The sequence below is a fragment of the Mycobacterium sp. SMC-16 genome, assembly GCF_046250085.1.
Classification (GTDB): Bacteria; Actinomycetota; Actinomycetes; order Mycobacteriales; family Mycobacteriaceae; genus Mycobacterium; species Mycobacterium phocaicum.
In genome coordinates, this window is the sequence record NZ_CP176427.1 from 4,823,400 (window position 1) to 5,269,411 (window position 446,012).

A 446,012-nucleotide genomic window follows, 5' to 3' on the forward strand; every position below is an offset into this window, starting at 1 on the left:
AATCACTTGCAGCCGAGGTCGACGTAAACCGTGGTGTTCTGACCGCGCAGCTTGCCCTCCTGGCTCGACAGCTCGCGCCCGTGCCGGACGGCGGTGACGGTGCAGTTGTCGATGGATCCGCTGCCGACGCGCGACTCGATGACCCGGAAGCCCTCGGTCTGCAGCCGGTGAATCGTCTGCGAGGCAGACTCCCCCGGCGCCGGCGGCACCACTGGCTGCGCCGCGGCCGGGGCGGCCGCCGCGACCAGCAGGGCCAGGACGATTCCGGGTCCGGCCGAGATCTTGGTGGAACTCTTCATGGTTTTTCCCTTTCCGCATCCAGCGCCGACAGCGCTGGATCAATAACTTCGACGGTAGTCGCGAAAAAGGGAGAGAAACACATTCTCAGGCCGAACCCATACGGATATCCGCATGAATCATGTCGAATTCAGGCGAAATTCAAACAGTCGACTCAGATACGTGCGGGTTGTGCGACTCACTCACCGTCACGTACTCCCCGACTTCCCGGTCCATCGGCAACCGCACCCGGAAAACCGTTCCCGCAGTGTTTGATTCGACCTCCACGCGACCACCGTGCGCTTTGACGATCGTCGACACGATCGCCAGGCCCAGCCCCGTGCTACCGAGCACGCGAGAACGCGATTTGTCGGCGACCACAAATCTGTCGAACAAATTCGGCAACAATTCTTCCGGAATTCCCGGGCCGTCATCGGCGACCGCCAATTCCACATATCCGGGACCCGGTGTCAGGCTGGTCGTGACCGAAACTCCGGCCGGCGTGTGGACACGCGCGTTGGCCAACAGGTTGCCGATCACCTGATGCAACCGGGCCGGGTCCCCGCGGACCCACACCGGCACATCGGGCAGACGCGAGCGCCAGCGGTGCGCGGGCGACGACACCGCGGCGTCGTTGACGGCATTGATCACCACGTCGCACAACTCGACGTCGTCGGTTTCGAGGTCCTGATGCTCCTCGAGACGCGAGATCAGCAGCAGGTCCTCCACCAGGCCGGACATCCGCTGCGCCTCGGCCTCGATACGGGCCAGCGCGTATTCGGTGGTCTCGGGCAGTGCAGCGCTGTCCTGGCGGGTCAGTTCGGCGTACCCGCGGATGGCGGCCAGCGGGGTCCGCAACTCGTGGCTGGCGTCGGTGAGGAACTGTCGTGTCCGGCGGTGCGACGCGGCGAGCTCGGCCAGCGCGCTGTCGACGTTGTCGAGCAGTTTGTTGAGCGTGTCCCCCACGATGCCGACCTCGGTGCGCGGGTCGGTGTCCTCCGGCTGCACCCGTTCGGTGATCCGGTGGTCCTCGCTGCCGAACTGACGCGTCGCCACCTTCGCCGCGGTCGAGGCCACGCGACTCAGCGGCCGCAGCGCGTAGTTCACCACCGCGATGGTGCCGACGGCCGTCAGCGCGATCGCCAGCAGCGTCATGACCGCGACCGCGACCGTCTTGCGCGCCACCACGCTGTTGGCGTCTTCCATGGACACGCCCGAGACCAGAACGTCGCCGCCGCCGGCGTCCTGCCCCGCCATCCGGTACCAACCGAGTCGCGGCAGCTTCACCGTCCGTGGCCCGAGGTTGGTCCACTGCTGGCCGCTGACGGCCTTGACGACGTCGGGCTGAACCGGTTTGGGTTCGCCGTCGGGGAACACCGCCGACTGCACGACGACGCCCTTGTGCAGCACCGCGATGAGATTTCCGGGGGCCTGGCCACCGAACGCGGTCAGGCCGTCTTCGCCGGCGTCGATCGGATGCGCCGGATCACCGCGCTTGATCTCCAGCCGGTCATACGAATGCCCGAGGGCATCGAGTGAACGGTCGAGCTCCGCGTCGCTCATCGCGGACACGTAGCTGTGCAGGCTGTACACCGACAGCACCCCGACCGCCAGAAGCACAACGGTGACCAGCGACGTGACGCCGAACACGAGGCGTCGGCGCAGGGTGCGCGGACGCCACCACGGCGCCCGAACCGGGGTACGGGCCGGCACTCGAGTCGGCACCCGGGTCACATGCGTCACCTCGGGCAGGTTAGTCCTCCGTGTCGGCAGGGCGCAGCATGTAGCCCACGCCGCGCACTGTGTGGATCATCGGTTCGCGATCGGTGTCGATCTTCTTGCGCAGATACGAGATGTACAGGTCGACGATGCTCGACTTGCCACCGAATCCGTAGTTCCACACCCGGTCGAGAATCTCCGCGCGGGCAATGGCCCGGCGCGGGTTACGCATCAGGTACCGGAGCAGTTCGAACTCGGTGACGGTCAACGAGATCGGCTCACCGGCGCGGGTCACCTCACGGCTCGCGCCGTTGAGGACCATGTCGCCGACCTTGAGCACCTCGTCGGACTCGGGCGCGAGCTGGCTGGACCGGCGCAGCAGTCCGCGCAGCCGAGCCACCAGCTCTTCGAGGCTGAACGGCTTGGTCATGTAGTCGTCGGCGCCGGCGGTCAATCCCGTGACGCGGTCCATCACCGAGTCCCGCGCCGTGAGGAACAGCGTCGGGGTGTAGCCCTCGGCCGCGCGCACGCGCTGCAGCAACTGCAGGCCGTCGGTGTCGGGCAGCATGATGTCCAGCACGACGAGGTCCGGTTCCATCTCGCCGAACTTGGTCACCGCATCGCGGCCGTTGTGCGCGACCTCGACGACCCAGCCCTCGTAGTGCAGCGCCATCTTGACCAGGGCGGTCAGCGCCGGCTCATCGTCGACCAGCAACACCCGGATGGGGGATCCGTCGGCACGTTCCATGCGCGGCAGCTGGCCGAGCACGGCGGCCCGGGGGTGACGCTCTCGTGGTGGTACCGACATCGTTGTCATTCTTCCATTGTGTTGAGAACACAGAAAATTGTCACTGCGTTCATACCGAGTTCAAATATTAGTCCCTGGATATGACTCACGTCACCTACCTGAGCCGATGTGATGCGCGAGAATCGTTGCAATACAGTGATCTTGACTGGTCGGACCCCCAATCACGAGCATACCGACCGGATCGATTCAAGCCGGTATCCCAGGTCGCCCAATCGATCAACCCTCTGGCCCACGGAGAAGATTTGCGTTCTCTATGGGAACTCTTCCTCGCCTTGCGACCCCGTCTGGCGATAAATACTCTCGCACTTAGCAATTGACGTCGCTTATCGTTGGCGACCGTCGAACAGTTCTGAAACATGTTGTCTCGCAACATGTTTAATCGACAATGGTGTCGGCGGGTGTGCGGACCGAACCTCGCGCAGCGCATCTGCACATGTGTCCATCGGACAACAATCGGAGAACGGAAACCTAGGCATGCTAGAAACCGCCCCGCCGGCAAAGGGTCTACGCGCCATACTGCGCTACGACCTGCCCGCGTCACTTGTCGTATTCCTGGTGGCACTGCCACTGTCGCTCGGCATCGCCGTCGCGTCCAACGCGCCCATCCTGGCCGGCATCATCGCCGCCATCGTCGGCGGCATCGTCGCCGGCGCGCTCGGCGGCTCGCCGCTGCAGGTGAGCGGACCTGCCGCCGGCCTGACCGTCGTCGTCGCCGGATTGATCGCCCAATTCGGCTGGGGCGTGACGTGCGCCATCACCGTCGGCGCCGGCATCCTCCAGATCCTGTTCGGCCTCAGCCGCGTGGCCCGGGCCGCGCTGGCCATCTCGCCGGTCGTCGTGCACGCCATGCTCGCGGGCATCGGCATCACGATCGCGCTGCAGCAGCTGCACGTGCTGCTGGGCGGCAAGTCCAACAGCAGCGCGTGGGAGAACATCCACGAGCTGCCGGCGCAGCTGATGAACGTCCACGGCCCCGGCTTCCTGCTCGGCATGCTGGTCATCGTCACGCTCGTCGCGTGGCGCTGGGTGCCCGCACCCGTCAACCGGATCCCCGGCCCACTGGTCGCCATCGTCGGTGTGACGGCGCTGTCCGTTCTGTTGCCGTTCGACGTCAAGCGCATTCAGATCAACGGCTCGCTGCTGGACTCGCTGTCGTTGCCGACCCTGCCCGACGGACAGTGGGCCGCCGTCTTCGCGGGCGTCCTGACCGTCGCCCTCATCGCCAGCGTCGAGAGCCTGCTGTCGGCGGTCTCGGTCGACCGCATGCACAACGGCCCGCGCACCAACTTCGACCGTGAGCTGATCGGCCAGGGCGCGGCCAACACCATCTCCGGCGCCATCGGCGGCCTGCCCGTCACCGGCGTCATCGTGCGCAGCTCGACCAACGTCGCCGCGGGCGCCAAGTCCCGGGCGTCGGCCATCCTGCACGGGTTCTGGATCCTGCTGTTCGCAGTGCCGTTCGCCGGCCTGGCCCAGCTGATCCCGACGTCGGCGCTCGCCGGCCTGCTGATCGTCATCGGCTGCCAGCTGGTCAAGAAGGTGCACATCGAGACCGCCCGGCGCACAGGCGATATCGCGGTTTACGCCATCACGGTGCTCGGCGTCGTGTTCCTCAACCTGCTCGAGGGTGTGCTGATCGGCCTCGCCCTGGCGGTCGCCCTGACGGTGTGGCGCGTCATCCGGGCCAAGATCGTCACCGAGCACGTCGCCGGAAACGACTGGCGCATCGTGATCGAGGGCTCGGTCAGCTTCCTGTCGCTGCCGCGCCTGACCTCGGCCCTGGCTTCGGTGCCGACCGGTTCGGACGTCACCGTCGAGCTGTCGGTGGACTTCATCGACCACGCCGCCCACGAGACCATCGATGAGTGGAAGCGCCAGCACGTCGCCGGCGGTGGCTCCGTCGAGATTCACGAACACGGCACGGCCGAGCTGCACAGTGCGGCCGCCGGTCCGCCGACCCGCACGTTCACGCCGTTCGACAAGCGCTCGGGTGTCGTCCCGTGGAAGTCGCAGCCGCAGACCTCCTCTGTGATGGAGGGCCTGGAGACCTACCACCGCCGCACCGCACCCGTGCTGCGCCCACACATGGAGGACCTGGCCCACACGCAGAAGCCGGAGACGCTGTTCATCACCTGCGTCGACTCGCGCGTCGTGCCCAACGTCATCACCAGCAGTGGCCCCGGTGACCTGTTGACGGTCCGCAACGTCGGCAACCTGATCCCGGAGGGACGCGCCGACGCCTCGGTCGAGGCGGCCATCGCCTTCGCCGTCGAGGTCCTGGAGGTCTCGTCGATCGTGGTGTGCGGCCACTCCAGCTGCGGCGCCATGACCGCGCTGCTGGGCGGCGATCAGGGTCACGACGAGCACCTGCACACCTGGCTGGAGCACGGCGATGCGACGTTGCGCGCCTTCGACGAGGGCCGCCACCCCGTGGCCGTCGCCGCGGCCGAGGAAGGGTTCGGCGTCGTCGACCAGCTGTCGATGGTCAACGTCGCACTTCAGGCGCAGACCCTCGCCGCCCACCCGCTGGTCCGGGCCCGGCACCGCGCCGGCGACCTTGAGGTGATCGGGTTGTTCTATGACATCGGCACCGCGGCCGCCCTCCGGGTGACGCCGGTCAGCGTGGACCGTCTGGTCGAGGTTGCCGAGTAGTACCTGATTGATCCTGCGCCCAGGGCCGTACCCCGCGAGAGCGGCAGGCCCTGGGCGCAGTGTCATTTCCGGGTCCTCGTCAGCTCAGCCGCAGCAGCATCCGCCGGCCGCCTCCGCGGCGGACGGCAGCTCGACGTTCGGCAGTTCGCCGTCGGGCCGCCAGTCGAACGGGAAGTGCTTGCTGGAGGCGCCGAGGTACTCGTGGGAGAAGTCGAAGCCGACGGCGTCGGCCTTCCTGACCACACCCCACGTCGCGACCTGGCCCGGGCCCACTTCCGCGCCCGGAGCGTTGACGGTGGTGACGCGACGGTTCGGGTCGGCCGTCGGGCCGGTCAGCGCATCCACCCGGACGTCGACCTTGCCCGGAATCTCCGCCCGCCAGTAGGCCAGGTCGTCGGCCGCGGCGAAGTTGATCGGGGCGTACTCGATACCCCGCAGCTCGCTGATCAGGGCGCCGAACTCCCCCGGCCAGCCGCCCTCGTCGCCGCGGAAGATCCGCTCCAGGGCTTTCCGTTGATCAGCGTCCGCCTTCTCGTCGATGTAGAACATGAGCTTCATGGTGGCGTCCGGGTCGCCGATCCACATGTTGCCGGCGAACTCGCCCAGGGCCACCACGCCAAGGCCACTCAAATCGGTTGTGCCGTAATGCCCTTCGTGCACCTGCCAGACGAGCGTGAACAAGCAGTCGCCGTGCGTGGGCTCCTGCGCGAAGCTGCACGGGCACGGCAGCTTGCAGCTGCACACATCGAACCACTCGCCGCGTAGATGCCAATCGGTCTTCGGGGTTGCCGCCACCGTCATCGCTGAATCCCTTCTGGTTTACATACCCCCTGGGGGTACCTGACGTGGATGACGTTACGCAGCGATCCGAGGGTTGGTCAAGTACCCCCTGGGGGTATCTTTTGGTGAGTTTGGTATGCGGGTCGGTGCTGCGTTGGCTCTGCGCTGCCGGCGCAAAAGTGCGAGTAGGCAAGACCCTCAATGCAGGATCAGCCGCGGGGCCCGTTCACCCTGAAACCACGGCGCAAAAGTGCGAGTAACCAAGACCCTCAACGCAGAGCCAACGTGCGAAACCCAGGAACTACCGCCCGGCCATGCGCTCCAGTCGCGCGATGCGGTCCTCGATGGGCGGGTGGGTCGAGAAGAGCTTGCCGATCTTCTCGCCGGCCCGGAACGGGTTGGCGATCATCAGGTGGGCCTGGTCGGCCAGCTGCGGCTCGGGCGGCAGCGGGGCCTGTTGCACGCCGGCGCTGATCTTGCGCAGCGCGCTCGCCAGCGCCAGCGGGTCACCCGTCAGTTCGGCGCCCGACTGGTCGGCCTGATACTCGCGCGAACGCGACACCGCCAGCCGGATGATGGTCGCGGCCAGCGGGCCGACGATCGAAAGCACGAGGAGGACAAAGGGATTGGGCCGGTCGTCGCGGTCGCCACCGAACATGCCGATGAAGTACGCGACGTTGACCAGAGCCGTGATCACCGACGCCATGGCGCCCGCGACACAGGAGATCAGAATGTCGCGGTTGTAGACATGCGACAGCTCATGCCCCAGCACGGCGCGCAGCTCGCGCTCGGTGAGGATGTTCAGGATGCCCGTGGTGCAGCACACCGCGGCATTGCGGGGGTTGCGCCCCGTGGCGAACGCATTGGGGGCGGCGGTGTCGCTGATGTACAGCTGCGGCATGGGCTGGCGCGCCGTGGTGGCGAGCTCGCGGACGATGCGGTACATCGCCGGCGCCTGCATCTCGCTGACCGGCTGCGCATGCATGGCCCGCAGCGCCATCTTGGCGCTGTTGAAGTAGACGTAGGCGTTCATGCCGATGGCGAACAGCACCGCCAGGTACATGATGTTCTTGCCGAACAGCGACCCGATCAGCACGATGAGCGTCGAGAAGCCCGCCAGCAGCGCGAACGTCTTTGCGGTGTTCGCGTGCGGATTCCACGTCATCGGCTACCTCCTCCAGCGCAGTCAAACTCACTGAATTGAACGCTCGGCAACTGGTGCCTGGTTCCAGGGTGTCCCGGTGGGAGGTCAGCCGTGGCGGTCAGCGGTGTACTCGACCAGGTTGAGCAGCGCCAACCGGCCGGGCAGATCCGGCAGGTTGTCCAACTCGGCGCGAGCGTCCGCGGCGAAGCGCTGAACGGTGCGCTTGGCCTCGACCATGCCCTGCGACGCGCGCAGCAGCGCCAGCGCCTCGGCGAGGTCGGCGTCGTTGTCGATGGGCTTGGCCAGCAACACCCGCAGCCGGTCGGCGTCGGGTCCGGTCTCCTGCAGCGCGTACAGCACCGGCAGGGTGTGTACGCCTTCGCGCAGATCGGTTCCCGGCACCTTGCCCGATTCGTCGGGATCGCTGTCGATGTCGATGATGTCGTCGGAGATCTGGAAGATGGTGCCGACGATGCCGCCGAGCCGGCTCAGCCGCTCGATCTGCTCCTCATCGGAGCCGGAGAACGTCGCACCGAACCGGCCGGACGCCTCGATCAGGCATGACGTCTTCTCGTACACGACCTTCAGGTAGTGCTCGACGGGGTCGGCGCCTTCGAGGGCGCCACGGGTCTCGCGCATCTGGCCGGTCACCAGCTGGGCGAAGGTGTCGGCGATGACGCGCACCGCGTCGGGCCCCAGCCGGGACACCAGCCGCGAGGCGGTGGCGAACAGGTAGTCGCCGGCCAGGATCGCGATGTTGTTGCCCCAGCGGGCGTTGGCGCTGTCCGCGCCGCGCCGCACCTGCGCCTCGTCCATGACGTCGTCGTGGTAGAGCGTCGCCAGGTGCACCAGCTCGATCACGGCGCCGGCGATCGCGACGTCGTTGTTGTCGGGGTCCGGCCCCAGCGACGCCGACAACACGGTGAACAGCGGACGGAACCGCTTGCCACCGGCCTGGAACAGGTGCTGGACCGCTTCGGCCATCAGCTCGTCGGCTTTGCCCAGCTCGGTCGACATCAGGTCTTCGATGCGCGCGACCGCGTCACGAACCTGCGCTGCGAAGGCGGCGTCACCAAAGTCCACGCCCGCGACCACTGTCGCTGGTGTCTTCATGGGTCCAACATACTGGGCGGCATGGTCGTGCACGCAGATGTGGTCGTGGTCGGAGCCGGGCCGGCAGGTTCCGCCGCTGCCGCCTGGGCAGCGCGCCGGGGCCGCGACGTCCTGGTGATCGACTCGGCGCAGTTTCCCCGGGACAAGGCCTGCGGCGACGGGCTGACGCCGCGGGCCATCGCCGAACTGCGTGAGCTGGGACTCGGCGATTGGCTCGACGGCCACATCAGCCACCACGGGCTGCGGCTGGCCGGCTTCGGCGCGCAGCGCGAGGTGCGCTGGCCGGGGCCGTCGTTCCCGGCCGCCAGCAGCGCCGTGCCCCGCACCGAACTCGACGACCGGATTCGTCAGGTGGCCGCCGACTCCGGCGCGAAGATGCTGCTGGGCGTCAAGGCCGTCGGCGTCTCCCACGATGCCGCCGGCCGGGTGACGACGTTGCAGCTCGACGACGGGCAAGAGGTGAGCTGCACCGAACTCATCGTGGCCGACGGCGCCCGCTCGACGCTGGGCCGGGTCCTGGGCCGGGAATGGCACCAAGAGACCGTGTACGGCGTCGCGATCCGCGCCTACATCGCGACGCCGCGGCACGCCGAGCCGTGGATCACGTCGCACCTGGAGCTGCGCTCCCCCGCGGGGGAGGTGCTGCCGGGCTACGGCTGGATTTTCCCGCTGGGCAACGGTGACGTGAACATCGGCGTGGGTGCGCTGGCCACCGAGAAACGCCCGGCCGACGCCGCACTGCGCCCGCTGCTCGCCCACTACACCAACCTGCGCCGCGACGAATGGGGCTTCGAGGGGCAGCCGCGGCTGGCCAAGTCGGCGCTGCTGCCGATGGGCGGCGCGGTGTCGGGCGTCGCGGGACCGAACTGGATGCTCGTCGGCGACGCCGCCGCGTGCGTCAACCCGCTCAACGGCGAGGGCATCGACTACGGCCTGGAGACGGGCCGGCTGGCCGCCGATCTGCTCGGCTCGGGTGATCTGAACGCGGCCTGGCCCGCACTGCTGCAGCAGCACTACGCGGCCGGGTTCTCCGTGGCCCGCCGATTGGCGATCCTGCTGACGCTGCCGAGGTTCCTGCCGCTGACGGGTCCTGTCGCGATGCGGTCGCAGTACCTGATGACGGTCGCGGTCCGGGCCATGGGCAACCTCGTGACCGAGGAGGACACCGACATGATCGCCCGCATCTGGCGCCGGGCCGGACGTGGCTCGCGCCGGCTGGATCAGCGCAAGCCGTTCAGCTGACCGACCGCGCGAACCCGACGATGTCGCGGACGGTGGCCGCGAAGACCTCGGGCATGGCGCCGGCGAGCAGGATGTCCCCGGCGTGGCAGGTGCCGGCGACGATCCGCCCGACGACGCTGACGCCGGCCGCGGCCAGCCTGCGGTAGTAGATCAGGCCCTCGTCGCGCAGCGGGTCGAGCTCGTTGACCGAAATGACATGCGGCGGAAGGCCTTCCAACTCCACACTGGTGGCCGCCCCGGCCCAGCAGGTGCCGTCTTGCGCGTGCTGCTGGTCGGGGTCATAGATGGAACCCAGCAGCGCCAGTTGGAGGCAGCTGATGAAGTACCCGTCGTTCTCCCGCAGCGACGGCAGGTCCTCGGCGTCCTCGAGCCACCGGTTCGAGATGTACGGGCACTGGGCGTAGACGCCGGCGATCTCGTCGATCCAGCCCTCCCGCTTGGCTTTCAGCGCGACCGTCAGCGTCAGGTTCCCACCGCCGGACTCCCCCGACACGATCAGGTGGCTGATCCCGAGCTCGTCTTTGTGCGCCGCCGTCCAGCGCACGGCCGCCGCGCCGTCGTTGAGCCCGGCCGGGAACGGGTGCGGACCGAGCGCGCCGCCCGAATTACGGAACTCGACGCCGACGACGACGAGCCCTGCGGCCGCAAGGTTTTCGCGGAGGCGGACGTACTGGATGTCGGCGGCGCTGAGGATCGCCATGCCACCGCCGTGCAGGTGCACAACCGCGGGCAGCGGACCGTCGGCATCGGTGGGTCGGCTGATGAACAGCGTGATCTCGTTGCCGTCGGCACCGGTGATGGTGGTGGTCGTGGTGGTGACGCCCTCAGGTGCGGGGGCCTGGTCCCCCAGCATCTTCAGCACGGCACCGGTCCCCTGCTCCGCGAACGCGGTGAACTCGAGGCGCTGCGCCAGCGGGGCGTCGACCGTCAGCGGCGGTTCCGGGAGGCGGCCGTCCATGCCGAATGCGGCGAGGGCCTTGACCATGCGCGGGTCAGAGCGGCGGTCGGTGCCGATGATGGAATCGGGATCAGCGAGGCGTCCGTAGGGCATGCCTCATCTTGGTGCACAAAGTGAACTTGGTCGAGACTTTGCGAAAAAGTCGCGACCAAGTTCACCGTGGGCGGAAAGTTACCGGTATTCGCAGAGGTAGGCGGTCTCGACCTCGACGCGGACGCCGAACTTGCTGTCGGCCGGCACGGTGAATTGCGTTCCGGCGGCGAAGGTTTCCCACTCGTCGCTGCCGGGCAGCTTGACGGTCAGGGCGCCGGACACCACGTGCATGATCTCGCGGCTCGAGGTGCCGAATTCGTATTCGCCGACCGCCATGACGCCGACGGTCGCGGGGCCCTCGGCGGGCGCGAACGCGATCGATGCGACCTTGCCATCGAAGTACTCATTGACCTTGAACAACACATCTCCTCGAACTCAGGTGAGGAGTCAGGATATCCGGGGCCTACGGCATCACGTACTTGTGGACTCCGAGGATGGCGTTCTCGTCGGCCGGTTCGGTGGTGCACTCGTGCAGCGCCGCCCGCACCTTCTCGGTGTCCATGCCGGTGCCGATGCACACCAGTTGGGTGCCGGTGCCGCGCCGCTTCTGCAGCCGCAGGGAGCCGCCCACCAGCTGCAGCAGGTATCGGTGTCCGGCGCCGAAGTCGACGAAACCCTTTGCCCGGTAAAGCCCTTCGGGCCGGTCACGCAGCAGGGCCAGCAAGCGGCGCGGGTTCAGCACGTCGCCGGTGATGTATTCGACGGACTGGTAGACGGGATGGTCGTGGTCGTGATCGTCGTGCAGCAGCTCGTCGAACGACAGCTGGGCCTGCGGGGCGCGTTCCGGAATGTCGATAAGCAGCGTCGGGTCGATGCGCGCGAAATCGGTGGGCTGCACGGGGACTCGCGGATTCTGCGCGCGAATCCGGGCCAGCACGGCGTCGACGTCGGCGACTTCACTTGCCCGGTTGAGCACCACCAGGTCGGCCACCGGCAGCCCGTGCCCGAACTCCGGCTCGCATCCGTTGACCACCAGGATCAGGCCGGCGTAGTGGAAGTCATCCGAATCGGCCGTCATGATGGTGCGCGCCACCGCGGGCGGCTCGGCGACGCCGCTGGCCTCCACCACGATCAGATCCAGGGCCGGGCGGACGGCGGCCAGCTTGCCCAGCATCTCAGCCACCTCACCGTCCTCGGCGACACAGCAGATGCACCCGTTGGACAGTGACGCCATGGCGTCGACCTGACCGGCGACCAGCATCGCGTCGATGTTGACGGACCCGAAGTCGTTGACCAGCACGCCGATTCGCGCCCCGCGGCCGTTACGCAGCAGGTGGTTCAGCAGCGTGGTCTTGCCCGCACCGAGGAAGCCGGCGACGGCGAGGACGGGCAGGCTCACGGCTTGACAGCGGCGTGCAGCGCGACGATCCCTCCGGTCAGGTTGCGCCAGCGCACCTGCGACCAGCCGGCCGCCTCGATCTTGCAGGCCAGGTCGTCCTGATCGGGCCACGCCCGGATCGACTCGGCGAGATAGACGTACGCCCCGGGGTTGGACGACACCGCGGTGGCCATCGTCGGGAGCGCCTTCATCAGGTACTCCTTATAGGCCGTCGCGAAGAGGCGGTTGGTGGGCGTGGAGAACTCGCACACCACCAGGCGGCCGCCGGGCCGCGTCACCCGGGCCATCTCGCGCAGGCCGGCGCTGAAGTCGACGACGTTGCGCAGCCCGAAGCTGATGGTCACCGCGTCGAAGACGCCGTCGTCGAACGGCAGCTTGGTGGCGTCACCGGCCACCTTCGGGACGTTGCGGGCTGCGCCGGCGGCGAGCATCCCGACCGAGAAGTCGCAGGCCACACACCAGGCGCCCGACGTCGCGAGCTCGACGGTCGACACCGTCGTCCCGGCGGCGAGGTCCAGAACCTTGTCACCTGGGCCGATGCCCAGCGCGGCGCGCGTCTGCCGCCGCCAGAACCGGTCCTGACCCAGGGACAGCACGGTGTTGGTGATGTCATAGCGACGGGCGACGCCGTCGAACATCGACGCAACCTCGTGCGGATCCTTCTCCAATGACGCGCGACTCACGGATATGACGCTACCGGCTGGTCCTGCGCCCCGCGTCTGCGGCGGCCCCGGGAATGGAACGGCCACCACGGGAGCTGTAAGCCGCATGGGTCAAAAAGTCTGGTTCATCACGGGGACATCGCGCGGGTTCGGACGCGAGTGGACGGCCGCGGCGCTGGAGCGCGGCGACAAGGTGGCCGCGACGGCGCGGGACGTGTCGACGCTCGACGACCTCGTCGCCAAGTACGGCGACGCGCTGTTGCCCATCGCGCTCGACGTCACCGACCGCGACGCCGACTTCGCCGCTGTGAAGGCGGCGCACGAGCACTTCGGCCGGCTGGACGTCGTCGTCAACAATGCGGGCTACGGCCAGTTCGGTTTCATCGAGGAGTTGTCGGAGGCCGAGGCGCGGGACCAGATCGAAACCAACGTGTTCGGCGCGCTGTGGATCACGCAGGCGGCGCTGCCGTACCTGCGGGCGCAGGGCAGCGGGCACATCATCCAGGTGTCCTCGATCGGTGGCATCAGCGCATTCGCGGGCCTCGGCGCGTACCACGCGTCCAAGTGGGCGCTCGAGGGTTTCTCACAGTCGCTGGCCGCCGAAGTGGAGCGGTTCGGTATTCACGTCACCTTGATCGAGCCCGGTGGCTTCTCGACCGACTGGGGCGGCGCGTCGGCGAAGCGGACCACGGAACTGCCGGAGTACGAAGGACTTCGGGCAGATGTCGCGCGCTGGCGCAGCGAGCGCAATGCGGTACCGGGCAACCCGGAGGCCTCGGCGGCCGCGGTGCTCAAGATCGTCGACGCCGAAAAGCCGCCGCTGCGAGTCTTTTTCGGCAGCGCACCGCTGCAGATCGCCAAGACCGACTACGAAAACCGGTTGCGCACCTGGGAAGAGTGGCAGCCGGTGTCCGAGCTGGCGCAGGGCTGAACGAAGGAACTCCGATGGCGGGATTGAAATTCGTCCGACGGGACGACGGGTTGACCTATGAGTTCACCGAAGACGGCGAGGCGCACGGGTTTCCGTCGTACAAGCGGGTCGATCTGGACATCTGGTGCCGACGGCTGCCGCACTTCGGATGGGTGGTGTGCACGGAGCGTGGTGCGGTGTCGAGTCGCCCGTTCGACCACGCGGGGTTCGGTTACCTGCCGCCCGAGGGTGCGTGGGTGAGTCGCAAGGACGACCGCTCGTATGTGTACGACCTGGTCCATGTGAGCTGATCTTCTCTGATCGAGCGTGCGTGTTTCTGCGCACGCTCGATCAGCATGTGCAGTTTCGTCGCGCTCGGCGGCCGCGAGCGGGACGTTTTTGTACACCAAATGCGGTGTGTCGCCGTGCAAACACGCACGCTCGCGGGAGGTGGCGTGCGCGGAAATGCTCGCGGGAGATGACTAGGCAGCGAGTGCGCGGCGCTCGCCGAGGACGGCGGCGTAGTGGCCGAGCAGTTCGTCGCACACGGCGGGCCAGGTGCGGCCCAGCACGCTGCGGCGGGCGGCGAGCGAGTAGCGGGACCGCTCGGCGAGCAGGTGATCGACCGCGGCCGGCAGCGCCGCCTCGAAATCCGCTACCGGCAAGAGCAATCCGGTGTGCATGGGCGTCACCAGGTCACGCGGGCCGCCGGCGTCGGGCGCGATGACCGGCAGACCGGACGCCATGGCCTCCTGGACGGCTTGACAGAAGGTCTCGTGCTCCCCCGGGTGCACGAAAACGTCCATGCTGGCGTATGCCGTGGCCAGTTCCCGGCCGTACAGTGCGCCGGTGAAAACTGCTGTGGGCATGAGTTTTTCGAGCTTGGTCTGGTCGATGCCCTCGCCGACCACGACAAGCTGCAGGTCGTCGCGGCCGGCCAGCGCGGCCAGCCGCTCCACGTGCTTCTCCGGCGCCAGACGGCCGACGAAACCCACCACCGGCTTGCCTTCGGGCGACCACTGCGCCCGCAGCGCGGCGCTGCGCGCCGACGGCGCGAAACCCGTGACGTCGACGCCGCGACCCCACTTGTGGACGCGCGGAATGCGATGGGTGACAAGGTCTTCCATCGTCGCGCTGGACGGCGCCAGGGTCCGGTCGGCACGCGAGTGCAGGTGCCGGTTCCAGGCCCACGCGGTTTTCGTCATCATGCCGACGCCGTAACTCTGCGCGAAACCGGCGATGTCGGTCTGAAACACCGCGACGGTCGGGATGCCGAGGAAGCGCGCGGCGTGCAGCCCGCCGTAACCCAGCAGCGCCGGCGACGCCAAGTGCACCACGTCAGGCTGAAAATCGCGCAGTACCCGCACCATTCGCGGCCGCGGCACACCCAGCGGCAACGACGTCACCTTGGGGAACATCCGGGACGGGATACGGTGCACGGGCACATCGCCGTGGAACGTGTCCGCGGGCGTTTCCCCCCGGGGCGTGTCGGGCGCGATGACCAGCGCCTCATGGCCGTTCCGGTGGAGGTGCTCCAGCACCCGGAGCACCGAATTGGTGACGCCGTTGACATTCGGGAGAAAGGACTCCGCCACGATCGCAACTCGCACACCTGCAGGCTGGCAGCGCAGCCTGACCGTCAGGTGACCGTCAGGGATCCGCGACGCGAAGACACGCACAACTCGGGTACCACCGGTATCGTCTGTCGCACCGCGGCGAGAAAGGGGTCGGCATGCGTCTACCTCGGCTGATCCTTGTTCTGGCCACCGCGCTGGCGCTTCTCACCGCATCAACCGGCTGCGGCCGCACCGTCACCGGATCGGCACTGCGGGACCCGGATCTGCCGGGCGTCACCCTCACCGCGGACGGCTTCGGCATCATCGCGGGCCGGCCCGACGCCCCCGCGCAGATCGAGGTGTACACCGAGCCGCAATGCACTCACTGCGCGCACCTGCAGGACACCGACGGGCCGGAGATGAAGAGCATGATCGCCCTCGGTCTGCTGACCGTCACCTACCGCCCGGTGACCTTCCTGGACACCGAGTACGGCTATTCGGCCAAGGTCGCCAACGCGATGTTCCTCGCCGCAGCACACGGCACGTCGGCGCCCGCCCTGCAGGCGTACGTCGCGACGCTGTGGGGCCACCAGAATCCGGGCGGGTCGGCGCCGTCGGACGGTCAGCTCGCGGGCTGGGCCGCCGACTCCGGCGTCAGCGCCGAGGCGGTGGCCACCATCCAGTTCGGTGAACACGCCGTCGACACCGACGAGATGACGATGACCAACGAGACCCGGCTGCAGGAGATCCGCGACGGCGACGCCGGCACACCCACGGTGTACGACCTCACCGGCAACACCGTGGTGGACATCCAGGAAACCGAGTGGCTGGCGAAGCTGACGGCGGGACGGCAGACCTAACCCAGTCGGCGCTGCACGAGAGTGACGATGCCGAGCAGCACACCGGCGACCAACCAGCCGACGACGGCGATCGAGCCGGCCGGGATGACGGCCAGCGACGCGTTGCGGTTCTGCACCCGCACCAGGTCCGGGTTGCTGCGGTCGTATTCGACGTAGATGCGCATCCCGGTTTCCAGCTCGGACGGGTACAGCACGCCCAGCTCGGGCCGGTAGGTGACGCGGTCGGGCGTCACGAACTCGATGGTGGAGCGCCGCGGACCGGCCGAGAGCACCTCGGCGGCCGCCGTCCCCATGTTGTGCTCGATCTGCTGATCGTTGCGCCACGCCCCCAGCACCAGCAGCACCGACTGCAGTGTCACCAGGCAGGCCATGATGACGATGCCGATCCGGATCCGGCGGATGACCCGCTGTGACCGGGTCTCCTTGCCGTTGCCGAAGAGGCGCAGAATCAGGTTGTCCCACAACGTGTTCAACCGGCAGCGCAGGGGTTCGGGAATCACGGAGCGGCCTTGATCGCCGCCCGTATCGAAGCGTGCAACGACCGTAGGGTGGACCGGTCGGCCTTGACCTCCAGCACCCGCATCCCCTCGAACGGTTCGCGCAGCGCGGCGGCCAGTCCGTCGGCCTCCACCTGCCGGCACTCGACGTGGTACGCCCGGCACAGGGCGGCGACGTCGACGTCGTGCGGGGTGCCGAAGATGCGCGACGACACGTCGGAGAACCGGGGATCACCCTGCTCCAGCAGCTCGAAGATGCCACCGCCGTTGTCGTTGGAGACCACGATGGTCAGCGCCTTCGGTGTCGGCTCGGTGGGGCCGATCAGCAGGCCCGAGCTGTCGTGGACGAAGGTCAGGTCACCGATGAGCGCCACGGTCCGGCCCGAGGCGTGGGCGAGCGCGGCGCCGATCGCGGTGGATACCGTGCCGTCGATACCGGCGACGCCGCGGTTGGACCGTACCGAGATGCCGTGCGAGTTCAGCCCGACGAGAGCGGCGTCACGCACCGGGTTGGAGGCGCCGAGCACCAGTTGGTCACCGGGCCGCAGACCGTCGGCGACGGCGGCCGCCACGTGCAGGCCGGTGGTCAGTTCGTAGGCCGCGAGCTGGTCACGCACGGCGTGCTCGGCGCGGGTGTTGGCTTCGGCACACTTCGCGAGCCAGGACGGATCCGGCGTCCCCGACGTGATGGCGCGGGTGCCGGTGGCCTGCGAGTTGCCCGACACGTCGGGCCAGCGCGGGCCGGTGGTCAGCGCGTAGACGGGCGTGTGCGGGTCGGCCAGCAAGGTGGAGACCGGCCGGTGCAGCGTGGGCCGGCCCAGCATGATCACCTGCTGCGGCCGGACCAGCGACAGCGCGAGCGGGTGCAGCGGGTTGTCGGCCGGGGGCGCCGTCGGTTCGGCGACGGTCGGCAGGTGCGCCAGGTTCTCGTGGCGGCCCGCGCCGTGGCCCGCGATGACGACGGTGTCGGCCGTCAGGTCGATCTCGAGGGGCTGGTCGAACGTGACGGGCGGGGTGTAGGTCCACGGCCGGCCGTCGGGACGGCCTTCCGGCGCGTAGGGGCCATCTTCGGCGGTGTCCGGGACCAGCGGCTCCCGCAGCGGGATGTCGAACTGCACGGGTCCGGCATTGGCGGTACGAGAACCTTTGGCCGCCACCAGGACCCGGCACGTCGCCGACCGCCACTGCGCGTTGGCCGCGGCCACGTCGGCCGTCGGCTCGGCCAGGCCGAGGCTGATGGTGGCCCGCACCTGATTGCCGAAATAGCCGAGCTGTTCCATCGTCTGGTTGGCGCCGGTGCCCAGCAGCTCGTACGGCCGGTTGGCGCTCAGCACGATCAGCGGCACGCGGGCGTAGTTGGCCTCGATCACCGCCGGGCCGAGATTGGCCACCGCGGTGCCCGACGTCATCGCGATGCACACCGGTGAGCCGGCGGACACCGCGAGGCCGACCGCCAGGTAACCGGCGGTGCGCTCGTCGATACGGACATGCAGCCGCAAGCGGCCGGCCCGGTCGGCGTCGGCCAGCGCGAACGCCAGCGGAGCGTTACGCGAACCGGGGCACAGCACCACATCGCGGACGCCGCCGCGAATCAGTTCGTCGACGACGACCCGCGCCTGAATCGTCGACGGGTTCATTGCTACAGCGTGTCACACCGGGTTGGCGGCGAAGAATTCCAACATGGCGGCGTTCACCGCATCGGGACGCTCGATGAAGCCGAGGTGCCCGGCGTCGGGGATTTCCAGGTAGCGGCCCAGCGGGATCGCGTCGGCCACCTCCTTGGACAGATGCGGAGGCAGCACGACGTCGTCGGCGAAGCCGATGACCTGTACCGGCACCGCGATCTGGCGGTAGGCCGGCAGCCGGTTGGTCTCCGGCGCGACGGCCAGCTGCGCGCGCAGCCCCGGAGTCGGCTTGGTCGGCCACATGGTGAACATCTCGATCCAGTCCTGGACGGCACGGTCGTCGTTCAGGGTCTTGGGTGAAAAGTTCTCCAGCAGCCGGTTTTTCGCGTCCACCTCGGGCGGCAGCTCGATACCGGCGGCCAGCAGCGCGCGCTCGGCCTCCCGGAAGAACGTGCGGGCGCGATCCTCCCGGCCGCGCGTGGCCATGAGCACCGCAGAGGACACCAGCTCGGGCCGGGCGACCATGAGCTCCTGGGCGATGAAGGACCCCATCGACACCCCGACGACGCGCACCGGGCCGCCGACGACCTTGTTGATCAACGACGCCGTGTCCGCGACCGCCTGGTCGGTGGAGAAGCCGATGGCGTTCTCAGTGGCGCCGATGCCGCGGTTGTCGAACGTGATGCAGCGGAAGCCGGCCCGCTGAAACGCCGGTACCTGATGCAGGTGCCAGGTGCGGCCCGCGCCGCCCCGTCCCGCGATGAACAGCACCGGCTCGCCGGATCCGCCACGGTCGTCGTATGCCAGATTCACCCGGCCGAGGTTACTGGACCCGGGATTTGTGCACGATTTTCCGCGGTGGGCGCGGAAAATCGTGCACAAATCGCGAGGTCAACGGCGGGAACGGACCTTTTTGACGGCCTGGTCCCACAGCAGTGCCGTGGTGTGCTTGAGTGCCGTCGGCTTGAGGAGCTCACGCGACATCAGGGCCGTCGCACTGGCCTTGGTGGCCGCCGAGGCCTTCGACATGTGCCCGGAGTCGAACGGCGGTTGCGGGTCGTATTCCATGGACAGCTGGATCGCCTTGGCCTTGTCCTCACCGGCGATCTGGGCGGCCAGCCACAGGCCGAGGTCGATGCCGGCCGAGACACCCGCGCAGGTGACGATGCGGTCGGCCGACTGCACGATGCGCTCATCGGTGACGGGTTCGACGCCGAACGTGCGCAGCAGCTGCACGGCCGCCCAGTGCGACGTCGCGCGCTTGCCCTTCAGCAGTCCGGACGCGCCCAGGATCACCGAACCGGAGCACACCGACGCCGTCCACGTGGTGGTCTCGTGGGCTCGCCGCAGCCAGTCCAGCAGCTTCTCGTCGCGCGCGTGCTCCAGGGTGCTGAAGCCGCCCGGGATCAGGATGATGTCGGGCGTCGGCGTCTCGTCGAACGAGTGGGTGGCGCCCACCAGCAGCACGCCGGAGTCGGCGACGATCGGGCCCGGCTCGTGCCAGACGAACCGGACCTCGGTATCCGGCAGCCAGCGCAACGACTCATAGGGCCCGATGAAGTCGAGGGCCGTGAACCCCGGGTACAGGACGATGGCAACTTGCATGATTTCTCCCTACCTCGCGCCTTCTCTGCTCCTCGCGTGCGCGAAAGTTCTGCGGTACTGATCTGGTGAAACCCCAACGCGCCGAACAAAACTGCGACGCAGCGTCTCGGCGCTGCCGAAGCCGCACCGCGCGGCGATGGCGGTGACGGTGTCGTCGGTCTCGGTGAGCTGCCGACGGGCCGCATCGGTGCGGACCCGCTCGACGTACGCCGCCGGCGGCTCCCCCACCTCGGCGGTGAACGTCCGGGTGAAGTGCCGCGGGCTCATCGCAGCGGCGCGCGCCAGCTCCGGAACACTGTGCGCCCCAGCGGGTTCGGCCTCGATGAGCTCCTGCACGTCGCGAATCGGTTCCCGCTTGGCGCGCGGCATCCAGACCGGCGGCGCGAACTGCGTCTGCCCGCCGGGCCGGCGCAGGTACAGCACCAGCCACCGGGCGACGTTCTGGGCGACGTCGGTGCCGTAGTCGTCTTCGACGAGCGCCAGTGCCAGATCGATGCCCGCGGTGACGCCCGCCGCCGTCCACACCTGATCCGAGCTGCGGACGAAGATCGGATCGGCATCGACTGCGATGCAGGGGAATTCACTGGCCAGTTTCTCTGCCGAGGCCCAGTGCGTGGTAGCCGAGCAGCCGTCGAGCAGGCCGGCCTCCGCGGCGAGGAACGCGCCGTTGCAGACGCTGACGATGCGGCGCGCGTGCGGTGCGGCGGTGCGAATCCAGTCGATGACGGCGGGGTCGGCCCGGGCTTCGTCGACCCCCATGCCGCCGGGCAGCACGATGGTGTCGATCGGTTCGTTCGGGTCGGGCGGCGGCTTGGTGACGAACTCGAGCCCGGTCAAGGTGGTGACAGGACCGCCGTCGGCCGCGGCCAGGACCGGCGCGTAGCCGTCGTCGCTCCGTCCCATCGCAGCCAGCTGCAGCGTGGCACCGGTGAACACCTCGAACGGGCCGACGACGTCGAGGGCCTGCACCCCGCGAAAGCCGAGCAGCACCACAGATCGCGTCACGCCTCTATCGTGCGACGCCCAGCCCCATGGCGTCTACGCCATGGGGCCCACAAATTAGGACAAACCTGTCGCTACCCGCGGCCGAGCAGGCTGCCGACGAGCCGCTGCAGTGGGCCGCGCGCCGAGTCCTCCACCACGGGCGCCTCGGCGCGTGGTACGGCGCCATAGCCCGCTGCCACGACGGCGTCGCACAGTTCGGCCGGGCCGACGTCACGGGCGGTCTCGATGGTGGCGGTCTTGGTGGCAAAACTGACCGACGCGTGCACGCCGTCGATCTTGTTGAGTGTCTTCTGCACGCGGCGGGCACACATGACGCACGACATTCCGGTGATGTCGAGATGGCTGGTGCCGACTTCCGGTGCCTCCTGCCGGGGCTGAGTCACATCCGTCAATGTCATTTCCTCACAATCTGATCAGCGCCGAAGACACCGCGAAGTGGCTCAGGCGCACTGGTGCATTCCGCGACAGCCGCGAAATCGACGTCGACACTGGGATATTCGGCCAGATAGTCGGCATACGTGCGGCCCCGCAATCTGGCACCCAACCCGACCCACGCATCGAGTACCGCCCAGCGCTGCGGATTTCGGGCGGCCCACCCGCTGCGGTCCAGCCGGTCCTTCCACTCCGCGAGGGCGATGGCCTCGAATCCGAGGCTGCCGAGAAACGCTGTGTAGGAGACTTTCTCGCCGCGCAGTACCGCCATGCCGCGGCCCAGCTCGACCGCCGGTGACAGCTGCGGAAGCAGACCGAGAATGCTGTGGGCGGCGGCCACGCCGGTGGTGACCTCTTCGGTGACGGGCACCACCGGGCACATCCGCAGCGTGGTGCAGGCATCGACCATCGCGACCAGGATGTCCGACGATTGCGCGAGTTGGCGGGCGTCGCCCAGCACCCGGGGCAGCCGCACCACCGAGAAGTCCAGATCGCTCGCGGCGCGGGACACGGCGATCTCCGCCAACGCCTTCGACGCGGCATAGGGGTACGGCGCGTGGCGGGGGTCGGTGACGCGGGGCGCCGTCACGTCGGCGTTGACCACGAAGGTCGACAGCTGCACCAAACCGGCGCCGCGCCGCGCACACGCATCGGCGAACGACGCCACCGCCGACACGTTGGCGGCCCGCAGCCGGTGGTAGGGCACCAACACATTCGTGTTGCCGATGCAGTTCACGACGGTGCGGGCGCCGACGCTGTCCAGAAGCGCACCCAGCTCCGCGGCGGTGAGGTGGTCAGGTATCCGCACGACGTCGACGCCGTCGACCGATTGCGCACCGGACCACGGGTTGTGTTCGGGCAGTGGTGATCTGGCAGCGAACACGACGTCGGGGCAGTCGAGGCCGGCATGTCTGCGGTCGAGAATCGCCTGCGCGAAGCCGGTGCCGAGAATGCCCGAGGCACCCAGGATCACGACGGTCTGTGCGCTGCCCCCGCGTGAGCGCTCGCGGGCGGCCGGTGCCGCCGGGTGCCCCACCGCCGCCAGATCGTCGGCGATCTGGGCCGCGGTCTCGTCGTCCATCCAGGTGTCGATGTCAGGCCGGCGGTCGACGACATTGGCCGCGGAGTCCGCACCGATCAGATCGAGAATGGACAGCTGCCAGTCGAGGAATCGTCGCGTCTCCGGCAGGATCCGGATCAGGTCCAGTGACCCGATGCCCTCATCCAACAGCGATGCGCTGGGCCCGATGGGACGTTCCAGCATCCGGCTCCACAGCTCGGCAAGCGCGGCGGCCCGCGGATCCTGATCGGCTTCGTCGCACGGAACCTCAATGTTCGCAGTGAGTTTCGCGCGGTCGACTTTTCCATTGGGCTGTCGTGGGATGCCCGGGACGCCGAAGACGGAGAACGCCGGTGTCCCTTGGCCTCTTGCCAGGCTCCGAACTCGGGCACGTGCAGCCGGATCGTCGTGTCCGGTGCGGGTCAGTGCGGATTGGAACCAGATACCCAGGCCGTTTCCGGCCGGTTCCACGGCGACATCGGATATCTCGGGGGCCGCCGCCAACTTGCGCAGCAGCGCGGCGGTGTCGAACCGCCTACCGGCGATCTTGACCACGGCGTCACGGCGCCCGGCCAGCACGGGATGGCCGCCGTCTGGCGTCACGCGGTCGCCGGTGGCGAACACCCGCTGCCGGGAGCCGTCCGGCGCCTGCACGGTGCCGAAGCTCGCGTTGTCCAGCCCGATGTAGCCGGCCGACACCAGCTCCCCGACGACAACGACCTCGCCGAACGCGACGAACACCGAGCCGGGTACCAGCGGGCGCCCTAGCCGCGCCCTGGCACGCGCGGGTTCATCGGCACCGATCGGCAAGTGCGTGACGACCACCGTCGTCTCGGTCGGGCCGTACGTCGAGACCAGCGAGATACCTTGGCCCGCAGCCGAATCCAGCCATTTGTCGACAGCAGCCGGGCGGACGGCCTCCCCGCCGATGATCACCTGGCGCAGCGCCGAGCCGCCCAGCGCCGCCAACGCCGCGTCGTCCTCGCACAGCAGGTGCCAGACCGCGGCGGGCAGGTCGAGCACGGTGGCGAGGTGCGCCGCGACATCGCGCGTCAACGCGGGCATGTCACCGGCGCGCATCCCGGCGGACCGCACCACGCGCGTGCCACACGACAGGGCGCCGAAAATCTCCTCGACGCTGATGTCCGAGGTCAGCGGGGCACACTGCAGGATGGTGTCCGCCGGCCCCCAGCCGTAGGCGTCCCGCGCCGCGGCACAGAAGATCGCCAGCGAACCGTGCGTCACGGGAACAAGTTTGGGGTTCCCCGTCGAGCCGGACGTCGGCATCACGTACGCGAGCCGGGAGCCCAGCAGGTGGTCGCGGCCAACCTTGCCGATGCGTTCTTCGACGACTTGTCGTGTCGCGCCGTCCAACTCGGCGCGAGGGCCGATGAGCTCGACCGCGTGTGCACCGATGGCGCACTGCTCGGCGATGGCCTCGACGCGTGCAGCCACGTCGCCGGGTGTCGCGCAGACGCTGTAGCCGCAGCCTGCCAGGTGGCAGGCAATCAGGAGCTCGACCGCACGCTGGGAATCGTCGTCGACGAAGACCAGTACGTCGCCGGGATCGACACCGCGGCCGACGATCTCGGCGATCCACTGGTCGACGCCGGGTCCGCGGCACTGGCCGAGATCCACGTCGAGGAACCATCCGCCCGCACCGGCTGGTCGTTGCACCGGTATCCCGCTGCCCGCTTCGAGCCGGCCGTCGGCGGCGAGCCCGGACCACTCGCCGACGGTCAGCGCGATCGGTAGGTCCCAGTGCGCGTCCATCGCTCGCAGGGCCGCGACGATGCGGTCGACGACGCCGGTTTGGCCCGCACCTTCGGGTTGATCGTCCCGGGTCCAGATGGCGAAGTCGATGGTGCGCCGCGCTTCATCGTGGACGCAGGCCACCGTCATCCCTTCCACCGGACCGATATCGGTGACCACCGGGGCTTCGGACAAGTACGGGCTCAGCTCCGCAGCGGACCGGCCGCGCAGGTAATTGACCGTCAGTGCGTCGACGGGTGCGCCGCGGGTGATCGCCAGATGCATACGGCGGTACCGCTCTTCACGGAACCACCGGCGTCGCAGCGCTTTGACGTAGCCCCGGTCGATCGCGGTCACCACGTCCCGGACCGCGGCGAACGGCGCGAATCGAACCGGGTGCGCGACCGAATTCACCAGACAGGTGGCGACATTCAACTCCGGCGCGCCGAAGCGGTTGTCCACCGGGTGCACGAGGTGAGCCTCGGTGCTCTGGCTCAGACTCGCGTGCACCGCCGTCGCGGCGGCCGCGACAAGGATGTTCAGCGGCACCTGCCGGGTCTCCGCGAGCGCGACGATCTCGTCATAGGCACGGTCAGCGACTCGACATGATTCCCGCAGCACGCCGCGGCCGGCGGTGCCGAGCGCCGCATCGTCCGAGCCCGGCGCGGAACTGCCGCGCCGGGCTCCGTCGGTCAGTTCGCGACGCACCGCGCCGACGTGGCGTTCGGTGGATTCCGCCACTTTCCCGTGCTCACTGCGGTGTGCCGCCGCAAGGAGCCCCAAACCCGCTGCGGCGCCGGCCTTCTGCTCGGGCCCGTCCAGATGCCGGGCCAGGTCGGCTTCGATGATCGCGGTCGCCGCGCCGTCGAGCAGGATGTGGTGGCTCTGTGCGTCCATCCCCACCACCCGGCCGTCGGCGTCGGTGTGCACGACATAGCGCACCAATGGGGTACCGAGTATGCCGTCGGCCCACAGCTCCCCCGGCGCTGTTCGAGTTGGCCCGGGCTGTACGCGGGCGATGTCCTCGAACCGCAGCCGGGCGACGAGCTCAGGATAGCCGTCGCCGGTCGCCGGCGGCTCCAGCACGCACAGCTGAATCGGGTTGTCCAGCACCATGTTTTCCAGCGCCGACAGGAATGCCGCCGGCGCCAGCGGCCGGAACCGGTAACTCTTGCCGATCAGATACAGCGCGGGATCAGGGTCCTGCAGCACCCCGTGATAGATGTTCTGCTGCTAGATGCTCAGCGGAATCCGGCCGTCGTCAGACGCCGCCACGGATGCCCTCCAGCTCTCGGACCCAGCCTGCGATCGTCAGCTCACGCGCCAGACACTTCAGCAGCTCCGATTCCCGATCCACCCCAAGGCGTTTCATCAGCAGGACGAACCGCACCGAATCCAACCCGAGCTCGCGCAGATCGGTGGCGTCGCCGTCGAACAGATCGGATGCGTCGATGTAGAGCACGTCGCCGACAGCGGCCAGGACGCGTTCGCGGAGCCCGTCAGCCATGGACCGCCGCTGCCAGTGCGGTGCGAATGACCTTGCCGGACTGCGTCCTCGGTATCTCGGTCACCAGCGTGATGGTCGACGGCCTGGCCATCGACTCCGATTCCGCCCGATAGCGCGCCGCGATGGCCTGCTTGAGCTTGCGGGCCTGGCCTTCGTCGAGTTCCCCGGACGGGATCACCGCCAGGCCGATCAGCGCGCCGAACTCGGCATCGGGGATTTCGAAGCAGGCCGCCGCGCCGACACCGGGGACGCTCTCGGCGATGCGGTCCACCTCGTCGGGTGCGACATTGACGCCGCCGGAGATGATCATCTCCGCGGACCGGCCCTTGATGTAGAAGTACCCGTCGGCACCGCGCTCGAAGATGTCGCCGGTGTTCACCCAGCCGTCGACCAGGACTTCAGCGGTGCGCTCGGGATTGTTCCAGTACCCCAACATGTTTGCCGGTGACTTGATCCACAACGTGCCCGAGTCAGCGCTGTCTCCACCGGTCAGCCGGACCTCGACCCCGGGGTAGGGCCGCCCTACGGCGCCGGCCTCGATCCGGGTGATCGATCCGTCTGACGTCGGCAGACACAATGCGGTACAACCTGTTTCGCTCAGGCCGAAGACCTGAGCCGCATGAACGCCGGCCGCTTCGACGAAGTGCACGTCGGCCGCGATGGCACGCGAGCCTCCGTAGCCGATCATCCGCAGCGGCGGCAGCGCGACACCCGCCTTGACCTCCGACACCAGTCGCGTCAGCAGCGTGGGCACCAGACAGGTCGAGGCGATCTGGTTCGCGGTGAGAACCTCCGCCAGCGACGTGGATTCTCACCGCCGGTCACACATTCACTGCCATGCATCAGGCAGTTCAGGATCCACCACAGGCCGCCGATGTGGCTGGCCGGCAGCGGCGAGTACGTGGCTTCTCCCACCACCCAGCTGATCCAGGTGAGGTTCTCGCGCGCCAGGATGTCGGCCACGGCGAAGAACGTGCGATTGGCCAGCAGTACGGCTTTCGGCTCACCGGTGGTGCCGCTGGTGAAGATCATCGCCAGCGGATCGTCGGCGCCCAGTTCCGCCGGCGCGACGACGGGCGCGTCGTCTCTGTGCTCCGCGACGTCGACGAGGATCACCGGGATCGCGCCGAGAGCACTCGGCAGTGCCGTCGCGTCCGCGCCCGGGGTCAGGAGAACCGCACTGGGGCCGGTGATGTCGCCGAAGCGCGCGACGGTCGCGGTCGGGACACCACGATCCACCAGCACCGCGATGGCACCGAGTTGTGCGCACGCCAGCACCGCGACGTAGGTCTCGGGGCCGTTGTCGGACATCACGAATACCCGGCCACCGCGAGAAACGCCGTGGTCCAGCAACTCGGCGGCCAGCCGATTCACCACCGCGGGGAGCCGGCCGTACGTGACGGCGCTGGTTCCGTCACAGCGCCGCAGCGCGATGGCCTGCGGGTGCTGCTGCGCCTGCGCGAGCAGCCGCCCCAATACGGTGCTCACGGGATGTTGAGGATCGCGAGTTCGAATTCGCCGGACGCGGATCCGCCGTCGTCGTCGTGGAACTCGATGGCGCACGGCACTTTCAGGTACCGCCAGGTCCGCTCGACGACTTCGATGCCTTCGCATGTCAGTCGGGCGGAGAACTTGCGCGCATCGATCTGCCGTTTGTAGCGCGACGCGGTGGACCGGATCAGCATGCTGGCCAACTGGTTCTCGAAATAGTCATCGAGCGTCCAGCCCCGGAAGCCGTCGATCTCGCCGTGGCGGACCGCGGGCGCGAACGCCGAGTAGGCGAGCTGGTTGAAGCACAGCACCAGTTCGACGGCGTTGAAGTGCCCGGTGCTGCGGATGTACACCGACTCGGGAATGCTGAAATTCCCCGTCGCGAACATCGAATCGCCGGTGGCACGGTATGTCGCGTCCGTGAGATAGCGGCAGCCTTTGTAGGAGTAGGGCTCCAGCACTCGCGCCAGGAGTTCTTCCGGAATCTGCTCGGTGTCAAGCCATTCGGTGACGGGTGCGGTCAGCTCGGGGGCGCTCATGCCGCGTACCCCGGCGTCGCCAGGCCGTCGAGCATGGTCAGCCGATACGTCGTCAGTGTGCCCGTCGCAGTGCCGTGTTTGGCCCGGTGAATCAGCGCCCGGTTGTCCCACAGGATGATGTCACCGACCTCGTAGTGCTGCGTATGGATGAACGGTGACGCGAATTCGGCGTCGAGCTGGCCGGTGGCAGTGAGGAGTTCATGCAGGACCGTGGGGTCGAGGACTTCGCCGTCACCGTCTTCGATCTTGCTGGTGCCGGTGGAGCAGATGTAGAGGATTTCCTGGCCGGTGTGTGGGTGCCGGATCACCGTGGGCCACTTGATCGGTGGCGTGGCGCGGTTGATCTCGTCCCACACCTCGCCGATCGGCTTGTACACATCGCTGGGCCGAATCTTGATGTGGCGCCGAGGATCATGCGTGCTGAAGGTGCCTCGCACCGGCTCCTGCTGCGCCGGCGGCAGGGATTCCCAGACCTTGTTGAGGTCGATGAAGTACGTGCCGCGGTCGGCGCCCGGGACCGTCAGCGGCATCACCATGGAGAACGCGAAGGGCTCGGGCATGAACATGTAGTCGATGTGCCAGAACGCGCCGGTGCGCGGCACGCCCTGCCCTTCCTCGGTGGATGAGACGAAGATCTCCGGGTGCTCGTTGTGGTGGTACACGGGCTCGTAGTACGTGACGATCTCACCGAGGATGCGGCCGAGCTCGATGAACTGCGCGGGTGTCGGCTTGACTCCCTTGAGGACGACAAGCTTGTTCTCGTAGACGGTTTCGCGGAGCTGGTCGGTCGAGATGTTGCCCAGATTGCTCGGATCGATTCCGACGACCTGCGCTCCGAGCCCTCGTCCCTGCACATTGAGCGTCATCGACGCGCCTCCCCAAGTTTGCTGCACCACGCCGGTGTGGCAGCGGAATTCATTGCCCCACAACGCAGAAAGTCGTTCGGTTGTTGTCTTCAATTGATCTAGTCGTCAGGGCCTCGAGAAAAGTTCCGCGCCCCTTCACAATTCGTGCTATTGCTGGTCGCGCCCGTCCGCCACGCCGGACAGCCAGGTGGCCGGAAGCAATGGCGCCGACGGGCTCGCACCGGCCGGCAGCCGCTCCACCATGCCGTTCGGTACGGTGCTCGCCGTGGTCACCGCACCGGTGAACCCGACGGGTCCCGCGCCGCGCGCGCCGGCCGTGACGACGGGTGCGCTCGGCGAATTGTCGCCGGCGCCAGTCAGATCGGCCTTCATCTCAGGAAGCTCATCGCGATAACCCCGGGCTCCGCGCCGGGCTCGACTCACGCGTTTGGCCCGGACACGGACGGCGGCGACGGCATGAGCGGAGGCTGCGGCATCGATGCTGTCGGTGCTGATATCGGGCGATTCACTGCCCGATTCCGGCCCTGGCCCCGCCCCGTGTCGCGACAGCCCGGGCACGGCGTAGACCAGGTTGGCTACGGGCGCGGCGCCGCCGGCCCCGGCGGTCATCGGCGCCGGCGCGGAGGGCCCGGAGGCCTGCGGCATACCGACCTGGATACCGGGGACGAGAGGCACACCCTGGGCGCGCGGCGCGACCACCGCGGGCTGAACGACGGCAGGTTCGGCGGGCACCGGTGCCGCGTCCACGGCAGGCAGCACTGGCGATTTCACCAGCGTCAGCGCCGCGAGCGCGCTGAGCGCCGGCGCGAAGAACGAGGCCAGTGGCAGTAGGTAGGAGGCGTAGTAGGGGTACCAGAGCATGTCGTAGAGCGTCAACGCCACCAGGGCCAGCACCGCGGACGTGGCGGGATTGAAGCCCAACTGCTCGAAGAAGCGTGTGAAGTTCTCGAGCATCTGGTCGACCTGGCCGGTGGTGCCGAGTTGCGAGAGGAACTGCCAGAGGTCGCTCAGTGGTTGGCCCGGCGAGGTGGGCGCGTTCGACAGCGGTTGCCGGGCTTCCCCACCGGGCGCGACGATCGACGGCGCCGGCTGTGCGGGCGGTACCGCCGCCGTGGCCACCTCGGCGACCGCTTGGTAGACGATCATGGTGTCGGCCGCCTGTATCCACATGCGCGCGTAGTCGGCCTCGTTGACCGCGATGGGAATCGTGTTGATACCGAAGAAGTTTGTCGCCACCAGTGCGGCGTTCGTCACATGATTGGCGGCCAGCTCCACCAGCGTCGGCATGGTCGCGACGGCGGTGCCGTAGGCGGCGGCCACCGTTTCATGCTGTGCCGCCGTCGCGGCCGTCGCCAGCGCGGACTCCTCCAGCCAGGCCAGGTACGGCACGTGCGCGGCGACGTACTGGGCCGCGCTGAGCCCCTCCCAACTGCTCCCCTGCACGTCGGCCAGGACGGTCGACAACTCGGCGGCTGCCTGACCGTACTGCACGCTCAGCTGTTGCCATTGCGCGGCGGCGGCCAGCAGTGAACCCGGCCCCGGGCCGGCCGTCAGCAACGCCGAATGCACCTCAGGTGGCATGGCCATCCAGATCGGCACAGTCACGTCGCGGTCTCCTCGCACGGCACAGCAGGCCGCGCACCGTGGTGGCGCGACCGCCCTGGATACCCCCACGGCACCCGTACGTCTAGCTAGTCGGCGGATGCATCGAGAAAGTTCCCGGCCCGGTGGCCCGGGCGAAATCGCCTATGCGACAGCCAGTTATCGCGGCACCGCGCGGCGGGTGATTTTCGCGACCGGTTTTGACAGCCACCCGATCGGTGGACGTACGGTGGCGCCATGCCAGTCATCGACGCCCGCCATCTCGACGGCGTATCCGAAACCGCGCTCCTCACGTTGCACCAACGCGCCACCGAGGCCGCCCGCCCCGACGGCATCATCGACGACCCGATGGCGATCGCGCTGCGGGACCGCCTCGATTACGACTACCAGGATTTCGGCCGCACGCATCAGGCCACCGCACTGCGGGCCCTGGTGTTCGACGCGGTCACCCGCGACTATCTGGCCGCTCATCCGCGCGCGACCGTCGTGGCGCTGGCGGAGGGGCTGCAGACCAGCTTCTGGCGCGTGGACAACGGCGAAATGACTTGGTTGTCAGTGGATTTGGCGCCGATCATCGCACTCCGGAAGCAGGTACTCCCGACGCCTGATCGGCTCGGATACTGCGCGCAGTCCGCGCTGGACCACTCGTGGATGGACGCCGTCGACGACTCCGATGGCGTGGTGATCACCGCCGAAGGCCTGTTCCAGTATCTGACGGCGGATGTCGTGTTCGACCTCATCGCCGCGTGCGCCGCGCGGTTTCCCAACGGGCAGTTGGTCTTTGACAGCGTGCCGCGGTTGCTGAGCGCGTATTCGCAGCGCCGCGGCTTCCGGCTCAGCGAGCACTACACCGTGCCCCCGATGCCCTTCTGGTTCACCGCCGATCAATACCCGCGTTTGCAATCCATCCGGGGTGTCCGCAATGTAAGCGAACTGCGCTATCCGGCCGGCCGCGGCAAGCTCGTGCCATGGGCCACCCGGCAGTCCTACCGGTTGTCCGCGTTGGCCCGCTTCCGCGCGCCGGTCACACTCGTCGAATTCAGTTGACGGGCAAAGTCTCCAGCACGGGGTAGCACTCCCGGACACGCTCGATCCACCAGTCCCGACGCGCGGGGGCCGCCGCCAGGCCGGCCAACCGCGCCGGGTCCGGCGCCACCGGCCCGACGGGCAGGAACCCGTCGACCGAACGCGCCACGTCCGCAACGTCTTCCACGAACAAGCCGCCCGTACCCAGCCCACAGGCGTGCTGCAGCGTCGGCAGACACCCGGCGGCCAGGAGCCCGCGCGTCATCCCGACCGCGGAATCCAGCGCGCTCGACACCACGATCGGGATGTCGATCTGACGGGCCACGTCCAACAACCGGGACACCCCGCCCAGCGGCGCGACCTTGACCACCGCGACGTCGGCCGCGCGCTCGCGGACGACACGCAGCGGGTCGGAGGCCTTGCGGATGGACTCGTCGGCCGCCACCGGCACATCGATCATGCGCCGCAGTTGGGCCAGTTCCGGCACCGTCGCGCACGGCTGCTCCAGGTATTCGAGCGGACCAGAGGCGGTCAGGGCCCGCGCCGCGGCCGTCGCTTCCGCGACGGTCCAGCCCCCGTTGGCATCGACCCGAACCACCGGCACCAGGGCCCGGACGGCCTCGACGCGGGCCACGTCGTCGGCCAGCGCCTGGCCCGGTTCGGCCACCTTGACCTTGGCGGTGCGGGCCCCCGGGAACCGGGCCAGGACCTCGGGCACCCGCGCCGCCTCGACGGCGGGCACCGTGGCGTTGACCGGGATGCGGTCGCGCACCGGCGCGGGCGACGGCCGGTACGCCGCCTCGATGCCGGACGCCAGCCAGTGCGCGGCTTCAGGCGGCTGATACTCGACGAACGCGCCGAATTCACCCCAGCCGCAAGGCCCTTCGATCAGTGCGACTTCACGCACGTCGATGCCGCGGAACCGGACCCGCATGGGCAGCGAGACGACGTACAGGCGATCGATCAGTTCGTCGAGCGCAGGCAGAGCGGGTGACACCCCTCTATCGTGCCTCACACGGTGGCGCGGTCCCGCCCCTCCCAGTACGGCTTGCGGAGTTCCTTCTTGAGGATCTTGCCCGTGGGGTTGCGGGGCATGTCGTCGACGAAGTCGATGGTCTTCGGACACTTGTAGGCGGCGAGGCGTTCGCGGGCGAACGCGATGAGGTCGGCGTCCGACACCTCTCCCTCAAGCGTCACAACGGCTTTCACCGATTCACCCCACTTCTCGTCGGGCACACCGATGATCGCGACCTCGGACACCGCCGGGTGTTCGGCGAGCACCCGCTCCACCTCGATGGAGTAGATGTTCTCGCCGCCGGAGATGATCATGTCCTTGAGCCGGTCCTCGACGAAGATGTAGCCGTCGGCGTCGACGCGGCCGATGTCCCCGGTGCGGAACCAGCCGTCGGGCGTGATGGCCTCGGCCGTGGCGTCGGGCCGGTTCAGGTACTCCTTCATCAATGTCGGTGTGCGGAACCACAATTCACCCTGTTCGCCGGCCGGCGCGTCCTCGAGGGTTTCGGGGTTGACGACCCGCACCTCGGCTTCCGGTATCAGCACGCCGGCGCTGACGAGCCGCTCCTCGTTGTCGGCGCGGTGGTCCTCGGGCATCAGCCGGCTGACGACGCCGCAGACCTCTGTCAGGCCGTACACCTGGATGAACTCGGTCTCGGGCCACGCCGCCAGGGCCTGGCGCAGCAGCGGCAACGGCATCGGCGAAGCGCCGTAGGCGTAGGTCTTCAGCGCGCTGAACAACTTCACCGCGTCCGGCCCGGACTCGAGCACCTTGGCGAGCACCGCCGGCACGAGGAACGTACGGTTCGCGCCGGCCAGGATGCCGCCGGCGAGCGACGCCCCGTCGGCGTCGCGCGTCATGTAGCTCGGCACCCCGTTGTGCAGCCCGTACTGCATGTACGACGAACCGCCGACGTGGAACAGCGGCATCGCCACGAGGTTCTTGTCGTCCGGCGTGCTCTCCCAGCTCTCGAAGGCGTTGATGGTGTGGGCGATCATGTTGGCCTGCGTGAGCGCGACGCCCTTCGGCCGGCCCGTCGTGCCCGACGAGTACATGATGATGGCCACGTCATCGGGCTGGACGTCGGGCGCGCGGTCCACCGGCGTCGCGCCGGCCAGCAGCGCCTCGTACTCGTCGCCGTCTCCGCCCTCGGGCGTCACGCTGACGATGTGCTCGACGGCCGTCAGCTTGTCGGCGATGGCGTCAACCGCCGGCCGGAGTTCGGCGCCGAAGATGAGAACCTTTGCGCCGCAGTCGTTCAGCACGAAGTCGAGCTCGTCGGCGGCCAGCCGGAAGTTGATGATCGCGTTGGCGGCCCCCAGCGACGCCGCGGCCAGCGTCAGCTCGACGCATGCGGGGTGGTTCTTGTCCAGGAACGCCACGACGTCCCCGCGTTTGACGCCCCAGGCCGCCAGCGCACCGGCCAGCCGGCGGACCCGGTCGTTCCACTGCGACCACGTCCAGGTCCGGCCCAGATAGGTGATCGCCTCTTCGTCTGGCATGGTCGCGGCCCAGTGGGCAACACGTTCATCGAGGAATCGGGGTGCCGACAGTTCAGTCATGTCCTGAGCCTGCCACGTCTGCCGCGCGCTCAGTCGGCTTTGGCGTGAACCTGTTGTCCTGCCAGGTAAGTCGCGAGCACCTCCAGGTCGGCGACGTCGTCCGGCGGCACCGTGCGCGGATCGGCGGACAGCACCACCAGATCTGCGTACTTGCCGACTTCCAGCGAACCGATGACGTCGTCGGAGAACAGCTGCCAGGCCGCGTCGATGGTCTGCGCCCGGATCGCCTGGTCGACGGTGAGCCGTTCCTGCGGCGCCAGCACGCGTCCACTGGGGGCGACCCGGGTGGCCGCGACGCTGATGTTGCGTAGCGGCTCCTCGGGCGTCACGGGCGGGTCGTTGTGCAACGAGATCCGCATGCCGGTCGCGACCGCCGACCCGGCCGGCATCCACACGTCGCCCTTTTCCGGGCCGAACAGCCCGTCGACGATGACGTCGCCCCAGTAATGGATCTGGTCGACGAACACGCTGCACGTGACGCCGAGATCGTGCGCCCGCTGCAGCTGCTCCGGCGTGATGGCGCCGACGTGCTCGAGCCGCAGGCGGTGGTCGTCGCGCGGCCAGCGCTGCAGCGCTTCCTCATAGACGTCCAGGATGGTGTCGACGCCGTGGTCGCCGTGCACGTGACAGGCCATCTGCCAGCCCTGCGGGAAGAAGGTGTGGACGATCTCGGCGAGTTGCTCGCGGGTGTAGTTGGCGTGGCCGCACGACCCGGGCACCACACCGATGGTGCGTGTGGCCTCGGTGTCCAGGTACGGGAAGGTGAGGTCGATGTTGCCGACCCACGGGGACCCGTCGACCCAGATCTTGATGCCGGCCTGCCGGACCATGTCGTCGCCGTTGTCGGGCGAGGCATCGGTGTGCAGCGCCGCGGTGGACATCTCGTAGGTGCGGAGGCGCACCGTGAGCTTGTCGCGCATCTGGTCCAGGACCGGCCGGAACATCGGGTCGAACGCCATCTCCGAACACGTCGTCAAACCGGCCTGGTTCAGCCGCGCACATTCGGCGAGCAGCAGCGCCGGATAGTCGCTGGGCGTCAGCACTCCCGTCACCAGCGGGAACACCGCGCCCGTTTCGATGGCGGTGCCGTCGAGTTCGCCGTCGGCGTCCCGGCCGTACTTGGCGCCGTGCGGATCCGGCGTGTCGCGGGTCAGGCCGGCGGCCCGCGCTGCGGCCGAGTTGAAGTACGCCTTGTGCCCCGAGTTGTGCACGATCACCAGCGGACCATCCGGCGCGGCCTCGTCCAGCCAGGCCGGCGTCAGCTCCGGCAGGCCCTGCTGCAGCAGCGGGTCCCAGCCGTTCAGGTAGGCGCCGTCGGCGCCGCGGGCGGCGACTTCGGCGTGGATCGCGGCCACGACGTCCGCGGCGTCGGGCATCGTGACGGGCCGGATGTCGACCATGCGGCCGCCCAGGACCACGGCCTCCATCAGCGGGTGGCCGTGCGCCTCGACGAAACCGGGCAGGACGCAACCGTCGACCTCACGCACCTCGGTGTCGGCGCCGATCCACGCCTGCACGTCGGCACGCGCCCCGACGGCGACGATCCGGCCATCGGTTACGGCGAGCGCCTCGGCGGTGGGCCGGTCGGGGTCGACGGTCAGGATGTTTCCGACGATGACGAGGTCCGCAGCGCTGGCCATGAGGTGGATGCTAGACCGCAGGGCTTGACCTACGGACTAGAACACGTTCTAGTCTTAGGCTATGAGTGACGAGCTGCTGCGCCATCCCCTGCATTCCGGGCACTTGACCGTTGGCGCCCTCAAGCGCAACAAGGACAAGCCGGTCCTGTTTCTCGGCGACACCACGCTGACCGGCGGCCAGCTCGCCGACCGCATCAGCCAGTACATTCAGGCCTTCGAGGCGCTCGGTGCCGGCTCCGGCGCCAGCAGCGGCCTGCTGTCGCTGAACCGGCCCGAGGTGCTGATGATCATCGGCGCCAGCCAGACGCAGGGCTACCGCCGCACGGCACTACACCCTCTCGGTTCGCTGGACGACCACGCGTATGTCCTGACCGACGCGGGCGTCACGACGCTGATCATCGACCCCACCGAGGCTTTCGTGGAGCGGGCCATCGGCCTGCTGGAGAAGGTGCCCTCGCTCCAGCAGATCCTGACGATCGGCCCGGTGCCGGACGCGCTGATCGGTTCGGCGATCGACCTGGCCGCCGAAGCCGCGAAATACGAGCCGCAGCCGCTGCAGGCCGCCGACCTGGCGCCCGATCACGTCGGCGGCCTCACCTACACCGGTGGCACCACCGGCAAGCCCAAGGGCGTCATCGGCACGACGCAGTCCATCAGCACCATGACGACCATTCAGCTGGCCGAATGGGAGTGGCCCGAGCACCCGCGGTTCCTGATGTGCACGCCGCTGTCGCATGCCGGCGCCGCGTTCTTCACGCCGACGATCGTCAAGGGCGGCGAGCTGATCGTCCTCAAGAAGTTCGACCCCGCCGAGGTGCTGCGGGTCATCGAGGAGCAGAAGATCACCGCGACCATGCTGGTGCCGTCGATGATCTACGCCCTGATGGACCACCCCGACTCGCACACGCGCGATCTGTCGTCGCTCGAGACCGTCTACTACGGCGCCTCGGCCATGAACCCGGTGCGCCTCGCCGAGGCGATCCGCCGGTTCGGCCCGATCTTCGCGCAGTACTACGGCCAGTCCGAGGCGCCGATGGTCATCACCTACCTGGCCAAGGGCGAGCACGACGAGAAGCGGCTGACCTCCTGCGGGCGGCCGACGCTGTTCGCGCGCACCGCGCTGCTCGGCGACGACGGCCGGCCCGTCAAGCAGGGCGAGGTCGGCGAGATCTGCGTGTCCGGCCCGCTGCTGTCGGGTGGCTACTGGAACCTGCCCGAGGCCACGGCCGACACGTTCTCCGGCGGCTGGATGCACACCGGCGACCTGGCCCGCGAGGACGAGGACGGCTTCTGGTTCATCGTCGACCGCACCAAGGACATGATCGTCACCGGCGGCTTCAACGTGTTCCCCCGCGAGGTGGAAGACGTTGTCGCCGAACATCCTTCGATCGCGCAGGTGTGTGTGGTCGGCACCCCCGACGAGAAGTGGGGCGAGGCCGTCACGGCCGTCGTGGTGCTGCGCCCGGACGCCGACCGCTCCGAGCAGGCCATCGCGAAGATGACCGCCGAGATTCAGGCGGCGGTCAAGGAACGCAAGGGCTCGGTGCAGTCGCCCAAGCAGGTCGTCATCGCCGACGCCGTGCCGGTGACGGCACTCGGCAAGCCCGACAAGAAGGCCGTCCGCGCCCAGTTCTGGGCCGGCTCGGAGCGTTCTGTCGGCTAGTTCCGGCCGAATAGCGCGAAAGCCCCCGATTTCCACGGAAATTGGGGGCTTTCCGCTTTCGCGCTAAGCAGGCAACCCCGCCAGGAGACGGTCGAAGAGCTCGGCTGCCGCGGCGGCGGCGCCATCGGGATCGCCGGCGACGATGCGGTCGAGAAGCCGGTGATGGTCCTCGAACTCGGTCTCGACGGGCGTCTCGTTCATGACGGACACGCTGGCGGTGATCACCTCGATCAGCCCGAGATACAGGTCGATGAGCATGGTGTTGCCCGATGCGCGCATGACGGCGCAGTGGAATTCGGTGTCGGCGTGGACGAATTCGTCGTGATGTCCGGCGCGCTGCTCGTCGTCGCGGCCGTCCAGCAGCCGCCGCAGGGTGACGATGTCGTCGTCGGTCCGGTGGGCGGCGGCCAGCCGGGCGCCTTCCACTTCCAGTCCGCGGCGGACCTGCAGCACGTCACGCAGCTCGTCGCTGCAGAGCCGGCTCAGCGCGCCTGACACCTCACTGGTGGCGCGGACGTACGTGCCGTCGCCCTGCCGCACCTCGAACAGCCCGGCATGCGCCAGTGCCCGCACGGCCTCGCGCACGGTGTTGCGGCCGACCCCGAGTGCCTCGACGAGATCGGTCTCATTGGGGATGCGATGCCCGACAGGCCATTCCCCGTCCGAGACAGAACCCCGGAGCTGTTCGATGACCTGCTCGACCAAGCCGGTACGACGAGCTGTGTTCAGCGCCACCAAATCATCCTTTCAACCAATCATAGGATGTATGTCATCATAGCAAGATGAGTGCTGCCGTGAACGGAACCAAACACGCCCGTTACGAAGATGAATTGGCACTCGAGCTCGACGGCGCCATCGAGATCACGGACGTCCCGGCGAGCCCGAACACCCGTCTGGCCAGTGGCGTCCTGCTGGCGCTCGCCGTCGTCGTCACCGCGCTGAACCTGCGGCCGTCGGTGACGAGCGTCGCTCCCCTGCTCGGCGAGATGCGCGCCGCACTCGGGGTGTCGTCGGTCTGGGCCGGCATCCTGACCACCCTGCCCGTGCTGTGCTTCTCCGCCGCCGGCGCCACCGCGCCGCTGCTGTCCAAACGACTCGGCCTGGGCCGGACCGTCACGCTCGCATTGCTCGCCCTGGCCGTGGGGCTGGCGGTGCGGCCGTTCGGCGACGGCGGCCTGATGCTCGGTGCCACGCTGCTCGCCTCGTCGGGCGTCGCGCTCGCGAACGTGCTGATCCCGGTGGTCATCAAGAGTTCGTTCCCCGCACGCGTCGGCCTGATGACCGGCATCTACACCAGCGCCTTGCAGGCCGGCGGGGCCTTCGGCGCCGCCGTCACGCCGGCCGTCGAACACAGCGTCGGCGGCTGGCGCCCATCGCTGGCCATCTGGGCGGCCCTCGCGCTGGCGGCCCTGCTCCTGTGGGTCCCCGCCGCCCGGCGCCACCGCACCGACTGGGCCGCCACCGCGGCACAGACCACCAAGCGCCGCTCACTGCTGCGGAACCCGCTCGCGTGGACCGTGACGGTCTACATGGGCAGCCAGTCGTTCCTGGCCTACGTCATGATGGGCTGGCTCCCACAGATTTTCATCGACAACGGCATGGACAAGACCAGTGCCGGCGTCATGTCCGGGGTGATGTCCCTCATCGGCGTCCCGATCGCGCTCCTGCTGTCGCCGCTGGCCGCGCGCAGCACGCACCAGAGCCTGTGGAACGTCGGCCTCGGCGTGCTGGGCGTGTCCGGCACCATCGGCCTGCTGATCGCACCGATGGCGGCGCCGGTGCTGTGGAGCACGATGATCGGCATCGGATTGAGCGCGTTCTCACTGGCGCTGACCATCATCGCGCTGCGTGCCCGCAACGCCGAGGACACCGCACAGCTCTCGGGTATGGCGCAGGGCTTCGGCTACCTGTTCGCCAGCACCGGCCCGTTCCTGTTCGGGCTGCTGCATGACGTGTCCGGCAACTGGCACGTCCCGTTCGTGTTGTTCTTCAGTGTGTACGCGGTGCAGCTGACGGCAGGCTGGTTCGCCGGGCGCAACCGCTACGTTTAGCTAGTACTGCGGCGGATAGCCCGGGTAACCGACGGGACCGACGGGCGCCGACTGCCCGCTCTTCCACCGGCACCAGGCCTGCGTCGAATTCAGGGCGGCCAGCACGCCGGTGGCGAGCGCGAACACGATCGGTATCGCGGCACTCATCACCGACAGCCCCGCCATCGCCTGCATGCCGTCGTAGCTGCCGCCCAGCGTGGAGTCGATGCTCTTGAGGATGGTCAGCGAGGCGAACAGGCCGACCACATTGGCGAGCACCACGGCCGTGCAACCGCCGATGACGATCCAGCGACCGACCGCACGACCCAGGACCAGCAGCACGCCACCGGTGAGCAGCACGATCGCGACAATCGTCTGCACGATGGCCATGCCGGTGGTCAGGCCCATCAGCTCGGACCGGGTGTCACTCGCGTAGGAGCCGATCAGCGCGCCCAGCGTCGCGACCGCGTACCAGCTGGAGAACGCCTGGAACGCCGTCGACAGGGCGCCGAGCATGCTGAGCACCGCGGCGATGATCGCCGTCACGCCTGACGGTCCCGACGGCGCGGCGGGCGGGGGCGCGCCGTAACCCATGGGCTGGGGGTACTGCGGCTGCGGCTGGGGATACTGCGGGTAGGGCACGCTCGGTGGCACGCCGGCAGCGCCGTAGGGGTTGGGCCCATACGGTTGACCCGGTGGTTGACCGGGTCCGAACTGCCCAGGCCCGAATTGCCCGGGGGGCCACTGATTCGACATCGAAACCCCTCCTTCAGCTGGGCGAACATAGCACGCCACCGCCGTTTCGGCGCCTCGTCTAGCCTCGAATCATGACCCGGGACAGCGACGCGAATCTCAAGCCACCGTGGTGGCTCAAGCCCATGAACAAGGTGATGATGGCGGTCATGCGGGTGGTCCCGATCAAGGGTCCCGTGGTGCTGACCGTGCCCGGCCGCAAGTCCGGTGAACCGCGGTCGACGCCCATCACCCCGTTCGAGGTCGACGGCGCGCGCTACGTGGTGGGCGGGTTCCCCAATGCCGACTGGGTGCGCAACGCGCGCGCCGCGGCGACCGCCACCGTCACGCAGGGCCGGCACCGTGAAGAGGTCCGGCTGTTCGAGGTACCCGCCGAAGAGGCCCGACCGCTGTTGCGGCAGTTCCCCATCCTGGTGCCGACGGGCGTCGGCTTCATGAAGAACGCCGGCCTGGTGACCGGACCCAACCCCGACGAATTCGAAGCGCTCGCCGGCCGCTGCGCGGTGTTCCGGTTCGACCCCGTCTAGAGACGAGTGTGGGGGTTGACGAGAAATTCTCGTCAACCCCCACGCTCGGGCAGCCGTCTAGATGTGCGGCGCGTTCTTGATCGGGGCGTCCTGCTGGCCGACCGTCTGGCACCACGCCAGCGCCGACGCGCGCGTCCCCGACACCTCCAGCGACGACGGATCGGCGCCCTTGCGGTCCTTGATCATCTTGTTGACCGCCTCGTTCTGCGTCTTCTCGTCGGCACCGACGAAGTCCTTGCACTTGGTGTCGCCACCCTGCACGGCCGGCGAGCATCCGACCAGCATCAGTCCGGCAATGACACCCGACACCACCACGCCTGCTGACCGCTTCATCAAGGACCTCCCTGTATTCGGGCCGCGAACGGCCGCTGTTTGTGTCGATCTAGTACCCCTGGGTGGCGCGGACCAAACACAGTCGGCTCTAAGGTCGAGGCGTGAACGCAGACAATCCGTTTGACCCGCAGCTCTGGCAGCCGGTGACCGAACTCGGTGAACTCACCGACATCACCTACCACCGTCACGTGCGCGACGGTGAGCCGCAGCCGACGGTCCGGATCGCCTTCGACCGGCCCGAGGTCCGCAACGCCTTCCGGCCGCACACCGTCGACGAGCTGTACCGCGCCCTCGACCACGCCCGGATGAGCCCTGACGTCGGCGTCATCCTGCTGACCGGCAACGGACCGTCGCCCAAGGACGGCGGCTGGGCCTTCTGCTCGGGTGGCGACCAGCGCATCCGCGGCCGCAGCGGTTACCAGTACGCGTCCGGCGAGACCGCCGAGACCGTCGACCCCGCGCGCGCCGGACGGCTGCACATCCTCGAGGTGCAGCGGCTGATCCGGTTCATGCCGAAGCCCGTGATCTGCCTGGTGAACGGCTGGGCGGCCGGCGGCGGCCACAGCCTGCACGTGGTCTGCGACTTGACCCTGGCCAGCCGCGAACATGCCCGGTTCAAGCAGACCGACGCCGACGTCGGCAGCTTCGACGGCGGCTACGGCTCGGCGTACCTGGCCCGCCAGGCCGGGCAGAAGTTCGCCCGCGAAATCTTCTTCCTGGGCCGCGCCTACGACGCCGAGACCATGCACAAGATGGGCGCCGTCAACGAGGTCGTCGACCACAAGGACCTGGAAACCGTTGCGCTGCAATGGGCTGCCGAGATCAACGGCAAGTCGCCGCAGGCCATCCGGATGCTGAAGTTCTCGTTCAACCTGATCGACGACGGTCTGGTGGGGCAGCAGATCTTCGCCGGCGAGGCCACCCGCCTGGCCTACATGACCGACGAAGCCGTCGAGGGCCGCGACGCCTTCCTGCAGAAGCGCGACCCGGACTGGAGCGAGTTCCCCCGCTACTTCTGAGGTTCGGCGGGGCCCTGGTCCGTCATCTGGACGACAGCCCGCTGTGTGCTTTCCCATGAGTGCGCTGTGTATCCGCTTAGGCGCGCGCCGATGGTGGAGACCTCGCGTCACACTTGGCACGTGGACGTCGGGACGCGAGCGCGAATCGGCCAGTGGGCGCTGGGGGCCGAGGGTTTCGCGCTGGGCGTCTTCGGCGGCACCGGCCTGGCGTGGTCCATGGCGAACCCGCATTTCGGCGCCGCCGGGGCGCCCCTGATGTGGCTGCGGGTCACGCCGCTGCACTGCGCGCTGCTGCTCGTGGTCGGCGTGGTGACCGTCTTCGCCGCGTTCGGCCGCGGCGCGGCGCGGTTCAACCGCGTCGCCGCCGTCGGCTGGTTCATCGTGACGGCGGTGTGCGTGGCGGCAACGTCGAGTCACAGCCCGGGACCTCTGGGTTTCGACTCGCGTGACACCGTCCTGTACGCGATCCTCACCGGCTACAACGTGACCCTTGCGGCGTGGTTCGCCTTCCCCCACCGGACCACGCCCGCAGGGCAGCCACCCCGCCGTTTCCACCGGCGTCACTCAGACGCGATCGGATCCCGCTGATCCCTGTTAGCCTCCCTCCGGTGAGCGAGCCGAGTTACTCCGACGCCGAACGCGCAGCCGTCTACCGCGTCATGTCCGAGCGTCGGGACATGCGGCACTTCACGCCGAATTCCACGGTGCCCGAAGAGGTTCTGCGCCGCATCCTGGAGGCCGCGCACATGGCGCCGAGTGTCGGGCTGATGCAGCCCTGGCGCTTCCTGCGCATCACCGACCCGGCCGTCCGGACGGCGATCAAGAAGCTCGTCGACGCCGAGCGCATCCAGACGGGCGAGGCCCTCGGGCCGCGCGAGGCGGAGTTCCTGGCGCTGAAGGTCGAAGGCATCGGCGACTGCGCCGAGCTGTTCGTCGTGGCCCTCGGCGACGATCGCGAGCGTCACATCTTCGGCCGCCGGACCATGCCCCACATGGACCTGGCGTCGGTGTCGTGCGCCATCCAGAACATGTGGCTGGCCGCCCGCGCGGAAGGCCTTGGGCTGGGCTGGGTTTCGCTGTTCGACCCGGCCGAGCTGGCCGCCCTCCTCGGCATGCCCGAGGGCGCCGAACCGATCGCGGTGCTGTGTGTCGGCCCGGTACCGGAGTTCCCGGACCGCCCCGAACTCGAGATCGTCGGCTGGACGACGGCGCGCCCGCTCGACGAACTCGTGTACACCAACGTCTGGCCTGTCACCGGAGCGAGCTGACGCCGCGGCCCTAAGCTCAGGGGGTGAGCAAGAGTCCCCTACGGCGCGTCTCCGAGAGCCTGCTGCTCGCCGGCATGCGACCGCCCCTGATCGAACGGTTGTCGGGCCACGGCGAGGTCGACCTGGCCGGAAAACGCATCGTGCTGACGGGAGCGTCGTCGGGCATCGGCGAGGCGGCCGCCGCCAAGTTCGCGCACCTCGGAGCGACGGTCGTCATCGTCGCCCGCCGGGCCGAACTGCTGGACAAGGTGGCCGCCCGGATCACCCACAGCGGCGGTGACGCCATCGCGCGGCCGTGCGACCTGTCCGACATGGACGCCATCGACAAGCTGGTGGCGGACGTGGAAGCCGAGCTGGGCGGCGTCGACATCCTGATCAACAACGCCGGCCGGTCCATCCGCCGGCCGCTGGCCGAGTCCCTGGACCGCTGGCACGACCTCGAACGCACCATGACGCTGAACTACTACTCGCCGCTGCGCCTGGTGCGCGGCTTCGCCCCCGGGATGCTCGAGCGCGGCGACGGGCACATCATCAACGTGTCGACGTGGGGTGTGATGAACGAGTCGTCGCCGCTGTTCTCCGTGTACAACGCCTCCAAGTCGGCACTGACCGCGGTGAGCCGGGTCATCGAAACCGAGTGGGGCGCAAGCGGAGTGCACTCCTCGACACTGTTCTATCCGCTGGTGAAGACGCCGATGATCGCGCCGACCCGCGCCTTCGACGGCATGCCCGGCCTGTCGGCCGACGAAGCCGCCGACTGGATGGTCACCGCGGCCGAGACCCGCCCGGTGCGCATCGCGCCCCGGATCGCGGTGACGTCGCACGCGCTCAACAGTTTTGTGCCCGGCCTGGTCGACCAGCTGATGAAACGCCGACGCGCGCAGTCGATCGGGTGACGCGATGGAGATCCTCGCCAGCCGCATCCTGATCCGGCCCGTCGACTACGCGAAGTCGGTGGCGTTCTACCGCGACGCCATCGGCCTGGCCATCGCCCGCGAATACGGGGCCGGCACAGTGTTTTACGCCGGGCAGTCGCTCATCGAACTCGCCGGCCACGGCCGTGACGACGACGGCCCGACGGTTCCGTTCCCGGGCGCGCTGTGGCTACAGGTGCGCGACGTCTACCAGACCCAGGCCGAGCTCGAGGCCCGTGGGGTGGCGATTTCCCGTGCCGCGCGGCAGGAACCGTGGGGCCTGCACGAACTGCACGTCACCGATCCTGATCAGGTCACCTTGATCTTCGTCCAGGTGCCCGACACCCACCCACTACGACGCGACACCCGGAGTTAGCACTCCGGGTGTCGCGGGTGGTGAGTTCTGCGGCGCGTCAGCGAGCCGGCGTCGCCAGCGGCCAGCCGACCGAGGCCAGTCGCGCCGACACCTGGTGGATGTCGTCGGGGCTGGGCTCCTGGTTGGTGACGGCAGCGATGGCGGCGTGAATCTCGGCCTCGGTGACGGGGCTCTCGCCGTCGTTGGTGCGCAGGATGGACCGCGCCGCCTCGACGACCTCGTCCTCCGTGAGCGAACGCTTCAGCAGCGCCAGCACCGGGTAGTAGTCCTTCGGCGGCACACCGTCGGGGTATCCCGCCCGCAGCCACTTCAGGACATTTTCGAACAATCCATTGGATTCAGTCATTGTCCGTCAGCTCACTTCTTCAGAAAGGGGAACAGGTCGACGCCGGTGTGGTGGATGATCGTGGACCGGGTGATCCACAGGATCGCGAGCAGGACGACGGCTCCGACCAGCACGAACAGCGCCAGACCCAGGTACTTGAGGATCGGGTTGGGGGCCGTGACCGTCCCATCGGAGTGCTCGCCGCCGGCCCCGTTGGAGTAGGCGACGAGGCCACCCGCGAACACCGCGGGGAGTCCGGCACCGAGGATCAAACCCACGACGAGGACCTTGAGGATGGCTTCCAAGTAATGCATCAGTGATTCCTTCTGGTTCGGTTCGCGGGGAATCAGACGCCGGCGGATTCGGGCGACTTGGCGGCAGCCTCACGGACGTCGGCGGGCACCACGGAGTTGGTGGACGCGTCCCATTCAGCGTTGACGTTGTTGTGGTCGACCTTCTGCTGCTGCGCACGCCAGTACATGAAGCCCGACAGCGCGACCAGGATGACGAAGATCGTGCCGTCGCCGACCAGCGCGGAACCGGTGGCGGACTTCAGGCCGTAGGACAGCCAGTACGACAGGGCACCGACCAGCGCCGCGGCCGGCAGCGTGATCAGCCAGGCCATGGCCATGCGTCCGGCGACGGCCCAGCGGACCGAAGCGCCGGGCTTGCCGACGCCACTGCCCAGGATCGAGCCCGTGGCGACGTGAGTGGTCGAGAGCGCCATGCCGGCGGCGCTGGAGCTCAGGATGATCGCGGCCGAGGACGCCTCGGCGGCCAGGCCCTGCGGGGACTCGATCTCGACGAGGCCCTTGCCCAGGGTGCGGATGACGCGCCAGCCGCCGATGTAGGTGCCCAGGCCGATGGCCAGGGCGCACGAGGCGATGATCCAGAACGGCAGGCCGTCCTTCTTCACGTCGCCGGTCAGGTGGCCGGTGGTGATGAGGGCCAGGGCGATGACGCCCATGGTCTTCTGCGCGTCGTTGGTGCCGTGGGACAGCGCGACCAGCGATGCGGTGGCGATCTGGCCCCAGCGGAAGCCTTCCTCACGGCGCTTCTTGATGACGTTGCGCGTGATCCGGTACACCAGCCAGGTGCCCACGGCGGCCACGAGGCCCGCGATGAACGGGGCCGCGACGGCCGGGATCAGCACCTTCTGGATGACACCGCTCCAGTTGATGCCCGCGGTGCCGAGCGCGGCCAGGCCGGCACCGATCAGTCCGCCGAAGAGCGCGTGCGACGAGCTGGAAGGGATGCCGAACAGCCAGGTGAGGAGGTTCCACAGGATGCCGCCGATGAGGCCGGCGAAGATGATGGTGAGTCCGGTCGACGCGTCGATGGACTTCAGTAGGTGCCCGGACTTACTGTCCTGAATCTTCAGCACCGAAGTGGTGACGGTGACGGCGACCTCGACTGACAGGAACGCGCCGACCAAGTTCAGGACGCCGGCCAGCAGCACGGCGGTCTTGGGCTTCAGCGCGCCTGTGGCGATCGAGGTCGCCATGGCATTACCGGTATCGTGAAATCCATTCGTGAAGTCAAATGCCAGTGCTGTTGCGATCAACAGCACCAGGATGACCAACTCTGCGCTCATGGCGCTCATTCTGGTGTAACGGCAGCGTTTTTGACCAGTTACAGAAGTCCCCGATCTTGACCGCGACCTGGGTGTTTTCGACTCTCGCAGAGGTGTTCATGGAGTGTTCACCTGTTAGCTTCGTCTAATTAGTCTGGCAAAGTGCTGCGCGCGGCGCCGGGGGCTACGGTGGCGATATGCCCACGTCACAGCATGGGCATAGGATTCGGTGCGCAATTTCGGGGCACGCAGCGCACAGCTGGGCCGCCCCTCTTCCCGAGATCAGGAGGTGACGCCATGAACTCGTTTCTCACCAAGATCGTGGCGTGGCTGCAAGCCGGGTATCCCGACGGCATCCCCGCCACCGACCGGGTGCCGCTCCTCGCCCTGCTGTCCCGGCGCCTGACCAACGACGAGGTGAAGTCGGTCGCGCGCGGTTTGATGAACCGCGGCGAGTTCGACCACATCGACATCGGCGTCCTGATCACCCGCATCACCGATGAGCTGCCCCGCGCCGAGGACGTCGAGCGCGTGCGAGCGCGGTTGGCCGCCAAGGGCTGGCCGCTCGACGACCCCCGCGATCCCGCCGACGGCGGGCCTGCCGACGGAGGCACGCCATAGGCGTGCTGCGTCCGGTCGCCGTCGGGTCCGGCGCGGCGGCCCTTGCCCTCATTCCCGAGTTGGCGCACGCCCTGGACGGTGCCGGCGCACTGTTGCCGGTACCGGCCGACGACGACCGCCAGGCCGCGCTGCTGACCGAGACGTTGCGCGCCGGCGAGCCCGTCGGCGACGGCGTGGCACTGGTGGTCTCGACGTCGGGTTCCACCGGAATCCCCAAGGGCGCCTTGCTTTCCACGGCGGCGTTGCACGCCAGTGCCGACGCCACGCACGACCGGCTCGGCGGTCCCGGCCGCTGGCTGCTGGCGCTGCCCGCCTATCACGTCGCCGGCGTGCAGGTGCTGGTGCGGAGCCTGCGGGCCGGCACCACGCCCGTCGCCCTTGACCCGGGTTTCGACGTCGGCGAATTACCTTCCGCCGTCAGCGCTTTGGGCCCGGGCCGGCGTTACACGTCGCTGGTTTCGGTACAACTGGCCAAGATCCTGGCCGATGCCGCCGCGACCGCGGCCCTGGCCGAGCTGGACGCCGTCCTGATCGGCGGCGGCCCCATGCCCGCCGGTCTCGGCGAAAAGGCCGCGGCCGCAGGCATTTCCGTGGTCCGCACCTACGGGATGAGCGAAACCTGCGGCGGCTGCGTCTATGACGGAACACCGTTGGCCGGCGTCCAGCTGCGCGTCGACGACACCGGCCGGGTCGCCCTGGGCGGCCCCACGCTGGCCTCGGGTTACCGCAATCCCGTCGACCCGTCGCCGTTCGTGGACGGCTGGTTCGTCACCGATGACATTGGCGCCGTGGATGATTCGGGTGTACTGCGGGTGCTGGGCCGCGTCGACGACGCGATCGCCACGGGCGGGCTCAAGGTGCTGCCGGCCCTCGTCGAGTCGGCCGTGGCCGGCCATCCGGCCATCGCCGAATGCGCGGTCTTCGGCGTACCCGACGACCGGCTGGGCCAACGGGTGGCCATCGCCGTCGTGCTCCACCCGGGGACAACCGCTCCCACCGTCGCTGACCTGCGGGAACACGTGAGCGCCACCTTGGCCGCCACCGCCGCCCCGCGCGAGGTGCACGTGGTGGCCGAACTCCCCCGCCGGGGTATCGGGAAGCTGGACCGGCGGGCACTGACGCTGCGGTACCAGAAAAACGCCTGATCGGCCCGTGATGCCGGTCACAGTACCGGCGCTTGATTCGGTGGCGGGCCCGGCTCTCTGGGACCCTGGAACGCGGACCGGAAGAGTTGGAGTTTCCATGCCTGCCCACAGACAGCCTGACAACCACCCTGCGGTGACCGCCCTGACCTGGTCGGGAGGCGTGCTGGCCTGGCTCGTCGCCGCCGCCGTCGCGACCCCGTCCACCGGTCTGCCACTGGCCGTCGTGCTGCCCGTGACCCTGATTTTCGGTGCGCTGGTGGTCGTGGCCATCCGCAGCACCGTCGCCAGCGCCCGCGGCACCGGCGTGCGGGTGGCCCTGGCCGTCGCGATCGGCCTCCTCGTCGGCGAACTGGCCGCGATGACGCTGTTCAGCAATGCCATCACCCAGCGCATGGACGCCGAGGCCGCGGCCCGCGCCGCGGGCACGCCGGCGGTCGCCGCCGCACAGGGCCAGTTGGACGCGCTGCGCACCAACCGCGGCGCGCTCGACGCGGCCGTCGACTCCGCCCGCCAGCGTCGGGACGACGCCCAGGTCGTGGCCCGCTGCGAGTACCACCCGACGCCGGCCTGCGCCCAGCAGCCGGTCACCGGGGTGCCCGGTGACGGCCAGATCACCCAGAACACCCAGGACATCCTCGAACACGACCAGCGTGAGCTCGACGCCGCGCTGGCGGCCCGCAACGAGCAGGCCCCGAGCCTCGACGCGCGGATCGCCGGTGCCGAGCACGCCGTCACCGCCGCGCGCGACACGGCCGGCGCCGGCGCGGACCGTGGCTTCGGCGCCCGCTGGGTCGCGATGAACGGCTACACCGTCGAGACGCCCGCCGCTCTGGTGGCGCGCATCGCCGTGATCGGCGTCTGCGTCCTGCTGTACCTGCTCCCGATGCTGCTGCACGCCCGGCAGGACCGGACGCTGCGCGAGCGTCACGACGAGTCCCGGCTGCGGGCCGAGCTGCGCGCCGAGACGGCCATCGCCGTCAAGCAGGCCGAGGTGCGGGCCGAAGCCGAGATTCTGAAGGCCGAACACCAGCTGGCCGCGATGCGCCTGGCGCTGGAAAGCGACGCCGAGATCAACCGCGAGTACCACCGCCAGCGGGTCGCCGAGGCCCGGACCGGCGAGGCACAGCCGGCGCTCGCCGCGCCGACCGCCGAGGTGCTGCGCCCCGCCGCCTCGCAGCCGCAGCCCATGTACTCGGACTGGGACGAACTCATGGCGTTCCCGGATCCGCAGCGCCGTTCGTTGAGCGCCGCGCCGCCGGCGCCGGAGCCCGAACCGGCCGGCGCGCCGGCCGAACCGACCCCGACGGCCGAACTCGTCCCGGTCGACGACAAGCCCGCCGAGAACCTGCCCGTGCCGGCGTCGTCACAGCCCGCCGGTGGCCTGACGCTGCCGCAGCTGCCCGACCTCACCAAGGTGGCGGCCCGCCTGCTGCGTCCGCTGGTGGCGCCCGTGGCACCGGTGGTGGACCGCGTCATCGACACCTCGGTGCAGCAGCTGCGCTCGGCACAGAAGGTCATCGAGGAGTTCGAGGAGATCACCTTCACGCTGCGGCGCACCTCCCGGACCACCGTGAGCGAGAGCGAGCACGAGCAGTCGTCGGGCCCGCGTGACCAGGGTCAGGCGCTGGGGCCGGGTCAGGGCATGCACCCGCGCGTCGAACCCCAGTGGGCCGCACCGCAGATGAACGCGACGTTCGCCCCGACCACGCCGCTGCGCGGCGTCGACCCGTACACCGCTCTCGACGGCAGCGACACCACGATCATCGACGCTGCCGACGAGCGCCGTCAGCTCCGTGAGGGCCGCCGCGCCATCGAGCCGTAGCCCTGTGATTTGTGCACGAAAATCCGCGGCCAGCGCGGAAAATCGTGCACAAATCCCTAGGGCAGCGAGCGGTTCAGGCGCTCCGTGGCGGCGAGGTAGTCCTCGATGAACTCGCGGACGACCTCACGGGCGGGCTTGACCTTGTTCATCAGGCCGACGCCCTGGCCGACGAAGTAGGTCGCCAGCTGCTGGGCACCCGGATGCCCCTGCTCGGCCAGCCGGTCGATACGCCGGATCACCGGCTCGCTCAGCATGTTCTGCAGCGGCAGCGGAAGCGGCTTGCGGCCACCGGCATTCGGCGCCCAGGCATCCGTCCAGTCCGAAACCAGTTGACGCGCAGGCTTACCGGTGCGTCCTGCCGACCGTACGGTGTCCCGTGACGTGGCAGCGAGCATCTTCTGCTTGGTGGCCGGCGCGGTCTCGGCCTCCTCGGTGGTCAGCCACACCGAACCGGTCCAGGCCCCGGCGGCGCCCAGCGCGACCGCCGCGGCCATCTGCCGGCCGGTGACGATGCCGCCCGCCGCCAACACCGGAACCGAATCCTCAATGGCCTCAATCACTTCCGGTACGACGACGAGCGTCGACACCTCGCCGCAGTGCCCGCCGGCCTCGGTGCCCTGCGCGACGATGACGTCCACCCCGGCCGCCACCTGCTTGATGGCGTGCTCCTTGGCGCCGACGAGCGCGGCCACCGGGATCCCCCGCTCGCGGCCGGCCTCGATCATGTAATCCGGCGGTACCCCAAGGGCATTGGCGATCAGCTTGATGGGGTGGCTCAACGCCACGTCGAGCAGGTCATGCCCGGTGTTGCCGGACAGCACCGATCCGCCGGTACGGACGCGCTCCTCGGGCTCGATGCCATGGTCGACGAGCAGCTGGGTGACGAATTCCCGGTATTCCGAAGGGATTCGGTCGGCCAGCTGGCCGTCGGACAGGTTCTCGCCCTTGCCCTCGAATTTCGCCGGCACGATGATGTCCGCGCCGTAGGGCCGGCCGCCGACGTGGTCGTCGATCCAGGCGAGTTCCCGGTCGAGCTGCTCGGGGGTGTACGCCGTCGCACCGAGCACGCCGAAACCGCCGGCGTTGGTGACCGCGGCGACGACGTCGCGGCAGTGGCTGAAGGCGAAGAGCGGGAAGTCGATGCCGAGCTGTTCGCAGATGCGGGAAGTCACCCCGTCAGTTCTGCCACCCCGACTTGACGGGTGTCAAGAGCCGGCCCGATCAGGGCAGTTCAAACGGCAGCGTCACCCCGGTGTGGGCCAGGCAGTGGGTGCAGGTCCGGTCGGCCGGGACGGTCGAAAGGGCCTGCTGCACCAGCGCCTTGAACATCGGGGTGTTCCGCTCGAACTCCGCGAACACGTCGACCGTGGTGACGCCGGCCCCCGCCTCGATGCCCGCATCCAGATCGGTCACCAAAGCGATTGCCGCATAACATATCTCGAGTTCACGGGCCAGCACCGCCTCGGGGTAGCCGGTCATGTTCACCAACGTGAACCCCTGGGTCGCGAACCACTGGCTCTCGGCGCGGGTGGAGAAGCGCGGCCCCTGGATGACCACCATGGTGCCGCCGTCGACGACGCCCGGCTGCCCGACCGCCACGGCGCGCAGTGTCGGACAGTACGGATCGGCGAAGCCGACGTGGATGCCGCCGGCGTCGAAGTAGGTGTCCTCGCGGCCACGGGTGCGGTCCACCAACTGGTCAGGCACGACCACCGCACCGGGGCCCAGGTCCGTCGTCAGGCTGCCGACGGCACACGGCGCGAAAATCCGCCGCACCCCGAGCTTGCGCAGCGCCCACATGTTGGCCCGGTACGGCACCGTGTGTGGCGAGTACTCGTGCTTCAGCCCGTGCCGCGGCAGGAACGCCACCTCGTGCCCGCCGACGGCGCCGATGGTGATCGGCGCACTCGGCGTGCCGTAAGGCGTGTCGACGCTGACGGTGCGCGCGTCGTCCCCGAAGAACGTGTAGAAGCCGCTACCGCCGATGACTCCCAGCATCCGTTATTCGGCGTCGGTCTTGGGGGCTTCCGCTGCCTCCGGTGTCACAGCCGTGACGGGCGTCGGGGCGGGCACGTCCGCGTCCGCCTCGTCGGTGTCCTCGACGTCCTCCTCGTCCAGTTCCAGCTCCGCGCGGGCGCGCCGGGCGCTGTCACGGATCTCGAATGCGTCGGTGGCCAGGGAGCCGATGGAGCTCGCCACGTCCTTGACGGCGGTGACGACGATGTTCATGACCTCGCCGACCGTGCCTGCGACGGCTTCGACGGATTCCTGCACGACGTCTTTGCGAATCTCGTTCTTGCTGAGCCGATCCTTCATGCCGATAAGTGTAGGGGCGTGGGACGATTGCGCGCGTGGCCAGTCTTTCGCAGTGGATAGAGGGCGCCCGACCGCGGACCCTCCCGAATGCCGTCGCTCCTGTGCTGGCAGGCACCGGTGCCGCCGCCTGGGTCGGCGGTGAGGCGTGGTGGAAAGCGGCTCTGGCCCTTGTGGTTTCGATCTCGCTGATCATCGGTGTCAACTACGCCAACGACTACTCCGACGGCATCCGCGGCACCGATGACGACCGGTCCGGTCCGGTCCGGCTGGTCGGTGCCAAGTTGGCGTCACCGCAGGCGGTGCTGGCGGCGGCCGTGATCAGCCTGTCGATCGGCGCGGGTGCCGGCCTGGCGCTGGCCCTGGTGAGTCAGCCGTGGCTGATCGCCGTCGGCGCGGCGTGCATCGCCGGCGCCTGGCTGTACACCGGTGGCACCAACCCCTACGGCTATCGCGGACTCGGCGAGGTCGCGGTGTTCGTGTTCTTCGGGCTGGTCGCCGTGCTGGGCACGCAGTACACGCAGGCCCTGCGGGTCGACTGGGTGGGACTCGTGCTCGCCATCGCGATCGGGTCGTTGTCGTCGGCGGTGCTGGTGGCCAACAACCTGCGCGACATCCCGACCGACCAGCTGTCCGGCAAGATCACGCTCGCGGTGCGCCTCGGCGATGCCCGCACCCGGCAGTTGTTCCAGGTGCTGACGCTGCTGCCGTTCGTGCTGACCGCGGTCCTGACGCTCGCGACCCCGTGGTGCCTGGTCGGCTTCGCGGCGGCGCCGCTGGCGGTCCGCGCGGCCAAGCCGGTGCGCTCCGGGCTGGGCGGCCGCGAGCTGATCCCCGTACTCAAGGACACCGGCCTGACGATGCTGGTGTGGGCCGCCCTGATCACCGCGGTGCTGGTGATCACGCACTAGCGCCGCAGCGGCGTCAGTCGCCCGAGGAGTCCTCGCCGTGCAAGCGGGACCGCAGCTGCTCGCGCTCGGCGCGACGGCGCTCGTCGACGGCGGCGATCCCGGCGGTGGCCCGGCGGCGCAGCGGCGCGAAGAGCCAGATGCCCAGCGGCATGCCGAGAACCAGCGCGAACAGCAGCGCCACCATGGCCGGGAAATCACGGATGCCCAGCAACGCGACGACACCGAAGATCGCGCCGGCAATCGCCGCTACCAGCAGCAGGCGGGCGAGCGCGTACAGAAAAACGTCGAGCAGCAAACGTGGCATGGACGGGGTGGCGGGCGCATCAGACACCGCACGAGTTTACCGACGGACGCGTATATTCGAATAAAGGAGGTTTTACGTGCAGTTCCTGCTCCTGATCACGCTGCTGGCGCTGTTGGCCTACGTCGGCTGGCGCGCCACCCACGCCACCGCCGCGCGCCCGACCACGCGCGTCATCGGCCCGGACGACGATCCGGAATTCCTGCGTCGGCTCGGTTCCTAGCGACGCTCTACAGCGACAGCGGAAATCCGTCGGCGACTGCCACGGCCAATTCCAGCAACGCATCCCTGGTGTCCGGCCGGAGCCGGTCCAGACTGACCTCGGCCCCCTCCTCCAGATGCGGATCAAACGGCACCACCTGCACTGCCCGGCACCGGCGGCCGAAGTGGTCGACCACCTTGCGCAGATCAACCTTGCCGGAGCGCGGCCGCACCGCGTTGACCACCGCGACGGCGTTGCGCACCAACTCCTGATGACCGTGGGCATCGAGCCAGTCGAGCGTCGCCGCGGCGCTGCGGGCCCCGTCGACCGAGCCTGAACTGATCACGACGAGCACGTCGGCGTGCGCGAGCACCGCGCCCATCGCCGAGTGCAGCATGCCGGTGCCGCAGTCCGTGAGCACCAGGCGGTAGTACGGCTGCAGCACCGCCAGGGTGCGGGCGTAGTCCTGCGAGCTGAACGCCTCCGACACCGCCGGGTCGCTCTCCGACGCCAGCACCTCGAGCTGGCTCTCACCGCGCGAGGTGTAGTTGCGGACGTCGCTGTAGCTGGAGATGCCCTCGGCGTCGCGCAGGAGATGGCGGACCGTCGCCGGCGTCTCGAGCGGCACCTTCTGGCTGAGGGTGCCGCGGTCCGGGTTCGCGTCCACCGCGATGACCCGGTCGCCGCGGATCGACGCGAACGTCGCGCCGAGCGTCGCGGTGATGGTCGTCTTACCGACGCCGCCCTTCAGGGACAGCACCGCGATCCGGTAGCAGTCCCGCAGCGGGCGGTTGATCTGCGCGGTCAGCCGGGTTCGGTGCAGGTCCTTGGGGCTGTCGCCCGGATTGAGCAGCGTGCCCGTCGCGTAGTACAGCGCCTTGCGCCATCCGGACGACGGCGCACGGCTCGGCCGGCTCAGCAGCGCGACCGTGGCGGGGTCCAGACTCCGCGGCTTCGCGGGCGTCGGCGCCACGACAGGCGTCACCGCATGCGCGATGACGATGCGGGCCTCCGGCGCCGCGGTGGGCGTCGCGGCAGCAACGGGATCGGCCGGGTCCTTGAACCGGCCCTGGGCGCGGAAAGAAGTCATGGTCACCCGCGGTATCTGATCTGTCGGCTCAGCCGACGCCGGCGTACGAGTGCAGGCCGACCGTCACCAGGTTGATGAAGAACAGGTTGAACACCATCGCCACGAAGCCGACGACGTTGATCCATGCCGCCTTCTTGTCACGCCAGCCCGCGGTGGACCGGGCGTGCAGGTACGCGGCGTAGACGACCCAGGCGACGAACGACACCGTCTCCTTGGGGTCCCAGCCCCAGTAGCGGCCCCACGCCTCCTCGGCCCAGATGGCGCCGAAGATGACGCCGAACCCGAAGATAGGGAACGCGAAGATCGTGGTGCGGTAGGCGATGCGGTCCAGGGTCTGGGCATCGGGCAGGCGCTGGATCATGCGACCGAAGCCGTTGTCCTGCACGGCCAGCGGCGACATCTTCAGCAGGAACAGGATGCTGGCGACGCCAGCGACCAGGAACACGCCGGAACCGATGCTGACCACCGAGACGTGGATGGGCAGCCAGTACGACTGCAGCGCGGGCATCACGGGCGCGGCGTTGGTGTACAGCCACTTCCCCGACACCGACAGCAGGATCAGCTCGGGCACCAGCACGAAAACCCACAGCGCGCGGAACTGCGGCTTGCGCAGGACGACTGCCGCCGCGATCAGCCCGCAGAAGCTGGTCAGGTTGATGAACTCGTACATGTTGCCCCACGGCACGCGCATGGTGGCCAGGCCGCGCAGCACGATGCACGCGAACAACATCGCGATGCCGACGTACACGAGGGCCAGGCCGACCCGGCCGATGCGCTCGTCAGCCGTGCGCGTCGGGTCGTCGATCACGACACCCGGCGTCATGCTGTCGGCGCCCACCCCGACCAGTTCCCGACTCTCGACCTTGCGGCCCCGGCTGTACGCCAACTCGACCGCGAGCAGCAGCAGGGCACCGACCAGCACCACGACCGACGTGGTGAAGGCCCAGTCCGAGTACCGGGCCAGGTCGATGTCGATGTGCTCTGTATTCATCGCTTGTCCTCAATCAACCGCTCAGTGAGCTTCTCGAACTCGTCGCCCCACCCCGAGTTGTCCGTGCGGGCCAGGCCGCCGAGCTCGACGTCGACGGTACCCGGCCCGGCCGACACGATCCGAATCCAAACCCGGTGGCGGCGCACCACCAACGACACCAGCAGCCCCGCCATCATCGTCAGCGCGAACACCAGTACCCACACCTGCGCCGGGTCGTGCGACACCTGCACGTTGATGAACGGCACCGCGCCGTCGAACTTGATGACGGTCCCGTCATCCAGCTTGGTCTGCTCGCCGGCCTTGAGGTTGACGCGCGCCTGCTTGGTGAGCCGCTTCTGCTCGATGAGGCTGGGGTCCAGCGAGAACAATGACTGCGGCTTACCGCTGTCCAGGCCGCTGTCGCCGCGGTAGATGTCGATGGCCACCGCGGGCGCGTTCATCGCCGGAAAGCTCGAGGACAGCAGCTTGCCGTCGAGCTCGGCGGTCGGGGCGAACAGGCCCTGGATGGCGATCTGGTGCTTGCGCCGCTCGCGGTCGTCGGGGTAGCTGCCGCCCGGCGGGTCGATGCGCGCGACGCCCGAGGACAGCAGCGTCAGCGCGTTCTCGGGCTTCCACTGCACTGTCGACGTGCGGGTCTGGCCGTTCGGGAACGTGACGGTGAAGGTCGGCGCGTAGCCGTGCCCCTGCAGGTAGATGCGTTCGCCGCCGATCCGCAGCGGGTGGTTGACCTCCAGCCGGTACGGCCGCCAGGTGCCGCTGACCAGGTCGGCGCCGTCCTGGTAGTCGATGTTCGCGGCGAACGCCGTGGCCTGCCCGCTCGGCAGGTACCGGGCGTCGAAGTCGTGGACCCGCAGGCAGCTGGGGTGCAGCGAGGTGCCGTCGACGACGTTGCCGGCGCGGAACGAGTCGAACGCGGCCGGTGAGGCCGAGCAGAACCCGGGCCCGCCGTCGGCGATGACGATGACGTTGCCCTCGTAGCCGAACATCTTGCCGAACGCGATCGCCACCAACAGGCCCAGCAGCGAGAAGTGGAAGACGATGTTGCCGAACTCGCGCAGGTAGCCCTTCTCCGCCGAGATCTCGCGCGCGCCGTCGTCCAGCGTGCGGGTGGTCTGGCGCCAGCCCTTGAGCCGGGCGGCCATCCGGTCGGCGACGGCGTCGGGCTCACCGGGGACGGTGGCTTCGGCGTGCTTGGGCAGCCGCGCCAGGTTCCGCGGCGCGGGTACCGGCACGGCGCGCAGGCTGCGGACGTGCTCGATCATGCGGGGTGTCAGGCAGCCCACGAGCGAGATGAACAGCAGCACGTAGATCGAGGTGAACCAGAAGCTCGAGAACACCGAGAACGCCTGCACCTTGTCGAGCCACGGCCCGATCGTCGGGTGCTGGGCCAGGTACTCGTCGACCTTGCCGGCGTTGAGCGAGCGCTGCGGCAGCAGCGCGCCCGGGATGGCGCCGAGGGCCAGCAGGAACAGCAGCACCAGCGCGGTGCCCATCGACGTCAGCGTCCGCCAGGTGTTGCGGAACAGCGCGAAAACCCGTGCCATCAGATCGGGAGCCTCACGTTGCTGACGAAGGCGTCGCGCACCCACGAGGTGAAGTCGTTCCACACGCCCGTGACGAGCGCGGTGCCGACGACGATCAGCAGCAGACCGCCGAAAATCTGGATGGCGCGGGTGTGCCGGCGCAGCCAGCCCAGGCCCTGCACCGCGCGGGCCGACCCGAAGGCCAACAGCACGAACGGAATTCCGAGACCCAGGCAGTACGCGATCACCAGCGCGACGCCGCGGGCGACGCTGGCGCCGTCACTGGCCGAGGCCACCGCGATGACGCCGGTGAGCGTCGGCCCCAGGCACGGCGTCCAGCCCAGCCCGAACACCGCACCCAGCAAGGGCGCGCCGACGACCGTCGACACCTGACGGGGCGTGAACCGCACCTGACGCTGCAACGCCGGCACCAGCCCGATGAACACCAGGCCCATCAGCACCGTGATGACGCCGCCGATGCGTTGCAGCAGAAGCTGATTGGCGATGAGCGTCGTGGTCAGGCCGAGCACCGCGACCGCGCCCATGAGGAACACCGCGGTGAAGCCCGCGACGAACAGCGCCGCCGCGCCGGCCACGCGCCAGCGGGCCGTGCGAACTTTGACAGACCCTGCCGTGGCTTCCGTTTCCTCCACCCCGACCACGGCGGCCAGATACGACAGATAGCCGGGCACCAGCGGCACCACGCACGGCGAGGCGAACGACACCAGCCCGGCCAGCACGCTGACCCCGAGCGCTACCAACAGCGGTCCGGCGGCGGCGGTTTCGGCAAATCCGGTCATGGCTTGCCCTCTTTGGCCAGCCGCTCGACGACGGGCTTGAGGTCCTCTGCCAGCAGTTCCCGCAGGAACACCGCCGCCACCCGGTGCTGACGGTCCAGCACCAGCGTCGACGGGATGACCGTCGTCGGGTACTTGCCGCCGAACGCGATCATGGTGCGCATCGCCGGGTCGTAGATCGACGGGAAGGTCACCTTGTGGTCGACGACGAAGTCGACGGCGGCCTGCCGGTTGTTGTCGCGTACGTCGATGCCCAGGAACGCGACGCCCTGCGCCTTGGTCTGCTCGTACACCTTCTCCAGCTCGGCAATCTCCGAGCGGCACGGGCCACACCACTGACCCCACACGTTGATCACCACGACCTGGTCGGAAAAGTCTTCCAGGGACAAGGTTTTCGACGGATCCGTGAGCGACGGCCCACGCACCGCCCCCGGCTTGCCTCGGCTCGCCGGCGGGTCGTAGAAGATGTCGGTCTTGCCGCCCGGCGCCACGAACTCGAAGGTGCCGCCCTGTGCGACCGCGTCGTCACCGGTGGAGCAGCCGACGAGCAGCACGGCCGTCGTCAGGACGGCCGCCATTACTGCCCCGGCACGGGCCACCAGCGAAGTCACTGTCCGGCCAGCTCCGAATATCCCCAGCCCACCATCTGGTCACCGTGGAAGTGGAAGGACGTCACCGACGCCAGGTTGCACATCCGCTTGGTCGGGAAGTGGTGCAGCTTCTTACCGAGCATCGCCCGGCGCAGCGTCTCCACGGGCAGCTGATGGCTGACGCACACCGCTTCGTGCCCCATGCCTTTGATCCGCGCCCGGTCGACCGCAGCGGTCATCCGCTCCGCGATGTGCTTGTACGGCTCGCCCCACGACGGCGTCTTTGGGTCACGCAGGTGCCACCAGTTGCGCGGGTCGCGCAGGGCACCGTCACCGGGCGAAACTCGCTGCCCCTCAAACACATTGAGCGACTCGATGAGTTCAGGATCGGTGTCGATGTGCAGACCGTGCCGGGCCGCGATGGGTGTCGCGGTCTCCTGCGCGCGCTCCAGTGGCGAGGCCACGACGTAGACGATGTCGCGCTCGGCCAGCCAGCCGGCGACGGCCTCGGCCTGTGCCTGCCCACGCTCGGACAGGTGGAAGTCGGGCTTGCGGCCGTAGAGGATCTTGTCCGGGTTGTGGACCTCGCCGTGACGCATCACGTGCACGATCGTCCTGTCGGTCATGCGGGCTCCTGAGCTTGGGCGGCGGCCTGCGCGGCGGCGGGCAGCGCGTCGGCGATCCGGTCGAACGCAGCGTCGTCGAGTGCGGCCGAGACGAACCAGGTTTCGAAGGCACTGCACGGCGGATAGATCCCGGCGTCCAGCAGGGCGTGGAAGAACGCCGGGTAGCGCCAGGTCTCGGTCGCCTTGGCAGATGCGAAGTCGGTGACGGGCGCGTCGCCGAAGAACACCGTCAGGAAGTTTCCGGCACGCGAAATCCGGTGCGCCACAGAGGCTTCGGTCAGCGCGTCGGACAGCAGCCCGGACAGCCGGTCGGCGTTGGCATCGAGGGCGCGGTAGACGGCGTCGTCGGCGGCGCGCAGCGTGGCCAGGCCCGCGGCCATCGCGACCGGGTTCCCCGACAGCGTCCCGGCCTGGTAAACCGGGCCCAGCGGGGCGAGGCGTTCCATCACCTCGGCGCGGCCACCGAACGCCGCGGCCGGCAGCCCGCCGCTCATGACCTTGCCGAACGTGAAGAGGTCGGCGGCGACGGGATCGAGTCCGTACCAGCCGCCACGGCTGACGCGGAAGCCCGTCATCACCTCGTCGATGATGAGCAGCGCGCCGTGCTCGGCGGTGATCTGCCGCAGCGCGGCGTTGTAGCCCGCGGCCGGCGGGACGGTGCCCATGTTGCCGGGGCTGGCCTCGGTGATGACGCAGGCGATCTGGTCACCGGCCGCGGCGAAGGCCTGGCGGACCGCCTCGACGTCGTTGTAGGGCAGCACGATGGTGTCGGCGGCGGCCGCCCCGGTGACGCCCGGTGACGACGGCAGCCCCAGCGTGGCGACGCCCGAGCCGGCGTCGGCCAGCAGCGCGTCGCTGTGGCCGTGGTAGCAGCCGGAGAACTTGATGATCTTGGGCCGGCCGGTGAAGCCGCGGGCCAGCCGGATGGCGCTCATGGTCGCTTCGGTGCCCGAGTTCACGAAGCGGATGCGCTCGACGGGAGCCACCCGGTCGATGATCTCGCGCGCCAGCTCGGTCTCGGCGGGCGTCGGGGCGCCGAACGACAGGCCGTTCACCGCGGTGGTCTGTACGGCCTCGACCACGGCGGGATGCGCGTGGCCCAGGATCATCGGGCCCCACGAGCACACCAGGTCGACGTAGCGGTTGCCGTCGGCGTCGGTCAGCCAGTAGCCGCCCGCCGAGGTGATGAAACGAGTGGTACCGCCGACCGAGCTGAAGGCCCGCACAGGCGAGTTGACCCCGCCGGGGATCACGGTCGACGCGTCGGCGAACAGTTTCGCGGAGACGTCGGTAGAGCGCATGGCCACCAGTGTCCCAGCCGCGCGCGAATGGACCAACTACAGGGTGTAGGAGCTGGCTCACGTTGGCGTGGGTCCGCGGCCGGTGACAGCCGAGATGGGCGAAATGGTCGCTCGACAGGACGCCCGAGCAGCCAATTGGTCAATGTCGACAGCGGGCAACCCACGGGCTACCCCACCAGCCACACGGGCCACTCCTGTGAGGCTCTCCCCCGACACCTTTCGCCCGGAGCCGTCAACTTTCCTTGACGTCAAGGAAAGTTGACGGGCTGAGATCGCACGTGTCATCAGAGATACGACACGCCTGAGCCGACACGCCGACGTCTCCCCCAACGTGCCGCCAGAGCGCCAGAACAGCCGGGAAGGCGATCTGTGTGCACCGTCGCGGTACGTCCGCTAGTTCTGCGGCGTCAGCTTGAAGACCGGGTGGTCGGCGTCGTCGGGCAGCTCGCGCCAGTACTGCTCGACGACCTTGCCCGCCAGCGGCCGGTACGCCGCGATGATCGGCGCCCGGTCCGCCACCGGTACCTCACTGGCCAGGTAGTTCTTCTTGCCGAGCGCCACCACCGGGTTCTCCCGGACGTTCTTCACCCACGCCGACTCGCCACGCGTCGACACCAGGTACTTCACCCCAGCCACCTCCGGCACGACGACCGGGATGCGCTGTGGCACATGGTTCGAGCTTCGGGTGACCGTCAGGGTCTGGCTGCCACCGATACCGGTCAGCCGCGCGATCGGGTTGAAGACATGGACGACGAACCACGGCGGCTTGAGGTAGGCCATGCGCCAAAGCGTATGGCTATACCGCGCTCAGCGCATCGTCCAGAATGTCCAGCCCGCGCTTGGCGTCGTCGATGCTGATGTTGCACGGCGGCACCAGGTGGAAGCGGTTGTAGTTCATGAACAGCAACAGGCCGTTCTGCTTGGCCCGCGCGTTGATGGCACCCATCTCGGGCGACGAACCGCCGTACGGCGCCAGCGGCTCCTTGGTGGCGCGGTCCTTGACCAGTTCGACGGCCCAGAACACGCCCAGACCGCGGACGTCACCGATGATGTCGTGCTTGTCGGCCAGCGCCGCCAGGCCCGGACCGAACACGTCGGTGCCGATCAGCTCGGCGTTCTCGACGATCTTCTCGTCGTGCATCGCCGTGATGGTCGCGACGGACGCCGCACACGCCAGCGGGTGGCCCGAGTAGGTGAGGCCGCCGCCGTACGGCTGGTCCAGGAAGCGCTCGAGGATCTTGTCGCTGACGATGACGCCGCCGAGCGGGACGTAGCCGGAGTTGACGCCCTTGGCGAACGTGATGAGGTCCGGGGTGACGTTGTAGTTGTCGAGCGCGAACCACTTGCCGGTGCGGCCGAAACCGGCCATGACCTCGTCGAGGATCATCACGATGCCGTACTGGTCGCACAGCTCGCGCACGCCCTGCAGGTAGCCGGGCGGCGGCGGCATGATGCCGACGGTGCCGGGCACCGACTCGAGGATGATCGCGGCGAACGCGCTCGGGCCTTCGAACTCGATGACCGACCGCAGGTGCGCCAGGGCGCGCTCGGACTCTTCCTCCTGCGTCAGCGAATTGAACTGGCTGCGGTACAGGAACGGGCCGAAGAAGTGCGTGGTGCCCTCGGTGCCGTAGTCGTTGCCCCAGCGGCGGACGTCGCCGGTGAGGTTGACCGTCAGCGCGGTGCCGCCGTGGTAGCTGCGGTAGGTCGACAACGTCTTGTAGCGGCCGGTGTACACGCGGGCCATGCGGATGGCGTGCTCGACGGCGTCGGCGCCACCGTTGGTGAAGAACACCCGGTTGAAGCCCTCGGGGGCGACCTGGCAGATCAGGTCGGCGGCCGTGGCGCGGGCCTCGTTGGCATGCTGCGGCGCGATGGTGCACAGCTTGGCGGCCTGCTCGGCGATGGCGGCGACGACCTTGGGGTGCTGGTGGCCGATGTTGGTGTAGACGAGCTGGCTCGAGAAGTCGAGGAGACGGTTGCCGTCACCGTCGATGAGGTAGCTACCCTCGGCGCCGGTGAAAACCATCGGGTCGAGCTTCCCCTGGGCCGACCACGAGTGGAATACGCGGCTGCGCTCCAGGTCATAGATCCGGCGGGCGTCAGCGTTGGCGGGCGCAGGCATGCATTCCTCCTCGGAGATGAATCAGCGGGTTACGGGCTGGTGTGCGACACAGCGTCGTCGCCGCTACCGGTCGGTAACTTTACTCGCTTCCCTGGCCGCCCCAACCACGATGGCGCACGATGGGGACATGCAGATTCCGCAGTCGGTCGCCCGGTTCAACCGTCGAGTCACCAACCCCATCCAACGGCTGTGGGCCGGCCGCGCGCCGACGTTCGTCATCCTCGAGCACGTCGGGCGCAAGTCCCGCAAGACGTTCCGCACGCCGCTCACGGTGTTCACCACCGCCGACGGCTTCGCCATCCTGCTGACCTACGGCCCCGACCGCGACTGGCTCAAGAACATCACGAAGTCCGGCGGCGGCAAGCTCACCCGGCGCGGCCAGACTTACGACGTCGTCGACCCGCGGGTGGTGAGCAAGGAAGAAGCGGCCCCGCTCGTCACCGGAGCGCTACGTAAGGTGTTCCCGCGCTTGCCTTTCGAGCAGGCGGTGCTGTTGCGCCGGGCCTAGCGCGTTTCGTCCAGTACCTGCTGCACCACGCGCATCGCGCTCAGCGCCGCGGGCGCGCCGCAGTAGCCCGTGGCGTGGATGATCGCCTCGACGATCTCCTCGCGGGTGAGGCCGTTGTTGAGGCCGCCCCGCACGTGGCCGGCGAGTTCCTCGTGGGCGCGCAGCGCGGTCAGCATGCCGAGGTTGAGCAGGCTGCGGTCGCGGCGGCTCAGCCCCGGCCGGTTCCACACCGCGTCCCAGACGTGCTCGGTGACGAAGCGCTGGATCGGCTCCGACTCGGTGCCGCTGGTGCGGGCCAGCGCGCGGTCGACGAACTCGTCGCCCATCACCTGGCGGCGGGTGGTGATCCCGGCGTCGAACGCCGAACCTGGCTCGCTGGTCATCCCTGAGTCCTTCTCTCGATGTGGCTGCCGCCGACCGTAGCGCAGCACTCCGAGGCCGAATTCGGTGAACACAACGCGATACCGGTCGCGGGTGACCCAGCTCTCAATTAGGTTCATGCCCGATTCACCTCACAGCCAACTGCCAGGAGCCATCGGTGCCCGAAACCGACCGTCCCGAGAGGGTTGCCCCCACCGGGGAGCAGTTCCTCGCCATGCAAGCCAGCCCCGAGTTCCAGGAATTGCGAACCAGGCTGCGCCGCTTCGTGTTTCCGATGACCGCGTTCTTCCTGGTGTGGTACGGCCTCTACGTCGCACTCGGGGCCTTCGCCCATGACTTCATGGCCATCCGGGTGTTCGGCAACATCAACGTCGGACTGTTGATCGGATTGGGCCAGTTCCTGACGACGTTCGTCATCACCGGGCTGTACGTGCGTTTCGCCAACCGCGAGCTCGACCCGCGGGCCAGCGCCATCCGTGACGAGCTCGAGGGCGCCTGATGCACACCACCGTTCTCGCCGCCGCGACCGTCGGCAACCCCGTCGCCAACATCGGCATCTTCAGTGTGTTCGTCATCGTGACGATGGTCGTGGTCATCAAGGCCAGCAAGCGCAACGCCACCGCCGACGAGTTCTTCACCGGCGGCCGCGGTTTCTCCGGTCCGCAGAACGGCATCGCCATCGCCGGCGACTACCTGTCGGCCGCGAGCTTCCTCGGCATTGCCGGAGCCATCGCCGTCTACGGCTATGACGGCTTCCTGTACTCCATCGGCTTCCTGGTCGCCTGGCTGGTGGCGTTGCTGCTCGTGGCCGAATTGCTGCGCAACACAGGCAGATTCACCATGGCCGACGTACTGAGCTTCCGACTCAAGCAGCGCCCGGTCCGGCTGGCGGCGGCCACCTCGACGCTGACGGTGTCGCTGTTCTACCTGCTGGCCCAGATGGCCGGGGCGGGCGGTCTCGTCGCCCTGCTGCTCGACGTGAAGAGCCGCGGCGGCCAGTCGATCGTCATCGCCGTCGTCGGCGTCCTGATGATCGTCTACGTGCTGGTCGGCGGCATGAAGGGCACCACGTGGGTGCAGATCATCAAAGCCGTGCTGCTGATCACGGGCGCCGCGCTGATGACGGTCATGGTGCTCGGCAAGTTCGGGTTCAACTTCTCCGACATCCTCGGATCGGCGCAGTCCGCGATCTCGCACGCCACCACCAAGGGCGTGTCGAGCCGCGACGTCCTGGCCCCGGGCGCACAGTACGGCGGTTCGCTCACCTCGAAGATCAACTTCGTCTCGCTGGCCCTGGCGCTGGTACTCGGCACCGCGGGCCTGCCGCACGTGCTGATGCGCTTCTACACCGTGCCGACAGCGAAAGAGGCGCGGCGGTCGGTGGTTTGGGCCATCGCGTTGATCGGTGCCTTCTACCTGTTCACGCTGGTGCTCGGCTACGGCGCCGCCGCCCTCGTCGGCCCGGACCGGATTCTCAAGGCCGCCGGTGGCGTGAACTCCGCGGCCCCACTGCTGGCGTTCGAACTCGGCGGCGTGATCCTGCTCGGCGTCATCTCGGCGGTGGCGTTCGCCACCATCCTCGCGGTCGTGGCCGGCCTGACCATCACGGCGTCGGCGTCGTTCGCGCACGACATCTATGCGTCAGTCCTCAAGTCCCACAAGGTGACCGAGGACGAGCAGGTACGGGTCTCCCGGATCACCGCGGTCGTGCTCGGTGTGTTCGCGATCGGCCTGGGCATCCTGGCCAACGGCCAGAACGTCGCGTTCCTGGTGGCCCTGGCCTTCGCCGTGGCGGCCGCGGCCAACCTGCCGACCATCCTGTACTCGCTGTACTGGAAGCGGTTCAACACCCGCGGCGCGCTGTGGAGCATGTACGGCGGCCTGATCTCGACCATCGTGCTGATCGTGTTCTCGCCTGCCGTGTCCGGTACCAAGACCTCGATGATCCCCGGCGCCGATTTCGACTTCTTCCCGCTGGCCAACCCGGGCATCGTGTCGATTCCGCTGGCGTTCGCGCTCGGCATCATCGGCACGCTCACCTCGTCGGACAGCGGGGATCCCGCTCTGGGCGCCGAGATGGAGGTGCGGTCGCTGACCGGCGTGGGCGCCGAGAAGGCCGTCGAGCACTAAGCCCCGAGGTTGCGCCGCAACCGGCCCACCCCGGGGCCGGTCAGGTCGTCCAGGGCGCAGGGCCGGGCGACCATCACCATCAGCAGGGCTTCGGCGGGCCCGGAGGCTACCGGTCCGCGGCCGAACGACCAGTCCAGGTCGGTGGCGACCAGCCGCACTCCCCTGGCCCGCCACGCGCCGCGCAGCAGCGGCGCGTAGCGCGCGAAGTCCAGCACGGCCGTCAGTCGCTCGGGCGGGATCTGCCGGGGCAGTCCCAGCGGCCTGCGGATGTCCTGTTGGTGAATCATCGCGTCCGACAAGGCGATCCGACCGCGGAAGCCTGTCGTCAGACCACGCGGAACCACATGGGCAGCGAGCGCGGCCCGCAGCTCGTCGATACTGCGGCCCGCGTGCCGCGCCAGCACCGCGGCATTGATCCGCGGCGGAAAGAGCCCACCGCGCAGGAACTCCCGGACCGTCTCCGCACCACTGAGCTCGTCGTATCCGATGATGTGGCCGACGACGTCGCGCACCCGCCATCCGGTGCACAGCGACGGCTGTTCCCACTGTTCGGCACTGAGTCCGCCGAGAAAATCGACGAGGTCCTGACGTTCGGCCCGGGCCATCGCCATGGAGTTCACACGGACGAGTGTGCCCGCAGTACCGTTGGCAGGCTAGGTAGAAAGTGCCGGGCGGCGAAGGCCCGGATGTCGTCGGCGCTGTCCAGCGCCTCGACGCTGGGCAGCAGCAGCACCATCGCGGCGTAGCGCAGGATGGTGTCGGCCAGGTCGTTGACGGCTTGCTCCCCGATCCGGTCGGCGAACCCGTCCGGGAAGATGACGCGCAGCGCGGCAGCCATCCGGCCCACGGCCGCACCGTAGTGCCGCTGCATGAGTTCGATGACCAGCGCGGGCTCGTCGGTCATCATCCGGTTCAGCACACGGTGCCGCCGGAAGCGCAGGATCGACAGCGTGAACGCTTCGACGTACAGATTCGATTGCGGCCCCGCGGTTTTCAGCTCAGTGGCGATGTCGTCGAACAGCGCGACGTTCTCCCGTTCGACGACGGCGGCCACCAGCTCATCGCGGTTGGCGAACCGCCGGTAGATCGTGGTCCGGCTGACGCCGGCCCGTCGCGCCACGTCGTCGAGCGCGACGCGGCGGAAGCCGTGTTGTTCGAATTCGACGAGCGCGGCATCCAGGATGGCGCTCGTCGCACTAGCCGCGGGCATAGCCCTTTTGCGCAAATGTGTTGTACCGCAACGACATCGGCAGCCGGTCCCACAGCCAGTTCACGGGCTTGGTGCGCCAGGCGGCGGCGAACAACTGGTAGGCGCGTTCCTGTCGGTCGGACCAGGGCAGCTCCAGCAGGTCCCGCGCCCGCGGCGGGAGCCCGCCGGTGGTCAGGAAGGCTGCGACCGGGTTGAACACCGGTGCGACGACGCGCCACACCGCCGGGTTGACGGCCTTGGGCCGCGGAAAGCCTTTGGTCACGTAGCCGACGCCGTAGCGGGCCGTCTTGTGCGGCACGGCAACGTCATTCATCATCCGGTCCCAGTACTGCTCGAATTCGGCGTAGGTGGCCGGCATCGGCCGGTCACTGACACCATAGCGGCGGTACCAGGTCTTGGACTCCAGGTAGATCTGTTCCTTCTCGGCATCAGTGAGCCGTTTGACGAAAGTGTCCGCGAAGTACAGCACCTGCTCGACGAACGTGGCGTGCGCCCAGTAGTAGGTCTCGGGATCGAGCGCGTGATAGCGGCTGCCGTCGGGCATGTCGCCCTTGATCTCGCGGTGGAAGTCGCGGACCTGGGTTCCGGTGTTCGCGTCATCGGTGCCGTACACGGTGCGGAAGATCGGCGGCAGCGACCGCTTGATGCGCGCCGAGGTGTCGGCGAAGAACACCGAATGGTCCAGTACGCCCTGGCCGAGCTGGGCCAGCATGTTCTGCAGCACCGCCGGCCGCGGGCCGATCAGGTACATCCGGTTGTCGCCGAAGTATTTCCACACCAGCGAGTCCGGCCCGAGCGGCAGGGCGTCGACACTGCCCGTCGCTCCGCTCGCCCCGGCGACCAGTTCGGGCTGTTCCGCAAGATCGGTCATGCGGAACAGTGTTACAAATTTTGCACTCTGTAACAACCCCTATTTGGCGCGCCGCCACCTCGCGGTACCCACCACGGCGAGAACGCCGGCCAGGGTCGCCAGCAACAACGACAGCGTGATCAGCGACGGGTCATAGATCACCGACGTCTTCACGGGCTCGCCGGGAATCACCGGCGCGACGTCGGCGAGCGACGATGCGGCCAGCCAACTCAGCACCGAGCCGATGGCGGCCAGCAGCGCCGCCGCGAGTGCACCTGCGGCGACGATCCTGCCGCCACTCATTCGTCGTCGTCCTCGCCCAGTTCGCGCACACCCAGCGCCTCCAACTGCGCGCGCAACCCGCGATGCCGGCGCGCCCAGGCCTGACCGCTGCGCTCACCGGACAGCTTGACCCCGATCCCCGTGCGCCCACGCGGAACACCCGTCAGCTCCCCGAAGGCCCGGTACGACTGCCAACGGGGCACATCGGCGCCGCGCGCCTCCGGGAACATCCCGACCATGTCCGAGACGCGGATGGACTCCGTGCCCTGGCGCAGGTATTCGGGGGTGAGTTCGACGGACGTGTGCAGGCGTGCAGCCTTGACCTGCAACCCCAGGAACCCCGTGACCAGCACCAGGAACACCACCGGGACCAGCGGGTCAAGCCGGTGCGCGGACCACAACTGCATCGCGGCGATGGAACCGGCCGAGAGGGGGCCCAGCACCAGCCACCACCAGCTGGCACCTACCTCGTGGAACAGAACCTGCTCGGCGTCTGCCTCTGCGGGCGCATCCGTCACGTATCGGCCTTTCCGTCGAACCAGGACTGCGCCGGGGGCCGGGTGATCGAGACCATCCCGCCGATCGCCAACGCCATGACAACCGTCAGCACCAGGAATCCCAACGGATCCGCCCCGAATACCAACAGCAGCAGAGCAATCAGCAGAACTGTCGCCATCGCCAAAGCGATCGCGGCCCGGCGAAACCGCGCATCACCGCGTCGCGTCCGGCCGGCCAGAAACCCGAGACCGAGCCCGACGGCCGCCAGCAGCCCGCCGATAGCTCGGAACTGACCGGGGATACTCAAGCTGAGCTGCCACGAACCGATCGCGGCGAGCAGACCTCCGGCCACCACCCAGCACCAGAAAGCGGCCGTGACGGCCTGCGGTCGAGCAGATGCGGAAGGCGTGGGCTCAGTCATATCCGGGCCAGCCTAGCTGTGCCGTCCCGCGGCAACGGGACAGACTGGTCGCGAAGCAGGCGGCCGTGCCGAATGTGCACATTGATCGCCGGCGAGCGGCCCCGAATTGCACGCTTCGGGCGGCGTGTCCCGGTACAGACACGGCCCCTCGCGGGAGGTCAACGCACGAAGTAAGCGTTCGAGTCGGGGCGGTGCAGGAGGTACACGCCGCCGCCGATCAGCACGGTGCCGCCGATGCCGCACACCGCGTAGCCCAGGGCCGCGGCCGCGCCGTGGTAATTGGCGAACAGATTCGTGGTCAGGTAGAGGATCGTGGCCGCGGATCCGCCGGTGAGGATGCTGCGGGCCCAGCGGTAGCCCTGCCGAAGCAGCACCAGGAACGTGGCCACCAGGACCGCGATGATGAACAACATCAGACCGGACACCGCGTACGCGTAGCCCGACACCTCTCGCTCGGGCGTCGTCAGCAGGTTGATGACGTAGCCGATCAGCGACAGCGGCAGCGCGGCCGTCCACAGCCAGAAACCGGTGACGACGTCCTGCGGCATCTCGCGCGGCTCGGGTGCGGGTCCGTCCGGCCCCTGACCGTGCCCCGGGCCCTGATAGGGCGGGTACTGCGGGTTGTAGGGGTTCTGCGGGTCGTGCGGGCTGAGTGGGTTCACCGCAGCCAGCCCGCGACGTCCGTCGCCCAGTACGTGAGCACGATGTCGGCACCGGCCCGACGAATGCTGAGCAGCGACTCCAGAACCGAGGCCCGCAGGTCGATCCAACCGTTGGCCGCGGCGGCGCTGATCATCGCGTACTCGCCCGAAATCTGGTACGCCGCAACGGGTACCGGTGACATCTCGGCAGCGGCGCGGACCACGTCCAGGTAGCTCATCGCCGGCTTGACCATCACCATGTCGGCGCCTTCGGCGAGGTCCAACTCGATCTCGCGCACCGCTTCGCGGGCGTTACCCGGATCCTGTTGGTAGGTACGGCGATCGCCCTGCAGGCTCGAACCCACGGCCTCGCGGAACGGGCCGTAGAACGCCGACGCGAACTTGGCGGCGTAGGCCAGGATCGCGACGTCGCTGTGCCCGGCGTGGTCCAGCCCGTCGCGGATGGCCGCCACCTGGCCGTCCATCATGCCGCTCGGGCTGACTACATGCGCGCCCGAATGCGCTTGCGCCACAGCAAGTTTGATGTACTGCTCGTTGGTCGCATCGTTGTCGACCCGGCCGTGCGCGTCCAGGACGCCACAGTGTCCGTGATCGGTGAATTCGTCCAGGCAGGTGTCGGCCATCAGCACCGTCGAATCGCCGAGGTCCGAATTCAGGTCGCGCAGCGCCACATTCAGGATGCCCTCGGGGTTGACGCCCTCGGACCCGGTGCCGTCCTTGTCACTGTCGCACGGGACGCCGAACAGCATCAGCCCGCCGACACCGGCCTCGACGGCTTCCGCCGCCGCGCGGCGCGCCGAATCCCGGGTGTGCTGCACGACGCCGGGCATCGAGCTGATGGGACGCGGCTCGGCGAGCCCATCTGCGACGAACATGGGCAGCACCAGATGCCGTGGCTCCAGCGAGGTTTCGGACACCAGACGCCGCAGCGCCGGGGTGGTACGGAGCCGCCGCGGCCGCTGTCGTGGGAAAGCCATACGCCGAGTTTAGCGGCGCCGGCTCTTCTTACGCGGCGGCGGCAACGCACCCTCGGCACGGAGCCGGGCGGCGTGCTCGGCCAGCGCCTCGACCAGCGGGCCGACGGCGGCGGTCTCCGGCTGCACGTCCACGCGCAGGCCGAATTCGGCTGCGGTTTCAGCGGTTTTCGGGCCGATGCAGGCGACGATGGTCCGGGCGTGCGGCTTGCCGGCGATGCCGACCAGGTTGCGCACCGTGGAGCTCGAGGTGAAGCAGACGGCGTCGAAACCACCGGTCTTGATCATCTCGCGGGTGTGCGCCGGCGGCGGTGCCGCCCGGACGGTCCGGTAGGCCGTGACGTCCTCGATCTCCCAGCCACGCTCGCGCAGGCCCTCGGCCAGCGTCTCGGTGGCGATGTCGGCGCGCGGCAGCAGCACCCGGTTCACCGGGTCGAAAATCTCGTCGTAGTCCGGGAATTCGTCCAGCAGGCCCAGCGACGACTGCTCACCGGCAGGCACCAGCTCGGGGTTGATGCCGAACGCGCGCACCTTGTCCGCGGTGGCCTGACCGACGCACGCGATCTTCACACCGGAGAACGCGCGGGCGTCGAGACCGAACTCGTTGAACTTCTCCCACACCGCACGCACCGCGTTGGTGGAGGTGAACACGACCCACTGGAAACGGCCGTCGACCAGCCCCTTGACCGCGCGCTCCATCTGGGCGGGGCTGCGCGGCGGCTCGACCGCGATGGTCGGCACCTCGATCGGCAGGGCGCCGTGGCCCACGAGACGATCGCTCATCTCGCCGGCCTGGTCCTTGGTCCGCGGCACCAGCACGGTCCAGCCGTACAGCGAGCGGCTCTCCCACCAGTTCAGCTTGGCCCGGTGCGCCACGGTCTTGCCGATGGTCACGACCAGCGGGCCCGCCAGCGGACCGACCGGCTCGGGGCCTACCGGCTTCTCCAGCACGGCCTTGTCCAGCAGCCCGGCCAGCGTGGTCTCGATGGACCGCTGCTGGCAGGTGGTGCCGTTGGCCGTCACGACACACGGGGTGTTGTCGGTGAGGCCGTATTCGATCAGGGTGCGGGCGGCGTCCGGCAGGTGCGACACCGTCGCGTGCAGGATCAGCGGCCCGGGCGCGGCGGCCAGCGCGGCCCAGTCGACGTCACCGCGGACGTCGGCCACGGTGTGCGACGAGCCGACGGGCAGGCCCGCATAGGTGGGCACCGCCGTCGACGACGGCAGGCCCGGCACCAGCTCGAAGTGCGCCGCGGTCTTGGCCAGGGCGTTCACCTCGGTGATGACCGAATCGACCGACAGCGGGTCGCCGGCGACCAGACGCACGACGTCGACACCGGTCTTCGCCTCGGCGATGAGCAGCTTCGCCACCTCGGTGGGATCGCCCAGCGCGGGGCGGACGTCGACGCCGTGCGGGAACGTCATGGCCGGGGCCGCGGCCGGAGCCGGTGCGGCGGCGTCGTCGGTCTTGGCCTCGGCAGCCGGCTCGGCATCGGCCGGGTGCGGCCCGGAGGTCGGCGGCAGGTCGGTACCGATCAGCGCCAGCACCGCCTCGGGCACATCAGGATCGGTGAAAACCAAGGCCGCATGCGCCAAGACGTTCCGCGCACGCGTCGTCAACAGGCCCGGATCACCGGGGCCGGAACCGACAAAGGTGATGCGGCCGGGCTTGTGCTTACGCACTCGGGTGGTCATGTCTCACTCCCGCTCTACAGTCCGCTGATCCAACACGTCGCGCGCACCCAGGTCGAACAACTCCGCGGCCAACGAGAGCCCCAGCTCCCGTGCCCGTTCGGGTGTCCCGATCCCGGACGCCCGGATCACGTCGGATCCGTCCAGCGCCGCCACGCAACCGCGCAACGACAGCTCTTCGAAGACTCGGCCGTCCTCGTCGATGGACTCGACCACTTCAGCGATCGCACCCACCGGCGCGGAACAACCCGCCTCCAGTTCGGCCAACAGGACTCGTTCTGCGGTGATCGCGGCGCGCGTGTCGGGATGGTCCAGCTTTCCCAGCAGCGTCGCCAGCTCGGTGTCACCCACCCGGCACTCGACCGCGAGGGCGCCCTGCGCCGGCGCTGGCAACATCTGCACCGGCTCGAGGCTCTCGGTGACGACGTCGAGCCGTCCGATACGGGCCAGACCCGCTCGGGCGACGACAACAGCGTCGAGATCACCACTACTTACCCTGTTCAACCTGGTATCTAGGTTGCCTCGTAGGGGGCGGATTTCCAAACCGAGACCCAGTGCTCTAAGCTGTGCCGCCCGTCGCGGGCTGGACGTGCCGATCACCGAGCCGGCCGGCAACTCCCCCAGCACCATTCCGTCCCGCGCCACCAAGGCATCCCGAGGGTCTTCGCGCGGCGGCACGGCCGCGATGACGAAGCGCTCGTCGGGCGCCGTCGGCAAATCCTTGTACGAGTGCACCGCGACATCGATCCGGCCGTCGGCCATGGCGTGCCGCAGCTCGGCGGTGAAGACGCCGATACCGATCTCGGCGACGGGCGCCTGGGACCGGTCACCGTCGGTGCTGATGATGACCAGCTCCGCGGGCTGCCCCAGAGCTATCAGGGCATCACGGATGGTGCCGGCCTGCGTGGTAGCCAGAAGGCTGCCCCTGGTGCCGATCCGGACAACGTTTTCGAGGGTAGTTACCAAGTGAGATTACTCAGCCTTGTCGTGATGGGGTTGCGGCTCGCCTGCCGCCAAATCTGGTGCCACCAAGGGCAGTTCGCCGGCGGACACGGCGTCGATGGCCTGCGGGTCGAGCTCGAACAGCTCGCGCAGCGCCTCGGCATAACTGTCACCGCCGGGCGCGCTGGCCAACTGCTTGACCCGCACCGTCGGCGCGTGCAGCAACTTGTCGACCACCCGGCGGACGGTCTTCGCGACCTCGTCGCGGTGCGTGGCGTCGAGTCCCGGAACCCGGTTGTCGAGCCGCAACAACTCGGCCTCGACGACGTCGGCGGCCCGCTGGCGCAGGGCGGTGACGGTCGGGGTGACCTCGGCCATCCGCTGCCCGGCCAGGTAGCTGGCGACCTCCGCGGCGACGATCGAGCGCGCCGCTTCGGCATCGGAGGCAGCCGCCCGGGCCGACGGTTCCCGCTGGATGCGGTCCATGTCGATCATGTGCACGCCGGGCAGGCCGGCAATCGCACCGTCGACGTCACGGGGCATGCCCAGGTCGCAGATCACCAGCTGGCGATACTCCGGGCGGTTCATCAGTCCGCGGTGCGCATCGGCCAACGAGACCACCGGACGCACCGCACCGGTACATGCGACGACGACGTCGGCGTTGGCCAGTGCGACCGCGATGTCCTCGAGCGTGTGCGCGGCCGCGTCGACGCCCTGGGCCTTCAAGTTCTCGACCATGCGCTCGGCCCTCGGCAGCGAGCGGTTGACCACCTCGACGCGGGCGATCCCGGCGCGCGTCAGGTGCGCAGCGGCCAGGGCACCCATGGAGCCGGCGCCGATCACGGCAGCCGTCAGCCCGGTCAGGGAGGTGAGCTTGGTCTTGGCCATGTCCAGCGCCACCGACACCACCGAGGCGCCCGCGGCGTCGATCCCGGTCTCGGAGTGGACCCGCTTGCCGACCGACAGCGCGCGCTGCGACAGTTCGTGCAGGGTGCGGCCGACGGTCTGGTGGGCTTCGGCGGACGTGTAGGCCCGGCGCACCTGGCCCAGCACCTGCGCCTCGCCGATGACGGCCGAATCCAGGCCGCTGGCCACCGCGAACAGATGCTCGACGGCCGCTTCGGCGTACCGCACGTAGGCGTACTTGGTGAGGTCCTGCAGCGACATGCCCGACCGCTCGGAGAGCACCGAACCGATCACCGAGAGCCCGCCGTGGAAGGCGTCGACCACGGCATAGACCTCGACCCGGTTGCAGGTGGAGAGCACCATGGCCTCGGTGACCAGAGAGGACTGCAGCAGCAGCTCGATGATCTTGGCCTGTTCGGCCTCATCGGTGCTGAGCTGCTCGATCACCGAAACCGGCGCGCTGCGGTGCGAAACCCCGAACAGCAGTACGCTCACGGCCTCATCACCTCGTAGCACCTCCGTAGCGCAGGAAGGTTTCCCGGGCCTCGTCTGGCCGCAGGAACGCATTCAAAGCTAGCCGCTCACCGGCCCGCCGACCAAATTTGCTATACGTCTGCCGGATCCCCGGGTACGTGCTCGCCAGCGGCCTGATTGCCCGGGTCAGCCTGCGAGGTCGGCCCGCAACTGCTCCTCGTCGACCTCCCAGTAGCTGTGCTCAATGTCATCGAGGAGCACCACGGGCAGCCGATCGCCGAATTCCGCACGCAGGGCGGTATCCCCGGCCGCGGCCAGGACATCGACATCGGTGCTCGTCAGGACGAATCCGAGCTCGTCGGACAACTCCGCGAGCTGAGCCGCCGCGCGCTCGCACATGCTGCAACCGGCACGGGTGAGCAACGTCACGCGGTGGCTGTTCCCTGATCGATCCACGCGCAACAGTATGGCGTGACCTAGTGTTGAACCGTGTCCGAATCCAGCCCCCTGACTGCCGACGAGCCCGTGCCCGCCGGCACTGCCGACGGCCCCGATCAGGACGCCGCCGACCAGGATTCCGGGGCCGACGAACCCGCTGTCCCGGCGCCACCGCCGCCGCCGGACCTCACCGCGGCCGCGTTCTTCGACGTCGACAACACGCTGGTGCACGGCTCGTCGCTGGTGCACTTCGCCCGCGGCCTCGCCGCCCGGGACTATTTCAAGTACTCCGATCTGGCCCGTTTCGCCTACGCGCAGGCCAAGTTTCAGGTGACCGGCAAGGAGAACAGCGACGACGTCGCCGCCGGCCGGCGCAAGGCGCTGTCCTTCATCGAAGGCCGGCAGACCGCGGAACTCGAAGCCCTGGGCGACGAGATTTACGACGAGATCATCGCCGACAAGATCTGGCAGGGCACGCGTGCGCTGGCGCAGATGCACCTCGACGCCGGCCAGCAGGTCTGGCTCGTCACCGCGACGCCCATGGAGCTGGCTCAGACCATCGCCCGCAAGCTGGGGTTGACGGGGGCATTGGGCACCGTCGCCGAGTCGGTTGACGGGGTCTTCACCGGCCGGCTGGTCGGCGACATCCTGCACGGGGTCGGCAAGGCGCACGCGGTGCGACAGCTGGCCATCCGGGAGGGCCTGAACCTGCGCCGCTGTACCGCCTACTCGGACAGCTTCAACGACGTCCCGATGCTGTCGCTGGTCGGCACGGCCGTCGCGATCAACCCCGACGCCGCGCTGCGCGACGTCGCCCGCGAACGCGGCTGGGAAATCCGCGACTTCCGGACCGCCCGCAAGGCCGCCCGCATCGGCGTGCCCTCGGCGCTCGCCCTCGGCGCGGTCGGCGGGGCGCTGGCGGCCATGGCCTCGCGTAAGGGCAACTAGGCGGCCCGGTCCGCAACCCGAACGCTGATAGGCTCACCCGCCATGGGCATTGCGGACGACATCATCGGAACCCACTTCCGGTACCCGGATTACTTCGAGGTCGGCCGCGAGAAGGTCAAGGAGTTCGCGCAGGCGGTCCAGGACGATCACCCGGCCCATTTCTCCGAGGAAGCGGCCGCAGAGTGCGGCTCGGACACCCTGATCGCATCGCTGACGTTCATCGCGGTCGCGGGCCGGCGGGTCCAGCTCGAGCTGTTCAACCAGTTCGACGTGCCGATCAACCTGGAGCGCGTGCTGCACCGCGACCAGAAGCTCATCTTCCACCGCCCGATCAAGGTCGGCGACCGGCTGTGGTTCGACTCGTACCTGGATTCGGTGATCGAGTCGCACGGCACGGTGATCGCCGAGATTCGCGCCGAGGTCACCGGCGACTCCGGTGAGCCGATCATGACGAGCATCGTCACCATGCTGGGCGAGGCGCAGAACGACGACGAAGCCGGCGAGGTCAGTGCGCAGATCGCCGCGGCCCGCGACGCCGCCATCGCGAAAATGGTTGCGGCGCAAAAGGGTTAGTCATCGGTCCGCCAGGCACCGGTACCCCGGGCCCAGATCCTTCGCGGAAAGCCGCGAGTTTAGGGATACTTAGAAGCGAAAGTTTCTGTCCTGCAACGGATAATTGGGGTTGTCCCGAGTGCAGGCATCCCTAGGGGAAGCCGCATAATTGGTGACGAATACCCGCGGCAGCGGATTGCCCGGGTCATGGTCGGGCAATCCGCCAGTCACTGTGACGACGCGACAGCGCTCTATTCGCCTTGGGTGAACCGAGACTACGACCGGGCCTGCGCCAGAACCTGGGTGTCCACGAACTTCACGCCCACAAACAAGCTGATCCCGCCGTAGACGAGGTGTAGGTAGTTGTCGGGTTCGCCAACCGAGTGGATGTTGAGGAAGCTGGCCATACCGGTCACGCCGAGTGCGAACGCGGCCAGCAACCCGACGCCTAAGGCAACGTTGACTTTACGGGTAATCGATGGGATGAGTGCAGCCGCCAGCCACACCAGCCCCAACACCAGGTGAACGCTGTTGTGTATTGGGTTTACGCCAAGAATGACGATCCGCGCGTCATGGTGACCGGTGAAGTCCAACCCGGTCAGCGCGAAGCCGATCACTCCTGCGGCGACGTAGATCACCGAAGAGCCGTAGGCGAAAATTTGGTTGCGAGTCATGACGATGCCCTCCAAGCGGCCCACCGGTTGCGGGCGTGCACGAGTACAGACTCACCCAATACGTGTGGCGTTACAGCTCAGTTCGAGTCGAATCGACGGAACTCTGCCAGCAACGCATCGAAGTTAGCTGGCCGCATCTCCACCGACTCGTCGCGTGTCGCCACCGCAATCCGGATGGTGCGCCGGACCTGATCCACGAAGACCCGGCAAGCTTCGCATCCAGCGGTATGTTGCGCGAAGCGCTCCAGATCCGACTCTGCGAGCGCGTCCTCGAGATAGTCGGTCACCAGTGACACCGCATCTGCGCAGGTGATGCGCAGATCGTTACCAACGAAGTCGTCGTCATTACCGGTCATTCAAGAACTCCTCGAGTAGGGCAAGCAGGGCAGTGCGGCCGCGATGTAGCAGTACTCGCTGGTTTACGGCTGAGATACCCAGCGCCTCGCACGTTTCCTCACTGGACCAGCCCTCCAGGTCGCGCATCGAGACCACCTCTCGTTGCGCACCGGGCAGACGCTGTAACGCGTCGGCCACCACCGAGCGGACCTCAGCTGAGATCAGCTCCTCTTCAGGCAATAGATCCCATCTGACAGGTACGTCGGCCCAATAGTGAGCGCCGAGCACAGGGTGGGCAAGCCGATGTGGTTCGACCGATGGACGCGGCTCCGATTCCGATCCCGCAGTAGCAAACGGCGCCATTCTGGCTTCTTTTCGAGCCAGCGTATGCACCCGGTTGAGCACAATGCGGAATACCCAAGTTCGAACGCTCGCCCGACCTTCAAACTTGTCGATCGACCGCACCACCGACACCCACCCGTCCTGCACCGCGTCCTCGGCCGTTGCACGCGAAACGTAGAGGCTGGCCAACCTCACCAGCGGCGCGTGGAGTGCATCAACTAAGGCGCAAAACGCTTGGCTGTCACCGGCTTTTAACGCGGCGATCAGATCGGCCTCGGTGGCCCATCGATCGTCGGCGACGGTCCGCGCAGATGTAGCCACTTTGTGTTGATCTCCTCACTCGACAGCGATCTCGCCGCCAGCCATGTAACGCCTCAGTGCACCGCGGTGTCCAAACACTACTCGCCGCAGTCCCCGCGGCGAGGTGCCGATAAATCACCATCGAGAAGGACGACATGACAAACATGCCTCTAGTGACCGACGAAATGGCGACCCCAGATCAGGCGATCGGGTTGTCTGCGGTAAAACGCTCCATGGGTTCGGTTCCAAATCTCATCCGGGCAATGGCCAACAGCCCGGCACTTCTGGGTGGATACCTTGGCCTGGCCGGCAGTCTGGACGCTGGCACTCTGCCCAGATCCACCCGCGAGCGTTTGGCCATCGCCATCGCGCAATCCAACAGCTGCTCGTACTGCCTGTCCGCGCACAGCTATGTCGGTCGAGAAGCGGCCGGCCTAAACGCCGAACAGGTGACGGCGGCTCGCAGGGCCGATGCGGACGACGCCAAGACCGCAGCAATCCTTCGCTTCGCGGTATCGGTGAACGAACAGCGGGGACAAATCGATGAAGGCGAACTCGCCGCCGTGCGCAAAGCCGATGTAAGCAACGCCGAGATCGCCGAGGTAATCGGCCACGTTGCTCTCAACGTGCTGACCAACTACTTCAACAACGTCGCACACACCGAAATCGATTTCCCGCCAGTATCAGCATGATCGCTCCAGCTTGGCGGGAGCCAGCCGTCGGTGCTGGCTTCCGCCAAGCTTCCATTACCCAAGGACCATCCCCCGGGGCTTGCCGCGAATGGTGGACCGGAGTCGTGCGGCTTGTGTTGTCCGATTGATGCGGCGCTCAGAACTGAACCAGGCTGCCGATTCCACCGAGCACGCCGTGGCACTCTTCGCAGTCGCCGAACGCAACCTTCATGGCCTCCCAAAATGACTCAGCCGCGCGATCCAGCACACGCATCCGGTCCGACCGCACGGGGCCAAGTCGTGGGCAGCCAGAGCGGTGCGCCATTGGCAGAGCCGCGACCTGGACATACCTGCGACCGCCGACACAGTTCCCACCGTCTCGCCATGACGAATTCAGCATGCACAATTCGGTCAGCGATGTCCTCAAACCACAGTGCAGCCCGCGCCATCAGCCGAGGTATGTGGCACCTGCGGACCCAATCGATTGTTGCCAGCGCGGGCTCAACCGAAAAGTATCTGAGCATGCCTATGACAAGTGGACGCTCGCGGTATCTACAGAAACGTGCCGCGGCGATTGGCCAGCAGCTGGTACAGCGTCTGCTGAATGGTGGCGCGCACCTGGTCGGTCAGCTCGAAGGTGACCATCGGGTCGTCGGCGGCGGACTCGTCGTAGTCGGCCGTCGAGATGGGCTCGCCGAACTGGATGTACCACTTCGACGGCAACGGCAGCAGGCCGATGGGCCCGGCGAGCGGGAACAGCGGCGTCAGCGGGAAGTACGGCAACCCGAGCAACCGGGCCAGCAGCTTCACGTCGCCGATCTTCGGGTAGATCTCCTCGGAGCCGACGATCGAGCACGGCACGATGGGCGCACCGGAGCGCAGCGCCGCCGAGACGAAGCCGCCGCGGCCGAACCGCTGCAGCTTGTACCGGTCCTTGAACGGCTTGCCCAGACCCTTGTAGCCCTCGGGGAACACGGCGGTCAGCTCGCCGGCCTCGAGCAGCCGGTGTGCGTCGGCGGTGCACGCCATGGTGTGCCCGGCCTTGCGCGCGGCCTGTCCCACCACCGGCAGGTCGAAGACGAGGTCGGCGGCCAGCAGGCGCAGGTCCCGATGCTTCGGGTGTTTGTCGTGCACGGCGACCGACGCCATGAGTCCGTCGAACGGCAATACGCCCGCATGGTTTGCCACGACCAACGCCGCCCCGTCGTCCGGCAAATTCTCGATACCGGACACCTCGACCCGGAACCACGAGTTGAAAAGCGTTCGCAGCAAAGGAAGAAACACCGCATTGTTGAGGTGCGGGTCGAATCCGAATTCGTCGACGACGTAGTCACCGGTCAACCGTTTCCGAATGAAATCCGAAGCGGCACCGATACGTTGGGCCAATTCGTTGGGCCCGTCACCGGCCGCAGGGCCGGACGCGGCAAACCGGTGCTGGTCGATCTCGCGGACCACCGCAGCAATCTGTTCAGCCGATGCGCGGGTCCCGGGGTCAGTCAACAGCGAAGGGTGCCGCAGCGTTGCATCCCGTCTCGAAGCGCGACGTTGCGCAGAAGCGCGTGTCGAATTCGAATGCAGCGGAATGACTTTGGCTTTAGATTCGCCCGCCACGTCAATATCTCCCACCATCAAAAACTTGCGAAATCAGCGTCCCCACCGCTGCGCTGCGGCCACTGCACGACGCTCCACTGAGCCTACCCACCCTGGACCGATAATGGGCGTCAGCGCGCGGCCTGAAACGTAATCGTCAAAAGCCTCCATGGTCGTCCACTTTGGGGTATAGCCGAGTTCCCTCGTCATCCGTGTGGTGTCCATGACCCGGCCGTAGCGCATGTAGTCGGACTGTTCGCGGTCCAATTCGACCCCCGCGGTCGCGCGCCGCCAGGCATCCAGTGCCCACATCGTGGGCCCGGCGAGCGGCAATCCGATGCGGCCGGACCGGCGAATGGCCTGGCTCATCAAGATGACGCCCGAGGCTCCGATGTTGAACGTGCCGGCCCGCCCCACCAACGTGGCGCGTTCCAGCGCGCCGAGGGCGTCCTGCTCGTGCAGCAGCTGCAACCGGGCGTCGTGACCGAAGGCGGTCGGCACCAAGGGGCCCGCCAGATACCGCGACAGCGCGGTGTCCATGGCCGGACCGATCATGTTGGCGAGCCGCAGGATCGTGACCGCGATGTCGGGCCGCCGCCGCGCGAGACCGCGGACGTAGCCCTCGATGTCGATGCTGTCGCGGGCGAAGCCCTCCCCCGGCGGCCGGCGGGCGCTGCTGTCCTCGGTGAACATCACCGGATCACGCGGGCTGGACCCGTAGATCTCCGATGTCGACTTGAGGATCACCCGTCGGACCGATGGCGCCTTCTGACAGGCCGCGAACAACTGCATCGCACCCATCACGTTGAGCTCTTTGAGCGCAGCGCGACCGGACTGCGGCACGTAGGACGCCGCCGCCGCGTGGACGACGGTGTCGACGTTGCCGTTCCGGATCACCTTGGCGATGAAGGGATTGCGGATGTCCGCGCGGACGAACTCCGCGCGGCCCATCCGCCGCAGCATGTCCTTGCTCGGGGTGATCGCGTCGACCGCGATCACGTGCTCGATGAGCTGGTTCTGAGCGAGTCTGGCTGTCAGGTATCCGCCCAGGAACCGGCACGCCCCCGTGACCAGAACCACCTTGGGGTGGTGCAGGGTCTCTGGGATGTCCGGGCCGGAATCGCTTCCGCCCGGCGCGGTGGGCCGGCTTCCAGGGCGTCCGTCGGCATCCATTTGGTCAGCCTAGTGGGCGACGCAAACGAGCGCTGAGAACTACTTACCGAGTTTTCTACGCTGAACCCGGGTACGACGAAGCAGCTTGCGGTGCTTCTTCTTCGACATGCGCTTACGCCGCTTCTTGATGACTGAACCCATAGACTTTGAAGTCTCCGCTACTAGACGTCGATCCGTGAAGATCGGTGTGAAACCAACCCCGCCACTTTACCCGGCCGGGTTTCCCGCCACGAAAACGCCTGCTGGATTCGCCTGCTCATCAGGGATTTCGGCGTGCCCTGCATCGCTGACCGATACAAATCACGCCGAAGTCGCGACGGCGACTACCCCGCGTCGTGGTACGAGGACTCGAGCAGGTCGTGCACCGCCTTGGCGTGTACCCGAAATGAGCGGCCGACACGCACCGCGGGCAACTCCCCGTTGTGCACCAGCCGGTATACCGTCATCTTGCTCACCCGCATCAGGCTCGCAACCTCGGCAACAGTCAGGAACTGCGTTCGTGGCTGATCGCCACCGTCACGCGCCGACGGCCCGTTCATAGACGTCATCGCAACCCAATCAATCAGGCACGGCCAGCTCCAGCGGCTTCCCCTCCGCTGGCACCAACGCGTGCTTACGAGAAGGAGAATAGCGTGGCCAATGTGGTTATTGCGACGGGTGTGGGGTAATCAATCTGAAATCTTAGAACTACTCAGATGTAATTCTTAGCTGCTCAGACCGTGTTTTTGCGGCTTCGACCGCACTCGCGACGGCAGACCGCAACCCACCCCGTTCGAGTTCCCGCAGACCAGCGGCGGTCGTGCCGCCCGGAGAGGTCACCGAGGCCCGCAATTGCGCGGCGCTGGTGTCGAGCGGACCGACCACGGAACCAGAGCCGGATTCCGTCATCCGATCGAGCAACATGGCGGCCGCACCGGCCATCGTCTGGGCCGCCAACTCGGTTGCCACGGGCCGCGGGAGGCCCGCCGCGACACCCGCGTCGACGACGGCCTCCACCATCAGGAAGAAGTACGCGGGGCCCGAACCGGACACCGCGGTCACCGCGTCCATCTGCTTCTCCGGCACCGTCAGCACCGCGCCGACGGCGGAGAAGATCTCCGACACCTCGGCCAGCTGCGCGTCGTTCGCGTACCGGCCCCGTGACAGCGCGGTGATGCCCGCACCGACCAGCATGGGCGTATTCGGCATGACCCGCACCACCGGCGAGCCGGCCGGCAGCTTGGCCTCGTAGAAGGCCGTGGGAACGCCTGCGGCCACCGACACCACGACCTGCTCGACGCTGCTGCTGTCGGCGTCCGCGGCCGCGTCGGCCAGGGTCTCGACGACGCCCTCGACGGCGTCGGGCTTCACGGCCACGATCACGTAGGCGGCGTTCTCCGCGGCATCGGCGACATCGGTGACCCGGACGGAGTACTTCTCGGCGAGCTGCGCGGCGCGGGCCGGATAGGCCTCCGCGACCACCAGATCCTTGACCTGCCGCCCTGACTGCAGCAGCCCCGCCAGCAGGGCCTCGCCGATATTTCCGCCACCGATGATCGCAATTCTCGCCACGCCGACAGCATGCCAGGACGGCGGCGGGTCAGCGCAGCAGGTGCCGACGCGCGAATTCGAGCGACTCGACGAGCAGCGCCTCACGCTCGGCGTTGTTGCGCGCCGCGGACGTGGTGACCTCCAGGATCACGTGCCCGGAGAACTCACTGGCCGCCAGCATCTGGCAGATCTGCACCGTCGGCTGGCTGCCGCGCCCGGGCACCAGGTGTTCGTCGGTGGACGCGCCGTTGCCGTCGCACAGATGCAGGTGCACCAGCCCCTTGCCCATGCGCCGCGCCATGTCGACGGCATCGGTGCCCGCCGTCGCCGAATGCGACAGGTCCAGGGTGTAGTGGGCGTGATTGCCGTCCAGCGGGTCGTAGGACGGCGCGAACGCCGAGATCCCGGGTCCCGGGGCCCCTCCGCGCTTACGCATCCGCTCGATGGACGGCTGGCCGGTGCCGAAGAACCGGTCGGTGCGGAACGGGAACATGTTCTCGACCGCGACCAGCACGTCGCTCGAGGCCTCGAGCTCGGCGACCTGATCGGAGAAACCCTCGGCGTACCGGCGCTGCCACCGGAACGGCGGATGCACGACGACGGTCTGCGCACCCAGCTGTTCGGCGGCCCGCACGCTGCGTTCCAGCTTCGGGATCGGGTTGGACCCCCACACGCGCTGCGAGATCAGCAGACACGGCGCGTGCACGCTGAGCACCGGGACGCCCCAGCGCTGCGACATCCGCTCGACGGCGTCGATGTCCTGGCTGACGGGCTCGGCCCACACCATCAGCTCGACACCGTCGTAGCCCAGGCGGGCGGCGTACTCGAAGGCAGCTTCGGTCCGCAAGGGATAGACCGACGCGGTGGACAGACCTACCTTGATGGCGGGACGCACAGGCCTCCGGTTCAGGCTGAGTAGAGCAGTGCCAAGGGTCCGAACGTGACCAGACCGCCGACCAGAATCGCGATCAGCGTACTGGCCAGGTCGTGATCCTTCCGGATCACCCGGATCCCGGCGACCAGGCCGAGGATCACCAGCATCGACAGCATCAGCGCCACGATCTGGTTCCAGCGCCACAGCTGGTCGAAGGCGAAGAACATGCCGGCGCCGAACGCGACGGCCAGCAGGCTCTGCCCGACGACCCAGGCGCCGCGCTTGAGGCCGGACCCGGACTTCTCGTCGTCCTCGTGGTCGGCTTCGTCGTGGTCGGCTTCGCGGTCGATGGCTTCGTGGTCGACGTCCTCGTCGTGGGCTGCGACCAGCTCTTCGCACCGGGTGTCCGCGTCGGCGGCGAAGCCACCGAACAGGGCGTCGTAGCGCTCATTGCGGCCATTGCGTGACGGCTGACGCGGCGGCTCGGGAGCGGCCTCGGCCGCCGTGGTGTCGTCGACGACGGGCACGGCCCCGGTGTCGAGCTTGGCGACGGGCTCGGCGTCGGTGAGCGAGAGCAGATCGTCGTCGATGTCCGCGTCGGCCGGCACGTCCTCGTCGACCGGGTCGGGACTCATCTCCTCGGCGCCGCGGACCGGCTTGAACGACCACCGGAAGGCGGGCTTGCGCGACGGCGCCACGAACTCGATCGGGTCGGCCTCGGCGTCACGACGGCGCAGGTGGTCCTCGTAGTCGTCGACCGCGGCATCGACGGGCGCTGGTGCGGGCTCCACGATGTCGGTGTGCAGCATCGCGTCGTCGACGACGTAGTGGGCGCCGGTGTCGTCGGGCTCCATCTCGTCGGCCGCGGACGGCGTCTCGTCCTCGACGGCGACAGCCGCCTCCTCGACAGCGGCTTCCGGCTCCGGCTCGGCGACCGGCTCCGCGACGGACTCGGGCTCGGGCGCCGGCTCCGCCGGGGCCTCAGCCGGCTCTGCGTGCAGCGTCTCCGGCCGGATGATCGGGATTTCGCCGGTCAGTTCGGCGACCGTCACCGCATCGCTGTTCCCCCGCCGGCGGCGCCGGCGGCCACCGACCGGCGGCGCACCGATGGTGCCGTTCTTGGCCAGCAGCTCGGCGACCGAGATCGGTCGCGTCGCCGAGAAGTCGTCTGAATCTGTCATCGTGTCTCGCCTTTGGCGGGAGCCAATCCCGCGAACGTTTCCACCAAGTCGGTTCCATCGGCTTCGCTGTCGAGTTTCCGCAGAATGACACCCTCCCGCAACGCCCACGGGCAGATGTCCACCGCGTCGAGCGACAGCGCTCGCATGGTCGCCTCGGCCACCAACGCACCGGCCACGATCTGTGGCGCGCGGTCGGCACTCACCCCTTCCAACTCGGCTCTGTCGGCCGTGGTCATCCTAGAGATGAAAGATATGAGCTGTCTGAGGCCGGCGGCGGTCAATGTGCGCTTCACGCGCGGTCCGGCGCCCGACGGCGCCGCACCGGTGAGCCGGGCCAGCGACCGGAAGGTCTTCGAAGTCGCGACTGCGAGCTCCGGCGTACCCGCCGCGAGCACCTTGGCCGCCGAGGCGGAGATCTCGTTGTCCAGCCAGTCCCGCAGCACCGCCACGCGCCGGCGGCCGGGCGGATCCTCCTGCAGCCATTCGCGCGTCAAACGGCCCGCACCCAGCGGCATCGACAGTGCGACATCGGGTTCTTCGTCGATGCCGCCCGACAGCTCCAGCGAGCCGCCACCGATGTCGAGGTTGATGATGCGGCCCGCGCTCCAGCCGTACCAGCGGCGCACCGCCAGGAAGGTGAGCCGCGATTCGTCGACCCCGGACAGGACCTGCAGCTGGACGCCGGTCTCGGCCCGCACCCGGGCCAGCACCGCCTCGGAGTTGGTGGCATCCCGGACCGCAGATGTGGCGAACGCCATAAACTCCGCGCACCCCGAGCTGGTGGCGATCTTGGCGAACTCGTCGACGGTCGCGACGAGGCTGTCGGCGCCCTTGCGGGTCAATTTGCCGGTGTCGTCGATCGCCTCGGCAAGGCGCAGTGAGGCCTTGGTCGAACTCATCGGGGTCGGGTGCCCGCCACGGCGCGCGTCGACCACCAATAGATGAACGGTGTTACTGCCCACGTCGAGGACGCCCAATCGCACGGAAACCACGGTAACGGGTCTACGGTTGCGTGCTGTGACCGCATCGCAGATCAGTCCCGGCGAGCCTTCGAAGCCCGGTTCCCACGAGGTGGGACTGGACTTTGCCCGCGAGTGGGTGGAGTTCTTCGACCCCGACAATCCGGAGCATCTGATCGCCGCGGACATGACGTGGCTGCTGTCGAAATGGACCTGCGTCTTCGGGACGCCGGCGTGCCAGGGCACCGTCGAGGGCCGGCCCGACGACGGCTGCTGCAGCCACGGCGCCTTCATGGCCGATGACGACGATGTCGCGCAGCTCGAGGAGTCGGTCAAGCTGCTGACCGACGAGGACTGGCAGTTCCGGGAGAAGGGCCTGGGCCGCAAGGGCTACCTCGAGATGGACGAGTACGACGACAAGCCCAACCTGCGGACCCGCAAGTACAAGGGTGCGTGCATCTTCCTGAACCGGCCCGGTTTCGCCGGTGGGATCGGCTGCGCGCTGCACAGCAAGGCCCTCAAGCTCGGCGTCGAGCCGCTGACCATGAAGCCCGAGGTCTGCTGGCAGCTGCCGATCCGCCGCACCCAGGATTGGGTGACGCGGCCGGACGGCACCGAGATCCTGCGGACCGTCGTCACCGAATACGACCGGCGCGGCTGGGGCGAGGGCGGCCACGACCTGGTCTGGTACTGCACCGGCGACCCGGCCGCGCACGTCGGCGCCCGGCCAGTGTGGGAGTCCTACGGGCCCGAGCTGACCGAACTGCTGGGCGCGAAGGTGTACGCCGAGCTGGCCGCGCTGTGCAAGCGCCGGGCCGGGCTGGGGCTCATCGCCGTCCACCCGGCCACGGCGGCCGCGGAGAAATAACCCGGGGAACTAACCCTCGAGCTTGTAACCCAGCCCGCGGACGGTGACGAGGTGCACCGGGTTGGCCGGGTCGGCCTCGATCTTGGAGCGCAGCCGCTTCACGTGGACGTCGAGGGTCTTGGTGTCACCGACGTAGTCGGCACCCCAGACCCGGTCGATCAACTGGCCACGCGTCAGCACCCGCCCGCTGTTGCGCATCAGGTACTCGAGCAGGTCGAACTCCTTGAGCGGCAGCGTGATGGCGTCGCCGTTGACCGACACGATGTGCCGCTCGACGTCCATGCGGACGGGCCCCGCCTCCAGCACGCCGTCGGCGCCGACGGCGTCGTCGGACTCGCCACCGCGGCGCAGCACGGCGCGGATGCGGGCGATGAGCTCGCGCGCCGAGTACGGCTTGGTGACGTAGTCGTCGGCGCCGAGTTCCAGGCCGACGACCTTGTCGATCTCGCTGTCCCGCGCGGTCACCATGATGACCGGCACACCCGACCGCGAGCGCAACTGCTTACAGACGTCGGTGCCGCTCATCCCGGGCAGCATCAGGTCCAGGAGCACGATGTCGGCCCCGGCCCGGTCGAACTCGGCCAACGCCGACGGACCATCGGTCACGACGGTGGCTTCGAAACCCTCCTTGCGCAACAGAAACGCCAAGGGATCGGCCAGGGACTCCTCGTCCTCCACGATCAGCACACTGGTCATTGGTTCGGTCGCCCTCCTTGTGATGGCAATGAGTGGTCGTCTCCCTCGTCGACATCCACGTCGTCCGAGTCGAGATAGGCCGGAATCGACAACGTGAACGTCGATCCGGTTCCCGGCTGACTCCACAGCCGGATGGTTCCGTTGTGGTTGGCCGCAACGTGTTTGACGATGGCCAACCCCAGCCCCGTGCCACCGGTGGCCCGGGACCGCGCCTTGTCGACGCGGAAGAATCGTTCGAAAACCCGTTCCTGATCGGCTTTTTCGATACCGATACCGCGGTCGGTCACCGCGATCTCGATGTTGTCGCCGTAGCGGCGCCGACTGATCGAAACCTGGGAACCTTTGGGCGAGTAGGAGATTGCGTTGGACACCAGGTTCGCGAGCGCCGTCGCCAGCAGCGTCTCGCTGCCCAGCACCTGGTAGCCGCGGGGCGCGTCCGTCGTGATCGCGATGTCGGCGTTGTCGGCGGCCACCTTGTGCCGGGAAACCACCTCGGCGACAACGGAATCCACGTCCACGGCGTCCAGGTGCGGCAGCGGCTCGGCGCCCTGCAGCCGGGACAGTTCGATCAGTTCGCCGACCATGTTCGCCAGCCGGTTCGATTCGGTGACGATCTTCTCGGCGAACCGGTTGACCATGTCCTGGTCCTCGGACGACGCCAGCAGTGCCTCGGCCAGCAGCCCCATGGCGCCGACCGGCGTCTTGAGCTCATGGCTGACGTTGGCGACGAAGTCGCGGCGGCTGGCCTCCATGCGGGCCTGTTCGGACTGGTCGTTGACGTAGACCACCGCGAAGCGGCCGTCCTCCTCCGTCAGCTGACGCGCCAGGCCCCGCACCGCCAGCCGGGAGCGGCCCGGGGTTGCGCGTTTGGCCGGCGACAGGTCGAACTCGACGTCCTCGCCGGTGGCCAGCGTGCGCTGCGCGGCCTCCCAGGCCCGATCGTCGAGCAGCCGGTCGCGCACCAGGCCGAGGTCACGGGCCAGGGAGTTGGTGTAGACGACGTCACGGTAGGTGTCGACGACCGCCATCCCCAGCGGGGACATGGACACGATGTGCGCGAACATCTCCGACACCGTCAGGCCGGACTGCTCGGCAGTGCGGCGCTCGCGGCGCTCGTTCAGCCGCGGCACCCACCGCATGCCGATCGCGATGCCCAGAGCCAACGCGAGCAGCGCCGTGGCGGCCACCAGAGGCAGCGCGTACGACAAGCTCACGGGCAAATCGTACGCATCAGGTGAACGTCATCCCAGCAGCGAGCGGCCAGATCGGTACAAGTCACACGTACAAATCCAGGTGTTTCACTGGTGTTAACCGCAGTTCACCGGCTGTTCGCGACGTCAGTGCTGTTTGGCGCCCTGCGCGGCGACGGCGGCGGCCCCCGCGGCAGCGGCCTCGGGGTCCAGGTACTCGCCGCCGGGCACCGTCGGCTTCAGGTTTTCGTCCAGCTCGTAGCGCAGCGGGATGCCCGTCGGGATGTTGAGGCCGGTGATCTCGTCGTCGGACATGCCGTCCAGGTACTTCACCAGCGCCCGCAGCGAGTTGCCGTGCGCGGCGATCAGCACGGTCTTGCCGGCTTTGAGGTCGGTCGCGATGGTCTGCTCGAAGTACGGCACGAACCGCTTGACGACGTCGGCGAGGCATTCGGTCAGCGGCGCGTCGATGCCGGCGTACCGCGGGTCGCCGTCCTGGCTGTAGGTGCTGCCCTTCTCGATCGGGGGCGGCGGGGTGTCGTAGCTGCGGCGCCACGACATGAACTGGTCCTGGCCGTACTTGGCCAGGGTCTCGGCCTTGTCGAGGCCCTGCAGCGCGCCGTAGTGCCGCTCGTTGAGGCGCCAATCGCGGTGCACGGGAATCCAGTGCCGGTCGGCGGCGTCCAGCGCCAGATTGGCGGTGGTGATCGCCCGGCGCAGCAGCGACGTGTAGAGCACGTCCGGCAGCACACCCTGCTCGACCAGCAGCTTTCCGCCGCGAACGGCTTCGGCCCGGCCCTTGTCGGTGAGGTCGACGTCGACCCAACCGGTGAACAGGTTCTTCTCGTTCCACTGGCTCTCGCCGTGACGCAGCAGGATCAAGGTCGGCATGGCCTGCATCTTCTCACGTGCGGGTTTGTGAGGGGTGGCGCACCCGGGACTCAATCCTGAGCCGCGCCGACCCTGCGGTGGCGGCGCCACAAGCCGAGAAATCCGGCCCCTCGACGCAGGCCCGACGGGTGCAACGTGCCCCGCGGGCGCTCTCTCCGCAGATGTTTCGCCGGGAGCCGTCAACTTTCGTTGACGGTCAACGAAAGTTGACGAGTTCAGATCGAACATGCCCCAGGGACCCGACACGCCCAACCCTGACGCGCCGGACCCGCGCGGCCCTACTCCGGCCGCAGGTGCTCGAACGCCTTGAGGTTCTTCAGCGACTCCCCGCGGGCGAGCCGCCACTTCCACTCTTTCTCGATCGACGAGCGGAAGCCCAGTTCGAGGAGGGTGTTGAAGTCGAAGTCGACGGCCTCGATCACCTGGCCCATGAGCCGGTCGATCTCGTCGGGGGTCACCGCGTGCAGCGCCATCCGGCCCACCAAATAGATGTCGCCGATGTTGTCCAGCGTGTAGGCCATGCCGTACAGCCGACGGTTGCGGCGCAGCAGGTACTTGTAGACGCCCTCGAAGTTCTCGTCGGGCTTGCGGCAGACGAACGCCTCCAGCCGCACGCCGTGCTCACCGACGCTGAGCAGCGTGTTGGTGGTCAGCCGGCGCTCGCCGGGTAGCGCGACGACGATGCCGGCCCGGCCGCCCGCTCCCCCGTCGTGGTGGGAGAAGTCGAGCTCGTGCGTGCGCAGGGTGTCTTCGATCAACTGGGTGACGGTGGCCGACGTCGTCATGCCCGCACTCCGCGCCGGATGAGGAACCGGCGGCTGCGGCGTGCCGCGGCGTCACGCCGAGGACGACGGCCGCGGTAGTCGGCGATCGCCCGCGTGTAGCCGGCCAGCAGGGCGTCCACGGTGTGTGCCCACGAGAAGGTGGCGGAGTGCTGCAACGCGCCCTCGGCCAACGACTCCGGCCCCATTTCCAGCGTCCGCCCGATCGCGTTGGCCCAGTCGACCGGATCGTGGCCTTGCACCAGAACGCCGCTCACGCCGTCGCGCACCGCGACGGGCAGCCCACCCACCGCGGCGGCCACCACCGGCGTCCCGCAGGCCTGCGCCTCGACGGCAACCAGGCCGAACGACTCCGAATAGCTCGGTACCGCAACGAGATCCGCGGCACGGAACACGTTCACCAGCTGATCACGGGACTGCGGCGGCAAGAAGGTCACGCGGTCGGTGATACCCAGCTCGTCGGCGAGGGAAACCAGCCCGTCGGGCACGGCCAGGCCACTGCCCGACGGACCGCCGGCGACCACGACGCGCACGTCGGACAGCTTGGCCGCCGCGCGCAGCAGCACGTCGGGGGCCTTCAGCGGCTGGATGCGGCCGACGAAGGCGACCACCTGCTCATCGAGCGAAAGACCCAGTGCCGCACGGGCTTCGGCCTTGTCGCCCGGCGTGAAGGTCTTCAAGTCGACGCCCGGGTAGGCGACGTCGATGCGGGCCGGGTCCGCGTGGTGCAGCGAAACCAGTTGCTGCGCTTCGTCTTCGGTGTTGACGATGAGCCGGTCGGCGGCGTCGACCACCTGCTGCTCACCGACGGCGCGCAGCGCGGGCTCCGGCGTATCGCCCTCTGCCAGTGACAGATTCTTCACCGCGGCCCAGGTGTGCGCCGTGTGCACCAGGGGCACCGCCCACCGGTCCGAGGCCAGCCAGCCCACCTGTCCGGACAGCCAGTAGTGCGAGTGCACGATGTCGTAGTAGCCCGGTTCGTGGTTCGCCTCGACGCGCAGGACACCCGCGGTGAAGGCACACAGCTGCGTCGGCAGGTCGTACTTGTCCAGGCCCTCGAACGGGCCGGCGACGATGTTCCGCACCAGGACGCCCGGGGCCACCCGAACCACGGGGGCGTCGGTCGACGACGTGGCCCGGGTGAAGATTTCCACCTCGACGCCGCGGCGGGCCAACTCGAGCGCACTCTGCAGGACGTAGACGTTCATACCGCCGGCATCGCCGGTGCCCGGTTGGGCCAGCGGCGAGGTATGGACCGACAGGACGGCGACACGCACGCCCTCCATCCTTACACCGTCGCGTGGACTGCCCTTCGTCCGGTGGTCCGAGCTGGGCATTTTGGCGACGTTCGAGGCCCGCGAGCGGCCGCGGAATGCACGGCTGACCCGGCGTGTCGGCGCACAGACACGGCCGCTCGCGGGAGGTGGTGGCCCCGGGGCCGCTCGCGGGAGGTGGGGGCTAGAGCATGTTGGTGGCGGTGCGGCGGGCGACGGCCATGACGGTGATCATGGGGTTCACGCCGGAACAGGTGGGCATGGCACTGGCGTCGGCGATCCACACGCCGGGGGTGTCGTGCAGCTCACCGGACGGGTTGGCCACCGAGGTCTGCGGGTCGGCGCCCATCCGCGCGCTGCTCATCTGGTGCGCGCTGAACACCGGGGTGCCGCCGGGCCCGATCGGCAGCTGGTTGACCTTTTCGATGAAGGCCTCCAGGTCCTCGCCACGCTGCCAGGGCGCGAACGGCTGGCCGGCCGCGTAAATCTGCCGCGCACCCGCGGCGGCGTGCATGCGGATGGACGTCTCGATGCCCTCCCGGAAGTGGCGGCGGTCGAGTTCGTCGGTGAACGGATACCAGTGCACGGCCTCCCCATCGGCGTCGACGGTGACGCTGCCTTCGCCGCGGTCCTTGACCAGCACGACCCAGTCGGCCCGGTTCTGGTACTCGCGGGCGAGTTCCTTGTGCTGCGCGCCGGACAGCCACGGCACCGTGGCGGTGAACAGGCCGGGCAGGTGCTGTACGCATTCGATGAGGTAGCCGTGGCCGTCGTGGGCTTCGGCGAACTCGTTCATCACCCCGGCCATGGCGGGGCCGAACCAGGGCTCCTGGCGTTCGTCGTAGATGCCGCTGACCAGGGTCGCCGGGTGCAGCCGCAGGCCGGTGCCGACGGCGGGTCCGCCGATGCCCGAACGCAGCAGCAGTGCCGGGGTTTCCAGGCTGCCGGCGGCTGCGACGACCTGCGGGGCGTTGATCACCACGCGGTGCGCGGCGCCGGTCACCGGGTCGGTGTACGTCGCCTCGACGCCGGCGGCCACACCGTCGCGCGTGACGATCCGGTGGGCCCGGGTGTTGGGCAGCAGCTGCGCGCCGGCGTCGGAGGCGTCCTGCAGGAAGGTCTTCATGGTGCCCTGCTTGGCGCCGGTCTGGTCGCCCATGCCGCTGTAGCCGACGAGGGCCGGGTCGAAGCGTTCCGGGTCGATGTTGAGCTGGGCGACGCCGTACGAATAGTCCAGCGCCGCAGCACCTTCCGACAGGCGGTGGTGCGGCTGGTTCTGGAGGGCGACCTTGTCGCAACAGCCGATCCGCTCGAACACCGCGGCCAGGTGCTCGTCGAACGACGGGCCGGTGACGTCCGTCAGCCCGAACTCGTCGGCCCACGTCTTGCGGACGGTGGCCGGGGTCAGCAGCGAGTTGGACCAGTTGACGGTGCTGCCGCCGCCGACCGTCGCCCCGGCGGCGATCGAGACCATGCCGTCGGCGCTCGGGAAGAAGCCGCCGCGCAGGAACAGGTTGTGGTACGCGACGGTTTCGAGCTGCACGAAGTCCGATTCGTTGCGGTAGCCGCCGGCCTCCAGCACGATGACGCACTTGCCGGCCTCGGCGAGCACCGCGGCCGCGACGCCGCCACCCGACCCGGAGCCGACGATGACGACGTCCGCGTCGAGCGTCGTGTCCGCGGACGGGGTGAGCACCGACAGCGTCTTCGGCGTCTGCGGCGGCTGCTGCGCGGGCCCGGGGTATCCCATACCGGCCCACAACGGGTTTCCGCTCTCGCCGCCCGGCAGGCTGTACGAGAACAGCACCGACAGCGTGTACAGCGCCGTCATGGCGGCGGTGGTCTCCGGCGAGATGCGTGACAGGTTGCCGACGATGACCTCGCGCACGTTGAGCGGCTGGTTGTTGAGGCCGACGAGCTCGGCGGTGTCGAGCAGCTGCTGCAGGCCGGCGAACTGCTCGGCGGGCAACTTGGTGATCAGGTACTGCTCGAGCACCGCGTCGGTGCCCAGGTCGCTGCCCTTGGCGGCGAAGAACCCGGTGGGGTCGTCATCGCGGGGCACCGATGCCACGTAGGTGTCGACGATGGTGGTCAGGGTCGTGCGCTGCTTGGCGGTGAAGGCGTTGGGCATGGGAGTTTCTTTCGAAAGTCGTTGGGGAAAGGGAGGTTTCAGGGCAGCTGCAGGGACTTGGTCTCGAGGAACTCCTCGAGACCCCACTTGCCGAACTCGCGCCCGTTGCCGGACTGGCCGTAGCCGCCGAACGGGGCGTGGATGTTGAAGGCGCCGTCGTTGATCTGCACCTGGCCGGACCGCAGCCGCCGGGCCACCGCGATGGCGCGCTCCCGGTCCGCCGAGTACACGCCGGCGTTGAGCCCGTAGATGCTGTCGTTGGCCAGGCGGACGGCGTCGTCCTCGTCGTCGTAGGCCTGGATGACGAGCACCGGTCCGAAGATCTCCTCGCGCACGATGGCCATGTCGGGGGTGCAGTCCGAGAACACCGTCGGCTGGACGTAGAAGCCGCGGTCCAGTCCCTCGGGCGGGGTCGGGCCGCCGGCGACCAGCCGTGCGCCTTCGGCGATGCCCTTTTCGATGTAGCCGACGACCCGGTCGCGCTGTACGGCCGACACCAGCGGGCCCAGTTCGGTGGCCGGGTCGAAGGGCTCGCCGACGCGCAACGCCTCGGTGCCGGCCCGCGCAATCGCTTCCACCTCAGCGAGTTTCGCGCGCGGCACGATCATGCGGGTCAGCGCGATGCACGTCTGCCCGGAGTTGAGGAAGCACCGGGTCAGCCCCTCCCGCACGGCCTCCACCAGGTCGGCGTCGTCGAGCACCACCAGCGCGGACTTGCCGCCGAGTTCCAGGCCGGCGCGCTTGATGGTCTGCGCCGCCACCGCGCCGATGCGCCGGCCCGCGGCCGTCGACCCCGTCAGCGACACCATGTCCACCTGCTCGTGCGCGACGAGCGTCTCGCCGACGCCCGGGCCGGTCCCGGTGACCAGGTTGAAGACGCCGGCCGGCAGGCCGATCGCGTCGAACACCTCGGCCAGCACGTAGGCGTTGAGTGGCGCGACCTCGCTGGGCTTGAGCACGACCGTGCAGCCCGCGGCCAGCGCCGGCGCCACCTTGGCCGCGATCTGGTGCAGCGGATAATTCCACGGCGTGATGGCGACGACGACGCCGATGGGCTCGCGCACCACCAGTGAGTTGTAGACCTGCTCCTCGAACGGGAAGCTCAGCGCCACATCGGCGATCGACACGAACGACTGCACGGGCAGCCCCGCCTGGATCACGTTGCTGTACGCGAACGGCATGCCGACCTCTTGGCTGATCAGCGTTGCGATCTCGGTCTGGCGGCGCTGCAGTTCCTCGGCGGCGAGCTTGAGGTAGCCGGCGCGCTCGGCCACCGACGTCGCCGCCCAACCGGGAAACGCGGCGCGCGCCGCGGTGACCGCGGCGTTCGCATCTGAGGCGTCGCCCAGCGGGATGGTCGCGATGACGTCCTCGGTGGCGGCGTTCACGACGTCGAACCGCTCGGCGCCGCGCGACGGTTGCCACCGCCCGTCGATGTAGTGGGCGTCGTGTTCGATCATCGGGTAGCTCCTGTCGGGGATTGTCAGAGATTTGTCACTGCGACCTATGCCATCCCCAGGGTGCGATGTGATGGCCGCCATATTCTTGGTCCGGCGGGACAACGAATCGCGCGACGTTGTTCGCGCGGACAAACGAGGAGCGAATCGATGCGGACCGACGCGGCCGTCACGGACTGGCTGGCGCAGTTCGCCGGGGCGTCGGAGAGCCGGGAGACGCTCGACCGCCTGGTCACCGTGGTCGACGACGAGATCGCCGAGGCGTTGCCCATGTTCGCGGACCCGACGCTGCGCCGCGATCTCGATGCGAGCACCCGCTCGAACTGGAAGGGCTTCCTCGCGGTCGTGACGCGCGACATCGTCGACGTGCGGCCGGCACCCGAGATCTATGACCTGGCGCGGACCCTCGCCCGCCGCGGGTACGAACTCCCGGTGCTGCTGGCGGTGTACCGCATCGGGCAGCGGTCGGCGTGGCAGTTCATCACCGAGACGCGGGTCGCCGCCATCGGCGATCCGGAGCTGCGCGCCGCAGTGCTGATGCAGCTCTGGCCCCGGCTGGCGAGCTGGCTCGACACCATGGTCGAAGCGCTGATCGTCACCTTCGCCGACGAACGCGACCAGTGGCAGCGCGGCGCGCGGGCCCGGCGCGCCGAAACCGTCCGGACCATCCTCGCGGGCCAGTCCGTCGACGTCGACGACGCCACCACGGCGCTGTCGTACCCACTTCGCCAGCGCCACACCGCATTTGCGGTGTGGGTCGACGAGCACGTGGCCGACGCCGACGTGCAACGGCTGCTCGACGCCACACCCGTCACCGTCAGCGCCGCCCTCGGCGCCGACCGGCCGTTGACGATAACCAGCGGAGCTCGCACCGTGTGGTGCTGGTCGGCCACGACGGGACTGTCGAAACCGTTGTCCGGCAGCGATATCGCCGCGCTGCCGGAGTACGTCCACGTCGCGGTCGGCACGTGCCATCCGGGTGTCGACGGATTCCGCCGCAGCCACGCCGAGGCCCTGGCCGCCCAGTCGGTGGCACACCGCCGCGGCGCCAGCGCGATCCGCTATGACGACGTCGAATTAGCTTGTCTGGCAGCAGGTATCGCGGGCGAAGACGGCATGACCACATTGGTGCGACGGGAACTGGGCGCGCTCGCGGCGGCCGACGACTCGACGGCACGCCTGCGAGACACGCTCCGGCTGTATCTGGCACATGCGGGTGACGCCCGGGCCGTCGGCGAAATCCTGAACCTGCACCCGAACACCGTCCGGTACCGCATCCGGCAGGCCGAACAACTCCTCGGGCACTCCGTCGACCACCGCCGCGTATACCTCGAACTGGCGCTGCACATCGTCAGCGCCTTCGGTACGAGTTAGGCGGCGCGCAGCGCGCGGCGCATGGCGCCGATCGGGTCGGCATACAGCCCACCGAGGGACACCACACCGGCGCCGGCCTCCTGCACCCGGTTGCCGAACGTGGTGACGCGAATGTCCCTGACGCCCAACACCGTTCGTTCCGCGAACGCCTGCTCGACAATCGGCAGTCCCTCGGGGTACTCGGAGAACGCCTGGCCGCCGACGACGAGGTCATCGGGGTTCAGCAGGTCGCGCAGCAGCGCCACCGCACCACCGAGCACGCGGGCCCGCTCGGCCAGCAGTTCGACGGCGGCGGTGTTGCCGGAGCGCGCGGCACGCAGCACCGCGGCGATGGTCGACGACGGGCCCTCCGCAGGCACGATCCGCTGCTTGCGGGCGGCGGCCAGCGCGGCCTCGTCGCTCACCGTGGACTCGAGCCGGCCGCTGCCGCCGAGCAGTTCCGAATGCGCCTGCAGTCCCGAGATGGTGCCGGGGCCGCTGGCCGGCGAGTGCACCTTGCCGCCGATCGACAGCGCGTAGCCGACGGTCTCACGGGCATACACATAAAGGCTGGTGGCGGACTCCGCGGCGGCCGCCGAGCGGCGCGCACCCAGCAGCAGTTCGGCGCCGGCCATCGCGTCGACGTGCGACGCCAGCGACACCGGCAGCCCCAGGGTCTGGGCCAGCACCGGGCCGACGGGCGCGTCCACCCAGCCGAGGCGCGGGTGGTCGACGTGACCGGTGGCGCTGTCCACCACACCACCGGAGGCGACCCCGACCCACAGCGGGCGGCGCCGGTGCCAGCGGCTCAGGTAGCGCTGCGCGCTGCCGGCCAGCGAGGCCAGCGCCGCGTTCTGGTCGCCGCGCGGCGTGGGCGTCTCGACCACGTCGAGGGTGCGGCCGAAGAGATCGGTCGCGACGATTGCGGTGGTCCGGGCGCCGACGTGCAGGCCCAGGGTCAGGAACGGTTCGTGGTTGACCTCGACCGGGATACGAGGGCGGCCGATGGCGCCGGCGACGGCGAGGTCGGCCCGCTCACGCAGCATCCCCGCGTCCAGCAGGGCCGTGACCTGCCGGTTCACCGTGGCGATGCTCAGGCCGGTGGCCTGCGCGATCACGTCCCGAGCGATGGGGCCGCGCAGCCGCGCCGCGCTGAAGACCGAGCCGGCGGCGGCGTCGGCGACCCGCAGCGAGGGCGCGACGATGTGGTAACGACGGGCATGGGGGTACCTCCCGCTTGCGGGGGACAGGGTGCGCTTGGCGTGGGCGGCAGAGCGGACGCCGGAGGGGGCAGAAACGGTGGAAACGGGAGCAGGCATTTGGGTGTCCTAGGGAAGAAGTCGGGCTGGTGGGTCCTGAGGCCACACCTGCCGACAGCTAGTGTCCTGCGCCGGGAATTCGTTGAAGATATGAACCGAGTCGTTCGAAGATCTCGTCGGCGGTCTTGGTCCAGTTGAACGGGCGGGGGTTGTCGTTCCAGTCTGCGATCCACTCGCGAATGTCCTTCTCGAGGGCCTGAATTGAGCGGTGAACGCCGCGGCGCAGTTTCTGGTCGGTGAGTAACCCGAACCACCGCTCGACCTGGTTGAGCCACGACGAGTAGGTCGGGGTGAAGTGCATGTGGAATCGGGGATGGGCGGCAAGCCATTTGGTTACTGTCGGCGATTTGTGCGTCGAGTAGTTGTCGCAGATCAGATGGACGTCCAGGTCAGCGGGCACGGTGTTGTCCAACTTGGTCAAGAACTTCTTGAACTCGATCGCGCGGTGCCGGCGGTGAATCGAGCCGTAGACCTCGCCGGTGGCCACATCCAGGGCGGCGAACAAGGTGGTGATTCCGTGCCGCACGTAGTCATGGGTGCGGCGCTCGGGCATGCCGGGCATCATCGGCAGCACCGGCGCGCTGCGATCCAAGGCCTGGATCTGCGATTTTTCATCGACGCAGAGCACCAGTGCCTTCTCCGGCGGGTCCAGATACAACCCCACGACGTCACGGACCTTGTCGACGAACTGCGGGTCGTTGCTGATCTTGAAGGTGTCCACCTGATGCGGCTTGAGGCCGAACGACTTCCAGATCCGTCCGACCGTTGACTTCGACAACCCGGTCTCAGCCGCCATCGAAGACCGCGACCAGTGCGTGGCGCCTTTGGGTTGACGCTCCAACGTGGCCACGATCAGCTGCTCGACCGCCTCGTCGGTGATCTTGCGCGGCGCACCAGGACGCGGCTCATCGGCCAGACCCTCCAGTCGCGCCTCCAGGAACCGTCCACGCCATTTGCCGACCGTTTGCGGCCACACACCTTCATCAGCGGCGACTTCCTTGTTGGATTTCCCTGCCGCGCAACCCAACACGATCCGACAACGTTGGGCCAACGCCTGCGAGGACTTCGATCGACGGGCCCACCGCTGCAACGTCTCACGTTCGTCGTCGGTCAACACCAACTCGACTACCGGCCTACCCCTGGTTCCCACCCGCCAATTCTACAATTAATCAACTAATTTACGGCGCAGGACACTAGGACGAAGGTATCCGTGTCGTGAGTCAGGCGCAGCGCGAAGCGCGACAACAACAACACGAACGCCGCACAGCGACGCCGGATGCCTGACTGATGATCACGAGGGGAACTTAGCACGCCTGCGGCGCAGCACAACGACCGCGATGAAGCCTGCGGCCAGTGACTAAGGTCGGTCACATGTCAGCTGAAGAACGCTCCGCGCGCGTCGCGGTGGTCACCGGCGCCAGCTCCGGAATCGGCGCCGCGACCGCGAAAACCCTTGCCGGCCTTGGCTTTCACGTCGTCTGCGCGGCCCGTCGTGCGGATCGGATCAACGCGCTCGCAGCCGAGATCGGCGGCACCGCCGTTGTGACAGACGTCACCGACCAGGCGTCGGTGGACGCTCTCGCGGCCCAGGTCGACGCCCTGGGACCAGTGCACGTACTGGTCAACAACGCCGGCGGCGCCAAGGGCCTGGCGCCCGTCGCGGAGGCCGACCTGGAGCACTGGGACTGGATGTGGCAGACCAACGTGCTGGGCACCCTGCGGGTGACGCGGGCGCTGCTGCCCGCCCTGATCGCATCGGGCGACGGACTGGTCGTCACCGTCACGTCCATCGCGGCGCTGGAGACGTATGACAACGGCGCCGGGTACATCGCCGCCAAGCACGGCCAGGGCGCCCTGCACCGCACGCTGCGCGGTGAGTTGTTGGGAAAACCGGTGCGGCTCACCGAGATTGCGCCTGGTGCCGTGGAGACGGAGTTCTCGCTCGTGCGGTTCGACGGGGATGCCGAGCGTGCCGACGCGGTGTATCAGGGCATCACGCCCCTGGTCGCCGAGGACGTCGCCGAGGTCATCGGTTTCGTGGCATCACGGCCGCCGCACGTCGATCTGGACCAGATCGTGATGCGGCCGCGCGACCAGGCGCCCTACAGCCGCTTTAACCGCCGGCCGCAGTAGTCGTCGGCGCCGACGAGGTCGAAGTCGCGGTCGACGCTGCCGTCGATGTCGTCGTCGAGGTGGACGACGACGTCGACGGCATGGTCGACGTGGTGGCCGGACCCGTGGGCGGCGGTGTCGTGGTGGTCGTCGGCGTGCCCGAATAGGTCGGCGCGTCGGTCGGGGTGGCCGGCGCGCTCTGCGGGATCGAGGTCTCCGGCGGCGCGGCGTTCGCCGGCGGCAGCGCCGACATCGAGACCCAGGTGGCCCAGTCGACGGCCCAGTCCCAGATGTCGCCGTCGGCGTAGGACAGCTGGATCGACGTGCCCGTCACCTCGACCGGATCGCCGTAGATGGCCGTCTGGAAGTACTGCTGGGCGTTGTCGGTCGACAGGTTGATACAGCCGTTGGTGACGTTCGTGTTGCCCTGCGCGCCCGAACTGGCCGGGTTGGCGTGGATGAACTCGCCGTTGTTGGAGATGCGCACGGCCCAGCGTTCGTGGACGTTCGAGTACCCGGCGGCCGGGTTCGACATCCAGAAGTCCGCGTACTTCTCGGTGACGACGTGCGTGCCGCTGCGGGTGACGTTGCGTGGCTTGTCGGCCTCGCCGTAGCTGCACGGGAAGTCGAACAGCACGCCGCCGTCGGTGATGACCTGGATGCGGTGGCTGGTCGCGTCGGCCTTGACGACCTGGCGCCGCCCGATGTTGATCTCCAGCGTGCTGTCCTGCGCGCCGTAGGCGTCGTCGCCGAACGGGACGCCGTACAACTTCGCCGAGACGCTGACCTTGGTGCCCGGCGGGTAGTACTCGCGGGGACGCCAGTGCATGCGCGCACCCTCGCGCTCGTCGGGCAGCCAGGCCCAACTGCCCTCGACGGGCGGCTCGGTGACGACCTTGACGTTGCGCTCGACCGAGGCCTTGTCGCTGATCGACGAGTCGAACTGCAGGATGATCGGCGCCGCCACCCCGACGGTCTGCCCGTCGGCGAGCTGGAACTGGCCGTTGACCTGCTTGGTCGGGTTGACGGTCGTGAACGTCGCGGACACCGGCACGGCCTTGCCGTCCCGGCCGACGGCCGAACCGGTGAACGTGTACGTCGCGCCGAAGCCCAGGGGCTCGGCGGCGTTGAACGACGTGCGGTCCTTGTTGAACACCGCGGCGACGACCTTGCCGTCGCCGTTGGTCAGGGTCAGCTTCTGGAACCAGCCGTCGGTGACGTCGACGCCGATGCTGCTGGTCGGCACCACGTCGGTGGCGCCGTTGGCGGGCCGGTAGGTGATGACGGGCGCCGCGGTCTCTTTGGCAGGCGCCGACGAGCCGGATCCGTTCGACTTGTCGGAGCACGCGGCGAGCACGCCGGAAGTGCCGACGGCAATCGCGGTCAGCATCTGTCGCCGGTTCACACTCACAGGAATGAATTTACCTACAGCGAACAGCCGATTAAGCACGGTTCCGGTGTGAGATCTATCCCGAAAGCGGCCTTGACGCCGTCCCGAACCGTCCTGGCCAGCGCTAATACGTCAGCGCTGCCAGCAAAGCCCCGGTTCGTCAGGGCCAGCGCATGCTTGGTCGAGAGCCGGGCCGGAGCGCCGTCACCCGGGTATCCCTTGCCGAAACCGGCCTGTTCCACGAGCCAGCCGGCAGCCAGCTTGACCCCGTTCGGGGCCGGGTAATTGGGCACGGGACCGTCCGATGCGTCCCTTATCCGTTCGAAGACGTCGGGCGGAACCACCGGGTTGGTGAAGAACGACCCGGCGCTCCAGGTGTCGTGGTCGGCCGCGTCGGACACCATGCCCTTGCCGCGCCGCAACGCCAGCACCGCCTCGCGGACCGCGAGCGCATCGACCCGGGTACCCGGCTCGGCGCCCAGGCGGGACGCGAGTTCGCCGTACCGCAGCGGGGCACTGAGCCCGTCGGGGTTCAGGGTGAACTCCACCTCCAGGACGACGGCGTGGTCGGAGTTCTTCAGCACGCTGTGCCGATAGCCGAAATCCAGCGTCTCGGGGCTCACCCAGTTGTCGGCACCCGTCGCACGGTCGAACAGCCGCACCCGGCTGATGGTGTCGGCGACCTCGGCCCCATAGGCACCGACGTTCTGCACCGGCGTCGCCCCGGCCGAGCCCGGGATACCGGACAGGCATTCCAGACCACCGAGCCCGTGCGCCAACGAGGCCACGACGACGTCGTCCCACAGCGCGCCGGCCTCGGCCCGCACCACGTTGCCCTCGACAGTGATCTCGGTGTTCGCCAGCAGGACGACGGTCAGCTCGGTCAAATCATCGGCGACCAGCACATTCGACCCGCCCGCCAGGACCAGCAGCGGACCCGGGCCGTCCTGCAGCGCGGTCAGCGCGCCGACCACCTTGGCGGTGGTATCGCAGGTGATCAGACGGGCTGCCACCGGTCCGACACGGAACGAGGTCAGGGGTGCCAGCGGCACGTCATAGTCGACCGCCGCGCCCCCGATATCCGAACTGACCACGGCCGCTAACGGTAGCGTGGCCGAGTATGGCCCGCTCTTTCGACATGGTTGCCGAATACCTCGGGACCGTGGCGCAGGTGCACAGCGCGTTCTGCAGCAAGGATTACTGGCTGGACCGGCTGGCAGAGGGCCGCGCCGACGTGTCGACCCTCGACTCGTTCGCCGAGGACGGCCACGGCGGCACGGACATCACCACCACGCAGACCATGCGCGCCGCCGGCCTGCCCAGCATCGTCACCCAGTTCCACTTCGGTGACCTCAGCCTGGTCCGCGAAGAGCACTGGGGCCCGCTCTCCGACGGGCGTGCCGTCGGGACGGTGCGCAGCCGCGTCCCCGGCGCGCCCGCGACCATCACCGGCAAGGGTGTCCTGACCGCCACCGGAGACGGTGCGCGACTGGACTTCTCGGCGAACGTCGAGGTCCGCATCCCGTTGGTCGGCGGCAAGCTCGAGGCGATGCTGGGGCAGCAACTCGGCTATCTGATCGAGCTGGAGCAGAAATTCACCAGCGACTGGATCGCCGCCCGCCGGTGAGCCGCCCATAAACTCGGGCCATGAGTTCGCCGTTGGGCCAGCCACGGGGTACACCTGTCGGCCAGCCACGGGGTACTCCTGTCGGCCAGCCGACGCGCGGCACAACGGGATACAACCGCCTGCGCCGCAGCGACCGCTGGCTCGTGCACTCGCCGCGGGTGCGGGCGCTGCTGCGCACCGCGCCGGATCCTGTGGTCGTCGACCTCGGCTACGGCGCGCTTCCGGTGACCACCGTGGAACTGGCGTCCCGGCTGCGCACCGTCCGGGCCGACGTGCGAGTGGTAGGCCTGGAGATTCACCCGGACCGGGTGCGGCTGGCCCGGGAGCTGGCCGGCGACGTCGCCGAATTCGGCCTCGGCGGCTTCGAATTGGCCGGGCACACACCGGTTCTGGTGCGCGCGTTCAATGTGTTGCGGCAGTACGACGTCGCCGACGTACCCGCCGCGTGGGCGGAGATGACGGGCCGGCTCGCACCCGGCGGGCTGTTGGTCGACGGCACCTGCGACGAGTTGGGCCGGCGCTGCTGCTGGGTCCTGCTCGACGCCGACGGGCCGGTGAGCCTGACCTTGTCGTGCGACCCGTTCGCCATCGAGCGGCCCTCCGATCTGGCGGAGCGACTGCCGAAAGTGCTTATCCACCACAATGTTCCGGGTCAGCCGATCCACCAGCTGCTGCAGGCCGCCGACCGCGCCTGGGCCACCACGGCCGGGCACGGGGTGTTCGGCCCGCGGGTCCGCTGGCGCGCGATGCTCGACCTGCTGGTCGCCGAGGGCCAACCGCTGGAGCCGCCACGTCGCCGGTTGCGTGACGGCGTGCTGACCGTGCCGTGGTCGGCCGTCGCGCCCACACCGTGACGACGAGCGCATAGGGTTCGCCGTATGCCGTCACCCCGCAGCCGACTGCGATCGCCGGTCGTCCTGGCCTCGGCCGCGGCGGTGATCGTCGTCGCCCTGATCGTCGCGACCGTCCTGAGCAAGCCGCGGCCCGTCGACGCCCCGCCGCCGGCGCCCAACCAGCCCACCGCGGCACCGCCGCCTGCCCCGTGCCGGCTGGACACCGTCGTGACAGCCCTCAGCGTGCGCCAGAAACTGGCCCAGCTGCTGATGGTCGGGGTCAAGAACCTGGCCGACGCGGAGGCCGTCGTCCGGCAGCAGGAGGTCGGCGGCATCTTCATCACCAGCTGGACCGACTACTCGATGCTCGGCGCTCCCCTGACCGCGCTGGCGCAGGAACCCCGGCCACTGCCGATCGCGGTCAGCGTCGACGAGGAGGGCGGCCGGGTGCAGCGGCTGAAAGGCCTCATCGGCAGCCAACCGTCGGCGCGCGCGCTCGTCGCCGCGGGCAAGAGCCCGGAACAGGTTCGCGAGATCGCCAGGCTGCGCGGGCAGGCGATGAAGGAACTCGGCATCACCATCGACTTCGCGCCCGTCGTCGACATCACCAACGCGGCCGACGGCACCGTCATCGGCGACCGCTCGTGGGGCAACACCGCCGAGATCGTCACCGCCTACGCCGGCGCGTACGCCGACGGCCTGCGTGACGCCGGCGTGCTGCCGGTACTCAAGCACTTCCCCGGCCACGGCCATGCCTCCGGTGACTCGCACCAGGGCGGCGTCGTCACCCCGCCGCTGGCCCAGCTCGAGACGCTGGACCTGGTGCCGTACCAGTCTCTGACGACCCGCAAGCCCGTCGCCGTGATGGTCGGCCACATGCAGGTGCCCGGCCTCACCGAGACCGACCCGGCCAGCCTGTCCAAGGCCGCGTACGACCTGCTGCGCAGCGGCAGCTACGGCGGGCAGCCCTTTGACGGCGCCGTATTCACCGACGACCTCTCCAGCATGGGCGCCATCACGCAGCGCTACAGCGTGCCCGAGGCGGTGCTCAAAGCCCTGCAGGCCGGCGCCGACACCGCGCTGTGGATCACCACCAAAGAGGTGCCCGACGTCCTCGACCGGCTGCAGCAGGCCGTCGACTCCGGCGAGCTGCCCACCGAACGCGTCGACGACGCCGTGCGGCACATGGCGCTGACCAAGGATCCGTCCCTGGCCTGCACCCGCTGATTACGCTGGGGCGCATGCGCATCGCACTGGCCCAGATCGGCGCCGGCACCGACCCCGAGGCCAACCTGGCGCTGGTCGCCGACCACACGGCGCGCGCCGCCGACGCCGGTGCCGACCTGGTGTTGTTCCCCGAGGCGACGATGTGCCGGTTCGGGGTGCCGCTCGCGCCCGTGGCGCAGCCGCTCGACGGCCCGTGGGCGGACGCCGTCCGCGACCTCGCCGAACGGTCGGGTGTGACCGTGGTGGCGGGGATGTTCTGCCCGACCGCCGACGGCCGCGTCACCAACACCCTGCTCGCCACGGGCCCGGGCGTCGACGCGCACTACCACAAGATTCACCTCTACGACGCCTTCGGGTTCGCCGAATCACGCACTGTGGCAAGGGGTTTCGAGCCCGTCGTGATCGACGTTCGGACCGCCGACGGCAACGTGCCCGTCGGCCTCACGACGTGTTACGACGTCCGGTTCCCGGAGCTGCATCTCGAGCTCGCCGAACGCGGGGCCAAGCTGCTGACCGTCCACGCGTCGTGGGGATCGGGCCCGGGCAAGCTGGACCAGTGGACGCTGCTGGCCCGCGCCCGCGCGCTCGACACCGGCTGTTTCGTCGCCGCCGTCGACCAGCCGTACCCCGGTGACGAACTCGCCAAGAAGGGTCCGACCGGCAACGGCGGGAGTCTGGTGGCCTCCCCCACAGGCGACATCGTGGTGCAGGCCGGCCTCGAGCCGGAACTGCTGGTCACCGACGTCGACCTGGCCGCCGTCGAGCGGGCCCGCGAGACCATCGCCGTGCTGCGCAACCGCACCACGATTCCGCGTAAGGCACAATCGCAAGGGTGACTGACCCCTGGGCCCGCCCCGCCAATGAGGACGCCGCACCATCTGCCGAGCCCGCGCCGCAGGCGCCGGAGGCTCCGGGTGCCCAGCCCACCGAGGTGCTGACGGCCGCCGACGTCCCGCCCGCCTACGGCGCCGACGCTCCCGCCCCGGCCGCCTACGGCGGCGACGTACCGCCGACGTCCTACCCGGCTCCACAGCAGGTGCCCGCCACCGATCCGCCGAAGAAGCGCCGCGGTGTCATGGAGCTGCTGCGCGACCCGATGTCGCTGATCCTGATCATCGTCATCGCACTCGCACTGTCGGCTGCGGGTGTGGTCGGCGGCGAGTTCTACGCCCGTAGCCGCGGCAACAGCGTCGTCTCGCAGTCCGTCCAGTGCGTCGTCCAGGACAAGGTCGACGTCCAGTTCGGCGCGACGCCGTTCCTGTGGCAGGTCGCCAACAAGCACTATGACCACATCACGGTGACCACGGCCGGCAACCAGCTGCGTTTCGCCAAGGGCATGAAGGCCCAGATCAACATCGACGACGTCAAGCTCGACAAGACGGCGAAGTCGGCCGGCACCATCGGGTCCCTCGATGCGACCGTCACCTGGTCGGCCGACGGCATCAAGCAGACCATCGCCGACACCGTCCCGGTGCTGGGTGGCCTGGTCTCCGACGTCACCACCGACCCGTCGTCGGGCACCATCGTGCTGGACGCGCCGATGACCCAGATCGTGGCCAAGCCGACGCTGTCCGACGGCACCATCTCGCTCAAGGTGGAGCAGCTCACCGGCCTGGGCTTCCTGCTGCCGCGCGAGTCGATCCAGCCGGCGCTGGACCTGTTCGCGTCGCAGCTGACCAAGGACTACCCGATGGGCATCAAGCCGGAAGCCCTGCAGGTGACCGGTACCGGCGTGACCGCGAAGTTCGGCACCAAGAACGCGACCATCCCGCTGGGCCAGCAGGACACCTGCTTCTCCGGCCTCTGATCCGAGCGATTTGTGCACGATTTTCCGCGGTGACCGCGGAAAATCGTGCACAAATCCCTAGTTGAGGCCGTCGAGGACGGCGCGGGTACCGGACAGGCCGAGCCGGGTGGCGCCGGCGTCCAGCATCGCCACGGCGTCGGCGGCCGAACGGATACCGCCACTGGCCTTGATACCCAGCGCCGGGACGGTCTGGGCCATGATCTCCACGGCCTGCACGGACGCGCCGCCTGCCGGGTGGAAACCGGTGGAGGTCTTCACGAAATCGGCGCCGGCGTCGGCGGCCGCCCGGCAGACGTCGGCCAGTGTCGGCGCGCCGGCCATGGTCAGCAACGCAGCGGATTCGACGATCACCTTCAGCACCGCCATCGGGGCGGCCCCGCGGACCGCGGAAATATCGGCGAACACCGCCGAGATGTCGCCGGCGATCGCGGCGCCCACATCGATCACCATGTCGACCTCGTCGGCACCGCGCCGGCCGTCGGATCCGACGACCGACAACGCGGCCTCGCGCGCCTTGATCTGCGAATCATGCTTGCCCGACGGGAATCCCACGACGGTCGCGATCTTGACGCGCTCGGGCACCTCGACCGCGCCGAGCATCGACGGCGACACACAGACCGCGCAGACTCCCAGATCGGCGGCCTCCCAGCACAGGCTCGCCACGTCGGCGGCGGTCGCCTCGGGCTTGAGCAAGGTGTGGTCGACCAGTGCGGCCACCTGCTGGCGGGTCCAACTCATCAGAACGGCTCCTCTGCGCCACCGGGATTGCAACGTGCTCTCACCATCTGGTTGTCGTCGACCACCGGGCGCCACGGCTCGAGATTCCAGCTGGTCTTGCCGGGCGCGCCCGCCTCGGCGAAATACCAGTGGCACATGAACTGGCCGCGCATGCCGGGGGTGTCGGCGTCAGGGGCCAGGCTCAAGACCTCGGACCACGCCTCGTCTCCCGGCTGCGTGGCGCCCAGGCCGGACGCGCGCCGGCCGGCCCACGTCGGATACACCCGCAGGCTCTTCGAACCGTCCCATTGCGTCCACCGGGTGTGGTCGATGTAGGGCGGCGACGGTACGGGTTGTGGACTGGGTTCGTTGGGATCAGCTGTGGACAGCGGGGCCGGCGCCAGCATCAACGTCGCGGCAGCCAGCACCCCGCACCAGTTCGAGCGCACCGACTACCGGGATTTCCCTTGGACCTCAAGGAGTTTGGGCTTCACGTCGACCAGGTACACACCGGTGGCGCAGGCCGCGATGGCCGCGCCGACGGGCGGGCCGATGATCCAGCCCAGGACCGCGCCGCCGCCCAGGATGGCCAGCCACACCGGCTTGGTCAGTTTGTCGACGGCCGTGTAGGCGTCCGGCCGCTGCATGGCGGCATGCACGAACGCATAAACGGTCGTGGCCAGCACCGCGATCTGCAACGCGAAAAGGACGTAACCCACCAGGCTTCCGAGGTACACGCCCTCAGCCTATGTGGGTTACGTCCCTGACGTCGAACCTGATTACTTCTGGGTGACCTTCTTGGCCGGGGCGGCCTTCTTGGCCGGAGCCTTGGCAGCGGCCTTGGCCGGGGCGGCCTTGGTCGCAGCAGCCTTGGCCGGGGCCTTCTTGGCGGCCGGCGCCTTCTTGGCCGGGGCGGCCTTCTTGGCCGGGGCCTCTTCCTTCTCGGGCAGCTCGACGCCGACCAGCTTGGCGGCGCGCTCGCCGACCGCGCGGGTCTGGCTGGCGACGTTGCCCAGGGCGTCCTGGGTCAGCTCGGTGACCTGCTCGCGCACGTCCTCGACACGCTCACGGACGTCCTCGACGCGCTCGCGGACGCTCTCGATCGACGACTGGGTGCGCAGGCGCTCCAGGGCAGCCTCGCCACGCTCGACCAGCTTGTTGTAGGTGTTCTGGGCGTTCTCGGCGTAGGTCTCGGCGGCCTTGCGCAGCTCTTCGGTGCTGAACTTCTCGCGCAGGTCTTCAACCTGGCCCGGCAGTTCTTCCTGCAGCTTGGTCAGGCGGGCACGGCCCTCTTCGACACGCGCGTTGGCATCGGTGCGGGCCTCTTCGGCACGCTCACGCAGGCTCGCGACGATCTCGTTGACGGTGGCCAGGGCCAGGTCCGCGGCGCCGACGGCGGCGAACAGGGGGGCCTTCAGGTCTTCGATGGTGGGCTGGCTGGTCTCTTTGTTCTCTGCCATGTTCGTTGTTTCCTTTCTCGGGTACTGCGTTGGTCAGTTCGCTACTTGGTGAGTGTCAGTCGTCGTTGTCTGCTCCTCACTGGCGGCTTCCAATTCAGGCTGATCAGGAAGCGGTTTGGACTCGGCATCGTTCTGCTGCCGGAAGGACGTGTAGATGTCGAGCAGCACCTGCTTCTGCCGCTCGGTGATCGAGAGGTCCGCGATGATGGCGTCGCGCACCTCGCCGGCGGCGCTGGGTTCCAGAATTCCGGCCCGCACGTAGAGCACCTCGGCCGAAACCCTGAGCGCCTTGGCGATCTGGTTCAGCACATCGGCCGACGGCTTGCGCAGGCCACGCTCGATCTGGCTCAGGTAGGGGTTGCTGACACCCGCCTTCTCAGCGAGCTGGCGGACGGAGACCTGCGCAGCCTCCCGCTGGGTGCGGATGAAGCTGCCGATGTCCTGGGCTGCATTCGACATGACGGCGGCGATATCTGCATCCTGCGCCATGTCGTTCCCCTGTCTTCGTCGACCGCTTTTGGTGGGCGGTCCGTACCAAAACAACGGTACGAGGGGGTGCTAACTATTGCAAGCGCTAGCAAGCGCCAGCTAGCACTGTCAGACGAAAAGCTCAGCGATCGTGTATATGACGAGGCCCGCCAACGATCCGACGACGGTGCCGTTGATACGGATGAACTGCAGGTCACGGCCCACATGGAGCTCGATCCGCCGGCTCGCCTCGTCGGCGTCCCAGCGCTCGATGGTCTCGGTGATGATCGCTGTGATCTCCGTCCCATACTGCGCTACAAGGTGTTTTGCACCCCTGACGAGCCAGTTGTCGACCTTGTCGCGCAGCTCCGCGTCGTCCCGCAGAGACTCCCCGATTCGCACCACCGAATCTGCAATCCGGGTGCGCAAAACTGACGTCGGATCGTCCACCGATTCGAGGATGATGCGCTTGGCGGTACTCCACGCGGTCTCGGCCGCGCGGGCCACCTCGTCGCGCGCCAGGATCTGCTCCTTGATGCGCTCCGCCCGCGCGATGGTGTCCTCGTCGTTCTGCAGATCGTCGGCGAAGTCGAAGAGGAACTTCGTCGCCGACATCCGCAGCTCGTGCTCGGGGTTGCGGCGCACCTTGTCGGTGAAGTCCATGAGCTCGCGGTGGATCCGGTCACCCACCAGGTGGTCGACCCAGCGCGGCGACCACGTCGGCGAATCCCGCTCGATGACGCGTTCGATGATCTCGCCGGCGTTGAGCGACCACTGGAACGCCCGGTCGGCCAGCAGCTGCAGCAGCGCCTCCTGCCGCCGCTCCGCCAGCAGGCTCTCCAGCACCCGGCCGATCGGCGGACCCCACTGCGGTTCGGCGATGCGCTTGACGATCATCCGGTCCAGGACGTGCTGGACGTCTTCGTCGCGCAGCAGCTCCACCAGGACGCGCAGCACCGTCGACGCCTCGGCGGCCACCCGCGCCGCATGCTCCGGTTCCGACAGCCACTTGCCCAGTCGGCTGGCGACCTGGGCGTCGCGCAGCTTGGTCTCCACGACCTCCTGCGACATGAAGTTCTCGCGGACGAAGGTGCCCAGGCCCTCGCCCAGCTGGTCCTTCTTGCGCGGGATGATCGCGGTGTGCGGGATCGGGATGCCCAGCGGATGCCGGAACAGCGCCGTGACGGCGAACCAGTCGGCGAGCGCGCCGACCATGCCGGCCTCCGCGGCGGCCCGCACGTAGCCCACCCACGGCCCGGTCCAGCTGTACGCGCCGCCGCGGGCCTGCAACCACGTGCACACCGCAAACAGCACCGTCGCACCGAGCAGGAAGCTCAGCGCGACCGCTTTCATCCGGCGCAGATTGCGGCGCCGCTCTTCGTCGGCCGTGTGATCGGCGCCGGCAAACGACTCCGCGAGGCTGACGTGCGGTTCGAGGGATGCCTGGTGCCTCGGCTGAGGTCCAGGTCCCGGCCTGGGTCGGTGTGCCACCCTTCCATCATCCTGTATGCCTGGCGTGGTCGCCCCGTATTATTAAGCGGACCTAGCGGAATGGACGTATCGCGACCGTGGCACAGCAAAACGCACCCTCGTCGGCAAGAGCCGACGGGCGGAAACGACGCTGGCACCAACACAAGGTCGATCGCCGCAACGAACTGGTCGACGGCACCCTCGAGGCCGTCCGGCGCCGCGGCAGCAACGTCAGCATGGACGAGATCGCGGCCGAGATCGGCGTGTCGAAGACGGTGCTCTACCGCTACTTCGTCGACAAGAACGATCTCACGACCGCGGTGATGATGCGGTTCGCGCAAACCACGCTGATCCCCAACATGGCATCGGCGCTGTCGTCCAACCTCGACGGCTTCGAACTCACCCGCGAGATCATCCGCGTGTATGTCGACACCGTCGCGGCGGAACCCGAGATCTATCCGTTCGTCTTCGCCAACAGCTCGGCGAGCAAGAGCAAGGCCATCGCCGACTCCGAGCAGATCATCGCGCGGATGCTCGCCGTCGTGCTGCGCCGGCGCATGGCGCATGCCGGCATGGACACCGGCGGCGTCGACGCCTTCGCGTTCCACACCGTCGGCGGCGTGCAGCTGGCCACCCACTCGTGGATGTCGAATCCGCGGATGACGGCCAAGGAGCTCATCGACTACCTGACCATGTTGTCGTGGAGCGCGCTGCGCGGCATCGTCGAGGTCGGCGGCTCGCTCGCGGTGTTCAACTCGCAACCCCATCCCTCCCCGGCCCTGCCGAGTCATCTGCTTCACTGATCGCGTGACCTCCGATCTGCCGTCGTTGTGGACCCACGAACCGCACAAGCACCTGGAGTTCAAACCCGGCCTGCGCGTCGCCGACATCGACCCGGACGCCACCCCCGGGTTCCGCGGCAAGAAGGCCGACGCACCCGAACTGCAGGCCGAACGCAACGAGCGGTTCGCCGAACTGCAGGAGATGCTGTACGCCAACAGCCGCTCCGGGGACACCCGCTCGATCCTGCTGGTGTTGCAGGGCATGGACACCGCCGGCAAGGGCGGCATCGTCAAACATGTGGTCGGCGCCGGCAATCCGCAGGGCATCCGATACTCCAGCTTCGGCAAGCCCACCCCCGAAGAGCTGTCCCACCATTACCTCTGGCGGATCCAGAAGGCGGTACCACCGGCCGGGCACATCGGCGTCTTCGACCGCTCGCACTACGAGGACGTACTGATCGTGCGCGTGCACGACCTGGTGCCGCCGTCGGTGTGGGAACGCCGGTACGACGAGATCAACACGTTCGAGCGCGAACTCACCGATACGGGGACGACGATCATCAAGGTCGCGATGTTCGTCTCGCTCGACGAGCAGAAGAAGCGGCTCGCGGAGCGGCTCGACCGGCCCGACAAGTACTGGAAGTACAACCCCGCCGACATCGACGAGCGACTGCTGTGGCCCAAATATCAGGAGGCGTACCAGGCGGTGCTGGACCGCACCTCCACCGACTACGCGCCGTGGCACGTCGTGCCCTGCAACCGCAAGTGGTACTCCCGGCTGGCCATCACCGAGCTGCTGATCGAGGCCCTCGAGCGCCTCAAATTGTCCTGGCCCCCAGCCGATTTCGACGTCGAGGCGGAGAAGAAACGGCTAGAGTCCGCGTAGCGCACAAAAAGAGAAGCCCCCCGACCCAGGTCGGGGGGCTCTCTTTTCCGGCTTACTTGACCAGCGTGAACTGGCCGATGTTGGTGATGCCGCGACGGAAGAAGTCGGCGCAACCGGTCAGGTACTTCATGTAGCGGTCGTAGACCTCCTGGCCCTGCAGGGCGATGGCCTCGTCCTTGGCCGCCTCCAGGTTGGCCGCCCACATGTCGAGCGTGCGCGCGTAGTGCGGACGCAGCAGGTGGGTGCGCTGCAGAGTGAAGCCCGAGCCCGCCGCGAGCTGCTCGATGTCCTCGACGGCCGGCAGCTGGCCGCCGGGGAAGATCTCGTCGCCGATGAACTTCATGAACTTCAGGTCGCTGATGGTCAGCTTGATGCCGTTCTCGCGGAAGAACTGCTGGGTGTGCGCGAGGATCGTGTGCAGCAGCATCCGGCCGCCGTTCTCCGGCAGGATGCTGTAGGCGCGCTCGAAGAAGATCGGGTAGCGCTCCTGCTTGAAGGCCTCGAAAGCGCCGATCGAGACGATGCGGTCGACGGGCTCGTCGAACTCTTCCCAGCCCTGCATCCGGATCTCGATGCTGCGGTTGGTGTCGATCTTGGCGAGGCGAGCGCGGGCGTACTCCGACTGCGCCTTGCTCAGGGTGATGCCGATGACGTTCACGTCGAACTGGGTGATGGCCCGCTCGAGCGCGCCGCCCCAGCCACAGCCGATGTCGAGCAGGGTCATGCCCGGCTTCAGATCGAGCTTGCCGAGCGCCAGGTCGAACTTGGCGTTCTGCGACTCCTCGAGAGTCATGTCCTCGCGCTCGTAGTAGCCGCAGGTGTAACCCATGGTGGGGCCGAGCCACAGGGCGAAGAACTCATTCGAGATGTCGTAGATCGACTGCGACTCCTCGTAATGGGGGGTCAAATCGATGTCGGCTTGAGACATATCGGTATCTATCCTTTGCGTTTACGTTCGCCGGGTCGGGCGGCGCGACCGCATGCTGCGGCCAGCTGAAATACCCGTACGTGCGCGCCCTGACGGGCCCAGCGAAAAACAACCCGCACGCAAGGTTAACGAAAATTACTGTCAGGCTCCAACCCGGCGTCTGTCAGTAGGTGTAGAAGCCCTTACCGGACTTCTTGCCGAGCTGGCCTGCCTCGACCATGCGCAGCAGCAACGGCGGCGCCGCGTACAGCGGCTCCTTGTACTCGTCGTACATGGAGTCGGCGATCAGCTTCATGGTGTCCAGGCCCACCAGGTCAGCAAGCTTCAGCGGACCCATCGGATGCGACAACCCGGCGACGACCGCGGTGTCGATGTCCTCGACGGTGGCGAAGCCCGATTCGGCCATCCGGATGGCAGCCAGCAGGTAGGGAACCAGCAGGAAGTTGACAACGAAGCCCGAGCGATCGGACGCCCGCACGACCTTCTTGCCCAGCACGTCGGCGGCGAAAGTCTCGACGCGCGCGGCGGCTTCGGGGGCGGTCGTCACCGAGGAGATGAGCTCGACCAGGGGCAGCACGGGCACCGGGTTGAAGAAGTGCAGACCGAGCACCCGGCTCGGGTTCTTGGTCGCGGCGGCGATGCGCATGATCGGGATGGACGATGTGTTCGACGCCAGCACCGCGTCGGGGTCGGTGATGATCTCGTCAAGCTGAGAAAAAACCTTCGTCTTGACGTTGACGTCTTCGACGATGGCCTCGATGACGAGCTGCCGGTCGGCCATGTCGGCCAGGTCGTTGGTGAAGCTCAGGCGGCCCAGCGCGGCGTCGCGGTCGGCCTCGGACAACTTGCCCTTCTTGACCGCGTTGTCCAGCGACTTGGTGATCCGCTCCCGGCCGGCGGTGGTCAGCGCCTCGGTCGGCTCGAACGCCAGGACCTGTGCGCCTGCCTTGATACAGACCTCGGCGATACCGCCGCCCATCTGCCCGGCCCCGATGACCCCGACTCGTTCGATTGCGTTGCTCACCGCTGTCCTCTCCTCGTGATTACTTCTGAAGATATGCGACAGGCCCCGCCCAGTTTCTGAGCGGGGCCTGCCGTATCAAGCCAAAGGCTTTAGTGGAACTGACCTTCCTCGGTCGAGCCCTTCAGAGCTGCGGTCGAGGTGTTCGGGTCCACGGTGGTGGCGATCTTGTCGAAGTAGCCGGCGCCGACCTCACGCTGGTGCTTGGTGGCGGTGTAGCCACGGGCCTCGGCCGCGAACTCGCGCTCCTGCAGGTCGACGTAGGCGGTCATGCCCTCGCGGGCGTAGCCGTAGGCCAGGTCGAACATGGAGTAGTTGAGGGCGTGGAAGCCGGCCAGGGTGATGAACTGGAACGTGAAGCCCATGGCACCCAGTTCCTTCTGGAACTTGGCGATGGTCGAGTCGTCCAGCGCCTGCTTCCAGTTGAACGACGGGCTGCAGTTGTAGGACAGCAGCTGGTCCGGGAACTCAGCCTTCACGGCCTCGGCGAATTTGCGGGCGACCTCGAGGTCCGGCACACCGGTCTCCATCCAGATCATGTCGGCGTACGGGGCGTAGGCCTTGGCACGCGCGATGCAGGGCTCGATGCCCTTCTGGATGTTGTAGAAGCCCTCCGAGGTGCGCTCACCGGTGACGAACGGCTTGTCGCGGTCGTCCACGTCCGAGGTGATCAGGGTGGCGGCTTCGGCGTCGGTACGCGCGATGACGACGGTGGGGGTGTTGGCGACGTCGGCGGCCAGGCGAGCCGAGGTCAGGGTGCGGATGTGCTGCTGGGTCGGGATCAGCACCTTGCCACCGAGGTGGCCACACTTCTTCTCCGAGGCCAGCTGGTCCTCCCAGTGGGTACCGGCGGCACCCGCGGCGATCATGGCCTTCTGCAGCTCGTAGACGTTCAGCGCGCCACCGAAGCCGGCCTCACCGTCGGCGACGATCGGGACGAGCCAGTTGTCGACGCTCTTGTCACCCTCGACGCGGGCGATCTCGTCGGCGCGCAGCAGCGCGTTGTTGATGCGACGGACGACAGCCGGCACCGAGTTGGCCGGGTACAGGCTCTGGTCCGGGTAGGTGTGGCCCGAGAGGTTCGCGTCACCGGCGACCTGCCAACCGGACAGGTAGATGGCCTTCAGGCCGGCGCGGACCTGCTGCACGGCCATGTTGCCGGTCAGGGCGCCCAGCGCGTTGATGTAGGAGCCGTCGCCCTTGGTGACGCCGTCCCACAGGATCTCGGCGCCACGGCGCGCGAGGGTGTTCTCCTCGACGACGCTGCCCTGCAGCTCCTCAACCTGGGCTGCGGTGTAGTCGCGGGTGATGCCCTTCCAGCGGGGGTTGGTGTCCCAGTCCTGCTGAATCTCAGCGGCGGTACGTGGCTTTCCGACGTTGGACATTGTGCTCCTTCGTGAGGCCGCGTCGCCGTGGGCGCCAAGATTCAAGTTGATTGTTAACGCTTCGGCGACTTCGCTTGTGTGCTGTTAACGACGATGACACAGCACATACCCGCAGGTCCAGCGGTTACAAGTGCCAACTTTCGCCAACACATGTAGCGAAGTTGCGAAGATTGCGAAGTTGCTGGGGTGCTTGACCGGTTCAGAAGCTACCGAACGGTAACCGAAATGCGCTGGTCAGTACGCTCGTACTGTTAAATCGGCGCACTCAAAGCGTGAACAGGCAGGCGACCGCTTTGACCTCGTCACCGACGACATATGTGAGCGTTGTAACACTGCGGTCACATAGCTCGGGGCCGAATTTCTCGGTCGATCCGGCGGGGTACTCGTGCGTGATGATCTCCAGCCGCTCCCCGAGCGCCACCGCGGCGTCGTGCTCGATGGTCACGCGCAGCGGTGCTTCGAGCAGCTCGGGGCGGTAGGTCTGCAGGTAGTCCTCGACCACCGACCAGTAGACGGAGTTGTTCATGTGGTCGAACAGGTCGATGTCGGTGACGCGGACCGGGAAGTCGACGATCCGGAGCGCGTCTTCGCGACCGCCGGCCTTGAGGTAGCCCTTCCAGCGCAGCCGATCAGTGGAGGCGGTCCGCTTCAGACCCGCCAGGAAGTCGTCCGAGATCCGTGCCGGCCCCTGAGTCTCCAGGTTCATGTTGATCCAGAACGCCTCGGACTCGATCAGTCCGCCCTTACGGCCGTCGATGCGCACCCGCATCTCGCACCACCGGTTCGACGTGCCCGAACACCAGCGCCGCAGCCGCAGGATGTCGCCGCGCTCGAACGGACGGATCAGGTCCACCATGGTGCGCCGGACGACCCAGGCCGGGTGGACGTCTTCGTAGCCCATCTGGCGCAGCTGGTCCTGGCCGACGTCCTGGATGTGCCGGCAGGCACCGTCGAACCGCAGGCGGCCGTCGCGATCGACGTCGGCCATCCGCAGCGGCCAGCTGGTGTCAAAGACGTCGGGATGCCCCTCCGGGACCGGCGCGAGGGTCTTGGCCAGGCCCGCAGCCGGTGCGGCAGTGGTCTTTTCAACGACCTTGTCGATGGTCTCCGCGGTGCTCATGGCGGCCCCTTTCCCAGCGGGCCAACGCGGCTGGATCGTCCAACTCACCCGCGGGCCCGATCCTGCCACAGCCCATTTTTGCCAATTGTGCGAAGACGGTATTCACATGATTGCTAGCCTGGTTTCATGGCGAAGACGTTCGTTGGCTCCCGGGTGCGTCAGCTCCGGGGCGAACGCGGCTTCAGCCAGGCGGCGCTCGCGCAGATGCTCGACATCTCCCCCAGCTATCTCAACCAGATCGAGCACGATGTCCGGCCGCTGAGCGTCGCCGTGCTGCTGCGCATCACCGAGGTGTTCGGGGTCGACGCCACGTTCTTCGCCTCCCAGGACGACACCCGCCTGGTCGCCGAGTTGCGTGAAGCGCTGATGGATCGCGACCTGGGCGTAGACGTCGACATCCCGGAGATCGCCGACCTGGTGAGCACGCACCCGACGATGGCGCGCGCGATGGTCGACCTGCACCGTCGGTACAGGTTGTCCACGGCACAACTGGCCGCCGCCACCGAAGACCGGTTCTCCGACGGCAGTGGCAGCGGGGCCATCACGATGCCGCACGAAGAAGTGCGCGACTACTTCTACACGCGTCAGAACTACCTCCACGAACTCGACACCGCGGCAGAGGAATTCATCCTGCGCATGCACATGCGCCGATCCGAGCTGTCCCGCGAGCTCGCCGAGCGGCTGAGCCGCGTCCATCACGTGCGCATCGTGCAGCGGCTCGAACTCGGCGACAACGTGCTGCACCGGTACGACCCCGAAACCCGGACGTTGGAGATCGGCGGCCATCTGTCGTCGGGACAGTACGTGTTCAAACTGGCCGCCGAGCTGGCCTACCTGGAATTCGGCGACCTACTGGAAAGCCTGGTGGCCGAAGGCAATTTCACCAGCGAGGAGTCGGTGAAGCTGGCGCGCATGGGGCTGGCCAACTACTTCGCCGCTGCCGCAGTGCTGCCCTATGGCCAATTCCACGCCGTCGCAGAGGAATTCCGCTACGACGTCGAGCGGCTGTCGGCGTATCACTCGGTGAGTTACGAGACCATCGCACACCGCTTGTCGACGCTGCAGCGGCCGTCGATGCGCGGCGTACCGCTGTCGTTCGTCCGCGTCGACCGTGCCGGAAACATGTCGAAACGCCAGTCCGCCACCGGTTTCCACTTCTCCTCGTCGGGCGGCACCTGTCCCCTGTGGAACGTCTACGAGACGTTCGCGAACCCCGGCAAGATGCTGGTGCAGATCGCCCAGATGCCCGACGGCCGCAACTACATGTGGGTGGCGCGCACGGTGGAACGACGCGCTGCCCGGTACGGCCAGCCGGGCAAGACGTTCGCCATCGGGCTGGGTTGCGAACTGCGCCATGCCAATCGGCTGGTCTACTCCGAAGGGCTGGACCTGTCCGGCGGCGCCGCGACGCCCATCGGCTCGGGCTGCCGGGTGTGTGAGCGCGACAACTGTCCGCAGCGGGCGTTCCCCGCGCTGGGGCGAGAACTGGACCTCGACGAACACCGCAGCACCGTGACGCCGTATGTGGTCAAGCGCGTAAATCAGTGACGGGCCGGGTGCCGGGACGGGCATAGGCTTGATGTGTGGCTCCCTCACCATTGAAGGTCGATCCGGACGGCCTGCGGTCGCTGGCCAGAGAAGTGAGCGACGCCGCCGCCGGTTTGAAACCCGGGCCGGCGCAGGCCGCCGCCGGGCCCGCGTGGCAGCCGAGTGCTGCTGCGGTCGGTGACGTGTCGGCCGGGATCGATCACATCGACGCGGAGTGCTCGAAAGCCCTGACCGAATTCGGCACCAACCTGACCAAGGCGGCCACTGCGTACGAGGCCACCGACGCCGCGGGGGGCGCGGCCGTGTCGCGGGCAATGCCGGGTCGGTAGGAGTCTTGACCGCACCGGTGGCGATGCCGACTAAGTCGCAGATCCAGTCGTGGAACACAGACGCGCTGGACGCTGCGGCGAAGACGTGGGGCGAACGCGCCACGAAGCTGAAGGACGCCTACGACAAGGCGCAGCACGGACTCGAGAACGCCGACTGGAGCGGCACTGCGGGCGAGCAGGCCCGGGCCCGCTTGCAAGCTGATACAGCCAAAGTCCGTGCGGCGCTGGAGCAGATCGAGCACGCTCAAGCGACGGCTACCAAGGGCGCACAGGCGATTGGCAACGCAAAACGTGAAGCCGTCAAGGCCATTCAAGACGCTGAGGACGACATGTTTGCCGTCAGCGAGGACCTGGTTGTCACCGATAAGTTGACGCAGATGCCCAACGGGCCACAGCGGGTGCTCCGCGATTTTGCGATTCAACTTCACCAAGTGGCAATCCGCGGCCACGCGATGAAACTCGCAGCAGTTGACCAACAGTGGGCCACCGAGTTGAAGCGGTGCGCCGCTGACCTCGAGCGGTTCAAGCTCGGCGGCGGACCCGGAACGTCCCCGGGACAAGGTCCAGGTCCCGCCGAACCGACGATAAGTGGACCGGCCGGTCCTCTGAAATACGAGCAAAGCCAATACGACCTGCAGGATGGCTATCCCGATGGGAAGGGTCCGACGTTCGGCGGTGACCCTCGGTCGGCGACCGACGACGGCCACAAGTACCCGCCAGGGCCGAGAAGCCCTGAAAGCGAAAGGGCCAATGACCCAAACCAACCCGGAACGCGACCGATCCCGACAGGTACTGCGCTCGGCCCGAACGGCGAGAGGTATGGCTTCTTCAGCTATCCCGATGCCGATCACATACCACCAGGAAACAACCCGTTCAGCACGGCAGGCAAAGCATGGGATTTCACAGACCCCAATCATCCGACCATGCTCGGTCCATTGCAGGACACGGGCGGCAATCTCATCTACCAGGCCAGCGGCGCCTATGACCCCAAGACTGGCCGCATGGCGATCGTCGGGAACACCGGCCCCAAGAATCTCGACACCCAGCGCGTCCTTTGGCAGTCCGATCCGATTAAGCCAGGAGACCCTCCGGGCAAATGGCTGGAGTCATTGCATCCGGTCGGGACGGTCCAGGGATTGCCCGGCGCTCGCGAAAATCAATTGGTCGCACTTCAGGGCGGCGGCTTTGCTTTGGTTGGGTCAGACAATTTCGACCCCGCGCATCCTCAGGCAAACCCTGCGGTCTCGGCAGTCACCGCGTCGACGCCAGAAGGCTTACTGACGGCCCGCCCAACCGTTTTGATCCCACCACAAAACTTTCCGGGCGGAGCGCCCTACGGGCCGACGATCATCGGCACGCATCTTGACCCCGTGACGCACGTCGAAACACTCGATGTGCGGGTCAGCACTTGGGACCGCGTCGTGGATCCTGGACAGCCGTACAACCCCAAGACGTTCACGACTACTTTTGGTGTTCAGCATTGACGGAGGCGCTCATGAAATCGACCGTGAGTTCTGCGACGGCGGCTGTGCTATTCATCTCGACCGCACTTGTTTTGGCTCCGCCCACGGCCGCAGCCCCACCCGCTGGATTTCCCGACCTCAACAATTTCGTCTCAGTCGATGGTCGTCCATACGACGTAATGGAACATTCGGGCAGCACCCAAGAGTTCAAAACCGCGAGCGGAATACGCTGCTACATCAACGGATATGCGGGGATGAGTTGCACCGTACCGTTTGCAGTGTCCGATCTTGCACCGAACAACACCGGGTCAGGTTGCACATTCGTAGGCAACAGCTCGATACCTGCCGACCCCAATACTCCCCACCCCTACGAGTTCAAACACCAACAAGGCCCTTGCGCGTCAGGTGACAATCCCAGGCCGTTGTCCGCGGGCAGCAAGATCAGCTACGACGCGGACGGCGCGACGTACTTCACGTGTGCCACCGACTCGAACTTCGTCGCCTGCATCGATCGACACGATCACGGCTTCTTCCTGCAACCGTCAAGCAGTTGGACGTTCTAGTCCGATGCAACAACCGCGATCCACGCAGCAGCGCAACGTGAATGCCAAGCAACGCTTGATGGTCTCGCTGGTCGCGACCGCATGCCTGGGCGCCGCCTGCGCCAACCACCCGACCAGCCCGGCGCCGACCACGCCGCGCGCCGAACTCACCAGCTTCCCGAACTTGGACGACTACGTGCTGGTCAACAGCCACGACTACGACGTCAGAGAGCACACCGGGACGACCGAGGAGTTCTCAACGGCCGACGGGATCCGTTGCAGCATAAACGGATACACCGCGATGAGTTGTTCGACACCATTCGCCCTGCCCGGTACGACGTCGGGAAGTACCGATACCAGCTGTACGTCGGTGGGGCCCAACAACGTGCCGCTGAAAGACGGAGACCCGCACCCCTATCGCTTCCGCCAGTCCAACACCTCGTGCACGTCGGGTCAGTCGGAAAAGCGACTGCCCAACGGCAGCAAGCTCAACTACGACGCCCAAGGAATCACGTACTTCACCTGCGCCGCCGACGTCAATCTTGTTGCCTGCATTGACAACCAGAAGCACGGCTTCGTCCTGCAGCCGTCACGCAGCTGGACTTTCTGACTCCTCGCCGGTCAACCGCTCGATCGCCGGCGCAGGTACGCCCGGTCGCGAGAAGAACGTGACGTAGAAGCCGCAAGACAGCGTCGCGAGCGATCCAATAATCAACGCCCCGAACATGATTGGATACGCCGCCATCCATTCGGACAGATACCGGACGCACAGCATCAAACCGACGATGACGGCCACACCACCGGCGATCAGCCGTAGGCGGGCGTGGGCGCCCGGCCGAACCGGTTCCCGCAGCGCCGATTCCACCGTCAAGCACAACACCGCACCGACGACGAGGTCGACGCCGTAGTGGAAGCCGAAGCCCAGCGTCGCGGCCAAAGTGCCCACGAGCCAACAAGTGCCACCGACGCGCAACCACCGCGGGCCGGACCGCGAATGGATGAACACGGCCAGCGCCCACGCCGTATGCAGCGACGGCATGCAGTTGCGCGGGGTCGACGTGTCGAACGCGATGGGAACCGCCGACCCGTCGACGGGCGGCAGCAACGCCGGCCAGAAGTCGCCGACCTGGAATCCGCTACCGGCCGAGCCGAAGGCGTAAGTGGGCCCTACCAACGGGAACATCAGATAGATCAGCGGGCCGACCAGACCCAGCACCAGGAAGGTGCGCACGACGAAGTGCCGCGGCCACCGTCCACCCGTGGTCACGTTCCGCAGCTGATAGATGGCCACCACGGTCGCCGCGGCCGACAGCTCGAGATAGACCCAATGCAGTACGAAGTAGAGCACCGAGTGGTGCTGCACCAACTGGCCCATCACCCATGACGGCTGCCCGAGGGCGACGTCGGCACGCACCGCGAACTCGTCGAGAACGGTGGGACGCGTCAGGGACGTGATGGTCAGCCAGGCGTCTCCGGCCTTGGTGGCGAGCACGAGCAACAGGCCGGTGGCGACGCCCTTCAGCGCGGTGTCGCGCTGCGGGCCCGTCCACCGCGTCAGCGCGAACACGCCCAGGCTGGTGAGCACGACCAGTGCGCCGCTACCCATCGCCGCCGGAAGACCGACGTACTCCCGGCCGACGACAAAGACCACATCGAGCCCCAGTGCGGCGCCCGCGATCGGCAAACGGTATTCGCGCTGCACCGCGACCAGGGCCACCACCAGCGCCGCCCAGGGCACCGTGAACCCCGCCGGAGTTCCGACGTAATCGCTGATCAGGCGCTCGAGCGGGCCCCGGAATCCGCACAGCATGGCCGTAACCTGCAGCGCGCACATGAACGTCGCGACCAGCGCAATGCCGATCGCGACCTTCGTCCGGGGCGGTACACCCTCTTTAAGAAAGGGTGAATGCTCAGTGAACACGCCATAGACGATAGGTCGTCGGTCGCCGCTACCAGCAATTTGCGACCAATTTGCGACTTGGCGACGTCAGTTCGCCCGCAATACCCGGTAGATGACGTAGGCCAGCTGTTTGCGCTGATCATCGATCGCACGCTGGCGCGCTCGATGTTGGTCCTCGCCTTCGGCGCGTTGCACCACCAAGGGCGCCGCCCGCAACAAGACTCCGCGCACCCGGACCATCTGGGCCACCACAGAATCCGGCTGGCAGTACTTCGTAGTCTTCACATAGCTCTCCCCGAGCACGACACCCTGGTAACCAGTGACCACCTCGCCCTCGATCCGTACCGGTGGCGTGGTTTCGAGGTGTGCTTCCTTCGCCTTGTCAGCGCAGACCTCGGGCACGAACGGCTGTGCGCTGCAACGCTTGACCCAGTCGTTCACCGCCGTGATGCCGTCGAACCCGTCGTGCTCCCGGAAGACTGCCGCGACTCCAAGCGCGTCGACCAATGGATCGGCACCCGGTCGGGGCGACGACAGTGGGTCGGCGGAGCAGTCCGCAGGCGCGTCGCCCCGGGGCTGGGCTGACAATTGCACCACTCGGCTGCCGCTCTTGACCGGTGGTGTCATGACCAGTGCCGACAGCTGCGCCGCGGGCCGCGACGCGATGCTGGACGTCTGGACTGTGTCAGGGGCTTGCTCGGCAGCATGCTGGACGAAGCCGTCGACCAATTGGGCTACGTCGTGGACCGTCACTCCCAGAGGACCCCGGGAAATGAACCTCACCCGCAGCACGACTCCGTCTCGGGCCACGACGACAGTTCGGCCGTCCGGGCCGTCGTTGGATGGCGTCCAATACTTGTCACCCGTGGTCTGGGTGGTGTCGAATTGGATTGCATCGGTGGGCATTCCGGGGATATTGCGGAATGTCTGGACAGCCCAGGTGCCGTAGACGTCGCGGTAGGTCGCGCAGCGGGTCCCCCAGTTCGCCATCTCGTCGACGACGTTCTCACCGGGGCGGGTTCGCCACAGGTCAACGTGGATCAAGCGGCCGTCGCGATCAAGCCTGTCCCCGTAGCGCGCGGTGAGTTGCGGCCCGTCTGGGTCACCCGGTTCTGGATACCGCGAGCACTCGATTCGCCGCTGTGCGGAAAATTCGTCATTGCGCGGCACCTCGTAGCTGACCTCGACCATTCCCGGCACGTCGGCCAACGTCGGCAGGTACCGCAGCAACGGATGGTCAGCGGCCCGCGATATCGCCACATCGGTAACCCGGTCACTACAACTGACCACCATCAACGCAACCGCGAAAATCACGGCCCCCACCCGTTTCCACCCCATGGCTCGACCCTACGACCGCCCCGCCTGTGCCAGACTCGGGAATTGTGAACAGCATCGAGCCGGCCCGCATCGAACCCGGCGGATTCCGTGAACTGGGCCCGCTCAACTGGGTTATCGCCAAGATCGGCGCCAAGACCATCCGGGCCCCGAGGTTCGCGCTCTTCAACGTCCTCGGCCAGCATCACCTGCTGTTCCTGACATTCCTCCCCTACTCCGGCATGCTGCTGGGCCGCAGCAAGCTGGGACTGAGGGACGCCGAGCTGGTGATCCTGCGCGTCGCTCATCTGCGCGGCAGCGAGTACGAACTGCAGCAGCACCGTCGCCTCGCCCGCAGCCGCGGCGTCGACGCCGAGACGCAGGCCCGCATTTTCGAAGGGCCGGACGCCGAGGGCCTCACCGACCGGCAGCGCGTCCTGATCACCGCGACGGACGAATTCGTCATCACCCGGTCGGTGTCCGACCAGACGTGGAAGTCGCTGGCGGCGTACCTCGATCGCAAGCAGCTCATCGACTTCTGCCTGCTGGCAGCGCAATACGACGGGCTGGCGGCGACCATCGCCACCCTGCGCGTGCCGCTGGACTTCCCGGACTAGAGCGCTACAGGTAGGTGACCCCGAGTACTGCCAGCGTCATCAGCACCGGCGCGACGGGCAGGCACCAGAGGAACGCGGACTTCGCAAAAGCCTTGCGCTCCTGAAACTTTCGAGCGAAAAACACGGCGACGCCGGCCACGACGAGAACCACGGCGGATACCACCAGCACCCAGAAGCTGATGCTGGTGGTGTCCATCGCAAGCGAGATCGCCAGCAGCCACAGCATGTGGCCGACGACCAAACCGCCTATCGCGGCAACGACATTCGCGCGCAAAACCGACTCAGAAGTTGATCATGTGGCCGGTCAGGCCGTGGAAGCATTCCTGCAGCGCCTCCGACAGCGTCGGGTGGGTGTGCACGTTGCGGGCCAGTTCGTTGGCGGTCAGGTCCCACTTCTGGGCCAGGGTCAGCTCGGGCAGCAGCTCGGAGACGTCGGGACCGATGAGGTGACCACCGAGCAGCTCGAGGTGCTTCTTGTCGGCGATCAGCTTCACGAAGCCCGTCGGGTCGGCCAGGCCGTGCGCCTTGCCGTTGGCGGTGAACGGGAACTTGGCGACGACGACGTCGTAGCCCTCGGCCGTGGCCTGCTCCTCGGTGAGACCGAAGCTCGCGACCTGCGGCTGGCAGAACGTGGCGCGCGGCATCATGCGGTAGTCGTCGAAGGTCAGCGTCTCGGCGCCGGCAATGGTCTCGGCGGCCACCACACCCTGCGCCTCGGCGACGTGCGCGAGCTGCAGCTTGGCGGTGACGTCACCAATCGCGTAGATGTGCGGCACATTGGTGCGCATGTTGTCGTCGATCGCGATGGCGCCACGGTCGGTGAGGGCGACGCCTGTCGTGTCGAGGCCGTAGCCGTCGACATTGGGGCCGAATCCGATGGCCTGCAACACCTTGTCGGCCTTGAGTTCCTGGGTGGCGCCGTCCTTGCTCACGACGACGGTCACTTCGGATCCGTTGTCTTCGATCGACTCGACCTTGGTACCGGTGAGGATCTTGACGCCCAGCTTCTTGTACTGCTTCTCGATCTCCTTGGAGACCTCGGCGTCCTCGTTGGGCAGCGCACGCGGCAGGAACTCGACGATGGTCACGTCGACGCCGTAGTTCTTCAACACGTAGGCGAACTCCATGCCGATGGCGCCCGCGCCGGCGATGATGATCGACCCGGGGAGCTCCCGGGTCATGATCTGCTTCTCGTAGGTGACGACGTTCTCGCTCAGCGAGGTGCCGGGCACCAGCCGTACCGACGAACCGGTGGCGATGATCGCGTTGTCGAACGTCACGTCCTCGGTTCCGCCGGCGTTGAGCGCGACGCGCATCGAGTTGGGGCCGGTGAAGGTGCCGTAGCCCTCCAGCTCGGTGATCTTGTTCTTCTTCATCAGGAAGTGCACGCCCGCGACGCGGCCCTCGGCGACCTTGCGGCTGCGGTCGAACGCCGCGCCGAAGTCGAAGGTGGCCTCGCCGCTGATGCCGAAGGTCTTGGCTTCCTTGTTGAAGATGTGGGCCAGCTCCGCGTTGCGCAGCAGGGCCTTGGATGGGATGCATCCCACGTTGAGACAGACGCCGCCCCAGTACTTCGGTTCGACGATGGCGGTGGTCAGCCCCAGCTGGGCTGCGCGAATTGCGGCGACATATCCGCCGGGACCGGCTCCGAGAACGACGACGTCATAGTGAGTCACATGCACACCTTATAGGCGCGGCGGCGAGGAGGGTCGGGAGACCGATTCAACTTCCCCCGACGGGGTATACGGCGGGGACCTGTCGTCGAAAGGGTCGGTGTCCCATGTCCAATTCCCTGATGCCGCACTTCGGCGATGTGCAGGCGCATTACGACCTCTCTGACGAGTTCTTCCGGCTGTTCCTCGATCCGACCCAGACCTACAGCTGCGCCTACTTCGTGCGCGACGACATGACGCTGCAGGAAGCGCAGCTCGCGAAGATCGACCTGGCGCTCAGCAAGCTCGGGCTGATTCCCGGCATGAAGTTGCTGGACATCGGCTGCGGCTGGGGGTCGACGATGCTGCGCGCCATCGAGCGCTACGACGTCGACGTCGTCGGCCTGACGCTGTCACGGAACCAGGCGGCCCACGTGCAGCGCACCTTCGACCGGATGGGCACCGCGCGCAACCGCGAAGTCCGGTTACAGGGCTGGGAACAGTTCGACGAGCCCGTCGACCGGATCGTCTCGATCGGCGCCTTCGAGCATTTCGGTCCGGACCGGTATCCGGAGTTCTTCCGGCGGACGTACGCGGCCATGCCACCCGACGGCGTGATGCTGCTGCACACCATCTGCGGCTTCGACTTCCGGGACGCCAAGGAGCTCGGGATCCCGCTGACGTTCGAATTCGCGCGCTTCGTGAAGTTCCTGCTGACGGATATCTTTCCGGGCGGCCGGCTGCCGATCATCTCCGTGGTGGAGGAACTCGCGACGGCTGCGGGGTACAACGTCACCCGGAAGCACTCGCTACAGCCGCACTACGCCACGACCCTCGACATCTGGGCGCAGAACCTGGCGGCACACCAGGACGACGCCATCAGAATCCAGTCCCGAGAGGTCTACGACCGCTACCTGAAGTACCTGACCGGCTGTGCGGAACTGTTCCGCAACAAGCAGGCCGACGTCGTCCAGTTCACGCTGGCGAAGTAGAACCCTGACGCGCAGCCGGCACGGGGCACGCCTCCTCGGCGTGCTCGACGATCAGCGTGCCGTCCCGCACCGGCCTGACGCCCTGCGCGTACTGCGCGCCGGTGACGGGCGGCTGCGCGGCCAGCTCGGCGTTCTCCGCCTCGCTGAACACCCGCCCGCGCGACAGGAAGCGCTTGCCCTCGGGCGCCTCCAGGCTGAACCCGCTGCCCCGGCCCACGACCACGTCGATGATGAGCTGGGTGTGCTGCCAGGCCTCGAACTGCGGCCCGGAGATCCACACCGGGACGCCGTCGGGGCCGACGTCGAGCACCGCGAGCAGCACGTCCCGGTCCCCGACGATGAAGTCCCCGTCGGGGTAACACATCGGCGACGAGCCGTCGCAGCATCCGCCCGACTGGTGAAACATCAAGGGGCCGTGCTGGTTCTGCAGCGCGCGCAGCAGCTCGGCGGCCTCGGCGGTGATCAGTGCCCGAGATGGCATACGGCCACCCTACGCCGGGGAGTAAGAATGACCAGGTGAGTTCTGAATCCTCAGTTGATCCCGTCGCTGCGCTCGCCCAGGCCTCCGAAGATCCCTACCTCTGGCTCGAGGACGTCACCGGCGACGACGCCCTCGCCTGGGTGCGCGCGCACAACGAGCCGACGATCGCCGAGTTCGGCGGCGAGCGCTTCGAGCAGATGCGCGCCGACGCCCTCGAGGTGATGGACACCGACGCCCGCATCCCGTACGTGCGGCGGCGCGGCGAGTTCCTCTACAACTACTGGCGCGACGGCGAGAACCCCCGCGGGCTGTGGCGGCGCACCACGCTCGACAGCTACCGCACCGACGCCCCCGAGTGGGACGTGCTGATCGACCTGGACAAGCTCGCGGCCGACGAGGACGAGAACTGGGTGTGGGCCGGCGCCGACGTCATCGAGCCCGGACTGAACCTCGCGCTGATCGCGCTGTCGCGCGGCGGGGCCGACGCCACCGTCGTGCGCGAGTTCGACATGGAGACAAGGAAGTTCGTCGAAGACGGGTTCAACCTGCCGGAAGCCAAGTCCAGCGTGTCCTGGGAGACCCCCGACACGGTGTTGGTGGGCACCGATTTCGGGCCGGGCGCCATGACCGAGTCGGGGTACCCCCGGATCGTCAAGCGGTGGCGCCGCGGGCAGCCGCTGGCCGAGGCCGTGACGATCTTCGAAGGCGCGGCATCCGACGTCAGCGTCGGCGCCGGATACGACAGCACACCGGGTTTCGAGCGGCTGTTGGTGTCGCAGTCCACCGACTTCTTCAACCGCGAACGCTTCGAGGTCCGCGGCGACGAACTGGTCCGCATCGACGTCCCGACCGATGCCGCCATCTCCATTCACCGGGACTGGCTGCTGATCCGGCCGCGCGTCGAATGGACCGTCGGCGAGACGACGTACGCGGCGGGAACGCTGCTGGCCGCCCGCTATGACGACTACCTCGCCGGAAACCGTGATCTGAGTGTGGTTTTCGAGCCCGACGACCACAGCAGCATGCAGAACTTCGCGTGGACCCGCGACCGACTGCTGCTGCAGACGCTGGTCGACGTCATCGGCCACATCGAGCTGGTCACCCCCGGCACGTGGGAGCGCGCGGACATCCCGAGCGTGCCGGAGCACGCCACCACCGTCATCGTCGACGTCGACGAGTACGGCGACGAAATCTTCCTGGACTCAAGCGGATTCGACAGCCCGTCGCGCCTGCTGTGGGGCCACGCCGGTGGCGCGGTCACCGAGATCAAGCGCGCGCCCGCGTTCTTCGCCGCGTCCGAGGTCGAGGTGTCGCAGCATTTCGCGACGTCGGCCGACGGCACGCGCATCCCGTACTTCGTTGTGGGACAACGCGGCGTCACCCAGCCGCGCAAGACACTGCTGAGCGGATACGGCGGCTTCGAGTCGTCGATGCTGCCCGGCTACGCCGGAGTGCTCGGCCGGTTGTGGCTGACGCAGGGCGGTACCTACGTCGAGGCCAACATCCGCGGCGGCGGCGAGTACGGGCCACGCTGGCACACCCAGGCCATGCGCGAGGGCCGTCACCTGGTGTACGAGGACTTCGCCGCCGTCGCAGCCGATCTGGTGCGCCGCGGCATCACCACCGTCGACCAACTCGCCGCCGAGGGCGGCAGCAACGGCGGGCTGCTCATGGGCGTCATGCTCACGCGGTATCCGGAACTGTTCGGCGCCCTGGTGTGCAGCGTGCCGCTGCTCGACATGAAGCGGTATCACCTGTTGCTCGCCGGCGCGTCGTGGGTGGCGGAGTACGGCGACCCGGACAACCCCGACGACTGGGAATTCATCTCGAAGTACTCGCCGTACCAGAACATCTCGGCCGACCGGAAGTACCCGGCGCTGCTGATGACCACCTCGACGCGCGACGACCGGGTGCACCCCGGCCACGCGCGGAAGATGACGGCGGCGCTCGAAGCCGCCGGCCACCGCGTCAGCTACTACGAGAACATCGAGGGTGGACACGGCGGGGCCGCGGACAATTCGCAGGCCGCGTTCAAGGCCGCGCTGGTCTACTCGTTCCTGGAGCGCACCGTCGGCTCGTGATTTGTGCACGATTTTCCGCGCCGACCGCGGATTTTCGTGCACAAATCACTGTCAGGCGGCGGGAGCTGCGGCGGGCTTGGGCTTGCGGACGACGCGCCGGCCCAGGTTGCCCAGCAGCGTGAGGAGCACGCCCAGCACCACCAGCCCGCCGCCGATCGCGAGGGTGATATTGAGCCACTGGTGGGCGTTGGCGATGGCCGTGTCGACCATGACGTCGGCCACCTGGCGGACGTTGCCGGTGGTGCGGTTCAGCCCGTCGTTGATGTAGCGCCGCCCCGCCTCGATGCCGGCCCAGCCCGCGGCGCCGACGATCATGGTCGAGATACCCAGGGCGGCAACCGTTTTGCCGCGGGACCGGGTCACCGCCAGTGTCAGCAGGGCGAACACGCCCGTCAGCACGCAGATGCCGACGCGAGCCCACGGTCCCCACGTCGTCGCGGCGCGGAACTGTCCCGGCCGCAACGATTGGGCCGAATCGGTGATCGGTACCTCGATCTTCGACGGGACGCGGACCCCGAACGCCGCCAACGTCGCCTTGAACGACCGGTCCGACAACATCGGCGACAGGTCGATGGTCCACCGGCCGGACGAGTCCGAGTGGGCCATGGTGTCGGTGAACAGCCAGTCGTGCGCGTAGCCGTTCGCGGCGCCGAACTGGCCCGGGAAGGCCGAGCTGGACGTGTAGATGCCCGCGGCTTTCGACACGGTGCCGGTGCTCAGGTCGTATCCCGCGCTGGTGGCCAGCCTGTTGACCTGGATGCCCAGCTCGCTGGCCGTGGCCTTCTGCAGCTCATGGTTCTTGGCTGCCGTGGTGGCCAGGGCGACGTAGCCGCCCCGGTCGACAAGTGTGTGCTGCGCCCAGCAGACCGGCACCGCCACCGCCACGGCGACGGTGGTGACCAGCCACAACAGCAGTGTCGCGACGAATCGCAAGCGCCCTCCTACATTGGTGGGCGCTGCTCAGTCGGACAGCGCCCGTCCCACGATCAGCGGATCGGCGTGTCCGACCACCTCATGGTCCTTGTTGTCGTAATCGAACTTACCGAGAACATGCCGCATGGCGTTGATCCGGGCGCGCTTCTTGTCGTTGCTCTTCACCACGGTCCACGGCGCGACCTCGGTGTCCGTCCAGGCGAACATCTCTTCCTTGGCCGCGGTGTAGGCGTCCCACTTGTCCAGCGAGGCCAGATCCGTCGGCGAGAGTTTCCACTGCCGCACCGGGTCGACCTGACGGATCGTGAAGCGGGTGCGCTGCTCGGCCTGGGTCACCGAGAACCACAGCTTGGTGAGGCTGATGCCGTCGTTGGCCAGCATCTGCTCGAAAAGCGGTGCCTGGCGGACGAATTCCGCGTGCTGCTTGGGGGTGCAGTAACCCATCACGCGTTCGACACCGGCCCGGTTGTACCAGGAGCGGTCGAACAGGACGATCTCGCCGGCGGCCGGCAGATGCGTGACGTACCGCTGGAAGTACCACTGGGTGCGTTCCTTCTCGGTCGGCTTCTCCAGTGCGACGACGCGGGCGCCGCGCGGGTTGAGGTGCTCCATGAATCGCTTGATGGTGCCGCCCTTGCCGGCGGCGTCGCGGCCTTCGAAGACGATGACGTGCCGCAGCCCGTTGGCCTGGCTCCACTTCTGGAGCTTCAGCAGCTCGATCTGTAGCAGGCGCTTCTGCTGTTCGTACTCGTGCCGGTTCATCCGCTCGTCGTACGGGTAACCCTCGCGCCAGGTGTCGACCACTTCCCCGCTGGGCAGCAGCACCAGTTCGGGGTCGTCGTCGTCATCGTCGCGGACGGTGTAGGTGTCGGCGGCAGAGGCGTCCAGGATCACCGGCTGAACGTAACCGCCGGGCCGAACCTGGCGGTGACGTCACGGTGAACAACTGGTGGCGCTACTTGGCGGTGCGCTTGAACCGGATCAACGACACCTTGGTCAGGACGCTGTTCATGCGGGCCAGCGCCTTCATCGAGTTGTGGTAGTAGTTGCCGCCCGCACCCTTGCTCGTGCGCGGCTCGACGACCGTCTCCTGGCGACAGAACTTGCGGATGCCGTCGGCTCCGCCGAACCGCGCGCCGATGCCCGACGTCTTCCAGCCACCCATCGGGGCGGTGGTGCACATCAGGTTGGCCAGCACGTCGTTGATGTTCACCGCGCCGCAGTCGAGCTGCAGCGCAACGTCTTTGGCCCGCTGCACGTCACCCGAGAAAACGGTCGCGCTCAACCCGTACGGGCTGTCGTTGGCCAGCCGGACCGCCTCGCCGACGGTGGCGACCTTCATGATCGGCAAGGTCGGGCCGAACGTCTCCTCCGTCATGCACGCCATCGTGTGGTCGACGTCGACCAGGACCGTCGGCGGGTAGAAGCTGCCCGGACCGTCGGGGCGCTTGCCGCCGGTCAGCGCGCGGGCGCCGGCCGCCACGGCCTCGTTGACGTGCCGCTCGGTGATGTCCACCTGGCCGGCGTCGATCTGCGCGCCCAGGTGATAGCCCTCGCCGGCGCCCACCTTGAGGTTCTGCACCGCCTTGACGACGGCATCGACGAACGCGTCGTAGGCCGGTTCCAGCACGTAGACGCGCTCGACGGACACGCACGTCTGCCCGGCGTTGAACATCGCGCCCCAGACCGCGGCGTTGGCGGCGAGCTCCACGTCGGCGTCCTCGAGGACGATCATCGGGTCCTTGCCGCCGAGCTCGAGGCTGACCGGCGTGAGACGACGGGCCGCGCGCTCCATGACCTTGCGGCCAGTGGCCGTCGACCCGGTGAACTGGACGAAATCCGAGTTGTCGATGACGGCCTCGGACACCTCACGGGCGCCCTGTGCCAGGGCCAGCACCTCGGGCGCCCCGGAGTCGGTCCAGCCGCGCAGCAGCAGTTCGGCGGTCAGCGGGGTGCGCTCGGACGGCTTGAGCAGCACCGAGCAGCCGGCCGCGAGCGCGCCGATGGCGTCCATCAGCGCGTTGGCCACCGGGTAGTTCCACGGCGCGATGATGCCGACCACCGGGCGCGGCCGGTAATGCACCGTGATCTTCTTGATCGACAGCATCGGCATGGGGGCCGGCCGGGTGTCGGGCGCCAGCGCCTTCTCCATGGTCTTGACCACGTACGAGATGATCAGGATGACCAGGGGGATTTCGACCTTCGCGTCGACCGTCGACTTGCCGGTCTCGCGGATCAGCAGGGCCTCGACCTCGTCGCGGTGATCGTTGAGCCACACCGCGAACCGGGCCAGCACCTTCGCCCGGCCCTGGGGCCCGCGGGCCTCCCACTCGCGCTGCGCGGCGCGCAGGCCGGCTGCGATGCGCGGCACGTCGGCCGGGTCGGTCCAGCTCACGGTTCCTGCGATGGCACCCGTGGCGGGGTCGTAAACGGTGCCGGAACCGGGCGATTGGACGTCAGACGTAGCGGTCATACCGCCATCGTAACGACCGGGTGTGACGCGGGTCGCACCCGGCTTGACGCGTGTCAAAAATGGCCCGCCCGGACACGGCTCCGGCGGATCAGCCACCGGCTTCCCGGCGCGCCGGCACCGCGAGCAGCCGTGCCGCCAGGCACACCAGGCTGGACCCGAACAGCAGCGCGCCGACGGTGTCCGTGAAGTAGTGGTAGGTGAAGGCCTGACCGAGCATGCCCAGTGGCACGAAGACACCGGCCAGCACGCGGGCCCACAGCACCGCCCCGGCGGCGACGACGATGACGCCCAGCACCGTCACCATCAGCACAGTGTGCCCACTCGGATACGCCAGCGCCCCACCCTTGTGCCGGCCGAACAGCTCCTTGAGCCCGCGCTCGATGACCACCGCCAACTGCGGCGTCAGCGCGATGACCGCGGCCAGCCGCCAGCGCTTGTGCCACAACGCGATTCCCACCGCGATCACGAGCATCGCCAGGAGCACCCGCGGATCGGTGAAGAAGAGCAGCCGGCCGGTATACGGCTCCCCGGCTCGGCCGGCGTCCTGAAAGACGTCGTCGACCGGTGTCGAGGCCTTACCGACACCCCAGCCCAACAGGGCCGTCAGCACCAGTCCGACCGGCGGCCACCAGCGGACGAACTTCTCAGTTGTCATCTGTGCGCGGCGATGCCCCGCACATACGCGGCCTGCCCCAGATGCTGCGCGCAGTCGTCGACGATGCTGACGAGTCGCACGCTCGCGGTGACCGGCGGATTCCAGCGGCGGTCGACGATCCGCTCGAGCTCTTCGGGAGTCAGGCTCGCGACATATTCGAGCGAGACCTTGTGCACCGCGCGGTAGTAGCCGACCAGCAGTTCGACCGGCGGCCGCACCTTGCCGACATCCTCGGCGGTGTGGCCGTATCCGATGTCGTAACCGGGCGCGTCACTGTGCGGCAGATCGAGAGCGAACCGCTGCTCCCAGCCTTCACTCGTCCACACCTGCTCGATGCCCGCGACATCGCACAGCTGCATGTCCTGACCCCGCGCGCTGTGCCACAGCAGCCACGCGATGCTGTTGGCCTCCGGCGTCGGCCGCCAGCACGACACCTCTTCGGTCAGACCGTCGGTGATCTCGTCGACGTGCTCGATGAGCCGAGTGAAAGAGTCGCGCAACAGTTCCCGCGCCGCAGCGGTGTCAGACATATCGCCGACGCTACCGGAGCCCGCGGCTACCCGGCCGCGCCGTGGAAGACCGCCTCGACGTTGTTGCCGTCGGGGTCGCGGACGAACGCCCCGAAGTAGCCGGGGTGGTATTCGGGCCACAACCGGGGCGCGTGCAGCGACTCGGCGCCGAGTTCGACGGCCGCGTCGTGGAACGCGGTCACCGCATCGGTGTCCGCGGCCTGGAAGGCGAAATGCACCTCACGGTTCGGACCCGAGGCCTCCCCGGCGCTGGCGTCGGCGATCCAGAAATCCGGCTTGCCGTCGCGGCCGTAACCGATGGCGACCCCGAAGTCCATCTGCCGGCTGAAGCCGAGTACGCCGAGCACGGCGTCGTAGAACTGCTGGGACTTGGCCCAGTCACTGCAGTTGATACCGAAGTGGTCGATCATGCCGCGATCGTGCCACGAGGCACCGACAAAAAATCGGAGCGACGAACCCGGGGGTCCGCCGCTCCGATTCGGTCACCGACCGGTCAGTTGTCGGCCAAGGTGCGGTAGAGCGCCTTCTTGGCCTCGGCTACCGCGCCGGACAGGGTGGCGACCGCCGCCTTGAGATCGGCCTTCTGCGCGTCGTTGCCGGTGAACTTGATCGTGCGCGCCAGCCCGGCGAGCTCGAACAAATCCTTGCGCAGCTTGATGACATCGCCGAACTTCCCCGCCTCACCGAGGAAAGCCTGCACCGTCTCGCTGCTGACGCCGCGCCAGGCGAGCAACTGCTCACCGAACTCGGTCAGCGTCGCGACACCGTCCTCGACCGTGGCCACACCGCGCGCCGCGAGCAGTGAGACGACGAACTCGACCTTGTCCACCGGCGGCGTGAACGCGCCGTCGGTGATCTCCGAAACCCGCTGCGAGAGCTGCTCCGCGGTGGCCGGACCTTCCTGTAGTAGCGCGGCCGCCGCAATCGCGGCACGCTTGATACGACCCCGGAAGAAGTGATGTCCGACCCCCGGCCCGAAGCCGCCGCCGAAACCACCGCCGAAGCCCGGGCCGCAGGCGCCGGGACCACCCGCGCCGGGACCGAAGCCCCCGAATCCGGGACCGAAGCCCCCACCGAAACCGGGGCCGAAACCAGCTGAGAACATCGCTATTCCTTTCATTTGTTCGATGCATCTTGTACCTATCACGATACATCGGTTTCTCGATGCCTAGTCGTTCTAACTTCAACTCAAAGCCAACTCACAGATCTGATGACGGCCTGAGTCGTACGTTGTTCACATGAACGCAGCGGGCGCCGCCTACGACATCGTCATTCGCAACGGACTCATCGCAGACGGCTTGGGCGGCGCGCCCTTCCGCGGCGATGTCGCAGTTCAGGGCGGGTTGATCGCGGCGGTCGGCACCGTCGAAGGGACCGGCGCCCGCGAGATCGACGCCACCGGCCGGCTCGTCACCCCAGGCTTCGTGGACCTGCACACGCACTACGACGGACAGGCCATCTGGTCCGACCGGATGACCCCGTCTTCCGCTCACGGCGTAACCACCGCGGTGATGGGCAACTGCGGCGTCGGCTTCGCGCCCTGTCGCCCCGACGATCACGATGTGCTCGTCGACGTGATGGCCGGCGTCGAGGACATCCCCGGCGTGGTGATGGTCGACGGCCTGCCGTGGACGTGGGAGACCTTCCCCGAGTTCCTCGATGCCGTTGATGCCGGACGCCGCGACATAGATGTCGCGGCGTTTCTCCCGCACTCGCCGCTGCGGGTCTACGTGATGGGTCAGCGCGGCGTCGACCGCGAACCCGCCACCCCCGAGGACCTGGCCCTGATGCGCAAGCTCGCGGCCGAGGCTGTCGAATGCGGCGCGCTGGGCTTCGCGTCGTCGCGACTGACACTGCACAAAACCTCTGGCGGACAGCCCATCCCCAGCCACGACGCGGCGCAGGTCGAGATCGAGGCCATCGCGCGCGGCGTCGAGGACGGCGGCGGCGGCCTGATCCAGTTCGTACCCGACCTGCTGGCCGGCGACTACGAGTTCGCACTGAAGACCGTGTTCGACGTCGCCGCCGACGTCGGCCTGCCCGTCACGTTCACTCTCGCCGTCGGCAACGCCGGGCCGGCCACGTTCGAGGACGCGCTGCGCATGGTCGAGAAGGCCAACACCGACGGCGGCAGCATCAGCGCGCAGATTTTCCCGCGGCCCATCGGCCTCGTCATCGGCCTCGAACTTTCCGGCAACCCGTTCGTGCTGTATCCGTCGTACCGCGAGATCGCGGACCTGCCGCTCGCCGAGCGCGTCGCCGAGATGCGCAAACCCGAAGTACGCCAACGCATCCTGAACGACACGGCGGCCGACGACGGTCACCCGCTGATGTTCGCGGCGCAGGCGTGGGACTACATGTTCCCCCTGGGCACTCCCCCGAATTACGAACCGGCACCGTCGGATTCGATCGCCGCCCGCGCCGCCGCCCGCGGCGTCAGCCCGCTCGAGGAGGCCTACGACCGCGTCCTCGACGACGACGGCCACGCCATGCTGCTGGTCACCCTCGCCAACTTCCGCGACGGTTCCCTCGACACCGTCGCCGAACTGATCCAGCGCGACGACGTCATCCTGGGCCTCGGCGACGGCGGCGCGCACTACGGAATGATCTGCGACGCATCATTTCCCACGTACCTGCTGACGCACTGGGTGCGCGACCGGCCCGCCGGCCGGCTGGACCTGGCACACGCCGTCAAGGAGCTGACGTCGGTACCCGCGCGTGTCGCGGGCCTGAACGACCGCGGCCGGATCGCGGTGGGCTACAAGGCCGATCTCAACGTCATCGACCAGGACGCGCTGACGCTGCACAAACCGACCATCGAGCACGACCTGCCCGCCGGCGGGCGCCGCCTGGACCAGACCGCCGACGGCTATGTCGCGACGATCGTGTCCGGCGAGATCATCGCGGAGAACGGCGTACCCACGGCGGCCCGGCCGGGGCGGCTGGTGCGGGGCCGGCAACCCGCGCCGGCGTGAGCGGCGGCGACCTATCCTGACCTCATGAGCGTGAAGGTGGACCTGGAAAAACTCGGCGACACCCTGGCCGACTTCCCGGTCGGCTTCCTGATCACCGTCGGTGACGATTTCCGTCCGCACACGGTGGCCGTCGTCCCGGCGTTCGACGGCGGCGCGGTGACGATCGAGCCCGTCGGAAACGCCACCCGGCGCAACGCCGGCGCCCACCCGGCCGTGACGGTGCTGTGGCCGCCACCGGAACCCACCGGCTACTCACTGATCGTCGACGGGACCGCCGAAGCCACCGACACGGGCCTGCGCATCGCGCCGACACGAGCGGTGCTGCACCGCAGCCCCGAAGGCGTCCACGACTGCGTCTCGCTCAAGGAAAGCTGAGTTATCCACAGGCTGACGCCCAGGGACTGTCGCCGACGCGTTCTGTCGGCTGCTATTGAGCGGTGGGGGAAATCGAGCTACTGCTCGCCGCGAACGGCGGGGTGGCATCCGCGGCGCAACTGCGCGAGGCGGGCTGGTCGCGTCAGCAGATCAGGAAACGAGGGTGGCAGCCGCTGCGGCGCGGTTGGTACGCAGGCCCGTCCGCCGAGCCGCAAGTAGTACGTGCGGTCGCCGCAGGAGGTGTGTTGAGCTGCGCCTCCGTGCTGCGTCGCTTCGAGGTGTGGGTTCCCGATTCTGGTTTGCACATCCGATATGCCGAGCGCGCACGCACGTCACGGTCCGGCGCCAGGTCTTGCCATCCGTACCGGCTTGACCCACCCATCACTGGGGCCATCGATCCGATTGATGTCGCAGTCGCATCAGCAGCGAACTGCCTGGACCCCGAGGGACTGATCGTGGTCCTGGACTCGATGCTGAACAAACGCATGATCCAGATGGCCGACGCGCGAGACATTGTCGCCGCATCGCGTTTCGCCCGACTGCACCTGGCCGAGCGTTGTGATCCCGCGAGCGAATCCGGCACCGAGACCATGATCCGGTTGAGACTGCGCGCACTGCGAATTCGCCTGCGTACTCAAGTCGATATCCCCGGAGTCGGACGGGTCGACCTGCTCGTGGGCGACAAACTGATCATCGAAGCCGACAGCCGCGAACATCACCTGCCCCGGTATCAGGCCGACCGGGACAGGGACAGAGTGGCGACGAGGCTGGGATATCTGGTGATTCGACTGACCTATGAGGATGTTGTTTACCGCTGGGACACTGTCGAGGCGGACATCCTGGCCATCATCCGGCGAGATGGACACGTCGGCCCGATCACAACGTCGGCCTGAGAGCGTCGATAACCGTATATAGCCTCAACGACGCTCTCAGCCCGACGTTGTGTCGGCAATCACCAAGATCAGGCAGCTGCATCCGCGCCGGTCGAACCCGAGTGAGCACCGCCGGCAGGCTTGTCGGCCCCGCCGGGCTCCGATGCGGGAGTCGGTGACTTGTCGGGTTGACCCGTGGCCGTGCCGGTCTGGGTGGACTTGCCAGGCCGAACCTTGTTGCCCGACTTGACCTTTCCGGGCTTCTTGTCCGGCTTGCCGGTGGTGCTGCCCTGCGTGTCCGGCTTCGTCTCCGCAGTCTTCGAGGTGTCCGGAGTCTTCGAGGTGTCCGGAGTGTTGGGCGTTTCCGGGGTGGTCGGTGCTTCCGGTGCCTTCGGAGTATCGAGCGCCTCCGGTGCTTTCGCGGCATCCGGTGTCTTGGCGGTGTCCAGGGTCTTCGCGTCCGGAGTCTTGGTCGCATCCGGAGTCTTCGGGGTATCCGGGACCGTGAGCGTCAGTGTGTTCGCGCTCGGCGCGTTGACCGCGGGAACGTCGCCGGCGGCCACACCGGTGACCGCGGCGGTCGGCGCCGGCCCGGTCACGACAGCGGTTTTCGCGGCTGCGCTACTCGCCAGCGCCGGTGGTACCGGCATCGGCAGGTTCGCCAGCAGATTGTCGAGCCCCTGCTGGATATTCGCGACCAAGGCCGTCGCGAACTGACCGACGGGACCCGGGAGGGTCGTCAACGGATAGCTGAGATCGGCAATCAGGTTGCCGGCCAGTCCGCCCTCGGTGTCCGACCCGAGGAGACCGTAGACCAGATTGCTGAGCAGGCCGGGGATTTCCTGCGGGGTCTTGATGGCCGCCTCGATGGTCGCTGCCACGTTGTACGGCAGGAAGCCCACATAGTCGACCACATCCCACGCCGCCCACACGGGAGCCAGTGGCACGTTGTTCAGCGACGTGATGATGCGACCGGGTGTGGTGGCCCAGAAGGCGTCGGTCGCGTCGACGCCGGTCGTCGGGTCGGGCAGCCCGCCGAGGGCGGCGCCGATGACGTTGGCGATGCCGTCGGCAATGCTGTTGATCAGGCCCAGCTGGGTGGCGCTCGGGCCCAGCGGATAGGGCAGCCCGAATGCGATGTTGCCGATCGCGTTGGCCTTGAAATCCCACGGGAACGTGTAGTGCGGGTAGGACTCGGCGGGGTTGGCGTATCGGTTGACCAGCCAGCTCAACACCGAAGGGGCGTAGTCCGGACGCTGCACCGAGATGGCGATGGCGGTCAGCGCATCGAACGGCAGCGAGACGAGCGCTTCGATCGGAATGGCGACGCTTCCCGCGAGGCCGTCGACGACCCAGCCCGCGCCCGCCAGCGCATCGGTGATCAGCGACGTGGGGACGACGTTGGCCTCGATGGTCGGTACGGCGCGCTCCGCCGCGCCGATCGAGACACCGGTCGCGACCACACCGGCCGCCAGGGCCGCAGCCGCCAACTTGGTCGGCATGAGTCGAACAGAAGCAGTCATGAGAGCGACCCCCTCGAAGCGCCTAATATTGACTTCACTGTCAATTGTTAGCAGATTCCCAGCAGCTACGTGGCCGTTCAGCAACCAACCGCAACGAAGAAGCCCCGGCGTGCAGAGCACGCCGGGGCTTTTCGTAGAAGAGCTGGACCTAGAAGTCCATACCGCCCATGCCACCGGTCGGGTCGCCGGCGGGAGCCGCGGCCTTCTCCGGCTTGTCGGCGACGACGGCCTCGGTGGTGAGGAACAGCGCCGCGATGGACGCCGCGTTCTGCAGCGCCGAGCGGGTGACCTTGACCGGGTCGGCAACGCCGGCGGCCAGCAGGTCCTCGTAGACGTTGGTCGCGGCGTTCAGGCCGTGACCCGAGGGCAGGTTCGACACCTTCTCGGCGACGACGCCCGGCTCCAGACCACCGTTGAAGGCGATCTGCTTCAGCGGAGCCGACAGGGCGACACGCACGATGTTGGCACCGGTGGCCTCGTCACCCTCGAGCTTCAGCTCGTCGAGAGCCGGAGCCGACTGCAGCAGGGCCACGCCACCACCGGCGACGATGCCCTCTTCGACGGCGGCCTTCGCGTTGCGAACGGCGTCCTCGATGCGGTGCTTGCGCTCCTTGAGCTCCACCTCGGTGGCAGCGCCGGCCTTGATGACGGCAACGCCACCGGCCAGCTTGGCCAGGCGCTCCTGCAGCTTCTCGCGGTCGTAGTCGGAGTCGCTGTTCTCGATCTCGCTGCGGATCTGGGCCACGCGGCCGGCGATGGCGTCGGCGTCGCCGGCACCCTCGACGATGGTGGTCTCATCCTTGGTCACGACGACCTTGCGGGCCTTGCCCAGCAGGGTGATGTCGGCGGTCTCGAGGGACAGGCCGACCTCTTCGCTGATGACCTGGCCACCGGTGAGGATCGCCATGTCCTGCAGCATCGCCTTGCGACGGTCACCGAAGCCCGGGGCCTTGACGGCGATGGACTTGAAGGTGCCACGGATCTTGTTGACGACCAGGGTCGACAGGGCTTCGCCCTCGACGTCCTCGGCGATGATCAGCAGCGGCTTGCCCGACTGGATGACCTTCTCCAGCAGCGGCAGCAGGTCCTTGACGGTCGAGATCTTCGAGCTGACCAGCAGGATGAACGGGTCCTCGAGGACCGCTTCCTGACGCTCGGCGTCGGTCACGAAGTAACCCGAGATGTAGCCCTTGTCGAAGCGCATACCCTCGGTGAGCTCCAGCTGCAGGCCGAAGGTGTTGCTCTCCTCGACGGTGATGACACCCTCGTTGCCGACCTTGTCCATGGCCTCGGCGATCAGGTCGCCGATGGACTGGTCACCGGCCGAGATCCCGGCGGTGGCAGCGATCTGCTCCTTGGTCTCGACCTCCTTGGCGGAAGCCAGCAGGCCCTTGGTGACAGCCTCGACGGCCTTCTCGATGCCGCGCTTCAGGCCGAGCGGGTTGGCGCCGGCAGCGACGTTGCGCAGGCCTTCGCGAACCAGGGCCTGGGCCAGCACGGTGGCGGTGGTGGTGCCGTCGCCAGCGACGTCGTCCGTCTTCTTGGCAACTTCCTTGACCAGCTCAGCGCCGATCTTCTCGTACGGGTCCTCCAGCTCGATCTCCTTGGCGATGGACACACCATCGTTGGTGATCGTGGGGGCGCCCCACTTCTTCTCCAGGACGACGTTGCGACCCTTGGGGCCCAGCGTCACCTTCACGGCGTCGGCGAGGCTGTTCAGGCCCCGCTCGAGGCCACGGCGGGCCTCTTCGTCATACGCAATTGTCTTGGCCATTGCGAAGTAATTCCTCCGGTTGGGAATTGCACGTCTTTGGTCAGGCGCAGCGCCCGCGACGGACGGCCTGGGCTGTGCTCGCAGATGCGGCCCCGGCCTCACTGTCCCGACCTAGCACTCACCTATCGAGAGTGCCAACGTCTTTTTAGCACTCTGGCAGGGCGAGTGCAAGGTTGTTCACCATCCGCGCAAACGACCCCGCGGTGTCAGCGCGCAGCGGGAATCAGTGCGCCGACCGATACCGCGCCACCTGCGCCGCGAATTCGTCGAGCAGGCGCAGCGATTCGTCCGTACCCAGCGAGGGCAGGCGCAGTCCCAGCTGCCCGAAGCCGAGTTCTTCGGCCGTGCTCCAGTAATCGGGCTTGATGGGCGCGCCGAACATCGCCAGCGGGACGTCATATCCGGCGTCGGCGCGGAACTGGGCCACCCGCTTCGCCAGGACGTCCCTCGGTTCCGCGACCGAAATCCAGCCCGCGCCGTGGCGGATCACCCGTTTGACGGTGGCCTCGGAATTGCCGCCGACATAGATCGGCGGGTGCGGCTTCCGGACCGGCTTGGGGCGGGAGTACGCCGGATCGAAGTTGACGTACGTGCCGTGATACTCGGCCGGCTCGGTGGTCCACAACGCCTTGACGGCTTCGATGCTCTCGTCCAGGCGGGCACCGCGGGTCTTCGGGTCCGTGCCGTGGTCGCGCATCTCCTCGAGGTTCCAGCCCGCACCGACGCCGAAGACGAAACGTCCGCCGGAGATGAGGTCGACGCTCGCGGCCTCCTTGGCGCAGTGGATCGGGTCGCGCTGGATCAGCAGGGCCACGCCGGTGACCAATTCGATGGTCGACGTCACCGCGGCCGCCGCCGCGAGGGTGACGAAAGGATCGAGGGTGGAGTAGTACTCCGGCGGCAGGTCACCGCCCATGGGGTACGGCGTCTCGCGGCTCGCCGGGATGTGACTGTGCTCGGCGACCATGAGCGAGGCGAATCCGCGGTCCTCGATCGCCCGCGCCAAGGTCACCGCATCAATGGTGTCGTCATCGACGAAGGTGGCGATTCCGAACTTCATGCGGCCGACGCTACTCCCGACGCGGCCGGAGCCCGTCCATCATCAATCCGATCACCCGGTCGGCGGCGTCGGCGTTGTAACGCTGCGCGGCGTTCGCCGCCACGAGCAGCGTCTTCACATCCGAGGGCGTGACGTCGGCACGAACGGCGCCGGCACCTTGCGCGGCGGCCAGCAGCTGGCCCAGCAGCGCCAGGAATTCCTCTTCGACATCGGGCACCAGGGCGTTGACGTCGATCCCGAGACCGGCGAGCGCGTCGACCAGCCCCTGGTCGGTTTCGCCCCACCGCACCATCGAGCGCAGGAAGTCGAACAGCGCCTCGCCCGGCGCGTCCGACGCCAAACACGCCCGGCCGGCGCCCATGACGACTTCCAGCCGATCCTCGATGACCGCGCGGTAGAGATCGTCCTTCGTCGGGAAGTGCCGGTAGACGGTGCCGGCGCCGACACCGGCCCGTCGGGCGATCTCGTCGATCGGCACCGAGAGCCCTTCGTCGGCGAAGGTTTCGTAGGCGACTTCCAGCACGCGAGCGCGGTTCCGGGCCGCGTCGGCCCGGAGCGGCCTCTTCGGTTTGCAGATCATCATGCTCCCGGGAACAAATAAAACGGGGCGACCGTTCCGGATAAGTGAAGCATCCGGGGCGCTCGCCCCGGTTCAAGCCCAGGCTACCGAGGAACCGTCATGACCAAGTGGACTACCGCCAACATTCCCGACCAGACCGGACGCACCGTCGTCATCACCGGCGCCAACACCGGCCTCGGCTACGAGACCGCCTCGGCGCTCGCCGCCAAGAACGCACACGTCGTGCTCGCCGTCCGCAATCTCGACAAGGGCAAGGACGCCGTCGACCGCATCCGGCAGGCCACGCCTGACGCCGACGTCGCCCCACCCGAAAACCGATATCGCAGGCGTGCCGGCAGGCGACGTCGAGGAGTGCGGTCTTGCCGGACCCGGCTGCGCCGGACACCACCACCGCGTGCCCGCGCGGGATGTCGCCGATGGCCGCCATCAACCTCGAAAGTTGTTCGCCGCGACCGACGAGTTCCGGCGGCGGCGCGGCCGACCGCTGCTGACAGGGCTCAGCGACCACACCACCTCCTGTGATCCACATCCCACCCGATTGCGAACGTTAGGCAGGCCTCACCGCACTGTCAACTAATTAGTTAGTTAGCAAACGTCGGCCTACCAGCTAAAATCTCCGAAATGGGCCACCCGCGAGACTCCGACGCCACTCGTGCGCGGCTGCTCTGCGCGGCGACCACCGAATTCGCGCAGTACGGGATCGCCGGAGCCCGGGTTGACCGCATCGCCGCCAACGCGGGCGCCAACAAGGCGCAGATTTACCACTACTTCGGCAGCAAAGATCAGTTGTTCGACGCCGTGTGGGCCGCGATGACGCAGCGGTTCTTCGCCGACAGCCCGGTCGTCGCCGACGACCTGCCCGGCTACGCCGCTCATCTGATCGACGTCTATGCCGGCCAGCCCGAAGTCGGCCGGCTGATCGCCTGGCACCGGTTGGAGCGCGCCGACGATTCCGCAGCGGGCTTTCCCGGCGCCACCATGCACGAGCAGATCGCGTCCATCGCCGCCGCCCAGGCCGACGGCAAGCTGACCGGCGAGCTTCCCGCGGCGGTGCTGTTCACCCTGGTGCTCACCATCGCGTCGATGTGGCACAACCTCAGTCCCACGCTGCTGACCGTGATCGGCATCGACGACCACGCCCAGCGCAAGGCAATCGTCTGCGACGCGGTGACACGCCTGATCACCACCTCGGCCGGCGACACCGCCGGGCCGAGCGCCAGGACACGCCGGGCAAATGTGCATCCGCCAAACACGTTGCCCTAGACTGCCCTTCGACCAAGGAGGAGTCTTCGGGTGCGGGCTTATGCAGCGCCCAGCACCCAGGCTTTGCGGGGCTGGCAACGTCGGGCTTTGGTGCGGTATCTCACCGCCAAGCCGCGTGATTTTCTTGCTGTCGCGACCCCAGGTGCAGGCAAGACGACCTTCGCCCTGCGGATCGCCGGTGAGTTGCTGACAGAGCGCACCGTCGACCAGGTCGTGGTCGTCGTCCCGACCGAGCACCTCAAGACCCAGTGGGCGGAAGCCGCGGCGCGCGTCGGCATGGCGCTGGACCCCAAGTTCAGCAACTCGACGGGGCAGACGTCGTCGGACTACCACGGCATCGTCGTCACCTATGCCCAGGTCGCCAGTCACCCGACCCGACACCGGGTGCGCACCGAGAACCACAAGACGCTGGTGATCTTCGACGAGGTCCACCACGGCGGCGACGCGAAGAGCTGGGGCGAGGCCATCCGCGAGGCCTACGACGATGCGACGCGGCGCCTCTGCCTGACCGGGACGCCGTTCCGGTCCGACGACAGCCCGATCCCGTTCGTGCAGTACGAGCCCGACGGCAGCGGCCATCAGCAGTCGGTGGCCGACCACACCTACGGCTACTCCGACGCGCTCGCCGACGGCGTGGTGCGTCCGGTGGTGTTCATGGCGTACTCGGGCGAGGCCCGCTGGCGCGACAGTGCCGGCGAGGAGCACGCGGCCCGCCTCGGCGAACCACTCACCGCCGAGCAGACCGCCCGGGCCTGGCGTACCGCGCTGAACCCCGAGGGTGAATGGATGCCCGCGGTGATCGCGGCGGCCAACAAGCGACTGGGGCAGTTGCGCCAGAGCATCCCCGATGCCGGCGGCATGATCATCGCCACCGACCAGACGACGGCCCGCGCCTACGCCAAACTGCTGCACACCATCACGGGCGAGGAAGCGACGGTCATCCTGTCGGATGACCCGACGGCGTCGGCTCGCATCTCACAGTTCTCCGAGGGCACCAGCCGCTGGCTCGTCGCGGTCCGCATGGTGTCCGAGGGTGTCGACGTGCCGCGGCTCGCGGTCGGCGTCTACGCGACGAGTGCGTCGACCCCCTTGTTCTTCGCGCAGGCGATCGGCCGGTTCGTGCGCCTGCGACGCAAGGGCGAGACGGCCAGCATCTTCCTGCCGTCGGTGCCCAACCTGCTGGAGCTGGCCAGCGAGCTGGAGCGCGAGCGCAACCACGTGCTCGGCAAGCCGCACCGCGTGTCCGACGGCCTCGATGACGAACTGCTCGAGCAGGCGCAGAAGAAGGAAGACGAGAAGTCGGAGCTGGAGAACGGCTTCGAGATGCTCGGGTCTGACGCCGAGCTGGATCAGGTGATCTTCGACGGCTCGTCGTTCGGTACCGCGACCGAGGCCGGCAGCGACGAGGAAGCCGACTACCTGGGCATTCCCGGCCTGCTGGATCACACCCAGATGCGCGACCTGCTGAGCAGGCGCCAGGACGAGCAGCTGCAGAAGCGCAGCGCCAAGGCCGCTGCCAGGGGCGCACCGCCCCCACCCATGACCACGCACGGTCAGCTCCGCGAGCTGCGCAAGGAACTGAACCTGCTGGTGGCGGCGTTCCACCACCGCACCGGCAAGCCGCACGGCTGGATCCACAACGAGTTGCGGCGCCGCCACCCCGGTCCCCCGGTGGCGGCCGCGACGCGCGAGCAGCTGCAGGACCGCATCGCCGCGATCCGCAACATGCAGCGGGAGCTGACGGCCTGAGGCCCTTAGAGGCCCAACAACTCCGGCAGGTCGGCGACGGAGTCCACCACGTAGTTCGGCTGCATCGCGAATTCGTCTGCGGCCCAACGGTCCAGCGTGTCCTGGCGGAACTTTCCGGTCCGCACCAGCACGCCCGTCATCCCGACGACCTGGGCCGCGAGGACGTCGTTGTTGAGGTCGTCGCCGACCATGTACATCTCTTCGGGTTCGACGCCGAGCCGCGCGGCCGCGGCCAGGAACCCGGCGGGCGCGGGCTTGCCGACGGCGGTGCCCTGATGACCGGTGGTCTGTTCCAGTCCGGCCAGATACAGCCCGGTGTCCACCCGTAGCCCGTCGGCGGTGTTCCACGCGTTGCTGCGGTGCATGGCGACGACGGGGACGCCGCGGGCCATCCAGTCGTAGACCCAACTGAGGGTCAGATGCGTGTATTCGGACCCCGCGCCACCGAGGAGCACCACATCGGGCGTGTCGGGCTGCTGCGGGCCGGCGAAGTCGGAGGCGTACACCAGATCGACACCGGGCATGTCCGCACCGATCTGGCCGCTGTTCACCAGGAAACATCGGGCGCCGGGGTAGCGGTCGCGCACGTAGTCGGCGGTCAGCACCGCGGCGGTGACGACCTCGTCGGCGGCGACCTCAATGCCTGCCGCACAAAGCAATTCGGCGATCTGCTGACGGGTCTTGGTGGTGGTGTTGGTCAGGAACGACCGGGCGATCTGGCGCTCCTCGAGCGCCCGCAGGGTCTCGGCCCCACCGTCGATCGGACGCCACGAGGTCACCAGGACACCATCGATGTCGAAGAGCACCCCGCCGATTGCCATGGTGCCGACAGTAAACGCCCGCCGCTCCCGCGCAACTCAGGCGGTCCGCTCGGTAGTGTCTTCGGCCATGACCACCAAATGGACCGCCAATGATGTGCCGGACCAGACCGGGCGGGTGGCGATCGTCACCGGCTCCAACACCGGGCTGGGATACGAGACGGCGCGGGTGTTGGCGGGCAAGGGCGCTCGCGTGGTGATGGCGGTGCGCGACACCGGCAAAGGCGACGACGCCGCCGCCCGGCTGCGGGCGAGTACCCCGAACGCCGACGTCGTCGTGCAGAAGCTGGACCTGGGTTCGCTGACCTCGGTCCGCGCGGCGGCCGACGACCTGCGGGCGGCCTATCCGCGGATCGACCTGCTGATCAACAACGCCGGCGTGATGTACCCGCCCAAGCAGATCACCGCCGACGGCTTCGAATTGCAGTTCGGCACCAATCACCTCGGCGCGTTCGCGCTCACCGGCCTGCTCATCGAGAACCTGCTGTCCGTCCCGGGTTCGCGCGTGGTGACCCTCGGCAGCATCGCGCACCGCATCCTCGGGAAGATCGACTTCGCCGACCTGCAGTGGGAGAAGCGCCGCTACAACCGGGTCGCGGCCTACGGCCAGTCGAAGCTGGCCAACCTGATGTTCGCCTATGAGCTGCAACGCCGGCTCGTGGCCACGAACGCCGAAACCATCTCGGTCGCGGCCCATCCCGGCATCTCCAACACCGAGCTGATGCGCCACATCCCCGGCTCCGGTCTACCCGGCTTCAACCAGATCAGCGGGCTGGTCGCCAACAGCCCCGAGGTCGGCGCGCTGGCCACGTTGCGGGCCGCGGTCGATCCCGACGCGCGCGGCGGCGAGTACTACGGGCCGTCGGGTCTCCTCCAGCTGGTCGGCCACCCGGTGCTGGTGCAGTCGACCGCCCAGTCGCACGACGCCGGCATCCAGCGGCGGTTGTGGGCGGTGTCCGAAGAGCTCACCGGCGTCACCTTCGCGATCTAGCCTCATGCGGACCGTCGAGGAACATCAGCACGTTGTCGCCGGACTGATCAGCGCCCGGCCCGCCGTCGCGGTGCCGCTGGCCGACGCGCTGGGGCTGGCCCTTGCCGAGGACGTGGTGGCGCCGCTGTCGCTGCCCGGTTTCGACAACTCGGCGATGGACGGTTACGCCGTCCTGGCCGCCGACGTGGCCACCGCCACCGCCGACAATCCAGTGAAACTGCCTGTCGCCGAGGACATTCCGGCCGGACGCACCGACCTGCTGACTCTGGCGCCCGGCACCGCGCACCGGATCATGACCGGCGCCATGCTGCCGGCGGGCGCCACCGCGGTGGTCCAGGTCGAGGCCACGGACGGGGCGACCGACGTCGTGTCGATCTACTCGGAGGTCCCGGAAGGCCGGAGCATCCGGCGGGCCGGCGAGGACGTCACCGCCGGGATGACGGTGCTGTCCGCCGGCGAGGTGCTCTCCCCCGCGGCCCTGGGCCTGGCCGCCGCCCTGGGCCTGGCCGAGCTGAAAGTGATTCCGCGGCAACGGGTCCTGGTGCTGTCCACCGGAACGGAGCTGGTCACACCGGGCACACCGCTGCAGCCGGGACAGATCTACGAGTCCAACGCCGTGATGCTGGCCGCCGCGCTACGTGAGGCCGGCGCCGACGTCACGACCGCGCCGGCGACGTCCGACGACGTGGCGCTGTTCCGGGAGACGCTGGCCGGGCATGCCAAGAACGTCGACCTGATCGTCACCACGGGCGGCGTCAGCGCCGGCGCCTACGAGGTGGTGAAAGACGCCCTTTCCGGCGATGTCGAGTTCGTCAAGGTCGCGATGCAGCCCGGCATGCCGCAGGGCGCCGGGACCGTCGGCGGCACGCCCATCGTCACGTTGCCGGGCAACCCCGTCTCGGCGCTGGTGTCGTTCGAGGTCTTCATCCGGCCGCCGCTGCGGGCCGCGATGGGCCTGCCGTCGCAGCGGCCGCGCCGCTCGGCGACCCTCACCGAGAAGCTGACCTCCCCCGCCGGGAAACGCCAGTTCCGCCGCGGCGTGCTCGGCACCGATGAGCAGGTGAGCAGCTACGGCCCGCCGGCGTCGCACCACCTCCGGTGGCTGGCGACGGCAAACTGCCTGCTGGACATCGGCGAGGACGTGGTCGAATTAGCGGCTGGATCGCCCGTGCCCGTCTGGGATCTCAGTTAGAGCCCGCAAACCGTAGAATCGAGTCCCCATGGCCAGACCTGCGCGCCCCCCAGCTGACACTCCAGAGTCCGAACTGTCACGTTTCGTCGACCTGGTCCGTTCCACCGTTCCCCCGATGCACCCGGCCGGGCTGCCGTTCGTCGGCGGCGCCCTCGGTGTCGCCGCGATCGGCCACCGCAAGCGCTGGGTCCGGGCGGCCGGCCTGGCCGCGGCCGCGGCGTGCGCCGGGTTCTTCCGGCATCCGCCGCGGACGCCACCGAGCCGGCCCGGCGTCGTCGTCGCACCGGCCGACGGCCTGGTGACGCTCATCGACGAGGCCGTCCCGCCCGCCGAGCTGAACCTGTCCGACGAGCCACTGCCGCGCGTCAGCATCTTCCTGTCGCTGTTCGACGCGCACGTGCAGCGCGCGCCGGTGGCCGGCGAGGTGATCACCGTCAAGCACAAGCCGGGCCAGTTCCTGTCCGCCGACAAGGCCGAGGCCAGCGAGGACAACGAGCGCAACAGCCTCTGGCTGCGCACCGCCGACGGCCACGACGTCGTCGCGGTGCAGCTCGCCGGTCTGCTGGCCCGCCGCATCGTGTGCAGCACCCACCCGGGTGCGCACCTGGCGCTGGGCGAGACGTACGGCCTGATCCGGTTCGGCTCCCGCCTGGACACCTACCTGCCGAAGGGTTCGGTGATCGGCGTCGAGATCGGGCAGCGCGCCATCGGCGGCGAGACGGTGCTGGCAGACCTGCCGAGCGGGTCGCCGGCATGAAACCCCGGATCAAGACTCCGCAGGTGAGCCTGCGGAAGCTGGTCCCCAGCGCCCTGACGGTCGCTGCGATCTGCTTGGGTCTGTCAGCGGTCAAGTACGCCCTCGACCACCGGCCCACCGAGGCCATGGCACTGCTGGCGGGTGCCGCGATCCTCGACGCGCTCGACGGCCGCGCGGCCCGGATGCTCAACGCCACGTCCAAGATGGGCGCGGAGATCGACTCGCTGGCCGACGCCGTGAACTTCGGTGTGGCACCGGCGTTCATCGTGTACGCGACGCTGCTGGAGCACAACACCTCGCCGCTGGCCTGGATCGTGGTGCTGCTGTACGCGGTGTGCATCGTGCTGCGCCTGGCCCGCTTCAACGCCATGCTCGACGTGGAGGGTCCGGCGTTCGAGAAGGAGTTCTTCACCGGTATGCCGGCCCCGGCCGGCGCGATCGGCGCCATCGGCCCACTGGCGGCCAAGATGCAGTTCCCCGGCCCGTGGTGGGATTCGCACTGGGGTCAGGTCTTCATCTGCATCTGGCTGATCGGTGTCTCGCTGCTGGTGGTCAGCACCGTGCCGATGCGCAAGGTGCACACCTTCGCCATCCCGCCGAACATGGCCCTGCCCCTGTTGGCGCTGCTGGCCATCCTGGTGGCCGCCTCGGTGATGTACGGCTACATCGTGATCCTGGTGATCATCGTCGTCTACGTGCTGCACATCCCGTTCGCCATCCGGACCAAGGCCTGGCTGCGTGCGCACCCCGAAGTCTGGGATGACAAGCCCAAGGAACGGCGACAGGCTCGCCGCGCCATCCGTCGTGCGCAGCCGCGTCGCACCGACCGCGGACAGCGCCGGTCCACGGCCCGACTGCGGTTGCGTAGGCCGGGTCCTCGTCGATGACGCCCCCGCAGGCACAGGCCCTGCAGGGCGCATCCGACCCGTCCGGCGCGCAGCTCCAGCTCACCGCAAGACTCAACACCTCAGCACTCGACGCCCGCCGCGGCGTGGTGCTGCTGCACCCGGAAGCGATCGCTGCCCTGGGCATCCGCGAGTGGGACGCGGTGTCGCTGACCGGCACGCGCACCACCTGCGCCGTGGTCGGGGTGGCCGCCACCGGGACTCCCCCGGGCACCGCGCTGCTCGACGATGTGACGCTGTCGAATGCCGGCATCCGGGCCGACGCGCCGGTGCTGGTGTCACCGGCAACGGTGTACGGCGCCCGCTCGGTGACGGTCAGCGGTTCCCGGCTGGCCAGCAGCTCGATATCCCCGGCGACGTTGCGAATGGCGTTGCTGGGCAAGGTGATGACGGTCGGCGACACAGTGTCACTGCTGCCGCGGGACCTGGGCCCGGGCACCTCGACGTCCGCGGCCACCGCGGCGCTGGCCACGCAGGTCGGCATCACCTGGACCTCGGAGCTGCTCACCGTGACGGCCGTCGACCCTGCCGGACCGGTCAGCGTGCAGCCGAATTCGGTGGTCAGCTGGGGTGATGCCACCGTCGTCAAGGCAGCCGCGCAACCGGTGATCTCCCCCGCGAAAACGACTGACGCCCAAACCGTTTCGGTCGATGACCTCAAGGGCGTACACGCCCAGGTGACGCGGCTGACCGAGTGGCTCAAGCTGGCCCTCGACGAACCCGAGCTCCTCGAAACCCTCGGCGCCACCGCCAATCTGGGCGTCCTGGTGTCCGGGCCCGCGGGCGTCGGGAAGGCCGCCATGGTGCGCACGGTGTGCGCATCGCGTCGCCTCGTCGAGCTCGACGGGCCGGAGGTCGGGGCGCTGCGTGCGGAGGACCGGCTGGCCGGTGTCGCGGCTGCGGTGAGTTCAGTGCGCGACGGCGGTGGCGTCCTGCTCATCACCGACATCGACGCACTGCTGCCCGCCGTCGCCGAACCCGTGGCCACATTGATCCTCACCGAGCTCCGCAAGGCCGTCGCGAGCCGCGGGGTGGCGTTCATCGCGACGTCGGCCGTGCCCGACGGCGTCGACGCCCGCCTTCGGGCACCCGATCTGTGCGACCGCGAACTGGGACTGACCCTGCCCGACGCCGCCACCCGCAAGGCCCTGCTGGAGGTGCTGCTGCGGTCGGTGCCCGCCAAGGATCTGAACCTCGACGAGATCGCCGAGCGCACACCGGGATTCGTCGTCGCCGATCTCGCCGCCCTGGTACGCGAGGCCGCGCTGCGGGCAGCCGCCCGCGCCAGCGCCGACGGTGCCGAACCGGCCCTGACGCAGGATGACCTGGCCGGTGCGCTGTCGGTGATCCGGCCGCTGTCGCGGTCGGCGACCGAAGAGGTCGCGGTCGGGTCGGTGACGCTCGACGACGTCGGCGACATGTTGGCGACGAAGCAGGCGCTGACCGAAGCGGTGCTGTGGCCCCTGCAGCACCCGGACACCTTCGAGCGTCTCGGCGTGGAACCGCCCCGGGGCGTGCTGTTGTACGGGCCGCCCGGCTGCGGAAAGACGTTCCTGGTGCGGGCCTTGGCCAGCTCGGGCCGGTTGTCGGTGCATGCTGTCAAGGGCGCCGAGTTGATGGACAAGTGGGTCGGTTCGTCGGAGCGTGCGGTCCGCGAATTGTTCCAGCGCGCACGCGATTCCGCGCCGTCGCTGGTGTTCCTCGACGAGATGGACGCCCTGGCGCCGCGCCGCGGGCAGAGCTTCGATTCCGGTGTCACCGACCGTGTGGTGGCCGCGCTGCTCACCGAGCTCGACGGCATCAACCCGTTGCGCGACGTCGTGGTGGTCGGTGCGACCAACCGGCCGGATCTCATCGACCCCGCGCTGCTGCGGCCGGGCCGGCTGGAGAAGCTGGTGTTCGTCGAGCCGCCCGACGCCGAGGCCCGTGGCGAAATCCTGCGTACCGCAGGCAAATCCATCCCCCTGGCGCCCGACGTCGACCTCGGCCAGTTGGCCGGTGAACTCGACGGCTACAGCGCCGCGGACTGCGTCGCCCTGTTGCGCGAAGCGGCGCTGACCGCGATGCGCCGGTCCATCGACGCCGCCGATGTCACCGCGGCCGACGTCGCCAAGGCCCGCGAGACGGTGCGGCCGTCACTGGATCCCGTTCAGGTGCAGTCACTTCGGGAGTTCGCCGAGGGGCGCTGAGTTTCGCAATCGAAACAAGCTACGCGAGCCTCAGTCAAAGTGCCGAGGCACATCCATCCGCTGATGGAGGATGCGCACGACGTCGATGATTTCCCCGGAGATGAGCCGGTAATACAGCACGTGCGATCCCACCGCATGTTTCCGGTAACCCGGGCGAACGTCGTCGCACGCTCGCCCGATCATCGGCGACTCCGCGATGCGTTCGATGGCATGTTGAATCTCCCGAACGTACGCCTGCGCCTGATCAGCGTTCCAGCGCTCACATGTGTAGTCCCAGACATCTTCCAAGTCGGCGCGCGCCGCGGGCGAAAGTACATAACGGCTCACTGACGATGGGAACCCTCGGCCCGTTTGCGCGATACGAACTCATCAAAGTCGAATTCTGTTGATTCACCGCTACGTTCACCATCCACAAGGGCCTGGCGCAACGCCCTCAGTCGAGTCTCCCGATCCTCGAGCAGTCGCAATGCGGATCGCACTACGTCACTGGCCGATCGATAACGACCGGACGCGACTTCAGTCTCGATGAACGCGCTGTAGTGCTCATCGAGACTGAATGAGGTGTTCCTGCCCACATCCCGAACAATACCAGTTTTTGGTAACCCTGGGCCGTCGCAGCGATGGCACGAGGGGCGCTAACCAGCCAAACCCACGACGGCCTGCACCGCGGACCGGACGCGCCGTTCCAGCTCACCGGAGTCGGTGCTGTCGAACTTGCCATCCAGGAACAGGAAGGCCAGGCCATGCACGAGCGCCCAGACGGCGTCGCTCAACGCATCGGCATCGGCGTCCGGGAACACCCGCGCGATGTTCGCCTTGAGATAGGCCGAGATCGCCGCGACCGCGTCGACCCGCTCGGGACTCCCGGCATCGCACTGCTCACTGAACATGGCGCGGAACAGCGCGGGACGCCGCAGCGCGAACTGAACGTAGGCAATGGCGACGTCGGCGATCTCGTCGGCCGTCGACGGGGACGGGCTGACGGCCACCAGGTCCGCGGCCAGTTCGCGATAGCCGACGGCCGCGACGGCTGACATCAGCGCGTCCCGGTCCTGGTAGTGCCGGTAGGGCGCGGCGGCGGTGACCCCTGCATGCCGAGCGACGGCACGCATCGACAACGCCGCGGCGCCCTCCTCTTCCAGCAGCGCCAGCGCCGACTGCACCAGGGCGGTCCGCAGATCGCCGTGGTGGTACCCCGGCTTCGACACCGCTTTCGACGTCATCCTGAGTCCCGCCTCACAAATGTTGACACTGTTCACATTGCCCACTAGAAATGTGAGCAGCGTTTACATCATACCGACCCGAAGGCAGCCGATGTCTCCCACACTCTTCACCCCCTTCACCCTCGCATCCGGTCAGACGCTCCGAAACCGCATCGCCAAAGCCGCGATGGAGGAGGGTCTCGCCGGCCCCGGCCAGGCGCCCGACGATCGGCTCATCGCGCTGTACCACCGCTGGGGTGTGGGCGGCGCGGGCGTCCTGATCACCGGCAACGTCATGGTCCACGCCGAGGCTCTCACCGGTCCGGGTGGCGTCGTCCTCGATGCGAACTCGCCGCTCGAGCCGTTCGTGAAGTGAGCCAAGGCCGGCAAAGCAGGCGGCACGAAGATGTGGATGCAGATCAGCCACCCCGGCCGGCAAGTCAACGCCAACATGCCGGGCGTGGTGTGGGGCCCGTCGGACGTCGCGGTGGATGTCGGCAAGCACAGCAAGCGGTTCGGCCGGCCGAGCGCCATGACACCGCAGCAGATCGGCGCAACCATCCAGCGGTTCGTCACCACCGCGGCGCGCGCCGAGGAAGCCGGCTTCGACGGCGTCGAGGTACATGCGGCGCACGGCTACCTGCTGTCGCAGTTCCTCTCGCCGTTGGTCAACACCCGAGCCGATGAGTGGGGTGGGTCGCTGGAGAACCGGGCCCGCCTGCTGCTGGAGATCGTCCGCCAGATCCGGCTGGCCGTCAGCCCGGAGTTCGCGGTCGCCGTCAAGCTGAACTCGGCGGACTTCCAGCGCGGCGGCTTCGACGCCGACGATGCCCTGCGCGTCATCGAGATGCTCGCGCCGCTCGGCGTCGACGTCGTCGAACTGTCCGGTGGCAGCTACGAGAGCCCGGCCATGACCGGGCGCGCTGCGGACAGTCGCACCGCGGCCCGCGAGGCGTACTTCCTGGAGCTGGCCGCAGAACTCGCCAAGACCAGCCCCATCCCGCTGATGCTCACCGGCGGCATCACCCGGCAGGACACCGCGAACACCGTGCTGGCCAACGGTATCGACATCGTCGGCATGGGTACCGCCATCGCCGTCACCCCGGACCTGCCCAACCGCTGGAGCCGCGGCGAGGAAGCCACCCGGCGCCTCAAGCCGGTGACGTGGTCGGACAAGACGCTGGCGTCGGCGGCGAGCATGGCACTGGTCCGCTACCAGATGCGGCAGATCACGCAAGGCCTCGAGCCGACGGCCCGCGCGCATCCGCTGTACGCCCTCATCGTCGATCAACGGGTTCAGCGCAAAGCCCTTGCGCGCTACCGCAAGTGGCTGCCGACGCAGCCGTCCGACCTGAAGTCTCCCATCGCACTCGAGGACCACCGATGAACCAGCCCGTCCCCCACAACCACGTCGCGATCGTGGTCACCGGCCCGGGTGCCCTTGCGGCGGCGGTTCGGCTGCACCAGGCCGGGATTGACGACGTCGTGCTGATCGATCAGGACACCGACGATGTGACGGCGCTGCACTGGCAGGCGGACCGGCAGCGCTGGCTCGTCACGACCGCGAATGACGAACGGACGGCAACCCACATCGTCGTCGACACCGACGCGCTGGCCGACCGGCTGTTCGGCACCGAGGGCATGTCCATGGCCGAAAGCTGGGACGGCGAGCCCGTCGCCTATCTGGGGACGTCGGTCCACGGCTTCCCCAACTGCTATCTGGTGCACGGCCCGAACATCGGGCTGCGACACAACTCGGTCGAACAGATGCGGGAGTCCCAGGCGGACTACGTCGCGACCGCAGTGGCCTACGCCCGCGACTTCGGTTTCGCCGTGGTCGAACCGACACCGGCGGCCCAACAGAACTACGCCAGTTTCCGGCCGCGCGGCACTGCCGATTTCCGCCGTCGCACCAACAGTTTCACCCCGATGGATCATCTGGTCCAGCGGCCGGTGCGCGCGTCGGCCACCGTCAGCGCGGCGGATCTCCCCGCCACCGGAAGCTGTTGACGTACTTGCCCATATCCGCGGCCAACTCCAGGCTGGCCCCGGTCGGCGGGCCGGAACCGGGCCCGAATTCCTGAAACGGCCCCGCCGCCGCGGCGACGAGCGCCAGATCGTCCTGCACCGCCACCATGATCAGGATGCGGGTCCGCGAGGCGACGACGTTCTGTCCGTCCGGCCAGTCATCGGCAGCGACGCCGTAGCCCGGGTGATATCCAACCAGTGCGTTGGGGATCTCGTAGGCCACGCGCGAATCCGGAAACGCGTCCAGCAGCAATGCGGTCGTGATGTCCTTGGCGTCCCGGCCCTGCGCGGGCTCCCCCCACAGCCGCATCACCCCGCCGGTGCCACCGGTGTACTGGGCCGTCACGCCGGTGTCGTTCATCGTCACCGAATATGCGGTACCCGGCGCCGGATAGGAGACGCTGAAAGCGCCGTCGGGCGCGGTGAACCTGGGGTTGATCACCACGGGCTTGCCCATCAGCGGGTGCCCGCAATTGGGCGGGCACTGATACCGCGCCGTCGGTTGGGTTGTGGCAGCGGAGATTCCGACCAACCCGAGGGCCAGCACCACGATCACCGCGGTCCACGTCGCGACCAGTCGCGGTGCGGACAGCACGCGTACGTCGCGTTCCGCGTCGTCGGCATCTTCGTTCCGCAGCGTCAATTGCAGGACCAGGCGGAGTAACAGCACCCCCAGCACAGCGAATCCGACGTGCCATGCCGTCTTCGCCCACTGCGAGATGCCGGCCGAATCCTCGTCGCCGAGCCACACGTGCGCCAGCACCGGCACGACGGCGATCAGCAGTACGCGCCACCAGATCCGCCGGCCGCGGGGCCGGAACCACAGTGCGGCACCGAGCATCCCGGCAGCGGCGGCCGCGGTGATGGGCATGGTGATGCCACGGATCACGGCTTCGATGAGGAAATCCGACAACGGCTGATCGTGGTCGACCAGCCCCGAATCGAGCTGGGCGAACATCCGGACGATCGTGGTCGCGGCCGTTGCACCCAGCGCGCCGGTCGCCCCGATCACATAGCCGTACAACGCCTTTCGGTCTCCCGGGCTGAACACTCGGAGGAGCAGCGCGGGCGCTATCACCAACAGCGCCTCCACCGCAGAGAGGCCGGCCTCGACGGTCCGCAGATGCACTGCGGCAACACCACTTTCGAGCGGGACGCCATAGGCGCGCGCGACCACCGCACCGGACCCGAAGGCGAAGGCCACGCCGAACGCGATGCCTAGGCCCGTGCTCACGAGCAGCCGGACCTTCGCCGGGCCCCGGTAATCCAGCTGTCGGGCGTACAGCACGAACAGCAGCGGAATCCCCACGGCCACCGTCGCGATGAAGAGGCCCGGCAACCGCAGCACCGCCGCAACGGCCAGCCAGGCGGCGAATGCAGCCATGGCGATCTGGAAGGACCGCCGGCCGCGTGCCGGAAGCTCTGGGAACAGCGTGCTCACCAATCCGATGCCGCTCATCCGGTTGTCCCCTGCGCCACCAGCAGGCTGCGCGCCAGCTTGTCGATATCTGGTGTGCCCAGGCCGGTTACGGAGTCGAAGCCGGGGCCGGCCATCGCTATCGCGTTACCGCCCACGGTGACGTCGTGGAACGCCGGGAGCCGTCCCGCCCGCTGCACGCGGTACAGCAGCGGGTTCAGGTCACCGAGCAGTCGCCCGCCGTGATCGAGCAGGTACTGGTCGATCACCGCCGCCATCCCGGCCCAGATCGGCGCGGACATGGAAGTGCCTCCGGCCAGCACGGTTTCGCCGTGGAAGACCATGCGGGCCCCGGTGAAGAAATCCGCGACGGCCGAGACGTCGGGGACGAGCCGCTTGTTGCGGCCGCGGTCCGACGGCACACCCCGTTGCCAGGCCGGGCGGTCGAACAGCGCCGATACCCCGCCGCCACTGCCGTGGGTGAGGGGCACGTCGAACCAGGCCTGCTCGCCGAGCCATTGGCCGTGCTCGTCGGTGGACAGCGTGGTGCCGCCGACGGCCGTCATCTCGGGTACCGATGCCACCGAGTCGAGTCCGATGTCGTCGATGCTCGGCGGTGCCGACCAGTCCTGCCCGCCTTTGCATTCCAGCCCCGCGAGATCGCCACTGGCATCGAAGGCGGTGGTGCCGCTGCGGTGCGCCCGCGCCAGTGCCGACCGCACGGGTGCCAGATCGGCGGCGGTGAGCATCTTGTCGCAGCCCCACCCTATGGACAGGCTCCACTCGGCGCCCGGGAAGCGCCGGTCGGCGTCGGCCATCATCTCGCCGATCTTGCGATAGGCGCCGTCGCCGGACACGGTCGGCCGGGCATTGACGTAGACGGTCTGGGCGTCGGGAGCGATGGCGTGCGCCATCTGGAGATCCATCGTGGTCTCGCCGGTGCGCTCGGATGGCATGTCCCCCACCACGATGGGAGTGAAGCGCGGCAACTGGTTCAGTTCGGCGAACATGTCGAGATCGGATTGATCGAAGCCGTCGAAACCGAAGATGACGATGGTGCGGCCCTTGCCGGTGTATCCCTGATCGGACAGCGGAAAGACGTTGTAGGCCCGGCGCAGGTCCTGGGCCGAGAGACCGCCGGCGGGGACGTCGCGCGGCGCGATCAGCGGCCGCGACTCCCGGAACGGCGTGTACCCGAGGAGCCTGCCGAATCCGCTCAACTCGGGAACCAACACCGGCGGCAGCTCGGGTTGGCTGGTCGCCGCATAGAAGGTCTGCCCGCGGCGCCCGCGGTAGTCGCGGACATCGACACGCAACGCCCGCGCCATGGCACGGGCGTCGCCTTCGACGGTGGCCCAGTCGTCGCCGGGCCGCCACTGCACCGAAAGCCCGGCGGCTCGCGCCCATTGGATCAACCCATCGGGCCGGGCGGCACGTGTCAGCGCAGCGGTCAGTTCGACGTGAGCTGCCGCGGACGGGCCGAGATCAGCCGAAGCCGACAGCAGATGGGCCAGTGGGCCGGTCAGGGCCAGACGGCCACCCCGCTCAGCGGGCGGGCCGGCGGACGCCAGCGCCGTCAGCCCGGCCGCTACCAGTACCGCGCCGATGCGCCGTACGGCGCATCGGCGACCTACTGGGATGGGGCTCCCGTTCCTAGTGCGGAGCGGTGACGACGTTGCCCGGCAGCGCCGTCTGCGGTCCCGGAGCCTTCACCGACGGGGAGAACGAGTTGCCACCCTTGGTGGGCCCGCCCTTCTCGCTCGGCGTCACCGGCGACGACGAGGCGGGTGCCGACGTCGTGGTCGTGGTGCTCGTGGTGGTGGTCGGCTCTTCCTTGGCCTTCTCGCCACAGGAAGAGAGCAGGCCCATCGCGAGTCCGGCGGTCACGGCGAGGCCGGCCACCATCTTCTTGCGGGTCGAGTGCCGAACGGTGGTCATACCGATTCTCCTTTTGTCCATTCCGTTCGCCCCGACGGCTGTAGCCACGAAGAAACGGGCATCGCGATCGTAATCTGATTCGCTTCTCACAGCATACCGACAAGCGATTTCCACCACTGGGATATCTAGCCCGATAGTGGGACATCGCACGCTGCTGGCAAACAACAGCTCAGAGCCCTGAAACCCACGCGACTGAGCAATGATCAGAACCTGTGGATGAGCCTCGGCGAGGCGGCGTAGGAAAGGGCGCACCTTCCCGAGGATGATCTGAATGTCGAAGGTCTGATCAAGAGCCGGCGTTGGCGCGCTGGTTCGGGAAGGTACGCCCATGCTCACGGTAGTTCACGATGCGGATTCATCCAACGAGGATGCTGGCTCGTCGCGGTCGTTGCTCGATGAGATTGTCCGCGACGGTGCCCGCCAGATGCTGGCCGCAGCGTTGCGGGCTGAGGTCGCCGCCTACATCGAGGCTCATGCCGGTGAGCTTGATGAGAACGGGCACCGGCTGGTGGTGCGCAATGGCTATCACCGCGAGCGCGAGGTGCTCACCGCGGCGGGCGCGGTGAGTGTGACCGCGCCGCGGGTCAATGACAAACGTGTTGACCCGGACACTGGTGAGCGGCAACGGTTTTCCTCGGCGATCCTGCCGGCGTGGGTGCGCAAGTCGCCGCAGATGACCGAGGTGTTGCCGTTGCTGTATCTGCATGGCTTGTCGACCAGTGATTTCGGTCCGGCGTTGGAGCAGTTCCTGGGCTCGGGTGCCGGCTTGTCGGCCACGACGATCACCCGACTCACCACGCAGTGGCAGGACGAGGCCAAGGCCTTCGAGGCCCGTGATCTGTCGGGCACCGACTACGTCTACCTGTGGGTCGACGGCATCCATCTCAAGGTGCGCCTGGAGCAGGAGAAGCTCTGTTTGCTGGTGATGATCGGTGTGCGCGCTGACGGCCGCAAGGAGCTGGTCGCGCTCACCGACGGGTACCGGGAGTCGGCCGAGTCGTGGGCTGATCTGTTGCGGTCGTGCCGACGTCGCGGGATGACCGCACCGGTGCTGGCCGTCGGCGATGGGGCCCTGGGGTTCTGGAAGGCCGTGCGTGAGGTGTTCCCGGCCACCGGCGAGCAGCGGTGCTGGTTTCACAAGCAGGCCAATGTTCTTGCCTGCCTGCCAAAGTCGGCTCATCCGGGGGCGATCGCGGCGATGCGGGAGATCTACAACGCCGAGGATATCGACCACGCGCAGGTGGCGATCAAGGCGTTCGAGGTGGACTACGGCGCCAAGTACCCCAAGGCGGTCGCCAAGATCGTCGATGACGCCGATGTGCTGCTGGAGTTCTATAAGTACCCGGCCGAGCACTGGGTCCATCTGCGCACTACCAACCCGATCGAATCAACGTTTGCCACGGTACGTTTGAGGACCAAGGTGACCAAGGGGCCGGGTTCACGCGTCGCCGGAATGGCCATGGCTTACAAGCTGATCGACGCCGCGCAAGCCCGCTGGCGAGCCGTCAACGCACCGCACCTGGTCGCTCTGGTCCGGGCCGGCGCGATCTTCCACAAAGGCAAACTGCTCGAGCGACCCACCGACATCACCCCGTCGGCGGACTCGGCACCGACCGAATCAACTGGAACGGAGGTCGCCTGAAACAAGCCGATCCACAGGTATTGACAATTCCTCCACGCGACTGCGACCGCTGGGACAAATGAGACGGCAGTGAACCAAAAGCACCCGGCAATTCCCGCAAAGTAGTACGTGCCGTACCAGTGACCAATACGGTCGAAAGTGTTCGGACTTCAATGGCGAAGTCGTTTCACCTGTCGAATTCATAGAGGAAGTCTCACGTGAAAACCGAATTGCTCGTCCGCCGTACCGCCGCCGCCATCGGCGTCGCCGCACTCACCGGAGCTGCCGTCGTGGCCTGCTCCCAAACCAAGGACATCGGTTCCACCGCGTCGTCGGCTGCCAGCTCCGGAGCCAGCGCGGCATCGTCCGTCGCCAGCTCGGGAGCCAGCGCCGCATCGTCCGCCGCCAGTTCCGCGTCGAGCGCCGCCTCGTCGGCCATGGCCGGGTCGCCGACCACCATGAGCGTGCCGGGCGTGGGCGACGTCACCTTGGACGGTCCCGTCGCCGACGCCTACCAGAAAGCCGGTGGCGAAGCTGCTCTCGGCCAGCCGACCGCCCAGCCGCAGAAGGTCGGCGACGGCACGGTGCAGGCCTTCGCGAAGGGCACCATCTTCAGCTCGCCGGCGACGGGCGCCCACCTCGTGCAGGGTGAGATCCTCCGCGAGTACACGGAAAAGGGCGGCGCCGGAGGCGAATTGGGTTTCCCGACCACGGACGAAGCCCAGACCGCAGGCGGACCGGACGCGCCAAAGGGCGGCTGGATCAGCGAGTTCCAGAAGGGCACCATCACCTGGCTGAACCAGGGTGACGGCACCTTCAAGGCCACCATCACCCCCAAGCAGTAGTCACTGCTCCTCGGCGAGTGCGGCAAGCCGGGACAACGACGCCTGCAGCCACTCGGCCGAGGTCCGCCGGGCCCGGTTCAGCCGCTTCTCGTCGGTCAGCGCGGTCCAGTCGTAGGTGTGGGTGACGCGGGTGTGCCCGTCGTCGATGGGCTCGAGTTCCCAGCGCCACAGATGGCCCGGCTGCGGCAGCCCGGGTTCGGACGGCTTCCACGCGATGCGCCGTCCCTCGACGAATTCCACGACGTGGTTCTCGCGGTTGGTCCCCAACGTCAGGCCCATGACGAACACGTCACCCACGGCGTGCACGCGTTGGTCGACGGGCGCCTCCGCCAGGTTGTCGTTGCCGTCCCAGCGCGGCTGCTGTGCGGGGTCGGCGATGAGCTCGAAGATCTCCGCCGCCGGTGCGGCGATGTCACGACTGGCGCTGACGACCCGAATTTCGTTGTCCACGAGTCGTATTCAACCCTATGTCGGCAGCCGCCGGTTGATCACCAGCGCGGAGATCACCGCACAGGTCAGCGCGAACACGCCGAGGCGCAGCCACGCGGTACCGCCGGGTCCGCGGATGATCTCGTAGCCGATCTGCTGCTGGATGGCGTCGTAGCTCTTGTTGAGGTCCTCGATCTTGGCCGCCGTGTACATCTGCCCACCGGAGAGCTCGGCGACCCGCTTCATGGTGGTGTCGTTGACCGGGACGTTGACGCTCTGGTTGTCGACCTTGATCTTGCCGCCCTTGGTCCCGAACGCGATGGTCGAGATCGGGGTGTCCGACTCCTTGGAGGTCCGCGCCGCGGTGTAGGCGCCGTGCGGGCTGTCCGGGTTGCCGGGCCGGTTCTCCGCGCCGTCGGACAGCAACACGATGCGTTTCGGCGGCTTTTCGGTGTTGCCACTGCCACCGAGCACGTCGGCCAGGGTCGAGATCGCGCGCAGGGCCGCGAAGATGCCGTCGCCGGTCGCGGTGCCGTCGTCGACGGTGAGGTGGTCCAGCGCGGTGATGGTGGCGTTGTGGTCCGGCGTCGGCGACACCAGCAGGTTGGTGTTCCCGGAGAACGTGACCAGGCCGAGGTTCACGCCGGGGGTCAGCTTCTTCGCGAACTGCTTGGCGGCGTCTTTCGCCGCGGCCAGCCGGCTCGGGGAGACGTCGTCGGCCTCCATGGACCGGGAGACGTCCATCACGAGCATGATCACCGCGCGGTTGCGCGGGGTCTTGATCTCGTGGGTGGGGGCGGCGAGCGCGACGGTCAGGGACAGCAGCGCGGCCACCGAGAACACCATCGGGAGGTGCCGCCAGCGCGTCGGCTGCATCGGTACGACGTCGGTGCGCGGCTGGTCGCCGGCATAGCTGCGCAGCCGGCTGGCGCGGTTGCGTTGCGCCGCGAGATAGGCGGCCACCAACGCGATGGGCAGCAGTGCGGTCAGGAGCAGCCAGGGGTGCGCGAAGCCCGACAACGACACCGATCCGATTCCCGGAAGACTCATCGGCGCCCCGTCGCGTTCGTCACCATAAGTGAAAAGTGTAGGAGTCGGTGCATCGGGCACCCGGTAGCGGGGCTGTGGCCTGCGAGAACCGCGGGACCACGGCAGTAACAGCCGCCCCGTAAGCTGGCCGGACCGCCCCCCGACGCCTGCCGGAGGCCCATGCTCACCGTTCTGTACGTACACGCGATCGCCACTGTTCTCGCTCCACTGTTGGTACGACGCTGGGGACGGCGGGCGTTCTATCCGCTCGCGCTGGCGCCCGCGGGCTCGCTGATCTGGCTGGCGTCGAACTGGCCCGGGACCGGCGAGCAGACGCTGCACATCGACTGGGTGCCGCAGCTGTCCATGGACATCACGCTGCGGCTGGATTCGCTGGCGGCGATCATGTCGGTGCTGGTGCTGGGCGTCGGCACCCTCGTGCTGCTCTACTGCGCCGAGTACTTCCACCACGCCGACGGGCACACCGAGAACCGGCTGCCCAGCTTCGCCGCCGAGCTCGTCGCGTTCTCGGGCGCCATGTTCGGACTGGTCTGCAGCGACAACACGCTACTGCTGTACCTGTTCTGGGAACTGACGACCGTGCTGTCGTTCCTGCTCGTCGGCCACTATGCCGAGCGCGTCGCCAGCCGGCGCGCCGCCACCCAGGCGCTGCTGGTCACCACGTTCGGTGGTCTGGCGATGCTGACCGGCATCATCATGCTGGGCACGCTCGCCGGCACCTACCGGCTGTCCGACCTCGTCGCCACCGCGCCGACCGGCACCACCTCATCGGTCGCCGTCGTGCTGGTCCTCATCGGTGCACTGTCCAAGTCGGCCATCGTGCCGATGCACTTCTGGCTGCCGGGCGCCATGGCGGCGCCGACGCCCGTCAGCGCCTACCTGCACGCCGCGGCCATGGTGAAGGCCGGCGTGTACCTGATCGCGCGCATGACACCCGGTTTCGCCGATCACCAGCCGTGGCGGCCGACGGTCGTGACGCTGGGCCTGGTGACGCTGCTGCTCGCCGGCTGGCGTGCCGTGCGCGAGTACGACCTCAAACTGATCCTGGCCTTCGGCACCGTCAGCCAGCTCGGGCTGATCACGGTGATGGTCGGCGCCGGCGGTGGCGATCTGATGCTCGCCGGGCTCGCCATGCTGTGTGCGCACGCCATGTTCAAGGCCGCGCTGTTCATGGTCGTCGGGATCATCGACCACGCCACGGGCACCCGCGACATCCGGAAACTGGCGTGGCTCGGCCGGCGCAGCCCCGTGCTGCTGAGCATCGCCGTCGCCGCGGCCGCCAGCATGGCCGGGCTGCCGCCGTTCCTCGGCTTCGTCGCGAAAGAGGCCGACTTCGAAACCCTTTGGCACAGCCCGACATTGGGCGCGTCGGCACCGTTCGTGCTGGCGACCGTGGCGTTCGGGTCGGTGTTCACCACGATCTACAGCCTGCGGTTCCTCTACGGCGCGTTCGCCCGAAAAGGCAGGGAAGAGCCGACGATTCGCGTCACTGAGATGCACCGTCCCAGCCTCGGTTTCCTCATCCCGCCGGGCATCCTGGCCGTCGCCGGCCTCGGCTTCGGGCTGCTGCCGAACGCGTTGGACCACGCCATCGCCGACTACACCGCGACCATGCCGGGCAGCACTGGATACCACCTGGCGCTGTGGCACGGCGTCAACATGCCGCTGCTGTTGTCGGCCGTGATCCTCGGAGCCGGCGCGGCGGCGTTCGTGCTGCGGCACCGCCTCGAACGCTTCCGGGTGCCATATCTGCCGCTGGGCAACGCCGACCGGATGTACGACGCGGCCATCCGCGGCGCGGACCGCTTCGCGGTACGGCTGACGGCGTTCACCCAGCGCGGCTCGATCCCGACGACGCAGGCGATGATCCTGTCGACCCTCGCCGTGCTGCCCGTCGCGGTGCTGCTGCTGGGTCCGCGGGACCAGCCCGACCTGAAGTTGTGGAACTCGCCGCTGCAGGTGGTCGTCGGCCTCATCGTGCTGGCGGCGGCGATCAGCGCGACGGTGATGCGCAACCGCCTGGCGGCCGTGCTGGTCGTCGGTGTCACGGGTTACGGCTGCGGCACGCTCTACATCTTCTACGGGGCACCGGACCTGGCGTTGACCCAATTCCTGGTCGAGACACTGACTTTGGTGGTCTTCCTGCTGGTGCTGCGCACCCTGCCCGCCGAATCCGACGCCACCCACATGAAGCGGCACCGGCTCCCGCGGGCCCTGCTGGCCACAGCTGTCGGCGCGTCGGTGACGGCACTGGCCGTCTACGCCATGGCCGCCCGCAAGACCCGGCCGCTGGCCGAGCTGCTGCCAGACGCGGCGTACTACCGCGGGCACGGCGCCAACACCGTCAACGTGCTGCTGGTGGACATCCGGGCCTGGGACACCCTCGGCGAGATCTCGGTGCTGCTGGTCGCCGCGACCGGTGTGGCCTCGATGGTGTTCCGGCACAGGCGTTTCGGCTCGGCACCCCGGGTACCGAAGGATCACCGGCCGACCCCCGACATCACCTGGCTGCGGGGCAGCGACCTGCGCGATCCGCGGCACCGCTCCCTGGTGCTCGAGGTCGCGACCCGCATGATCTTCCCGCTCATCATGGTGCTGTCGGTGTACTTCTTCTTCGCCGGACACAACACTCCCGGCGGCGGTTTCGCCGGTGGCCTGACGGCGGGTCTGGCGCTGGTGCTGCGGTACCTGGCCGGCGGCCGTTACGAATTGGGCGAGACGCTGCCGCTGGACGCCGGCAAGATTCTGGGTGCCGGCCTGGCGCTGTCGGCCGGGACGGCGACGGCCTCGCTGCTGCTGGGCGTCCCGGTGCTGTCCAGCGCGGTGGTGAAATTCACGCTGCCCCTGCTGGGTTCGGTGAAGGTGGTGACGGCGCTGTTCTTCGACCTCGGCGTGTATCTCATCGTCGTGGGCCTGGTGCTGGACATCCTGCGCAGCCTGGGCGCCAAGGTCGACGAAGAGTTGTACGCACCACGTGAGGCGGCCACCCGATGACGACCTATCTCGTCCCCCTTGTACTCATCGGCGGTCTCACCGGCACCGGTGTGTACCTGCTGCTGGAGCGCAACCTGACCCGAATGCTGTTGGGCCTGTTGCTGATCGGCAACGCGGTGAACCTGCTGATCCTGGTGATGGGGGGTGAGGCCGGTAATCCGCCGGTGCGCGGCCGCACCAGCCACGGCCAGACGGGGACCGCCGACCCGCTGGCGCAGGGCATGGTCCTCACCTCGATCGTCATCACCATGGGTGTGGCCGCGTTCGTGCTGGCGCTGATCTACCGGGCCTACCGCCTCACCACGGTCGAAGAGGTGGGCAACGACCCCGAGGACAGCCGCGTCGCGCAGCTGTCGACCACCGACACCCCGGCGGTCGAGGAAGACCGTGGCGAACCGTCCGTCGTCACCGACGCCGACGCGCCCGCGGAACTCGACGCGCTGCCCGCCGACCCGGTGGAGCAGGCGTGACGACGGGTGCGGTGCTGGCGCCGCTGCCCGTTCTGATCCCGATCCTCGGGGCCGCTGCGACGATGTTCGCGGGCCGCCGGCCCCGGCTGCAGCAGGTCGTCGCGCTGGTGGCGCTCGCCGCGATGACGGCGGTCTGCGCGGCGCTGGTCTACGTCGTCGACCACAGCGGCACCGTCGCGGTCCACGTCGGCGGCTGGGGCCAGACCGAACCCGGCATGGGACCGCTCGGCATCGTGCTTGTCGTCGACCGGCTTTCGGCCCTGATGCTGGTGGTGTCCGCGATCGTGCTGCTGGCGGTGGTCTGGTACGCCATCGGGCAGGGCATCCGCGACGGCGGTGACGAGCAGCCGGTGTCGATCTTCCTGCCGACCTACCTGGTGCTGTCGGCCGGCGTCTGCATCGCGTTCCTCGCGGGCGATCTGTTCAACCTGTTCGTCGGCTTCGAGGTGCTGCTGGCCGCGAGCTTCGTGTTGCTGACGGTCGGCGCCAGTGAGGAGCGGGTCCGCGCCGGCATCGGCTACGTCATGGTGTCCATGGTGTCGTCGGTGATCTTCCTGATCGGCATCGCGCTCACCTACGCGGCCACCGGCACCCTGAATCTCGCCGAGCTGGCAAACCGGCTCGACGGCATCACCCCGGGTACCCGGGCGGCACTGTTCGCGGTGCTGCTGGTGGCGTTCGGCATCAAGGCGGCGGTGTTCCCGCTGTCGGCATGGCTGCCCGACTCCTACCCCACCGCCCCGGCACCGGTCACCGCGGTGTTCGCCGGCCTGCTCACCAAAGTCGGTGTGTACGCGATCATCCGGGCCCATACGCTGCTGTTCCCGGGTGGCTCACTCGACGGCGTGCTCATGGTCGCGGCGCTGCTCACCATGTTGATCGGCATCTTCGGCGCCATGGCCCAGAGCGACATCAAGCGACTGCTGTCCTTCACCCTGGTCAGCCACATCGGCTACCTGGTGTTCGGCATCGCGGTGTCCAACCGGATCGGCATGGCCGGCGCCATCTACTACGTGGCCCACCACATCGTCGTGCAGACCACGCTCTTCCTTGTGGTGGGGCTGATCGAGCGGCAGGCCGGGGCATCGACACTGCAGCGCCTCGGTGGACTCGCGGCGGCCAGCCCGCTGCTGGCGTTCGTGTTCATCATCCCGGCGCTGAACCTCGGTGGCATTCCGCCGTTCTCCGGCTTCATCGGCAAGGTGGCGCTGCTGCAGGCCGGCACCGAGAGCGCGTCGGTGCTCGCGTGGGCACTCGTCGCCGGCTCCGTCATCACCAGCTTGCTGACGCTGTACGTCATGGCGCGGGTGTGGACGCTCGCGTTCTGGCGCGCCCGCGCCGACGCACCGGAGGGCATGTTGTCGACGGCAGCCCCGGCCGGTCTGCTGGAGCCGGTGGCGAACGTGGCCGTCGACGACCGGCCGGACGTCGGCCGGATGCCCGTCAGCATGCTGGCACCGACCGCGGTTCTCATCGCGGTCGGGCTCGCCCTGACGGTGTTCGCAGGTCCCATCTTCGGGTTCGCGGAGCGGGCCGCCGACGAGGTCGTCGACCGCGGCCAGTACATCTCGGCGGTGTTGACGCCATGAGGCAGTGGTTACCGCGCGTGGGCATCCTGGTCTGGCTGACGGCCGTGTGGATTCTGTTGTGGGGCAACATCTCCGTCGCCAACATCCTCGGCGGGCTCGCCGTCGCCGTGCTGATCACGGTGCTGCTGCCGCTGCCGCAGGTGCCGGTGGCGGGCCGGCTGCATCCGCTGTCGTTGGCGTTGTTGACCCTCAAGGTCACCTACTACCTGATTCAGTCCTCGGTGCAGCTTGCGTGGCTGGCCATCAGGCCCGGTCCGCCGCCGCTGACGGCGGTGCTGCGGGTCCGACTGGCCCTCAAGTCGGATCTGGTGCTGGCGCTGGCCGTCAACGTCATCATTCTCATTCCCGGCTCGATCGTGTTGGAGATCGACCAGGCGCGGCGGATGATCTACGTCCACGTGATCGATGTGGGCTCTGAGCGGTCGGTGCGACAGTTCTACCGCCAGGTGGCCGAGATCGAACGGTTGATGATCGCGTCGTTCGAACGCGAATCCCATTGGCAGCCTTTGGAGGCGGACCCCGCGTGAACACCCTGTGGATCATTGCTGCCGGAATGCTGATCACAGCTGCGGCCATCACGATGTTCCGGCTGCTGGCCGGTCCCGGCACCCTGGATCGCCTGGTGGCGCTCGACACGTTCGTGGCCGTCACCATGTGCGGCATCGGCACGTGGGCGGCCTACAGTCTCGACACCACAGCGACCTACAGCTTGACGGCGCTGGCCCTGATCACCTTCGTCGGTTCGGTCAGCGTGGCCAGGTTCCGCGTCCGCGACACCGATCAGGAGCCGCCGCGATGAACGTATTCGACATTGTCGCCGTGGCTTTGATCCTCGGCGGCTCGGTGCTGGCGCTGACAGCAGCCGTCGGCGTCGTGCGTTTCCCGGACACCTTGTCGCGACTGCAGGCCGCCAGTAAGCCGCAGGTGCTCGGACTGCTGCTGGTGCTGACCGGCGCCGGGCTGCGCCTGCGCGGGCACGCCGACGTCGGCATGCTGATCCTGGCCGGTCTGTTCACCCTGATCACCGCTCCGGTGGTGGCCAACCGGGTCGGCCAGCTGGCCTACCGTGAACAGAGTTTCCGCGACGACCTGCTGATCCGCGACGAATTGGACGACTATGGCGCGAACTGACGACGACTCCTGGGACATCACCGAAAGCGTGGGCGCCACCGCGTTGGGGGTGGCGATGGCCCGGGCCGCCGAATCCGCTTCGGAGAACCCGCTGTTCGACGACCCCTACGCACAGCTGTTCATCGACGCCGCCACCGCGGCCGGCTGGTCTTCGCCGTTCTCCGGCGGCGCGGCCGGTTCGGCACAGGCGCAACGCATGCGCATGGTGTGGGCATACGCGGCAGCGCGCACCAAATGGTTCGACGAGTTCTTCGCATCGGCCGGCGCCGACGGCATCCGCCAGGTCGTCATCCTGGCCGCGGGCCTGGACGCGCGGGCCTGGCGACTCCCCTGGCCCGACGGCACCGTGGTTTTCGAGATCGACCAGCCGAAAGTGTTGGCGTTCAAGGAGGAAACCCTCGCGGCCCACGACGTTCAGCCGGTCGCCCGGCACGTCGGCGTACCCGTCGACCTCCGCCAGGACTGGCCGGAAGCCTTGCGGCGAAGCGGTTTCGACCCCGCCCAGCCGACGGCCTGGCTCGCCGAGGGGCTGCTGCCCTACCTGCCCGCCGAGGCCCAGGATCTGCTGTTCGACCGTCTCCACGAACTCAGCGCGCCCGGTAGCCGTGTCGCTGTCGAGGGCTTCGGCGCCAACTATTTCAGCGAAGAGAACCAGCGCATCCGCAAAGCCCGCATGGATGCGATCCGCGAGGAAGCCGCCAAAGCGGCTCTTCACAGATGAGGGTGTAGAGGTGGTTGGCGCGTCGTTGCCGGGATAGAGGTCGAGGTCTCTCGAAAATGAGGGTTCCTACACTCCTCATCCGAAAGACCTCGACGTGCCTGACGCTACCGGTCGGGCGGGCTTCGCCTGCGCTGACCTGACGACTTTCTGCCGCCTCGACGAACTTGGGCTGCAGGTGACCGGACAACGCCTTGAGCCCGGCCGTGCTGTGCTGGCGTGCCGGGTGACCGACGAGGACCGGTGGTGTCGTCGCTGCGGCGAAGAAGGCATCCCACGCGACAGCCTCACCCGTACTCTGGCCCATGAGCCGTTCGGGTGGCGCCCCACCACACTGCTGGTGACCATCCGTCGCTACCGGTGCGCCGGCTGCGCCCACGTGTGGCGACAAGACACCACCAGGATGGCCGAACCACGTGCCAAGCTGTCGCGGCGTGCTCTGCGGTGGGCGCTGGAAGCCATTGTCTGCCAGCATCTATCCGTGGCTCGCATCGCCGAAGCGCTCGCGGTGTCGTGGAACACCGCCAACAACGCGGTGCTGGCAGAAGGCCGACGGGTGCTGATCGCCGATCCGGCCCGTTTCGACGGCGTGGCGGTGATCGGCGTCGATGAGCACGTCTGGCGGCACACCCGTCGCGGTGACAGGTACGTCACCGTCATCATCGATCTCACCCCTGTGCGTGACGGGACCGGTCCGGCTCGGCTGCTCGACATGGTCGAGGGTCGCTCAAAAAAGGCGTTTCAGGACTGGTTGGCCGAGCGGCCGCAGGACTGGCGTGACGGCGTGGACGTTGTTGCTATGGATGGCTTCTCCGGGTTCAAGACCGCTACCGCCGAGGAACTGCCCGAGGCGGCGACGGTGATGGACCCTTTCCACGTGGTGCGCCTGGCTGGCAACGCCCTCGATGAGTGCCGCCGCCGGGTGCAGCTGGCGACATGTGGGCACCGCGGCCGCAAGTCCGACCCGCTCTACACCTGCCGACGCACCCTGCACACCGGTGCCGATCTGCTCACCGACCGCCAGCGCACCCGGCTGGCCGCCTTGTTCGCCGCCGACGCCCACGCAGAAGTCGAGGCCACCTGGCAGATGTATCAGCGCACCGTGGCCGCGTATCGTGAACCCGACCGCACGAAAGGCCGCACGATGATGGCGGCGCTGATCACCACGCTGAGCACCGGCGTTCCCAAGCCGCTGACCGAACTGATCACCCTGGGACGGACCCTGAAGAAGCGTGCCGCCGACGTGCTGGCCTACTTCGACCGCCCCGGCACCTCCAACGGGCCCACCGAAGCGATCAACGGCCGCCTCGAACACCTGCGCGGATCCGCGCTGGGCTTCCGCAACCTCACCAACTACATCGCCCGGTCACTGCTCGAGACCGGAGGCTTCCGAACTCAGCTCCTTGCACCTCGGCAGTGAAGAGTCCTCAACGCATATTCGACGCGGCCAGAGCGTCATTGGTCTCGGTCACCGAGAAACGATCGGGGTGCCAGCCTCGGGGCAGCCAGTCGCGCATCTCCTGCGCACCCAGCCCCATCGGTGTTGCCCGCGGGTCGTACCCGCCACGAACCCACGCAGCCAATTCCTCATAGCCGCCCAAGCCACCACAATCCTCCGGCGGGCAGGCCATCTTGCCCGCCAGGCACACCGGAGCCGAAGGTGGATCATCGAGAACGTCTTCGACCACCAGCACGTGCTCCCATCCGTCGCCGAAGTCGTAGTCATAGAACAACCGGTCGCCCTTACCGGAGACCACCTGATCCAGGCGCACACCGTCCTCGACGAGACCGTCGTCGCCTTCGCTGAGATCAAATCTGGTGACGAAGTAGACACGGGTACGCCGGTCCGCCCCGACACCGAACTTATGCAGATGACCGTCCTGCCAGCCCATCGCAACCTGCAGCACGTCATGCAGCTCATCGAGCACGAGGTCACCCGGCAGGACCAGACGACGCCAGATCGGCGGCTTGGCGTACATCAGGTCGACCCGCACCCGGAAACCCCGCACACGCTCCGGCACAGCTCCCACCTCGGGTGTCGGTTCATCGAACACTCCCGCGAACAAATCCCGGCCAGCATCGGCCATCAGCTGTTGCAGCATCGACAGGTCCACACCACCCCCGGACACCGCGCTCTTCCTCTTACTCTTCCGCTTCTCCTCCGGCACACACCCAGCCAACCAGACACCCCAATCACAGGCCGACAGCAGCTGACCGTTCTACACCCTCAATCATGAAGAGCCGCCAAAGCCGGTCAGCAGGTGACCGACGTCGCCGAGCTCTTCTACCCGGAGCCGCGCGAGGACGTCGCCGAGTGGCTGACGCGCCACGGCTGGCAGGCCCGCGTCGAGACCTCCGTCGAGGTCACCACCAGGTACAAGCCGGAAATCGCCGCCGAGGTGCCGGACATCGGCAGCGAGTTCGTGGACGCCAAGCTCAGTTGAACTTGATCTTCACCTGCTCGCCGCTGACGTCGGCGGTGGTGCCGGTGACGTACGAGGTCACCGTGCCGCGCTTGGTCCCGCCGTTGCGGCCCTGGCCGCTCACGTCGTAGTGGACCTCGCCGGAAATACGTACCTCCATGCGGTATTCGTCCAGATCACCGACCTTGACGGCGCTCATGTCGGGCGGGCTCCACGTCACGGTGCCGTCGACCAGATCGCGATCATTCAGCTTCACCGGGCAGGGCGCCGGCGGCACCAGTGAGCGCGACGACGAGCAGCTGCCGTACGCCGCATCCAGCAGCTTGGTGATGGTCTTGGTGCCGGAGTCGTTGAGCGCGAACTTCGGCTGCAGGTAGGCGCTCGCCGAATACCCTTCGATGGCGTCGAGCAGCAGCGGCTTGCTGTTGGTGACCGTCACGTACGGGCTCGTGCTGCCGAGTTCCAGGAAGCCGGGGAACACATAGATCGCCGATTCCTCGCCGATCTCCTTGCCGAACACCGTCATCGTCTTGTCCGCGGCGTTGTTGGAACTACTCAGCGACGACAGATCGACCTTGACGGCGGCGTGGGCCAGCTGCCATTTGCCGCCTTCCTTCTTGACGTGGATCGTCGCGTCGGAATTCTTGTCACCGAACTTGGCCGCCACATGGACGTCGGCGCGGCCGATGGACTCCATGGTCTTGTCTTCGTTCAGGATGCGGATGTCACTGATCGGCCATTCGGCGGTCTGCTTCTTCAGCACGTCGCTGGAGAGGAACTCCTTCGATGCCGGCTGGTCGTTGCTGAAGGACAGCGCCATGTCGGCATTGCCGTTCGACAGCGCCTCCAGGTAGCCCTTGACGACCTCGCTGGCGGAGCTCGAGCCGCTGCTGTCTCCCGAACCGAACGAGTCGTAGACGTAGTAGATGCCACCACCCAGTACGACGAGCACCACCACGATGGCCGCGATGATCAGCGGCACCTTGTTCTTCTTCGGCGGGGTGACGAACGGCTGGGCGCCGTAGCCACCTGCGGGTGCACCCGGGGCACCTGGCCAGCCCATGGGGGCGGTACCGGGAGCGCTCGGCGGCTGGCCCCAGCCGCCGGTCTGCGGCGCGGCCGGCTGGCCCCACGCCGGTGTCTGCGGCGGGCCTGCCGGCTGCTGACCGGCCGGCGGCTGACTCAACGGCGGCGGCGTCTGCGGCGGCCATCCGGGGGCGGCCGGTGGCGTGGTCTGGTGAATCGCCGTCTCTTCTTCGTCGGACGACCTGCCCGCGCCGCCACCTGGGTTGGGACCGTTGTAACCGCTCCCCTGCCAACCCGTCATCGTGAACCCTCCCCGTAACACAACAAGCTGTGTCAAGGATAAGCGGTGCCGCACCCCCCTGCCTGCACGGAACGGCCGCCGCTACTCCTCGGACAGCTGGAATTCCACCATCGCGGTGAGACTCTCGACCGCTTCTTCGAGCGCGTCCAGCCGGGCCGCGGCATTCGGCGCGGCCAGCACGGAGTACTTGTCGGCCTGGCCGATCGGCAGTAGTGCGGCCAGCGCGTAGAGGCGTTGTCCCACATCGGGTTTGACGGTCCTGGCCAGGATCGAGGCCCGGTCCCGCAGGCGTGCGCCCTGCGCCGACGCGATGCGTTCGAACAGCGCGATGATCCGGTCCTCGACCGCCACGATGGACGCCTCCGGGACCACCGGCCCGGGCTCGTCGGGCCACCGCTCGATTTCGGCCCGCGGATACGGATCGTCGTTGTGCCACTGCACTATTCGGATGCGGTCGGTCACGCTGCAGCTCAGCATGTACCGGCCGACGCCCTGCGGCTGGCACCGGTCGATCTGGGCGAGCGCCCCGACCGAGCACCGGGCGTCGCCGCCGCCGACTTCACGGCCGGCCGAGATCAGCACCACGCCGAACACCTGCTCCGGGGCGGCCATGCAGTCCCGCACCAGTTCGCCGTACCGCGGCTCGAAGATCCGCAGCGGCAGTTCGTCGCCGGGCAGCAGCGCGGACTCCAGCGGGAACATCGGCGTGATGGGCACGGCTACAACACCAGCTCCGACACCAACGCGTCCACGACTTCCAGCAGATCCCCGTCGGTTTCCTCGGCGACCCGGCGCTGGCGTTGATACGAGCCGCCCAGGGTGTAGATGTCGACGACCCGGGCCAACTCGTCGGCGCAATTCAGTGATGCCGCAACCGGTTCCAACCGGTTCAGCAGCTCGTCCAGATCTTCGGTGACCAACCGCTCGTTGCTGTCGGCATCCAGGATGATCTCGGCGTCCAGTCCGTACCGCGCTGCGCGCCACTTGTTTTCCTGCACATGCCAGGGCGGCATGGTCGGCAGCTGCTCGCCGGCGTCGAGCCGGCGGTCCAGATCGACGATCAGGCAGTGCGTCAGCGCGACCAGCGCACCGAGTTCGGCGATGTTGGACACGCCGTCGAAAATCCGGACCTCGATCGTGCCCAGATGCGGCGACGGCCGGATGTCCCAACGGATTTCGTTCATGTGGTCGATGATGCCGGTCTTGCGCTGGTCGTAGACGAAGCGCTCGAAGTGAGACCACTTCTGAAAGTGGAATGGCAGGCCCGCGGTCGGCAGCTGCTGGAACATCATGGCCCGGTTGCTGGCGTAGCCGGTGTCCTCACCGTCCCAGTACGGCGACGACGCCGACAGCGCCAGCAGATGCGGGTACTGGTTGAGCAACGACGTGATGATCGGCATCACCTTGTGCGCCGAGGAAATCCCGACGTGGACGTGCACGCCCCAGATCAGCATCTGCCGGCCCCACCACTGGGTCCGTTTGATCAGTTCGGCGTAGCGCTGCCCTTCGGTGAGCTGCTGGCTCTCCCACTCGGCGAACGGGTGAGTGCCCGCGCAGAACAGCTCCATGCCGCGGTCGCGCACGATCCGGCGTACCGGGCCGAGCGTCGACCGCAGATCGTCCATGGCCTGGCCGGCGGTGTCGCACACACCGGTGACCACCTCAACGGTGTTGCGCAGCAATTCCTTGTGCACATGCGGCGTCTCGCCGATCTCGGCGATGACCGCGGCGGCCTCGTTGCTCAGGTCGCGTGTGCGGGCATCGACGAGGGCGAACTCCCATTCGACGCCGAGGGTCGGCCGTGGCGACCCGGCGAAATCGATTCGCGGTGGGGTGTGGCTGTCCGCGCTACCCGGCAGCGATGACACCGCACGCCACGCGCTTACCGGAGTCACCGGTGTTCATCGAAGCCTCGTCCGCCCCCGGTGCGGCGCCCTGGATCTGCTGGTACCGGTCAGCCGGGATGTTGCCGAAGTTGTCGGCCTTCTCGTGGATGATCAGCGCGGTCTTGTTGCCGGCGAGCAGCTGCTCGGCGGTGAAGGCGTCGGTGGTGGTCACCAGCGAGCCGGTGCCGTCGCCCTTGACCTGCAGCGAGGCGAGATCACCGCTCATCGGGTAGCCGGTGTGGCCCGGAGCCTGGAAGTGTCCGCCGGCGGACAGGAAGTCGCCGGGGGCGCCACCGGTCGGCGCCACCGAGTTCGGCTCGCACTTGCCGGCCGAGTGGATGTGCAGGCCGTGGAATCCGGGCGTCAGCACGCCGCCGGAGGTGGTCTTGACCGTCAGCGTGGCGAACCCACCGTTGAACAGGAACTCGGCGGTCGCGACCGTGGTGCCCTCGGGGGTCTTCAGCTCGGTGACCAGCTTCTCGCCGATCGGGGCGGCCTGCGGGGCCGCCTTCTCGCCGGCCTTTTCACCGTGGCCCTGCGGGGCGTGCTCGACGCCGGTCCAGATCGCCGGCGTGGTGCCAGGAGTGGTTGCGGGGACCTGTCCGGGAGGCGCACACGCAGCGACGACGGGTGCAATGACCGCAGCGGCGGCGAGGAAGCGAATCGGGGCTGAGATCGGCATGCCCGAGAGCCTAACCGGTCACCAGAACGATGACGCCCGGTCCCTTGTCATTGAGCGCTGGGATGCGTGGTTCGACGGGTGCGTCGAGGATTTTGCCGACCGCTTCGGCGGCTTCCTTCTCCCCTGCGGCGTCACCGAAATACACGGTCGTGGCGGGCGGCGGGGCGTCCACGCTGAGGTTGTCGGTCTCGGTGACGTTCCACTGCTGCTCGTGCAGCTTGTTGGCGACGGTCTGCGCGGCGCCGGCAACCTCAGAGATGTTGAACACCTTGACGTCGGCCTTGGCGGGCGCGGGCGTCGTCGACGTCGTGGTGGCGGTGGCGGACGTCGCACTGGCGGAGCTGCTCGACGAGCTCGAGTCGGAGCTGCTGTCTGAACTCAGCGACTGGAACGCCACCAGCAGGAACACGACACCGAGGAACAACAGCACCATGACCATGGCGCGCAGGGGCAGTCCGGAAGACTCTCGCTGATTCATTGCTCCCCACCTTATCGAGGCGGACCCTCAGGGCAGAAAAGCTAGGTTATTTCGAAACCGAGACGACGCGCGGCCTTGGCCTTCTGTCGGCTGGCGCGCTGCCGGCGCAGTCGCTTGACCAGCATCGGGTCCGCGGCCAGCGCCTCTGGCCGGTCGACCAGGGCGTTGAGCACCTGGTAGTACCGGGTCGCCGACATCGAGAACAGTTCCTTGATGGCGTCCTCTTTGGAACCCGCGAATTTCCACCACTGACGTTCGAAACCAAGAATGTCGTGTTCGCGACGGGTCAACCCGTCAGCGAGCTCAGAGTCGTCCCCGGATCGCTCAGTACGCGCCATAGCGCCGTCCATTTCGCCCCTGGACCCTTTCTCTGATCTCGGTATATGCCAGCCTGTTTCGTGCGTCACAACGGATCTGGGACGCTGCAAGTGGTTCGGCGAACATTCAACCACGGCCGACGGTATTGAGCCGTGATCGTTACCCGCGAGTCGGATCATTAAGATTGCTCGTCATGGCTGTCCGTCCAATCTGCATCGTCGGTGACCCTGTTCTGCACACCGCGACCACTCCGGTGGCCGTCGGCGCCGACGGCTCCCTCCCTTCCGATCTCGCCGCGCTGATCGATGACATGTACGAAACGATGGACAAGGCCAACGGCGTGGGCCTGGCCGCCAATCAGATCGGTGTCGGGCTTCGGCTGTTCGTCTACGACTGCGCCGACGACCGCGGCCAGACCGCGCGGCGCCGCGGCGTCGTGATCAACCCGGTGCTGGAGACCTCGGAGATCCCCGAGACCATGCCCGACCCGGACTACGACGACGAGGGCTGCCTGTCGGTTCCCGGCGAATCGTTCCCGACCGGCCGCGCCTCGTGGGCCAAGGTCACCGGTCTGGACGCCGACGGCAAGCCCGTCGAGCTGGAGGGCACCGGTCTGTTCGCCCGGATGCTGCAGCACGAGACCGGTCACCTCGATGGCTTCCTGTACCTCGACTGCCTGATCGGCCGCAACGCGCGGGCCGCCAAGCGGATGGTCAAGTCGAACAAGTGGGGCGTGCCGGGGCTGAGCTGGATGCCGGGCGAGGTCGACGACCCGTTCGGGCACTGATGCCTTCGGTCGGTAGCCGCGTCTCGTTACGCTACCGGTTGCCCGAGGCCGGCCCCGAATCCCAGGCCTTCACCGACGTCGTCGGGCACCTCGAGGCGCTCACCCCGGTCGTGGTGGTGCGCACCAAATCGGGTGAGCGCGTCGAGATCGGCCCGGCCGCGGTGATGTCGGTGCGCGAGCTGTCGCACGCCCCGGTGCGCAATTCAGAGATACGTGCGGTCGAGCACGCGGCCGCCCTGGCCTGGCCGGGTACCGAACGGCACTGGGCCGGCGGCTGGTTGCTGCGCGCCGGCGGGACGGACAAGCGCACCAACTCGGCTGTGCCGCTGCTCTTTTCGTCGGACTTGACGACCCTGCCGACAATTGCCGACTGGTACGCCGAACACGGACTGCAACCGTGGGTGGCGCTGCCGGAGCGGCTGCTGCCGGTCCGTTCCGAAGGCGTCGAGCCGAATCGCGTGCTCACCATGGAACTGTCGGGCACCACCCATGCCGAATTGCCCTCGCATCCGGATGCCCGATGGTTGGAGATTCACGCACAGGACGTGCCCGTCGAGCTGCTCAGCACCGTCGTCGACGGAGACGTGGCATTCGCCACGGTGGCCGACGCGGCGGTCGGGCGGGTCGCCGTGACCACGGCGCCCGGCGGCAGGGTGTGGGCCGGGCTGTCGGACGTCGCGGTGCTCGAGCCGCAACGCCGGCGTGGACTCGGCCGGGCCGTCTGTGCCGAGCTGGTGGCCGGGGCCGCCGGCCGCGGCGCGACGCACGCCTACGTCCGGGTTCCCGACGACAACGCGCCGGCGATCGCGCTGGCCGAGTCGATGGGTTTCCGGCTGCATCACCGGTCGCGGTACGTGCTCCTGTAACGCCGCGGCCACGGTTTCCCGCGCGACATCGTCGGCGCCCGGGAAACCGTGGCCTCGGCAGGTACCAGCTAGTGCGCGTCGGCTCCACTGTGGGCCGAACCACCCTGAGCTGCAGTGGATTTCGCCGGTGCCGACTTCTTCACAGGCTTCGGCTTCTCGGCCTTCTCCGACTTCTGCTTGCCCGGCTTCTTCGACTCGGACTTCTTGGTCTCCGACTTGGTGGTCTCGGACTTCGTTGTGTCGGACTTGGTCTCGGACGTCTTCGTCTCCGACTTGGTGGTATCCGGCTTGGTGTCATCCGACTTCTGGTTGTCGGCCTTCGTCGGCGTCGCCGGGGTCGCCGGAGTGGCCGGGGTAGCCGGAGTGGCCGGGGTCTCGGACGTGGCGGGGGTAGCCGGAGTTGCCGGGGTCGCCGGAGTTGCGGGCGTTGCCGGGGTCGCCGGGGTCTCCGCCTTGGCCGGAGCAGCAGGCTTCGCGGGCGCCTCCGGAGCCTCCGCCGCGGTCGCCTTCACCTGCGTCACCGCCAACGTGGACTGCGGGATCGAGGTGATCGAGTTGTCCGTCGCAGCCTTGGTCACCGACACCTGCGTGGCATCAGCCGGATCGGCGGTGGTCTTGGGCGCCAGCGGATTACCCGTGCCGCTCCAGCCGATGGCCTTGGCGAGGATGCGGCCGAGCGACACCATGGCGCCGATGGGCCCGATGCCCAGACCGTCGATCTGCAGGTCCGTCCCGATGATGTCGGCATAGACGGTCTGTCCGAGTGAGTTCAGGATCGAGCCACCGAGGCTCATCTGGTCCCAGCCCGTCGATCCGGCGGTGAACAGTCCGCCGAACTGGATGTTGAGCGCCTTGACGACGGCATTGTCGCTGAGGGGAATGGTCTTGTTGATCAGCTTGGCCACGAGGTCCAAGTTGAGGTTGGCGCCGTTGAGGACGCCGTCCACCATGGCAGCCGGGATGTTGATGGCGGTCTGCAGCGCTTTCGCCGCGTCGCCTTGCGACAGGGACGCACCGATGCTGGTGAGACTGTTCGCCAGCGCCACCGCCGGGCTGATCGCCGGTCCTGCCAGGCCGATCAGGACCCCGCTCAGCGGCGATGCCAGGAAGTTGAACACTTCCTGCACGACCCGGTTGGCCATGGCGTTCGAGGCCGTCGGAAGCAGCTTCGGAATCACCTGAAGCAGGATGAAGTGGAAGCCATCGTTCGATTCGACGGACTGCGAGTTGTTGCCGGGGTCGGTGCCCAGCAACGTCGCGGCGGTGATCGCCGACTGCACGTTGTGCCCGATCTCGCCCAAAACCGTGCCGATGTTGCCGGGATTCTGCAGGATGGCCCCGACGTGGTCGATCTGGTTCGCCAGGAACTGCTGCAGCAGCACCGCCGGCGCCTCGGAGAAGGCCTCGCCGATGCGCCCGGCATTCGCCGCGGCGGTCTTGAACGCGTCCTGCCACGGCTGCAGCGGGTTGTACGCCGCAGTCAGTTGCACGGCGGCGGTGCTGACCGACGGCAGCGCCGGAAGCTTGACGGAGGCGGGTGCCGACGTGAGCAGTGGGCCGGCCACGATGGCCGCCGTGGTCGCTGCGCAGATACCCGCCTTGGTATGGCGACGGACCGCTGAATCCATGAGAACGACTCCTCTTGACGAGTTGATTGGGCTGATTTGGGCAGGACAAAAGAGCTCGGTTGATCGGACGGAAGGTCCGACGGGAATCAGTGGGCCTCCCCCGAGCAGGGAGGCCCACTGACTGCGACTACTTGCTGCTGACTACTTGCTCGAGGCGGCCGAAGCGTGCTAGCCGTCGGCGCCGTTGGCCGAACCACCTTGGCCAGCAGCGGATTTCGCCGGCTTCTTCGCGGGCTTCGGCTTCTCCGACTTCTGCTTGCTCGGCTTCTTCGCATCGGACTTCTTGGTCTCGGACTTGGTGGTGTCCGACTTCGTGTCCGACTTGGTCGAGTCCGCCTTCTGGTCATCCGACTTCTGGTTGTCGGACTTCGCCGGAGAGGCAGGCGTCGCCGGGGTGGCGGGCGTGGCCGGAGTTGCCGGGTTTGCGGGCGTCTCCGAAGTTGCCGGGGTCGCCGGGGTGGCGGGGGTCGCCGGGGTCGCGGGCGTGGCCGGAGTTGCCGGGGTCGCCGGCGTCTCCGACTTGGCCGACGCGGCAGGCTTCTCGACCGTCTGCGGAGCCTGGGCCGCGGTGGCCTTCACCGGAGTCACCGCCAACGCAGGCTGCGGGATCGAGGTGATCGAGTTGTCGGTGGCCGCCTTGGTCACCGATACCTGGGTGGCGGCAGCCGGATCGGCAGCAGCCTTGGGGGCCAACGGATTACCGGTACCGCTCCAACCGATGGCCTTGGCCAGCAGGTGGCTGAGGTTCACCAGCGCACCGATCGGTCCGATGCCCTGGCCGGTGATCTCCAACGGGAATCCCGGGGCTAGCACCGTTTCGGCCGTCAGGCCCAGGGAGTTCAGGATCGAGCCACCGATGCCGGTCATGTCCATGCCCGTCACACCAGCGGTGAACAGCCCACCGAACTGGATGTTGAGCTTCTGCAGCTCGTTGCCGGCCGGCATGGTCTTGGTGATCAGCGGCGCCAGCACATCCAGGTTCAGGTTGGCTCCGTTGAGGAAGCCGTTCACCATGGCCGCGGGGATGTTGATGGCGGCTTGGGCTGCGGTCATCGCGTCACCCGCGGCGAGCGAGGTCGCGATCTTGGTGATGCTGTTGACGAGCGCCACGACGGGGCTGATGCCGGGACCCACCAAACCCATCAGCACGCCGCTGAGCGGTGATGCCAGCACGTTGACCACCTGCGTGACGATCGCGGATGCCTGCGGGTTGCCCGCCGTCGGGAGCATGTTGGGGAGCATCTGCGCGACCAGGCCGTGCCACACGTCGTTCGAGCCGGCGATGGTCCAGTCCTCCGGCTTGGTCCCCAGCAGCGTGGCTGCGGTGATCGCCGACTTCACGTTCTGCCCGACATCCTGGATCACCGCGCCGATGTTGCCGGGATTTTGCAGGATGGCCCCGACATGGCTGATCTGGTTCGCCAGGAACTGCTGCAACAACACGGCCGGCGCCTCGGAGAAGGCCTCACCGATGCGCCCCGCGTTGGCCGATGCGGTGTTGAACGCGTCGAGCCATGGCTGCAGCGGGTTGTATGCCGCGGTCAGCTGCACCGCGGCGGTGCTGACCTACGGCAGCGCCGGCAGATGCGCGGCGGCGGGCACTGACGGCAACAGCGGGCTGACCACGATGGCCGCCGTGGTCGCTGCGCAGATACCCGCCTTGGTATGGCGACGAACCGCAACATTCATGAAGTGACTCCTCGGGGGTCGGCTTGCTTACTGGCCGGTAATTTACCGACGAGTAACCGAGTTAATCCAGAGTTTTTGACGAAGTCGTAACGAATCGATAGCGACGGCATGCGGCTCACAGGCCACACCAAGCTGGTTTGCGTATTAGCCGGTAAAGCGCCGTTCATAGCCCCGCTAACCTTCCGGGCAAATGGCCAGTCGGCAAACCCATTTAGGTCGCTGAGCAATCCCGCTGCGCCACCCCGGAATGCCGGACGGACCAGCCAGATATATTCCGATTAGTCATGCTCAGGCGTGATTTTCGTATCGTGACCGAGACCACATCGCATGATGATCGTGACCGGCATCTCACATCGGCGAAGGCGTTCCTGTGAACTCGGCCGGGACGCCGTAACCCCGCCCGGGGCAAATCAAGCACGAGCCCGAGCGCCGCGCCAACGCGATTGCTGCGGCTGCCCCGACAACAGCCGGCCGCGACGCCGACTGGTGTCCACATGGTGAGACGACATATGGGACCCGTCGTCCCGGGCAATTCCGGCAGCCGTCCCTGCGGGCGCTGCGGAGCACGACCGCCGATGCCCGCCGTCGCTTCGCCAAGTATCTTGGACCGGCGGTGGAACGCACCGACGTGTCAGGCTGGTCAGGGGTTGCGGGTGCAAGAGAATGCGGCGCTGTCGGCCGCCGAGTTGCTCGAACTCAACCGTGACGTTCAGGGCTCGCGCGCGGTGCGGCTGTTGGCCACCAACAATCTCGGCGTCTACGCCACATTGATGGAGCGGCACCTCAGTGACGGCATGATCGCCGAGACCGATCTGGTGGTCCGGCTGGAACGCGACCTGGCGACGCTCGGCGAGACCGACGACCAGCTCGGACAGTCCGGCCTGGCCCTGATCAAGTCGTGGGCCAGCCAGGGCTGGGTGCACCGGGTGACCGAGACGCGCGCCGGCGCGGAACGCAACGTCTGCTATCTGACGCAGGACGCCCGTCGCGCCCTCGACTTCGTGCGCGGCATGCGCCGCGGCGACAGCATCGCCACCGGCGGCTCGATCGCCGGCATCGCGTCCCGCATGCGCCAGATCGCCACCCGTGCCGGCAATGACCCCGACCGCATCCGGGCCGGCATCGAAGCCGAGATCGCCGCGCTGCACCGCGAGCTCGACGAGCTGGAGGCCGGCCTGCGCCCCGAGCCCGACGTCACCGACATGTACGACGAAGCCCGCGCCATCGCGCTGCAGATGGAACGGCTGATCACCGACATCGGCCTCTACGGCACCATGATCGAACAGGCCACGCAGGCGCTGGACGATCCGATCGACACCAACATCGAGTACCGCGACCGGCAGCGCCAGATGTACGCCGACTACCAGGCGGCATGGGATTCTGCGGGCCGCGATTCGCATCGGGCGTTCCTGCGGATGATCAACGACCCCGACCAGCGCGCCGAATTCGAGACCGACATCGCCACCGTGGCGTCGGCGCTCCCCGAGCTGGACCCGGCACTGCGCAAGGTGATGGCCGGGTTCTTCGAGTTGATCGGCCACCAGATCGACGAGGTCGAACGCATCCAGCAGCGCTGCGCGCAGCGGGTCAAGCGGTTCACCGCGTTCGGCACCATGGAGTCCAGCCGAGGCGTGGCCCGCCAGCTCAACGAGGCCATCGGCGCCGCCCGGACACTGCTGAAGTCGTCCCTCACCGACTCCCGGCTGGACATCGAGGTCCCCCTGGCCCGGCACGCGATCAGCTCGATCGGCGCGCTGAGTTTCAAGATCGGCGACCTGTCGGCACCCAAGCCCGCCGAAGCGGCGCAGGGCGACGTCGACCTGTCCACCTTCGCGGCACTGACCACCCAGGTCGATGCGCCCGCGATGTCCGAGATGCTCAACGCCGCGGTCGCGCGACGGCCGGTGTCACTCGCCGAGGCCGTCTCCTTGCTCGATTCGGCATACCTGGGCCACGTCATCGTGTTGTGGTCCTGGGCCCTCAAACAGCCTGGCGGGCAGGGCGGCCCGAGCGACGACACCATGTCGGTGCGCTTCCGGTCGCTCGATGGCCGCGACCGCGAGATCGAGGTGCCCTATCTGATGTTCACCGAGCCTGTTGCCGTGGCGGGAGCCCTTCATGACTGACTCACCCATCGATTTCGCCTCGCTGCCCGAGGTCGACAGCACCAGCCGCGCGGTGCAGCAGCGGCGTCCACGCTTCGACGGCGACGTCAGCGCCATGCCGGACCGAGCCTGCTGGGCATTGCAGCACCTGCTGACCCGCCGCTACATCAGCAGCGAGTCCGACCGAAACATCTACAGCTGGATCCTGGAGTACCGCAACGAATTGTCGGTGCGGCTGTCCGAACTCGACCTGCAGTTGCGCATCTCCGAGGGCGTCGACATCGCGTTCATCGAGCAGGCCCGTTACGAGTCGGCCAAGGGCATCAAGCTGCTGCGCCGCGAGCCGCTGGGCACCTACGACTCGATTCTCGCTCTGCACCTGGCGCAGCTGATGCGCGCCGGCGGCGACCAGAGCTTCCTCATCACCCGTGACGAGATGCATGGCATGTTCAGCGGAGTGCTGAACGAAACCGACTGTGACGCAGTCACTTTCACCGCCCGGATCGATGCCGCCATCGCCCGCCTCACCGGTCTCGACATCCTGCGCCGTAGCCGCGACGACGAGGACAGCTACACCGTGAGCCCCGTCATCACGGCGGTGATGACGGCCTCGGTGATCACCGAGCTGCAGCAGCAGTTCGAACAACTCACCGGCGGAGGTACTGAAGCCGATGTCTGAGCAGTTCCATCTGTCCCGGCTCCAGATCATCAACTGGGGCGTGTTCGACGGTTATCACAGCATCCCGTTCAGCGCCGGCGGCTCACTGGTCGCGGGCGGCTCCGGCAGCGGTAAATCGTCACTGCTGGACGCGATTTCGCTCGGCTTCCTGCCGTTCAACCGGCGCAACTTCAACGCGTCCGGCGACAACACCGCGGCCGGCTCGAGCGCGGGCCGCCGCACCGTCGACAAGTACGTCCGCGGCGCCTGGGGCCAGCGCAGCGAAGCCGGCACCAGCCAGGTCATGTACCTGCGCGGCGAAGGCACCACCTGGTCCGCCGTCGCGGTGACCTACACCAGCAACACGGGCCGCACCATCACGGGCCTGGTGCTCAAATGGCTGACCGGAGAATCGCGTTCGGATTCGTCGAGCCGGTTCGTCATCGGCGACGGCGACCTGGACATCGAGGACGTCTGCAACCGGTGGGCCGCGGGCCGGTTCGATGCCGGCGTGTTCAAGGGTGACGGCTGGCGGTTCACGACCAAGGTCGAGTCGCAGTACCTGGCGCAGCTGTATGCCTCGATCGGTATCCGCGCGTCGGACGCCGCACAGCAGCTGCTCGGCAAGGCCAAGTCCCTGAAAAGCGTTGGTGGGCTTGAGCAGTTCGTCCGCGAGTTCATGCTGGACGAACCGGACAGCCTGGCCCGGCTGCCTGAGGCGCTCAAGCAGATCGATCCGCTGGTCGAGGCCCGGGAACTGCTCGCGGTGGCTCAGCGCAAGCGCAAGATCCTCGGTGACATCGAGGCCATCCAGGTGCGTTACGCCTCCGAGTCGACCGACCTCGGCATCATCGACCTGGTCGACCTGCCGATGGTGCGGGCCTATACCGATCATGTGCGGCTCCGGCACTGCCCCGCGGAGATCGAGACGCTCGATGCGACCATCGACCAGCTGGAGAACGAGAACGCCGACCTGACGCGGCAGCTGAATCTGGCCAAGGCCGAAGGTGATTCGCTCAACGCCCAGATCAACGGCGCATCGGCGAACGTCGGCCCGCTGCAGGCCCAGGTCAATGCCGCCGAAGCGCAGGCCGACGACGTGGCCCGGCGGCGCGCGGCCTACGAGGAGATGGTCGCGGCCCTCGGCGTCGAAGTGCCCGATACGGCCGACGAATTCTGGAACCTGCGCGAGGAACTCACCCGGCAGGCCACCGAGATGCTGGGCAAGCTCGAGTGGGGGCGCGATGCGTCCACCGACGCGGAGTACGCACAGAAGTCGGCGCGGATCCTGCGCGACAACGCGGCCAAGGAACTCAAGCGCGTCGAGCACGTGGGCTCGGCGCTTCCCGAGTCCGCCGTGACGATGCGCGACCACATCTGCGCGGGCGTCGGTATCGACCCCGCCGAACTGCCCTATGTCGCCGAACTTTTCGACTTGCAGCCCGAGCACTCCCGCTGGCGGCTCGCGGTCGAGAAGGTGCTGCGCGGGGTTGGCCTGCGGCTGCTGGTGCCGGATCAGCACTACGCCAAGGTGCTGCGATTCGTCAACGAGACCAACATGCGTGGGCGGCTGGCGCTGCACCACGTGCGAGCCGGCGCCTCGGGACGCGAGGCCGAGCCGAACACGTTGGCGGGCAAGCTGTTCCTGGTCAAGCCGAAGCATCCCTGCGCCGCCGAGGCCGCCGATGTGATCGCCGCGGCCGGTGACCACATCTGCGTGGACACCCCCGACGTGTTCGTGCGCTTCCGCCGCGCCGTCACCGACACGGGTCTCTACAAGGACTCCGATCGGCTGGCCATCAAGGACGACCGGCGTCCGATAAAGCCGTCCGAGTACATCTATCAGGGTGACATCGGCGCCAAACTGGAGGCGCTCCACGCCGAACTCACCGAGGCCGAGGAGGCCTTCAACACCGCCCGGCGGGCCGCGGATGAGATTGCCGCGCAACGGCAACGCTGGCGCGACCGCGCGGCGGCATGCAAGGCCGTCTACGAGCAGTTCCCGCAGTGGAGCCAGATCGACACCGACACCGCCGAGGGCCACGCCGATCGGCTGCGCGAGCAGTACGAGCTGCTGCTGGCCGACCATCCCGACATCGAGGCACTGTCGGCGCGTGCCGAGGAGTGCTGGGTCGACATCCAGACCCTGATGACCCGGCGCGGTGCGATCCAGACGCGGCGCGACGATCTCGACGCCCGCCGGACCAAGCTGATGGATCTGCAGGACCGGCTCTCCCCCGCCGCGGTGTCGGAGCAGGCCACAGATCTGTTGCGCCGCTATGCCGCTGAGGTCCCGGTGCCGCTGGAACTGCTCAACCCCGAGCCGCACCGCGAGGCGCTGTTCGCGGCCATCCGCCGCGAACGCGACCAGCTCACCGAGAGCCGCCGGCGCTCCTACGAGGAGCTGTCGCGCATCGTCGCGACGTTCGACGCGTCGTTCCCGGATGCGATTCCGAACGACTCGGACGATTTCGACGAGCGCATCTACGACTACGTCGCGGTCTGCCGTCACATCGACGAGCGCGAGTTGCCCGACGCCTACGACCGCATGATGCGACTGATCACCGAGCAGGCGCCCGACGCGATCCTGACGCTGCACCGCGTCGCCGAGCAGGAGACCCGGCGGATCAGCGAGCAGATCGAGCGCGTCAACACCGGTCTGGGGGCGGTGGAATTCAACCGCGGCACCCGGCTGACGCTGCGCGCCAACCCGCGCAGCATGGCGGCGGTGTCCGAGCTGACCGACATCGTCAAGGCCATCTCCCGGCGCATCGCCGAGGTCGGCCTGGGCGACAAGAAGGCGATCCTCGAGCAGTACGCCGACATCCTGCGGTTGCGAAACCGCCTGGCGGGCAACAACCCCGAGGACCGCGCCTGGACCCGCGATGCGCTCGACGTGCGGAACCGGTTCACGTTCGACTGCGCCGAGTGGGACGTCGCCAGCGGCGAACTGATCCGCACGCACAGCAACGCCGGTGACAACTCCGGTGGCGAGCAGGAGAAGCTGATGGCCTTCTGCCTGGCCGGAGCGCTCAGCTTCAACCTGGCCAATCCCGAAAGCGGCGACAACAAGCCGGTTTTCGCGCAGCTGATGCTCGATGAGGCGTTCTCCAAGTCCGACCCGCAGTTCGCCTCGCAGGCGTTGCAGGCGTTCCGCAAGTTCGGCTTCCAGCTGGTGATCGTCGCGACGGTGCAGAACGCCACCACCATTCAGCCCTACATCGACGGCGTGGTGATGGTGTCCAAGTCCGAGGCCACCGGCCGCAATGCCCGACCGGTCGCGAACGTCGCCACCAAGACCATCACCGACTTCACCGCCCTACGTCGGGAACTGAAAGTCCCCGAGCCTGTCTGATCGGAGCGTCATGCGTATCGCCACCTGGAACGTCAACTCCATCCGCACCCGGGTCGACCGGGTCACGGACTGGCTGTCCCGCGCGGACGTGGACGTGCTCGCCATGCAGGAGACCAAGTGCAAGGACGAGCAGTTCCCGACGATGCCGTTCGCGGCACTCGGTTACGAGGTTGCGCACGTCGGGCACAGCCAGTGGAACGGCGTGGCGATCGCGTCCCGCGTCGGAATCGAGGACGTGCAGATCGGCTTCGACGGCCAACCGCAGTGGCAGGACGCCGACGAGGCGCGTGCCATCGGCGCCACCTGCGGCGGGGTCCGGTTGTGGAGTCTGTACGTGCCCAATGGCCGGACGCTGGAAGACCCGCACCTGCCCTACAAGCTGAAATGGCTTTCCGCCCTGCGGGATACCGCGACCGGCTGGCTGGCCGACGATCCGTCGTTGCCGTTGGCCCTGATGGGCGACTGGAACATCGCGCCGACCGATGAGGACGTCTGGGACATGGCGGTGTTCGCGAACTCGACGCACGTCTCCGAGCCGGAGCGCGCGGCGTTCCGCGCCATCAACGACGCCGGCTTCGCGGACGTGGTCCGCCCGTTCACCCCGGGTCCGGGCGTCTACACCTACTGGGACTACACGCAGCTGCGGTTCCCCAAGAAGCAGGGCATGCGCATCGACTTCGTGCTCGGCTCACCGGAATTCGCGGCGCGCGTCACGCACGGCGAGATCGTTCGCGAGGAACGAAAAGGCAAGCAGCCCAGTGATCACGCGCCGGTGCTGGTGGAGTTGGCGCCGTGAGCGCGGTCATTCACGCCACCGAGCCGGCCAGCCTACGCGCGCGCATCATTCACTTCTTCGCGTCATTGCTGTTGGCCCGCATCCTGATTCGCGCGCTGACCACGGCGGAGTACGAGGCGACGTCACAGCGGATCGTGCGGGTGGGACGCAACGTCAACAAGTTGGCCAGCCTGCAGCGTCGTCGGCCACCGCGCGGCTTCCGATTGGTCGCCGAGAACTGGAGCGGCCTGCCGGTCGAGTGGGTTTCGCCGTCCGACCTCGACGCGCCCATCACCGACGGGGTCATCCTGTATTTCCACGGCGGCGGGTTCGTCCTCGGCGATCTGAACACCCACCTGCGCGCCGTCGCGGCGCTCTCGCGCATCACGCGATTGCCGTTGGTACACATCGAATATCGGCAGTACCCCGAGGTGGACCTGGAGACGACCGTCCAGGACTGTCTGGGCGCTTACCGCCACCTGCTGAGTCTGGGCGTCGATCCGGCCAAGGTGGTCCTCGCCGGTGACTCGGCCGGCGGATTCCTGGCGTTCGCGACCGCGCAGCAGGCCCCGAAGCACGGGCTCCCGAGTCCCGCAGGGGTGGTCGGCATTTCGCCTCTACTGGAATTGGACAACGCCGCACGCACTGCGCATTCGACCGCGGCGACGGACGTCTTCGGGATCGCCGCCGGCTTCCCGGTCATCACCGAACGCATCTGTCCCGCCGGCAATCTCGACGAATTGGAGCCGGTTTCCGGTCCGATGGATTCGATGCCGCCGTCGCTGATCGTCGCCTCCGAGACGGAGTCACTGCTGTGCGACGCCGAGCGGATGCAGGACAAACTGCACGAGGCCGGGCGCAAGTGCGATGTCGCGGCGTGGCCCAGTCAGGTCCACGCGTTCCCGGCCATATTCCCCGGGCTGCCGGAGAGCCGCCGGGCCTACGCTCGCATGGCCAGTTTCATCGCCGACTGCCTGTCCGGCACAGCCCCGGCAAAGTCCGCCTAATTCAGGTACTGCTCCACCGACTCGACAAGCGCCGCCTCCACACGGCGTAGCGGCACGTCCGACTTGGTCGCCTGCGCCATGACGATGGCGCCCTCCACCGCGGCGACCGTCAGCGTCGCCTGGCGAGCGGCGTCATCGGCTGACAACCCCGCGGTTTCGAGCCCGGCGGCAATTCGACGCTCCCAGTCCAGGAAGACCTCACCGGCGGCGTCGGCGGCCGCCGGCGCCTCGCTGCGGCCGAGTGCAGCAGCGACGATCGGGCAGCCCACTTCGAAGTCGCCGCCGGCCAGGTTCGCAATCCACATCTCGATGAACGCCCGGACCGCCCCTACCGGCCCTCGTTCTCCGATCAGTCGGTCGATGCCGTCGGCCAGCGTGTTGCCGGCCGTCACGGTCGCATCGGCGACGAGTTCCGCCTTGCCGCCCGGGAAATTCAGGTAGAGCGAACGGCGCGCGGCACCACTGCGTTCGAGTAACTGGCTGAGCCCCGTCGCCGCGACGCCTTGGCGCCGAATCAGATCGATGGCTGTGACGACGAGCCGATCGCGGGCACTCATGTGACGTAACTCCCTGTCTTTCAGCATTTTTTGTACACCAGTCGGTCTACTACCGTCTGCCTCCAATAGTAGACCGAACGGTGTAGTTCTGGTCTCGAATCGGAGGGGATCCGGGTGGGACACAACAGCAGGTTTTTCGCCGCCACCAGCCGTTTCTGTGCCAAATGGGCATGGCTCGTCATCGGCTTCTGGGTAGCGCTCGCCGGAATCCTCAACGTCGCCATCCCCCAGCTCGAGCAGACCGTCTCCGAGCATTCCGCGCCGTTCATGCCGGCGAACATCAAGGCCGCGCAGACGCTGCGCGAGATGTCGGACGCCTTCGGTGTCCCGCGGTCCTCGGCCGTCGGCAGCGTCGTGCTGGTCGACGAGAAGGGCATCAATGCGGCCGACGAAGCCCTCTACCGCGACATCGTCGCCACCTTGCAGCGCGACACCACCAACGTCGCCTACGTGCTCGACACCTACGACAATCCGCAACTGCGCGACATCGCGCTGAGCCCCGACCACAAGGCGATCAACCTCGTCCTGGCCGGCACCGGCGACGTCGGGTCCACCAAGGCGCACAAGAACACCATCGCGATCCGCGACCAGCTGCACGCCCTGCCCACACCGCCCGGAGTCGGGGTTTACCTCACCGGGCCGTCACCAACATTGGCCGATCTTTTCAGCGCCATGGACTTTTCGCTGCTGATCATCACCGCGGTGTCTGTCCTGCTGATCACCTTGGTGCTGCTGATGGTCTATCGGTCGCTGGCCACTGCCATGGTGCCGTTGCTGACCATCGGCATCGCACTCGGCGTGGCCCGCCCGATCGTGTCCCTGCTGGGTATGGCTGGGGTACTTACCGTTTCGAACTTCACCATCTCGCTGATGACCGCGATGCTGCTCGGCGCCGCCACCGACTACGCGATCTTCATCCTGGCCGGCTATCACGAAGCCCGGCGTAGCCAGGTGCCCGTCATCGACGCGATAGCGCAAGCCGGACAGCGGGTTTCGGGCATCCTGATCGCCTCGATGCTGACCATCGCGGCGGCCGCCACAGCCATGGGATTCACCGAACTCGGCATGTTCAAGGCCACCGGCCCACCGATCGCCATCGCGATCGTCGTCGGACTGGCCGTCTCGATGTCCCTGCCCTACGCCCTGCTGTCGCTCCTCGGCAAGCGCGGACTGGCCGAACCGCGCCCCCTCAACGACCGCCGGTGGCGCCGCATCGGATCCACCATGATCCGCCGGTCGGGCGTGCTGGTGGCCGCTTCGCTGGTGCTGTTGCTCAGCGCCGCAATGGTTCTGACCACGTTCCGGGTGAACTTCGACGAGAACGCCATGCAGCTCGACGACACCGAGAGCTCCCTCGGCTACGAAAAGACCTACGCCCACTGGGGCGTCAACGAGGCGGCGCCGGAATACCTGATCGTCTCGGCCGACCATGACATGCGGAACACCGACGATCTGGCCGCGCTCGACCGTGTCGCGGGCCGCCTCGCCGGGATGCCCGAGATCGCCTATGTCCGCTCCATGACGCGGCCGGCCGGAAAGCAGTTGCCGCAGACCACCATCGGCTACCAGGCCGGGATCGTGGCCGACCGGCTCGGCGATGCCAAGAACCAGGTCAACAAGGCGGTTCCCGACATTCACCGGCTGGACTCCGGTGCGGCCCAGCTGCGCGACGGCGCTGCCTCCGCGGTGACCCAGATTCCCCAATTGGTTTCCGGTATCAGGCAGGTGACCGGGCTGGCCCATCAGGTACTCGACGGGTACCAGGCCGCCGGCGCCGGGCTGTCCACGCTCACCGACGGCACGGTGGACGTCCGTTCGGCGTTGGCCGATCTCAGTTCCTCCACCGGCTTGCTCGACGCGGCATTGCAGGCCATCGACGGCAACGCGCAGGTCGCCGATGCCGGCCGGCTGGTGAGTTCGGCGCTCGGCTCCGCGCTGGATCCGCAACCCGGCCCCGACTGCCTGATGAACCCCGTGTGCAGCCGGGCCCGCGCGGACATCGCCGACCTCGACGCCATCTCCAACGGCGCGGTCAGCCGCGCGCTGCTGCAGGCCCAGCGGCTCTCTGCCGTCCCGCAAGTGACCGTCGAGAAGGTGCGGGCCGCCGAGCCCGCCATCCGAAATGCGTTGGCCACGTTGCAGAAAATGGTGTCGAATCTGCCCGGTGGTTCGCCGACCCAGGCCCGCACCCAGTTGGCCGAACTCGTGCGCGGCGCCGATCAGCTCAGCGCCGGGATGACCCGGCTGGCCGTCGGGCTCGACCAGGTCAAGGGCGGCGTGGACCAGGTGGTCACCATGTCAGGGCGCCTCACCGACGGGCTCGGCCAGGCGACGGACTACCTGACGACCTTGAGCACTCACACCGGCGACGGGCCGGCATCGGGCTTCTACCTTCCGCCGCAGGGCTTTTCCGACCCGGCCTTCCGGGCCGCACAGGACCTGCTGTTCGCCCCCGACGGCAAGACGGCGCGGATGCTTGTCATCTGGAAGATCAACCCGTACAGCGCCCAGGCCCTCGACGCCTCCCGCGCGCTGGCGCCGGCGGCGACCGAGGCCGCAGCCGGAACCTCTTTGCAGACAGCACGTTTCGCCAGCACCGGCTTGGCGTCGCTGTCGGCAGACATGCGTGACCAGGTGTGGCATGACTTCGCCGTCTACGGCATCGTCGCGATCCTCGGTGTGCTGCTGGTGTTGATCGCGCTGCTGCGCAGCATCGCCGCGCCGGTGTTCATGGTCGCGGTCGTGACGTTGTCGTTCGCCGCCGCTTCCGGATTCAGCGTCCTGGTGTGGCAGCACATCCTCGGCGTCGACATCGACTGGTCGGTGTTCCCGGTGTCCTTCATGGCGCTCATCGCCGTCGGCGCGGACTACAGCATGCTCTTCGCCGCCCGCATCCGCGAAGAGTCGGGTGACGGCATGATCCGCGGCATCATGCGCAGCTTCGGCAGCACCGGCAGCGTCATCACCACCGCCGGCATCGTCTTCGCGCTCACCATGTTCGCGCTGATGACCGGGCGCGTGATCAACCTGCTGCAGATCGGATTCACCATCGGCATCGGCCTGCTGATCGACATCACCCTGGTGCGCACCGTGCTGGTGCCCGCCGCGATGGCCATGATCGGCAACCGCATCTGGTGGCCGAGTAAGCCGAGCGCGCACCCGTAGGGAATCGTCGACGATTAGATCGGCTCGGTGGTTCTGGCCGAGCCCATCCCGACTCGGGCCGCCCGGGGTCACCGGTCGGCGCTGCGATCCTTGACGGTTAGGTGTGCTCGGTAGTTCGGGCCGACCCGCCCCGACTCGGCCCCACGGTTCGCGCGTGATCCTCGGTGGTTAGGTGTGCTCGATGGTTCTGGCCGTGCCCATCCCGACTGGGCTGCCGGGGTCTCCGGTCCGCGCTGCGATCCTCGACGGTTAGGTGGGCTAATCGGCGCCTGCCCCCTGGCGGTCGCGGTCCCGGATTCTTCGGTGGGCCGTCCACCGGCGGTCCGCTCCAAGGCCTCGATAACTAGCTGACCCAACCGTCGACGATCCCTGCCCGCGCTGCCTGCCCGTGCCAATCCTGCTGCGGCCCTTCTGTTTAGGTGCCCTAACCGTCGTCGATGGGTCGCGTCCGCGACGGCCGATTCGTGTCGGTGGGCGGGTATACATTCGAACGTATGAGCGAATTAGATGGTGATCCCCACGCCGCGGCCGCGGCGGTCGACGCGATCACCCTGGCCACCCGGCAAGAGAACGCCGCCGGCGCCCGCCGCCTGGGGGCGATCGGTGACCTGTGGGCGCTGCGGGCCCCCGACGACGACATCGAGAAACGGTATTGGGCGATCGACGGCTATGCCGGGCTGGTCGTCGAGGTCGCCGCCGCGTTGGGGATATCGCGTAAGCGGGCCCAAGCCCAGGTGGACCGGGCGGTGACGCTCCGCACCCGCCTGCCCAAAGTGGCGGCCGTCTACGCCAACGGCCTGATCGATGCGGTGATGGTCGCCATGATCGTCGCCCGCACCGACCTGATCATCGACGACGACGTCGCCGGGCAGGTCGATGCCGACCTGGCCGCCAAGATCGTGGCCTGGGGTCGGTTGTCGAAACCGAAAATGGAACAGCGCATCGACGCCATCATCGCCGCGTCCGACCAGGCCGGGGTCCACGCCCCCAGGCCCCCGTCGCAGGCCCGCTACCTCGACATCCGCGCCTGCGGCCCCGGCGCGGCCAGCATCTGCGGCACGGTAGACGCGGCGACCGCCGCCGTGCTCGACGCCGCCATCGACGACCTCGCCAAGAGCGTGTGCCGCAACGATCCGCGCTCCCATGATCAGCGCCGCGCCGCCGCCATCGACGCCCTGGCCCGCGGGCAGCGCCTGGCCTGCCAATGCGACAACCCGGACTGCCCCGCCGCCGCGGCCGCCATGGGGGAACTGCCGGCGCAGACCGTCGGCACCCGCGCGGTCATCCACGTCATCGCCACACCGGAGGCAGTGAACGGGCAGGCCCCAGGATTCCTGCCCGGGTACGGGCAGATCCCCGCCGAGCAGATCGCCCGCCTCGCCGACGGCGCGACCATCCGCGAGGTCGAGATCCCGCCGGATGCGGCCGAGCCCCGCTACCGTCCGTCGGCCAAGCTGGCGGAGTTCGTCCGCTGCCGAGACCTGACCTGCCGATTCCCCGGCTGCGACCGGCCCGCGCAAGCCTGCGACCTCGACCACACCGTCCCCTACCCGGCCGGGCCGACGCACCCGTCAGACCTCAAATGCCTGTGCCGATTCCACCACCTACTCAAAACATTCCACGGCTGGACCGACCACCAATACCCCGACGGCACCGTCGTCTGGGTCGCCCCCACCGGACACACCTACATCACCAAACCCGAAGGCGCCCACTGGTACCCACAACTGGCCACACCCACCGGAACACCCACAATCACCGAACAACCACCACGAACCCCCGGCCGCGGCCACTGCATGCCCAAACGCAAACGCACCCGCGCCCAAGAACGCCAACAACTCATCAACCAAGCACGCATGATCAACGAAGAAACCATCGCCAGCGAAGAATGGCACCGATACCGCGAACTCGAAATGGCCCGCGCCGCAGAGGAATGGGATGAACCCGCACCCTTCTGAGCACGGAAGGCGGCAGCCCACAACGGGTTTCACCGTCATCAGCTACGCCGAGTGCTACGGGCACCCCAGGAACTGGCAGGTCGCGTTGGTGTTCTCGCCCGCGACGGTGCGGTAGTGGGGGTGGCCGCCGTACCAGCCGTCTTCGGCGGTCATGCCGACGACCTGGGGCGGCATTCCGCGGTGTACCAAGTTGTATCGATGGCAGGTCGTCCAGTCCCAGTCGACCTCGGTGAAGCCTCCGGGGACCGGCTGGCCCGGACACCAGGTGCCCGAGGAGGGTTCTGCCTGGGCAGTGCCGGCACTCAACCCGAAAGCGGCCAGACTCATCCCGCCGGACAACAGTGCCGCCGCGGCCAGTCGTGCGATTCGTCGCGTCATGTGAACTCACCTGTCTCTGCTGCTGATTGGTGAAGGAAGCATGCAGCCCGACGCTTGGCAGATTCTTGGCTTGCCCCCCCACGGGGCAGCCGAACACGACCCGGCACCGGTCCGGTCCCCGGGTCGGTTCGGCGCCTGCGGCTAAACCAGTTCCGGCACCCGCAGGTGAGCGAAGGCCACGTCGAACTCGGCCTCGTCCAGCTCGGCCGCACCGGTTTCCTTCATGCGCATCTGCTTCATCGTGCGCGCGCCATCCCGGTTGCGCTCCATGGCTTCTCGGCTGTCGAACGTCGTGCAGGCCACGCCGCGTCCGGTGTTCCGATTGACCAGCAGGCTGGTGCTGCAGAAGCCCTCGAGCGCCTCACTGTCGGGGACGATGTTCATCTTGAAATGCTCGATGGCGGCGTCGGCGTGGGCCGGGTCGACATGTCCCCACGTAACCCGCGCGCACGCGCCCTCGGGCATCTGGCGAGCGCGGTGCAATATCGCGATGTCCCACTCGTCAACGGTCGGGGCGCCGCCACTGAACATCTGGGTCGCCTTTTCGCGAATCGGCCGAACCTGCTCGGCGACGGCGTTCATCGCGTCCTGGGACTCCCACGCGGTCACCACGATGCACCGGCCGGACTCCCGGTCGGTGAGCAGCGACATGCCGACGAACCCGTCGAGACCTTGGAGTTGGGGCATCACTTCATCGCGGAGGTGAGCCACTCCCGAGTCGATAGCCGAGGGTTGTGCGTTGATAGTGGTAGAGCGTGCGTACACGGCCCACCCCCTCTATATCGGGGCAGCGCCCCAGCGGCGCCGCCGGTCCACCGATATACGTTCCTCCGATGTTCGGCGGGTGGCAATAGCCGATCGACACGGGTCTCGATATTGACGAGTGAGGACAAATTCCGTTCTGCGAGAACAGGAATTGACGACTAGCTTCGTTTTACGCCGGGAAGCCGGTCGACGAGCCAGCCCAGCCGGGCCACCGTGGTATCGAGCGGCTCCACGACTTCGGCGAGCCGCTTCAGGCTCGGCAGGGTCGCCGCGATGGAGTTGGCACCGTGGGCGATCTTCTCGGCAGACGTGTCGATGCCGGCCGCGGCCTCGGTCAACGTGGTGATCTGGCTGGCGATCAGTTCCGCATGCCGGTCGATGCCCGCTGCGCTCTCGCTCAGGGCGGCGATGTTGTCGGCGATGAACTGCGCGGACTTCCGGAGTTCGGCGACATCGTCCATCAATGCGAACACCGCTTGGACGAGGGTCTTCGGCCCGCGCTTGCGTTTGCCGGAGGAAGCCTCAGCTCCGTCTGCCTGCGCCATGACTCACGCCTTCCGTTCGACAGGAGCCCCCTTGTCCTTGGCCTCCTGCTGGTACTGCCGCAGCTCGGCTCGCACCGCTTCATCTAACGCGCGGTCAAGGCTAGCGTGGGCAGAACGGCGGGATACACGGCGCATGGCATCGATCAGGTCGGCGGCCCAGGCAAGTTCGACGTCGTTGCTGGGGTACCAGCCCGTCCCCCGCTGCCGGACCACCTCGGTGTGCCCGGCCCGGGTCATGGCCCGGGCCGCTTCGTCGAGCTTCTTGTCGACCGCGGTGGTGGTCTTGAGGATCGCCGCCAACGGCATCCCGCGGGAGATGAGCCTGGCGAAGTCGTCGATAACCCGCCGGTCAGGTACCAGGTAGGCATCCTTGTCGTCCGTCGGCTCGATGATCCGGCCGGCGACGAGCCGTCGCAGCGTCGCGCCGTCGAGCCGGCCCAGCGCCATCTCCAGCTCTTGGCGCGTCATGGTCTGCGCCTCGGGGTTCGACCACGGCGAGATCACCAACTCCTCGAGCTCGGCGAGGTCCAGCACCTCGACGAGCCCCTCACCGCGCTGCAGGCCGGTGAGGAACTTCAGGATGTGCTTGACGGTGAAGCCCTCGCTGAGCAGCCGGACGATCGCCTGCAACTGGCTCAGGTGCCGATCGGTATAGATCGCGACCCGGCCCCGGCGCTGGGGCCGGGGCAGCAGGCCGTTCTCCTGGTAGACGCGGACGTTCCGGGTTGTCGTCCCCGCTTCGCGCGCGAGGTCGTCGATCCGGTACTCAGCCACCAGCGGATTCTATGCGGTCAGGACCGACGCACCGCTGGTCTGTTCAGCAGTGATCTTGAAGTCGTGCAGATTGACCGCCTTCAACTGGTTGACGTACTGGGTGGCGAACCCCGGGAACATCGTCGCGTTGAAGCCGTCCTCGGTGAGGTACCAGCTCTGGCAGCCTGAGTTCCACGTGGTGGACTGCAGCCGCTGCTGGATGTCCTCGTTGTAGCGTGCCTGCACCTCGGGACGCACGTCGAGCGACTTCCACCCGAACTGCAGCAGCTTGGATATCGCCTCGACGATGTAGTCGATCTGCGCCTCCATGTACACCAGCGCGGAGCTGTGTCCGGGGCCGGAGTTGGGTCCGAAGGTGAAATACAGGTTGGGGTAACCGGATACCGCGACGCTGCGGTAGGCGTACGCGCCCCGGCTCCATTCCGTGGCGAGCTCCCGGCCGTCGATGCCGATGACGGGGAACGGGGTGCCGGCCTTGGACACCTCGAAACCGGTGGCGAACACGATGGCGTCGAACTGGTGCTCGATGCCTTCGACGGTCCGGATTCCCTTGGGCGACAACCGGGCAATGGGCCAGGTGACGAGCTTGCAGTTGTCGGCCTGCAGCGCCGGGTAGTAGTCGGCGGTCATCAGCAGTCGCTTGCAGCCGGCTGAGAAGTCCGGGGTCAGCTGGCGGCGCAGCCACGGGTCCTTCACCTGCCGGCGCAGGTTCGCCAGGCTCAGGGCTTCGACCACCCGGGTGAACGGGCTGTCCCACACCACACCGAGCGCCACCGACTCATGGCCCCAGAACCACGCCGAACGCATCAGCTTCTCGGCGAGCGGCACGTCCTTGTAGATCCGCTTCATCCAGCCGCTGGTGGCTCCGTTTATCCGCGGGATCACCCAGCCCGGCGTGCGCTGGAACACCTTGACCGACTTGGCGACCTTGATAAGTTCCGGGACGATCTGCACGCCGCTGGCGCCGGTACCGATGACGGCGACCTTCTTGCCGGTGAAGTCGTAGTCGTGATCCCAACGGGCGCTGTGGATCTTGTGGCCTTCGTAGGTTTCGATGCCCTCGATCTTCGGGAAGCTGGCGTTCGCCAGCGGCCCCGAGGCGACGATGACGGTGCGTGCCTGCACCGGTTCACGACCCTCGAAGTTGACGGTCCACTCCCCCGCCACCTCGTCGTACTCCACACCGGTGACGTTGTGGCCGAACCGGATATGCGGTGCGATACCGAACGACTCGACCATGCTGTCGATGTACCCGAGGATCTCGTCGCTACCGGAGTAGGTGTGCGACCAGTCCGGGTTCGGCGCGAAGCTGTAGGAGTACAGGCGCGACGGAATGTCGCACGCCGCACCGGGATACGTGTTGTCACGCCAGGTGCCGCCGACGCGGGTGCCGCGTTCGAAGATCTCGAAATCGGTGATGCCCTGGTCTTTGAGCCGGATGGCGGCGCCGATGCCAGCGAAGCCGGCGCCGATGATGGCTGTTGAGATAGTCACGGTGATAGTTCCTCTTGCTTACGCGACCGGCTCATAGGTCAGCTCGTCCGACCACGTCGGCGTGTACTTCACCAGCGGCATCGGGATGGCGCCGGTGACCACCACCAGCGAATCGGCGAGCCAGTGGTACTTCGAGGTCCGGTCGATCACCTTCTTGGCATGCCACGAGATGAACCGGTACATGGGTACCCGGCGCACGAAAGCGCTTCGCTCACCGACACTTTGGAACCGGCGCATCGCCTGGTACAGACGTTCCTCGTTGACGCCCATGGCCACGATGTTGTCGCGCATCTTGTTGAGCAGGGGGAAGTAGCTCAGCGTGCCGACGATCAGCGCCGGGTTCATCCAGCTGCCGACGAAGTCGACGACCAGCTTGCGCATGTCGGCGTGGCCGAGGATGTCCATGACCTCGAAGTCGACCGCGAGGTGCCGGGATTCGTCGGAGTTGATGCGCTTGAAAACCTCCTGCGCCACCGGATCTTTGACCTCATCGGTGATGAATTTGATGAGTGCCCCGTCGAGCGCCACCTCCAGCATGGGGATGACGGTGCCAAGGATCGACAGCGACATGCCGTCGGAGAACTTGTCGAGCCAGGTGATCACCAGCTGCACATTGACGCTCGGCGGCGGGACCTCGTCGTTCTCGAGCATGCCCCAGCGCCGCATCAGGGCCAGCTCGGCATTGGCGTGCTTCTGCTCCTCGGCGTGGAAGTGCTCATAGATGCTCTTGAGCGTCGGGGTCGGGGCCTTCCGCGCCAGCGCGGCGAAGCCACGGGCGCCGACGTTCTCGATCCACATCAGATCGGTCATGAACGGCTTGAGCTTGGCCCACAGCTCGGGCTCGATCAGCTCGGCACCCGGTGCGTCCCAGTCGATGTCGGCCAGGGCCCACTGCTTGTCCTTGATGCGCTGCAGCATCTCGTCGAGATCCATTGCCATGATGGGTTCCTTTCAGTCCTTGGGAAGTACGCGTCCGAGTAGTCCGGCGCCGCGGACGTACAGGGCGGGGAAGTGTCGCTTGAGGTGCCAGATGACGGTGGCGTCGATCTGCGGCACCACGTAGAGCCGGCCGCCGTCGTGCGCGTCCAGGGTGCGGGCGGCGACGTTGTCGGCGGACAGGCCGGTCCAGCGAGCCAGCTGCTGGCTCAGGCTCATCGAGCTCGGGGTGATGCGGCCGTCGGTGAAGACGTTGGTCTTCACGAAGGTCGGGCACAGCACGGTGACGGCGATGTCGGTGCCGTCGAGTTCGGCGGCGAGGGTTTCCGACAGTGACATCACGCCGGCCTTGGACACGTTGTAAGCCGCCATCGACGGTGCGGCGGCGAACCCGGCGGCCGAGGCCACGTTGATGATGCCGCCCCGGCCGGCTTCGCGCAGCAGCGGCGTGAAGACCTCACAGCCGTACACCACGCCCCACAGGTTGATGCCGAGCGCCCAGTCCCAGTCTTCGAAACCGATGTCGCCCACGGGCTTTCCGCCGATGCCGACGCCCGCGTTGTTGATCACCAACGTCGGCGCGCCACCGAAGATCTCCTGCGCCTGCTTGGCCAGCAGCTCGATGGCGGTGCGATCGGCGACGTCGCACTGCACGGCGTGCCCTTTGCCGGTCGGCAGCTGGTCGATCAGCGCGACGGTCTCCTTCGCGCGCTCCAGGCTGATGTCCGCGCAGATGATCTCGCCGCCCCGGCGCGCGAGCTCGAGCGCGAACGACCGCCCGATGCCGCTGCCGGCGCCGGTGACCACCGCCTTCGCCTTGTCCGAGCGGCGCTGACCGCGAAAGACATTCAGGATCGTGTCAAGGCCGATCATCAGCACACCTCTTCGAGCTCGTTGGATCGCTTGTAGGCATCGGCGACGAAGGCCGCGGCACGGCGCAGTGCCGGGCCGGCCTCGGGTGCCAGATGCGGCAGGGCCTGGAAGACGTGCACCATGCCGGGCCAGACCTCGAGCGTGCTGGTGCCGCCGGCGCGGCGCAGTTCGGCGTCGAGGTAGCGGGCGTCGGCGCGCAGCATCTCGAATCCGCCGACCTGAATCAGTATGGGCGGCAATTGGTCTGCCTTGGCGAAGTCGAGGCGCAGCCGCGGATCGGCCAGGTTCTGCCCTTGGGTGTACAGCCCGACCATGCGCGCGGCCGCGGTGGCCGACATCGCGGGATCGCGGTACGTCGCCTTCTCCTGCTCGAGTGCGAGACCGAGCGTCACGTCGATCAGCGGCGAGAACAGCACCACGCCCGCGGGCCGGAAGTCCGCGTCACCGGCGTGCGCCAGCAGCATGTCGCAGGTCAGGTGACCGCCGGCGGAGTCGGCGCCCATCACGATGTCCGAGGCCGCATAGCCTTCCGACAACAGCCACCGGTACCCGGCTTCGACGTCCTCGGCCGCCGTCGGGAAGCGGTGCTCGGGTGCCAGCCGGTAGTCCACGACGAACATCGGCAGTCCGGTCGCCTCCGACAACCGGGCCACCAGCTTGCGGTGGGTGCGTGCCGAGCAGATGACGTAGGCGCTGCCGTGCACGTAGTAGCCGGCGCGGCGGCCGAACTCGACACCCGGGCCGAGAACCCACTCGCCCCGCAGGTGCGGCGTGCGGACCGGGACGATCCTGGTGCCGTCGGGCATCGAACCGAAGGTCTCCATGATGGTGGCGATCAGCCCGCGGCCGAACCAGACACCTGGGGTGTTCATCGGGATGACACTGGTCAGATTGCCCAGGGTCCAGCGGGTCACCGTGGCCGAGAGCGCGGCGCGCAACGTTGCGCGCGTGGGTACTTCGGGCAACGTTGCCCGATCAGTTTCCGTCACGGCAACTAGGTCATCATTAACTGTGCCATTTGTCAATGGCACAGTTAACGACGACAATCTGACCTGGTTCCACGACGGAAGGCATTTCCCCATGACCGCATCGACAGCGTCCAGGTCACACGAGTTGACCGTGGTCGAGGTGATCACCGAGACCCCCGACGCCGTATCGCTGGTCCTGACGGCCGCGCACGACGCGCGTGACCAGTTCACCTACCAGGCCGGCCAGTTCCTGACCCTGCGCATCCCGGCACACGGCGGCGCGGTCTCGCGGTGCTATTCCCTGTCGAGCAGTCCGGCCGCCGACGAGCACCTCAAGGTGACCGTGAAGCGCACCGCGGGCGGCCTCGCGTCCAACTGGCTGTGCGACCATGCCGAGGCCGGTATGACACTGGAATCCCTCACGCCCGCAGGCGCTTTCACTGTCCGCCCGGCAGACAGCGAGCTGATCTTCATGGCTGCCGGCAGTGGCATCACTCCGGTCATCTCGATGATCCGCGCCCAACTGCTGCAGTCCGGCCGCCGGGTGACGCTGGTCTACGCCAACCGCGACCGCGACTCGGTGATCTTCGACGCCGAGTTGGCGGAACTGCTTGCGGCGCATGGTGACCGGCTGACGGTCGCGCACTGGCTCGAGTCGGAGTCCGGCCTACCCACTCCGGCCGGACTGCGCACATTGCTGCCCGCGAAGCCGGGCGCCGACACCGCCGCATACCTGTGCGGCCCAGCGGCATTCATGGACGTGGCCGCGGCCGCCCTGCACGACGCCGGCGTCGCCCGTGAGCACGTGCACCGCGAGGTCTTCGTCTCCCTGACCACGGATGCCTTCGCCGCGCCGGAGCCGGCAACCGATGCTGGCGCGGACGGCGAGTCCGCCACCGCCACGGTCGAAATCGACGGCGATACCCACGAGATCAGCTGGCCTAAGACTCAGGTCTTGCTCGATACCCTGTTGGACAAAGGTATCGACGCACCCTACGCATGCCGCGAGGGTAACTGCGGCGCGTGCGCGTACACCCTCCGCCAGGGCGTGGTGAGCATGCGCGTCAACGACACCCTCGACGACTACGAACTCGGGATCGGCGTCCGGCTGGCGTGCCAGTCGTTACCCGAATCCGATTATTTGACAGCCGTTTTCGACCGCTGATCGGCCGTCACGCCTCGTTGTCGGCGCCGGGCTCCGTGGCGTACGTACCCGGATTGAACATCGACGCCACGGCGCCCAGCAGCATCATGATCGCCGCCGCGCCGAACACCACGACCAGGCCGGAGTGGAACGGTTCGGTGATCAGCTGCGGGAAGAACGTCTGGCCGGTCAGCGTGCCTGCGTTGACGCCGGGCTGCTGCAGGGTGTGGAAGGGGGCCAGCAGCTCGGCTATCGGGTTGTAGCCGAGGAAGGCCGCGAACAGGCTGCCCACCGGCGGCAGTTCGGCCACCTGCTGCGCGACGTCAGCCGAAACCCCTTGCTGCTGCAGACCACTGGACAACGCGGTCGGCAAGGTGCCGGCCAGCCCGACGACCATGAGCGAGAAGAAGATACCGATCGACAGCGAGCTGCCGGCGTTGAAGAACGTCGACCGCACACCCGATGCCGCGCCGCGCTGCGCCGCCGGCACGCTGGACATGATGGCCGCGGTGTTCGGCGCGGTGAAGATACCGCCGCCGACGCCGTTGAGGAACACCAGCAAGGCGAATTCCCAGTACTCGAAATTGACCGGAATGAGCAGCAGCGCAACGAAGGTCACCGCCATCAGCAGCATGCCACCGACCGCCAGCGGCCGCGCCCCGAAGCGGTCGGACAAGCTGCCGGCGACGGGTGCCGCCACCAGGAAGCCGATGGTCGCCGGCAGCAGGTAGATGCCCGCCCACAGCGGCGTCGATTCGAAGTCGTAGCCGTGCAGCGGCAACCAGATGCCCTGCAGCCAGATGATGAGCATGAATTGGAGGCCACCGCGGCCCACCGACGACAGCAGCCCGGCCAGGTTGCCCATGCCGAAGGTCGCCGACTTGAACAGCCGCATGTCGACCATCGGCGACTCGACCTTGAGCTCGATGATGCAGAACACCACCAACAGCAGCAGACCCACACCGATGGAGCCGAGGACGGCGGGACTGCCCCAGCCCGTCGGCGAATTGCCGTACGGCTGAATGCCATACGTGATGCCGAGCAGCAGCACCGTCAGGCCCAGGCCGAATGTCACGGTGCCGGCCCAGTCCAGCTTGCCGGGCGACCGGGTACCCAGCTCACGCAGCGAGCGGTAGCTCCAGATGGCGCCGATCACGCCGATCGGGATGCCGACCCAGAACACGGCCTTCCACTCCCATTCCGAGAGGAACCCGCCGATCAGCAGACCGAGGAACGATCCGGCCACCGCGGCCACCATGTTCACGCCGAGTGCCATGCCGCGCTGGTTGGCCGGGAAGGCGTCGGTCAGGATCGCCGACGACGACGCCATCAGCATCGCGCCGCCGACGCCCTGGATCACCCGCCAGGCGATGAGCCAGATCGCACCGCCACCGAGGTGGAACGGATCGAACGACAGCGCGACGGCCGCCAGCGTGAAGATGACGAAACCCAGGTTGTAGATGCGGACCCGGCCGTACATGTCCCCGAGCCGGCCGAACGGCACCACGAGCACGGCCGTCACCACGAGGTAGCCCATCAGCATCCACAGCAGGTAGCTGACGTTGCTCGGCGCCAGCGGGTTCAGCCCGATACCCCGGAAGATCGCCGGCAGTGAGATCAGCACGATCGAGGCGTTTATCGTGGCCAGCAGTGTGCCCAGCGTGGTGTTGGCCAGCACGACCCACTTGTAGCGCGGGTGGTCGTGGTCCATCTGGACGCGTCGGCGCGCGGTTGCCGCGAGTGCGGTGTCGGGCTGCCCGGTGAGCTCGGTGTCAGTCGTCATCAGTCGGTCTTCGCTCCAATATCAGAAAAACATATGTTAGCTATACAAACGACCTCATGACAATTCCGTTCCGTTCACCGGGCCGCAACGCACCCTTGCCTTCCGGCGCGCATCGACTACGGTGAACAACGTCCGCGCGGGAGCGCACACCCTGGTGCGCTGAGAGGACGGCTTAATGGCGCCGTCGACCGTATGAACCTGACCGGGTAATGCCGGCGTAGGGAGTAAGCAGATGTCTGCAATTGCTGTATTCAACGACCTTTCCTGCGGCCCGATCCAGGGCAGCACCAAGGTTTACCGGGAGCTTCCCGACGGTGGAAAGGTCCCGTTCCGCCGGGTCAACCTGACCACTGGCGACCACCTCGACCTGTACGACACCTCGGGTCCGTACACCGACGAGACCGCCACCATCGACCTGGAGAAGGGTCTGCCCGCCCGCCCCGGCGTTGTCAAGGACCGCGGCACCCAGCTGCAGCGCGCCCGCAACGGCGAGATCACCGCGGAGATGGCGTTCATCGCCGAGCGCGAGGGCGTGCCGGCCGAGCTGGTCCGCGACGAGGTCGCCATCGGGCGCGCCATCATTCCGGCCAACCACAACCACCCCGAGCTCGAGCCGATGATCATCGGCAAGGCGTTCGCGGTGAAGGTCAACGCCAACATCGGCAATAGCGCCGTGACGTCGTCCATTTCCGAAGAGGTCGACAAGATGGTCTGGGCCACCCGCTGGGGTGCCGACACCATCATGGATCTGTCCACCGGCAAGGACATCCACCAGACCCGTGAATGGATCCTGCGCAACTCTCCCGTACCGGTCGGCACCGTGCCGATCTATCAGGCGCTGGAGAAGGTCAACGGCGATCCCACCAAGTTGACCTGGGAGCTGTACCGCGACACCGTCATCGAACAGTGCGAGCAGGGCGTCGACTACATGACGGTGCACGCCGGCGTGCTGCTGCGCTACATCCCGCTGACGGTCAAGCGCGTCACCGGCATCGTGTCCCGCGGCGGCTCGATCATGGCGGCCTGGTGCCTGGCGCACCACCAGGAGTCGTTCCTGTACACGCACTTCGAAGAGCTCTGCGAAATCCTGCAGCGCTACGACGTCACGTTCTCGCTCGGTGACGGCCTGCGTCCCGGCTCGATCGCCGACGCCAACGACGAAGCCCAGTTCGCCGAGCTGCGCACCTTGGGCGAGCTCACCAAGATCGCCAAATCCCATGGCGTGCAGGTGATGATCGAGGGCCCGGGCCACGTCCCGATGCACAAGATCGTCGAGAACGTCCGCCTGGAGGAAGAACTCTGCGAAGAGGCGCCGTTCTACACCCTCGGCCCGCTGGCGACGGACATCGCGCCGGCGTACGACCACATCACCTCGGCCATCGGCGCGGCGATCATCGCGCAGGCCGGTACCGCGATGCTCTGCTACGTCACCCCCAAGGAACACCTGGGCCTGCCCAACCGTAAGGACGTCAAGGACGGGGTGATCGCCTACAAGATCGCCGCGCACGCCGCTGACCTGGCCAAGGGCCACCCCGGCGCGCAGGACCGCGACAACGCGCTGTCGCAGGCGCGCTTCGAGTTCCGCTGGCACGACCAGTTCGCGCTGTCGCTCGACCCGGACACCGCCCGCGCGTTCCACGACGAGACGCTGCCGGCCGAGCCCGCCAAGACGGCGCACTTCTGCTCGATGTGCGGGCCGAAGTTCTGCTCGATGCGCATCACGCAGGACATCCGCGACGCCTACCCGGACGGGGTCGCCCCCGACTTCGCGGACGAGATCGCCCAGGGCATGGCAGAGAAATCCCAGGAGTTCGCCGACCATGGCAACCGGGTGTATCTACCCTTGACGTCGTGATGCGTCCGTGAACCTTCTGCCTTTGACCCCGCCGGGCGAAACGCCGTTGCGGGTGATGACCATCGCCGGCTCGGACTCCGGCGGCGGCGCCGGCATCCAGGCCGACCTGCGTACCTTCGCGATGCTCGGCGTGCACGGGTGCGTCGCCGTCGCCGCGGTGACGGTGCAGAACTCGGTGGGGGTCAAGGGTTTTCACGAGCTGCCGCTCGACATCATCAGCGGGCAGATCACCGCGGTCGCCGACGACATCGGCATCCAGGCGGCCAAGACCGGCATGCTGGCCTCGGCCGAGATCATCGGTGCGGTCGCCGAGACGTGGCAGGGTCTCGACGGCGACATCCCGCTGGTCGTCGACCCGGTGTGCGCGTCCATGCACGGTGACCCGCTGCTGCACCCGAGCGCGCTGAATTCGGTTCGCACCCAGCTGTTTCCGATCGCCACGCTCGTCACCCCGAACCTCGACGAGGTCCGGCTGATCACGGGCATCGACGTTATCGACGCGTCGACCCAGAAAGATGCCGCCAAGGCCCTGCACGACCTGGGCCCGAAGTGGGCCCTGGTCAAGGGCGGTCATCTGCGGTCCAGCGATCACAGCCCGGACCTGCTGTACGACGGCAGCGAGTTCTACGAATACACCACCGAGCGCATCGACACCGGCCATGACCACGGCGCGGGCGACACGCTCGCGGCGTCCACGGCTTGCGCACTGGCGCACGGCTTTTCGGTGCCCGACGCGGTGGCGTTCGGCAAGAGCTGGGTGACCGAGTGCCTGCGGGCGGCCTACCCGCTGGGCCACGGCCACGGTCCGGTCAACGCGCTGTTCAGGTTGGCCCATGAATCTTGACGAGATCGCGGGCATCGCGCACGAACCCGACGGGACGCCGACGGGCGTCGTGCTGCTCACGCACGGCGCCGGCGGTAACCGCGATGCCCCACTGATCGTCCGCATCTGCGACGAATGGGCTCGCCACGGCTGGCTCGCCATCCGATACAACCTGCCCTACCGGCGGCGCCGCCCGAAGGGGCCGCCGTCCAACTCGGCGGCGTCGGATCAGGCCGGCATCGTCGAGGCCATCGAACTGGCGCACACGCTGACCGATGGCCCGGTGATCGCCGGCGGCCATTCCTACGGGGGCCGGATGACGTCGATGGTGGCGGCGCAGGGCGCTGACCTGGCGGCACTGACGCTGTTCTCCTATCCCCTGCACCCGCCCGGCAAGCCCGAGCGGGCGCGCACCGAGCACCTGGGCCAGATCAAGGTCCCGACGGTCTTCACCCACGGCACAGCCGACCCGTTCGGGAGCATCGACGAGCTGACGGCCGCAGCCCAGCTGATCCCGGCGCCCACCGAGCTCATCGAGATCACCGGGGCCCGCCATGACCTGGGATCCAAGACCCTGGACGTCCCGGCGCTGGCGGTCGCCGCGGCGCTTGTGTTCGTGGCGCGAAGCGGTACCTGAGGTACCGTCTGAATATGACGACGCAGCAGTTCGACGCGGTCATCGTCGGCGCAGGATTCGCCGGTATCGGTGCGGCCATCCAGCTCAAACGCCTCGGGATCGAGAACTTCACCCTCCTGGAGCGCGAGGACGACCTCGGCGGCACCTGGTACGTCAACCACTATCCCGGACTCGCGGTCGACGTGCCCACCACCACGTACTCCTATTTCTTCGAGCCCAACCCGAACTGGTCGCGGCTGTTCACCCCGGGCCCGGAGATCAAGCGGTACGCCGACGACGTCGCCGCCAAGTACGACGTGCGGCGGCACATCCGGTTCAACGTCGTCGTCAACGGAGCCCGCTGGGATGAGGAAGCGTCGCTGTGGCGCGTCAACATCGCCGACGGTGAAACGCTCAGCGCGCGCTATCTGATCACGGCCACCGGCTTCCTGTCGCAGCCGAACATCCCGGCGATCCCCGGCATCGAAAGCTTCGAAGGTCGCGTCATCCACACCACCGACTGGGATGACGACTACGACCCGGCCGGCAAGCGCATCGCCGTCATCGGTACCGGCGCGACCGCGGTGCAGCTGATTCCCGAGCTGGCCAAGACCGCCGCCGACCTGACGGTGTTCCAGCGCACGCCGATCTGGGTGGTACCCAAGATCGACCCGCGCTTCGGCGCGCGTGCCAAGAAGATGTTCGCCCGATTCCCGTTGACGCAGCGTGTTCTTCGCTGGCTCACCGACTCGATCTACGAGGTCATGGTGTCCGTCGGGGTCCGGCACTACGGCATGTTCCGCGGCCGCTTCAACATCTCGGCCTCCGACCTGTCGAAGATGCACCGGTTCTTCGTCATCCGCGACAAGGACCTGCGGCGCCGGCTGACCCCGGACTACGACTTCGGTTGCAAGCGGCCGACTTTCAGCAACGGCTACTACCAGGCCTTCAACCGGCCCAACGTGCACCTGCAGGACGCCGGCATCGACCACATCGTCTCCGACGGCATCATCGGCAACGACGGGGCCAAGGTCGAGATCGACACCCTGGTGCTCGCGACCGGTTTCGACCTGTGGGAGGCCAACTTCCCGGCCATCGAGGTGATCGGCCGCGAGGGCCGCGATCTCGGAAAGTGGTGGCGCGAAACGCGTTTCCAGGCCTACCAGGGCGTCTCGATGCCGTACTTCCCGAACTATCTGAGCCTGGCGAGTCCGTACGCGTTCCTGGGGTTGAACTTCTTCAACACCATGGAGTACCAGATGCGGCTGATGGACAGGCTTTTCACCGAGGTCAAGGCGCGCGGTGCGACGACATTCGAGGTCACCGAGGAAGCCAACACGGCGTTCCTCGACCGGATGACCGAACTGCTCGGCGACTCGCTGTTCACGCTCGGCAACTGCGCCAGCGCCCACTCGTACTATTTCAATCCCGCGGGTGAGCCCACGCTGCTACGCCCGTCGTCGACCGAGACGGCAATCCGGGAAGCGTCCGAATTTCCGTTGAGCGACTACAAGATTTCGTGATCAGAGAGGACCACAGGTGACCGACGCCGCTGAGAACACCGCTGGAAAGAAGGGCCTGCTGGCCGGGATCGGCCTGGCATTGGCCGGACTGGCGCACTTCGTCAAGCCCGACCTGTTCAAGGGCATCACCGCCACGGCGTTCCCGGACGACATCGACAAGCACCTCAAGGTCAACGGATCGATCGAGACGGCGCTCGGCGTCGGCCTGATCGTGCCGCAGACCCGCAAAATCGCGACCGTGGGCGTGATCGGGTACGTCCTCTACCTGGCCGCCAACGTCGCCCGCAACCGCGCCTGACTTAGTGATTTGTGCACGATTTTCCGCGGTTGGCGCGGAAAATCGTGCACAAATCCCGGTCTAGGCGCGGGCCGGCAGGTGCTTGGACCAGCCGGCCGCACAGATCACGGTGCACACTGCCGCCAGTAGGCCGACGACGGTGAGCATCGCCGGGTAGCTGACGTAGTGGGCCAGCGCGGCGAGCACGGCGGGCAGCAGGAAGCCGACGTACGCCAGCGAGTAGTACACGCCCGACACCCCGGCCATTTCGTGGGGTTCGGCGATGCGCTGAATCTCCAGCAGCCCGGACACGATGGCGATGCCGTACGCGCTGCCCAGCAGCATGGCCACCAGCACCGCGATGGCCGGTGAGCGCGTCACCGCCGTGGCGACCGCGGCGAACACCCCGGCCGACATCAGCACCATCGACACCACCACCGCGCGGGCGCTGGAATGGTCGTCCAACCGGCGGGCGATCGGTTGCACCAGCACGCCACAGGCGAGCGTCAGCACCGTCAGACCCGCGGTGTACAGCAGGGCCCAGGGGCCGAGCCGATCGGCGACCAGTGCCGGCACGATGGCGTACGCGATGGCCGCAGAGCCGAACACCCACGGCGCCATCGGGGCCACCACGCGGACGAAGCGGCGGTGCGTCGCGGCCGGAACCCGCAACTGGGACAACAGGTCTCCGCTGACGCGGGCGCTCCTGGTCTCCACCGTCCGATAGAGCACCAGCCACAGCGCGGGCGCGCACAGCGCCGCCTGCACCAGGTACGTCAGGGTCAACGGCAGCGGCGCGAACTGCGCGAGCAGGCCCGAGCACAGCGGACCGATCGCCAGGCCCAGTGACAGCCAGATCGAGGCCCGGCGCGCTCCGGCACCGGCCGCGGCCGTGTCGTACGGCGGCGCGGACAGCTCCGCGATCCAGGTGGAGCCGACGGCCATCGCGACACCCACGCTCAAGCCACAGAGCAGCCGGCCCACGAAAAGCGCTGGGAATCCGCCCAATTCACCGGTCGCGAGAATCAGGCTGCCCAGCGCCGAGCTGATCAAGCCCGCGACCATCAATGGGCGCCGGCCGTACCGGTTCGACATGGCCGCCGCGACCAGCAGGCCGGGGATCAGGCCCAGCACGTAGGCGCCCAGCAGGACGTCGACGTCCACGCGCGAGTATCCGGCGCGGTGCACGTATTCGATCAGCATCGGGGTGAATTGGTTTCCGCCCCAACCGATGCAGAAGACACCGGCGGCGACGGCGAGCCATGGCTTCACACGGGCGCGACTCATCGCAGCACCACCTCGTACGTCGACTCGAGGTGCGCCAGCAGGCGGGCGTCGAACGCCGTCGCGTCGCGGACGTCGATGGCCTGGGCCAGCTCGGCGTGTTCGGCGATGAGCCGTTCGACGAGCGTCTGGTCGGCCTGCACGGCGTCGGCCATCATGCGGCGTTGCCGGTCGCCCAACGAGCCGTAGAACCGCTGCGCGATGCAGTTGCCGGCGGAGTCCACGATGTGCCGGTGGAAGGCGTCGTCGAGCTCGGCGAAGCGCGCCAGATCGGTGGCCGCGCCACGCTGCTGGTCGATCAGCCGGGCGAGTTCGGCAGCCACTGCCTGCGCGGTGGCCTCAGAACGGCAGAGGCGGCGCACAGCACTGCCCTCCAGCGCCAGGCGCATCTCGAGCAGGTCGGTGGCCTCACGCGGTGGGATCGGTACGACGACCGCGCCCCGCCGGGGCAGCAGGTCGAGCAGGTCCTCGGCCGCCAGACGCAGGAAGGCCTCGTGCACCGGTGTCCGGCTCACGCCGAGCTCCGCCGCGACTTCCACCTCGCTCAGCAGCTGCCCGCCCTTGACCGCGCCGACCAGGATCTTGCTCTTGGTGTCACGGTAGGCGCGCTCGCTGGCGGGAGTCTGATCAATGGCCACGGGACGACAGTAGCAACTTGCATGCAAGCTTGCATACAAGCAGTGACGGACCTAACTCAGGGCCTGATCAGTGCTGCTGCGGCCCGAAGTTGTTGAAGCCGCCGCGCTCGCGCGGCTGCGGCTGGTAGACCGTCGAGGTCTGCACCGACGTCGACGTTTCCGTCGAGGTCTGCACCGACGTCGAGGTCTCGGTCTGCGTCTGGGTCTCGGTCTGGGTGGCCGTCTCGGTGTTGGTCACCGTCTCCGGAGCGGGCGCCGGCGCCTGCTGCTGACCGCCGCCCGCGCTACCGCCGCCACCACCGCCGTGGTGCTGCTTGGCCGTCGTCGTGGTGGTCGTGGTGCTCGACGGGGTGACTGTCACGGTGGCCGGCGCGTTGTTGCCCTGCGAACCACAGGCGACGGTCAGCCCGCCCATGGCCACGACAGTCACGGTGCCGGCAACGGCCGACCAACGGCGATAGGTGCTTTTCATGGGCACCATTACTAACCCGGCAACCTGGCAACCGGACTCACAGGAACGGCGATTCCAGTTATGCAGTAGCTGTGAAACTCGGCTACTTGCCTGCTTGCCGGTGTCGTTCGTCGTGCAACGGCACACCGTTGGGGCCCGTCAGCGACTGCGCGTACGTGCCGACCGCAAACGCGACGGTGGGTCCGGTCACGGCCAGCGCCGCGCGGTTCAGCTGCTCGACGGTATCGCCCTTCGGCCCGTACCCGGGATCGAAAGCGGCGCCCGCCTGTCCGCCCCACAAGCGCGCCTGGATCGGTGATTTCCGCTGCGACGTGCCGGTCGAGATGCCGCCGACCGGAATCCCGGCGGTGAGGAACGGACCGTAGCCACTGCCCAGATCCATCGTCATGTCGGCGGGCCGCTTGCCGGCGAGATACAGATATCCGGCCAGCGTGCGCTCGAGCCCGGCCGACCCGGCGGGCACCGCGTCAAGCGGGATCTCAGGGTTCGCCTGGCCGGACTGGTCGCCGTCGAACGTGAAGAACCCGGCGTTGGGTGAACCGAGGATGTCGAAATCCAGATACAGCGCAATGTCATTCAGCGGTTCGGCAGCCAACCCGCGCACGTACTTGGTGGCGCCTTCCTGACCCACGGCGCCCGAACCCCAGAACGTGAACCGCACCGCGTTCTCGATCTTCGGCGAGCCGCCCAGCGCTGCGGCCGTCTCCAGCAGTGCCGACACCCCGGTTGCCGCGTCATTGATGCCCGCGCTCGTCGGCGCGCTGTCGAGGTGCGCGCCCGCCAGCACTACGCTGTGCGGATCACCGGTCTTGGTCTGAGCCAAGATGTTTCGCGATTTCACACCGGTGTTCTTGGCGTCGAGGGTGAGCTTCACCGGGCTGTTGGTTTTCAGCAGTACGGCATCAGCGTCCTTGCCGATGATGCCCACCGGCGTGTTGAGGTGTTCGTAGTAGCCGGGGCTGAACAGCCCGCGCGGGGCGCCGTTCGCGCTGGGCGGGCTGACCACCAGCACCGCGACCGCGCCGCGGGCCACCGCCGCATTCTGCTTGTCGACCACCGAGCACACCGCGTCGTCGACAACCGCGATGGCTCCCCGCAGGTTGAGGGTGCCGTAATCGTCCGGAGCGCAACCGGCCGGCTTGACAGGGTGCAACGTCGGCGCGGTCAGGCCGCCGGGCGCCGTGGACGTCAACAGCGAGGCCTGCACGACCCCCCACCGACGGCCACCGACGTCGAGCACCGGATTGCCGGGGGCACCGCGTTCCACGCGCACATACTCGGGGGTCTGCACGTCGAACCCTTTGTCCCGCAGCAGGTTCGCGACGTAGTCGACGCTGGCCTGGTAGCCGGGGGTGCCGTCGGCGCGGGTGCCCTTGTTCTCCGCCGCGATGGCGGCGAACTTCCTCAGATGCGTGTAGATGCCGTCGGTGCCCACCCTGCCGGCCAGATCGCGCGCGAGATCAGGCGCGGGCGGCGGCGGTGGGGCCGGTGGCTGCGGCGGTGGTGCACACGACGCCAGAACAGCGGTCAGCAGCCCGGCGGCCAGTGCCCGCCTCATGATGCCGAGACCACGTGCCGGGTCCGGTCATCGCGGACCGGAACGCCGTTGCGGCCACTCAAATCCTGGGCGTACCGCCCCACCCCGAAAGCCACTCCACGACCCATGATGTCCATTGCCGTGCGGTTGATGTGCGCCAAGTCGTCCGTCTTCTTGTGGTAGTTGGAGTCGAAAGGTTTTCCGGCGGTGCCGCCCCACAGCCGGGCCTGCTCGTCGTTCATGTTTTCCTCGTCGCCGGTGCCCAACCCACCCGCCGGGATACCGGCCTTGGTGAAGGCGTCGTAGTCCGACCGTCCGTTGAACGGGTAGTCCTGAGGCGGCTTACCGGCATCGGACAGATACGCCGTGAAGGTGCGATCGATTCCCGCCGAGCCCTCCGGGATACGCGGCACCAGGTCGTCGGCCAGCGGCGGGCCGGACAGGTTGCCGTCGTAACTGAAATAGCCGGCGTTCTCCGAGGCCAGCATGTCGAAATTCAGATACAGCGCAATGTCTTTGAGCGCCTCGACGTCGAGGGATTCGATGTATCGGTCAGAGCCGATCGTGCCCTCCTCCTCGGCGCCCCAGAACGCGAACCGCACCGCGTTCGCGATTTTCGGGGCGCTGCCCAACTGCAAAGCCGTCTCCAGGACCGCGGCCACGCCGGAGCCGTTGTCGTTGATCCCGGGCCCCTCCTTGACGCTGTCCAGATGTGCACCGACCATCACGACGTCATGCTCGGATCCCGTCTTGGTCTGGGCTATCACGTTGCGGGTGTGCTCAACCCGCACACCGGCGTCCAGCTTGAGGGACACCGGCCCCGGGGCGGCCCGAAGCCGAGCCCCGGCCGCCTTCGAGATCAGTACCGCGGGAATCTTCACCGTCGCCTTGGCGCCAAGGGTGCCGCCGCGCCCGGGGATGCCCGCGTCGTCGACATCGTCCTTGTTGTCGGCCACCACCAGCGCGACCGCGCCGTGGACTGCCGCGGTCGCTTCCTTCACCGCGAAGGGGCACGTGCCGCGGTCCACCAGCGCGACCGCGCCCTTGATCGGCAGGCCGTCGTAATCGGCACTGTTGCAGCCTGATCCGGGGCCGCCCTTGACCGGCACCAGCGGCGCCGTGAGCCCCGGCGTGCCGACCGAGTACTCGAGCGCCCGCGTCGGTATCCGCGTGCCGGCCACGGTCAGTTCAGGCGTGTTGTTGTACGCCACCTTGACTTCCATATCCGGAGTGACGACGTCGAAACCCTTGGCGCGCAGCGCATTCGCGACGTAGTCCACGCTCGCGTCGTAACCAGGTGTGCCGAACGCCCGGTTCCCACCGTGAGCGTCGGCGATGGCCTGCAGCTTGGCCAGGTGACCGGTCGTCGCCTCGACCGTCACGCTCTTGGACAGCTCGCCGGCGAAGTCATCGGCCGTAGGCTCCGATCGGCCGCACCCCGAGATGCCGACCGCCAGCACGAGCGCGAGCGCGACGCGGGTGCGGACCATGGGCACCACCGTAGCGTGCAGGCTCACAGAAACCGATGCACCGGGCCAGATGGCGAAGCTGGTGGCCGTTCCCGAACGCCCGCAGTGGATGAGCTGAACCGTTTCGGTGGAAGCGCAGCAAACATCAACCGAAATCGGGTATACGGATTCAGTGGACAATCCACCCGGGCCGACCATCTGCCTCAACATGATCGTGCGCAACGAAGCACACATCGTCACCGAGGTGCTCGATGCGGTCGCGCCCTATATCAGCTACTGGGTCATCGTGGATACCGGCTCCGCCGATGGCACCCAGGAGACGATCCGAAATCACATGGCGCATCTCGGAGTCCCCGGGGAGGTCCACGAACGCAGATGGCGCAATCTCGGCGAAAACCGTTCCGAAGCACTGCAGCTCGCCCATGGCCACAGTGACTACATCTGGGTCATGGACGCCGACGACACCGTCCGCGGCCGGCCCGACTTCACGCGACTCTCCGCCGACGTCTACTCCATGCGGATCAGCGACGGGCTGCTGTACTGGCGGCGGCAGCTATTTCGCGACGGCCTCCCGTGGCGATACATCGGCGTCGTCCACGAATACGCCGACTGCACTGAGCCGTTCCACGAGGAGCGCCTCGAAGGCGACTACTTCATCGAGTCCCGCCGACTCGGCGCCCGTAACAACGATCCGCGAAAGTACGAGCGGGATCGCGACCTGTTGCTGGTGGAGGTGCAGCGCGACCCGACGAACGAACGTTCGGCCTTCTACCTCGCCGAAAGCTATTTCAACCTGGGTGATTTCGCCAACGCCCGAATCTGGTCGGGCCGGCGCGCCGAGATGGGCGGCTGGGACGAAGAGACGTTTTACGCCCTATGCCAGGTGGCCCGGTCGATGTGCCGCCTGGGCGAACCGTGGCCGCAGGTCTTGGATGCTTACCTGCGGGCTTGGGCGTTCCGGCCTACCCGCGCTGAGCCGCTACATGCCATCGCCGCCGAGTACCGTGCCCGGGGCGAGTATCAGCTCGGTTATCTCTTCGCACGATGCGCAGCGGAGATACCGCTTCCGGAGGCAGACATCCTGTTCGTCGATTCGTCCGTCTACCAATGGCGTGCCCTCGATGAACAATCCGTCTGCGCATCATGGACCGGCCGGCACGCAGAATCGTTTGCGTTGTGCCGTCAGCTGCTCGCCCGTACTGACATCAACGGCGAGGACCGCAGCCGAATAGCGAGGAACCGCGATCAGTCCGTTCCGGCGCTGCTCGAAGCCGCGTCGGCATACCCTGAAGCATTGGTACACAACATGTCCAGCCACCAGCGGGGTGCCGCGGTGACGATCAGCCTGCTCGCGGGACCGGACATCCGAACAACCCAACTGGCGCTCAACACATTCATGAACTGCTGTCTGGACGTAGGCCAGGCACATCGATTCCTGGTGCTCGACACCGGTCTCGCCGGCCGAGACCGGGCACTCTTGTTGGAGCAGTACCCCTTCCTAGAATTCGTCGATCACACCCCTCGACGGAACCACTGGCAGAACTCAGCGCACTGCGCGAGCACATCAATGGCCGCTACTGGTTCCATCTCGACCAGGGGTGGCTGTTCTTCGCCCCCGAGAATTTGGTCGGCAGGATGCGGGCAGTCCTCAACGCCGAGCCGACCGTCGTTCAGGTAGGCGTCAACTTCGCTGACGCACAATCCATCTCCGGCGTGTACGCACGAAACGACATAGTCTTGCGGACCGCTGAAGGCCACCGATACGTCGTCGTCGATGACGCCACCCGCGGTCCGGCGATGATCGACCTATGGCGTCTGGACGCCAAACCCGCAGCTGGGCCACGAACAACCGCCCTTGACGAGGTGTTCTGCATCAAGGGCGGTTGATCGTTCGCGGTTTATCCGCCGGCGCCACCTGCACCGCCGGCACCTCCACCGCCACCGGCACCACCAGCGCCGCCGCTCACACCGAACGTCGCATGGCCCGCGGAGCCGGTGCTGCCCGCGCTGCCGGCAGCACCTGTGTGTCCGGCGCTTCCTGCCGCACCCGCAGTGCCACCGGCGCCAGTGGCGCCCGTACTTCCGGACGCGCCGGTCTTTCCGGGCGTTCCGGCTGCGCCGGTGCTGCCTGTCGCTCCGGTCGCGCCTGTCGCACCCTTCGCGCCGGTGGCACCTGTGCTGCCGGCCGTGCCGCCGGACCCAATTCCCAAGCCGCCCAACAAACCGCCACCACCGCCGGCGCCCGCAGCGCCGCCGGTACCACCCGTGCCGCCCACGCCGCCCTGGCCGCCGTTGCCTCCGGCACCAGGCGCACCGCCGGCCCACCGGTTGCACCGCCGCCACCGGCACCACCAACGCCGGCCGCGCCGCCGGTACCACCCGTACCGCCGGTGCCACCCTTACCACCCGCACCGCCGGTGCCACCCGCACCACCTGCGATCGCGAAGGGCAGCGGGGCAATCGGCGAGATGCCGTCGCCACCGGCGCCACCGGTACCGCCGGTGCCACCGGTACCGCCGGTACCGCCCGTGCCACCAGTCCCACCGGAACCGCCCGTGCCGCCTGCGCCACCATTGCCGCCTGCGCCACCATTGCCACCATTGCCACCCGTGCCGCCGGTGCCACCCGAACCGCCGGTGCCACCGGTTCCGCCGGTGCCACCAATACCGCCGTCACCACCTTGGCCGCCGCCACCGAACAACGTGAGCAGGCCGGCACTGCCACCGGCACCACCGGCACCACCGGCACCGGCCGCAGTACCCTGCAGACCCGTCCCACCGGCACCACCGCCGCCGCCGGAGCCGCCCGGCGTACCGGCACCACCGGTTCCGCCGGTGCCACCGGTTCCGCCAGTGCCACCGGTACCACCAGTGCCGCCTGAAGCACCCGCGCCACCCGCGGCGCCCGCACCACCGGTGCCACCAGTGCCGCCCTTCAACCCGATCAATACAAAGTCGCTGCCCTTGGAGCCGGTCGCGCCGGCAGTGCCCGCAGTTCCCGCGGTGCCCGCGGTACCTGCCGCGCCGGCTGCGCCTGCGGCTCCGGTAGCGCCGGTCGCACCTGCCGTACCGGTCGCGCCGTCGGTGCCAGCAACGCCGTCACCGCCCGCGCCGCCGGTGACGCCAGTCGCACCGAAGCCACCTGCGCCGCCATTACCGCCCTTGCCGCCGGTCCCGAACAGCCCGAGCAGACCCATGTTTCCGCCCTTGCCGCCGTTACTGCCGGCCAGGACGTCGGTGCCGTCGGCGCCGTTGCCGCCTCGGCCGCCACTACCGAACAGCAGACCTGCTGCGCCGCCGTCACCGCCGTTGACTCCTGCATCGGTGCTGTCCCAGCCTGCGCCGCCGTCACCGAACAAGATGCCACCGGCTTGGCCGTTCGGGTGCGCAGCCGTACCTGCCGCGCCGTTACAGATCAGACCGCACGGACTGTCCAATGGGTCCGGCGTCGTCGGGGCGAACGGCTTGATGAGCGCTTTCGGTCCCGGCGGCGACGCGTTCGCCCCGAACAACCCGGTCAACCACCACAAGGGGTTGTTCGGATCCTGCGCAGGCGCCAGCGGGAAGCTGAAATCGGTGAGTTCAACCGCTCGCGGCGACGCTGTGAGCGCGTCCACCGCGCCTGGCGGAATCGCCATTACGATGCCGGCACTCGCGGCTGCGACGCCCAAGGCACCGGTCGCGAGATAATTGACGGACCTCAAGGTCCTGCCGGACTTTTGTTTGCGATGCTTGGACACGATCGAATCCCCTTTGGATTCAGAGCGTTTTGCCGCCCCGCGCTCGGCCTATTGGAAATTACCATGTTTGCCCACTAGCCCGGATTTTTCGTGGTAATTGGTGTGGGCTCGGTTTGATGTCGAGTTATGTTGCTGGGTAGTGGGTTTCGTGTGGTGGCGTGGTTGATCGGTCCCGTGTCGCCGGGCGGGCGGGCTTTCCAGGGCCAGTTGGTCTTTCATAGTCGATCGGTCAGATGGGCCGGGGTTCTATCCGAAGGCGGTGCGGATGCGTTGCCAGGCGGCCGCGATCTGCGATGCCCACCGCCAGGTGACATCGATACGTAGTCGCAGTTGGCGTGCGCCGCGGGTGACACGGGCCGCGACGTGCAGGATCCGGTAGCGGAATGTGGTGATCTCGGCGCGGGCCAGGCCGGGGTGGTCGCTGAATCCGATGAGCCGGCACCAGGTGACCAGATCGGCTGCGGCCAGCACGATTTCCAGCCATGCGGCGTTGGCCCAGAAACCGTGGCACGGCAGGTTACCCAGGCCGGTGGCCTTCAGTTCGCGGATACGGTCTTCGACGCGGGCGTGCTGACGGTGCCGCAGCTCCAGACCGGCGACTTGGCCGGGCACGATGCCGGCGGGGGTGTCGGTGATGAACGCGGTGACCCGCATGCCGTCGGCGTCGGTGAACCGCAACTGCGCGCCGGGGTGGGGGCGTTCCTTGCGCAGGATCAGCCGGGTCCCGGTCGGCCATGAGGCCAGGTTGACCAGGTCGGTGGCCTCGGCAACCCAGGCCCCGTCGCGGATACCGCCGTCGGTGTCGATCGCCGGATACCATCCCTGACCGAGGTTGAGCGTGTCCACGGCGTCCTGGACGCGCCAATCGACGGGGTACCCGAAGGAGAACCCCACCCCTGCCGCACGGCATGCTTCGGCGAATTTGTGGGTGGCTCCGGCGGTGTCGCAGCGCACCAGCACGTTCGGCTTATCGGGGTCGTCGGGATGGTCCGGGTCGGGCCGCCACCGCGGCGGCAGGGCGGCCAGCGCCTGCTCCAGGACGATGATGTGGTCGCTGGCGGTGTTGGAGCCGGCGTTGCCGGTGCGCAGCATCCCGGCCAGGGCTTCCCCGCCGGCGATCTGCGGGCGGTCCAGAAACGCCAGCAGCGGATGAAGACCGAAGGTCTTCTTCCAGGTCGGGGCAGCCCCGGCTTTGTTGTCGGAGTGGTCGATCACCAGGGTGGCGTCGATGTCGATATGCAGCCAGCCATCAGTGGTGGGGGCGGCTCCGGCTTGCCAGGCCGCCGCCCGCGCAGCGGCCCGTGCGGCCCGCACCCCAGGCAGGTGCGCGGCATCGATGCGCTCATCGACCAACCGCCACATCGTGGTCGTCGACGCCTTCGCGCCGAACACATGCTCACGGTCACCGCACAACTGGCCGACCCCGTCAATGCAGTCCGCCCCGTCGGCCACCGCGGCCGCCAGATCGGCGAACACCTCCCCGGGCGCATACACCCACGGGCCGCGGTAGGTGTCCGCCAACGCGGCGGTAACCTGCGCCGATAACCCCGTCCGGTCGGCGAGCTCACGCAGTATGCCCATCCCGGCATGCGACACGACACCATGGCCGTCGGCCGAGACTTTCACCCGCGATGCCACCGCGATATTCTTCACCTGCGAAGTGCCTTCCAGTCAGGATATTTGAACCGTCGAGAAGTCCAATTATCCCTTGCAGGACAGGCACTTTCGCTTATCTACACCCGACACCCACAACATTTCACGAAAAATCCGGGCTAGCCAACAGATTCCTCAAAAAATCCGCATAAACGCACGTGGAGTGCTGATATTGCTACTGCATAGTAAATATTTGCAGTTTGCAGGAAGAAGGTTTATTAACTATCGCGATTGAATATTTTTAATCGGTCTCATACGCCTCATGCGCCACTCCATGTTCTCCGCTACACGAAAATGGAAACGCGCGGCAGAGAGTCGACTTTGCAAACAAATCTATGCTCGGCCAATCGTGAAAAGACGGGGTGGTTTCCATTTTCTGCGGACGGCATCTTCTTTTGCGGGTGCGGCATCGAGGCGGCGGTCGACCATTGTCGATGCCGCCATCGAGGACACCGATCACGCCAAGTTCGAAGCAAAACGCAAGGGCGGCAACGCCCATCGCGATGGCAGGGAAGGTACATGCTGAGGCTCTCGCGTCGTTTGGCTCGCTACGTGACGGGGATCAGTGCTTTATGCCGATGAGGAGGCGATCGCACCACTATGGAAGGGCAAACGCTTTCCGATGGAAGCGTGCACCGCGCCGACAAGGCGATGTACCGCGCGCGCCGAGCAAGCTGAGAATGGCCTACGTTTCCCGCCGCATACCTACAACCTGCGTTCGGGCGGCGTAGAGGAATGACGCGGGTCTGCGTCGGATCGGTGCCGAGGGGTGGCCGAATGTACCGACAAGAATCGGGTTTCGCCCGAACCTGTCGCTTTGGCCTGATACATGGCGGCATCGGCCTGGCGTAGAAGATCGGTGGGCGTTGTTGGCCGGGTCGGGTCGACGCCGGCAACGCCGATACTGGCGCTGACGGCGATGGTGTGCTCATCGGTGACGATTGGGTTCTCGAGGGCGTGGTGCAGCCGCCGAGCGATCTGCTGAAGGTCTGCGGCGCTGGCTGGTGCAGCGACGAGCACCACGAATTCGTCGCCGCCGACACGGGCGAGGGTGTCGGTCGCGCGGATCGCCCCCTGGAGACGCTCAGCGCAGGCTTGCAACACCACATCGCCAACGTGGTGCCCCAGCGAGTCATTAATCCGTTTGAGTTGATCGATGTCGATGAACATCAGCGCCGCCAGATGAGGGTGGTCGCTGGGCGTCATGGCCGCAGTGATCATCGCCAGGGCGCGGCCACGATTGGGTAGCCCGGTGAGCGTGTCGTGGTGCGCCGCGCGGCGCAGATGCAGATTGGTCAGGTGCTCGGTGGTGACGTCAGTGAGCGACATGACAATCGGCGAACGTTCGGGTTCATCGGGGTTGAGCAAGGTTGTGGTGAACGAAATCCAGGATTGATGGCCATCGTCGCGACGCAGGCCGAGAACCTGCGCGTAGACGGGCTGCCCGGTGCGCAAGGTGATGTTGGCCGGCCGCTGCGGGGCAGGCACCATGTTTCCCTCGGTGTCGAAACCGGGTAGTCCAGCGCGCGCTCAGCATGTGTACTAGGAAAGCGTCCGCCCCCGGGTCCGCGGATGCGGATGGCGGCCGGATTGATGGAGGCGATGGTGCCGTCACGATTGATGACCACGATGCCGCGGTCCAGCGATGTCACCACCGACTGATAGTGCTGTGTGGTATCGAGCGCGTCGGCGCGGTCGGTGCAGATGAGGATGTACCCGGTGTCGACCGCTGCGACAGAGACACGCACCGCCACAGGCCCTCCTGTCAACGTGTATCAGGTGAGGTCGCGGGCACGTCCCTCTGCGGCGATGGCAACCACATCGAGTTCGACGCCGAGCGCGTCGCGGATCAGCTGCCCGAGGGAGTCGGCGACTGATCGCCCGAACAGCCGCTCGGCAGCGATGTTCCATCCGGTGATCAGGCCGTCGACGGTGGCGGTGATGATGGCCTCCGGCGCATGCCGGACATGCAGTTCGTGGTTAATTGTATTGCTGTGCAACACTATTGGCGTGGTCACCGCTCGCAGCACCGTCTGATGGGCGGGGCGACCTTCCCACGGGGTGGCTACCGTGGTGGCTTCGATGTCGAGCGTGGTTCCATCGCAGCGCAGCAAAACCGACATCACTGGTGCCGATGCCTGGCCTGAGTCGCCGGGAGCGGTCAAGGCGCTCAAAATTGCTGCGGGATGCACAAAGTCGGTGATGAGCGCCAACCATCTGCCCCGTCGACTCGGCCATCGTCAAACTCGCCGCCGCGGCGTTGGCGTACACTACACGTCCACGATCGTGCACCAGGACGGCGTAAGGGCTGGTCTCGCTGAGGCTCCGGAAGCTGGCTGCCGATGCACCGACTGACACATTCCACGAGGTACCAGAATCGTGCCCCGTCGCATGATTGTTATGCATGCGTCACGCTCCCATCGGGGCCGACAGACACTGCCCGACGACAGTCGGGACGACCCCTGCCAAGCCTCTCTGCAATGATCGGGCGGTCTTGAGCGTCTGCGCATACCGCTGCGCCGCCGAGTCGGCGAAGTACTTCCCTGCCATGCATCAGTCCCGTCAGCCGGTGCGCGAACACCGTTCCCCGCGTCGCGCCGTCGCGCGACAAACCCCACCAACCACCTGCGAAAAATGACTGGCGCTAGCACTTCTAGCAAATCACTGATGCAGTGCTAATTCAACTTCTGGGCGCAAAGAAGTCGCAAAGAAGTTCTGATCGCGCGCCGACGACCGATCGCGCCATTCACTACCACCCGCCGGGTCATCCCAACATCATCGGCGGTCTTGAACACGTATTACTGACGAATATCCGCGAACTGCACTTGACGCATCCGCGAGAAGACGACTCCTCCCGGAGGTGCGGCCACAACTCCGAGAGGACCACTGACGAGTGTCGAACAGAAATTAACTGTGAATGATATGAGCTAAGTTATTAGCCGATACTCCTACCTAGCGGACCATGCTCACCTATGCGGACCGGTGATCGAACGCTTTTTGGTCAACGGCCCCGCCGCGGCGGGCTCTTGTCCGCGACGCGAACGCCAGGCTCTGCGTTTCAGCCGGGCGGGGTCGGGTCGCTGAATCTGTCCGCTAAGGCCGCGCGCACTGGCGAGGGGACGGTCGGCGCGAACCGTCGCAGGTAAGCCTCGACCCAGGCCGGCGAGGTGTTGAGAAAAGCGAAGTCACTGCCCACCATGTGCCGTATCGCGAGGAGCGGAACGGGCGACTGCAGCGGACGGAAGTCGGCATTCCAGAGACCGCGCTCGGTGCAGCCGTCATAGAACTGGCCGACCATGAGGCCGGCGTCAACGAATTCGGGTTTGAGTGCCTGTTGCACCGCATCGATGACGGCGACGTCGGTCAGATCGGGGAACACGATGAACACCGCCTTGAGCAGGCTCTCGGGGCCATCAGCCGGCTCCAGCTCCAGGAATGTGTCACGCAGTGTGTGCAGCTCAGCTACCAACTTGGAGAATGCCGGTAGTTCGCTGTGCACCGCGGTAATCCACAGCATGTCCTGATCCAACGAGGCGCGGGCAAAAGGGCACACCGGTCCCGCCCGCCCCAGGTCCCTATGCGGTTCCATGAGGTACTCACGAATCCAACCGCGCAGCAGGTGAGCAAATTCTGACGTTTCGTTGTCGGAATCGTCGCCGTCAGATAATTTGCAAAGACCGTCAAGCAGGGTGACCGCCATGTGCACAATCTCCCTGTCTCTGCTAACCGCCGCAGCTGTCGCGATATCCCCGTGGAGGGTGAAAACACCCATGTCAGTGCCCACCGAACGTCGAATCGCGATCGTATATGAACCCGACTCGGTCCCGCTGCTCATACTCACAGAGACGGCGACACGAAACGGGATTCACCTCGTCTGGTTAGCCGGTCAGACCGACGCACGAATACTCAGACGATTCGGAAGCGTTGTCATTACCGACGGCAGTTCCACCGAGAAGGTGACCGCGCAGCTCACACTACACGATGTCGTCGGCGTCACCACATTTGCCGACTCACGCATCGAGCATGCCGCCGCCCTGGCACGGAATATTGGTTTGCCAGCAAACCATGCCTGCACAGCACGGCTACTCGTCGACAAAATCGCCCAACGCCACGCACTGGCCGATGCCGGCGTACCCGGACCCGGGTTTGTCGGCATCGACAGCCCGGCCAGGGCAACCAGCGCCGACGAACTACTCAAGAAGCTGACCTACCCGGTCGTGGTGAAACCGGCGTCGGGGCACGGGGGCCGCGACACCATCTGCATTCCCGATTTCCCGGCGCTGGCAGCAGAATTGGCAATCCGATGCCACGCCAACCCATGGCGACCGACCATCATCGAAGAACTCCTCGGTGACTTCCCACCAACCGATCGCGGCGGCGTCGGCGACTACGTCTCGGTTGAAGTGGTGGTGGACAACGGGCTGCCCTCGGTCCTCGCAATCACCGGCCGCATGCCCCTAGCCGAACCATTCCGAGAAACCGGCGCCTTCCTCCCGGCGATACTGAGCCCAGTCGAGCGACACGACGTCGCAGACGTGGCGCTAAAGGCAGCACTAGCACTCGACGTGCAATGCGGCTGCCTACACATCGAGATCAAACTGACCACGACCGGGCCCCACATCATCGAAGTGAACGGGAGAGTTCCCGGCGGCGGCATCACCGACCTGGTTGCCGCACAAACCGGCATCGACCTTTTTGAATGCGCGCTGAACTCGGCCGCCGGACAGATCGTCGACCGGAGGCCGGGCAACGCAGCCGGGGTCCATTACCAGTTGGCCCTCCAGCCGCCGATCGGCCAACGAGTCCGACTACGACCGGATTGGTCGGCACAGTTGCGCACCGTCGCCGGCATCGAACACGTTGCGCTACGGTCAATGACCGCCGAAGTCGACCTGCGCGACGGCTCCTACGGCTACCTGCTGATGGCACGTGGCTGCGCCGACGACCACGAGGGCTTGCTAGAAACCCACCGGCGTCTGAACACCCTGTTGCTCAACGACTGATACCACTCACGAGACAGGACATCAATGACAGAATTGCACGCGCGAGTGCGCGCGCACCTGGCCGCTGCCGCGGTGACGCACCGGGTGCACGATCACGCCGCCCTGCCCGGCCCCATCTCATCGCCGACGGACTTCGCAGCCGCGCTGGGCTACCCCGTGGACCGGATTATGAAAACGCTGATCTGCCACGAACACTCCACGGGCAGACTGATCGCCGTCACCTGCCCGGTGAACATTCGGGTAGACCTCAAACGTGTTGCCACCGAACTCGGTTGCAGCAGAATCGAAGTCGCCAGCAGCGTGCAATTAGAAGCGACTACCGGCTACCCCCGACTCGGGGTATCACCACTGGGCCTGGACCCCAGTTTCATCGTCGTCATCGCGCAACACACGCTGACCTATGACACCGTTCTGGTCGGTGGCGGAGCAGCCGGAATCGAAATCGAACTCGCCCCCCGCGACTTACAACGCACCACTGACGCAGTTCCCGTCGATCTCCGATAGCGTCCCACCGCACGCGGGTACGAATACGGGCGGCACAGCCGTGCTGGCGAACTCTAATTTCTGATCGTTCTCAGCGTGTCTTCAGGTCGTGGCTCCTACGGTCGGGAGGTATATGCCCGGCGTAGCGCCACACCTGACCGAAGGCAAGCATGTTGCCTCGGCCGCCGGTCATTCACACGACCAGAAAGGACAACGCCGTGAGCCGAGAAGGAGAAATGGTCTTTCTCGATGATGTGTTGGTCCAGCATGCTGGACGGCTGCGGCAAAACACTGGGTTGTCGATCCGAACCGACCTGCAGCCGACCTACGTGGTGGGTGACGCTACGACATTGAACCGGGCGGTCACTGCGCTGGTCGAACATGCACGTTGCAACGCCGTATCGGCGATCGAGCTTGAGGTGTACCGCCGAGATGCTCAGGCGGTCATCATCATCCGCGACGACGGCCCCCATATCGCGGTCGCCGACACCGGCCGGATGTCGTCAAAGTGCAACTCCGGTCTGGAGTTGGCTGCTCGGATCATCGCCACTCACGGCGGGACACTTGCCTTGGGTGAACGCGGCGCGTGCACCAATGCAGTGAGCGTGCGGTTGCCGTCCACGCGGCAATCTCTGTTCAATTCGCCTGCACCGAAATGGATTTCGGATGGGCAATGACATCGCGCGCCGCCGAGGACGCACGCTGTGACATCGCTGCCGGAGACGGCAGTGAATGATGGAGCGATGTGGGTCGGTCGTGGGTGGGTCTCGCTGAGGGGCCTGCAAGGCCAGGGCGCCGAGTGAGCCGCCGCGTGGCGCTGAGGGATTTCGCAGGCCGGTGGCGTGGCTGGTTCGGCGGCATTGCGGTCCGCTCAGCGCTGGTGGCCGCGGCGGTGGTGCTGGCCGGCCTCGTGATCGTGGGGTCGGCCTCGACGCTGTTGCTGTACCGGATGATGTGCGCCGACGTGGACAACGCAGCGGAGGCCCGCGCCCAGGCGGTGGCCGATGTGCTGCGCAAGGAACCACCCGATGAGGTGGAATCGGTATTGATGCACACCGATCACCGGATCGTGGCCGTGCAGATCGCCGACGCCGCCGGCACCGTGGTGGAGCGATCCGACAGCGCACCGCAGACCCCGTTGATTCCTGTGCCGCACGAAGGTGCCCAGGTCGGGGTGCTGGCAACCGATGACGACGACGTGCGCGTCAGCACAATCACAGTGGCATCCCGCAAGGGGCGGCAGTACACGGTACTTGTGGGCGGGGGCATCGAGCCGATCGAGCAGATGATCGGCACTGCCGGGCAGATGCTGGCGATCACGGCGCCGGTTGTGGCTGTGGTGGCCGGAGTCGTCACATACCTGCTGGTGCGCCGGTCGTTGCGGTCCGTGGAGGCCATCCGGTCGCGAGTGTCGGCGATCAGTGCCTTCGATCTGGGCGAGCGGGTCCCCGTCGGTCGCAGGTCGGATGAGATTTCCGCGCTGGCGGTGACCATGAACGACATGCTGGCCCGCATCGAGGCCGGCCATGCCGCGCAACGACGGTTTGTCGGGGACGCATCCCACGAGCTGCGGAGCCCGCTGGCAACGGTGGTGTCCGCGTTGGAGATCGGAGCCACCCACCCCGATCTCCTCGACAGAACGCTGCTGACCAACGCATTGTTGCCGGAAGCACGCCGGATGCAGACCCTGGTGGAGAACCTGCTCCTACTGGCGCGCGCCGATGAACGCGGCTTGCCGCTGCGTCGTGTCGAGACCGATCTCGACGATCTGGCGACTGCGGAGGCGGCACGACTCAAACGGGAAACGACGTTGCGAATAGTCTCCGATCTTTCGGCGGTAAAGGCCAGCGTCGATCCGGACGGGTTCGTGCGATTGTTGCGCAACCTGGCCGACAACGCGGCCCGCCATGCCACCAGCGAGGTGACCATCGTCGTGCGCGCCGAGGGTGACAACGCCGTCGTGCAGGTGATCGATGACGGCCCGGGAATCCCTGCCGCCGCACGGGACAAGGTTTTCGAGCGGTTCTTCCGGCTGGACGCCGACCGATCCCGGCGTGGTGGTGGTACCGGGTTGGGGTTGGCGATCGTCTCCGAGATCGTGGCCGCCCACGATGGCTCGGTCAGCATCGAGGACCGACGCTCTGGCGCAGGAACCGTGGTGACGGTTCAGTTGCCGCTTGCCGGTTCGCCGGATTCGAGCCGGTAGCCTGCGCCACGGAGCGTGGTGATCGCCTCCGAGCCGATCTTGCGTCTCAGATAGCCGACATAGACTTCCACCACGTTGTCGGGGCCGTCGTAGTGACTGTCCCAGACGTTGTGCAGGATCTGGGTTTTTGTGAGGACAGTGTCCTTGTGGCGCAACAGGTATGCCAGGAGCGCGAATTCTCGCGGTGTCAGCGAGACGTCCTCGCCACCCCGGTGCACGGTCCGGCGCGCGGGGTCCAGTGAAATGTCGCCGGCAGTCAGCACGACGGGACGCTGCGGTGCGCCGCGGCGAATCAAGGCCCGCAAGCGCGCGGTGAGCACCATGAACGAAAAGGGTTTGGTCAAATAGTCGTCTGCGCCCAGATCAAAGGCGTCGGTCTGGTCGTAGTCGCCGTCCTTGGCGGTCAGCATCAGCACCGGCGTCCAAATGTGTGCGGCGCGCATCTTGCGCAAGACCTCGTAGCCGTTGAGACCCGGCAGCATGATGTCGAGCACGATGACGTCGAACTGCTCGTGGGTGGCCTGCCAGAGGCCCTCGGCACCATCGGCCACCGCGACCACGACGAACCCTTCGGCGCGCAGCCCAGCGGTGATCGTCTCGGCCAGCATGGGCTCGTCTTCGACCAGCAGCACTCTCACCTGCGTAGCCTGGCACAGACTGAGGCGGCGGCCATAAATTGGCCGGCTACATCCCCTGGACGAGTGCGCTGTCGTAGTGCCCGCCGTTCGACAGAGCCGGTGCGTTCTGGGCGCGCTCCTGGGCCTCGTGGACCGACATCGTCGCCGCCACCAGCATCAGGGCTCCGACCATCAGGTTGATTGCTTCTCGCCGGGCTGTCATGTCCATCAACACCTTTCACGGGATTCCAGCTGATCGAAGCCGAGCAGCTGTCGGGTATGCCACCAGACTGACAGCAGGTCGCTGTGAGGACGCTGAGCGCGAACAGGCCTGAAGACCCGCGCACACGTTTCAAACGCAAAACTGCTGAAAAGCCCACCGCCACAGTCTGCTTCAGTGAACGGCACCTGGCTCAGCGGCCGTGATGAGCGGCCGCAGCCGGGTCCTGGCGGCGCGTTCCACCAGCCGGCTCAGCACCGGCCGGGCGACGAGATATCCGGAAACGCTCAGGGTCGCACCCAGAACGAGACCGGCAACGACGTCTTGGGGGTAATGCGCACCGACATAGACGCGAGCCAATGCCATGGCCACTGCCGCGATGGCGGCGATGACGCCGAGTCGTCGATTCACCAGCCAGACCCCGGCAGCGACGGCCCCGGCCATCATCGCGTGGTCACTGGGGAAGCCACCGTCGGTGTTGCAATGCAAGACGACGATGTGGGGCAGCGCATTACAGGGACGGGTGGCATTGATGGTATCGGCGATCGGCTGGTTGATGGCCACCGCTGCCAGCACACCCAAAGGCGCCCATACCGCCGCTGCCATCGCACTGGGGTTGTTGGTTCTGCGGGCGATCCACCATCCAGCGAGGAGAAAGCTGGCGAACAGTACAACACCGTCTTCGGCGTATCCGGCCACGACCGGGTGCAGCCACGGGGTGTCCCGGGCGAAATTGTTGATGTAGTAAAAGATTCGGGTATCGAGGTCCATCGCGGCCTTGTCGTTCTGAGTTGCGAATGACTGAAGGAATCAGCGCAGACTGTTCAAAAGCGTTGTCAGAGATTGTTTTTCGTCGTCAACGCTTGGGCTGCTGGATCGGACGGACTTGAGTGCTGCGTCGATTTCCCGGTCCAGCGCCGTCCAGGCGCTGGAGTCGATGGCCTGCAGCCGGTCCTGGTCGTGGTCCCATGCGGTTTCGAGGTCGGTGATCCGCGCTCGGGCGCCGGATTGGTCTCCAGCATCGACCTTTGCCAGCGTGTCTTGGGTGACGTTGCGGAAGTGCGCAATATCGGTCGCCGGGAAGGCACCGACCTTGCCGGGCACCAGAGGCGCGGCCGCCGCGGTCGGCGCGGGCCCTTCCTCGCTGTCGGTGACGGGGCCATGCGGCTGAATCGAGGCCCATTGCAGCAGGGCGCCGGCCGCCAAGACCACGACGGCGTAGTAACCGACGGTGCTCACCGCCGATAGCGTGCGCTTCGGCGCGGGGGCCGCCGCCTGATCGTCGACCTCGATCACATCGATGCGGGTCCAGGTCAGATAGCCGACAGCAGCGGCGATCGCGGCGAGGAAGATTCCACTGGTCAGGCCGTATCCGAGGCCGAGACCGTGTGCGCTGCGCGGTGTGGCAAGCCAGTCGCCGAGGTTGGCGCCCAGCGGGCGGGTCAAGATGTACGCCAGCCAGAACGACAACACGGAGTTGACCCCGACGCGCCAGCCGATGGTCACCGCGGCGATGAGGGTGACCGGGAGCAGTACCGATACCCCGGCACTCCACCCGGTCAGGGTCAAGGTCCAGTCGCCGGCGGCGGTGCCGAGCGCGAAGGTGACCAGGACAGCGAGCCAGTAGAACAGCTCCCGCGGTCGCGTTGTGATGCTGTGGATCGACAGTGTCCGCTCCCGGGCGAACCACACCGCGAACACCACCGCCAGAGTGACAGTGAAGACGGCTGTGCTCGTGGCCATCGGGACGGCAAGGGCGTCGGTGAGCAGATCGGTGTAGAGGGTGCCGGTGACGCTGAGGACCACGACCGTCAGCCAGTAGACGACAGGGACGTAGCGCGGCAATCGCAGCTGGGCCCCCATGACCAGGGCCAGTACGGCGGTGAACAGCACCGCGGTGGCACCGAGACCCACACCGAGACCTTGGTTGATCCAGTCGGCGAAGCTCTCTCCGACCGTGGTGCACAGCACCTTGATCAGCCAGAACCAGATGGTGACTTCGGGAACCTTGCTCGCAGTCACGCGCTTCACGATCGTTGAGGGGCGGGCAGCACCGGTCATGCCTGCGGAAGGTAGTCACCGCTTGCTGAACTGACGCTGAGAACGAAGGGGCCTGTCGTCGGTCCTACAGGTGGACCAGGTGAACACCCACGTGCGGAGCTTCCCCGCGGCTCACTTGCAAAGGCCGGCAATCTTCGTGCTGACAGCTTCGCCGGCTTTCAACCGACCCGCCTGCGCCGGGTCGGCCCCGCCGATCCCGGCCTGCCCGTACATCGAAATATCCTGCAGGTCAACGGCAAACTCGCGAATCGCGGCCGTGAGGTCCGCCGGCGTGGCCCGGTCCAGATGCGTCTGCAAGTACTGAGCACCACTGCTCATGGCCAAACGCGAGACTGCTGTGACCGCCGTAACCGCAACCGGCTCAGAGCCGAGTTCGGTGTGCGTCTGTAGCGCCACCGCCGTGCGCACGGTGGTGAAGGCGGCACACGCGCGAGCCTTCGCGTCGGCGACTTGTTGCTCGGTGGGCTCTGGGACCGATGGCGACGACTGATGTGGTGGCGACACCAGCGCCCAGACCGCAACCCCTAGCGCGATGACCGCGATTCCGAGCGATGCGGGCGCCAACCACTTCGGTTGCAGATCTACCGCAACGGGCTGACGCGAGATTGACGGCGCTTCAGGGTCAGTCTCCGGCATACGCGCGATGGTAGAGCAACAACTGTCCGAATATCGGCGGTTGGACGAAGCCCAGGCAGGAACCGGTTCATTCGAGTCGAGGCCAGCATTCAGCTACCAGAGGGTGGCCGCAGTGACTGCGATCCATGCGGGCGGCGACTTGGTCGGAGTACAAGCCCGACCCAATCGCGGCGAAGTTGGAGCCATCGAAGTACCGAGCCATCTCCAGCAGAATCTCGCAACTCCGCCGGGAAGGCCCAGTGCGCCAAACCAATTCGGCCGTTGAGAGCAGACACCCATGCCCTACGGGTCGCGGCGGGTGACCACCACGAGCGCCAGCATGAACACCGCCGCCGCAACTGCGGCGAAGTAGAGGGCCGCGCCGGCCGGTCCCCACCACAACGAGAACGTCTGGAACCAGGGGGTCCTGGTGAAGGTGTACGCGTTCCCGAAGGGCAGCCACGGTCCCACCCGTGCGCCGACCTGAGGCAGCGCGCCGAGCACCGGTTCCACGACGAACGGCATCAACAACACCACCGCGACGACTGCCGCGGCGTGCCGCAACAACCCGCCCAGACCGACCGCCAACACCGCTCCCAGCACGGCATACAGCGACATCGCGCCGATCGCACGCCAGACCTCCGCGTTCGAGAAGGACAATTCCTCGGCCTGCTCTGCCGTCACCAACGACGCCGCGAACGCGATCGAGCCCGCCACCATGACCGCGGTGACGACGGCGGAAAGCGCCGCCATCACGAGCGCTTTCGCTGCCAGTGCCCACGCTCGGTTGGGGGTGGCCAGGAACGTCGTGCGGATCATGCCGGAGCGGTACTCCCCGGTGATCGACATCGCGGACAGGATCATCAGCACCGGCACACCGAAGACGCTGACGCCGATGGCCGCCCGCTCGGGCTTGAGCACCCCGTGCGGCCCCAGTGCCGCCGCCTGTATCGCGGCGAACCCCAGACCCACCACCGCAACTGTCAGGATGAGCCAGATCGGCGACCGCGTGGTCTGCAACTTGATCCGCTCGGCGTTGATCGTCATGACGCACCCACCGCCCGGTAGTCGACGGCGTCATCGGTCAGTCGCATGTACGCCTCCTCCAACGAGGCCTGTTGAGCAGCCAGTTCATGCAGCACGATCCCGTGGCCGGCAGCCAACTCCCCCACCTGCTCCGTCGAAACTCCGCGCACCAGAAGCACGCCACCGGAAAGTTGAGCGGACGCGTCCTGCGCCGTCAGCAGTTCCTGGAGCCGCTCCACCTGCGGGCTGCGCACGCGGATGGTGTCGCTCCCGGAGCTGGTCAGGAACTCCGCCATGGTGCTCGAGCTGATCAACCGGCCCTGCCCGATCACCAGCAGCCGGTCCGCTGTGTTCGCCATCTCGGCAAGCAGATGACTGGACACCAACACCGTCCGGCCCTCAGATGCCAAGTCGCGCATGAGCGTCCGAATCCACCTGATGCCCTCGGGGTCCAGCCCGTTCACCGGTTCGTCGAACAGCAGCACTTCGGGATCACCCAACAGCGCCACGGCGATGCCCAACCGCTGCGACATCCCGAGCGAGAACGTGCCGGCCTGTTTACCCGCGACATCGGTCAATCCGACGATGTTCAGTACTTCATCGACACGGGCCTTCGGCAGCTTGTTGCTGGCGGCCAGCCACCGAAGGTGAGCGCGCGCCGTGCGATTGGGATGCACCTGACGGGCATCGAGCAGCGCACCGACGCTGCGCAGCGGATGCTTCAGCTCGTGATAGGTCTTGCCCAGCACCGTCGCGATGCCGGAGGTCGGCCTGTCCAGCCCGACGATCATGCGCATCGTGGTGGATTTACCGGCGCCGTTCGGCCCGAGGAAACCGGTGACGAAACCGGGCTCGACGGAACAGGTCAAATCATCGACGGCGCGTTTGCGCCCGAAAACCTTTGTCAATCCCGTCAGCTGGATCATCGCCGGACAACCCCCTTGCCTGATGGCAGCGCCATCAGGCGCACGATACGCGTTCGATCACCATCTGCGCGACGGCGCGCATACCCGCGGCGTTCGGGTGCAGCGGGGCCACCCGGCCCGGCAGTGGCAGATGAAACGCCGTGGTCCAGGGATCGGCCGACCACGCATGGTGCGCACGGCTGGCAGCTGCGACCGGCACCAGTTCACATCCGGCCGCCGCGGCCGCGGCGGCCGTCAGCTCGGCCAGCCGGGCGGCGACGTGCCGGCCCAGCTCGGCATCGGCCGCACCGATCGGTGGTGCGGGCACTCCCGCCGGCGGCAGGAGCGTCAGGTAGTCGACGAACAGCACCCGGGCCTGTGGGGCACGTCGACGTACTTCTCGCCCAACGGTTTTCAGCGACTCGCCCACGACTTCGAGCGCCTGGTCCCGCGCCGCCGCATCGAGTTGCCCGCGCAGCAGTCCACCGATGACGGGCACCGACCGCAGGAACCGGGGCAGGCAGGCCGCCCCGAGCATCGGTACATAGCCGGCGTCGTTGCCGCCGATGGTGATGGTGACCAACGACTCCGAGCCGTCGAGCGCGTCCACCTGCGGCGGCGCACCGTACTGCCGTTCGGTGAGCAGGTGGGTGGTGGTGGCGCCCGAAAAGGTCACGTCGACAAGGTCGTAACCGAGGCGGTCGGCGACGAGATGCGGGTAGTTGACCGCCGACCGGCCGGACCGCTTCGGCGCACCGGGCGCACCCGGTGCGATGCCCGGCCCGGCGGCCATCGAACTACCGAGGGCGACGTACCGCGGCGTCATAGCGCCGGACTGGATGCCTGCGCCCAGAACCGCTTGGGCACGCGGCCGGCGCGCGAGGCCAGCCGGCCCGCGGTGACCGCCGCCGCCATGGCGGCGGCCATCATCGGCGGATCCGAGGCCCGGGTCACCGCCGTCGCGAGAAGCACTGCGTCACAACCCAGTTCCATGGCCAATGCGGCATCGCTGGCCGTGCCGATGCCGGCGTCGAGCACCACCGGCACGCCGGCGGCCGCGACGATCATCTCGATGTTGTGCGGGTTGGAGATGCCCAGCCCCGTGCCGATCGGCGCGCCCAACGGCATCACCGCCGCGCAGCCGGTGTCCTCCAGCCGGCGCGCCAACACCGGGTCGTCGTTGGTGTAGGGCAGGACGACGAAGCCGTCATCCACCAATTGCTCTGCGGCGCGGACCAACTCGATGGCGTCCGGCAGCAGGGTGCGCTCGTCGGCGATCACCTCGAGTTTCACCCAGTTGGTCTGCAGCGCCTCGCGCGCCAGTTGCGCCGTCAGCACCGCTTCGGCCGCGCCGCGACAGCCGGCGGTGTTGGGCAGCGCGGCGATGCCGAGCTTGTTCAGCAGATCGAGCACGCCGGTGCCGGTTTCGGCGTCGATGCGCCGCATCGCGACAGTGGTCAGCTCGGTACCCGAGGCGACGAGTGCCTCCTCCAGGATCGACAGATTCGCCGCACCGCCGGTGCCCATGATGAGCCGCGAACCGAACTCCCGGTCGGCGATGCGCAGGACGTCGGCCGACGTACAGACCTCAGCCACCTTGCACCGCCGTCACGACCTCGATCTTGGCGCCCTCGGCCACGACGTCGTCCCACTCCGACCGGGGCAGCACCGTCCAGTCGACCGCGACGGCGATGCCCTTGTCCGGAAAGCCCAGCGTGCCAATCAATTCGGCGACCGTGGTGCCTTCGCGAATCTCCACGCTCTCATCGTTGACTGTGATCAGCACAGTGCCACCTTCTCTCTCGCATCGCCCTTCAACAGGTCCGAAATCCGTTGTGCGGTCCAGGCGGCCAGCAGAAAGCCGTTCCTCCCGTGACCGGTGGCCGCCAGGGTGCGGTCATCGAGCCAGCCCACGATCGGCAGGCCGTCCGGGGTCATCGGCCGCAGTCCCGCAGCACATTCGGCAAGTTCGTATTCGCCGAGGGCAGGTATCACCGCACAGGCGTCATCGAGAAGGTCGCGCACTCCGGATACCGCCGGCGCGGTGTCCCGGCCGTGCTCGTACTGGGTGGCGCCTACCACCACACCGTCGGCACGCGGCACCAGATACACCTGCCGACCGTGCACCCGAGCGCGAATCACCCGCTGCGGCACCGGCATACAGCCCTTGCGCCACCGTAGCCGCAGTATCTCGCCCTTCACCGGACGCACGGGCAGCCCGGGCCACAGTGCCGGCGCGTCGATCCCGTTGGCCAGCACGGTGACATCGGCGTCACGCGTCTCGTCGAGGGAATCGACCGGTCCGGCCCATTGCACACCCAGGCGGTCGCAGTGCGCGATCAGCCCCTCGACGACGACGCGATTGTCGACGGCCAGTTCGGTCTCCGCCCGGAAGCCGTGCCGAATCCCCTGCGCCAGCAACGGTTCGATGTCACGGGCCGCGGTGGTGACCGTGACGGGATGCCCCTGCGCCGCCAGCCACTCGGCGACCGTACGGACGTCGGCCGCGTCTGCCCGGTCGACCGCCACCACGAGCGAGTCGCGGGCCGTCACCACGTCGTCGGGCAGGCCGTCGAGGAAGCCGTCATGCCACAACGCCAGGGAGTCCAGCCCCACCTGCAACTGGTCCTGCTCACCCGGCCAGCCCTCGGAGTGCGGCGCGAGCATGCCGCCGGCGACCCACGAGGCGCCGCGCGCCTCGGTCCGGTGCACGCGCACCGACCACCCGTCGAGCGCCGCGCGTCGGGCCACGGCCAGACCGATGACGCCGCCGCCGATTACCGCCATGCCAGCCGGCACGATGATTCCTCTCCCTTCGCCGGCATGATCCGGATCAGGTGTGACGGTAAGGGTAGGACGACCCCACTCTCAGCCCCCGGTCCCGGGACTCCCGTGTGTGCGGCGTCCACGGTAGTCGCTACCGTCGCGCTGTGTCTAAAGCCTTCGAGCGTCTGCAGTCCGCGTCCCTGTACCTGTGCACCGACGCCCGCCGGGAGCGCGGTGACCTGGCCGAGTTCGCCGACGCGGCACTCTCCGGTGGCGTGGACATCATCCAGTTGCGGGACAAGGGCTCGGCTGGTGAAGCACAGTTCGGTCCGCTCGAGGCCAAGCAGGAGCTCGAAGCGCTGGAGGTGCTGGCCGACGCGGCGAGACGGCACGGCGCGCTGTTTGCGGTGAACGACCGGGCCGACATCGCCCGCGGCGCCCACGCCGACGTGCTGCACCTGGGCCAGGACGATCTGCCGCTGGCCCTCGCCCGCGACATCGTCGGGCCGGATCCGCTGTTCGGCCGCTCGACGCATGACGAGCAGCAGCTGGCCGTCTCGGTGACCGAGGACGTCGACTACTTCTGCGTCGGCCCGTGTTGGCCCACGCCGACCAAGCCGGGCCGCACCGCGCCGGGCTTGGATCTGGTCCGCGCGGCGGCCGCGACGGGTACCGACAAACCCTGGTTCGCCATCGGCGGCATCGACCTGGCACGCGTTCCCGAGGTGGTGGCCGCCGGTGCGCGGCGCATCGTCGTGGTTCGGGCGATCACCGCGGCCGAGGACCCCGCCGCGGCTGCTCGGGCGCTCAAGCAGGCGCTGCCTACGAGTTGAGAGGGATACTCGCCGTCACGCTGCGCAGCTGTTCCCAGCTGGCGGCGAATCCTGGATGCAATGGCAGCGACGTGACGTCGTCCTCGGAGACCCACCGCAGCTCGACGCTCTCGCGGTTGGGCACCGTCTCGAGTTGTTCGGGCGCGTCGGCGATCACCGTGGTGTACGTCCACACCTCACCCATCGCGATCGCGGTGACCACCGTGGTCCGGACCGTCAATTGATGCGCCTCCAACCCTGCTTCTTCATAGGCCTCGCGGACCGCGGCCTCCTCGACGGTCTCGTGGCTGTCGCGCGCCCCACCGGGCAGTGCCCAGGTGCCGCCTTGATGGCTCCACGGCGCGCGGTACTGCAGCAGCACCGCCGCTCCGCCGCCCGGCTGCGGCGCCCGCAGCAGAAGTCCGGCCGCACCATGGCGACCCCAGAAGTGGGAGCCGTCAGCCGCGAGCACCCATCCGTCACCGTCGCCCTGCACGAATCCCACAATAGGGAACGCCGCGAAAGATTTGGGGGACCGGGCCGACCGGTAATCCACCCTCTAGGGGCCGCAAGCTCTTAGACTTCTATTAAACGAGTTCGGCAGGGCCAACGGGTCAGGAAAGTTGAGGTCGGCGCACACGTGACGGTGGAGTTGGCGCACCCTTCGACCGAGCCGGTGGTATCTCGGTCCCCCGGGACTCCCGCGCACACTCGATGGCGGTTCATGTGGACCACCCCCGGCCGCATCCTCCTGATCGGGTTGATGCTCGCCAGCCTGGTCCTCGCGTGCGCCTTCGCCACCTCGACCACGATCCACGCCCGCCAGCAGGCCCTGACCACCGTGCTCGACCACACCGAGCCGCTGGCGTTCGCGGCCGGCCAGCTCTACACCACGCTGTCGGTCGCCGACGCCGCCGCAGCCACCGCCTTCATCGCGGGCTCGGAGCCGGTCGATGTCCGGCAGCGCTACGAGCAGGCCATCACCGACGCCGCGGTCGCGGTCACTGCCGCGTCCAGCGGCCTGACCGACGAACCCATGGTGAAAGTGCTCGGGCACATCAATGCCGAGCTGGCGGTCTACACCGGCCTGGTGGAGACGGCCCGGACCAACAACCGCGCGGGCAACCCGGTGGGTTCGTCGTACCTGTCCGAGGCGTCGTGGCTGATGCAGACGCAGATCCTGCCGGACGCCCAGCGGCTCTACGAGAACACGTCGGCGCGCGTGGACTCGGAGACCAGCGGCTCGTCGCAGGTGCCCGCGCCGGTGATCCTCGTGGTCGCGGCGACGCTGATGTTCGGTTTCTTCTCGAACCGCTGGCTGGCCCAGCACACCCGCCGGCGCGTCAACATCGGTTTCGTCGCCGGCGGCATGGCGGTGCTGATCATGATCATCTGGATCGGGGCGACCCTCATCATCTCCACCACGGACACCCGGCATGCCCGCAACGCCGCCGCGTCGCTGCAAACCGTGACGAGCATGGCCATCACGGCGCAGCAGGCACGCGCGGACGAGACGCTGTCGCTCATCCGGCGCGGCGACGAGAGCGTCCGCAAGCAGTCCTACTACCACCGCGTCGACGACCTTCAACAGCGGCTGGCGGAGTACATGCGGCGCCCCGATGCGATCGGCAAGAACGACCTGTCGGGCGCCGATCAGCTGATCCGCCGCTGGCGCGCCGCCGACGACCGGATCAACGCCTACATCTCCACCGGCAACTACCAGTCCGCCACCCAGGTGGCCCTGGGCACCAGCGAAGACGATTCGACGCCGGCCTTCGACAAGCTCGACGAAGCCCTCTCGAAGGCCATCGACGAAAGCCGCAAGCAGTTGCGCAGCGACATCCTGAACGGACGCCAGGCCCTGTCCGGGGCGACGGTCGGCGCAGCGGCGTTGAGCCTCGCCGCGGCACTCGCAGTGGCGCTCGGGCTGTGGCCGAGGTTGAGTGAATACCGATGAGTTTTCCGATGCGTTCTCGTTTGGTCCCGGTGATGGTCGCGGTGCTGGTGGCCGCCGGCTGCGGCGAGGCGCCGCCGCCCGTCGCGCCGCAGAACATGACCATCGCGCCGCCGACACCCGCGGGCATGGAGGTGCAGACCGCGGTTCCGGACCTGGGCCCGGAGGACAAGTCGGACTGCACCGCGAGCCTGCGGCCGTTCCCGACACCCGAGGCCGCCGCCGCGGCCGTCACCAACATCAAGGACCGCGGCCGGCTGATCGTCGGCCTCGACATCGGCAGCAACCTGTTCACGTTCCGCGACCCGATCACGGGACAGATCACCGGATTCGACGTCGACATCGCCGGCGAGGTGGCCCGCGACATCTTCGGCACCCCGTCACAGGTCGAGTACCGGATCCTGTCCGACAACGACCGGATCTCGGCGCTGCAGCACAACCTCGTCGACATCGTGGTGAAGACCATGAGCATCACGTGCGACCGGCGCAAGCTCGTCAACTTCTCGGCCGAGTACTTCTCCGCCAAGCAACGGATCCTCGCCACCCGCGACTCCGACGTCCGCAGGCCCGCGGACCTGTCGGGCAAGCGGGTCTGCGTCGTGAAGGCCACCACATCGAAGGCACGCCTGCAGCGCATCACCCCGCCGCCGGTCCTCGTGGAAGCGGTCACCTGGGCGGACTGCCTGGTGGCGTTGCAGCAGCGGCAGGCCGACGCGGTGTCGACCGATGACGCGATCCTGGCCGGTCTGGTGGCGCAGGACCCGTACCTGCACATCGTCGGCCCCAACATGGCCGAGGAGCCGTACGGCATCGGAATCAACCTCAACAACACCGGTCTCGTGCGGTTCGTCAACGGGACGTTGGAGCGGATTCGCCGCGACGGAACGTGGAACACGTTGTACCGCAAGTGGTTGACCGTGCTCGGCTCGACGCCGAACCCACCCGTACCGAGGTACAGCGACTGATGCCCGACAGCGAAGCGACGACAGGCCCCGTTGAGGCGGGCCCGGTGGATGCGGGTCCGGTGGACGCGGGTCCCGACACCGACCCCGGCACCCAGGCCGTCGAGGTGACGTGGGATTCGCTGGCCACGATGCGGCCGATGGGCACGCAGGCCGTGTTCCGGCCACAGTTCGACGACTCGACCAGCATCCCGGTACCTGTTCCGGCCGAACGGGATTCGGCGCCGACCAGCCTCGTCACCGCGACCACCCGCGTCTCGCCCATCCGGCGCCTGGGCGGCGGCCTGGTCGAGGTGCCGCGGGTGGTGGACCAGGATCCGCTCGCCGCATTGATGACCGATCCCGTGGTGGCCGAGGCCAAACGGTTCTGCTGGTCGTGCGGCAAGCCGGTCGGCCGCTCCGAGAACGGTGAGCCCGGCCGGTCGGAAGGCTCGTGCCCGCACTGCGGTGCCGCGTATTCGTTTCTGCCGCAACTGACTCCGGGCACCATGGTGGCCGACCAGTACGAGGTCAAGGGCTGCATCGCCCACGGTGGACTGGGCTGGATCTACCTGGCTCTGGACACCAACGTCAACAACCGGCCGGTGGTGCTCAAAGGCCTGGTGCACTCGGGCGACGCCGAGGCGCAAGCCATCGCCATGGCCGAGCGGCAGTTCCTGGCCGAGGTCACCCATCCGGCGATCGTGAAGATCTTCAACTTCGTCGAGCACAACGACAAGCACGGTGACCCGGTGGGCTACATCGTGATGGAGTACGTCGGCGGCACCTCGCTGAAGCAGGCCAAAGGCGCCAAACTGCCGGTGGCCCAGGCCATCGCGTACATGCTGGAGATCCTGCCGGCGCTGGGCTACCTGCACTCGATCGGGCTGGTCTACAACGACCTCAAGCCCGAGAACATCATGCTCACCGAGGAGCAGCTGAAGCTCATCGACCTCGGTGCGGTGTCACGCATCAACTCGTTCGGATTCCTGTACGGCACACCGGGTTACCAGGCGCCGGAGATCGTTCGCACCGGTCCGACGATCGTCACCGACATCTATACCGTCGGCCGCACCCTCGCGGCCCTGACACTGAACCTCAAGACCGACAAGGGCCGCTACGTCGACGGGCTGCCCGAGGATGATCCTGTTCTCCTCCAATATGATTCGTTCGCCCGGTTGTTGCGCCGCGCGATCGACCCGGACCCGCGCCGGCGGTTCGGCAGTGCCGAGGAGATGTCCGGGCAGCTGCTCGGCGTGCTGCGCGAGGTCGTGGCCCAGGACACCGGGACGCCGCGGCCGGGTCTGTCGTCGGTGTTCAGCCCGTCACGTTCGACGTTCGGTGTCAACATGCTGGTGGCCCACACCGACGTGTACATCGACGGACAAGCGCACACCGAGAAGATCACGGCGCCGGAGATCGTCCGGGCGCTGCAGGTGCCCCTGGTCGACCCGGCCGACGTCGGTGCGGCCGTGCTGTCGGCCAGTCTGCTGAGCCAGCCGGTGCAGACCCTGGATTCGCTGCGCGCCGCCCGCGAGGGGTCCCTCGATTCGGAGGGGGTGGACCTGTCCACATCGGTCGAGCTGCCCCTGATGGAGGTGCGCGCGCTGCTCGACCTCGGCGATGTGGCCAAGGCCAACCGGAAGCTGGAGAACCTGGCCGACCGCATCGGCTGGCACTGGCGGCTGGTGTGGTTCCGGGCGGTGGGCGAACTGTTGTCCGGCAACTACGAATCCGCGACAAAGGATTTCACCGAGGTACTCAACACCTTGCCGGGCGAGCTGGCACCGAAAGTGGCGTTGGCGGCCACCGCCGAACTGTCCGGATCGGAGGCCGAGCGGGCTTTCTACCAGACGGTGTGGAACACCGACAACGGCATCATCTCAGCCGGTTTCGGCCAGGCCCGAGTACAGGCGCTGGCCGGCGACCGCGAGGCCGCGGTGCACACCCTCGACGAAGTTCCGTCCACCTCAAGGCATTTCACCACGGCACGACTGACCAGCGCCGTCACGCTGCTGTCGGCGCCGACGACCGCCGAGATCACCGAACGCCAAATCCGGGATGCCGCACGGCGAGTGGAGGCGTTGCCGGAAACCGAACCACGCGTGCTGCAGATCCGCACGCTGGTCCTCGGCACGGCCCTGGACTGGCTGGCCGACCACACCGCCAGCACCAACCACATCCTGGGTTTCCCGTTCACCGAACACGGTCTCCGTCTGGGCGTCGAGGCCTCGTTGCGCGGGCTGGCCCGGGTGGCGCCGACCAAGGCACACCGGTACGCACTGGTCGATCTGGCCAACAACGTGCGGCCGATCAGTACGTTCTAGTTCGGCGTGTCGCCACAGGCGTGTCGGCTCTCCCTCGGCACATTCGATCTGCGTCCGTCAGCATTCCTTGACAGTCAATGAAAGTTGACGCGCTGAAATCGCCAGTGCCACAGGAGAGACGACACGCCGACCACGACTCGCTCACCGGTAACGGTCACGCAGCTGCGGATCGTTCTGCCACCAGAGTCCACTCGACGGTGCGTCGACGCCGGGCTCGTCAGCAGCGACCGCAGGCGGGGTGGCCGAGGCAGCAGCGTCGAGCTCCGCATCAACCTCCGCCGCCTTGCGGCGCTCGTCGGAACCCAACGCCCGCATCAGAAACAGGATGAACGGCACGCCCAGGACGTCACCCAGAATCCACAGAATCCCCGCACCGTAGCTCTGGTCCTGGCGGATTCCCGGCCCGAAGTCGCGATGTAGTCCGGCGTAGTAGTCGTAGGCGATCACCGGCCCCAGCCACAGCACCAGCCCGAGAATGCCGTCACCGAGCCCCTCGGCCACACTGATCCCGATGGACAACAGCGGCGGGTACCGCCGTGGCACCGGGTCGACCTGCAACCGGGCGTAGAAGTAGCCAAAACCGATGCCCAGCAGCACAAGTCGGGTCAGCGACGCGAGCGGTCCGGTCATCGACGCGACGTACCAGGGCGTCAGGTACAGCAGCCACGGCGTCGCCAGCATCAGCACCGAGGTCACCGGAGGTGACAGCAGTACCCGCGCGACAACGGTATTCAGCACCGGATCGAGCACGGTCCCCACCATCGAGACCGGACGACTCAGCGCCAGGAGGAACGGCGCCACGTACAGCAGGAGCAGGACCTGCAGCGCGCGCACCCAGAACAGCATCGGCGCATAGACCGCGACGGCGCTGAGGGTTGCCAATGCCCACACCGCGGTGGCGCTACCGAAGCACCACGATCGGGCACGAGACACGCGTCGGCGCAGCCGCACCAGGGCACCGATGCCGAGCAGCACCAGCACCACCGCTACGGGGTCGAACGTCCCGGTCAGTAAGGGCACGAGGCGCAAGCTACGCCCCGACCCTGGCAGGTTCCTTCAGACAGCCTTGCAGACGTCGACGCAGGCCCGCGCGATCGCCAGTTCCTCGTTCGTGGGGATGACCAGCACGCTCACCGGTGAGGTGTCGGTGGAGATTCGCCGGGCGCCACGGTTCGGTGACAGATTGCGCTCCTCGTCGACCTCGATCCCGAGCGCCAACAACCCGGCGAGCGCATCGCGGCGGACGGCGGCGTCGTTCTCCCCCACCCCGGCGGTGAAGGTGATGACGTCGGCCCCGCCCAGCAGCGCCAGGTATCCGCCGATGTACTTGCGCAGCCGGTGGATGTAGACGTCGTAGGCCAGCTGGGCCGCGTCGTCGCCCGCATCCATACGCTTGTGCAGCTCGCGGAAATCGGTCGCCCCACCCAGTCCCGATACACCCGAGTGGCGGTTCAGCAGGACGTCGATGTCCTCGACGGACATCCCGGCGGCGCGCGACAGGTACATGATGATGCCGGGGTCGACGTCACCGGAGCGCGTCCCCATCACGAGACCCTCCATCGGCGTCAGGCCCATCGAGGTGTCGATCGGCCGGCCGCCCGCGATCGCCGACGCTGATGCGCCGTTACCCAGGTGCAGGACAATCTGATTCACCGATTCCAGGGGCAGACCCAGGAACTGCGCGGCCTGCTCGCTGACGTACTGGTGGGACGTGCCGTGGAAGCCGTAGCGGCGAATGTGCCACTTCTCGGCAACGTCCCGGTCGATCGCATACTCGGCGGCGGCCGCGGGCAGGTCATGGAAGAAGGCCGTGTCGAACACCGCGACGTGCGATACGTCCGGCAGCAACTTGCGGGCCGCGTTGATACCCAGCAGCCCCGGCGGATTGTGTAGCGGCGCCAGCGGCGCGAGCTTTTCGAGTTCGGCGATCAGCTCGTCGCCGATCAGGGTCGGCCGGTAGAACCGCCGGCCGCCGTGCACGACGCGGTGACCGACGCACGCGATATCGTCGGCCGACACTCCGGCGGCACTGACCGCATCGAACACCTGCTGCAACGCCTTCGGGTAATCCTCCACGCGCTCGATCACACCGTCGGCCAGTGACTCGCCCGAAGCCGGTTGCACCAAGCGGTATTTCACCGACGATGAGCCGCAGTTGAGTACCAGTACCGGCCCGCTCATTTCGCTCCTTGAGCCTGAATCGCCGTGATGGCAACGGTATTGACGATGTCCTCGACCAGCGCGCCGCGGGACAGATCGTTGACGGGCTTGTTCAGCCCCTGAAGCACCGGGCCGATCGCGATGGCACCCGCGCTGCGCTGCACCGCCTTGTAGGTGTTGTTACCGGTATTCAGGTCCGGGAAGATCAGCACCGTGGCGCGGCCGGCCACCGGCGAATCCGGCATCTTCGTCGCGGCGACCGAAGGCTCCACTGCGGCGTCGTACTGGATGGGCCCTTCGACCAACAGCTGCGGTGCCCGCGCGCGCACCAATTCCGTTGCCGCCCTGACCTTGTCGACGTCGGCGCCGGTACCCGAATCTCCGGTCGAGTAGGACAGCATGGCCACGCGCGGCTCGATGCCGAACTGCGCGGCGGTCTGGGCCGAGCTGATCGCGATGTCTGCCAGCTGCTCGGACGTCGGGTCCGGCACGATCGCGCAGTCGCCGTAGGCCAGCACCCGGTCGGCCAGGCACATCAGGAAGATGCTCGACACGGTCGAGATGTCCGGGGCGGTACGGATGATCTCGAATGCCGGCCGGACGGTGTGCGCCGTGGTGTGCGCGGCACCGGACACCATGCCGTCGACCATGTTGTTGTGCACCAGCATGGTGCCGAAATACGAGACGTCGTGGATGATTTCGCGAGCCTGCTCCAGGGTCACGCCCTTTTTCTTGCGCAGCTCGGCGTACTGGGCCGCGAACTGGTCGCACAGCTCACTGGTACGCGGATCGAGCACCACCGCGGCCGAGAGGTCCAGGCCCAGCTCGGCAGCCCGCGCCCGCACCGTCGGCTCGTCGCCGAGGATGGTCAGGTCGGCGACCGAGCGCGCGAGCAGCCGGCTCGCCGCCCGCAGAATCCGGTCATCGTCGCCTTCGGGCAGCACGATGCGCCTGCGGTCCGCCCGGGCCCGATCCTGCAGCTGGTGCGTGAACATCTGCGGCGTGACGACCGACGGGATCGGAACCGCCAGCTGGGCAAGCAGATCCGCGACATCGACGTGCTCGTCCATCAAAGCCAGCGCGGTGTCGACCTTGCGCAGCGACGTGGCCGTCACCCGGCCCTTCGCCGTCGACGCGGCGCGGGCGGTGTCATACGTGCCCAGCTCGGTGGCCACGATAGGTAACCGCAGCCCCAGGCCCGCAACCAGTTTGGCGATCGATGGATGCAACGGCAGGCCGCCGTTGAGGATGAGGCACGAGATCGACGGAAAGCCTTCCGCGGCATGGGCACTGGCGATGGCCAGCACCACATCGGAGCGGTCGCCCGGGGTGATGACGGCCATGGAGTCGCGCAACCGCTCCAGACAGTGTTCGGCCGTCATGCCGGCGACCATCATTCCCATGACCTCGCGCGTCAGCAGCTCCTCGTCGCCGCTGATCAACGTGCCACCCACCGCGTCCCGCAGCTCCGCCACCGTCGGCGCCGCCAGCAGCGGCTCCTCGGGCAGCACATAGCTTTTCGGTGTGAACCGCTGCAGTGCGGTGGCCACGTCGGCGAGTTCGTCAGGGGCGCACCGGTTCGCGACGACCGCGGCGGTGTGCGCGTGCTGGGCCGCGAGCTCGGCCAGGCACAGCTCGACCACATGGGCCACCTCGCCGGGTGTGCGATCAGCGGCGCGTACCGAGAGCAACACGGGCGCACCGAGATTCACCGCGATGCGGGCATTCATCGACAACTCGCTGGGCGAGGCGACATCGGTGTAGTCGCTGCCGACGATGACCACCGCACCGCATTTGTCCGCGACGCGGTGGTAGCGGTCGACGATGTCGGCGATCGCCGCATCGGGATCGTCGTGCAACTGCTGGTAGGTGACCCCGGCGCAGTCGTCGTAGTCGAGGCCCGCGGTGCTGTGCGCGAGCAACAAATCCAGGATGTAGTCGCGGCCGGTCCCCGCGCGCACGATCGGGCGGAACACCCCGACGTTGGCGACCGTGGCCGCCAGCCGGTGCAACAGCCCTAGCGCAATGGTCGACTTGCCGGTGTCGCCTTCAGGTGAGGCGATGTAGATCGCGGTGGCGTCGGGCACGGCGATAAGCCTACCGAGCCCTGCCTTCCGTCACGCCAGCTTGCGCAGGCGAGGCTCAAGGTCGGTCTTGAACAGCTCCAGGAAGCGGCGCTGGTCCTGCCGGGGGTCGTGGAACACCAGGTGGTTCAGGCCCCAGTCGACGTACTGCTTGACCTTCTCGACGGCTTCGTCCGGGTCGGACGCCACGATCCAGCGCTTGGCGACCTGCTCGATGGGCAGCGCGTCGGCGGCCGCCTCCATCTCGATCGGGTCGTCGATGGAGTGCTTCTGCTCGGCCGTCAGCGACAGCGGCGCCCAGAACCGGGTGTTCTCCAGAGCCAGTTCCGGATCCGGGTCGTACGAGATCTTGATCTCGATCATCCGGTCGACGTCGTCGGGGTTCTTGCCCGCGGCCTCGGCGCCCTCGCGCATGGCAGGGATGAGCTTGTCCTTGTACAACTCTTCACCCTTGCCCGAGGTGCAGATGAAGCCGTCGCCGGCACGGCCGGCGTACTTGGCCACCTGCGGCCCGCCCGCGGCGATGTAGATCGGGATACCACCCTCGGGCACGTCGTAGATCGAGGCACCCTTGGTCTTGTAGTACTCGCCCTCGAAGTCGACACGGTCGCCGAGCCACAGCTCACGCATCAGGCGCACCGACTCACGCAGCCGGGCGTAGCGCTCCTTGAACTCGGGCCATTCGCCTTCGTAACCGGTGGCGATCTCGTTGAGCGCCTCGCCGGTGCCGATGCCCAGGAAGATGCGGTCCGGGTACAGGCAGCCCATGGTGGCGAAGGCCTGCGCGATGACGGCCGGGTTGTAACGGAACGTCGGGGTCAGGACCGAGGTGCCCAGGACCAGCCGCTCGGTGCGCTCGCCCACCGCGGTCATCCAGGCCAGGGAGAACGGTGCGTGGCCGCCGGTATGGCGCCACGGCTGGAAGTGATCGCTGACGGTGGCACTGTCCATGCCCGCCGCTTCGGCGGCCACCGCGAGTTCGACGAGTTCACGCGGGGCGAACTGCTCCGCCGACGCCTTGTAGCCCAGTCTGAGTTCAGCCATGAGTCTTTTCTACCCCCTTGCCTACACTCGTCGACATGGCGGTAGTCCTAAGCGCGATCACCGAAAATGTTCACTTCGCTCAAACCGACCTGGTGAACTGGACCCTGGTCAGCGACGACAGCGGGGTGATCCTGATCGACGCGGGTTTTCCCGGCCAGCGCGACGACGTCCTCCGTTCACTGCGCGACCTGGGCTTCGAGCCCGGCGACCTGCGAGCGATTCTGCTCACCCACGCCCACGTCGACCACCTCGGCGCAGCCATCTGGTTCGCCAAAACCCATGACACCCCGGTGTTCTGCCACGGCGCCGAGGTCGGTCACGCCAAACGCGAGTATCTGGAACAGGTTTCACCGACCGACCTCCTGGCGCGCGCCTGGAACCCGCGGTACCTGGCCTGGTCGATGCAGATCGTCGGCAAGGGCGGGCTGGTGCGCGAGGGCATCCCGACCGCGCAGGCCCTCACCGAGGACGTCGCGGCCACGCTGCCGGGCAGTCCGCAGCTGATTCCCAGTCCAGGGCACACCGGCGGACACTGTTCCTACGTCTTCGGCGACGTGCTGGTGGCCGGCGACGCAGTGGTCACCGGTCACCCCCTCATCACCAAGGGCGGCCCGCAGCTACTGCCTCACATCTTCAACCACGACGAGGCGGCGTGTGAACGCAGCCTGTCGGCGCTCGGTCTGCTGGACACCCAGGTGCTGCTGCCCGGCCACGGGCCCGCGTGGCGCGGCCCGGTGCGGGAGGCCGCTGAACTCGCTTTGCAGCGACGCTGACGCCGGTCGCCGTCACCCGCCGTGTTTGACCAGCTCCAGGAACAGCACGAACAACCCGGCCAGGAGCAGTCCGCCGGCCACGACGACCGCCGGCAGGAAGAGCATGTGATCGAGCTCTTCGTCGTCAAAAGTGTTGTTGCCCTGGGCGTCACGGTTGATCGGGCCGTAGAACACCTTGCCGAAAGTGGACCAGCGCACCGCGCGTGCGCGCCGACGATGCGGGTGATCCTGGGGCGTCCCGCCGATGTACGTGCGCGCCGCCATGCCGGCCCCCAACACCAGCACGGCGGCGACCAGCAGCAGACACCCGACGGCCCAACCGGTAAGCACAAATCAAGCGTATCCACCTGATCGGCGGAGCAACCCGGATTCCGCAGCGCTCGGTTGGGCAGCCGGCCCGATCCTGTCCCCCTCGGTACCAGGAAGATCGCGGCCTCCCACATGCCAATCCACCGAGGCAGGGTCGAGTGTGGACCGCCACCCGGCGGCCGCCGTCTTCAAAGGAGCACGCCATGTCCCTGCTGCACGAAGTCATCTCCGCATCCGGCGGCCAGGAGCGCTGGGAGCAGGTCAACCGCATCAAGATCCATCAGCTCATCGGCGGCGGACTGTGGGGACTCAAGGGCGTCGACGGCATTCTCGATGATTCGCGGGTGGAGATCAGTCCCAAGGACCAACTCGCATGGCACCACCCGCTGCCCGAGCCCGGGCTGCATTCCGCGTACCGCCCCGGCCGCGTCGTCATCGAAACCGACGATGACTCGCCAAAGACGTTGGAAACACTGGATTCTCCTCGTGATTCCTTCGCCGGACACACCCTCGAGACGCCGTGGTCCACGCTGCAGCTGGCCTACTTCGCGGGCTACGCGATGTGGACGTACCTGTCCGAGCCGTATTCGCTGACACTGCCCGGTGTCCACACCGAAGAGCTCGGCACGTGGCACGAGAACGGCCAGACGTGGCGCCGGCTCGGTGTGAAGTACCCCGATTCCATCGCCACCCACAGCACCCAGCAGACCCTCTACATCGATTCGGACGGCCTGATCCGGCGGCGCGACTACGACGTCGACATCGCCGGCGACTCCCCGGCCGCGCACTACTCGGACAACCACACCGAGTTCGACGGCATCGTGCTCCCGACCAAGCGCGTCGTCTACGTCCGCGACGCCGACGGGCAGCCCGTGCGCGACATGGTCACGGTGACCATCGACATCGACGACGTCACCGTCAGCTGACAGCGTCCGTCATGCCGAGTGGACGTCCGGGGTCCGCACGTGTTCGGGACGGAAACCGCGGCCGACGAGCAGCGGCGGAATGTATTGCAGCGGGCCCTTTCCCACGAATGACGGCACCTTGATCGGTGACAGGTCGCCGGCCAGGTTGGGTTCGATGAACTGGTTCTGCGCCAGCACCTGGCCGGCCTGGATGATGCGGGTCGGCAACTCGCGGCGGCGTTGCACCTTGGCCAGATCCGAGTCGGCGAGCAGGCCGTTACGCAGCGGACCGCACAGGATGTTGGCGGCGGCGACCGCGTCGGCCACCGCCAGGTTGATACCGACGCCGCCGGCCGGTGACATCGCGTGCGCGGCGTCGCCGATGCACAGCAGCCCCGACCGCCACCAGGTCTTGAGCCGGTCCACCCGCACATCGAGATGGCTGGTGTCGTCCCACGATTTGAGGTCCTCGACGTGCTCGCGCAGCTGCGGCCGTACAGACACGAGCCGGGCCTTGAAGTCGTCGAGTGAGCCGCCCTGCGGATTGGCGCCCTTCGGCATGAGGTACGCGACCTGCCAGTAGTCGCCGCGATAGATCATCGCCATCAACAGACCCTTGCGGATGATCCCGAACAGCTCCTGCGGATCGCCGGGGCGCCAGCCCAGCCGGAACCACAGCACATCCATGGGGCTGTGCGCGCTCGCCATGGGGAGCCCGGACGCCGCGCGCACCGCCGACTTACGGCCGTCGGCGGCCACCACCAGATCGGCGCGCACCTCCAGCTCGGGCGTGCGCACGCCGACGACGCGGCCGCCCTCGATGATCAGGTCGGTCACCTCCGCGTTGCGGATCAACCTGAATTCCGGGTAGGCGGAAGCCTTTTCCGCGAGGAAGTCCAGGAAGTCCCACTGCGGCATCAGCGCGATGTAGGGCTCGGGGAACCGCAGCGCCTTCAGGGCGCCGAAACTGCCGAACGTCCGCAGGGTGCCGTCGGCGTCCATGCAGACCCGGTTGATCTTGGTGTGCGGCAACTTCAGGAACTCGTCGATGAACCCCAGCTCGTGCATGATGCGCAACGTGGTGGGGTGGACGGTGTCGCCGCGAAAGTCGCGGAGGAAGTCGTTGTGCTTCTCCAGTACGACGACTTCGATGCCGGCGCGCGCCAGCAGCAGTGCATGCACCAGACCCGCAGGTCCACCACCGGCTACACAAACCTGAGTCCGCAGCGCGCGCGTCATGCCCCCGACAGTAGCCCGCCGGGGTGGCCAAATCAGGGCTTCAATTCAAAACTTGACACGTGTAAAGTTTGCGGCCATGGACAACATCCGCGGCAAGACCATCGCCATCACCGGAGCCGCACGAGGCATCGGTTACGCCACCGCCAAGGCCCTTCTCGCCCGCGGCGCGCGCGTCGTCATCGGCGACCGGGACGTCGCAGTACTCGAGTCGGCCGTCTCTGAGCTGGTCAAACTCGGTCCGGCCACCGGGTACCCGCTCGACGTCACCGACCGCGAGTCCTTCGAAGTGTTCCTGGACAAGGCCCGCAGCGACGGCGCCGGCCACCTCGACGTCCTGATCAACAACGCCGGCGTGATGCCGGTCGGCCCGTTCCTGAAGGAGACGGAACAGTCGATCCGGTCTTCCCTCGAAGTCAACGTCTACGGCGTCCTGACCGGCTGTCAGCTCGCGCTTCCCGAGATGGTCAGCCGCCGTAGCGGTCACATCATCAACATCGCCTCGCTCTCGGGCCTCATCCCGCTGCCCGGTCAGGTGGTTTACGTCGGGGCGAAGTACGCCGTCGTCGGCCTGTCCACGGCCCTGGCGGACGAGATGGCTCCCCACGGCGTCAACGTCTCGGTGATCATGCCGCCGTTCACCAACACCGAGCTGATCTCGGGCACCAAGTCCGGTGGCGCCATCAAGCCGGTGGAACCCGAGGACATCGCCGCCGCCATCATCAAGACCCTGGACAAGCCCAAGACCCACGTGTCGGTCCCGCCGCCGCTGCGCTTCACCGCGCAGCTGGCACAGCTGCTTCCGCCCAAGGGCCGCCGCGGGATGAACAAGGCGCTCGGGCTGGACACGGTCTTCCTGGAGTTCGACGCTGCCAAGCGCAAGAGCTATGAGGACCGGGCCCGGACCGCGCAGGGTGTCATCGAGAAGGACTGATCCGGCGTAGACCCGAGTTTCTCACCCTGCTTCAGGGTGCGAAAACTTGTCGGACCCTTCTGCTTTGATGGTGTTATGTCCAGCACGGCAACGGCTTTCGCAGTTGAAGCGCCGTCGCCGTGTGAGCGTATGGATGCGTACTTCGCGGAGATCGGTGAGCTGACCGGTCAGCGCAACGCAATTGACGGCCGTCTGGTGGAGATCGTGGCCGAGATCGACCGCGACGGGCTGTGGGGCGCGACGGGCGCCCGGTCATTGCCGTCGTTGGTGGCGTGGAAAACCGGGGTGTCGCCGCGTAATGCGGAAGTGATGGTGGCGGTGGCGCACCGGATCGAGGAGTTCCCGCGGTGCGCTGAGGCGATGCGGGCGGGCCGGTTGTCGTTGGATCAGGTTGGGGTGGTCGCCGAGCATGCCGCCGACGGTTCGGATGAGCATTACGCCCAGTTCGCCGAGAGCGCCACGGTCACCCAGTTGCGGACTGCGGTGAAGTTGGAGCCGCGCCCCGAGCCCGAGCCGGAGTCGGCGCCGGAGCCGGAGCGGTCGATCCGCAAGACCAGCCATGAGGACGGGTCGGCCACGTACAAGATCCGGCTGCCGAAGTTGGAGGCGGTGAAGTTCGATGCCGCGGTGGCGTCGCATCAGGATGCGTTGGTGGCGGACTGGAAACGCGACCACGAGAATTCAGAAACCGGTGACCCGGTGTCGGATGTGGTGCCGCCGTTCCCGAACCAGGTGGATGCGTTCATGAGCCTGATTGAGGCCGGGTGGGACAGCGATGTGGAACGTCGTCCGCATGGGCAGCACACCGCCGTGGTGGTGCACTTTGACCTCGAAAAGCGCGCGGCCGCATTGCATGTGGGGTCGGTGCTCACCGACGAGGAACGCCGGCTTTTGTTGTGCGATGCGACGTGCGAGGTGTGGCTGGAGCGCCATGGTCAGCCGATTGGCGCCGGGCGCTGCACCCGCACGATCAGCCGGCGGCTGCGCCGCGCTCTGGAACACCGCGACCGCTGCTGCCGGGTACCGGGGTGCGGGGCGACCCGGGGCTTGCATGCGCATCACATCATTCATGTGCGCCGTGAGGCGCGTGTTTTCCGATCGGAGGTGAAAGACCTCCGATATCGGGCCGTCACAGCGGCCTGATAAAGCTGAGGGCAGCCCAATCCTGAAGGGATCGAGAAGGATTGGGTGGCAAGCGGCCCTGACAAAGCCACGGCGTGTCAGCACTGCCAGATGACGCGGCGCGTGGTGAGCGCGGTGAGAGGGCATACGTGAGGAACCAGTGTCAGAACCCTCGTTATGTGGAACCGGTCTGTAAACCTGGTGGATATCGGACTGGTGTGTGGTGCACGCGGAAGTGATGTAGACGGACGCGTCCGCCGCTCGTCTCGGCCTGGGGTGAGCGGCAGCTGGTGGGGAATGGTCTGTGGCGTACCCACCGGGGCCACCGGGGCAAAGCTGGGTGCCGGACTCGCCAATCGGAGACACGTGAACACGGGAACCATCCGGGTGCTTCCCTACCCGCATCCCGGCCAGGGGTGCGGCGGGTAGGTGTCGATGCCCACCAACAGCATCGGGATGGGGCGGAGCCGCCGTAGTACTGCGAGGTCGGGAAAGCCGGCCACATCGGGAAGGGCGGCAGTAGGACACGCAGATTGGGGATTGCCATGTCAGGAGATGCGCCGATGAATATCGGTGCCGCGCTGGAGCTGCCGTTGGTGGCGCACCGGCGGGTACTGAGGATGCAAACCAAACTGCACTGTTGGGCGGCGGCCGATCGTGGTCGTCGGTTTGATGATCTGTTCAACCTCGCGGCGGATCCGTGTTTCCTCGCGGTGGCGTGGTCACGGGTCCGGGAGAACACCGGTGCCCGCAGTGCGGGGATCGACAAACGCACCGCCGGCAGCATCGAGGCGCGAGCCGATGGCGTTGCCGGGTTTCTGGAAGAATTGCGGGAAGCGTTGCGCTCCGGTGCTTTTCGACCAGTACCGGTGCGGCGAGTGGAGATACCCAAAAGCGGCGGCAAGGTCCGCAAGCTCGGTATCCCGACCGTGGCCGATCGGGTGGTACAGGCGTCGCTGAAGCTGGTGCTGGAGCCAATATTCGAAACGGACTTCTCCGATTCGAGTTACGGCTTCCGGCCAGGGCGACGGGCACAAGACGCGATCGAGGACATTCGAAAGTTCGCTCGTGAAGGCTACGAGTGGGTGTTCGAAGCTGACATCGCGGCGTGTTTCGACGAGATCGACCACAGCGCCCTGCTGCAGCGGGTACGTGGCCGGATCGGCGACACACGCATCCTGCGGTTGGTGAAAGCATTCCTGAAGGCCGGAGTGCTCGACACCGACGGCACCACCTATGACACCTACTCCGGAACTCCCCAGGGCGGCATCCTTTCGCCGCTGCTGGCCAACATCGCCTTATCGGTCATCGATGATCACTTCGATGCCCGATGGGCGACCCACCGGGACGCCTCGGCCCGCCGTAGCCACCGCCAACGCGGCGCAGCGACGTACCACCTCGTGCGGTACGCCGATGACTTCGTCGTTCTGGTCTTCGGTCAACGCGGGCACGCCGAACACCTGTGGGAGGACATGGCCGACCTGCTGGCACCGATGGGGCTGCGGCTGGCCCCGGCCAAGACGCAGGTCGTCCATATCGACGAGGGCTTCGACTTCCTGGGATTCCACATCCAGCGGCACACCCAGAGGGGAAGCACCCGGTCATACGTCTACAGCTACCCGTCGCGGACCTCGCTGCAGACAATGCGACACAAACTCAAGACGGTGACCAAACGGATCACCCACCAATCCGCGGACCAGATGTTCGGGCGATTGAGTCGGATGGTTCGCGGCTGGGCCCAGTACTTCCGGCACAGCTCAGCCAGCCGGGCTTACTCCCACATCCGCAACTACTTGTGGTGGCGGGTGTGGAGTTGGCTGATGCATAAACACCCACGCACCTACAAACGGGCCCTGTGGGCCAGCTACCACGTGCGTAAGTGGCCGGAATACAACGGTGTTCGGCTCTACGACCCCACCACGATGCGCATCCAGCGCTACCGCTACCGGGGCTCGAAAATCCCCACACCCTGGGCACCATCAAGCGCCGTCCCAGCTTGACCTACGGAGAGCCGGATGCGGTGAGAATCGCACGTCCGGTTCGGGGGCGCGGCGGCGGGAAATAGCCCGGGCGACAAGCCCGGACACTACGCCCGCCGTCGACGCCTACTGGGAGAACGGCGGGGTAACCGAGCTGCACAACCTGGTGTTGGTGTGCCCCTACCATCACCGGTTGCATCACCAGCGGGTCATCACGATCACCGGACCCGCTGACCGCCTCGTCGTCACCGACGCCGCGGGCCGACAACTCGACGGCGGGTCCCTGGCAAGGCCACCGACGACACCCTTTCCTGAGGTTCCGCCGTGCCCCGGGCCGACCGGGGAACGCGCCCAATGGTGGTGGTACCAACCCTTCGAACCACCACCTGTTGCTCGTCGCTGAGGGTGCAAAGGATGGCGTCATTCTCGTTGCCGGTGATGTCGAAGTGATGAAGGCCCTGCCCGCGTGAGCGGGCAGGGCCTTGGTCGGATCGGTGACGGCGTCGTCGGGTCGGTGACGTCGCGTGGTTAGTGATTCAGTCGTGGCCGGTTTCGGTGACGGCGATGCGAGCTGATTTCTCGTCGACGATCGCTGTCTTGGCGGCGAAGGCGGCGGTCAGGGCGTGTAGGGCGAGGTTGTTGACTGCGCGTGGGTATCCGCGTGCGGCGTTGTGGATCACGGTGATCGCGTCGTCGGAGAACAGCGGGTCGGTGCGGCCGGCGACCTTGGCGTGATGGCCGATGTAGTCGGCGGTATCGGCAGGTGTCATCCCGGCCAGGGCATAGCGCACGGCGATGCGTTGATCGAGTGCGGCCAGCACGCCCAGGCGTAGTCGTTGACGCAGGGTGGGTTGTCCGACCAGCAACGCGGCGAACGGTGACCCGCTGTCCATGTCGTGGTTGGTGAGCATGCGGATGGCTTCCATTTGCGCGTTGTCGAGCAGGTGAGCTTCATCGATGACCACGACCGGGGTTCGGCCGCGTTCGGCGTGCTCGGCGGCCAGCGCGTCGGCGGCTTGCGGGGCCAGGGTAGCGGTGTAGAAACTGGGCACCCGCCCCAGTGCTGTGACGATGTGGTGCAGCATGCCGCGTACTCCGACTGAGGGGTTGGGTAGGTAGATGATGACGTGGCGCGCCGGATCCAGGGCGGCGGTCGCGGCGCGGATCGCCACAGTCTTGCCGGCGCCGACTTCTCCGGTGATGACTCCGATAGCGTGCTGATCCACACACCAGGAGATCCGGGCGACGGCTTCGGCGTGGCCGGGGTGGCGGTGCAGCATCGCCGGGGCCAAACCCCGCCCGAACGGCATCCGGGTGAAGCCGTAATAGGATTGCAGCCGTTCGATACTCATGCTGATGCCTCGTCCTGGTCGTCGATGCCGGTGATGCTCGGTAGTTCGCAGGCTTTGGGGGTGTGGGCGCCGAAGAGAGCGTCGTAGCCGATGCGCCGATCGGCGCGGATCTGCTCATGATGAATAGCCGCGGTCAACTGCAGATAGTCGATCCCTGTCGCCGGCGGCGCAGCATTCTCGGGAGTTTCGGGCCGGGCCTTGGGATGGACGTGTCGAGTGATGTTGTGGGGCAGGGCTTTGCCGTAACTGGTGTCGTGGTAGCGCACTTCGACGGTTTCTAGGTCAAACGGGGAGAACACCAACTCCACTTTGCGTCCCACCAACCCTTGATCGACCTGGAAGGTGTTGCCGTGCAACGACACTGTCGCGGTCTTGGTCACCACCCGGTATTCCGACCACAGAAACGCCTCGGTCAGATCAGCTGCGGTCGGCATCGCCGGGGTCCGTCCCAGCCGGGACCATCCCTGCTGCCAGCGATCGGCTGGGGACTGCCCGGTCTCGGTATGAATCCGCTGGTGGTACTCGGTTTCTACCCACGCGGTCAGCAACCGGTTGAGCTCGATGAGCGCGGTGCGGGCCTCGAGGCCGGCCGCGGCCAGGTCCTCGGCGCTACTGTCGGTGATTTCGACGAGGAACTGCTCACGCACGGTGCGGAAGAACCGCTCGATCTTGCCCCGTCCTTGGGGCCGGTGCGGGGTGGAATGCACCAGCCGAATCCCCAGTTTCGCGCACGCCCGCAGCAGCCAGGTATCCACGAACGCCGAGCCGTTGTCGACATAGACACTGCCCGGGACTCCGCGGCTGGCCAGCGCCGGCTCGAGTGCAGCGCCGAGCCGCACAGCGTCTTCGGCGAACCCGAACCGATACCCACACAGCAGTCGGGAATGATCGTCGATGAAAGCGAACAGATACGTCTTGCGCCCGCCGATACGGGGGCCGTGCAGGGCGTCCCCGGTCCAGCGGTCATTGGGGTTTTCGGCTTCGAACCGGCCGAACACCGCCGGCTGTTCATCGAGGTTCGGGCCGATCAGCTCGCAGCGGCGGAAATGGCGTAGCAGCGTCGATTCCGAGGGCGCCCAACCCGCGCTGATCCGCAGGATCCGCGCGACTTGGGCGGCGGTGCGGGACGGGTTCTCCCGCTTGAGTGCAGCCGCCAACTCCAGGGTCGCGGCATCGGTACGCGGGGCCACCGACCGGGGCGAGGGAATCAACTCATCGAATCCGCCGGCCCGGTAGCGGCGAATCCAACGGTCCAGAGTGTCACGCGAGTAGCGCACCCGGGCCCCGAACGGATCGGTGTGCGCCCGCGCGGCGATCTGGCGGACCAGCCGACCCCGAGCCTTGGTCGATAGTCCGGGATCGAGCGCCGGGCAGATCAACTGATACCGGAACAACCCCACTGCCTGGGCACGTTCACGTCGCTTGGCCTCTTCGCTTGTCAATCCAACATCTCCTCAACAAGTGATGCCGCCCAAACCCGTTGCCGGGCAGCCATCCCCGCGACGATGAACCATTCCCACCGCGCGCGGCAGAGGCAGCTGGTGTTGCATCACCACGCCACCGACGCCGGTGGCCACCCCCGACAGAGCAGCCGAGCACCGCTACCAGCCACAGCCACCGCAGCAGCCGTCACCGCGCCGAGCAGCATCCCCGGCCCGAACCGTGTAGTGATCGCCTCGGTCGCCGTGCTGATCGCGGCCAACACATCCCCGCACCCTGAGCCGGTCGACTTCGGGATCGACACATCCACCCCCGCAGTGAGCGCGATCGTCACGAACCAGTGCCGCACCGCCTCGGCCCGAGCCGCGATGACCCGCAGCCACCCCCGCACCGTGCACGCCGGGACACCGAGTTTTGCCGCGATCCCGCGGTGCCCCACACCGGCAGCCTTGGCAGCCAACGCCTCCCAGATCACCTCCGCGGCATAAGCCCTACGCAGCAACAACGTCACCGGCAACAACACATGAGTCACCGCACACGTACGGCATCGAGACCGCCGCGGCCGCACCGACCCGGCCGTCCCGACCACCCGACGAGAACGGGCATAGCCCCACCCGGCCAGAACCCCGCCCACACACGACGGACACCGCAACTCCCCAGCGGCCAACCGTGACTCGACGCGCGCAGAATCGACCTCTACCGTGACCATCAGTGCCTTTCGCACTACGCACGGCGCCGCCGGAGAGATCTGCCAAGAATTCAGCGGTGGCGCCGTGCACCCATCAGTTCCTCGTCACACTGACGGTGCAGACCACCAAGATCAAACCCACCCCAAAGCCCGTCCCCGCATCGGCAGAATCAACGACGACTCCAAGCCTCATGGTCGTCACGCCCAGAGACGCTCAACACCACCCACCACCGTCGACCAACTGAGTGGTGCATCGAATTAACCTGGGCGCCAGTATCTTCCGTGTTTCCGCTGGCGACTATCGCCCCGGCAACCGCGTGGTGATCTCCTGCAGCACCCAACCGTTGCCGTCGGGATCCTCGAACGAGGCGTACGACGCGTAGCTGCGTCGCTCCGGGTCTGGACCGTCGACCCGGCCGGCCGTCCCGGCGCGGTGGAAGACACCACCCTCGTCGTGAAACACCTCGCTGACGGTGATGCCACGGCCAACGAGCTCAGCACGCGCCGCCACAACATCGTCGACCACCAGGTGCAGCCCGCCCACCGAGCCCGGCACCGCGTCAGAGACGCCGGTACCGAAGATGACCGAAGCACCGGAACCTGGTGGAGTCAATTGGATCACCCGGAAGTCCGCAGCGGTCTCGAAGTCGGCGTCCAGCCGCCAGCCCAACTTCTCGTAGAAGTCCTTGGCCCGGTCGACATCCGACACCGGCAGGACGGCGATCTCGAATTTCATATCCATGCCGGATCAAAGCACCCACCACCTCAGGAGAATTCCCGCCCACCCTGGGGCCATGGGGGCCAGGGTCGCCGGAATGAATACTGCGAACGTGGTGCTCACGTCAGCAGAACCCTGCGAGAGGAGCAGTCATGCCAGATCACCGACGCGAACGGCAGCCTCCTCGCGCGCGGCAGCCTGCGCCTGCACAACCTCGACCTGCGGCGCTGACGCCTACAGATCCCGCAGCGCCTCAAGGGCTTTCGCGGAGTCGCTACCGGGGTCAGCACGGAATGTGATGACGTGCTGCCCACCCGAGTGCGGCAGGTTCAGTCGATTGCGATGCAGGAAGAGGTCACCGACCACCGGGTGGCGCATGTGGGTGACACCCGGCCGGTAACCGACGTCGGCCCGCCCCCAGAGCTCCCGGAATCGTGTACTGGCAGCAGACAATCCACCGACCATCCGCTGGAGATAGGGATCGTCGGGGTGATCACCCGTCACCTCGCGCAGACCACCTACCGCGATCTCCATCGCCTCGTCCCAGTCGACGAAGAAATCCTGGGCCGCGGGGTCCAGGAGCCGCCAGGCCAGGATGTTCTGTCCCGGCCGGAAACCGGGCGCCAGCGCACAGGCGAGATGGTTGGCGGCAAGCACCACCTGGTAGCGGTTGGCCACGAAAGCAGGCATCGGGAACTGATCGATCAGCTCGTCCAGCCCATCGGCGGCCTGCTCCAATTCTGATTTCTCCCAACGGATTCCGGTGGGATTCGCCAGGCGGTACAGATATTCCGTGCCGTTGATGTCCAGCTGCAGCGCCCGGGCCAAGGCGTCGAGCACCTGCGGGGACGGATTCGTGTCGCGGCCCTGCTCGAGTCGCAGGTAGTAATCGGAGCTGATCCCGGCAAGCAGAGCCAGCTCTTCACGGCGCAGGCCGGCCACCCGGCGGCGGGAGCCGGCGATCAATCCGACATCCTCGGGGCGGATCTGTTCACGGCGAGACCGCAGATAGTCGCCGAGCGCATTCCCCTTCGCCATCGTCTGAGCCTAAACCTGGCCCTGCCAATACCAGGATCACCGCGGCGTTCCCACGGACCACATTCCGGGCTGATCGTGGACATCACCAGACGAGGAGCGTGGACCATGGAGCGACAGGACGTCGAATTCACCGCAGCCGACGGAGTGACGCTCCGCGGCTGGCTGTTCATTCCGGACGGCGCGGGACCGCACCCGGCGATCACGATGGCCCACGGCTTCGCCGGGGTGAAGGAACACGGGCTGGCACGGTTTGCAGAACTGTTCGCCGACGCCGGGTTCGTCGTCCTGGTGCACGACCACCGCGGTTTCGGTGCCAGCGACGGAACACCGCGCGGCGACGTCGACCCGTGTGTGCAGATCGCGGACTGGCGGCGCGCGATCTCGTTCCTCGAAAGTCAGCCGTCGGTCGATCCGACGCGAATCGGCTTGTGGGGCACCAGTTATGCCGGTGGCCACGCCATCGTGCTGGGCGCCACCGACCGGCGGCTGCGGGCTGTCGTCGCGCAGGTCCCGACCATCAGCGGCTATCAGCAGAGCCTGCGGCGCGTCGCTCCCGAACACGTGGCGGCCCTGGAAGCCGCACTCATCGACGACGAGCGCCGCCAGTTCTGCGGCGAAGCGCCGGCCGTGCAGGCCGTCGTCGGCGACGACCCGGCGGTGCCCGCCGCATACCGGTCCGCGGCGGCCATCTCGTTCTACACCCAGCCAGTGCCGAACGGGTTGTGGGACAACACGATGACGGTGCGCTCGTCACGCGCGGCGCGCATGTACGAGCCGGGCACCTGGATCGCGCGCGTTTCGCCCACGCCGCTGCTCATGATCGTCGGACTGCGCGACACCGTCACCATGACCGATCTGGAACTCCACGCCTACGAGCAGGCACTCGAACCCAAGAAGCTCGTCACCGTCGACGGCGGGCACTTCGCCGCCTACCTCGACCAGTTCCCGAAGGCCGGCGGCGCCGCCCGCGACTGGTTCACCGAACACCTCGCCTGAAAGGACCTCGTCATGACCACCCTGAACTACGACGTGCTGGTGCACGACGGACTGCGCCGCTACCGCGACCAGCGACTGCCCGACGGCAGCCCCATCGTGTCCTCCCCGGTGTCGTCCACGCTCATCTTCGGCGACCACGACGCCGTCCTCGTCGACCCGCCGTTCACCCACGAGCAGATCAGCCGCGTCGGCGACTGGATCGAGAACTCCGGCAGGCGGCTGACGGCGATCTACGCCACGCATGGCCACGGCGACCACTGGTTCGGCACCGATGTTCTGCTGCAACGCTTTCCCGGTGCCGTCGCCTACGCGACCGCCGGCACCATCGGCAAGATGCACGAGCAGGCCGTGGCGGGCCGCGCCCAGATGTGGGACGTCGACTTTCCCGGCATGATCCCACCGAGCCCCGTTGTCTACCAACAGGTTCCCCCCGAAGGGTTCGAGTTGGAAGGTCAGCGCCTGGTGCCGATCGAGGTGGGCCACACCGATACCGACGACACGACCGTGCTGCACGTGCCGTCGATCGGACTGGTCGTCGCCGGCGACGTCGCCTACAACGGCGTGCACCAGTACCTGCTGGAAAGCGATCACGGTGGCATCCGGTCGTGGTTGCAGGCCCTCAACCAGGTCGCCGCACTCCGGCCCCGCGCCGTGGTCGCAGGACACAAGAACAAGGACCTCCCCGACGATCCGGCGATCATCGACCAGACCCGCGACTACCTGCTCGACGCCCAGCGGCTGCTGGCCGGAAAGCCCAGTCCCCGTGAGTTTTTCGACTACATGATCCGGCTGTATCCGGACCGGCTGAACGTCGGGCCCGTCTGGTACAGCGCCCTGGCCCTCCTGTCCTGAAAGGCATTCCGTCATGGTCATCGACCCCACCGATCTCGATCCCACCTCGAGCTACAAGCTGCTGATCGGCAGCGTCCTACCCCGGCCCATCGCCTGGGTCAGCACCGCCTCGACCGCAGGCGTCGGCAACATCGCGCCCATCTCGTTCTTCACCGTTGTCGGCCGCATGCCACCGATGCTGTCCATCAGCCTGCAGCCGCGGTCCGACGGCGTCACGCTGAAAGACACCTTCGTCAACATCCGCGACACAGGCGAGTTCGTCGTGAACATCGCGACGATCGACAATGCGGACACCGTGCATCGCTCGGCATTCGAATTCGACCATGACGTCGACGAATTCGAGGCGCTCGGTCTCCACAAGGCCGCGTCGGAGACCATCTCGGCACCGCGTATCGCCGAGGCCCCGATCTCGTTCGAGTGCGTGGTGGACCGCATCTTCGAGATGCCGCCCCTACCCGATCACGTCGTGTGGGGGCGGGTGAAGAAGATTCACGTCCGCGACGAGCTCTACCTGCCGAACGGACGCATCGACGTCGGCGCGCTGGGCGCGTTCGGGCGCCTGGCCGCCGAATACTCGCTGATCGACAACATCTTCACGACGCCACTGCCCGACGACGTCGTCAAGACGCTCGGCACCCGGCGGGCCGGCCGCCTCGACGGCAGGCCGACCGACTTCTCCCCCATCGACACCGCCGCCTGGTCCGCCTCCGGAGCGACGAAATGAGCGGCTGGCAGGACGGTTTCGCGCAGCAATCCCGGACCACGTTCGCCGCGGAGTTCGCCGACGACATCGTGCTGGATGCCACCGCACTGATGGCCCCAATCCGGGGCAGAGAACTCGTCGCCACCGTGATGGCCACCGCGAGTTCGATCTACGAGACGTTGGAGTTCACCGAGTCCGCGCACGCCGGGTCGACCAGCTACCTGCAGTGGCGAGCAACCGCTTTCGGTGGCCTGGCGATCCGCGGTATCACCATTCTCGATCGCGATGCCGAGGGCAAGGTGACCAGTGCGGCGATCCACCACCGGCCACTGCCGATGGTCCTGCGGTTCTCCGCCGAGCTGGGAGATCGGCTATCCGGTGTCCTCTCCGCCGAGCACTTCGTCGCGCCATGAGTCGCGTGTGAGGCAATTCCTCACAGCTGTAAGGGAACAGGTCGTGGCGGGTGACGCCGCCGCCCACGCACCATGAGGCATGCCCAAGTCCGCCTGGCTCTCGATCGCCCGCGCCGCGGCAGCCCTGGCCGCGGCGATGGGCATCGGCCGCTTCGCCTACACGCCGATCCTGCCGCTGATGACGGCCGACGCCGGCCTCACCGCGCAGGCCGCGGGGCAGCTCGCCACCGCCAACTACGTCGGTTACCTGATCGGCGCGGTGGGCGCCGCGGTCTCGCCACGGCTGGCCCGGTCCGTGCTCGCGTGCCGGGCGTCGTTGGCGATCCTGGTGGCGACGCTGGCGGCAATGGCGCTGAGCACCAGCGTCATCGAGTGGGGCGCGCTACGGCTGGTTGCCGGCATCGCCAGCGCGCTGGTCTTCGTGATCGCCGTCAACACCCTGATGGATCACGGTCATCCGGCCCACCACGCCGGCTGGGCGTTCAGCGGCGTCGGTATCGGCATCGCGTTGTCCGCGGCCCTGCCCGCCACGAAGGACTGGCAGGTTGCCTGGTGGGCGGCGACGGTCTTGGCCGCACTGCTCAGTGCGTTCGCCTGGCACATGCGACCCGGGACCTCCGGCGACACACCGAAAGTTCCTGCCGACGAACAGGGCAGCGCCCGCGGCCCGCTGGCGTTGCTGATGGCGAGCTACACCCTCGAAGGCGTCGGCTACATCATCGCCGGCACGTTCCTGGTCGCCGCGGTCGCGCAGCAGTCACCGGGCGGACTCGGCAGTGCGGTGTGGCTGTTGGTCGGCCTGGCCGCCGCGCCGTCGGCTGCCTTGTGGGCGCGGTTCACCGGCCGCTTCTCCTATCCGGCGCTGCTCGTCGCGGCGTTGTTGCTGCAAGCTGCCGGAATCGCCTGGGCGGGAACGGGGAACAGCGTTGCCGCACTCGCCGGGGCGGTGCTGTTCGGCGGCACGTTCATCGGCATCAGCACCCTGGCGCTCGCCGCCGGCCGCGCGTTGCAGTTCCCGGGCGCCGTCGCACTGTTGACGACGGGATACTCCGTCGGCCAGATCGTCGGGCCCGTTGCGGTGGCACCCCTGCTGCACAACGGTTTTCAGCAGGCGTTGCTCGCCGGTGCCGCTGTCGTGCTACTGGCGGCCCTGGCCGCGCTGTTGATGTGGATCAGTGGACGGCAGCCACGCCGCGTCATCGATCCCGACGGCCGCGTCCCGCGTGAGCGCGTCGACGACAGCGTGCACGGCCGGGTTGTCTTCTCCCCGCCGCCACACGAGTGACCAGGTCCACAGCGGGGTCGGTTGAATCACCGGGCGGCGCACCAGGTCTCGCGGCAGGGCATCGGTCTGCCCCCTGGGGTTGTTGAGCACCGGACGGCCCAGCTGGCGGACGTGCTCGAAGAAAGTCGGACCCGTGACGCCGCCGTCGTCGGTGCGCATCACCCGCGCACCGGTGTCCGCGGCGAACTGCTCGCCGTAGCGGTTCCACGACTCCCAGCTCGCCGTGTCCGAATCCACCAGCACCAGTGTGTCTTTCGCCAACACGGGGGAGTCGTCGGCGCCGACGCACAGCGCGAAGAGCCGGTCCACCCCCATCAGCCGGGCTTCCAGTTCGAGGTCCTCCAGATCACCGGTCTGCACCCAGCAGATGGCCAGGTCGAGGATGCCCTCGGCAACCCGGGCCGCCTGCGCGTGCGACGGCATCACCCAGGTGTCGACGCGCAGCTGCGCGACGCCGGCCGCGCGCTCGGCCAGGTCGGTCGGGCACCAGTTGACGTAGCCGATCCGGATCGGTTCGGAGTTCGACAAACCGATTGCCCGCCTGCGTAATTCGTCGGCCTGCGCCACCAGGGACCGGGCGTGCGGCAACAGCGACGCGCCTGCCGCGGTCAGGCGCACCGATCGCCGGTCCCGGTCGAACAGCTCCACCTTGAGGTCACGCTCGAGTGCCTTGATCTGCTGGGACAGTGACGGCCCGGCGATACGCAGCCGTTTGGCGGCACGCCCGAAATTCAGCTCATCGGCAACGGCGACGAAGTACCGAAGTTGCCGCAGCTCCATGTCGACAACGTAGTAGGCAGAGCCTCTCAGCAGGAAGCGAACAGGTCCCGTGGCAGCGGCATCGATGTGGGCCGGCCGAGGTTGTGATGGGCAGCAACGTCAACCGAAAGGAACCCCCGATGAGCACCACAACCCGCGTCGCGATCGTCACCGGCGCATCCCAGGGCATCGGCGAAGCCCTGGTGGCCGGCTGCCGCAAGCTGGGCTACGCCGTCGTCGCCAACTCCCGCACCATCGCCGAGAGCGACGATCCCATGGTTCTCACCGTCGCCGGTGACGTCGCCCAGCCGGGCGTCGGCCAGCGGTTGGTCGATGCCGCGGTCGAGCACTTCGGGCGCGTCGACACCGTCGTCAACAACGCCGGCATCTTCATCGCCAAGCCCTTCACCGAGTACACCGACGCGGACTACGACGCCATCACCGGCGTGAATTCCCGCGGCTTCTTCGAACTGACCCGCGCCGCCATCAGGACCATGGAGGCCCAGGGCGACGGCGGGCACGTCGTCACCATCTCGACCAGCCTGGTGGATCAGGCCAACTCGCAGGTGCCCTCGGCGCTGGCGTCACTGACCAAGGGTGGCCTGAACGCCGCGACCAGGGCGCTGGCCGTCGAATACGGCACCCGCGGAATCCGGGCCAATGCCGTCGCCCTGGGCATCATCCGCACTCCGATGCACGCGCCGGAGACGCACGAGTTCCTCTCGGCGCTGCACCCGGTCGGCCACATGGGTGACATCTCCGACGTCGTCGACGGCGTCCTGTACCTGGAGAACGCCAAGTTCGTCACCGGCGAGATCCTGCACGTGGATGGTGGTCAGAGTGCCGGGCACTGACGTGGTCCGCGAGGTCCTGGACCGGTGGCAGGCGGGCATCGCCGCCCACCGGCCGGACCAGGTCGCGGCGGTCTTCACCGACGACGCGATATTCCAGGGGCTGCGGCCCTACACCGTGGGGCGCCAGGGCGTCTTCGACTACTACGAATCTCAGCCGGTCGGCCTGACGGTCGACTACCGCATCAACGAGATCCGGGAGCCCGCGGCCGGCGTCGTCCTGGCCTACACCCGGGCCGACTTCACCCGCCCCGACGGCGCGGTGATCAGCCTGAACCTGAGTGTCCTTGTCACACAAGGAGACAATGGCTGGCAGATCGCGCACTATCAGGTCTCGCCCGTCGGCTGACGGTCGAAATCAGAACTGCGGAAACGGCTCCCCGACGCGGTAGGCCTCGATGACATCCAGGTTCGCCATCAACTGCTCGACCGTGAAGCTGTAGATCTCGCCGTCCTCTTCGGTACCGACGAGGATGAGCTGCGGCTGGTCCGGATCGGAGACCCAGATCCGCGTCACCAACTCACGCGGATCGTCCTCGGTGCTTTCGAAGCCCGACGGCGGATAGTACCAGATGAGGTACTCGTCGTTGGAGTAGTCCGAATCGAATACCCAACCGCGCGGCAGGATTTCGCCCGCGATCCGCCCGACGGCCTCGACTTCGGCATGCACCTCGTCGGGCAGCCAGTTGGCGTTGCGGGTGGTCTGCCGCTTCTTGCGACGGGCCTTCTTGGCCGCTGTCTGCTTGGACATGCTCCAGCCCCCTAGGAGCTTGGGTCGGTAAGCCGTTGGTGGGGTGAGGTCGTCGAAGGTGCGTACAGATCGCAGTCCGTGGCTCTGAGGTGATCTGGTTGCACGTTCGATGCGCGATCGCGTGTGGTGAGCGCCCAGTGCGCCCGGTGCCCTGCCGACGGGGCCTCAATAGGCGGGTAGGGCCGAGAGGCCGGTAAGTCCGATGTGGCCGTGCAGTTTTCGTATGTTGTGGCACGCCGCGAGCAATAGCCATTCGCCGCGGGCCTGCTCAAGGCCGCGCAGCAGAAGATGTTTGGCGTTCTGCAGCGTCGACATCTGACCGAACACCGGTTCCACGATGGCTTTACGGCGGGCATAAACCTGCTGGCCACGTTTGGTGGTGAGCTTGCGGGCCATCCGTTGCTTGGTGGTGGCATCGGCCGGGATGCGTCCGCGTGGGGCCACCGGGGCCGGGTCATCACGGCGCCGGCGGCCGGGGGCAATGAAGAACTCGGTCCCATACGTAGCGGTGTATGCGGCGGCGGCCTCACAGTTGGCGGCGCTGCTGTAGCCGGCATCAGCGAGCACCTGGGCGGGAACCCGGCCGGTGTTGGCCGCCGCTTGCCGGGTCATCGGCAACAGGGTGCCCACATCGGCGGCGTTGGTGCCCACTGCGGTGGCCACGATCACCTGATGATCGGCATCGACCACAGCCGCGGCGTTGTAGCACTGGTGAAACGCCCCATCGGCGGTGAGCATGATCTTGGAATCCGGATCGGTGAAGTTGCGCTGCGCCTTGGGTTTCGGTGTGGCTGCTGCGGCGGCGGCCGCTCCCGCACTGGTGGTGGTGTCGTCATCATCGTCGCGTTCACGGGCTTTGCGTTCAGCGTCGGCGCGGGCCGCCTCGGCGGCTTCGTGCTCCAGGGCGGCTTTGGCCTGGCGAATCTTCACCAGCCGGGTCTCGCGGCGGGCCAACTCGGCCGGGAGCTCATCACCACGGCGGTCCTTACCGAACTGCTGGTCTTCGGCCTTGTCGATCCGTTCAGCTTCCAATAGCAGCGCTGACACCTCGGCGGCCAGGACTTTCTCTTTCTCGGTCATCCGGGCATAACTCATCGCTTTGCGTTTGGAGGCGTTGGCCCGCACCTTCGTGCCATCAAGGGCGACCCGGCCCAGGGACACCATGCCCGCGGCCTGACACAACGCCAACGCCTGCACGAACACATGTCCCAGGGCGGACAGGTGGCGTTTACGGAACCGGGCGATCGCCCGGTAATCGGGGGCGCTACCAGAGGCCAGCCACCGAAACGCGACCACGTCAACACAGGCGGCTTCCAGCTTGCGCGAGGAACGCACCCCGGTCGTGTACCCGTACAGCAGAATCCGCACCAGCAGCCGCGGATCGTACGGTGGCCCACCCCGGACCTCGGTATAGGCGGCATGGATCCGGGACAAGTCCAGATGCTCATCGACCAACTCGGCGATGAACCGGGCCAGATGCTCAGCGGGCAGCCAGTCATCGAGCGACGGCGGCAACAACAGGCCCTGCTCCGGCGCGAACGGGCGAAACGTCTTGTCCACCGGCGCCTTCGGCGCCACAGAATGTGAATCCACCCGCTGCCCGGGGTCTACCTCGAACAACCCGCCATCACCGAGATCATCACGCACACCTAAGGATCCCGTATACCGGCAGCTCGCACCAACACCCCGCCCGGCGTGTTACTGACCCACGCTCCTAGCTCAGCGCCTGGTCCAGGTCGGCGATCAGATCCTCGGTGCCCTCGAGGCCGACGGAAATCCGCACCACGCCGTCGCCCAGCCCGATCGCGGCCCGGCCCTCCGGCCCCATCGCGCGGTGCGTGGTGGTGGCCGGGTGGGTGATCAGCGTCTTGGAATCGCCGAGGTTGTTGGAGATGTCGATGACCTGCAGCTTGTCGAGCACCTCGAACGCCCGGTCCTTGCCGCCGTCGAGCTCGAAGGTGACGACGGTGCCGCCGCCGCGCATCTGCCGCTTGGCCAGGTCATGCTGCGGATGTGACTGCAGGAACGGGTATTTCACCCAGTTCACGCCGCGCACACCTTCCAGGAACTCGGCCACCCGCTGCGCGGACCGGTTCGAGTAGTCGACCCGAATGGCCAGCGTCTCAAGGCCTTTCAGCATCGTCCAGGCATTGAACGCGCTGATCGCCGGGCCCGTGTGCCGCATCAGCTGCTGCACCGGCCCGGAGATGTACTCCTTGTCGCCGAGGATCGCACCACCGAGCACCCGGCCCTGGCCGTCGATGTGCTTGGTACCCGAGTACACGACGACATCGGCGCCCAGTTCCATCCCCTGCTGCAGCAGGGGCGTCGCGAAGACGTTGTCCAGCACCACTTTTGCGCCGGCGGCGTGCGCCAGCTCCGAAACCGCGGCGATGTCGACCAGCGACTGCATCGGGTTGGACGGCGTCTCGAAGAACACCGCGGTGGTCGGCACCGACAGTGCCTCCTCCCACTGCGACAGGTCGTCGCCGTCGACGAAGACGGTCTCGACGCCCCAGCGCGGGAGAATCTCGTTGCACACCACGAAGCAGGACCCGAACAGGCTGCGCGCCGCGACCAACCGGTCGCCGGCGGCGAGCAGCGCGCCCAGCGCGGTGAACACCGCCGCCATGCCGGTTGCCGTCGCGAAAGCGGCCGGTGCCCCTTCGATGAGCCGCAGCCGTTCCTCGAACATCTGGATGGTCGGGTTGCCGTAGCGCGAGTACACGTAACGGTCGATCTCACCGGTGAACGCCTGCTCCGCGGCAGCCGCCGACTCGTAGACGTACCCCGAGGTCAGGAACATCGCCTCGGCGGTCTCCTCGAACTCGGACCGCAGCAGGCCGCCGCGCACGCCGATGGTCGCCTGGCTCACGCCGTCGGGCAGCGGCGCCGGGACCCGGACCGAGGGGACGCCGTCGGCCTTCAGGCCCCTCACGACTGCACCCACGGCAGTCCGATGGCGCGCCAGCCGCTGCCACCGCGATGCCCCTGCTCGTCCAGGTGACCCTCGAAACCGTCGAGCACGTTGTACGACGGGCCGATGCCCGCCGCCGTCGCCGCCTCGGCGGCACCGATCGAACGGTTACCCGAGCGACAGAGGAACACCACCGGCCGCTCGCCGGGCGTCACACCCGCGGCCAGCAGGTCGTCGACGAAACCCGTGTTGCGTTTGCCGTCATTCGACACCCACTCGATGTACACAACGTCACGTCCGAGGCTGGAGATGTCGGGCACGCCCACCCAGCGCCATTCGGCGTCGGTCCGGCAGTCGACAAGCACCGCCTCGGGGTTCTCGCTCAGCAGTTCCCAGGCCTGCTGCGGCGTGATATCTCCCGCGTAGCTCACGGATGCGAGTCTGTCACAAACTAGCTCGGGACCGGCGAGCACACCTTCCACGCGCCGTCCTCGTTCACCAGCACCACCGGCGCCGTGGGCTTCTGGTCCGGCGTCTTGTCGAAGTGATACATCAGCACGGCGGTGGCCTTCTGGCCGTCGAACTTGATGTCGCGCACCTCGTCGACGTAGCGCTGCCCGTTCTTGGCGGCCGAATCCTCTTGCTTGGCAAGCAAATCCGCCTCGGTACCGGCCTGGGCCTTGCAGGTGTACGTCTGGAAGCGCGCGTAGTCCTTGCGCTGCAGCCCGTCGTTCTGGCCGACGACCGCGGTGCGCACCAGCTGCTCCGGCGTCGGATCGTTCCGGCCGAACACCCCGATCGCGTTCAGGACGGCGATTATGACCACGAGGACCACAATCAGCGCCAGCGCGGCCAGGAACGGGCCCAGCGTCTGCCGCGGGTGCGATTCCGATTCGGTCATGGTCACGTCCCCGTCTGGTTGATCGCCGAGTGGTTGAGCACAGCGGCCACCTGATGCGCGCGGTCGCGCGCCCGCACGACGTCCGGCGCCGTCGCCAATGCCACGCACACCTCACCGGAGAGCCGCACGTCGCTCTCGGCGATGGCCAGCGCATCCGGCAGTGCGCGCACGAGCGCGGCCCTGTCGGCCGACGGGCGGCTCACCTCACCGGCGGCCGGCGAGATCATGATGGTGTCGACGGGCAGTCCGAGGATCGCCCGCGCGTGCAGGTCGAACTGCGACAGCCGCTGCGAACGCGTCGTGACGAAGCCCGCGCCCGTCAGCATCGGATGGACCGTCGCGAAATAGACCTCCTCGGCCCCGGACTCCGGGTCGGCACCGAGCAGCAGGTCCACCGTGAACAGCCCCGTGCCGCCCAGCTTGCCCGCGATCCGGGCGGCGATCGAGCGCGCCGCGTCCAGCGCCGGCTCCGACAACAGCTGCGGCTGCCACAACTCCAGCGGACCGCCCGTCTCGTGGCGGTGACCGATCGGCTCACAGAACTGCACCACCGGACCCGCCTGACCCTGGGTCCGCACCGTCAGCATGGTGAACTCCGCCGTCACGTCGACGGCCGTCTCGGCCATCACGCGCTCGCCGCCCGCGGCCACCGCACGGTGCCACGCCACGTCGACGTCCTCGAGACGCGACAGCACCGAACGCCCCGCGCCCTCGTTCGCGGCATGCGTCACCGGCGTGATGGTGAGCGGCAGCCCGGCGTGCTCGGCCACCGCGGTGAGTTCGTCGACCGATCCGGCGAACCAGAACGGCGCCGTCGGCAGCCCCAGCTCGTTGGCCGCCAGGGTGCGCAACGCCTCGCGGTCGGACGCGAGCCGCAAGGCACCCGGCGTCGGGAACACCGCGACTTCCTCGAGCCCGGCCAGCGCCTGCACGACGTCGGCGCCGAGATCCGCCGCCGGGGACTGCACGACCACCACCTGTGGGGTGTGCCGGTCGATCAGGGTCCGCAACGCCGCCGCTCCGGTCGGCGCGGGCACCGCGGTCGCCCGCGTCCCCAGCCGCTGGAACGACAGCACCAGTTCACTGCTCAGCTCACCGGCACCGAGCACCAGAACCGTTGTCCGGTCTACCAAGTCACCAACCTCCCCCGTCGCTCCGCTCGCCCCGCCGGCCAATCTCCCGTCAACCCAACCTGATGTCGACGTAGCACCAGCGCCAGCTCTCCCCCGGCTCGACCGAGCGCATCACGGGGTGGCCCGTGCGACGGTAGTGCTCGTTGGCGTGTTGGTGCGGACTGGAATCACAACAGCTGACCTGTCCGCAGGTCAGACACATCCGAAGGTGCGCCCACGTATCCTCCCCAAGTGCCGCACAGTCACCACAGCGGCCGGGCGTCTGCGGCTCCGGTTCTGCTTGGCCGACGGCGTCGGCGAGGTGCGTGCAGGTAGTCGGGGAATTTTCTTCACGCGGACGCGTTGCCCGTGACTGCATCCATTTCCCCAGCATGTTGAACAAGGATAGGGCCCGGCTGACCGAGGAGGTTTGAGGACATGGGTGCCCCACTGCTGGCAGTGCTGGTGGCCTCGGTGTTGTTGGCCGCGCTGGCCCGCCGTTACGACGTCTCCGCGCCACTGGGACTCGTCGTCGCCGGACTGGCCGTCGGGCTGATCCCCGGCGTGCCGGCCATCGAGATGCAGCCGCAGTTGGTGATGTTCGTCGTGCTGCCGCCACTGCTGTGGTCGGCCGGGCTGGAGAGCAGCTACCTGGCCCTGCGCAAGAACGTGCGTCCCATCGGGCTGCTCGCGGTCGGGCTGCCACTGGCCACCACCCTGGTCGTGGGGTTCGTCGCGTTTCACACCGTCCCGGAGCTGACGGTCGCCGCGGCGCTCACGCTGGGCGCCATCGTCGCGCCGCCCGACGCGGTCTCGGCCGCGGCCATCGGCCGGCGCCTCGGACTGCCCCGCCAGATCATGACGCTGCTCGGCGGCGAGAGCCTGCTCAACGACGCCACGGCGCTGACCGCGTACAAGGTCGCGCTGGCCGCCGCCGTCGGCGCGGCAGCGACCTGGCAGGGCGCGCTGGGCACGTTCGCGCTCGCCGCGCTGGGCGGTGTCGTGATCGGCGGGCTGATCGGGTGGCTCATCGAATTCATCCGGACCTGGCTGGACGACCCGCTGGTGGAGAGCGCCATCGGGCTCGTCGCACCGTATTTCGTCTACTGGCTGGCCGAAGAAGCGCACGGCTCCGGCGTGATCGCGGTGGTGGTCGCCGCGCTGCTGCTCGGACAGCGCGCGACGCGGGCGTCGTACGCCACCCGCCTGCAGGACGACGCGGTGTGGAAGTCGATCCAGCTGGTGCTGGAATCCCTCGCGTTCCTGATGATCGGACTGCAGCTGCCGACCGTCATCGACGAGCTGACCGGCATCCGCGCCGTCACCCTCGCCGTGGCGTCGGCCGCGGTGCTGGCGACGGTGATCGCCGTCCGCATCGTCTGGGTGTACGTCATGGCCTACACGCCACGGATGCTGTTCCGCGGGGTCCGGGACCGAGAACCCGCCCCGACCCCGTCGCAGGTCTTCATCGTGGCGTGGGCAGGCATGCGCGGTGTCGTGTCACTGGCCGCGGCGTTCGGTGTGCCTCTCGTGACACTGAGCGGGGACCCGTTCCCGGGGCGGCCGCAACTGGTGTTCCTGACGTTCGTCGTGGTGATCGGCACGCTGCTGCTGCACGGCCTGACGTTGCCGTGGCTGATCCGCACGCTCGACGTGCGCAGCGAGGCCGAGGCCCATCAGGATGCCCTGGAGCAGGCCGCGGCCTCGAGTCGCGCGGCGCAGGCGGCGGCCGACCGGCTCGACGAATTGCTGGCTCGCAGCAGCGATTCCAGCGCCCAACAGCACGTCGGCGAGGTATTGCAGAGCTGGAACGACCGGCGCCGCAACGCGGTGTGGGAACGACTCGGGCGCAGTGACGACGACATCGGCGAAAGCCCGGCGTCGGCCATGCGGCGGCTGCGGCTGGAGATGCTGGCGGCCGAGCGCGAGACATACATCGCCGAACGCGACGCCGGAAACATCGACGACGAGGTGCTGCGCTCGGTGCTGCACGGGCTGGATCTGGAAGAGGCGGCGCTCAACCGCGAGTAGGGCTCGGCTCCCGCGCCGAGATTCAAGTTGGGCCTGTACACACGGCGACGCCTACTCGCACAAATACGCCCTGGATACAGGGTCAACGGGCCACCGTGCACTTCGACGCAACCCGCCCTTGACGCCGCCACGACGCCGGCCTAATCTACAACCAAATGGTTGTAGATACTTTTCGCGAAGCATTCACCGATGCGGAGATCGACCGGATCTTCCACGCATTGGCGGACGCCACGCGCCGCGACATCGTTGCCCGCACGATGCGCAGCGACCAGTCGGTGAGCGCGCTCACGCGTGGCTACGACATGAGTTTCGCCGCGGTGCAGAAGCACGTCGCGGTACTGGCCGGAGCCGCGCTGGTGCATAAAGAGCGCCGCGGCCGGGAACAACTCGTGCGTGCGGTGCCCGAAACCCTGCACCGCGCGGGCGTGCTCCTGGAGCGGTACGCGGCGCTCTGGCACGACCGCGCCGCGAGCATCGAGGCGATCCTCGCCGAAGACGGCTATCCGCCCCACCAAACATCAAGCCGCACAACACCACCCAACCGAAAGGACTCTCAATGACCGTGTCAAGCCGCCGCCGTGGCGATTTGGGGCGTGTCGGGGTGCCAGGTCCGGTTGTCACGGATGAGGGCGTAGAGGACGTTGACGCGTCGGCGGGCCAGGCAGATGGTGGCAGGGATGGCGCGTTTGCCTTGGTCTCGTTTGCGCTGGTAGTACGCCTTCGACGTGGGATCGCAGCGGATCGCGGTCAGCGCGGACATGTACATCACCCGGCGCAGCCGTCGGCTGTAGCGCTTGGGCGTGTGCAGCCGGCCGGTGCGTTTTCCGGAATCTTTGGATACCGGCGCCAATCCGGCCCAGGCAGCGAGTTGGTCAGGCGATTCCAGCAATGCGGGATCGCCGACCACGGCAAGGAATTCGGCGCCGAGCCGAAAGCCCATGCCGGGCAGGCTGGTGATCACCTCAGCGAGCGGATGGCGGCGAAATCGTTCCTCGATGTCCGCGTCGGTGTGTTTGATGCGCTCATCGAGGTTCATCACCCCCTGGGCCAACTCGGCGACCAATCCGGCACCCACATCCTCACCTGGCAGGCGGACGGTCTGGGCCTTGGCAGCAGTTACCGCGGCAGCCGCGATCGTGGCGGCGTTGCGCACCCCGGCCGCCGCCAGCACCTTGGTCAGCCGCGAAACACCGGTTCGGCGAATCGCTTTCGGCCGCTGGTAGTGCGCCAGCAGTACCGCCCAACCCCGGTCTTGGGTCAGTTCGGCGACGCGTTCGAGTGCCGGGCATACGGCCAGCAGTTGTTGGCGCAGGCGGTTGATGGTGCGGGTGCGGTCGGCCACCAGATCGGCGCGGTGGGCGGTGAGCATGCGCAGTTCGGTGATCAGGTCATCGCCGGGACGCAGGACCGGCAGGTCCGCACCGCGCATCCGGGATTGATCGGCAATCACCCGGGCGTCTTTGGCATCGGTCTTGGACTCACCACCGCGGTAGGTGGCCGATGCTTGCCACACCTGCCGGCCCGCAAGGTATCGCACCGTCTTGCCTGCATCGGCCAGCACCGTGAGCACCAGGGCGGCGTACACGTTGCTCAAGTCCACTGTCCAGGACACCTCACCGGCAAGCGTGTCGATTTCGGCGACCAGGTCGCCGATCGTGCGCTCGTCGTTGACCACCTTGCGCGAGAACACCATGTTGCCGTTGCTGTCCACGACGCACACCCAGTGATGTTCTTTGCCGACGTCGATCCCAGCCCACATTTGCTTTTCGGTCACCGGACCTCTTTTCGCTTGTCTGCCAACAGAATCCCCAAGGACGACCTCGCCGGCATTTCCTTAAACAAGCGATCACATCGCAGATCTCAATCAGCGGCCCGAGGAAGTCCAGGCAGGCCGGGCGGCCAGTCCTTTCAAGCCGCACCACCAGGGCCGGCACCACCATGGCAGCCATACCCGACCCACCCGGGTCACAGCCCAACGTAACGCTCAGCAATACGAAGTAACTGCAACTACGAACTTAAGGACCACCGATGACGGTGATCAGCAGCGCCGCCGACCCGCAAGCCCTCACCATGACCTTCGTGGCCGAGTTCACCGCGCCGCCAGCGCGCGTCTGGCAGGTATGGGAAGACCCACGCCAGTTGGAGCGCTGGTGGGGTCCGCCGACCTGGCCGGCCACCTTCACCCGGCATGAGCTCACCCCGAGCGGGCAGTCGCGCTACCACATGACGGGCCCCGAGGGTGAGAAGGCGCCGGGCTGGTGGACGACGCTCGAAGTTGACGCACCATCGCGACTGCTCATCGAAGACGGCTTCTCGCAGCCCGACGGCGAGCCCGACCCCGAGATGCCCACCATGCGTCTGGAGGTGTCGTTCGACGCGACCGACACCGGTACCCGGATGACGATCGTCACCCGGTTCACCGACCTCGAACAACTCGAGAAGGTGACCGCGATGGGCATGGTCGAGGGCATGACCGGCGCCCTGGGTCAGATCGACGCGCTGCTGGCCGCCTGATCCACCGAAAACGACTGACAGACAAGGAGAACGACATGCCGACCGCCATCCAGCCGTGCCTCTGGTTCAACGACCAGGCCCGCGAGGCCATGAACTATTACGTCGAGGTGTTTCCGAATTCCCACGTCATCTCGGTGGAGGAGTACCCGGACGAAGCACTTGACGAACATTTCAAGGGCATGTCGGGCAAGGTGCTCAACGGCCGATTCAGTTTGAACGGTGTCGATTTCGTCTGCCTCGACGGTGGGCCGCTGTTCACCTTCAACGAATCGATCTCGTTCGTCGTCGAATGCGCAGACCAGGACGAGATCGACCACTACTGGTCCAAGCTCTCGCATGTCCCCGAATCCGAGCAATGCGGTTGGTGCAAGGATCGATTCGGGATCAGCTGGCAGATCATCCCGGCCAAGATGGACCAGCTGCTCGGCCGGCCCGAACAGATCCAGACGATGATGCGACAGAAGAAGATCGTCATCGCCGAACTGGAGAACGCCTGACCGACCCAGCCGCGGAGATCGCGCTATCGTGGAAAGTGGCCCCGCCGAAACGAGATTCTAAGCGGGACAAGACCTCTACGGTAGAAGGCGAGGATTCGCTATGAACGCGGCGGGCAAACCCGAAGCCCTCGGCGAGATGTGCGAGCAGGCGGGCGCCGTCGCCACGGCGACGCATGACAGCGACGGCCGGTTGCAGTGGACGGTGCAACTCAGCGACGGATCCACCGCCGATACAAAGGCTTTGGCGAGCACCACCAGTTGGACGCCGGTGAATCCGGAGACGGTGCTGCTGTGACCCTGTACGGCCCCGACACGTCGAACAACAACTTCCGTTCGGCCGCCGACGCCATCACCTTCGTCTCCCAGCTGCCCGGACAGGGTTTTTCTTGGATCGAGCAGAAGGTGTCCGAGGGCAGCTATTACCGGGATCCGTACTGGCCGGTGATCGCACAGTGGTGCCGCAACAACCACTTTCCCCACATCGGCTATCACTACGTCACCACCAACAGCCCGGCGGCGCAGGCGCAAACGTGGCTCAGCAACAACGGTGGCAAATACGCGATGCTGGACTTCGAGGCGAATTCCGGTGACATCCACAACTTCTGGGCCGTGGTCAATGCCTTCAACGCCGTCGGCGTGACGATCTCACTGTCGTACATCCCGCACTGGTACTGGCAACAGATCGGCTCGCCCGACATCTCTCAGGTACCCGGCCTCATCGCATCGAACTACGTCAACGGCACCGGCTACGCGTCAAATCTCTATCCCGGCAATGACAATCAGCGTTACTGGTTCCCCTACGGCGGAGCCACGCCGCAGATCCTGCAATTCACCGATGCCGCGCTGATCGGGAATCTCTCGGTGGACTGCAACGCATTCCAGGGCACGCTCGATCAACTCATCTCACTGCTGCAGGGAGGCACCGTGACTCAACCCGACCCCACCACCGCGGCTCTCAACCAAATCCTGGCCATCGTGCAGGACATTCAAACCCAGCTCCGCGGCCCGAACCTCAACGGCTGGCCGCAGCTCGGCCACAACGCCGCCGGCAAGAACCTGACAGTGGTGGACGCGCTGGCCGCGCTCCGGGCAGACGTCGACGCCCTCAAGGCCTCGTCTGCCGTGTGATCACGGCGCTTCCGGTCCGGGCTCGGCCCGGAACGCTCGCATCGCACCGGTGAGCGCCACGAAAACCCGGTGCGCCGCCTCGAGGTCCGCATCGGGCAGGTCCGCCAGGGCCTGCGTGTTGAGGTGCGCCAGCGGGCTGAAGAACTCCCGGCCGGTGGCGAGTCCCTTGTCGTCGTTCCGGAGGATGACCTTGCGCCGGTCGGCCGGATCGGCTTCGCGGCGCAGATGCCCGGAAGCGATCATCCGCTCCACCAGGTAGGTGATGGCCGCACCCGACGTGCCCATCAGCTTGCGCAGCTCACCGGCAGTCAGCGGTGTCCCCGCGGATTCGGCGACCATGATGTGCAGCAGCGCCCGGAAGTCGTTGGCGCCCAGTTCGTTCTGCACCGCGAAAGCCCGGCCGATCTGGTCGGATTCAGCCGTCAACGCCCGCACGTCGGCGGCGATCTGCGCCTCCAGGTCGGCGCGGTCGGACGGCTTCGGCACGCGGAGAGCATAGCGCCCGGCGAATTTCATTTGATTAATAGTTAAGTATTTGAAATATTTTGGGGGTGTCCACCCGAATCGCATGGGCGTCGGCCCTGATCGTCCTGTTGCTCTCCGGCGTTGCCATGGCATTGCTCGGCGCCGGGGATTCGTCGTCGCAATCGCCGGTGGCGGTGCCCGCCGGTGCCGAGTCCGCCCGCGCCGACGCCCTGCGCGCGCAGTTCCCGGGCGGCGATACCGCGCCGGCGATCATCGTCGTCACCCGCAGCGACGACGCGCCCCTGACGCCGGCCGATATCGCCGCGGCCGGGGCGGACGCGCGGGTATCCGAGGACGGCAAGGCCGCGGTGCGGGTGGCGCCGCTGGCGGGCGACCTGTCCGGCTTCGCACTCCGCGACAAGGTGCAGGAGCTGCGGTCGCAGGTGTCGGCTTCGCTGCCCGACGGCCTACGCGCTCAGGTCACGGGCGGGCCCGCATTCGGCGCCGATATCGCGAATTCCTTTGCCGGCGCAAACTTCACGCTGCTCGCGGTGACCGCAACCGTCGTGGCACTACTGCTCATCGTGACGTACCGCTCCCCCATCCTCTGGCTGATCCCCCTGTTGGTGATCGGCTTCGCCGACCAGGTGGGCGCGGTCGTCGGCACCGCGGTGGCCGCGGCGACGGGCCTGAACCCGGACGGTTCGACGGCGGGCATCACCAGCGTGCTGGTGTTCGGCGCGGGCACCAACTATGCGCTGCTGCTCATTTCGCGCTACCGGGAGGAACTGTCCCGGCGCAGCGACCATCGCGACGCCCTGCGAGCAGCGTGGCGCGCGGCGGCCCCGGCGATCATCGCCAGCAACGCCACCGTGGTCCTGGCGCTGCTGACACTGCTGCTGGCCTCGGCGCCGAGCAACCGCAGCCTCGGGGTGCAGGCGGCGTCGGGCCTGGTGGTCGCGGCGGTGTTCGTCCTGCTGGTGCTGCCGCCGCTGCTCGGGCTGTTCGGCCGCCGGCTGTTCTGGCCCTTCATCCCCGAAACCGGGTCGCACGCCGCCCCACTCACCGACAGCGGCCTCTGGCACCGCATCGCGGCGGGCGTGTCCCGCAGGCCGGGCCGCGTCGCCACGGTGGCATTGGCCGGCTTGGCCGCGCTGTGCGTCGGTCTGGTGAATCTGCCCATCGGGCTGTCCCAGACCCAGCAGTTCCGCGTGCAGGCCGAGTCTGTCGCCGGCTATGACACCCTGGCCGCGCACTTCCCCAGCGGCCTGACCAATCCGACCACCGTCATCGCGGCCGCCCCCGCGGTGGGCGATGCCATCACCCGTACCCCCGGCGTGGTGTCGGCGATGCCGGCCGGGCACTCGGCGTCGGGCCTGACGCAGTGGTCGGTGGTTCTGGCCGCTGCACCGGCCTCCGCGGAAGCGTTCAAAACCATTGACACCCTCCGTGATTCGGTGCGCCAGATCGATGCGCAAGCAGTCGTCGGCGGCCCAGACGCGCAGGCCCGCGACGCCGCAACGGCGGCTCAGCACGACCGGAAGATCGTCATCCCGGCGATCCTGCTGGTCGTCCTGGCCGTCCTCTACGTCCTGCTGCGCTCGGCGCTGGCACCGCTGCTGCTGGTGGCGGTGACGGTGCTGAGCGCGCTGGCGGCGCTCGGGGTCGGCGGCTGGGCCAGTGTGCACCTGTTCGGTTTTCCCGCGCTGGACAACGGAACTCCACTGTTCGCGTTCCTGTTCCTCGTCGCGCTCGGCGTCGACTACACGATCTTCCTCGTGACCAGGGCGCGGGAAGAGACACCGGAATTCGGCAACCGCGAGGGCATCGTGCGCGCGGTCTCGGCGACTGGGGCGGTGATCACCAGCGCCGGCATCGTGCTGGCCGCGGTGTTCTGCGTGCTCGGCGTGCTGCCGCTGATCGTGCTGACGCAGCTGGGCATCATCGTCGGCCTCGGCATCCTGCTGGACACCTTCGTGGTGCGCACCGTGATCATCCCGGCACTGTTCACGTTGATCGGGCCCCGCATCTGGTGGCCCGCGCTGCGCGCCGAGCCTTAGGGCTGGCCGGGCAGCAGGCTCACCATCAGGCCGTTGGCCTCGGCCAGCAGGTTGCCCTCGGGGTCGAACAGCTCGGCGGCGACGAACGTCTTACGGCCGTCGACCTCGGTGACATGCGCCTTGGCGGTCAGCACCGTGTCGATGGGGGTGACCTTGCGGTAGTCGACGTGCAGATACGCGGTGCGGCTCATGGGCCGGTTGACGGCGTGGATCAGCATCCCGAAGGCCTGGTCGAACAGCAGCGGCAGCACCCCGCCGTGCACGGCGTAGTTGCCGCCCACGTGGTACCGGCTGAACTCGACCTCCATCTCGACACCCTCGGGCGAGAACTTCGTGACGGTCCACGGCGGCATCAGCAGGCTGCCGGCACCCGGCAACGACGGCACCCGGATGGCCGGGCCGACGCCCTCGGCGGCCTGGAACGGCCCCAGCAGCTTCACCAGCTCTTCGACGCGGTCGGCAGCGTCATCCCAGGTGTCGCTGTCCGGGTTGGCCGAGACCGCCAGATCCTGCAGCCGCCTCATGCCCTCGAGGAAGCGGCCGAACCCCGGGCCGGGGTCGGCAACCTCGAATCGAGGGAACCCGCCGTGCTGATCGATGAAACCTTCGGGTTTCCCCGTCGCTTCGCTCGCCCCGTGGGTCACCCGAGGATGTCCCGGCGCACGATCGTCTGGTCCCGGCCGGGGCCGACGCCGATGCACGACACGTGCGCTCCGGACAGTTCCTCGAGGCGCAGCACGTAGTCCTGCGCCTTGGCCGGCAGATCGGAGAACTCGCGGGCCCCGGAGATGTCCTCCCACCAGCCCGGCAGCTCTTCGTAGATCGGCTCGGCGCGGGCGATGTCGGCCTGCGTCATCGGCATCTCGTCGGTGCGCTTGCCGTCGACGGTGTAGCCGACGCAGATCGGCACCGTCTCGAGGCTCGACAGCACGTCGAGCTTGGTCAGGAAGTAGTCGGTGATGCCGTTGACGCGGGTCGCGTACCGGGCGATGACGGCGTCGAACCAGCCGCAGCGCCGGGCGCGTCCCGTGGTCACGCCGACCTCACCGCCCGTCTTGGACAGGTACGCGCCGTACTCGTCGAACAGCTCGGTCGGGAACGGGCCCGAGCCCACGCGGGTCGTGTAGGCCTTGAGGATGCCCAGCACCGTGGAGATGCGGGTGGGGCCGATGCCCGAGCCGACGGCCGCGCCGCCCGCCGTCGGGTTGGACGACGTCACGAACGGGTAGGTGCCGTGGTCGACGTCGAGCAGGGTGCCCTGCGAGCCCTCCAGCAGGACCGTCTCGCCGCGCTCCAGGGCCTGGTTCAGCAGCAGCCGGGCGTCGGCGATGCGGTGCTTGAAGCCCTCGGCCTGCTGCAGCAGGCTCTCGACGACCTCGGCCGGGTCGAGTGCCTTGCGGTTGTAGATCTTGACCAGCACCTGGTTCTTGAACTCCAGCGCGGCCTCGACCTTGGCGGCCAGCTGCTCCTCGTCGAGGACGTCGGCGACCCGGATACCGATGCGCGCGATCTTGTCCTGGTAGCACGGACCGATGCCGCGACCGGTGGTGCCGATCTTCTTGCTGCCCGCGTACCGCTCGGTGACCTTGTCGATGGCCACGTGGTACGGCATGAGCAGGTGCGCGTCAGCCGAGATCATGAGCTTCGAGGTGTCCACACCGCGGTCCTCGAGCCCCGAGAGCTCACTGAGCAGCACGCCCGGGTCGACCACGACACCGTTGCCGATGACGTTGGTGACCCCGGGTGTCAGGATGCCCGACGGGATGAGGTGGAGAGCGAAGTTCTCCCCCGTGGGCAGTACCACCGTGTGCCCGGCGTTGTTGCCGCCCTGGTAGCGAACCACCCATTGCACACGTCCACCGAGTAGATCGGTGGCCTTACCTTTGCCCTCGTCACCCCATTGGGCCCCGATGAGCACGATTGCCGGCATCGTTTTGCCTCCCGCATTACCTGCCTGAATACAGTGGCAGCCGGTGAGCAACCTTATCCCAGCAGGACGAGAGGAGAGGCCTTGACCGCCAGAGAGGTCTCCGGCGAGGTTTCCGACCGGGTCGTGGCGCTGGTCTTCGGCGACCGCCGGACACCCCGCGCGCTGGCGGATCTGACCGCCCTCCAGGTGCCGCCAACCGGCGCTCCGACGATCCCCGACGGCACGGTGCGGGTGATCGTCGTGGGCGGTCACGCCGACCTGTCAGCCACCCTGGCGCGGCTGCTCCGCGACGACCGGCTCGACGTCGAGGTCGGCTTCGTCCCACCCCTGACCCGCGGCGGGTTCGGTGCCGCGCGGCGCGCCAGAGACGGTGTCGCCCAACGTGTTCCACTGATCCGCGACGAGACCGGCGCGGTGATCGTCCGGTCCGCGCGCTGGCTGCCGACGGGCGGCGACGCCATCACCGGCGAGGCCGTCGTCGACGACACGGTGCTGTTCGACGGCGAGTCGACGGGCGTCGTGATCGAACCGCTGCCCGGCATGCCGGGGCTGCGCGCCCGGGCCCTCGGGCGCGGACGTTCGGGGCCGGGGCGGGGCTGGGTCGCCGGCCGCGCGGCGCAGCTCGGCAGCACCGGAGTTTTGGTTGAGCGCGACGGCGTGGCGGCCGCCCGTCCGGCGCGCCGGTCGGCGTTCTACCGCCATATCCAGGGTTGGCTGCGGGTCGGCTAGTTTGCAGTCATGACCATGCCTGTGCGGCGCGCTGTCCGTCCCAGCCCTGTCTTCTGGGCGATCGTGGCCCTGACCGTCGCCGGTGGCGCCGTGGCCTGGTTCTGCGGCGCCGAGGTCCGGCCGCTGGCCTACGCCGGCGTCTTCGTGTTCGTCATCGCGGGCTGGACGGTCTCGCTGTGCCTGCACGAATTCGGCCACGCCTACACCGCCTGGAAGTTCGGTGACCGCGACGTCGAGCTGCGCGGCTATCTGACGCTGAACCCCGCGAAGTACGCCAGCCCACTGCTGTCACTGGGCTTGCCGGCGCTGTTCATCGCCCTCGGCGGCATCGGCCTGCCCGGCGGCGCGGTGTACGTGCGCACCGAATACATGACGCCGCGGCAACGCACCCTGGTCAGCCTGGCCGGACCGTTCGCCAACCTGGTACTTGCCGTCATCCTGCTGGTCGCGACCGCGGTGCTGTTCGACAACGACCATCCGGTGTTCTGGGCGGGGCTGGCGTTTCTGGGGTTCCTGCAGGTGACGGCGCTGTTCCTGAACTTGCTGCCCATTCCGGGGCTGGACGGCTACGGCGCACTGGAACCGCACCTGAGCGCCGACACCCAGCGCGCACTGCTGCCCGCCCGGCAGTGGGGCTTCCTGATCCTGATGCTGCTGCTGATCGTCCCCGAACTGAACCGGATGTTCTTCAACGTCGTCTACTCCGCCGTCAGCCTGACCGGCGTGCCGCCACGGCTGGCGATGATCGGCAGCGCCCTGACCCGCTTCTGGTCCGCCTGGTAGGGATTTGTGCACGATTTTCCGCGCTCACCGCGGATGATCGTGCACAAATCCCAGGGCGCCTTGCGACATATGCGTAGTTCTGCATATATTGCTGGCATGGGTGCCGGACACGATCACAGCCATGGCCCGAACGCGCGCGCCAGCCGCATGATCATCGCCGCGGCCGTGCTCAGCGTCTTTTTCGTCATCGAGCTGACCACGGCGCTGTTGATCAACTCGATCGCGCTGTTGGCCGACGCCGGCCACATGCTGACCGACCTGGTCGCGATGTTCATGGGCCTCGGCGCCGTCCTGCTGGCCCGCCGCGGGTCGACGTCCGCCGCCCGCACCTACGGCTGGCACCGCGCCGAGGTCTTCACCGCGGTCGCCAATGCCGTCCTACTGATGGGCGTCGCGGCGTTCATCCTCTACGAGGCCGTCGAGCGCATCGGCAACGCGCCGGAGATTCCCGGTGTGCCGATGATCGTCGTCGCCCTCGCGGGACTGCTCGCGAACCTCGTCGTGGTCCTGCTACTGCGCTCCGACGCCGACAGCAGCCTCGCCGTCAAGGGCGCCTACATGGAGGTCGTCGCCGACACCGTCGGCAGCATCGGCGTCCTGATCGCGGGCATCGTGAACGTCACGACCGGCTGGCCGTACGCCGACGTCGTCGTCGCCGTCCTGGTCGCGCTGTGGGTGCTGCCGCGCGCCATCGCGCTGGCCCGCGCCGCGCTGCGCATCCTGTCCGAGTCCTCCCCCAGCCACATCGACGTCGACGAGCTGCGCGAAGCGCTGGCCGCCGTCGACGGCGTCACCGATGTGCACGACCTGCACGTGTGGACCCTGGTGCCCGGAAAGGACATGGCCACCGCGCATCTGACGTCCAGCGCGGACTCCGCCCGCGTGCTGGAATCGGCGCGCGCCGTGCTGTCCGCTCGCGGACTCGACCACGCCACCGTCCAGGTGGAGCCGCCGGAGGCCGACGGCTGCCACTGCGAAGCGGACTAGTTAGAGACCCAGCTCGCCACGGGCCGCCGGATCGCAGTCGTCCAGCAGGTCCAGGCAGCGCAGGTACTCGTCCTGCTCGCCGATCGATTCCGCCGCCTTCGCCAGCACCGCCACGCACCGCAGGAAGCCCTGGTTCGGTTCGTGTGCGAACGGCACCGGGCCGAAGCCCTTCCAGCCGTTGCGGCGCAACTGATCCAGCCCGCGGTGGTAACCGGTCCGGGCGTAGGCGTAGGCGGTGATCGTCTGACCGTCGGCCAGCGCGGCCTCGGCCAGGGCGGCCCACGCGACAGAGGCCGTCGGGTGCGCCGCAGCAACGTCGGTCGCAGATTTACCGGCGGCGAGAGCGTCCTCGGCCTCGAAGTTGGCAGGCAGCAACACCGGATCCGGACCCAGCAGATCACCCATTCGCGTCATGGCCGCCATTGTGCCGTGCGGCCGCTCGCTCAGATCCCGCAGGCGGGAGATTAAGCTCCTGGTAGGACGTCGCGGCCTGCTCCAGGACGCGTAGGCCCAAGTGCGCGATCTGATCTCGGGAGGACAGTCACCCCCATGTCGAACCCAGCCGCCATGTCGAACCCGACGGGACCGGACGACCGTCGCGATGCCGATCAGCGCGCTGCCTCGACAGGCGACGATGCGGCGGCGGCAACCGAGATCTTCGAGCCCGCGGACCCGGCGACCGACCCGACCATCCCGGTGCGGCGCTTCACCGCGCCGTCGGGCTTCGACGGCAAGACGCAGATCATCGCCCCGCTGCCGGACCCGGAAACCGAGATGATGCCCCCGGCCGCGCCGCAGGTGATCCCCGGCACCGGCAAGACGCAGAAGGACCGGCGCAGCTGGGGCTGGGTCATCGCACTGGTGCTGGTGATCGCGGCCATCGCCGCCGTCGCGGTGCTGGGCACGGTGCTGCTCACCCGCGGCCATTCGGCCATGAACGCCGAATGGCCGGTCACGACGCAGGATTTCGCGAATCCTGCGGCATGACCGGCCAGTGGGCGGTGCTGGCTACTTGCCCAGCCCCGCCGAGACGCTGCGGCCCGTGCTGTGCAGGTCGTTGCACGCTTCGATGACTCGCTGCGTCATGGACGCCTCGGCCTTCTTCAGGTAGCTGCGCGGGTCGTAGACCTTCTTGTTGCCGACCTCGCCGTCGATCTTCAGGACACCGTCGTAGTTGGTGAACATGTGCGCCGCCACCGGACGGGTGAACGCGTACTGGGTGTCGGTGTCGACGTTCATCTTCACGACGCCGTAGCGCAGCGAGTCCTCGATCTCCGACTTCAGCGAGCCCGAACCGCCGTGGAACACGAAGTCGAACGGCTTGGCGCCCGCCGGCAGACCGAGCTTGGCGGCGGCCACCTTCTGGCCCTCGGCCAGCACCTCGGGCTTGAGCTTGACGTTGCCCGGCTTGTAGACGCCGTGCACGTTGCCGAAGGTCGCGGCCAGCAGGTACTTGCCGTTCTCGCCGGAGCCCAGCGCGTCGATGGTCTTCTCGAAGTCTTCGGAGCTGGTGTACAGCTTCTCGTTGATCTCGGCCTCGACGCCGTCCTCTTCACCGCCGACGACGCCGATCTCGACCTCGAGGATGATGTTCGCGGCCGACGTCAGCTTCAGCAGCTCCTGCGCGATCTCCAGGTTCTCGTCGATCGGCACCGCGGAACCGTCCCACATGTGCGACTGGAACAGCGGGTTCTCACCGCGGGCGACGCGCTCGGCCGAGATGGCCAGCAGCGGCCGGACGAAGCCGTCGAGCTTGTCCTTGGGGCAGTGGTCGGTGTGCAGCGCGACGGTGATGTCGTACTTGGCGGCGACGACGTGGGCGAACTCGGCCAGCGCGACCGAGCCGGTCACCATGTCCTTGATGCCGAGGCCTGACGCGAATTCGGCGCCGCCGGTGGAGAATTGGATGATGCCGTCGCTACCCGCGTCGGCGAAACCTTTGATCGCCGCGTTGACGGTTTCCGACGACGTGCAGTTGATGGCCGGGAACGCGAACGAGTGCTCCTTGGCGCGGGCCAGCATCTCCGCGTAGACCTCGGGCGTGGCGATGGGCATGTTTTTCCTCTCGGCGAACCTGCAGTCTGGGCCAGTATGTCAGCCACGTGAAGCTGAAGTGCGGCACCCGGGGACACCCGTCAGACGGTCAAGACCATCCGGTAGCGGGCCTGGCCGCTGTTCATCCGCTCGAAGGCCTCGGCGGCCTGCGCGAGCGGTCGTTCCTCGATGACGGCCCGCACGCCCGTCAGCGCGGCGAAGTGCAAGGTCTCCTCGATATCACGGGAGGTGCCCGACGGATGCCCGGTGACCGAGAAGCCGCCGTTGATGAGATCGAGCGGACTGATCGGCAGTGGCTCGGGGGTGACGCCGACCGTCACGAGTTGCCCCTCGGGTGCGAGCCCGGCGACGGTCGCGGCCATCGCCGTCGCGCTCGCGGCAGTCGCGAGCACCACAACCGCCCCGCCGAGACGCTGCAGTTCGGCGGCGACGTCCGCGGTTGTCGAATCGATGTAGTGATGGGCGCCGAGTTCCTTGGCGGCGGCCTCGCGCTCCGGCCCGCGGGCGATCGCCACGGTCTCGAAGCCCATGGTCCGGGAGAACTGCACGCCGAGGTGGCCGAGGCCACCGATCCCGATCACCGCAACCAGATCACCGGACTTGGCGCGCGTCTTGCGCAACCCGTTGAACGTCGTCACCCCCGCGCAGCCCATCGGGGCAGCCTCGGCGAACGAGAATCCGTCCGGGATTCGGGCCAGTGCGGTCGCGGGCGCCGTGACCGATTCGGCGTAACCGCCGGGATAGTGCCAGCTCGGCACCTCCATGCGGACGCACTGCATGAAATGGCCCTGGCGGCACGGCACGCAGCGGTTGCAGTTGCCGCCGAACCAGCCCACCGCGACGCGATCACCGACGGCGAAGTCCTCGACGCCGTCGCCCAGCTCGGCGACGGTGCCCGCGATCTCGTGGCCGAGCGTTATCGGCCATGACAGTCCAGGAAAGTGGCCCGCGTGGAACTCGCGGTCGGTGCCACACACCCCGCATGCGGCGACCGCGATGCGGACATGGTCGCGCGGCGGCGAGACGGTGTCGACGTCCGTCAGTGCGAGCGGACCGTCGGCCTGCGCAACGTGAACTGCCCTGTGAGTGGCCATGCGCCGACCCTACGAGGGATGTGCGGTTGACGGAACCACCTGCAGACACCGGTATCTTTGGGCCCCATGACGACCACCATCTCCGCCATGCCGGGTTTCCTGGACCCGATGACGCTGATCGGCTACTTCGGGACATGGGCGCTGGTCGGGTTGCTGGTGGTCATCTTCATCGAGTCCGGCGTGCTGTTCCCGGTGCTGCCCGGCGACTCACTGCTCTTCGTCGCCGGGCTGTTCGCCGCCAAACTGGCCGCCGGCACCGCCGATGACAAGATGCAGGAGGCCAACTTCCAGCTCTGGCAGCTGCTCGTGTTCATCCCGATCGCGGCAGTCCTCGGTGGCCTCGTCGGCTATTTCGTCGGCCGGTTCATCGGCGTCGAGATGTTCAAGCCGGATGCGCGGTTCCTCAAGCAGAAGTATCTCGACGAGGCGCACGCTTTCTTCGAGCGGCGCGGCCCCTTCGCGATCGTCATCGCCCGGTTCGTGCCGATCGTGCGCACGCTGGCACCGCTGACGGCCGGAGCGGCAAAGATGAACTTCGCCGTGTTCACCATTTACACCGTTCTCGGTGCTGTGGTGTGGGGCGTCGGGCTGACACTGCTCGGCTACTGGCTGGGCCAGTTCGCCATCATCCAGAAGCTCATCGAGCCGATCTTCATCGTCATCGTCATCGCGTCGGTGACGCCGATGATCTGGCACTGGTACCAGCGTCGCAAGGCCGCCGCCTCGCAAGGCTGAGCCGCCTCGGCAAACGGGTTCGAAAAACTTTGGTCACTTTGTTTGCGCTGGTAACAGTGGGCAACTAGCGTCACATTTCCCGCGGCTTCTTGTCGGTGGCTCGAACTAGTGTTCGATGTATGGGATTGACCGATCCGGCCGCTGTCGAGGCGGCGTACGCCGCCTACGAAGCCGCGGCGGCCCAGGTTGCGTCCCTGGACTACACCGGCCTGGATGTGCGGGCGTTGTTGGCGTTGCAGTCGCGCCGCGAAACCCTGAAATGCGCCGCCGAAGCGGTCGATCACCAGATCCTGGCCGCCGCCCAAACCCAAGCCACCGCCAAAGACATCGGCGCAAAAGACTGGCCCGAAGTGCTGCATGTGCGGCACCGCATCAGCCGCGAAGAAGCCCGTCGCCGGGTGCGCGACTGCGACCACCTGGGCCCGCGCTCGGCCATCACCGGGGAGGCGTTGGGCCCGGTGTGGGAACTGGTCGCCGCCGCGCTGGCCGAGGGTGCGATCAATAGTGAGCACGTCGCGGTGATCACCTGGTTCTTCCAGAAGCTGCCGCTGTGGGCGGCCGACCCCATCACGTTGACGCAGTGCGAGACGGATCTGGTGGCCGACGCGCGGGTCAAGACCCCCGAAGACCTTCGTAAGGTCGCGGCGGATTTGTTGTATCGGCTGGATCAGGACGGGCCCGAACCCAACGACGACGAACCCGACCCCAAACGCAGTTTCACCATGGGCAAGCAGCGGCCCGACGGCCGCACCGACGTCACCGCCCAACTCGACCCCGAAGGCCGGGCCTACTGGCAAGTGTTGTTCGACAAATACGCCGCCCCCGGCATGTGCAACCCCGCCGACCCACACCCCTGCTACGCCGGGATCCCGACGCAGGAACAGATCGACAACGACACCCGCACCCTCGCGCAGCGCCAGTACGACGCCTTCAAATTCGTGGGCCGGATGATGCTGGCCTCCTCCTCCGGGGTGCACAACGGCTTCCCCGTCGCGGTGGTCGCCACCTGCACGGTGGCCGAGTTGGAAAAACGTGCCGGGACGGCGCTCACCCACACCGGGACCAAACTCCCTATCAAAGACCTGATCCGGATGGCCGCCCAAGGGTCGGACAACTACCTCGCGGTGTTCGATGAGCACACCGGCCAACCCTTGTATCTGGGTCGGGCGGCCAGAACGGCCAGCACCGCGCAGCGCCTCGCGCTGTTCGGGCGGGATTTGGGGTGCACCCGCCCGAACTGCACCGCACCCGCCTCGCGCTCGCAGGCCCATCACCTCACCAACTGGCGCGATGACGGCCTGACCAACATCGACACCATGACCCTGGCCTGCGGCCGCGATAACCGCCTGGCCGACACCGGCGGCTGGCACACCACCATGGGCCCCGACGGCAGAACCCACTGGACCCCACCACCACTACTGGATGTCGGCCAACCTAGGACGAATCAGTATCACCACCCCACCCGCTACCCGGCCGAGAGCGGAGATAGTGACGACGGTGAAACAGACAGTCCCACAAGCTGACCCGGCGCACAACGGCGCCGTTCATCCACGACGCCTCGCCGCGCCGCGCTGCCGGCCGGCCTACAGGCCCAGCGCACCCGCCAGTTCACGAAGGCTCGGCCGCGGGTCGGCGGTCGGATGCTCCGCGAGCACCTGCACCACGACGTGGTCGGCACCGGCATCGAGGTGCGCCTTGACCTTGGCCGCGGCGTCTTCGACGCTGCCCATGCCGACCAGGGCGCGCGCCAGTCGCTCGGATCCACCGCGGACCAGATCGCTGTCGTCGAAGCCCTGGCGCAGCCACGAGTTCCGGTAGTTGGGCAGGCCGCTGTAGACGTTGAGGTGATCGTGGGCGCGGCGCAGCTGGTCGGCGTCATCGCCACCGATCGCCACTGCCTGCTCGGAGACGATCCACTTGTCCGGCCCGAGGATTTCGCGGGTCGTCGCGGTGGCGGACGGCAGGACCAGGTACGGATGCGCACCGTCGGCGCCGCTTCCCGACAGCTCGATCATCTTGGGGCCCAACGCCGCGAGCAGTCGCGGGGGTCGGCCCACGCCGGGTTCGATGGCGTCCGGCACGGCGGCCATGCGCTCCAGATAGCTGCGCATGGTGGCGAGCGGCTTTTCGTAGGTGCCGCCCATCCCGCGCTCGACCAGCGGCCCGTGACTGACGCCGAGGCCAAGCACGAACCGGCCCGGGTATAGCGCGGTCAGCGTGCGGGCACCGGCCTCGGCGGCCGACGGCAGGCGCACGTGGATGTTGGCGATGCCCGTGCCGACCACCAGCCGGTCGGTCGCCGCGAGGAATGCTGCCGACTCGGTGAGACACTCCTTGCCGACGGTCTCGGGCAGGAACAGCGAGCCGTAGCCCATGGCTTCGATGTCGCGGGCCACCGCTTGCGCGGCCGGCATGGCCCAGCTGTCGCTGGCCCACCAGACGCCGATGCGGGACGGAAAGTCGATGCGCGCGCGTTCAGTCACCACTCCACCATCGCCTACCGCCGGCCGCGCCGCGACGCGGGGGTCACCCCTGCAGCCGGCCCGACAACTCGTGGGCCTGCTCGAGAAGCAGGCGCCCCAGTTCGCGTCGACGGCCGGCGCGGAACCGGGTCTCGACACCGGTGAGACTCAACGCCCAGCCCGGCAGACCGCGCCGGTCGAACACCGCTGCCGCCATGCCCCAGCTGCCTTCGACCAGCAGCGCGGGATTGACGGCGTAGCCGGCGCGCCGGGTCTGCTCGATGCGTTTATGAATGGCGGCCTCGGAATGCGTTGGCCCCCATTTGGTTTCGGGCTGCTCGCGGGAGAAGTAGTCGTCGACCTCGGCGGCCGGTAGATGGCTGAGGATGGCCAGCCCGGCGCTGGCCACCCCTAGCGGGAACCGGATGCCGACCTGCAGGACGTGCGAGCGCAACGGGAAGCTGCCCTCCTCGCTGAGCACGCACACGGTCTGATCACCGCGGCGGGCCGAGAAGAACGCACTCTCGCCGGTCTCGCGGGCCAGCCGCGTCACGACCGCGCGCGCCTGATCGGTCACGTCGTGGTGCTGAGCCGCACCGACACCGAGCAGATACAGCTCGGGTCCGAGTGACCAGCGCCCGGTTTTCTGATCCCGGCTGACCAGATGTTCGTCGGCCAGTGCCGTGAGCAGCCGGTGCGCCGTCGGCCGGGCCAGGCCGGCCAACTTTCCGAGCTCGGTGGTGGAGGCGCCGTCGGGTTCGGTTGTGGCAACGGCCCGCAGCATAGCCCCGACGCGAGCCACGACATTCGGACCGGTCATCACCACATCCTATGCGTTCACTGGTTGAACGCACATGACAGCGGTGCTCACCCTGTGAACACTTTTGACCGGCTTCCGACAGAGACTTGCCATGTCAGCGGCGCCACGTGAAAAGTAGGTCCCGCGTTTACTGGATGAACGGAGTGCCATGACCTCGAAGGTGTACGCCTCGGCCGCCGAAGCGGTCGCCGACATCGGTGACGGCGCCACGCTGGCCGTCGGCGGATTCGGATTGTGCGGCATCCCCGACCAATTGATCGATGCCATCGCCGCATCGAGTGCCACCGACCTCGAGGTGTTCTCGAACAACTGCGGCGTCGACGGCGTCGGGCTCGGTGTGCTGCTCGGCCTCGGCAAGGTGCGCCGGGTCACCGCGTCGTACGTCGGGGAGAACAAGGAGTTCGCCCGCCAGTACCTGTCCGGCGAGCTCGAGGTGGAACTCACCCCGCAGGGCACGCTGGCCGAGCGGATGCGCGCCGGCGGCGCCGGCATCCCCGCGTTCTACACCCCCGCCGGCGTCGGGACCCCGGTCTCCGACGGCGGTCTGCCGTGGCGCTACGCGGCCGACGGATCCGTCGCGGTTGCCTCGCCGCCCAAGGAGATTCGGGAATTCAACGGCAAGCGCTACGTGCTCGAGGAGTCGATCAACGCCGACTTCGCCCTGGTGCACGCGCTACGCGCCGACACCGCGGGCAACCTGGTCTTCAACAAGACCGCACGCAACTTCAACCCGCTGGCCGCGATGGCCGGACGGATCACCATCGTCCAGGTCGAGGAACTGGTGCAGCCCGGCGAGATCGACCCCGACGACGTCCACCTCGCCGGTGTTTTCGTGCAGCGCATTGTGCACACCGGGCCGCAGGACAAGCAGATCGAGAAGCGCACGGTGCGGGAAGAGGAATCCAAATGAGCGGCTGGAACCGTGACCAGATGGCCGCCCGCGCCGCGGCCGACATGATCGACGGCGAGTACGTCAACCTCGGCATCGGCCTGCCCACCCTCATCCCCGGCTTTCTGACAGGCGACGTCCACGTCACCCTGCACTCGGAGAACGGCATCCTGGGGACGGGCCCCTACCCCACCGAGGACGACGTCGACCCCGACCTCATCAACGCCGGCAAGGAAACCGTGACGGTGAATCCCGGTGCGGCGTACTTCGATTCGTCGCTGTCGTTCGGGATGATCCGCGGCGGCCACATCGACACCGCCGTACTCGGCGGCATGGAGGTCTCGCGCACCGGCGACCTGGCCAACTGGATGGTGCCGGGCAAGATGGTCAAGGGCATGGGCGGCGCCATGGACCTGGTGCACGGCGCGTCGCGGGTCATCGTGCTCATGGAGCACACCGACAAGGCCGGTAACCCCAAGATCGTCCCGGTCTGCACGCTGCCGCTGACCGGTCAGGGTGTGGTCGACCGGATCATCACGAACCTGGCCGTCATCGACGTGCCCGGCGACGGCACCTTGATCCTGCGCGAGACCGCCCCGGGCGTGAGCGTCGACGATGTCATCGCGGCGACCGGCGCCGCGCTGACCGTGCAGCTCGACTAGGTAGTTAATTACGCCGTTCGGCTGATGTGTTGCGCCCCGCTCGGCCCGATAGTGACTTCTATCGGAACCGAGGGAGACATCGATGACCATCGCCACGAACGCCGTCGTCGACGTCTCGGATGCCGGCCTGCCCAGGATCGATTACGAAACCATCGACGATCCGGCGGCGGCCCACCGGATGATCAAGGAGGTCCGCCGGCAGTCGCCTGTGGCCATCGGGCCACACGCACCGGAGGTGCTCAGCTACGAATTGGTCCGTACGGTTCTGCGCGACTCGCGGTTTCATCAACCCGGCGTGCGTGGGCTGGTGCCGCGCGGAGTCACCGGAGGTCCGTTGTGGGATCGCATCGGCAGCGCACTGCTCAGTCTCGACGGTGATGAGCACACTCGGCTGCGGAAGCTGGTGTGCAAAGCGTTCACCGGCAAGGCCGTCGGCCGGCTCGATTCGCTGATCGACTCCATCCTGGCCGAGTTGGTCGATCCCGTTGCCGCCGTGGGGCGTTGCGATATCGTCGCCGACGTCGCCCAGCCCTATCCCATCCCGGTGATCTGCGCGCTGTTCGGCGCGCCGCGTACCGACTGGCGGATGATCTCGGATTGGACCGACGACATCTTCAAGATGTTCTGGTGGGATGTGGCGGCCCACGAATCCGAAATCCTCACGGCCTGGCAAAAGTTCGACGACTACATCGACGCGATGATCACGGACCGCCGCGCCGCGCTGACGGACGACCTGCTGTCGGGCCTCATCCGGGCGGAGGACGACGGCGACCGGCTCAGCCACTCCGAACTGCTCATGCTGTCCATGGGGATCCTTGCGGCCGGGACCGACACCACACGCAACCAACTCGCCGCCGCCGTCGACACCTTCTGCGACCACCCGGACCAATGGGCGCTCCTGGCAACACATCCCGAGTTGGTGCCCCAGGCGGTCGACGAGGTGATGCGGTTCGCGCCGATCGTCCTGAACGTGCCACGGTATGTCACCGAAGACGTGGAGCTGTCGGGGTTCTTCTTTCCGCGCGACTCGCTCGTCGTCGCCAATACCGCTGCGGCGAACCGTGATCCGCTGGTGTACGACAACCCCGATCAGTTCGACATCACGCGGCATGACGTACCGCCGATGCTCACGTTCGGCGGCGGTGTGCACTACTGCCTCGGCTCGCATCTCGCGCGCCTGGAACTGGTCCGCGCACTCACCGTGCTGACGCAGCGGATGCCGAACATTCGCCGCACGGGTCCGGCACCGTGGAAGCCGCTGATGGCGGTCAGTGGGCCGCAGACGCTGTCGGTGGAGTTCGACGCCGGGCATTGATTGTGTGAGTGGTTGCCATTCTTCCGCGCGGGTACCCCGAGTTCGGCAGGCTGTCAGGAGCCGCCATAGGGGTCACGACGCAGAAGAGGAGCACTACATGAAAATCGGCATCATCGTGGGATCGATTCGGGATGGGCGCGCCGGCGCCGGCGTCGGCACCTGGGTTGCCGAACAGGCGGCCGGGCGCGACGACGCCCAGTTCGAGATCATCGACCTGAAAACCTTCGACGTGCCACTGCTCACGTCCGCGACCGTTCCCGCCGCGGCCAAGAAGCAGTACGAATCGGAGAACGTGCAGCGGTGGAGCGCGACGATCGATGCCTGCGACGGATTCATCTTCGTCACCCCCGAGTACAACCACGGTGTCCCTGGTGCGTTCAAGAACGCGGTGGACAGCCTCGGTTCTGAATGGTTCGGCAAGACAGTGGCTTTCGTGTCCTACGGTGCCGACGGCGGGGTGCGCGCCGTGGAACAGTGGCGACAGATCGTCGCGAACTTCCAGATGCTCGACGTCCGCGCCCAGGTGTCGTTGTCCCTGTTCACCGAGTTCGGCGCCGACGGCTTCACCCCGCTGGACCGGCGTGCCGGAGAACTGGCCGGGCTGTTGGACCAACTGATCACGTTGACCGCGAAGGTGAACGGCTGACCGGCGTTGACTTGATACGGACGGCTACGCCATCACCGTGAACGGATCGGCACCGCCGATTGGCTTGCGCAGTTCTTTGATCTCGTCGTCCAGCGTTGCCGACTTGTCCCGGGGCCAGGTGTAGGTCGGGTCTTGATCCTGACGAAGCCTCTCCCACAGCTTGATTCGCAGCGCCCGGGCGAAGGAGACCTTCTCGAAGCCGAGCGAAGTGCCGTCGACCTTGCTGGTGAACCCAACCCCGAACTCGCCTTCAGCGAAAAGGCCCGTGCTGGTCAACGACGGCTGCCAGAGGTTGGCCGAGCCGATGACAACGAACGCGTCGTCGGTGTGGTCGTCAAAGATCCACACCTTCGAGTGCATGAACTTCTTGGCACTCGGCACTTGGAGCAGAACTGGCGGGTTCGCCCCACCCTTCAGGGTCTGGACCAGCGTGTCGCGCAGGGGCGGGTTGGCCGCGCCGCCTCTGTTGTTACTGATGACCACCAGCTTCACGCCGCGACTGATGGCGTCCTGAAGTAGATCGTCCAACGAACGGGGAAGGTCGGGTAGATCCGAGCGCTCCCGCGGCGACGATCCGCCCGTCGGGTTGGTCCGGCTCGGGGCGGCGCCCATCGTTTGGAAGAACTGCTCCTCGATATAGATGGACTCGGTAGCGGCGCCGATCGCCTTGGACAACAGGCCGTAGTAGGTGTGCTCGCCGTTCTTGGCGTAGGTGCGCTTCCAATTCGTCGTGTCCGTGGGGAACGGCGGGTAGGTCCGGACGAACTGCACCCGATGGGCGTCCCCCGAACCCGGCGGCAAAGACTGCTGCGTCGAACTGAGCCCTCCCAGTGGGAGTTTGATCGATTCCCAGCGTTCCTCCAGCGTCTTGCGTCCCAAATGCGCTCCGGTCCCGATGATCTCGGCTTGCACGTCGAACCAGCCGGGGTCGGTTCGCCTGCCCAGCGCGACGTCCATTCCGCCGACGAAAAGGTGCGCGCTCGAGTCGAGTTTGAAGAACGCGGCCTTCTGGTGGAAGCTCGTGTCGGGATGCAACTGGTCGTCGATAACTGCTTCTGAGACTTTCGCTTTGATCGCGTCGGCTACCTCTTTGGCGTTGTCGCTCCACGAGTGTGAGCGTGTCAGCATCAGGCGAATCCGCGCCTTCCGCCCGAGCGCTCCCTGCAAGCAGTCGACCAGACCCAGAATGCCGAACTTCTCGGTCAGCACCATGTGGACGGTGAAAGCCCAGCCGGCCAGAAAGACGTCGCAGTTCTCCTTGGCTTGCGACATCAGTCCGGCGAGCCGGTCGTAGTACGACTGGTAGTCGGCGTAGATCTTGATATCGGCCGTCGTGACGGTCTGAAAGCACCACTCGTCGGGCGAACCGGGTCCGCCTGCCGGCAGGAACCAATCGGTCACACCTGTCGTCCGGTCTTCGGGTCGTAGGTGACCTCGACCGGAACCACTTGATCGGTCGGAAGCACCTCGACCCACTGGTCGAACACTTGGAAGTCCTCGGTCCCCGGCGTCGCGCGGAAACCGCCGTCGAGGGGATAGAACCCGTGCTCGTAGACCTTGTCGATGGGTGTGGCCGACACCCGGTTGTCGTCGTCGATCTCTTCGGTCGGATAACGGCCGACCTTCAGGGAATCGTTGTGCTTCTTGGCCACCACGTCACACAGGTGGTTGATGGCGTCGCGCACCGTGGCGGCTGGTCCGGCGTGGGGGATCTCGGCCAGTTCGTCGGGCGGCGCCACGTATTGGTCGTCGAGCCCGTCGGTGCCCTCGATGTGCAGCCGCTGCAGCCAGTTCATCGCCGCGCGTTCCTTCCCCGGCCGGATCGGGATCACCGCCTTGACCCACGGCGCATTGAGGAAGGCGTTGCGGAGGTTGTCCCCATCGAGCTGCAGCAGCCAGCCCAATGACGCACCGAGCTTGGCCGGATGAGACTCCTCGGTGATGTAGTAGTCATCGACGCGGTTGTCGGCACCGCCCCACGACACGGTGTCCATGGATGCGATCTGGCTGTGGTGGCCGACGGTCGCCGACACGGCACTGGTGATGACGTTCTTCGTGGCCTCGGACTTCAACTGGCTGAAGATCGATCCCGACTTCGCGGCTGGCTGCGCCGGCGAGGCGGCAATATCCGACGGCTTCCGCAGACCGCCCAGCGATTGGTGGCTCTGGTGCAGGCGCGGGCGCCACCACTCGGGTGCCACGAAGTAGAGCATCTTGTCGACGTCGAAGATCGTGTTGAGCAGCTCGGAGACGACGTGCCGCGTCCGGTCGTCGGGCATCGGCAGATCTTTCGTCAGCATCTCCTGAATCAGGCTGCGGTAGACGATGATTCGTTCTTCCTCGCGGAGGTCCTCGAATGGCCGGGGCTCGATGTTGCTGGCCTTGTTGATGCGGTCTCGGGCCGCCTCGACGAACGCCTTCTCATACTCGCGGCGAGTCTGTTCGGTGAACTTTTCGGTGGCCACGGTGTTCTTGGCATTGACCTCATCGAGCGCCGCCTGAGTCGGCTGCCAGGTGACCTTGGCCGTCACCCGCAGCGGCGACACGTTTCGGAAATTCACATGCTCGAGGTGGACGCCGAAGGACAGATCACCGGGCGAGCCCTCGACCAGATTTTGGACCGAAATCTCGATGTCGTTGCCGCCGTAGTCGAACTCGATGATGCCGTCGGCGACCTTGCCGTCGGGGCCGAACTCGTAGCCGGGTCGGTCACATACGGCAACGAAACCGTCGAAGTCGGCCTTGATGCGTTCCGGATCACCCTCGTTCGTGTCGAGGTTGACCTCCTTGCCGTCCTTGTACGCCTCGTCCATGTCGTCTTCGGGGATCGTGTCCTCGGTCATGGGCACGAACGGAATGTCGATCGGGTGCTCGGTCACGAACGGCGTCGGCATCGGAATGGACTCCGGCGGTGGGACACTGCCCAATTCCGGGTCCTTGGCGAGGTGCACGAGGTTGGCGACGCCGAGTTGACGGCCCGGATCGTCGACGTAGGTCTGCCAGCACAGGTAGGTCCCGATGTCCTGTATCTGGACGCCGACCTGCCGCATCTTCCGTCGCAGTTCGTAATTGAGGAGTTTGTCGCCGTGGTTGGCGAGAACGTAACGGCGGCTTGATGTGTCGGTGGTTTCCGTCACCGTCCGGAAGGTCGTCTTGTAGTTCTTACGGATCTCCGTGGACAGTTTCTCGGTCTGCTCCCGCATGCGTTTGTGCGTGACTTCCCGCGCGGTCGATTGCGTCTTGCCGATGTCGATGTTGGCCGATGCGCTCGCGCTGCCACCGATCCAGCTCTGGTTCGCCGTCGTGTCGACCCCGAACTTCGTGTCGGACTTGTTGTCTGTCTTGACCGCATCGGACAGTTCGTCCTGCTCGGTTGTCGACTTCTCCGACTTGAGCACCGTCTCTGTCGAGCTTTCGGTCATACGTTCCTGAAGAGTCTTGCGGGTACTGATCTCGACCAACTCGACGGTCGCTCCGGGGCTCAGCCACACGTGGCCCACCGGCGGCCCCAGGAAGGTGTCGAACTCGAAGAAATACTGGCGGAACAGGTGCACGATCCCCAGCGGTGACAGGCTCACCCGATCCAGGTCGCGAAACGGGTCCATGTACTCGAGCGGGTCCCGGAACTTGAGCAGCGCCAGGAGCCGGCAGAGGTTCTTGTCCGGCCGGTAGAACAGGTTCTTGAGTTCGTCGAAGTGCTGGTTCTCCTTCAGATACAAGATGAAACCGGCGACGGCGGATTCGCGACTCAGTTGATCGGCAACCATGCCGGTGATTCCCTCCGACCGCCGGGCCGCTGCGGCGCCGGCGGTGTCTCGGCTCAGGGCCGCCGTGTGCCACTGCTGAGTTTTCGGGATCACCACCTTGTCCAGCGTCCGCTGGATTTCCGCGGGCACGATCGCCCGCTCCCACACCGACGGGTGGTAGTCGGCGAGCGCCGGCAGCGACCGAGCGACACTTTCCAGCACGAAGCTGCCACCGAACCGCGTTTCGGCGTCCCGCAATTGCGCCGGTTTCAAATTGGCGATGTGGGCCAAAGGCTTTCGTTCGTCGAGCGTGAGCTCGAACTGACTCTTGAACTTCTTGTACAGAGACTCGAAGGCGATGGCCTTGTCAACGGCGAAACCACGGTCCCATCGGTTCGCCATACGTTTGGCGCGCCAACCCAGCAGCGGCTGATAGACGCCGAAGATCTCGCTGGCATAAGGAAGGACATTCGCGTAAGCAGAAAAATCCGTGATCCTCTTCATGGGAAGACGATAGTTCCCAGCAGCTTCCCAGGAAGGTGCTTTGACCGTGATCCCGCCGATGAAACGTACACCGACCACGGCCTCGACCACAGCAGTCCGTTACTGGCGGTGAAGATGTGAATCTTGTTGTCCGGCAATCACGTCGGACGATCAGGTCAGATTCGCGGCGGGTTCCGCCCGGAACACCCGGCGGCCGGCGGGCCGGCCCTGCCGCGGTGCCTGTTCACCGCGCGTGAAGGTGCGGGCCAGCACGCCGCGCACCAGCGGCACCGGGGACCACCAGAACCACCGGCCGAGCAACCCCGCGATGCCCGGCACGACGAAGGTCCGCACGATCAAGGTGTCGATGAGCAGACCGACGCCGATGGTGGTGCCGACCTGTTCGATGCTCAGCACGTCGCTGGACAGCATCGCGAACATGTTGATGCCGAAGACGATTCCGGCGGTGGTCACCACGCCGCCGGTACCGCCGAAGGTCCGGATCATGCCGGTCTTCAACCCCGCGTCCGGCCGGGTCACCTCTTCACGCAGCCGCATGGTCAGCAGCAGGTTGTAGTCGGCGCCGACGGCCACCAACGCGATCAGCGCGATGGACGGCACCGCCCAGTGCAGCTCCTTGCCCAGGAGGTCCTGCCAGATGAAGCTGCTCACCCCGAGCGCCGAGGCGTAGGACGCCACCACAGTGCCGATCACCACCGCGGCGGCCACCGGGCTGCGCAGCATGATGAGGATGATCAGGAACACGAGCGCCAGCGCGACGCCCGCGAGCAACAGGAAGTCGTCCGACACATAGCCACGCAGCTCCGCCGTACCGGTGCCGAAACCGGTGACAAAGACGGTGTTTCGGACCAGGGTGCCCTCTTTCGTGGCCTCCCGTACCGCGGCCAGGATCTCGGGCGAGCGCAGCGCCCCGTCCGTGCCGAACACCTTGCCGTCGCCGTAGACGAGCAGCCGCGTCGACCGGCCATCGGGCGCGAAGTACAGCCCGGCAGCGCGCTGGAAGCGCGGGTCCTGCCAGGCCCGCTGTGGCAGGTAGAAGCCGCCCTCGCTGCTGTCCTGGAAGTCCGCCCGCACGCCGCGCAGATAGTCCGTCAGGCCGGAGAACATGCCGCAGGTCTCGCCGACGGTCTTGGTCAATTGTGTTGTGACTGCGCCGAGTTGGTCGACCGCGGCCCGCATCGAGCGCACCGAGGCCTGCGCGCCGGTCAGCGACTTGGCCATCTCGGTGGTGCCCGCGCTGAAACCCACTGTGCTGTCAGTCAGCGTGCTGGTGGCCGCAACCACGGAATCCATGGGCTCGACGACCTTGAGCACCAGCGAGCAGATGGCATCGCCCGCGCAGTTCGGGTTGGCATTGGTGAAGCCGCGCAACGGATCCATGTACTGAGACACCGAGGTGACGTTGTCCCGCAACTGCTGCATGCCGCCGTGCATGGCGTCGATTCCCGAGCCCAACTGCCCGAGGCCACGGACGCTGCCGCCCAGCCCGTTCTGCAATTGCGTTATGGCCGAGGAGAACTGGTCCAGCGTCGCGGACAGCTGGTTGACGGCGCCGAGCCGCTTGCTCAGCTGGGCCACCCCGTCGTCGAGCTGGTCGGCGATGGTGCCGGCCTGATCGGTCAGGGCCGCCTGCTCGGGCAGCGAACCCGCCGGCCGCGATGCCGACTGCACCATGCGAATCCCGGGAATCTCCATGATCTTCCGGGTCACCCGTTCGACCGCGATGACGCCCGCCGGGTTGCGCAGGTCGTGGTCGGTCTCGATCGAGACGATCTCGGGCAACAGCCGGTTGGGCGGGAAGTGCCGGTCCATGGCCTGGTAGCCCCGGTTGGCATGAGTGGAATCGGGTTGCGCGGCAAGCTCGTCGAAGCCCAGACGGATGCCGGCCACCGGGATGGCACAGACCACCAGAACCAGCGACGACGCCACCAGTACCGGCCCCGGCCACCGGGCGACGACGGTCCCGACCCGGCGCCAGCTCCGGCCGGGCACCTTCGCCGCGGCACGACGGCGGGGCTGCGCCAGGCCATGCCGCCCGGCCAGCCCGATGAACGCCGGCAACAACGTCAGCGATGCGAACATACCGGTGAGAATGCCTATGGCGCAGGGCAATCCGGCACTGCGCAGCATGCCGACCTGAGCGAACAGCCGGCACGACAGCGCCGCCGCGATGGTCAAGCCCGACGCGGCGATCACCGGCGCGACGCTGCGGTTCGCGATCACCAGCGCTTGCTCGTGATCGACGCCGGCGCGGCGCTGCTCGTGATAGCGGCCCAGCAGGAAGATGCCGTAATCCGTTGCCGCCCCGAGCACCATCGCCGCCAGCAGCGACACCGAGAAGATCGACACCTCGATCAGGTCCCGCTCCCCCAGGAACGCCACGACGCCCCGCGCGACCCCGAGGCCCAGGCCGACGGTCAGCAGCGGGATCGCCGACGTGATCACCGAGCGGTAGACGACGAACAGCAGCACCGCGATCAGAACGACTGTGACACCGGTGATCATCAGCATCTGCTTGTCGATCGCGCTGAGCTCGTCGGCGATGGTGGCGCCCGGTCCGGTGACGTACGCGTGCAGGCCCGCAGGTGCGGGAGCGGCCGCGACGATCCGCCGCACCGCGTCCAGTGCGGCGTTCGCCTTTGCGGCAACGAGCTCGCCGCGAATCCGCAGCATCGTGTACACCGCCTTGTCGTCGGTGCTCTGCGCGCCGGCCGCCGTCACCGGGTCGGACCACAGGTCCATCACCGAATCCACATCCTCGGTATCCGCGCGCAAGGTGCTCAGCAGGCGGTCGTAGTAGGCCCGCTCCGGCGCGCCGAGCGGGTGATCGCCCTCCAGCACCAGGTAATTGAGGTTGCCGCCGGACCCGTCATGAAACTGCTCGTCCATCTGGACGCCGGCGAGGTTCACCGGGGCATCGGCGGGCAGGAAGCCCCGCGCGTGGTTGTGCGCGGTGGTTTCCACCTGCGGCACAAGCAGATTGCCCGCCGCCGCGGCCAGCACCCACAATCCGATGATCAGGACCGCGAAGCGGCTGCAGAATCTTGCGATGACGTCCCACATGGATTCCGAACCTACGAGCGGCGAAGGCCCGGAAGCGTCGTGCTGCGGACGAGACCGGGCCTCCTACCGTGGTAGGAGGCCCGAGCCGTCCCGCGAATGATGTGTAAATCCCGGCACCGGCTCTACGCTGGCGGTATGGCCTGGCTCCGTGACTTCGCGCTGCGTCGGCGCGAGCTCGTGGCCTACCAGTACCCGTTCACGGTCCCCATCGTGATGTACACCGGCACGCTGGTGGTCGCGGCAACCGCCGCGACGCAGCGGGATTTCACCAAGCCGTGGCTGCTGCTCGTCGCCGTCGGGCTCGTGTTCGCGCCGATCCTCGCGTTCATCGTCGGCGGCTACAAGCCGTCGACTGCGGTCAGCGCGGCGTCGGTGCTGGCCGGGGTGGCGCTGCTGTTGTTGTGCTGGCCGCCGGTCTTCCTCGACGCAGCGCCGTTCCTGTTGATGTTCATGCTCGGAGAGGTGTTCGCGCTGGGTCCGATGCGCATCGGCCTCGCGAGTCTGCTCGCCAGCGCGCTGCTGTTGATCGGCGCGTCCCGCACGGGACACCTCAGCACGTTCGTGCCCTACCTGCTGTTCTTCCTGGCCATCGCCGCGATGATGGGGCACATCCTGCAACTGCAACAGCGTCTCGTCATCGAGGAACGTGCCCGTCAGGACGTCCTCACCGAACAGGCCGCAGCCGACGAGCGCCGACGCATCGCCCGCGAAGTGCACGACGTGATCGCCCACTCCTTGTCGGTCACCATGCTGCACCTGACGGGCGCCCGGCGCGCCCTGCAGGAGGACAGCGACGTCGACGAGGCGGTGGACGGCCTGCTCGACGCCGAGCGTCTCGGCCGGCAGGCCATGTCGGACATCCGGCAGACGGTCGGTCTGCTCGGCGCGCGCGACGCCGCCCCGTTGCGGCTGGCCCCCGAACCGGGGTTGTCCGACCTGCCCGATCTGGTGACGAGTTTCGCCGACGCGGGCTTGCACGTGGAGTCGAGCATCGAGGTCGACCCGGCGTCGGTCACTCCCGGGATCGGCCTGGCGCTGTACCGGGTGGCGCAGGAGTCACTGGCGAACGTCGCCAAGCACGCCCCGTCCTCGGCGGCGCGGCTGCGGCTGTATGTGGAGAAGGGCGCAGCCGTCCTGTCGGTCGACAACGAGCTACCGAGACCCGTGGCCGGCGCAACAGCCGGTGCGGGGCTCCCCGGGATGCGTCAGCGCATCGCGTTGCTCGACGGCGAATTCGAGGCCGGTCCCGGACCGCAGGGGTGGACGGTGCAGGCGCGTGTACCGGTCGCCACGGCAACCGCCGCGCACTGCGCCATGCACCGAATCCGGCTGTCACGCAACGAGGTTCGCCATGACTGACGTTGACGTCCTGCTGGTCGACGATCAGGAACTCGTCCGCTCGGGCCTGCGCCGGATCCTCCGACGCAAGGACGGCTTCTCGATCGTCGGTGAATGCGCCGACGGCGACGAGGTGCCGCGGGAAGTGCTCCGGTGCCGTCCCGATGTGGTGGTGATGGACCTGCGGATGAAGCGCGTCAGCGGCGTCGACGCGATCCGCGCGCTGCGCGCCGGCGGCGGCCCACCGGCCTTGGCGCTCACCACGTTCGACGACGACGACCTGCTGTCCGCGGCGCTGCGCGCCGGGGCGTCGGGCTTCGTCCTCAAGGACTCACCGGCCGAGGAACTGATCCGAGCCGTGCACGCCGTCGCACGCGGCGAGGCATACCTCGACCCGGCCGTCACCGCGCGCGTGCTGAACGGCTACCGGCGCGCGCCCGGCGCCCCGTCGGACGACGTCGCCGACCGGCTGACCGCCCGCGAACTCGATGTGCTGCAGCTGATCGGATCGGGCGCGACCAACGCCGAGATCGCCGGCCGGCTGGTCATCTCGGAGGTGACGGTGAAGAGTCACATCGGGCGGATCTTCACCAAGCTGGACCTACGGGACCGTGCGGCCGCGATCGTCTACGCCTACGACCACGGCGTGGTCGCGCCGAAGTAGCGGCTACTCACTACCCGGCGGCGAATTCCTTCAACATCGCATTCAGCTGGTCTTTATCGGGGTCGCCGTACATTTTGTGGCTCGAGGCGGTGTACAGAGCCACAACCGGGCATCGGGTCGAAGGCCCTGGCACGGAGCCGAGGCTTTTGGTGCGCTCACCAGTTTTGGCCTCGCGCAACTCCACGTCGTAGTCGACCGAGTAGCGACTCACACGGTCCTTGTCGCCGCCGCTGTCGTAGTCACACGTGCCCTCTTTCTTCTCGCTGCCCGCCCGCCGCGACAGGCACGCGACGACATTGATCGACGAAGGCGGCAGATTGGCCCCGGCATAGTCTGCTCCGGCGCCCAGCATGGTCACTGCCGACCACCCGGTCACCGACTCGTAGAACGTGACGACCTTGTGGGGCTTTTGGTAGTCGGCGGCATTGCTCACCGAACCGTTCTTACAAACGGCCTTGAAATCGTCCGCAGTGGTCGCGGTGGTCGGCGGTTCACCGCGGATGCCCGCGGTGATACCGACTATCGCCGCGATGACCACCGGTATGGCGAAGACCGCGGCGACGACACCGATGATGCGGCCGGCGGCGCTCTTTTTGGGCGGTGGCGGATACTGCGGCCACTGGCCCTGCGGGACCTGACCGTACGGCGCCTGACCATACGCAGCTTGCCAATAGGGTTGCGGCCCTTGATTACCCGCGCCCGGCTGTGCCGCCGCCGGCCACTGCGGAGCCGGCGGCCCGTACTGCTGCCCAGGCCCTCGACAGCCGGGCGGCGGGTACGGAGGCTGCGTCATTCGTCGATCGTAAGCACAGCCAACGCCCCGGTTTGACGCCAAATACCGACCGCAGTCCCGTGGGCAGGCGCAGCGCACGGCCTCAGTCGGCGAAAACCCCGCGCATGGCGTCGGCGCCGAACATCGGCTCCATCATGGCCGAGAAGTCCGGGCCGCGGCGCAGCTTCTGGCCGCCGTCGACGTTGATCAGCTGGCCGGTGATCCACTGCGATGCATCGCTGAGCAGGAAGAGCGCCAGGTTGGCGACGTCCTCGACCTCGCCGGCCCGGGGCAGCGGCGTGCACTGCCGGTAATCCTCCCGCAGCGGCTCGAATTCGAAGATGCTGGCCGCCACGAGATCGGTGCGGATCAGCCCGGGGCGGATGCTGTTGGCGCGCACCCACGAGGCGCCGAGCTCGTCGGCCGCCAGCTGGACCAGGTGGTCGAGCGCGGACTTGGTGACGCCGTACGGCCCGAACCAGCGGTGGGTGTTGCTCGCCGCGATCGACGAGATGCCGACGAACGAGCCGCCGCCGCCACGCACCATCTCCCGCGCGGTGTGCTTGACGACGTACATGCTGCCGTTGACGTTCAGGTCGACGGTCTGGCGCCACATCTCCGAATCCAGGTGCGTGACGGGCCCGACGGTCAGCGAGCCGCCGGCACAGTGCACGGCGCCGGAGAGCTTGCCGTTCCACGCGGCCGCGGTCGCGACGGCGCTGGCGACGTCGTCCTCGTTGGTGACGTCGGCGGTCTGGAAGCGGATGGCGCCCGGTCCCCCGGCCGCGGAGATCTCGTCGACGGCGGACTGCAACGTGGCCTCGGTGCGGCCGACGATGAGCGCGTTGCCGCCGGCGGCCACGACGCCCTGGGCGATGGCCTTACCGATGCCGCTGCCACCGCCGGTGATCAACACCGTCCGGTCCGTCAGCCAACCCTGGACTGAAAATTGCACCGACGTACTCCTCTGGACAGATCGACGGGGATACGTCCTGTATACACTTTTCGAAAGTTGTACACAATGCTGGTCGGGCGGCCAATTTCCCCGTTCGCCACACAGCGCCTGGGCGTACGCTGAAATTTTCCCCGACGAAAGCGGTGACGCCATGAGCATCCGGATCCATCGACGTCTCCTGGTCGCCGGCGGCTTCGCCGTCGCAACGGTCGCCGCGCCCGCCGTACTCGCGCTGAGCGGCCCCGCGTCCCCCGCACTACTCGGGGAAACCAGCTGCCCGCCCGGCATGACGGCGAACCCCGTCAGCGGGTCCTGTTTCGAGAGCGGCAACGAGCAGGCACCCGGCCCCGTCGAAGCGGCGCCGAACCAACTCGGCCAGGTCGACGGCATTCCGTGCACCGGCCACAACACCGGCGAATGCATCGGCCTCTCGGAAGAACAGGTACCCGAGGTGCACCCGCACTCGTCGGTGAGTTCCAGCCCGTAACAACAGTCGCCTAAGGTTGTGTAATGCCTGCAAAAACTGATCCCGCCGATATCGGCGACGTGGAGCCCCTGGCCGACAGCACCGCCCGTCAGGCCCGCCGCGTCGTGGCCGCGTACGCCAACGACGCCGACGAATGTCGCATGTTCCTGTCCATGCTGGGTATCGGGCCCACGAAGCTCGACGCGTGACGGCCCGCGGAGGCAACGACGCTTCTGCGGCGTCCACCGCGAGTCCCAAATCCTCCAAGGGCGGTAAGTCCGCCGCGAAGCCCGTGGGCAACTCCGACTTCGTAGTGGTCGCCAACCGGCTGCCCGTCGACATGGAACGGCTCCCCGACGGCTCCGTCACCTGGAAACGCAGCCCCGGCGGGCTCGTCACCGCACTGGAGCCGCTGCTGCGCAAGCAGCGCGGCGCCTGGATCGGCTGGCCCGGCGTCGCCGACAGCGACGAAGAGCTGATCGTCCGGGACGAGCTGACGATGTGCCCGGTCAAGATGTCGGCCGACGAGATCGCCGACTACTACGAGGGTTTCTCCAACGCGACGCTGTGGCCGCTGTACCACGACGTCATCGTCAAACCCATCTATCACCGCCACTGGTGGGACGCCTACGTCGCAGTCAACCAGCGCTTCGCCGAGGCCACTGCGCGCATCGCGGCGAAGGGCGCGACGGTCTGGGTGCAGGACTACCAGCTGCAGCTGGTCCCCAAGATGCTCCGGGAGCTGCGTCCTGATCTGACCATCGGCTTCTTCCTGCACATCCCGTTCCCGCCCGTCGAGCTGTTCATGCAGATGCCGTGGCGCACCGAGATCATCGAAGGCCTGCTCGGCGCCGACCTGGTGGGCTTCCACCTGCCCGGCGGCGCGCAGAACTTCCTGGTGCTGGCCCGTCGACTGCTCGACGCCAACACATCGCGTCACACCATCGGTGTCCGGTCCCGGCTCGGCGAGGTGAGCCACGACGGCCGCACGGTCAAGGTCGGCGCGTTCCCCATCTCGATCGACTCGGCGGCGCTGGACGCCCAGGCCCGCAGTCGCACCATCCGGCAGCGTGCCCGTCAGATCCGCGATGAGCTGGGCAACCCGCGCAAGATCATGCTGGGCGTGGACCGGCTGGACTACACCAAGGGCATCGACGTGCGGCTGCGCGCGTTCTCGGAGCTGCTCGCCGAAGGCCGGGCCAACCGGCACGACACCGTGCTGGTGCAGCTGGCCACTCCGAGCCGGGAGCGCGTGGACAGTTACAAGGTCATGCGGGAGGACATCGAGCGCCAGGTCGGGCACATCAACGGCGAGTACAGCGAGGTCGGTCACGCGGTGGTGCACTACATGCACCGGGCGATCGGCCGCGAGGAACTCATCGCGTTCTTCGTCGCGGCCGACGTGATGCTGGTGACGCCGCTGCGCGACGGCATGAACCTGGTGGCCAAGGAGTACGTGGCATGCCGCAGCGACCTCGGCGGCGCCCTCGTGCTCAGCGAATTCACCGGCGCCGCAGAGGAATTGCGACAGGCGTACCTGACCAACCCGCATCACCTGGACGGCGTCAAGGACGCGATCGCCGAAGCCCTGACCCAGTCCCCCGAAGAGGGACGACGCCGCATGCGCGCGCTGCGTCGGCAGGTGCTGGCCCATGACGTCGACCGCTGGGCCCGGGCGTTCCTCGACGCCCTGTCGCACACCCGCGACTGACCGACCAAGAACTCAGGCCCCGGAGCACCGCTCCGGGGCCTGAATCATGTTGGGGTACTAGAAGATCGGCGTCATCTCGTCGATCAACCACTTGCCGTCGATCTTGCGGTAGTCGACCTTCAGCCGGCTGCCCTCGTAGTTGGGCTGCTTGCGCTCATCGGTGATGACCCGGTTCACGAACGCGAGGACCGTGCCCGAGTCGCGGTGCGACGAGATCATGCCCGCGCCAACCACATTCACCTGGCTGATCAGCTTGCGCTTCACCGCGTCGTTGAAGATGTTGTTCTTGGCCGTCAGTTCCTCGTACCGCTTGCGGAACGCCGGAGTCATCAGCGTCAGTGCCTGCGTCGTGGAACGCTGCACGCTGCTGTACTCGTAGCCGAGGATCTGTGGGATTTGGGACCTGGCCAGGCTGGGCAGCTCGTCGGCCGTCGCCTGTTCGCCGGAGAGCTCCACGTGACTCCAGAACGCCGAGCCGCCGAGCGCCCCGAGCGCCACCACGGCGACCGCCAACAGTGCGCCGAGCGCCACCAGCAACCGGTTCATCAGTTGCCTCCGTCCGGGTACTTGATGTCGTAGGCCGCCATGTGTCCGCTGTCGTCCTCGCGGATGAACACCCGCTGCCGGTACGGCGTCGACGGCTGGTTCACCCCGTTCATGTCGGACAGTGTCACGCGGACCGTCACGAGCACCTTCGCGATGTTGGAGGTGTTGTCGATACTCTCCAGTGCCGCCGCGGTGATGACCGCCTCCGAGTTGGCCTGCGTCTGCTTGAACAGGTACTTCAGGTTGTCGGCGTTGTTGCTCTGGTTCATCATGTCGCGCAGCGGGCCGGGGCCGATGCCATTGACGAAGCGGTTCACGCTCTCGTCGACGGTGTTCTGCGTGTAACTGAACATGTTGACCACGGTCTGCTTCGCGGTGTCCACGAACCGCTGATCACGGTCCTGCGTCGCCTCGATCTGTCCGTTGCCGTGGCGGAGGAACCAGGTGCCGCCGGCCAGGGCCGCCACCAGCACGGCGACGACCGCCAGGCCGATGGTCATGACCAGCGACCGGTGCGGTTGGCGGCGCGGTACCTGGATCGCGGGCCGCGCCTTGGAGGTCACCGATTCGGTTGATGATGTCTTGCTCGCGGTCGACGGGATCGCCACGTCGAGCACTGTTGCCTCTGCTGAACCGGCGGTGCCGGCGGGCCGTGAGGCCCGCCGACGCGCACGGGTCACCGGCGGCTTCGACGTCTCGTCCGTCGCAGCCGGTTCGTCACTCATTAAACCTGCCTTGGATCCTTCATCAGGTCGACCCAGGACTCGCCTGCGTCGCCGTTACTCGAGCCGGCGTTGAACACTCCCGTACCGCCGGCAGGGTCAGCGAAGACCCCGGTATTCGCATCGTACGTCGTGCTCTGCGGCCCCTTCGGCCCGCTAGCCTGCGGCTGGCCCTCGGGGCCGGGCGCCGGCGGGTTGTTGATCGCGTACGGCGGAGTCACCTGATCCGGCGGCGCGAAGAACGGCCAGGGCAGCGGCTGCGGACCCGGATCGCTCGGCGGGTACGGCAGCGGGAACGGCGCGTTGGGCGCAGGTCCCGGCCCGGCGGGCACGCCCGGCGGCAGCTGCACCGAGGGCGGACCCGGGTCGTAGTCGGCACCCGGCGGAATCATGGGGAACCGGTTCGGTGGCGTGATGTTCCGCGGGTCGGTGACCGGGGTGTCGTACGGCACTGGTGGACCGCGCCACGGGTTGCTGCCGATCGGCACGTAACCGCGGGGGTCACGACAGAGCTGGACCGTGGGTGCGCGCTTGCCCGGGTACTCCATGCACGGGTAGTTGCGGGCACCGCGCACAGTGCTCGGGTCGCTCTGCGCGGTCTTGCAGTACAAGTCATTCGGCAGATCGCGCACGGTGGTGTCAGCCGGCGTGCGGATCTCCGGCGCCGGGATGAAGCCCGTCACGCACGGCGGCTGGCCGAGGCTGATCTTGAAGTCCAGCTTGCCGCCTTCGTCGATGGGCAACTGGCCGGCGTCCGTCAGCAGTGCCGCGATCAGCGCCGGGAAGATGACCAGCGCTTGCTCGATCGACTTGTGGTAGATCACGCCGATCCGGCCGAAGTTGGCGAGGTTGGCCGCCAGCACCGGGAACGTCGGCCGGATGCCGTCGAACGTCTCGTTGACGGTGTCGACGGCGCCCGGGACGGTCTTGAGCACCGACCGAATCTGCGGGTCGGCCTGGGCGGCTTCCCCGGTCAGCGTCGCGAGGCTGCTGGCCATGGTCTTCAGATCGGCACCGGCGCGGATCTGCGCCTTGAGCAACGGGCCGGCCTGATCGAGCAGCTTGTTGATCTCGTTCGTGTTGGCGTTGGCCTCGTCCACCAGCAGTCGCGACGACTGGATCATCCGCGACAGCTCCGGACCCGATCCGTTGAACGCCTTGAACGACTCGCGCAACAGATCCTGCAACCGGGTGTTGCTGATGCTGCTGACCAGGCTCTGGGCCTGGTTGAGCAGGTCCACGATGTCCTGCCCGACCGCGGTCCGGTCGACGCCGATGGTCGCGCCGTCCTTGAGCATGTTCTTCGAGGCGCCGGCGGGCGGCACCAGATCGATGTACTGCTCACCGATCGCGGACACGCTCTTGACGGTGGCGGTGACGTTGTCCGGCACCGGGGTGTCGGTGTTGAGCCGCATCCGGGCCGTCACACCGTTGTCGGTCAGGCCGACGTTCGTCACGCGGCCGACCGTCACGCCGCGGTAGGTGACGTTGGCGTTCTGGTAGATGCCGCCACCGACGACGAACTTGGCGTCCACGTTGTAGACACCGAGACCGACAGCGGCCGGCAGGTGCAGGTACGACGTCGTGATCAGCGCGAGGCAGATGACGGTGACGACACCGAAGATCGCCAGCTGGAAACGCGCAAGACGGGTCAACAACATTACGGCTTCACCCCTCCATGTTGCGTCGCTGTGCCTGCTGGAATCTGGAACGGATCGGCGGCCTGTCCGGACAGGTTCGCCAGCGCACCCAACAGGAAGTCCGGCGGGTTGACGATCTCGTCCAGGTGCCGCATGTTCGGGTCGAAGGCCCCCGATGTGGTGAACACCGACTCACCGAGACGACGCAGCGTCAGATCGAACGTCACGTACACGTTCAGGTAGTCACCGCGCACCGCGTTGCGGAAGTACTTGCTGGAGAACGGGAACGTCGGCAACAGGTCCAGGTCGTGGATGAACTCGTCGGCGTTGTCGTTGAACGCCTTGATCACCGGGAAGATGTCCTTGAAGTCCGCCGCGAAGTCATCCTTCGTCGCGGTCATCACCTTCGCGCCGACCACCGCGAGCTTCCGCAGTGCGGTGAACGCATCCACGATGTTCTTGCGGTTGTCGTTGAGGACCTTGATCGCACCCGGCAGCGTGTCCAGCGTGCGGCCCAGGCTGTCCTTGCTCTTGGCCAGGATCGAGGCGAAGCGGTTCAGCCCGTCCATGGCCCCGATGATGTCGGTGGTCTGCTTGTCCAGGGACTGGGTGAGCTCGGCCAACCGCGGGATGAAGTCCACGAACTGCCCGGCCCGCCCGGCGACCGCGGCGTAGGCCTCGTCGGTGATGTCCTGCAGCGCACCGAGATTGCCCTTGTTCACCACCAGCCCCAGCGACGACAGCACCTCTTCGGTGGTCGGGTACCGGCCGGTGTGCGACAGCGGAATCTCCGCGCCCGGCTTGAGCCGGCCTTCCGGAGCCTCCCCGACCGGTTCCGACAGCTGCACGTGCTGCGAACCCAGCAGCGACGTCTGGGCGACCTTCGCCCTGGCGTTCGCCGGCAGCTTCACGTCACCGTTGATCGACAGCTTGACCGCGGCATAGAACGTGCCGTCGGGGCGCTGGACCGCGTCCAGGCCCGACACGCTGCCGACGGTGACGTCGTGGACCATCACCGGCGAGTTCTGCGGCAACGTCGCGACGTCGGGCAGCTGCACGGTGATCTGGTACGAACCGGCGCCGTGGCCCTGAGTGCCCGGCATGTCCAGCGAGTTCAGGCCACCGAACTGGCAACCGGCGAGCACCACGGCACTCGATCCGAGTGCGAGGACCTTTGCGACCGCCTTCATCAGTTGCCACCTCCGGCTTCAGCGGGCAGCGGTGCACCCGCCGGAGCTGCGGGCGCAGGGGCGGGTCCGGGCAGCGGGCCGGAACCGTTCAGCGGCGTCGAACCCGGCCCCACCGGCGGCGTGGCCGGCGAAATCTGGCCCGGAACGGCCGGCGGCGGCAGGATCAGGTCGCTGAGCGTCCCATCCGGCTGGACCTTCGGCGGGATGACTCCCGGTGCGGCATTCCACTGCAGGTACGGCACCGGGGTCTGCGCCTTGGCTTCGGTCTGCGGGGTGTCGTAGATGACCTGGCCCTTGTACGCCGTGATGCTGTTGATCGGGTGGAACAGGACCGGTGGGTAGTTCATCGCAATACGGCGCAGCACGGGGCCCATGCGCTGACGGCAGATCTCCGACCGTTTGTAGTTGTCCGGGGTGGCGCCGACGTCGAAGTTACCGCCGCACAGGAACTGCACGGGGTTGGAGAAGTTCGGCAGCGACAGCAGACCGTCCAGGGAGCCCTGCGCTGGGTTGTAGATGTTGTAGAAGTTGGCCAGACCGTTCGGCGTGACGTGCAGAATCTGCTCGATGTTGTCGCTGTTGTCGGTCAGCACCTGGGTGAATTCGGCCAGTTTGCCAACCTGGTCGATCAGGGCCGTGTTGTTGTCCTTCAGCAGGCTCTTGACGTCGCCCAGCGCCCGGTTGAGCGCGCCGAGGGTCTGGTCCAAACCAGCCGAGCTCTCCGCGAGCACCTGCGAGACCGACGCGACGTGGTCGGTGAACTGCACGATCTGCTCGTTGCTGTTCGACAGCGCGTTGACCAGAATCTGCAGGTTCTTGATGGTGCCGAAGAGGTCGCCACGCGAATCCCCAAGGCGCCCAGCGGTTTGCGACAACTCACGCAATGCGCTGCGGAACGAGTCACCCTTGCCGTCGAGGGCGTCCGCGGCCTGGTTGATGAACGCACCCAGCGGGCCCTGCGGCGCGCCGTCCTGCGGACCGAGCTGCGCGCTGAGCTGGGTCAGCTGCTTCTTTACGTCGTCCCACTCGACCGGAACACCGGTCCGGCTCAGCGGCACCTCGGCGCCGCCCGCCAGCGCCGCACCACCGTTGTAGGCCGGGGTGAACTGCACGAACCGGGCGGCCACCAGGTTCGGCGAGATGATGATCGCCCGGGCATCGGCCGGGAACTTCACGCCGTCCTGCACAGTCATGGAGACCTTGACCGAATTGGCCTGCGGCTCAACCGAATCGATGGTGCCGACCGGAACCCCGAGGACGCGCACATCGTCGCCGGCGTACAGGCCGACGGCATTCGTGAAGTAGGCCACGACCTTGTGGCCACCACGCGACGGCCACAGCAGGTAGGCGCCGGCGACCAGCGCCACCACCAGGACTACGACCGCAAGGATCGCGCCCCGCGACTTCATGTTCTTCATCATGGCGACTTCGGCCTCACGACGATCCGTTCAGAGATGTAGCCCTTCAGCATGTCGCCGAGGCTGGCAGGCAGCTTGCCCGGCTGGAAGTACGTGTCCAGCAAGACTTCCGACATCGTCGCCGGCGGCAGGCCGTACAGGTTGATGTTGAAGCCCGGGCCGTTACCGACCACCTCGCCCAGCGCGGTGGCATAACCCGGCAGCCGCTTGAGCGCCTCGCTGATGTGCTCCTTGCGCTTCAGCAGTTCGTCCAGCACCAGGTTCAGCTGCTTGAGGGCCGGACCGAACTCCCGCTTGTTGTCGGCGACGAACCCGGAAATCTGTTGCGAGACACCACGGATACCGGAGATCAGCGTGCTCAGGGACTGGCGCCGTTCATCCAGTGCGGCGAACAGCTGATTGCCGTCGATCACCAGCTTGTTCACCTGGTCGGCGCGCTGCGCCAAAGTGTCCGACACCTTCTTGGCGTGGCCCAGAAGTTGTTCGAGCGCCTGGTCGCGCTTGTTGAGGCTCCGCGACAGGGAAGCCACCCCGTCGAGCGCGCCACGAAGCTGCGGCGTCGCGTCGTGCAACGTGTCGGTCAGCACCTTGAGCGCCTGCTCCATCTGCGGCTTGTCCAGCTCACTGGTGTTCTGCCCGAGATCCTGCAGCGCGGTGTTGATCGTGTACGGAGTCGTGGTGCGGCCCAACGGGATGACCGTTGCTTCCTTCGCACCCTTCGGGGTCACCCACAGGGACTTCTGACCCAGCACCGTGTCGGTCTTGATCGACACCAGCGACTGGTCGCCGACCCGGATCTGACGGTCGACGGTGAAGTTCACCTTCGCGGCCGTACCGGCGAGCTCGACGGTGCCCACCTTGCCGACCTTGATGCCCGAGACCCGGACGTCGCTGCCCGGCGTGATGCCACCGGCGTCACTGAAGAACGCCGAGTAGTTCTTGCCCTGCGGGTAGAACGGCAGTCCGGTGTACCCGAACGAGATCAGCACGAGGCACGTCACGATGAAGACGCCGAGTATGCCGGTGCGGACCGGATCCTTTTCCGGCTTAGCCATTTTCGGAGCACCTGCCCTTCGACGGATCCGCAGGACCACCGAACGGCACGATCAGGTCGCTGCCCGCGGGGCCGCTCATCTTGATCTTGACCGAGCAGTAGTAGATGTTGAAGAACGCGCCGTACGCACCCAGGGCGTTGAGCCGCAGGTAGTTCTCGGCGAGGTTCTCGATGACGGGGTTCACTTCGGCGCGGCGCTCGTACATGCGCTGCGCGAACGGGCGGGCGTTCTCGATGACGCCCTGCACCGGGCGCCGCGACTTCTGCAGCATCTCGGTCAGGTCGTTCTCGGCCGAGGCCAGCGGGCCGATGGCACCGGCGATCGGGTCGCGTCCCTCTGCCAGGCCGGTGATCAGCTGCTGCAGCTGGTCGATGCTGGTGTTGAACTGGGAGCCCTTGGAGTCGACCGTGGCGAGCACCGTGTTGAGGTTGGTGATGGTGTCGCCGATCAGCTGGTCGCGGTCGGCCAGGGTCTGGCTGAACGAACCGGTGTTGGACAGCAGGTCGGACAGCGCGCCACCCTGCCCCTGCAGGGCCTCGATCATGGCGGCGGTGATCTCGTTGACCTTCTTGCCGTCCAGACCCTTGACTACCGGGCGCAGACCACCGAGCAGGGCGTCGAGGTCGAGCGCCGGCTGCGTGTTGGCGAGCACGACGGTGCCGCCGGCGGGCAGCTTGCGCAGCTCGCCCGGACCGGAGGTGATCTCCATGTACCGGTCGCCGACCAGGTTCTGGTAGCGGATCACGGCCCGGCTCGAGCTGTACAGCTGGTAGCGGTCGTTCAGCGTGAACTTGACGTCGACGGTGTTGTCGTTCTTGAGCTTGACGCTCTTGATCGAACCCACCTGTACGCCCGCGATGCGGACGTCCTCACCGGCCTTGAGCCGGGACGCGTCGGTGAAGTTGGCGTGATAGGTGTTCGTCGAGGCGAACCGGAACTGGCCGAACACGACGACCAGACCGGCGGCGACCAGCAACATCACGACGGTGAAGATCGTGACGCTGATCATCTCGCGTTTGTGTCTCATGGGCGGCCCCAGTCACTCGCGGACATCAGTAGCGGTCCCTCTCTGCGTAGGCACCGGAGAACAGGAACTGCAGCGTCGAGGGCGCGTCGAACTGCAACTCGGTGTTCGGCTGGAACGGGATGTAGGCGTTGTCGGTCACCAGGAACGGCGTGTGGTACCACGAACCGCCGAACTGCTTGGACGGGACGTCCGGAAGGCCACGACAGTTCGGGCCACCGGAGGCGTTCACCATCGGCAAGCTCTCGGGGTAGGTGTGGTTGGGCGCGCCGGGGAAGAAGTTCGAAGAGACGAACAGGCCCGGCTTGACGCCACCGAACACGGGGCCGTAGCGGTCCACGGCCTTCGACAAGCCCTGGATGAGGCAGGGAAATTCCGGTGAGTAGTCACCCAGGACCTTGAGCGGGGCCCGCAGCCGCTGGATGGCGGCGATGTAGTCGTCGGCGGCCGGCGAGATGGTCGCGTAGGCATTGTTGGCGAACCCGGTGGATGCCAGCAGCGCCGCGTTCAGGTCGTTCTGCTCGTCGGTCAGCGTCTTGCTGACGGTCGGCGCGTTGTCCAAAATCTTGGCCAGGTCGGGCGCGGCGTCACCGTAGATACCGGCGACAGTCGCGGTGTCCTTGAAGTCCTGCTGCAGGGTCGGCAGCTTGGGGTTGAAGTACTCCAGGTACTTGCTCAGCCCGGCCGCCGCGGCACCGGCGTCGTCGCCGTGGCCCCGCAGGCCTTCACCGAGCGCGGTCACCGTGGCGTTCAGGTTGACGGGGTCGATCTTGTCGAGCAGGTCGGTCAGGGTCTGGAAGACGGTGTTCATCTCCAGCTGGACATCCTTGGCCTGCACCTGCGCGCCGGGACGCATCGATTCCTTCGACGGATGCTCTGGCGGGAGGAACTCGACCGACTTGGCGCCGAACACCGTCGTGCTGCCGAGCCGGACCCGGGCGTTCGACGGGATGTAGCGCATCTGATCGCTCAGGACCGCCAAATTCAGCTTCGCCTGGTCGCCGGCGTACTCGATCGTCTCGACCTTGCCGACCTGGATGCCGCGGTACTTGACCTTGGCGTCGGGATCCATGACCAGACCGGCGCGGGGCGCCATGACCGAGACAGTGTCGGTGGGGGTGAAGGCCGCGGTGTACGACAAATAGGTGAACACCACGGCGGCCAGCATGATGCTGATCAGCACCGCTGCCGCGAGCCTCACATGGCTGCGTTTAGGACCGCCGGAAGACATCGTCGTGCACCCCCTATCCGGAGAGGTTGAAGTTGCCGGACGCGCCGTACACGGCCAGGGAGATGAGCAGGACGATCGTGACGACCACGATCAGCGAGGTCCGCACGGCCTGACCGACGGCGATGCCCACGCCGACGGGTCCGCCGCTGGCGTTGTAGCCGTAGTAGGTGTGCACCAGCATCACCGCGACGGACATGACGATGGCCTGCAGGAATGACCACAGCAGGTCGGTGGGCACCATGAAGGTGCTGAAGTAGTGGTCATAGAGGCCGGCCGACTGGCCGTTGATGTACACCGTGGTGGCCCGCGCCGCGAAGAACGATGCCAGGACGGCCAGCGCGTACAGCGGGATGACGGCGATCAGGCCCGCGATGATCCGGGTGGACACCAGGTAGGACACCGAGTGCACGGCCATCGATTCGACGGCATCGATCTCTTCGGCGACGCGCATGGCGCCCAGCTGCGCCGTACAGCCGGCGCCGATGGTGGCGGCCAGCGCGATACCGGCGATGATCGGCGCGACGATGCGGACGTTGAGGAACGCGGACAGGAAGCCCGTCAGCGCCTCGATACCGATGTTGCCGAGCGACGAGTACCCCTGGACCGCGATGACGCCACCGGAGGCGAGCGTCATGAACGCCGCGACGCCGACGGTGCCGCCGATCATCACCAGCGCGCCGGTGCCCATGGTCATCTCGGCGATGAGCCGGATGGTCTCGCGGCGGTAGCGGGTCAGCGCGTTGGGGATGTACCGGAAGGACTCCCCGTAGAACAGCGCCTGCTCACCGATGCCGTCGAAGACGCCGGGCACGGCCCGGAACAATCGTTTGAAACGGAGGGTTGCGTCGTAACTCATGGCCGAATCACCTCACCAGTACTCGGACGCCGATGGCGGTCATGATCACGTTGATGACGAACAGACAGATGAAGGCGTAGACCACGGTCTCGTTCACCGCGATGCCGACGCCCTTGGGGCCGCCCTTGACGGTGAGGCCGCGGTAGCAGCCGACCATGCCGGCGAGCAGCCCGAACAACACGGCCTTGATCTCGGCGAGCATCAGCTCGCCCAGGCCCGTCAGCACCGTCAGGCCGTTGATGAACGAACCCGGGTTGACGCCCTGCAGGAAGACGGAGAAGACGTAGCCACCCGAGATGCCGATGGCGCACACCAGGTTGTTCAGCAGCACGGCGACGAAGGTCGACGCGAGGACGCGGGGCACGACCAGCCGCTGGATCGGATCGATGCCGAGCACGCGCATCGCGTCGATCTCTTCGCGGATGGTGCGGGCGCCCAGGTCGGCGCAGATTGCGGTGGCACCCGCGCCGGCGACCACCAGCACGGTGACGACGGGGCCCAGCTGGGTGACCGTTCCGAACGCGGTGCCGGCGCCGGAGAGATCGGCGGCGCCGATCTCACGCAGCAGGATGTTCAGCGTGAAGGCGACCAGCACGGTGAACGGAATGGCGACGAGCAGGGTCGGCACGAGCGATACGCGGGCGATCATCCAGGTCTGTTCGAAGAACTCCCGGAATTGAAAAGGGCGACGCCACATCTTTGTGAATGTGTCGAGGGCCATTTCGAAGAACCCGCCGACGGCCCGGGCCGGAGCCGCAAGCTGTTCGATCAACCTTCGACTCCATTCTCGGTCCGGGCTGAGCAGTCACGGCGAAGAGTGGGGTTTCCCTCTTCCACAGCGGCCTGATCACCACGTTGCAATGCATGGCTCTTGTGAGCCGGCTCATAGTAGCTAGAACATGTTCGCACTGGCAAAAGAACAGCAAAATCACTGAGAAACGACATATAATCGCAGCTCAGGATATATTTTGACGTTGCCGTCACTGTAACAAGTTCTAGTGCCTACGCGGCGCTTTCTACGCCGCGTCAGCACTCGATCCGGGACGTTCAGTCCCTCGACTCCATCAGGGCAGTCGCCGAGAAATTCCGCTCCGGATCGCGGTCAGCAAAATATCCGCGCAACGTGGCACTCAGTTGTGTCATGTCCCACTCAGCGGACGACGCCGTGAAGTGGCTCTCCACGGTCGGGGCTGCTACCAGGGTCACAGTCGGACCATAAACGATGAAGAGCTGGCCATTCACGTTTTCCGACGCGGGCGAGGAAAGGAAACGCACCAATTTCACAACGTGTTCCGGCGACAGCGGGTCGACCTCTCCTTCACCAGGAGCCGCACCGAACACATCGGCCGTCATCGCGGTACGCGCCCGCGGCGCAATCGCGTTGGCGCGGACGCCGTAGCGCTCCAGACCGCGGGCCGCGGTCAGGGTCAGGGCCGTGATGCCGGCCTTGGCGGCGCCGTAGTTCGCCTGCCCCACCGGACCGGCCAGGCCGGCCTCGGACGAGGTGTTGACAATCCGGCCGTACACCTTGCCATCGGCCGACTCCTTGGCCTTGGCGCGCCAGTAGGTCGCGGCGTTGCGGGTCAGCAGGAAGTGGCCGCGCAGGTGGACCGCGATGACCGCGTCCCAGTCCTCGTCGGTCATGTTGAACAGCATCTTGTCGCGGGTGATGCCCGCGTTGTTGACCACGATGGCTAGCCCGCCCAGGCTGTCCGCCGTGGCGACGATCTCGTCGGCGGTGCTGCGGGCGCTGATGTCGCCCGCCACCGCAACGCCTTTGGAGCCGGCGGCCTCGATCTCGGCGAGCACGTCCGACTTGTCGAGCGCGCCGGCCATGTCGTTCACCACGACGGTGGCGCCGGCCTGCGCCAGGCCGATGGCCTCGGCGCGGCCCAGCCCCGCGGCGGCACCGGTGACCACGGCCACCTTCCCGGACAGGTCAGTGGAGTCGATTTGGCTGGTCAATTTATGAATACCTCTAGTCTTTACGGAGAAGGGCGGCGCGGGGGCATTCCGCGATGGACTGCTCGGCCAGTTCTTCCTGGTCGGCAGGCACCGGATCGGCCTTGACTACTGCATAGTCGTTGTCGTCGAGATCGAAAAGGTCCGGCGCAATTCCCACGCAAACCGCGTTTCCTTCACAGCGATCGTGATCAACTTCAACCCGCATGACACCCTCCTGAGAGCCCGGATTTCGACGGTGAGGCCAACATAACGACACCACCATGGCGATGCCAGTGTGGCACGCTCTGGACCCCAAGACTAGAACGTGTTACAAGTTTGAATAGGCACGGGTCGACGAAAGCCGCCCCGGCAACGTGACAAACGGACCGAAGACCCAACCCAATTCAACTGATAAAGGATGAGTTCGATGCGGATCGGCTACACGCCCGAGCAGGAGGAGCTGCGGCGCGAACTGCGCTCGTACTTCACCAAGCTCATGACCCCGGAGCGCGCCGAGGCGCTGGCGTCCAACGACGGCGAGATGGGACGCGGCAACGTCTACCGCGAGACCGTCGAGCAGATGGGCAAGGACGGCTGGCTGACGCTGAGCTGGCCCAAGGAGTACGGCGGCCAGGCCCGGCCGCCGATGGACGGCCTGATCTTCAACGACGAGGCCGCCATCGCCAACGTGCCGGTGCCGTTCCTGACCATCAACTCCGTGGCGCCGACGATCATGCACTTCGGCACCGAGGAGCAGAAGAAGTTCTTCCTGCCCAGGATCGCTGCGGGCCAGCTGCACTTCTCCATCGGCTACTCCGAGCCCGGCGCCGGCACCGACCTGGCATCGCTGCGCACCACCGCGGTCCGCGACGGTGACGACTACGTCATCAACGGCCAGAAGATGTGGACGTCGCTGATCGCCTACGCCGACTACGTCTGGCTGGCGGCCCGCACCAACCCCGAGGCCAAGAAGCACCGCGGCATATCGATGCTGATCGTGCCGACCACCGCCGAGGGCTTCTCCTGGACGCCGGTGCACACCATGTCCGGTGTGGACACCAGTGCCACCTACTACCAGGACGTCCGCGTTCCGACCTCCAGCCTGGTCGGCGAGGAGCACGGCGGCTGGAAGCTGGTCACCAACCAGCTCAACCACGAGCGCGTGGCCCTGGTGTCGGCACAGCCGATCTTCGTCGCACTCGACGGGGTTCGGGAGTGGGCCCAGAACACCAAGGACCACCACGGCAAGCGCCTGATCGACTCCGAGTGGGTGCAGCTGAACCTGGCCCGGGTGCACGCCAAGGCCGAAGTGCTGAAGCTCATCAACTGGGAGCTGGCCTCGGCCACCGACTCCGCGCCCTCCCCCGCCGACGCCTCGGCGGCCAAGGTGTACGGCACCGAGCTGGCCACCGAGGCCTACCGGTTGCTCATGGAGGTGCTCGGCACCTCGGCGACCCTGCGCCGCGACACCCCGGGCGCGCTGCTGCGCGGCCGCATCGAACGCTGGCACCGGTCCTGCCTGATCCTGACCTTCGGCGGCGGCACCAACGAGATTCAGCGCGACATCATCGGCATGGTCGCGCTCGGCCTGCCCCGAGTGAATCGCTAAGAGAGAGCGGCGAGTAATGGACTTCAAGACAACCGAAGCATCTGAGGACCTCGGCGGCCTGGTCCGGTCCATCACCGAATCGGTGGTGACCCCGGAGCGCCAGAAGGAACTGGACAAGCAGGCCGAGCGGTTCGACCGTGAGCTGTGGGCCAAGCTGATCGACTCCGACATCCTGTCCACCACCGCACCGGAGTCGCTGGGCGGCGGCGGTTTCGGCCCGCTGGAGCAGTCTGCCGTGCTGGTGGCACTGGGCCGCCAGCTCGCGGCGGTGCCGTACCTCGAGTCGACCATCCTGGCCGCCGGCGCCATCGCCGAGTTCGGTTCGGCCGAGCTGCAATCCGAGTGGGCCGCACCGGCGGTCGCCGGCACCAAGATCGTCGTGCCCGCGCTCGACGGTGAGATGGGCCAGGGCCCGGTGCAGGCCACCCGATCCGAAGAGACCGGCTACAAGCTGACCGGCACCCGTACCCAGGTCGCGTACGGCCCGGTCGCCGACGCCTTCCTGGTGCCGGCCGAAAGCGATTCCGGCGTCAAGGTTTTCCTGGTCGCCGCCGCCGATTCCGGCGTCACCGTCACCTCGCTGGACACCACCGGGCACGGCAGCGTCGCACACCTGGACCTGCAGGGCGTGTCCGTCGCCGCTGACCGTGTCGTCGGCGGCGCGGAGGTGCTCGCCTGGCTGCAGCTGCGAGGTGCCCTGGGCCGCAGCGCATTCCAGCTCGGCGTGGTGGAACGCGCGCTGGAACTCACCGCGCTGTACGCGCGCGAGCGCGAACAGTTCGACCGCCCGATCGGCAGCTTCCAGGCCGTGTCGTCCCGGTTGGCCGACGGCTACATCGACGTCAAGGCGCTGCGCCTGACGCTGACGCAGGCCTCCTGGCGCGTGGCCGAGGGCCTGCCCGCCGAGATCGACGTGAACACCGCGGCGTTCTGGGCCGCCGAGGCCGGGCACCGGGTGGCGCACACCGCGGTGCACGTGCACGGCGGTGTCGGTATCGACATGGATCACCCGGTGCACCGGTACTTCCTGGCGGCCAAGCAGACCGAGTTCGCGGTCGGCAGTGCCACCGGGCAGCTGCTGCAGATCGGGCGCGAACTGGCCGAGACGCCGGTCTGATCAGTTGATGTCCAACCGTCCCACCGTCAGCGACCTGCTACGCCCGCTGGTCGGCGTCACCGACCGCGGGTTGTACGACTGCGTTGCGGCGCCGGACGATTCCGCACCCAACGATGACGGCGGCCCGGCTGATCTGATCAGCTGGGCCGACCACATCGCCGCGGGCGCGCAGTTGGCCGCGGCGTTGAAGGCACGGCTGGACCCGGCCCGGCCGCCGCATATCGGTGTGCTGCTGAGCAATACGACGTTCTTCTCGTCGCTGCTGGTGGCCGCCGCGTTGGCGGGGCTGGTTCCGGTCGGCCTCAACCCGACCCGCCGCGGGGCGGCGCTGGTCGGCGATGCCGAGCGCTCCGACTGCCAGCTGGTGCTCGCCGACAATCCCGACCTGGTCCCGGCCGGTCTCGACGCCGCGGGCATCGACGTCATCGACGTCGAATCCGCTTCGTGGGCAACCGAACTCGCCGGGTTCGCCGGCACGCCCGTGCAATTCGCGGACGTCGACCCCGACGACCTGTTCATGCTGATCTTCACCTCGGGCACCAGCGGTGACCCCAAGGCGGTCCGGGTCACCCACGACAAGGTGGCGTTCCCGGGGCAGATGCTGGCCGACCGCTTCGGCCTCGGCCGCGACGACACGTTCTACCTGTCGATGCCGCTGTTCCACTCCAACGCGGTGATGGCCGGCTGGGCGGTGGCGCTGGCGGCGCAGGGCTCGATCGCGTTGCGCCGCAAGTTCTCCGCGTCGGGCTTTCTCCGGGACGTGCGTCGCTACGGCGCCACCTACGCCAACTACGTCGGCAAGCCGCTGTCGTACATCCTGGCCACGCCGGCCCGGCCGGACGACACCGACAATCCCCTGAAGTTCATGTACGGCAACGAGGGTGCCCCGCGTGACCTGAACCGGTTCGCACAGCGTTTCGGCGTCATCGTCGTCGACGGTTTCGGCTCCACCGAGGGCGGTGTCGCGATCGCCCGTACCCCGGACACCCCGGCCGGCGCGCTCGGTCCGCTGACCGACGAGGTGGCCATCGTCGACGTGGAGACCGGCCTGCCGTGCCCACCGGGTGTCGTCGGCGAAATCGTGAACCCGACCGGCCGGGGCTGGTTCCGCGGCTACTACAACAACGAGGCGGCCGAGGCCGAACGCATGGCCGGCGGCATCTACCACACCGGCGACCTGGCCTACCGGGACGAAGCAGGGTTCATCTATTTCGCTGGGCGCCTTGGTGATTGGATGCGGGTCGACGGCGAGAACCTCGGCACCGCGCCCATCGAACAGGTACTGCTGCGGCACCCCGACGTCGTCGAGGCGGCCGTCTACGCGATACCCGATCCCGCCGTCGGCGACCAGGTGATGTCGGCACTCGTCCTCCTCGACCACGCGGAGTTCTCCGCGGACGACTTCAGCGCCTTCCTGGCCGCCCAAGAGGACCTGGGCCCCAAGCAGTGGCCCCGGTTCATCCGCGTCGCCACGACCCTGCCGCGGACCGAGACCTTCAAGGTCATCAAGCGGCAGCTGTCGGCCGAGGGCACCGAGTGCACCGACCCGGTTTTCGCGATCTGCCGTTAGTCGTGGACCGGGACGGCCTCGACGAGCGACATCGGCCCGGCCGTCGAGACCACGCGGGTCTGCCGAAAGCCCGCGCGCGCCAACAGGTCCGCGTATTGCGCACCGGTACGCTCCTGACCACCGGCCGCCACCAGCATCTCCAGATCGAGGAGCATGCCGGGGTGGTGCGCCGTGCCTTCCGGCAGGACCATCTCGATGAGGGCCAGGGTCCCGGCCGGGTCGATCGCCTTACGGATGTTCCGCAGGATCACCAGCGCGCTGTCCTCGTCCCAGTCGTGGATGATCGTCTTCAACAGGTAGGCATCCCCACCCTCGGGGACCGCTTCGAAGAACGAGCCGCCGGTGACCGTGATCCGGTCGGATACGCCGGCCGCGTCCAGCACCGAACCGGCGCCGGCCACGACGGACGGCAGGTCGAACAGCACACCCTGGGCGTCAGTGGCCTGCTGCAGCACCGCGGCCAGCAGCGCCCCGTGCCCGCCACCGACGTCGACGATCGTTTTGAAACGACTGAAATCGTATGCGGGCATGAGGGTTTCGATCGCCATGGCCGACACCGCGGTCATCGCGTTGTTGAACACCTCGGCGAGGTCGCGGTCGGTCTCCAGCTACTCGAAAACGGGCATGCCGCGGAGCATCTCCGCGGATGTCTTGCCGGTCTGCACCGAATACAGCAGCTGCCCCCAGTGCTCCCAGTGCTTCGGGTGGCCGACGAACTGCAGCATGGGCGCCATGGACCCCGGCGCATCGGACCGCAGCGCATCTCCGAGCCGGGTCAGCGCGAACCTGCCGTCGCGCTCCTGTTTGAGCAGCGAGTTGCCGGCGAGCGCCCGCATCAACCGGAACGTGGCGCCGGGATCGGCGCCCACGCGGCGAGCGATGTCATCGGCCGTTGCCGGACCACCGGCGAGAGCGTCGAAGACGCCGAGTTTGGACGCCACGTACATGGCCTGGGTCAACCAGCTGCCCTGCACCATCTCGAACACGGTCAGATTGGGCGGCACCACGGCCTGCCGGATCTGACTCAGCCCTTCCCGGACCCGGCCGATGCCGTCCATGAGCCAGGCGGGCGGTGGTTTCTGCGCGTTTGCCACTGGCACACAGTAATGCCACAGCTAACGCCCACGCTAGAGCCGGTTTCGAGTAGCTCCCCGTCCGGCTCACAGGATCACCGCGAGCGTTGTCGATTAGTCTCGGCCGTATGAGAACGTCCGCGATCACCGGCCTCGTCGCGGCAGCGACCGCACTGTCTGTGGTGCTGGCCGGTTGCGACTCCGGCAAAGACGCGAGCGCGTCGTCCGACAATGTGACGAGCGCAGCGGCGACCGCCGCGGACGCCGGCAACAACAATGCCACCGACGGCCCGAACCCGACGATCGCCAGCTACATCAAAGAGCACAAGATCACCGAACAGCAGGTGCACCGCACCGACCCGGGCGAACCGAAGGTCGACCTACCGAAGCCCGATGGCTGGCGGGCCTCCGGTGACGACAACCCGCCGTGGGCCTACGACTCGATCATCTACACCGGACCGGTCGACGCGGCGAACTATGCGCCCAGCGTGATCGCGCTGCTGTCGAAGCTGACCGGTGACGTCGACGCCAAGGCGCTCATGGCGACCGCCCCCGGAGAGATTCAGAACCTCCCGGGCTTCACACCGTCGGGCCCCGGGACCGAGACCAAGGTGCGCAACTACCCCGCCTACCGGATCGCCGGTACCTGGGTTTCCGACGGCAAGACGAAGTTCGTCGCACAGCAGACGGTCATCTTCCCCTCTGACGGGGCAACCTATGTCCTGCAACTGAATTCAGACGGCGCGGCCGATCAGACGCCCATCATCCAGGCCGCCACCGATGTGGTGGCGCAGCAGGTGAAGATCACGCCGTAGCGCTGATCGTCACCTGCCGCGCGGCGAAATCAGTTGTCGCGGATGGTGTCCAGGCGCTTGGTGGCGGCCTCGAACTCGGCGACCAGCTCGGCGATGATGACCTCGACCGGACGGATCTCGTTCATCCGGCCGACGATCTGACCGACCGGCATGGCGACCGCGGTCGGGTCACCGGACTCGTTCATCCGCTGGTGGGCCTCACTGACCAGGATGTTCTGCAGCGGCATCGGCAGCGGATCGGGTGCGCCTTCGGCGTCCCAGGCGTCGGTCCAGCGGCTCTTGAGCAGCCGGGCCGGTTTGCCGGTGTAGATCTTGCGGCGGACGGTGTCGGCCGAGGTCGCGTTCAGCATCGCCTGCTGCACAACGGAAACGCCCGATTCCAGCCGCACCCCGAGGTCGTATTCGGCCGACGTCAGGAACGCCGATCCCATCCAGACACCCTGCGCGCCCAACGCCAGCGCGGCGGCCAGCTGGCGTCCGGTGCCGATACCGCCGGCGGCCAGCACCGGGGCCGAACCACCCAGGGCGTCAACGATTTCCGGCCACAGCACCATGGAGCCGATCTCACCGGTGTGGCCACCGGCCTCGTGGCCCTGGGCCACGACGATGTCGACGCCGTTCTCCACGTGCCGCGCCGCATGCTTGGCCGAGCCGGCCAGCGCGGCCACCGGGACCCCGGCAGCATGCGCCTGGTCGATGACGTCCTTGGGCGGCGAGCCGAGTGCGTTGGCGATCAGCTTGATCGGGTGCTTGAGCGCCACCTCGACGTGGCTGCGCGCCACCGAGTGCAGCCAGCCGAGAACGCCTTCGTTCTTCTCTTCGTCCGCCGGCAGCGGCGGCACCCCGAGATCGGCGAGGGTCTTGGCGACGAAGTCCTTGTGCCCCTGCGGGATCAGCTTGTTGATGTCGACGCTGGTGCCCTCGGTGGGGACCTTGGCCGGCATCACGATGTCGACGCCGTACGGCTTGCCGTCGGTGTTGGCGTCCATCCACTGCAGGACGTTCTCGAGGTCGTCGGCGTCGTTGAACCGGACGCAACCCAGCACGCCCATGCCGCCGGCGCGGGTCACGGCCGCGGCCACCTTCTCCGACGGTGTGAAGACGAAGATCGGGTATTCGATCCCGAAGCGTTCACAGAGTTCGGTTTTCATTCTCTTGTCCCTAACTAGGCTTGTGCGCCTGCGTGTTTCGCGTGCACCTCATCGGCGGGACGCGCCTCGGTCTGCTCCTTGGCCCAGCGGTAGTCGGGCTTGCCTGCCGGGGAGCGCTTGACCTCGTCGACCAGCCACAGGCTGCGCGGCACCTTGTAGCCCGCGATCTCGCTGCGGACGAACGCGTCCAGGTCGGCCAGCGCCGGCTTGGTGCCTTCACGCGGCTGCACGACGGCCGCGACATGCTGACCGAAGCGCGGGTCCGGCACGCCGACGACCAAGGCGTCGAACACATCCGGGTGTCCCTTGAGCGCGGCCTCGACCTCTTCGGGGTAGATCTTCTCGCCACCGGAGTTGATCGACACCGAGCCGCGGCCCAGCATCGTCACACTGCCGTCGGCCTCGACCTCGGCGAAGTCACCCGGGATGGCGTAACGAACGCCGTTGATGGTCTTGAACGTCTCCGCGGTCTTCTTCTCGTCCTTGAAGTAGCCGACCGGGATGTGGCCGCACTTGGCGATGATGCCGCGCACGCCCGACCCCGGAACCACTTCGTTGCCGTCCTCGTCGAGGACCTTGGTGTTCTTGTCGATGGTGACGCGGGGACCGCCGGTGTGCGACTGGCCCTTCGCCACGATGCTGGTGCCACCGAAACCGGTCTCCGACGAGCCGATCGAGTCGGTGATGACGCGGTTCGGCAGCAGCTCCAGGAACTTCTCCTTGAGGCTGGTCGAGAACAGTGCGGCGGTGCTGGCGAGCAGGAACAAGCTGGACAGGTCGTATTCGTTGCCGGCGTCCTGGTGCGCCAGCAGCGCGTCCAGCAGCGGCCGCGCCATCGCGTCACCGGTGAAGAACAGCAGATTGACCTTGTGCTCGTGGATCATTCGCCAGGCGGCGTCGGCGTCGAACTCCGGCATCAGCACCACGGTGTGGCCGGTGAACAGCGCCATCCAGGTGGCGGACTGGGTCGCGCCGTGGATCATCGGCGGGATGGGGAGCCGGATCATCGGGGGGTTGGCGGCGGCCTGCTTCGACAGGTCGTACTCGTCGGCGATGGGCTCGCCGGTGGCGAAGTCGGTGCCGCCGAACAGCACTCGGTAGATGTCCTCGTGGCGCCACACGACGCCCTTGGGGAATCCGGTGGTGCCGCCGGTGTAGAGCAGGTAGATGTCGTCCTCGCTGCGCGGGCCGAAGTCACGCTCGGGCGAGCTGTCGGCGATGGCGGAGTAGAACTCGACGCCGCCGTAGCGCTGGTAGTCGTTGTCGGACCCGTCCTCGACGACCAGGATCGTCTCGAGGAGCGGCAACTCGGGCAGCACGTTGGCGACCCGGTCGGAGTACTGGCGCTCATGGATCAGGGCGACCATGTCCGAGTTGTCGAACAGGTACTTCAGCTCGCCCTCGACGTAGCGGAAGTTGACGTTGACCAGGATCGCGCCGGCTTTGACGATGCCGAGCATGCCGATCACGATCTCGATGCGGTTGCGGCAGTAGAGCCCAACCTTGTCGTCTTTCTTCACGCCCTGCGACTGGAGGTAGTGAGCCAGGCGGTTGGCCTTCTCCTCCAACTGGGCATAGGTCAGCTGTTCGTCGCCACAGATGAGTGCGACGCGGTCCGGCACAGCATCAATGGCGTGCTCGGCGAGATCTGCGATGTTCAGAGCCACGTTACATAAACTAGAACGTGTTACATTTTGTGACAAGTCTAACGATCTCGAGACCGGAAGTTGGTACCCGTGAGCGAACCCGAAAAAGGCCCCGACGCCCTCATTGAGCAGCGCGGACACACGCTGATCGTCACCTTGAACCGGCCCGAGGCCCGCAACGCCCTTTCGGGCGAGATGCTCTCGATAATGGTCGAGGCGTGGGACCGCGTCGACAACGATCCCGAGATCCGCACCTGCATCCTGACCGGTGCCGGCGGCTACTTCTGTGCCGGCATGGACCTCAAGGGCGCCACCAGGAAGCCGCCGGGCGACTCGTTCAAGGACGGCAGCTACGACCCGTCGCGCATCGACGGCCTGCTCAAGGGCCGGCGCCTGACCAAGCCGCTGATCGCCGCGGTCGAGGGCCCGGCCATCGCCGGCGGCACCGAGATCCTGCAGGGCACCGACATCCGCATCGCCGGTGAGAGCGCCAAGTTCGGCATCTCCGAGGCCAAGTGGAGCCTGTACCCGATGGGCGGTTCGGCAGTGCGCCTCGTGCGCCAGATTCCGTACACCATCGCGTGCGACATGCTGCTGACCGGCCGGCACATCACCGCCCAGCAGGCCCTGGACTACGGGCTCATCGGATACGTCGTGCCGGACGGCACCGCGCTGGACAAGGCTCTCGAGATCGCCGAGGTGATCAACAACAACGGTCCGCTGGCGGTCCAGGCCATCCTCAAGACCATCCGCGAGACCGAGGGCATGCACGAGCTGGACGCCTTCAAGCCCGACACCGCCAACGGCATCCCGGTCTTCCTGTCCGAGGACTCCAAGGAAGGCCCGCTGGCGTTCAAGGAGAAGCGCGCACCGCAGTTCAAGATGCGCTGATGCACATCGCAGTGACGGGAGGCACCGGCTACGTCGGCGCCCACACCGTCCGCGCCCTGCTGGCCGCCGGGCACACCGTGCGACTGCTGGTGTTTCCCGGCGGCAGCGACGATGCCGCGCTCGACGCGCTGGGCCGGATCGGTCCGCTCGAGATCCTGACCGGTGATATCCGGGACCCCGCAACGGTTTCCGAGCTGTTGGCCGGCTGCGACGCCGCGCTGCACGCCGCCGGCGTCGTCGGCACCGACAGCCGGCGCACCCAGCTGATGTGGGACATCAACGCCCACGCCACCGAGGCGCTGCTCACGCGGGCCTGCGAGCTCGGGCTGGACCCGGTGGTGTCGGTGTCGTCCTACAGCTCACTGTTCCCGCCGACCGACGGCGTCATCGGGCCCGACACTCCCCCGGCGCCCGGTCGCAGCGACTACGCCCGCACCAAGGCCTACGCCGACAATGCGGCCCGCCGGTTGCAGGCCGAGGGCGCGCCCGTCGTCGTGACGTACCCGTCGTCGGTCGTCGGTCCGGCGTTCCACACGGCAGTCGGTGTGACACAACGTGGTTGGGACCCCATCGTGCGCTACCGCGTCGCCCCGCGGCTGCGCGGCGGCATGCAGATGATCGATGTCGGTGATGTCGCCCGGGTACACACGGCGCTGATGCGGCCCGGCCGCGGCCCGAAGCGCTATGTCTGCGGCGGCGTGCTGCTGACGTTCGATCAGATGGTCGACGCGCTGCAGTCGGCGCTGGGCCGGCCGATCCGGCGGATTCCGCTGTCGCCCAGCATGTTTCGCGGCGTCGGCCGGGTGTCGGATGTCGCCGGGCGCTGGCTGCCCCTGGCCGAGGGGCTGAGCTACGAAGCCGCCCTGCTGCTGACGGCCGCCGTCCCCACCGACGACAGCCTGACCTTGTCCGACCTGACCCTGACCTGGCGCGACCCCCGAGAGTCGATCGTCGACTCTTTTGCGTGATTCGTGCACGATTTTCCGCGGCCATCGCGGAAAATCGTGCACAAATCACGGACGCCGGGGGGACTCAGATGCCAACCACCGACACCTCGCTGGTGCGTGGCCTGCTGCTGCAGTTCGCCCTGCGGGCGCTGCTGGCGGTGTTCGTCGGGTTCGGCCTGCTGCTGGAGCCCCCGAACGCGAACCTGCGGCTGCACTGGGGCATCTTCGCCTGTTACGTCGCGATGGTCGCGGCGTGGGGTTGGTGGGGACGACGCTCGGCCGACCAGTCCGACAAGCGCACCCAGCGGGCCGTGGTTCTGCTCATGCTGTGCGCGGATCTGACTGTGGTGGCGGTCATTTCCGTGGACAGCGGGCTCAGTTCCCCGGAAACCTGGACGTCGGACGTGATGCAGCACGGGCTCTTCCTGATCCCACTGATCGCGGCAGCTCAGCTCGATCCCGCCGTCAGCGCCATGATCGCGATTCCCACCGTCGCCACGTTCTTCGTCGTCAACTGGATCGACCGGGAAGCCAACGGTGACGAACCCTGGGGCTCGATCCTGTTGCGGACCGCCATCGTGTTCGGCCTCGCCGCCGGTTCGGTCGCGCTGTCCTGGGTGCAGCAATCCAAGACCAGGACCATCGCCGGGCTGGCCCAGGAGCGGACCCGTCTGCTCGAAGAGGTGATCAGCCTGGAGAAACGCGAACGCCAATCCCTCTCGGAGCGCCTGCACGACGGCGCGCTGCAGTATGTCCTGGTGGCGCGGCACGACATGGAGGACGTCCGCGACGGGTCGGTCGAGGGCATGGACCGTGTCGACTTCGCGCTCGCGGAATCCTCCCGGCTGCTGCGCGACGTGGTGCGGGAACTGCACCCCGAGGTGCTGTCCCGCTCGGGCCTCAAGGCCGCGATCACCGCGCTGGCCGACGGTATCGCCGCGCGGACCAGCATCGCGGTACATCTCGACGCCGACGACTGGCCCGACGACCTGCGCACCGACGCCGACCATCTGCTCTACAGCGCGGCGCGCGAATTCTCGACCAACGCGATCAAGCACGCGCACGCCGACAATCTGCGATTCCGGCTGGCGCACAACGGAAGCCGGGCCGAACTACGCATCGCCGACGACGGCGTCGGCATCCCGCCGGACCGGCTCGCGCAGAGCGTCGAGGACGGTCACATCGGGTTCGCGTCGATCTGCACGAAAGTGCTTGCCACGGGCGGCGAATTCGCGGTCACCGGCGCACCCGGCACCGTCATCTCGATGACGGTGCCGGCCGCTGTGAGCAGCTGACTCAGAGCACCCGCGCGGTCGGGGTGAACACCACCGGCATCGCTTCGGGGCCGCTGACGAAGTTGGCGGCGCGCAGCGGGATCTCCGCACCGTCGGCCAACCGGAGGTCAGGCAGGCGCTGCAGCAGCCGCTCGGTCATCAGGCGCAGCTCCAGCCGGGCCAGCTGGTTGCCCATACAGAAGTGGGTGCCGAAGCCGAAAGCCAAGTGGCTGTTGGGATTCCGGTCGATGTGGAACTCGTCCGGGTTCACGAACTGGTCACCGTCGAAGTTCGCCGACTCGAACATCAGCATGACCTTCTCATCCTTCTTCAGCTCGGTGCCGTAGAAGACGGTGTCGGCGGTCAGGATGCGGCACATGTTCTTGATGGGCGAGGTCCAGCGCAGCATCTCCTCGATGGCGCCGGGCATCAGCGACGGATCCGCGACCAGGCGGTCCCACTGATCGCGATGGCGCATCAGCTGCTCGGTGCCGCCCGACAGCGTGTGCCGCGTGGTCTCGTCACCACCGATCAGGATCAGCAGCGTCTCCATGACGATCTCGTCATCGCTCAGCCGCTGGCCTTCGACCTCGGAGTTGATGAACACCGAGAACAGATCGTCGGTGGGGTTGGCCCGGCGATCCTTGATGACATCCATCGTGAAAGCGGTATATGCCGCAAAGGTTTCCATGAGCTTCTGGATCGACGACTCGTCCAGGTGCGAGGACAGCCCCGACACCAGCTCATCGGACCAGTCGAGCAGCATCTGGCGCTCTTCGGGCACCACACCGAGCATGTCGCCGATGACGGCCATGGGCAGCGGAGCCGCCAGATCGCGGACGAAGTCGGCCTCGCCCTTCTCACAGACGTTGTCGATGAGGGCGTCACACAGCCGACCGATGGACGGCACCTTGTCCATGACGCGCTTGCGAGTGAAGCCGGCGTTGACGAGCTTGCGCCGCACCAGGTGTGCCGGATCGTCCATGTCGATCATGTAGGGCATGCCCGGCTGGTCGGGGCGGATGCCGCCGGCGTTGGAGAACAGTTCGGCGTTGCGCTCGGCGTCGAGCACGGACTGGTACGTGGTCACCGCGACCTGCCCGGTGCGGTCCCGGAACACCGGCTCGTTGGCCCGCATCCACCGGTACGCCTCGTGTGCGGCCGCGCGGTCGGCATAGAACCGGCCGTCGGCCAGGTCAACGTCGGGGCGGGTGATAACACTGGTCACTTGATCTCCTGAGCGTCGGCGAAAGTCATGTCTACGTTGTCAGCGGAACCCGAGAGCATGGCGAGTTTCGGCAATCCGAGGGCAGCCAATTCCTGGGCATACGGGTGGTCACCGAGGCGCACCGTCACGCCCCCGGGCCGGTAGCGCACACCGGACGGTTTCATCACACCGACGGTCTCGCGGGTGACGCCGTCGAGGTGCGAATAGGTCGGAGGCGCCTGGGGTTTCGACGGCGCGGGTACCGGGAAGCCGGGCCGGAAGTCCATGCCGACGGCGAACCGGCCGTCGATGGTGACGTCGAAGGAGAAGTTCTTCCCATCTCGAATCGCAAAGTCCGCCATCACCTTCGGGTAACCCCAGATGTTGCGGCCGGCCTCCAGCGTGAAGGCCTGGTCGACGGGCAGGTGGTGGATGAAAGCGCCGGCGGACTGCAGCGCCCGCAGGCCCGAGGCGTTCGAGCCGGGCGGGTTCACCATGATGTTGGTGCCGTACTCGCAGTACTCGCCGAGGTCGCTGTCGACGTAGTGCATGAGCATCAGCACCGCCACCGCGCGGCGCGGCCGGAACCGGCACACCCGCAGGCCGCTGTAGTCGATCATGCGCTGTGCGGCGTCGGCGTCGACCGAGAACATCGCCATGTGCTGCGCCGCCTTGCGGACGCGCACCGGCATGGTCAGCACGGTGCCCGCGATAGTGTGCTGCGAGGGCACGGCCCCGGTGGCGTCTGTCACAGCACGAATCTAGAACACGTTGTAGACACTCCGCAATAAGTGTCTACTGCCATCTTCGCGAGCAGGCGCAAAACTGCACTTCAGCGGGAAGAAATGACAGTTTTGCGCCTGCTCGCGGAGGAAACTAGACCAATTCAGCCAACTGCTTGATCTGCTCGACCGACTTGGCCCCGACGACCATCATGGTGACGCCCGAGGCCTCCCAGGCCTTGATCTGTTCCTTCACGTAGTCGAGGTTCCCGACGATCGCGGAATCGTCGACCAGCTCGTCCGGAATGACCTTCGCCGCTTCGTCCTTGCGATCGCTGCGGAACAGCTTGGTGACGTCGTCGACGACCTCGGAGTAGCCCATGCGGCGGTACACCTCGGCGTGGAAGTTGGTGTCCTCCGAACCCATGCCACCCATGTAGAGCGCCAGGTGCGGCTTCATCATCTCCATGACCATCGGCCGGTCGTCGGTGACGATGATCTGTGCGGTGGCGCAGATTTCGAACGTCTCACGGGTCCGACGGGCACCGGCGCGGGCGAAGCCCTCGTCGAGCCATTCGTTGTACATGCCGGAGATCCGCGGCGAGTAGAAGATCGGCAGCCACCCGTCGGCGATCTCGGCGGCCAGCGCGACGTTCTTCGGGCCTTCGGCGCCCAGCATCACCGGGATGTCCGCACGCAGCGGATGCGTGATGGGCTTGAGCGGCTTGCCCAGCCCCGTGGTGCCCTCACCCGAGAGCGGCAGGGGGTAGTGCGGGCCATCGCTGGTGACCGGTGCTTCGCGGGCCCAGACCTTGCGCAGGATGTCGATGTACTCGCGGGTGCGCGCCAGCGGCTTCGGGAACTTCTGCCCGTACCAGCCCTCGACGACCTGCGGCCCCGAGACGCCCAGACCCAGGATGTGCCGGCCACCCGAGAGGTGATCGAGCGTCAGCGCTGCCATGGCGCACGCCGTGGGCGTGCGGGCCGACATCTGGATGACCGACGTACCCAGGCGCATCCGCGTGGTTTCGCGGCCCCACCAGGCCAGCGGGGTGTAGGCATCCGAGCCCCAGGCCTCCGCGGTGAAGACGGTGTCGAAGCCCGCTTCTTCCGCCGCGGCGACGAGCGTCGCGTGATCGGTGGGCGGCTTGGCGCCCCAGTATCCGAGCTGCAAACCGAGTTTCATGGGGCCGCCTTTCCGAACGTGCTTGCCACGATTGTTAGAACCTGTTCTACTCGATGCCGTGAGCGTTAGCCAAAGCAGCCCAGCCCAGATGGCAGGCCATGAGCCGCCCCTTTCGGCTCCGCTGAAACTGTCATTCGACTACACCCGTTCAGTAGGTCCGGTCCTGAGTCAGTTCTTCACCGCGCTGCGCGGACGACGCATCGTCGGCACCCGCGGGTCGGACGGCCGGGTACACGTACCTCCCGCCGAGTATGACCCTGTCACGTACGAGGCCCTGACCGAGGTGGTTCCGGTCTCCAGCGTCGGCACCGTGGTGTCGTGGACCTGGCAGCCCGAGCCCCTGGAGGGCCAGCCCCTGCAGAAGCCGTTCGCCTGGGCGCTGATCAAGCTCGACGGCGCGGACACTCCGCTGCTGCACGCCGTCGACGCCCCGGAAGGTTCACTGAAGGCCGGTGACCGCGTCCGTGCACACTGGGTCGACGAACCCGTCGGCGCCATCACCGACATCGCGTACTTCGTGCCCGGTGAAGATGCTGTCGAGCCGTTGCCGGCTGACGACCGCGACCCGGTGACCATGCTGGTCGTGCCGTCGGCCATCGAAATCCAGCACACCGCTTCACTTCCCGAGAGCACCTTCCTGCGCGGCCTGCAGGAGGGCAAGCTGCTCGGCGGCCGCACCAAGGTCGGCCGCGACGGCAAGCCCGGTCCCGTGTTGTTCCCGCCGAAGGAGGCCGACCCGGCGACCGGCCTGGAACTCGACGAGTTCGTCGAGCTGGTCGACCGCGGCACGGTGACGACGTTCGCCATCATCAACATTCCGTTTGCCGGCCAGCGCATCAAGCCGCCGTACGTGGCCGCCTATGTGCTGCTCGACGGCGCCGACATCCCGTTCCTGCACCTGGTCACCGAGATCGACGCGGCCGACGTTCGGATGGGCATGCGGGTCGAGGCGGTGTGGAAGCCCCGCGAGGAGTGGGGCCTGGGCATCGACAACATCTCGCACTTCAAACCGTCCGGCGAACCCGACGCCGACTACGACTCGTACAAGCACCACCTGTAAAGGGCCACAATGACTTCCAGTGACGTAGCGGTCGTCGGGTTCGCACATGCCCCGCATGTGCGCCGCACCGACGGCACCACCAACGGCGTCGAGATGCTGATGCCGTGTTTCCAAAAGCTGTACGCCGAGTTGGGCCTGAAGCAGACCGACATCGGCTTCTGGTGCTCCGGCTCGTCGGATTACCTTGCCGGCCGGGCCTTTTCGTTCATCTCGGCCATCGACTCGATCGGCGCCATTCCGCCGATCAACGAGTCGCACGTCGAGATGGACGCGGCCTGGGCGCTGTACGAGGCCTACATCAAGATCCTGACCGGCGAGGTCGACACCGCGCTGGTCTACGGCTTCGGCAAGGGCAGCGCCGGCACCCTGCGCCGGGTCCTGGCCCTGCAGACCGACCCGTACACCGTGGCACCGCTGTGGCCCGATGCCGTGTCGATGGCGGGCCTGCAGGCCCGCTTGGGTCTGGATGCCGGCAAGTGGACGGCCGAGCAGATGGCCCAGGTGGCGCTGGACTCCTACGCCGCCGGCGGCCGCACGGACAAGGTGGCACCAACCGGATCCATCAGCGAACTGCTGGCCCAGCCGTACTTCGCCGATCCGCTGCGCCGCCACGACATCGCCCCGATCACCGACGGCGCGTCGGCGATCGTGCTGGCGTCGGCCGACAAGGCCCGGGAACTGCGCGAAAACCCGGCCTGGATCACCGGTTTCGAGCACCGCATCGAGACCCCGATCCTGGGTGCGCGCGACCTGACCACCTCGCCCTCGACGGCCGCGTCGGCGCACGCCGCCACCGGCGGCGACGCCGGTTCCATCGACATCGCCGAGCTGCACGCGCCGTTCAGCCACCAGCAGCTGATCCTCAAAGAGGCCATCGGACTCGGCGAGTCGACGAAGATCAACCCGTCCGGTGGCGCACTGGCCGCCAACCCGATGTTCTCGGCCGGCCTGGAACGCATCGGCTTCGCGGCCGAGCACATCTTCAACGGCACCGCGGGGCGCGTGCTGGCGCACGCCACCAGTGGCCCTGCGCTGCAACAGAATCTGATTGCCGTCCTGGAGGGTAAGAACTAATGGCGAACAAAGCCGCCGTCCTCGGCACCGGACAGACCAAGTACGTCGCCAAGCGGCTCGACGTCTCGATGAACGGCCTGGTGCGCGAAGCGATCGACCGCGCGCTCGCTGATTCCGGGTGCACGATGGCCGACATCGACGCCGTCGTCGTCGGCAAGGCGCCGGACTTCTTCGAGGGCGTCATGATGCCCGAGCTGTTCATGGCCGACGCCACCGGCGCCACCAACAAGCCGCTGATCCGCGTGCACACCGCAGGTTCTGTGGGCGGCTCGACCGCGATCGTCGCCGCCAGCCTCGTCAAGTCCGGCAAGTACCGCCGCGTGCTGACCATGGCGTGGGAAAAGCAGTCGGAGTCGAACGCCATGTGGGCGCTGTCGATTCCGGTGCCGTTCACCAAGCCCGTCGGTGCGGGCGCGGGCGGCTACTTCGCCCCGCACGTGCGGGCCTACATCCGCCGCTCGGGCGCGCCGGAGCACATCGGCGCCATGGTGGCGGTCAAGGACCGGCTCAACGGCGCCAAGAACCCGCTGGCGCACCTGCACCAGCCCGACATCACCGTCGAGAAGGTGATGTCGTCGCAGATGCTGTGGGACCCAATCCGTTTCGATGAGACCTGTCCGTCGTCGGACGGCGCGGCCGCACTGGTGATCGGAAACGAGGAAGTGGCCGACGCCCGCGTCGCCGAGGGTCATCCGGTTGCCTGGATCCACGCCACCGCGCTGCGCACCGAACCGCTGGCCTACTCGGGCCGCGACCAGGTGAACCCACAGGCCGGCCGTGACGCCGCCGCCGCACTGTGGCGCGACGCCGGGATCACCAGCCCGATCGACGAGATCGACTGTGCCGAGGTCTATGTCCCGTTCTCCTGGTTCGAGCCGATGTGGCTGGAGAACCTGGGCTTCGCCGCCGAAGGCGAGGGCTGGAAGCTGACCGAGGCCGGCGAAACCGCCATCGGCGGCAGGATTCCGTTCAACGCCTCCGGCGGGGTGCTGAGCTCCAACCCGATCGGCGCGTCCGGAATGATCCGGTTCGCCGAGTCGGCCATCCAGGTCATGGGCAAGGCCGGCGACCACCAGGTCGAGGGCGCCCGTAAGGCTCTGGGCCACGCGTACGGCGGTGGCGCACAGTACTACTCGATGTGGGTCGTCTCGAGCGACAAACCGGGCAAGTAGTCGTCAGGAAGTGCACCGTGAGCGTCGCGCCGGGAGGTCGGGTTCGACGCCGCGGTGCCCTTCCATGTCACGGGCGGGCACCGCGAGTTGGCCGCGGCGCGCGTCACCGACGACATCGTCATCCCCTGGCTTCTGGACGGTTTGGCGTTTGACGCCCCTGTCGAGAAGAAAAAGGATTCACTGAAGCGGTACGCCGACATCCACATCCACATCCACTCCGGCTGGCAGGACTGACATGACAGTGACCGATCCGAATCATCCCGCGCACCTGGCCGGCAAGCGTTCCCGCGACGCCGTCGCCGCCCGCGACAAGGAAGCCTGGCTGGCCAACTTCGCCGACGACGCCGTCGTGCAGGACCCGATCGGGCCGTCGTTCCTGGACCCCGAGGGCAAGGGCCACCGTGGCAAGGAAGCCATTTCGGGCTTCTGGGACAAGGCGATCGCTCCCACCGACAGCCTCGTGTTCAACTTCGAGACCACCTACCAGTGCGGTGACGAAGAGGCCAACGTCGGCAACATCGTGACCACCATCGGCGGGCACGACTTCACCACCCATGGTGTCTTCACCTACCGCGCCAACGAAGCCGGGCAGCTGGTGGCGTTGCGCGCGTTCTGGGAAGCGCCGCGCTCTTCGTGATTTGTGCACGAAAATCCGCGGCCACCGCGGATTTTCGTGCACAAATCCCGGTCAGAAAGTCCAGGACCCCGACGGCTGCAGGACGAATCCGTGGCCGCCGCCGGTGGTGTCTATGCATGCGGTGACGCCACCGGCGACCACGCCGCACGTCATCGTCGTCAGAGTGACCTTCTCGCCCGGCACCAGTAGCGGCGCGCCGGCGAGATCGGTCGGGTAGTCGCCGCGGTAGTTGCTGATCGTGCCCTCGTTGGCCGCGTGCACCTGCGCCACCCCGAAATCGCGGGGCGCCTTGGCGTTGGGGTCGGCGGTGACGGCCAGGCCCGTCGTCCCCGGCACCGGGCCGTAGCACCGCACGGTCGGCGCCACCCCGCCCAGCGCGCTGACGAGGCACGCCAGCCCGTCGGGCGTCGAGAACTTCACCACCTGCTGATCAGTGCGCTGGTAGGTCGCCAGATGGGTCGACGTGACGACGCTGAAGCCCGCGAGGTCGGGGAAATTGGGTGGCGGCGCGGCTTGCGCGGACGGAGCCGTGAGCGCGATGGAGGCACCGGCCAGGACGACGAGCGGCAGCTTCATGCGCCCAGTCTTGGCCGAACGTCGGCCGGAATGTCAGATTTCCGCGAAATCCGGGCCCTGCAGCTCTTCGAGACCCGTCAGGTAGCGCTCGGCCAGTTCCCGGTAGGCCTGCGGATTGGTGTTGATCCACGTCTCGGCACCGGTGCCGGAGATCGGGCCACGGATCTTGGCGGGTGACCCCACGACCAGCACCTCATCGGGGATTTTGGTTCCGGTGACCACCAGCGAATGCGCTGCGACGAGCGTGCGCCGGCCGATCACCGCGCCGTCGAGAATCGTGCTGTTGTTCGCGATCAGCGCCTCGGCACCGACGTGCGCGCCGTGGACGACGCACAGGTGGGCGATGGTCGCGCCGGGCCCGATGTCCACCGGGATGCCGGGAGGGGCGTGCAGCACGGACCCGTCCTGCACGTTTGCCCCGTTGCGGATGACGACCGGCGCGTAATCGGCGCGCAGAACCGCGTTGAACCACACCGAAGCCCCGGCCTCGACGCGAACATCGCCGATCAACACGGCGGTGGGGGCGATGAACGCCGTGGGGTCGACGACCGGGCTTCGGCCCTCGAAGGAGTAGAGCGGCATGGACAAAACCTACCCCGTCGCTTCGCTCGACCTCTCGACATACCGCAGGTCGGGACGCTTGCATTGCGCTGCACCGAGGAAAAACTGTAACGTGTTCTAGTTACTAGGCACAGATTGGGAGGCCAAGGTGAGCACCGAAACCGCGGGGGTTCGCGAGATCGATACCGGCGCGCTGCCGGACCGCTTTGCCCGTGGATGGCACTGCGTGGGTCCTGTGAAGAACTTCCTGGACGGCAAGCCGCACTCGTTCGAGGCGTTCGGCACCAAATTGGTGGTGTTCGCAGACTCGAACGGCGACCTGAAGATTCTGGACGGCTACTGCCGCCACATGGGCGGGGATCTGTCGCAGGGCACCATCAAGGGTGACGCGGTCGCCTGCCCGTTCCACGACTGGCGCTGGGGCGGCGACGGCAAGTGCCAGCTGGTGCCCTACGCCAAGCGCACGCCGCGGCTGGCCCGCACCCGCGCCTGGCACACCGACGTCCGTGGCGGCCTGCTGTTCGTCTGGCACGACCACGAGGGCAACGCTCCCACCGACGACGTGCGGATCCCGGAGATCCCCGAGGCCGCCAGCGACGAGTGGACCGACTGGCAGTGGAACTCGATGCTGATCGAGGGCAGCAACTGCCGCGAGATCATCGACAACGTCACTGACATGGCGCACTTCTTCTACATCCACTACGGCCTGCCGACGTACTTCAAGAACGTCTTCGAGGGCCACATCGCCAGCCAGTACCTGCACAACGTGGGCCGGCCGGACATCGGTGGCATGGGCACCCAGTACGGCGAGGCGCACCTCGACTCGGAGGCCTCGTACTTCGGGCCGTCGTTCATGATCAACTGGCTGCACAACAACTACAGCGGCTACAAGGCCGAGTCGATCCTGATCAACTGCCACTACCCGGTCAGCCAGGACGCGTTCGTGCTGCAATGGGGCGTCATCGTCGAGAAGCCCAAGGGCATGGACGAGAAGACCACCCAGAAGCTCGCCAACGCCATGACCGACGGTGTCAGCAAGGGCTTCCTGCAGGACGTCGAAATCTGGAAGCACAAGACCCGCATCGACAACCCGCTGTTGGTCGAGGAAGACGGCGCGGTCTACCAGATGCGCCGTTGGTACCAGCAGTTCTACGTCGACGTCGCCGACATCACCCCGGACATGACCGACCGCTTCGAGCTGGAGATCGACACCACGGTCGCCAACGAGAAGTGGCAGGGCGAGGTGGCCGAGAACCTGCGCCTGCAGGCCGAGGCCAAGGAATCCGCAGAGCAGTCCAGCTGATGACCCAGCACGACGAACGGGCCCAGGCTCCCGACGCGGAGAGCCTGGCCCGTTCGATGCTGCAGCTGATGGGGCACGGTGAGGATGACGACCACGCCCATCCCGCCTCGGACTCACCGGCCAACGGATCCTGGTCCAAGGCACCGGATTTCGCCGGTGACCCGGTGCGGCTGGCCGCGGTTCGCGAGGCCACTGCTGCCGACCGGCAGCGGTACCTGACCTCCGGCTTGGTTCCGGTCGACTGCCGCTTCTGTCACTCGACGGTGGCGGTGAAGAAGCTGGGCCCGGAACACACTGCGGTGCAGTGGAATTCGGAGGCAACGGCGCGGTGCGCGTATTTCAGCGAGATCCGCGCCGAAGGCGGCGACCCCAGCCGCAGCCGCTCGTGCCCGAAGATGTCCGACAGCATCAAGCACGCCGTCGCCGAAGGGTGCCTGGAGGAGTTCTCCACCGCCCCCTCCCCCGGCGACGGCTAGGTTTCCCCGCTCGCGCAAAACTGCCCCTTTTCTGTTGAAAAGGGGCAGTTTTGCGTCTTCTCGGCAGTTACAAGTTCGCGAAGCGCTCCTTGACCTGCTCCTCGGTCAGCCCGTAGTCGGACAGCGAGTAGGTGTGCTTCGGTGCCCGCGGGCCCTGCTGGCTCTGGGCGTGACTCTCGGTGATGGCCTCGCGTGCGGCGTCGGTGAACTCGATGTCGAACGTGCGGTAGATGCCCTCGACGGCGCCGACCGGGTCCTTGATGAACTCGAAGTAGTCGACGTCGCAGAACTGCTTGGGATCATGCTTGGCCCGTTCGGCATTGAACAGCTCGAGGCCGCGTGACCACGTTTCCATCGAGTCGGCGCCGATCACCTTGCCGGTGAAGGTGTTCGACCAGCCGGCCGTGGTGTGCTGCGCGAGCGAGCACATCGACGCCATGATGGTCTCGGCCGGCCGGTGGCACTGCACGACGAGCGCATCCGGATAGACCTTGAGCAGCGCCTCCAGCGCGAACAGGTGGCTGGGGTTCTTGAGCACCCAACGCTTTTCGGGCTCGTTGAGGCCGATCAGCTGCAGGTTCTTGCGGTGCCGCTGGTAGGACTTGGTCCAGTCCTGCTGAGCCAGCCACTTGGCGTACGACGGCACGTGCGCCAGCGTCTCGTAGGACACCGAGTGCAGCGACTGACGCAGCAGCTGCCAGCATTCCTCGACCTCGTCGGCCGTCATGAAGTGCAGGCCGGTGTAGTCCGGATTCTCCTCGTGCGCCTGCTTGAACCGGGCGTCGAGCGCACTGAAAACCGGGTTGTCCGGCCAGGTTTCGCGCGGCGGCCGCGGCTGCGGGAACTCGGCGAGCCACATCTCCAGGCCCTGGTGCCGCGGGTCGGCCGTCAGGAGCCGGTGGATCACCGTGGTGCCGGTGCGCGGCAGGCCCGTGACGAAGATGGGCCGCTCGATCGGCACGTCGGCGTGCTGCGGGTACTGCTTGAACGCGGCGTTGGACACCAGACGGGCCACCAGCGCGTTGCGGGTGAAGAACCGCTGCATCTTGCTGCCGAGCTCGGTCAGGTCGGCCTCCCGCTGGTACGAATCCAGCAGCACGCCAAGGGCTTCCAGGTAGTTGTCGTCGTCGCCGCCGAAGTCGTCCAGGCCACAGGCCTTGACGGCCGAGGCGTGCAGGTCCTCGACGGTGCCGACGTTGGTGCGCGTCATGCCTTGTACTCCCCGCAGTTGACGTCGAGCGACTGCCCGGTGATGCCACTGGACAGGTCGCTGGCCAGGAACAGGATGGCAGAGGCCACCTCGTCCTCGGTCGGCAGCCGCTTGAGGTCGGAGCCGGCGGCCGACGCCGCATAGATCTGCTCGACGGTGGTGCCGTACTTCTGCGCCTGATGACCGAAGTAGCCCTCCAGCGTTTCGCCCCAGATGTAGCCCGGCATCACCGAGTTCACCCGGATGCCCTTCTCGCCCAGCTCGGTCGAGAGGGTCTGGGACATGGCCAGCAGCGCCGACTTGGCCATCTTGTAGGCGCCGTACTTGGCCTGCGAATGGCGCACGACCATCGAATTGACGTTCACCACAGCGCCTTTGGCGGCCTCTAGTGCCGGGGTGAAGCCCTGCGTCATCCGCAGCGCGCCGAACACCGTCAGCTCGATGGCATCCCGCATGTGCTCGAACGTCGTGTTCGCGAAGGGCTTCATCGACGGCACCCTGAACGCGTTGTTGATCAACACGTCCGCCTTGCCGAACTCCGCCGTGGTGCGGGCCACCACGTTGGCGACCTGCTCCTCGTCGGTGATGTCGGCGCCCACCACCAGTGCGCGACGGCCCAGTGCCGTCACCTCCTTGGCGACGACCTCGAGCCGCTCCACCGTACGGGCGACCAGCACCAGGTCGGCGCCGTTCTCCGCACATCGGCGCGCCAGCGTCGTCCCGAGCCCGGGCCCGACGCCGCTGATCACCACCACCTTGCTCGTCAGCAGTCCGCTCACGGTCAGCCCACCATCCTCTCGCCAATAAGCTTCTGCCGCAGCGCGATCCGCGCGCGCCAATCTTCGTCGGAAATCTTGTTGCTCTCGTAGAACGGCAGCTTCGCCGCCACCTCGTCGAGGCTCACCACCTCGCACGTCGGGCCGTCCTCGGCCGTCAGCTCGCGGGACACCCGCTGCCAGCGGAACTGCAGGTAGCCCTTGGCGTGGCCCAGCGTCTCGCACCAGTTGGTCACGCCAGGGTTGTTCTCGGACACCACGATCCGGATCTTGCCGTCCGGATCCGCCTGCGCCTGCGTGCCGTTCAGCGACGTCTGGTGGTTGATGTAGTCGAGCGAGATGTACCAGAGGCTGCCCAGCTGGAAGCCCAGGTACGGCGCATCCGACACCGGCAACGTGATGACCATGGCCTGGTCCGGCGTCATGTCGTAGTGCCCGACGGACGAGTACTGCGTGGCCAGGCCGCCCGGCGTCAGTCGCGGCGCGGTCAGGGTGTTGACCGGCAGGTTGTCGTAGAACCACTTCGGGAACTGCAGCCAGGTCTTGACCCGCTGCACCAGCTGCTTGCCGGCGACGGCGTAGCGCTTCTCGATCAGCTCGCGGGTCAACGGCTCCGGTGCGGTGCCCGCGGTGTCGATGCGGGAGATCGCGAACGTGCCGCGCTGCGCCGACCAGTCGTTGTAGACCTCGCGGATCACCAGCTGCGCCGGGGTGGCCGGCGTGAACCGCCACTCGAACGTGCCGTCCTCGGCGATGTCGAGCTTGCGGTCGTCGAACGCCGTCTCGCTGTCCGGCACGTTGGCGTCGGTGTACTCACCGCCGAGCAGCTGGAAGCTGACGTCGGTGGTGGTGCCGCGACGTCCGGTGACGACGTACTCGTGGCCCGGCTGCACGCGGGTGCCGAAGTACATGGTGTCGGGATTGTCGAGGCCCATCTTCTCGAACGGGCCGGTGCCGCTGTGCAGGAACGGGTGGTCCTTGTCGAAGTCGAAGGCGACGTGCGTGCACGACGCGATACAACCGGCGAGGTATTGCAGGCCTTCGAGCAGGTCGGCCTCGGTTTCGATGAACGGCGCCGCGGCGACGAGGCGCTCCGCCTCGGCGACGGCGTCGGCGAACGACTGCGTGAACATACGGTCAACACCCTTCCGTTCCAATATTGGAACGTGTCGGTAGATATTCCGACTGAAGAGTAGAACGTGTTGCAGTAGTCGTCAATGACGCCCCGCTCGGTCGTCCCAGTCGACCTGCGACTTCGTCCCGATCCGTCCCGACATTCACACGTCGACAGAACGGTCCATATTTGGACCGATGTCGTACATTCCTTGCCATGACTGACACCGGTCGCGCGTCGCCGCCCACCGCCCGCGTCGTCGCGGTGCTGGATTTCCTGGCCAGTCACCCCCAGGAACAGTTCGGGCTGTCCGAGTTGGCGCGTCGGCTCGACCTCAGCAAGCCGACCTGCCTGGGCATCGTCACGACGCTCGCCGACGCCGGCTATCTGGTGCGTGACGCGACCGAAAAGACCTACCGGCTGGGCCCGCGGTTGATCACGCTGGGCCACACCGCACAGGAGTCCATGCGCATCAGCCCCGCCGCGCGGGCGGAACTGCGCCGGCTGTCGGAGGCCTTCGACGCCACGGCGGCATTGTCGGCGGTCGTCGACGACCGCATCACTCTGCTGGAACTCGTTGCGCCGCACGGCAGTCCGGAACCGGTACAGGTCGGGCAGAGCTACCCGTTCGCCCCGCCGGTGGGGCTGATGTTCGTGCTGTGGGACGAGCGCGCGGTGCGCGACTGGCTGGCCAAAGAGCCGACGATCCCCCTGCGCACCGACAGCGCGCGGCTGGAACGGGTCATCACCGAGTGCCGCGAGTCGGGCTATCTCGTGGAGCGGCTGACGCCGGGCGGCCGGCGGCTGTACGCCATGATGGCCGGCATGTCGAGCAACCTGCCCGACGAATTACGGGTGCTGCTGGGCGAATTGGTCTCGGACATCGGTGAGCGCGTGTATCTGCCCAGCGAATCGAGCGCCGCGTCGGGCGGGCGCGCCAAGCACGACATCAGCGTCATCGCCGCGCCCGTCTTCGACCATCACCAACGCCAGGTGATGGTGCTGTCACTGCAGATCGGGCATGCCCTGACCGACGCGGAGATCAGCAAGCGAGCGCGCGGGCTCGTGGCCGCCGCCGCGACACTGACGGCGCAACTCGGCGGGTCCCAGCCCGGCCGAACGTGAGTCCGTGCGCGAAATCCGCTGGCGGATAAACACATTCGCTCACGTTCGGCGGGCGAGGACTAGACGCCGTTGAGGACCGCCAGGGCGTCGGTCGGCGCGACCTGCAGGCCGCAGCGGTCCTTGAACGCGGCCAGCGGAGCCTGGATGCCGCGCAGTGCGTCGGCCTGGTCCGGGTGCTCCTTGAAGTAATTGTCGAACTGGCTCATCGCGGTGAACGCCGGCTGACGGGTGGCGTCGAGCAGCGAGCTGTCGGCGTCCGGGTGCGCGGCGAAGTAGTCCGACAGCTGCAGCGTGACCGAGCTGATGGTCTTGGCGAGCGTCGCGGTGCTGCAGTCGGCGACGGTCGCGGCCGGAGCGACGGTGGTCGTCGTCGTGGTCGACGGCGCCGTGGCGGACGTGGTGGGCGTCGCCGAGGTCGTCGGCGTCGCGGCGGTGGTCGCGGTCGTGGTCGGCGACGCGGTGGCCGACGTGGTCGGCGACGTCGGGCTCACGGGATCGGCCGATGCACGCGGCACGACGATCGCGGCACAGGCAGCGCCCAGGGCGATGAAGCCGAGGGTGGAACGGCCGAATGGCACGGCACGAGTCATGGAATCCTCCTTTGTCCTGGCCGCATCGGTCTTCCCCGGCCTCTGGGTGTGTTTCGCTCGGGCCGATAAAGCTGTTACACAAGCGACCAAAGTTGCAGGTCAGCGCGTCCCGAAGCGGCAAATATTCGCTTTCGTGAATTAGCTCGGTTGTGCTGATATGGGGCATGCGCTCTTCGCCCTGGCCACTGGCGGAACTGGAGGTGATCACTCCGGTTCTGCGGCTCTGCCATGTGACCGACGAACTGGCCGACGAACTCGCCCAGCTGGCCGCGAAGGGCATCCACGATCCGGCCACCATGCCGTTCACGGTCCCCTGGACCGATGCGGTCTCCCCCGACCTGGAACGCAACACCGTCCAGTACTTCCGGCAGACCCGCGCCGAGGTGTCGACGGAGCACTGGGACGTGCCGATGGCCGTCATCGTCGGCGGCGACGCCGTGGGCGTCTGCACGGTGACCGCCAACGGTTTCCCCGCCAGCCGGAACGTGTGCACCGGCTCCTGGCTGGGCCGCCGGTATCAGGGTCGCGGCCTCGGCCGCGAGATGCGCACGGCCGCGCTGCAGCTGATCTTCGCGGGGTTCGACGCCGATGTCGCCCGCACCGCCGCCTGGCACGACAACGCGGCATCACTCGGCGTCACGCGGTCGCTGCCCTACGTACAGACCGGCTCGTCACGGCAATCGCGGCGCGGGGTTTTCGACACGATGCTCGAATTCACCATGACCCGTGCCCAGTGGGAGCAGCTGCGGCGCCGCGACATCGAGTTGATCGGCGTCGACCCCGTGGTCGACCAGCTCGGGCTGCGCCGGCACTGAAATTGGCGTCCGGGACCCACGTGCCACGCTCGTAGGCTCGAAGCATGACGTATGACGACGCCGAGTGGCACTACGACAGCGTGGGCGAACTCGACCTCGACACGGCCGCCGCCAGCACTCACATCGGCATGTTCATGGCGTGGTTGGCGTTGCACGGCCTCACCCAATCCGACTGCAATCCAACCGAATTGCACAGCCGGACCATCACCCCCGGCGAGTACCTGCGCCGATACTGCGTCAATCAGATCGACCCGTCGATGCTGACCGACACTGGAAACGCCTTCACCGAGGCCGGGTACCGGGCCTACCTCTCGGGGTACCGGAACGTCCCGGCCGTCGCGCGTCATGGCGAGAGGTACGGCGAGCCGGACACCTGGGAGACCTATGACGAGGTCGCCCAGCTGATCGACGGACTCTACGCAGAATGGCGGTCCGCCGTCAGCTGACCGATGCCATCGCGAACGGCAGCACTGCCGGCGCCCCGGCGGTCCGCAGTACCTGCGTCGCCATGGTCAGGGTCCAGCCGGTGTCGACCACGTCATCGACCAACAGCACCGGACCGCTCACGTCCAGCGTGGGCGCCTCCCACGAATCCACCAGCGCCGCAACCCGATACGCCGAGTTGGCCGCCGTCACAGGCCGCCGCTGCGGCCGGTAGTACAGCGTGCCCAGGTTCTGCAGCCGGCCGAGCTCCGCCAGCCGGGTGACCAGCGAGCCGATCAGTTGCGGATGCCGCTCGGAATCCAGACCCATCACGGCCACCGGACGTTCTTTCCAGTTCCAGGCCTTGAGGACCGCAACGGCCGCCTGCACGACGGCGTCGGGAACCTCACCGTCGGGCCCGTCGAGCAACTGGCGCAGCCGAGCTCCCCACCCCAGGTCCGTCAGGCGCCCGATGACGCGGCCCGGTTCCGCACCACCGGAGATGCGTCCGGACAACCCGATCCCCAGGGACCCCAGCCCCGTCGGCCATTGCTTGCGCGGGGCGATCTCGACACCCGGCCGCATCAGTTGCTCGCGCACCGCCGATGCCGCCTCCACATCGACGTCGGCGGTGTAGCGCGCACCCGCACAGTTGTCGCACCGGCCGCAGCCCTGGCCGTCGAGCTCGGGATCGTCGAGCTGACTGCGCAGGAACACCATTCGGCACTCGGTCGTCGATTGGTAGTCCAGCATGGCCTGCTGCTCACGCTGCCGCGCGGCGTCCAGATTGCGGTAACGCTCTTCGTCGTACGACCACGGCTGGCCGGTGCTGATCCAGCCGCCCTTGACGCGGCGCACCGCACCGTCGACGTCCAGCACCTTGAGCACCATCTCGAGCCGCGACCGGTTGAGGTCGACCAGCGGTTCCAGGGCCGCCGTGGACAACGCCCGGTCGGATTCGAGTTCGCCGATCACCTTGCGCACCAAGGCTTCCGACGGGAACGCGACCGACGCGAAGTACCGCCAGATGTCGGCGTCCTCTTTGCCCGGCAGCAGGATCACCTCGGCGCTCGACGTGGCGCGACCGGCACGGCCGACCTGCTGGTAGTACGCGATGGGCGACGACGGAGCGCCCAGGTGCACGACGAAGCCCAGGTCCGGCTTGTCGAACCCCATGCCCAGCGCCGAGGTGGCGATGAGCGCCTTGACCCGGTTGCCGAGCAGATCGGCTTCGAGCTGTTCCCGCTCGGCGGTCTCGGTGGAGCCGGTGTAGGAGGCGACGGTGTGCCCCTGCTCGCGCAGGAGCGTGGCGATATCGTGCGCCTGCGACACCGTCAGGGTGTAGACGATGCCCGAGCCGGGCAGCGAATCCAGATGCGCCGCAAGCCATGCCGCCCGCTGCGCCGGTCCCCCGGCATGTACCACCGACAGGCGAAGTGATTCCCGGTCCAGTCCCCCGCGCAGTACCAGGGTATCGCCGCCTCCGACGCCCAGCTGCGCGGCGACGTCCTGCACCACGCGGTCGTTGGCCGTCGCGGTGGTCGCGAGAACCGGTATGCCCGAACCCAACTCACCGATCAGGGTGCGGATGCGCCGGTAGTCCGGGCGGAAGTCGTGCCCCCAGTCGGACACGCAGTGCGCCTCGTCGACCACGACCAGCCCGGCGTCGGCGGCCAATGCGGGCAGGACGGCGTCACGGAAGTCGGGGTTGTTCAGGCGCTCCGGACTCACCAGCAGCACGTCGAGATCGCCGGAGGCGACGCGCTGATGCACCTCGTCCCATTCGGTGACGTTGCTGGAGTTGATGGTGGCGGCTCGGACGCCCGCGCGTTCGGCGGCCGCCACCTGGTTGCGCATCAGCGCCAGCAGCGGCGAGACGATGACGGTCGGGCCGCGACCGGCGGCCCGCAGCAGCTTGGCGGCGATGAAGTACACCGCCGACTTGCCCCACCCGGTGCGCTGCACAACCAGCGCCCGGCGGCCCTGGACCACCAGGGCCTCGATGGCCACCCACTGGTCGTCGCGCAGCACCGCGCCGGGGCCGGCGAGCTGTTCCAGCAGGGCCTGCGCGTCAGTACGCGTAGGTGTTGCGGGGCTTGGGTATGGGGTCGGCACTGGTCACTTCCATGGTCGGGACGAAATTCGTGGACGGATTGGACGTCCCCGGTACCACCTTGCCCTGCACCTTCAGCCAGGTGTCGTTCGGGTGCGTACCGAGTGCGCCGGTCAGGTGAATGCGGGCCAGTTGCGCGTCGGCGGCGCAACACACGATCACGACCCGGGCCAGATCGTCGCCCATGGTGAAACCGGTGACGGTGATGGTCCGTCCCTCAAGGCTTTTCGTGGAATCGGCAGCGGCCCGCAGCACCACTTCCGGCAGCGGCACCGCGCCGTCGGCCGGCAGCGGCGGGAAGGCGCGCTTGGGCGGCGCCACCGCGGCGGTTACCGTCTCGGCGCCGACCGCGCTCATCGGCGGCACGCTGACGAACGCCGTCAGCGCCACCGGGACGAGCAGCAGCCACGCCAGAAGTCCCCGGTGGTGATGCCCGCCCGGCGGCCCCTGGCGCAGATCCCGCACCAGGCACACCACGGCAAGCGCCACCAGCAGGACCGCCGCCACCAGCAGCCACGGGAACAGCGCCGGTTTCACGAAATTCAGGTACGTGCCCTTGACTGCGATCAGGCCCGCGCTGAGCCCGATCAACAGCACCAGGATGTTCTGTGTTTCCCGGCTCATGACGCGCCCCCGAGCAGCAGCAGCCCGACGACCGTCGCACATGCCGTGGCCACCACCAGCGTCACCGGCGCGAACCGCACCGCGAACGGCCGGCCGAACACACCGGCCTGCATCGCGAACAGCTTGACGTCCACCGCCGGTCCGACAACCAGGAACACCAGGCGCGGCACCAACGGGACCATGGTCAGGCTCGCCGCGACGAACGCGTCGGCCTCCGAACACAGCGCCAGTACGACGGCCAGCAGCGCCATGGTCGCCACGCCGACAGCCAGATTCCCGGCCACGTGCTCGAACACCCACGGCGGCACGGCCGCGCGCAGCACCGCCGCCGCGCCGGCGCCGACCACCAGGTAGGCGGCGGACTGCAGGAAGTCGTGCCGGGCCGCCTCGGTGAACACGGTGAAGCGCGAGGCACCCTCGTCGTGGTGGGTGGGCAGCGTGCGGGTCACCCATGCCGTGCGGCCCCAGCGCTGCCACAGCAGGCCCATCACCACGGCGGTCAGCAGTGACGCCACGCAGCGCGCCACCACCATCTGCGGCTGGCCGGGGAAGGCGACCGCCGTCGCCACCAGCACCACCGGATTGATCGCCGGTGCGGACAACATGAAGGTCAGGGCGGCCCCGGCCGTCTCCCCGCTGAACAACCGGCGTGCCACGGGCACCGAGCCGCATTCGCATCCGGGCAGCGCGGCACCACCGACACCGGCCACCGCCACCGCGAGCGCCGGCCGGCGCGGCAACCGGCGGGCCAACCGCTCCGGCGTGAGGTACGCGGCCACCACGCCGCTGACGATGACACCCAGCACCAGGAACGGCAGGGCCTGCACGAAGACGCCGCAGAACACCGTGGCCGCGGCCGCCAGGCGGGCATGGTCGGTCAGGACACCGCTGACCCAGGAACCCGACAGTGCCAGTGCGGTGAGGGCGATGAGCAACAGTTCCATCGACCCGGCCCGCCGCTTGCGGTCCGGCGCCAGTGTGGATTCGTCCCCGGCCATGCGCCCATCTTGCCGGGCGAGTCTGACAAGTCGCTCGTTACGTCGGGACGACCGGTATCCGACCCGCGCTCGCGCCGCCGTCGACCGCAAGGTCCGCACCCGTCATGTACGACGACGCGTCCGACGCCAGGAACGCCACCACCTCGGCGACCTCCTCCGGGGCGCCGACGCGGGTGAGCGGCGCACCGGGGTGCCCGCCGGGGCCGCGTTCGATCGGCAGGTGCGCCACCATCGGGGTGTCGATCATGCCGGGGTAGACGGTATTGACCCGAATTCCCATGGGGCCCAGCTCGATTGCGGCGACCTTGGAGAAGCCCCGCAGGCCCCACTTCGAGGCGCCGTAGGCGCTGTAGCCGGCCAGGCCCTGCAGACCGGCCTGCGAGGACACGTTGATGATCGCGCCGCCGCCGACCGCACGCATGGGCTCGACGACAGCCTTGGTGCCCAGGAACGGCCCGATCAGGTTCACGCGCAGCTGCCGCTCCCACGACTCGGCGGTGTGGTCCAGCAGTGGTTCGACGGTGCAGATGGCCGCGTTGTTGACCAGCGCGTCGACCCGGCCGAACTCGCTCAGCGCCAGCTCGACCGTTGCGCGCCAATCACTTTCGCTGCCGACGTCGTGCCGCTGGAACCGGGCGGCGGCGCCGATCGACGCGGCGACCGCCTCCCCCTCGTCGACCAGGACGTCGGTGAGCACGACCTGCGCGCCGCGCTCGGCGAACAGCCGCGCCTCGGCCTCGCCCTGACCGCGCGCCGCGCCGGTGATGATCGCGACCTTGCCGGAGAGATCCATCGTCAGTCGCTGTCCTGGTCGATGCCGGTCAGCATGAGCTCGGAGACCCGGCGCGGGGTCTCGGTGAGGTAGGCCATCGCCGCGATGCGCTTGGGCAGGATGACGTGCTTCTTCTCCTTCTCGACGGCATCGGCGATGGCCTCGGCGACCATGTCGGCGTCCAGCGGCTCCTGCGGGATCATGCGGAATTTCAGGGACCGCTCGATGGTGCGGCGGGCAGGGCCGAACGAGCGGATGTGATCGATCATGTCGGTCTTGACCTCACCGATCTGCACCAGCGTGGTGCCCACCGGCTTGTTGCGCAGCTCTGACCGGATGCCGGCGGTGAAGTGGCTGAGGCCGGCCTTGGACGCGCCGTACAGGGTGACGCCCGGACCGGTGGAGATGGCGCCCATCGAGGACACGTTGACGATGTGCCCACGGCCGCGCTTGATCATCCCCGGCATCACCTGACGACACAGCTCCATCGGAGCAATCAGGTTGACCTGCAACAGGTCTCGCACATCCTCCGACGACGCCTCGTAGAAGCGGCCGACCCGGTCCACACCGGCGTTGTTGATGATGACGTCGACGGGGCCGTCGGCCTCGACGCGGCCGATCAGCTCCTCGACCGCCGCCGGATCCATCAGATCGGCGGGATATGCCTTGCCGCCCAACTCTTTCGCCAGCTCTTCGAGCTGCTCGGCGTTGCGCGCGACGAGTGCGACGTCGGCGCCGCGGCGGGCCATCGCCTGTGCGATGTTCCGGCCCAGGCCACGGCTGGCACCGGTGACCAGAACCCGGCTGTTCCTCAGTTGCATATCCCTACTCCATTCCCGATCGTGCTGTCCCGGCGGAGCCCTCGAGCTCCGCGTCGCGACGCCGAGTCAGCTCATGGTGAGCACGCTAAACGCGGGACGAGCCGAAATTCAGAGGTAGTTCCCAATCAACGAGACAACATGTCCGCTGGCTCACATTTTTGGCTTCATAGTGATGTATGCGACGTTTATCGGGCGAGGACAACAGCTTCCTGGCGTGGGAAAGTGCCGTCCAGCCGCAGCACACCATCAAGGCCGTCGTCCTCGATCCGGCACAGGGCCACGAGCCCCTCACCTTCGACGCCGTGCGGGCCGCACTGCCTGGCCTCGTCGACCGCGTCGAGCCCCTGCAGTGGCAGCTGATGTCGCCGCGATTCGGCGCCGGCCGGCCGTGGTGGATCACCCGCGCGCGGGGCGACCTGAACTACCACATGAAGCGCGCCACGGCCGCTGCGCCCGGAACCGATCGCGAGCTGGGTGCGGAGATCGCCAAGCTCTTCGAGGAGCCGCTCGACCGGAACCGCCCGGCCTGGCAGCTGTGGTACATCGACGGACTGGCCGACGGCCGCATCGCCCTCGTGCTCAAGATCCACCACGCGGTGGCCGACGGCATGGCGTCGCTGAACCTGCTCGAGCAGTTCTACAGCCAGGACCCCGCCGACCGGCTGCCCGAGCCGTCGGCCCGGCCCGTGTCCGACGAGCACCGGCCGCCGACCGCGCAGTGGCTGCCGATGGTGGCGCGCCAGCAGGTCAAGTCGCTCACCAAGTTTCCGAAGGTCCTGGCCCGCACGGCCAAGGTCACCCGCACCATTCAGAACCGGCAGAAGGCGGGCAAGCCCGGCTACGCCGAGGCCTTCATCCCGCCGGCGCTGCCGTTCAACGAACCGCTGACCGCGCGCCGCGGCTTCGCGTTCATCAACGTCGAGATGGACCAGATCAAGCGGGTGTCGAAGGCGTTCGGCGTGAGCGTCAACGACGTCTTCCTCGCGATGTGCAGCACCGCTCTTCGCGAGTACCAGGCGTCCCGCGGTCCCGTCGGCGACGACACCATGACGGCCGTGGTGCCGGTGTCGATGCGCCCGCAGGACGGCGACCGGTGGGGCAACAAGGTGGCCCGGTGGAACGTCGAACTGGCCACCAACGTCGCCGACCCGGTCGAGCGGTTGAAGACCATCTCGGCGAACACCGCCACCGCCCGCGAGGTGCAGAGCGAGCGCGACGCCTGGCTGCAGCACGACTGGATGGAGTACTGGCCGCTGTTCAAGGTGTACTCGCGGGTGCTGCCGACCATCGGCGCGCGGGTCAAGAAGCGGCCGATGTTCAGCATGATCGCCTCGAACATGCGCGGCCCGCAGCAGACGCTGTACTTCGGCGGCGCCCCGGTCGAGAAGCTCATCTCGACCGGCCCGCTGGTCTTCCCGATGGGCATGAACATCACCGGCTGGAGCTACGAGGGCGGCATGCAGATCTGCGTGCTCGCCTGTACCGACCAGGTTTCCGATCCGCACGCCATCGCCGATCAGCTGCCGGCGGCGCTCGCCGAGTTGGTGGCGCGCTGCGAGACCGACGCGGACTCCGTCAACAGCTGACCCGGCTACGCAAAAACGCCGGCCGTCCCGTTCGGGGCGGCCGGCGTTTTTGGTGGGTTCGAGGCGGGCAATTACGTCACCCTCGCCGCGCGTGAGCGTGCGCAGAATGTACGCGAAACACGGTGTGTCGCGGTACAAACACGCACGCTCGCGGGAGAGAACTAGGACTTGCCCTCGGCCCGCTCGCGCTGGATCTCGAGAGCGATGTCGATCAGCTGGTCCTCCTGGCCGCCGATCAGCTTGCGCTGGCCGACGCGCAGCAGCAGCTCATGGGCGGGCACGCCGTAGCGCTCGCCTTGGCGCACCGCGTGCTTGAGGAAGCTGGAGTACACACCCGCGTAGCCCATCACGAGCGCGTTGCGGTCCAGTAGGCACTCGGCCGGCATGGCCGGGGCGACAACCTCTTCCGCGGCGTCCGCGATGTCGAAGAAGTCGATGCCGGTCTTGACGCCGATCTTGTCGAACACGCCGACGAGCGCCTCGACCGGAGCGTTACCGGCACCGGCACCGAACCGGCGGCAGGAACCGTCGATCTGCTTGGCACCCGCGCGCACGGCCTCGACCGAATTGGCAACGCCCAGACCGAGATTCTCGTGTCCGTGGAAACCCACCTGCGCGTCGTTGCCGAGTTCGGCCACCAGCGCGCCGACCCGGTCGGCGACACCTTCGAGCACCAGCGCACCCGCGGAGTCCACCACGTAGATGCACTGGCAGCCGGCGTCGGCCATGATGCGGGCCTGCGCGGCCAGCTTCTCCGGGGAGATGGTGTGGCTCATCATCAGGAAGCCGACGGTCTCCAGGCCCAGCTCACGGGCGAAGCCGAAATGCTGGATCGAGACGTCGGCCTCGGTGCAGTGGGTGGCGATGCGGCAGATGGAGCCGCCGTTGCCCTGCGCGATGCGGATGTCTTCCTTGGTGCCCACGCCCGGCAGCATCAGGAAGGCGATCTTGGCGTTCTTCGCGGTCTCGGCCGCGATGGTGATCAGCTCCTGCTCCGGGGTCTTGGAGAACCCGTAGTTGAAGCTCGAACCACCGAGTCCGTCGCCGTGGGTCACCTCGATGACCGGAACACCCGCGTTGTCGAGCGCGCCGACGATCGCGCGGACCTCGTCACCGGTGAACTGGTGGCGCTTGTGGTGTGAACCGTCGCGCAGCGAGGTGTCCGTCATGCGGACGTCCCAGGCGGCGTCGAAGAAGATGTCTCCGGGCTGCAGTGCGGTGCTCATGCCTTGACTCCCACGATTTCCTTGGCGATCTCCTCGCCCACCTTGGTGGCCGCGGCGGTCATGATGTCCAGATTTCCAGCGTAGGTCGGCAGGTAGTCGCCGGCACCTTCCACCTCGACGAAGATGCTGACGACGTGCTGGCCACCGTTGACCACCGACGGCTCGTCGAACTGCGGCTCGTTGAGCAGCCGGTAACCCGGCACGTAGGTCTGCACCTCGGCGACGACGTCCTTGACCGACTGCGTGATGGCAGCGTGGTCGGCATCCTCGGGGATGGCGCAGAAGATGGTGTCGCGCATGATCATCGGCGGCTCGGCCGGGTTCAGGATGATGATGGCCTTGCCGTCCCGGGCCCCACCGATGTTGCGCACGCCGGCGCTGGTGGTCTTCGTGAACTCGTCGATGTTGGCCCGGGTGCCGGGGCCCGCCGACGCCGACGACACCGACGCCACGATCTCGGCGTAGGGCACGCCGCCCTGCGCCTCGACGGCACGCGACACGGCGTAGACCATCGGGATGGTGGCCTGGCCACCGCACGTGACCATGTTGACGTTCATCGAATCCAGGTGCGCCCGCAGGTTGGCCGGCGGGATGACGCCCGGGCCGACGGCGGCCGGGGTCAGGTCGATGGCGCGGATGCCGGCTTCCTCGTACCGGGGCGCGTACGCCTTGTGCACGTATGCGCTGGTGGCCTCGAAGATGAAGTCCGGCTTCTCGCTCTGCGCCAGCAGCCAGTCCGCCCCTTCGGCGCTGGTCTCCAGACCCAGCTTGCGGGCGCGGGCCAGGCCCTCGCTCTCCGGGTCGATACCGATCATCCAGCGCGGCTCGAGCCAGTCCGACCGCAGCAGCTTGTACAGCAGGTCAGTACTGATGTTTCCCGAGCCGACGATCGCGACGCTCGCTTTGGACGGCATGCTCACTCCTCTATAGAAACTTTGGGTATTACGCGAAAGACAGGTGGACAGAACCCAATCCGGCGAATTCGGCGACGAAGTCGTCACCCGGCTTGGCATCGAACGCCCGCATGCAGGCACCCGGCAGCACGACGTCGCCGGCCTTGAGACGCACGCCGAACTGATCGACCTTGCGCGCCAGCCACGCGACCGCCGTCACCGGGTTGCCGAGCACCGCGTCGCTGCGGCCCTCGCCCAGCACCTCGCCGTTGCACTTGAGCACGGCGTCGATGTTCCGAATGTCGATGTCCTTTGGAGACACCCGCTCCTTGCCGAACACCCAGCCGGCCGAGGACGCGTTGTCGGCGATGGTGTCGCACAACTTGACCTGCCAGTTGGTGATGCGGGTGTCGATCAGCTCGATGGCCGGCGCGAACGCGGCGGTGGCGGCCAGCACGTCGTCCTCGGTGCAGCCGGCGCCCGGCAGATCGTCGGCCAGCACGAACCCGACCTCAACCTCGACGCGCGGCAGGAGGTACTTCGAGGTCAGCACGGGCTGGTCCTCGAATACCTGCATGTCGTCGAGGAGGTGCCCGTAATCGGGTTCATCCACATTCATCATTTTCTGCATGGCCTCGCTGGACAGACCAACCTTGTGTCCCACCACGCGGGCACCTTCCGCGACCCGCTGACGGATGTTGAGCAGCTGGATCTCGTACGCGTCGACGACGTCGATGTCGGCGTAGGCGTCGGTCATCGGCGACATCGCGACCCGGCTGCGCTCGGCTTGGGCCAGCGCGGCGGCGAGCTCGGCACGCACGTTATCGGACAGCATTCGTGAATTCCCCTAACTTCATGGACCGGCGCAGTTGTCCACAGGCCGGGCAATTCTATAACGTGTTCTACATGACTGGACAGGAGTACGACGTTGTCGTCGTCGGCAGCGGTGCAGCCGGTATGGTCGCCGCCCTCACCGCAGCCCATCAGGGCCTTTCGACAGTAGTCGTAGAAAAGGCCCCACACTATGGAGGTTCCACTGCGCGGTCAGGTGGCGGCGTCTGGATCCCGAACAATGAGATTTTGCAGCGTGCGGGGGTAAAAGACACCCCGGAAGCAGCCCGCACCTACCTGCACAAGATCGTCGGCGACGTGGTGCCCGCAGAGAAGATCGACACCTACCTGCAGCGCGGCCCCGAGATGCTGTCGTTCGTGCTCAAGAACTCGCCGCTGAAGCTGTGCTGGGTGCCGAACTACTCCGACTACTACCCGGAGGTCGAAGGCGGCCGCGCCGGCGGACGGTCCGTCGAGCCCAAGCCGTTCAACGCCAAGAAGCTCGGCGTCGACGAAAAGGGCCTGGAGCCGGCGTACGGCAAGGTCCCGCTGAACATGGTTGTGATGCAACAGGATTACGTCCGGCTCAACCAGCTCAAGCGCCACCCGCGGGGCGTGCTGCGCAGCCTCAAGGTCGGCATCCGCGCCACCTGGGCCGGCGCCACCGGCAAGAACCTGGTCGGTATGGGCCGCGCCCTGATCGCGCCGCTGCGCATCGGCCTGCAGAAGGCCGGCGTCCCGGTGCAGCTGAACACCGCGCTGACCGACCTGTACTACGAGGACGGCCGGGTTGCCGGCATCTACGTCCGTGACACCAACGCTCCGGAAAGCGCTGAGCCGCAACTGATCCGGGCCCGTCGTGCGGTGATCCTGGGCAGCGGTGGCTTCGAGAAGAACCAGGAGATGCGCACCAAGTACCAGCGCCAGCCGATCACCACCGACTGGACCGTCGGCGCCAAGGCCAACACCGGCGACGGCATCCTGGCCGCCGAAAAGCTCGGCGCCGCACTGGAAATCATGGAAGACGCCTGGTGGGGGCCGACGGTGCCGCTGCCCGACAACCCGTGGTTCGCCCTGTCCGAGCGCAACTCCCCCGGCTCCATCATCGTGAACATGAACGGCAAGCGGTTCATGAACGAGTCGATGCCGTACGTGGAGGCCTGCCACCACATGTACGGCGGCCAGTACGGCCAGGGCGAGGGCCCGGGCGAGAACGTGCCGGCGTGGTTGCTCTTCGACCAGCAGTACCGCAACCGCTACATCTTCGCGGGTCTGCAGCCGGGACAACGCATTCCGAAGAAGTGGACCGAGGCCGGCGTCGTCGTCAAGGCCGACACCATCGAGGAACTGGCGGAGCTCACCAACCTGCCCGTCGATGAGCTCAAGGCCACCATCGAGCGCTTCAACGGCTTCGCCCGCAGCGGTGTCGACGAGGACTTCGGCCGCGGCAACAGCGCCTACGACCGCTACTACGGCGACCCGACCAACAAGCCGAACCCGAACCTGGGCGAGATCAAGCACGGCCCGTTCTACGCGGCCAAGATGGTGCCCGGCGACCTCGGCACCAAGGGCGGCATCGTCACCGACATCCACGGGCGCGCGCTGCGGGAGGACGGCTCGGTGATCGAGGGCCTGTACGCATCTGGCAACGTCAGCGGTCCGGTCATGGGTCACACCTACCCCGGCCCCGGCGGGACCATCGGCCCCGCCATGACCTTCGGATACCTCGCGGCACTTCACGTGGCAGGAAAGGGCTGACATGCCGATCAATCTCGACGAGGCCATCGGGGCCGAACTCGCACCCGTCGAATTCTCGTGGAGCAGCAGCGATGTGCAGCTGTACCACCTGGGCCTGGGAGCCGGCGCCGACCCGATGAGCGAGCGCGAGCTGCGCTACCTGATCGACGACAAGCCGCAGGTGCTGCCGACGTTCGGCAACGTCGCGCAGAGCTTCCACGAGACCAAGGCGCCGACGGTCAAGTTCCCGGGCATCGATATCGAACTCAGCCGGGTGTTGCACGCCAGCGAGGCCATCTACACCGATGCGCCGATCCCGCCGTCGGGCACGGGCCGTGCCGTCACCAAGTTCACCGAGATCTGGGACAAGGGCAAGGCCGCCGTCATCTGGTCGGAGACGACCGTGACCACCCTCGACGGCGCTCCGCTGTGGAAGCAGAAGCGGTCCATCTTCGCCCGCGGTGAGGGCGGCTTCGGCGGCGACCGGGGTCCGTCGACCTCGGCAGCCGAGCCCGACCGCGCACCGGACCTGCAGATCGCGCTGCCCACGCTGCCGCAGCAGGCCCTGCTGTACCGACTCTGCGGTGACCGCAATCCCCTGCACTCGGACCCGGCGTTCGCCAAGGCCGCCGGCTTCGACCGCCCGATCCTGCACGGTCTGTGCACCTACGGCATCGGCTGCAAGGCCATCGTCGACAACGTGCTCGACGGCGACGCCGGCCGGGTCCGGTCCTACGGCGCGCGCTTCGCGGGCACCGTTATCCCGGGTGAAACCTTGCAGGCCAACCTTTGGCGTGACGGTGAACGAATCACCGGCGTGCTGACGGCGCCGAGCCGGGACAACGTCGTCGTGCTTGCTGGAATCGAGCTCACCGCGTCCTGACCAGGACGTATACGGAATCGGCCGCCTGTTCGGCGGCCGATTCCGGCAAACCAGGGGCAGCGGCCGGGTCACCGCTGTCGCGTCAACCTGTATCCACAGCTGACGCTTAACCTGCTAGTTTTCGTAGTAGTCAGTAATTGTCCAATTACTCGTGACTCAACTTCCGTGGGGGAAGCCGCCCGTCGGACGACTTGGAGACAAAGGAGCCACATCACCATGAGTACCCGCAAGATCACCATCGCCATCGGCGCAGCCGCCGCATTCGGCCTGATCGCGACGCCGTTCGCCGTGGCCGACTCGACTCAGCCCGCAAGTGTGTCGCCCGCTCCGACCACCATTGCGTTCGGCAAGGACGGCAAGCTCGTCGACGGGAACACCGTCGCGGAATGGCAGATCAGCAACCTCAAGCCCAGCACCGACGTGCTGTCGCAGCACCTCAACGGCACGCTCTGGGAAGCGACGGCCGAGTACTCCGCTGAGCGCGGCAGCTCCCAGCCGTTCGTGCCGAACCTGAACGCCCGCACCGCCGACGGTGAGAACTACCGCGTGCTGTGGGGCGCGGCCACGCCGCAGGGCCTCAACCCCGCCGGCCTCTCCGAGGGACAAGAGTCCAAGGGCAAGGTCTACTTCGATGTGACGGGCGCCGCGCCGACCAGCGTCGTGTACACCGACGGTGACCGCGAGGTGCTCAAGTGGCAGGGCACCGAAGCCGCCACCGGTGCCGCTCCCGCCGCCGCTCCGGCTCGTGGCACTGCCCCGGCCGCCACCCCGGCGCCCGCTGCCGCTCCCGCCGCCGCTCCTGCTGCCGCCCCGGCGGCCGCTCCTGCCGGTCTCGGCAGCGCCGTGCCCGGCGCCACCCCGGCCGGCTCGGTTCCCGCCGCCGCGGGCGCGCAGCCTCCGGCCGGCACCACCACCGGTCAGGTTCCGGCGGCGACGCCGAACGGTGAGACCCCTGCCGCCACCCCGGCCGGCACCCCGGCGGTTGCTCCGGCCCCGGCCGGCACCCCGGCTGCTGACGCACCGGCTCCGGCCGGCGCCCAGGTTCCGGCGGGCACTCCGGCCGGTACCCCCGCGGGCACCCCGGCCACGCCTCCGGCCGCCGGCCAGGCCCCGGAGGCCGCTCCGGTTCCCACCGCCGCCGAAAGCGGCCCGGGCACCGCTGCCACTGCCGGTGGCGCCGTCTCGCAGGCTCCGCTGACCCCGGCGCCGGCTCCGGCCCCGAGCCAGGCCATCGCCGGCCAGCCGGCCTCCAGCGCGGGCCAGGGCACCACCGCCCCGGCCGGTAACCAGCAGGCCGCTCCGGCTGCGCCGGTCACCCCGACCCCCGCTCCGGCCCCCGCTTCCTAACCGTCAACCATCGAATTGGGGCCAGTCGCGATTTCGCGACTGGCCCCAATTTCGTTGTCTGGCTTGTTGTTTCGGTAACTACATCTGACGGCCGACGTCACCGCCACGCTGCGGCGGCGGGGCCACGGGCGCGACCGGCGCCGGACCGGCGTTGTGCGAGCCCGCACTGGGACCCGCCGCCGGCGGTGCCGCCGGAGCCGGAGCGGACGTGTGCCGACGGGAATCGCGGGCGTCCTGCTGGGCCTCGCGCCGGTCCTGCTGCGACTGCCGGTTGTCCTGCTGTTGCTGGCGCGCGTCCTGCTGGGACTGCCGGTTGTTCTGCTGGTTCTCCCGGGCGTCCTGCTGCGCCTGACGCTGCTCGGGTGACATGGGGGCGCCGCCGCCGGCCGGCCCACCGGGCTGGCCCTCCGGGGGCTCGCCGCCCGGCATGCCGCCTTCCTTGCCGCCGCCCTTGCCCATGGCCTGCTGGATCATCTGGCCGAACTGGCCGGCCTGCTGGCCCATCTGGCCCAGACCGCCACCCTGGCCGGCCATCTGACCCGCCTGCTGGCCCATCTGGCCGAGCTGGCCGAGCATCTGGCCCATCTGGCCGACGCCCTCGCCACCCTTGCTGTCGGCGTTGTCGTACGCCGACTGGGCCATGCCGACCTTGCCGGAGAACATGCCCTCTTTGGCCTGCAGCGACGCCACATTGGCGGTCATGTCGGCGGCCATGGCCGGCAGGACCGCGGCGATGGTTGCGCTCATGGCGTCCTCGCCGGGCTGGATCATCGGCATCTCGGGCAGCTCGACGGAAGCCGCGTTCCAGCTGATGTTGTCCGGTGTCTTCATCATCGACATCAGATATCCCCCCTACTCACCAGTCGTCGTCGATGTCTTCGTCATAGGAACCGTGATCGAGCGCTTCGGGCACCGCCAGCTGGGTGATGCGGCCCCCGCCGCCACCACCTTCGCGGTGCCCCATGCCGCCCATGGCACCCATCGCGCCACCTGCACCTGCGGCGGCCGCGACCGGAGCCAGGCCGCCGGCACCCATGCCGGCCGCGGCGCTCGCCGGCATCACCCCGGGTCCGGCCGGACCGGGGCCGACCATCTTGGCCAGCAGCGGCGTCTGCACGGAAGCCGCGCCCACACCACCGCCGCCACCGCCGGGCATGCCGCCCTTCATCAACCCTGCGCCGTGGGCGGCCCCGGAACCACCGGCCAGCGGATGATTCGAGAACGCGCCGAACGGCGACGCGCCGAGGCCGGCCTTGCCCTGACCGCCGCCCTGGAACAGGGACGTCAACTGCTGCAGCGGCTGCGAAAGTTGTTGCAGCGGTTGCATGGCCTGCTGCGGCAGCTGCCCGAGCATCTGCGGGAGCTGACCGGCCATCTGCATCATCTGGCCCATCATCTGGCCCATCTGGTCGCCGCCCTTGCCCGCCGACTCCGCGGTTTTCTGCGCAGTCTGCGCCACCTGCGGCGGCACGCCGGCCGTCGGGATGCTCGGGGGCGCGCCGACGAAGTTGGCCACCTCGGTGGCACTGGCCGTCACCGCGGCGATGTTCTGGGACAGGCCCATCTTGATCCGGCTCTGGATCAGCTCCTGCACGTTGGGGAACGGCGCCGCCGACAGAGCCATGCACTCCGCCTGGACTTCCTCGGCGGTGGCGTTCACCAGGTTCTTGGTCTTGACGACCGCGGCCACCATGGACTGCAGCTTGGCGGCGATGGCCGCCGCCTGCGCGCCATTGGCCTCGTGGCCGCCGATGATGGTGCCGGCCTCGCCCGCCGCCGCCAGCGAAGCCGCGCCCTGCCACTGGTCGGTGAGGTTCATCAGCTGGCTGGTCTGCTGGGGCACCACTGATCCGCTGATCTTGGTGGCCAGCTTCGTATAGTGGGCGGCAGCTTCTTCGAGCTGTTCCTCATTGACGTTGGGCCACCCCGGGCCCGTCACCGTCTGCGATCCGAACGGACTGCTGTCCGGCTGAATCCCCATAGACACGGCCCCCTTCCCCAGACATACCGCGTCGGTTCGAGCCTACCGCCCCGACGGCCACCTACCCGACGCAAACTGACGGTGGGCCGGTCTACGGATTCGGCTGATCCTGTCGGGCGAGCAGCCGGGCATAGCCGGTCCCCATCGCCAGCAGCACGAGGCCGACGACGATGAACACCGCCACCCGGAACATGCCGCTCAGAGTTCCCAGATCGAACAGGAAGAGCTTGGCCATCGCGGCCGCCACCAGCGTCAGGCCGCCGCCGATGGGCAGGGACCGCTGCGCCCTCGGCTGGCGCGCCGCGTACGCGAACAACGCGGCTGCCACGGCGATCCAGCCGATCGTCGCGACCATGTGGCCCGCGAAGAAACCGCCCTTCACACCGCCGATCAGCACGCCCGCGGTGACCGTCGACATCGTGGACGCGTAGGCGGCGACCACGACCGCGCCCGCCCACATCAGCCGCATCTCGTCGTCGTCACGCCTGCCGGCCCACGACCACACCACGGCCACCGCACTGGCCACCGCAAGGATGCTGGCGATGATGGTGGACACGGCGCCGTGGGTAGTCAGCTCCACTGCGCGGAACAGCAGGTCCGGCGGCGAGTAGCTGAGATAGACGGCACCGCCCACGGCCCCGAACCCGGCAGCGACCCAGCGGGCGATAGCGTCACGACGCCCGGCGACGGCCACGACGACCGACATCACGAGCAGCACGGCACCGCCGGTCCTGCCGCCGAAGGCCACCAGCACCGCGACCAGCGCGTGGACCGCCGCCACCGCCGACCAGATCCGCCGCACCACACCGGCGACGCCGGGCAGTCGATTGCCGGCCAGCACGACGGCCAGGAACAGAGCCGCCACCGCAGCGATGATCGACGCGGCGATCAGCGGACCGACCACCGCCGAGACGAACAGCACCGGCAGCGCACCGCCCGCGGTGGCCACGGCCAGCAACGAACGGTTGGACGTCTTGGGCAACAGGAGCACCGCACCCGCGACGGCCAGCACTGCTGCCGCCGCGCAGGCCCCCGCCAGTCCGGGATTCCGGTCCGTGCCGAACGCCGCCGAGGCCAACGCGACCAGCATGGGGAAGGTGCAGACGGCGGTGCGGGCCACGAACATCGCGACCCAGTCCTTGCCGAGTTGCACCGGCAGCGACGCCGCGGACAGCGCCAACATGAACCCGATCAGCAGCAGCGAGACGCCGTCGGCCACCACGGGCGCCAGCACGGCCAGGGGTACCAGCACCAGCAGCGCGAGCTGCTGGGAATCCCAGCGCCGGGCCAGGGTCAGGCCGCCGCCACCTATCACCGCCGCCAGCACCAAACCGACTGGCGCAGACAGCCATTCGTAAATCGTGGTGACGGCCACGACGTCGATGTACGCCGCGGCGATACCGGTGGCGGCCAGGGCAACCGCACCGACTGTGCCGCCGGGGCGCGTCTTCAGGCGCATCGCGCCGGCCACCAGACCCGCAGCCAGGACGGCCCCCGCGCCGACGCGGAACTCGGGCCGCAGCAGCCCGGCCTGCGCGGCGAGCACCAGCAGCAGGGCGACGCCGATCAGCGTCACCGCGACACCGGCGGCGGCCAACGCTTTGCCGATCCAGCCGTCCGAGCGCTCGGGTCTCGGCGGCTGCTGCTGGGCCTGCGGGTGCGGCGCCGCTGTCGGCGGCATTGGCTCGGGTGCCGGTTGAGGTGCCGGTCCCGCGGCCGGCGTGGTCTGGGGCGGCTGCCAATACTGTTGCGGCGCCGCATATGCGACGGGCTGCGCAGCCGGATGCTGGTACGCCATCGACCGATCCAGTTCGGTGAGGCAGGCCGAGACCCAGGCCAGATGATGGGAGATCGCTGCGACATCCTGGGAGAGCCGGGCAACCATCGCCCGCTGCGGTTCGGTCATGCAGGTCATCATCGCGCCGAGCCATTGGAGTTCGGATGAGTAGGACTACCCCCATTGAAAGCAAAACTGCCCCCATTCCGTGGAAGGGGGGCAGTTTGCGAGGCGAAATCAGCCCAGGATCAGGCCTGACGTCGGGACGCCGGTGCCGGCGGTGACGAGTACGTGCTCGACATCGGGCACCTGGTTGACCGAGGTACCACGCAGCTGCCGAACCCCCTCGGCGATGCCGTTCATGCCGTGGATGTAGGCCTCACCGAGCTGACCGCCGTGCGTGTTGATCGGCAGCTTGCCACCGAGCTCGATCGCGCCGTTCGCGATGAAGTCCTTGGCCTCGCCCCGGCCACAGAAACCGAGCTCTTCGAGCTGGATCAGGGTGTACGGGGTGAAGTGGTCGTACAGGATCGCGGTCTGAATGTCGTTGGGCGTCAGGCCACTCTGGCCCCACAGCTGCTTGCCGACCAGGCCCATCTCGGGCAGGCCGAGCTCGTCGCGGTAGTACGAGTACATGGTGAACTGGTCTTCACCCGCTGCCTGCGCCGCCGCCTCGACGACGACCGGACGCTGCTTGAGATCCTTGGCGCGCTCCGGCGTGGTCACGACGATCGCGACACCACCGTCGGTCTCCTGGCAGCAGTCCAGCAGGCGCAGCGGCTCCGCGATCCACCGCGAGTTCTGGTGGTCTTCGATGGTGATCGGCTTGCCGTAGAAGTGCGCCTTCGGGTTGGTCGCCGCGTGCTTGCGGTCGGCCACCGACACCACACCGAAATCGGCACTGGTGGCGCCGTATTCGTGCATGTAACGCTGCGCGACCATGGCGACCGAGGCGGCCGGCGTGCTCAGCCCGTGCGGGTACGACCAGCTGTACTCGACACCGCGGGAGTCGGCGTTGACGGTCAGACCCGTCATCACCTGGCCGAAGCGGTGCTCCGAACGCTCGTTGAAAGCCCGGTATGCCACAACGACTTCCGCGATACCGGACGCCACCGCCAGCACGGCCTGCTGCACGGTCGCGGCCGCGGCGCCGCCGCCGTAGCCGATCTGGCTGAAGAACTTCAGGTCCCCGATGCCGGTGGAGCGGGCCACCGCGGTCTCCAGGTTGGAGTCCATGGTGAAGGTCACCAGACCGTCGACGTCCTTGGGCGACAGGCCCGCGTCGTTCAGCGCGTCGGTGACTGCCTCGGCAGCCAGCCGCAGTTCACTGCGGCCGGAGTTCTTGGAGAAGTCGGTGGCGCCGATACCGGCGATGACGGCCTTGCCGGAGATGCTCACTGCGCGGCTCCCATGGTCAGCGTGGAGGTGGCGATGACGTGATCACCAAGACTGTTGCTGCCCACCACTTTCAGCGTCACGAGGTCGCCTTCGACCGCGGTCACCTCGCCACGGAAGGTGATGGTGTCGTAGGCGTACCACGGCACCCCGAGGCGCAACTTGATCGACTTGATGATGGCGTTCGGGCCCGCCCAGTCGGTGACGTAACGCCCCACCAGACCGGTGTCGGTCAGGATGTTGACGAAAATGTCCTTGGAGCCCTTGGCCTGTGCCTTGTCCCGGTCGTGGTGCACGTCCTGGTAGTCCCGGGTGGCAATGGCGGTCGACACGATGAACGTCGGGTCACCGTAGATCGAGAGTTCGGGCAGTTTGGTGCCCACGGCGGTGCTCACAGTGGCGGTCACTTTGCGGCCTCCCATGCGTACAGGCTCCAGGCCGGACTGACATCGCTGTCCGGGAAGTCGAGGAACGTTGCGCTGACCGGCATTCCGATCTTCACGTCGTCATGCTCGACGCCGCGCAGCTCGCCGAGCATGCGCACGCCCTCTTCGAGTTCGACGAGCGCGATGATGAACGGCAGGCTGCGGCCGGGCACCTTCGGCGCGTGGTGCACGACGTAGCTGAACACCGTGCCGCGGCCCGACGAGACGACGTAGTCGATCGGAGCATCTTTGTCCTGCCAGATCGCGGGCACCGGCGGGTGCTGCAGCGAGCCGTCGGGCCGCTTCTGGATCCGCAGTTCGTGCGCGTTGACGCCGTCCCAGAAGAACTGGGTGTCGCGCGACGACGACGGGCGCATCAGCTTGTCCGGGTCCAGATCGGCTGGGATGGAACCGGTTTCGGCTGCCTCCTTGCCCTGCTTGTTGGCGGGCAGGAACTTCATGATGCGCCAGTCCATGTCGGCGACTTCCTCGTCACCGACATGCCACCGGATCTTCTGGTTGACGAAGTAGCCCTCGCCCAGCGCGGTCTGCTTCGGGCCGACCACGTCGGTGACCTCGGCGCTGATGCTGACGCGCTCGCCCGGCTGCAGGTAGCGGTGGTAGGTCTGGTCGCAGTTGGTGGCGACGACGCCGACGTACCCGGCGTCATCGAACAACTTCATGATCCGGGCCAGCGGATCATCGTCGGACCGGCTGCGGCCCAGGCCCATCATGGTCCAGACCTGGATCATGGCGGGCGGCGCCACGATGCCGGGGTGACCGGCGGCCTTGGCGGCCTCCTCGTCGACGTAGATCGGGTTCTTGTCGCCGATCGCGTCGACCCAGTGGTGAATCATGGGCTGGTTCACCGGGTCCCGGCTCAGGGTCGGCTTGCTGCGTCCGGATGCGACGATCTCGTCGATACCGGCCTGAAGATCAGTCATCGATCGCCCTCCTACCGCGAAACCCGCGGCACCTTGAGGCCCGATGCCGCGATCATCTCGCGCATGACCTCGTTGACCCCGCCACCGAACGTGATGACCAAGTTGCGCTTGGCCATGGTGTCCAGCCACTGCAGCACCGTTGCGGTGTGCTTGTCGGCCGGGTTGCCGAAGCGTCCGACGACCTCTTCGGCCAACCGGCTCACTTCCTGGATGCGCTCGGTGGAGAACACTTTCGTCGCGGCCGCGTCGGCGACGGCGATGTTCTCGCCGGACGACGCGACCTGCCAGTTGAGCAGTTCGTTGAGCCGCATGATCGACTTGATCTGCCCCAGCAGCCGCTTGGCCTCCGGATTGTCCAGCGGGACAACGCCATCGGAGCCCGCTTCGGAAGCCCACGCGTGCACCTGCTCGTAGATGCCGGCCACGCGACCGGCCGGGCCGAGGCCGACGCGCTCATGGTTGAGCTGCGTGGTGATCAGCTTCCAGCCGCCGTTCTCCTCGCCGACCAGCATGTCGGCGGGCACCCGCACATCGTTGTAGTACGTCGTGTTGGTGTGGTGCGCACCGTCGGACAGGATGATCGGGGTCCACGAGTAGCCCGGGTCCTTGGTGTCGACGATCAGGATCGAGATGCCCTTGTGCTTCGCCGCGGTCGGGTCGGTGCGGCAGGCCAGCCACACGTAGTCGGCGTCGTGGGCGCCGGTGGTCCACATCTTCTGACCGTTGACGATGTACTCGTCGCCGTGCCGCACCGCGGTGGTCCGCAGCGACGCCAGGTCGGTGCCGGCTTCGGGCTCGGAGTAACCGATCGCGAAATGCACTTCACCGGAAAGGATTCCGGGCAGGAACTTCTTCTTCTGTTCCTCGGTGCCGAGCAGCTGCAGGGTGGGTCCCACGGTCTGCAGCGTGACCATCGGCAGCGGGATGTCGGCGCGGTTGGCCTCGTTGATGAAGATCTGCTGCTCGATGGGCCCGAAGCCCAGGCCACCGTACTCCTTGGGCCAGCCCACACCGAGCTTGCCGTCGCTGCCCATGCGCTTGATGACGGCGCGGTAGGCCTCGTTGTGCCGGTCGGTCTCCATCGCCGCCGCCTCTTCGGGCGTGATCAGCGTCGAAAAGTACTCGCGCAGTTCGGATTGCAGCTTGCGCTGTTCCGCGGTCAGGTCGATAAACATCAGGCTCCCACCAGATCGAGACGGTGCGACGGACCCCCGAGCAGGCGGTTGAGGTCCTTGATCGAGGAGTAGTAGCGGTCCATCGGGTAGGTGATGTCCATGCCCATGCCGCCGTGCAGGTGATGGCACAGCCGCATGGCCGGCGGGGCCTGCGAGGTCAGCCAGTAGCCCAGGATGGCCAGGTCCTCGGCTGCGTCGAGTCCCTCCGACAACCGCCACACCACCGATGTGGAGACCAGATCGATTGTCCGCGAAGCGATGTAGACCTCGGACAGCTGCGCTGCCACGGTCTGGAAGGTCGACAGCGGCCGGCCGAACTGTTCGCGCGTCGCGGTGTAGTCGGCGGTCAGCCGCAGCGCACCGGCCACCAGCCCGGCACCGAATGCGCCGATCATGGCCAGCGCCAGCTCGTTCACCCGCGCGACCGTGGCACCGGCCAGCACTTCGTCGTCGGCCACTGCCACGTCGGTGAAGGTGACGACGTATTCATCGGACCCGTTGGCGGTCGGGGTCTTCTCGACCGTCACACCGGCGGCCGTGGGCGACACCACGACAACCCCACTGTCGGTGGTGACCAGCAGCCACTGCGCCGTCTCGGCATAGGGCACACCGATTTTGGTGCCGTTGAGCTTGCCGCCCGCATAGCTCGTCGACGGCTTCTCCGGCAGCTGGTTGCCGGCCTCGTTCAGCGCGGCGGACAGCACCGCACCCGAGGCGACACCCGCGAGATACCGGTCCTGCTGCGCTTCGGTGGCCAGGTCGACCAGCGGAACCAGGGCGAGCCCGATCGTGGCCAGCGCCGGACCGGTGGTGCCGCGCCGACCGATCTCGGTCAGCGCGGTGGCCGCCTCCGGCAGCCCCAGCCCGTCACCGCCCAAGCGGTCCGGCACCGCAAGTGCCACGACGCCACCGGAAACCAGTGCGTCCCAAGTGTTTTCCCGCTCGAGCACAGATGTCACCACATCGGCGACAGCCTGCTGCTCGGGGCTCGGTGTGAAATCCACCCGAATCCTCCTTGATTCGTGTTACCGGACTACTGCAGTCAGTCGCCGTCAGTGCTGGACGGGGCACTTACCCGTGTAGTCAACCTGCCAGTGCTTGATGCCGTTGAGCCAGCCCGACATCAGCCGCTCGGGCTCACCGATCGAGGCCAGGTCCGGCATGTGGTCGGCAATGGCGTTGAACATCAGGTTGATGGTCATGCGCGCCAGGTTGGCGCCGATGCAGTAGTGCGCGCCGGTGCCACCGAAGCCGACGTGCTGGTTCGGCGTCCGCATGATGTTGAAGGTGTGCGGATCCTCGAACACCTCGTCATCGAAGTTGGCCGAGCGGTAGGACATGACGACCCGCTCGCCCTTCTTGATCTTCACGCCACCGAGCTCGGTGTCCTCGAGTGCGGTGCGCTGGAACGCGGAAACCGGTGTGGCCCAACGGACGATCTCGTCCGCGGCGCTCTCCGGGCGTTCCTTCTTGTACAGCTCCCACTGGTCGGGGTTCTGCGCGAAGGCGATCATGCCGTGCGTGATCGAGTTACGGGTGGTCTCGTTGCCGGCCACGGCCAGCATCACGACGAAGAAGCCGAACTCGTCGTCGGACAGCTTCTCGCCCTCGATGTCTGCCTGCACCAGCTGGGTGACGATGTCTTCGGTCGGGTTCTTCGAGCGCTCGGCGGCCATACCCATGGCGTAAGTGATCAGCTCGAACGACGACGCCGCCGGATCGATGTGCGCGTACTCGGGGTCCTCGCCGGCCGTCATCTCGTTGGACCAGTTGAACAGCTTGTCGCGGTCTTCCTGCGGCACACCGAGCAGACCGGCGATGGCCTGCAGCGGCAACTCACACGAGACCTGCTCGACGAAGTCGCCGGTGCCGGACGCGGCCGCGGTCTCGGCGATCTTCTGTGCCCGCTCGTTCAGCTCGGCCTGCAGGCGGCCGATGGCACGCGGGGTGAAGCCGCGGGAGATGATCTTGCGCAACCGGGTGTGCTGCGGGGCGTCCATGTTGAGCAGCACCGCGCGCTGCACGTCGACGGCCTCGCGGGTCATGGCCTGCGGCCACACCGGAATGGCGCCGTCGGGTGCGCTGCCGAAGATGTCGTTGCGCTTCGAGACCTCTTTGACGTCCTCGTAGCGGGTGACGATCCAGTACCCCTTGTCACCGAAGCCACCGGTGCCGCCGGGCACGTCCACCCAGTGCACCGGCTCTGACTTACGCAGGGCGGCGAGCTCCTCGATGGGCAGGCCTTGGAGGTTCAGGTTCGCGTCCAGCAAGTCGAAGTCGGACGGGATCGGGCAGGGCATGGTGTCTCCTCGGGGAATCCAACGCCTCAGAACCGGGTTCCGAGACAAATCCTTCTAGTTCGGCGTTGCGACCATTGAAACACGCCTTCACCGCAGATAAAAGGCACGTCCCGATCGTTGCTTGTCAGAGTAATGAAACGTGTTCTAGCCTGAGCTCATGGGTAATCCTGTCATCGTTGAAGCCACTCGTAGCCCCATCGGCAAGCGGGGTGGCTGGCTGTCCGGCCTGCACGCGACCGAACTTCTGGGCGCCACGCAGAAGGCTCTCGTCGAGAAGGCCGGGCTCGATGCCGGCGACATCGAGCAGCTCATCGGCGGCTGCGTCACGCAGTACGGCGAGCAGGGCAACAACATCACTCGCCAGTCCTGGCTGGTCGCCGGATTGCCCGAGCATGTCGGCGCCACCACCATCGACTGCCAGTGCGGCAGCGCCCAGCAGGCCAACCACCTCATCGCGGGTCTGATCGCCACCGGCGCCATCGACATCGGCATCGCCTGCGGCATCGAAGCCATGAGCCGGGTGCCGTTGGGCGCCAACGGCGGTGGCGCCCGCGCCGCGTCGTGGGACATCGACCTGCCCAACCAGTTCGAGGCCGCCGAGCGCATCGCCAACCGCCGGGGCATCACCCGCGCCGACATCGACGCGCTGGGCTTCGCCTCGCAGGCCAAGGCCAAGCAGGCATGGGCCGAGGGGCGCTTCGACCGTGAGATCTCGCCCATCGAGGCGCCGGTCATCGACGAGAACAAGCAGCCGACCGCCGAGCTGAACTGGGTCACCCGCGACCAGGGTCTGCGCGACACCACCCTCGAGGGCCTGGCGGCGCTGAAGCCGGTCATCGAGGGCGGCATCCACACCGCCGGTACCTCGTCGCAGATTTCCGACGGCGCGGCCGCGGTGCTGTGGATGGACGAGGACAAGGCGAAGGCCCTCGGATTCACGCCCCGCGCCCGGATCATCGCGCAGGCCAACGTCGGCGCGGAGACCTACTACCACCTGGACGGCCCGGTGCAGTCGACCGCCAAGGTGCTCGAGAAGGCGCGCATGTCGATGGCCGACATCGACCTGGTCGAGATCAACGAAGCGTTCGCGTCCGTCGTGCTGTCCTGGGCTCAGGTGCACAAGGCCGACATGGATAAGGTCAACGTCAACGGCGGCGCCATCGCGCTGGGCCACCCGGTCGGTTCCACCGGCTCGCGGCTCATCACGACCGCGCTGCACGAACTGGAACGGACCGGCAAGTCGACCGCGCTCATCACGATGTGCGCCGGCGGCGCGCTGTCCACCGGCACGATCATCGAGCGCATCTAGAGCGAGGAGCAGGGTCGCCACCATGGCCGACGGGGAAATGAGCGACAGGCAGCTGAAGATCCTGAATTCCAAGGGAATGCAGGTCGGCTTCAAATGGATGTCGCGAATCAACACCTGGGCGTTCCGGGCCACCGACGGCCGGATCGGCGCCAAGTGGCGACTGGGCTCCAAGCCCGTCGCCACGCCCCCGCCCGTCGGGATCCTGACCACCATCGGCCGCAAATCCGGCGAGCCGCGTGACAGCCCGCTGTTGTACCTGCGCGAAGGCGACCGGATCGTCGTCGTCGCCTCACAGGGCGGTCGCGACACCCACCCGATGTGGTACCTGAACCTGGTTGCCAACCCCAAGGTGAAGTTCCAGGTGCGCGGCGAGAAGCTGCAGCTGCTCGCGCGCGAGGCCACCGATGCCGAACGCGACGAGTACTGGCCCAAGCTCGACGCCATGTACCCGGACTTCGTCGACTACCGGTCGCACACCGACCGCAAGATTCCGATCATCCTGCTCGACCCGGCCTGAGCACCGACCGAGAACTCCCCTGGGACGCACGTCGTTCCAGGGGAGTTTTTTGTGGGCGGTGAACCGATCAGGCCGGGCGATCGTGATCCGAAAGGGGCTCTCACGATCGGAGAAATCTCATGAAGCGCTCCATCATCGTGCCGTGTGTGGTCACCGCATTTGTCGCGCTGTCGCCCGCTGGCATCGCCCTCGCCGACAACCCCCACGCTCCCGGCACCACCGGCCAGCCCGGCAAGGAGGCGAGCGACGACCCCGCTCTGAAGCCGCCGGGCTTCAGCAGCAAGGGTTTCGCCAATGCGGAACAGCATTACGCGGGAAGCGAATTGAATCCGAACCGTGGCAACACCGACAAAGCCGTCAGCCAGTACGACGTCGCCGGCTTCCAGTGGGAGCAGCACCACCCGGCGGGTTAGCCGCGGCACTGTTGGTCCGCCAGCAAAGTTTTCCGATTAATTGACGGAACGGACTAGACAGATTCATAGATGTGTACATAGTGTGGCCCTGCACACATCCAGGGCAACACTATGGAGCCGTCTATGTCATCAACGTTCCGTCGGGGGCTGTCACGCAGCCGGACGTTCAAACGCGGAGCACGAAGCGCGGCGGTGCTGCTCGCCGCCGTCTTCATGTTCCTCACCTCGGCCTTCTCGGCCTGGGCCGCAACCAACATCACCATCACGTTCGTCCGGCACGGCGAATCCGAGGGCAACGCCTCGGGCCTGATCGACACCAAGATCCCGGGCCCGGACCTGACGGCGACAGGTCAGACGCAGGCCCAGACCGTTGCCGGCGTCCTCGCCAATGACGGCCTGGCGCACGACGCGATCTTCGCCTCCGACATGGTGCGCACCCAGCAGACCGCTGCGCCGTACGCCACCGCGACCGGCATGCCGGTGACAGTGCTGAACGGCCTCCATGAGGTGCAGGCCGGCATCTTCGAAGGCCAGTCGCAGGACTCCGGCTTCGCCCGCATCCTCTACGCCCTGATCCCGCTGTCGTGGGCCACCGGCAACCTGCTGATGCCGATGCCCGGTTCGCCCGACGCGAACGGCATGGTCTTCCAGGACCGGTTCAACGGCGCGGTCGACGACATCTACGCCAGTGGCGCGCAGAACCCGGTCGCCTTCGCGCACGGCATGTCGATCATGGCGTGGACCCTGATGAACGTGCAGAACCCCGACCTCACGCTGATGCTGAAGCACCCGCTGGGCAACACCGAGATCGTCACCGTGACCGGCAACCCTGAGGACGGCTGGACCCTGGAGGACTGGGGCGGCATCGCCGTCACGCAGAACCCGGCGCTGCCCACCAAGCTGTTCGTCAACGTCCGCGACGCCGTCAAGGTGCCGCAGATGGCGCTCTACAACGTGGCCACTGCCCTCCGCAGCGGCAACATCTCGAACATCGCCAATGCCATTCGCGACGGGGTGTTCGACACCGCCAAGGCCGTCGTGAATCTGCCGGTCAACATGGTCAAGAGCGTCGTGAAGTCCATCCAGACCGGCACCGTCTTCAAGGCGGCACCGCCGCCGGCATCCGTGCAGGCCGTCACCCCGAATGCCACCGCGGCGAAGGACACCGACAGCGCCGACAAGCCCGCGGTCACGCCGACGCTCGCCAAGCAGGTCTCTGCCCTCAAGCCCGCCGGTGGCAAGGACAAGACCGGCAAGGCCGTCGCCGAGACCAAGGCCTCGCAGGTCGACAGCACCAAGGCCGACGACGCGAAGGCCGGGGACACCAAGGCCGACGACGCGACCGCGGGAAACACCACCAAGGGCGCCGAGGACAAGCCCACCAAGGCCAAGAAGGACAAGCCGAAGAAAGACAAGTCCGACAAGGCTGACAAGCCGAAGGCCGAAAAGCCCAAGAAGGCCGAGAAGCAGAAGAAGGACAAGGCCGCGAAGGCCGAGGCCGCCAAGTAGGTAGCTCAAAAAAGCTCCCCCAGAACGAGTTTCGTTCTGGGGGAGTTTTTCTTTTGTGTGCGGAATCAGGGGCGCGGCCCCGGTGGTTGTCGTTGATATGCCGACCGGAGTTGTGCTCGATCCCGACCGTAGTTCCCCCAATCATGTCGCTGCCGCGATCGACCAGGCCCGCCGCGCCTACAACGCCGGCGTGGAACAAGTGTGGATAGCCCAGCAGTTCGACCACGACGCCATCTCGCTGGCCGGTTACGTCGGTGCCGCCGTGCCGGGGCTCGGCGTCGGCACGTTCGTCGTACCGGTCAACCCGCGCCATCCGCTGACGCTCGCCTCCCAGGCACTGACCGCCCAAGCGGCCACCGGCGGCAACTTCAGCCTCGGCCTCGGTCTGGGGGCGCATGGTCCCGAACAGGTGGCTTTCGGCACCGCATGGCCCAACACCATCGGCCGACTGCGCGAACACCTGCAGGTGCTCCGGTCGATCCTGGACACCGGCACCGTCGACTTCCACGGCGACGAGTTCACCGCGGCCCCGCAGTTCCCGGTGACGATCGCCGGCGGGACTCCCCTACAGGTCTACGTCGCGGCCATGGGACCCAAGGCATTACGCGTGACAGGAGAATTGGCGGACGGCACGCTGCCCTATCTGGCCGGGCCGCGCACCGTCGAGGATTTCATCGTGCCGACCATCACCGCGGCAGCCAGCGCAGCCGGCCGGCCCGCGCCCAAGGTCATCGCCGCGGTACCGGTCCTCGTGACCGACGACGTCGACGACGGCCGGGCCCGCGCGGCCGAGGCCCTCGAGTTCTACACCACCATCCCGTCGTACGCGAAGGTGATCGAACGTGAAGGCGTCGACTCCGTCATCGATCTCGCGGCGGTCGGCACTGCCGCGCAGGTGTCCGCGCAACTGCGGCGGTACCTCGCGGCGGGTGCGACGGACATCGTGCTGAGCCCTCTCGTCCGTACGGGCGTCGCGGCGCTCGAACCGATCTGGGATGTCGCTGCTGCGTTGTAGGCCCGGCAAAAAAGCGCCCCCGCAACGTCATTCGTTGCGGGGGCGCTTTCCAACGGTGCTTACGAGCCGTAGACCGGCACCGCGGGACGCGCCTTGGCAAGCAGATCGGCGACCACGGGGCCCAACTCGGCCGGGTCCCACTTGGCGCCCTTGTCGATCTCGGGGCCATGCGCCCAGCCCTCGGCGACGCGAATCTTGCCGCCCTCGAGCTCGAACACCTTGCCGGTGACATCGCGCGACTCGACACTGCCCAGCCACACGACGAGCGGCGAGATGTTCTCGGGTGCCATGGCATCGAAGGCCTGGTCCTGAGTGGCCATCATGTCGGCGAAGACGGTCTCGGTCATGCGGGTACGCGCCGACGGCGCGATGGCGTTGGCGGTGACGCCGTACCGGTCCATCTCGGTCGCGGCGACCAGCGTCAGCGCGGCGATGCCGGCCTTGGAGGCGCTGTAGGTGGCCTGGCCGACGCTGCCCTGCAGGCCCGCGCCCGAGCTGGTGTTGATGATGCGCGCGTCGACGGTCTCGCCGGCCTTGGACTTGGCCCGCCAGTACGCGGCGGCGTGCTTCATGGTTGCGAAGTGGCCCTTGAGGTGCACCGCGGTGACCGCGTCGAATTCCTCTTCGGTGGCGTTGGCGAACATGCGGTCGCGGACGATGCCGGCGTTGTTCACAAGAACGTGCAGGTCGCCATATGTATCAATGGCCTGCTGGATCAGGGCCGCGGCCTGGTTCCAGTCGGCGACGTTCGAGCCGTTGGCGACGGCCTCGCCACCGGCGGCGACGATCTCGTCGACCACGTTCTGCGCGGCACTGCCACCACCGGCGGGCGAACCGTCCAGGCCGACACCGATGTCGTTGACCACGACGCGGGCGCCTTCAGCGGCGAACGCGAGCGCGTGCTCGCGCCCGATTCCGCCGCCGGCACCCGTCACGATGACCACGCGGCCGTCGAGCAATCCCATTTGTCTCTCCCTTTACTTGTTGGCGTTTGACGCTTCGAGATAGTGCGGCGGCTCGCCGCCGCCGTGCACTTCGAGGGACGCGCCGCTGACATACGACGCGGCCTCGGAGGCCAAAAATGCTGCGGCCCAGCCGATATCGGTGGGCTTCGCCAACCGCTTCAGCGGCACCGTCGCGGCGACGGCGGCGACCGACTCGGCGTCGCCGTAGAACAGTTCGGACTGCTCGGTCTCGACCATGCCGACGATGACGGAGTTCACCCGGACCTTGGGTGACCATTCGACGGCGAGCGTCGTGGTCAGGCTGTCGATGCCGGCCTTGGCGGCGCCGTACGCACCGGTGCCCGGGGTCGGCCGGTGGGCGCTGACGCTGGAGATGTTGACGATCACTCCCCCGGTGTCCTGCTGTTGCATCACCGCGTTGGCGTGCGTCGAAACCAGCAGCGGCGCAATCAGGTTGAGCTCGATGATCTTGGTGCTGAACTTGGCCGACGCATCGGCGGCCAGCGCGAACGGGGAGCCCCCGGCGTTGTTGACGACGACGTCCAGCCGGCCGTGCTTGGCGACGATGGCGTCGATCATGGCCTTGACGGCGGCGTCGTCACGTACGTCGCAGGCGTGGAACTCGTAGGGCAACCCCTCGACCTCGCGCCGCGCGCAGGTGATCACAGTGGCGCCCTGCTCGGCGAACACCGCGCTGATGCCGGCGCCGACGCCGCGTACACCGCCGGTGACCAGCACCACGCGACCGGCCAATTGCAGATTGATTCCAGCAGTCACTGTGCTAGCGTACCAAGCAAGTGCTTGCTTAGGTACCCGTCCCCCAGGAAGTGACTGATGACCATCACCACCAAGACAGTCGAACCGGGCATCGTCTCGGTCACCGTGAACTACCCGCCGGTCAACGCCATCCCGTCGGCAGGTTGGTTCGAACTGGCTGACCAGATCACCGCCGCCGGCCGCGACAAGAGCACTCACGTCGTGATCCTGCGGGCCGAGGGACGCGGCTTCAACGCCGGCGTCGACATCAAGGAAATGCAGAACACCGAGGGCTTCGGCGCGCTGATCGACGCCAACCGCGGCTGCTACGAGGCGTTCCGTGCGGTGTACGAATGCCAGGTCCCGGTCATCGCGGCGGTCAACGGCTTCTGCGTCGGTGGTGGCATCGGCCTGGTCGGCAACGCCGACGTCATCGTCGCCTCCGACGACGCGAAGTTCGGCCTGCCCGAGGTCGAGCGCGGCGCCCTGGGTGCCGCCACCCACCTGTCGCGCCTCGTGCCGCAGCACATGATGCGCCGGATGTTCTTCACCGCGGCGACCGTGCCCGCGACGACGTTGCAGCACTTCGGTTCCGTGCACGAGGTCGTGCCGCGCGAGGAGCTCGACGAGGCCGCGCTGCGCGTCGCCCGCGACATCGCGTCGAAGGACACCCGCGTGATCCGCGCCGCCAAGGAGGCGCTGAACTTCATCGACGTGCAGCCCGTCAACGCGCGCTACCGCATGGAGCAGGGCTTCACCTTCGAACTGAATCTGTCCGGCGTGTCCGACGAGCACCGCGACGAGTTCGCGGGGACCAACAAGGGGTCGAAATAATATGGCAGACAAGACAACAACTCTCGAGGCCGCGGTCGCCGAGATCGAGAGCGGCATGACCATCGGCATCGGTGGCTGGGGTTCACGCCGCAAGCCGATGGCGTTCATCCGCGCGCTGCTGCGCACCGACGTCACCGACCTGACCGTCGTCACCTACGGCGGACCGGACCTCGGATTGCTCTGTGCCGCAGGCAAGGTCAATCGCGTCTACTACGGCTTTGTGTCGCTGGACTCGCCGCCGTTCTACGACCCGTGGTTCGCACGCCGTCGCATCGAAGGCGCGATCGAGGCCCGCGAGATGGACGAAGGCATGCTGCGCTGCGGTCTGCAGGCTGCCGCGCAACGCCTTCCGTTCCTGCCGATCCGCGCCGGCCTCGGCAGCGACGTCCGCGCCTTCTGGGGCGACGAGCTCAAGACCGTCACCTCGCCGTACGAGACCGACGGTGCGCATGAGGAACTCGTCGCGATGCCGGCGCTGAACCTCGACGCCGCGTTCGTGCACATGAACCTCGGTGACGTGAAGGGCAACGCCGCCTACACCGGCATCGACCCCTACTTCGACGACCTGTTCCTGATGTCGGCCAAGCGCCGCCACCTGTCGGTCGAGAAGATCGTCTCCACCGAGGAACTGGTGAAGTCGGTTGTGCCGCAGCAGCAGATCATCAACCGCATGATGGTCGACACCGTGGTCGAGGCCCCGAACGGCGCCCACTTCACCACCAACGAGCCCGACTACCGGCGCGACGAGAAGTTCCAGCGCCACTACGCCGAAGCCGCCGGCTCGGACGAAACGTGGGCCGAGTTCGTCAAGACCTACCTGTCCGGAACCGAGGCCGACTACCAGGCCGCCGTCCGTAAGTTCGCCGAGGCCCAAGCAGCCCAGAAGGAGGCCGCCAAATGAGTGACGCAACTCGCGCCGAGGTCTGCGCCGTCGCCTGCGCCGAATTGTTCCGTGACGCAGGGGAAATCATGGCCAGCCCCATGACGACCGTCGTGCAGATCGGGGCCCGCCTCGCCCGGCTGACCTTCTCCCCCGACATCGTCATCACCGACGGTGAGGCCCGCATGCTGGCCGACACCCCGGCGATCGGCGCGCCGTTCGCCGTCGAGGGCTGGATGCCGTTCAACCGCGTTTTCGAGACGCTGGCCTGGGGCCGTCGCCATGTGGTCATGGGCGCCAACCAGATCGACCGCTACGGCAACCAGAACCTGTCGGCCTTCGGCCCCATCCAGCAGCCGACCCGCCAGATGTTCGGTGTCCGCGGCGCGCCCGGCAACAGCATCAACCACGCGACGAGCTACTTCGTGGGCAACCACACCAAGCGCGTGTTCGCCGAGTCGGTCGACATCGTCTCCGGAATCGGTTGGGACAAGGTCGATCCGGCCAACCCCGCGTACCGCTTCCTGAACGTCTACCAGGTGGTCTCCAACCTGGGTGTGTTCGACTTCAACGGCCCCGAGCACCAGATGCGCGCGGTGTCGCTGCACCCGGGTGTGACGGCCGACGAGGTCGCCGACAACACCTCGTTCGAGGTGCACGGCCTGGACGCCGTCGGTGAGACCCGCCTGCCGACCGCCGACGAACTGCAGCTGCTGCGCGAGGTGATCGACCCGAAGTCGTTCCGCGACAAGGAAGTCAAGGCGTGAGCAAGCTCAAGACGCCGCTGACCGAACTGGTCGGCATCGAGTATCCGGTCGTGCAGACCGGCATGGGCTGGGTGGCCGGCGCGCGACTGGTCGCGGCCACCTCCAACGCCGGTGGTCTCGGCATCCTGGCGTCGGCGACGATGACGCTGGACGAGCTACAGACCGCCGTCACCAAGGTCAAGGCGGCCACCGACAAGCCGTTCGGCATCAACATGCGTGCCGACGCCGGTGACGCGGACGCCCGCTGCGACCTCCTGATCCGCGAAGGAGTCAAAGTCGCCTCCTTCGCCCTGGCTCCCAAGCCCGAGCTGATCGCCAAGCTGAAAGCTGCCGGGGTCGTGGTGATCCCGTCGGTCGGCCTGGCCAAGCACGCCAAGAAGGTGGCGAGCTGGGGCGCCGACGCAGTGATCGTGCAGGGCGGCGAGGGCGGTGGCCACACCGGCCCGATCGCCACCACGCTGCTGCTGCCGTCGGTGCTGGACGCCGTGAAGGACACCGGCATGCCGGTGATCGCCGCGGGTGGTTTCTTCGACGGCCGTGGCCTGGCGGCCGCGCTGTCCTACGGCGCCGCCGGCGTCGCGATGGGCACGCGGTTCCTGCTGACGTCGGACTCGACCGTCCCCGATGCCGTCAAGCAGCGTTACCTGGAAGCCGCCCTCGACGGCACTGTGGTGTCGACCCGCGTCGACGGCATGCCGCACCGCGTGCTGCGGACCGGGTTGGTGGAGAAGCTCGAAAGCGGTTCGCCGGTACGCGGTTTCGTCGCCGCGGTCGGCAATGCCCAGAAGTTCAAGAAGATGTCGGGCATGACGTGGCGGTCGATGGTCAAGGACGGCCTGGCCATGCGCCACGGCAAGGACCTGACCTGGTCGCAGGTCGTCATGGCCGCCAACACCCCGATGCTGCTGAAAGCCGGTCTGGTGGAAGGCAACACCGAGGCGGGCGTGCTGGCGTCGGGCCAGGTGGCCGGCATTATCGACAGCCTGCCGTCGTGCGCCGAACTGGTGCCGCGGATCGCCGACGAGGCCATCGCACATCTGCAGGCGGCGACGAGCTACATCGTCTAGTTCCCGCCCCAGCCGGCGCAAAGCCCCCAAATCTTCTGGATTTGGGGGCTTTCGCGTGCTGGGCACTCGACAAGCAAATGCCTTGTGGGCGTTGACTGTGCGCTGACGCAGACAAAGGTCGAGTAGCGAGGATCCTGGGCGCACGATCAACGTGAGACCGGTATTGATTCCGCGACCACGGCGCAAAAGCCCGAGTAGCGGAGACCCTAGACGCAGGATCAACGGGGAGCCGAGATTCCCCAGCAACATTCACCCGGACTGTCAACTCCAGCAGATGACGTTGGCTTCTCGCGACAACATATCCGCGAAATCACGCCGGATCTTCGGCCCCCGAGGATGTCGCGGCACGCCCGCGCTCTCCGTAGCGTGGTCATCGACCCCAGCGGCAAGGTTCCTACCTGCTACAACAGGCTCGACAAACCGCACCAGAGAGGTAACCGGTCGAATGACTGTCATCGGTGGTGTGGCCTACATCGTCGTCACCTTGCTCCCCGTTCTGACCCTTGCCGCGATCAACGCCATAGTTCGCGCGATCGGTAGGCGCCGCGGACGGCCAGACCCCGCAAACGAGGACTCATGACCACGCTGACCGCCGCCCCGGCCCCTGCTCCGGGCATCCCAAACCCGACCTTCATGCGGTACGTCCAGAACCCGATCTGGAACTTCCTGTGCGATCACTACTTCCGGCTCGAGATCGACGGCTGGCACAAGGTGCCCGACGAACCGTCGCTGCTGATCGGCATCCACTCCGGCGGCTCCCTGACGATGGACGCCTGGACCCTGGTGCACTCCTGGTACCGGCATTTCGACGGGCAGCGCATTCTGCACGGCACCGCACACGACGTGCTGATGAGTGCCCCCGGTCTCGGTGACTACTTCCGCGCCGTCGGCGTCATCCCCGCGTCACGCGACGGGGTGACGAATGCGCTTGCCGCCGGCCGCGACGTCGTGGTGTGGCCGGGCGGTGAGCTCGACGCCATGCGCACCTGGCGCGACCGTGACAAGGCGATCCTCGCCGGCCGCAAAGGCTTTGTGAAGCAGGCGATCCGGTCCGGTGTGCCGATCGTCCCGGTGGCGACGGTCGGTGGGCACGACACCGTCTTCGTGCTCAACGAGGGCAAGTTCCTGGCCAAGTGGAGCGGCCTCGGAAAGCGGTTGCGCGGCGCCAACATGCCGATCATCGCCGGCTTCCCGTTCCCGCTGGCCGTCGAGGTACTGCCGATGCACCTGCCGCTGCCCGCGAAAATCCGCACCGAGCTGCTCGACCCGATCTACGTCGACACCGACCCCGAGCGTGCCAACGACGCCGCCTACGTCGACAAAATGTATGACGAGGTGCAGTTCGCCATCCAGTCCGGTATGGACCGGCTGGCCAAGCGGCGCAGCTTCCCCGTCCTGGGGTGACGCGGTGCGGCGACACGCTCGATAGGCGCCGCCGATCACCTGCTCGGTATTTCCACTTTGACGGCCGCTCCCCGGATACGACAACCTGATTCAGCCAGTCGTTTCATCGATCGGAGTGAGCCGATGCGCACCGTCTACATGCGCGTGCGCCGGGCCATGACCCCGCCGATGGAAGACCATCGGCCGGCACTGCGGGTCGCGCTCGGGCTGGCCATCCCCGGCATCGCGCTGCTGGCGGCGGGACGCCCCGACCTGATCATCTACGCGGTGTTCGGTGCGATCACCGGCATGTACGGCCGCACCGAAACCCGCGCCCGGCGATTCGCTCACCAGACGCAGGGCGGTGTGATCCTGGTCCTCGGTGTGGCCATCGGCGTGCTGCTCGCCAATTCCCATGTGCCACCGGCTGTCCTGGTCATCGCTGCGGTGGCGTTCGCCACTGTGGGCTCTGTCGTGACCGACTACCTGGTGCTCAAGCCGGAGGGGCCGTTCTACGGCGTTTTCGCTCTCGGTGCCATTGCCACGGTACCTGCCGGCCGGGTGGCGCCATCGTCGGCGATCTTGCTTTGTGCCGCAACAGCTTTGCTGTGTGTCCTGTTGGGTGTGCTCGACGCGCCGCGGGCCATGACGCCGACCATCCGCCTCAGCCTGCCGAACCACCGCGACGTGCTGGTCCACGCCGGCCGCTACGCGCTCGCCATCACCGCCGCGGGCACCGCCGGCCTGGCACTGGGTGTCGACCATGCCAACTGGGCCATCGCCGCGGCCGCCGGACCGCTGGCGGCCGCCGATGCCAGTGGCCGGATCAGACGCGGAATCCACCGTCTGGGCGGCACTTTCATCGGACTGGCCGTGGCGGCCGCGCTGCTGGTGCCGGGGCCCAGCCCGTACGTGCTGGCGATCTGCGTGATGGCGCTGCTGTTCCCCACCGAACTGTTCATGGCGCACCACCACGCCGTGGCGCTGGGTTTCTTCACCCCGCTGATCATGCTGATGACCGACCTTGCCGCACCCACCGAACCGCTCGTGCTGCTGGCCGCTCGCGGCATTGACACCATCATCGGCGTCACCGCCGCCATCGCGGTGTCGATGCTGTTGCCGGGCACTCGCGAGTAACGCGCGGCGCTAAGCGCCCGCCGACTTCGTCACGGTCACCTTCACGTTCTTCATGATCGGCTGGTCGCTCTGCGTGCTGAAATCGCCGATGGCACAGAGCACATTCATCTCGGGCATGTAGCCGGCCGCGTTGCCGCGCGGGATGCCGTACGGGACGGCCTTGTAGCGGCGCAGTGAGCGGACGCTGCCGTCGCGCGCGGTGGCGACGATGTCGACGTCGTCGAACTCCTTGATGCCGCGGTCGGCCATGTCGCGCTCATTCATGAAGATGAGCGTGCGCAGGTTCTTGATACCGCGGTAGCGATCATTGTCGGAGTACACCGTGGTGTTCCACTGATCATGCGAGCGCAGAGTCGCCAGGATCAGCGTGCCCTCACTGACCGTGTCGTCGGGCAACTCGACGGCCGAGAACTCCGCGCGACCAGACGGCGTCAGGAAGACCAGCTCCCGCGCGGGCTGCTTGATCCGGAAGCCCAGCGGCAGCCGCACCCGCCGGTTGAAGTCCTCGAAACCGTTGAGCACCTTGGCCATCGTGTCGCGGATGCGGTCGTAGTCCTCGACGTACCAGTGCCACGGCGTCTGGCTGTTCGGCAGCGCGGCCGCGGCGATACCTGCGATGATCGCCGGCTCGGACAGCAGGTGCGGCGAGGCCGGCTTCTTCATGCCGACCGACAGGTGCACCATGCTCATCGAGTCCTCGACCGAGGTGGACTGGATGCCCTCCTTCTGATGGTCTTTCTCGGTGCGGCCCAAGCACGGCAGAATGAGCGCCTGCCGGCCGTGAATGACGTGGCTGCGGTTCAGTTTGGTGCTGACCTGGACGGTGAGCTCGCACTTCTGCAGGCCCGCGAAGGTGTACGCGGTATCCGGTGCGGCACTGGCGAAATTGCCGCCCATACCGATGAACACCTTGACGTCGCCGCTGTGCATGCCCTCGATGGTGTGGACGGTGTCGAGGCCGTGCGCGCGAGGCGGGTCGATGCCGCAGACCTCACCCAGCCGGGCCAGGAACTCCTCGGTCGGCCGGTGGTCGATGCCGCAGGTGCGGTTGCCCTGCACGTTGCTGTGCCCGCGCACGGGTGACGGCCCGGCACCCTCGCGACCCAGATTGCCGCGCAGCAGAAGCAGATTCACGATCTCCCGGACGCTGTCGACACCGTGCTCGTGCTGGGTGACGCCGAGGCACCAGCTGATGATGCTGCGGTCCGAGTCGCGGTAAATCTTGGCGGCCCTGCGGATATCGCGTTCCGGCACCCCGGACTTGTAGACGATCTCGTCCCACGAGGTGGCCTCGACCGCCGCCCGGTAGGCCTCGAACCCGGCGGTGTAACGCTCGATGAACTCGATGTCGAGTGCCTTCGGGTCCGTTTCCGACTGTTCCAGAACAACTTTGGCGATACCGCGGATCAGCGCCATGTCACCGCCGATGCGGGGCTGCAGGTTCAGCGTGCTGGTCTTGGTCGACTTGAAGGTCGCCATCCGCAGAAAGTCGTGCGGGATGATGGTCTTGGTGGCGCCGGCCTCGACGAGCGGGTTGATGTGCACGATCTGCGCGCCGCGGCGGTAGGCCTCCGACAGCGCGGTGAGCATGCGGGGCGCATTGGACGCGGCGTTGACGCCGATGACGAACAGCGCGTCCGCGGTCTCCCAGTCCTCAAGGTCGACGGTGCCCTTGCCGGTGCCCAGCGCCGCCTGCATGGCGCGGCCGCTGGCCTCGTGGCACATGTTGGAGCAGTCCGGCAGGTTGTTGGTGCCCAGCTCCCGGGCCAGCAGTTGGTAGAGGAACGTCGCCTCATTGCCCAGCCGCCCCGACGTGTAGTACGACGCCTGGTTCGGGTCGTCGAGTTCCGCCAGCGCGCGGCCGACGAGGTCGAAGGCGTCGCGCCAACTGATGGGCTTGTAGCGGTCGGTCTCGGCGTCGTACACCATCGGCTCGGTGAGCCGGCCGGTGTCTTCGAGCGCGAAGTCGCTCCACTCCGCCAGTTCCGAAACGGTGTGCTGGGCAAAGAACTCCGGCCCACAGCGCTTGTGCGTCATCTCCCACGTGACGTGCTTGATGCCGTTCTCACAGATGTCGAGCTTGAGGCCCTTCATGTCGTCGGGCCAGGCGCAGCCCGGGCAGTCGAAGCCACCGTCCTCGTGGTTCATCTTCATGATCGCGTGCGGTCCACTGATGGGTTCACGCTCACGCGCCAGGAACTTCGTGACGCTGATCGCCGCACCCCAGCCGGCGGCGGGATGATGGTAGGGCTTGAACTCAGGTTCACCCTGCTCGTCAGACTCGGTTCGCTGCTCAGTGCTCCGGTCGGTCATGTGACAAGTCTGCTAGGCAGGGGAGCCCCACGTCCAAGGGCAATTTTCGACAGCCTGATAGGCGCCACCTATCAGACGTGATCGAATAATCCATGCTCTTCCGCCAGCTCGAATACTTCGTGGCGCTCGCGCGCGAGAAGCACTTCGCGCGCGCCGCTGCCGCCTGCTACGTCTCGCAACCAGCGTTGTCCGAGGCCATCCGCAAGCTCGAGAACGAACTCAAGGTGCCGCTGGTACGGCGCGGGCAGAGCTTCGAGGGTCTGACGCCCGAAGGCGAACGGCTGGTGCTGTGGGCCCGCCGGATTCTGGCCGATCACGACGCACTCATCCACGAGGTCACCGCGTTGCAGACGGGTCTGACGGGCGAGCTACGGCTCGGCGTCATCCCGGCCGCGTCGGGCACGGTGGCCCTGCTGACCGATCCCTTCTGCCTCGAACATCCATTGGTACGAGTGCAATTGGAGAGCAGCCTGCGTTCGGCGGGCATCGTCGAGCGCATCCGCCGATTCGAACTCGACGCCGGAGTCATCTACCCCGACGGCGTCGACACCGCCGGTCTGACGGTCACGCCGCTCTATGAAGAACGGCAGGTGCTGATCGCCGGCGCCGAACTGCTTGCCAGCCAGCCGAATCCGCTGACCTGGTCCGACGCCCTGGAACTGCCACTGTGCCTGTTGAACACCGGGATGCGCGGCCGCCAGCTGCTCGACGACGTCCTCGCGGCGCACGGCCTGACGGCGACGCCGCGGCTCGAGGCCGATTCGGTGGTGTCCCTGCTGGCGCACGTCAGCGGTGGCCGGTGGGCGAGCATCGTCCCCCAGACCTGGCTGGACACTTTGCGCCCGCCCGACGGAGTGCGGGTGGTTCCGTTGGACGAACCCCAGGTGACGGCGACGGTCGCGCTGGTCACCAGCGCCGCCGAGCCTGGCTCGGTGCTGGCGCGCGCGTTGGTCGCGACGGCGCACCGCGCGCCGATCAACCCCGACTAGCGATACCACTCGGGTAGCGCGGTCGGACGCAGATCGGTGGTGTCGCCCGGCCGGGTCAGGGTCAGCACGGCGCGCACGATCTCGGGGCGGTCCGCCAACGCGTCGGCGATGGCGTTGAGCCGCGCGGCGACGTTCGATTCGGCGGCGTCACCGACGAGGTCGACGGCAGCGACGAGATAGATCCGGTTCGCCCCAACCCATTCCATGTGCAGATAACTGACCCGCTCGATGTCGTGATGGTCGAGCAGGGCCAACAGGGCGTTGTTGCGCGCGAGCGGCGTGACGGACTCCCCCGTCAGGAAATCCATGTTGCGTCCGATGAGGAACAGCGCCACCAGCCCGAGCAGCAGTCCGACCAGGATCGAGCCGATGGCGTCCCAGACCGCGTTGCCGGTGAGTTGGTGGGCCAAGATGCCGCCCGTCGCGATCACGATGCCGATGAGGGCCGACAGATCCTCGGCGAAGACCGCGCGCAGCATGGGGTTCGACGTGACGCGGATGTAGCGCAACGGATGGATCCGTCGCTCCAGCGCGCCGGACTTCGTCTGCGACAGCGCTTGCAGGAACGACGATCCCTCCAACACGAACGAGACCGCGAGCACCGCATAGGCCCAGCCGTAGGACGTCGCCTCGCCTTCGCCGTTGAGGGACTGGATGCCATGCCAGATCGACACCACGGCGCCGACGGTGAACAACCCGAAGGCCGCGAACATCGACCAGATGTAGCCCGCCCGGCCGTAGCCCAGCCGATGTTCGGCATCGGCCGGCTTGTCCGACTGCCGGGTACCGATCAGCAGGAACACCTCATTGCCGGTGTCCGCCCAGGAATGCGCCGACTCGGCGAGCATCGACGCGCTGCCCGTGACGGCGGCCGCGACGGTCTTGGCCACCGCGATCAGGGCGTTGGCACCGAGCGCGATGACGACGGTCAGAAAGCTCTCGTCGCCCGAACCACTCATCCCCTCAACACTAGAGCCCGTCAGTAGGCGTCGCCGGGTTGAACGACGCGGACCGGTCCGCGTCGCGGCGCCGGGGGCTGCGGCTCCTGAACCCATTGGGCGCCGCTGGCCGCCATCAGCCGGCCGATCTCGTCGATGTGCATGTCCGCCAGGTCCCACACGTCGGGCACCAGCTCGCGGTCGACGATGAAGCCGAAGTCCAGGCGGTCCAGATAGCTCACGACGGTGATGTTGAGTCCCTGTCCTTCGGTGACGATCGAGACCGGGAACTGATTGACCAGCTGCGCTCCCGCGAAGTACAGCGGCTTGCGCGGACCGGGCACATTCGAGATCACCAGGTTGAAGGGCGTGGCCGCGATGCGGTGTGCCAGCCCGAATCGGGACGCCAGCCGCATCGCGGACGTCGACAGCACCGGTGCCGAAACCTGCGCCATGTCACCGAGTTGACTGGCGGGCACCAGATTCAGCAGGCGCTTCGCGTCGAGCATCGCCGCGCGGCAGCGGGCCACGCGCTCGAGCGGGTCGGCGCAGTCGGTCGGCAGTTCGGGGAAAATCGCGGACACCCGGTTGGTCCAGGGGTCCTCTTCGTCGCCGGTGCGGATCGACACCGGCACCATGGCCCGCAGCGGGCCGTCGGGCAGCGCGTCGTGGGCCTGCAGGTAGCTGCGCAGACCGCCGGCGCAGATCGCCATCACGATGTCGTTGACCGTGCCGCCCGTCGCGGTCTTGAGCTGCTTGACGTTCTCCAGCGACGCGGTGCGCATGGCGAACCGCCGATGCCCGGTGATGGGCTTGTTCCACGGGGTGGGTGGCGCGGCCGAGGTGGGTAGCGGAATCCTCGGGCCGTCTTCTTTACCAAGGCGCGCAATGGCTTTGATGGCCGAGCCGGCCTTGCCGGCGGCGCTGCCGATGCTGTCGATACCCGCGGCGTCGGCGAGCTGGCCGACCAACCGGGTCTGGAACCGCAGCGCCTTGACCGGATGGCCCGCCAGGTTGATGACGGCCCTGCGCAGCAGGTCGATGTCGCTGGGCAGGGATTCGGGTTCCCAGGCCGGGCCGGGGCCGGGCGGTGTGGCGTCCGGTTCGGTGTCGGTGAGGATGTTGAGCATCAGCTGTCCGGCGGCCCCGTCGATGGTGGCGTGGTGGTACTTGGTCAGCATCGCCCAGTTGCCGTTGTCCAGGCCGTCGATGACGTAGACCTCCCACAGCGGCCGGCTCCGGTCCATCGGGCGGCCGACGATGCGGGACACCTGGTCGGCCAGCTGGTCGACCATTCCCGGCCGGGCCAAATGGATTTCGCGGATGTGGAAGTCAAGATCGAAGTTCGGGTCGTCGACCCAGTACGGGTGGTCGAGACCCAGCGGCACCTCGACGAGTCGCCGGCGCAACGGTTCGAGTTCACCGATGAGCGAGGCGTACTTCGCATGGACGGCGCTGTACGGATCGAACTCCTCGCTGGGCCGCTCGAAGATCATCAACCCGGTGACGTGACCGAATGTCGTCGGCGTCTCCAGGTAGAGGAAAGTGGCGTCCATGCCGCTGAGCTGCTTCACGAGTGTTCTTCTCCTAGACGGTTTTTGGCGCTCAGCTGGTGAGCAGGCCGCCCTCGACGGGCAGGGTGATTCCGGTGACGTAGCTGCTGGCATCGCTGGCCAGGAAGATCAGCGCGGCACTGAGTTCCTCTGTGCGCCCGAGCCTTCCGGCCAGGGTTCGGGGCAGGACGGTGCTCTCGAAGTAGCCGTCCGCGTACTGCTCGGTCATCTCGGAGGCGAAGAATCCGGGCGCCAGGGCGTTGACGCGGATGCCCTTGCGTCCTGTCCACTGCTGGGCGAGGTCCCGGGTCAGGCCGATCAGACCCGCCTTCGATGACGCGTACGCCGCCTGAGGGAGGCCGGCGGTGGTCAGGCCGAGGATGCTGCTGACGTTGATGATCGAACTGCCCGGCTGCATGTGGGCGGCGCACGCCTGCGCCATCCAGTAACACCCGTTCAGGTTCAGGTCGATGACGGACCGGAACTGCTCGGGCGTTTCGCGCGTCGCCGGGACGGCCGTGCCCACTCCCGCATTGTTCACCAGAATGTCGACGCGCCCGAAGGAATCGACAGCAGCCTGCACCAACGCCTTGCAGTCGTCGGGGTTGGTGACGTCGGTGCGTACGGCGACGGCCTTGCGACCTGCCGCTTCGACGAGCGCCTTGGTCTCGGCCAGCCGGTCATCACGCCGCGCACCCAGGACGACGTCGGCGCCGGCCTGGGCCAGTGCCTGCGCAAAGCCGACGCCGAGGCCACTCGAGGCGCCGGTGACGACCGCGACGCGGCCATCAAGACGGAACAGATCAAGGATCGAAGATGAGTCGCTCGGGGTCACTCGTGCATCATATCCAGATATGATGCATACTCGAGACTGATCGAGATATATCTCACTCAGACATCAGCCGCTACCATGATGCGAAGGCCGCGGGATGAACAGGAGGTGCCCCATCAGCGAGACACCGCTGGGACGCATGCTGGCATCGACCGACCGGCGACCCGACCCGCTCGAGGCGTTCCGCATCGCGCGTCGCTGGTTCATCGAGGGTCGCCGCATCGAAATGCAGGAACTGGCAACCGAACTCGGCATCAACCGGGCGACGCTGTTCCGCTGGGTCGGCGGGCGCGACGAACTGCTGGCCGAAATCCTGTGGTCACTGGCCGAGCCCACGCTCAAGGCATCGATCGCCGCGGCACCCGGGCACGGCGCCGCACACATCGCACGGGCCGTCGGCCACTACGCCACGGTGATCGATGAAGCCGGCTTCTTCCAGGCGTTCCTGCGCCGCGAACCCGAACGCGCCCTGCGGATTCTGGCCACCCGCGCCGGCACCCTGCAGGGCCGCCTGGTCGCCGCGATCGAAGAACTGCTCAACGACGAGATCGCCGCGGGTCAGCTCGATCCACCACTGCCCCCGCGCGACCTCGCGTTCCTCATCGTCCGCATCGTGGAGTCATTCCTCTACGCCGACATCATCACCGGTGAACCACTGGAGGTCGGCAAGGCCGAGCAGGCCATCGGCGCGCTACTAGGTCACCGACCCGGATAGTCAGCGTCCCATTCCGGGCGGGGCCGGCATGACCGGCACCGGGTTGGGCACGGTCACGCTGGACGGCGGCACGGTGACCGTGACGGTGCTGGTGCTGGCCCGCGTCGACGGGGTCGTCGGCGGTGTCGACGGACCGATGGGAACGCCCGGGATGATCTCCGTCGAGGTCACCGTCGTCGAGGTGGAGCTGGAGGTGGACGTCGCCGGCGGCGGCGATTCGTCCGAACAGGCGCTGACGCCGAGAGCGGCTGCTGCCACGGAGATGACGACGATGGACCTCAACATGATTGCCGAATGCCCGCTGGTCCGAACCGATAAACCCGGACAGACACAAAACTGCCCCTCTCCCAGGGGAAAGGGGCAGTTTCGGCGTGCCTGAAATCAGAGGCGCTCGATGATGGTGACGTTGGCGGTGCCGCCGCCCTCGCACATCGTCTGCAGGCCGTAGCGGCCGCCGGTGCGCTCCAGCTCGTTGAGCATGGTGGCGAACAGCTTGGCACCGGTGGCGCCGAGCGGGTGGCCCAGCGCGATGCCGCCGCCGTTGGGGTTGACCTTCGACAGATCGGCCTTGAGGTCCTTGGCCCACGCCAGGACGACGGGCGCGAACGCCTCGTTGATCTCGACCACGTCGATGTCGTCGATGCTCAGGCCGGTCTTTTCCAGCGCGTACTTGGTCGCGGGGATGGGGCCGGTCAGCATCTTCACCGGGTCGTCGCCGCGGCAGCTGATGTGGTGGATACGGGCGCGCGGCTTGAGTCCGTGAGCCTTGACCGCGGCCTCGGAGGCCAGCAGCGTCGCCGACGCCGCGTCCGAAATCTGGCTCGCCAGCGCGGCGGTCAGGCGACCACCCTCGACCAGCGGCTTCAGCGAGGCCAGCTTCTCCCGGGTGCTCTCGCGCGGGCCTTCGTCGACCTTGAAGTCGCCGACGGGGATGATCTCGTTGTCGAAGCGGCCCTCACGGATCGCGGTGAACGCCCGCTGGTGGCTGTTGAACGCGAACTCTTCCATCTCGTCACGGGAGATGTCCCACTGCTCGGCGATCATCTCGGCGCCGCGGAACTGCGAAATCTCCTGGTCGCCATAGCGTTCCACCCAGCGCTTCGACTCGTTGGTCGGCGAGGTGAAGCCGAACTGCTCGCCGACGATCATGGCCGAGCTGATCGGAATCTGGCTCATGTTCTGGATACCGGCGGCGAGGATCAGGTCGGCGGTGCCGGACATGATCGCCTGGGCCCCAAAGGAAATGGCCTGCTGCGAGGAACCGCACTGTCGGTCGACGGTGGTGCCGGGGACAGCCTCGTCGTAGCCGGCGGCGAGCCACGTCAGGCGACCGATGTTGCCGGCCTGGCCACCGATGGCGTCGACGCAACCGACGATGACGTCGTCGAACGCAGCGGGGTCGATGTCGTTGCGCGCGAAAATCCCGCGGTACGCCTCTACACCGAGGTCGATCGGGTGGTAGCCGGCGAGGGCACCACCCTTCTTGCCGACGGCGGTGCGCACAGCGTCGATGACGTACGCCTCAGATGCGGCCATTTCTCATCTCCTTCTTTGGGTGAAACTCATTTGGCGGCAAGGCGTTACGGAGCTACCGCGACGCCGCCGAGCACGATGGTCAGGTAGTGCTGCCCGACGTCTTCCGCGGTCAACTTGCCACCCGGCTGGTACCAGCGCACCGACACCCAGGTGGTGTCACGGATGAAGCGGTACACCAGGTCGACATTGAGGTCGGACCGGAAAACGCCTTCCGCCATTCCCTGCTTCAGGACGTCGACCCACATCTTGCGCTGCTGGCGATTGCGCTCATCGACGAAAGCGAACTGCGGCAGGATCCCGAGCCGCTTGGCCTCGTCCTGGTAGATGACGACCTGCGCGTGCCGGTGCTCGATGGCGTCGAACGACGCCATGAACAGACCCTTGAAACGCGCCAGCGGATCGGGCTCGGTGGCGATGATCTGCTCGTACCGGGTGAACAGCCAATCGAGGAAGTCCCGCATGACCTCTTCGACCATCTGTTCCTTCGATTTGAAGTGATGGTAGAGACTGCCTGACAGGATTCCTGCCGAGTCTGCGATGTCCCGGACGGTGGTTGCCTTCAGCCCACGCTCAGCGAACATCGCCGCGGCGAGCTGAAGAAGCTCGTCGCGCCTGGTCGCGGGTTGGCTGGGCGGTGGTGACGCCATCGCAACAGCATAGCAACCAAGCGCTTGTTAGGGCGACTGAGTGGGCCAGTGAGTGTCACCACTGTGTGGGACAGATTCTGTCCTACTCGCCCAACGGGAGCTAAATGGCGATAAATCGCAGAATTCTGGCTCTACTGACGTTTGCATGGGTCACTCGTCCGGCCTTGCGGCGAAGGTCACGGCCTCTTTCGACGATTCACGTTGACCCCCACTAGGCTGAGGATTGCTGCTCGATAATGACCGCAATCCGCGGCGTAACCCACCCGGCGACCAATCTCGCTATAGGCTCACGTTCGGCGATCCGCTAGTCGCGGTATGACCAGTATTGATCGCAATAATCGGGCAGGTCGGCTGCCACCGGCCTGTCCGCCTTCGACCGGGACAGGTTGAACAGGTACCACGGGTCGTCGTGCGCGCGATCCGATCGCACGCAGGCGCGCAGACGCTCGGGCAACCGGTGCAGCGCCGGGTCGATGTCCGACGACAGCCGGGACAGGTACTCGGCATCGAGTTGGCCGGTCTGCTCGAAGCGGTCGATGTTGCGGTCGGCGACGAGGCGCTCGGGGTTGAGTGCCGCCAGCCCCAGCAGGGCGACCACGCCGGCCGCCAGCACCGCGTGCGGCAGGCAGCGCCCCGACATCCGCACCCCGGCCATGGCGACCAGCAGGAACACCGCGCCCAACCAGAGTTCGATGGTGATCACCATCAGCCGGTCGGTGCTGAATCCGTACGCCTGCTGATACAGCCACATCCGGTGGATCGCCGAGATGACCACGACAACCGAAGTGGCACAGAGGATTCCGGTCAAGACCCGGAGCACGCGGCGGTCACTCGCAGTGACGCGCCCCGCCACCCGGATCACCCCGCTCAGCACCAACAGCGTCAGTGCCGACACCCACAACAACTGCCAGAAGCCCTGCCGGGCGTACTCGGCGTAGGTCAGCCCCTCGGTTTCCAGCACGTGGGTGTGACCGCCGAACAGCACCGCGGCCTGCACCGCCACGAACGCGACGAACAGTGCGTCGAGCACCCCCAGCGGCAGGGCCCACTCCCAACGCGGCACCGGTTTCATCGGCTTGGGCGCCAGGACATCGAGCCGCGGCGCGAACCGGGTCAGGTACGCACCGCCCAAAACGAAGCCGGCCACCATGCCGAAGACCACGATGCGGGCGACGATGTCGACACCGTCGAAGCGCGGCAGCAGCTTGCCCACCAGATGCGCGAAAGCCGCGTCCGCCGAGGCGAACAACGCACCGAACACCAACGTCAGCAACACCGTGAGACCGATGACGCCCGCAACGCGAACCGGGTTGGCGATACCGACCCGGCCCGAGACCCCGCGACGCGTCCATCCGAGCACGCGAGCCGGCAGCGCCCACGCCAGGAACGGCCCGGTCACCACGGCCGTCCAGGTGCGCCCACCGAACAACGTGCACCACCCGACGATCCAGGCCGCCATGATGCACAGCACGCCCAGCCAGTCGGCGGCCAGCAGCGCGGGCACCGCAAGCAGCGCCAAGGTCAGCGCCACGCCGACCCATTCCGTGCGCGTCGGTCGACGCTCGGCGCTGCCGTAGACGACGGCGAAGACCATCACGCCGACGACCAGGTAGCCGACGCTCAGCGACGACGGCCGCCACAGCGCGGTTCCGAACAGACCGGCCAGCGTGGCAAGCAGGATGACCCGATGTGGCGCTGCCGCCAGCGGGCTGACCGGCCACACTCGCCGCGGCAACATCGTCCAGCCGGGTTCACCCCGGCGCGGCAGTGCCGGTCCGATCAGCGGCGGAACCATCGGCTGCCCCGGAATTCCCATCAGCATCGTCACGCGGACGCCTCCTCTGATCCCGGAATGCTCACCCGGAAGCGGCATCCCACCTTCGTCTCGACCACGTCGATGACTCCGCCGTGCAACTCGACTGCCCAGCGGGCGATCGCCAGGCCCAGACCTGTGCCGCCTTCCGAAGTGGCACCGCGGGTGAACCGTTCGAAGACCCGCTCACGCTCGGCCGGCGCGATACCCGGCCCTTGATCGGCCACCTCGATCCGCAAGCCAGAGGCCTCGCGCGTCGCCCGCACCGACACACTGCCGCCGGCCGGGCTGTGTCGAATCGCGTTGTCCACCAGGTTGACCACCACCTGCCGCAGCCGCGCCGGATCGGCCAGAGCCGTGAGCCCGGGCGGTGCCACCTCGACCACCACTGCCACGTCACCCTCCGACACCGGGACGTGCTCGACGGCATCCCGCAGGAACGCGTCAACATCGAACCGATTGATCTGCAAGGCGATTGCCCCGCCTTCGAGGCGGGACAGGTCCAGCAGGTCGGTCACCAGCTCGCCGAGGCGCTCGGTCTGCGACAGCGCCAGCCGCATGGTCTGCGCGTCGGGTTCGACCACGCCGTCCACGACGTTCTCCAGGACCGCCTGCAATGCGGTGATGGGCGTGCGCAGTTCATGGGATACATTGCCGATCAGCCCGCGCCGGTACTCGTCCGCGGCGCCGAGATCGGCTGCCATCTGATTGAATGCCGTTGCCAGTTGGCCGATTTCATCACGCGAGGTGGCGCGAACCCGAATGCTGTAGTCGCCCTTGGCCATAGCGCGGGCCGCGGCCGTCATCTGCCGCAACGGCGAGGTCATCCCGTGCGCCATGAACTGGGTGAACAGCAGTGAGGTCAGCAGCGCCGACAGCAATGCATACCGGAACTGCCAACTCGCGCCGATCCAAAAGGTGAACGAAGCCAACAAGATTGCCCCGCCCACCAGCAGGCCCATCTTGACCTTGAAGGACGCGAACGGGTCCAGCGGCCTGGGCAGCCGGTCCCACAGTTCACCGAGTGCGCTCACCGCGGCACCTGGAGGGCGTACCCAACACCGTGCACGGTCCGGATCAGCTCCGCGCCGAGCTTGCGACGCAACGCCTTGACATGACTGTCGACCGTGCGGGTCTCGGCCCCCGACCCCCAGCCCCAGACGTGCTCCAGCAGCGTCTCGCGGTCGACCGCGGCCCGGGGCCGCCCGGCGAGAAAGGCCAGTAGATCGAATTCGGTTCGGGTGAGATGGATTTCGATGTCACCCTGGTGCACGCGACGTTCGGCAAGATCGATGCGGTACTCCCCCACCGACAATGGCTGGTCTCCGGCTGCCCGGTCCATGCGACGCAACAACACCCGCACCCGCGCAACCAACTCGCGCATGCTGAACGGTTTGGTCAGATAGTCGTCGGCACCGATCCCCAGGCCGATCAGCATGTCGGTCTCGTCGGTGCGCGCAGTCAACATGAGCACCGGCACCGGACGCTCCGCCTGGATACGCCGGCACACCTCCAGCCCGTCGAAGCCGGGCAGCATGACGTCCAGCACCACGAGGTCGGGTTGCGTCGCTGCTGCGGCGGCCACCGCCGAAGGCCCGTCGACGGCTGTCTCCACCTGGAACGATTCGGCGCCCAACCGGGTCGCAACCGAGGACAGGATGGTCGGCTCGTCATCGACCACCAGGATTCGCTTCACGCTTTCCGACTGTAAGCGCGGTTTGTGGGGCTTACCGGCAGTCATTGTGAAGAAACTGTGCAGATCTGGGACCCCGAAGAACACCGCTTCACGCAGCGAGTCCCATGCGCGTTGCACGTAGAACACTCACGTTCTACATTTGGCATATGACTGAGGTTTCGATCCGCACGCTCAACCAGCAGACCTCACAGGTGTTGGCACGCGTCAAACACGGAGAAGAAATCGAACTCACCGAGCGGGGCGAGGTGATCGCCCGCATCGTCCCACTTAACCCCAATCCATTGGCCGCGCTGATCAGCGCTGGGCGCGCGCATCCCGCCACACTCCACGGCCCAGCACCTCGCCCGTCCCGCAGCCGCACTGGCGAATCGGTCAGTGCCGCTCTGGACCGCCTTCGCGACGAGGAAAGGTAAACGATCGCCGGTGATCTATCTGGACACATCGGCATTGGTGAAGCTCATCTGCGAAGAGCCCGAATCAGCAGCGTTGGCCGATTGGCTGGATGAGCGCCCCGACATCCCTTGGGCCACATCCGTTTTGGCCGAGGTAGAACTCATCAGGGCTGTGCGGGCCAGTTCCCCGGACGACCTACCGGCCATACCCGCACTGATGGCCCGGCTGATCCGGCTGGAAATAGACGCGGCGGTGCGCGCAACCGCCGCGGCCTACCCTGACCCCAACCTGCGATCGCTCGATGCCATCCACTTGGCCTCCTCGCACATCGTCGGCTCGTACGCGCCGTTGACCGCACTGGTCACATATGACAAACGCATGATGACGGCGGCAACCTCCGTGGGCATACCCGTCACCGCACCTGGTGCGACGGACGCTGATTAGCCAGCAGTATGTACGCGGGCTGGCCCCACTCCGCTTCACGCCTTCCGACTGTAAGCGCGGTTTGTTGGGCTTACCGGCAGCGATTGTGAAGAAACTGCGGAGACTTGGGACGAATTCTCTCCACTAGGCTGACGGTTGTGAAGGAAATTCGCGCATCGCGTTCCATTGTCGGATTGTCGCTGGCCACGCTGGGTTTGGCCGCCACCACGGCACTGACGGGCTGCGGGCAGACCGGTGGGCAGGCTGTTCCCGCCGCATCAACTTCAGCCGCATCGACGTCGGCGTCGTCGACACCAACCACATCGTCAGCAGCCTCCTCGTCGCCGGTCGCGCCGGCCTCTTCACCGCTCCAATCGGAGGAGGGCTTCGTGTGGATCACGGCCGCGTGCGGAAGTCCGGCAGTGATAAACACGCACCAAACCAGCCCGCTCATCAGCCATGCCACAGAGTGGGGCCTATGCATGGGCAGGCCGGAATCGCCATCCACGTACGTCGCGGTGTATGCCAGGCCAACTGATGTTGCCACCGATACACCCAATCTCGATGGTAAGTATCGGTATGCGACCCACACCGACGAGGCTGGCATGGCATGGCTGTTTTTCGTCGAAGGGACGGATCCATCGTCCTTGCGCCCACTCGAACGACACGGTTTCGCCGTGAACTGAGCCCGCAAATTTCCCGTCGTCAGCCCCTGCGAAGGCGCGGTACCCTGGTCTTTGGGGAAACGGGGGGCAACATGTATATAGATTCCGCATTGCTGCGGATGGGCGCAGCATTCGCCCAGAGCGCCGGCGCTATCGCGCATGAAGGGGCGAGCCGTTTTGCAGATGCCTCGATATCAGCGGGTATCTTCGGGGATTTCGATGACGCCCACGACTTCCACCGGTCACTCGTCGACTGCCACGAAACCCATACAACCACTTTGAGTGGTTTCCGTACGCATCTGGATTCGCTGGCGGAACGCACCAACTCAGCCGCAACAATCTTTGACGCTCAGGACGCAGCGGGAGCTGGCTCGATCAAGACGGCGGCCGATTCGATTTAGCCCACATGTCAATTGAACTAAAACATCTCAGCATCCAAGAATTGGTCAGTGCCGCCGGCGGTGATCCATGGCAAATGGACAGCGCCATCCAAAGTGGTGCCCCCGGTGAGATTGACGAATTGGCAAACGCATTCCGCAATGCGAGTGGATGTATCACCGAAACCGAGCACGACTTTACTGTCGCCAAACAGCGCTTCGGATCAGCGTGGGACCGGCAGGACGGTGGCGGTCACCCGATCAACGATGCCGCCGAAGTAGTCCGCGTGACGGAGAGTCTTCACCTCAGCAAGCTGCAGATTTCTAAGCTCGCAGTCAGTCTCGAGAGCATCGCCGCCGCACTTGCACAGTCCCAACGCAGCTCCGCGACTTCGATTTCCCTATTGGAAGGCGCCCTGAAGTCTTACGACCTACAGATCGATGCGCGGATCGCAGAAGCATCAAGGGCGGGCGAGAGCGCCAAGTGGGACGACCTTAAGCGTGCCGCCGAAAGTCGCACTTGCACCGCTGTTGATGAATGCAAAGCAATCCGCACTGCTTACACAGACGAACTCAGCAAAGGCCGGGCTGCAATGGTGGCCGAAGGCTACGCCGCAGACCCGACGACGGGCGCGGATGGCATCGCAGACGCCGCACCAGGACAATCCTCATCCGACAAGTACGGTTCTAGCCACCGCTCGGCCGATGAGGTGTTGGCGAACGCACCCGGCCCTTGGTCACCCGAGAAGCAGGCTGCGTCAAACCGACTCCGTGACTACGCCACAGCCACTAACCCCAACGCGACGCCGGAAGCCAAACGCCGAGGAATTGTCAATACCTGTGGATCGGCTTGTTTCAGGCGACCTCCGTTCCAGTTGATTCGGTCGGTGCCGAGTCCGCCGACGGGGTGATGTCGGTGGGTCGCTCGAGCAGTTTGCCTTTGTGGAAGATCGCGCCGGCCCGGACCAGAGCGACCAGGTGCGGTGCGTTGACGGCTCGCCAGCGGGCTTGCGCGGCGTCGATCAGCTTGTAAGCCATGGCCATTCCGGCGACGCGTGAACCCGGCCCCTTGGTCACCTTGGTCCTCAAACGTACCGTGGCAAACGTTGATTCGATCGGGTTGGTAGTGCGCAGATGGACCCAGTGCTCGGCCGGGTACTTATAGAACTCCAGCAGCACATCGGCGTCATCGACGATCTTGGCGACCGCCTTGGGGTACTTGGCGCCGTAGTCCACCTCGAACGCCTTGATCGCCACCTGCGCGTGGTCGATATCCTCGGCGTTGTAGATCTCCCGCATCGCCGCGATCGCCCCCGGATGAGCCGACTTTGGCAGGCAGGCAAGAACATTGGCCTGCTTGTGAAACCAGCACCGCTGCTCGCCGGTGGCCGGGAACACCTCACGCACGGCCTTCCAGAACCCCAGGGCCCCATCGCCGACGGCCAGCACCGGTGCGGTCATCCCGCGACGTCGGCACGACCGCAACAGATCAGCCCACGACTCGGCCGACTCCCGGTACCCGTCGGTGAGCGCGACCAGCTCCTTGCGGCCGTCAGCGCGCACACCGATCATCACCAGCAAACAGAGCTTCTCCTGCTCCAGGCGCACCTTGAGATGGATGCCGTCGACCCACAGGTAGACGTAGTCGGTGCCCGACAGATCACGGGCCTCGAAGGCCTTGGCCTCGTCCTGCCACTGCGTGGTGAGTCGGGTGATCGTCGTGGCCGACAAGCCGGCACCCGAGCCCAGGAACTGCTCCAACGCCGGACCGAAATCACTGGTCGACAAGCCATGCAGATACAGCAACGGCAACACCTCGGTCATCTGCGGCGACTTGCGCACCCACGCCGGCAGGATCGCCGAGGAAAACCGTTGCCGCTCACCAGTGTCCGGGTCAACACGTTTGTCATTGACCCGCGGCGCGGTCACACTCACCGCGCCCGCCGCGGTGAGCACCTCGCGCTCGCGGTGATAGCCATTGCGCACCACCAGCCGGTGCCCGTTCTCATCAAGCTCACCGGCATGAGCCTCGATGTAGGCGGCGACCTCAGCCCGCAACGCTGCGGCCAGCATCTGGCGGGCACCGTCGCGGACAATCTCATCGAGCAACGACCGCGACGAGCCAGCATCCTCGTTGGATGAATCCGCATCGTGAACTACCGTGAGCATGGGCGTACCTTCCCGAACCAGCGCGCCAACGCCGGCTCTTGATCAGACCTTCGACATTCAGATCATCCTCGGGAAGGTGCGCCCTTTCCTACGCCGCCTCGCCGAGGCTCATCCACAGGTTCTGATCATTGCTCGCCAAACGCTACGCGAGCGAACGACTCGACGATTTCATCACCGCCCAGACACAGGGTCCACTCCCCAGTGATCCAGTGCTGGGTGGCGACGCGCGCACCCGCGCTCGGGACCGTTTGAACCTCCAAGCGAAGCTAGAGCGCGGACTAGCCAATGCGCCCGGCCTGACACCCGATCAAGCCACAGCGGCGCTTGACCAAACCGAAGCACAGGCCCGCATGATGGTCATCGCGAAGGTACAAGAGGAGCTTCAACAAATGGGCATGTCTCCGCAAGGTGCGGCACAAGCTGCTACGGGCATGTCGCACGGCCAGATTCCGAAGGAACTCGTCGACAGCGCGTCGCTTGCGGGCAAAGGCATATCTGGCGCAGAAGCATCCGTGAACCAGACGGTCAAATCGATGCAGCCTGGCCACCCCTGGAACCCGTCAGGCGAGATATATAGCGCAGCTGATACCGAGGCCTTGAAGAAGATCGGCTCGCGAGTTGGGCATTTCGGCACCGCGTTGGATCTTGGCGTCGCCTTGTACGAGGTCACGCACGGGATGCCCGTCGGGCAATGGGTCTGCTGCACGATCAGGTGACAGTTTCGGTCACGCGGCCTGACTGGCCGGTGTGGTCATGATTGCTTCGAATTCGATCGGGGTCAACCGCCCGAGGCCGGACTGGCGGCGGCGCCGGTGGTAGGTGCGCTCGATCCAGGTGACGATCGCGATGCGGAGTTGTTCTCGGGTGTCCCAGCGGCGGCGGTCGAGCACGTTCTTCTGCAGCAGGCTAAAGAAGCTCTCCATGGCGGCGTTGTCGCCGGCGGCTCCGACACGGCCCATAGAGCCGACCATCTCGTGTTGATTCAAGGCGTGTACGAATTTCCTTGACCGGAACTGAGATCCGCGATCCGAGTGCAGAATGCACCCCGCGACATCTCCGCGTCGGGCTACCGCGCTGTGTAGTGCCCGGATGGCCAGTTGTGACTTCATTCGGGAGTCGATGCTGTAGCCGACGATCCGGTTGGAGAACACGTCCTTAATCGCACAGAGGTAGAGCTTGCCCTCACCGGTGCGGTGCTCAGTGATGTCACTGAGCCACAACTGATTTGGCCCTTCAGCGGTGAAGTCACGCTCGACAAGATCGTCGTGCACCGGCGGCCCGACTTTGCCGTTCTTGCCGCGTTTCTTACCAAACACGCTCCACAGTCGATTCTGCGAGCAGATCCGCCATGCGGTGCGCTCGGCCATCGGCTCGCCGGCATCGCGCGCCTCCTCCACGAGGTAGCGGTAGCCGAACTCCGGATCGTCTGCGTGCGCGTCGAACAGCGCATTGGCGCGGTAGGCCTCGATGAGTTCGGCCTCGGTGATGGGGTCGGCCAGCCAGCGGTAATACGGTTGGCGGGAGAGCTTGAGTACCCGGCACGTCACCGCGACGGGGATCCCGTCGGCGGCGAGCTCTTTCACGAGCGGGTAGACCCTTTTCCCGGCAGATTGGCCTGCGATAAATACGCTGCGGCCCGACGCAGCACCTCGTTCTCTTGCTCTAGCAGTTTGATCCGCCGTCGGGCTTCGCGCAGCTCACCGGACTCGCTGGCGCTCTTGCCGGGCTTGGTGCCTTCGTCGATGTCGGCCTGACGGAGCCATTTCTGCAGCGTCATCGGGTGCACTCCGAAATCGGTGGCGATCTGCTCGATCGTTACACCGTCATCGCGGTTGCGAGCGACCCGGACGACGTCGTCGCGGAACTCGCGGGGGTAGGGCCTTGCCATGGGGACATCCTTCCAGCCCGCCCATGCTGGGCAAGCCAACTCAGATGTCACCTATTCGTGCAGCAGACCCAATCGTTATCCAAGGTCGGCGGCGGTATGGCAGGGGCATGGATGATGGGTGCCCTCGGTGCCGAAGTCGGCGCTGTGGCGGGGCCGCCGGGAGTAGTGGTTGGCGGATTCGTCGGCGGCACCGTCGGCTCATTCATCGGCGAGTCCACCGCCGAGGCGGTCTATAAGAAGGTATTCGGGTGAACCAGGTCGACACGGGACTTGTTGTAGCTCTATTGGGGCTCGCGGTGATGGCCATCGCCGGCTTCAACGAAGAAGCTGATTACGCGCGCAAGATCTATTGGGTCGGCGCGGTGATCATGGCCACAGCCACTGCCTTCGCGGTGATACCCCAAGGGCGGATGCCGGCACTCAACGCGGGTGTGGGCATGGCTGGAGCATCCGTTTTCGTGGCATACGCCCGGACACCATTTCTCCGCATTCGCGGGAAAACACGTCGATTGTTCGGCGACGGCCCTGAGGCGTACGGGTGGGGCCTCAGCACGCCTAAGACGTGGTGGCTCTTCGTTGTCGGAGCGGTACTTTTCGGGTACCCGGCGTACGACTTCGCCAGCCAGCGCTACCCCTACTTGATACTGGGTCTATACATCGCGTTCATGCTGTCGGTCGGCGCACGTTTCGGATATGTCGACCGATTGCTCGACCACTCATTCGCGGCTCGCCAGTACGTGCAGTTCGCGCTCGTCTCGATCCTGACGCTCGGGCTATTCCCCGCGGGTTACCTGACGATGTACTTCGGCGGTCAGCACTGGATCACAAAAACTGAAGCCTACGAACGGCATTCGCGTGCACGTGCCAGCCGCGAGCAGACGTAAAACTGTCGAATTCGCATCGAAATCGACAGTTTTACGTCTGCTCGCGGAGGAAACTCAAGCGCGCTGGCTGGACACCGAGATGATCTCGCCGGTCAGATAGCTCGAGTAGTCGCTGGCCAGGAATGCGATGGTCGACGCGATCTCCCACGGCTCGGTGGCGATTATTTCTTCGTACCGGCTGAACAACCAATCAAGGAAGTCCCGCGTGACCTCCTCGACCATCTGTTCCTTCGATTTGAAGTGATGGTGACGACTGCCTGACGGGATGCCGGCCGAGTCTGCGATGTCCCGGACAGTGGTTGCATTCAGCCCACGCTCAGCGAACATCGCCGCGGCGAGCTGAAGAAGCTCGTCGCGCCTGCTCGCGGGTTGACTGGCGATGGAGACGCCATCTCAACAGCATGGAAACCAAGCGCTTGCTAGGGTAGGTCGGGCCGGTGTTGACTTGGCCACTACGTACACAAAGATCGAGTGCTCACAGGGGTCGCGCACGTTGAGGCGATCGCGGCCCTGAGAGCGGGCGAGGTCACACGCGCGGTTCTCGACCGCGACCGATAGATGGGGTGCGTAAAGCGTCGGGCGCTTCGATTCGAGCCCTATGCTTGCGCGCAGCACGACTTGAAATGGATGAGTAGCAGGAGATCATGAGCTCGACACAGCGTGCCCTGGAGGGTATCCGGGTCATCGACATGACCCGCGTCTTCGCCGGCCCGATCAGCGCGCAGATACTGGGCGACCTCGGCGCTGACGTCATCAAGGTGGAGCGACCGGGCAGCGGTGACGAAGGGCGCGGTTACGGTCTTGCCTCGGTCGAGGGCAAGGACGGCAAGGACCTTCGCCAGTCCGGCTTTTTCACCGCGTCGAACCGCAACAAGCGGTCGATCACGGTCAACCACTCCAAGCCGGAGGGGCAGGACATCCTGCGTGCCCTGGTCAAGACCGCGGACATCCTGATCGAGAATTACAAGGTCGGCGACCTCAAGCGGTTCGGGCTGGACTACGAGAGCCTGAAGGCGATCAATCCCCGCCTCATCTACTGCTCGATCACCGGCTTTGGCCAGACCGGGCCAATGGCGGCGCGCGCGGGCTACGACGGGTTGTTCCAGGCGAGCGGCGGCATGATGGCCGTGACCGGCATCCCCGAAGGCCAACCCGGCGCGGGGCCAGTGAAAGCCGGTCCCAGCCTGGTCGATTTCGTGACCGGCCACAACAGCGCCATCGCGATCCTCGCCGCGCTGAACCATCGCAACAACACCGGCGAGGGCCAGTACATCGACATGGCGCTGCTCGACAGTTCCGTGGCGATGATCTGCCACATCATGCAGGACTATCTGATCAGCGGCGTCCAGGCGGAGCGTCTGGGCAATGGTGGCAACGGCGGCGGCCCCGCCGACCTCATCCATGCGCGCGACGGCATGACGTACATCACGGCCGGGAGCGACGCTCACTGGCGGCGCATGTCGGAGTTGATGGGCCAGCCCGAGCTCTACGACGACCCGCGCTTCGACACCAACGCCAAGCGGGCCAAGATCAATCGCGCGGAGTTGATCGACATCATCAACGAGTGGAGCCGGCAGTTCACGACGGAGGAGCTCCAGGCGAAGTTCGACAGCGTGGGCATCCCGGCCGCGCGCTATAACGATCTGGCGGAGGTCTGGGAAGATCCGCAGGTGCAGCACCGGGGCCTGCGCGCGACGACGCCGCATGCATGGGCCGCCGCCGGATCGGTCGACCTGATCGGCAGCCCGCTGGCGGGTATGGGTGCCACGCCGGCGACGATCCGCCTCGCGCCGCCGGTGATCGGCGAGCACAACGCGGAGATACTCGGTGAACTGGGCTATGACGCGGCGCGGATCGCGGGCTTGCAGGAGCAGGCGATCATCTGATCGAGAGGGTCCGCCAACAGGTCAGGCTCGCGAGATCGCGAGCCTGCCACACATGAAAATGCCCGCCTAATTGCGACAGCGTTGTCGCAAATAGGCGGGCAAGTGCACATATCCGAACCTCGCGGCCGGATGAAAACTACGCCCGCTGGCTCGACACCGAAATGATCTCGCCGGTCAGGTAGCTGGAGTAGTCGCTGGCCAAATACGCGATGGTGGTGGCGATTTCCCACGGCTCGGCGGCACGGCCGAAGGCCTCGTCGGAGGACAGCCGGTCCAGCAGCGCGGCATCGGCCGACTTCTCCAGGAACTTGTGCCGCGCAATGCTCGGGGACACCGCGTTGATCCGCACCCCGTACTCGACGGCTTCGATTGCGCTGCAACGGGTCAGCGCCATGACGCCGGCCTTGGCGGCAGCGTAGTGCGACTGTGAGTGCTGCGCGCGCCAGCCCAGGACGCTGGCGTTGTTGACGATCACGCCGCCGTGCTCGACGCCGCGGAAGTACCGCAGCGCGGCGCGGGTCGCGCGCATCACCGAGTTCAGGGTGACGTTGAGGACGCGGTCCCACTCGTCGTCGGTCATGTCGACCAGCGGGGTCTCCCCGCCCAGGCCGGCGTTGTTGACCAGCACGTCCAGCCGGCCCATCTTCTCGACGGCCGCGGTGATCAGGGCGTCGACGGCCTCGGTGGAGGTGACGTCGCAGACGACGGCCTCGACCTTGCCCAGGCCGAGTGTGGCCAGCTGGTCACGCGTTTCGTTGAGGCGACGCTCGTGGTAGTCGGACACCACGACGTCGGCGCCTTCCAGCAGCGCGCGACGGGCGGTGGACGAGCCGATGCCGGTGCCGGCGGCGGCCGTCACAAGGACGACCTTGCCCTTCAGCAGGCCGTGGCCCTCAACCTCGGTAGGAGCAACTGAAAGATCCATCAGCCCTTGGCCTCTCGGGGTAGGCCGAGCACGCGCTCGGCGATGATGTTGCGCTGAATTTCGTTGGAGCCGCCGTAGATGGTGTCCGACCGGGAGAACAGGTACAGGCGTTGCCACTCATCGAACTCGCCGCCCGGCAGCGTCAGCCCCGCCATGCCCTGCACGTCCATGGCGATCTCACCGAGCTCGCGATGCCAGTTGGCCCACAACAGCTTTGACACGTTGTCCTGGCCGGGCTGCTCGACGTCCATGGTGGCCATGGCGTAGGACCGCATGGCTTGCAGGCCGGTCCACGACTCGGTCAGCTTGTGCCGAATCAGCGGATCGTCGATGGCGCCGGTGGTCTTGGCCACGCCGATCAGGCCTTCGAGCTCACGCTTGTAGCGGATCTGCTGACCCAGCGTGGAAACCCCGCGCTCGAACGTCAGCGTCGCCATCGCGACGCCCCAGCCCTGCCCGGGCTCCCCGACCACCAGCGATGCCTCGGTACGGGCGTCGTCGAAGAACACCTCGTTGAACTCGGAGTCGCCGGTCAACTGGACGATCGGCCGGATCTCGACGCCCGGCTGGTCCAGCGGCACCAACAGATAGGACAGGCCGTGGTGACGCTTGGAGCCCTTCTCTGTGCGGGCGACCACGAAGCACCACTGCGCCCAGTGCGCCAGCGAGGTCCACACCTTCTGGCCGTTGATCACCCATTCGTCGCCGACCAGTTCGGCCGACGTCGAGACGTTGGCCAGGTCGCTACCGGCTCCGGGCTCGGAGTAGCCCTGCGCCCACAGCTCGGTGACATTGAGGATGTTCGGCAGGAAGCGCTTCTTCTGTACTTCGGTGCCGTACGCGATGAGCGTCGGCCCGAGCAGTTCCTCGCCGAGGTGGTTGACCTTGTCGGGGGCGTCCGCCTTGGCGTACTCCTCGTAGAAGGCGACGCGGTGCGCGACCGACAGTCCCCGACCGCCGTGCTCCTCCGGCCAGCCCAGGCAGGTCAGCCCTGCCGCGGCCAGGTGCTGGTTCCACGCGCGTCGTTCTTCGTAAGCCTCGTGCTCCCGACCGGGGCCACCAAGGCCTTTCAGAGCTGCGAATTCACCGACGAGGTTGTCGGCAAGCCATTGCCGGACCTCAGCCCGGAACGTCTGGACCTCTATCACCCTTGTAGGCTAACCTACCAAGCACTTGCTTTGTTAGAGGGAGTTCCAATGAGTGGGTCCGACGGCACCCAGCAGCCCGGTCGGCAGACCCCACCGCAGACCTACACCAAAGAACATTTGGCCAACTTCAAGACTCCGCGGTCAGGGCGAGCGAAGCGACGGGAAACACAAACGGAGAGACGAGTCGGTAAATGGATCTGACATTCGACGACGAAACCGAGGAATTCCGGGCCGAGGTCCGCGACTTCTTGGCGTCCAACAACGACAAGTTCCCCACCAAGTCCTACGACACCCTCGAGGGCTTCGAGCAGCACCGTGTCTGGGACAAGGTGCTTTACGACGCCGGCCTGTCGGTCATCGCGTGGCCCAAGGAGTACGGCGGCCGCGACGCCACCATGCTGCAGTGGGTGGTGTACGAGGAGGAGTACTTCAAAGCCGGCGCTCCCGGCCGGGCCTCCGCCAACGGCACCGCGATGCTGGCGCCGACGTTGTTCGCGCACGGCACCAAGGAACAGCTGCAGCGCGTGCTGCCGAAAATGGCCTCCGGCGAAGAGATCTGGGCCCAGGCCTGGTCCGAGCCGGAGTCCGGCAGCGACCTGGCCTCCCTGCGCTCAACCGCGACCAAGGTCGACGGCGGCTGGAAGCTCAACGGCCAGAAGATCTGGAGCTCGCGCGCCCCGTTCGGTGAGCGCGGTTTCGGGCTGTTCCGCTCCGACCCGGAAGCGCAGCGCCACAAGGGTCTGACGTACTTCATGTTCGACCTCAAGGCCGAGGGCATCACGGTCCGGCCCATCGCCCAGTTGGGTGGTGAGACCGGCTTCGGTGAGATCTTCCTCCATGACGTGTTCGTCCCCGACGAGGACGTCATCGGTCAGGTGCATGGCGGCTGGACCGCCGCCATGAGCACGTCGAGCAACGAGCGCGGCATGTCGCTACGCAGCCCGGCCCGCTTCGTCGCCCCGGCCGAACGCCTTGTCGCGCAATGGAAAGTCGATCAGAACCCGGCCTACGCCGAGCGCGTCGCCGACGCCTGGATCAAGGCCCAGGCCTACCGCCTGCACACCTTCGGCACCGTCACCCGGTTGGCCAACGGTGGCGAGCTGGGCGCCGAGTCCTCGGTGACCAAGGTGTTCTGGTCCGACCTCGACGTCGCCCTGCACCAGACCGCACTGGACCTGCGCGGCGCCGACGCCGAGCTGTACGACCACTGGACCGAAGGATTGCTGTTCGCCCTGGGCGGCCCGATCTACGCCGGTACCAACGAAATTCAGCGCAACATCATCGCCGAGCGCCTGCTGGGCCTGCCCCGCAAATAAGAGGGATTGTTCACGTGTTCTTTGAATTGGACGAATCGCAGCGCGATTTCGCTGCGAGCATCGACGCCGCGCTGGGCGCGGCAGACGTGCCCGCCGCCGTTCGGGCGTGGGGCGGAGTCGAGAAAGCGGCCGACGCCGCACCCGGCCGCAAGATCTGGTCGACGCTGGCCGACCTGGGTGTCACCGCGCTGAACGTGCCGGAGGAGTTCGACGGCATCGGCGCGCACCCGGTGGATCTGGTTGTCGCCCTTGAACGTCTGGGCTACTGGGCCGTGCCCGGTCCGGTCACCGAATCCATCGCGGTGGCCCCGGTGCTGCTGGCATCAGATAAGCGTTCGGAAGGCCTGGCCTCGGGCGAGCTCATCGCCACCGTCGCTCTGTCGCCGCTGGCCCCGCGGGCCGTCGACGCCGACACCGCCGGTCTGATCCTGCTGGCCGGGGACGGTCAGGTGCAGGACGCCACCATCGGCGCAGAGCACCAGTCCGTCGACCCGGCCCGTCACCTGTTCGACGTGACCGCCACCGGCGAAGCCCAAACCGCGTACACCGCAAAGGCTTTCGAGTTCGGCGCGCTGGCCACCGCCGCGCAACTGGTGGGCGCAGGCCAGGCGATGCTCGACATGGCTGTCGAGTACGCCAAGCAGCGCACGCAGTTCGGCACCGTGATCGGGTCGTACCAGGCCATCAAGCACAAGCTGGCCGACGTGCACATCGCCGTCGAGCTGGCCCGCCCGCTGGTCTACGGCGCGGCCCTGGCCCTCGCCGACGGGTCGCCCACGCTGGCCCGCGATGTCAGCGCCGCCAAGGTCGCGGCCAACGAAGCCGCGCTGCTGGCCGCCCGGTCGTCGCTGCAGACGCACGGCGCCATCGGTTTCACGCAGGAACACGACCTGTCCCTGTTGCTGCTGCGCACGCAGGCGCTGCGCTCGGCGTGGGGCGACTCGACGTGGCACCGGACCCGCGTACTGGAAGGGCTGTGACAATGAGCGAAGAACGGGAGATGTTGCGCGCCACCGTCGCGGCGCTGGTCGAGAAGCACGCGAGCCCTGAGGCCGTCCGGGCTGCCATCGAGTCCGAGAAGGGCTACGACGAGAAGCTCTGGCGGATGTTGTGCGAGCAGGTCGGCGCCGCGGCGCTGGTCGTGCCCGAGGAGCTCGGCGGCGCCGGCGGCGAACTGGGTGACGCCGCCGTCGTTCTCGAGGAGCTGGCCAAGAACCTGGTCCCGACTCCGCTGCTCGGCACCACGCTGGCCGAACTGGCGCTGCTTGCCGCCGGTGAGGAAGAGCCGCTGGAAGGCCTGGCCGAGGGAACATCCATCGGCACAGTGGTTTTCGACGCCGGCTACGTCATCAACGGCGACGTCGCCGACGTGGTCATCGCCGCGCAGGACGGCCAGCTGACCCGCTGGACCGACAACACCGTCACGCCGGCGACCGCGATGGACCCGACCCGTCGGCTCGCCGCAGTGGCCCCCGGCAGCACCACCACCCTCGGCGCCGACCCGGGCCTGGCGGACACCGCCGCCATCCTGATGGCCGTCGAGCAGGTCGCCGCCGCAAGCCGCTGCCTGGACCTGACCGTGGCCTACTCCAAGGACCGCGTGCAGTTCGGCCGCCCGATCGGCAGCTTCCAGGCGCTCAAGCACCGGATGTCGGACCTGTACGTCAAGGTCTCGGCCGCCCGGTCCATCGTCAACGACGCTCTCGCCGACCCGACGCCCACGAATGCGTCGCTGGCCCGCTACATGGCCACCGAGGCGTTCAATGCCGTTGCCGGCGAGGCGATCCAGATGCACGGCGGCATCGCGATCACCTGGGAAAGCGATATCCAGTTCTACTTCAAGCGCGCGCACGGCAGTGCGCAGCTGCTCGGGTCGTCGCGGGAGCACCTGCGTCGCCTCGAGGCTGACGTTCTGGCCTAACGTCGAGGTATGACCAATCCGGTAGCGCTGCGCGCGGGCATCCCACCGTTCTATGTGATGGACGTGTGGCTGGCCGCGGCCGAGCGCCAGCGCAGCCACGGCGACCTGGTGAACCTGTCGGCGGGGCAACCCGCCGCACAGGCACCGGCGCCCATCCGGGCCGCGGCCGCCGAGGCGCTGGCCAACGACAACCTCGGCTACACCGTCGCGCTCGGTATTCCAGAGCTGCGGGAGGCCATCGCCAAGTCGTACCTGGACCGGTACGGCGTCGAGGTGGAACCGGACGCCGTCGTCATCACCACCGGATCCACCGGCGGATTCCTGCTGGCGTTCCTCTCGTGCTTCGACATCGGCGATCGCGTCGCGGTGGCCAGCCCCGGCTATCCCTGCTATCGGAACATCCTGTCGGCGCTCGGTTGCGAGGTCGTCGAGATACCGTGCGGACCCGAAACCCGTTTCCACCCAACCATTTCCATGTTGGAGCAGCTGGATCCACCGGTGAAGGGTCTGATCATCGCCAGCCCCAACAACCCGACGGGCACCGTGCTGCCGGCCGAGGATCTGGCCGCCATCGCCACCTGGTGCGACGACAACTCCGTACAGCTCATCAGCGATGAGCTGTACCACGGCCTCATCTACGACGATGCCCCCGCGACCAGCTGCGCCTGGGAGACCTCGCGCAATGCCGTTGTGGTGAACAGCTTCTCGAAGTACTTCGCCATGACCGGCTGGCGGCTGGGCTGGCTGCTGGTGCCCGAGCCGCTGCGCCGGGCCGTCGACTGCCTGACCGGCAACTTCTCCATCTGCCCGCCCACGCTGCCGCAGTACGCGGCCGTCGCGGCGTTCACGCCCGAGGCCATCGCCGAGGCCGACGCACTGGTGCACCACTACGCCGAGAATCGGGCCCTGCTACTCAGCGGGCTGGCCGAGGTCGGGCTCGACAAGCTGGCGCCCGCCGACGGCGCGTTCTACGTGTACGCCGACATCTCGGAGTACTCGACGGACTCCCTCACGTTCTGCGAGGAGCTCCTGGCCGACACCGGTCTGGCGATCGCACCGGGTGTGGATTTCGACACTCAGCACGGCGGATCGTTCGTGCGGCTGTCGTTCGCCGGACCGAAGTCCGACATCGAAGAAGCGCTCCGCCGGCTGGGTCCCTGGCTCGCCGCGTACCGCCAGGGGTAGCTGTCGCGTTTGCCACACAAGAGGCAAGAACAATCGGCAGGCCGGTACCATCGGTCCGCAATGTCCCAGGAAACCGACAACCCAGAACCGGAAGTTACCGACGACTTACCGGTGAACCGCGAGGGCCTCGAACGGCACGGCATCAAGCTGTCCACGCCCATCGGTGAGATCGCCATCGCGATCTCGACGCCGCGCGGCGGTTTGGCGATTCCGAAGCGATTCGACCCGCTCGGCCTGGCCAACCGCGCCCTCGGCGTCGCGAAATTCGGTTTCAAGCTGGCCGCATGGGGTGGCGAGCAGATCGCGATCGCGACCAAGACCACCGTCGAAGCCATCGAGATGGCCCCCGAACGGACGCCGGCTCCCGCCCCGCAGAAGCAGCCCGCCAAGGAGTCCCTGCACGGCAAGCTCGGCGGCCTGCTGGACCGTGCCCTCGACCAGAGCACCGCCGACGGCAAGACCGAGCTCTACCACCGGCTGCTCGATCAGCTGGTTGCCGACGAGGCCCGCATCATCGGTGCGCTGTCCGACAACGAGTCGTCGCCGCTGGTGAACATCTACCCGCGGAACCGCAGTGTCGCGACGCTGGAGAACGCATGCCTGATCGGCCGCACCGCCAATGTCGCGCTGCCGCTGATGGTGCCGCAGTACGTCAGCCACCTGCTGGCGCTCGGGCTGGTCGAGACCGTCCCCGAGGACCCAGACCTGAAGGCCGACTACGAGATTCTCAGCGCAGAATCGATGGTGTTGAAGGCCATCAAGGACGCCTCGCGGGGCCCCTTCCCGGCGCGCGTCGAGAAGCTTGCGTTGCGGCTCTCGGAGCTCGGCCGCGGGCTGTGGGAAGCCGCGATGCAGGACGAGTCGTAGTCGACATTTTCGTGCGCGACGGCCAGCCTAAAACCATTCATGGCTGCCGCTGCGCGGTCAATTACTTGAGATCGACGCCGTAATTGCGACAGAAGTCACGTCGCTCGGCGGGCGATCCGCCCCCCAACGCGGCGAACGGATCGCCGTTGTTGGCGCGTTCACATTGAAGCCGGTAGTACTGCTCCCTTTCGTTACTTCTCTGGTGAGCCGCCGCCATCTCGAATCCGAACCAAATCACAGCAATCAAAGCAATGGCAACGACAACACCCCGTTTCACGTGGGACGGGATTTTCGCTAGGGACGTCCAAACGATTCGAACCGGAATTGGCTCTGGCGAGGGCTCGCCGCTTGGCTTCTGCGTGGAATCGGACAATCTTCCCCCTTAGTGATCCAACTGCGATCGTTCGGCATAGCCTGCCACCTCGATGAAGCCCGGTAAAGCCACTAACAAACTCCTGCGCGATCGTTGAGGCGAGGATCCAGGAACCCACCAGGGCACGTACAAGGACACCAACGGCCAACTGTGTCATTACTTTCCAAGAGGCACCGGACTACCCGTGCATGAGTCGGGTATCTGCGAAACGTCGCTGACGGACTCGCCGACCACTCCCTCGATACCTTGGCAGCTAGGAGCGTGGGTCAGTAACACGCCGGGCGGGGTGTTGGTGCGAGCTGCCGGTATACGGGATCCTTAGGTGTGCGTGATGATCTCGGTGATGGCGGGTTGTTCGAGGTAGACCCCGGGCAGCGGGTGGATTCACATTCTGTGGCGCCGAAGGCGCCGGTGGACAAGACGTTTCGCCCGTTCGCGCCGGAGCAGGGCCTGTTGTTGCCGCCGTCGCTCGATGACTGGCTGCCCGCTGAGCATCTGGCCCGGTTCATCGCCGAGTTGGTCGATGAGCATCTGGACTTGTCCCGGATCCATGCCGCCTATACCGAGGTCCGGGGTGGGCCACCGTACGATCCGCGGCTGCTGGTGCGGATTCTGCTGTACGGGTACACGACCGGGGTGCGTTCCTCGCGCAAGCTGGAAGCCGCCTGTGTTGACGTGGTCGCGTTTCGGTGGCTGGCCTCTGGTAGCGCCCCCGATTACCGGGCGATCGCCCGGTTCCGTAAACGCCACCTGTCCGCCCTGGGACATGTGTTCGTGCAGGCGTTGGCGTTGTGTCAGGCCGCGGGCATGGTGTCCCTGGGCCGGGTCGCCCTTGATGGCACGAAGGTGCGGGCCAACGCCTCCAAACGCAAAGCGATGAGTTATGCCCGGATGACCGAGAAAGAGAAAGTCCTGGCCGCCGAGGTGTCAGCGCTGCTATTGGAAGCTGAACGGATCGACAAGGCCGAAGACCAGCAGTTCGGTAAGGACCGCCGTGGTGATGAGCTCCCGGCCGAGTTGGCCCGCCGCGAGACCCGGCTGGTGAAGATTCGCCAGGCCAAAGCCGCCCTGGAGCACGAAGCCGCCGAGGCGGCCCGCGCCGACGCTGAACGCAAAGCCCGTGAACGCGACGATGATGACGACACCACCACCAGTGCGGGAGCGGCCGCCGCCGCAGCAGCCACACCGAAACCCAAGGCGCAGCGCAACTTCACCGATCCGGATTCCAAGATCATGCTCACCGCCGATGGGGCGTTTCACCAGTGCTACAACGCCGCGGCTGTGGTCGATGCCGATCATCAGGTGATCGTGGCCACCGCAGTGGGCACCAACGCCGCCGATGTGGGCACCCTGTTGCCGATGACCCGGCAAGCGGCGGCCAACACCGGCCGGGTTCCCGCCCAGGTGCTCGCTGATGCCGGCTACAGCAGCGCCGCCAACTGTGAGGCCGCCGCCGCATACACCGCTACGTATGGGACCGAGTTCTTCATTGCCCCCGGCCGCCGGCGCCGTGATGACCCGGCCCCGGTGGCCCCACGCGGACGCATCCCGGCCGATGCCACCACCAAGCAACGGATGGCCCGCAAGCTCACCACCAAACGTGGCCAGCAGGTTTATGCCCGCCGTAAAGCCATCGTGGAACCGGTGTTCGGTCAGATGTCGACGCTGCAGAACGCCAAACATCTTCTGCTGCGCGGCCTTGAGCAGGCCCGCGGCGAATGGCTATTGCTCGCGGCGTGCCACAACATACGAAAACTGCACGGCCACATCGGACTTACCGGCCTCTCGGCCCTACCCGCCTATTGAGGCCCCGTCGGCAGGGCACCGGGCGCACTGGGCGCTCACCACACGCGATCGCGCATCGAACGTGCAACCAGATCACCTCAGAGCCACGGACTGCGATCTGTACGCACCTTCGACGACCTCACCCCACCAACGGCTTACCGACCCAAGCTCCTAGCGGACGTTACTGTTCCCAGGGCGGCCAATTGAATCGGATACCCAGTCGCGTGACGGTCGATCGCGACGATGGCGCAACCACACGTTCTCTGTCGGCACGGTCGACCTCAGCCAGGTCGATCCCCTTGGTCTCGTGCGCGAACGCCAACGCCACCAGCGTCACCACGCAGGCCCCGGCCAGGTAGATCGCGATGGGCACCGACGAGTGGAAATCCTTCAGCAGCCGCACCGCGATGATCGGCGCGAGTGAACCCGCGAAGATCGCCGTCACCTGATAGCCAAGGGACACACCGGAATACCGCATCCGGGTCGGGAACATCTCGGACATCAACGCCGGCTGCGGCGCATACATGAAGGCGTGCGCCACCAGGCCGGCGGTGATCGCGCTCATGATGACGAAGTAGTGCTTGCTGTCCATCATCGGGAACGCGACGAAACCCCAGGCCGCGGTGAGCAGCGTCCCGACCAGGTACACGGGCCGGCGCCCGACGCGGTCAGAGAGCTTGCCCACCAACGGAATTGCCACCAGGTGCACGGCATGCGCCACCAGCAGATACCACAGGATCGACGTAGTGCTCACGCCCGCATGAACTTTCAGATACGTGATCGAGAACGTGACCACCAGGTAGTACATGATGTTCTCGGCGAACCGCAGGCCCATGGCGGTCAGCACCTTGCCCGGGTAGTACCGGAGCACCTCGATGACGCTCAGTGACGACGCCTTGACGCGCTCGACTTCCTGTTGTGCCGCAACGAATATCGGCGCATCGGTCACCTTGGTGCGGATGTAGTAGCCGACCAGCACCACCACCGCCGACAGCCAGAACGCCACCCGCCAGCCCCAGGACAGGAACTCCGACTCCGGCAGCGTCCCCGTCAGCGTGAGCAGTACGACCGTCGCCAGGATGTTGCCGACCGGCACCCCGGCCTGCGGCCAACTAGACCAGAATCCCCGGCTCTGCGCCGGGCTGTGCTCGGCGACCAGCAGCACCGCGCCGCCCCACTCCCCGCCGACCGCGAAGCCCTGGATGAACCGCAGCACCACCAGCAGGCCCGGCGCCCAGTAGCCGATCTGCCCGAAGGTCGGCAGGCAGCCCATCAGGAAGGTGGCCGAACCGACCAGCAGCAGCGAGAACTGCAGCAGTGTCTTGCGGCCGAACTTGTCGCCGAAGTGACCGAACACCACGCCGCCGAGCGGGCGCGCGACGAAGCCCACCGCGTAGGTGACGAAGGCCGCGAAGATGGCGTCGAGATCGCTACCGCTCTGCCCGAAGAACACCTTGCTGAACACCAGCGTGGCAGCCGTGCCGTACAGGAAGAACTCGTACCACTCCACGACCGTGCCGGCCATGGAGGCCAGGACCACGCGACGCAATCCGGCGTAGGACGGCATGCTCATAGCGCTGAGTATCAGTCATCCCGACTGCGGCGCCGCACAGACAGACCGATTTGCGTCCACCCAATATTGGCGCATCATGATGCGGCTCAGTGATGTTATGATGATGCATGCGCACCACCGTCAACATCGACGATCACCTACTGGAAGAGGCCAAGGTGCTCGCGGCCAGGACATCCCGAAGCCTGGGCTCGGTGGTCGAGGACGGACTTCGGGCATTGCTGCACCGAAACAACCCCGGCACGAGCGTCGGCACATTCGTGCTTCCAACCCATGGGATCGGCGGCCTTGCCCCCGGGGTCGATCTGGAAGACAAAGACGCCCTCGCCGAACTGACCGGCGACAATGCTCCTCGTTGACGTCAACATCTGGGTCTATGCCATCCGCAGCGACAGTGCCCAGCACGGCACCTATCGAGAATGGGTCGAAGAAGCGCTCACCGGCTCCGAACCAGTAGGCGTCAGCGAATTGGTGCTTTCCGGCGTCATGCGACTGATCACCAACCACCGGATTTTCTCGCAACCAAGCTCGACGGCAGAAGCTCTCGACGCATGCCGCGCGATCCGCTCAGCACCGTCGGCGATATCGCTACGGCCCGGACCCCGTCATTGGTCAATATTCGAAAAACTGTGCACGACCGTCGGCGCCAAGGCCAATGTCGTCCCGGATGCCTACCACGCGGCGCTCGCGATCGAACACGGCGCCACATGGGTCACCACGGACCGGGCCTTCGCCCGCTTTCCAGGTCTGAAGTGGCGCCTACCTTTTGAGTGACGCTACAGCCAGGTGTCCTCGGTTGTCGTGGTCAAGAACGCTTCCAAATCGTCGCGCCAATGCGCCGGGGTGTTCTTGTCGGGCTCGATGCCGGTGTACTCGCCGCGGTAGAACAGCAGCGGACGCGGCTTGATGGCCTGCGGTTCCGACATCGACTGCACTGCGCCGAACACCACGAAGTGGTCGCCGCCGTCGTGCACCGAGTGCACCGTGCAGTCGATGTGCGCGAGCGTGCCGTCGAGCACCGGGGAGCCCAATCCCGAAGGGCTCCAATCGATACCGGCGAATTTGTCCTCGGCCTTCGAGCCGAACTGCGCCGAGACGTGCTGCTGGTTCTCGTGCAGCATGTTGACGCAGAACTTGCCGCTCGCCTCGATGGCCTTCCAGGCCCGCGAGTGCTTCGTCGGGCAGAACAGGACCAGCGGCGGGTCCAGCGACAGCGCGGCGAACGACTGGCAGGCGAAACCGACCGGCACACCGTCATTCACGGTGGTGATGACGGTGATACCGGTACAGAACTGCCCGAGCACATTGCGGAATGTGCGGGGGTCGATCTGCGGGGTCTGGGTCATGCCGGGCGAGCCTACTTGAACCCGACGCTGAAGTCGTGGCCCCACAAGCTGATGCCGACGCTCTCGCGGGCGATCCAGCTCTCGTCCTCGACTTCGAGTCCCTCGCAACCGAATTCCATGTCGAAGCCACCCGGCGTCTTCATGTAGAAGGACAGCATCTTGTCGTTGATGTGCCGGCCCAGCGTGGCCGACATCTTGACCTTCTTGCGGTTTGCGCGGTCCAGGCACAGGCCGACATCGTCGGAGTTCTCCACTTCGACCATCAGGTGCACGATGCCCGTGGGGTTGGGCATGGGCATGAACGCCAGCGCGTGGTGCCGCGGGTTGCAGCCGTAGAAGCGCAGCCACACCGGGTCGCCATCGGCCGGACGGCCGGCGAGCTGCGGAGGCAGCCGCATCGAGTCACGCAACCGGAAGCCCAGCACATCCTGGTAGAACGCCTGCGCGGCGGCGTCGTCGTTGCACGTGAGCACGACGTGGCCGAGGCCCTGCTCGGCGGTGACGAACTTGTGGCCGTAGGGGCTGACGAAGCGACGACCCAGGTACTGGATGCCGTAGTACACCTCGAGGGTGTTCTCGGCCGGGTCCTGGAAGCTGATCATGCCCTCGACCTTGCGGTCGAGCAGCTCCTCCTTGGTGCCTTCCTTGAACGGGACGCCGTGGGCGCTCAGGGTTTGCTTCAGCTGCTCGAGGGCGGGCGCGTCGGCGACCTCCCAGCCCGAGGCCAGCAGCCGGTCCTTCTCGCCGGGCACGATCACCAGACGTGCCGCGACATCGTCCATCCGCAGGTAGAGAGCGTCAGGGTTGGTGCCCTCGCCCTCCATCATGCCGAGCACCTTGAGCCCGAACTCGCGCCAGGCCGCCACGTCGGTGGCCTCGATGCGCATGTAGCCGAGGGCTTTGATCGCCGTCATCAGTAGGTGTCTCCCTTAGACCATGGTGTCTGCGGGTGGCAGACCGAATTCGTTGTTGCCGAAGATCAGGTAGGCGCGCTCGGGCTCGTTGGCGGCGTGCACACGACCGGCGTGGGCGTCACGCCAGAAGCGCTGCAGCGGCGTGCCGTTGGCCAGGGCGGTGGCGCCGGCGGCCTCGAAGAGGCGGTCGACGGACGCGATGGCGCGACCGGTGGCGCGCACCTGGTCACGACGGGCGCGGGCACGCAGCTCGAACGGGATCTCCTTGCCGGCGACCAGCAGGGCGTACTCGTCTCCGACGTTGCCGATCAGCTGACGCCACGCGGCGTCGATGTCGCTGGCGGCCTCGGCGATGCGGACCTTGGCGAACGGGTCGTCCTTGGACTTCTCACCGGCGAACGCGGCACGGACACGCTTGCCCTGGTGCTCGACGTGCGCCTCGTAGGCGCCGTAGGCCATACCGACGATCGGCGCCGAGATGGTGGTGGGGTGCACGGTGCCCCACGGCATCTTGTAGACCGGAGCGGTGTTGGTCTGGTAGCCGCCGGCGGTGCCGTCGTTCATCGACTTGTAGGACAGGAAGCGGTGCCGCGGCACGAACACGTCCTTGACGACGATCGTGTTGCTGCCGGTGCCACGCAGGCCGACCACGTTCCACACGTCGTCGATGGTGTATTCGGTGCGCGGGATCAGGAAGCTGCCGAAGTCGACCGGACGGCCGTCCTTGATGACCGGGCCGCCGAGGAATGCCCAGGTGGCGTGCTCCGAGCCGGAGGACCAGTTCCAGGCGCCGTTGACGATGTAGCCGTCGCCGGTCTCGGTCACCACGCCCGCGCCCATTGGGGCGTAGGACGAGGAGATGCGGACGGTCGAGTCGTCGCCCCAGACGTCTTCCTGGGCCTGCTGGTCGAACAGCGCCAGGTGCCAGTTGTGCACGCCGATGATCGACGCGACCCAACCGGTGGAACCACAGGCGCTGGCGATGCGGCGGACCGCCTCGTAGAACACCGTGGGGTCGGCCTGGAGGCCGTCCCACTGGGCGGGCTGCAGCAGTTTGAAGAAGCCGATCTCGTTCAGACTGTCGATAGACTCCTGCGGCACCTGGCGCAGGTCCTCGGTCAGCTGTGCGCGTTCGCGCAGCACCGGCAGCAGGTCGTCGATGCCGGCCAGCACGGCCTGCACGTCGAGTTGTTCAATTGACGTCACGGATTGCCTCCCGGGGAGTGGTCGTCTAGACAGAAGATTAGAACACGTTACGATTTGTGTCGAGCATGGCGGTACTACAGCAGGTAGAACCGCATAACTGCACTTTTGTAACCTGTTCTAGTTACTGGCCGTCAGGCCGGTTCGAACGAAGGGTGATGGTTGTGGACGAGCCGCTGGGCAGCCACGTACTGGAACTTGTGGTGGCCGACGTCATCGCCGAGACCAACGACGCACGCGTCTTGGTGTTCGAGACGCCCGACGGCAGCGACATCCCGCCAGAGCGACTGAAGTACTCCCCCGGTCAGTTCCTGACCCTGCGCGTCCCGAGCACCAGTACCGGATCGGTCGCCCGCTGCTACTCGCTGTGCAGCTCGCCGCACGCCGAGGAGGCACTGACCGTCGCGGTCAAGCGCACCGCCGACGGCTATGCGTCGAACTGGCTGTGCGACAACGCGCACGTCGGCATGCGGATGCACGTCCTGGCACCGTCCGGCACGTTCGTCCCCAAGAACCTCGACACCGACTTCCTGCTGCTGGCCGGCGGTAGCGGCATCACCCCGATGCTGTCGATCCTCAAGTCCGCGCTGTCCGAGGGCACCGGCAAGGTGACGCTCTTCTACGCCAACCGCGACGAGAAGTCGGTGATCTTCGGCAAGGCGCTGCGCGAACTGACGTCGCTGTACCCCGACCGGTTGTCCGTCGTGCACTGGCTCGAGTCGGTGCAGGGCCTGCCCAACCCGACCATCCTGGCCACGCAGCTGGCGCCCTACACCACGCGCGAGACGTTCATCTGCGGCCCGGCGCCGTTCATGGCCGCCGCCGAAGAGGCGCTGCTCAAGTCCGGCGCCGACAAGAGCAATGTGCACCTCGAGGTGTTCCAGTCACTGGACTCCGACCCGTTCGCCGCCGTCGTGCTCGCCGAAGATGACAGCGATGAGGGCCCGGCCACCGCAATCGTCACGCTCGATGGCGAGACGCACGAGTTGCAGTGGCCGCGCAAGGCCGTACTGCTCGACGTGCTGCTCGACAAGGGACTGGACGCACCGTTCTCCTGCCGCGAGGGGCACTGCGGGGCCTGTGCGGTGCTGATGAAGAAGGGCGACGTCGACATGGCGATCAACGACGTGTTGGAGCCGTCCGACCTCGAAGAGGGCCTCATCCTCGGTTGCCAGGCGGTGCCCAAGACGGATTCCGTCGAAGTCACCTACGACGAGTAGCGAACGGATTACTTTCTTGACTGTGAACCGGCTTACTGCAGCAACCGCGGCCGCTGTGCTGACCGCGACCGCGCTGATGTCCCCCGCGACGGCTGCTGCCGCAGTCAATTCGGCCGACGCCTTCGTGCCCGTCGACGACGCCACGAAGATTCAGATTCACGTGACGGCACAGTGCTCGGGTGGTGCGTGCACCTTCAACACCGCCGCCAACCTGGTCGTCGGGGGCAATCCGGTTCCGCTGCCGCCCAACACCTGGGCGCGCGAGAACATCACGCTGCGCAGCTCGAACCGCAATGTGTACCAAGACGTCTCGTACAGTGCGCCCACCGGAGCCCCGCCGATCAACCGCGGCTCGTGGAACGGCCCCGTGAACTCGCGACAGCTCAAGTCGCAGAACAGTGCTCTGGTCTCGGTCACGTTCAACGGTGGCGGCACGTTCGAAGAGTTCGCGGTCGACGGCACCTCGCTGACGCTCGACGTGCGCACCGGTAGGCCGAACACAGACGCGAATTTCATCGCCTGCGCCGACATTCAGGTCACCTACCCCGGCGTGAACCTCACGACGCCGACGGCCTGCGCGACGACGCACTACAACTGAGCGCCGCATCGCCGAAAGTGAAGTAGATCGCGAACTTTCGCTGATTTTTCGCCATCGAGTTCACGTTCGACCGCAGGTCAGCTCATCGAAGCGCGCGAGGGCGGCCTCGAGGTCCGCAGGATCGAACAGCTCGCAACGACTGAGCAGGTCACCATCTACTAGGTAGATGCAGGTCAAACGCCACTCGGCGGTGAAGTCCGCTTGTGATGTCGATTTGGCCACTTGGGTGATGACGGCGCCCGACTCGGTCAGGCGATGAACGGTGTCGATATACGCGCCAACATGTTTCGAGTCGGCGAAGGATGCGAGCAAGAACGGCTTGAGCTCGCCCGCCCCGATCACCGACAGCGGCCGATGGTCGACATCGACGAAGTCCGCTGTCGTCCGCGGAATCTCACATCGGCCGGCGGCCGCGTAAACCTCCGTGATTACCGACCAGGTGCGGGCGTGGGCGGCCGCCTCACCGGCGAGGTAACGGGCCTCGAGTTCTTCGAAGGCGGCGTCGAGGTCGTTGAGATCGAACGCAGCAACGGCGGCGATAAGGCCGTTCACGTCGATCTCGACGACGGTCAACGACTCGACGACGAACTCTTGCGGCCGGCCGCCGCCCGAAAACCGGTTACGACTGAGCACGAGGCGGTCGCCGCGAATCGCGATGACTTCAGCCGCCATGCTCCACCGGAGGTCGGCGATCGCCCGCAGATTCTCGATATCGGCATCCCGGCCGCTGCGGAGTCCGGCACCCACCCCTCGCCGCCGATCGTCACTGCAATGGTCTTCGGCCAAAACCGACGCGACGCCCTCCCAGTCGCGGTCGGCGAAGTAGGCGATGAAGCGTGCGTTGGCCCGGCTCGCCGCATTCTCCGGTCGCGGCGCCTGCCCGGTCAGCTCGTCGAACCGCGCGAGGGCGGCATCAAGGTCCGCCTCGTCGAATATCTCGGCGCGGCTGATCAGATCGCCTTCGACCAGGTAGATGTTGGCCATTCGCCACTCGGCGCAAAAGCCTTCTGCCGACGTCCCTTTCAGCCGTTGCGCGACGACCGCCCCGTGATCGTTCAGCCGAAGCGCCGCTTCGATGCACACGCTCGCGTCCGGAATGAGGTTCAGTACTGCACCAACAGATACGGCCATGTCGACCGCTTCGGTCGACACGATCGATCGGTGATCGATATTGACCGAATCCGGTGTCCTCGGCGGTATCTCGTGTCGATTGAACGCGATGTTGGACCGCGCTATCACCGACCAGGTACGAGCGTGGGCGGCAGCCTCACCAACGCAGTATCGCGTGTCCAGTTCGGCGAGCGCAGCGTCGAGGTCATCGGCATCGAACGTGACGAACGCCGTAATCTGCTCGGCGACATCGATTTCGGCCACGGTCAACATGGCGGCACCGAACGGCTCGTCGCCGTTGCTCTCGAAGCTGTCGACAACCAGCGCAAGCCGCTGCCCTCGAGTGGCAACCACGCTCGAAGCGGACAGCGTCACCCCGAATTCGGCGACCGCCCGCATGTTCCCGATATTCGCTTCGCGGCCACGGAGCACGCCAGTGCCGATCACCGTACGGCGATCGTCAGACACGACGCCTTCGGCACACATTCCGCTCATCTCGGCCCAGGCGCGGCCGGCGAAAAATCTGAAGAAGCGCTCGTGCACGCGGCTCGCCGCGTTCACCAAAGGCCTTTCGTGCCGCTGCAATTCAGCGAAGTGCGCGAGCGCGGCATCGAGGTCCGTCTCATCGAACATCTCGCTGCGGTCGAACTGTTCACCGTCGATCGTTACGAGGTGGATTTCGCGCCATTCGGCCTCGAAGCCATCCCGGGACGTGCCGCTCAATGCCTGCGTGATGACGGCCCCGGCATCAGTCAGCAGATGGACCGAGTCGATGCGGAAACTGATGTCCGGCACCTGATCCCAGGCCAGGAGCGTGTACTCCTTGATGTCTCCCGGGGCGAATGACGCGATCAGCCTGTTGTCGATACTCACCATATCGACTGTGGTGGCGGGCAATTCGTGCCGATTGAGCGCGGCGTACGCGCGCACAACCGCCGACCAGGTATGCGCGTGGGCAGCCGCTTCGCCGGCGAGGTAGCGGGCATCGAGTTCGGCGTTGGCGGCATCGAGATCGTCGGAATCGAACACGACCCGCGCCATGATGCGGCCCTGGACGTCGGTCTCGATCACGTCGAGCACCTCGCTGCTGAATGGCTCTGGTCCCGCGGCGCGGCCCATGGGCCGGCAACGGTTCATGACGAGGCGCTCGCCGCGGGTCGCGACGATGTCTGAGGCGATGGTCTCGGCCCCGATGCCGGCGTACGCGGCGAGTTCCGCCATCGTCGCGTCGCGCCCTTTGCGTAGGCCGGCATTGACCACACGGCGACGGTCGTCTGCGGTGACATCGCCGGTCAGCATGTCCGCGATCGCATCCCAATTACGGGCCGCGAAGTATGCCTTGAAACGGTCATACGCGTCGCTGGCCGTGGTGGCTTGTCGCCGTCGGTGAACCTCGGGGTGACCCGCGAGATACCGCATGTCGAGTTCGGCGACCGCGGCGTCCATGTCCTCCGGGTCGAACCACACGTGGAAGGTGACCCGGCCCTCGTCGTCGACGCCGTAGACCTGAAGAAATTCGTCCTGCGGCGCTCCAGCGGTCGCGTCGGCGGTGCCGACCCGGACCCGCGCGAGCGCCAGACATTCGCCGCGCACGGCGATGACATCATGTGCCACCCGCATTGTCCCCGACTCGAGATCGCGCCGCGTCTGACGTGTCACCTCAGGCAGAGTGAAGTCGCCGCGCTTGAAACCGACGAGCTTTCGCCGGCTCTCGACAGAAGCACCCGGCGCGACCAGCCTCTCGAATTCATCCCAGTCCGCGCGGTCATGAGCGGCCATCACGCGTTCGCTCAAGCGAACCGCTGCCGTACGCACCGCCACAGTGGGCAGTTCAGGCTCGGACGGAGCACTCAGCCGACCAGCGTCGCCAAGGAGTTCGCGGGCCCGTCCCGCAAGCGCCACAGCCCCTTTGCGCTCGTACAGATCCGCCGCCCGCTCGGCTGCCGCGCGCGCCCCCACCGCGTCGCCGCCAGCGGCCAGCACCGTGGCCAGGCAATCGCAGGCATCACCGTGATCCACCAACGCGTCGGTGCGCTCCGCCAGTGCGACAGCGGCCTCGGCCACCTCCCGGGCCTGCGCATCATGACCACGGCGTGACATCAGCTGCGCCCGCAGTGTCCGCCATGCGATCGACGCTTTCAACGCATGGCCCGCAAGACTCTCACTCTCCGTGCACAATTCGTCCGCCTCGGCATCTCGACCGAGCATCAGGCAAGTACGGCCCAACAGAGCAGCCGTCTCGGCGGTGTCCGCATCGAGACGGAGGCGGCGAAAACCGTTGTAGGCCTTGCGTAGATGGCGTTCGGCCGCGTCCGGTTCACCACCGACCAACTCGACGATGCCGGCGAACTGCTCGACCTCGAGGAGGGCATGCCGCAGTCCCAGTTCGGTGACGGTGCGCCGGGCCGAGTCGATCATGCGCCGCGCGGCAGCGCCCCGGCCGCGGAATGCCTCCAGCACCGCCTGACATCGCATCGACGTGGCCTCGACTGCCGGCGACTCGGTCGTGATGCGGAGCAGCCGAACCACATCCAGGCACCGCCCGCCGGCCCGGGGGACCGGATTGGGTCCCCATAGCGCAGCCAGGGGCGCCCCCGCCAGGACCGCGTTGACCCGGCGGTGGTCAGCCGAACGCCGGGCCGCCGTCAGCGCGTCGTCGAGCGCGAGCTCGCAGTCGCCGATCCGCCCCAGCCGGGCCAGACATCCGGCCCGGACGTTGTGCGCCTTCGCTTCCCCTGCCGCGTCGTCAAGTTCAGCCAGTCTGCGGGCGGCGCTGTCGAGTGCTGATTCGATGTCGTCCAATCGCTCTGGGTGCGTCAGCATGGACAGCTGGCCGTCGAAGCATGTCGCCCAAGCGGCAAGACGCGCGGAATCCACTGTCGCCGCTTGCAATTGGGGTACCACTTGGGCGGCCGATGCCACGTCACCGGCAGCCAGCAGTGCCTCGCAGCGCGCGATCAGCAGCCCGGCGACCTGGTCGTCCCGATCGGGTACCTCGTCGTCGAGTTCTTCCAGCGCGTGCAGGGCATGGTCGTACAGATCGGCGGCACCCTCGTAGGCGAGCCGGGTCATCGCCTGGTCCGCGGCCCGGCGGCAGTACTCGATGGCCTTGGCGGCGTTGCCCGCCCACGCGCATTCGAAGTAGTGGTGCGCCAGTTCGCTGAGCAGTTCGTCGTCCGCGCCGGGCTGATCCTCCAAGGTGACGGCGATCCGCTGATGCAACCGCATACGCCGCACCGACGGCAGCTCGGCCAGCAACGACTGCCGCACGATGGCATGGTTGAACCGGTACCAGCCACCGGGCTCCTCGATGACGATGCCGGCGTGGCACGCCTCTTCGAATGCGTCGATCAGATCGTCGCCGACGACCCGTTCGACAAGATTCACGTGAAACCGACTCCCGACGACTGCAGCCGCGGCAAGCGCTTTGTTGGTCTCCGCCGGTAGCCGAGACAACCTGCGGCTCACCGCTTCCCGGACACCCTGCGGCAGGGTGCTCGGATCCCAGTGGCCGCCGCTCTCCTCGACGTGACGCAGCGCCTCGATGAGGAAGAACGGGTTGCCACCGGTAACCGAGGCCAGCGCGCGAGCCAACTCATCGTCGGCATATCCGGTCTCGGCAACGTACGCCGTCACCTCGGTCAGGTCGAGACCACTGAGCGCCAGACGGTTGGCGGTCCCGTCGCGGTTAAGGTCGGCGAACATCGCCGCCAACGGGTGGGATCGGTCCAAGTCGGTGCTGCGGTACGTGCCGACGATCTGGACCCGCGCGTGGTCGCCGAATCGCAGGAGATGCCGCAACAGCAGCAGTGTGGGTTTGGCCGCCCAGTGCAGGTCGTCCAGGACGAGTACCACCGGTGCACTGGCCGCGGCCACCCCCATCACCGCTACGACGGCGTCGAACAGCGCATAGCGTTCGGTGTCCGGGTCGGCACGGGTCGGCGCGGCCACATCGGGTAACACGTCGGCCAGGCCGGGCGCCAGGGACAGCAGCGCTTCGACACCGCGCAGTCCCCGCAGCCGCTCGGCGCCGAGACACGGCAGCAGGGCACGCAGGGCTTCGGCGAACGGCTGGTACGGCACGCCGAGGTCCTCATCGCAGCGGCCGTAGATGACCAGGGCACCTTGGTCATGAGCCTGGCGCGACCACTCGCCGGCCAGCCGGGTCTTCCCGACACCGGGTTCGCCGGCGATCAGTACCGAATTCGCGGTGCCGGCCAGCGCCGTCTGCCACGCCGTGAACAACCGCTCCAGTTCGGCACCACGCCCGACGAACGGTCCGGAACCGGTGAGCACCGCCGGCAGGTCCGGAGGCTCGAAGGGCGTCTGGGTGCCCGGCTGCTCGCGTATGCCGTCGGTGGTCTCGAGGCGCAGCTCGAAGACGTGCTCGGGGCGGGCCAGATTCTTGAGCTGTCGCATCCCCAGATCCGCCAGCGCAACATCGTCGGACAGCGAATCGATCACCAGCTCGGCCGTCGCTCCGGAGCACAGGATTTGGCCACCCTCGGCTATCGACCGCAATCGGGCCGCCCGATTCACCGCCCGGCCGAAGTAGTCGCCGTCGCGAAGCTCGACCTCACCGGTGTGGAGTGCAACGCGGACCCGCATCGGGGAGGCCAGCGCCCACGGCTCGCCGGACATGGCCTGCTGCAACTCGATGGCGGCGGCAGCCGCGGTGGATGGCCGCTCGAACACCGAGAACGTCGCATCGCCCTCGCCGCGGGTCTTGATCAACCGTCCGCCGTGCGAGGTGACGATCTGGCCGACGAGCTCGTCGTGCCTGGCCAGCGCCACCGCCATCGCGTCGGCGTCGGCCTCCCATGCCGCCGTCGACCCCTCGATGTCGGTGAGCAGGAACGTGACGGCCCGGGTTATCGACGGAACATGCTGCACCGCAGGCACTTCCAGCGAACTGTCTTGCGCGACGATCGCCGCTTCGAGGCGGCGCAGGCCCGGTCCGGGGTCTACCCCGAGCTCGTCAGCAAGCAGGGCCCGCGCCCGTTGGTAGGCACCGAGGGCTTCCCCCTGCCGGCCCGCGCGGTAGAGCGCGAGCATCAGCTGCCCCCAACGCCTTTCGCGCAACGGCGCCTCGGCGACAGCAGCCTCGAGCTCGCCGATGATCTCCGCGACGCGGCCGGCCGCAAGCAGGGCGTCGGCCCGATCCTCGACCAGCGCGGCATGACTTTCGATCCATCGCGTCTTTTCCGACGTGCCCCGCCGGCCGTCCGGCAATTCGGGGATACCGCGCCAGAGCCTGACGGCCTCGTCGAAGCGGACGACCGCCTCGGTGATGTCGCCGGTGGCCACAGCTTCGCGGGCCACCCGCGCCGCCGACTTGTACCGGGCCGCGTCAACTTCCGTCTCGGCCAGCGTCCAACCAGTGCCCTCCGTCAGGATCAGCCCGTCGCCCAGGACACGACGAAGGGCCGAGATGTGGGTCTGCAGGGCCTTCGCCGCGGTGCGTGGGGACTCGTCTCCCCAGAGCAGCTCGAAGAAGGAATCGGCCGACACCACGGAGCCGCAGTGCAGCCCGAGCATCGTGAGGATCGCACGCGGTTTGGCGCCCGGGATCGTGACGGGCGTGCCGTCCCGCCGGACCTGCAGAGGTCCCAAAACCCCCAGCTCCACGGCTTGAAGAGTAATCACATCCGCCATCGTCGGTACGGCGATTCAACGCGGAGTCAAGGTTTGGTCAAGGCCTATCGATCGTCGAGCAGATCACTCAGCCGTTGCAGTGCGTCGACGACACCGTCGACCGCGTCGGGCCCGATGGCTTCGTCGATGTACCCGTTGACGGTTGCCAGGGCGGCCTCGAGTCGGCGCAGCGCGTCTGCGCCGGTGTCGGTCGGCCAGAGCTCCCAGGCGCGGCCATCACTCTGACTGGCTCTGCGCTCGACGAATCCCGCCGTCTCGAGCCGGCCGACCATCGCCGTGACCGCGGACTCCCGCTGGCCGAGCTGTGCCGCGATGAGCGACTGGCGACAGCCGGCATGGCTGGCGATAAGCGTCAGCGCGGCGGCCTGCGCTGTCGAGATGCCGGCCCCGTCCATGAACAGCCGGTCGGCCGTCGTGCGCAGCCGCTGCGCAACGGTCTGCAGCTGGAAGTACGCCCGCCGCCGACCTGCCACCGACCTGTTCTTCGAACTCACCCTTGCATTATTACTTCACTAGTGAAGTAATTGGGGAATGACACGAGTGATCGACGCGTGGTCCCAACAGCCGAACGAGTTGTTCATGCGCCAGCCATGGCTGCGGCCACTGCTGCGCTGGACCCGCCAAGAAGACCTCCCGGCCCTGCCCGTCGACGTCACGCTGAAGGCGATGGACGACGCCGGGGTCGCGAAGTCGCTGTTGTGCGCGTGGGTCGGCCCCCACGGCACGCTGATCGACAACGACGAGACCGCGGCGCACGTGCGCGCCCACCCGGATCGGTTCGCCGGTGTCGCGTCCGTGGACCTCACCCGCCCGGTCGAAGCCGTCCGCGAATTACGCCGCGCGGTAACCGATCTGGGTATGGTCGCGCTGCGCGTCGTGCCGTGGCTGTGGAACCTGCCGCCGAACGACCGCCGCTACTATCCACTGCTGCAGGCCTGCGTCGAACTCGGCATCCCGTTCTGCACGCAGATCGGACACACCGGTCCACTGTGCCCCTCCGAGCCCGGCCGGCCGATCCCCTACCTGGAGACGGTCCTGCTCGAATTCCCCGAACTCGTGGTCATCGGCGGTCACGTCGGCGCACCGTGGATCGACGAAGTGCTGTTCCTGGCCAAGAAGTTTCCGAACTTCTACATCGACACCTCGGCCTACGCCGCCCATCGCCTGCCCCCGGCGCTGGTGGACTACATGCGTGAATCCGGCCGCAGCCGAGTACTTTTCGGAACGAACTGGCCGATGCTGTCCGCACAACGGTGTCTCGAGCGACTCGATGAGCTGGGCCTCGACGCCGATGCGCGCGACCTTTACCTCGGCGGCAATGCGGCCCGGGTTTTCGGGATCTGACGCAACCCCTGAGACCGGATCAGCCGGTGCCACCGGCGATGCCGGTAGCGGAAGATGCCGGCCGCGCCCAGCGCGACCAGGCCGGTGAACACCCCGGCATCGATGTCGATGGTGTCGCTGTACCGGCACCGACCCGGGCCGATGGGTTCAGCGTGCAGCGTGTGATTCCACGACCTGATCCGCCCGCCGTATTCGTGGGTGCGGATGGTGTGCGAGGCCTCGTCGACCGACAGCACCTCGATGGTGTGCCGGTAGGCGGGTATCACGTGAAATGCCATGAGCCAGCCGCTGCCTCGCTCCCCCGCGTGCATCGGCTCGGTGCGGCTCGCGAGCGCCGGCACCCCGAACAGACCGCGGCACACGTACAGGAAAGTCGCCGGCAACTGCATGGCGTGCCACACGGGATCCAGGTCGGCGGACAGCTCGGACTCGATGTACACCGTCTTCACGATGATGCTCCTTTGAGTTAGGGTCACCTAATCATCGACCGGCGAGATGCCGGTGACTACTCGCTTTCCGCGCGGAGGTGACCGTGGCACCACCGGATCGGTTCCGCGCCCGCAAGCAGCCCAAACAACAACGGTCCGCCGAGACCCGGCAACGAATCCTCGATGCGGCTGCTCGCGTTTTCGCCGAGTTCGGCTATCGCGGCGGCACCACCAATCACATCGCCGACGCGGCGAACATCTCGATCGGTTCGCTCTACCAGTACTTTCCGAACAAGGACGCGATCCTGGCCGCGCTCACCGATGCCCATATCGACGCCGGGGCAACGCTGTTGGCGGAGCGGGCCGCTGCGGGAATGCCGTCCGAACTGGAAGGCCAACTGCGGCTGTTCACGCGCGCAACCATCGACAATCACCGGGACGATCCGCATCTGCACCGGGTGTTGTTCGCGGAGGCGCCGAGGTCACCGGCGCTCCTGGCCCGGCTGCGCGACACCGAAGAACGTGCCGTCGCGGCGGCATATGAGCTTCTGGCCCGGCATTCCGACGTTCAGGTCCCTGATCTGAAATTCGCGGCCCGGATGACGGTCGCGACCATCGAGTCGCTCACGCACCGGCTCATCGCCTGCGCACAGCCCGCCGACGCGCAGCAGCTGGAGGATTCGATCGTCGACATGCTGGCAACATATCTGCGGGGCTAGCGGTGTCAGCCCCGCGCGACCGCGAGGTCCCCTTCCGCCGCCCCGGCGTCAGCCTGCCGCCCCCAGCGGCCGGCCAGCATCGCGCAGGTGATCAGCTGAATCTGATGGAAGATCATGAGCGGCAACACGATCAGGCCGACCGGATGCCCGGCGAACAGCACCGTCGCCATCGGCAGCCCGGTGGCCAGGCTCTTCTTCGATCCGCAGAAGATGATCACGATGCGGTCGGCTCGGTCGAACCTCAGTAGCCGCGCCACCCCTGCGGTGATGCCGAGCACCACCGCGAGCAGCACCACACTGACGGCGATCACCGCCAGCACGTTGGTGACCTTCATGCCCGTCCAGATGTGCTCGGCCATACCGGCACTGAACGCCGCATAGACGACGAGGTAGACCGAACCGCGGTCGACGACCTTGGTGAGTGTGGTGTGCGAGAGCACGCGGTGCAGCTTGGACCGCAACAACTGGCCGGCGAGGAACGGCAGCAACAGCTGCACGACGATCTCCAGGACCGAGTTCGCCGACACCGTGGCAGCGCCCGTGGTCGTCATGAGCAGGGTCACCAACAGCGGGGTGAGGAAGATACCCAGCAGGTTCGATGCCGATGCACTGACGACGGCCGCCGCGACATTGCCGCGCGCGATCGAGGTGAACGCGATGGACGACTGCACCGTGGACGGCAGCAGACACAGATACAGCATGCCGGTGTAGAGCTCGTCGGTGAGTACAGACGGCACCAGCACCTTCATCGCCAGCCCGAGCAGCGGAAACAGCACGAAGGTCGCGGCCAGCACCGTGGTGTGCAGCCGCCAGTGTTTCAGCCCTTCGAGCGCCTCGCGGGGCTCCAGGCGCGTGCCGTACAGCAGGAACAGCACCGCGATGGCGACCTTGGTCGCGGTCTCGACCGCATGGCCGGCCTCGCCGCGTGCCGGTAGCAGCACGCCGACGGCCATCGCGGCGAACAGCCCGAGCAGGAAGCCGTCGATGCGGAGCTTGGCGAGCAGGTTCACCCGGAAAACGTACTGCTGCCGCGACTCATAGCGCTAGGCGATATATCCGATATCTCTGAACGGATATGGTGATCAATATGCTGGACCCCGAACTGCTGCGCACCTTCCTCGCGGTCGAGCGCGCGGGCGGGTTCACCGCGGCCGGGCGTCTGCTGGGCCTGCGCCAGTCGACGGTGAGCGGCCACATCGCCCGCCTCGAGCAGGCCGTCGGCCGCGAACTGTTCCGCCGCGACACCCGCAACCTGGCCCTCACCGCCGACGGCGCGGCGATGGTGGGCTTCGCCCACGACATCCTGGACGCACAGGCCAAAGCCGACCGCTACTTCTCCGAATCCCGACCCACGGGCCTCATCCGGCTGGGCGCCTCGGACGATCTGGTCGGCCGCATGCTCTCGGACGTGCTGGTCGAGTTCCGCCGGTCCTACCCCGGCGTCGACCTCGAACTGGTCGTCGGGCTGAGCGAGAACCTCAAAACTCGAATGGCCGCAGGCGAATTGGATCTCATGGTGGCCAAACGACTGCCCGGCGAACAACACGGCGAACTGCTGTGGCGCGACCGCCTCGTGTGGGCCGGCCGTCCCGGGCTGACCGACATCACCGACCCGGTACCGATCGTGACGTACCCACCGCCGAGCCTGACCCGGCACATCGCACTACGCGAACTGGAACGCGAGCGCCGCAGCTGGCGCATCGCGTGCGTCAGCGACAGCCTGCTCGGTCTGCAGGCGGCGGCCCTCGCCGGGCTCGGCATCATCGCGCATTCCGAATCGGTTCTGCCGCAGGGACTTCAACCGATCACCGACAACCGGCTACCGAATCTCGGCCACCTGGAATTCGTCCTGTTGCACCGGCGGAGCACGCCATCGGAAGCCGAGATCGCGCTGCACGACGCCATCGTCGCCGGCGCACACCGCATGCGACACTGACCGTTCAGCGGGACTGCGCCTGCGCGTGGTCGCGAAGGTTGTCGCGCAAGGTGACCACCGCCTTCTGCAGCCTGTCGAACTCGTCGGACGGCAAGCCGGTCGCCGCCACCAGATTCATCGGTAGCGCCTTCTCACGCAACGCCCGGCCCGCATCGGTGAGGCTGACGATGACCTGACGCTCGTCGGACGGATCGCGCCGGCGGCGCACGTAACCCTGTGCTTCGAGCTTCTTGAGAATCGGGGTCAGCGTGTTCGACTCCAGGAACAGGTTTTCACCCAGGCCACGGACGGTCTGATGGTCGTTCTCCCAGAGCGCGACGATCGCGATGTACTGGGTATATGTGACACCGAGTTCGTCGAGGATCGGCTTGTACGCCTTGCCGTAAGCGAGATTCGCCGAGTAGATCGCAAAACACATGAAGTCGGCAAGCCGGGGACCGGCGGCCTCGGTCGGGCGCTCGACAGCCATCGACAACTCCTGACTTTGAGTGACATCCGAAACGATTCTATCGGATGCGATTCAATCGGATGGGTTGACATCTCGACGCCTTCGGATAGTCTCATCGCATCCGAGTTAATCGGATGCGATTTACATTCCGACTCGCCGTTCTCAAGGAGCAACATGAGCACCACCACCCACGACGCCGTTCTCTACACCGGCAAGACCCGCACCACAGGCGGCCGCGACGGACACGCCCAAAGCTCCGACGGCCGGCTCGACATCCGCCTCGATCCCCCCGGCAGCAATCGCGCCGGCACCAATCCCGAGCAGCTGTTCGCGGCGGGGTGGTCCGCGTGCTTCATCGGCGCCATGCACATCGCGGCCGGCAAGGCGAACGTCAAACTGCCGGCCGAGACCGCCGTCGACGCCGAAGTCGATCTCTGCAACGTGGACGGCGCCTACTTCTTGCAGGCGCGCCTGCACGTCAGCCTGCCGGGCATCGCGCGGGACACGGCCCGGGCCATCGTGGACGCCGCACATCAAACCTGCCCGTATTCCAAAGCCACCCGCGGCAACATCGACGTCGTGCTCAGCATCGCCTGACCAGACTCGGACGCACACCGAAATGTCCACTCCACCAACGGCAGCCGCACCGACCAACCACCAGGAGACGCCAGTGAGCATCACCGCAACCGGCACGGCCAGAACGACCGCAATCCCGTTTCACGCCATCACGCTGATAGTCGCCGGCGTCGCGGCCGTCGTCACATTCGGTACCGGTTGGGCGATGCTCTCGGCACCAGCGATGTTTCTCGGCTGGATCGCCTACGGTGTCACCGGCGACACCGTGCGTCACCGCTACGCCAATCTGGCGTCATACGTGGTCGGCCTGGTGTTCGCCGCCGCAACGACACTCGTGATCAATCGGCTGCAGCCGTCACTAGGTCTGGCGGCCACCGGTATTGCGATATTCGGCCTGGTCGCCATCGTCATGTGTCTGCGAGCGCTGCCCCTGTTCAACTACCCACCCGCGTACTTTCTCGGCATCACCAGCTTCTTCTACGCGGGACATGCGCCGACGGTCGCAACAGTGATCGCGCTCGCGACAGCGGGAGCCGTCGGAGCCAGCGGCGCAGCGCTTGCCGACTACTGTCAGAGCCGCTTTCTCGCCCGGTGAATCGCCGCACCCGCCAGTGCCAGAAATTCAGGAGGAAACACGAATGAAGAAGCTGCCGCACCTCATCGGCTACGCGGTCGTCGCGGCCACTGCCGGGCTCATCGCATCATGTGGCACCACGGTCGACAGCTCGGACCACACAAAACACGAGAGTTCCTCTGCCCCTTCGACTACCCGCACCGCAGGAACACCGAGCGCCGCGGATGTGCTCGGCCCGCCGGGAGTGGTGCCGCTGACCATACCGCAGCCGCCGGCGAAACTGATCGTCGATCCGCCCATTCCCGAGGCCCTCGCCAAGGGGCAGGTGTTCATCCAATACCGTGCCGAAAACCTGCGCATCGAACCGGTTTTCGGTCCCGAGGCACTCAAGGTGACTCCGCGTATCGGCCACATTCACGTGGTTGTCGACGGTGCGCCGTGGCACTGGGCGGACGCCAGTGGTGAACCGGTGATCCTGGTCGGCCTACCACCCGGACCGCACAAGGTGGAGATCATCCTCGCGGATGCCAACCACCATCCGCTCGACCACGTGACCACCGATTTCGTGGTCCCCTGACCGGACCCGAGCCGAGATCGACGAAATGGTTACCGGCCGAAAGGCTTTCGCAACCACTTCGTCAATCTCGTCCCCCCATCAACTCGCGTTGGCTGACTGATGCGTCGACGACGCCTTCTTCGGCTGCTTGGCGACCTTCGGCGCCTTCGGTGACTTCTGTGCCTTCGGCGCCTTCTCTGCCTTCTGCGACTTCCCTGCCGACTTGTCCTGCTTGCCCGCCGAATCGGAGTCAGACGAGGTGGCACCCGTCGCCTTGGTGCCCGGTTCGGACGTGGTGGTGTCCTTCTGCGCCGGTTTCGTTGTCTCGACCTTGGCCGGTTCGGCCGACACCGGGTCCGCAGCGGGCGTGGATGCCTCGACCTTCACCGGTTCTGCAACCTTCACGGGCTCCGTGACCTTCACCGGCAGCGTCTCCACGGCCTCGGCGTCGGTCGAGACCGGCGTCGCAGGCTTCGGATCCGCCTTGGCCACAGTCGCTTTGACCTTCTCGGGAGTCGACGATTCCTTCACTGGAGCGCTTGCCTCCACAGCCGCCGTGGTCGCCGAGGACAGCACCTTGGCGGCCGAGGCCGGGACCGCGGCCGGGCCATCCACGGTTACCGCGACCGGAGCCTCCGGAGCCGGCGGCTTGATGGCGTCGGCGATGGTCTTGAACCCTTGCATGACCGCGGCGACGACCCCGAACGACCCGAAGATGCCATACATGCCCTTGCTGCCCTCGCCCCACCCGTTCAGTACGGCGCCGGTGAGATTTGCCGGAGCGTTGATCAATTCGCTTGCGGCAGTGACGATATCCCCGACCCGCGCGGCGTCGTAGAAGTTCTGGGCGATGTCACCGAAGGCATCCGTAGCCTGATACATGGTGTTCAGCACCGCGAACCCCAACTGCGCCACGACCGGGGTGATCGCCTTGACCACATTGGCCATGTTCTGCGCGACCTGCTGCGGGATGTCGAGTTGCAGGACCGGGAACAGAACGCCCACAACACCGTTCACAAAGATGCCCCACCCCGACATCACCGCATCGGAGATCTGGCCGGCAGCCAATTGCTGCGCCATGGTCCTTAAGGAATCGGGAACGGTATTGGCCCAGTTGACCACGCCGTTGCCCACGCCCTGGGCGATGGACATGAGCTGGTTTGCGTAGCGGACCTGATTGGCGATCACCTGCTTCGCGAGCGGGAAGGGGTCGGCGGCGAACGCCTGGCCCAGTTTCCCGATATCGGCGACGGTCGTGGTGAGCACGTCACCCCACACCGCGAGCGGGTTGACGAACGCGGTGAGGTCGACGGTGCGGGTCGATGCGACGGTAGTCGGCGCCGGTAGATGAAGTTCTGGCGGCGGGATTGACAGCGGGCTGATGGCGATGACGCCGGCGGTTTCCATCGCCATTCCCGCAGTCGAATATCGGCGCAACTCGAATGCCATACGTTCTCCTTGGACTCTGAGGTGTCAGCACTTCTGGCCGCGCAGACGGTAGTGACCATGCCGAGAATAAACATTCGAAATATGCAACAAGTTCTAATTTTTATTGACTGGCTTGCAGATTTTTCACAGGATGTTCGGAGAAAGCCGTCACGAGCCCGCGCCCGAGGGCGCATGATCATGGCCAAGCTGGACACCCGGAGGTTCCGCATGGCCGTCAAGCCATGGAATGACGACCGGCCCATGAAGCCACGCATCGTCGTCGGCGAGAGGTCCGTCGACAGTCGCGGCATGTCGCTACGATTCGCCACCGAGCGCATCGAGCAGCCTGCCGACTGGTGCTGCCACGATTCGAGTCGCCACCTCATCTACGTCCACCGCCATGGCGAACTCCGATCGATGGAGACCAACCTGGACTGGGGCCCGACCGATCGCACGCTGCCGCGCATCGGCGATACCTGGGTGGTGCCGGCGGGGGTGCGCTGCACGTCGGTCGTCACCGGCGACATCTCGGGATTCTGCGAAATCTCGATACCCGAGAACGCCCTGGGCGAGGTCGTGCACGTCCCGCGGCGTAAGCATCACGATCCGCTGATCCTGCAGCTGGTGACCAAGATTCGCAGTGTTGCAGGCCGCGACGACGCGGCTGCTGATCCGGGACACCTACACGACCGCCCCACCGCCCGAACCGGAGCGCGACACCTTGCCACCGTCGGCGCGCGCATCGATAGTCGAGTTCCTGGAAACGAGCCTGGAATCCGACATCCATCTGGAATCGCTTGCCCGCCTTGCCCAGATGTCCGTGGCGACGTTCATCAAGGCGTTCCGCGCCGCGTTTCACACCACGCCGTACCAGTTCCTGCTCGACCGCCGCATCGACCGCGCCAAGACGTTACTGTCCTCGACCAGGTTGTCGATCACCGAAATCAGTGCGGCAGTAGGATTTTCGACACCCAACCACTTCGCCACGACATTCCGGCAGCGGGTCGGCCTGACCCCGAGGGACTTCCGGCGGGGCCGCTAGCGCGGCAGGCCCAGCAGGCGCTCGCCGGCCACGGTCAGCAGGATCTGTTCCGTACCACCGGCGATCGACAGGCAGCGGGTGTTGAGGAAGTACCGGACGTCCGGCGAATCCTCGATACCGGACCCGTCGTGGGCGTCCATGATGGTCTCGGCCAGGGTCTGGCGGTAGCGCACGCCGATCAGCTTGCGCACGCTCGACGGCGCACCCGGATCATGGCCACCGACGGCCATCTGGGCCGTCAGCTGATCCAGCAGCGAGCCCACCTGCGCCGCAACGATAAGTGCGCCAAGGCGTTCCGCGTCGGCAGCGTCCAGCTCGCGGTCGCCGAGCACGTCCAGCAGGTGCTCCATGCCCTTGTCCAGCGCGCCACCGGCGGCCATCGCGACGCGCTCGTTGGCCAGCGTGGTGCGGGCCAGGGCCCAGCCGCCGTCGATGGGACCGATGACGCAGTCGTCCGGCACGAACAGGTCGTCCAGGAAGACCTCGTTGAACAGCGCTTCGCCGGTGATCTCGCGCAGCGGACGGATGTCGATACCGGGCGAGCTCATATCGACGACGAAGTAGGTGATACCCTTGTGCTTCGGCGCGTCAGGATTGGTGCGCGCCAGGCAGATTCCCCAGTTGGCGCGGTGCGCATTGGAGGTCCATACCTTCTGGCCCGTCAGCTTCCAGCCGCCGTCGACCTTGACGGCCTTGGTGCGCAGGGCCGCCAGGTCCGAGCCGGCGCCCGGTTCACTGAACAGCTGGCACCAGTACACGTCGCCGGTCAGCGTGCCGGGGATGAAGCGGTCGATCTGCTCGGGCGTGCCGTGACCGAGGATGGTCGGCGCGGCCCACCATCCGATCGAAATGTCCGGGCGCACAACGCTTGCGGCACTGAGCTCGTCGTCGATCACCAGCTGCTCGCCCGGCGACGCCGCGCGGCCGTACGGCGCGGGCCAGTGCGGCGCCATCAGTCCGGCCTCGGCCAGCGCGGCCTGATGCTTCTCGACGGGCAGTGCCGCGATCTGGGCCACCACGGCGGCGATCTCGGGACGGATCGTCTCGGCCGCACCGGTGTCGACGTGCAGCTGACGACGCAGCCCCGCACGGGTCAGCGCGGCCACGCGGCGCAGCCAGCTGCCGTGGCCGCCGAGGATCTGCGACGTGGCGTAGGCGCGCCGCAGGTACAGGTGGGCGTCGTGCTCCCACGTGAAGCCGATGCCACCGAGCACCTGAATGCAGTCGCGGCCATTGTGTTTCGCAGCGTCGATGGCGGCCGCGGCGGCCACCGCGGCGGCAATGGAGAGCTGCGTGGCATCGCCTTCCACAGCGGCCTCGGCGGCATCGCTTGCGGCGACGGCGATCTGCTGCGAACGCAGCAGCATCTCGGCGCACATGTGCTTGACGGCCTGGAAACTGCCGATCGGCTTGCCGAACTGCTCACGCACCTTGGCGTATTCGGCGGCGGTCTCGAGCTGCCAACGCGCCAGGCCTGCGGCCTCGGCGGCGAGCACGGTCACGGCCAGGTCGGCCACCGGCGCGTCGAGGACGGTCGCCGCGGCGCCCGCCAACTCGACGCGGGCCAGCGGGCGCGAGAAGTCGGTGGCCTCGAGCGGCGTGACGGTGACGCCGGCCGCGGCGGCGTCGACCAGGATCCAGGTGTCGCCCGCGGGCAGGATCAGCAGGCCGTCGGGCAGGGCACCCAGGACGAACTTGGCGGTGCCGGTGGCGACCTGCCCGTCGAAGGCGATGTCGGACGTCAAAGCGAGTCCGGCGGTCCGCTGCCCGGAAGCCAGCGCCTCCAGCAGCGCGGCGTCGGTGATGACCAGAGTTGCCAGCGCGGTGGTGGCGACGGGTCCGGGCACCAGCGCGGCGGCGGCTTCGTCGACCATCACGCACAGATCGGCGATGGACCCGCCGGCGCCGCCGAGGTCCTCGGGCACCGCGACGCCGAAGGTCCCTAGTTCGACAAGACCGCCATACGGGCCCCGCCAAGCGTCAACGACATTCTCCGCTCCGCCCTCCATCGCCCGGACCGCGGCGATGGAACCCGACGCGACAGCCCAGCTACGGACCATTTCGCGGACCTCGGCCCGCTCCGAGTCGATAGTTGTGGAAGTGATGGACACCATGCGCTCCTAGCGTTTGGGCGAGAAGAACACGCTTCTCACTAGAACGTGTTCTAATGGTGACAGCAATCAGACGTCAAGTCGATCGCCATTACAGCAGGACACTCGGGTGTCCCGGGGCGCCTGGAGGTGGGAAATTACCGATCACTTTGCGTATCGTTTTCACCCAATGCGCGACCCGAAGGAGCTGACCGCCGAATGCCGACGCCAGCAACACCCGAATCCGATTCCGCCGTCCGCCCGCGGGAGGTGACGAACATGGCCGTACTGACCGAATCCGAGCTCGGTTCCGAAGCACAGCGCGAGCGACGCAAGCGCATCCTGGACGCCACCCTGGCCATCGCCTCCAAGGGCGGCTACGAGGCAGTTCAGATGCGTGCGGTGGCAGAACGCGCCGACGTCGCCGTCGGCACCCTGTACCGCTACTTCCCGTCCAAGGTGCACCTGCTGGTGTCCGCGCTGGGTCGCGAGTTCGAGCGCATCGACGCCAAGACCGATCGGGCGTCGCTGACGGGCGGTACGCCGTACCAGCGCCTCAACGTGATGGTCAGCAAGCTGAACCGGTCGATGCAGCGCAATCCGCTGCTGACCGAGGCCATGACACGTGCTTTCGTGTTCGCCGACGCCTCCGCGGCCGGTGAGGTTGATCACGTCGGAAAGCTCATGGACTCGATGTTTGCGCGCGCCATGAGCGACGGCGAACCCACCGAGGACCAGTACCACATCGCGCGCGTCATCTCCGACGTGTGGCTGTCGAACCTGCTGGCCTGGCTGACGCGTCGCGCTTCGGCCACCGATGTGAGCAAGCGGCTCGATCTGGCGGTCCGACTGCTGATCGGTGACGGGGAGCACCCTAAAGTCTGACCGGTGCTCCCGGCTGATCTGATCGCGGCGCTCGACACCGTCGCCGCCACCCCCCGACTGCTCGTCACCTCGGATTTCGACGGCACGCTGTCGCCGATCGTGAACAACCCTGCCGACGCGCGGGCCCTGCCCGCCGGGTCTGCCGCCCTGCTGGACCTGGCCGCCCTGCCGGACACGTTCGTCGCGCTGGTGTCTGGACGTGCCCTCGAGGTCCTGCGCGAGCTGTCCGGCATGCCGCCGTCGGTGCACCTGGTGGGCAGCCACGGCGCGGAGTTCAACACCGGGTTCGCCCAGACCGTCGACACCGCGCTGCTGGCCGAGATCGTGGATTCGCTCACCGAGATCGCAAGCCGGTATCCGGGCACGGCAGTCGAGACCAAGCCGGCCAGCGCTGCCCTGCACGTGCGGAACGCCTCGGCGGCCGACGGCGAGGCCGCACTGGCCGCCGCGCGCACAGCCGGAGGCCAGTGGGACGCCGAGCCCACCGAGGGCAAGGCGGTGCTGGAGTTCGCGGTCGTCACCACCAGCAAGGGTTCGGCCATCGACGTCCTGCGGGAGCGCGACGACGCGACCGCCGTGGTTTTCCTGGGCGACGACGTCACCGACGAGAAGGCCTTCGCCCGGCTGCGCGACGGTGACGTCGGTGTGAAGGTCGGTCCGGGCCCGTCGGCCGCGCAGTACCGCGTCGGCTCCCCCGAGGACGTCGCGGAGGCGCTGGCCTACCTGGCGGCGCGCCGGGCGGATTAGGCGGGCGGGCCCGACGTGCGGCCGCGGACCAGCTCGGTGTCGAGCACCTCGATGACCGGGATCCCGGACCGCGGCGGGTTGTTCAACAGGTATCCGGCCCGTCGGCCCTTCTCCAGGCTGGGCTGGGCGACGGTGGTCAGCCCGCGGGCGAGCGCCTCGGGGACACCGTCGAATCCGGTGACGGTCATCTGGCCGGGCACGTAGATGCCGCGCGACCGCAGGTGATCCATCGCCGAGAGCGCCAGCACGTCGGCGGTGCACATCAGCGCCGTGATGCGCGGATTGGCTTGCAGCGCAACAGCGGCCGCGGCCCCGCCAGAACTCGGCAGGTGCTCGAAGGTCTCCACCACCGTCAGCGCATCGGGGTTCAGGCCGGCGGCGGACATCGCATCACGCACCCCGAGGATGCGTTCGCACTGCGCGTGAAAATGCTGTGCGGTGAGCCGCTCCGGGTCGGCGACGGCCGACTGCGCGTCGCCGTGCGGCCACTGGCGCCCGAGCCGCATGGTCAGCAGGCCGATCTCCCGGTGGCCAAGGCCGACAACGTATTCCGCGATGCCGCGCATCGCCGCCCGGTCGTCGATGCAGACCCGCGACGCCCCCTGGACGTCCTTGGGCTGATCGACGACCACGATCGGCACGCCGCGCTGCTGCACGACGGGCAGGTACGGATCGTCGTCGGAGGCCGCGTACACGGCGAACCCGTCGACGCCGGCGGACAGCACCGCCGCGGTGCCGTCCTCGACCGAACGGTTGGGCCCGGCCGCCACCAGCAGCAGGCCCTGCCCGGCCTCCTCGCACGATTCGGCAAGTCCGGCAACGAAATCCAGGGCCGCCGGGTCGCGGAACGAGTAGTTGAGGGGTTCGGTGATCATGAGCCCGAAGGCACCGGCCCGGCGCGTGCGCAGGGAACGCGCCACCGGGTCGGGGCCGGGATAGCCCATCTCCTTGGCTGCGGCGAGCACCCGCTCGCGCAACTCCGGAGAGAGCTGGTCCGGCCGGTTGTAGGCGTTCGAGATCGTGGTGCGCGAGACCTTCAACTCGGCAGCGAGCGAGGCCAGCGTGGCCCGACGCCTCGGGTTGGGACTCCTCGGCATATTTGTGACGCTAGCGCATCCGATTCGCGCTGCACGGCAACGGTGCACTAGATTTATTGCAAACGGTTTTCATTAACACTAACCCGCAGGAGCACACATGACCCGGACCAGGCTCATCGCACTGTCCGCACTCACCGCGTTGACCGTCGCTGCGTGCGGGTCACAAGGCGACTCCGGGCACGCCAACGGCGCCGCCAAGGTCGTCACCACCACCAACGTCTGGGGCAGCGTCGCCACCGCGGTGGCCGGCGGACACGCCGACGTCAAGTCCCTGCTCACGAGCGATGTCGACGACCCGCACTCCTACGAAGCCACCCCCGCCGACGCCGCCGCCATCGCCGATGCCAGCCTCGTCGTCATCAACGGCGGCGGTTACGACCACTGGGCCGACGACGTGTTGAAGAACCACAAGAACGTCACCACCGTGGACGCCTACTCGCTGCTGCCGCACAACGCGCCCGGTGAGGCCAACGAGCACGTCTTCTACAACATGGCCGTCGCCAAGGCCGTCGCCACCAAGATCGCCGACGACCTGGCGGCCACTG

The 446,012-nt window shown here is 67.4% G+C and carries 444 protein-coding genes, 12 pseudogenes and 2 riboswitches (1 of these 458 only partly in view); of the genes and pseudogenes, 191 read left to right on the plus strand and 265 right to left on the minus strand.

Annotation, left to right across the window (positions count from 1 at the left end; genetic code table 11):
• Positions 1–2: 2 nt before the first annotated feature.
• The 3 genes from ACJEIK_RS23450 to ACJEIK_RS23460 all read right to left on the minus strand — a co-directional run bounded on the left by ACJEIK_RS23450 (position 3) and on the right by ACJEIK_RS23460 (position 2,812).
• Positions 3–299, minus strand: a complete 297-nt coding sequence (locus ACJEIK_RS23450) for a hypothetical protein (RefSeq protein ID WP_061003364.1) — start codon at positions 297–299, stop codon at positions 3–5.
• Between the two features lie 139 nt (positions 300–438).
• A complete protein-coding gene (locus ACJEIK_RS23455) occupies positions 439–2,010 on the minus strand; it encodes a cell wall metabolism sensor histidine kinase WalK (protein WP_234785479.1) in 1,572 nt (523 codons plus the stop codon).
• A 19-nt stretch (positions 2,011–2,029) separates the two neighbouring features.
• Positions 2,030–2,812 carry a response regulator transcription factor gene (locus ACJEIK_RS23460; protein ID WP_061003360.1) on the minus strand — a complete coding sequence of 261 codons (783 nt, stop codon included), beginning with the start codon at positions 2,810–2,812 and terminating at the stop codon, positions 2,030–2,032.
• A gap of 465 nt (positions 2,813–3,277) precedes the next feature.
• Here ACJEIK_RS23460 and ACJEIK_RS23465 point away from each other — a divergent pair, with 465 nt between their 5' ends.
• On the plus strand, positions 3,278–5,455 hold the full coding sequence (locus ACJEIK_RS23465) for a SulP family inorganic anion transporter (RefSeq protein ID WP_409430362.1): 2,178 nt from the start codon (positions 3,278–3,280) through the stop codon (positions 5,453–5,455).
• Positions 5,456–5,539: 84 nt separating this feature from the next.
• Here the strand turns inward: ACJEIK_RS23465 and ACJEIK_RS23470 are convergent, their stop codons facing one another.
• From ACJEIK_RS23470 to grcC1, 3 genes are all read right to left on the minus strand, one after another.
• Positions 5,540–6,256 carry a DUF1326 domain-containing protein gene (locus tag ACJEIK_RS23470; protein ID WP_061003356.1) on the minus strand — a complete coding sequence of 239 codons (717 nt, stop codon included), beginning with the start codon at positions 6,254–6,256 and terminating at the stop codon, positions 5,540–5,542.
• A gap of 280 nt (positions 6,257–6,536) precedes the next feature.
• A complete protein-coding gene (gene htpX / locus ACJEIK_RS23475; protein ID WP_409430363.1) occupies positions 6,537–7,400 on the minus strand; it encodes a zinc metalloprotease HtpX in 864 nt (287 codons plus the stop codon).
• An 84-nt stretch (positions 7,401–7,484) separates the two neighbouring features.
• Positions 7,485–8,492: a nonaprenyl/(2E,6E)-farnesyl/geranylgeranyl diphosphat synthase gene (gene grcC1, locus ACJEIK_RS23480; RefSeq protein ID WP_061003352.1), complete on the minus strand. Its 1,008-nt coding sequence runs from the start codon at positions 8,490–8,492 to the stop codon at positions 7,485–7,487.
• 21 nt (positions 8,493–8,513) lie between these two features.
• Here grcC1 and menJ point away from each other — a divergent pair, with 21 nt between their 5' ends.
• Positions 8,514–9,734: a menaquinone reductase gene (gene menJ / locus ACJEIK_RS23485; protein WP_409430364.1), complete on the plus strand. Its 1,221-nt coding sequence runs from the start codon at positions 8,514–8,516 to the stop codon at positions 9,732–9,734.
• On the opposite strand, the gene ACJEIK_RS23490 is transcribed toward menJ, so the two are convergent.
• From ACJEIK_RS23490 to ACJEIK_RS23505, 4 genes are all read right to left on the minus strand, one after another.
• A complete protein-coding gene (locus tag ACJEIK_RS23490) occupies positions 9,727–10,785 on the minus strand; it encodes an alpha/beta hydrolase (RefSeq protein ID WP_061003348.1) in 1,059 nt (352 codons plus the stop codon). The two genes, menJ and ACJEIK_RS23490, sit on opposite strands and share 8 nt — an antisense overlap.
• Positions 10,786–10,863: 78 nt before the next feature.
• Positions 10,864–11,145 carry a pyrimidine/purine nucleoside phosphorylase gene (locus tag ACJEIK_RS23495; RefSeq protein WP_409430365.1) on the minus strand — a complete coding sequence of 94 codons (282 nt, stop codon included), beginning with the start codon at positions 11,143–11,145 and terminating at the stop codon, positions 10,864–10,866.
• A gap of 43 nt (positions 11,146–11,188) precedes the next feature.
• Entirely contained in the window at positions 11,189–12,124 is a 936-nt protein-coding gene (locus tag ACJEIK_RS23500; RefSeq protein ID WP_406784812.1) for a CobW family GTP-binding protein, read from the minus strand.
• Complete coding sequence (locus ACJEIK_RS23505) at positions 12,121–12,807, minus strand: demethylmenaquinone methyltransferase (RefSeq protein WP_409430366.1); 687 nt, start codon at positions 12,805–12,807, stop codon at positions 12,121–12,123. The genes ACJEIK_RS23500 and ACJEIK_RS23505 overlap by 4 nt, the downstream gene beginning before the upstream one ends.
• An 85-nt stretch (positions 12,808–12,892) precedes the next feature.
• Here ACJEIK_RS23505 and ACJEIK_RS23510 point away from each other — a divergent pair, with 85 nt between their 5' ends.
• Together ACJEIK_RS23510 and ACJEIK_RS23515 are read left to right on the plus strand one after the other, a co-directional pair.
• Complete coding sequence (locus ACJEIK_RS23510) at positions 12,893–13,717, plus strand: SDR family oxidoreductase (protein ID WP_346417129.1); 825 nt, start codon at positions 12,893–12,895, stop codon at positions 13,715–13,717.
• Positions 13,718–13,731: 14 nt separating this feature from the next.
• Positions 13,732–14,007, plus strand: a complete 276-nt coding sequence (locus tag ACJEIK_RS23515; protein WP_064858463.1) for a hypothetical protein — start codon at positions 13,732–13,734, stop codon at positions 14,005–14,007.
• 171 nt (positions 14,008–14,178) lie between these two features.
• On the opposite strand, the gene ACJEIK_RS23520 is transcribed toward ACJEIK_RS23515, so the two are convergent.
• Positions 14,179–15,306 carry a glycosyltransferase family 4 protein gene (locus ACJEIK_RS23520; protein ID WP_409430367.1) on the minus strand — a complete coding sequence of 376 codons (1,128 nt, stop codon included), beginning with the start codon at positions 15,304–15,306 and terminating at the stop codon, positions 14,179–14,181.
• A gap of 122 nt (positions 15,307–15,428) precedes the next feature.
• Between ACJEIK_RS23520 and ACJEIK_RS23525 the strand changes: the two genes are divergently transcribed.
• Positions 15,429–16,112: a DsbA family protein gene (locus ACJEIK_RS23525; RefSeq protein ID WP_406801502.1), complete on the plus strand. Its 684-nt coding sequence runs from the start codon at positions 15,429–15,431 to the stop codon at positions 16,110–16,112.
• On the opposite strand, the gene ACJEIK_RS23530 is transcribed toward ACJEIK_RS23525, so the two are convergent.
• From ACJEIK_RS23530 to ACJEIK_RS23585, 12 genes and pseudogenes are all read right to left on the minus strand, one after another.
• Entirely contained in the window at positions 16,109–16,612 is a 504-nt protein-coding gene (locus tag ACJEIK_RS23530) for a DUF3592 domain-containing protein (protein ID WP_061003336.1), read from the minus strand. The genes ACJEIK_RS23525 and ACJEIK_RS23530 overlap by 4 nt on opposite strands.
• Complete coding sequence (gene menD, locus ACJEIK_RS23535; RefSeq protein ID WP_064858459.1) at positions 16,609–18,246, minus strand: 2-succinyl-5-enolpyruvyl-6-hydroxy-3-cyclohexene-1-carboxylic-acid synthase; 1,638 nt, start codon at positions 18,244–18,246, stop codon at positions 16,609–16,611. The genes ACJEIK_RS23530 and menD overlap by 4 nt, the downstream gene beginning before the upstream one ends.
• Positions 18,247–18,258: 12 nt before the next feature.
• Positions 18,259–19,047 carry an alpha/beta fold hydrolase gene (locus tag ACJEIK_RS23540; protein ID WP_061003332.1) on the minus strand — a complete coding sequence of 263 codons (789 nt, stop codon included), beginning with the start codon at positions 19,045–19,047 and terminating at the stop codon, positions 18,259–18,261.
• 78 nt (positions 19,048–19,125) lie between these two features.
• Positions 19,126–19,839: a DJ-1/PfpI family protein gene (locus tag ACJEIK_RS23545; protein ID WP_061009517.1), complete on the minus strand. Its 714-nt coding sequence runs from the start codon at positions 19,837–19,839 to the stop codon at positions 19,126–19,128.
• 9 nt (positions 19,840–19,848) lie between these two features.
• Entirely contained in the window at positions 19,849–20,844 is a 996-nt protein-coding gene (locus ACJEIK_RS23550; protein WP_064858458.1) for a GlxA family transcriptional regulator, read from the minus strand.
• 71 nt (positions 20,845–20,915) lie between these two features.
• On the minus strand, positions 20,916–21,242 hold the full coding sequence (locus tag ACJEIK_RS23555; protein WP_409430368.1) for a heavy-metal-associated domain-containing protein: 327 nt from the start codon (positions 21,240–21,242) through the stop codon (positions 20,916–20,918).
• Positions 21,239–25,312, minus strand: a complete 4,074-nt coding sequence (locus tag ACJEIK_RS23560; protein ID WP_409431749.1) for an AMP-binding protein — start codon at positions 25,310–25,312, stop codon at positions 21,239–21,241. The genes ACJEIK_RS23555 and ACJEIK_RS23560 overlap by 4 nt, the downstream gene beginning before the upstream one ends.
• A gap of 37 nt (positions 25,313–25,349) precedes the next feature.
• Complete coding sequence (locus ACJEIK_RS23565; protein WP_406784804.1) at positions 25,350–25,595, minus strand: acyl carrier protein; 246 nt, start codon at positions 25,593–25,595, stop codon at positions 25,350–25,352.
• Positions 25,588–27,083, minus strand: a pseudogene (fadD10, locus tag ACJEIK_RS23570) (fatty acid--CoA ligase FadD10). The gene ACJEIK_RS23565 and the pseudogene fadD10 overlap by 8 nt, the downstream one beginning before the upstream one ends.
• Complete coding sequence (locus ACJEIK_RS23575; RefSeq protein ID WP_409430369.1) at positions 27,080–27,625, minus strand: FcoT family thioesterase; 546 nt, start codon at positions 27,623–27,625, stop codon at positions 27,080–27,082. The pseudogene fadD10 and the gene ACJEIK_RS23575 overlap by 4 nt, the downstream one beginning before the upstream one ends.
• On the minus strand, positions 27,622–28,491 hold the full coding sequence (locus tag ACJEIK_RS23580; protein WP_409430370.1) for a TauD/TfdA dioxygenase family protein: 870 nt from the start codon (positions 28,489–28,491) through the stop codon (positions 27,622–27,624). Before ACJEIK_RS23580 ends, ACJEIK_RS23575 begins: the two co-directional genes overlap by 4 nt.
• Before the next feature lie 147 nt (positions 28,492–28,638).
• Entirely contained in the window at positions 28,639–30,078 is a 1,440-nt protein-coding gene (locus ACJEIK_RS23585) for a PPE domain-containing protein (protein ID WP_409431750.1), read from the minus strand.
• A gap of 252 nt (positions 30,079–30,330) precedes the next feature.
• Here ACJEIK_RS23585 and ACJEIK_RS23590 point away from each other — a divergent pair, with 252 nt between their 5' ends.
• Positions 30,331–31,140 (plus strand): class I SAM-dependent methyltransferase, encoded by an 810-nt coding sequence (locus ACJEIK_RS23590; protein ID WP_409430371.1) that lies wholly within the window; start codon positions 30,331–30,333, stop codon positions 31,138–31,140.
• Here ACJEIK_RS23590 and ACJEIK_RS23595 read toward each other — a convergent pair.
• From ACJEIK_RS23595 to ACJEIK_RS23605, 3 genes are all read right to left on the minus strand, one after another.
• Positions 31,133–32,053, minus strand: a complete 921-nt coding sequence (locus ACJEIK_RS23595) for an o-succinylbenzoate synthase (RefSeq protein WP_409431751.1) — start codon at positions 32,051–32,053, stop codon at positions 31,133–31,135. The two genes, ACJEIK_RS23590 and ACJEIK_RS23595, sit on opposite strands and share 8 nt — an antisense overlap.
• Positions 32,054–32,130: 77 nt before the next feature.
• Positions 32,131–33,696, minus strand: a complete 1,566-nt coding sequence (locus tag ACJEIK_RS23600) for a long-chain-fatty-acid--CoA ligase (RefSeq protein WP_409430372.1) — start codon at positions 33,694–33,696, stop codon at positions 32,131–32,133.
• Between the two features lie 29 nt (positions 33,697–33,725).
• Positions 33,726–35,336 carry an amidohydrolase gene (locus ACJEIK_RS23605; RefSeq protein WP_406784799.1) on the minus strand — a complete coding sequence of 537 codons (1,611 nt, stop codon included), beginning with the start codon at positions 35,334–35,336 and terminating at the stop codon, positions 33,726–33,728.
• A 61-nt stretch (positions 35,337–35,397) separates the two neighbouring features.
• Here ACJEIK_RS23605 and fadD8 point away from each other — a divergent pair, with 61 nt between their 5' ends.
• On the plus strand, positions 35,398–36,999 hold the full coding sequence (gene fadD8, locus ACJEIK_RS23610) for a fatty-acid--CoA ligase FadD8 (protein WP_409430373.1): 1,602 nt from the start codon (positions 35,398–35,400) through the stop codon (positions 36,997–36,999).
• Between the two features lie 63 nt (positions 37,000–37,062).
• Here fadD8 and ACJEIK_RS23615 read toward each other — a convergent pair whose 3' ends face one another.
• Entirely contained in the window at positions 37,063–37,734 is a 672-nt protein-coding gene (locus ACJEIK_RS23615) for a FadR/GntR family transcriptional regulator (RefSeq protein ID WP_406784797.1), read from the minus strand.
• 47 nt (positions 37,735–37,781) lie between these two features.
• Between ACJEIK_RS23615 and ACJEIK_RS23620 the strand changes: the two genes are divergently transcribed.
• Positions 37,782–39,050: an MFS transporter gene (locus ACJEIK_RS23620; protein WP_133425400.1), complete on the plus strand. Its 1,269-nt coding sequence runs from the start codon at positions 37,782–37,784 to the stop codon at positions 39,048–39,050.
• Here ACJEIK_RS23620 and ACJEIK_RS23625 read toward each other — a convergent pair whose 3' ends face one another.
• Entirely contained in the window at positions 39,051–39,785 is a 735-nt protein-coding gene (locus tag ACJEIK_RS23625; protein WP_409430374.1) for a hypothetical protein, read from the minus strand.
• Between the two features lie 71 nt (positions 39,786–39,856).
• Here ACJEIK_RS23625 and ACJEIK_RS23630 point away from each other — a divergent pair, with 71 nt between their 5' ends.
• The gene (locus tag ACJEIK_RS23630) at positions 39,857–40,309 is read left to right on the plus strand and encodes a nitroreductase family deazaflavin-dependent oxidoreductase (RefSeq protein WP_064858449.1); all 453 of its coding nucleotides are present in this window, start codon (positions 39,857–39,859) and stop codon (positions 40,307–40,309) included.
• 57 nt (positions 40,310–40,366) lie between these two features.
• On the opposite strand, the gene ACJEIK_RS23635 is transcribed toward ACJEIK_RS23630, so the two are convergent.
• On the minus strand, positions 40,367–40,642 hold the full coding sequence (locus tag ACJEIK_RS23635; RefSeq protein ID WP_061004016.1) for a hypothetical protein: 276 nt from the start codon (positions 40,640–40,642) through the stop codon (positions 40,367–40,369).
• 101 nt (positions 40,643–40,743) lie between these two features.
• Between ACJEIK_RS23635 and ACJEIK_RS23640 the strand changes: the two genes are divergently transcribed.
• The 5 genes from ACJEIK_RS23640 (at position 40,744) to ACJEIK_RS23660 (ending at position 44,219) form a co-directional block, all read left to right on the plus strand.
• Complete coding sequence (locus ACJEIK_RS23640; protein ID WP_064858448.1) at positions 40,744–41,661, plus strand: 1,4-dihydroxy-2-naphthoyl-CoA synthase; 918 nt, start codon at positions 40,744–40,746, stop codon at positions 41,659–41,661.
• A gap of 120 nt (positions 41,662–41,781) precedes the next feature.
• Positions 41,782–42,249: a DUF4383 domain-containing protein gene (locus tag ACJEIK_RS23645; protein ID WP_346417148.1), complete on the plus strand. Its 468-nt coding sequence runs from the start codon at positions 41,782–41,784 to the stop codon at positions 42,247–42,249.
• Between the two features lie 71 nt (positions 42,250–42,320).
• Positions 42,321–42,929, plus strand: coding sequence for a 5,6-dimethylbenzimidazole synthase (gene bluB / locus ACJEIK_RS23650; RefSeq protein ID WP_409431752.1), 609 nt, complete (start codon positions 42,321–42,323; stop codon positions 42,927–42,929).
• 23 nt (positions 42,930–42,952) lie between these two features.
• A complete protein-coding gene (locus ACJEIK_RS23655; protein WP_406774341.1) occupies positions 42,953–43,825 on the plus strand; it encodes an SDR family oxidoreductase in 873 nt (290 codons plus the stop codon).
• Positions 43,826–43,829: 4 nt separating this feature from the next.
• Positions 43,830–44,219, plus strand: a complete 390-nt coding sequence (locus ACJEIK_RS23660; RefSeq protein WP_212807028.1) for a VOC family protein — start codon at positions 43,830–43,832, stop codon at positions 44,217–44,219.
• A 37-nt stretch (positions 44,220–44,256) separates the two neighbouring features.
• Here the strand turns inward: ACJEIK_RS23660 and ACJEIK_RS23665 are convergent, their stop codons facing one another.
• Genes ACJEIK_RS23665 through ACJEIK_RS23675 form a run of 3 tightly spaced genes read right to left on the minus strand, consistent with a single transcriptional unit; the run spans position 44,257 to position 46,138 of the window.
• Positions 44,257–44,565, minus strand: coding sequence for a DUF3349 domain-containing protein (locus ACJEIK_RS23665; protein WP_061004071.1), 309 nt, complete (start codon positions 44,563–44,565; stop codon positions 44,257–44,259).
• An 11-nt stretch (positions 44,566–44,576) separates the two neighbouring features.
• Positions 44,577–44,858 carry a hypothetical protein gene (locus tag ACJEIK_RS23670; RefSeq protein WP_212807029.1) on the minus strand — a complete coding sequence of 94 codons (282 nt, stop codon included), beginning with the start codon at positions 44,856–44,858 and terminating at the stop codon, positions 44,577–44,579.
• A 32-nt stretch (positions 44,859–44,890) separates the two neighbouring features.
• Complete coding sequence (locus ACJEIK_RS23675) at positions 44,891–46,138, minus strand: inorganic phosphate transporter (RefSeq protein WP_212807030.1); 1,248 nt, start codon at positions 46,136–46,138, stop codon at positions 44,891–44,893.
• Between the two features lie 276 nt (positions 46,139–46,414).
• On the opposite strand from ACJEIK_RS23675, the gene ACJEIK_RS23680 reads away from it, so the two are divergent.
• From ACJEIK_RS23680 to ACJEIK_RS23690, 3 genes are all read left to right on the plus strand, one after another.
• Positions 46,415–46,738 (plus strand): DUF3349 domain-containing protein, encoded by a 324-nt coding sequence (locus tag ACJEIK_RS23680; protein WP_064861220.1) that lies wholly within the window; start codon positions 46,415–46,417, stop codon positions 46,736–46,738.
• The gene (menE, locus tag ACJEIK_RS23685; RefSeq protein WP_073695354.1) at positions 46,735–47,883 is read left to right on the plus strand and encodes an o-succinylbenzoate--CoA ligase; all 1,149 of its coding nucleotides are present in this window, start codon (positions 46,735–46,737) and stop codon (positions 47,881–47,883) included. Before ACJEIK_RS23680 ends, menE begins: the two co-directional genes overlap by 4 nt.
• Before the next feature lie 97 nt (positions 47,884–47,980).
• Complete coding sequence (locus ACJEIK_RS23690; protein ID WP_409430375.1) at positions 47,981–49,705, plus strand: DUF4407 domain-containing protein; 1,725 nt, start codon at positions 47,981–47,983, stop codon at positions 49,703–49,705.
• 56 nt (positions 49,706–49,761) lie between these two features.
• On the opposite strand, the gene ACJEIK_RS23695 is transcribed toward ACJEIK_RS23690, so the two are convergent.
• From ACJEIK_RS23695 to ACJEIK_RS23705, 3 genes are read right to left on the minus strand one after another with little or no spacing between them, the layout of a single operon-like run.
• Positions 49,762–50,877, minus strand: coding sequence for an NAD(P)H-dependent flavin oxidoreductase (locus ACJEIK_RS23695; RefSeq protein WP_409430376.1), 1,116 nt, complete (start codon positions 50,875–50,877; stop codon positions 49,762–49,764).
• A 49-nt stretch (positions 50,878–50,926) separates the two neighbouring features.
• Positions 50,927–51,703: an S-methyl-5'-thioadenosine phosphorylase gene (locus ACJEIK_RS23700; protein WP_409430377.1), complete on the minus strand. Its 777-nt coding sequence runs from the start codon at positions 51,701–51,703 to the stop codon at positions 50,927–50,929.
• Positions 51,704–51,706: 3 nt separating this feature from the next.
• Complete coding sequence (locus tag ACJEIK_RS23705; protein ID WP_073695358.1) at positions 51,707–52,021, minus strand: hypothetical protein; 315 nt, start codon at positions 52,019–52,021, stop codon at positions 51,707–51,709.
• Positions 52,022–52,056: 35 nt separating this feature from the next.
• Between ACJEIK_RS23705 and ACJEIK_RS23710 the strand changes: the two genes are divergently transcribed.
• Positions 52,057–52,929, plus strand: a complete 873-nt coding sequence (locus tag ACJEIK_RS23710; RefSeq protein ID WP_133425410.1) for a 1,4-dihydroxy-2-naphthoate polyprenyltransferase — start codon at positions 52,057–52,059, stop codon at positions 52,927–52,929.
• Between the two features lie 13 nt (positions 52,930–52,942).
• Here the strand turns inward: ACJEIK_RS23710 and ACJEIK_RS23715 are convergent, their stop codons facing one another.
• Positions 52,943–53,233 carry a DUF4229 domain-containing protein gene (locus ACJEIK_RS23715; protein ID WP_061004043.1) on the minus strand — a complete coding sequence of 97 codons (291 nt, stop codon included), beginning with the start codon at positions 53,231–53,233 and terminating at the stop codon, positions 52,943–52,945.
• Positions 53,234–53,309: 76 nt separating this feature from the next.
• Here ACJEIK_RS23715 and ACJEIK_RS23720 point away from each other — a divergent pair, with 76 nt between their 5' ends.
• Positions 53,310–53,453, plus strand: a complete 144-nt coding sequence (locus tag ACJEIK_RS23720) for a hypothetical protein (protein ID WP_409430378.1) — start codon at positions 53,310–53,312, stop codon at positions 53,451–53,453.
• Positions 53,454–53,460: 7 nt separating this feature from the next.
• Here ACJEIK_RS23720 and ACJEIK_RS23725 read toward each other — a convergent pair whose 3' ends face one another.
• The 9 genes from ACJEIK_RS23725 to ACJEIK_RS23765 all read right to left on the minus strand — a co-directional run bounded on the left by ACJEIK_RS23725 (position 53,461) and on the right by ACJEIK_RS23765 (position 62,475).
• Positions 53,461–54,522 carry a MinD/ParA family protein gene (locus ACJEIK_RS23725; protein ID WP_409430379.1) on the minus strand — a complete coding sequence of 354 codons (1,062 nt, stop codon included), beginning with the start codon at positions 54,520–54,522 and terminating at the stop codon, positions 53,461–53,463.
• Positions 54,523–54,550: 28 nt separating this feature from the next.
• Positions 54,551–55,513, minus strand: coding sequence for a c-type cytochrome biogenesis protein CcsB (gene ccsB / locus ACJEIK_RS23730; RefSeq protein WP_409430380.1), 963 nt, complete (start codon positions 55,511–55,513; stop codon positions 54,551–54,553).
• Positions 55,510–57,057: a cytochrome c biogenesis protein ResB gene (locus ACJEIK_RS23735; RefSeq protein ID WP_409430381.1), complete on the minus strand. Its 1,548-nt coding sequence runs from the start codon at positions 57,055–57,057 to the stop codon at positions 55,510–55,512. The genes ccsB and ACJEIK_RS23735 overlap by 4 nt, the downstream gene beginning before the upstream one ends.
• Positions 57,057–57,836 (minus strand): cytochrome c biogenesis CcdA family protein, encoded by a 780-nt coding sequence (locus ACJEIK_RS23740; protein ID WP_409430382.1) that lies wholly within the window; start codon positions 57,834–57,836, stop codon positions 57,057–57,059. The genes ACJEIK_RS23735 and ACJEIK_RS23740 overlap by 1 nt, the downstream gene beginning before the upstream one ends.
• Entirely contained in the window at positions 57,833–58,411 is a 579-nt protein-coding gene (locus ACJEIK_RS23745) for a TlpA disulfide reductase family protein (RefSeq protein WP_409431753.1), read from the minus strand. The genes ACJEIK_RS23740 and ACJEIK_RS23745 overlap by 4 nt, the downstream gene beginning before the upstream one ends.
• 29 nt (positions 58,412–58,440) lie before the next feature.
• Positions 58,441–59,049 carry a histidine phosphatase family protein gene (locus tag ACJEIK_RS23750; protein WP_409430383.1) on the minus strand — a complete coding sequence of 203 codons (609 nt, stop codon included), beginning with the start codon at positions 59,047–59,049 and terminating at the stop codon, positions 58,441–58,443.
• Entirely contained in the window at positions 59,046–60,350 is a 1,305-nt protein-coding gene (gene hemL / locus ACJEIK_RS23755) for a glutamate-1-semialdehyde 2,1-aminomutase (RefSeq protein WP_409430384.1), read from the minus strand. Before hemL ends, ACJEIK_RS23750 begins: the two co-directional genes overlap by 4 nt.
• Before the next feature lie 393 nt (positions 60,351–60,743).
• On the minus strand, positions 60,744–61,130 hold the full coding sequence (locus ACJEIK_RS23760) for a hypothetical protein (RefSeq protein ID WP_073695364.1): 387 nt from the start codon (positions 61,128–61,130) through the stop codon (positions 60,744–60,746).
• Positions 61,131–61,146: 16 nt separating this feature from the next.
• Positions 61,147–62,475, minus strand: a complete 1,329-nt coding sequence (locus ACJEIK_RS23765) for an aspartate aminotransferase family protein (protein WP_064858637.1) — start codon at positions 62,473–62,475, stop codon at positions 61,147–61,149.
• Positions 62,476–62,602: 127 nt separating this feature from the next.
• Here ACJEIK_RS23765 and ACJEIK_RS23770 point away from each other — a divergent pair, with 127 nt between their 5' ends.
• Positions 62,603–62,983, plus strand: coding sequence for a nitroreductase family deazaflavin-dependent oxidoreductase (locus ACJEIK_RS23770; protein ID WP_073695414.1), 381 nt, complete (start codon positions 62,603–62,605; stop codon positions 62,981–62,983).
• On the opposite strand, the gene ACJEIK_RS23775 is transcribed toward ACJEIK_RS23770, so the two are convergent.
• Complete coding sequence (locus ACJEIK_RS23775) at positions 62,980–63,366, minus strand: carboxymuconolactone decarboxylase family protein (protein ID WP_064858689.1); 387 nt, start codon at positions 63,364–63,366, stop codon at positions 62,980–62,982. The two genes, ACJEIK_RS23770 and ACJEIK_RS23775, sit on opposite strands and share 4 nt — an antisense overlap.
• A 155-nt stretch (positions 63,367–63,521) precedes the next feature.
• Between ACJEIK_RS23775 and ACJEIK_RS23780 the strand changes: the two genes are divergently transcribed.
• On the plus strand, positions 63,522–63,863 hold the full coding sequence (locus ACJEIK_RS23780) for a DUF485 domain-containing protein (protein ID WP_073695365.1): 342 nt from the start codon (positions 63,522–63,524) through the stop codon (positions 63,861–63,863).
• Positions 63,863–65,494, plus strand: coding sequence for a cation acetate symporter (locus ACJEIK_RS23785; RefSeq protein WP_226519637.1), 1,632 nt, complete (start codon positions 63,863–63,865; stop codon positions 65,492–65,494). The genes ACJEIK_RS23780 and ACJEIK_RS23785 overlap by 1 nt, the downstream gene beginning before the upstream one ends.
• Here ACJEIK_RS23785 and ACJEIK_RS23790 read toward each other — a convergent pair.
• The 12 genes from ACJEIK_RS23790 to ACJEIK_RS23845 form a co-directional block, all read right to left on the minus strand.
• Positions 65,491–66,105 (minus strand): maleylpyruvate isomerase family mycothiol-dependent enzyme, encoded by a 615-nt coding sequence (locus tag ACJEIK_RS23790; protein ID WP_226522261.1) that lies wholly within the window; start codon positions 66,103–66,105, stop codon positions 65,491–65,493. The two genes, ACJEIK_RS23785 and ACJEIK_RS23790, sit on opposite strands and share 4 nt — an antisense overlap.
• Positions 66,106–66,110: 5 nt before the next feature.
• Positions 66,111–66,704, minus strand: coding sequence for a TetR/AcrR family transcriptional regulator (locus ACJEIK_RS23795; RefSeq protein ID WP_226519638.1), 594 nt, complete (start codon positions 66,702–66,704; stop codon positions 66,111–66,113).
• Positions 66,691–67,575, minus strand: coding sequence for an oxygenase MpaB family protein (locus tag ACJEIK_RS23800; RefSeq protein WP_226519639.1), 885 nt, complete (start codon positions 67,573–67,575; stop codon positions 66,691–66,693). Before ACJEIK_RS23800 ends, ACJEIK_RS23795 begins: the two co-directional genes overlap by 14 nt.
• 39 nt (positions 67,576–67,614) lie before the next feature.
• Positions 67,615–67,857, minus strand: a complete 243-nt coding sequence (locus tag ACJEIK_RS23805) for a hypothetical protein (protein ID WP_226519640.1) — start codon at positions 67,855–67,857, stop codon at positions 67,615–67,617.
• Positions 67,854–68,354, minus strand: a complete 501-nt coding sequence (locus ACJEIK_RS23810; protein ID WP_226519641.1) for a DUF3093 domain-containing protein — start codon at positions 68,352–68,354, stop codon at positions 67,854–67,856. Before ACJEIK_RS23810 ends, ACJEIK_RS23805 begins: the two co-directional genes overlap by 4 nt.
• Positions 68,351–68,755 carry a hypothetical protein gene (locus ACJEIK_RS23815; RefSeq protein WP_226519642.1) on the minus strand — a complete coding sequence of 135 codons (405 nt, stop codon included), beginning with the start codon at positions 68,753–68,755 and terminating at the stop codon, positions 68,351–68,353. The genes ACJEIK_RS23810 and ACJEIK_RS23815 overlap by 4 nt, the downstream gene beginning before the upstream one ends.
• 158 nt (positions 68,756–68,913) lie before the next feature.
• Positions 68,914–69,417, minus strand: coding sequence for a hypothetical protein (locus ACJEIK_RS23820; RefSeq protein ID WP_082761903.1), 504 nt, complete (start codon positions 69,415–69,417; stop codon positions 68,914–68,916).
• Positions 69,414–70,394 (minus strand): porphobilinogen synthase, encoded by a 981-nt coding sequence (gene hemB, locus ACJEIK_RS23825; RefSeq protein ID WP_226519643.1) that lies wholly within the window; start codon positions 70,392–70,394, stop codon positions 69,414–69,416. The genes ACJEIK_RS23820 and hemB overlap by 4 nt, the downstream gene beginning before the upstream one ends.
• A 9-nt stretch (positions 70,395–70,403) precedes the next feature.
• Positions 70,404–72,086 carry a uroporphyrinogen-III synthase gene (locus ACJEIK_RS23830; protein ID WP_409430385.1) on the minus strand — a complete coding sequence of 561 codons (1,683 nt, stop codon included), beginning with the start codon at positions 72,084–72,086 and terminating at the stop codon, positions 70,404–70,406.
• A 3-nt stretch (positions 72,087–72,089) separates the two neighbouring features.
• Entirely contained in the window at positions 72,090–73,049 is a 960-nt protein-coding gene (hemC, locus tag ACJEIK_RS23835; protein WP_293019623.1) for a hydroxymethylbilane synthase, read from the minus strand.
• Between the two features lie 6 nt (positions 73,050–73,055).
• Positions 73,056–74,426 (minus strand): glutamyl-tRNA reductase, encoded by a 1,371-nt coding sequence (locus ACJEIK_RS23840; protein ID WP_073695373.1) that lies wholly within the window; start codon positions 74,424–74,426, stop codon positions 73,056–73,058.
• A 165-nt stretch (positions 74,427–74,591) separates the two neighbouring features.
• The gene (locus tag ACJEIK_RS23845; protein ID WP_235742380.1) at positions 74,592–74,804 is read right to left on the minus strand and encodes a glutaredoxin family protein; all 213 of its coding nucleotides are present in this window, start codon (positions 74,802–74,804) and stop codon (positions 74,592–74,594) included.
• 90 nt (positions 74,805–74,894) lie between these two features.
• On the opposite strand from ACJEIK_RS23845, the gene ACJEIK_RS23850 reads away from it, so the two are divergent.
• Both ACJEIK_RS23850 and ACJEIK_RS23855 read left to right on the plus strand, forming a co-directional pair.
• Positions 74,895–75,791 carry an HAD family phosphatase gene (locus tag ACJEIK_RS23850; RefSeq protein ID WP_293019619.1) on the plus strand — a complete coding sequence of 299 codons (897 nt, stop codon included), beginning with the start codon at positions 74,895–74,897 and terminating at the stop codon, positions 75,789–75,791.
• A 42-nt stretch (positions 75,792–75,833) separates the two neighbouring features.
• Entirely contained in the window at positions 75,834–76,364 is a 531-nt protein-coding gene (locus ACJEIK_RS23855; RefSeq protein WP_293015532.1) for a MaoC family dehydratase N-terminal domain-containing protein, read from the plus strand.
• A gap of 254 nt (positions 76,365–76,618) precedes the next feature.
• Here the strand turns inward: ACJEIK_RS23855 and ACJEIK_RS23860 are convergent, their stop codons facing one another.
• From ACJEIK_RS23860 to ACJEIK_RS23870, 3 genes are all read right to left on the minus strand, one after another.
• Positions 76,619–77,032, minus strand: coding sequence for a DUF4383 domain-containing protein (locus tag ACJEIK_RS23860; RefSeq protein ID WP_293015535.1), 414 nt, complete (start codon positions 77,030–77,032; stop codon positions 76,619–76,621).
• Positions 77,033–77,094: 62 nt separating this feature from the next.
• Positions 77,095–77,373, minus strand: coding sequence for a zf-HC2 domain-containing protein (locus tag ACJEIK_RS23865; RefSeq protein ID WP_293015537.1), 279 nt, complete (start codon positions 77,371–77,373; stop codon positions 77,095–77,097).
• On the minus strand, positions 77,363–78,016 hold the full coding sequence (locus ACJEIK_RS23870; protein ID WP_409430386.1) for an RNA polymerase sigma factor: 654 nt from the start codon (positions 78,014–78,016) through the stop codon (positions 77,363–77,365). Before ACJEIK_RS23870 ends, ACJEIK_RS23865 begins: the two co-directional genes overlap by 11 nt.
• Before the next feature lie 143 nt (positions 78,017–78,159).
• Here ACJEIK_RS23870 and ACJEIK_RS23875 point away from each other — a divergent pair, with 143 nt between their 5' ends.
• Positions 78,160–78,687, plus strand: coding sequence for a carboxymuconolactone decarboxylase family protein (locus ACJEIK_RS23875; RefSeq protein WP_293015722.1), 528 nt, complete (start codon positions 78,160–78,162; stop codon positions 78,685–78,687).
• Between the two features lie 531 nt (positions 78,688–79,218).
• Here the strand turns inward: ACJEIK_RS23875 and ACJEIK_RS23880 are convergent.
• From ACJEIK_RS23880 to ACJEIK_RS23915, 8 genes are all read right to left on the minus strand, one after another.
• On the minus strand, positions 79,219–80,295 hold the full coding sequence (locus ACJEIK_RS23880) for a lysophospholipid acyltransferase family protein (protein WP_409430387.1): 1,077 nt from the start codon (positions 80,293–80,295) through the stop codon (positions 79,219–79,221).
• A gap of 15 nt (positions 80,296–80,310) precedes the next feature.
• The gene (locus ACJEIK_RS23885) at positions 80,311–81,429 is read right to left on the minus strand and encodes an SDR family oxidoreductase (RefSeq protein WP_409430388.1); all 1,119 of its coding nucleotides are present in this window, start codon (positions 81,427–81,429) and stop codon (positions 80,311–80,313) included.
• 39 nt (positions 81,430–81,468) lie between these two features.
• Positions 81,469–81,570: a 30S ribosomal protein bS22 gene (locus ACJEIK_RS23890; protein WP_003402602.1), complete on the minus strand. Its 102-nt coding sequence runs from the start codon at positions 81,568–81,570 to the stop codon at positions 81,469–81,471.
• 182 nt (positions 81,571–81,752) lie between these two features.
• Complete coding sequence (locus ACJEIK_RS23895) at positions 81,753–81,977, minus strand: cell division/environmental response transcriptional regulator (RefSeq protein WP_029105159.1); 225 nt, start codon at positions 81,975–81,977, stop codon at positions 81,753–81,755.
• Positions 81,978–82,116: 139 nt separating this feature from the next.
• Entirely contained in the window at positions 82,117–82,980 is an 864-nt protein-coding gene (proC, locus tag ACJEIK_RS23900; RefSeq protein ID WP_138250626.1) for a pyrroline-5-carboxylate reductase, read from the minus strand.
• A 28-nt stretch (positions 82,981–83,008) separates the two neighbouring features.
• The gene (locus ACJEIK_RS23905) at positions 83,009–83,854 is read right to left on the minus strand and encodes a sugar phosphate isomerase/epimerase (protein ID WP_061001484.1); all 846 of its coding nucleotides are present in this window, start codon (positions 83,852–83,854) and stop codon (positions 83,009–83,011) included.
• Between the two features lie 11 nt (positions 83,855–83,865).
• Positions 83,866–85,014 (minus strand): FUSC family protein, encoded by a 1,149-nt coding sequence (locus ACJEIK_RS23910; protein ID WP_409430389.1) that lies wholly within the window; start codon positions 85,012–85,014, stop codon positions 83,866–83,868.
• Positions 85,011–85,997 carry a Ppx/GppA phosphatase family protein gene (locus ACJEIK_RS23915; RefSeq protein ID WP_064858693.1) on the minus strand — a complete coding sequence of 329 codons (987 nt, stop codon included), beginning with the start codon at positions 85,995–85,997 and terminating at the stop codon, positions 85,011–85,013. Before ACJEIK_RS23915 ends, ACJEIK_RS23910 begins: the two co-directional genes overlap by 4 nt.
• Before the next feature lie 25 nt (positions 85,998–86,022).
• Between ACJEIK_RS23915 and ACJEIK_RS23920 the strand changes: the two genes are divergently transcribed.
• Positions 86,023–86,841: a hypothetical protein gene (locus ACJEIK_RS23920; protein ID WP_409430390.1), complete on the plus strand. Its 819-nt coding sequence runs from the start codon at positions 86,023–86,025 to the stop codon at positions 86,839–86,841.
• Positions 86,842–86,850: 9 nt separating this feature from the next.
• Here ACJEIK_RS23920 and regX read toward each other — a convergent pair whose 3' ends face one another.
• The 7 genes from regX to ACJEIK_RS23955 form a co-directional block, all read right to left on the minus strand.
• Positions 86,851–87,537 (minus strand): two-component sensory transduction protein RegX, encoded by a 687-nt coding sequence (regX, locus tag ACJEIK_RS23925; protein WP_409430391.1) that lies wholly within the window; start codon positions 87,535–87,537, stop codon positions 86,851–86,853.
• Positions 87,534–88,751 carry a sensor histidine kinase gene (locus ACJEIK_RS23930; protein WP_409430392.1) on the minus strand — a complete coding sequence of 406 codons (1,218 nt, stop codon included), beginning with the start codon at positions 88,749–88,751 and terminating at the stop codon, positions 87,534–87,536. Before ACJEIK_RS23930 ends, regX begins: the two co-directional genes overlap by 4 nt.
• A 123-nt stretch (positions 88,752–88,874) precedes the next feature.
• The gene (locus ACJEIK_RS23935; RefSeq protein ID WP_409430393.1) at positions 88,875–89,627 is read right to left on the minus strand and encodes a phosphoglyceromutase; all 753 of its coding nucleotides are present in this window, start codon (positions 89,625–89,627) and stop codon (positions 88,875–88,877) included.
• A 269-nt stretch (positions 89,628–89,896) separates the two neighbouring features.
• Positions 89,897–90,403: a YbjN domain-containing protein gene (locus ACJEIK_RS23940; protein WP_409430394.1), complete on the minus strand. Its 507-nt coding sequence runs from the start codon at positions 90,401–90,403 to the stop codon at positions 89,897–89,899.
• Complete coding sequence (gene mshA, locus ACJEIK_RS23945) at positions 90,400–91,686, minus strand: D-inositol-3-phosphate glycosyltransferase (protein WP_064858647.1); 1,287 nt, start codon at positions 91,684–91,686, stop codon at positions 90,400–90,402. The genes ACJEIK_RS23940 and mshA overlap by 4 nt, the downstream gene beginning before the upstream one ends.
• A 172-nt stretch (positions 91,687–91,858) precedes the next feature.
• Complete coding sequence (locus tag ACJEIK_RS23950; protein WP_409430395.1) at positions 91,859–93,805, minus strand: GMC family oxidoreductase N-terminal domain-containing protein; 1,947 nt, start codon at positions 93,803–93,805, stop codon at positions 91,859–91,861.
• A gap of 38 nt (positions 93,806–93,843) precedes the next feature.
• Positions 93,844–95,265, minus strand: a complete 1,422-nt coding sequence (locus tag ACJEIK_RS23955) for an aldehyde dehydrogenase family protein (protein WP_409430396.1) — start codon at positions 95,263–95,265, stop codon at positions 93,844–93,846.
• Positions 95,266–95,412: 147 nt separating this feature from the next.
• On the opposite strand from ACJEIK_RS23955, the gene ACJEIK_RS23960 reads away from it, so the two are divergent.
• Positions 95,413–96,636, plus strand: coding sequence for a PucR family transcriptional regulator (locus ACJEIK_RS23960; protein ID WP_409430397.1), 1,224 nt, complete (start codon positions 95,413–95,415; stop codon positions 96,634–96,636).
• On the opposite strand, the gene ACJEIK_RS23965 is transcribed toward ACJEIK_RS23960, so the two are convergent.
• Both ACJEIK_RS23965 and ACJEIK_RS23970 read right to left on the minus strand, forming a co-directional pair.
• Positions 96,633–97,934, minus strand: coding sequence for an ROK family transcriptional regulator (locus ACJEIK_RS23965; RefSeq protein ID WP_135356111.1), 1,302 nt, complete (start codon positions 97,932–97,934; stop codon positions 96,633–96,635). The genes ACJEIK_RS23960 and ACJEIK_RS23965 overlap by 4 nt on opposite strands.
• A gap of 58 nt (positions 97,935–97,992) precedes the next feature.
• Positions 97,993–99,084 carry an IS630 family transposase gene (locus ACJEIK_RS23970; RefSeq protein WP_036429724.1) on the minus strand — a complete coding sequence of 364 codons (1,092 nt, stop codon included), beginning with the start codon at positions 99,082–99,084 and terminating at the stop codon, positions 97,993–97,995.
• A gap of 221 nt (positions 99,085–99,305) precedes the next feature.
• On the opposite strand from ACJEIK_RS23970, the gene ACJEIK_RS23975 reads away from it, so the two are divergent.
• Positions 99,306–100,067, plus strand: a complete 762-nt coding sequence (locus ACJEIK_RS23975; protein ID WP_133425416.1) for an SDR family oxidoreductase — start codon at positions 99,306–99,308, stop codon at positions 100,065–100,067.
• 82 nt (positions 100,068–100,149) lie between these two features.
• On the opposite strand, the pseudogene ACJEIK_RS23980 reads toward ACJEIK_RS23975, so the two are convergent.
• Both ACJEIK_RS23980 and ACJEIK_RS23985 read right to left on the minus strand, forming a co-directional pair.
• Positions 100,150–101,436: pseudogene (locus ACJEIK_RS23980) on the minus strand (Ig-like domain-containing protein); the annotation flags it as partial.
• 35 nt (positions 101,437–101,471) lie between these two features.
• A complete protein-coding gene (locus ACJEIK_RS23985; protein WP_135356110.1) occupies positions 101,472–102,530 on the minus strand; it encodes a UDP-N-acetylmuramate dehydrogenase in 1,059 nt (352 codons plus the stop codon).
• Positions 102,531–102,556: 26 nt separating this feature from the next.
• Between ACJEIK_RS23985 and ACJEIK_RS23990 the strand changes: the two genes are divergently transcribed.
• From ACJEIK_RS23990 to ACJEIK_RS24010, 5 genes are read left to right on the plus strand one after another with little or no spacing between them, the layout of a single operon-like run.
• Positions 102,557–103,063, plus strand: coding sequence for a DUF2505 domain-containing protein (locus ACJEIK_RS23990; protein ID WP_346415939.1), 507 nt, complete (start codon positions 102,557–102,559; stop codon positions 103,061–103,063).
• Positions 103,064–103,083: 20 nt separating this feature from the next.
• On the plus strand, positions 103,084–103,917 hold the full coding sequence (locus tag ACJEIK_RS23995) for a class I SAM-dependent methyltransferase (RefSeq protein WP_409430398.1): 834 nt from the start codon (positions 103,084–103,086) through the stop codon (positions 103,915–103,917).
• A 24-nt stretch (positions 103,918–103,941) separates the two neighbouring features.
• Positions 103,942–105,123, plus strand: a complete 1,182-nt coding sequence (locus ACJEIK_RS24000; RefSeq protein WP_409430399.1) for a glycoside hydrolase family 3 N-terminal domain-containing protein — start codon at positions 103,942–103,944, stop codon at positions 105,121–105,123.
• A 14-nt stretch (positions 105,124–105,137) separates the two neighbouring features.
• A complete protein-coding gene (locus ACJEIK_RS24005) occupies positions 105,138–105,959 on the plus strand; it encodes a carbon-nitrogen hydrolase family protein (protein WP_267324024.1) in 822 nt (273 codons plus the stop codon).
• A complete protein-coding gene (locus tag ACJEIK_RS24010; protein WP_073695393.1) occupies positions 105,956–106,930 on the plus strand; it encodes a DUF2993 domain-containing protein in 975 nt (324 codons plus the stop codon). Before ACJEIK_RS24005 ends, ACJEIK_RS24010 begins: the two co-directional genes overlap by 4 nt.
• A gap of 57 nt (positions 106,931–106,987) precedes the next feature.
• Here ACJEIK_RS24010 and deoC read toward each other — a convergent pair whose 3' ends face one another.
• From deoC to ACJEIK_RS24040, 6 genes are all read right to left on the minus strand, one after another.
• Positions 106,988–107,668, minus strand: a complete 681-nt coding sequence (deoC, locus tag ACJEIK_RS24015) for a deoxyribose-phosphate aldolase (RefSeq protein ID WP_409430400.1) — start codon at positions 107,666–107,668, stop codon at positions 106,988–106,990.
• Positions 107,668–108,054: a DUF2599 domain-containing protein gene (locus tag ACJEIK_RS24020; protein WP_409431754.1), complete on the minus strand. Its 387-nt coding sequence runs from the start codon at positions 108,052–108,054 to the stop codon at positions 107,668–107,670. The genes deoC and ACJEIK_RS24020 overlap by 1 nt, the downstream gene beginning before the upstream one ends.
• Positions 108,055–108,099: 45 nt before the next feature.
• Positions 108,100–108,384, minus strand: coding sequence for a DUF2516 family protein (locus ACJEIK_RS24025; protein WP_020101171.1), 285 nt, complete (start codon positions 108,382–108,384; stop codon positions 108,100–108,102).
• Between the two features lie 42 nt (positions 108,385–108,426).
• Entirely contained in the window at positions 108,427–109,107 is a 681-nt protein-coding gene (locus ACJEIK_RS24030) for a hypothetical protein (RefSeq protein ID WP_061000293.1), read from the minus strand.
• A 33-nt stretch (positions 109,108–109,140) separates the two neighbouring features.
• Entirely contained in the window at positions 109,141–109,596 is a 456-nt protein-coding gene (locus ACJEIK_RS24035; RefSeq protein WP_020101169.1) for a helix-turn-helix transcriptional regulator, read from the minus strand.
• Between the two features lie 108 nt (positions 109,597–109,704).
• A complete protein-coding gene (locus ACJEIK_RS24040; protein WP_409430401.1) occupies positions 109,705–111,066 on the minus strand; it encodes a DUF445 domain-containing protein in 1,362 nt (453 codons plus the stop codon).
• Positions 111,067–111,143: 77 nt separating this feature from the next.
• Here ACJEIK_RS24040 and ACJEIK_RS24045 point away from each other — a divergent pair, with 77 nt between their 5' ends.
• Both ACJEIK_RS24045 and ACJEIK_RS24050 read left to right on the plus strand, forming a co-directional pair.
• A complete protein-coding gene (locus tag ACJEIK_RS24045) occupies positions 111,144–111,848 on the plus strand; it encodes a TetR/AcrR family transcriptional regulator (RefSeq protein WP_409430402.1) in 705 nt (234 codons plus the stop codon).
• 4 nt (positions 111,849–111,852) lie between these two features.
• Positions 111,853–112,713, plus strand: coding sequence for a polyphosphate kinase 2 family protein (locus ACJEIK_RS24050; protein WP_409430403.1), 861 nt, complete (start codon positions 111,853–111,855; stop codon positions 112,711–112,713).
• 52 nt (positions 112,714–112,765) lie between these two features.
• Here ACJEIK_RS24050 and ACJEIK_RS24055 read toward each other — a convergent pair whose 3' ends face one another.
• The 4 genes from ACJEIK_RS24055 to ACJEIK_RS24070 all read right to left on the minus strand — a co-directional run bounded on the left by ACJEIK_RS24055 (position 112,766) and on the right by ACJEIK_RS24070 (position 117,167).
• Positions 112,766–113,641, minus strand: coding sequence for a cyclopropane mycolic acid synthase family methyltransferase (locus tag ACJEIK_RS24055; protein ID WP_267324027.1), 876 nt, complete (start codon positions 113,639–113,641; stop codon positions 112,766–112,768).
• Between the two features lie 163 nt (positions 113,642–113,804).
• Entirely contained in the window at positions 113,805–114,620 is an 816-nt protein-coding gene (locus ACJEIK_RS24060; RefSeq protein WP_061000299.1) for a 3-hydroxybutyryl-CoA dehydrogenase, read from the minus strand.
• A gap of 134 nt (positions 114,621–114,754) precedes the next feature.
• A complete protein-coding gene (gene aceA / locus ACJEIK_RS24065) occupies positions 114,755–116,047 on the minus strand; it encodes an isocitrate lyase (protein ID WP_064858660.1) in 1,293 nt (430 codons plus the stop codon).
• Between the two features lie 265 nt (positions 116,048–116,312).
• The gene (locus tag ACJEIK_RS24070) at positions 116,313–117,167 is read right to left on the minus strand and encodes an acyl-[acyl-carrier-protein] thioesterase (RefSeq protein WP_064858661.1); all 855 of its coding nucleotides are present in this window, start codon (positions 117,165–117,167) and stop codon (positions 116,313–116,315) included.
• Between the two features lie 126 nt (positions 117,168–117,293).
• Here ACJEIK_RS24070 and ramB point away from each other — a divergent pair, with 126 nt between their 5' ends.
• The 5 genes from ramB to ACJEIK_RS24095 are packed head-to-tail and all read left to right on the plus strand — an operon-like array spanning position 117,294 to position 121,659.
• Entirely contained in the window at positions 117,294–118,715 is a 1,422-nt protein-coding gene (gene ramB, locus ACJEIK_RS24075) for an acetate metabolism transcriptional regulator RamB (protein WP_133425427.1), read from the plus strand.
• Positions 118,716–118,750: 35 nt separating this feature from the next.
• Positions 118,751–119,044, plus strand: coding sequence for a type VII secretion target (locus tag ACJEIK_RS24080; protein ID WP_082762044.1), 294 nt, complete (start codon positions 118,751–118,753; stop codon positions 119,042–119,044).
• A gap of 5 nt (positions 119,045–119,049) precedes the next feature.
• A complete protein-coding gene (locus ACJEIK_RS24085) occupies positions 119,050–120,528 on the plus strand; it encodes a hypothetical protein (protein WP_267324028.1) in 1,479 nt (492 codons plus the stop codon).
• 11 nt (positions 120,529–120,539) lie between these two features.
• The gene (locus ACJEIK_RS24090) at positions 120,540–121,070 is read left to right on the plus strand and encodes a hypothetical protein (protein ID WP_131808727.1); all 531 of its coding nucleotides are present in this window, start codon (positions 120,540–120,542) and stop codon (positions 121,068–121,070) included.
• 4 nt (positions 121,071–121,074) lie between these two features.
• Positions 121,075–121,659, plus strand: coding sequence for a hypothetical protein (locus ACJEIK_RS24095; protein ID WP_061000309.1), 585 nt, complete (start codon positions 121,075–121,077; stop codon positions 121,657–121,659).
• Here ACJEIK_RS24095 and ACJEIK_RS24100 read toward each other — a convergent pair.
• Together ACJEIK_RS24100 and ACJEIK_RS24105 are read right to left on the minus strand one after the other, a co-directional pair.
• A complete protein-coding gene (locus ACJEIK_RS24100) occupies positions 121,639–122,970 on the minus strand; it encodes a phosphatase PAP2 family protein (protein WP_061000312.1) in 1,332 nt (443 codons plus the stop codon). The two genes, ACJEIK_RS24095 and ACJEIK_RS24100, sit on opposite strands and share 21 nt — an antisense overlap.
• A 66-nt stretch (positions 122,971–123,036) precedes the next feature.
• Positions 123,037–124,287: a hypothetical protein gene (locus ACJEIK_RS24105; protein WP_131808728.1), complete on the minus strand. Its 1,251-nt coding sequence runs from the start codon at positions 124,285–124,287 to the stop codon at positions 123,037–123,039.
• 44 nt (positions 124,288–124,331) lie between these two features.
• Here ACJEIK_RS24105 and ACJEIK_RS24110 point away from each other — a divergent pair, with 44 nt between their 5' ends.
• On the plus strand, positions 124,332–124,880 hold the full coding sequence (locus ACJEIK_RS24110; protein ID WP_020101158.1) for a carboxymuconolactone decarboxylase family protein: 549 nt from the start codon (positions 124,332–124,334) through the stop codon (positions 124,878–124,880).
• A 4-nt stretch (positions 124,881–124,884) separates the two neighbouring features.
• Here the strand turns inward: ACJEIK_RS24110 and ACJEIK_RS24115 are convergent, their stop codons facing one another.
• Positions 124,885–125,106, minus strand: a complete 222-nt coding sequence (locus tag ACJEIK_RS24115) for a hypothetical protein (RefSeq protein WP_061000346.1) — start codon at positions 125,104–125,106, stop codon at positions 124,885–124,887.
• Between the two features lie 55 nt (positions 125,107–125,161).
• Positions 125,162–126,556 (minus strand): dihydrolipoyl dehydrogenase, encoded by a 1,395-nt coding sequence (gene lpdA / locus ACJEIK_RS24120; protein ID WP_061000344.1) that lies wholly within the window; start codon positions 126,554–126,556, stop codon positions 125,162–125,164.
• Positions 126,557–126,660: 104 nt separating this feature from the next.
• On the opposite strand from lpdA, the gene ACJEIK_RS24125 reads away from it, so the two are divergent.
• On the plus strand, positions 126,661–127,524 hold the full coding sequence (locus ACJEIK_RS24125) for a cyclopropane mycolic acid synthase family methyltransferase (protein WP_409430404.1): 864 nt from the start codon (positions 126,661–126,663) through the stop codon (positions 127,522–127,524).
• On the opposite strand, the gene ACJEIK_RS24130 is transcribed toward ACJEIK_RS24125, so the two are convergent.
• Entirely contained in the window at positions 127,508–128,005 is a 498-nt protein-coding gene (locus ACJEIK_RS24130; RefSeq protein WP_409430405.1) for a DUF779 domain-containing protein, read from the minus strand. The two genes, ACJEIK_RS24125 and ACJEIK_RS24130, sit on opposite strands and share 17 nt — an antisense overlap.
• A gap of 35 nt (positions 128,006–128,040) precedes the next feature.
• On the opposite strand from ACJEIK_RS24130, the gene ACJEIK_RS24135 reads away from it, so the two are divergent.
• On the plus strand, positions 128,041–130,086 hold the full coding sequence (locus ACJEIK_RS24135; RefSeq protein ID WP_409430406.1) for a prolyl oligopeptidase family serine peptidase: 2,046 nt from the start codon (positions 128,041–128,043) through the stop codon (positions 130,084–130,086).
• Between the two features lie 51 nt (positions 130,087–130,137).
• On the opposite strand, the gene ACJEIK_RS24140 is transcribed toward ACJEIK_RS24135, so the two are convergent.
• From ACJEIK_RS24140 to ACJEIK_RS24170, 7 genes are all read right to left on the minus strand, one after another.
• On the minus strand, positions 130,138–131,019 hold the full coding sequence (locus tag ACJEIK_RS24140; protein WP_061000323.1) for a hypothetical protein: 882 nt from the start codon (positions 131,017–131,019) through the stop codon (positions 130,138–130,140).
• A gap of 27 nt (positions 131,020–131,046) precedes the next feature.
• Positions 131,047–131,913, minus strand: coding sequence for a polyphosphate kinase 2 (gene ppk2, locus ACJEIK_RS24145; protein WP_409430407.1), 867 nt, complete (start codon positions 131,911–131,913; stop codon positions 131,047–131,049).
• 61 nt (positions 131,914–131,974) lie between these two features.
• Positions 131,975–133,492: an aldehyde dehydrogenase family protein gene (locus ACJEIK_RS24150; protein ID WP_409430408.1), complete on the minus strand. Its 1,518-nt coding sequence runs from the start codon at positions 133,490–133,492 to the stop codon at positions 131,975–131,977.
• Between the two features lie 88 nt (positions 133,493–133,580).
• Positions 133,581–134,147 carry a PA-phosphatase gene (locus ACJEIK_RS24155; protein WP_409430409.1) on the minus strand — a complete coding sequence of 189 codons (567 nt, stop codon included), beginning with the start codon at positions 134,145–134,147 and terminating at the stop codon, positions 133,581–133,583.
• On the minus strand, positions 134,144–134,677 hold the full coding sequence (locus ACJEIK_RS24160; RefSeq protein ID WP_267324035.1) for a mycothiol transferase: 534 nt from the start codon (positions 134,675–134,677) through the stop codon (positions 134,144–134,146). The genes ACJEIK_RS24155 and ACJEIK_RS24160 overlap by 4 nt, the downstream gene beginning before the upstream one ends.
• Positions 134,678–134,703: 26 nt before the next feature.
• A complete protein-coding gene (locus tag ACJEIK_RS24165) occupies positions 134,704–135,087 on the minus strand; it encodes a VOC family protein (RefSeq protein ID WP_061000329.1) in 384 nt (127 codons plus the stop codon).
• A gap of 83 nt (positions 135,088–135,170) precedes the next feature.
• Positions 135,171–135,782: a hypothetical protein gene (locus ACJEIK_RS24170; RefSeq protein ID WP_409430410.1), complete on the minus strand. Its 612-nt coding sequence runs from the start codon at positions 135,780–135,782 to the stop codon at positions 135,171–135,173.
• Between the two features lie 133 nt (positions 135,783–135,915).
• On the opposite strand from ACJEIK_RS24170, the gene ACJEIK_RS24175 reads away from it, so the two are divergent.
• The 3 genes from ACJEIK_RS24175 to ACJEIK_RS24185 all read left to right on the plus strand — a co-directional run bounded on the left by ACJEIK_RS24175 (position 135,916) and on the right by ACJEIK_RS24185 (position 138,920).
• Positions 135,916–137,652 (plus strand): N-acyl-D-amino-acid deacylase family protein, encoded by a 1,737-nt coding sequence (locus ACJEIK_RS24175; protein ID WP_409430411.1) that lies wholly within the window; start codon positions 135,916–135,918, stop codon positions 137,650–137,652.
• Positions 137,653–137,676: 24 nt separating this feature from the next.
• Positions 137,677–138,027 carry a pyridoxamine 5'-phosphate oxidase family protein gene (locus tag ACJEIK_RS24180; protein ID WP_409430412.1) on the plus strand — a complete coding sequence of 117 codons (351 nt, stop codon included), beginning with the start codon at positions 137,677–137,679 and terminating at the stop codon, positions 138,025–138,027.
• Between the two features lie 62 nt (positions 138,028–138,089).
• Positions 138,090–138,920: an endonuclease domain-containing protein gene (locus ACJEIK_RS24185; protein WP_061000334.1), complete on the plus strand. Its 831-nt coding sequence runs from the start codon at positions 138,090–138,092 to the stop codon at positions 138,918–138,920.
• 68 nt (positions 138,921–138,988) lie between these two features.
• Here ACJEIK_RS24185 and ACJEIK_RS24190 read toward each other — a convergent pair whose 3' ends face one another.
• The 4 genes from ACJEIK_RS24190 to ACJEIK_RS24205 all read right to left on the minus strand — a co-directional run bounded on the left by ACJEIK_RS24190 (position 138,989) and on the right by ACJEIK_RS24205 (position 143,833).
• Positions 138,989–140,422, minus strand: coding sequence for a hypothetical protein (locus ACJEIK_RS24190; RefSeq protein ID WP_409430413.1), 1,434 nt, complete (start codon positions 140,420–140,422; stop codon positions 138,989–138,991).
• Positions 140,423–140,570: 148 nt separating this feature from the next.
• Positions 140,571–142,196: a chaperonin GroEL gene (groL, locus tag ACJEIK_RS24195; protein ID WP_061000336.1), complete on the minus strand. Its 1,626-nt coding sequence runs from the start codon at positions 142,194–142,196 to the stop codon at positions 140,571–140,573.
• Positions 142,197–142,419: 223 nt separating this feature from the next.
• A complete protein-coding gene (locus tag ACJEIK_RS24200) occupies positions 142,420–143,256 on the minus strand; it encodes an LLM class F420-dependent oxidoreductase (protein WP_061000338.1) in 837 nt (278 codons plus the stop codon).
• A 10-nt stretch (positions 143,257–143,266) separates the two neighbouring features.
• Positions 143,267–143,833, minus strand: coding sequence for a TetR/AcrR family transcriptional regulator (locus ACJEIK_RS24205; protein WP_061000350.1), 567 nt, complete (start codon positions 143,831–143,833; stop codon positions 143,267–143,269).
• Positions 143,834–143,935: 102 nt separating this feature from the next.
• On the opposite strand from ACJEIK_RS24205, the pseudogene ACJEIK_RS24210 reads away from it, so the two are divergent.
• Positions 143,936–144,136, plus strand: a pseudogene (locus ACJEIK_RS24210) (SDR family NAD(P)-dependent oxidoreductase); the annotation flags it as partial.
• A gap of 76 nt (positions 144,137–144,212) precedes the next feature.
• On the opposite strand, the pseudogene ACJEIK_RS24215 reads toward ACJEIK_RS24210, so the two are convergent.
• Positions 144,213–144,365, minus strand: a pseudogene (locus ACJEIK_RS24215) (hypothetical protein); the annotation flags it as partial.
• 92 nt (positions 144,366–144,457) lie between these two features.
• On the opposite strand from ACJEIK_RS24215, the gene ACJEIK_RS24220 reads away from it, so the two are divergent.
• The gene (locus ACJEIK_RS24220) at positions 144,458–145,099 is read left to right on the plus strand and encodes a TetR family transcriptional regulator (protein ID WP_409430414.1); all 642 of its coding nucleotides are present in this window, start codon (positions 144,458–144,460) and stop codon (positions 145,097–145,099) included.
• Positions 145,100–145,129: 30 nt separating this feature from the next.
• On the plus strand, positions 145,130–146,848 hold the full coding sequence (locus tag ACJEIK_RS24225; protein WP_064858679.1) for a DEAD/DEAH box helicase: 1,719 nt from the start codon (positions 145,130–145,132) through the stop codon (positions 146,846–146,848).
• A gap of 5 nt (positions 146,849–146,853) precedes the next feature.
• Here ACJEIK_RS24225 and ACJEIK_RS24230 read toward each other — a convergent pair whose 3' ends face one another.
• On the minus strand, positions 146,854–147,669 hold the full coding sequence (locus ACJEIK_RS24230) for an HAD-IIA family hydrolase (protein ID WP_064858680.1): 816 nt from the start codon (positions 147,667–147,669) through the stop codon (positions 146,854–146,856).
• A gap of 67 nt (positions 147,670–147,736) precedes the next feature.
• On the opposite strand from ACJEIK_RS24230, the gene ACJEIK_RS24235 reads away from it, so the two are divergent.
• From ACJEIK_RS24235 to ACJEIK_RS24255, 5 genes are read left to right on the plus strand one after another with little or no spacing between them, the layout of a single operon-like run.
• The gene (locus tag ACJEIK_RS24235) at positions 147,737–148,657 is read left to right on the plus strand and encodes an SDR family NAD(P)-dependent oxidoreductase (RefSeq protein ID WP_064858681.1); all 921 of its coding nucleotides are present in this window, start codon (positions 147,737–147,739) and stop codon (positions 148,655–148,657) included.
• Positions 148,658–148,661: 4 nt separating this feature from the next.
• Complete coding sequence (gene glp, locus ACJEIK_RS24240; protein ID WP_409430415.1) at positions 148,662–149,849, plus strand: gephyrin-like molybdotransferase Glp; 1,188 nt, start codon at positions 148,662–148,664, stop codon at positions 149,847–149,849.
• A gap of 28 nt (positions 149,850–149,877) precedes the next feature.
• Entirely contained in the window at positions 149,878–150,606 is a 729-nt protein-coding gene (locus ACJEIK_RS24245) for a phosphatidylserine decarboxylase (protein WP_073694729.1), read from the plus strand.
• Positions 150,603–151,493 carry a CDP-diacylglycerol--serine O-phosphatidyltransferase gene (gene pssA, locus ACJEIK_RS24250; RefSeq protein WP_061006570.1) on the plus strand — a complete coding sequence of 297 codons (891 nt, stop codon included), beginning with the start codon at positions 150,603–150,605 and terminating at the stop codon, positions 151,491–151,493. The genes ACJEIK_RS24245 and pssA overlap by 4 nt, the downstream gene beginning before the upstream one ends.
• Positions 151,490–153,700 carry an AAA family ATPase gene (locus ACJEIK_RS24255; protein WP_409430416.1) on the plus strand — a complete coding sequence of 737 codons (2,211 nt, stop codon included), beginning with the start codon at positions 151,490–151,492 and terminating at the stop codon, positions 153,698–153,700. Before pssA ends, ACJEIK_RS24255 begins: the two co-directional genes overlap by 4 nt.
• A gap of 30 nt (positions 153,701–153,730) precedes the next feature.
• Here the strand turns inward: ACJEIK_RS24255 and ACJEIK_RS24260 are convergent, their stop codons facing one another.
• From ACJEIK_RS24260 to ACJEIK_RS24270, 3 genes are read right to left on the minus strand one after another with little or no spacing between them, the layout of a single operon-like run.
• Positions 153,731–154,027, minus strand: coding sequence for a type II toxin-antitoxin system RelE/ParE family toxin (locus ACJEIK_RS24260; protein WP_073694732.1), 297 nt, complete (start codon positions 154,025–154,027; stop codon positions 153,731–153,733).
• Positions 154,024–154,275, minus strand: a complete 252-nt coding sequence (locus ACJEIK_RS24265; RefSeq protein WP_073694733.1) for a type II toxin-antitoxin system ParD family antitoxin — start codon at positions 154,273–154,275, stop codon at positions 154,024–154,026. Before ACJEIK_RS24265 ends, ACJEIK_RS24260 begins: the two co-directional genes overlap by 4 nt.
• Before the next feature lie 60 nt (positions 154,276–154,335).
• Positions 154,336–154,923, minus strand: a complete 588-nt coding sequence (locus ACJEIK_RS24270) for a TetR/AcrR family transcriptional regulator (protein WP_073694734.1) — start codon at positions 154,921–154,923, stop codon at positions 154,336–154,338.
• A 91-nt stretch (positions 154,924–155,014) separates the two neighbouring features.
• On the opposite strand from ACJEIK_RS24270, the pseudogene ACJEIK_RS24275 reads away from it, so the two are divergent.
• Together ACJEIK_RS24275 and ACJEIK_RS24280 are read left to right on the plus strand one after the other, a co-directional pair.
• A pseudogene (locus tag ACJEIK_RS24275) lies at positions 155,015–156,289 on the plus strand (NADH:flavin oxidoreductase/NADH oxidase family protein).
• Positions 156,286–156,912: a hypothetical protein gene (locus ACJEIK_RS24280; RefSeq protein WP_212807107.1), complete on the plus strand. Its 627-nt coding sequence runs from the start codon at positions 156,286–156,288 to the stop codon at positions 156,910–156,912. Before ACJEIK_RS24275 ends, ACJEIK_RS24280 begins: the two are co-directional and overlap by 4 nt.
• Here ACJEIK_RS24280 and ACJEIK_RS24285 read toward each other — a convergent pair.
• A complete protein-coding gene (locus tag ACJEIK_RS24285; RefSeq protein WP_212807108.1) occupies positions 156,875–158,389 on the minus strand; it encodes a zinc ribbon domain-containing protein in 1,515 nt (504 codons plus the stop codon). The genes ACJEIK_RS24280 and ACJEIK_RS24285 overlap by 38 nt on opposite strands.
• Positions 158,386–159,729 carry a peptidase S53 gene (locus tag ACJEIK_RS24290; protein WP_371824488.1) on the minus strand — a complete coding sequence of 448 codons (1,344 nt, stop codon included), beginning with the start codon at positions 159,727–159,729 and terminating at the stop codon, positions 158,386–158,388. The genes ACJEIK_RS24285 and ACJEIK_RS24290 overlap by 4 nt, the downstream gene beginning before the upstream one ends.
• 24 nt (positions 159,730–159,753) lie before the next feature.
• Between ACJEIK_RS24290 and ACJEIK_RS24295 the strand changes: the two genes are divergently transcribed.
• Positions 159,754–160,017 carry a hypothetical protein gene (locus ACJEIK_RS24295; RefSeq protein WP_371824489.1) on the plus strand — a complete coding sequence of 88 codons (264 nt, stop codon included), beginning with the start codon at positions 159,754–159,756 and terminating at the stop codon, positions 160,015–160,017.
• On the opposite strand, the gene ACJEIK_RS24300 is transcribed toward ACJEIK_RS24295, so the two are convergent.
• Entirely contained in the window at positions 160,001–160,285 is a 285-nt protein-coding gene (locus ACJEIK_RS24300) for a hypothetical protein (RefSeq protein WP_073694737.1), read from the minus strand. The two genes, ACJEIK_RS24295 and ACJEIK_RS24300, sit on opposite strands and share 17 nt — an antisense overlap.
• 328 nt (positions 160,286–160,613) lie before the next feature.
• Between ACJEIK_RS24300 and ACJEIK_RS24305 the strand changes: the two genes are divergently transcribed.
• Both ACJEIK_RS24305 and ACJEIK_RS24310 read left to right on the plus strand, forming a co-directional pair.
• Positions 160,614–161,927 (plus strand): IS256 family transposase, encoded by a 1,314-nt coding sequence (locus tag ACJEIK_RS24305; protein ID WP_052536990.1) that lies wholly within the window; start codon positions 160,614–160,616, stop codon positions 161,925–161,927.
• A 197-nt stretch (positions 161,928–162,124) separates the two neighbouring features.
• Complete coding sequence (locus ACJEIK_RS24310; protein ID WP_234785335.1) at positions 162,125–162,751, plus strand: LGFP repeat-containing protein; 627 nt, start codon at positions 162,125–162,127, stop codon at positions 162,749–162,751.
• Here the strand turns inward: ACJEIK_RS24310 and ACJEIK_RS24315 are convergent, their stop codons facing one another.
• Both ACJEIK_RS24315 and ACJEIK_RS24320 read right to left on the minus strand, forming a co-directional pair.
• A complete protein-coding gene (locus ACJEIK_RS24315; protein WP_064860095.1) occupies positions 162,752–163,201 on the minus strand; it encodes an SRPBCC family protein in 450 nt (149 codons plus the stop codon). It abuts the gene before it with no gap.
• 15 nt (positions 163,202–163,216) lie between these two features.
• Entirely contained in the window at positions 163,217–164,230 is a 1,014-nt protein-coding gene (locus tag ACJEIK_RS24320) for a VWA domain-containing protein (RefSeq protein ID WP_064860094.1), read from the minus strand.
• A 159-nt stretch (positions 164,231–164,389) separates the two neighbouring features.
• Here ACJEIK_RS24320 and ACJEIK_RS24325 point away from each other — a divergent pair, with 159 nt between their 5' ends.
• The 8 genes from ACJEIK_RS24325 (at position 164,390) to ACJEIK_RS24360 (ending at position 172,552) form a co-directional block, all read left to right on the plus strand.
• The gene (locus ACJEIK_RS24325) at positions 164,390–167,224 is read left to right on the plus strand and encodes a Na+/H+ antiporter subunit A (protein ID WP_064860093.1); all 2,835 of its coding nucleotides are present in this window, start codon (positions 164,390–164,392) and stop codon (positions 167,222–167,224) included.
• A complete protein-coding gene (locus tag ACJEIK_RS24330) occupies positions 167,221–167,694 on the plus strand; it encodes a Na(+)/H(+) antiporter subunit C (protein WP_061009611.1) in 474 nt (157 codons plus the stop codon). The genes ACJEIK_RS24325 and ACJEIK_RS24330 overlap by 4 nt, the downstream gene beginning before the upstream one ends.
• 62 nt (positions 167,695–167,756) lie before the next feature.
• Positions 167,757–169,283 (plus strand): Na+/H+ antiporter subunit D, encoded by a 1,527-nt coding sequence (locus tag ACJEIK_RS24335; protein ID WP_409431755.1) that lies wholly within the window; start codon positions 167,757–167,759, stop codon positions 169,281–169,283.
• Positions 169,280–169,810, plus strand: a complete 531-nt coding sequence (locus ACJEIK_RS24340) for a Na+/H+ antiporter subunit E (protein WP_064860091.1) — start codon at positions 169,280–169,282, stop codon at positions 169,808–169,810. Before ACJEIK_RS24335 ends, ACJEIK_RS24340 begins: the two co-directional genes overlap by 4 nt.
• Entirely contained in the window at positions 169,807–170,082 is a 276-nt protein-coding gene (locus ACJEIK_RS24345; RefSeq protein ID WP_073694743.1) for a monovalent cation/H+ antiporter complex subunit F, read from the plus strand. The genes ACJEIK_RS24340 and ACJEIK_RS24345 overlap by 4 nt, the downstream gene beginning before the upstream one ends.
• Positions 170,079–170,414, plus strand: coding sequence for a monovalent cation/H(+) antiporter subunit G (gene mnhG / locus ACJEIK_RS24350; RefSeq protein ID WP_073694744.1), 336 nt, complete (start codon positions 170,079–170,081; stop codon positions 170,412–170,414). Before ACJEIK_RS24345 ends, mnhG begins: the two co-directional genes overlap by 4 nt.
• A complete protein-coding gene (locus ACJEIK_RS24355; protein WP_409430417.1) occupies positions 170,401–171,135 on the plus strand; it encodes an SAM-dependent methyltransferase in 735 nt (244 codons plus the stop codon). The genes mnhG and ACJEIK_RS24355 overlap by 14 nt, the downstream gene beginning before the upstream one ends.
• Positions 171,136–171,229: 94 nt before the next feature.
• Complete coding sequence (locus ACJEIK_RS24360; protein WP_052545499.1) at positions 171,230–172,552, plus strand: ISL3 family transposase; 1,323 nt, start codon at positions 171,230–171,232, stop codon at positions 172,550–172,552.
• Between the two features lie 7 nt (positions 172,553–172,559).
• On the opposite strand, the gene ACJEIK_RS24365 is transcribed toward ACJEIK_RS24360, so the two are convergent.
• Positions 172,560–173,261, minus strand: coding sequence for a plasmid pRiA4b ORF-3 family protein (locus tag ACJEIK_RS24365; RefSeq protein ID WP_052583420.1), 702 nt, complete (start codon positions 173,259–173,261; stop codon positions 172,560–172,562).
• A 132-nt stretch (positions 173,262–173,393) separates the two neighbouring features.
• Here ACJEIK_RS24365 and ACJEIK_RS24370 point away from each other — a divergent pair, with 132 nt between their 5' ends.
• Positions 173,394–173,576 carry a hypothetical protein gene (locus ACJEIK_RS24370; protein WP_409430418.1) on the plus strand — a complete coding sequence of 61 codons (183 nt, stop codon included), beginning with the start codon at positions 173,394–173,396 and terminating at the stop codon, positions 173,574–173,576.
• On the opposite strand, the gene ACJEIK_RS24375 is transcribed toward ACJEIK_RS24370, so the two are convergent.
• The 6 genes from ACJEIK_RS24375 to ACJEIK_RS24400 all read right to left on the minus strand — a co-directional run bounded on the left by ACJEIK_RS24375 (position 173,569) and on the right by ACJEIK_RS24400 (position 178,278).
• Positions 173,569–174,882: a DUF4878 domain-containing protein gene (locus tag ACJEIK_RS24375; protein WP_061001365.1), complete on the minus strand. Its 1,314-nt coding sequence runs from the start codon at positions 174,880–174,882 to the stop codon at positions 173,569–173,571. The two genes, ACJEIK_RS24370 and ACJEIK_RS24375, sit on opposite strands and share 8 nt — an antisense overlap.
• 81 nt (positions 174,883–174,963) lie before the next feature.
• Positions 174,964–175,599 (minus strand): LON peptidase substrate-binding domain-containing protein, encoded by a 636-nt coding sequence (locus ACJEIK_RS24380; RefSeq protein ID WP_061001366.1) that lies wholly within the window; start codon positions 175,597–175,599, stop codon positions 174,964–174,966.
• Between the two features lie 2 nt (positions 175,600–175,601).
• Positions 175,602–176,750, minus strand: a complete 1,149-nt coding sequence (locus ACJEIK_RS24385) for a glutamate--cysteine ligase (RefSeq protein WP_061001367.1) — start codon at positions 176,748–176,750, stop codon at positions 175,602–175,604.
• Positions 176,731–177,450, minus strand: coding sequence for a superoxide dismutase[Cu-Zn] (gene sodC / locus ACJEIK_RS24390; protein WP_064860084.1), 720 nt, complete (start codon positions 177,448–177,450; stop codon positions 176,731–176,733). The genes ACJEIK_RS24385 and sodC overlap by 20 nt, the downstream gene beginning before the upstream one ends.
• A gap of 10 nt (positions 177,451–177,460) precedes the next feature.
• Positions 177,461–177,928, minus strand: a complete 468-nt coding sequence (locus ACJEIK_RS24395) for a LytR C-terminal domain-containing protein (protein WP_061001369.1) — start codon at positions 177,926–177,928, stop codon at positions 177,461–177,463.
• Between the two features lie 41 nt (positions 177,929–177,969).
• Positions 177,970–178,278, minus strand: a complete 309-nt coding sequence (locus tag ACJEIK_RS24400) for a DUF3263 domain-containing protein (RefSeq protein ID WP_029105136.1) — start codon at positions 178,276–178,278, stop codon at positions 177,970–177,972.
• 161 nt (positions 178,279–178,439) lie between these two features.
• On the opposite strand from ACJEIK_RS24400, the gene ACJEIK_RS24405 reads away from it, so the two are divergent.
• Together ACJEIK_RS24405 and ACJEIK_RS24410 are read left to right on the plus strand one after the other, a co-directional pair.
• Entirely contained in the window at positions 178,440–179,033 is a 594-nt protein-coding gene (locus ACJEIK_RS24405) for a peptide deformylase (RefSeq protein WP_061001370.1), read from the plus strand.
• Positions 179,033–179,899, plus strand: a complete 867-nt coding sequence (locus ACJEIK_RS24410; RefSeq protein WP_061001371.1) for a GNAT family N-acetyltransferase — start codon at positions 179,033–179,035, stop codon at positions 179,897–179,899. The genes ACJEIK_RS24405 and ACJEIK_RS24410 overlap by 1 nt, the downstream gene beginning before the upstream one ends.
• 68 nt (positions 179,900–179,967) lie before the next feature.
• Here the strand turns inward: ACJEIK_RS24410 and gjpA (ACJEIK_RS24415) are convergent, their stop codons facing one another.
• From gjpA (ACJEIK_RS24415) to ACJEIK_RS24425, 3 genes are all read right to left on the minus strand, one after another.
• Positions 179,968–181,527 (minus strand): outer membrane porin GjpA, encoded by a 1,560-nt coding sequence (gene gjpA, locus ACJEIK_RS24415; RefSeq protein WP_409430419.1) that lies wholly within the window; start codon positions 181,525–181,527, stop codon positions 179,968–179,970.
• A gap of 168 nt (positions 181,528–181,695) precedes the next feature.
• A complete protein-coding gene (gjpA, locus tag ACJEIK_RS24420; RefSeq protein ID WP_244872765.1) occupies positions 181,696–183,078 on the minus strand; it encodes an outer membrane porin GjpA in 1,383 nt (460 codons plus the stop codon).
• A gap of 15 nt (positions 183,079–183,093) precedes the next feature.
• On the minus strand, positions 183,094–183,216 hold the full coding sequence (locus ACJEIK_RS24425) for a hypothetical protein (protein ID WP_256370121.1): 123 nt from the start codon (positions 183,214–183,216) through the stop codon (positions 183,094–183,096).
• A gap of 653 nt (positions 183,217–183,869) precedes the next feature.
• Here ACJEIK_RS24425 and ACJEIK_RS24430 point away from each other — a divergent pair.
• From ACJEIK_RS24430 to ACJEIK_RS24450, 5 genes are read left to right on the plus strand one after another with little or no spacing between them, the layout of a single operon-like run.
• Positions 183,870–185,342, plus strand: a complete 1,473-nt coding sequence (locus ACJEIK_RS24430) for a DUF3375 domain-containing protein (protein ID WP_212807115.1) — start codon at positions 183,870–183,872, stop codon at positions 185,340–185,342.
• Positions 185,335–186,000, plus strand: a complete 666-nt coding sequence (locus ACJEIK_RS24435; RefSeq protein ID WP_212807116.1) for a DUF4194 domain-containing protein — start codon at positions 185,335–185,337, stop codon at positions 185,998–186,000. Before ACJEIK_RS24430 ends, ACJEIK_RS24435 begins: the two co-directional genes overlap by 8 nt.
• A complete protein-coding gene (locus ACJEIK_RS24440) occupies positions 185,993–189,334 on the plus strand; it encodes an ATP-binding protein (protein ID WP_061001376.1) in 3,342 nt (1,113 codons plus the stop codon). The genes ACJEIK_RS24435 and ACJEIK_RS24440 overlap by 8 nt, the downstream gene beginning before the upstream one ends.
• Before the next feature lie 10 nt (positions 189,335–189,344).
• Entirely contained in the window at positions 189,345–190,130 is a 786-nt protein-coding gene (locus tag ACJEIK_RS24445) for an exodeoxyribonuclease III (protein ID WP_212807117.1), read from the plus strand.
• Positions 190,127–191,116, plus strand: coding sequence for an alpha/beta hydrolase (locus tag ACJEIK_RS24450; RefSeq protein WP_244872764.1), 990 nt, complete (start codon positions 190,127–190,129; stop codon positions 191,114–191,116). Before ACJEIK_RS24445 ends, ACJEIK_RS24450 begins: the two co-directional genes overlap by 4 nt.
• Here ACJEIK_RS24450 and ACJEIK_RS24455 read toward each other — a convergent pair.
• Positions 191,113–191,673 carry a TetR/AcrR family transcriptional regulator gene (locus tag ACJEIK_RS24455; RefSeq protein WP_212807118.1) on the minus strand — a complete coding sequence of 187 codons (561 nt, stop codon included), beginning with the start codon at positions 191,671–191,673 and terminating at the stop codon, positions 191,113–191,115. The two genes, ACJEIK_RS24450 and ACJEIK_RS24455, sit on opposite strands and share 4 nt — an antisense overlap.
• 114 nt (positions 191,674–191,787) lie before the next feature.
• On the opposite strand from ACJEIK_RS24455, the gene ACJEIK_RS24460 reads away from it, so the two are divergent.
• Together ACJEIK_RS24460 and ACJEIK_RS24465 are read left to right on the plus strand one after the other, a co-directional pair.
• A complete protein-coding gene (locus ACJEIK_RS24460) occupies positions 191,788–194,838 on the plus strand; it encodes an MMPL family transporter (protein WP_406803744.1) in 3,051 nt (1,016 codons plus the stop codon).
• Positions 194,839–195,332: 494 nt separating this feature from the next.
• Positions 195,333–196,793, plus strand: coding sequence for a DUF222 domain-containing protein (locus ACJEIK_RS24465; RefSeq protein ID WP_406803743.1), 1,461 nt, complete (start codon positions 195,333–195,335; stop codon positions 196,791–196,793).
• Positions 196,794–196,847: 54 nt separating this feature from the next.
• On the opposite strand, the gene ACJEIK_RS24470 is transcribed toward ACJEIK_RS24465, so the two are convergent.
• The 8 genes from ACJEIK_RS24470 to ACJEIK_RS24505 all read right to left on the minus strand — a co-directional run bounded on the left by ACJEIK_RS24470 (position 196,848) and on the right by ACJEIK_RS24505 (position 203,547).
• Positions 196,848–197,171 (minus strand): hypothetical protein, encoded by a 324-nt coding sequence (locus ACJEIK_RS24470; protein ID WP_061004478.1) that lies wholly within the window; start codon positions 197,169–197,171, stop codon positions 196,848–196,850.
• Between the two features lie 141 nt (positions 197,172–197,312).
• The gene (locus ACJEIK_RS24475; protein WP_061004476.1) at positions 197,313–197,936 is read right to left on the minus strand and encodes a hypothetical protein; all 624 of its coding nucleotides are present in this window, start codon (positions 197,934–197,936) and stop codon (positions 197,313–197,315) included.
• Between the two features lie 158 nt (positions 197,937–198,094).
• Positions 198,095–198,481 carry a hypothetical protein gene (locus ACJEIK_RS24480; RefSeq protein WP_061004475.1) on the minus strand — a complete coding sequence of 129 codons (387 nt, stop codon included), beginning with the start codon at positions 198,479–198,481 and terminating at the stop codon, positions 198,095–198,097.
• Positions 198,482–198,484: 3 nt separating this feature from the next.
• Positions 198,485–199,255, minus strand: coding sequence for a MerR family transcriptional regulator (locus ACJEIK_RS24485; RefSeq protein ID WP_061004473.1), 771 nt, complete (start codon positions 199,253–199,255; stop codon positions 198,485–198,487).
• A 9-nt stretch (positions 199,256–199,264) separates the two neighbouring features.
• Positions 199,265–200,749 carry a flavin-containing monooxygenase gene (locus tag ACJEIK_RS24490; protein ID WP_133427843.1) on the minus strand — a complete coding sequence of 495 codons (1,485 nt, stop codon included), beginning with the start codon at positions 200,747–200,749 and terminating at the stop codon, positions 199,265–199,267.
• Between the two features lie 18 nt (positions 200,750–200,767).
• The gene (locus tag ACJEIK_RS24495) at positions 200,768–201,688 is read right to left on the minus strand and encodes a ferritin-like domain-containing protein (RefSeq protein ID WP_406803036.1); all 921 of its coding nucleotides are present in this window, start codon (positions 201,686–201,688) and stop codon (positions 200,768–200,770) included.
• 12 nt (positions 201,689–201,700) lie between these two features.
• On the minus strand, positions 201,701–202,558 hold the full coding sequence (locus ACJEIK_RS24500; protein ID WP_110767803.1) for an SDR family NAD(P)-dependent oxidoreductase: 858 nt from the start codon (positions 202,556–202,558) through the stop codon (positions 201,701–201,703).
• Positions 202,558–203,547, minus strand: a complete 990-nt coding sequence (locus ACJEIK_RS24505) for an alpha/beta hydrolase (protein WP_406803035.1) — start codon at positions 203,545–203,547, stop codon at positions 202,558–202,560. Before ACJEIK_RS24505 ends, ACJEIK_RS24500 begins: the two co-directional genes overlap by 1 nt.
• Before the next feature lie 91 nt (positions 203,548–203,638).
• Here ACJEIK_RS24505 and ACJEIK_RS24510 point away from each other — a divergent pair, with 91 nt between their 5' ends.
• Positions 203,639–204,691 (plus strand): 2Fe-2S iron-sulfur cluster-binding protein, encoded by a 1,053-nt coding sequence (locus tag ACJEIK_RS24510; protein WP_409430420.1) that lies wholly within the window; start codon positions 203,639–203,641, stop codon positions 204,689–204,691.
• Between the two features lie 7 nt (positions 204,692–204,698).
• On the opposite strand, the gene ACJEIK_RS24515 is transcribed toward ACJEIK_RS24510, so the two are convergent.
• A complete protein-coding gene (locus ACJEIK_RS24515) occupies positions 204,699–206,453 on the minus strand; it encodes an MFS transporter (protein WP_406784422.1) in 1,755 nt (584 codons plus the stop codon).
• 126 nt (positions 206,454–206,579) lie between these two features.
• A riboswitch (TPP riboswitch) is annotated at positions 206,580–206,695 on the plus strand.
• Between ACJEIK_RS24515 and thiC the strand changes: the two genes are divergently transcribed.
• The 5 genes from thiC (at position 206,686) to ACJEIK_RS24540 (ending at position 211,568) form a co-directional block, all read left to right on the plus strand.
• A complete protein-coding gene (gene thiC, locus ACJEIK_RS24520) occupies positions 206,686–208,308 on the plus strand; it encodes a phosphomethylpyrimidine synthase ThiC (RefSeq protein WP_409430421.1) in 1,623 nt (540 codons plus the stop codon). Its footprint overlaps the riboswitch before it by 10 nt.
• A 7-nt stretch (positions 208,309–208,315) precedes the next feature.
• Complete coding sequence (thiD, locus tag ACJEIK_RS24525) at positions 208,316–209,152, plus strand: bifunctional hydroxymethylpyrimidine kinase/phosphomethylpyrimidine kinase (protein WP_082762123.1); 837 nt, start codon at positions 208,316–208,318, stop codon at positions 209,150–209,152.
• Positions 209,142–209,768: an alpha/beta family hydrolase gene (locus ACJEIK_RS24530; protein ID WP_061002153.1), complete on the plus strand. Its 627-nt coding sequence runs from the start codon at positions 209,142–209,144 to the stop codon at positions 209,766–209,768. Before thiD ends, ACJEIK_RS24530 begins: the two co-directional genes overlap by 11 nt.
• A 14-nt stretch (positions 209,769–209,782) precedes the next feature.
• Entirely contained in the window at positions 209,783–211,270 is a 1,488-nt protein-coding gene (locus ACJEIK_RS24535) for a flavin-containing monooxygenase (RefSeq protein ID WP_409430422.1), read from the plus strand.
• A gap of 16 nt (positions 211,271–211,286) precedes the next feature.
• On the plus strand, positions 211,287–211,568 hold the full coding sequence (locus ACJEIK_RS24540) for a hypothetical protein (protein WP_409430423.1): 282 nt from the start codon (positions 211,287–211,289) through the stop codon (positions 211,566–211,568).
• A 60-nt stretch (positions 211,569–211,628) separates the two neighbouring features.
• Here the strand turns inward: ACJEIK_RS24540 and ACJEIK_RS24545 are convergent, their stop codons facing one another.
• The 5 genes from ACJEIK_RS24545 to ACJEIK_RS24565 all read right to left on the minus strand — a co-directional run bounded on the left by ACJEIK_RS24545 (position 211,629) and on the right by ACJEIK_RS24565 (position 216,968).
• Positions 211,629–212,834 carry an MFS transporter gene (locus tag ACJEIK_RS24545; RefSeq protein WP_409430424.1) on the minus strand — a complete coding sequence of 402 codons (1,206 nt, stop codon included), beginning with the start codon at positions 212,832–212,834 and terminating at the stop codon, positions 211,629–211,631.
• Positions 212,831–213,469 (minus strand): GntR family transcriptional regulator, encoded by a 639-nt coding sequence (locus tag ACJEIK_RS24550; RefSeq protein WP_260936730.1) that lies wholly within the window; start codon positions 213,467–213,469, stop codon positions 212,831–212,833. The genes ACJEIK_RS24545 and ACJEIK_RS24550 overlap by 4 nt, the downstream gene beginning before the upstream one ends.
• Positions 213,470–213,536: 67 nt before the next feature.
• Complete coding sequence (locus ACJEIK_RS24555) at positions 213,537–213,941, minus strand: hypothetical protein (protein WP_162563420.1); 405 nt, start codon at positions 213,939–213,941, stop codon at positions 213,537–213,539.
• Positions 213,942–214,023: 82 nt separating this feature from the next.
• Positions 214,024–215,499, minus strand: a complete 1,476-nt coding sequence (locus ACJEIK_RS24560; RefSeq protein ID WP_409430425.1) for a M28 family peptidase — start codon at positions 215,497–215,499, stop codon at positions 214,024–214,026.
• The gene (locus tag ACJEIK_RS24565; protein ID WP_406785176.1) at positions 215,496–216,968 is read right to left on the minus strand and encodes a M28 family peptidase; all 1,473 of its coding nucleotides are present in this window, start codon (positions 216,966–216,968) and stop codon (positions 215,496–215,498) included. Before ACJEIK_RS24565 ends, ACJEIK_RS24560 begins: the two co-directional genes overlap by 4 nt.
• Positions 216,969–217,119: 151 nt before the next feature.
• Between ACJEIK_RS24565 and ACJEIK_RS24570 the strand changes: the two genes are divergently transcribed.
• Both ACJEIK_RS24570 and ACJEIK_RS24575 read left to right on the plus strand, forming a co-directional pair.
• Complete coding sequence (locus ACJEIK_RS24570) at positions 217,120–218,625, plus strand: glycosyltransferase (protein ID WP_286150109.1); 1,506 nt, start codon at positions 217,120–217,122, stop codon at positions 218,623–218,625.
• Between the two features lie 59 nt (positions 218,626–218,684).
• Complete coding sequence (locus tag ACJEIK_RS24575) at positions 218,685–218,834, plus strand: hypothetical protein (RefSeq protein WP_234785527.1); 150 nt, start codon at positions 218,685–218,687, stop codon at positions 218,832–218,834.
• Positions 218,835–218,845: 11 nt separating this feature from the next.
• On the opposite strand, the pseudogene ACJEIK_RS24580 reads toward ACJEIK_RS24575, so the two are convergent.
• The 6 genes and pseudogenes from ACJEIK_RS24580 to ACJEIK_RS24605 form a co-directional block, all read right to left on the minus strand.
• Positions 218,846–220,584: pseudogene (locus ACJEIK_RS24580) on the minus strand (PGRS repeat-containing protein).
• 348 nt (positions 220,585–220,932) lie between these two features.
• Positions 220,933–222,339 carry an IS1380 family transposase gene (locus ACJEIK_RS24585; protein WP_135357696.1) on the minus strand — a complete coding sequence of 469 codons (1,407 nt, stop codon included), beginning with the start codon at positions 222,337–222,339 and terminating at the stop codon, positions 220,933–220,935.
• 705 nt (positions 222,340–223,044) lie between these two features.
• The gene (locus tag ACJEIK_RS24590) at positions 223,045–223,827 is read right to left on the minus strand and encodes a GGDEF domain-containing protein (RefSeq protein WP_162563441.1); all 783 of its coding nucleotides are present in this window, start codon (positions 223,825–223,827) and stop codon (positions 223,045–223,047) included.
• A gap of 287 nt (positions 223,828–224,114) precedes the next feature.
• Positions 224,115–224,552, minus strand: a complete 438-nt coding sequence (locus ACJEIK_RS24595; RefSeq protein WP_131808858.1) for a PAS domain-containing protein — start codon at positions 224,550–224,552, stop codon at positions 224,115–224,117.
• Between the two features lie 64 nt (positions 224,553–224,616).
• Positions 224,617–224,745, minus strand: a pseudogene (locus ACJEIK_RS24600) (hypothetical protein); the annotation flags it as partial.
• A gap of 652 nt (positions 224,746–225,397) precedes the next feature.
• A complete protein-coding gene (locus tag ACJEIK_RS24605) occupies positions 225,398–226,039 on the minus strand; it encodes a DUF6875 domain-containing protein (RefSeq protein ID WP_064860949.1) in 642 nt (213 codons plus the stop codon).
• Positions 226,040–226,109: 70 nt separating this feature from the next.
• On the opposite strand from ACJEIK_RS24605, the gene ACJEIK_RS24610 reads away from it, so the two are divergent.
• The 4 genes from ACJEIK_RS24610 (at position 226,110) to ACJEIK_RS24625 (ending at position 230,031) form a co-directional block, all read left to right on the plus strand.
• Positions 226,110–227,342: an acetyl-CoA carboxylase biotin carboxylase subunit family protein gene (locus ACJEIK_RS24610; protein WP_073694771.1), complete on the plus strand. Its 1,233-nt coding sequence runs from the start codon at positions 226,110–226,112 to the stop codon at positions 227,340–227,342.
• 24 nt (positions 227,343–227,366) lie between these two features.
• Positions 227,367–227,846 carry an aminoacyl-tRNA deacylase gene (locus ACJEIK_RS24615; RefSeq protein WP_064860937.1) on the plus strand — a complete coding sequence of 160 codons (480 nt, stop codon included), beginning with the start codon at positions 227,367–227,369 and terminating at the stop codon, positions 227,844–227,846.
• A 197-nt stretch (positions 227,847–228,043) separates the two neighbouring features.
• The gene (locus ACJEIK_RS24620) at positions 228,044–228,502 is read left to right on the plus strand and encodes a hypothetical protein (protein WP_138250719.1); all 459 of its coding nucleotides are present in this window, start codon (positions 228,044–228,046) and stop codon (positions 228,500–228,502) included.
• Positions 228,503–228,642: 140 nt separating this feature from the next.
• Entirely contained in the window at positions 228,643–230,031 is a 1,389-nt protein-coding gene (locus tag ACJEIK_RS24625) for a HAMP domain-containing sensor histidine kinase (protein ID WP_276555120.1), read from the plus strand.
• Here the strand turns inward: ACJEIK_RS24625 and ACJEIK_RS24630 are convergent.
• From ACJEIK_RS24630 to thiO, 11 genes are all read right to left on the minus strand, one after another.
• Positions 229,992–230,669, minus strand: coding sequence for a response regulator transcription factor (locus ACJEIK_RS24630; RefSeq protein ID WP_061003619.1), 678 nt, complete (start codon positions 230,667–230,669; stop codon positions 229,992–229,994). The genes ACJEIK_RS24625 and ACJEIK_RS24630 overlap by 40 nt on opposite strands.
• Positions 230,670–230,715: 46 nt before the next feature.
• A complete protein-coding gene (locus tag ACJEIK_RS24635) occupies positions 230,716–230,871 on the minus strand; it encodes a hypothetical protein (RefSeq protein ID WP_165605570.1) in 156 nt (51 codons plus the stop codon).
• A gap of 171 nt (positions 230,872–231,042) precedes the next feature.
• Positions 231,043–231,639: a phosphatase PAP2 family protein gene (locus ACJEIK_RS24640; RefSeq protein ID WP_406775273.1), complete on the minus strand. Its 597-nt coding sequence runs from the start codon at positions 231,637–231,639 to the stop codon at positions 231,043–231,045.
• A gap of 39 nt (positions 231,640–231,678) precedes the next feature.
• Complete coding sequence (locus ACJEIK_RS24645; RefSeq protein ID WP_061003623.1) at positions 231,679–232,929, minus strand: hypothetical protein; 1,251 nt, start codon at positions 232,927–232,929, stop codon at positions 231,679–231,681.
• A gap of 111 nt (positions 232,930–233,040) precedes the next feature.
• Positions 233,041–233,565 carry a hypothetical protein gene (locus ACJEIK_RS24650; protein WP_234785282.1) on the minus strand — a complete coding sequence of 175 codons (525 nt, stop codon included), beginning with the start codon at positions 233,563–233,565 and terminating at the stop codon, positions 233,041–233,043.
• Positions 233,566–233,847: 282 nt separating this feature from the next.
• On the minus strand, positions 233,848–234,591 hold the full coding sequence (locus ACJEIK_RS24655) for an ABC transporter permease (protein WP_409430426.1): 744 nt from the start codon (positions 234,589–234,591) through the stop codon (positions 233,848–233,850).
• Positions 234,588–235,496, minus strand: coding sequence for an ABC transporter ATP-binding protein (locus ACJEIK_RS24660; protein WP_409430427.1), 909 nt, complete (start codon positions 235,494–235,496; stop codon positions 234,588–234,590). The genes ACJEIK_RS24655 and ACJEIK_RS24660 overlap by 4 nt, the downstream gene beginning before the upstream one ends.
• A gap of 34 nt (positions 235,497–235,530) precedes the next feature.
• Positions 235,531–236,301 carry an SGNH/GDSL hydrolase family protein gene (locus ACJEIK_RS24665; protein WP_061003629.1) on the minus strand — a complete coding sequence of 257 codons (771 nt, stop codon included), beginning with the start codon at positions 236,299–236,301 and terminating at the stop codon, positions 235,531–235,533.
• The gene (locus ACJEIK_RS24670; RefSeq protein ID WP_235742382.1) at positions 236,298–237,002 is read right to left on the minus strand and encodes a thiazole synthase; all 705 of its coding nucleotides are present in this window, start codon (positions 237,000–237,002) and stop codon (positions 236,298–236,300) included. Before ACJEIK_RS24670 ends, ACJEIK_RS24665 begins: the two co-directional genes overlap by 4 nt.
• A 61-nt stretch (positions 237,003–237,063) precedes the next feature.
• Positions 237,064–237,261, minus strand: a complete 198-nt coding sequence (gene thiS / locus ACJEIK_RS24675; protein ID WP_064860070.1) for a sulfur carrier protein ThiS — start codon at positions 237,259–237,261, stop codon at positions 237,064–237,066.
• Positions 237,255–238,262 carry a glycine oxidase ThiO gene (gene thiO / locus ACJEIK_RS24680; RefSeq protein WP_409431756.1) on the minus strand — a complete coding sequence of 336 codons (1,008 nt, stop codon included), beginning with the start codon at positions 238,260–238,262 and terminating at the stop codon, positions 237,255–237,257. The genes thiS and thiO overlap by 7 nt, the downstream gene beginning before the upstream one ends.
• Positions 238,263–238,268: 6 nt before the next feature.
• A riboswitch (TPP riboswitch) is annotated at positions 238,269–238,379 on the minus strand.
• Between the two features lie 26 nt (positions 238,380–238,405).
• Between thiO and thiE the strand changes: the two genes are divergently transcribed.
• Positions 238,406–239,074: a thiamine phosphate synthase gene (thiE, locus tag ACJEIK_RS24685; protein ID WP_138250725.1), complete on the plus strand. Its 669-nt coding sequence runs from the start codon at positions 238,406–238,408 to the stop codon at positions 239,072–239,074.
• On the opposite strand, the gene ACJEIK_RS24690 is transcribed toward thiE, so the two are convergent.
• Positions 239,064–239,549 (minus strand): NUDIX hydrolase, encoded by a 486-nt coding sequence (locus tag ACJEIK_RS24690; protein WP_174814081.1) that lies wholly within the window; start codon positions 239,547–239,549, stop codon positions 239,064–239,066. The two genes, thiE and ACJEIK_RS24690, sit on opposite strands and share 11 nt — an antisense overlap.
• Positions 239,550–239,693: 144 nt before the next feature.
• On the opposite strand from ACJEIK_RS24690, the gene glnX reads away from it, so the two are divergent.
• The 3 genes from glnX to ACJEIK_RS24705 are packed head-to-tail and all read left to right on the plus strand — an operon-like array spanning position 239,694 to position 244,275.
• On the plus strand, positions 239,694–241,010 hold the full coding sequence (gene glnX, locus ACJEIK_RS24695; RefSeq protein ID WP_409430428.1) for a protein kinase G-activating protein GlnX: 1,317 nt from the start codon (positions 239,694–239,696) through the stop codon (positions 241,008–241,010).
• 8 nt (positions 241,011–241,018) lie between these two features.
• Complete coding sequence (locus tag ACJEIK_RS24700; protein WP_409430429.1) at positions 241,019–241,972, plus strand: transporter substrate-binding domain-containing protein; 954 nt, start codon at positions 241,019–241,021, stop codon at positions 241,970–241,972.
• Positions 241,972–244,275: a serine/threonine-protein kinase PknG gene (locus ACJEIK_RS24705; protein ID WP_409430430.1), complete on the plus strand. Its 2,304-nt coding sequence runs from the start codon at positions 241,972–241,974 to the stop codon at positions 244,273–244,275. The genes ACJEIK_RS24700 and ACJEIK_RS24705 overlap by 1 nt, the downstream gene beginning before the upstream one ends.
• 141 nt (positions 244,276–244,416) lie before the next feature.
• Here the strand turns inward: ACJEIK_RS24705 and ACJEIK_RS24710 are convergent, their stop codons facing one another.
• The 4 genes from ACJEIK_RS24710 to fgd are packed head-to-tail and all read right to left on the minus strand — an operon-like array spanning position 244,417 to position 249,563.
• Positions 244,417–245,295 (minus strand): cytochrome c oxidase assembly protein, encoded by an 879-nt coding sequence (locus ACJEIK_RS24710; RefSeq protein WP_409430431.1) that lies wholly within the window; start codon positions 245,293–245,295, stop codon positions 244,417–244,419.
• Positions 245,296–245,331: 36 nt separating this feature from the next.
• On the minus strand, positions 245,332–246,456 hold the full coding sequence (locus tag ACJEIK_RS24715; protein WP_409430432.1) for an acetate kinase: 1,125 nt from the start codon (positions 246,454–246,456) through the stop codon (positions 245,332–245,334).
• A complete protein-coding gene (pta, locus tag ACJEIK_RS24720; RefSeq protein WP_409430433.1) occupies positions 246,453–248,522 on the minus strand; it encodes a phosphate acetyltransferase in 2,070 nt (689 codons plus the stop codon). Before pta ends, ACJEIK_RS24715 begins: the two co-directional genes overlap by 4 nt.
• 30 nt (positions 248,523–248,552) lie before the next feature.
• Positions 248,553–249,563 carry a glucose-6-phosphate dehydrogenase (coenzyme-F420) gene (fgd, locus tag ACJEIK_RS24725; RefSeq protein WP_133427859.1) on the minus strand — a complete coding sequence of 337 codons (1,011 nt, stop codon included), beginning with the start codon at positions 249,561–249,563 and terminating at the stop codon, positions 248,553–248,555.
• Between the two features lie 35 nt (positions 249,564–249,598).
• On the opposite strand from fgd, the gene ACJEIK_RS24730 reads away from it, so the two are divergent.
• Complete coding sequence (locus ACJEIK_RS24730; protein WP_409430434.1) at positions 249,599–250,336, plus strand: MBL fold metallo-hydrolase; 738 nt, start codon at positions 249,599–249,601, stop codon at positions 250,334–250,336.
• Positions 250,337–250,348: 12 nt separating this feature from the next.
• Here ACJEIK_RS24730 and ACJEIK_RS24735 read toward each other — a convergent pair whose 3' ends face one another.
• On the minus strand, positions 250,349–250,666 hold the full coding sequence (locus ACJEIK_RS24735) for a hypothetical protein (protein WP_135356045.1): 318 nt from the start codon (positions 250,664–250,666) through the stop codon (positions 250,349–250,351).
• A 182-nt stretch (positions 250,667–250,848) separates the two neighbouring features.
• Between ACJEIK_RS24735 and ACJEIK_RS24740 the strand changes: the two genes are divergently transcribed.
• Positions 250,849–251,571, plus strand: coding sequence for a hypothetical protein (locus ACJEIK_RS24740; protein WP_060998980.1), 723 nt, complete (start codon positions 250,849–250,851; stop codon positions 251,569–251,571).
• 9 nt (positions 251,572–251,580) lie between these two features.
• On the opposite strand, the gene ACJEIK_RS24745 is transcribed toward ACJEIK_RS24740, so the two are convergent.
• On the minus strand, positions 251,581–252,789 hold the full coding sequence (locus tag ACJEIK_RS24745; RefSeq protein ID WP_082762307.1) for an FAD-dependent oxidoreductase: 1,209 nt from the start codon (positions 252,787–252,789) through the stop codon (positions 251,581–251,583).
• A 76-nt stretch (positions 252,790–252,865) separates the two neighbouring features.
• Between ACJEIK_RS24745 and ACJEIK_RS24750 the strand changes: the two genes are divergently transcribed.
• The 4 genes and pseudogenes from ACJEIK_RS24750 to ACJEIK_RS24765 all read left to right on the plus strand — a co-directional run.
• On the plus strand, positions 252,866–253,720 hold the full coding sequence (locus tag ACJEIK_RS24750; RefSeq protein WP_060998982.1) for an SDR family oxidoreductase: 855 nt from the start codon (positions 252,866–252,868) through the stop codon (positions 253,718–253,720).
• 75 nt (positions 253,721–253,795) lie between these two features.
• Complete coding sequence (locus ACJEIK_RS24755; protein WP_409430435.1) at positions 253,796–254,863, plus strand: DUF222 domain-containing protein; 1,068 nt, start codon at positions 253,796–253,798, stop codon at positions 254,861–254,863.
• 542 nt (positions 254,864–255,405) lie between these two features.
• Positions 255,406–256,842, plus strand: a complete 1,437-nt coding sequence (gene ltrA / locus ACJEIK_RS24760; RefSeq protein WP_267324086.1) for a group II intron reverse transcriptase/maturase — start codon at positions 255,406–255,408, stop codon at positions 256,840–256,842.
• A 109-nt stretch (positions 256,843–256,951) separates the two neighbouring features.
• Positions 256,952–257,224 (plus strand): annotated as a pseudogene (locus tag ACJEIK_RS24765) (HNH endonuclease signature motif containing protein); the annotation flags it as partial.
• Between the two features lie 133 nt (positions 257,225–257,357).
• Here ACJEIK_RS24765 and ACJEIK_RS24770 read toward each other — a convergent pair.
• The 5 genes from ACJEIK_RS24770 to ACJEIK_RS24790 form a co-directional block, all read right to left on the minus strand.
• The gene (locus ACJEIK_RS24770) at positions 257,358–258,173 is read right to left on the minus strand and encodes an ExeA family protein (RefSeq protein ID WP_073694342.1); all 816 of its coding nucleotides are present in this window, start codon (positions 258,171–258,173) and stop codon (positions 257,358–257,360) included.
• Complete coding sequence (locus ACJEIK_RS24775; RefSeq protein WP_409429946.1) at positions 258,170–259,615, minus strand: DDE-type integrase/transposase/recombinase; 1,446 nt, start codon at positions 259,613–259,615, stop codon at positions 258,170–258,172. The genes ACJEIK_RS24770 and ACJEIK_RS24775 overlap by 4 nt, the downstream gene beginning before the upstream one ends.
• 107 nt (positions 259,616–259,722) lie before the next feature.
• Positions 259,723–260,322: a hypothetical protein gene (locus ACJEIK_RS24780; protein WP_073694344.1), complete on the minus strand. Its 600-nt coding sequence runs from the start codon at positions 260,320–260,322 to the stop codon at positions 259,723–259,725.
• Between the two features lie 277 nt (positions 260,323–260,599).
• Positions 260,600–261,043 carry a VOC family protein gene (locus ACJEIK_RS24785; RefSeq protein ID WP_133427863.1) on the minus strand — a complete coding sequence of 148 codons (444 nt, stop codon included), beginning with the start codon at positions 261,041–261,043 and terminating at the stop codon, positions 260,600–260,602.
• A 210-nt stretch (positions 261,044–261,253) separates the two neighbouring features.
• Positions 261,254–262,057, minus strand: coding sequence for a helix-turn-helix domain-containing protein (locus tag ACJEIK_RS24790; protein WP_409430436.1), 804 nt, complete (start codon positions 262,055–262,057; stop codon positions 261,254–261,256).
• Between the two features lie 105 nt (positions 262,058–262,162).
• Here ACJEIK_RS24790 and ACJEIK_RS24795 point away from each other — a divergent pair, with 105 nt between their 5' ends.
• The 5 genes and pseudogenes from ACJEIK_RS24795 to ACJEIK_RS24815 all read left to right on the plus strand — a co-directional run.
• Entirely contained in the window at positions 262,163–263,053 is an 891-nt protein-coding gene (locus ACJEIK_RS24795; RefSeq protein WP_409430437.1) for an alpha/beta hydrolase, read from the plus strand.
• 12 nt (positions 263,054–263,065) lie between these two features.
• The gene (locus ACJEIK_RS24800; protein ID WP_061004530.1) at positions 263,066–263,905 is read left to right on the plus strand and encodes an MBL fold metallo-hydrolase; all 840 of its coding nucleotides are present in this window, start codon (positions 263,066–263,068) and stop codon (positions 263,903–263,905) included.
• Between the two features lie 13 nt (positions 263,906–263,918).
• On the plus strand, positions 263,919–264,629 hold the full coding sequence (locus ACJEIK_RS24805; RefSeq protein ID WP_061004532.1) for a flavin reductase family protein: 711 nt from the start codon (positions 263,919–263,921) through the stop codon (positions 264,627–264,629).
• The gene (locus ACJEIK_RS24810) at positions 264,626–265,021 is read left to right on the plus strand and encodes a nuclear transport factor 2 family protein (protein WP_409430438.1); all 396 of its coding nucleotides are present in this window, start codon (positions 264,626–264,628) and stop codon (positions 265,019–265,021) included. Before ACJEIK_RS24805 ends, ACJEIK_RS24810 begins: the two co-directional genes overlap by 4 nt.
• A gap of 178 nt (positions 265,022–265,199) precedes the next feature.
• Positions 265,200–266,120 (plus strand): annotated as a pseudogene (locus ACJEIK_RS24815) (YbfB/YjiJ family MFS transporter); the annotation flags it as partial.
• A 39-nt stretch (positions 266,121–266,159) separates the two neighbouring features.
• Here ACJEIK_RS24815 and ACJEIK_RS24820 read toward each other — a convergent pair.
• Positions 266,160–267,086, minus strand: a complete 927-nt coding sequence (locus tag ACJEIK_RS24820) for a LysR family transcriptional regulator (RefSeq protein ID WP_409430439.1) — start codon at positions 267,084–267,086, stop codon at positions 266,160–266,162.
• Between the two features lie 119 nt (positions 267,087–267,205).
• On the opposite strand from ACJEIK_RS24820, the gene ACJEIK_RS24825 reads away from it, so the two are divergent.
• Both ACJEIK_RS24825 and ACJEIK_RS24830 read left to right on the plus strand, forming a co-directional pair.
• Positions 267,206–267,919, plus strand: coding sequence for an SDR family NAD(P)-dependent oxidoreductase (locus tag ACJEIK_RS24825; protein WP_409430440.1), 714 nt, complete (start codon positions 267,206–267,208; stop codon positions 267,917–267,919).
• The gene (locus tag ACJEIK_RS24830; RefSeq protein ID WP_306307986.1) at positions 267,906–268,265 is read left to right on the plus strand and encodes an SgcJ/EcaC family oxidoreductase; all 360 of its coding nucleotides are present in this window, start codon (positions 267,906–267,908) and stop codon (positions 268,263–268,265) included. The genes ACJEIK_RS24825 and ACJEIK_RS24830 overlap by 14 nt, the downstream gene beginning before the upstream one ends.
• A gap of 9 nt (positions 268,266–268,274) precedes the next feature.
• On the opposite strand, the gene ACJEIK_RS24835 is transcribed toward ACJEIK_RS24830, so the two are convergent.
• From ACJEIK_RS24835 to ACJEIK_RS24865, 7 genes are all read right to left on the minus strand, one after another.
• Complete coding sequence (locus ACJEIK_RS24835) at positions 268,275–268,667, minus strand: hypothetical protein (protein ID WP_064857500.1); 393 nt, start codon at positions 268,665–268,667, stop codon at positions 268,275–268,277.
• 165 nt (positions 268,668–268,832) lie between these two features.
• On the minus strand, positions 268,833–270,260 hold the full coding sequence (locus tag ACJEIK_RS24840) for an IS1182 family transposase (RefSeq protein ID WP_083612599.1): 1,428 nt from the start codon (positions 270,258–270,260) through the stop codon (positions 268,833–268,835).
• A 121-nt stretch (positions 270,261–270,381) separates the two neighbouring features.
• Positions 270,382–271,596, minus strand: a complete 1,215-nt coding sequence (locus ACJEIK_RS24845) for an O-succinylhomoserine sulfhydrylase (protein WP_409431757.1) — start codon at positions 271,594–271,596, stop codon at positions 270,382–270,384.
• 5 nt (positions 271,597–271,601) lie between these two features.
• Positions 271,602–272,015, minus strand: coding sequence for a rhodanese-like domain-containing protein (locus ACJEIK_RS24850; protein ID WP_061004545.1), 414 nt, complete (start codon positions 272,013–272,015; stop codon positions 271,602–271,604).
• A 20-nt stretch (positions 272,016–272,035) separates the two neighbouring features.
• A complete protein-coding gene (locus tag ACJEIK_RS24855) occupies positions 272,036–272,485 on the minus strand; it encodes a hypothetical protein (protein ID WP_061004548.1) in 450 nt (149 codons plus the stop codon).
• A 2-nt stretch (positions 272,486–272,487) separates the two neighbouring features.
• Positions 272,488–273,618, minus strand: coding sequence for an ATP-grasp domain-containing protein (locus ACJEIK_RS24860; RefSeq protein WP_061004550.1), 1,131 nt, complete (start codon positions 273,616–273,618; stop codon positions 272,488–272,490).
• A gap of 49 nt (positions 273,619–273,667) precedes the next feature.
• Positions 273,668–273,976, minus strand: a complete 309-nt coding sequence (locus ACJEIK_RS24865) for a UBP-type zinc finger domain-containing protein (protein WP_082762320.1) — start codon at positions 273,974–273,976, stop codon at positions 273,668–273,670.
• A 59-nt stretch (positions 273,977–274,035) separates the two neighbouring features.
• Here ACJEIK_RS24865 and ACJEIK_RS24870 point away from each other — a divergent pair, with 59 nt between their 5' ends.
• Both ACJEIK_RS24870 and ACJEIK_RS24875 read left to right on the plus strand, forming a co-directional pair.
• Positions 274,036–275,628 carry a Na+/H+ antiporter gene (locus tag ACJEIK_RS24870; protein ID WP_409430441.1) on the plus strand — a complete coding sequence of 531 codons (1,593 nt, stop codon included), beginning with the start codon at positions 274,036–274,038 and terminating at the stop codon, positions 275,626–275,628.
• Between the two features lie 155 nt (positions 275,629–275,783).
• Positions 275,784–276,188, plus strand: coding sequence for an ArsR/SmtB family transcription factor (locus tag ACJEIK_RS24875; RefSeq protein WP_409430442.1), 405 nt, complete (start codon positions 275,784–275,786; stop codon positions 276,186–276,188).
• Positions 276,189–276,193: 5 nt separating this feature from the next.
• Here the strand turns inward: ACJEIK_RS24875 and ACJEIK_RS24880 are convergent, their stop codons facing one another.
• Complete coding sequence (locus ACJEIK_RS24880) at positions 276,194–277,387, minus strand: IS110 family transposase (protein WP_409431682.1); 1,194 nt, start codon at positions 277,385–277,387, stop codon at positions 276,194–276,196.
• A gap of 269 nt (positions 277,388–277,656) precedes the next feature.
• Between ACJEIK_RS24880 and ACJEIK_RS24885 the strand changes: the two genes are divergently transcribed.
• The 4 genes from ACJEIK_RS24885 (at position 277,657) to ACJEIK_RS24900 (ending at position 279,767) form a co-directional block, all read left to right on the plus strand.
• The gene (locus ACJEIK_RS24885; RefSeq protein ID WP_061003970.1) at positions 277,657–278,142 is read left to right on the plus strand and encodes an SRPBCC family protein; all 486 of its coding nucleotides are present in this window, start codon (positions 277,657–277,659) and stop codon (positions 278,140–278,142) included.
• A 35-nt stretch (positions 278,143–278,177) separates the two neighbouring features.
• The gene (locus ACJEIK_RS24890) at positions 278,178–278,639 is read left to right on the plus strand and encodes a VOC family protein (protein WP_133427876.1); all 462 of its coding nucleotides are present in this window, start codon (positions 278,178–278,180) and stop codon (positions 278,637–278,639) included.
• A gap of 100 nt (positions 278,640–278,739) precedes the next feature.
• A complete protein-coding gene (locus tag ACJEIK_RS24895; protein WP_061003966.1) occupies positions 278,740–278,934 on the plus strand; it encodes a hypothetical protein in 195 nt (64 codons plus the stop codon).
• Positions 278,931–279,767 (plus strand): GH25 family lysozyme, encoded by an 837-nt coding sequence (locus ACJEIK_RS24900; protein ID WP_167837943.1) that lies wholly within the window; start codon positions 278,931–278,933, stop codon positions 279,765–279,767. Before ACJEIK_RS24895 ends, ACJEIK_RS24900 begins: the two co-directional genes overlap by 4 nt.
• Here ACJEIK_RS24900 and ACJEIK_RS24905 read toward each other — a convergent pair whose 3' ends face one another.
• The gene (locus ACJEIK_RS24905) at positions 279,768–280,253 is read right to left on the minus strand and encodes a MarR family winged helix-turn-helix transcriptional regulator (protein ID WP_267324096.1); all 486 of its coding nucleotides are present in this window, start codon (positions 280,251–280,253) and stop codon (positions 279,768–279,770) included.
• Between the two features lie 65 nt (positions 280,254–280,318).
• Between ACJEIK_RS24905 and ACJEIK_RS24910 the strand changes: the two genes are divergently transcribed.
• Positions 280,319–282,292, plus strand: coding sequence for an efflux RND transporter permease subunit (locus tag ACJEIK_RS24910; RefSeq protein WP_064858705.1), 1,974 nt, complete (start codon positions 280,319–280,321; stop codon positions 282,290–282,292).
• Here the strand turns inward: ACJEIK_RS24910 and ACJEIK_RS24915 are convergent.
• Both ACJEIK_RS24915 and ACJEIK_RS24920 read right to left on the minus strand, forming a co-directional pair.
• Positions 282,289–282,936 carry a PaaI family thioesterase gene (locus ACJEIK_RS24915; RefSeq protein WP_406775263.1) on the minus strand — a complete coding sequence of 216 codons (648 nt, stop codon included), beginning with the start codon at positions 282,934–282,936 and terminating at the stop codon, positions 282,289–282,291. The genes ACJEIK_RS24910 and ACJEIK_RS24915 overlap by 4 nt on opposite strands.
• Positions 282,933–284,222 carry an adenylosuccinate synthase gene (locus ACJEIK_RS24920; RefSeq protein ID WP_064858703.1) on the minus strand — a complete coding sequence of 430 codons (1,290 nt, stop codon included), beginning with the start codon at positions 284,220–284,222 and terminating at the stop codon, positions 282,933–282,935. Before ACJEIK_RS24920 ends, ACJEIK_RS24915 begins: the two co-directional genes overlap by 4 nt.
• A gap of 81 nt (positions 284,223–284,303) precedes the next feature.
• Here ACJEIK_RS24920 and ACJEIK_RS24925 point away from each other — a divergent pair, with 81 nt between their 5' ends.
• From ACJEIK_RS24925 to ACJEIK_RS24935, 3 genes are all read left to right on the plus strand, one after another.
• Positions 284,304–284,951 carry a peptidase M50 gene (locus ACJEIK_RS24925; protein ID WP_406775262.1) on the plus strand — a complete coding sequence of 216 codons (648 nt, stop codon included), beginning with the start codon at positions 284,304–284,306 and terminating at the stop codon, positions 284,949–284,951.
• Between the two features lie 9 nt (positions 284,952–284,960).
• On the plus strand, positions 284,961–285,734 hold the full coding sequence (locus tag ACJEIK_RS24930) for a site-2 protease family protein (RefSeq protein WP_406775261.1): 774 nt from the start codon (positions 284,961–284,963) through the stop codon (positions 285,732–285,734).
• 96 nt (positions 285,735–285,830) lie between these two features.
• Positions 285,831–286,721 (plus strand): cation diffusion facilitator family transporter, encoded by an 891-nt coding sequence (locus ACJEIK_RS24935; RefSeq protein ID WP_064857288.1) that lies wholly within the window; start codon positions 285,831–285,833, stop codon positions 286,719–286,721.
• On the opposite strand, the gene ACJEIK_RS24940 is transcribed toward ACJEIK_RS24935, so the two are convergent.
• Positions 286,722–287,135 (minus strand): DUF3151 domain-containing protein, encoded by a 414-nt coding sequence (locus tag ACJEIK_RS24940; RefSeq protein ID WP_064857299.1) that lies wholly within the window; start codon positions 287,133–287,135, stop codon positions 286,722–286,724.
• A 135-nt stretch (positions 287,136–287,270) separates the two neighbouring features.
• Here ACJEIK_RS24940 and ACJEIK_RS24945 point away from each other — a divergent pair, with 135 nt between their 5' ends.
• Complete coding sequence (locus ACJEIK_RS24945) at positions 287,271–287,708, plus strand: hypothetical protein (protein WP_061003950.1); 438 nt, start codon at positions 287,271–287,273, stop codon at positions 287,706–287,708.
• Positions 287,709–287,729: 21 nt separating this feature from the next.
• Here the strand turns inward: ACJEIK_RS24945 and fbaA are convergent, their stop codons facing one another.
• Positions 287,730–288,776 (minus strand): class II fructose-bisphosphate aldolase, encoded by a 1,047-nt coding sequence (gene fbaA, locus ACJEIK_RS24950; RefSeq protein ID WP_061003947.1) that lies wholly within the window; start codon positions 288,774–288,776, stop codon positions 287,730–287,732.
• Between the two features lie 80 nt (positions 288,777–288,856).
• Positions 288,857–289,870 carry an alcohol dehydrogenase catalytic domain-containing protein gene (locus tag ACJEIK_RS24955; protein ID WP_135356038.1) on the minus strand — a complete coding sequence of 338 codons (1,014 nt, stop codon included), beginning with the start codon at positions 289,868–289,870 and terminating at the stop codon, positions 288,857–288,859.
• Between the two features lie 66 nt (positions 289,871–289,936).
• On the opposite strand from ACJEIK_RS24955, the gene ACJEIK_RS24960 reads away from it, so the two are divergent.
• Together ACJEIK_RS24960 and ACJEIK_RS24965 are read left to right on the plus strand one after the other, a co-directional pair.
• On the plus strand, positions 289,937–290,605 hold the full coding sequence (locus ACJEIK_RS24960; protein WP_135356037.1) for a DedA family protein: 669 nt from the start codon (positions 289,937–289,939) through the stop codon (positions 290,603–290,605).
• Positions 290,606–290,724: 119 nt separating this feature from the next.
• Complete coding sequence (locus ACJEIK_RS24965; protein WP_064857290.1) at positions 290,725–292,128, plus strand: HNH endonuclease signature motif containing protein; 1,404 nt, start codon at positions 290,725–290,727, stop codon at positions 292,126–292,128.
• Between the two features lie 60 nt (positions 292,129–292,188).
• Here the strand turns inward: ACJEIK_RS24965 and ACJEIK_RS24970 are convergent, their stop codons facing one another.
• Together ACJEIK_RS24970 and ACJEIK_RS24975 are read right to left on the minus strand one after the other, a co-directional pair.
• Positions 292,189–293,088: an LLM class F420-dependent oxidoreductase gene (locus ACJEIK_RS24970; protein ID WP_061010318.1), complete on the minus strand. Its 900-nt coding sequence runs from the start codon at positions 293,086–293,088 to the stop codon at positions 292,189–292,191.
• Between the two features lie 43 nt (positions 293,089–293,131).
• A complete protein-coding gene (locus ACJEIK_RS24975; protein ID WP_064857301.1) occupies positions 293,132–293,887 on the minus strand; it encodes an IclR family transcriptional regulator in 756 nt (251 codons plus the stop codon).
• A 148-nt stretch (positions 293,888–294,035) separates the two neighbouring features.
• Between ACJEIK_RS24975 and ACJEIK_RS24980 the strand changes: the two genes are divergently transcribed.
• The 4 genes from ACJEIK_RS24980 to ACJEIK_RS24995 all read left to right on the plus strand — a co-directional run bounded on the left by ACJEIK_RS24980 (position 294,036) and on the right by ACJEIK_RS24995 (position 297,399).
• Entirely contained in the window at positions 294,036–294,797 is a 762-nt protein-coding gene (locus ACJEIK_RS24980; protein ID WP_061005764.1) for a CoA transferase subunit A, read from the plus strand.
• Positions 294,794–295,438, plus strand: coding sequence for a 3-oxoacid CoA-transferase subunit B (locus ACJEIK_RS24985; protein WP_409430443.1), 645 nt, complete (start codon positions 294,794–294,796; stop codon positions 295,436–295,438). The genes ACJEIK_RS24980 and ACJEIK_RS24985 overlap by 4 nt, the downstream gene beginning before the upstream one ends.
• Positions 295,439–295,520: 82 nt before the next feature.
• The gene (locus ACJEIK_RS24990) at positions 295,521–296,753 is read left to right on the plus strand and encodes a cytochrome P450 (RefSeq protein ID WP_409430444.1); all 1,233 of its coding nucleotides are present in this window, start codon (positions 295,521–295,523) and stop codon (positions 296,751–296,753) included.
• A 97-nt stretch (positions 296,754–296,850) separates the two neighbouring features.
• Complete coding sequence (locus ACJEIK_RS24995) at positions 296,851–297,399, plus strand: NADPH-dependent FMN reductase (protein WP_409430445.1); 549 nt, start codon at positions 296,851–296,853, stop codon at positions 297,397–297,399.
• Positions 297,400–297,423: 24 nt separating this feature from the next.
• On the opposite strand, the gene ACJEIK_RS25000 is transcribed toward ACJEIK_RS24995, so the two are convergent.
• The 3 genes from ACJEIK_RS25000 to ACJEIK_RS25010 form a co-directional block, all read right to left on the minus strand.
• Entirely contained in the window at positions 297,424–298,800 is a 1,377-nt protein-coding gene (locus tag ACJEIK_RS25000; protein WP_064857294.1) for a phospholipase D-like domain-containing protein, read from the minus strand.
• Positions 298,797–301,649 carry a hypothetical protein gene (locus ACJEIK_RS25005; protein WP_064857295.1) on the minus strand — a complete coding sequence of 951 codons (2,853 nt, stop codon included), beginning with the start codon at positions 301,647–301,649 and terminating at the stop codon, positions 298,797–298,799. Before ACJEIK_RS25005 ends, ACJEIK_RS25000 begins: the two co-directional genes overlap by 4 nt.
• A 150-nt stretch (positions 301,650–301,799) precedes the next feature.
• On the minus strand, positions 301,800–304,712 hold the full coding sequence (locus tag ACJEIK_RS25010) for an RND family transporter (RefSeq protein WP_409430446.1): 2,913 nt from the start codon (positions 304,710–304,712) through the stop codon (positions 301,800–301,802).
• Between the two features lie 135 nt (positions 304,713–304,847).
• Between ACJEIK_RS25010 and ACJEIK_RS25015 the strand changes: the two genes are divergently transcribed.
• Positions 304,848–306,071, plus strand: a complete 1,224-nt coding sequence (locus ACJEIK_RS25015) for a sensor histidine kinase (protein ID WP_267324100.1) — start codon at positions 304,848–304,850, stop codon at positions 306,069–306,071.
• Positions 306,064–306,714 (plus strand): response regulator, encoded by a 651-nt coding sequence (locus tag ACJEIK_RS25020; protein ID WP_061005779.1) that lies wholly within the window; start codon positions 306,064–306,066, stop codon positions 306,712–306,714. The genes ACJEIK_RS25015 and ACJEIK_RS25020 overlap by 8 nt, the downstream gene beginning before the upstream one ends.
• 10 nt (positions 306,715–306,724) lie before the next feature.
• Here the strand turns inward: ACJEIK_RS25020 and ACJEIK_RS25025 are convergent, their stop codons facing one another.
• Entirely contained in the window at positions 306,725–307,507 is a 783-nt protein-coding gene (locus ACJEIK_RS25025) for a hypothetical protein (protein WP_061005781.1), read from the minus strand.
• An 82-nt stretch (positions 307,508–307,589) separates the two neighbouring features.
• Positions 307,590–308,441 carry an SDR family oxidoreductase gene (locus tag ACJEIK_RS25030; protein WP_061010310.1) on the minus strand — a complete coding sequence of 284 codons (852 nt, stop codon included), beginning with the start codon at positions 308,439–308,441 and terminating at the stop codon, positions 307,590–307,592.
• Positions 308,442–308,592: 151 nt separating this feature from the next.
• On the opposite strand from ACJEIK_RS25030, the gene ACJEIK_RS25035 reads away from it, so the two are divergent.
• From ACJEIK_RS25035 to ACJEIK_RS25045, 3 genes are read left to right on the plus strand one after another with little or no spacing between them, the layout of a single operon-like run.
• Positions 308,593–308,928, plus strand: a complete 336-nt coding sequence (locus ACJEIK_RS25035) for a hypothetical protein (protein WP_061005785.1) — start codon at positions 308,593–308,595, stop codon at positions 308,926–308,928.
• Positions 308,929–308,951: 23 nt separating this feature from the next.
• The gene (locus ACJEIK_RS25040; RefSeq protein WP_090562895.1) at positions 308,952–309,116 is read left to right on the plus strand and encodes a hypothetical protein; all 165 of its coding nucleotides are present in this window, start codon (positions 308,952–308,954) and stop codon (positions 309,114–309,116) included.
• Complete coding sequence (locus ACJEIK_RS25045) at positions 309,113–310,618, plus strand: trehalose-6-phosphate synthase (protein ID WP_061005786.1); 1,506 nt, start codon at positions 309,113–309,115, stop codon at positions 310,616–310,618. The genes ACJEIK_RS25040 and ACJEIK_RS25045 overlap by 4 nt, the downstream gene beginning before the upstream one ends.
• Before the next feature lie 57 nt (positions 310,619–310,675).
• On the opposite strand, the gene ACJEIK_RS25050 is transcribed toward ACJEIK_RS25045, so the two are convergent.
• The 12 genes from ACJEIK_RS25050 to ACJEIK_RS25105 all read right to left on the minus strand — a co-directional run bounded on the left by ACJEIK_RS25050 (position 310,676) and on the right by ACJEIK_RS25105 (position 322,470).
• Entirely contained in the window at positions 310,676–311,164 is a 489-nt protein-coding gene (locus ACJEIK_RS25050; protein WP_061005788.1) for a hypothetical protein, read from the minus strand.
• Positions 311,164–311,889, minus strand: coding sequence for a hypothetical protein (locus tag ACJEIK_RS25055; RefSeq protein ID WP_061005791.1), 726 nt, complete (start codon positions 311,887–311,889; stop codon positions 311,164–311,166). The genes ACJEIK_RS25050 and ACJEIK_RS25055 overlap by 1 nt, the downstream gene beginning before the upstream one ends.
• Positions 311,889–313,544: an MCE family protein gene (locus tag ACJEIK_RS25060; RefSeq protein WP_061005871.1), complete on the minus strand. Its 1,656-nt coding sequence runs from the start codon at positions 313,542–313,544 to the stop codon at positions 311,889–311,891. The genes ACJEIK_RS25055 and ACJEIK_RS25060 overlap by 1 nt, the downstream gene beginning before the upstream one ends.
• A gap of 2 nt (positions 313,545–313,546) precedes the next feature.
• A complete protein-coding gene (locus ACJEIK_RS25065; RefSeq protein WP_061005793.1) occupies positions 313,547–314,716 on the minus strand; it encodes an MCE family protein in 1,170 nt (389 codons plus the stop codon).
• Positions 314,716–316,134, minus strand: a complete 1,419-nt coding sequence (locus ACJEIK_RS25070; RefSeq protein ID WP_409431758.1) for an MCE family protein — start codon at positions 316,132–316,134, stop codon at positions 314,716–314,718. The genes ACJEIK_RS25065 and ACJEIK_RS25070 overlap by 1 nt, the downstream gene beginning before the upstream one ends.
• On the minus strand, positions 316,134–317,189 hold the full coding sequence (locus ACJEIK_RS25075) for an MCE family protein (protein WP_064859531.1): 1,056 nt from the start codon (positions 317,187–317,189) through the stop codon (positions 316,134–316,136). Before ACJEIK_RS25075 ends, ACJEIK_RS25070 begins: the two co-directional genes overlap by 1 nt.
• Entirely contained in the window at positions 317,182–318,216 is a 1,035-nt protein-coding gene (locus ACJEIK_RS25080; RefSeq protein WP_064859530.1) for an MCE family protein, read from the minus strand. The genes ACJEIK_RS25075 and ACJEIK_RS25080 overlap by 8 nt, the downstream gene beginning before the upstream one ends.
• A gap of 25 nt (positions 318,217–318,241) precedes the next feature.
• A complete protein-coding gene (locus tag ACJEIK_RS25085) occupies positions 318,242–319,444 on the minus strand; it encodes an MCE family protein (protein ID WP_409430447.1) in 1,203 nt (400 codons plus the stop codon).
• A gap of 13 nt (positions 319,445–319,457) precedes the next feature.
• The gene (locus ACJEIK_RS25090) at positions 319,458–320,300 is read right to left on the minus strand and encodes an ABC transporter permease (RefSeq protein WP_061005803.1); all 843 of its coding nucleotides are present in this window, start codon (positions 320,298–320,300) and stop codon (positions 319,458–319,460) included.
• A gap of 7 nt (positions 320,301–320,307) precedes the next feature.
• Entirely contained in the window at positions 320,308–321,072 is a 765-nt protein-coding gene (locus ACJEIK_RS25095) for an ABC transporter permease (RefSeq protein ID WP_029105067.1), read from the minus strand.
• A 275-nt stretch (positions 321,073–321,347) separates the two neighbouring features.
• Complete coding sequence (locus tag ACJEIK_RS25100; RefSeq protein ID WP_406775276.1) at positions 321,348–322,274, minus strand: 3-oxoacyl-ACP reductase; 927 nt, start codon at positions 322,272–322,274, stop codon at positions 321,348–321,350.
• Between the two features lie 4 nt (positions 322,275–322,278).
• On the minus strand, positions 322,279–322,470 hold the full coding sequence (locus tag ACJEIK_RS25105) for a ferredoxin (protein ID WP_043398182.1): 192 nt from the start codon (positions 322,468–322,470) through the stop codon (positions 322,279–322,281).
• 201 nt (positions 322,471–322,671) lie between these two features.
• On the opposite strand from ACJEIK_RS25105, the gene ACJEIK_RS25110 reads away from it, so the two are divergent.
• From ACJEIK_RS25110 to fadD17, 3 genes are read left to right on the plus strand one after another with little or no spacing between them, the layout of a single operon-like run.
• A complete protein-coding gene (locus ACJEIK_RS25110; protein ID WP_061005874.1) occupies positions 322,672–323,853 on the plus strand; it encodes an acyl-CoA dehydrogenase family protein in 1,182 nt (393 codons plus the stop codon).
• 16 nt (positions 323,854–323,869) lie between these two features.
• Positions 323,870–324,970 (plus strand): acyl-CoA dehydrogenase family protein, encoded by a 1,101-nt coding sequence (locus tag ACJEIK_RS25115; RefSeq protein WP_061010312.1) that lies wholly within the window; start codon positions 323,870–323,872, stop codon positions 324,968–324,970.
• A gap of 7 nt (positions 324,971–324,977) precedes the next feature.
• Positions 324,978–326,540, plus strand: coding sequence for a long-chain-fatty-acid--CoA ligase FadD17 (gene fadD17, locus ACJEIK_RS25120; protein ID WP_409430448.1), 1,563 nt, complete (start codon positions 324,978–324,980; stop codon positions 326,538–326,540).
• On the opposite strand, the gene ACJEIK_RS25125 is transcribed toward fadD17, so the two are convergent.
• Positions 326,537–327,088 (minus strand): methyltransferase, encoded by a 552-nt coding sequence (locus ACJEIK_RS25125; protein ID WP_409430449.1) that lies wholly within the window; start codon positions 327,086–327,088, stop codon positions 326,537–326,539. The genes fadD17 and ACJEIK_RS25125 overlap by 4 nt on opposite strands.
• Positions 327,089–327,148: 60 nt before the next feature.
• Entirely contained in the window at positions 327,149–327,634 is a 486-nt protein-coding gene (locus ACJEIK_RS25130) for a methyltransferase dimerization domain-containing protein (RefSeq protein ID WP_409430450.1), read from the minus strand.
• A gap of 107 nt (positions 327,635–327,741) precedes the next feature.
• Between ACJEIK_RS25130 and ACJEIK_RS25135 the strand changes: the two genes are divergently transcribed.
• The gene (locus ACJEIK_RS25135; protein ID WP_409430451.1) at positions 327,742–328,428 is read left to right on the plus strand and encodes an LpqN/LpqT family lipoprotein; all 687 of its coding nucleotides are present in this window, start codon (positions 327,742–327,744) and stop codon (positions 328,426–328,428) included.
• 29 nt (positions 328,429–328,457) lie between these two features.
• Here ACJEIK_RS25135 and ACJEIK_RS25140 read toward each other — a convergent pair whose 3' ends face one another.
• Together ACJEIK_RS25140 and ACJEIK_RS25145 are read right to left on the minus strand one after the other, a co-directional pair.
• Positions 328,458–329,579 (minus strand): NAD(P)H-dependent flavin oxidoreductase, encoded by a 1,122-nt coding sequence (locus ACJEIK_RS25140; RefSeq protein WP_133426457.1) that lies wholly within the window; start codon positions 329,577–329,579, stop codon positions 328,458–328,460.
• Between the two features lie 14 nt (positions 329,580–329,593).
• The gene (locus tag ACJEIK_RS25145) at positions 329,594–331,246 is read right to left on the minus strand and encodes an acyl-CoA synthetase (protein ID WP_267324107.1); all 1,653 of its coding nucleotides are present in this window, start codon (positions 331,244–331,246) and stop codon (positions 329,594–329,596) included.
• 69 nt (positions 331,247–331,315) lie between these two features.
• Between ACJEIK_RS25145 and ACJEIK_RS25150 the strand changes: the two genes are divergently transcribed.
• From ACJEIK_RS25150 to ACJEIK_RS25160, 3 genes are all read left to right on the plus strand, one after another.
• Positions 331,316–332,116 (plus strand): crotonase/enoyl-CoA hydratase family protein, encoded by an 801-nt coding sequence (locus ACJEIK_RS25150; protein ID WP_267324108.1) that lies wholly within the window; start codon positions 331,316–331,318, stop codon positions 332,114–332,116.
• Positions 332,116–333,084 carry an NAD-dependent epimerase/dehydratase family protein gene (locus ACJEIK_RS25155; protein ID WP_409430452.1) on the plus strand — a complete coding sequence of 323 codons (969 nt, stop codon included), beginning with the start codon at positions 332,116–332,118 and terminating at the stop codon, positions 333,082–333,084. The genes ACJEIK_RS25150 and ACJEIK_RS25155 overlap by 1 nt, the downstream gene beginning before the upstream one ends.
• Positions 333,085–333,152: 68 nt before the next feature.
• Positions 333,153–334,358: a sensor histidine kinase gene (locus ACJEIK_RS25160; RefSeq protein ID WP_409430453.1), complete on the plus strand. Its 1,206-nt coding sequence runs from the start codon at positions 333,153–333,155 to the stop codon at positions 334,356–334,358.
• 1 nt (position 334,359) lies between these two features.
• On the opposite strand, the gene ACJEIK_RS25165 is transcribed toward ACJEIK_RS25160, so the two are convergent.
• The 3 genes from ACJEIK_RS25165 to ACJEIK_RS25175 form a co-directional block, all read right to left on the minus strand.
• Entirely contained in the window at positions 334,360–335,565 is a 1,206-nt protein-coding gene (locus tag ACJEIK_RS25165; protein ID WP_409430454.1) for a cytochrome P450, read from the minus strand.
• On the minus strand, positions 335,562–336,236 hold the full coding sequence (locus ACJEIK_RS25170) for an acetoacetate decarboxylase family protein (RefSeq protein WP_061005882.1): 675 nt from the start codon (positions 336,234–336,236) through the stop codon (positions 335,562–335,564). Before ACJEIK_RS25170 ends, ACJEIK_RS25165 begins: the two co-directional genes overlap by 4 nt.
• 184 nt (positions 336,237–336,420) lie before the next feature.
• A complete protein-coding gene (locus ACJEIK_RS25175; protein WP_064858530.1) occupies positions 336,421–337,452 on the minus strand; it encodes an LLM class F420-dependent oxidoreductase in 1,032 nt (343 codons plus the stop codon).
• A 58-nt stretch (positions 337,453–337,510) separates the two neighbouring features.
• Between ACJEIK_RS25175 and ACJEIK_RS25180 the strand changes: the two genes are divergently transcribed.
• From ACJEIK_RS25180 to ACJEIK_RS25200, 5 genes and pseudogenes are all read left to right on the plus strand, one after another.
• A complete protein-coding gene (locus ACJEIK_RS25180; protein ID WP_064858529.1) occupies positions 337,511–338,512 on the plus strand; it encodes a Zn-ribbon domain-containing OB-fold protein in 1,002 nt (333 codons plus the stop codon).
• Positions 338,513–338,521: 9 nt separating this feature from the next.
• On the plus strand, positions 338,522–339,586 hold the full coding sequence (locus tag ACJEIK_RS25185; RefSeq protein WP_409430455.1) for a thiolase domain-containing protein: 1,065 nt from the start codon (positions 338,522–338,524) through the stop codon (positions 339,584–339,586).
• The gene (locus tag ACJEIK_RS25190; protein ID WP_064858527.1) at positions 339,586–340,758 is read left to right on the plus strand and encodes a thiolase domain-containing protein; all 1,173 of its coding nucleotides are present in this window, start codon (positions 339,586–339,588) and stop codon (positions 340,756–340,758) included. The genes ACJEIK_RS25185 and ACJEIK_RS25190 overlap by 1 nt, the downstream gene beginning before the upstream one ends.
• A 75-nt stretch (positions 340,759–340,833) precedes the next feature.
• Positions 340,834–340,992: pseudogene (locus ACJEIK_RS25195) on the plus strand (LLM class F420-dependent oxidoreductase); the annotation flags it as partial.
• Position 340,993: 1 nt separating this feature from the next.
• The gene (locus ACJEIK_RS25200) at positions 340,994–341,395 is read left to right on the plus strand and encodes a nuclear transport factor 2 family protein (protein ID WP_133426451.1); all 402 of its coding nucleotides are present in this window, start codon (positions 340,994–340,996) and stop codon (positions 341,393–341,395) included.
• Between the two features lie 51 nt (positions 341,396–341,446).
• On the opposite strand, the gene ACJEIK_RS25205 is transcribed toward ACJEIK_RS25200, so the two are convergent.
• The gene (locus ACJEIK_RS25205; RefSeq protein WP_409430456.1) at positions 341,447–341,971 is read right to left on the minus strand and encodes a hypothetical protein; all 525 of its coding nucleotides are present in this window, start codon (positions 341,969–341,971) and stop codon (positions 341,447–341,449) included.
• 33 nt (positions 341,972–342,004) lie between these two features.
• Positions 342,005–342,553, minus strand: a complete 549-nt coding sequence (locus tag ACJEIK_RS25210; protein WP_409430457.1) for a gamma carbonic anhydrase family protein — start codon at positions 342,551–342,553, stop codon at positions 342,005–342,007.
• A gap of 127 nt (positions 342,554–342,680) precedes the next feature.
• On the opposite strand from ACJEIK_RS25210, the gene ACJEIK_RS25215 reads away from it, so the two are divergent.
• The gene (locus tag ACJEIK_RS25215; RefSeq protein ID WP_064858523.1) at positions 342,681–343,835 is read left to right on the plus strand and encodes a Rieske 2Fe-2S domain-containing protein; all 1,155 of its coding nucleotides are present in this window, start codon (positions 342,681–342,683) and stop codon (positions 343,833–343,835) included.
• The gene (locus ACJEIK_RS25220) at positions 343,835–344,311 is read left to right on the plus strand and encodes a hypothetical protein (RefSeq protein ID WP_061005842.1); all 477 of its coding nucleotides are present in this window, start codon (positions 343,835–343,837) and stop codon (positions 344,309–344,311) included. Before ACJEIK_RS25215 ends, ACJEIK_RS25220 begins: the two co-directional genes overlap by 1 nt.
• A gap of 67 nt (positions 344,312–344,378) precedes the next feature.
• On the opposite strand, the gene ACJEIK_RS25225 is transcribed toward ACJEIK_RS25220, so the two are convergent.
• From ACJEIK_RS25225 to ACJEIK_RS25235, 3 genes are read right to left on the minus strand one after another with little or no spacing between them, the layout of a single operon-like run.
• Positions 344,379–345,521 carry a sulfotransferase family protein gene (locus ACJEIK_RS25225; RefSeq protein WP_409430458.1) on the minus strand — a complete coding sequence of 381 codons (1,143 nt, stop codon included), beginning with the start codon at positions 345,519–345,521 and terminating at the stop codon, positions 344,379–344,381.
• Positions 345,518–346,300, minus strand: coding sequence for an SDR family oxidoreductase (locus ACJEIK_RS25230; RefSeq protein ID WP_073696031.1), 783 nt, complete (start codon positions 346,298–346,300; stop codon positions 345,518–345,520). Before ACJEIK_RS25230 ends, ACJEIK_RS25225 begins: the two co-directional genes overlap by 4 nt.
• 2 nt (positions 346,301–346,302) lie before the next feature.
• The gene (locus ACJEIK_RS25235; RefSeq protein ID WP_409430459.1) at positions 346,303–347,430 is read right to left on the minus strand and encodes a hypothetical protein; all 1,128 of its coding nucleotides are present in this window, start codon (positions 347,428–347,430) and stop codon (positions 346,303–346,305) included.
• A 197-nt stretch (positions 347,431–347,627) separates the two neighbouring features.
• On the opposite strand from ACJEIK_RS25235, the gene ACJEIK_RS25240 reads away from it, so the two are divergent.
• On the plus strand, positions 347,628–348,536 hold the full coding sequence (locus tag ACJEIK_RS25240) for an IclR family transcriptional regulator (RefSeq protein ID WP_267324127.1): 909 nt from the start codon (positions 347,628–347,630) through the stop codon (positions 348,534–348,536).
• A gap of 59 nt (positions 348,537–348,595) precedes the next feature.
• Here ACJEIK_RS25240 and ACJEIK_RS25245 read toward each other — a convergent pair whose 3' ends face one another.
• Positions 348,596–349,126, minus strand: a complete 531-nt coding sequence (locus ACJEIK_RS25245; protein WP_234785491.1) for a hemophore-related protein — start codon at positions 349,124–349,126, stop codon at positions 348,596–348,598.
• A 164-nt stretch (positions 349,127–349,290) separates the two neighbouring features.
• Here ACJEIK_RS25245 and ACJEIK_RS25250 point away from each other — a divergent pair, with 164 nt between their 5' ends.
• Positions 349,291–349,941, plus strand: a complete 651-nt coding sequence (locus ACJEIK_RS25250) for a GNAT family N-acetyltransferase (RefSeq protein WP_409430460.1) — start codon at positions 349,291–349,293, stop codon at positions 349,939–349,941.
• A gap of 44 nt (positions 349,942–349,985) precedes the next feature.
• The gene (locus tag ACJEIK_RS25255; RefSeq protein WP_267324129.1) at positions 349,986–350,387 is read left to right on the plus strand and encodes a hypothetical protein; all 402 of its coding nucleotides are present in this window, start codon (positions 349,986–349,988) and stop codon (positions 350,385–350,387) included.
• Here the strand turns inward: ACJEIK_RS25255 and ACJEIK_RS25260 are convergent.
• Genes ACJEIK_RS25260 through ACJEIK_RS25280 form a run of 5 tightly spaced genes read right to left on the minus strand, consistent with a single transcriptional unit; the run spans position 350,380 to position 355,692 of the window.
• Positions 350,380–352,479 carry a RecQ family ATP-dependent DNA helicase gene (locus ACJEIK_RS25260; protein ID WP_267324130.1) on the minus strand — a complete coding sequence of 700 codons (2,100 nt, stop codon included), beginning with the start codon at positions 352,477–352,479 and terminating at the stop codon, positions 350,380–350,382. The genes ACJEIK_RS25255 and ACJEIK_RS25260 overlap by 8 nt on opposite strands.
• Positions 352,436–353,101 carry a TIGR03943 family putative permease subunit gene (locus ACJEIK_RS25265; protein ID WP_267324131.1) on the minus strand — a complete coding sequence of 222 codons (666 nt, stop codon included), beginning with the start codon at positions 353,099–353,101 and terminating at the stop codon, positions 352,436–352,438. Before ACJEIK_RS25265 ends, ACJEIK_RS25260 begins: the two co-directional genes overlap by 44 nt.
• A complete protein-coding gene (locus ACJEIK_RS25270) occupies positions 353,098–354,099 on the minus strand; it encodes a permease (RefSeq protein WP_409430461.1) in 1,002 nt (333 codons plus the stop codon). The genes ACJEIK_RS25265 and ACJEIK_RS25270 overlap by 4 nt, the downstream gene beginning before the upstream one ends.
• Positions 354,100–354,136: 37 nt before the next feature.
• A complete protein-coding gene (locus ACJEIK_RS25275; RefSeq protein WP_409430462.1) occupies positions 354,137–354,892 on the minus strand; it encodes a glucose 1-dehydrogenase in 756 nt (251 codons plus the stop codon).
• A 2-nt stretch (positions 354,893–354,894) separates the two neighbouring features.
• Complete coding sequence (locus ACJEIK_RS25280) at positions 354,895–355,692, minus strand: SDR family oxidoreductase (RefSeq protein ID WP_267324133.1); 798 nt, start codon at positions 355,690–355,692, stop codon at positions 354,895–354,897.
• A gap of 176 nt (positions 355,693–355,868) precedes the next feature.
• Here ACJEIK_RS25280 and ACJEIK_RS25285 point away from each other — a divergent pair, with 176 nt between their 5' ends.
• On the plus strand, positions 355,869–357,278 hold the full coding sequence (locus ACJEIK_RS25285; RefSeq protein ID WP_409430463.1) for a wax ester/triacylglycerol synthase family O-acyltransferase: 1,410 nt from the start codon (positions 355,869–355,871) through the stop codon (positions 357,276–357,278).
• 161 nt (positions 357,279–357,439) lie between these two features.
• Here the strand turns inward: ACJEIK_RS25285 and dmpG are convergent, their stop codons facing one another.
• The 3 genes from dmpG to ACJEIK_RS25300 are packed head-to-tail and all read right to left on the minus strand — an operon-like array spanning position 357,440 to position 360,232.
• Complete coding sequence (dmpG, locus tag ACJEIK_RS25290; RefSeq protein ID WP_212807218.1) at positions 357,440–358,504, minus strand: 4-hydroxy-2-oxovalerate aldolase; 1,065 nt, start codon at positions 358,502–358,504, stop codon at positions 357,440–357,442.
• Complete coding sequence (locus ACJEIK_RS25295) at positions 358,501–359,418, minus strand: acetaldehyde dehydrogenase (acetylating) (protein WP_061003838.1); 918 nt, start codon at positions 359,416–359,418, stop codon at positions 358,501–358,503. The genes dmpG and ACJEIK_RS25295 overlap by 4 nt, the downstream gene beginning before the upstream one ends.
• Positions 359,419–359,446: 28 nt before the next feature.
• A complete protein-coding gene (locus ACJEIK_RS25300) occupies positions 359,447–360,232 on the minus strand; it encodes a 2-keto-4-pentenoate hydratase (protein ID WP_212807219.1) in 786 nt (261 codons plus the stop codon).
• Between the two features lie 71 nt (positions 360,233–360,303).
• Between ACJEIK_RS25300 and kstD the strand changes: the two genes are divergently transcribed.
• The 3 genes from kstD (at position 360,304) to ACJEIK_RS25315 (ending at position 364,195) form a co-directional block, all read left to right on the plus strand.
• On the plus strand, positions 360,304–361,986 hold the full coding sequence (gene kstD, locus ACJEIK_RS25305) for a 3-oxosteroid 1-dehydrogenase (protein WP_133426438.1): 1,683 nt from the start codon (positions 360,304–360,306) through the stop codon (positions 361,984–361,986).
• 1 nt (position 361,987) lies between these two features.
• Positions 361,988–362,848: a MaoC family dehydratase gene (locus tag ACJEIK_RS25310; RefSeq protein WP_020100792.1), complete on the plus strand. Its 861-nt coding sequence runs from the start codon at positions 361,988–361,990 to the stop codon at positions 362,846–362,848.
• A gap of 216 nt (positions 362,849–363,064) precedes the next feature.
• Positions 363,065–364,195 (plus strand): DUF1942 domain-containing protein, encoded by a 1,131-nt coding sequence (locus ACJEIK_RS25315; RefSeq protein WP_409430464.1) that lies wholly within the window; start codon positions 363,065–363,067, stop codon positions 364,193–364,195.
• 78 nt (positions 364,196–364,273) lie between these two features.
• Here ACJEIK_RS25315 and ACJEIK_RS25320 read toward each other — a convergent pair whose 3' ends face one another.
• From ACJEIK_RS25320 to ACJEIK_RS25360, 9 genes are all read right to left on the minus strand, one after another.
• Entirely contained in the window at positions 364,274–365,035 is a 762-nt protein-coding gene (locus ACJEIK_RS25320; RefSeq protein WP_409430465.1) for a hypothetical protein, read from the minus strand.
• Positions 365,036–365,051: 16 nt separating this feature from the next.
• Positions 365,052–366,176 carry a hypothetical protein gene (locus ACJEIK_RS25325; RefSeq protein ID WP_267324363.1) on the minus strand — a complete coding sequence of 375 codons (1,125 nt, stop codon included), beginning with the start codon at positions 366,174–366,176 and terminating at the stop codon, positions 365,052–365,054.
• A 91-nt stretch (positions 366,177–366,267) separates the two neighbouring features.
• Positions 366,268–368,082, minus strand: a complete 1,815-nt coding sequence (locus ACJEIK_RS25330; RefSeq protein ID WP_409430466.1) for a DUF2339 domain-containing protein — start codon at positions 368,080–368,082, stop codon at positions 366,268–366,270.
• A 108-nt stretch (positions 368,083–368,190) separates the two neighbouring features.
• Positions 368,191–369,345: a lipid-transfer protein gene (locus tag ACJEIK_RS25335; RefSeq protein ID WP_204158543.1), complete on the minus strand. Its 1,155-nt coding sequence runs from the start codon at positions 369,343–369,345 to the stop codon at positions 368,191–368,193.
• A 2-nt stretch (positions 369,346–369,347) separates the two neighbouring features.
• Complete coding sequence (locus ACJEIK_RS25340) at positions 369,348–369,743, minus strand: MaoC family dehydratase (protein WP_409431759.1); 396 nt, start codon at positions 369,741–369,743, stop codon at positions 369,348–369,350.
• A gap of 8 nt (positions 369,744–369,751) precedes the next feature.
• A complete protein-coding gene (locus ACJEIK_RS25345; RefSeq protein WP_061006578.1) occupies positions 369,752–370,717 on the minus strand; it encodes a bifunctional MaoC family dehydratase N-terminal/OB-fold nucleic acid binding domain-containing protein in 966 nt (321 codons plus the stop codon).
• Between the two features lie 11 nt (positions 370,718–370,728).
• Positions 370,729–371,892 carry an acyl-CoA dehydrogenase FadE29 gene (gene fadE29, locus ACJEIK_RS25350; RefSeq protein ID WP_409430467.1) on the minus strand — a complete coding sequence of 388 codons (1,164 nt, stop codon included), beginning with the start codon at positions 371,890–371,892 and terminating at the stop codon, positions 370,729–370,731.
• Entirely contained in the window at positions 371,892–372,896 is a 1,005-nt protein-coding gene (locus tag ACJEIK_RS25355; protein ID WP_061010177.1) for an acyl-CoA dehydrogenase family protein, read from the minus strand. Before ACJEIK_RS25355 ends, fadE29 begins: the two co-directional genes overlap by 1 nt.
• Before the next feature lie 48 nt (positions 372,897–372,944).
• On the minus strand, positions 372,945–374,192 hold the full coding sequence (locus ACJEIK_RS25360) for a cytochrome P450 (protein WP_061006575.1): 1,248 nt from the start codon (positions 374,190–374,192) through the stop codon (positions 372,945–372,947).
• A 157-nt stretch (positions 374,193–374,349) separates the two neighbouring features.
• On the opposite strand from ACJEIK_RS25360, the gene ACJEIK_RS25365 reads away from it, so the two are divergent.
• The 5 genes from ACJEIK_RS25365 to ACJEIK_RS25385 all read left to right on the plus strand — a co-directional run bounded on the left by ACJEIK_RS25365 (position 374,350) and on the right by ACJEIK_RS25385 (position 378,955).
• Entirely contained in the window at positions 374,350–375,501 is a 1,152-nt protein-coding gene (locus ACJEIK_RS25365; protein ID WP_061010174.1) for a steroid 3-ketoacyl-CoA thiolase, read from the plus strand.
• A 22-nt stretch (positions 375,502–375,523) separates the two neighbouring features.
• Complete coding sequence (locus ACJEIK_RS25370) at positions 375,524–376,018, plus strand: nitroreductase family deazaflavin-dependent oxidoreductase (RefSeq protein ID WP_061006707.1); 495 nt, start codon at positions 375,524–375,526, stop codon at positions 376,016–376,018.
• A gap of 119 nt (positions 376,019–376,137) precedes the next feature.
• Positions 376,138–376,431 (plus strand): hypothetical protein, encoded by a 294-nt coding sequence (locus ACJEIK_RS25375; RefSeq protein ID WP_061006708.1) that lies wholly within the window; start codon positions 376,138–376,140, stop codon positions 376,429–376,431.
• Between the two features lie 123 nt (positions 376,432–376,554).
• The gene (locus ACJEIK_RS25380; RefSeq protein ID WP_409430468.1) at positions 376,555–377,940 is read left to right on the plus strand and encodes a histidine phosphatase family protein; all 1,386 of its coding nucleotides are present in this window, start codon (positions 376,555–376,557) and stop codon (positions 377,938–377,940) included.
• Positions 377,941–378,037: 97 nt separating this feature from the next.
• Positions 378,038–378,955, plus strand: a complete 918-nt coding sequence (locus ACJEIK_RS25385; RefSeq protein WP_135356015.1) for an LLM class F420-dependent oxidoreductase — start codon at positions 378,038–378,040, stop codon at positions 378,953–378,955.
• A gap of 59 nt (positions 378,956–379,014) precedes the next feature.
• On the opposite strand, the gene ACJEIK_RS25390 is transcribed toward ACJEIK_RS25385, so the two are convergent.
• Together ACJEIK_RS25390 and ACJEIK_RS25395 are read right to left on the minus strand one after the other, a co-directional pair.
• A complete protein-coding gene (locus ACJEIK_RS25390; protein WP_135356014.1) occupies positions 379,015–379,920 on the minus strand; it encodes an SDR family oxidoreductase in 906 nt (301 codons plus the stop codon).
• Positions 379,921–379,932: 12 nt separating this feature from the next.
• Complete coding sequence (locus tag ACJEIK_RS25395) at positions 379,933–380,697, minus strand: SDR family oxidoreductase (RefSeq protein ID WP_064859675.1); 765 nt, start codon at positions 380,695–380,697, stop codon at positions 379,933–379,935.
• Between the two features lie 57 nt (positions 380,698–380,754).
• On the opposite strand from ACJEIK_RS25395, the gene echA20 reads away from it, so the two are divergent.
• From echA20 to ACJEIK_RS25425, 6 genes are all read left to right on the plus strand, one after another.
• A complete protein-coding gene (echA20, locus tag ACJEIK_RS25400; RefSeq protein WP_135356013.1) occupies positions 380,755–381,510 on the plus strand; it encodes a (7aS)-7a-methyl-1,5-dioxo-2,3,5,6,7,7a-hexahydro-1H-indene-carboxyl-CoA hydrolase in 756 nt (251 codons plus the stop codon).
• 1 nt (position 381,511) lies between these two features.
• On the plus strand, positions 381,512–382,411 hold the full coding sequence (locus ACJEIK_RS25405) for a CoA transferase subunit A (RefSeq protein ID WP_064859677.1): 900 nt from the start codon (positions 381,512–381,514) through the stop codon (positions 382,409–382,411).
• On the plus strand, positions 382,408–383,157 hold the full coding sequence (gene ipdB, locus ACJEIK_RS25410) for a cholesterol ring-cleaving hydrolase subunit IpdB (protein ID WP_135356011.1): 750 nt from the start codon (positions 382,408–382,410) through the stop codon (positions 383,155–383,157). The genes ACJEIK_RS25405 and ipdB overlap by 4 nt, the downstream gene beginning before the upstream one ends.
• The gene (ipdC, locus tag ACJEIK_RS25415) at positions 383,154–384,224 is read left to right on the plus strand and encodes a (3aS,4S,5R,7aS)-5-hydroxy-7a-methyl-1-oxo-octahydro-1H-indene-4-carboxyl-CoA dehydrogenase (protein WP_064859678.1); all 1,071 of its coding nucleotides are present in this window, start codon (positions 383,154–383,156) and stop codon (positions 384,222–384,224) included. The genes ipdB and ipdC overlap by 4 nt, the downstream gene beginning before the upstream one ends.
• Positions 384,225–384,800: 576 nt before the next feature.
• Positions 384,801–385,628: a lysophospholipid acyltransferase family protein gene (locus tag ACJEIK_RS25420; RefSeq protein WP_226519805.1), complete on the plus strand. Its 828-nt coding sequence runs from the start codon at positions 384,801–384,803 to the stop codon at positions 385,626–385,628.
• Between the two features lie 123 nt (positions 385,629–385,751).
• Positions 385,752–386,744, plus strand: a complete 993-nt coding sequence (locus ACJEIK_RS25425) for an FUSC family protein (protein ID WP_138250831.1) — start codon at positions 385,752–385,754, stop codon at positions 386,742–386,744.
• A 9-nt stretch (positions 386,745–386,753) separates the two neighbouring features.
• Here the strand turns inward: ACJEIK_RS25425 and ACJEIK_RS25430 are convergent, their stop codons facing one another.
• Entirely contained in the window at positions 386,754–389,057 is a 2,304-nt protein-coding gene (locus tag ACJEIK_RS25430; protein ID WP_409430469.1) for an FdhF/YdeP family oxidoreductase, read from the minus strand.
• Between the two features lie 92 nt (positions 389,058–389,149).
• On the opposite strand from ACJEIK_RS25430, the gene ACJEIK_RS25435 reads away from it, so the two are divergent.
• On the plus strand, positions 389,150–390,046 hold the full coding sequence (locus ACJEIK_RS25435; RefSeq protein WP_409430470.1) for a LysR family transcriptional regulator: 897 nt from the start codon (positions 389,150–389,152) through the stop codon (positions 390,044–390,046).
• Here the strand turns inward: ACJEIK_RS25435 and ACJEIK_RS25440 are convergent.
• The 3 genes from ACJEIK_RS25440 to ACJEIK_RS25450 are packed head-to-tail and all read right to left on the minus strand — an operon-like array spanning position 390,043 to position 393,372.
• Positions 390,043–391,005 carry a cation diffusion facilitator family transporter gene (locus ACJEIK_RS25440; RefSeq protein WP_409430471.1) on the minus strand — a complete coding sequence of 321 codons (963 nt, stop codon included), beginning with the start codon at positions 391,003–391,005 and terminating at the stop codon, positions 390,043–390,045. The genes ACJEIK_RS25435 and ACJEIK_RS25440 overlap by 4 nt on opposite strands.
• Positions 391,006–391,025: 20 nt before the next feature.
• Entirely contained in the window at positions 391,026–392,558 is a 1,533-nt protein-coding gene (locus tag ACJEIK_RS25445; RefSeq protein WP_409430472.1) for a WS/DGAT/MGAT family O-acyltransferase, read from the minus strand.
• A 31-nt stretch (positions 392,559–392,589) separates the two neighbouring features.
• Positions 392,590–393,372: an SDR family NAD(P)-dependent oxidoreductase gene (locus ACJEIK_RS25450; RefSeq protein ID WP_409430473.1), complete on the minus strand. Its 783-nt coding sequence runs from the start codon at positions 393,370–393,372 to the stop codon at positions 392,590–392,592.
• Between the two features lie 94 nt (positions 393,373–393,466).
• On the opposite strand from ACJEIK_RS25450, the gene ACJEIK_RS25455 reads away from it, so the two are divergent.
• Together ACJEIK_RS25455 and ACJEIK_RS25460 are read left to right on the plus strand one after the other, a co-directional pair.
• On the plus strand, positions 393,467–394,084 hold the full coding sequence (locus ACJEIK_RS25455; protein ID WP_409430474.1) for a QsdR family transcriptional regulator: 618 nt from the start codon (positions 393,467–393,469) through the stop codon (positions 394,082–394,084).
• Between the two features lie 28 nt (positions 394,085–394,112).
• Positions 394,113–394,463, plus strand: coding sequence for a hypothetical protein (locus ACJEIK_RS25460; protein ID WP_409430475.1), 351 nt, complete (start codon positions 394,113–394,115; stop codon positions 394,461–394,463).
• A 2-nt stretch (positions 394,464–394,465) separates the two neighbouring features.
• On the opposite strand, the gene fadA6 is transcribed toward ACJEIK_RS25460, so the two are convergent.
• From fadA6 to ACJEIK_RS25485, 5 genes are all read right to left on the minus strand, one after another.
• Complete coding sequence (fadA6, locus tag ACJEIK_RS25465; protein WP_061006877.1) at positions 394,466–395,620, minus strand: steroid 3-ketoacyl-CoA thiolase FadA6; 1,155 nt, start codon at positions 395,618–395,620, stop codon at positions 394,466–394,468.
• Positions 395,621–395,664: 44 nt separating this feature from the next.
• Complete coding sequence (locus ACJEIK_RS25470) at positions 395,665–396,267, minus strand: TetR/AcrR family transcriptional regulator (protein WP_133426418.1); 603 nt, start codon at positions 396,265–396,267, stop codon at positions 395,665–395,667.
• Between the two features lie 304 nt (positions 396,268–396,571).
• Positions 396,572–398,089: a DUF4153 domain-containing protein gene (locus ACJEIK_RS25475; RefSeq protein WP_064859688.1), complete on the minus strand. Its 1,518-nt coding sequence runs from the start codon at positions 398,087–398,089 to the stop codon at positions 396,572–396,574.
• 2 nt (positions 398,090–398,091) lie between these two features.
• Positions 398,092–399,114: a sensor histidine kinase gene (locus tag ACJEIK_RS25480; protein WP_064859689.1), complete on the minus strand. Its 1,023-nt coding sequence runs from the start codon at positions 399,112–399,114 to the stop codon at positions 398,092–398,094.
• Positions 399,111–399,821 carry a response regulator transcription factor gene (locus tag ACJEIK_RS25485; protein WP_064859708.1) on the minus strand — a complete coding sequence of 237 codons (711 nt, stop codon included), beginning with the start codon at positions 399,819–399,821 and terminating at the stop codon, positions 399,111–399,113. The genes ACJEIK_RS25480 and ACJEIK_RS25485 overlap by 4 nt, the downstream gene beginning before the upstream one ends.
• A 101-nt stretch (positions 399,822–399,922) precedes the next feature.
• On the opposite strand from ACJEIK_RS25485, the gene ACJEIK_RS25490 reads away from it, so the two are divergent.
• Positions 399,923–400,189, plus strand: coding sequence for a type II toxin-antitoxin system Phd/YefM family antitoxin (locus ACJEIK_RS25490; RefSeq protein WP_082934774.1), 267 nt, complete (start codon positions 399,923–399,925; stop codon positions 400,187–400,189).
• A gap of 10 nt (positions 400,190–400,199) precedes the next feature.
• Positions 400,200–400,613 (plus strand): type II toxin-antitoxin system VapC family toxin, encoded by a 414-nt coding sequence (locus ACJEIK_RS25495; RefSeq protein WP_064859690.1) that lies wholly within the window; start codon positions 400,200–400,202, stop codon positions 400,611–400,613.
• 70 nt (positions 400,614–400,683) lie between these two features.
• Here the strand turns inward: ACJEIK_RS25495 and ACJEIK_RS25500 are convergent, their stop codons facing one another.
• Positions 400,684–401,058, minus strand: a complete 375-nt coding sequence (locus ACJEIK_RS25500) for a hypothetical protein (RefSeq protein ID WP_131808793.1) — start codon at positions 401,056–401,058, stop codon at positions 400,684–400,686.
• A gap of 291 nt (positions 401,059–401,349) precedes the next feature.
• On the opposite strand from ACJEIK_RS25500, the gene ACJEIK_RS25505 reads away from it, so the two are divergent.
• Both ACJEIK_RS25505 and ACJEIK_RS25510 read left to right on the plus strand, forming a co-directional pair.
• Positions 401,350–401,658: a DUF2563 family protein gene (locus ACJEIK_RS25505; protein ID WP_268794089.1), complete on the plus strand. Its 309-nt coding sequence runs from the start codon at positions 401,350–401,352 to the stop codon at positions 401,656–401,658.
• Positions 401,659–401,663: 5 nt separating this feature from the next.
• Positions 401,664–402,545 (plus strand): hypothetical protein, encoded by an 882-nt coding sequence (locus ACJEIK_RS25510; protein ID WP_409430476.1) that lies wholly within the window; start codon positions 401,664–401,666, stop codon positions 402,543–402,545.
• Here ACJEIK_RS25510 and ACJEIK_RS25515 read toward each other — a convergent pair.
• A complete protein-coding gene (locus ACJEIK_RS25515; RefSeq protein ID WP_052536990.1) occupies positions 402,490–403,803 on the minus strand; it encodes an IS256 family transposase in 1,314 nt (437 codons plus the stop codon). The two genes, ACJEIK_RS25510 and ACJEIK_RS25515, sit on opposite strands and share 56 nt — an antisense overlap.
• 128 nt (positions 403,804–403,931) lie before the next feature.
• Between ACJEIK_RS25515 and ACJEIK_RS25520 the strand changes: the two genes are divergently transcribed.
• Entirely contained in the window at positions 403,932–404,519 is a 588-nt protein-coding gene (locus ACJEIK_RS25520) for a hypothetical protein (protein WP_409430477.1), read from the plus strand.
• Between the two features lie 9 nt (positions 404,520–404,528).
• Here ACJEIK_RS25520 and ACJEIK_RS25525 read toward each other — a convergent pair.
• Positions 404,529–405,691 (minus strand): IS3 family transposase gene (locus ACJEIK_RS25525; protein WP_099156389.1). Its coding sequence is split into 2 segments (ribosomal slippage): positions 404,529–405,404 and positions 405,407–405,691, totalling 1,161 coding nucleotides; the frame shifts between segments, so codons are not numbered across the junction.
• Positions 405,692–405,787: 96 nt separating this feature from the next.
• Between ACJEIK_RS25525 and ACJEIK_RS25530 the strand changes: the two genes are divergently transcribed.
• Positions 405,788–405,943 carry a hypothetical protein gene (locus tag ACJEIK_RS25530; protein ID WP_409430478.1) on the plus strand — a complete coding sequence of 52 codons (156 nt, stop codon included), beginning with the start codon at positions 405,788–405,790 and terminating at the stop codon, positions 405,941–405,943.
• On the plus strand, positions 405,940–406,575 hold the full coding sequence (locus ACJEIK_RS25535) for a hypothetical protein (protein WP_064859694.1): 636 nt from the start codon (positions 405,940–405,942) through the stop codon (positions 406,573–406,575). Before ACJEIK_RS25530 ends, ACJEIK_RS25535 begins: the two co-directional genes overlap by 4 nt.
• Before the next feature lie 54 nt (positions 406,576–406,629).
• Here the strand turns inward: ACJEIK_RS25535 and ACJEIK_RS25540 are convergent.
• Both ACJEIK_RS25540 and ACJEIK_RS25545 read right to left on the minus strand, forming a co-directional pair.
• Positions 406,630–406,734 (minus strand): annotated as a pseudogene (locus ACJEIK_RS25540) (short chain dehydrogenase); the annotation flags it as partial.
• A 108-nt stretch (positions 406,735–406,842) separates the two neighbouring features.
• Positions 406,843–406,902 (minus strand): annotated as a pseudogene (locus ACJEIK_RS25545) (TetR family transcriptional regulator); the annotation flags it as partial.
• 317 nt (positions 406,903–407,219) lie between these two features.
• On the opposite strand from ACJEIK_RS25545, the gene ACJEIK_RS25550 reads away from it, so the two are divergent.
• On the plus strand, positions 407,220–408,461 hold the full coding sequence (locus ACJEIK_RS25550; protein ID WP_409430479.1) for a CaiB/BaiF CoA transferase family protein: 1,242 nt from the start codon (positions 407,220–407,222) through the stop codon (positions 408,459–408,461).
• A 136-nt stretch (positions 408,462–408,597) separates the two neighbouring features.
• On the opposite strand, the gene ipdF is transcribed toward ACJEIK_RS25550, so the two are convergent.
• Both ipdF and ipdE1 read right to left on the minus strand, forming a co-directional pair.
• The gene (ipdF, locus tag ACJEIK_RS25555; RefSeq protein ID WP_135356507.1) at positions 408,598–409,386 is read right to left on the minus strand and encodes a (5R,7aS)-5-hydroxy-7a-methyl-1-oxo-2,3,5,6,7,7a-hexahydro-1H-indene-carboxyl-CoA reductase; all 789 of its coding nucleotides are present in this window, start codon (positions 409,384–409,386) and stop codon (positions 408,598–408,600) included.
• Positions 409,386–410,534: an acyl-CoA dehydrogenase IpdE1 gene (gene ipdE1 / locus ACJEIK_RS25560; RefSeq protein ID WP_267324153.1), complete on the minus strand. Its 1,149-nt coding sequence runs from the start codon at positions 410,532–410,534 to the stop codon at positions 409,386–409,388. The genes ipdF and ipdE1 overlap by 1 nt, the downstream gene beginning before the upstream one ends.
• A 191-nt stretch (positions 410,535–410,725) precedes the next feature.
• Here ipdE1 and ACJEIK_RS25565 point away from each other — a divergent pair, with 191 nt between their 5' ends.
• From ACJEIK_RS25565 to ACJEIK_RS25585, 5 genes are read left to right on the plus strand one after another with little or no spacing between them, the layout of a single operon-like run.
• Positions 410,726–411,850, plus strand: coding sequence for an acyl-CoA dehydrogenase family protein (locus ACJEIK_RS25565; protein WP_212807246.1), 1,125 nt, complete (start codon positions 410,726–410,728; stop codon positions 411,848–411,850).
• A 14-nt stretch (positions 411,851–411,864) separates the two neighbouring features.
• Positions 411,865–412,830 (plus strand): acyl-CoA dehydrogenase family protein, encoded by a 966-nt coding sequence (locus ACJEIK_RS25570; RefSeq protein WP_212807247.1) that lies wholly within the window; start codon positions 411,865–411,867, stop codon positions 412,828–412,830.
• A gap of 2 nt (positions 412,831–412,832) precedes the next feature.
• Entirely contained in the window at positions 412,833–413,771 is a 939-nt protein-coding gene (locus tag ACJEIK_RS25575; protein ID WP_212807248.1) for an acyl-CoA dehydrogenase family protein, read from the plus strand.
• Positions 413,772–413,780: 9 nt separating this feature from the next.
• Complete coding sequence (locus tag ACJEIK_RS25580) at positions 413,781–414,956, plus strand: pyridoxal phosphate-dependent aminotransferase (RefSeq protein ID WP_212807249.1); 1,176 nt, start codon at positions 413,781–413,783, stop codon at positions 414,954–414,956.
• Between the two features lie 60 nt (positions 414,957–415,016).
• Entirely contained in the window at positions 415,017–415,823 is an 807-nt protein-coding gene (locus ACJEIK_RS25585) for a hypothetical protein (RefSeq protein ID WP_061006885.1), read from the plus strand.
• 61 nt (positions 415,824–415,884) lie between these two features.
• On the opposite strand, the gene ACJEIK_RS25590 is transcribed toward ACJEIK_RS25585, so the two are convergent.
• A complete protein-coding gene (locus tag ACJEIK_RS25590; RefSeq protein ID WP_212807250.1) occupies positions 415,885–416,100 on the minus strand; it encodes a hypothetical protein in 216 nt (71 codons plus the stop codon).
• A 474-nt stretch (positions 416,101–416,574) separates the two neighbouring features.
• Between ACJEIK_RS25590 and ACJEIK_RS25595 the strand changes: the two genes are divergently transcribed.
• Positions 416,575–418,002, plus strand: coding sequence for an IS1182 family transposase (locus ACJEIK_RS25595; protein WP_083612599.1), 1,428 nt, complete (start codon positions 416,575–416,577; stop codon positions 418,000–418,002).
• Positions 418,003–418,162: 160 nt separating this feature from the next.
• Here the strand turns inward: ACJEIK_RS25595 and ACJEIK_RS25600 are convergent, their stop codons facing one another.
• The gene (locus ACJEIK_RS25600; protein WP_212807251.1) at positions 418,163–419,554 is read right to left on the minus strand and encodes an MFS transporter; all 1,392 of its coding nucleotides are present in this window, start codon (positions 419,552–419,554) and stop codon (positions 418,163–418,165) included.
• Positions 419,555–419,661: 107 nt separating this feature from the next.
• On the opposite strand from ACJEIK_RS25600, the gene ACJEIK_RS25605 reads away from it, so the two are divergent.
• Positions 419,662–419,910 (plus strand): type II toxin-antitoxin system VapB family antitoxin, encoded by a 249-nt coding sequence (locus ACJEIK_RS25605; protein ID WP_212814558.1) that lies wholly within the window; start codon positions 419,662–419,664, stop codon positions 419,908–419,910.
• Positions 419,897–420,325 carry a type II toxin-antitoxin system VapC family toxin gene (locus ACJEIK_RS25610; protein WP_212807252.1) on the plus strand — a complete coding sequence of 143 codons (429 nt, stop codon included), beginning with the start codon at positions 419,897–419,899 and terminating at the stop codon, positions 420,323–420,325. The genes ACJEIK_RS25605 and ACJEIK_RS25610 overlap by 14 nt, the downstream gene beginning before the upstream one ends.
• Before the next feature lie 2 nt (positions 420,326–420,327).
• Here ACJEIK_RS25610 and hsaB read toward each other — a convergent pair whose 3' ends face one another.
• From hsaB to hsaA, 3 genes are read right to left on the minus strand one after another with little or no spacing between them, the layout of a single operon-like run.
• A complete protein-coding gene (gene hsaB, locus ACJEIK_RS25615) occupies positions 420,328–420,897 on the minus strand; it encodes a 3-hydroxy-9,10-secoandrosta-1,3,5(10)-triene-9,17-dione monooxygenase reductase subunit (RefSeq protein WP_064859702.1) in 570 nt (189 codons plus the stop codon).
• A gap of 11 nt (positions 420,898–420,908) precedes the next feature.
• Positions 420,909–421,811 carry an iron-dependent extradiol dioxygenase HsaC gene (hsaC, locus tag ACJEIK_RS25620; RefSeq protein ID WP_212807253.1) on the minus strand — a complete coding sequence of 301 codons (903 nt, stop codon included), beginning with the start codon at positions 421,809–421,811 and terminating at the stop codon, positions 420,909–420,911.
• Positions 421,812–421,826: 15 nt separating this feature from the next.
• Complete coding sequence (hsaA, locus tag ACJEIK_RS25625) at positions 421,827–423,017, minus strand: 3-hydroxy-9,10-secoandrosta-1,3,5(10)-triene-9,17-dione monooxygenase oxygenase subunit (RefSeq protein ID WP_064859705.1); 1,191 nt, start codon at positions 423,015–423,017, stop codon at positions 421,827–421,829.
• Between the two features lie 155 nt (positions 423,018–423,172).
• Between hsaA and ACJEIK_RS25630 the strand changes: the two genes are divergently transcribed.
• Entirely contained in the window at positions 423,173–424,234 is a 1,062-nt protein-coding gene (locus ACJEIK_RS25630) for a 2Fe-2S iron-sulfur cluster-binding protein (protein WP_409430480.1), read from the plus strand.
• 22 nt (positions 424,235–424,256) lie between these two features.
• Positions 424,257–424,832 carry a hypothetical protein gene (locus ACJEIK_RS25635; protein WP_061006891.1) on the plus strand — a complete coding sequence of 192 codons (576 nt, stop codon included), beginning with the start codon at positions 424,257–424,259 and terminating at the stop codon, positions 424,830–424,832.
• A gap of 60 nt (positions 424,833–424,892) precedes the next feature.
• Here ACJEIK_RS25635 and ACJEIK_RS25640 read toward each other — a convergent pair whose 3' ends face one another.
• The gene (locus ACJEIK_RS25640) at positions 424,893–431,570 is read right to left on the minus strand and encodes a BTAD domain-containing putative transcriptional regulator (RefSeq protein ID WP_409430481.1); all 6,678 of its coding nucleotides are present in this window, start codon (positions 431,568–431,570) and stop codon (positions 424,893–424,895) included.
• 71 nt (positions 431,571–431,641) lie between these two features.
• Complete coding sequence (locus tag ACJEIK_RS25645; protein ID WP_162563679.1) at positions 431,642–432,091, minus strand: MarR family winged helix-turn-helix transcriptional regulator; 450 nt, start codon at positions 432,089–432,091, stop codon at positions 431,642–431,644.
• Between the two features lie 37 nt (positions 432,092–432,128).
• On the opposite strand from ACJEIK_RS25645, the gene ACJEIK_RS25650 reads away from it, so the two are divergent.
• Positions 432,129–432,941, plus strand: a complete 813-nt coding sequence (locus ACJEIK_RS25650; RefSeq protein ID WP_061006894.1) for an amidohydrolase family protein — start codon at positions 432,129–432,131, stop codon at positions 432,939–432,941.
• Here ACJEIK_RS25650 and ACJEIK_RS25655 read toward each other — a convergent pair.
• Entirely contained in the window at positions 432,902–433,390 is a 489-nt protein-coding gene (locus ACJEIK_RS25655; RefSeq protein WP_061006895.1) for a hypothetical protein, read from the minus strand. The genes ACJEIK_RS25650 and ACJEIK_RS25655 overlap by 40 nt on opposite strands.
• Before the next feature lie 83 nt (positions 433,391–433,473).
• On the opposite strand from ACJEIK_RS25655, the gene ACJEIK_RS25660 reads away from it, so the two are divergent.
• A complete protein-coding gene (locus tag ACJEIK_RS25660) occupies positions 433,474–434,088 on the plus strand; it encodes a TetR/AcrR family transcriptional regulator (protein ID WP_061006913.1) in 615 nt (204 codons plus the stop codon).
• Between the two features lie 5 nt (positions 434,089–434,093).
• On the opposite strand, the gene ACJEIK_RS25665 is transcribed toward ACJEIK_RS25660, so the two are convergent.
• Positions 434,094–435,098, minus strand: coding sequence for a bile acid:sodium symporter family protein (locus tag ACJEIK_RS25665; RefSeq protein ID WP_082761971.1), 1,005 nt, complete (start codon positions 435,096–435,098; stop codon positions 434,094–434,096).
• Positions 435,099–435,169: 71 nt separating this feature from the next.
• Here ACJEIK_RS25665 and ACJEIK_RS25670 point away from each other — a divergent pair, with 71 nt between their 5' ends.
• Entirely contained in the window at positions 435,170–436,024 is an 855-nt protein-coding gene (locus ACJEIK_RS25670) for a LysR family transcriptional regulator (RefSeq protein WP_409347401.1), read from the plus strand.
• Positions 436,025–436,028: 4 nt separating this feature from the next.
• Here the strand turns inward: ACJEIK_RS25670 and ACJEIK_RS25675 are convergent, their stop codons facing one another.
• Positions 436,029–436,493 (minus strand): MarR family winged helix-turn-helix transcriptional regulator, encoded by a 465-nt coding sequence (locus ACJEIK_RS25675; protein WP_212807263.1) that lies wholly within the window; start codon positions 436,491–436,493, stop codon positions 436,029–436,031.
• A gap of 153 nt (positions 436,494–436,646) precedes the next feature.
• Between ACJEIK_RS25675 and ACJEIK_RS25680 the strand changes: the two genes are divergently transcribed.
• From ACJEIK_RS25680 to ACJEIK_RS25690, 3 genes are all read left to right on the plus strand, one after another.
• On the plus strand, positions 436,647–437,069 hold the full coding sequence (locus ACJEIK_RS25680) for an organic hydroperoxide resistance protein (RefSeq protein WP_138250855.1): 423 nt from the start codon (positions 436,647–436,649) through the stop codon (positions 437,067–437,069).
• A 73-nt stretch (positions 437,070–437,142) separates the two neighbouring features.
• The gene (locus tag ACJEIK_RS25685) at positions 437,143–437,643 is read left to right on the plus strand and encodes a DUF1097 domain-containing protein (protein ID WP_061006900.1); all 501 of its coding nucleotides are present in this window, start codon (positions 437,143–437,145) and stop codon (positions 437,641–437,643) included.
• A gap of 43 nt (positions 437,644–437,686) precedes the next feature.
• Positions 437,687–438,199 (plus strand): DUF6130 family protein, encoded by a 513-nt coding sequence (locus ACJEIK_RS25690; protein ID WP_409430482.1) that lies wholly within the window; start codon positions 437,687–437,689, stop codon positions 438,197–438,199.
• Positions 438,200–438,277: 78 nt separating this feature from the next.
• Here ACJEIK_RS25690 and ACJEIK_RS25695 read toward each other — a convergent pair whose 3' ends face one another.
• Positions 438,278–439,627 carry a hypothetical protein gene (locus ACJEIK_RS25695; protein ID WP_409430483.1) on the minus strand — a complete coding sequence of 450 codons (1,350 nt, stop codon included), beginning with the start codon at positions 439,625–439,627 and terminating at the stop codon, positions 438,278–438,280.
• A 619-nt stretch (positions 439,628–440,246) separates the two neighbouring features.
• Between ACJEIK_RS25695 and ACJEIK_RS25700 the strand changes: the two genes are divergently transcribed.
• A complete protein-coding gene (locus ACJEIK_RS25700; protein WP_409430484.1) occupies positions 440,247–440,648 on the plus strand; it encodes a helix-turn-helix transcriptional regulator in 402 nt (133 codons plus the stop codon).
• Here the strand turns inward: ACJEIK_RS25700 and ACJEIK_RS25705 are convergent.
• A complete protein-coding gene (locus ACJEIK_RS25705; RefSeq protein WP_409430485.1) occupies positions 440,645–442,762 on the minus strand; it encodes an acyl-CoA dehydrogenase family protein in 2,118 nt (705 codons plus the stop codon). The two genes, ACJEIK_RS25700 and ACJEIK_RS25705, sit on opposite strands and share 4 nt — an antisense overlap.
• A gap of 255 nt (positions 442,763–443,017) precedes the next feature.
• Here ACJEIK_RS25705 and kstR point away from each other — a divergent pair, with 255 nt between their 5' ends.
• Complete coding sequence (gene kstR / locus ACJEIK_RS25710; RefSeq protein WP_346416108.1) at positions 443,018–443,623, plus strand: cholesterol catabolism transcriptional regulator KstR; 606 nt, start codon at positions 443,018–443,020, stop codon at positions 443,621–443,623.
• A gap of 3 nt (positions 443,624–443,626) precedes the next feature.
• Positions 443,627–444,370: a trehalose-phosphatase gene (gene otsB, locus ACJEIK_RS25715; RefSeq protein WP_133426396.1), complete on the plus strand. Its 744-nt coding sequence runs from the start codon at positions 443,627–443,629 to the stop codon at positions 444,368–444,370.
• Here otsB and ACJEIK_RS25720 read toward each other — a convergent pair.
• Positions 444,367–445,467, minus strand: coding sequence for a substrate-binding domain-containing protein (locus ACJEIK_RS25720; RefSeq protein ID WP_064860405.1), 1,101 nt, complete (start codon positions 445,465–445,467; stop codon positions 444,367–444,369). The genes otsB and ACJEIK_RS25720 overlap by 4 nt on opposite strands.
• Positions 445,468–445,564: 97 nt before the next feature.
• Here ACJEIK_RS25720 and ACJEIK_RS25725 point away from each other — a divergent pair, with 97 nt between their 5' ends.
• Positions 445,565–446,012, plus strand: partial view of a metal ABC transporter solute-binding protein, Zn/Mn family gene (locus tag ACJEIK_RS25725; protein WP_064860404.1) — the 5' portion only. 461 nt of this gene lie beyond the right edge of the window; only the first 448 of its 909 coding nucleotides appear in the window; its start codon is at positions 445,565–445,567; its stop codon lies beyond the right edge, outside the window.

What these genes read in the sequence shown, in the direction of transcription:
- ACJEIK_RS24555 (WP_162563420.1), bottom strand. Translation starts at nt 213,941, where the DNA reads ATGAAAAGCACCTATCGCCGTTGGTCGGCCGTTGCCGGCACCGTGACT.
- ACJEIK_RS24545 (WP_409430424.1), bottom strand. Translation starts at nt 212,834, where the DNA reads ATGAGTCGCGCCCGTGTGAAGCCATGGCTCGCCGTCGCCGCCGGTGTC.
- ACJEIK_RS24180 (WP_409430412.1), top strand. Translation starts at nt 137,677, where the DNA reads ATGAGCGTGAAGGTGGACCTGGAAAAACTCGGCGACACCCTGGCCGAC.
- ACJEIK_RS25300 (WP_212807219.1), bottom strand. Translation starts at nt 360,232, where the DNA reads ATGCTGTCCGATAACGTGCGTGCCGAGCTCGCCGCCGCGCTGGCCCAA.
- ACJEIK_RS24700 (WP_409430429.1), top strand. Translation starts at nt 241,019, where the DNA reads ATGCGTTCTCGTTTGGTCCCGGTGATGGTCGCGGTGCTGGTGGCCGCC.
- ACJEIK_RS23770 (WP_073695414.1), top strand. Translation starts at nt 62,603, where the DNA reads ATGCAGATTCCGCAGTCGGTCGCCCGGTTCAACCGTCGAGTCACCAAC.
- groL (WP_061000336.1), bottom strand. Translation starts at nt 142,196, where the DNA reads ATGGCCAAGACAATTGCGTATGACGAAGAGGCCCGCCGTGGCCTCGAG.
- ACJEIK_RS23875 (WP_293015722.1), top strand. Translation starts at nt 78,160, where the DNA reads ATGCCTCTAGTGACCGACGAAATGGCGACCCCAGATCAGGCGATCGGG.
- ACJEIK_RS24090 (WP_131808727.1), top strand. Translation starts at nt 120,540, where the DNA reads ATGAAATCGACCGTGAGTTCTGCGACGGCGGCTGTGCTATTCATCTCG.
- ACJEIK_RS24640 (WP_406775273.1), bottom strand. Translation starts at nt 231,639, where the DNA reads ATGGACCTCGATACCCGAATCTTTTACTACATCAACAATTTCGCCCGG.
- ACJEIK_RS24115 (WP_061000346.1), bottom strand. Translation starts at nt 125,106, where the DNA reads ATGCTGTGGCTGCTGGCGATCTCGCTTGCGATGGACACCACCAGCATC.
- ACJEIK_RS25115 (WP_061010312.1), top strand. Translation starts at nt 323,870, where the DNA reads ATGGACTTCAAGACAACCGAAGCATCTGAGGACCTCGGCGGCCTGGTC.
- regX (WP_409430391.1), bottom strand. Translation starts at nt 87,537, where the DNA reads ATGACCAGTGTGCTGATCGTGGAGGACGAGGAGTCCCTGGCCGATCCC.
- ACJEIK_RS25110 (WP_061005874.1), top strand. Translation starts at nt 322,672, where the DNA reads ATGCGGATCGGCTACACGCCCGAGCAGGAGGAGCTGCGGCGCGAACTG.
- fadE29 (WP_409430467.1), bottom strand. Translation starts at nt 371,892, where the DNA reads ATGTTTATCGACCTGACCGCGGAACAGCGCAAGCTGCAATCCGAACTG.
- ACJEIK_RS23605 (WP_406784799.1), bottom strand. Translation starts at nt 35,336, where the DNA reads ATGGCCAGCGCTGCGGACCTCGTCATCGTCGGAAACATCCTGACCGTC.
- ACJEIK_RS24330 (WP_061009611.1), top strand. Translation starts at nt 167,221, where the DNA reads ATGACGACCTATCTCGTCCCCCTTGTACTCATCGGCGGTCTCACCGGC.
- ACJEIK_RS23555 (WP_409430368.1), bottom strand. Translation starts at nt 21,242, where the DNA reads ATGACATTGACGGATGTGACTCAGCCCCGGCAGGAGGCACCGGAAGTC.
- ltrA (WP_267324086.1), top strand. Translation starts at nt 255,406, where the DNA reads ATGAATATCGGTGCCGCGCTGGAGCTGCCGTTGGTGGCGCACCGGCGG.
- ACJEIK_RS25435 (WP_409430470.1), top strand. Translation starts at nt 389,150, where the DNA reads ATGCTCTTCCGCCAGCTCGAATACTTCGTGGCGCTCGCGCGCGAGAAG.
- ACJEIK_RS24355 (WP_409430417.1), top strand. Translation starts at nt 170,401, where the DNA reads ATGGCGCGAACTGACGACGACTCCTGGGACATCACCGAAAGCGTGGGC.
- ACJEIK_RS24270 (WP_073694734.1), bottom strand. Translation starts at nt 154,923, where the DNA reads ATGACGTCGAAAGCGGTGTCGAAGCCGGGGTACCACCACGGCGATCTG.
- ACJEIK_RS25280 (WP_267324133.1), bottom strand. Translation starts at nt 355,692, where the DNA reads ATGCAACTGAGGAACAGCCGGGTTCTGGTCACCGGTGCCAGCCGTGGC.
- ACJEIK_RS23790 (WP_226522261.1), bottom strand. Translation starts at nt 66,105, where the DNA reads ATGGCGATGGCCCGGGCCGAACGTCAGGACCTCGTCGATTTTCTCGGC.
- ACJEIK_RS24755 (WP_409430435.1), top strand. Translation starts at nt 253,796, where the DNA reads ATGTCCAGCACGGCAACGGCTTTCGCAGTTGAAGCGCCGTCGCCGTGT.
- ACJEIK_RS24705 (WP_409430430.1), top strand. Translation starts at nt 241,972, where the DNA reads ATGCCCGACAGCGAAGCGACGACAGGCCCCGTTGAGGCGGGCCCGGTG.
- ACJEIK_RS23865 (WP_293015537.1), bottom strand. Translation starts at nt 77,373, where the DNA reads ATGACCGGTAATGACGACGACTTCGTTGGTAACGATCTGCGCATCACC.
- ACJEIK_RS25295 (WP_061003838.1), bottom strand. Translation starts at nt 359,418, where the DNA reads ATGCCGTCCAAAGCGAGCGTCGCGATCGTCGGCTCGGGAAACATCAGT.
- ACJEIK_RS25455 (WP_409430474.1), top strand. Translation starts at nt 393,467, where the DNA reads ATGAACAGGAGGTGCCCCATCAGCGAGACACCGCTGGGACGCATGCTG.
- ACJEIK_RS25185 (WP_409430455.1), top strand. Translation starts at nt 338,522, where the DNA reads ATGACTTCCAGTGACGTAGCGGTCGTCGGGTTCGCACATGCCCCGCAT.
- ACJEIK_RS23630 (WP_064858449.1), top strand. Translation starts at nt 39,857, where the DNA reads ATGACCCGGGACAGCGACGCGAATCTCAAGCCACCGTGGTGGCTCAAG.
- ACJEIK_RS23805 (WP_226519640.1), bottom strand. Translation starts at nt 67,857, where the DNA reads ATGAGTGGCGGCAGGATCGTCGCCGCAGGTGCACTCGCGGCGGCGCTG.
- ACJEIK_RS24745 (WP_082762307.1), bottom strand. Translation starts at nt 252,789, where the DNA reads ATGACGCGCGCGCTGCGGACTCAGGTTTGTGTAGCCGGTGGTGGACCT.
- ACJEIK_RS23735 (WP_409430381.1), bottom strand. Translation starts at nt 57,057, where the DNA reads ATGGCACGGGTTTTCGCGCTGTTCCGCAACACCTGGCGGACGCTGACG.
- ACJEIK_RS25470 (WP_133426418.1), bottom strand. Translation starts at nt 396,267, where the DNA reads ATGGCGTCACCACCGCCCAGCCAACCCGCGACCAGGCGCGACGAGCTT.
- ACJEIK_RS23665 (WP_061004071.1), bottom strand. Translation starts at nt 44,565, where the DNA reads ATGACTGAATCCAATGGATTGTTCGAAAATGTCCTGAAGTGGCTGCGG.
- ACJEIK_RS25075 (WP_064859531.1), bottom strand. Translation starts at nt 317,189, where the DNA reads ATGGCTAAGCCGGAAAAGGATCCGGTCCGCACCGGCATACTCGGCGTC.
- ACJEIK_RS24035 (WP_020101169.1), bottom strand. Translation starts at nt 109,596, where the DNA reads ATGGCGCAGGATGCAGATATCGCCGCCGTCATGTCGAATGCAGCCCAG.
- ACJEIK_RS23765 (WP_064858637.1), bottom strand. Translation starts at nt 62,475, where the DNA reads ATGCCTGCGCCCGCCAACGCTGACGCCCGCCGGATCTATGACCTGGAG.
- fgd (WP_133427859.1), bottom strand. Translation starts at nt 249,563, where the DNA reads ATGGCTGAACTCAGACTGGGCTACAAGGCGTCGGCGGAGCAGTTCGCC.
- ACJEIK_RS24855 (WP_061004548.1), bottom strand. Translation starts at nt 272,485, where the DNA reads ATGACCGAATCGGAATCGCACCCGCGGCAGACGCTGGGCCCGTTCCTG.
- ACJEIK_RS23675 (WP_212807030.1), bottom strand. Translation starts at nt 46,138, where the DNA reads ATGAGCGCAGAGTTGGTCATCCTGGTGCTGTTGATCGCAACAGCACTG.
- ACJEIK_RS23880 (WP_409430387.1), bottom strand. Translation starts at nt 80,295, where the DNA reads ATGGTGGGAGATATTGACGTGGCGGGCGAATCTAAAGCCAAAGTCATT.
- ACJEIK_RS25425 (WP_138250831.1), top strand. Translation starts at nt 385,752, where the DNA reads ATGCGCACCGTCTACATGCGCGTGCGCCGGGCCATGACCCCGCCGATG.
- grcC1 (WP_061003352.1), bottom strand. Translation starts at nt 8,492, where the DNA reads ATGAAGACACCAGCGACAGTGGTCGCGGGCGTGGACTTTGGTGACGCC.
- ACJEIK_RS25245 (WP_234785491.1), bottom strand. Translation starts at nt 349,126, where the DNA reads ATGACTCGTGCCGTGCCATTCGGCCGTTCCACCCTCGGCTTCATCGCC.
- ACJEIK_RS24190 (WP_409430413.1), bottom strand. Translation starts at nt 140,422, where the DNA reads ATGACTGCTTCTGTTCGACTCATGCCGACCAAGTTGGCGGCTGCGGCC.
- ACJEIK_RS24300 (WP_073694737.1), bottom strand. Translation starts at nt 160,285, where the DNA reads ATGACCACCGTTCGGCACTCGACCCGCAAGAAGATGGTGGCCGGCCTC.
- ACJEIK_RS24060 (WP_061000299.1), bottom strand. Translation starts at nt 114,620, where the DNA reads ATGGGCGGCGGTATCGCCGAGGTCTGTATCAAGGCAGGCGCACAGGTC.
- ACJEIK_RS24170 (WP_409430410.1), bottom strand. Translation starts at nt 135,782, where the DNA reads ATGTTCTCAGCTGGTTTCGGCCCCGGTTTCGGTGGGGGCTTCGGTCCC.
- ACJEIK_RS24000 (WP_409430399.1), top strand. Translation starts at nt 103,942, where the DNA reads ATGCCGTCACCCCGCAGCCGACTGCGATCGCCGGTCGTCCTGGCCTCG.
- ACJEIK_RS23470 (WP_061003356.1), bottom strand. Translation starts at nt 6,256, where the DNA reads ATGACGGTGGCGGCAACCCCGAAGACCGATTGGCATCTACGCGGCGAG.
- ACJEIK_RS24105 (WP_131808728.1), bottom strand. Translation starts at nt 124,287, where the DNA reads ATGGGGTGGAAACGGGTGGGGGCCGTGATTTTCGCGGTTGCGTTGATG.
- ACJEIK_RS23995 (WP_409430398.1), top strand. Translation starts at nt 103,084, where the DNA reads ATGAGTTCGCCGTTGGGCCAGCCACGGGGTACACCTGTCGGCCAGCCA.
- ACJEIK_RS23660 (WP_212807028.1), top strand. Translation starts at nt 43,830, where the DNA reads ATGGAGATCCTCGCCAGCCGCATCCTGATCCGGCCCGTCGACTACGCG.
- ACJEIK_RS25070 (WP_409431758.1), bottom strand. Translation starts at nt 316,134, where the DNA reads ATGAAGAACATGAAGTCGCGGGGCGCGATCCTTGCGGTCGTAGTCCTG.
- ACJEIK_RS25510 (WP_409430476.1), top strand. Translation starts at nt 401,664, where the DNA reads ATGTCAATTGAACTAAAACATCTCAGCATCCAAGAATTGGTCAGTGCC.
- ACJEIK_RS25605 (WP_212814558.1), top strand. Translation starts at nt 419,662, where the DNA reads ATGCGCACCACCGTCAACATCGACGATCACCTACTGGAAGAGGCCAAG.
- ACJEIK_RS25490 (WP_082934774.1), top strand. Translation starts at nt 399,923, where the DNA reads ATGACTGAGGTTTCGATCCGCACGCTCAACCAGCAGACCTCACAGGTG.
- ACJEIK_RS24730 (WP_409430434.1), top strand. Translation starts at nt 249,599, where the DNA reads ATGGCGGTAGTCCTAAGCGCGATCACCGAAAATGTTCACTTCGCTCAA.
- ACJEIK_RS25475 (WP_064859688.1), bottom strand. Translation starts at nt 398,089, where the DNA reads ATGCTGATGGGAATTCCGGGGCAGCCGATGGTTCCGCCGCTGATCGGA.
- ACJEIK_RS24965 (WP_064857290.1), top strand. Translation starts at nt 290,725, where the DNA reads ATGGGATTGACCGATCCGGCCGCTGTCGAGGCGGCGTACGCCGCCTAC.
- ACJEIK_RS23890 (WP_003402602.1), bottom strand. Translation starts at nt 81,570, where the DNA reads ATGGGTTCAGTCATCAAGAAGCGGCGTAAGCGCATGTCGAAGAAGAAG.
- ACJEIK_RS23785 (WP_226519637.1), top strand. Translation starts at nt 63,863, where the DNA reads ATGCACACCACCGTTCTCGCCGCCGCGACCGTCGGCAACCCCGTCGCC.
- ccsB (WP_409430380.1), bottom strand. Translation starts at nt 55,513, where the DNA reads ATGAATACAGAGCACATCGACATCGACCTGGCCCGGTACTCGGACTGG.
- ACJEIK_RS25080 (WP_064859530.1), bottom strand. Translation starts at nt 318,216, where the DNA reads ATGAGACACAAACGCGAGATGATCAGCGTCACGATCTTCACCGTCGTG.
- ACJEIK_RS23950 (WP_409430395.1), bottom strand. Translation starts at nt 93,805, where the DNA reads ATGCCCAACGCCTTCACCGCCAAGCAGCGCACGACCCTGACCACCATC.
- ipdF (WP_135356507.1), bottom strand. Translation starts at nt 409,386, where the DNA reads ATGGATCTTTCAGTTGCTCCTACCGAGGTTGAGGGCCACGGCCTGCTG.
- ACJEIK_RS25275 (WP_409430462.1), bottom strand. Translation starts at nt 354,892, where the DNA reads ATGGATCTCTCCGGCAAGGTCGCGATCATCACCGGCGCGGCGCGCGGT.
- ACJEIK_RS23935 (WP_409430393.1), bottom strand. Translation starts at nt 89,627, where the DNA reads ATGCAGGCCATGCCGACCTTGATCCTGCTGCGTCACGGCGAGAGCCAG.
- ACJEIK_RS25650 (WP_061006894.1), top strand. Translation starts at nt 432,129, where the DNA reads ATGACACGAGTGATCGACGCGTGGTCCCAACAGCCGAACGAGTTGTTC.
- htpX (WP_409430363.1), bottom strand. Translation starts at nt 7,400, where the DNA reads ATGACGTGGAATCCGCACGCGAACACCGCAAAGACGTTCGCGCTGCTG.
- ACJEIK_RS25585 (WP_061006885.1), top strand. Translation starts at nt 415,017, where the DNA reads ATGTCCCAGGAAACCGACAACCCAGAACCGGAAGTTACCGACGACTTA.
- ACJEIK_RS24805 (WP_061004532.1), top strand. Translation starts at nt 263,919, where the DNA reads ATGGTCATCGACCCCACCGATCTCGATCCCACCTCGAGCTACAAGCTG.
- ACJEIK_RS25430 (WP_409430469.1), bottom strand. Translation starts at nt 389,057, where the DNA reads ATGACCGACCGGAGCACTGAGCAGCGAACCGAGTCTGACGAGCAGGGT.
- ACJEIK_RS23545 (WP_061009517.1), bottom strand. Translation starts at nt 19,839, where the DNA reads ATGCAAGTTGCCATCGTCCTGTACCCGGGGTTCACGGCCCTCGACTTC.
- hsaC (WP_212807253.1), bottom strand. Translation starts at nt 421,811, where the DNA reads ATGACGGCGATCAAAGCCCTCGGCTACATGCGCATCGAGGCCACCGAC.
- ACJEIK_RS25035 (WP_061005785.1), top strand. Translation starts at nt 308,593, where the DNA reads ATGAGCATCCGGATCCATCGACGTCTCCTGGTCGCCGGCGGCTTCGCC.
- ACJEIK_RS23590 (WP_409430371.1), top strand. Translation starts at nt 30,331, where the DNA reads ATGCCAGTCATCGACGCCCGCCATCTCGACGGCGTATCCGAAACCGCG.
- gjpA (WP_409430419.1), bottom strand. Translation starts at nt 181,527, where the DNA reads ATGGATTCAGCGGTCCGTCGCCATACCAAGGCGGGTATCTGCGCAGCG.
- ACJEIK_RS24320 (WP_064860094.1), bottom strand. Translation starts at nt 164,230, where the DNA reads ATGAGTCTTCCGGGAATCGGATCGGTGTCGTTGTCGGGCTTCGCGCAC.
- ACJEIK_RS23690 (WP_409430375.1), top strand. Translation starts at nt 47,981, where the DNA reads ATGCCTGCCCACAGACAGCCTGACAACCACCCTGCGGTGACCGCCCTG.
- ACJEIK_RS24790 (WP_409430436.1), bottom strand. Translation starts at nt 262,057, where the DNA reads ATGGCGAAGGGGAATGCGCTCGGCGACTATCTGCGGTCTCGCCGTGAA.
- ACJEIK_RS24435 (WP_212807116.1), top strand. Translation starts at nt 185,335, where the DNA reads ATGACTGACTCACCCATCGATTTCGCCTCGCTGCCCGAGGTCGACAGC.
- thiC (WP_409430421.1), top strand. Translation starts at nt 206,686, where the DNA reads ATGTCTGCAATTGCTGTATTCAACGACCTTTCCTGCGGCCCGATCCAG.
- fadD17 (WP_409430448.1), top strand. Translation starts at nt 324,978, where the DNA reads ATGTCCAACCGTCCCACCGTCAGCGACCTGCTACGCCCGCTGGTCGGC.
- ACJEIK_RS23725 (WP_409430379.1), bottom strand. Translation starts at nt 54,522, where the DNA reads ATGACTTCTTTCCGCGCCCAGGGCCGGTTCAAGGACCCGGCCGATCCC.
- ACJEIK_RS24800 (WP_061004530.1), top strand. Translation starts at nt 263,066, where the DNA reads ATGACCACCCTGAACTACGACGTGCTGGTGCACGACGGACTGCGCCGC.
- hemB (WP_226519643.1), bottom strand. Translation starts at nt 70,394, where the DNA reads ATGGCTTTCCCACGACAGCGGCCGCGGCGGCTCCGTACCACCCCGGCG.
- ACJEIK_RS24875 (WP_409430442.1), top strand. Translation starts at nt 275,784, where the DNA reads ATGGTTGTAGATACTTTTCGCGAAGCATTCACCGATGCGGAGATCGAC.
- ACJEIK_RS23565 (WP_406784804.1), bottom strand. Translation starts at nt 25,595, where the DNA reads ATGGCTGACGGGCTCCGCGAACGCGTCCTGGCCGCTGTCGGCGACGTG.
- ACJEIK_RS24395 (WP_061001369.1), bottom strand. Translation starts at nt 177,928, where the DNA reads ATGAATCAGCGAGAGTCTTCCGGACTGCCCCTGCGCGCCATGGTCATG.
- ACJEIK_RS25360 (WP_061006575.1), bottom strand. Translation starts at nt 374,192, where the DNA reads ATGCCCTGCCCGATCCCGTCCGACTTCGACTTGCTGGACGCGAACCTG.
- ACJEIK_RS24445 (WP_212807117.1), top strand. Translation starts at nt 189,345, where the DNA reads ATGCGTATCGCCACCTGGAACGTCAACTCCATCCGCACCCGGGTCGAC.
- ACJEIK_RS24500 (WP_110767803.1), bottom strand. Translation starts at nt 202,558, where the DNA reads ATGATCGGCCTTGACACGATCCTGAATGTCTTTCGCGGTCAGCGCCGC.
- ACJEIK_RS23845 (WP_235742380.1), bottom strand. Translation starts at nt 74,804, where the DNA reads ATGTGCGAGCGCGCGGCGGCTCAGCTCGCGGAGTTGTCCGACGAGCTC.
- deoC (WP_409430400.1), bottom strand. Translation starts at nt 107,668, where the DNA reads ATGAGTTGGACCCGCCAGCAGGTGGCCGCACTGGTCGACCACACCTTG.
- ACJEIK_RS23585 (WP_409431750.1), bottom strand. Translation starts at nt 30,078, where the DNA reads ATGGCCATGCCACCTGAGGTGCATTCGGCGTTGCTGACGGCCGGCCCG.
- ACJEIK_RS25235 (WP_409430459.1), bottom strand. Translation starts at nt 347,430, where the DNA reads ATGTTCACGCAGTCGTTCGCCGACGCCGTCGCCGAGGCGGAGCGCCTC.
- ACJEIK_RS24405 (WP_061001370.1), top strand. Translation starts at nt 178,440, where the DNA reads ATGGCTGTCCGTCCAATCTGCATCGTCGGTGACCCTGTTCTGCACACC.
- ACJEIK_RS25390 (WP_135356014.1), bottom strand. Translation starts at nt 379,920, where the DNA reads ATGGGATTGCTCGACGGCCGCGTGGTCATCGTGACGGGTGCCGGCGGC.
- ACJEIK_RS25320 (WP_409430465.1), bottom strand. Translation starts at nt 365,035, where the DNA reads ATGTCGATGATGAAGACACCGGACAACATCAGCTGGAACGCGGCTTCC.
- ACJEIK_RS24235 (WP_064858681.1), top strand. Translation starts at nt 147,737, where the DNA reads ATGACCACCAAATGGACCGCCAATGATGTGCCGGACCAGACCGGGCGG.
- ACJEIK_RS25610 (WP_212807252.1), top strand. Translation starts at nt 419,897, where the DNA reads ATGCTCCTCGTTGACGTCAACATCTGGGTCTATGCCATCCGCAGCGAC.
- ACJEIK_RS23830 (WP_409430385.1), bottom strand. Translation starts at nt 72,086, where the DNA reads ATGACCACCCGAGTGCGTAAGCACAAGCCCGGCCGCATCACCTTTGTC.
- ACJEIK_RS23815 (WP_226519642.1), bottom strand. Translation starts at nt 68,755, where the DNA reads ATGACTGAGCCCACGCCTTCCGCATCTGCTCGACCGCAGGCCGTCACG.
- ACJEIK_RS24670 (WP_235742382.1), bottom strand. Translation starts at nt 237,002, where the DNA reads ATGGGCACCGGCGGTGCGGCGAATCTGTCGATCCTGGAGGAGGCACTC.
- ACJEIK_RS23960 (WP_409430397.1), top strand. Translation starts at nt 95,413, where the DNA reads ATGCGGACCGACGCGGCCGTCACGGACTGGCTGGCGCAGTTCGCCGGG.
- ACJEIK_RS24175 (WP_409430411.1), top strand. Translation starts at nt 135,916, where the DNA reads ATGAACGCAGCGGGCGCCGCCTACGACATCGTCATTCGCAACGGACTC.
- fadA6 (WP_061006877.1), bottom strand. Translation starts at nt 395,620, where the DNA reads ATGGCCGCATCTGAGGCGTACGTCATCGACGCTGTGCGCACCGCCGTC.
- sodC (WP_064860084.1), bottom strand. Translation starts at nt 177,450, where the DNA reads ATGCCGATCTCAGCCCCGATTCGCTTCCTCGCCGCCGCTGCGGTCATT.
- ACJEIK_RS24245 (WP_073694729.1), top strand. Translation starts at nt 149,878, where the DNA reads ATGGCCAGACCTGCGCGCCCCCCAGCTGACACTCCAGAGTCCGAACTG.
- ACJEIK_RS25675 (WP_212807263.1), bottom strand. Translation starts at nt 436,493, where the DNA reads ATGGCTGTCGAGCGCCCGACCGAGGCCGCCGGTCCCCGGCTTGCCGAC.
- ACJEIK_RS23680 (WP_064861220.1), top strand. Translation starts at nt 46,415, where the DNA reads ATGAACTCGTTTCTCACCAAGATCGTGGCGTGGCTGCAAGCCGGGTAT.
- ACJEIK_RS25720 (WP_064860405.1), bottom strand. Translation starts at nt 445,467, where the DNA reads ATGCCGAGGAGTCCCAACCCGAGGCGTCGGGCCACGCTGGCCTCGCTC.
- ACJEIK_RS24605 (WP_064860949.1), bottom strand. Translation starts at nt 226,039, where the DNA reads ATGGCGGTCACCCTGCTTGACGGTCTTTGCAAATTATCTGACGGCGAC.
- menJ (WP_409430364.1), top strand. Translation starts at nt 8,514, where the DNA reads ATGGTCGTGCACGCAGATGTGGTCGTGGTCGGAGCCGGGCCGGCAGGT.
- ACJEIK_RS23525 (WP_406801502.1), top strand. Translation starts at nt 15,429, where the DNA reads ATGCGTCTACCTCGGCTGATCCTTGTTCTGGCCACCGCGCTGGCGCTT.
- kstD (WP_133426438.1), top strand. Translation starts at nt 360,304, where the DNA reads ATGACTGGACAGGAGTACGACGTTGTCGTCGTCGGCAGCGGTGCAGCC.
- ACJEIK_RS25440 (WP_409430471.1), bottom strand. Translation starts at nt 391,005, where the DNA reads ATGAGTGGTTCGGGCGACGAGAGCTTTCTGACCGTCGTCATCGCGCTC.
- ACJEIK_RS24835 (WP_064857500.1), bottom strand. Translation starts at nt 268,667, where the DNA reads ATGTCCAAGCAGACAGCGGCCAAGAAGGCCCGTCGCAAGAAGCGGCAG.
- aceA (WP_064858660.1), bottom strand. Translation starts at nt 116,047, where the DNA reads ATGTCCAACGTCGGAAAGCCACGTACCGCCGCTGAGATTCAGCAGGAC.
- pssA (WP_061006570.1), top strand. Translation starts at nt 150,603, where the DNA reads ATGAAACCCCGGATCAAGACTCCGCAGGTGAGCCTGCGGAAGCTGGTC.
- ACJEIK_RS24335 (WP_409431755.1), top strand. Translation starts at nt 167,757, where the DNA reads ATGTTCGCGGGCCGCCGGCCCCGGCTGCAGCAGGTCGTCGCGCTGGTG.
- ACJEIK_RS25370 (WP_061006707.1), top strand. Translation starts at nt 375,524, where the DNA reads ATGGCCGACGGGGAAATGAGCGACAGGCAGCTGAAGATCCTGAATTCC.
- ACJEIK_RS25325 (WP_267324363.1), bottom strand. Translation starts at nt 366,176, where the DNA reads ATGGGGATTCAGCCGGACAGCAGTCCGTTCGGATCGCAGACGGTGACG.
- ACJEIK_RS23635 (WP_061004016.1), bottom strand. Translation starts at nt 40,642, where the DNA reads ATGAAGCGGTCAGCAGGCGTGGTGGTGTCGGGTGTCATTGCCGGACTG.
- ACJEIK_RS24480 (WP_061004475.1), bottom strand. Translation starts at nt 198,481, where the DNA reads ATGGCGCAGGCAGACGGAGCTGAGGCTTCCTCCGGCAAACGCAAGCGC.
- ACJEIK_RS24985 (WP_409430443.1), top strand. Translation starts at nt 294,794, where the DNA reads ATGAGCGGCTGGAACCGTGACCAGATGGCCGCCCGCGCCGCGGCCGAC.
- ACJEIK_RS24740 (WP_060998980.1), top strand. Translation starts at nt 250,849, where the DNA reads ATGTCCCTGCTGCACGAAGTCATCTCCGCATCCGGCGGCCAGGAGCGC.
- ACJEIK_RS25015 (WP_267324100.1), top strand. Translation starts at nt 304,848, where the DNA reads ATGGCCTGGCTCCGTGACTTCGCGCTGCGTCGGCGCGAGCTCGTGGCC.
- ACJEIK_RS24655 (WP_409430426.1), bottom strand. Translation starts at nt 234,591, where the DNA reads ATGACGATCAACGCCGAGCGGATCAAGTTGCAGACCACGCGGTCGCCG.
- ACJEIK_RS23450 (WP_061003364.1), bottom strand. Translation starts at nt 299, where the DNA reads ATGAAGAGTTCCACCAAGATCTCGGCCGGACCCGGAATCGTCCTGGCC.
- ACJEIK_RS24425 (WP_256370121.1), bottom strand. Translation starts at nt 183,216, where the DNA reads ATGAATGTTGCGGTTCGTCGCCATACCAAGGCGGGTATCTGCGCAGCG.
- ACJEIK_RS24715 (WP_409430432.1), bottom strand. Translation starts at nt 246,456, where the DNA reads ATGAGCGGGCCGGTACTGGTACTCAACTGCGGCTCATCGTCGGTGAAA.
- ACJEIK_RS23800 (WP_226519639.1), bottom strand. Translation starts at nt 67,575, where the DNA reads ATGACCGATCTTGCGGAACAGCCCGAACTGGTCGCCGGGGCGAGCGGA.
- ACJEIK_RS25375 (WP_061006708.1), top strand. Translation starts at nt 376,138, where the DNA reads ATGAAGCGCTCCATCATCGTGCCGTGTGTGGTCACCGCATTTGTCGCG.
- ACJEIK_RS24990 (WP_409430444.1), top strand. Translation starts at nt 295,521, where the DNA reads ATGACCATCGCCACGAACGCCGTCGTCGACGTCTCGGATGCCGGCCTG.
- ACJEIK_RS23990 (WP_346415939.1), top strand. Translation starts at nt 102,557, where the DNA reads ATGGCCCGCTCTTTCGACATGGTTGCCGAATACCTCGGGACCGTGGCG.
- ACJEIK_RS24495 (WP_406803036.1), bottom strand. Translation starts at nt 201,688, where the DNA reads ATGGCAATGGATCTCGACGAGATGCTGCAGCGCATCAAGGACAAGCAG.
- ACJEIK_RS24615 (WP_064860937.1), top strand. Translation starts at nt 227,367, where the DNA reads ATGACAGAATTGCACGCGCGAGTGCGCGCGCACCTGGCCGCTGCCGCG.
- ACJEIK_RS24870 (WP_409430441.1), top strand. Translation starts at nt 274,036, where the DNA reads ATGGGTGCCCCACTGCTGGCAGTGCTGGTGGCCTCGGTGTTGTTGGCC.
- ACJEIK_RS25160 (WP_409430453.1), top strand. Translation starts at nt 333,153, where the DNA reads ATGCCAACCACCGACACCTCGCTGGTGCGTGGCCTGCTGCTGCAGTTC.
- ACJEIK_RS25460 (WP_409430475.1), top strand. Translation starts at nt 394,113, where the DNA reads ATGACCGGCACCGGGTTGGGCACGGTCACGCTGGACGGCGGCACGGTG.
- ACJEIK_RS25515 (WP_052536990.1), bottom strand. Translation starts at nt 403,803, where the DNA reads ATGCTCACGGTAGTTCACGATGCGGATTCATCCAACGAGGATGCTGGC.
- ACJEIK_RS25530 (WP_409430478.1), top strand. Translation starts at nt 405,788, where the DNA reads ATGGCAGGGGCATGGATGATGGGTGCCCTCGGTGCCGAAGTCGGCGCT.
- ACJEIK_RS24325 (WP_064860093.1), top strand. Translation starts at nt 164,390, where the DNA reads ATGCTCACCGTTCTGTACGTACACGCGATCGCCACTGTTCTCGCTCCA.
- ACJEIK_RS25285 (WP_409430463.1), top strand. Translation starts at nt 355,869, where the DNA reads ATGCGACGTTTATCGGGCGAGGACAACAGCTTCCTGGCGTGGGAAAGT.
- ACJEIK_RS24160 (WP_267324035.1), bottom strand. Translation starts at nt 134,677, where the DNA reads ATGTCTGACACCGCTGCGGCGCGGGAACTGTTGCGCGACTCTTTCACT.
- ACJEIK_RS25020 (WP_061005779.1), top strand. Translation starts at nt 306,064, where the DNA reads ATGACTGACGTTGACGTCCTGCTGGTCGACGATCAGGAACTCGTCCGC.
- ACJEIK_RS24865 (WP_082762320.1), bottom strand. Translation starts at nt 273,976, where the DNA reads ATGCAGTCACGGGCAACGCGTCCGCGTGAAGAAAATTCCCCGACTACC.
- ACJEIK_RS25135 (WP_409430451.1), top strand. Translation starts at nt 327,742, where the DNA reads ATGAGAACGTCCGCGATCACCGGCCTCGTCGCGGCAGCGACCGCACTG.
- ACJEIK_RS23795 (WP_226519638.1), bottom strand. Translation starts at nt 66,704, where the DNA reads ATGCCCGCGGCTAGTGCGACGAGCGCCATCCTGGATGCCGCGCTCGTC.
- ACJEIK_RS24810 (WP_409430438.1), top strand. Translation starts at nt 264,626, where the DNA reads ATGAGCGGCTGGCAGGACGGTTTCGCGCAGCAATCCCGGACCACGTTC.
- ACJEIK_RS24200 (WP_061000338.1), bottom strand. Translation starts at nt 143,256, where the DNA reads ATGAAGTTCGGAATCGCCACCTTCGTCGATGACGACACCATTGATGCG.
- ACJEIK_RS25065 (WP_061005793.1), bottom strand. Translation starts at nt 314,716, where the DNA reads ATGAAGGCGGTCGCAAAGGTCCTCGCACTCGGATCGAGTGCCGTGGTG.
- ACJEIK_RS25695 (WP_409430483.1), bottom strand. Translation starts at nt 439,627, where the DNA reads ATGGCATTCGAGTTGCGCCGATATTCGACTGCGGGAATGGCGATGGAA.
- ACJEIK_RS23895 (WP_029105159.1), bottom strand. Translation starts at nt 81,977, where the DNA reads ATGACGTCTATGAACGGGCCGTCGGCGCGTGACGGTGGCGATCAGCCA.
- mnhG (WP_073694744.1), top strand. Translation starts at nt 170,079, where the DNA reads ATGAACGTATTCGACATTGTCGCCGTGGCTTTGATCCTCGGCGGCTCG.
- fadD8 (WP_409430373.1), top strand. Translation starts at nt 35,398, where the DNA reads ATGAGTGACGAGCTGCTGCGCCATCCCCTGCATTCCGGGCACTTGACC.
- ACJEIK_RS23625 (WP_409430374.1), bottom strand. Translation starts at nt 39,785, where the DNA reads ATGTCGAATCAGTGGCCCCCCGGGCAATTCGGGCCTGGGCAGTTCGGA.
- ACJEIK_RS25690 (WP_409430482.1), top strand. Translation starts at nt 437,687, where the DNA reads ATGAAGAAGCTGCCGCACCTCATCGGCTACGCGGTCGTCGCGGCCACT.
- ACJEIK_RS23740 (WP_409430382.1), bottom strand. Translation starts at nt 57,836, where the DNA reads ATGACCGGATTTGCCGAAACCGCCGCCGCCGGACCGCTGTTGGTAGCG.
- ACJEIK_RS25600 (WP_212807251.1), bottom strand. Translation starts at nt 419,554, where the DNA reads ATGAGCATGCCGTCCTACGCCGGATTGCGTCGCGTGGTCCTGGCCTCC.
- ACJEIK_RS24375 (WP_061001365.1), bottom strand. Translation starts at nt 174,882, where the DNA reads ATGACGGGTTGGCAGGGGAGCGGTTACAACGGTCCCAACCCAGGTGGC.
- ACJEIK_RS24750 (WP_060998982.1), top strand. Translation starts at nt 252,866, where the DNA reads ATGGACAACATCCGCGGCAAGACCATCGCCATCACCGGAGCCGCACGA.
- ACJEIK_RS24530 (WP_061002153.1), top strand. Translation starts at nt 209,142, where the DNA reads ATGAATCTTGACGAGATCGCGGGCATCGCGCACGAACCCGACGGGACG.
- ACJEIK_RS23975 (WP_133425416.1), top strand. Translation starts at nt 99,306, where the DNA reads ATGTCAGCTGAAGAACGCTCCGCGCGCGTCGCGGTGGTCACCGGCGCC.
- ACJEIK_RS25385 (WP_135356015.1), top strand. Translation starts at nt 378,038, where the DNA reads ATGCCGACCGGAGTTGTGCTCGATCCCGACCGTAGTTCCCCCAATCAT.
- ACJEIK_RS25270 (WP_409430461.1), bottom strand. Translation starts at nt 354,099, where the DNA reads ATGGCCGGGGACGAATCCACACTGGCGCCGGACCGCAAGCGGCGGGCC.
- ACJEIK_RS24975 (WP_064857301.1), bottom strand. Translation starts at nt 293,887, where the DNA reads ATGACCGGTCCGAATGTCGTGGCTCGCGTCGGGGCTATGCTGCGGGCC.
- hemL (WP_409430384.1), bottom strand. Translation starts at nt 60,350, where the DNA reads ATGCGCTCTACCGACGTCTCCGCGAAACTGTTCGCCGACGCGTCGACC.
- ACJEIK_RS25175 (WP_064858530.1), bottom strand. Translation starts at nt 337,452, where the DNA reads ATGAAACTCGGTTTGCAGCTCGGATACTGGGGCGCCAAGCCGCCCACC.
- ACJEIK_RS24285 (WP_212807108.1), bottom strand. Translation starts at nt 158,389, where the DNA reads ATGAGCGGCATCGGATTGGTGAGCACGCTGTTCCCAGAGCTTCCGGCA.
- ACJEIK_RS24650 (WP_234785282.1), bottom strand. Translation starts at nt 233,565, where the DNA reads ATGCCGGAGACTGACCCTGAAGCGCCGTCAATCTCGCGTCAGCCCGTT.
- ACJEIK_RS25005 (WP_064857295.1), bottom strand. Translation starts at nt 301,649, where the DNA reads ATGAAGAGGATCACGGATTTTTCTGCTTACGCGAATGTCCTTCCTTAT.
- ACJEIK_RS25210 (WP_409430457.1), bottom strand. Translation starts at nt 342,553, where the DNA reads ATGCCGCTCTACTCCTTCGAGGGCCGAAGCCCGGTCGTCGACCCCACG.
- ACJEIK_RS24955 (WP_135356038.1), bottom strand. Translation starts at nt 289,870, where the DNA reads ATGGCCACTCACAGGGCAGTTCACGTTGCGCAGGCCGACGGTCCGCTC.
- ACJEIK_RS25310 (WP_020100792.1), top strand. Translation starts at nt 361,988, where the DNA reads ATGCCGATCAATCTCGACGAGGCCATCGGGGCCGAACTCGCACCCGTC.
- ACJEIK_RS24515 (WP_406784422.1), bottom strand. Translation starts at nt 206,453, where the DNA reads ATGACGACTGACACCGAGCTCACCGGGCAGCCCGACACCGCACTCGCG.
- ACJEIK_RS23670 (WP_212807029.1), bottom strand. Translation starts at nt 44,858, where the DNA reads ATGCATTACTTGGAAGCCATCCTCAAGGTCCTCGTCGTGGGTTTGATC.
- ACJEIK_RS24665 (WP_061003629.1), bottom strand. Translation starts at nt 236,301, where the DNA reads ATGACGCCGCGGTACGTCGCCCTCGGTAGTTCGATGGCCGCCGGGCCG.
- ACJEIK_RS24960 (WP_135356037.1), top strand. Translation starts at nt 289,937, where the DNA reads ATGACGACCACCATCTCCGCCATGCCGGGTTTCCTGGACCCGATGACG.
- ACJEIK_RS25345 (WP_061006578.1), bottom strand. Translation starts at nt 370,717, where the DNA reads ATGACTGATCTTCAGGCCGGTATCGACGAGATCGTCGCATCCGGACGC.
- menD (WP_064858459.1), bottom strand. Translation starts at nt 18,246, where the DNA reads ATGAACCCGTCGACGATTCAGGCGCGGGTCGTCGTCGACGAACTGATT.
- ACJEIK_RS24890 (WP_133427876.1), top strand. Translation starts at nt 278,178, where the DNA reads ATGCCGACCGCCATCCAGCCGTGCCTCTGGTTCAACGACCAGGCCCGC.
- ACJEIK_RS25365 (WP_061010174.1), top strand. Translation starts at nt 374,350, where the DNA reads ATGGGTAATCCTGTCATCGTTGAAGCCACTCGTAGCCCCATCGGCAAG.
- ACJEIK_RS24660 (WP_409430427.1), bottom strand. Translation starts at nt 235,496, where the DNA reads ATGATCCAGCTGACGGGATTGACAAAGGTTTTCGGGCGCAAACGCGCC.
- ACJEIK_RS25485 (WP_064859708.1), bottom strand. Translation starts at nt 399,821, where the DNA reads ATGACTGCCGGTAAGCCCCACAAACCGCGCTTACAGTCGGAAAGCGTG.
- ACJEIK_RS24880 (WP_409431682.1), bottom strand. Translation starts at nt 277,387, where the DNA reads ATGTGGGCTGGGATCGACGTCGGCAAAGAACATCACTGGGTGTGCGTC.
- ACJEIK_RS25575 (WP_212807248.1), top strand. Translation starts at nt 412,833, where the DNA reads ATGAGCGAAGAACGGGAGATGTTGCGCGCCACCGTCGCGGCGCTGGTC.
- ACJEIK_RS25125 (WP_409430449.1), bottom strand. Translation starts at nt 327,088, where the DNA reads ATGGCGATCGAAACCCTCATGCCCGCATACGATTTCAGTCGTTTCAAA.
- ACJEIK_RS23910 (WP_409430389.1), bottom strand. Translation starts at nt 85,014, where the DNA reads ATGACAGATTCAGACGACTTCTCGGCGACGCGACCGATCTCGGTCGCC.
- ACJEIK_RS24995 (WP_409430445.1), top strand. Translation starts at nt 296,851, where the DNA reads ATGAAAATCGGCATCATCGTGGGATCGATTCGGGATGGGCGCGCCGGC.
- ACJEIK_RS24895 (WP_061003966.1), top strand. Translation starts at nt 278,740, where the DNA reads ATGAACGCGGCGGGCAAACCCGAAGCCCTCGGCGAGATGTGCGAGCAG.
- ACJEIK_RS24770 (WP_073694342.1), bottom strand. Translation starts at nt 258,173, where the DNA reads ATGAGTATCGAACGGCTGCAATCCTATTACGGCTTCACCCGGATGCCG.
- ACJEIK_RS24095 (WP_061000309.1), top strand. Translation starts at nt 121,075, where the DNA reads ATGCAACAACCGCGATCCACGCAGCAGCGCAACGTGAATGCCAAGCAA.
- ACJEIK_RS25255 (WP_267324129.1), top strand. Translation starts at nt 349,986, where the DNA reads ATGACGTATGACGACGCCGAGTGGCACTACGACAGCGTGGGCGAACTC.
- ACJEIK_RS25090 (WP_061005803.1), bottom strand. Translation starts at nt 320,300, where the DNA reads ATGAGTTACGACGCAACCCTCCGTTTCAAACGATTGTTCCGGGCCGTG.
- glp (WP_409430415.1), top strand. Translation starts at nt 148,662, where the DNA reads ATGCGGACCGTCGAGGAACATCAGCACGTTGTCGCCGGACTGATCAGC.
- ACJEIK_RS25550 (WP_409430479.1), top strand. Translation starts at nt 407,220, where the DNA reads ATGAGCTCGACACAGCGTGCCCTGGAGGGTATCCGGGTCATCGACATG.
- ACJEIK_RS24070 (WP_064858661.1), bottom strand. Translation starts at nt 117,167, where the DNA reads ATGAGCACCGCGGAGACCATCGACAAGGTCGTTGAAAAGACCACTGCC.
- ACJEIK_RS25170 (WP_061005882.1), bottom strand. Translation starts at nt 336,236, where the DNA reads ATGCCGGTGCGCGTCCGCAAGGCGGCGCAGCACATGGCGATGTTCTCG.
- ramB (WP_133425427.1), top strand. Translation starts at nt 117,294, where the DNA reads ATGGCGAAGACGTTCGTTGGCTCCCGGGTGCGTCAGCTCCGGGGCGAA.
- ACJEIK_RS24230 (WP_064858680.1), bottom strand. Translation starts at nt 147,669, where the DNA reads ATGGCAATCGGCGGGGTGCTCTTCGACATCGATGGTGTCCTGGTGACC.
- ACJEIK_RS23855 (WP_293015532.1), top strand. Translation starts at nt 75,834, where the DNA reads ATGGGCATTGCGGACGACATCATCGGAACCCACTTCCGGTACCCGGAT.
- ACJEIK_RS23965 (WP_135356111.1), bottom strand. Translation starts at nt 97,934, where the DNA reads ATGCCTGCTCCCGTTTCCACCGTTTCTGCCCCCTCCGGCGTCCGCTCT.
- ACJEIK_RS24930 (WP_406775261.1), top strand. Translation starts at nt 284,961, where the DNA reads ATGACCATGCCTGTGCGGCGCGCTGTCCGTCCCAGCCCTGTCTTCTGG.
- ACJEIK_RS25250 (WP_409430460.1), top strand. Translation starts at nt 349,291, where the DNA reads ATGCGCTCTTCGCCCTGGCCACTGGCGGAACTGGAGGTGATCACTCCG.
- ACJEIK_RS23940 (WP_409430394.1), bottom strand. Translation starts at nt 90,403, where the DNA reads ATGACGACGTCGGCCACCGTCACCCAGTTGATCGAAGACACCCTGCGC.
- fbaA (WP_061003947.1), bottom strand. Translation starts at nt 288,776, where the DNA reads ATGCCCATCGCCACGCCCGAGGTCTACGCGGAGATGCTGGCCCGCGCC.
- ACJEIK_RS25240 (WP_267324127.1), top strand. Translation starts at nt 347,628, where the DNA reads ATGACTGACACCGGTCGCGCGTCGCCGCCCACCGCCCGCGTCGTCGCG.
- ACJEIK_RS23775 (WP_064858689.1), bottom strand. Translation starts at nt 63,366, where the DNA reads ATGACCAGCGAGCCAGGTTCGGCGTTCGACGCCGGGATCACCACCCGC.
- ACJEIK_RS25315 (WP_409430464.1), top strand. Translation starts at nt 363,065, where the DNA reads ATGAGTACCCGCAAGATCACCATCGCCATCGGCGCAGCCGCCGCATTC.
- ACJEIK_RS25420 (WP_226519805.1), top strand. Translation starts at nt 384,801, where the DNA reads ATGACCACGCTGACCGCCGCCCCGGCCCCTGCTCCGGGCATCCCAAAC.
- ACJEIK_RS24980 (WP_061005764.1), top strand. Translation starts at nt 294,036, where the DNA reads ATGACCTCGAAGGTGTACGCCTCGGCCGCCGAAGCGGTCGCCGACATC.
- ACJEIK_RS24305 (WP_052536990.1), top strand. Translation starts at nt 160,614, where the DNA reads ATGCTCACGGTAGTTCACGATGCGGATTCATCCAACGAGGATGCTGGC.
- ACJEIK_RS24340 (WP_064860091.1), top strand. Translation starts at nt 169,280, where the DNA reads ATGAGGCAGTGGTTACCGCGCGTGGGCATCCTGGTCTGGCTGACGGCC.
- ipdB (WP_135356011.1), top strand. Translation starts at nt 382,408, where the DNA reads ATGAGTGACGCAACTCGCGCCGAGGTCTGCGCCGTCGCCTGCGCCGAA.
- ACJEIK_RS25405 (WP_064859677.1), top strand. Translation starts at nt 381,512, where the DNA reads ATGGCAGACAAGACAACAACTCTCGAGGCCGCGGTCGCCGAGATCGAG.
- echA20 (WP_135356013.1), top strand. Translation starts at nt 380,755, where the DNA reads ATGACCATCACCACCAAGACAGTCGAACCGGGCATCGTCTCGGTCACC.
- ACJEIK_RS23575 (WP_409430369.1), bottom strand. Translation starts at nt 27,625, where the DNA reads ATGAGCGCCCCCGAGCTGACCGCACCCGTCACCGAATGGCTTGACACC.
- ACJEIK_RS25580 (WP_212807249.1), top strand. Translation starts at nt 413,781, where the DNA reads ATGACCAATCCGGTAGCGCTGCGCGCGGGCATCCCACCGTTCTATGTG.
- ACJEIK_RS25140 (WP_133426457.1), bottom strand. Translation starts at nt 329,579, where the DNA reads ATGAAAACCGAACTCTGTGAACGCTTCGGGATCGAATACCCGATCTTC.
- ACJEIK_RS25085 (WP_409430447.1), bottom strand. Translation starts at nt 319,444, where the DNA reads ATGTCTTCCGGCGGTCCTAAACGCAGCCATGTGAGGCTCGCGGCAGCG.
- thiO (WP_409431756.1), bottom strand. Translation starts at nt 238,262, where the DNA reads ATGGCGGTAATCGGCGGCGGCGTCATCGGTCTGGCCGTGGCCCGACGC.
- ACJEIK_RS24945 (WP_061003950.1), top strand. Translation starts at nt 287,271, where the DNA reads ATGTCGAACCCAGCCGCCATGTCGAACCCGACGGGACCGGACGACCGT.
- ACJEIK_RS25025 (WP_061005781.1), bottom strand. Translation starts at nt 307,507, where the DNA reads ATGACGCAGCCTCCGTACCCGCCGCCCGGCTGTCGAGGGCCTGGGCAG.
- ACJEIK_RS25380 (WP_409430468.1), top strand. Translation starts at nt 376,555, where the DNA reads ATGTCATCAACGTTCCGTCGGGGGCTGTCACGCAGCCGGACGTTCAAA.
- ACJEIK_RS24785 (WP_133427863.1), bottom strand. Translation starts at nt 261,043, where the DNA reads ATGGATATGAAATTCGAGATCGCCGTCCTGCCGGTGTCGGATGTCGAC.
- ACJEIK_RS23745 (WP_409431753.1), bottom strand. Translation starts at nt 58,411, where the DNA reads ATGGCGGCCGTCCTGACGACGGCCGTGCTGCTCGTCGGCTGCTCCACC.
- ACJEIK_RS23580 (WP_409430370.1), bottom strand. Translation starts at nt 28,491, where the DNA reads ATGACGCTCAATGTGCAGGGACGAGGGCTCGGAGCGCAGGTCGTCGGA.
- ACJEIK_RS24940 (WP_064857299.1), bottom strand. Translation starts at nt 287,135, where the DNA reads ATGACGCGAATGGGTGATCTGCTGGGTCCGGATCCGGTGTTGCTGCCT.
- ACJEIK_RS24125 (WP_409430404.1), top strand. Translation starts at nt 126,661, where the DNA reads ATGTCCAATTCCCTGATGCCGCACTTCGGCGATGTGCAGGCGCATTAC.
- ACJEIK_RS24030 (WP_061000293.1), bottom strand. Translation starts at nt 109,107, where the DNA reads ATGGCAGAGAACAAAGAGACCAGCCAGCCCACCATCGAAGACCTGAAG.
- ACJEIK_RS24610 (WP_073694771.1), top strand. Translation starts at nt 226,110, where the DNA reads ATGTCAGTGCCCACCGAACGTCGAATCGCGATCGTATATGAACCCGAC.
- ACJEIK_RS24150 (WP_409430408.1), bottom strand. Translation starts at nt 133,492, where the DNA reads ATGACCGCTACGTCTGACGTCCAATCGCCCGGTTCCGGCACCGTTTAC.
- ACJEIK_RS25225 (WP_409430458.1), bottom strand. Translation starts at nt 345,521, where the DNA reads ATGACGCGCACCAACGTCGGCACCGTCGAGGACCTGCACGCCTCGGCC.
- ACJEIK_RS24560 (WP_409430425.1), bottom strand. Translation starts at nt 215,499, where the DNA reads ATGAGGCGGGCACTGGCCGCCGGGCTGCTGACCGCTGTTCTGGCGTCG.
- ACJEIK_RS24635 (WP_165605570.1), bottom strand. Translation starts at nt 230,871, where the DNA reads ATGACAGCCCGGCGAGAAGCAATCAACCTGATGGTCGGAGCCCTGATG.
- ACJEIK_RS25705 (WP_409430485.1), bottom strand. Translation starts at nt 442,762, where the DNA reads ATGGTGTCCATCACTTCCACAACTATCGACTCGGAGCGGGCCGAGGTC.
- ACJEIK_RS25265 (WP_267324131.1), bottom strand. Translation starts at nt 353,101, where the DNA reads ATGAGCCGGGAAACACAGAACATCCTGGTGCTGTTGATCGGGCTCAGC.
- ACJEIK_RS24155 (WP_409430409.1), bottom strand. Translation starts at nt 134,147, where the DNA reads ATGACAACTGAGAAGTTCGTCCGCTGGTGGCCGCCGGTCGGACTGGTG.
- mshA (WP_064858647.1), bottom strand. Translation starts at nt 91,686, where the DNA reads ATGGAGGGCGTGCGTGTCGCCGTCCTGTCGGTCCATACCTCGCCGCTG.
- ACJEIK_RS25050 (WP_061005788.1), bottom strand. Translation starts at nt 311,164, where the DNA reads ATGAACCGGTTGCTGGTGGCGCTCGGCGCACTGTTGGCGGTCGCCGTG.
- ACJEIK_RS24535 (WP_409430422.1), top strand. Translation starts at nt 209,783, where the DNA reads ATGACGACGCAGCAGTTCGACGCGGTCATCGTCGGCGCAGGATTCGCC.
- ACJEIK_RS24005 (WP_267324024.1), top strand. Translation starts at nt 105,138, where the DNA reads ATGCGCATCGCACTGGCCCAGATCGGCGCCGGCACCGACCCCGAGGCC.
- ACJEIK_RS25565 (WP_212807246.1), top strand. Translation starts at nt 410,726, where the DNA reads ATGGATCTGACATTCGACGACGAAACCGAGGAATTCCGGGCCGAGGTC.
- ACJEIK_RS24020 (WP_409431754.1), bottom strand. Translation starts at nt 108,054, where the DNA reads ATGCTGGCGCCGGCCCCGCTGTCCACAGCTGATCCCAACGAACCCAGT.
- ACJEIK_RS24820 (WP_409430439.1), bottom strand. Translation starts at nt 267,086, where the DNA reads ATGGAGCTGCGGCAACTTCGGTACTTCGTCGCCGTTGCCGATGAGCTG.
- dmpG (WP_212807218.1), bottom strand. Translation starts at nt 358,504, where the DNA reads ATGAGCACCGCACTGCAGCCCGGAGACATCTTCTTCGACGCCGCCTGG.
- ACJEIK_RS24780 (WP_073694344.1), bottom strand. Translation starts at nt 260,322, where the DNA reads ATGGTCACGGTAGAGGTCGATTCTGCGCGCGTCGAGTCACGGTTGGCC.
- ACJEIK_RS23510 (WP_346417129.1), top strand. Translation starts at nt 12,893, where the DNA reads ATGGGTCAAAAAGTCTGGTTCATCACGGGGACATCGCGCGGGTTCGGA.
- ACJEIK_RS25040 (WP_090562895.1), top strand. Translation starts at nt 308,952, where the DNA reads ATGCCTGCAAAAACTGATCCCGCCGATATCGGCGACGTGGAGCCCCTG.
- ACJEIK_RS25105 (WP_043398182.1), bottom strand. Translation starts at nt 322,470, where the DNA reads ATGCGGGTTGAAGTTGATCACGATCGCTGTGAAGGAAACGCGGTTTGC.
- ACJEIK_RS25220 (WP_061005842.1), top strand. Translation starts at nt 343,835, where the DNA reads ATGACCCAGCACGACGAACGGGCCCAGGCTCCCGACGCGGAGAGCCTG.
- ACJEIK_RS23490 (WP_061003348.1), bottom strand. Translation starts at nt 10,785, where the DNA reads ATGCCCTACGGACGCCTCGCTGATCCCGATTCCATCATCGGCACCGAC.
- ACJEIK_RS25200 (WP_133426451.1), top strand. Translation starts at nt 340,994, where the DNA reads ATGACAGTGACCGATCCGAATCATCCCGCGCACCTGGCCGGCAAGCGT.
- ACJEIK_RS24885 (WP_061003970.1), top strand. Translation starts at nt 277,657, where the DNA reads ATGACGGTGATCAGCAGCGCCGCCGACCCGCAAGCCCTCACCATGACC.
- ACJEIK_RS24455 (WP_212807118.1), bottom strand. Translation starts at nt 191,673, where the DNA reads ATGAGTGCCCGCGATCGGCTCGTCGTCACAGCCATCGATCTGATTCGG.
- ACJEIK_RS24440 (WP_061001376.1), top strand. Translation starts at nt 185,993, where the DNA reads ATGTCTGAGCAGTTCCATCTGTCCCGGCTCCAGATCATCAACTGGGGC.
- bluB (WP_409431752.1), top strand. Translation starts at nt 42,321, where the DNA reads ATGTCCGAGCGTCGGGACATGCGGCACTTCACGCCGAATTCCACGGTG.
- ACJEIK_RS24055 (WP_267324027.1), bottom strand. Translation starts at nt 113,641, where the DNA reads ATGTCTCAAGCCGACATCGATTTGACCCCCCATTACGAGGAGTCGCAG.
- ACJEIK_RS23955 (WP_409430396.1), bottom strand. Translation starts at nt 95,265, where the DNA reads ATGATCGAACACGACGCCCACTACATCGACGGGCGGTGGCAACCGTCG.
- ACJEIK_RS23515 (WP_064858463.1), top strand. Translation starts at nt 13,732, where the DNA reads ATGGCGGGATTGAAATTCGTCCGACGGGACGACGGGTTGACCTATGAG.
- ACJEIK_RS23600 (WP_409430372.1), bottom strand. Translation starts at nt 33,696, where the DNA reads ATGACTGAACTGTCGGCACCCCGATTCCTCGATGAACGTGTTGCCCAC.
- ACJEIK_RS24470 (WP_061004478.1), bottom strand. Translation starts at nt 197,171, where the DNA reads ATGACGCGACGAATCGCACGACTGGCCGCGGCGGCACTGTTGTCCGGC.
- ACJEIK_RS25205 (WP_409430456.1), bottom strand. Translation starts at nt 341,971, where the DNA reads ATGAAGCTGCCGCTCGTCGTCCTGGCCGGTGCCTCCATCGCGCTCACG.
- hsaB (WP_064859702.1), bottom strand. Translation starts at nt 420,897, where the DNA reads ATGACCCAGACCCCGCAGATCGACCCCCGCACATTCCGCAATGTGCTC.
- ACJEIK_RS24220 (WP_409430414.1), top strand. Translation starts at nt 144,458, where the DNA reads ATGGGCCACCCGCGAGACTCCGACGCCACTCGTGCGCGGCTGCTCTGC.
- ACJEIK_RS23620 (WP_133425400.1), top strand. Translation starts at nt 37,782, where the DNA reads ATGAGTGCTGCCGTGAACGGAACCAAACACGCCCGTTACGAAGATGAA.
- ACJEIK_RS24400 (WP_029105136.1), bottom strand. Translation starts at nt 178,278, where the DNA reads ATGGACGGCGCTATGGCGCGTACTGAGCGATCCGGGGACGACTCTGAG.
- ACJEIK_RS23885 (WP_409430388.1), bottom strand. Translation starts at nt 81,429, where the DNA reads ATGGATGCCGACGGACGCCCTGGAAGCCGGCCCACCGCGCCGGGCGGA.
- kstR (WP_346416108.1), top strand. Translation starts at nt 443,018, where the DNA reads ATGGCCGTACTGACCGAATCCGAGCTCGGTTCCGAAGCACAGCGCGAG.
- ACJEIK_RS23460 (WP_061003360.1), bottom strand. Translation starts at nt 2,812, where the DNA reads ATGACAACGATGTCGGTACCACCACGAGAGCGTCACCCCCGGGCCGCC.
- ACJEIK_RS23760 (WP_073695364.1), bottom strand. Translation starts at nt 61,130, where the DNA reads ATGGCCTACCTCAAGCCGCCGTGGTTCGTCGTCCATGTCTTCAACCCG.
- ACJEIK_RS25055 (WP_061005791.1), bottom strand. Translation starts at nt 311,889, where the DNA reads ATGAGTGACGAACCGGCTGCGACGGACGAGACGTCGAAGCCGCCGGTG.
- ACJEIK_RS25010 (WP_409430446.1), bottom strand. Translation starts at nt 304,712, where the DNA reads ATGTGGGACGTCATCGCAAGATTCTGCAGCCGCTTCGCGGTCCTGATC.
- ACJEIK_RS24825 (WP_409430440.1), top strand. Translation starts at nt 267,206, where the DNA reads ATGAGCACCACAACCCGCGTCGCGATCGTCACCGGCGCATCCCAGGGC.
- ACJEIK_RS24935 (WP_064857288.1), top strand. Translation starts at nt 285,831, where the DNA reads ATGGGTGCCGGACACGATCACAGCCATGGCCCGAACGCGCGCGCCAGC.
- ACJEIK_RS25630 (WP_409430480.1), top strand. Translation starts at nt 423,173, where the DNA reads ATGGTTGTGGACGAGCCGCTGGGCAGCCACGTACTGGAACTTGTGGTG.
- ACJEIK_RS23595 (WP_409431751.1), bottom strand. Translation starts at nt 32,053, where the DNA reads ATGCGGGTCCGGTTCCGCGGCATCGACGTGCGTGAAGTCGCACTGATC.
- ACJEIK_RS24130 (WP_409430405.1), bottom strand. Translation starts at nt 128,005, where the DNA reads ATGCCATCTCGGGCACTGATCACCGCCGAGGCCGCCGAGCTGCTGCGC.
- ACJEIK_RS23465 (WP_409430362.1), top strand. Translation starts at nt 3,278, where the DNA reads ATGCTAGAAACCGCCCCGCCGGCAAAGGGTCTACGCGCCATACTGCGC.
- ACJEIK_RS24645 (WP_061003623.1), bottom strand. Translation starts at nt 232,929, where the DNA reads ATGACCGGTGCTGCCCGCCCCTCAACGATCGTGAAGCGCGTGACTGCG.
- ACJEIK_RS23750 (WP_409430383.1), bottom strand. Translation starts at nt 59,049, where the DNA reads ATGACCGACAGGACGATCGTGCACGTGATGCGTCACGGCGAGGTCCAC.
- ACJEIK_RS23705 (WP_073695358.1), bottom strand. Translation starts at nt 52,021, where the DNA reads ATGAAGGATCGGCTCAGCAAGAACGAGATTCGCAAAGACGTCGTGCAG.
- ACJEIK_RS25190 (WP_064858527.1), top strand. Translation starts at nt 339,586, where the DNA reads ATGGCGAACAAAGCCGCCGTCCTCGGCACCGGACAGACCAAGTACGTC.
- ACJEIK_RS24410 (WP_061001371.1), top strand. Translation starts at nt 179,033, where the DNA reads ATGCCTTCGGTCGGTAGCCGCGTCTCGTTACGCTACCGGTTGCCCGAG.
- ACJEIK_RS23700 (WP_409430377.1), bottom strand. Translation starts at nt 51,703, where the DNA reads ATGCTGGGAGTCATCGGCGGTAGCGGCTTCTACACGTTCTTCGGGGAC.
- ACJEIK_RS24795 (WP_409430437.1), top strand. Translation starts at nt 262,163, where the DNA reads ATGGAGCGACAGGACGTCGAATTCACCGCAGCCGACGGAGTGACGCTC.
- ACJEIK_RS24465 (WP_406803743.1), top strand. Translation starts at nt 195,333, where the DNA reads ATGAGCGAATTAGATGGTGATCCCCACGCCGCGGCCGCGGCGGTCGAC.
- ACJEIK_RS25155 (WP_409430452.1), top strand. Translation starts at nt 332,116, where the DNA reads ATGCACATCGCAGTGACGGGAGGCACCGGCTACGTCGGCGCCCACACC.
- ACJEIK_RS24280 (WP_212807107.1), top strand. Translation starts at nt 156,286, where the DNA reads ATGAACCAGCCCGTCCCCCACAACCACGTCGCGATCGTGGTCACCGGC.
- ACJEIK_RS25330 (WP_409430466.1), bottom strand. Translation starts at nt 368,082, where the DNA reads ATGACCGAACCGCAGCGGGCGATGGTTGCCCGGCTCTCCCAGGATGTC.
- ACJEIK_RS25505 (WP_268794089.1), top strand. Translation starts at nt 401,350, where the DNA reads ATGTATATAGATTCCGCATTGCTGCGGATGGGCGCAGCATTCGCCCAG.
- ACJEIK_RS23715 (WP_061004043.1), bottom strand. Translation starts at nt 53,233, where the DNA reads ATGCCACGTTTGCTGCTCGACGTTTTTCTGTACGCGCTCGCCCGCCTG.
- ACJEIK_RS24920 (WP_064858703.1), bottom strand. Translation starts at nt 284,222, where the DNA reads ATGCCGGCAATCGTGCTCATCGGGGCCCAATGGGGTGACGAGGGCAAA.
- ACJEIK_RS24565 (WP_406785176.1), bottom strand. Translation starts at nt 216,968, where the DNA reads ATGGTCCGCACCCGCGTCGCGCTCGCGCTCGTGCTGGCGGTCGGCATC.
- ACJEIK_RS25680 (WP_138250855.1), top strand. Translation starts at nt 436,647, where the DNA reads ATGAGCACCACCACCCACGACGCCGTTCTCTACACCGGCAAGACCCGC.
- ACJEIK_RS24255 (WP_409430416.1), top strand. Translation starts at nt 151,490, where the DNA reads ATGACGCCCCCGCAGGCACAGGCCCTGCAGGGCGCATCCGACCCGTCC.
- ACJEIK_RS24510 (WP_409430420.1), top strand. Translation starts at nt 203,639, where the DNA reads ATGACCGCATCGACAGCGTCCAGGTCACACGAGTTGACCGTGGTCGAG.
- ACJEIK_RS24165 (WP_061000329.1), bottom strand. Translation starts at nt 135,087, where the DNA reads ATGATCGACCACTTCGGTATCAACTGCAGTGACTGGGCCAAGTCCCAG.